The sequence below is a fragment of the Pantoea sp. PNT03 genome, assembly GCF_014852515.1.
In the GTDB taxonomy this organism is placed as follows: domain Bacteria; phylum Pseudomonadota; class Gammaproteobacteria; order Enterobacterales; family Enterobacteriaceae; genus Pantoea; species Pantoea leporis.
In genome coordinates, this window is record NZ_JACVBT010000002.1 from 57,672 (window position 1) to 519,044 (window position 461,373).

Here is a 461,373-nt window from a genome sequence, read left to right on the forward strand (position 1 = left end):
GCACCATTCAGGAAACCTACGCCAAAGCGCAGTGGGCAACCAAGGGCGTGAGTGTGGTTTCTTACCCTAATCAGATGGAGATCTATCCTGACTTGGTGGCGGGACGGCTCGACGCCAGCCTGGCCAATGCGGTTTCGGCAGAACAAGGTTTTCTTAACACGCCAGCCGGCAAAGACTACGTCATCAGCGCCACGCTGGTGGATAAAGAGGTGTTGGGCAATGGCGTGGGCATTGGATTGCGTAAAGACGATGCGGCCAATCTGAAGTTGATCAACAACGCGCTGGCCGAACTGCACAGCAACGGCACTTACGACCAACTGGCGAAGAAGTACTTCAAATTCAAGGTCTATCCGTAAAATTCATATGCACGCAAGGTCGCCATTGATGACGACCTTGCCCACCAACCGCACCCACACTCACTCAAAAATCATGACGAACTTACCGCACTACCCAACTCAACGCGCCCGCTTTCTCGCCGCCGTCAAACGGCAAAACGGCGCATTAACGTCCTACGCGCATCCGTTACCCGGCCCGCAGGGCGAGGAACTTTTCACTGATGTCGCGGTAATCGGCGATGCCAACGCATCACGGCTGATGCTGGTGATCTCCGGCACGCACGGCGTAGAAGGCTATTACGGCTCCGATTGCCAGATCGCCTGGCTGGATACCTTCAACCTCACGGCGCTGCCCGCGGATACTGCTATCGTGATGCTGCATCAGCTCAATCCGTGGGGCGCGGCGCATTTACGCCGCGTCAATGAAGACAACATCGACCTCAATCGCAACTTTATCGATTTTTCACAGCCTTCACCCGCCAATCCCGATTACGCCGCGTGGCATGGCATTTACCACGGCGATCGCGCCCGCGCCGATAAGCTGTTAGCTGACGCGCTCAACAGCGTCGGTTGGCCGGCAATAAAACGCGTGGTGGAAGCGGGGCAATATGGCGCGGCGGACGGATTCTTTTACGGCGGCCAACAGCCAGGCTGGTCGTATCGCACGCTGCAAACCATCATCGCCGATCACTTGTCGCAGGCCAAAACCATCATCAGCTTCGATCTGCACACCGGCGCGGGCGCGTGGGGACATCCGATGCTGCTGTCGATTGCCGAGCAGCGTTTTGCCGCACATGACTGGGGCAAGGAGATTTATGGAGAATGGTTAACGCTGCTGTTCACCGGCGCAGGGCGCGACAGCGAAACCGGCGTGACCGCGACGGCTACCGGCTATGTGTCGCAATTTCTGCTGACGTCGCTACCGAAGACGCAGATTTTGCCGCTGGTGGTGGAGTGCGGCACCTATCCTGGCGAGGAGATGCATCGCCGCGTGCGCGACGATCACTGGCTGCATCTGCAAGGCGATCCAGCCAGTGAAAGCGGGCGGGCGATTAAGCAGGAGCTGGTGGAAGGATTTTGGCCCGCCGACGCTGACTGGCGCGCGCTGGTGGCTTTTCGCACCCAGCAGATTTTTGTGCGTGGCTGGCGGGCGTTGATCGATTTATAAGCGTCCGTAAAACGTCATGCGGGCGGTTTCCGACAGGGCAATGCCTGGCTCGGTGTTATACGCCAGCACCGCCAGCATGCGGGTGATATCGCCTTCGGTTGGCGTAACGCGATGCAGCGAATTGCGCCCACGGAACAGCACCAAATCCCCGGCATCAATCGCCAGCGCTTCCACCGGCTGGCGCTGATCCAGCACCGCCGCCACACCGTCGAAATTCATCTCACCGGCATCGGCATCGCGCAGATCTTTCACATACTGGAACACGGCGCCGGCGCGCGGTTTCTGCACCAGCAGCGTGATGGCGAACGACGAGTTATCAAAGTGCCAGCCAAGTTCCTGGCCGTCGGGCGCGTAGTGCAGATTGATCGACGAAAGCGGATCGGCATACGGATAGAGCGCCTCTTCACCCAGCACATCGCACAGGAAGCTTTTGAACAGTTCATCGTTGTAGAGCTGGCGCAGCGGCGAATCGGCGGCAATCACATCATCGGTGATGCAGCCTTTGGTGCTAATGACATCGCGATTACGCGGATGATCGGCGCTGAAAGCCTCATCTTTTTTCATCAGATAAACGTTGTGTTTGCTGGCGGTGTGATACGCCAGATGGCGCTGCGCATCGCCTTCGGCAATGATGGCCTGCAGCGCAGCGGGCTGTAGGAACTGACGCAAAACTAAAGCGCCGTGCTGATTAAGTTGCTCACGGCAGGTGCGACGCCAGTCGGCATCGGCCAGCGGATGCAGATCGAAACGAATCAAGGCAGACATAGTTTTACTTCTCATGTGTTACAGGTGTGTAAAGACTGTAACTCGCTGATATGTTAATACGTAACGATAAAAATTTAACACCTTGCTAAGGAAACCTTAATGCCCGCGCCATCACCACGTTTGCCCAAAATCAGCGTCATTCAATCCTTCAAAGTGGCGGCGGAACTGGGCAGCCTGGCGAAAGCGGCTGCGCAGCTGGCGTTAACGCCAGCCGCCGTGAGCCAGCAAATTCGCCAGCTGGAAGAGCAGTTGGGCAGCACGCTGTTTGTGCGCACACAAAGCGGCGTGATGCTGACGGAGATGGGCAAAGAGTATCTGCGTTATGTAACGGAGGCGTTCGACATTCTGCACCTCGGCCAGCAAAACCTGCGCCATGCGGCGTCGGCACCGCGATTAACGCTCTATTCGCTGCCGGCGCTGGCCTCAAAATGGCTGCTGCCGAACATCGCGCAGTGGCGCGCGCACTGTCCGGAAATCGATCTATCCCTGCACGGCACCCATACGCAAGTGGATTTCAACGCCACGCCGGCCGATTTCGTCATCTGTTTCGGCGAAGATCGCTATCCGCAGCTGGATAAGCAGCTGCTGTTTCTCGATGAGGTGTTGCCTGTGGCGAGCCCGGCGCTACTGCATCGTTTTGCCGGTATGGAGGTGTTGCAGCATGCGCCGCTGATTCACCTCGACTGGGGCAACGAAGGGCGTTTCTTACCTGACTGGCGCAGCTGGTTTCAGGCCAAAGGCATTGACGATGCGCCGCCGCAGCCGTCGTTCAGTTTCAATCTTACCTCGCTGGCGATTGATGCCGCCGTGGCAGGCGCGGGCTTGCTGCTCGGTCAGCGGCGTTTGATTGCCAACGAACTGGCGCGCAGCGAGCTGGTGGTTGTCGATCCGCTTAGCTTGCCGCTCAGCAAACCCTATTTCCTCGCCTGGCCGCAGCGCTCGCTCAGCCAGCCGGGCAGCGCTGCGCTAATCCACTGGCTCACGCAGCTGGCGGGATAACATATCCACTCGTAGCATCGCCCTTTATGGCGATTTGGAAAAGAAAGGGAGTTCATCAATGACCGCCGATCTCAACTTCTGGCTCACCGCGCTGGTGGTGGGCAGCACCATTTTGCTATGGGCCAGCGCGCGTTTGCCGGAATACGTCACCGCGCTGCTGTTTTTCACGGCGGCGATGTTGCTAAAGTTGGCTCCTGCCAGCAGCATATTCAGCGGTTTTGCCTCGTCGGCGTTTTGGCTGGTGCTCAGCGGATTTGTGCTGGGCGCGGCGATCCGCAAAGTTGGTCTGGCGCAGCGCTGGGCGAACTGGCTGGTGGTGCCGCTGAGCCAAAGCTGGCCGCGTATGATTGCGGGAACCGTGCTGCTGACTTATCTGCTGGCGTTTGTTATGCCCTCAAATATGGGACGCATCGCGCTGCTAATGCCGGTGGTGCTGGCGATGGGCGAACGCGCAGGAATCAAAGCGGGCAGCCGCGGCAGTATTGGCCTGGCGCTGGCAGTGGGATTTGGCACCTTCCAGCTCTCCGCCAGTATTTTGCCCGCCAACGTGCCGAATCTGGTGCTGAGCGGTGCGGCGGAGAGCGCGTATCAGCTGCATCTGCAATGGTTGCCGTGGTGGTTGCTGCATATGCCGGTGGTGGGCGTCGTTAAGGGCTTGTTGTTGATAGGTTGCCTGCTGTTTCTGTTTCACGCGCAGCCCAAAGCGGTCCACCAGCGCGACAGCTTAACCGCGCTTAGCCGCAGCGAATGGCGCTTGATTGGCCTGCTGGCGATCACCTTGCTGCTGTGGATGACCGACAGCGTGCACGGCTTACCGGCTGCGTGGGTGGGATTGGCGGCAGCCTGTATCTGTTTATTGCCGCGCGTAGGTTTTATCTCCAGCGAGGACTTTGCCAGCGGGGTAAATTTCCGCACCTGCATTTACATTGCCGGGATTCTTGGCGTCGCCACACTGGTAGTGGATTCAGGCCTGGGACGGATGATCGCCAATGCGTTGCTTAACGTGTTGCCGCTGCACGAACACCCATCTTTCAGCAATTTCGCGGTGCTCAATGCGCTGGTGTCGCTACTGAATTTCGTGCTCACCGCCAACGGCGTACCGGCGATGGTGACGCCGATGGCGCAAGAACTGGCGAACGCGTCTGGCTTTCCGCTGCTCACCGTGATCATGTTGCAGGTGTTTGCCTACGCCACGCCGCTGCTGCCGTATCAGGCATCGCCGGTGGTGGTGGCGATGGGACTCGGCAACGTTCCGGCGAAGGCCGGTTTACAGCTGTGCGCACTGATTTTTCTGCTTAGCGCGGTGTTGCTGTTACCGCTGGATTATCTGTGGTTTCGGCTGCTAGGCTATGCCTGATGTCTTTGCCAGAGATTGCCTATGCCAGCCAATAATGATTGGGTTGATTTTCGTCGTGATGATGAGACCGGAATTGAAAGCGTCAACGCGCACTTTCGCGGACACGCTTACGATCCGCACGATCACGATGAACTGCTGGTGGGCGTGACGCAACAAGGTCTGCAACGTTTTAACTGCCACCGTTCGCTGCACACCAGCACGCCGGGCCGGGCGATTTTGATTGAACCGGGTGCGGTACATGATGGCCATGCGCCGGACGCCGAGGGTTTCACCTACGTGATGCTCTATCTGCCGCAAAGCTGGGTGGCGGAAATGATGCAGCGTCGCGGCTTGGGCGATGTGTCGAATATCGAAGGCGCTTTCCGCCACACGTTGACTGACGATGCGCTATTAGCCAGCGCCATTCAGCAAGCCTGGTTTGCCGTACATCAGGGCGAAGGGCGGTTGGCGCGCGATCAAAGCCTCGATCATTTGCTCACCCTGCTGTCACGCCATCTGGATACCAAACCCAGCCTGCAGCACAGCGAAGCGATGCGTCAGATGCAGCTGCTGCGCGACTATCTGCACGATTTTATGGCGCAGGATATTGGTCTGGATGAGCTGTCGCGCCTTTCCGGCATTGATCGATTTCGCCTGACGCGCCAGTTCAAACAGGCGTTCGGCCAATCGCCGCATGCCTATCTGGTGCGTTTGCGTTTGCGCAGCGCGCGCACGTTGCTGGCGCAGGGCATTGAGCCGGTGCAGGTAGCGGCGCAGGTTGGGTTTGCCGATCAAAGTCATTTGGGCCGTTGGTTTCAGCGCGCCTATCGCATGACGCCCGCCGCTTATCAACGTCAGTGCACAAACGTTCTATACGCTTCCCCGCCTGCTCTTAGATGATGAGGTTTTCGTTGTCATTGGAGAGTTGTTGCAGATGTTTGATACCAAAATCGCCCTGATCGTACGTGATGATTTAGCCACCTGGCAGCGCCTGAATGTGGTGGCGTTCCTCGCTACCGGCGTGGCGTCCGCCGCCCCCGAGATGATGGGTGAACCCTATGTTGATGCCAAAGCGCGACAGTACGGCAACATGGCGGGCCAGCCGATGCTGGTGTTTGCCGGGGATTTAGCCGGTTTACAGCGTGCGCACCGTCAGGGACTGGAGCGCGAGTTAACCATTATTCCTTACGTGGAAGCGATGTTTTCCACCGGTCACGATGCGGCGAACCGCGAAGTGTTTATGGCGGAGGATGCTGATCATTTGAATCTGGTCGGCATTGCGCTGCGCGGCCCGAAGAAGGCGGTGGATAAGGCGATTAAGGGATTGGCGTTGCACGGGTAAAGCACGTTTTCCCTCACCCTAACCCTCTCCCGCCCGCGGGAGAGGGAACCGATTGTGCGGCTTAGTAGATGATCATTCGCTCCACCTACTCATTCCCTCTCACGCGGGCGGGAGAGGGCCAGGGTGAGGGCACTACTAAACAAACCTATCCGCCGCGCTCAGCAACAAATCTTCCCGCCCACGCAGCGCCAGCAGCTCCAGCCCAATCGGCAAACCTGCGGCGCTGAATCCCGCTGGAATGCTGATCGCCGGTGCGCCGGTCACCGCTGAAATCAGCGCGTTGCTGCCATCCTGCATCTCACCGTGCTTAACCGGCGCACGGCGCACCACCGGATAAGCCAACAGATTGATCTGCTGCGCGGCGAAAAATTCAGCCAGCTGCAAATACAGATCGCGCTGACGCTGCTGCACCCGCCGGTAACCTTCACTCTCAACGCCCGGATGCTGGGCCCGCGTGGTAAACACCGTTTCCAGCTGAGGATGATAGCGCCCGGACGCCACCACTTCCGCCAGCGTGCGGATCTGCGCCTGCGGTTTATCCGCCAGATACGCCGCCAGCGCCGCGGCAAATTCATAGCCGATGATATTGGCGTCGGCGGCCAACGTCTCCAGCTGCGGATAACTCACCTCACGCGGCGCGAAATCCGCCAGCGCCGCGCGCACCGCCTGATTAATCTCGCCTTCATCGGCTGCAAACCCTTCCAGCCAGATGCCGATGCGCAGCGGCTCATCGCTCTCCGCAAACTGTTGTCCGCTAAGAATTTCAGACGCTAAACGTAAATCCGCCGCCGACCGCGCCAGCGGGCCGGGAATATCCTGAGTTGGCGACAGCGGCACAATGCCGTCGGTGCTGATTGCACCGCGCGTCATGCGCAGGCCAAAAAGATGGTTAAACGCCGCCGGAATGCGCACCGATCCGGCGGTATCGCTGCCGATCGCCAGCGGCACGTAACCGGCTGCGACCGCCACGGCGGAACCGCTGCTCGATCCGCCCGGCGAGCGGCCTTCAACCCACGCATTATGGGTAAATCCGCTTAACGACGACGCGCCGGTAATGCCCGCCGCCAGCTCATGCATGGCGGTTTTGCCGATCAGAATCGCGCCTGCCTTTCTCAGTCGGGTAACCAGCGGCGCATCGTCGCTGGCAATAACCTCACGCAGCAGCACCGAACCGGCGCTGGTTGGCCAGCCCTGCACTTCGATATTGTCTTTAATCAGAACCGGAATACCTTCCAGCGGTCCCGCCGCCTCGCCGCGCTGACGACGCGCATCGCTGGCGTCCGCTGCCGCTAAGGCTTGTTCGGCAAACAGCCAGGTGATGGCGTTGTAGCGCGGTTGATCCACCTCGCCAATGCGCTGCAGCGCGAAGGTAGCTAACTGGCGCGCGCTCACCGTGCGCTGGGTCAGCGCCTGATGTAAATCGTTAATCGAAGCGGTGAGATAATCAGCGTATTGCATTAGGTTAATTCTCCAGCGGAATCCATTGTCCGTCGCGCGTGACGCGTCCGCACGCGCTGCCATTAAAGTGGGTGCTGAACCAGATTGCCTGATGTTGTGCGCACCAGTCCACCACCCGTTGCCGTGAAGTGACCGCCAGCGCTTTATCCTCGCAAAACAGTGAGCTCCAGTGCGGGTACTGAAACTGAATGACATTGTGCATTACATCACCGGCAAAGATGGCCGATTCACCGGCGCTTTCCAGCACGATCGATGCATGATCAACGCTGTGACCGGGCGTGGAGAGATAGCGCAGCACGCCAGCAAACAAAGGTGAATTCTGAACGTTGATAGTCTCTAGCTGTCCGCTTGCTATCAGCGGCAGAATGCTGTCGCGATAGAGCTCATGCGCCGCCGGATTCTGTTGACAGTACGCCAGTTCCCGCGCCGAGCAGATATAGCGCGCATTCGGGAACATCGGCCGCCATTCGCCATCACGCTGATGCGTATTCCAGCCAACGTGATCGGTATGAATGTGCGTCATCAGCACCAGCGTCACTTCGGCTGGATCAACGCCCGCCTGCGCGAGGTTTGTGGCATACGGCGTGTTCAGCTGGTGAAATAATGGCTTGTTATCGCGATTGCGGCCGTTGCCGGTGGCGGTATCGATAATGATGGTGTGTTCACCGGTGCGCACCACCCAGCTATGAATCGACATTTCGGCGGGCTGCTCAGCTAATTCGTCACTCATTTCCGCGCGATGTGGCGTAAACAGCACGCCCAGCGGGAAGGCGGCGGTTTGTTCGCTCACTTTGGTAATCAGGCAATCGCCGACGCGAATCGTCATCAGGGGCTCCTAAAGTTTTTGGTTGCAGTGAAGAAGCCTCACTATACTGGCGGCTCGATCATTATTTAAATCGATTAGAATCATGCAAAGCATCAACGAAAATGATTTCTCGCGCATCGACCTGAATTTGCTGGTGGTGTTGCTGGTGATGTACGAGGTGCGCAGCGTCACGCAAGCGGCAAATCGACTCTATCTTGGACAACCGGCGGTGAGCGCGGCGTTAAAACGGCTGCGCGAGATGTTTGACGATCCGCTATTTGTGCGCGCTGGATCGGCAGCTGCAGTAACAAGGTGTAGCGCGGCGCGTGCGCTATGTGACGCCAAATTTCTCCGCGTTGCCGATGCTGCTTAAGCGTTTGCCGCTGTTCGCTACGGTGCCGCAGGGTTTGGTACCATCCTGGTGCGATTTGTATGACCTGAGCGCCGCGCCAGTGCCGGTCAATATGCCGGATTATGAAGTGTCGCTGCTGTGGCATAACGCGCGCAGCGAAGATGCCGCCAACCGCTGGCTGCGGGAGAGGCTGCGCGGGCTGATAAAGAGTAAGCCGCTTTGATGAGGTCGCCATAAATGGCGACCTGCACGTTTACCACGGCACCACACGCCCTAAATAATCCAGATAATGAATTCCGCGTCGCCCAGCGTAGCTTTCCATAGTGTTCAGCAAGTTCGGAATGCTCTCCTCAATGGTCAGGCGCGCTTCCGGGCCGCCCATATCGGTGCGCACCCAGCCGGGTGCCATCAACAATAACGTGCGCTCGCCGCCGCTACGTGCAGCGAAGCTGCGCATAAACATATTTAGCGCCGCTTTGCTGCCGCGATACACCTCGTAATTACCGTTGGTGTTGTTGGTCAAACTGCCCTGGCCAGATGACATCACCGCAATAGTGCCGCTGGGCGTAACGCGATCTTTAAAGGTTTCAATCACCCGCAACGGGCTTAGCGCGTTAGTCACCATCACGCGGGTGAACTCTTCGGTGGAAACATCGGCGATGGTTTCGCGGTCATCATTTTTCACCCCTGCGTTGACGAACAGCATATCGAACTGCCAATCCGCCAGACGCGTATGCAGCGCCTGGACCTGTTCCGGTTCATTGATATCCACGCTCTCCACCGTCAACTGTGCGGGGAAGCGATCGGCCAGTTGTTGTAAATTTCCTGTCGAGTTTTCACGTCCGGTGGCGACCACCTGATAACCGCGCTGCAGCATGGTTTCCGCCAGTGCCAAACCCAGGCCACGCGATGCGCCAATCAGTAATATCTTCATGTTGTTCTCCTCGGTGTTTGCGATAAGAAGAGTGTAGCGCCGGGCGAGGGCAGGCGGAACGCGCAGCACTCGCAGTATTAACCTGCACCAAACGCCTTGTCTCACTGCGCTGAATCGGCGAGGATAGACCGCATGAATGATGCCGACCTGAATCTGTTAATTGCTTTGGATGCGCTGCTGATTGAAGGCAGCGTGATTGGCGCTGCGCGTCGCTTGGGCTTAAGCGAATCGGCGATGAGCCGCACGCTGGGACGCTTACGTGCCACCACCGGCGATGCGCTGTTAGTGCGCGCCGGACGCAACATGGTGCTGACACCTTATGCCGAAGCGATCCGCGAGCGCACGCATCACACGGTACGCGAGGCGCGTGCGGTGTTAAGCCCAACGGCGCAGTCGCTGGATCTGCATCAGCTAGACCGCTGCTTCACCCTGCGCACCAATGAAGGGTTCGTCGAAGCCTTTGGCAGCGCGCTCATCGCTGCCGTGGCGCACCAGGCGCCGCACGCGTGGCTCAGTTTTGTGCCCAAGCCGGAGAAAAGCGCGCGCGATTTGCGCGAAGGCAACATCGATCTGGAGATTGGCGTGCTGGGCAATATGGGCCCGGAGATTCGCCTGCAGGCGCTGTTCCGCGATAGCTTCGTTGGCGTGGTGCGCGCCGGGCATCCGCTCACGCAGCAGCTGGATATCACCCAGTTCGCCGCTTTTGGTCATATCGTGGCGTCACGGCGCGGTGAGCTTGGCGGGCCGATTCACGATGCGCTGCAGCAGGCAGGATTAACCCGCAAGGTGGCGGCGGTGGTAGCGGCATTCTCCAGCGCGGTGGCGCTGGCGCAGGAATCGGATCTCGTCGCGTTGGTGCCGCGTTCGCTGTTTCTGCATCATCCGTTGATCAAAAACAGCACCCACTTAGCGATGTTTGAACTGCCGTTCGCCACGCCAGAAATGACAGTGTCACAACTGTGGCATCCGCGACTGGAAAATGACGCGGCGCATCATTGGTTACGCGGCGTGGTAAAAAAGGTTTGTCAGCCGCCGCGCACCGAACCACGCCACACTACATCGGCCTGATACAGCAGGCTGTCGTGCTGCTGTTCAACTTGCGGCGTGAAGCCGGTTTCCTCCTGCTCGGTGTGTATCAACCACTTCACCGCATCCTGCGCGAACTGCTCAACCGGCTGGGAAAACGTGGTGAGATTGTAGGATGACCAGCCGGCCTGCGCGATGTTGTCGTAACCGATCAAACAGAGATCTTTCGGCACGCGAAGCGCAAAGCGGTGGCGCGCTTCATCCATAAAGCCGCAGGCCACCAAATCGGTGACGCAAAACACGCCGTCCGGTCGCTGATGACGCGTCAGCAAGCGGTGCGCCAGAATCTGCCCGCTCTCGTACGAGGTGGTACCAAAACGTTCGATGGTCACGGTTAATCCCGCCCGTTCGGCCGCCAGCACAAAGGTGTCTTCGCGCTTTTTCAAGCTCGGCGTGCCCGCCAGCGAATTGGCAAATGCCAGATGCTGACAACCGGCGCGCTGAAACGCCATTACCGCCGTTTGCGCGGCGCTTTCGGCATCGAGATTGATGCTAAGCGAGCCCGGCAACGCTTCATCGCGGTTGATCAAAATGATGCGCTGGCCGTGTTTATAGCATTGGCGCGTGATGGTGCGATCCGGCATGCCGGAGAGAATGATTGAGGCATCGGCGCGGAAATTAATCGCCTGCTGCAATGCCGCCGAAACGCTGTTATCCGAGCGATCGGTGTTGATCAGCATCGCCACTTTGCCTGCTTCCTGCAAAAACTGCGTCAGCCAGCGCACCAGACTGGCGCGATAGGGCGTGGCGATTTCCGAGACGATCAGGCAGACAATGCTGCTGCGATTGCGCACCAGACCGCGCGCCAGATGATTGACGTGATACCCCAACTCTTCCGCCGCCTTCATCACCCGTTCTCGCGTTGCCGGTGACACGCTGGCGCCCGGCGTAAACGCGCGCGATACCGCTGAGCGCGATACGCCCGCGCGTTCAGCGACATCCTGCGCGCTCACCACCGCTTTCTCATGCTGCATGTTCAACACCTCTTCACAATCTGGCTGAAACTGAGTCTGCCTCAGATTGCAAAGCTGTGCAAACCGCTTTAGATCTCATTTGTTGCATTTTTGTGACATCGCCTAACAATTGCGCAGCGTGGTGTTTGACAGGACATTTCTTGTTCATTACTACTTTGCACACACGTGCAAGAAAAGGTGCCAATGAAGCACCAACCCTACAATCCAGGAGAACACTATGCGAGTCACCTCAATGGCCATCGCGCTATCCCTCTGTTGCACTGCCATACCTTTTGCCGCCTCGGCGGCGGGCAATCTGAACATGGTCTGCTCCGCCGATGTGGTGGTGTGCGAGCACATGACCAACATCTTCAGCAAGGCACATCCGGATATCAAAGTCAGCATGGTGCGCCTCTCGGCGGGCGAAGCTTATGCACGCCTGCGCAGCGAAGCACGCAATCCGCGCACTGATATCTGGTGGGCGGGTACCGGCGATCCGCATATGCAGGCGGCGGAAGAGGGGCTGACGCAGCCGTACAAATCGCCGCTGCTCGATCAGCAGCAGGATTGGGCGCAGAAGCAGGCGGAAAACTCTCAATACCGCACGGTGGGCATTTACGCCGGCGCGCTGGGTTGGGGTTACAACACCAAATTACTGGCGTCGAAAAAGCTGAAAGAGCCGAAATGCTGGGCCGATTTGCTGGACCCAAGCTTCAAAGGGGAAATCCAGATCGCCAACCCGAACTCGTCGGGCACGGCCTACAACACGCTGGCGACGCTGGTGCAGATCATGGGTGAAGATCAGGCCTTTGATTACCTGAAAAAACTCAACGCCAATATTTCGCAGTACACCAAATCCGGCTCGGCGCCGGTGAAATCGGCGGCGCGTGGCGAAACCACCGTTGGCATTGTGTTTATGCATGATGCGGTGGCGATGGAAGTCGACGGTTTCCCGATCAAGACCGTCGCGCCCTGTGAAGGCACCGGCTATGAGATTGGCTCAATGTCGATTGTTAAAGGGGCGCGCAATCTCGCTAACGCCAAAGTCTGGTACGACTGGGCGCTGAGCGCCGAAGCGCAATCGCATATGAAAGAGGCCAAATCCTTCCAGCTGCCGTCGAACCGCAACGCGGAGATTTCAGAGTACGCGCCGCGCTTTGAGAACATCAAACTGATCGATTACGACTTCAAGACCTACGGCGATTCGGCCAAACGTAAAGCGTTACTGGGACGTTGGGATAAAGAGATTGGTGCCAGCGCGCAGTAACAGAATTTGCGCACACCGTAGCGTGGCAATTTATTGCGCGTTGTTCGTCGGTGCATGCGGTTCGAATGTTGAAAAGCAAAGACGCGCGAGAAATCGCGCCGCTACGCATACGTGCACGCAATGACGTTTTGGGGGATTGGATGAATGCAAATAATCGTCGTCTGACAGGCGCGCTGCTCATCGGCGCAGTGGCGTTACTGCTGCTGCCGTGGTTCAGCCTGGAAGCCGGTTTCTTCAGCCGCGGCTGGTTAACCAGCCTGTGGAGCGATAGCGCCAACGCGCCTGCGTTGTGGCAAGTGGGCGAACATCCGTGGCTCATCATCGCCATCGCGCTGTTTGTGCTGTGCGCTGGCTGCGGCCTCCTGCCAGGCGCGGCGCGCAGTCGTTTGCTGCTGCTGTTCAGTGCACTTGGCGTGCTGTTCCTCATCATCGAAGGTCACGCCATTGGCTACAGCGGCTGGAGCTGGCTGTGGCTGGAAAACCGCTTCGGCGCGCTCGCATCGGGCCAGCCGGCAATGGGCGCAGGTGCGCTGCTGTTGCTGACCACTTTCCTGCTGCTGTTCTCTTTCGCGCTGGCCGAACGCGGCGTGATGAAAGGCGACGCCTTTGTGGTGGCGTCGCTGGTGCTGCTCACCGCGCTGGTAAGCATCTTTGTGCTCTATCCGGTGCTGAGCATGTTTGTGGTGTCGGTGCAGGACGTAGACGGCAGCTTCAAACCGGATGGCTTAATCAGCAACATTCAGGATCCGTCGATCTGGAGCTTGTCCTGCTTGTCGGGCGGCACCTGCGGCACCGCATGGCGCACGTTGTGGCTGGCGCTGATGACTGCCGCCGGATCAACGCTGCTCGGTTTGGCGTTTGCCTTAGCCGCTACGCGCACGCCGCTGCCGTTTAAGAAAGCGCTGCGCATGCTGACCATTCTGCCGATCATCACGCCGCCATTTGTCATTGGTCTGGCACTGATCCTGCTGTTTGGTCGCTCCGGCGTGGTGACGGAACATCTGGCGGCGCTGTTTGGCATCGAGCCGGGCCGCTGGCTATATGGCTTAACCGGCATCTGGATTGCGCAGGTGCTGTCGTTTACGCCGATTGCGTTTCTGGTGCTGATTGGCGTGGTGGAAGGCGTCAGTCCGTCGCTGGAAGAGGCATCACAAACGCTGCGCGCCAATCGCTGGCGCACCTTCACGCGCGTCTCGCTGCCGCTGATGGCGCCGGGTTTGGCCAACGCTTTCCTGATTAGCTTTATCGAAAGCATGGCCGACTTTGGTAATCCGATGGTGCTGGGCGGCAGTCACGGCGTGCTCTCCACTGAGATCTTCTTCTCGGTAGTTGGCGCGCAGAACGATCCAAGTCGTGCGGCGGTGCTGGCGATGATTCTGCTGTGCTTCACGCTGACGGCCTTTGTGCTGCAGCGCTGGTGGCTCGGCGGTAAAAACTTCGCCACCGTCACCGGCAAAGGCGACGGCGGCAAACATGTGCAGCTGCCGCGCGTGCTGCGCTTTGGCGTATACGGCATGGTGATTCCGTGGGGCCTGTTCACGCTGGTGATCTACGGCATGATTGTGGTCGGCGGGTTTGTGCAGTCGTGGGGATTGAATGATGCGCTGACCATCGAGCATTACGTGCGCGCCTTCGGCGTCAGCTTCAGCGACGGCCATCTGCTGTGGAGCGGCGTGGCGTGGAACTCGTTCTGGACCACGCTGGAGATCGCGCTGATTGCCGCGCCGCTGACGGCGATTGTCGGCCTGCTCACCGCATGGCTAATTGTGCGGCAGAAGTTTGCCGGTCGTCAGACCTTCGAGTTCCTGCTGATGCTGAGCTTCGCCATTCCCGGCACGGTGATCGGCGTGAGTTATGTGATGGCCTATAACCTGCCGCCGCTGGAGATCACCGGTACCGCGATGATCCTGGTAGCCTGCTTTGTGTTCCGCAACATGCCGGTCGGCGTGCGCGGCGGCATCGCAGCGATGAGCCAGCTGGATAAAAGTCTGGATGAAGCTTCATTAACGCTCGGGGCTAACAGCTTCCGCACGCTGCGCAAAGTGGTACTGCCGCTGCTGAAACCCGCCATCAGCGCCGCGCTGGTCTACGCCTTTGTGCGTGCCATTACCTCAATCAGCGCGGTGATCTTCCTCGTCAGCGCGCAATACAACATGGCAACCTCTTACATCGTCGGGCTGGTGGAAAACGGCGAATACGGTGTGGCGATTGCTTACTCAACCGTCTTGATTGTGGTGATGCTGCTGATCATCGGCATGTTCCAGTGGCTGGTGGGCGAACGGCGTTTGCGCCGCGTGGCCCGTCCGGTCGATATTGCGGTGCCGCCCGCAACAACCTCATTAACGCAGGAGAGAGCCGTATGACACGCGTAACCGCTGGATCTGTGGTGTTTGAGCACGTCTCGAAACGCTTTGCCGGATTTGATGCCATTCCCGATCTCTCGCTGACGGTGGAGCCCGGCACGCTGGTAACGCTGCTGGGTCCATCCGGCTGCGGCAAAACCACCACGCTGCGCCTGCTGGCCGGGCTCGAGCATCCCAGCGCCGGGCGCATTTTGATTGGCGGCAAAGATGTCACCAACTTGCCCGCCAATGAGCGCGACGTGGCGATGGTGTTTCAGTCTTACGCGCTGTTCCCGCACATGAGCGCGCTCGACAACATCATGTATGGCTTGCAGTCGTCGGGCATGAATAAGCGTGAAGCGCAGGACCGCGCGCGCGAAGGGTTGAAGCTGGTGGGCCTCGAACATCAGGGCCAGCGATTGCCATCTGAGCTCTCCGGCGGGCAGCAACAGCGCATTGCCGTGGCGCGCGCGCTGGTGCTGGAGCCGCAGGTGCTGCTGCTGGATGAACCGCTCTCGAATCTCGATGAGCGTTTGCGTCGCCGGGTGCGCACCGATATCCGCGATCTGCAACAGCGACTCGGCTTCACCGCGGTGTACGTCACGCACGATCAGGAAGAGGCGCTGGCGGTCTCCGATAAGATTATTGTCATGAAAGAGGGGGATATTGCCCAGCAGGGCGCGCCGGAAAGTCTTTATCACGCGCCGAACTCGGTGTTTATCGCCGACTTTATGGGCGAGGCCAATATCCTGCCATGCGAAGTGGAGCAGCTTGATGGCAGCGAAGCGCTGGTGCGACTCGGCAGCCAGCGCTATCGCGTGCGCGGCAACGGCCTGAAAACCGGCGCAGCACAGCTGTCGGTGCGACCGCAATTCATCACCCTGCGCGGAGAAGGCGCAGGTGCACTGCGCGGCGAAGTGACGCACAGCACGTGGCTCGGCGACCATATCGAATATGAAGTCGCCACCGAATTGGGTTCACTGTTTATTGTCGATGCCGAGATGGAGCAGCAGTTGCCGCTGGCCTCGAACGTCGCGATTGATTTTAAACCTCAGGGTTTGGCCCTGATTGCCGGTTAATGTAAGGATGGATGATGAGTGAATTAGACAATGACCCGCTGTTATCGCGCCTGATTCTGGCGGAGAAGGTGGCACGCGCCGGCGGCGCGAAGGCGCTGGAGTATTTCCATCAGCGTGAAACCTTGGTGGTGGAGACCAAATACGATTTGCAGGATGTGGTGTCGCGCGCTGACCGCGAAGTGGAGCAGATGATCGACCAGCAGATTCGCGCGAAGTTTGCCGACGACGGTTTCCTCGGCGAAGAGTACGGATTGCAGGAAGGTTCATCGGGTTATACGTGGGTGGTCGATCCGATCGACGGCACCAGCCCGTTCCTTAACGGCATGCCGAACTGGTGCGTGTCCGTGGCGGTGCTGCATGACGGCGTGCCGGTGATTGGCGTGATTTTCGCGCCCACTTATCAGGAGTGTTACGTGGCGGCGATGGGTCAGGGTGCCACGCTCAACGGCAAGCGCTTGCAGGTGGATGCGTCGCGCACGCTGCAAAATCATGTCACCGGTTTTGGTGCCAACAGCCACGTCAGCCCGGATGAAGTAGGGAAAATCCTCGCATCGCTGCTGGCGGCGGGTGGGAATTTTATCCGCATTGGGTCCGGCGCATTGATGCTGGCGTGGGTCGCGGCTGGGCGCGTGGTCGGTTATTACGAACCGTACATGCATGCGTGGGATTGCCTGGCCGGTTATTGCCTGGTGAAAGAAGCGGGCGGCTGGTATCACCCGTTCAATACCGAAGGTGAACGATTGTTGAAAGGCGCACAGGTATTGGCGGTTGCGCCAGGTGCGGAAGCGGATTTGAAGCGGATTGCCGGGTTGTGATGTTGGTTGCGGTCGCCATTGAATGGCGACCTTCTATCAAACCAGAATAAATTCCCGGTAACCCGACCAAATCACATAGATGGCGAAATAAACAAAAATCAACGCCGAAGCAAGATAGGAATACTTTAACAAACGCTGCCCCAGCAGCTTACCGCCCATGCTACCGACCAGGCACAGCACGCAGGTCCACACTACGCCCGCAATAAAGAAGCCGCCAAGAAACGATGAGGTTGCCGCCGCGCTGCCGTGTCCCATGCGAGAAATCAACGCACCGCCGACGCTGGCAAACCACAAAATTGCAGTCGGCGATGACATCGCCAGCATCACGCCACGACTGAACTCGCGCAGCAGCGATCGATAGGGCTGTTGTTCGGTTTCCGGCAGTGCAGCCTGCTTTTGCAACGCCGCATACAGCATTTTCCCGGCAAACCACAGCAGCATCACACCGCCGCCAATCCACAATACCCAGCGCACGGCGGTGAATTGCAGCACTATCGCCATGCCCGCCAGCGCCAGCACCGCATAGATTAAGTCACCAATGCAGGTGCCAATCCCCAACCAGAAACCGTGAAAATAGCCGCGCTGCATCGCCAGCGTGATCATGGCGATATTGGCGAGACCAATATCAAGGCATAACGACAAACTCAGCAGAAAACCATTTGAAAACTGCAGCATAGCAATGTCAGCATCCCTGGCATGTTAATAGGGCTGTATTAAAGCATGCAGGAAAACGCAGTAATAATAAGAATTACGCATTTGTGCTATTCCGGCTGCCACGTTTGGAGGTAATCGTGCTCTACCGGCGGATAAATCCACGATAATGTGAACACGATCACGCCTGTTCGCCGCGAATCAAAGCAATCCCACTATAGTCGTTATGCGGCCTGCAGCATTGGCCGCAATCACTATAAAAAATCCAACTCTGCGAACGATTTTTATAAAGAACATTCCGATTATGGTGGGTACCACAATGAAAAATCACAATAAAACGGTGTCTGGCGGTATGGCGTCACGTCTAAGCGTGGCATTATCGCTAGCTGTTTTCACATTAGCGGGAAGTGCAATGGCAACTGCAGCGGAACATCACAACCAAACGGCTTTAGTGGGCACATGGACCAGCATCCCGGATGCGCCGTTAGTGCAAAATCCAGGTCATCCCAGCGAAGGTTTATACCGTTTGAAGGTCAATAGCGACGGCACGCTGACGCCGCTCGATTTCATCAAAATGAAAAGCCCATCGTGGATTGTGAAATCGCACGATGGACGTTTTGCCTACACCACTAACGAAGAAAACGCCGGTGCCGTCACTGCGCTGGCGATTGATCACGGCGGCAAGGTGCGCGTGATTAACGCGGTGGATAGCCACGGCCAGCAGCCGACGCATGCCACCATTAGCCCGGACGGGAAATTCCTGTTTGTCGCCAACTACTCGGTGGCTAAAGGTGGTGCCAGCGTGGCGGTATTCCCGATTCATCACGACGGTTCGCTCGGCGAGCAGGTACAGAATTTCCCGTTCGCCAGCGGCAGCGGGGCAGTGAAAGATCGTCAGGATAGCGGGCATGCGCACTCCACCACCTTCACTCATGATGGCAAATACCTTTACGCTGCAGATCTCGGCGGCGATAAACTGCACGCTTATGCCTATCACGCCGGCAATGCTCAGCCGCTGCAAGCGGATACCTCGCGCGATGTCGCCTTCCCGGCCGGTTCTGGCCCGCGCCACATGGTGTTTTCACCGGATGGTAAACACGCCTATGTCATTACCGAAATGGCCGGTGAAGTGGTGGTGTTTGCGGTGCAGAACGATCGTCTGCAGCAGCAATCCAGCGTCAAACTGAATACGGAAAACAGCAGCGCCGAGTACCGCAGCGGCGGCGGCATTATCCTCAGTCCGAACGGCAAGTTTGTGATTGCGGCTAATCGCGGATCGGATAACAGCTTGGTGGTGTTCCGCATTGAGCAGGATGGTTCACTGGGAACGCCGGTGCGCTATAAAGCGGATGGCATTGAACCGCGCGCTTTCGCCTTTGATGCCAGCGGCAAATACCTTTATGTGGCGAACGTGTTTACCAATAACATCACCCTGTTCCATTTCGATGAACAGAGCGGTGTGCTGAAAGCCGCGGGTGAAGTGGCGAAGATTGCCACGCCGACGGATATTAAGTTTTTTAATTGAGTGTTATTGAGGTCGCCATGAAGGGCGACCTCGCACCTCATTGGTGCCCATTGCCATTTAACAGTGCGCACGTTGTCGTAGCGGCGCAATTTATTGCGCGATGAATCGCGCCGCTACGTGAATATGCCGAGTCTAATTAATTTGGCCCACTTCTTGCTTTATTAAAAACAACGCCCCAACGATGTGGCACCCCTCTTGTCAATACAGACAGCGCCGTCTGTAGATCGCTTTTATTCTCTCCGGCCTCCCGGAAACACTCCTGTTTGATCCTTCTCTTTTCAAGAGGTTGCTATGGCTATTAGTCGTCGTTCATTTATCCAGGGTTCAGCCGTTTCGGCATTAGGCTTGGCTGCAGGCGTTGCGCCTCAATTCTCTTTCGCCGCCGACAGCAAAGACGCCATCAAAATCGCCAGTATTCTCGACTTATCCGGCGGGCTCGATATTTACGGTAAGCCGATGTCGAACGCCATTAATCTGGCGGCAGAAGAGATCAACGCGGCGGGTGGTTTATTAGGTCGACCGTTGCAGGTGATTAATTACGATGCGCAATCCAATATGCAGCTTTATGCGCAATATGCGCAGCAGGCGGCGCTGAAAGATAAAGTGGCGGTGGTGCATGGTGGTATTACCTCGGCCTCGCGTGAGGTTATTCGTCCGGTATTGGATCGTTTCCGTTCACTCTATTTTTATCCGGCGCAATATGAAGGCGGCGTGTGCGATCGCAATTACTTCTCATCCGGTTCTACGCCAGCACAAACCGTGGAAAAGCTGGTGCCTTACGCGGTGAAGAAGTGGGGCAAAAAAGTCTACGTGCTGGCGGCGGATTATAACTACGGCCAAATCGTCTCGGCGTGGGTGAAAAAGTCGGTGCACGATAACGGCGGTAAAGTGGTAACGGTTGAATTCTTCCCGCTGGATGTTACCGATTTTGGTGCGGCGATCTCTAAAATCCAGAGCGCCAAACCCGACATGGTGTGGTCAGCGCTGGTCGGTGGCGCGCACATCTCCTTCTATCGCCAGTGGCATGCGGCTGGTATGAGCGGCAAGATCCCGATTGCCTCCACGGTGTTTGGCGGCGGCAACGAACATATCATTCTGTCGCCGGAAGAGAGCAACGGCATTCTGGTTGCCGCCAACTATATGCAGGAAATCCCCTCACCGGAAAACAAAGCTTTCGTTGAGCGATTCCATGCGCGCTACGGCGCCAATACGCCCTACATCAGCGACCTGGCGATGGGCGCTTATCAGGGCATGTTGATCTGGGCGGAAGGGGTGCGCAAAGCGGGCGATGTCGATCGCATGAAGGTGATCGAGGCGCTGGAGTCCGGCGTCACGCTGACCTCGCCGAGCGGCAAGCTAAGCGTCGATCCGGCCACGCATCACTGTTCGCTGGATGTGCATATCGCAGAAGTGGAAAACCATCAGATGAAAATTCTGCAAACCTTCACCGATCAAGCGCCGGTGGATACCGCGATGGTGTGCGATCTGAAGAAAAACCCGCGCGATACCAAACAGTATCAAATTGAGCTGTGACAGGAGCCGCTATGGATCTGTTCATTATCTACGCCATTGAAGTGCTTAATGCCATCGCCGTGCTGGTGATCATGAGCGTCGGGCTGGCGGTGGTGTTCGGCATGATGAAAATCGTCAATATGGCGCACGGCGAATTCATGATGCTTGGCGGCTACAGCGCCATTCTCGCCACCAATCAGTGGGGCGTGCCGATCTGGATCTCGATGCTGGTGATTGCGCCGCTCACTGTGGGGGTGTTTGGCGCGGTAATCGAGCGCGTAATTATCCGTCATCTGTACGGGCGGATGATCGACACCATGCTGGCGACATGGGGGCTGAGTCTGGCGCTGATTGGTGCCGCCACCATGCTGTTCGGCAACACCACGCTGGGCATCAGTTCACCGCTGCCCAGCGTCAGCATCGGCAGCTACAGCACCAGCGGTTATTCGCTGTTCATGATTGTGTTTGCGATCGGCTTGCTCGGCGCGCTGTGGTTGCTATTGCGCTTCACCACTTTAGGTTTGTGCGCTCGCGCCACCATGCAGAATGCGCGCATGGCGGCGGCGCTCGGCAGCAATCCGGGCAAAATCTACAGCCTGACGTTTGGCCTGGGCGCAGCGCTGTCGGGTTTAGGCGGCGCGCTGTTAGCGCCGATTACCGGCGTGATCCCGACTATTGGCGTCAGCTTTATCGCCAAAGCCTTTATCACGGTGATTGGCGGTGGTAGCGCCATCATCGCCGGAACGCTCTCCGCCTCGACATTATTCGGCACCATTTCGCAGCTGGTGACGTACTTCTCCACGCCGGTGTTCGGTGCCGTCGCGCTATTGCTGAGCGCCATTGTGCTGCTGCGCTTGCTGCCGCAGGGCATCACCGGACGCTTCTTCAGGAGATCGCTGTAATGAAACTGTTCTCGGAAAAGATCCAGATTATCGTCATCTCACTGGCGATGGTGCTGGTGGCGCTGTGGCTGTCAGACGCGATTGAGCTCTACACCTTGCTGTCGCTGACGGTGTTTTTGGTGATGGGTTTGTTGTCGCTCAGCCTGGCGTTCATCTGGGGCTACGGCGGCATCCTGTGCTTTGGTCAGGCGGGGTTTTTCGGTTTAGGGGCCTACACCTATGCGATTTGCGCTATCAACTGGGGCGATTCGACCTGGGCGGTGGTGATGGCGGTGCTGCTACCAACGTTGTTCTCGCTGTTGCTCGGCTATGTGATTTTTTATGGCGGCGTCAGCGATGTCTATCTCGGCGCCATCACGCTGGCGGTGAGTCTGGTGCTGTTTAACTGGGTCAATTCCACCTCCGGCAGCGAATACCACATCGGCGAGGCGCTGCTGGGCGGCTTTAACGGCATTCCTTCGGTGCCGACGCTTAACCTGCCGTTCCAGCCGGATGCGATTTTATCGCCCGAGGCGATCTTTATGGTCACCGCCGGATGTCTGGCGCTGTGCTACGCCTTGCTGAAGTTCGTGCTGCTGAGCCGTTTTGGCAAAACCGTGGTGGCGATTCGTGAGAACGAGCAGCGCTCCGGATTGCTCGGCTACAACGTGCCGGCGCATAAATTGGCAACCTTCGCCATCGGCGCGGCCATTGCCGGACTGGCGGGCTGTTTGTACGTCAACTGGGGCGCCTTTGTTAGTCCCGGCGTGTTTAGCATCAGCCAGTCGGCGCAGATCATCATCTGGGTGATTGTCGGTGGCCGCGGCACGCTGCTGGGTCCGGTGATCAGCTGCGTGCTGTTGCAGTGGATGGTGACGCGGCTGGGCGCGCAGCAAACCGTGGATGTCAACTTAGTGCTCGGCGTGATTCTGGCGGTGTTTGTGTTGCTGATTCCAGGCGGCATTCTGCCAACGTTGCAGCGCCTGTGGCGGCGCAAGCGTCCCGCCGCGCCTGCCAGCCGCGCGCAGGTCAGTGAGGTGAAACCATGACGGCCAACGTGTTACTGGAAACCCGCAAAATGGGCGTCAGTTTTGGCGGCGTGCATGCGGTGAAAGAGGTGGATTTCACCCTACGTGAAGGTGAGTTGCGCTGCCTGATCGGCCCTAACGGCGCAGGCAAAAGCACTTTCTTCAAGATGCTGAGCGGCCAGGTCACGCCGACGCGCGGCGAGTGCCGCTATCGCGAACAGGTGATCTCCGGCAAACGGCCATGGGAAATCGCGCGTTTGGGGATTGGCATTAAAACTCAGGTGCCGAGCGTGTTCGAAGGCTTAAGCGTGCGGGAAAACCTGTGGCAGGCGGCAGCAAATAAGCTGGCGAAAGCGGCGCTGCCGGCGGCGATAGAACAGGTGCTGGAGGATATCGGTCTGGTCGATCTGCAACATGCGGTGCTCTCGGAACTGGCGCACGGTCAGCGGCAGTGGGTGGAGCTGGGGATGATCCTGATCTCCAAACCGCAGCTGGTGCTGCTGGATGAACCGGCGGCGGGTATGACGCATCAGGAAGTGCGCAAAACCGCGCAGCTGATCAAGGCGATTAATCAGCAGAGCACGGTGGTGGTGGTGGAACACGACATGGAGTTCATCAGCATGATTGCGCAGCAGGTGACGGTGTTTAACCAGGGCGCGGTGCTGGCGGAAGGCAGCTTCCGCGAGGTGACGCAAAATCCGCGGGTGAAAGAGGCGTATCTCGGCAATCTGGAGATTAAACATGCTTGAAATTAAAGAGATGGTCTCGGGTTACAACAAGATTCCGGTGCTGAACTTATCCGAGCTGTTTGTCGGCGCGAAGTCGTTTACCGGCGTGCTGGGCCGCAACGGCATGGGCAAAACCACGCTGCTGCGCACCATTATGGGGGAACTGCCGGCCTGGCAAGGCCAGATCGCGCTGAACGGCATCGATATTACCCGTTATCAGGCGCACCAGCGGGCGGTGGCGGGCATCGGTTTTGTACCTCAAGGGCGACAGATTTTCCCGCAGCTGACGGTGGAGGAAAATTTGCGCATGGGCTGCGTGAAACATTTTTCCCGCGCCGGAGAGATTATCGAGCAGATGCTGGCGTATTTTCCGCGCCTGAAACGCCTGCTGGCGCAGCCGGGCGGTGCGCTATCGGGCGGCGAGCAGCAGCTATTGGCGCTGGCGCGCTGCCTGTGCGGCCAGCCGCAGCTGGTGCTGCTGGATGAGCCAACGGAAGGGATTCAACCGAATATCTGCGAGGAGATTATCGAGACGTTACGACGGCTGCGGCATGAGATGGATATTTCGATCATTCTGGTGGAGCAGGATATCGAGTTTCTTTACGCGCTCTCTGACCAGATTCATGTGATCGAAAAGGGGCAGATTGTGCAGAGGATCGATCCGAAATCCCAGTCGAGCGCCAGCGTGGCGGAGCAGTGTTTGGGGTTTCATGCTTGAGCTGTTTTACCCTTGCCCTCACCCTAGCCCTCTCCCGCAGGCGGGAGAGGGGACAGATTGAGCGGGCTTGTATATGGCAGTGTCTCCCTTTCCCTGTGGGAGAGGGCCGGGGTGAGGGCATCAGCGCGCAGCGGACATTGTCCTCCCTGACACAGCACCCGGCAGCATCAGCAAAGCGTCAACCCATCCGCTCGCTTACTGTGAGCTTTCCTCATTCGGGATGCGCATAGGGTGAACCATGACTGAACAATCATTACTGGCAACGCTTTCTGGTGTCCGGCTGCATATTTTCCATCCTGATTCACAGAGCGTGCGCGCGTTTTGCGCCTCGCTGACGCAGCTGGGCTGTCACGCGCAGCACAGCTGGCCGCCTGCCGCGTCACTCTCCACGGATACGCAGCTGCTGCTGGTGGCGATCGATATGCATCAGCAGCCACTGTTAACCCCGCTGTTTATCAGTGCGCGCGAGAGGGATATTCCCATCATCGCGCTGGCGGATAGCCACAACGCACGGCTGTTTCCGCTACTGCTGCAACTCCAGCCGAATGCCATCGCTGCGCGTGAACTCAATCCGTTTGCCTTGATTGTGCAAATGATTGGCACGCTAAAAACCGTGCGTCATCAGCAGCGGTTGCGTGCGGTACAGCAGGCGCGTCAAGCGCGTAATGAGCGACTGGCGCAGGCCAAAAGCGTGCTAATGCAAACCTTCGGGCTGGATGAATCGGGGGCGTACCGCTTGATGCGCAGTGAAGCGATGAACACGCGCAGCAGCATGGAATACACCGCCGAGCGCGTGATCACCACGCTACAAAAGTAGCGGCGCGTCCGGCTGCCGTAACAGGCTGCTGGGCGTATAACCAAAGGTTTTGCGGAACGCCAGGCTGAAGTGCGACATATCGCTGAAGCCGTGATCCAACGCCACCTGGGTGATATTGCGCGCTTTGCCTTCGGCCAGAATGCGATGACACGCCTGCAAACGCTCCTGCCAGAGGAAGTTCATCGGCGTGGTGCCGTGCGCGGCAAACACCCGGCTGATAGTGCGCGGCGAGACATGATGCGCATTGGCGATCTGCGTCACCGACAGCTCTGGCTCCTGCAGGTTGTGACGCAGAAAACTCACTACGCGTGAGTAGAGATCCGGCTTCAGCGCCTCTTCGCTGTGCTGCAAATTGACGCTCACCGAAATCATATTCAGCAGCGTGTTGGCAAACTGCTCGGCCAGAAACGGGTTCTCGCGGTCGGGATTAAACACGAACGCTTCCTGCAGCAGCAGCTTGAGCGATGCCATGCCGGGGCGCGTGAGATCCAGCGTTTTGCCTGCCAGTTTGGCGGTGGCAGGCGCTTCCTTCTCCATGATGTGACGTGGCAGATGCACGATATTGATCGCCACCTTTTCCATCGCAAAATCAAACGGCGTGGCAGCATCGTAAATCACCACATCGCCGGCGCTGACGCGTGATTGATGGCCATTCTGCCGCAGCGTGCCGCTGCCGGCGCAGACGTAGCCCAGATAGAAATCGTGATTAGGATGGCGGCGGATGCATTCTGCTGTGCGTTGCCACATCAGCGCGGTATGCGATACGTGATTGGCAATATCCATGTGACCGAGCATCGAATAGGCAAAGCTGCCGGAAAAAGTGCCTGAATGCATCTGTCGCGCTTGGGCGTTGATCAGACGCGAGCACACCGCATCACGCCAGGCATCGAAGCGATGACGGTTATCGAGATCGTCGGTGGTGAAAAGCTCTTTCATATCAGCATCCCCTAAACATGGCGAAAAAGGGCGGAAGTCAGGAAGTTGAAGCAAGTTTCAGGCCATGAGCGGGTGAAATGACCGCCCCGAACCTATCGGGGCGGCAAACGACGCAGATTTACAACGCAGGATGCTGATTATGCCAGTCGGTGACCTGCTGGAAGGCCCACGCGCCCTGAATCATGGTGGTTTCAGCGAAATGTGCTGCCACCAGTTGGAAGCCAATCGGCGCGCCGCCTGCGGTTTTGCCGCACGGCAGGGTGATGGTGGGATGACCGCTGGCATCGAATGCACTGGTATAGCGCAGCAAGCCGTTAAACAGTGCCTGATCGGTACCAAAACGGGTCATGGTGTCCCAGGTCAATCCGGCATACGCGGTAGCGGGTGCCAGAATCAGATCAACCTGAGTAAAGAGCGCGGAGATATCGCCGCGCAGCGCCGCACGGCTGAGTAGCAAACGTTGATACTCCAGCGCGGTGACGCTAAGACCGAGATCCAGCAGACCAGCCAGGCCCGGACCGTAGTGATCTTTCTGCGCCGGATAAGTGTCTTCATGCGCCAGCGCAGTTTCCACGGCGCAGAGTGCGCTCCACTCGGCGGCGGCTTTTTCGGTATCGGGCAAGGTGATATCTACCAGCGTCGCGCCGAGCGAACTCAAGGTGGCGATCGCCGATTGCAGCGCAGCACGCGTCTCCTCGTCGACTTTCTCCAGCGCCCAGCTTTTATCAACACCGATACGCATCTTGCTGATGCCGCGCGTCATCAGCGCCAGATAATCGGGCACCGGCTCGCTGCTGGAGGTGGAATCTTTATCATCGCGACCGGCAATCGCCTGCAACATGGCGGCGGCATCGGCGGCGTTACGTGCCATCGGGCCGATATGATCCAGTGATGCCGCCAGTTCACAGGCACCGTGACGCGTGACGCGGCCCCACGTCGGTTTAATGCCGGTCAGGCCGTTGGCGTTGGAGGGAAAACGAATCGATCCGCCGGTATCGGTGCCAATTGAGCCGAAGCATAACCCTGCGGCGGTGGCGACGCCGGATCCGCTGGAGGAGACGCCGGTCCACAGCGCGCTGCCCCACGGATTATTGGGCCGGGTAATGTCGGGATGGTGATCGGCGAAGGCGCTTTCGGTTTGCGTCAGCTTGCCGAGAATCACCGCCCCCGCCGCGCGGAAGCGCTCCACCACGGTGGAGTCTTCTGTAGGGTAACGATCTTTGTGGATGATCATGCCGTGGCTGGTGGGCGCGTCTTTGGTCCAGATCAGATCTTTGAGCCCGATCGGCACACCGTGTAGCGGGCCGCGCATTTTGCCCTGGGCTATTTCGGCATCGGCTTCGGCCGCCTGTTGCAGCGCACTGTCGCGCATCACGTAGAAGTAGCTGTGTAAGTCACGATCGAGCGTAGCGATGCGCGTCAACAGGGTTTGCGTGACTTCTACCGAAGAGATTTCGCCCGACTGAATCAAGCGGCCAATTTCCAGCAAGCTTTTGTAATGCAGATTATCCATCGTGACCTACCTCGTGAGTGAGAGATGTGTTGATGAATAACCTAAGTCACTGCGTGAAGTGCGGCTGTGTTTAGGCGGACAGATGGTATGTCAGAACTGCCAATGCATTTCCCTCACCCCAGCCCTCTCCCGCAGGCGGGAGAGGGAGCAGACGTTGCACAATTGGTTCCCTCTCCCGTTTATGGGAGAGGGTTAGGGTGAGGGCAAAAACCATTAAAGCCGCTGAACATTTCGCCGATAACTCTCAGGAATAGTACACAACGAGGATTATTTTCATGCTAAATGGGATTGGCAGCAGCGTACTGAGAAATTTAATCGCATCGAATGCGGTGGTGACGCCGGCGGTGAACAACAAATCCGCGCAAAACGCCCTGACGGCGGAAGCGTCGACCAAAGTCACCTTCAGCGAGGCGAGTGATGCCATCGCCGTGATCTACAAAATCGAGCCCGCGCAGGTCAAGAGTTCCGTCGATGTCACCAGCAGCTTGCAAGCGCAGCTCAACGGTGCCGCGCACGCCAGCGGCGTCGGCATGAACGGTCTCGGCAGCACCTTATTGAGTAATCTGGCCAGCCATCGCGGCGACGTAACCTTAAGCGTGCCAGCGACGGAAGCGCTGAACGGCGCGCGGAGCAATAGCCAAAGTGCGCTGGCGCTGACCATCACTACCCAATCTGGTGTGCAGGTGAGTTTGCAGATGACGCGTCAACAGGGCGGCATGGTGGTGGAGCTGAAAACCAGCGGCGGCCAGCTTAACAACGTTGAAGCGGCGGCAATGGGTCAGCTATCCGCCGGTTTGCAGAAGGCGCTGGATGGCCTGGATGGCAGCACCACCAAACTCGATATCAGCGATCTGATGAAGTTCGACACTTCAGTGTTGAAAAGCGTCGATTTGAAGACCGATCTGCGTAATGGCAATAACGTCACGCAGTCGCTGAATTTGCATGCCGACGATCAGGCGCGCTGGCTCGGCTTCCACAACGGCGATGTCAGCATCAAACTCGATACCGATGTTTCGAAACTGACGCAGGCGGGCAGCGCGGCACAGCAGGCAGCGGCGCTGGATCAGTGGAACAGCAAATTTGATCAGGCCGCTTCGCGCGGTCACGGCGATAGCGATATGCTGACGCTGTTTAAAGACAGCTTCCGCGCGCTCAATACCACCGAAGGCAAGGCGGCTGAAAGCATCAATACGCAGCGCGTGAAGTCGATTGATGCCAATGCGGCGAAGAACGGCGCAATCAGCGGACTGGCGGACTTCTCGGCGAGCTATCAGCAGACGCCGGTTTCCGGTAATCCGTATAAGCCGGAAGAGCAAGACACCTTCTCCCTGAACGTGGCGCAGAAAACGGCTACGCAAACGCATGGTGATACCCAGGATTTGACCCAGCAAACGTTGTTTAAACTCAAGGCCAGCTTCCACACCGCACTGGATTCTGTCTCAGCGGCGAAGTTGACCGAACAGAAGTCGTCGCAAAACTATAAGTATCATTTGATCGATGATGAAGAGCGCAGCCAGACCTCGGTGACGCAGAATAAGAAAGGGGATTTAACCGCGAATTATGCGCAGCAGCTAACGCAAAATGAGACGGTGAAAAGCTATCAGCTGGCGAAGTTGATCGATAGTGTGCAGATTCCGCATAGTGTGAAAAGCGAATCCACCCGCAGTTTCGCTGCCGCGCAATTTGATGCGCAATTAAATAATTAACATTTCGCGCTGCTTTTAAATTCCGCACCATCCGTAGCGGCGCGATTTATCGCGCGTTCTTAAAAGTTAAACATCAACGCGCGATAAATCGCGCCGCTACATTATTTGCGGAATTAAACTTTTCTTAGCGTTATTTGATCTTAAGAATTACTCACTGCTTTTTAATACTCGCTAATTGCCTGCAGCGCCGCCGCTAGCCTATTGTTGTGCTTCAATAAATCCATAGCTTAATAATGGCAACGCATTGCCGGATATAGCATAACCGCGCTATTTACTTGCTTTAACCCCGCTGATTATCATCGCTTTCAATCCATTATTCATTCCACGGCCTGCTGATTTTTTCAGTGCAGGCTTACACTTCGCTGTGCAGTAAAAGTGAAATCAGCTATGACGCAAAACAGTGACGAGATTATTAACCGCGCAGCGGTATTAAACAGCGATGAAGAAGCCATCGCCGCCGCACGCCATCTGGCCGGGCAGGCGAAAAGTGGCGCAGTCGAGCGCGACCAGCAGCGCATTTACCCCATCGCGCTGCTCAACCAGTTCACCGCGTTGGGACTTGGCAGCATCAGCGTGCCGCGCGAATTGGGTGGTGCGGGTTTGTCGTACCAGACCATGGCCGAAGTGTTTCGTCTGATCTCCGCTAGCGATCCGTCGCTGGGGCAAATCCCGCAAAACCACTTTGGTCTGATCCAGTTCATCCTCGGCGAAGGTTCTGCGGCGCAACAGCAGCAGTTGCTGAGCGCGGTGGTGCAGGGCAAACGTCTGGGCAACGGCGGACCGGAGAAAAACACCAAACATACGCGAGACGTACAGGCGCAGCTAGTGACAACGTCACACGGCGTGCAACTCACCGGCGAGAAGTTCTACTCTACCGGCGCGCTGTTCGCCGACATTCTGGTCACCACGGCGATGCACGATCAGCAGCCGAAAATGGCCTTTATTCCGCTGCCGACGCCGGGCGTGGAAATTGTGGATGACTGGTCCGGTATTGGCCAGCGCACTACCGCCAGCGGCACGGTGAAGTTGCATCAGGTTGTGGTTGATCCCGCGTTATTAATGTCGTTGCCTCCCGCTGAAAAACCGACGCTGCGCGGCGCAGTTTCCCAGCTGATTCAGGCGGCGATTGATGCGGGCATTGCGCAAGGTGCGCTGGATGAGGCGCTGGAGTTTGTGCGCAGCAGCTCGCGACCTTGGGTGGATGCCAATGTCAGCCGCAATGCCGACGATCCGTACATCCTCGCCGATGTGGGTCGCATCAGCACCGAACTGAGCGCCGCCAACGCGCTGCTGACGCGTGCTGCCCGGGTACTCGACAGCATCGATCAACAGGCGCTGACCGCCGAAAACTGCGCGCGCGCATCGATTGCGGTAGCGGAAGCCAAAGTTTTGACCACCGAAGTGGCGCTGCGTGCCAGTGAGAAGCTGCTGGAATGGGGCGGCAGTCGCGGCACCTTGCTGCGTCACGGTCTTGATCGTCACTGGCGCAATGCGCGCACTCACACGCTGCACGATCCGGTGCGCTGGAAAACTCATGCCATCGGCAACTATTACCTCAATGATGCGCTGCCTGCGCGTCATGCGTGGATTTAAGGAGCAACCATGACGCAGGTATTGCCTAAACAGCGCGCGACGCGCATTGAGAATGCCCAGCAGGCGTCGCAGGTCGCGCAGGAGCTGGCGGAGCGTTTTCGTGCCGGTTCTGCCCAGCGCGACCGCGAACGTGAACTGCCGCACACCGAGTTGCAGCAACTTTTTCAATCCGGACTCGGCGCCATCACCGTGCCGCGTGACTTTGGCGGCATTGAGATTTCTACCGCCGAACTGGCAGAGATTTTCGTGCTTTTGAGCGCCGCCGACGGTTCGATTGGTCAGGTGCCGCAGAACCATTTTTACGCGCTGGAAGTGTTGCGCATCAACGGCAGCGAGGCGCAGAAACAGCGGCTCTACGCCGAAGTGCTGGCAGGCGTGCATCACGGCAACGCGCTGGCGGAATTCACTTCGCCCGCCGCGCATCAGCGTTCTACGGCGGTTTCGCAGCTGGCGGAAGGATTGCGCCTCAACGGCAACAAGTTTTACTGCACCGGCGCGCTGTATGCCGACCGCATTCCGACGCTGGCGATTGCCGATGATGGCAAAGAGCAGCTGGTTTTTGTGCCGCGCCATCAGCACGGTGTCAACGTGATTGATGACTGGAGCGGCTTCGGTCAGCGCACCACCGGCAGCGGCAGCGTGCAATTCCGCGACGTAGCCATTGCGCCGGAAGATGTGGTGCCGTTCCAGACGGCGTTTGAGCGCCCGAGCACCGTTGGGCCCTTTGCGCAGATTATGCATGCGGCTATCGATCAGGGCATCGCGCGGGCGGCGTTTGACGACATGCTCGATTTCCTGCGTCAGCGCGCGCGGCCGTGGCCGGACAGCGGCGTCGACCGTGCGAGCGACGATCCGCTGACGCTTGATCGTACCGGTCGTCTGGCCGCACGTTTGAGCGCCGGCGATGCGTTGCTGGCGATTGCGGGTGATGCGGTTGACGTGGCGCAGCGCGATCCCAGCGCCGAAAACGTGGCGCTGGCGTCGGTAGAAGTCGCCAAAGCCCGCGCCTGGACCACGGACGTGTCGCTGGAGGCCAGCAACCTGCTGTTTGAACTTGGCGGATCGCAATCCAGCCTGCGCGAGCATAACTTTGACCGCCACTGGCGCAATGCGCGTACCCACACCTTGCACGATCCAGTGCGCTGGAAATATCCGGCCATCGGCAACTACCTGCTGAATGGCGTGTTGCCGCCGCGTCGGGGGACGATATGAGCCATAAACAGATTCTGCTCAACGCCTTCAATATGAACTGCGTTGGGCACATTCATCACGGTATGTGGACCCATCCACAGGATCGTTCGGTGGATTTCAACGCGCTGGATTACTGGCTGGATCTGGCGCGCTTGCTGGAGCGCGGGCTGTTTGATGGGCTGTTTATCGCCGATATTCTCGGCGTGTATGACGTCTATCAGCAAGGCATTGGCCTGACCGCCAAAGAGTCGATTCAGCTGCCGGTGAACGATCCGCTGATGCTGATTTCTGGCATGGCCAGCGTAACGCAGCATCTGGGTTTTGGCGTCACCGCCAACCTGAGTTATGAAGCGCCATATCCGTTCGCGCGCCGCCTTTCTACGCTCGATCATCTGACCAAAGGGCGCATCGGCTGGAACATCGTCACCGGTTATCTTGATAGCGCCGCGCGTGCCATGGGCCAGCAACAGCTGCTGGCGCACGATCGCCGCTACGATCAGGCCGATGAGTTTCTCGATGTCACCTACAAGCTGTGGGAAGGCAGCTGGCAGGATGATGCACTGGTGCAGGATAAAGCCAATCGTCGCTACGCCGATGCCAATAAAATCCGCCAAATCAATCATCAGGGCGAGTTCTATCAGGTGCAGGGTTATCACCTGAGCAGCCCGTCGCCGCAGCGCACGCCGCTGCTGTTTCAGGCCGGTTCCTCGGCGCGCGGCGTGCAGTTCGCCGGACGTCACGCCGAGTGCAGCTTTGTGAATGCCGCATCACCGGCAGCGATGCGCGAGCAATCGACGCGCTTGCGCCAGGCGGCGGTGCAGGCCGGACGCCATCCTGACGATCTGCGCATCTTTATGGGCGTTAGCGTGATTGTCGCGCCTACCGAACGTGAAGCGCAGGAGAAGCATCAAAGCTACCTCGCCTACGCCAGCCCGGAAGCCGGCATCGCGCACTTCTCCAGTTCGATTGGCCTCGATCTGGCGGCATTCGAACTCGATGAGCCGATTCAGACCGGCGACACGCGCGCCATAGAATCGGTGAGCAAAGCCTTCAGCGGCTGGACGCGGCGTCGTTTGCTGGAGCAGCACGCGATGGGCAGCCGCTATCCGTTGATCGTTGGCAATCCGAGCCAGGTCGCGGATGCGCTGATTAAGTGGATCGATGAAGGCGATATCGATGGCTTTAACCTGACGCGCATCCTTAATCCGCAGAGCTACCGCGATTTTATCGATCTGGTGGTGCCGGAATTACAGCAGCGCGGCCGCTTCAAGACCGCGTATCAGCCCGGTTCATTGCGGCAGAAAATTTTTCAACAGCAGGACCGCTTGCCCGATCGCCATCCGGCGGCGCGCTGGCGCGACGGCGTTAACCTTCGTTAATTTAACCTCAGGGATCTGATATGAACATTGCACGTCATTTTGCGCTGGCTGCCAGCGTCGCACTGCTGGCGTTTAGCGCCGTCGCCGCCGAAAACTACAGCGGGCCGCTGAAAGTCGGTACTACAGCAGCCTTTGCGCCGCCGCTGGAAACCGCGGTGGCTGAGGCGAAAAAACAGGGTTTGAACGTTGAGCTGGTGGAGTTCACCGACTGGACCGCGCCGAACGTCAGCGTGGAAAACGGCGATATCGATGTAAACCTGTTCCAGCACAAACCGTTCCTGGAAAACGCCAATCAGCAGGGCGGATTCCATCTGGTGCCGTACGCGCCGGCGATCATTAACAACATCGGCCTCTATTCGAAAAAACATACCGCGATTGACCAGATCCCCGATGGCGGCACGGTGGCGATTGCCAACGATCCGATCAACGGCGCGCGCGGCCTGCTGCTGCTGCAAAAAGCCAGGCTGATTACCTTAAAACCGGGTGCGGGCCTCAAATCTACCGTGGATGACATTGTCAGTAATCCTAAGCATCTGAAGATTATCGAAGTGGAAGCGGTGCAGCTGTCGCGTTCGCTGGATGAAGTCGATTTAGCGCAGGGTTATCCGCACTATCTGCGCCTGTCGAAGACCATCGATCCGAACAATGCGCTGCTGTTTGATGGCCTGGAACATCCGGAATACGTGATTCAGTTCGTGATCCGCGACGGTCATCAGAACGATCCGCGCCTGGCGAAGTTCGTTGATATCTACCAGCATTCGCCGGTGGTGCGCGCCAAGCTGGATGACTTTTACGGCAAGCTGTATCAGCCGGGCTGGAGCCAGTAAGCATGGTGAGCCTGACGCTACCCGGCGAGCGCGATGCGTTGCTGTCACCGATGGCCGAGACGGCAGGGAAAATCCACGTGCAGATTCGTGGCTTGAGTAAACGCTATCCCGGCCAAACCCAGGATGCGCTGAAAGAGGTCGATCTGCAGGTTAAGCGCGGCGAGATATTCGGCATCATTGGCCGCAGCGGGGCCGGTAAATCGACGCTGATCCGCTGCCTTAATCGGCTGGAAAAGCCTACTCGCGGCCAAGTGGTGATTGACGGGATTGACCTCGGTACGCTGAGCGATCGTCAGCTGGTGGATTGGCGACGCGGTACCGGCATGATTTTCCAGCACTTCAATTTGCTGTCGGCGAAAACGGTACGGGAAAACATCGAGCTGCCGATGAAAGTGGCGGGCGTGCCTGCGGCGCAGCGGCGGCGCAAAGTGGATGAACTGCTGGCGCTGGTGGGCCTTGAGCAGCGCCAGCACGCGTGGCCAGCGCAATTGTCCGGCGGGCAAAAGCAGCGCGTAGGCATTGCGCGCGCGCTGGTGCACGATCCGGAATTGCTGCTGTGTGATGAAGCCACCTCGGCACTCGATCCAGAAACCACGCGCTCGATTCTGGCGCTGCTGAAGAAGATCAATCAACAGCGTCACATCACCATTGTGCTGATTACCCATGAAATGGACGTGGTGCACGATCTCTGCCATCAGGTGGCGGTAATTGATCAGGGCGAAATCATCGAGCGCGGGCCGGTGTGGCAGGTGTATAGCAATCCGCAGCAAGAGACTACGCGACAGCTGCTCAATCCGCAGTTCAGCGCGCTGCCGGAAGTGATTCAACCGCTGCTGACGCCGACGCGCAAGCGTGGCGATTCGCGTCTGCTGGTGCGGTTGCGCTACACCGGACAGGGCGCACAGCCGGATTTGGCGGCGCTAAGCGCACGAGTTGGCGGGGAACTGACGTTAATGTATAGCGCGGTGGAGTGGGTGGACAGCAAACCGACCGGGCAAATGTTGCTGCTGCTTGATGCGCAGCATGACGCTGACACCGCGCGGACGCGTTTAACCCCGATTGCGGATCAACTGGAGATACCGGGCTATGTCACTGGCTATTGATCGTTTATGGATTGGGCTGCTGGATACGCTGCTGATGGTGGGCGTGTCGTCGCTGCTGGCGCTGGCGCTGGGTTTGCCGATGGCGGTGATTCTGGTGGTAACCGGACGCGGCGATCTGTTTCCCAGCCCGCTGCTGAATCGCGTGCTGGGCTGGGTGGTGAACCTGTTCCGCTCGATCCCGTTTTTGATTCTGATGGTGGCGCTGATTCCTTTTACCCGCTGGATCGTCGGCACCACCTACGGCGTGTGGGCGGCGGTGGTGCCGCTGACGCTGGCGGCGACGCCGTTCTTTGCGCGTATCGCCGAAGTGAGCCTGCGCGAAGTGGATAAAGGGCTGACCGAAGCGGCGCAGGCGATGGGTTTTCATCGCTGGCATATTATCTGGCATGTCTTATTGCCCGAAGCGCGGCCCGGCATTGTGAGCGGGTTTACCATTACGCTGGTGACGATGATTAACGCCTCGGCGATGGCCGGCGCGATTGGTGCGGGCGGCTTGGGCGATTTGGCGTATCGTTATGGTTATCAGCGTTTTGATATGCAGGTGATGCTGACGGTGATTGTGGTGCTGGTGGCGTTGGTGACGGTGCTGCAGTTCTTTGGCGACAGGTTGTCGCGCCGGTTGAATCACCGTTGATATCAAGAAAAGCGCAATAAATTGCGCCGCTACGCCAGGTGTGCAGAGGGATAGCGGCGCGATTCATCGCGCGCTTTTGATCTTATGTTTCTATCTGATCTGCAATCCCTCTAACGCCGCCAGCAACGCATCCACTTTGGGTAGCAGCTGCTTGCGGCGCGGCCAAATCAGCGTCAAGGCCAGGCCGTCCGGCTGCTGCTCGGGCAGAATAATCTCCAGCTCGCCGCGCGCCAGCGGTTCACGCACCAGCCACGATGGCATCTGCGCTACGCCTAATCCGGCACACAGCGCCTGCACCTGCGCATCCACATCACCCAGCGCCATGCGGTGCGGCAGGTTACGCCAGTGCGGATAGCCATCTTCCGTGGTGAACAGCCACGGCTTGGTGCTGCCATCGACACGTTCATACATGATCGCCTGATGCTGCAACAATTCGGCTTCGCTGCTGGGCCGACCCACGCGCGCCAGATAATCGGGTGATGCGCAAAACACCATGCGTTCGCGGCCCATCTGGCGACAGCCCAGCGAGGCGGGCAGATCCGGCGATCCACCAATGCGCACCGCAACATCAATCCCTTCATCAAACAGATCGATAAAGCGATCGGAAAAAGTCAGATTGAGCTCCACATCCGGATGCTGGTGGCAAAACGGAATCAGCAGCGGCATCACGCCGAGGCGTCCATAGGTGTTCGGCACCGCCAGGCGTAAGCGGCCGGAAGGAATGGTGCGCTGCGCCGCCAGCACCGCTTCGGCTTCTGCCAGCTCCTCCATAATGCGTAAACAGGTTTGGTAATAGGCGTTTCCGGCGTCGGTGAGTTTCAGGCTGCGGGTGGTGCGCTCCAGCAGGCGCGAACCCAGGCGGGTTTCCAGCCGCGTCACGCTTTTGCTCACCGCCGAACCCGTGAGATGCAGGCGCTCAGCGGCGGCGACAAAGCTGCCGCCCTCGACGCTGGCAACAAAAGGAACGATATCTTTCAGGCGCTGATCGTGCATGGATTTGTGAACTCAGGTTGTGAATGCCGTGAATTAATGCCAATGATAGGAATTAAATTCTCTATTAAACTCATCATTACTGAAACCAAGGAGAATTGAAATGCAAAAGCAGGCATTGATTGTAGGCATTAGCGGTGTGATTGGACGTGCGCTGGCGGAAAAATTGCAGCGCGAAGGTTGGCAGGTCAGCGGTTTATCGCGCGGACGTGGCGCAGTGCCTGAAGGTTGCCGCAGCCTGACCGCCGATCTGACGGATGGTGATGCGGTGCGTGCTGCGCTGGCAGAAGAGCAGCCGGATGCGCTGTTCTTTAGCGTCTGGTCGCGCCAGGAAAATGAGAAAGAGAACATCCGCGTCAATGGCGGCATGGTGCGTAACGTCATTGAAGCACTGGGCGAGCGTCTGAAGGGATCGCATGTGGCGCTGGTGACCGGCCTGAAGCATTACCTCGGCCCGTTCGAAGCCTACGGTAAAGGCGCAGTGCCGGTGACGCCATTCCGCGAAGAGCAGGGACGCCAGCCGGTCGATAACTTCTATTACGCGCAGGAAGACGAAGTGTTTGCCGGTGCGGAGAAATATGGCTATCGCTGGAGCGTACATCGTCCGCACTCGATTGTGGGCTTTGCGCTGGGTAACGCGATGAATATGGGCCAGACGCTGGCGGTGTATGCCACGCTGTGCCGCGAGCAAGGTTTGCCGTTTATCTTCCCGGGTTCGCCAGAGCAGTGGAACGGTGTGTCCGACGTGACCGACGCGGGTTTGCTGGCAGAACAGCTGCTGTGGGCCGCGACGGCGGCAGAAGCGGCCAATCAGGATTTCAACGCGGTGAACGGCGATGTGTTCCGCTGGAACTGGTTGTGGCCACGTCTGGCGGCTTACTTTGGCGTGGAAGCGGCGGAGTATCCGGCGCAGATGATGCCACTGGAAGGACGCATGCAGGATGCGGCTGAAACGTGGCGCGAGGTGGCGGCACGTTATCAATTGCGTGAAGCGGACATCACTAAACTGGCATCATGGTGGCATACCGACGCGGATTTGGGACGCCCAATGGAAGCGTTCACCGATATGAGCAAGAGCCGCAAAGCGGGCTTCACCGGTTATCGTTCAACGCTGGATTCATTTACACAGTTATTTGATCGACTGAAAGCGGAGAAAGTGATTCCGCAGTAAATTTTGATTAAAAAGGGCGGCTCATAGGGGCCGCTTTTGCATAATTAAAATATAGCGACTCACTATCCGCTTTATTGCCAGGCAACCTGATCGGCAATTTAATTTATTGAAAATAATGCCCCAGCATAAGCTATGCTTTTAAGCTTATACTGAGGCAAAATGGAAACTTACTTTTTCTTATAAACGATGGCGGTACCATGTATTTTGTTATTGGTATTCGCGGAGGTTACGACAAAGATATCGCCGCCTTTTTCTTCAGCCAATTTAGACAGTTCCTCTCTGGCGCTGGCGGGATCCGTTTCACCTGAGGTGGAAATGTTCCCTACCTCTACATATTGATCTTTTACCTTTTCAAACTCAACTTTGCTCATCAGGTCTGCGGCGAGTGAGCTGAAAGATACCGAGCTTGCTAATAATACGAAAATTAACTTTTTCATACGTATCCTTGGATGAGGTAATTGATGGGAATGTAATTATATTGCTATTATTCTATAGTTTAGAAATAGCGTATTTACAATGTGAGTGAGCCGATTTTTAAACTTTTGCGCGGAAATATCACACCAACGAATTAACTTAACCATTGCACTCTTTCACTCGACTCACTTCAACGTCACCCAACGTTTCCCCACCAGCACCGTCATCGCCACAATCGTCGCTATCGCCGCCAGATGCATGGCAAAATCCAGCGGATGCAGATGCACCGGATGGCAAAATGCCAGCAGCGTGACCGCCATGCAGGAGACGCCCAAACCGGCCATTGCCAGGCTGCGCACCGGATGCAATGCGCGGGTGCGGCGTAGGCTGGCGATCACCAGCACCATCATCGGTGTGCTGACCACCAGCAGAAAGGTGAAGCAGCGCGCGCTGTCATTGTCATGTTCGATTGGCACTTCACCGGGAATCTGGCTGATGCTCATGCCGAGCCACAGCAGGCCAATTGGCAGCAGCGCTTTCCAGCTGATACTGCGGCGTCCGGCGATGCTCATGTTGAAGGCGCTGCGGATCGCCAGCGTGCCGAGTACAAAGGCCAGCACCAGCTGCAGTATGGCCTGCAGTGCGCCCGGCTGCGCCCAGTCGGTGACACTGCGCTGCACCAGGAAGCTGGCGGCAATGCCGCAGGGCAATGCCAGCAGTAGCCAGGTGATAACGCGCCAGCTGGTGGATCGCAGCGGTTTAACCGGTCGCATCTCGCGCCCGAGTTTTTCAATTAACAGGTCATGATCGGTCATGATTGGCTCCAAAGCGGCGCAGATTGGTCAGCGCGCGGTGCAGCAGCGATTTCACCGCGGCCACACTCAGATTGTTATGCGCGGCCGCTTCCGTCAGGCTCATTTCGCGCAGATGCACATGTTCGACAATTTCGCGCTGACGCGAAGGTAGCTGGCGCAGATATCCGGCCAGCTCTTCCTGCGAGTCCTGCTGCGGTGCGTCTGGCGCACTGGCGGCTTCCGGCACGATAGCGTTGTTAACTTCCCACTGCTGATGGCGGCCACGTCGCCGCAGCGCATCAATCGCGCGCGCCGAGATAATCGCCATCAGCCAGGGTAAAAAAGGGTAGGCAGGATCATAGGTGTGACGCACCCGATGCACCGTTAGCAGCACATCCTGAATCACATCTTCTACCAGTGCATCATCGGCGATCTGTTTGCGTGTTTGCGAACGAATCACCGGCACCAGCGCTTTCAGCAGTCGGGTATAGGCGAGCTGATCGCCCGCCTGCGCCTGTTCCATTAGCGCGGGCCAACCTTCGCGCGCGCTATCGCTTGTTTGCATAATCCGCCTTGTTGTTCTTACGCCTTCTTGCTCGCCTGGTTCAGTGCGTTCACCACAATACTCGGTGTCAGCACCTGCGGCAGCACTTTGGGCGGTCCGCCGTCGGCAGGATAGACCAGATACATCGGTAATCCGCCCTGACCAAACTCACTCATGGTGTCATCCACGTCCGGGTTAAATTTAGTGGAATCTGCCACCATGTACAGCGTGCCGGTTTTAGCGATGGCCTCTTTAACCGCTTGGGTTGAGAGCGAGGTTTTTTCATTCACCTGACAGGTGATGCACCAGGATGCGGTGAAATCGACAAAGATCGCTTTCCCGTGACCGCGCTGCGCTTCAACCGCCTGCGGCGTCCATTTGGCTTTGGTCACTTCCGCCGTCAACTGATCGCCCGCCAGGCCTGCACCGGGTTTGATCAGCGTTGGCAGCGGGGCGATCACCGCGATAATCAGCAGCGCCGTAACGGCAAACAGCACCTTGTGACTTTTACCGGCAAAGTGGCGATGTTGCGCCATGCCGTACAACCAGCTGGCGAAGGCGACCACCACGGAAGCGGCCAGCAAAGTGGCCAGCGCCGCGCTTCCCGCTTGCTGCGCCAGCACCCACACCAGCCAGGCATACGCGCCAAACATCGGGAACGCCAGACCGCGTTTCAATACATCCATCCATGCGCCGGGACGCGGCAGGAATTTCGCCAGCGCCGGGAACAGTGAAACTAGCGTGAACGGTGCGGCGAAGCCGATGGCCAGCGCAAAGAAGATCACTAAGGCGACGGCAGTCGGCTGCACCAACGCATAACCAATGGCGCTCGCCATAAAGGGTGCGGCGCACGGCGTGGCGACGACGATTGCCAGCGCACCGGTCAACGCCGAACGCGTAAAGGCACCGCGACCAACATCAACCGAGCCGACGCGCTGCACGGATAAGCCCACTTCAAACACGCCGAGCAAATTGAGCGCGGCGGCGAGGATCACCAGCGACAGCAAGGCGATCACCAACGGCGATTGCAGCTGGAAACCCCAGCCAACCGCCGCACCACCGGCGCGTGCCGCCAGTAGGATGCCGGCCAGCGCCATCATGGTCACCACAACGCCGAGTAAAAAGCCCAAGCCTTCGCGACGCGCGCTGGCGGCGTTATCGGTATGGCGCAACAGGCCGAGCGCTTTCAGCGAGATCACCGGAAACACGCAGGGCATTAAGTTCAGAATGATGCCGCCGATAAAGGCGGCCAGCATGGCGGTTAACATCGCTGGCCTCTTTACTTAATGAGTTTGTGGGTGAGAAGCGTCGTACTGCTTAACGGCGGCAAGCGCTTTCTCGATATGTGTGTCCGGGTTTCTGTCAGTGTAACTCAGCAGAATGTCGCCATCGGGCGCAATCACGTAAGAGGTGCGATCGGACAGGGTTTTGCCTTTCATCTGCATGGTGGTTTGATACTGCGCCGCCACCTTTGCACCCGGATCGGCGGCGACGGTGAATTTATCGCGGCACTCAAGTTTAGAGAAATCGCTGACCTGATCGGTATTGCCCGCGGTCACGCCAATTACTGTGGCACCCATTTTGCTGAAGCTGTCTGTGGCTTCAGCAAAATCGTGCGCTTCAATGGTACAACCCGCGCTAAACGCCGCCGGGAAGAAATAGAGCACCACCGGACCTTTCTGTAACGCTTTCTGCAGCGAGAAGGTCAACGGCTTACCGGCCAACGCGCCCTGCAGTTCGAAGTTTGGCGCTTTCGCGCCCACCGGCAATGCGGCACCGGCGTTAAAGGCGGAAAGACCCAGCGCTGCGGTCATGGTCAGGGTACAAACGAGGGATTTGATGCGTTTCATTTTCTGCTCCTGCGATGTATGGGAGTTCCGATTTGGATATCTCTTTAGTTCAGTTCGCTGGGGCAGGGAGGAAAGTTTCGGTGGGGGTGAAAAATTATTTTTGCAGGCGAGCCAGCATGCGCAAGCTGTTTTCAAACAGCGGTTCAGCAATATGCTGAGAAAAATTCGTTGGCAATATTTTGATGACTTGCTCAATCGCGCCAGCCAGTTCGGCTATAAAGAAATCGATAATTTCAATCATTTGGTTTTGATCAAAATTCACCTGCTTTGCCGTGGCAAAAAAATGGCGAGGGAAAATTTTATCTATTTGATTTTTTCTGCCTTTGCTGGCTTTCAAACTCATCGCCAGTTTCAGGTCGCGGATATTCAGACCATTTCCGCCCATCGAGGTGAAGACAGAAATGATGTCGTAGAAAGGCGTAAGACGATAACTTCCGCCGCGTTCGATAAAAACAGAGAAATTTTTGGCATGACCATCCGTTGCGCCAATCAACCACTGGAATACCTGGAATTTCATAAAGGCATAGCGATCGGCCAATGCATTACTGGATCCCATCAGGAATTGCATAATATCGGCGATGCCGGGTCCACCATCAGATTCATATTTGCGTGCTGACGGTAAGCCGAATGCCTGACACATGTCTTCCTGAGGTAACCGTAGCAATTGTGTCTGCTGGTGGTTCCAGCGCCGATCAAAACGTTGCTTTGCCGATTTCACTCAGCAGATCGAAAGGCTGACGCGATTTCGCGTGATAACGCGCGACAATGCGATCGCGTACTTAAGGGTTGTCAGGGAGTAGATTATCAAAATAGTTGAGCACTGCGGTGGATGTGATCACCGGTAACTGTAATGGCAACGACAGAGATAAAGGCCTGGCAAGGCGATTACTCAACCAGCTCGGGTGGTATTGGAAAGTATGCGCACCGTTGGTATTGCGCGTGAGAATGCCTACGCGTTCGCCGTTCATCAAGGCAATCAATTCCTGTTTCACCAGTCATTCTCCTGACCATTTACAGCCGATGGATCTTTTTCCTGCACGTCCATTTTTAGATCAAGTGACTGTAATATTTTGAACAGCGTCGCGAGCGTGGTGAGGTCGGGATTGTTTTCAAAGTGAGATATGGTGGCTTGCTTAAGGCCGACTTTTTTCGCCAGCTCACTTTGCGTCCAATGGTTTTTTTGGCGAATTAGCCTAACGTGATGAGCAAGTTGACGCGGACTGTAAATCATCGCTTTTTCTCATTTGGGATCGAAGCGAAAGCCAGGATTATCCTCTGATGAGGATATTAATGACATTATCCGCTGAAAGGGATAATGATAACTCTATCCTTTGTGGGGGATAAATAGAGTTTCATCCTTTACAGAGGATAAATTGGTTTAAATTAAGGTCGCCATGAAGAGCGTAATGCTCGTCAGTTGAGGCATAAACCCCTCATTACCGAGAGCACACATTGTAGCGGCGCAATTCATTGCGCGATAAATCGCGCCGCTACGGAAGGTGCGGTGGTTTGATACGGCGCTTAATTGATCGGCATTACGCCATGAATGGCGACCTTAGGGTGTTGACTGAATCCCCTGACAAAACAGACTCAACGTGTGCTGGACAATGATTTCACGCGAGTAAGCGGGATCGCTGGCAAAGCGGGTAAAGGGCACCAGCACCAGGCTGAGAATCGAAGTCATCAGCAGTTGTGGCTCCAGATGGGGGTTGAGTAATCCTTGCTGCTGCCAGCCTTCAATCAGTTTTTTCACTTCATCACGTTCACCGTGACCAAAGCGCTTTTTGATGTGCTGACCTAAACCGCCTTCACCTTGCATTACTTCCTGCATCCACAGCGGCGCGAACCAGTTGTGTGTGGTGACGATGTCCGCGACTTCACGGATAAAGGCGCTGAAGGTGGTGACGGGATCGCGCGGGTCATCCATAAAGTGCGCCACCAGGCGCTGGCGTAACGGCAAAAAACGCTCCTCAACCACAATATCCAGCAGCGATTCGCGCGACTGAAAATAGTAATTCAGCATCGCTGGACTCACGCCCGCTTTGCGCGCTATCGCATTGAGCGAGGTTTCGCCGATACCGTTTTCGGCATACAGCGCTAAGGTGATGTCGAGCAGATGTTCGCGCTGCTGCACGTTGATCGCGCCGCCGCGCGGACGGCCGGGACGGCGGGGTTTGACTGCGTTAGCCATATCGTCAGCAGGGACTTTTCGTGCGGTCATCTTTACTCGCTCACTTGATTCATGTCAGACTGCAAGCAATATTAATTGTGTATTTAATTAATTTCAATTGGTGTCTGTTATGAAACCCCAAACACTCGCGCCGCAGTCGGGCAGCGGGCAGGAGAATCCTCCTTCTGTCCGCTTACTGATGAGCGCTTTATTACTGGTGATGCTGCTGGCGGCGCTGGATCAAACCATCGTCTCCACCGCGTTGCCGACTATCGTCGGCGAACTGGGTGGGCTCGATCGCCTGTCGTGGATCGTCACCGCTTATATGCTGGCTTCGACGATTGTGGTGCCGCTGTACGGCAAATTCGGCGACCTGTTTGGTCGCAAATCGGTGCTGCAGATCTCGGTGATTCTATTCCTGATCGGCTCGGCGCTGTGCGGTCTGGCGCAGAATATGGAGCAGCTGATTTTCACTCGTGCGCTGCAAGGCTTAGGCGGCGGTGGTTTGATGGTGGTGAGCATGGCGGCGGTCGCCGATGTGATTCCACCGCAAGAGCGCGGTAAATATCAGGGCCTGTTTGGCGGCGTTTTCGGTCTGGCAACGGTGATTGGGCCGCTATTGGGCGGTTTTATCGTGCAGCACGCTTCATGGCGCTGGATTTTCTACATCAATTTGCCGCTTGGTTTATTTGCGCTGGTGATCATCAACGCGGTGTTTAAGACCGACAACAAACGCAAGCCGCATGAGATTGACTATCCTGGCGCGGTGTTTCTCAGCCTGGCGTTGGTGGGTATTACGCTGTTTACCAGCGAAGGCGGCACGTTACGTGAATGGTCCGATCCGCTGCTGTGGTGCATTCTGGCGTTTGGTGTAATTGGCGTGATCGGTTTTATTTATGAGGAGCGCCGCGCCTGGGAACCGATTATTCCGCTGTCGCTGTTCCGCAATCGCAGCTTCTCGCTCGCCAGTTTGATGGCGTTTATCGTTGGCATGTCGCTGTTTGGCAGCGTGACGTTTTTACCGCTCTATCTGCAGGTGGTGAAGGGCTCGACGCCGACCGAAGCCGGTTTACAGCTGCTGCCGCTGATGGGCGGATTGCTGATCACTTCCATCGTCAGCGGACGCATTATTAGCCGTACCGGCAAATATCGCCTGTTCCCGATTGGCGGTACCTTGCTGGCGACTATCGGCATGGCGCTGCTGACCACGCTGACCATTGATGCGCCGCTGTGGCATATCTACCTGTTTGCCTGCGTGTTGGGGATGGGAATGGGCATGGTGATGCAGGTGCTGGTGCTGGCGGTACAGAACACCGTGACGCCCGATCGCATCGGTGTCGCTACCTCGTCGGTCACGTTGTTCCGCTCGGTTGGCGGTTCGATTGGCGTGGCGCTGTTTGGCGCGGTGTTTAGCCAGGTGCTGAAATCGGGTTTGACCACGCTGGTGGAGCAGGGCAAAGCATTGCCGCGTACGCTCGATCCTGATGCGGTGCACCGTTTGCCGCATGATGTGCAGCAAGCCTATTTGCAGGTGTTTGGCGATGCGGTGCATTCAGCCTTTCAAATGGCGGCGGGTGTGATGCTGCTGGCCTTTGTGCTGTCGCTGTTTCTGCCAGAATCACCGCTGCGCAAGAAAGACGCAGCGGCGTAACGCGGTTAAACCGCCGCGCGTTGTTGTAAGGTTTTTACCGCTTGTGCAGCGTCGCGGCCCAGTTCCGCCAAATCCACTCCGGCAATCACATCATCCTGCACCAGCAGTTTTCCGGCACAAATCAGCGCCTTTAAACTGGCGCGTCCGCCGCTGGCCACCGGGCCAATGGCGGGATCGTGCAAACCAAAATAGCGCGGATCGTCGAGCCGATAGATGGCCATATCGGCGGCCATGCCAGGTGCAAGGCGGCCGGTGTTTAAGCCCAAAACCTGCGCGCCACCGGATGTGCCCCAGCGCACCACATCTTCAATGCGGGCGGCGTCGCCACCGCCTTCAAAGGTTCCACCGGCATAACGCGGCTGCGCCAGCATGCCTTTGCGCGCGCGCTGGAGCTGCCAGGCGGCGTGGGCTTCGCTTTGCATATCCGCCGCTTCATTTGAGGCCGCGCCATCAACGCCAATCGAGATCTTCACGCCTGCATGTTCCATTGCCACCAAATCGGCAATGCCGCTGCCGAGGCGCGCGTTACTTTGCGGGCAGTGCGCGATACCGCTGCCCGCCGCGCCCAGCATGGCGATCTCTTCCGGCAGCAGTTTCACCAGATGCGCAAACCACACGTCATCGCCAATCCAGTCGTGTTCGGCGCAAAACTGCAGCGGCGTCATACCGAACTTTGCGCGTGCGGCATCAAGGTAATCAACGGTTTCCGACAGATGGCTGTGCAGGCGAATACTGAGCTGACGCGCCAGACGCGCGCTCTCGCGCAGCTCCTGCGGCGTGGTGGAGTGCAGCGTGGTGGTCGGCGCCATCACGATGCGGCGCATCGCGCTATCCTGCGGTTGGTGATAGCGCGCCACCAGACGATCAACATCGGCCATCATGCTGTCAAAGCTTTCCGGGCGCAGTGCGGTGGGCAAGTTGCTCTCTAAGCCACGGCTTTGCGTCGCACCGCCGCGACACAGCACGAAGCGCACACCTAGCTTGTCGGCTTCATCGAACAGGATTTCTGCGCCATCAAACGGCATATCTGGCCAGTAAAGATAGTGATGGTCAGCGATGGTGGTGCAGCCGGAACGCACCAGCTCGACCAGACCCACCCGCGCGGCGATGCGAAATGTCTGTTCGTCGAAGGCACCACGAAAGCGATACGGCGTCGCCGCCAGCCAGCTGCTCAGGCTCAGGTTGAGACCTTGGGGTTCGCCTTTCAGCAGCGATTGAAACAGATGATGATGCGTATTAACCCAGCCGGGATAAACCACGCAATCGCGGGCGTCGATCACGGTTTCATCGGCGACAGCATCGAGTTCACCCATCTCCACAATCAGGCCATCGCGCAGTCGAATATCGCGCGCGCTGCTGCGCGGTTGCTGTTTATCGCCGGTCAGGATCGCGGCGCAGTGTTGAATTAGCAATTGGCTCATGAGCACCTCACTCCGCTTTCGCCGCGACAAACTGCGTGCTAAACGCGCTCTGCCAGTCGGTGGACGCTTTGAGTAAACCGGCGTTGACCATAAAGTCACGCGTTGCCTGCCAGCGTTTATCCGTCATCACGCCTAAACCTTGCTGCGCGGCATCGCCGCCGTCAATCAGGTGCAGGGCTTTCATCTGCGATACGCCAAAGGCCAAAACCGCGTCGGTCATCTGCGGGTTCTCTTTTTTGATCAGCGCATTACCGGCAGCCGGATTGGCAAGGTAGGATTTCCAGCCTTCCATCGATGCCGCCACAAAACGCTTCATGACATCCGGCTCTTTTTGCAGCAAATCGTCGCGCGTCACCAGAATGCCGCCGTATGCCGGATAGCCATAATCGGCAAACAGATAGAATTTGCTGTCCGGCTGCACCTCTTTAATTTGCTGCACTTCGGAGGTGGCGTAGGCTTGCTGCGCAGTGTTTTTGTCAGCGAGAAACGGTTGCATGTTGAAGGTGTAAGGGCGCGCCTGACCATCCTGCAGCTGATATTTGCCTTTCAGCCACGGCCACCAGCTGGCTTGCCCGCTGGCAGAAACCAGCACGGTTTTACCTTTCAGCTGATCCAGCGACTTCACATCGCCGTGGGTGACAATGCCTTGCGGATCAAACTGAAACGGCGCGGCGATGGCTTTCAGTGGGAAGTTGCGCTCAACGCCCTGCAGCACTTGCAGGTCATAGCTGACGATGACATCAGCACGATTCGCCAGCAGCAGCGTCATGTTATTCAGCTGTGGCCCGCCGGAGCGCACCTCAACATCCAGCCCATATTTTTTATAGATGCCGGTGGCGAGCGCCTGGTAATAACCGCCTTGTTCAGCCTGCGCGACCCAGGTGGTTTGCAATACCAGTTTGTCGGCGGCGTGCGACAGTGCAGAGCTGCTCAGCAGAGCAGCAAATAAGGAGAAACGGAAACGCGACATTGTCATATAACCCCCAATAAACGTTGAGTTTGTTGTCGTCATCAGGGGCGTAGCGGCGCATGGCGTGCTCACGATGCGTATGCGCATCGTCCCCTGACGAGGTACAGCTAATGCTGTAGAGCAATGTCCTGCGTGCATCTGTTGTCACGCTGACCGCTTATACTCAGTGGGGATTTAGCAAAGCGCATGCCATTCGTGCAACCCACTGAAAGCAATATAGTTGATATTGATGGTGCCGGGCTTTTGCTTCATTGACCGCTCATTGATGAGGCAAGTCAGCGCGTTTTGCACCGCCATTGTGCAGACCGGATGTGGCAGATTCCCTAACGTATTGATTTTAAGCGGCGCAGCGTGCTGGCACAGCCTTTGCTTGGCTGAAACTGAGTAGAAGCTGTCAACCGTGGTTTCACCCGGTGGGTCATTGCTCGATCGCCTGCGGCATTCAGCAGGCGCGGGGATGACTGCCACGCTGCGGGCGGGTCATCCGTTATCGCTCAATAACGAGGTGCACCAATGGAAAAGACCACTTATGACATGCATGAACTGGCGAAAGAATCGCGTATGGGCGCGCGCGGCGTAGAAGCTGCACGTGATGTGCGCATCATCGATCTCTCCGATTTCGACCAACGTAAAGCGGAAATAGCCGATCAGCTGTGGCAAGCCGCCACCGAGATTGGGTTTTTCCAGGTTTCCGGCCACGGTATTCCGCTCGACGACATCAATGCGGCTTTTACCAACGCAGAACGCTTTTTTGCGCTGCCACAAAGTGACAAAGCGCGTCATCCACTCAGCCGCAATGCCGGCTGGGAATACCGCGCGCAAATCCGTCCATCTACCGGTAAACCGGACCAAAAAGAGTCGTATCAGGTGACGCGTCCGCGCATGGCAGGCTTGTGGCCGGATGAGGCCACCTTGCCGGGTTTCCAGCATGATGTACTGAAGTTCGAGCGTCAGTGTTGGGAAGTGGGCATGCGCTTGCTCTCCTGTTTTGCCCTGAAGTTGGGATTCTCCGACGATTTCTTTGCCAAAGCGCATGAGCCTTCGCGCGAAACCTACCAAAGCACGCTGCGGATGCTGCACTACTTTGCCATCAGCGGCGAGCCAGATGGTCCGTGGCGCGCCGGGGCGCACACCGATTTCGATTGTCTGACCTTGCTGTTCCAGCGTGATGGGCAGGGCGGTTTGCAGGTGTGTCCGGGCAAAGAGATGGAAGAGCAAATCTGGACGCCGATCCCGCCGCTGGAAGGCTTAATTACCTGTAATATCGGCGATATGTTGATGCGCTGGAGTGATGACAAGTTACCGTCGAACTTCCATCGCGTCAGCAATCCGCTGCCGGGTGAATCGGTGCCGGCACGCTACAGCCTGGCGTTTTTCTGCCAGGCGAATGAAGATGTGATTATTGAAGGACCGGAGAAAAAATACCCGCCTATTTCCGCGAAGGATTATCTGGCGCAACGTATTAGCGCCAATTTCTCCGGCAAGTATTAAACGTACAGCTGTAAGTCGAAATTGATGTCGTTCTGTGCAGGAGCGCAAATATTCTCCTGCACAGAAAAAGCCCAGCGTGGGAAATAGATTTTTAACTAAAATACAAGATGTTACCGTTGCGTAAACTTAGGTAAAATCAACCGACAAATAAAAGATTTCACTGCGCGCCTATTTATTTCTGCAACTTTTTTACGGTATAAATCTCTGACCACTGTCTCCCTCAGCGAAATCACCAACACATGATCAATTCTGCCGCCAGCAAAGTTATCGCCTGCCTGTTTGTTTTCACTCTGGCAGGTTGTTCTTCGAAGTCTTCGCATGCGCCTGCTGAGGAAAGCGTTGATACCTCGGCAGACAACGGCAAACAGCCCGATTTAATCCCGGTGATTGCCGCGCTGCACGATCAAATGCATTCGTGGGAAGGGACCAAATATCAGTGGGGCGGCACACAATTAACCGGCGTCGATTGCTCGGGATTTGTCTGGCGCACGCTGAAAGATCGTTTCAATATTCCGATGGATCGCGTCACCACCAAAGAGTTAATTGCCATGGGCAAACCGGTGGATCAGGCGCATTTGCAACCCGGTGATTTAGTGTTCTTCCGCATTAAACGTGAGCTGCACGTCGGCTTTTATGACACCGATCATCAATTCCTGCACGCGTCGGTGAGTCAAGGCGTGATGCGCTCTTCGCTAAATAATCCGTACTGGAAATCGGTTTATTTAGAGGCGCGGCGCTTGCCGAAAGAACAGAATTCGCAGATCAGTTTCAATTATAAAAACAAGGTTTGATGAGAGGTGCGCATAAATGCGCACCTTGAGACTTTACTTAAAACTGATACGAAACGCTCATCGAAACACTGCGCGGTGTGCCATAAACGTAGCTGTTCATGTAGCTGTAATATTCGCGGTCAAACAGGTTATCGACGTTCGCCTGCACCGCCACCTGCTTAGTCACCTGATAGCGCGCAAACAGCGAAGCCAGCGGAATGCTGCCCTGATAAACGCGCACGCTATCGCCGCTGGCATTGGTGGCATCTTCAAACACGCGGTTCTGCCAGTTGATGCCACCGCCAACCGTGAGATCCGGCAACATCGGCAGCTGATAACGGGTAAACAGCTTAAAGGAAGTCTGCGGCTGATAGCTGTTGAAACGTCCCTCTTTATCCCGCGCCACGTAGCGGGTGGCACCGAACGTCAGTTGCAGATTATCCGTTAGCGCGCCATTCAGCTCAAACTCCGCACCTTTACTGACCGCACCTTTGGCGGGCGCATAAGCCTGTTCGTTGCCGCTCAGATAGACGCCATTAATCGCTTGACCGACGTTGTCCTGCTCAATACGGAATACCGCCACCGTCGCGGTTAATCGACCATCATACCAGGCGGACTTCAGGCCGGTTTCATAGCTTTTACCGGTAACCGGCGACAGGTATTTGCCGTTGATGTCGCGATCGGTTTGCGGCAGGAAGATCGAGGTATAGCTGCCGTACGCCGACCAGGTATCGTTAATGTCGTACACCAAACCAGCGTACGGCGTGGTGTTATTGTTCGTCATATCACCGCTGCTGCCGTTGGTGCTCCACTGTGTGTAACGCGCACCAATAATCAGCGACAGCGGATCGGCCAGCGAGAAGCGCGCGGCGGTATAAGCCGATTTCTGGCGAATGGTATCGTCGGCATTCTGATACCAACCTTGCCACAGCGGCTCGGCTATGTTGCCGTTCCAGCTGTTATTGAAAATGCCCATATCGTTTGAGGCGATGTTGTAGTTTTCCAGATCGGTAACGCCATCCTGGCTGTAAGTGGCGTTGTGCTGGCGGCTGTAGCTCACGCCCGCCATTAACTGATGCTGACGACCTAACAGCTCAAACGGACCGCTGGCGTAGCCGTCGAACGAATCCATCTGACGTTTACCGCGATCCATGCTGCCATAGCCGGTGGTGCCTTCGCCGCTGTCCTGATCGGCGCTGCCCATCACATATAGCAGCTTATCGTTGAAGGTGTTCTCGGCGTGCGTGCCGTTGACGTGGATGTTCCAGCCGTTATCGAAGTTATGATCGATGTCGGCGAATATTTTGCGCGAATTGGTGTTGTAGCGCGCCCAGTTGGCGGCGGAGTTGAGGCTGCGATCGTAATGCGTGGTGGCGTTGTTGCTGTAGAACATCGGCAAGCCGCCCCACGTTGGATTGCCGGTGTTAGCATCTTCGTAGTCGTAGCCCAGCGACAGCGTGGTGTGCTCAGTGATGTCGGCATCAATCACGCCGTAGAGGAATTTTTTGGTTTTGTGGTAGCGATCGAGCCAGCTGTCTTCATCGCTGTAACCGGTTACCACGCGGCCGCGCAGGCTGCCATCCTGGTTTAGCGGTGCAGAGAGATCCGCAACATAACGCTGTTTGTTCCAGCTACCGTAGCTGGCGCTGACCGCACCGGTAAAGGTTTTGCTGTCGGCGTGTTTACGTACCATGTTGATCGATGCTGACGGGCTGCCCGCACCGGTCATCAATCCGGTGGCGCCGCGTACGATCTCAATACGATCGTAAATGGCGGTATCAGAAGCGGCATCACCGTAGTTCCAGTTGTCATTAACTGACGTTGGGATGCCGTCGAACGAGAAGTTGGTGACTTTAAAGCCGCGCGAATAGTATTCCGAGCGCTCGCTGTCGATCAGATTGGTCGAGATGCCGGTGGCGTTGGTCAGCACATCGTTTACCGATTGCAGGTTCTGATCCTGCATGCGCTGTTGCGTTACCACGCTCATCGACTGCGGTACATCGCGTGGCGTCAGCAACAGCTTAGTGCCCGCTCGCGTGGTTTTTACCGCGTAATCCTGCTTTTCATTGTTATCGCTGTCGCCGGTTGCGGATGCCTCGACCACCAAATCCTGCGGCGAATCGCTAGCTGCCTGCGCCGGGCTTGGCGTAAGTAGGGCATGAATCGTCACCGCCAGCAGTGAGACGTTAAAGGTTTTCCTGATGCCAGACATAAAATTTCCTGTTGAAACGCGTGTTATAGGAAGCTGTTTTGCTTCGTTTTTTATCGTTTACGTCGTGACTCATTCGCCCAAAAGGGCAGAAGAGAAGGCACGCAAAGCGCCACTGCGCATTTATTGAGAAAGCCAATGATAATCATTTGCTTTAAAGAATCTGCGGGAGGTTGCAACTGTAATTGTAATAATGTGTAAGTAAGTTATGAATCAATGGTTTACGGGTGAAAATAACCTGTTAATTGCTCACGTTTTCCTATTTTTTCAGGCAATATTTGGAGGTTTTTAGTAAAGAAAGGTGTGCGGCATGCTGGAATCGATCTACGGCAACGTAAGGAAGATCGTCGAGAAAGTTGCTAAGTTCATGCTAATGCGTATGATTCTCATTCTTCTTGAGTTTTCCGTATGCGTACGCGCAACGGAGCCGTTCATCCATTGATGGAGTTGAGCATGAAATCGTTATTTAGCCCGCGCAAAGCCGCCGTAGCGGCAGCGATCGTCGCTGCATTCAGCCTGACCGCTTGCCAGGCTCCGGCGAAAAAAGCCGAAGCGCCAGCCGCCGCTGCCAAGCCAGTTGATACTTCTTTGACCCAGCGCACGCTGGGCGATGGCCTGTATGAAATGGCGTATTCGCCTGCTGCGAAAGCGTTATACGTTGCCAGCGCGCAGAGCTTTAAAGACGTTAACGGTGGTGTAATTTATCGTCTCGACCCAACCACACTGGAAACCAAAGGCGTTACGCATACCGATTTGAAAAACTTTGGTACGGCAATCGATGAAGCGGGCAACGTGTTCTACACCACCAACTCGCTGGATGGCGCTATCTCTAAAGTGGATGCGCAGAGCGGCAAAGTGCTGGAACGTTTAGTCTTCCCAGGTAAGAAAGATAAAGAAGGTTATCCGGCGGGCGCGCGTGAAGTGCTATGGCACGGCAACGAGCTGTATGTCGGTCGCGTAGCCGATCCGGGTTACATCTCGGTGGTTGATGAGGAAACCTTCAAGCTGAAAGCCACCATCAAGAATGCAGGCAAATGGGTAACCGGCATCATCTATTCCCCGCTAACTGAGCGCATTTACGCGACCAACGGCGCGGGCGAGATTCTGGTGATCAATCCACGCACCCACAAAATTGAGAAGCGCTGGACCGCCGGCGACGGTAAAGAGTATCTGTTCCTGAACATGGCGGAAGATCCGGCTACCGGCCGTCTGTTCGTTACCGATGATTCGAAAGGCAAAGCCACGCTGGTGTTTGATGAGCGCACTGGGAAAGTGATCAAGCGTATTGAAGGTGATGCGCTAGCGATTAAATTCAACGCTAAGCGTAATGAGATCTACATCAGCCAGCGCGAATCGAAGAAAGTGCTGCAGCTGGATGCCACCACTTACGCGGTGAAAAACAGCTGGTCGTTCGATAACAATCCAAACAGCCTGCTGATTGGCCCGGACAACAACACGCTGTATGTCACGTTGAAAGCGGAGTTCAACAAAGACTCCTCAACCAAAGGCCAGGATCAGATTGCGCGCATCGTGCTGAAATAATCCCCGACCTATAGTGATAATCCATGCCCTCGTAAGAGGGCATTTTTGTTTCTGATGTCTTTGCCGCAGCAGGCCTAACCGCCGGTTGTGAAGTGTGGTATTCCGTGTGCGGCGGACTGTTTCCGCGCACCGCTAAAGCGCTTATGGATGTGGCAAAAGTTAAAAAGGTCATCACCGAGCTCGAGCTGGCGTAGTGATAATGAGCTGGTTAACTGTGATCGCACTAATAGTTAATCTGATAATAGTTTCAATGGTTATCATTGTTTCTATCGAAGGCGCACAGCTTTCAAATCAAACAACCAAAGGAATACGACCATGAAAACTATCAAAACTCTGACTATCGCCGCTGCCGCCGCTCTTTCACTGATGTCTGCTGCCAGCTTCGCACAGACTGTTTCAGCAACCTCGCTGACTCTGGATGGTGCTGAAGCGAAAATCGCTGCGCAGGCAAAACAGAATGGTGAGCAGTACAAAATTTTAGAAGCGAGCAACGGCAACGTCGTACATATGACCGCAGAACTTTACTAATAACGGATGGTTGCATACGGATGTGCCAGAACAGGTCGCCTACGGGCGGCCTTTTTTGTCGATATAACGCAGCAACTGTATAGTTACGTAAGTTATCGTGATCGCACTAATGGTTAATTTTGAAACGATAACATGAGTTATTATTATTACCATCGAAGGCACACAGCCTACTCGTTAAACCACTAAGGATTATGACCATGAAAACTATCAAAACACTGTCTATCGCCGCTGTTGCTGCTCTTTCAATGATGTCTGCTGCTAGCTTTGCACAGAGTATATCTGTTGAGTCTTCTACTCTGGATGGTGCAGAAGCGAAAATCGCAGCGCAGGCGCAAGAGCAGGGCGCTCAGTATAAAATTACTGAAGCCAACACTAACAACCGCGTACACATGACTGCCGAGTTATACAAATAAGTTAATTGCACAAGCAGTTGTGTTAAGGCCGCCTTCAGGCGGCTTTGTTGTATCTGAATGTCCGTAAATGGCCTGCGCATGTCCCGCCGCACGCCTGGGCTGTGTGTATCATCAACGCAGTTCTCCCCCATACGGATATCGCATGAAAACCTACATCAGCAAAAACTTCTCTCCCGCCAAAGCATGGGAAGCGTTAGACATCGCCAACTTCGCCGGCACCAGCGTGCGTCTGCACTGGACCAATCAACCTTACAAGTGGCACATCAATGATGGCGAGGAAGTGTTTGCGGTGCTGGATGGTGTGGTAGAGATGCATTACCGCGAAGCAGGTGAGGTGAAGAAAGTGCTGCTGAATAGCGGCGACATTTTTTACGCCAGCTTCGGCACCGAGCATGTTGCGCACCCGCAAGGCGAAGCGCGCGTATTAGTGATCGAAAAAGAAGATTCGGTTTAACGCCGGATACTGACTCACCTAAACACGCTAACGCATCAAGTGTGTTAGCGTGTTTGAGATTCACAATCGTGCGAAAAGTAACCGCCTGCGCGCATCGGGCGCGGTGTGGTGCGAGGCGAGTTTTATCCACAGGTTAACGGCGACTCTACGCACGGGGATTGTGGATAACCTTAGGCGAGGTGCCTAATGGGCACCTCAAAAATTAATTGATGGCATTCACAAAGCGGCGCGTTATCTGCTGTGGACGCGTAATCGCGCCGCCGACCACCACCGCATGCGCGCCCAGCGCCAGACAATGCGCCGCCATTTCCGGCGTTTCAACATTCCCCTCGGCAATCACCGGCACCTTTACCGCAGCCAATACGTCACGCAGGAAGCGGCAATCATCGGCGGCCAAATAGCAGCCTTGCGTTTCTGCGGTGTAGCCGTGCAGCGTGGTGCCGACACAATCGAAAGCTAATTGCGCCGCCTGACGCGCTTCTTCCACCGTGGCGATGTCCGCCATCAGCAACAGTTGCGGATAGCGTTGGCGAATCGCTGCCACCAACGCCGGCAGCTGCAAATCGCCGGGACGTGTGTGTAACGTGGCATCCAGCGCAATCATCGCCGGATTCGCCACCATCAACTCATCCACTTCCCGCAGCGTCGCGGTGATATACACATCGCTGCCGGGATAGTCGCGCTTAATAATGGCGATAATCGGCAAATCCACGGTTTGCATAATCTGCTGCACGTCGATCAGGCTGTTGGCGCGAATCGCCGCCGCACCGCCTTCCATCGCCGCTAACGCCATGCGCGACATAATAAACGGGCTGTGTAACGGCTCATCTTCCAGAGCCTGACACGAAACCACCAGTTTTCCCTGAATCTGGGCCAGCATCGGTGCTTTCATAGCGCGAGTAACTCCTCTACTTCATTTTTGATAATGGTGACGTGCGGGCCATAAACCACCTGCACGCCTTTGCCACGTTGGATCACGGCGCGTGCGCCGGTAGCTTTCAATGCGTTTTCATCGAGTTTGCTGCTGTCGATGAGCGTGATGCGCAGACGGGTGGCGCAGCAATCCAGTTCGGCGATGTTCTGCTTGCCGCCTAAAGCCGCGATCACCTGCAGTGGACGTTCTCCGGCGACCATAGGCACAGTTTCAACGCTGGCGTCTTCGCGCCCCGGCGTTTTGAAATTGAAGCGGGTGATCAGCAAGCGGAAAGTAAAGTAATAGAGCAGGAACCACGGCACGCCAACCAGCGGGACATACCACCAATGGGTTTTCGCTTCGCCCTGCAATACGCCGAACAGAATGAAATCAATCAGGCCGCCCGAGAAGGTTTGGCCGATGGTGATGTGCAGGATGTGGGCGATCATAAACGCCAGCCCATCAAACAGCGCGTGGATGACATACAGCACAGGCGCGACAAACAGGAACGAGAACTCAATTGGTTCGGTGATGCCGGTAAGGAAAGAAGTCAGCGCCGCCGACAGCAGCAATCCGGCCACGCGTTGACGGTTTTCCGGCTTAGCGGTGTGGTACATCGCCAGACACGCGCCGATCAGGCCAAACATCATGGTGATGAAGCGCCCGGACATAAAGCGCGCGGTGCCAATGTAGAATTGTTGCGTGTGGGGATCGGCAAGCTGGGCGAAGAAGATGCGCTGCGTGCCTTCCACCAGATGTCCGTTGATTACTTCGCTGCCGCCGAGTGCGGTGGTCCAGAACGGCAGATAGAAGATGTGATGCAGGCCGAACGGGCCGAGCATGCGCAGTACAAAGCCGTAAATAAAGGTGCCGAAATAACCGGTGGCATCCACCAATCCGCCCATACCAAAAATCAGCTTCTGGAAATGCGGCCAGACGATGGTCATCGCCGCACCTACCAGAATGGCGACGAAGGAGCTGATAATCGGCACGAAGCGCGAGCCACCAAAGAAGCCAAGGAATTGCGGCAGGGCGATTTTGTTGTAGCGATTATGCAGCATGGCCGTCACCAGCCCGATCACCACGCCACCAAATACGCCGGTTTCCAGCGTCTGAATGCCGAGCGCCATGCCTTGTCCCACCGCGCTAAGGTTGCCCTGCGCCAGCACGCCGGTCAGCGTCAGCAGCGCATTGATGGTGGCGTTCATTACAAGATAAGCCAGCAGCGAGGCCAATCCTGCGGTGCCCTTGTCGCTTTTGGCCAATCCTACCGCTACGCCAACCGCAAATAGCACCGCGAGGTTGGCGAACACCACCGATCCGGCGCTCGCCATGATGGTGAACATGCCTTGCAGCCAGGCGACATCGAGGAATGGATAGGCTTTGACGGTGTTGGGATTGGAGAGTGCGCCGCCAATGCCCAGCAGCAAACCGGCCGCCGGTAGCACGGCGATCGGTAACATGAACGACTTACCAAACCGCTGGGCTTTTTCAAACCAACCCCCTGAAGAGGCACCGCTGAACAGTGATGACATAAATTTTTATCCCTGAAGTGATTTTGTGGTAAAAATTATTATCACAATCTCATTCATAAGATGAAAATTTCCATCATTATTGTGATAGCTTTCACTTATGCCCTAATCTGCTGCACACTGTGCGCCATAATGTCGTGAAGAAGAGGCCGCCATGACGGACAACGAAAACATCTTGCTGCACCTGCGCCAGGGCTTGCCGGGCTACAGTCCGACGCTGCAAAAGCTGGGCGATTTCATCCTCACCGACCCGCAGAAAGTGCTGTATCTCACCATCACTGAATTAGCGCGCGAGACCGACACCAGCGAAGCAAGCGTGACGCGGCTGTGTCGTCATCTCGGCTGCAAAGGCTATACCGAATTCAAAATGGCGCTGGCGCTGGATGTGCAACACAATCAGCCCGCCGCCGTCGCTAGCGGTGACAGCATCGACATGCTGGTGGAGGAAACGGTGCAGGCGCTGCGCGATACCGGGAAATTCATTAACCGCGAAGTGCTTCAGAGCGCGGTGGAAGCGCTGCATCAGGCTAAAACTATCCAGATCTACGGCGTGGCGGCCAGCGCGATTACCGGTGAGTATTTGCACTATCGCCTGTTGCGCTTAGGTAAATCGGCGCAGCTGTTTGGTGATATGCATCGCGCGGCGATGAATGCCTCGACGCTCAGAGAGGGCGATTTGGTGATCGCCATCTCCGCTTCCGGCTCGACTAAAGATGTAATGCATGTGGTTAAGGTGGCGAAGAAGCAAAACGCGCGCGTGCTGATGCTGAGCAACACGCTGCGCAGCCCGATGGGCAGCTTAGCCAATATGCTGTTAGTGGCTGCGCGGCCGGAAGGCCCGTTCAACGCTGGTGCGCTGAGCGGTAAAGTGGGCGCGATGATGCTGGTGGAAGTGTTGATAAATGAGTTGATGACGCATGATGCCCGTTATCAGGCGGCCAGCCAGCAGACGGCAACGGCGACCTTGCCGATGTTGATGTAAAACGGCAAATCCGTAGCGGCGCGATAAATCGCGCCGCTACGGAACAGTGCTAATAGGTTAAAGCGGTAATTCAGTTATTCGCTCGCCAATGCCGCCACCGGATCCATGCGTGCGGCTTTGCGCGCGGGCAGGTAACCAAAAATCATGCCGATAATGGTGGAGCAGGCAAAGGCCGCGCCTGCTGATTGCCATGAGAAGATCGCGGTAATCATGCCGCCCGCCAGCAGGCTGATAATCGGTCCAATCACCAGCGCCAGCGCGACGCCGAGCGATCCGCCCACCAGACAGACTAAAACTGCTTCGATCATAAACTGCTGCATGATGTCGCCGCGCCGTGCGCCCACCGCCATGCGCACGCCGATTTCATGGGTACGCTCCGTTACCGAGACCAGCATGATATTCATCACGCCGATGCTGCCAATCATCAGTGCAATTGAGGCGACCAGCAGAATCAACAGCGTTAACGTCGCGGCGGCATCTTCAATCGCTTTGCGGTATTTGTCGCGGTTGAACACCAGGAAATCTTTGCTGCCGTGACGCGCGGTTAGCAGTTGCGTCAGCGATTCCACCGCCGGGCCGCTCACCACATCGTCCTTCAGCTTAATGCTGATGCTGGTTAGCGCGGTTTGCCCGCTGATGCGATACATCACGGTGCTCCACGGCAGCCACACGCTGAGGCGATTGGGCGACATGCCATCGTTATTATCCGCCACGCCAATCACGCGCACCGGCACCGAACCCAGCACGATCATCTTGCCAATTGGGCTTTCCCCGTGTTCGCCAAACAGTTTGTTGCGCGTGTTGGTATCGATAATGATCTCCTGACGCGCGTGGCGTTCATCGCTGAAGTTGCTGCCTTCCAGCAATTTAATGCCCTGAATCTGGAAATACGCTTTGCCGACGCCGTACACCGAGGTTTTGGACGCGTTGGAAAGATAGCGAATCGGCTGATTGGCGATCATTTCCGGGCTGACCGCTGCGACAAACTGCTGACGCCCAATCACGTCGACATCGGCCATCACCAGCGTCAGCACCGGATGCGCTTCATCCTCGACAAAATCACCACCGGCATAGATCGACACCACATTGGTGCCGAGCCCGGAAATACTCTCCAGCGTTTTTTGCCGCGCGCCCTGGCCGAGCGCCACCACCGTGACCACCGCCGCGATGCCAAAAATAATCCCGGTCATGGTCAGCGCGGTGCGCAGCCGATGCGCGTTCATGGCATTCAGCGCCATGCGCAATGATTCGCGAAAGCGATCGAGCAAGCCGCGCAGCTTGCTCTGGCTTTTAGGCGCGGCGGGGACATATTGCGCGCGGGTTGCATCCTGTTTGCGGCCGCTGTCGGCAAAAATCTCGCCGTCCTGAATCTCAATAATGCGATCGGCGTGCTGCGCCACTTTCATGTCGTGCGTCACGATGATCACCGTGTGACCTTCGCGATTGAGATCGTGTAGGATGCGCAGCACCTCTTCGCCGGAATGCGAATCCAGCGCGCCGGTCGGTTCATCGGCAAGAATAATTTCGGCACCGTTAATCAGCGCGCGCGCGATACTGACGCGCTGCTGCTGACCGCCGGACAGCTCGCCCGGTTTGTGATGTTCGCGGCCCTGCAAACCTAAACGTGCCAGCAGATCCGCCGCGCGCTGCAGCCGTGCTTTGCCCTGCAGATTGGCGTAGATCGATGGAATCTCGACGTTGCTCAAGGCGCTGAGATCCGGCATCAGATGATAACGCTGGAAGATAAAGCCGATATGCTCGCGGCGGACTTTCGCCAGCGCATCCGGCGACAGCGTGGCGGTGTTTTGGCCACTAATGAAATAGTCGCCGCTATCCGGCGCATCCAGGCAGCCAAGAATATTCAGCAGCGTCGATTTACCCGAACCGGACGGCCCGATAATCGCCACCAGCTCGCCGCTAGCAATGCTCAGGTTAATGTCTTTCAGCACATGCAGAGATTGCGAACCGTTAACATAGCTGCGCTGGATGTTTTTCAGTTCGATGATATTCACATCAACACCTCGTCAGCGCCCGCCGTCTGCGTAGCAAGGATCACTTTCTCGCCGACTTTTAAACCGCTCAACACCTGAATATCAACGCTGTCAGTGATGCCAGTGGTGATGATGCGTTTCACCGGCTGGTTATCCTGATCGGGGATTTCCACGTAGGTTTTACCATCCGCGTCTTTCTTCGTCGCCTGCACCGGCACCAGCAAAGCGTCTTTAGCGGAATCACGCAGCAGGTTGACCTGCGCCGTCATGGAGATGCGCAGCGCGTTGTCGGGGTTTGGCACATCCAGCAGCGCGTTGTAATAGACTGCGGCGTTGGTGCTGCTGGCTGGCGTGCTTTCGCTGTTGCCCATCAGCGCGTCATCTTTCATCACCGATTCCGGCGCCAGTTCGAGGCTGCGCAGCGTGGCGTTGTAGCGCTTGTCTGGATTGGAGAAGGTGGTGAACCACGCTTGCTGGCCTGGCTGCACGTTGTTGATGTCGGCTTCGGAGATCTGCACTTTAATCGTCATGGTGCCGAGCTGCGCCAGCTTGGCGATGGTCGGCGCGGTTTGTACCGCGTTCACCGTTTGACCTTGCTTAGTGACGATGGCGATGACCGTGCCGTCCATTGGCGCCATGATGCGGGTATAACCGAGATCGAGCTGCTTCTTATCCACCTCAATCTGCGCCTGAATCACGCGCGCTTTTTGCGCGGTTAGCTCGGCGCGTGCACTGCGCCACTCTTGTTCGGCGGTATCAAAATCCTGACGCGAGATCGCATTGGTTTTAATCATTTGCTGCAAGCGCTGATATTGCGCTTGCTGTCGCACCAGCGCGGCTTCGCGGGTTTCCAGATCGGCCTGCGCCACGCTCAGCGCCGCCTGCGCGTTACGCAAATCGCTGCGCTGCGGTTGATCGTCAATTTCGGCGATTAGCTGGCCTTTGCTGACGCTATCGCCAGATTTGATATAGAGCTTTTTCACCTGACCAGAAACCTGCGCACCGACGTTGACGCGTTCAACCGCATCCATTTTGCCGGTGGCAGCAATCACGTTTTCGATATTTCCCTGACGCACTTCGGCGGTGACCACCGCGTTAGGTTTATGGCGTGAACCGGCAAAATGCCAGATCAACAGCAGGAGAATGACAGCAGCGAGCGTGGCGAATAGCCACTTTTTTGAGATATTGAGCATAAGCGTCCCTTATATGAAGCGAGAATCATAATCACTTAAGGGAACAAACTGGAGAAAATTCGCCGGATTTATCTGGGTAATGCGCGCTGGTTGAAAAATGATTAAAGTTTTCCGAATAGAAAGGGCGGTTAGGTTGTTTACAGCGTATCTGAGTCACTGATTGGGCGTAGGGTCGCCATTTATGGCGTAATGTTTGTCAGTTAAGCCATGAAACCCCCTCATCACCGAGAGCACATATTGTAGCGGCGCAATTTATTGCGCGATAAGTCGCGCCGTTACGGAAGGTGCGGTGATTTGATACAACGCTTAACTGAGCGGCATTACGCCATTTATGGCGACCGTTTCACTGCCGATTTACAGATCGAGCTGGGTTTTCAGCTTCGCGATCTCCTCACGCCACTGCGCTTGCAACGCGGGTTTCTGATGCTTCGGCTTACGCGCCAGATCCTCATCCAGTTTGCTTTCCACCTCTAATAACGCCAGCAGCAAAGCATCTTCATCCAACGCGTTTTCCGACGCCGCAGGTGCAACAACCTCAGACATGGATATCACCTGTTCAGCACGCAGGCGCTCGGTCACCGCGTCAAAATCGTGCCACTGGCTGAGTTGCTGGTCCTCTATCAGCCAGAAACGATTGCAGCTGTTGGCGATTAACTGACGATCGTGCGACACCAGCAACACCGCGCCCTCAAACTGATTCAGCGCCTCCGCCAGTTCCTCTTTACCTACCATATCCAGATGGTTAGTGGGTTCATCGAGCAGCAGCAGCGAATAGCGCGCCAGCGTCAGCCCCACAAACAGTAAACGCGAGCGCTCGCCGCCGCTCAGTGATCCAATCAGCTGCTGGTGACGCAGATACGGAAAACCCGCACCGATCAACGCCATCTTGCGCTGCTCATCGCTGAGCGGCGCAAAATGCGCCAGCGCATCACTTAACGTTTCCGTATCGTGCAACTGATGCAGACTTTGATCGTAATAACCGAGGCGCGCGCGGGGATGAAAAAACGCGCTATCTGCTTGTTGAAATTCACGCCACAAATGGCGCAGCAGCGACGATTTACCGCAACCGTTGCGGCCAACGATCGCTACGCGATCGCCACTTTTCACCTGCAGCGTTGGTAGTGAAAACAGTGCAGGTGCGTCATCGGCTGGCCGAATCGACATCTGCGGCAATGCCAGCACGCGATCGGCGTCCAGCGCTTCACCTTGCAGCTGCAGCCGCCATAGCGATCCTTCGCTCAGCGTGGTTTGTGCTTCTTTCAACCAATTGGCGCGTTTCTCCATCTGCTGCGCTTTGCGCGACAAACCTTCGTTATCGTAAGTGCGGCCCCAGATCGCCAGACGTTTGGCGCTTTTTTCGACGCGTTCGATCTCTTTCTGCTCGGCCTGATAACGCTGCGTGTCAGCCTCATCCTGCTCGATCAGCGCCTGACGCGCCGCGCTGCAGGGCAGACGGAAGAATAGCAGACCGCGATCGCGCAGAATCCAGCTGCAGTTAGTCACCCGATCGAGCAGGGTGCTGTCATGGGAAACCAGCACGAAGCTGCCGCTCCAGCCGTTGAGGAAATTCTCCAGCCACAATAGCGTCGGCAAATCGAGGTGGTTGCTGGGTTCATCGAGCAGCAGCAGATCCGGTTGCAGGATCAGCGCACGCGCCAGCAGCAGGCGCATATGCTGACCGCCACTTAGCGTTGCGGCAATTTGCGTTTGTTGCTCAGCGGTGAAACCCAGGCTGCCCAGCAGCGCTTCGGCGCGCCAGCGATCGGCTTGTTCCGGTAAGCGCGCCATCACGCCATCCAGCAGCGACGCGTTGTGCAGTTCTGCTGGCAGATGCTGCTCGATGCGCGCCAGTAAACAGTGATTAGCCGGCGTAACGCTGCCGTGGCTGGCTTCCAGTTCACCACTGAGAATTTTCAATAAGGTGCTTTTACCGGTGCCGTTATCACCCAGCAAACCGATGCGATCGCCCTTTTTCAGGCTGAAATGGATATCGTGAAATAGCGTGCCGAAGGCGTTATCGAAACCGACAGCGTGGGCGGACAGTAAAGTGCTCATGTGCTTACTCATAAGTTGCAGGCGCAAAAAGGCCCGACGTCAGAAATCGCTGACGACAACCCGGTAAGCCGGAGGAAGGGATTAGATTTTCAGTTAACTTCGCTCAGGACGGATTATCGCAGCACGAGTGCGGAAATGCCTGAACGCGGCCAATTACTGTAGAAGTGTGAGTAAATAAACAATTCACACAGTGGCATAGTAATCCTCCTTAGTTATCAGTGGGTGAATAAGTGAGCTGATGATAATGAGGGAAATGTCTGTTTTCCAGCGAAAAGTACCGGGAGTGTGGCACAGATCGCTATGACGTGTCGGGCGCGCGGGACAAATCGACATCTTATTAGCTGAAGACTTTCTTACATATAGGACGCAGCGGCTACCGTTGTTAATTTGAATTAAGAACATTGAGCGAAGAAATGATTCTATTCAGCTTACTGCTTAGATGCGTTTTTTGCTTTTTATAAGTGCCGAACTGCCATAAATGTAAAGGAAATTCAGTGCTTGTCAGTTTTTGTCCCGAAAATTCGTAATTAACGTTACGAAAAATCCTAAAATATCCTTATTAAGGCTAGGTTTAGCTGGACTGAGTTATCTTTTTAACTAATTGATTTTAAAGTGATATTTATGTTTTTCAGATATATTTGCTATTTTAATGTGAATTTTAGCTAAATATATTTTTGTGAATTTTTTGTTTTATAACGCGATAGATAGAAACAAAAAATAAACATCCAGGGTTTTAAACTTATAAAATAACAATATATGGATTTTTATGTTGATTTTTATGTAATAAGTGGTTTTTTGCTTTAATAAATTAGTCCCATTGTCACATTTTCTCCATTTTAATAACATTTCATTGCATCAGATGAACACCAAAACCTTTCGAATGGAGAAGGCGCCGACATGGAAATGGGAACGATAAACTTCTAAGGAGTCTTTGTGCCTTGTGTCTCTGACGAGCTTCTGTATGGATACACGATTTTCAATCATCTTGAGTATCGGCTTTTAACAAGAACGCTTATCAATACCAAGAATGGACGTATTAAAAGATTCGGTAAGACGAAAGCGAGACTGTTCGAATATCTCCTTGCGGGGATGGATAACGACATTGTCTACGATAATGACATCATCGTACACGTTTTTGAAGATTATGGACTGCGGTGCTCGAAATCCTATTTGTTGTCCATGATGAAGAAAATCCAGCACGCGTTTAATAGCGTGGGATTTGAACGATACCCTTTTATAAGAATGTATGGGAAAGCGTACAAAATCGACTGCGATTCTTTAGAACGCATATATGTTTTCAGACCTTCTTCACAATGACGATGATAAATTTATAAGGAATAAATTTTGACAGCGCTATTGGTTTTTTCACGAAATTTTGCCATTGAGCAGGCAGTTACTTCATTAACCTTAGCCAATGGAAAAGTATTTTATTTCGATAGCCGGTTGGAATTTTTAGTAAGTGCGACCGTCCTGAGTAAGTCCTACATTCTTATCGATACAATAGGAGAAAGTAGCGAAAACATTCGGTGGATCTATTATCGGCTTGAGGAAAGGGGATTATTATCGCTAACCTATTTTATTGCACCAGAAGAAAATGCAGATAACGTTTTCTTAAAATCATTCCGACTTGTCACCTCGCTTAAAGATCTTAAGCAATTGTGCGAGCGCGCATCTAAATTCCGGGCGGCGGAAAGTTCATGCGTATTAAAAGACGTGTTGTATCAGAGGCTATCGACGCGACTGTCGAACGAACATTTGAACTTTCTCCTGAAGGTTTATGATAAATCGACGCGGCAGTATCGAATTAGAAATAAATGCGAAGTTAATAAGAATTACTATTTGCGAAATCGTCTGGCGTTAGGCAGCGGTCTGGAGATGAAGCAGCTTATTTTACTTTTATCATCGCAGAGCCCGAGGTGCTCATAGATAAATAACGCCCAATTAATGCCTTGAATAAAAACTTTAATTTAGCGGCACTGTTCCGCCCTTACTGCGCAAAAGTTTCTTTTGCGCAGGTACCTTTAATCCTGAGGATAAATAACTATGCAAATGAAGTTAAGTAATCTATTTCGAAATTTAGTTGCGGCCACAGCCGTTTCTGGAATAACTTTTTCCGCCAGCGCAGCAGATGGAAAAATCAACTTTACTGGCACCATTCTGGATTCTGCCTGTACGATCGATACTAATACGGCTAATCAGACCGTCAACCTCGGCAAAATACCGAAAAGCTCGTTTAACGCGGCCGGAGCCGTTGCTGCCGCAACCCGCTTTAGCATTGTGTTGAACAATTGCCCTGCTGCGGTTACCTCTGCTTCCATTAAGTTTGATGGTAATGCGGATAGCTCCGACACCAATATTCTTGCGCTGAACAGCGGTCAAACGGCGAAAGGCGTTGGTATCGCGTTTTATGAGGAGGATGGCATCACTGCGATTCCGCTGGCTACACAATCTAAGAGCATCACTCTTGACACCAGCGCAGGCGAAGAGCCCTCCAACAGCAATAAAATGACCTTCGTAGCGAAATATAAGGCGACCCAGGCCGCCGTGGTTGCGGGAACAGCAAACGCAACGTCAGATTTCACCATTACCTACCAGTAATAGGCCGGGCGTACCTGAGGGGCGCCCTATTGCCTATTGCTGAAATGTCGGAAATGTATAATGAATCAACTAATTCGAACGATATTATTATCAGGCGCCTGCATAATCTCTTTAACGTGTCAGGCCAGCATAACCGTCGGGGGAACGCGATTAATTTATAATGCATCTGAAAACGAAGCCTCACTCCCTGTGAGTAACACTCAGGATGGTGTTCCCTATTTAATTCAGTCATGGGTTGAGTTAAGTGAAAATTCAGAGGGGCAGGTTCCTTTTATCGTCACGCCGCCGCTTTTTCGTCTTGATGCTGGACATGAAAATACGCTGCGGATCATTTATACCGGCGAAAAGAAGCTACCTGAAAATCGCGAATCAGTTTTTTGGCTTAACGTTAAGTCTATCCCTTCAATGACCCGGTCAGATGAGAATCGGTTGCTCATTGCCGTTAAGACGCGCATGAAGCTTTTCTACCGGCCAGCATTACTGGCGTCAGAATTAGCAGGTGAGGCATGGGAGAAATTAAAGTTTGAGCCACGTGGTGAACACCTGCTGATTATCAATCCTACGCCGTTCTATGTTTCTCTTTATTCATTAAAGGTTGGTGATAAGTCTATTTCTCAGCCACCAATGATATCACCTTTTAGTTCTGAAACGGTGGCCGGCATTGGAAAGCAGGTTACCTGGAAAGCCATAAATGACTTTGGTGGAGTAACGACAGAAAAATGCCAAGTGCTGAAGTGAAGAATATTAACAATACGCTAAGTTACTCGCGCAGGTAAGCAAGGTGAATACTGTTTCTTTTTCTCAAAATGCAATTTTCTATGGATCGGGGTCTCACTGCGTATGTCGACTCTCGACGATAGCATTTTTATTGTCGGGCATTTTTCCCGCAGCCGCAGACGATGTTTATTTCATGGCCGATGCACTTGAAAAAACACACTCAACATCCCAGGACATTGATCTGAGCCGCTTTGAGCGGGGAGAGCAGTTACCCGGCACCTATAGGGTGGAAATATGGCTTAATGAAAATTATATCCGGACGGAAAATGTCTCTTTTGTCCCTGTGAAAGGGTTTGGGCTGGCGCCCGAGCTTAATCGTAGAGTGCTGGAATCATTTGGTGTCAGGGTTAAGGCATTTCCTGAATTAGCCATGCTGCCGGCTGAAGTTATTATTACTGATCCCGGTGCATTTATACCGGATGCCACCACCCGGCTGGATTTTGACAAGCAGAGACTGGATATCTCAATCCCTCAATCTGCGCTTAATACGCGGGCGCGCGGCACTGTTGACCCTTCGCTCTGGGATCAAGGCATTTCTGCACTGCTGGTAAATTACAGTATCAATGGCTCGCGCAACTGGAGCCGATACGGTGAGACGCAGGAGCAGTTTTACACCAACCTGCAAAGCGGTATTAACGTGGGGCCATGGCGCCTGCGTAACTACAGCACCGCGACGAAGAACAACGGAAAGCAATCGTTTTCGTCGCTGAATACCACCCTGAGCCGCGACGTCCAGTTTTTGAGAGGGCAGTTTCAGGTGGGTGAAACCAGCACGCCAGGTGACGTGTTTGACAGCGTGATGTTTCGCGGCACGCAGATTTTTTCCGATGACACCATGCTGCCGGAGAGCATGCGCGGTTTCGCCCCCATTATTCGAGGGATCGCTCGCACCAACGCCACGGTTACAGTGAAGCAAAACGGTTACACGGTTTATCAAACCTACGTGGCGCCCGGCAGCTTTGAAATTCGCGATCTCTATCCCACATCGGCGAGCGGCGATCTGGAAATTGTCGTCACCGAAGCCGACGGCAGCGTCCAGCATTTCGTGCAGCCTTTCTCCGCGGTTCCCGTCATGCTGCGGGAAGGGCGCATAAAGTATGCGCTGAGCGTAGGTGAATACCGAACCACGAAGCATGGCGCGCTAACGCCTTCATTCGGCCTGGGCACGCTCGCCTATGGCCTCAACAATAATCTCACGCTGTACGGCGGCGTCCTGGGGGCAAGCAACTATGCGTCAGGTGTATTCGGTACCGGCCTTAGCTTTGGCGATATAGGTTCGCTCTCGGCAGACATCACCGCTGCCGAGAGCCAACTCGTTGATGAGAAAAACCGGCGCAGCCGGGGACAGTCATATCGTGTGCAATATTCAAAAACGGTGGCCGCGACCGATACCACCGTGACGCTCGCCAGCTATCGCTACTCCACGGAAGGGTTTTATACCTTCCAGGAGGTGAATGAATTCAGCAGCCAGCGCTACAACAAGCGAAGCCGACTGCAGCTCAACCTTAGTCAGTCGCTGCAAAGTTGGGGAAATTTTTATATTGCGGCTTACCAGCAGGACTACTGGAGCAAACGGGGCTATGAACGCAACGTCAGTACCGGCTTTAACACCAGTATCAGCGATATCAATTATTCACTTGGCTACACCTATAGCGAAACGCCAGGCAAAGACCGTAAGGACCAGATTATAGCTTTTAGCCTGCAGGTTCCTCTGAGCAAATGGCTATCGCAAAGCTGGGCCAGCTACAGCGTGAATATGCAAAAAAACGGTCCTGAAACGCACCAGGTGGGGCTTAGCGGCACCGCGCTCGACGATAATAACCTGAGTTACATGGTCCAGCAGGGCTATACCTCGTCGGGCGGTGACTCAAGAAGCTCACTGAGTGGAACCTACAAGGGCGGCCACGGCACCGTGAGCGCGGGCTACAACCAAAGCCGACAGAACAGTCAGCTGAACTTCGGCCTACAGGGGGGGATTATCGGCCATAAGCATGGCGTGACGTTCTCTCAGCCGCTGGGAGATACCGTAGTGCTGCTGGAGGCGCAGGGCGCATCCGGCGTGAGGGTGCGCAATAACCCCGGCGTTAAAACGGACTCGCGCGGGTACGCCGTGGTGCCTTATGCCAGTGCCTATCAGGAAAACCGTATTGCATTAGACACGGGTTCGCTGGGGGCAGACGTGGATGTGGCCGAGTCGGTGGTCAACGTTGTGCCTACGCGCGGCGCGGTGGTGCGCGCTACGTTCAATACGCTAACGGGGCGGCGCGCCCTGGTAACACTGATGTATCAGAATTCGCCTGTGCCTTTTGGCGCGACGGCAAAGCTCAACGAAAGCGATGCGATGAGCATTGTGGGAAGCGATGGCGAGGTTTATATGAGCGGTCTGAACGACGGTGACGGCATTACGGTACAGTGGGGAGCGAAAACCTGCCGCGCCAAAATAACCCTAAACGCGTTACCGGGTAAAATCCAACGTACTACTGCAGTATGTCGCTAAATTTCTCATTGCCTTGATTCGCATTATTACTCTTGCGAGAGAAGGCCTGCGCCGTGCTTAAATGAAGGAACATAAGATGTCCACCGTATTTAAAATCTCGATGGCTGCGATGGGTAGCGCCATCTCACTGAATGCCTTTGCGCTGTGTTCTGCAAATGACGTAGCGGTCAACTTTGATAACAATATTATCGTTCAGCGGGATGCGCCCGTCGGGACGGTATTAGCCACGATAACCACGAGTAATGCCATGCAATGTGACCCTGAGGGTCAGGTCATTGGATATGATGGCTCGTGGTTTATTCAGCTATCGGGGACGAATAGGGATTATGGCGCCTCGCCGCTGGCCAACGTTCGGGCAACGGAGGTCCAGGGCATTGGCATCCGGTGGAAAAACTTTTCCAGCACAACCGGAACCAGCGAATTTGTCACCAGATTGAACCTCAATAACGCGAGCTGGAGGCGAGGGATCCTTCAGAATGGCGTATCAACGTTCACGGATACCTTTGAGCTGATCAAAACGAGTACCACCCCGGCGACGGGCTCAATACCCGCGCTGACGCTAAATATGGAATACAGTACGCCGGTCAGTAATAACATTACTCGCCTGCCGCTTTATAAATATATATTTTCGCCAATCAATATCAGCACCGCATCCTGTCAAATTGGGGATAGTAATTTGAATATTAATATGGGAATTGCGCTGATGCCGAAGTTTACTGGCGTGGGCAGCATCCAAAATCCGGTAACGTTTTCCATACCGCTTATTTGTAGCGAACAGACCGCAGTAAATGTGACGCTGGATAACGTCAGCCCGCTTGCCGATCCTGCCAACGGAGTCTTGGGATTAAACAGTAGCTCGACAGCAAAAGGTTTGGGCATTCAGCTTAAGTATGACGATGTGCCCGTTCAGTTCGGCAAGCTTATCAAATACGGCACGACGACCTCGCCAGGAGAGGTTGTCAATATTCCCTTCAAGGCCGCGTATTACATGACCTCAACCAATGCACGCTCAGGATCGTTGAGCGCCACGGCGTCTTTTACCATGACCTATCACTAACCAAAATTATTTATAATGGCGCGCTTATGACGTAACCAAGAGAAATTTTAGTCACGAGCTAGATAAAATTCGCTATCTCTTCATATAGCGCAAAAGCTTATAGCGACTCAATAATTGTGACAAACATCATTAGCGCTGATGCTGTGCACTACGGTTATTAACTGGAAACAGATTCGCTCGCTATTTACTCGGTTGATACCCAATCCACATCGCTATTATCCCCTGAAATAAAATTATAGATTTCGGCGTGATGCGTCACGTGAGCTCAGGGACAGTCATGTTTCGTATAGCCGGCTTGACTACGACGGCTGCCGCTTTACTTAGCTCACCTGATGCCCGAGCGCAACTGTCACATACCTGACTGGATGCTAATACCGAGTAGAAGGACGGTACCCGATTAGATAAGCCTTTTATTTTATTCGGTCTTCACACCCATATATATCGTATTGAGTCGCTTTCTAAATAATATTGGATCGTGTTCCAGACATATTCGCGCTAACGAATTTTTAGCGCGCTCTGATACGATTTTTCTATCGCTGATAATTTGCAATATATAGGTTTTAAGCTGAGATATGATGGCACTTCTCAGAGAGGTTTTGTCACTTACTGATGCCACCGTCAGCTCTAACATCGGATTCAGGGGGCAGCGAATCAGCCAGCCGGCATTTTCCGGATTGATTTCCGGCAAGGCTCTGACATTCGTCGTTATTACCGGGCAGCCGCAGGCCTGCATTTCCAGAACGGAAAAGCCGTATGTCTCCTGCCATGTGGGCAGCAGCCCGACATCAGAGGTCTTAATCAACGCCAGTACCGCGTCGTTGGTCAGCGACGTATGGTGCTGGAATAGAGGGCATTCACGAAGTGTGTCCTCCACGCTTCTTCTAAATGCGTCATCATCCTGGAACGCCTGGTGAGCCACGTTATGCGTTCTGCCAGGATCACCAACCAGATTTACACGGACGTCGTTCACACTTATCAGGTTTTCCCTTAATAACTGGCTAAAGGCTAGCACAACTTCTGCCCCTCCTTTGCGATAGAACTCCTTGCCCACGAAGGTAAAATTCAGCGGACTTTTTTCAACCAGAGCATTTTTTTCCTGCAGTACCGGCTGCGGGGGATGCAGTACGTGCAGTTTGGGCCCGATGATAGCCTGCTCCCTGGGAAAATGTTCCAGCAGCCGCAGTTGGATCTGACGTGTGGCTTCTGAGATAGCGATGATACCTTTGCAGCGCGGAGAGCAGACGTACCGGAGTTCCCGCGCCAGCTCGGGGTTGGCAAATTTGGGTATTCCCTCAACGGGAAGAACACGGGGCAGTTCGGTTTCAAAGGTCGCTACCCAGTCGCCTGGCCCCGAAGAAACTTCGTTAAAAAGGTGGATAATGTCCGCATCACCTGAAGACATCAGGGGCAGCGGTCGAAAAATAAACAGTTTATTTTTATGCAATAAGCGCCGCCTTATAACGTTGATCCAGGTCCAGATATTTCTGGGACGGTAATCCAGATAGCGATTTGCAGGGTCTGTAATGATGTTTCTCTTTTCTGGGTAGCCGTTTCCACCGACGATAATCTTCATTCTTCCCCCTGCTGGCGAGTGCAAAAAAATTAACAGAATTAATTTAAATGTCCTCGTTATTGAGAGGATAAAAGAGTATTTGGGTTATGTAAGGCTATGGTTTTTCAGATAAGCTCTGAATTCATCATGGTTATTCAGACTGTTGATACCAGAGCAAAATCTGCTTTTTGCGCCGCTTCCCAACATGTCAAATTATGCACGGCCAAACAGCAAAAATACGTGTATTTGCTGGTGTTTAATCGATTTCCAGAAAACGTCGGGAGGGAGAGTGCCAATGCTGATTAAAGTTTCAGGTTGCTAAGAAGACTTTATTTACTTCAGGATTAATTAACAGTGGGCGAATGAGAGAGATGATGATATTGGCAGGTATACATATTTTCCAATGAAAACCTTTTAAATTCTCAATGTATCAATAACCGCGCGCAAAGCGGGTGACACATTGCGATGCGGATAATAGAGAAATGAAGCTTCCAGACGTTGGCTGTGCCGTTGCAGAACCCTGATCAGCTTTCCTTGTTCCAGATCCTCAGAAACCAGCTCTTCCGGGACATAAGCCAGCCCGAGCCCGAGAGTAGCGGCTTTCGCTTCCATATAGCTGTCAGCAAAAAACCATTGCCCTTGCGGCCTATGGATGATTTTTTTGCCATCCTGATGAAGTTCCCAGGCATAAAGGCTGCCATCGCCTAACTGATAAGCGATGCAGGGATGAACGGCCAAATCTGCGGGGATCTGCGGAAAGCCGTAGCGACGAAAGTGTTCTGGCGTACCGACAACGGCCATCTCCATGTCGGGCGAAATGCGTACAGCGATCATGCCGCTGCCAACCTCCGGCCCCAGACGTACACCCGCATCGAATCTCTCCGCAATGATATCCACAAACCGGCTTTCGCTGATGAGCTCCAGTCTGATATCGGGATAGCGTTGTTTGAATACCGCAAGTTTTGGCAGGAGTACTTTATCTATCGCGTGCTGGCTGGCATTGATACGCACCGTACCGGATGGGGTCTGGCGATAGTGGGCCAGCTTAGCGAGCCCCATATCTAAAGCATCGAATCCTGACTCAACGGTTAGATAAAGCTGCTCACCAGCATGGGTGAGCGATAATCTGCGCGTGGTGCGAACAATGAGTTGAACGCCAAGTCTTTCTTCAAGTTCACGCACTGAACGACTGATACCTGATTGTGCCAGGCCAAGGCGTTTCGCCGCAGCGGTAAAACTCCCCTCGCGCACCACCAGCATGAACAGGTAGAGATCGTTGTAGTTTTCCCGTTTTGCCATCATCCCGCCCTTATGACTACATCGTTATTTGGAACAATTTGATATCAATCTTAGCAAAAATCCCCCTCTAATCAGAACACATGCTGCTAACTAGAATGTGCACATTGCAACAAAGCACAGCAGCGTTGTCGGTATGAAACCTGCCTCTTTGATGTTTATTCAGGAGGATTTTAATGACTGTTTTCACTAAAAAATTGACAGCAGTGTTACCTGCAATGCTGCTATGCGCATCATTAAGTGGAGTTACAACGATGAGTTATGCTGATACCAGCAATCCGAACGCACCTATTTCGCTGGTCAAAAATTGGGATAAAACCTTTGCTGAAAGTACGAAAGTTGATCACCGTAAGGTTACCTTTCAGAACCGCTATGGGATCACTTTAGTTGGGGATCTCTATCTTCCAAAGGATCGCGGCGAGCGCAAGCTGGCAGCCATTGCCATCAGCGGGCCCTTCGGTGCAGTCAAAGAACAATCCAGCGGCCTGTACGCGCAAACGCTGGCTGAAAAGGGATTTGTCACCCTCGCGTTTGACCCTTCATATACGGGCGAAAGTGGCGGCTACCCGCGTAATGTGGCGTCTCCGGATATCAATACTGAGGATTTCAGCGCGGCAATTGATTTCTTAGGTCTGCAAAATGAGGTGGACCGCGACCATATCGGGCTGCTCGGTATTTGCGGTCTGGGCGGCATGGCATTAAACGACGCTGCGATGGATACACGCGTTAAAGCAGTAGCAACCAGCGTGATGTATGACATGAGCCGCGCGATGGGCCACGGCGTAGGCGATGGCAAAGATCGTTACACCAGCGCCGATCGTCGTGCTGTGTTGCAGTATCTGAACGCGCAGCGCTGGAAGGATGCGGAAAACGGCACTTTCGCGCCCGGTGGTCACGACATTGATGTTGACGAAAAAGGCAAAGTCAGCGCTTCTGAGCGTATTCTGCCGGAAACGTTACCCGCTAATCCAAATCCAGTCTTGAAAGAATTCTTTGATTATTACCGCATGCCACGCGGTTTCCATGCGCGTTCGGTCAACTCAACCGGCGCATGTAATGCAACAATGCCACTGTCATTTATGAATATGCCGTTGCTGAGTTATGCAAATGAAATCACTATCCCTGCGCTTGTTGTGACCGGTGAAAAAGCCCATTCACGTTATTTTGCTGAAGACGCTTTTAAGGCGATCGGGAGTAAAAAGAAAGAGCTGGTGATTATTCCCGGGGCAAATCATGTGGACTTATATGACAACGTGGCTGGAAAGATCCCGTTTGCTAAGTTTGAACAATTTTTCAAATCAAATTTAAGGTAACTTTCTGAAATAATTTGCATTTACCATGCCACCTCTACTTCACGGCTGGCATTAACTCCCCTGATGCCGTTCAGTTAAGCGCCGTATCAAATCGCCGCACCTTTTGTAGCGGCGCGATTTATCGCGCAATGAATTGCGCCGCTACAATGCGTGCTCTCGGTAATTACGGGTTTTCATGTCTTAACTGACGAGCATTAGGCATTAACTCGCCTGATGTAACGCAGTGAAATGATGATGTTATTCCCTGAAAAGCGCATCTCCCACTTTCGCCTGAATCAGGTCGGATCGATTTGAAGAGTAGTTGATAATGTCCACAGTAAATATTAAATCCTCTCACCATAAAACTCAGTCGTATTGGGGGGGCGTTTTTGCCATGACGCTCTGCGTTTTTGTATTGATCGCTTCTGAATTTATGCCGGTCAGTCTGCTAACACCTATTGCCCGCGACTTGCATGTCACGGAAGGACTGGCAGGACAGGGAATTGCCATCTCTGGCGCGCTGGCGGTGATTACCAGCCTGACTATCTCCCGCATTGCCGGGGACCTGAATCGGAAATATCTTCTGCTGGGACTAACGATTTTGATGGCGGTATCGGCAATCATTGTCGCGCTGGCGGCCAGTTATTCGGTTTATATGCTCGGGAGAGCGTTGATTGGAATCGTCATCGGTGGATTCTGGTCAATGTCGGCCGCAACAGCCATTCGGCTGGTACCGCAGCACAAGGTTACCCGCGCGCTGGCGACTTTTAACGGCGGGAACGCGCTGGCCACCGTTGTGGCGGCACCGCTGGGTAGCTACCTGGGGGCGACTGTCGGATGGCGGGGTGCCTTTTTATGTCTGGTACCGCTTGCGATAGTTGCGTTCATCTGGCAATGCCTCAGCCTGCCTTCGATGGAAAGCGATAATGCGCGCAAGCCACAGGGATCGGTGCTTGGTCTTTTCAGAGCCTCTATCGTATCAATGGGGCTGTTGGCTTGCGGACTCTTCTTTATGGGGCAGTTTTCCTTATTTACCTACGTGCGACCGTTTCTGGAGAACGTGACCAGAGTGAGCGCGCCTGGCCTGTCCTGGATTTTACTTGCTATAGGCGCAGCAGGTTTTATCGGCACAACGTTTGTTTCGACCTTCCTGAACTCAAGGTTTTATCCGACATTAATCTTGATACCACTGCTTATGTCAGCGATTGCCGGTACGTTACTTTTGTTTGGCCACAGCATGTGGATTGTTGCCGTTTTGCTGAGCCTGTGGGGAATGCTTGCGACAGCCGCGCCAACCGGATGGTGGACATGGCTCGCGCGGACGCTACCCGAAGATGCAGAGGCAGGTGGTGGTCTGATGGTTGCTGTCATCCAACTCTCCATTGCGCTTGGATCAACCGTTGGGGGTTTGATTTTCGACAGTCTGGGTTGGCAAAGTGCTTTCGGCTTGAGTGCATTATTACTTCTTGGTGCGGTAGTCATGACGTTTCACACATCACGTCTAACATGAATCACAGGCGCTTTAATCATAGAATAAGGCGCAGAGGCCGCTGATTAAAACACCGTCTTTAATGCCGAACTGATTCTGCTCTGAGGATTGATACATGACCACCTTTCATCAACTTAATGCCATCAGCTTGCGAGGCCAGCCCATCTCTATGGCCGATTACGCCGGGAAGCTGGTTCTGGTGGTGAATACCGCCAGCCATTGTGGATTTACTCCTCAATATGCAGGCCTTGAAGCGCTCTACAAGAAGTACGCGGACAATGGGCTGATGATATTGGGTTTCCCCTGCAATCAGTTTGGCAAGCAGGAACCTGGCGGAGCCGATGATATCGCGCAGACCTGCCTCATCAACTACGGTGTGAGCTTCCCGATGTTCGAGAAAGTCGAGGTTAACGGCGCCGCAACGCACCCCGTATTTCGCTACCTGAAAGCCGAATTACCCGGTGTGTTGGGCGGGCGGATCAAATGGAACTTTACTAAGTTTCTGATCGGGCGCGACGGCAAACCGATCAAGCGATTTGCACCGATCACCAAACCAGAAAAAATGGAAGCGACGATCCTTACTGCGCTGGAAAACTAATATGCATTCCGCCATGCTTGATCCAAATTGTGCGAGCTATCACAATTAATACAATTTCTTTTGGTTTGCCGCGCGGGTTTACTCGTTAAACATCCCTCAGATGTCACGGTTTGTGACATGATAAGCGTCATAATTGAATCGTCAGGATGTTTGAATAGATGTTTAACGCCAGAAAACTATCAACCTTAAATGCCCTCGAAAGCAGCGTGCATAATTACATTATTAAAAACATCAATGCCGTTATTTATATGACGATAAGAGAGCTAGCTGATAATTCTGGCGTATCTACCGCGACTGTTCTGAGATTCTGTAAAAAAATGGATTTCAAAGGTTACTCAGAACTCAAAGCGAGTATGAAGTTGCACCTGAACAAAAATAGCACATTACTGATTCCTCATGGAGCCGAGGAAATATTGACCTTTTTTAAAAGCATCAGAAACGATGAATTTGATGAGATGATCAATCAGGCGGCTCAATACATTCGTGATGCCGAACGGGTGTTCTTTGCAGGCGCAGGCAGCTCTGGCACGCTTGGCAGGTATGGTGCGCGTTTCTTCTCTAATGTAGGCAAGTTCAGTAATCACATTGATGATCCCTATTATCCGGTGAGTACCGATATGGTGCAGAGTTCAGTGGCTATCGTACTTTCAGTCTCTGGCGAAACTCCCGAAATATTGAAGCTTGCCAGGCAGTTTGTTATTCACAAGTGCAAAGTAATTTCTATTACCTGTAACCCGGATTCAACACTGGCAAAACTTTCTGACTTTATTGTTCCTTACCATGTTTCTCGCATTTTGATAGAAAGCGAATACGATATTACCACTCAGGTTCCGGTCATTTTTATTCTTGAATCGATAGGCAGAAAGCTGGTGGTGAATAATGTCAGCGATATGTCACGCGGTGTGACATTTTTGTAATTAGCGACCCGTTATAACATATTGTGACCTCGTGACATTGCCGGGATGATTTTCTAACATTGCCGGAATTAGTCCGCTCCTGACGGACTGAATTCCCTCTGGCAATGGAAGAAAACCATGGCAATAGATTATGCGGATTCTGCGAAAGAGATCGTTAGACTGATAGGTAGCGATAATAATGTGATAAGTGTGACACATTGCGCTACACGTCTGAGGTTTGTGCTGAAAGATTATTCTCTGGTCGAGGTTGAATCACTAAAGCGGGTAAAAGGCGTTATCACCGCGATGCAGGCCAGCGGCCAGATGCAGGTGGTGATTGGCAATCACGTTGGTGATGCTTATCGCGAAGTGCAGAATCTACTCACTTTCGACGAAAGTACAGCGGTACCACCGCCTAATGTCGGTATCGTTAGCCGCATTATGGATATCATCTCCAGCATATTTGCGCCTTTTCTCTATCCGCTGGCAGCCTGCGGTGTGCTTCAGGGCATCATCTCGCTGCTGACCGCCATCGACCTGATGGATCCGGCAAGCGGCACTTATCGCATCCTTAACTTCGTTTCGTGGACCGGCTTTACCTTCCTGCCCGTGATGGTGGCGTTTACCGCCGCCAAAAAATTCAATGTCAATCCGTTCACAGCGGTTATCTCCGCCTGCGCGCTGGTGTCGCCGGATTACCTGAATATGTTGACGGCCAACAAAATCCTCACCGCCAACTCAGCCGATCCCGCAGTGCAGGCTTTGATGAAGGGCGCGGTTGAAAATCCCGAGATTTCAAAGGTAATGGTGCAGATCGTTGGCATTCCGCTTGATGCCGCGCCGCTGACCTTTATGGGGCTGCCGGTAGAGTATTTGAGTTACACCTCGTCAGTGATCCCCATTATTTTGATGGTGTGGGGCATGTCGTATGTACAGCGTTTCTTCGAGCGCCTGCTTCCGATGGTGATACGCAACCTGTTCACGCCCATGTTCTGCCTCGCCATCATGGTTCCGTTCACGCTTCTGGCATTTGGCCCGATCGGCAATATGATCGGCGGCGCCATCGGTGGCGTCTACAACACCCTTTATCATCTCAGCCCTGCCATTGCCGGATTTGTGGTTGGTGCCTTGTGGATGCCACTGGTTACCTTGGGCGTGCATTGGGGCATCACGCCAGTGACCGTCGGTAACTATGCCACCCTGGGCTACGACACCTTTACCGGTCTGCAAGCCTCCGCGGTATTCGGTATGGCGGGCGCGGTGCTGGGCGTATACCTGAAGGCGAAAGACGCTGAGCTTAAGCGCATGGCGCTTTCTGCGGGTGTAACGGCGCTGTTCGGCATCACTGAACCCGCCATTTACGGTGTGGCTCTGCGTCTTAAACGACCGATGATTTGTGGCTGCCTGGCGGGCGCTGCCGGCGGCATGATCGCCGGGGCTTTCAACGCGGTTTCATGGAGTTACTGCATTCCCGGCATTGCCGTCCTGCCGGTGTTCTTTAAAGAGGGGCACATGACGCAGTTCCTCGGCTTCCTGGTATCCATATTCGTCGCCTTCATATTGGGCATGGTTTTCTCCTGGGTCGCGGGATTCAAAGAAAACAGCCAACCTGACGTTCGCTCTGTGCCGCAGCCTGGCACCCTCTGATAAATAGAGATACAGATTATGAATAAGCAATTTCCAGAAAATTTCATGTGGGGCGGTGCTGTTGCCGCTCATCAGGTCGAGGGAGCCTGGGATAAAGGCGGTAAAGGCCCGAGCATAGTCGATGTCCTGACCAGCGGGGCGCACGGTGTTGATCGCGTCATCACCGCCGACATTCAGGATGACTGCTTTTATGCCAATCACGAGGCATCAGACTTTTACCATCGCTATCCTGAGGATATCGCGCTGTTGGCAGAAATGGGCTTCCGCTGCTTCCGCACCTCAATTGCCTGGTCGCGTATTTTTCCACGCGGCGATGAAGCCGAGCCGAACGAAGAGGGGTTGCATTTTTACGATGCGCTATTCGATGAGCTGCTGAAATACGGGATTGAACCGGTAATTACGCTGTCCCATTTTGAGATGCCAAACTTCCTGGTAACCGAATATGGCGGCTGGAAAAATAGAAAAGTTTTGGAATTCTTTGTCCGCTTCAGCGCGGTGGTCATTAATCGTTTCCAGCACAAAGTAAAATACTGGATGACCTTCAACGAAATTAATAATCAGCGCAACTGGAAAACCCCGCTGTTTGGTTATTGCTGCTCGGGCGTTATTTTCACCCACGAGCCTAATCCTGAAGAGTGCATGTATCAGGTTCTGCACCATCAATTTGTGGCGAGTGCTCAAGTGGTGAAGTTGGGACATGAAATTAATCCTGCACTACAAATTGGATGCATGATCGCCATGGTGCCGCTCTATCCGTTTTCCTGTCATCCGGATGACGTGATGTATGCTCAGGAAGCGATGAGGGAGCGATTCCTATTCAGTGACGTGCACATGCGCGGTCATTATCCGGCTTATATTCTCAATGAATGGCAACGCAAGGGATACCACATTGCCATGGAAGCCGATGATGCGCAGATCCTACGGGAAGGCTGTGCCGATTATATCGGGCTGAGCTATTACATGAGTAATGCGGTCAGTAAAGAAAATGCCGGCAGCGGGACGGCGCTTTCAGGCTTCGAGGGCAGCGTACCGAACCCGCACGTTAAAGCCTCAGATTGGGGCTGGCAGATCGATCCGGTTGGGCTGCGTTATGTTCTGAATATTCTTTATGAGCGTTACGAAAAGCCGCTATTCGTGGTGGAAAACGGTTTTGGTGCCATCGACAAAATGGATGAAAAGGGCGAGATCAATGATGACTACCGCATCGATTACCTGCGGGCGCATATTGAACAGATGAAGAAAGCCGTGACCGAAGATGGCGTCGATCTTATGGGATATACCCCTTGGGGATGTATTGACTGCGTGTCTTTCACGACCGGCCAATACAGCAAGCGCTATGGCTTTATTTACGTAAATAAAAACGATGATGGTAGCGGAGATTTTTCCCGCTCGAAGAAGAAGAGTTTTGACTGGTATCGCCGGGTTATCGCCAGCAACGGCGAAGAACTCTAGCGAAATATGTGCGACAGGGATGTCGCACATTGAGATCCTTATGGCTTCTCTTTTTCGTCTTCAACTGGAATCAGCGGTTCATCAATAGCGATGGATGAATTAGATTTCAGCAGCTGAATATCCAGAATCACGTAGGTCATGGTGGTGATGAACAGTGAAATCACGCTGCCAATCACGCCGCTGGTGGTGAAAGTGAAATAGTTATACATCACCACCCAGGTCACACAAATAAACAGCGCTAGCGCAACGTTAATTGCCGATTGCGAATAATTCGTGGTGCGTGATCCCATTTCATTAATTTGCCGACTGAAATTCGCGCCGCTGTATTTCTCCAGCACAAATATTCCCTGTTCCCAGTTACGCAAGCGTCGAGCGCCGCTGCGAGTCAGAAATACGTACAGCAGCGAGACGAATAAACCAGAAAAAGCAATCAGTACCGGCACCGCTTCCAGCGCATAAGCGAGGCTTTTATGGCTCGATGCCTGCGGCGTGAGATCCAGCGTTAAGGACGCGCCGAGTGCGGCATATAAAAATACAAACAGCAGCAGAAACAGCGCGTTGCGGCGCCAGTCGAGGTCGGCTTCGTGATTCTTCTGCTGTCGTGCGCTGTGCAGCGCCTGCTGTAATAGCGTGGCATCGGTGGATGCGGTGTCAATACTCTCAATCTCTTCACCCAACAAACGGTGAATAAACGGCTGATCGGCCGGTTCGATGGTGATGCGCATAGATTTCTCGGTGACGTAACGATCAAAGGCGTCAGTGTAACGTAAATCGTCTGGCGCGCGCAGAATCTGCGAGTAAGCGCGCAAATTTTCATCTCTGCTTCGGCTCTTGTTGCGCGTTATTCATACAATGAATGGGCGGTTATTACTGACCGCGCAAATGACGACGGAGTAACGAGCTATGTCGTATGTTGATGGTTTTGTCGTAGCGGTGCCGGAAGCTAATAAGGAGGATTATCGTGCCATGGCGGCTAAAGCCGCGCCGCTGTTTAAAGAGTTTGGCGCCACGCGTGTTGTCGAGTGCTGGGCAGACGATGTTCCCGAAGGCACGCAGACCGATTTTTATCGCGCGGTAAAAGCCGAAGAGGGCGAAACGGTGGTGTTCAGCTGGATCGAATACCCATCGCAGGAAGTACGTGACGCCGCCAATGCCAAAATGATGTCCGATCCGCGCATGAAAGAGATGGGCGAGAATATGCCGTTCGATGGTAAGCGTATGATCTATGGTGGATTCGCGATTTTGCTGGAGGCGTAGTTGAGTATTTGCAACTGCAGTGAACCGTAGCGGCGCAATTTATTGCGCGGTAATTCGCGCCGCTACAAAATGTACGGTGATTTGATGCGGTACTTAATTGATCGGCCTTACGCGATTTATTGCGCTATTTTTTTAATCATTGTGTGTCTCTTACTTCTATTGTGTGCAATTAATTGCGCCGCTACGATAGGCGCTGGAATTATTCACCTTTCACAAGGAGTCACTATGCTGGATATCACGCACTTTCCGCTTTTCCTCGCATCCGTATTTCTGCTGTGTATTACACCGGGACCGGATTTAGCTTATGTCGTAGGACAAAGCGTAGCGAATGGACGACGTAGCGGCGTGATATCAGCCAGTGGCGTAGCGCTAGGAAGTTGCACGCATGCCATTGCCAGCGCAATCGGGTTAACGGCGCTAATTACCGCTTCGCCACTGTTATTTACGGTGATTAAATATATTGGTGCGGCGTATTTAATTTATCTGGGCAGTAAGATGGTATGGGGAACCTTTTTTAGCCGTGAAGAAGAGAAAACACCGCAGGCTGAAATTCCACGCTCTAATACGCGCAGCTTATTAATTCGCGGTTTTATTACATCGATTACCAATCCAAAAGTATTGCTGTTTTTCATCTCCTTTTTTCCACAATTCGTGGTAGTTGATGGCGATCATCATGCCAGCTCGTTTCTGTTGCTCGGCCTGACGTATGCGGTTGTGGGTTTAATGACTGACGTGATATTTGCCCTGGTTGCTGGCAGTGCGGCTAGCGCGGTGTCGCGCAATGTGATGTTGCAGAAATTGCTTGATCGTGTGGTGGGCATCACCTTTATCGGTTTAGGCGTACGCCTGGCGCTGACGCGTCGTTAACAAATTCATCTCAGGAACAACGGCCAGCGATTGGCGCTCGCGGATTATTCGGGTAACGTGGAATGCTTAACTTTGTTACCTACAAATAATTACCGCACGCTAAGTTGCAGGAGAGTCATTTCATGGCCGTTAATTCTAATATCGTCGGCATTGTCAGCGATGAGTTCATCAATCCCAACACCGTAAAGCTGCTTAATGAAGTCACACGCCAGTTGAATGAGCGTGGTTTTATTACGCTGCTGCTGAATGCGAATTCCCGCGAAAGTTTTCAAAGCGCGCTGCGTAATGCGGCGCAACTTCCTGTCGGCGGCTTGGTTTTCCTGACTTCGCTGTTTAGCGATGAATTGAGTGTGTCGGCCGAGATTCTGCCGCAGACGGCAACGGTTCATCTCAGCCACAGCGCCAGCGCGGATGCTAACGTTGTGATTGCGGATGGTTATGACGCAGGCAAAGAGATGGGACTGCTGCTGCTGTCGCAAGGTCATCAACGTTTCGGCTTTATGCACAGTCAGGAAAATAGCGCGCCCGTGCGACAGATGGACGGTTTTGTCGCTAGCCTGCAAGCTGAACAGAAAGAACTGAATATTGAGCTCTCTGCCGGTGGCAACGATCGCGAACTGGCTTATCAGGCAATGATGGCGTACTTGAAGAAAACGCGCGCTGCCGAGCGCATCAATGCGCTGTTTTGCGAAAGCGATGTGCTGGCATTTGGCGCGTTACAAGCGGTGCGCGACTTCGCGCAAGGCGTACATGTTGCGGTGGTGGGTTTTGATGATGTCGATGAGGCGCGCGCGTCAACCTGGCATCTCACCAGTTGGGCGCAGCGACGGGATTTGCTGGTCGCCGAAGCGCTGAATCGTTTACTGGAAAACCGCGCCGATACCAGTAACGCCTGGCAGCAGGGCGAATTGCAGGTGCGCCATTCACATCACGGCAAACATGTGCCGGGCGAAATGTCGCAGTGCGGATGTGCGATTCGGCATTAATCGCCTGCAGCAGGAAGGAGAATCGGATGCTCTGGCTCATCGCCAAATACGCCATAACCGCTGGCATGGTGGTGCTGATATCTGAAGTGGCTAAGCGTAGCGATCGCCTTGGCGGGCTGATTGCCGCACTGCCTTTGGTTACGGTGCTGGTGCTGATCTGGATGAAGCTGGAAGGCCAAAGTCAGGCCAAAATTGCCAGTCACGCGTGGTACACCTTCTGGTATGTGGTGCCGACCTTGCCGATGTTTGTCGCCTTTCCATTTCTTTATCAACGCCTCGGATTCTGGCCGACGTTGATCGCGAGTTGCGTACTCACCATCTTGCTATTTCTACTTTGGGCCACGCTGCTCAAGCGTTTTGGTATTGAGTTGATGTAAGTTTATTAGGATAACGCTTCACCAATATCCGATCTTGCAATGCATCCATCTGCATTTCAGGAATAAGCTAAGTCAGGAGGCTGCTCTCGGCGAAAGGCGATCCTTCCGGTCCAGTGTGGCGCGCGAAGAAAACAAGCGTGATGTGTTTACATTGAAAAACAAAAGGGCGAACGAGGATCAACCAGCATTCGCCCAACGTTTAGTGCTTGGTTCCATTACCTGAACCGTCACGATTGCGGAAAATATGCGTCACGTTATCGGTGTTTTTGATCGCTATTCCGCTCTGCTGCGGGGTTTCGATATGATTCATCACTTCCGACATCGCACGGCTCAGCGCTTGCTGGCGCGGCGGATCGCGTTCAATCGAAGCCATCACGCGCAATTTATCAAGCAGTGCGCGAGTAGAAACCGGGCCGGATTTTTTCAGCAACTGTAAAATCGCATCGCCCATGATGATGTCGGTGAGCCGTTCTTCATCACTTCTGTACATATATTCTCTCTGATTACCGCGGCAGACCTGCGGCAAATAACGAAGTGGATTCAGTCTAACCAGTAGCTGAATGAGGCGGAAACCACTTGGTTAATTCTCAGGCCAGCGGCGCCTGATTTAGGCTTCTCGTTCTACGGAAAACATCAGGCCGATTAATTGCTGATAGTGAATTTCCGCTTCAGTACCGCGTGCTTGCTCCATACGGCACAGCAGCTTGGTGCATAGTGTTTTACGGCTTAACGTCCGTCCTGAACGTAAGATTTCAACCACAATCTGCCCCAGCGTTTCCTGCTGCGAAGGCAAAGAGGCTTCTTTGAAGTAGCGTGCAATTGCTTCCGACGCTGTGGAAAAGTTACGATCCTGACGCATGGTTCCATCCTCAAGGTTGACGTATAACTTTAGCCATCAAACTTATACAAGTTTAATTAATATGTACAGGAATATGGCGAATCAGTTGCGTAGTCATTTGGCCAGAAGTGCTAATTTATTGTTAACAATCACTTAATGAACAGGTCAGGGAGGTTGAGTGTATTTCATACAATGCTCAGTGATGAAGGCTGTTCTTGAGTATATGTATTGCACTTAGTACAATAGGTTTTCATGCCAGGACAAGGAGAGTCCTCATTAAGAACGGAGGGAACACATGGCAATTTATGTCTTAAAGCCATTCGATAGAAACACCAAAGGTGACGCTATCGATAGTGCAAAATTATGCAAAGCGGCGCTGGAAGTCATTGCAGGGATTTATGAAGCCAGTTTCGGCGGGGGAGTTTACAAGAAGCGCATTCCTTTAGTTGCTGGAAAAAGTGGCGGGGCCCGGGCGGTTGTAGCCTTTAAAACTGAAAAACATCTTTTTTTCGTCAACGGCTATGCTAAATCCGCATTCAAAAGTAGTGGTCGAGAGATATCTGAATCTGATCTCGCTCTCTACAAGGAAGTGGCCAAACAACTATTTGAAATGACATCAGAACAAGCAAAAGTAGCCATCAAGACTGGCAAGATGCGTGAGGTAAAATGTGATGGTTAATCATCTGAAAGATTTACAAGAGATCGCCAAGGATTTTAATGAAATTGGCGTGGTCACCGATGAGCTAAAAGAAAAAATTGATTCTCGTGTGAGATTGCGTGAATTGCGCGCTTCGCTACCTGTCCTGCACATGATGTCGGGAGATGAAATAAATCAGTTACGTCAACGTTATAATCTGAGCCAGGCGATGCTGGCCGCCTACGTCGGCATGTCAGTGGGGACGGTAGTGAAGTGGGAACGAGAAGAGAAAAAACCTAACGGAGCAGCACTGCGATTGCTCAATCTTATCGAGCGAAAGGGGTTGGAAGTGCTGCAATAATGCCTGTCAGTTGAGGGTAAATCGGTCGCCATTAATGTCAGCGTGGCGAGATTTTATAGGGTGCGCATTCATGCGCACCTGAATATCACCGCAATTATTCCATCAGCCATCCGTCGATCGCGTCAGTGCTTCCCAGCGATCAATCTCCGCGCTAAATGATTCCATCTTCTGCCGCACCAATGCCAAAGCATCGCTGCCCAGCAACAGATGCGCCGGTGGATTGCTGCTTTCGATCACATCGAGCATCGCGCTGGCGGCTTTAAACGGATCGCCCAACTGTTTGCCATTCTTCTCTTCACGCGCCTGCCGAATAGGATCGAACAGCGCATCATAATCGGCGATGCTGCGTGCGCTGCGCACCATCGAACGCCCGGCCCAATCGGTGCGAAACGATCCGGGTGCGACGGCGGTCACATGAATATTGAACGGCGCCAGCTCTTTGCTCAGGGTTTCCGAAATCCCTTCCAGCGCAAACTTGCTGCCACAGTAATAGCTGATGCCGGGCAGGGTGATAAAACCGCCCATCGAGGTGATGTTGAGAATGTGGCCCTGACGGCGCTGGCGCATAAAGGGCAGCAGCGCTTTAATCATCGCCACCGCGCCAAACACGTTGACGTCAAACTGGCGGCGCATCTCATGCAGCGGTGATTCCTCCATCACGCCTTCGTGACCGTAACCGGCGTTGTTCACCAACACATCAATTGGGCCAAGCTGGGTTTCAACATCGGCAATTACCGCCTCAATGGCGGCGAAATGGGTGACATCCAATTCATAGGCGAAGGCATTTTCCGCATGCAAATTTTCAAACTCGGCTTTTGCCGCAGCATTGCGCACCGTACCGACTACGCGATAGCCACGATTTAACGCAACCTGTGCCAGCGCGCGGCCAAATCCGCTGCTGACACCAGTGATGAATAATGTTTTAACGTTGGACATTTGCGGTTTCTCCTCAAAAAGTAGAGGATGCATAATATTCTGGCGCTGAAACGGCTATAAGGCCTTATCTTGTTTAATCCTTGCCTAATATTATGAATGTGATGTTATCCGATGAAAGAAACGCTCCAGCAGCAAACCGTAAAACTGCTTAAAACGTTAGCGCCGCAGGAAGGTTACAACCTCACCGCGCTGCCGGACGTTCGCATCCTGCGTTCCGATCGGCCGCTGGCGCGTACGCCGGTGCTGTACGATCCGGGCATCGTGATTGTTTGTCAGGGATCGAAACGCGGCTTCTTTGGCGATCAGGTTTATCTCTACGATGAGCAGCACTATCTGGCGGTTGCGGTGCCGGTGCCTTTTACCATGGAAACCGCGGCATCGGCGGAACATCCGCTGCTGGCGATTTACCTGCATCTTGATTTCAGCGTGGCGACGGAATTGCTGTTGCAGCTGGAGCAGCAAGATGTGGCGTTTGAGAGCCAGGCGGCGCAGAGCATGATGTCGAGCCCCATGGATCAGACGTTGCGCGAGACGGTGTTGCGCTTTCTCACAACGCTAAATCATCCGCTGGATGCGAAGATGCTCGGTCCAGCGCTGGTGCGTGAACTCTATTATCGCGTGCTGACCGGTGCGCAGGGCAGCGCGCTGCGAGCGGCGTTAACCTTGCAAGGCCAATTTGGCAAAGTGGGCAAAGCGCTGAGCCACATTCACGCGCACTACGCGCAGCCGCTAACGCTGGGGCAACTCGCGTCGCTGGCGGGCATGAGCGTGCCCACTTTTCACACCCATTTTAAAAGCATCACCAATCAGCCGCCGATGCAGTATGTGAAGTCGGTGCGATTGCATCAGGCGCGCATGTTGATGGTGCGTCAGGAGATGACGGCGGCTGCGGCCAGCAACGCGGTGGGCTATGAAAGCGCCTCGCAGTTTAATCGTGAGTTCAAACGCCTGTTCGGTTTACCGCCGGCCGAGGAGATCAAACGCATGCAGCGTAACTTTGCCGTGCCGCCGGCGCATCAGGCCTCGACGTTCGTTTCATCACATTAGCGCAAGGTTATGCTATAAATGATAACGATTATCATTTTTGGCGTGAGGCAGAGGATGCAGGTAGCACAGGAAAACGCGATAAGCGCGGATTGTTGTATCGTTGGCGGCGGCCCGGCGGGATTAATGCTGGGCTATTTACTGGCGCGCGCGGGCTTACGCGCCGTGGTTATTGAAAAACACCCCGACTTCCTGCGCGATTTTCGTGGCGACACCATTCATCCCTCAACGCTGGAGATCATGCGCCAGCTGGGATTGCTCGATGAGCTGCTCACCTTGCCGCACCAGCGCGCGGAGAAGCTGCAGGCGGAAGTGGCGGGTGAAGAGATCACCATGGCCGATTTCTCACGTCTACCGGTTGAGTGCCGCTTTATCGCCTTTATGCCGCAGTGGGATTTCCTCAACTTTCTCGCCAAAAAAGCCGCTGAATTTCCGGGTTTTACCTTGCTGCAATCCACCGCATTTGATGACTTCATTTATGACGATGGCGTAATCAGTGGCGTGCAAACGTTACAGGGTAACGAGCGTCACACTATTCGCACTTCGTTAGTGATAGGCGCGGATGGCCGCAATTCGCAGGTCAAAGCCAAAGCCGGATTAACCGGGAAAAGCTTTGGTGCGCCACGCGATGTGTTGTGGTTCCGGCTTGAGAAACATCCCGACGATCCGCAACTCGGTATGGGCCATAAAGGGCCGAAGCAAAACTTTATTGTCATCGATCGCGGCGATTACTGGCAGTGCGGCTACACCATCCAGAAAAACCAGTTCGACGAGTTAAAGCTGGCGGGATTGGACGCGCTAAAAAGCACCATGGCGCAGGTGGCTCCGTTCAGCGCAGAGCGCATGGCGGAAGTCGATGAGTGGGACAAACTTAAGCTGTTATCGATTCGCATCGACCGCCTCGATCACTGGATGAAACCTGGCGTGCTCTGTATCGGCGACGCTGCGCACGCGATGTCGCCGATTGGCGGCGTGGGGGTTAACCTGGCGATTCAGGATGCGGTGGCCGCAGCCAATATGCTGACCAAACCGCTGCAGCAGGGCAATGTTGCCTTGCAGGATCTGCAAAAAGTGCAGCAGCGCCGCCAGTTCCCGACGGTCGCCACCCAATTCCTGCAAATCAAAATGAGTAGCAACAAGCGCAAACGCAGCACACCGAGCAAAGTGCCGCAGATCATCAGCCGCTTTCCGTTCCTGCGCCATCTGTTTGGCCGCTTGATTGGCCTCGGATTCCGCACCGAAAAGCCGCGTTATTTATAACCGGCAAAAAAAAAAGCCCGCTAAGCGCGGGCCAGGTAAACGTTACCAATCTGAAATTCTCGTAGCAACGCATTGCTGTGTGTTACGTCGCTATAGTAGCAACACATCGCGATCTGTGCAGGAAATGATCAACGAGTTAATTTTGTTCTCAGGATAAGCATTATGCTTGCTGCACGCGCGTTGACCACCAGCACATCAGCGATCCAAGGCTGACCATCGCGGTGCCCTGCCAGAAGGCGACGGTCAGATGCGAGCGCAGAATAAAGGCGGCGAGAATCGAAGAGATAATCGGAATGAAGTAAGACGCGGCGGCCAAAATGGTCACGTTGCCATGCAGAATGCCGACATTCCATGCGGCATAGCCAAAACCCATCGCCATCGCAGCAAGCGCCAGACTGATACAAACTTCAGGGGATAACACAAACGGCGGCTGGGGTGAGAGCAAAAACTTCAGCCACAACGTCAGCGCAGTCAGGATAAAGAACAGCGTTATACCATTGCTGCCGTTAGCAATTTTTTTGGTTACCACACAATACACCGCCCAGATAACCGCGCCGCTCAGCGCCAAGCCGTAACTCAACGGATTATCCATCACGTTATGGGCGATTTCGCTGAATGAAAAACCTTGGTCGCCGCCCAATACGCGACAAATGCCGGCAACCGCCAGCAACAAACCTGGAACAATCAGCGGATGGGTTTTTTGTCGATTGACTATCACCGCGAAAACAATGGTCAAACTTGGCCACAGATAATTGACCATGCCAACTTCAATCGCCTGGCGACCGCTGTGGGTAAAGCCTAATGAGAGTGACAGGCAGAGTTCATAACAGACGAACAGCACGCTGCCGATAATTAAATAGCTGCGCGGAAAAGTGCGCAGCTTTGGCATGCCTACGGTGAAAATCAGCAAAATAGCGCTGGCGCTGTAGATAAGCGCCGCGCCGCCTACCGCGCCGAATCCTTCGCTGACATTTTTAATCAGTCCTACAATAGCGCTCCACAGCAGAATGGCCAGTAAACCAATCAGCGTCGCCTTCTTTTGGGGCATGACCCGCCACCTTATTTCGCAAATTCGGGCCAAAATCCTATCAAATCAAACGCGCTTTGTATTTGCTCGATTTACTGCTGCGATGCTGGTCGCCATTTATGGCGACCTCACTCACTGAAACATCAATTACCACTTCATCTCGCCAGTATTCACCTTGGCGCTCAGTTCCAATGAACTCTCCTCCGGCAGATGCGGATAAGCGGCTTTCATGGTCTCGATCACCTGCGCGGAACCTTTGTGCTGCTGCAGCGCTTTCTCAAAGGTTTGCAGATAGTTCAGGGTAAAGGTAACAGCCGCATCGCCCGCCGGGCGTTCGCCGAGATAATGACCCGGAATCACCTGCTTAGGTTGCAGCTTTTGCATCTCGCTCAGCACATTGCGCCACTGCTGACGAATAGCAGGCGTTTGCGTATCGGCGGTCCAGACGTGAATGCCGGAAGCCACGCCAGTGCCGCCGAGAATCGCTTTGTTCGCCGGGATCCATACGTAAGCCGCGTAATCATTGGCGTGACGCAGTTCCAGCGTTTCACCATCAATTTTAAACGTCGTGGCATGCGTAATCTGCGGAACATATAGCTGCTTTGGCGCGCCGTCCTTCATCTGCGGCCCCCAATATGCCAGCTTGGCGGCTTTACTGGCTTCTATGTGTTTTACCACCTCCGGCGTTGCCACGATTTCTACCTGCGGGAACGCTTTTACAATCGGTTCCAGACCAAAATAGAAATCAGGATCGCCGGAGGTAATAACAATCTGCGTCAGCTTCTTGCCGCTGGCTTTGATCATCTGCACCAGCTTCTCGCCGTCTTTGGTGCTGAACTGTGCATCAAACAGTATCGCTTCGTGCGGGCCAGAAACCAGCGTCGAAGAGACCGGGAAAATGCCGTTCTCTTGCGGGTTATATACGTCTAAATTGAGCGGCGCAGCGAAGGCCGGCAGGGCGGCAAAGGCCAATGCCAGCGTCAACGTTTTCATTTTCATCGAATTTTCCTTTATCCGGCACCTCGCCGACTTTGAGGGCTTTATTGTAGAGAAATTGCTGGCTGGTAGAATTCCCGAAACTGGATATGATCAGTTTCATAAAACGATCAGATGGAGCCAATATGGACAGAGTCACGGCGGCAACGGTATTTAACCGTATTTGCGAGCTGGGCAGCTTAAGTGCTGCGGCGCGTGCATTGGATATTTCGCGGCCGATGGTCAGCCGCTATCTGGATGAAATGGAGAAGTGGGCTGGTGCACGTTTGCTGCACCGATCATCGCGCAAACTGACCATTACGCCCGCTGGCGAGAAAATCCTCGAAAAATCGCGCGCGCTGGCGAGATTGGCTGAAGAGATTGCCGATCAGGGCGCGGATAGCGAACCGCACGGCACCTTGCGCGTCGCCTGCGCACATTCCACCGCCACGCATATTCTGGGCCCGATAATTCCGGCATTTCTCGCGCGTTTTCCGGCGGTGCGTATCGAACTGGAGATCAACAATCAACCGGTGAGTTTAATCGGCGAACGCATTGATGTGGCGGTGCGGATTACCGACGATCCCGAACCTGGCGCCATTGCCCGACGTTTAGGCGAATGTGTTTCGGTGGTGTGCGCCTCGCCTGGCTATCTGCAGGCGCGTGGTGCGCCGCAAACGCCTGCCGATCTCGCACAGCATAATTGCCTGCATTACAGCCGTTTCGCCGGGCAGAGCTGGCAGTTTTCCGATGCGCAGGGCGAAACCCTTTCAGCGGCAGTGCACGGGAATTTCAGCGCCGGTATCTCGTCGGTGTTGTGTGATGCGGCGATTGCCGGTTGCGGTTTAGCGATGGTGCCGGAAATGGAGGCGCGTCACGCCCTCGACAATGGACAGCTACAAACCGTGCTGTCGGCTTATCAGCCAAAAACGCTGGCGATCTATGGCCTCTACATGTCGCGCGAACGGCAACCGGCGGCGCTGCGGGCGTTTCTCGACGCGGTGCAGCAGCAGTTAACCGCCTGAATTTCGACACATATCTATTTCAAAAGAAATTAGATTATTTTCAGTGTGTTATGCATGAGATCGTATCCTCATAAAGCCGATTTCAGCCTGAAATCGCCAAATGAGTGGTGAAACTTTGCTCAGTTATGGTCGATGTAAAATGATGGCGCCTGACCGGTGACGCGACGGAACATGGTGGAGAAAGCGGAGCTGCTGTCATAGCCGAGCGAGAGCGCCACGTCGTTAACGGATTTGCCCGCCACCAGCCACGCCAGCGCCGTCACCACGCAGGCGCGCTGTCGCCAGGCGGAAAAAGACAAACCGGTCTGCTGCAGGAAATGGCGGCGGAAGGTGCTGGGACTCATAAACAGTGTGTTGGCCCAACGATCGGCCGGGTCGTGAATGGTTGGTGCTTGTAAGAAGTTCTGGCATTGCGCCAACAGCGCCGGATGTGGCGGCAGTGGAATATCGAATTCCTGTGCAGGCATCGCCGCAAGCTCCAGCAGCAGCAACTGCATCAGAGATTGATCGCGATCGGATGCGTATAACAGCGGTAAATCAACGGCTTCAATCAATAGCTGTCGCAGCAGCGGCGAGACGCTGATGACGCGACAGCGATCGCTTTCACGCAGAGCTGCCGCACAAACCGGCTCGATATACAGACTGCGCGTAGAAACACCCACAAACTTAACGCTGTGCGCGGTGTCAGGCGGAATCCACACCGCATGCTGCGGCGGAACCACCCATTCGCCCGCCTGCGTTGCGACGTGCATCAAACCCGTAGCGCCATAAAGCAGCTGCGCGCGGCGATGGCGATGCTCTGGCAGCACAAATCTCTGCGCGTAGTCATTGCCCAGCGCCACCACGTCACGATCAATGTGGTCGTATTCATCAATGTGGCTATTTCGCATCCCCGACATCCACCGCAAATTGACTGATTTGCAAGGGTAATTGAGCGCTGCACAAATGGGAAGCGGGCAGGTTGCTGCGTAAGCTACATCACTCTTTTCATGACGCAGAGAAAGACGATGAACGAGCTGTTAATCATTGGGCTGGCGGGTTTTGCTACCGGCATCACCACGGTGCTGTTTGGTTTTGGCGGCGGTTTTGTGGTGGTGCCGTTTGTCTATCAATTGTTGTTGCAGCAGCCGTTACTGGCGGCTCAGGCGATGCATATCGCGGTGGCGACCTCGACCGCCGTGATGATTTTCAACGCCGGCTGGGCCAGTTATCAAAACTGGCGGGCTGGCAAATTGCATGATGTTCCTTTGTTGCCGCTAATTTGGTTTATCGCGCTCGGAGCGGTGATGGGATCGTGGCTGGCGGGCGTGATGAGCGACATTTGGGTGCGCAGGCTGTTTATGGTTTACATGGTGGTGACTATCGCTGATTGCCTGCTGCGGAAAGGCTTCTTTAGCCGCACTGCACCGCGAATGTTGTCGCGGTTGACCGTCAGCGCGGGCGGCACAGTGATTGGTGTGATCGCCGCCATGCTCGGCGTTGGCGGCAGCGTAATGACCGTGCCGCTGCTGCGGCGTCATGGTTATGCCATGCGCGACTGCGTCAGCGCGGCCAATCCGCTTTCGCTGCCGGTCGCCGTTTTTGGCGCGATAACTTACGCCATCAGCGGCTGGCAGCAGATTCCCTTCAGCGGTTATCTCGGCTTTATCAGCCTGAAGATATTGTTGCTGCTGGTGGTCGCCGGATTTTTAGGAATTCTTTTTGCCCGTAGCTGTATTCCGGCGGTGCCCGATGTCTGGCATGCGCGTATCTATGTGCTGCTGTTGTGCATGGTATTGTTGGCTATCGCTGTGTAAACCGGTTAATCGTTAAGCCAATCCTAAGCTTCGCCACGTACAGTGCCCTCATTGTTACAACCATCAGTAAACGAAGTCAGAATGAGAGGGCGATCGCCGAACTGCTGCAGATTGCCCGCGTCTACAGAGCTTACTGAGCTTTGAGTTAAGCGCTGGAGTGTTCATTTGTTGCGATTACTGTTTCTGCTGATGGGTGGGCCGGCACTCAGATCCGGCTGGCCTTATCTCGCCGCGTTAGGTGTGATTTGTCTGGGGGCCAGTGCCGGGATCGTGATGGATCTGCTGCAACATGGAACGGTCTCCTTTCCCTTGCAGCTTTTAGGCATGTTTTTGGCATTAGAGGGCGGAGCGGAAGCGTTAAATGCATTTTACGCACCTGCCGGTATCGCCTGGCCGTCACTGCTGAAATCAACGGTATTGCTGATCTTTGGCGCGCTGGTGTTTCTCGCTCCTCACGACAGCGGCGTTTGCCTTTCACTGGCATTCGCCACGGTGTTTTTACTCGATGGCGGTTTCCGCGTCATCTCATGTTGCCTGATGCGCTGTCGGCGCTGGACGCGCAAATTAACGCTCGGCTGTAGCGAGTTGGTGTTCAGCGTGCTGATTGCCACCAACTGGCCGCTATCACCGCAAATGATTGTGCCGCTGTGTTTTGCGTTGTTGCTGTTGGGTTGGGGCATCAATCTGTTGGTGATGACGGCACAAATCCACGCCTTGCCCGCTAACACCAGCGTCACCGCATTGCCAATATTTACGCGTGCCGGTCTGCGTGCGCCGCACGGATTAGGCTATGTGCATCCGCCGATGAGTCAGCATGCGGTGAGCACGCCACTTAACGTCTACATCTGGACGCCGGTGGGTTCCGGCGATGTGGTGGGGCGTCGTCCGTGGTTTGATCGCTGGGTGGCAGCGATTGACCATCGCGGCGAAGTCTCTACCGGCCATACTTCGCTGGAGATGGGCGAAGAGATTTACATCAGCCTATATCCTGCGGATGACGTTTCTCGCGATTTTCGTGGCTTCCTGAAAACGTTGCGGGCGAAAGAGGAGTTTGATGTAGAAGGTTGTTTCCTGCCTTCACTGGAGAAAGAGATCAAAGCGTGGTGTCGGCCGACAAACGCCTGACGCTGCCTCACTACAATCAGCAGGCGTTGCGTAATTTCTGGCTCAGCAACGCCAGCGACACGCGCTATAACCTGACCTCACGTAACTGTTCCACCAGCGTGATTCAGGCGCTGGATGTCGCCACCGAAGGTCTATTGGGCGAGCGCGGTTTGCAGGGTTTATGGGTGCTGTTCAATCCTGACTTCTTGCTGTTGAGCCTGGTGCGCAGTCGCGCGGAAGGCATGACCTGGACGCCGGGATTGGTGATGGATTATTGCCTGCTGCTGCGCCAGGTTTTGGCATCGGCAGAGCGCTTGAGTCGCTATAAAAGGGCGGCGAGTTGGCTGCAGCAGCAACCTGGTAATAAGCGTTCGGCTACCGATCCATAAACGGCATAAAACCGTGCTGCTGCAGAATCGTTTGCGCTGCTGCGGATGAGAGGAAAGTTGCAAAAGGCTGCGCGGCAGCTGAGCAGCACGCCCAGCCGTATTCGGCATGAATGTTGAAGGGCGCGGGGATGTTTATCACCTGTAGCTGCGGGCAGCGCCGCAAACGCGGCGCATAGCTGGCGTAACCAATGAACATGTCAGCGTGTTGCTGCTCAATTAACCATTGTGCCGCCAGCTTACCAGCAGGCATCACCAAACTATCTGGACCGCCGACCAAACTACGCGCTTTGGCTTTCAGCATCATCCCTAATCCGGGATGGCGTTGCTCAATGTTATCAAACAGTTGCCAGGTGTAATCGCCCGAAGGATCGCAGAGCGGCGTTGAGGTCGCTAAGCGCAAATCATCCCGGCATAGCAACGATAACCAAGCATTCACTTGCGTGACAATGTCACGCTTCACTGTCAGGCACAGCGTATTAGCGGCAAACAATCCTACTTCTGCTGCGCGTCCCGACAGCAACAGCGCTTTAGGATGCCGTCGATTGGCGGAAGCAAAAAAGTCGCAGGGTTCACCTGCTTCGATGCGCTGGCGCAGCAGGCCCGCCGGTCCGAAATCGGTGGTGACTTTGAGGCCGGAAAGTGCGCTAAATGCCACCACTAAATCCGGCCACACGCCGCGCAAACTACCGGCCGCCAGAATCTTGAGCGTGGTCATGATAGTGCGTCCGGTAGAAGCGCTGATACCAGCGATCGGCTTGTTGTTGCATATTGATGTCGTGGAATTTTTCCGGGTAGAGCTTTTTCGCCATCCACAGCTCTCCGAGGCCAATCGCTTCTGGCATCGGATAGCCCCACGCTTTGGCGTATTCCGGCATCAGCCACACCCGATGATTTTTCACAGCGTCAATGGTTTGCCAGCGCGCATCCTGCTGGATCTCCTGCACCACGTTGGGATAGCGATCCTGCACGAAAATCACTTGCGGATTCCACGCTACTACCTGTTCCATGCTGACCTGTTTGAAACCCTGCACGGTCGCGGCCGCGACATTGAATGCGCCCGCATGCGCCATCATCAAGCCAGTATATTTGCCCGAGCCGTAAGTGGTGAGGTCGGGATTCGCCATATAGGCACGCACGCGCTGCTGTTCAGACATATTTTTTAAACGATCGCTGATAATTTTGCGTCCGGCAAAGGCGGCATCAATCAGTTCCTGCGCCTGTTTTGGCTTGTTGACCACATTGCCAATCAGAGTGATGCCTTCCTCAATGCCGAGATCGTAAGCCTGATCTTCATTCTGCATACTGGGATTGATTTTGCCTTGCTGACCGGCGTCATCGTGACGCAGTGAGATCGCCAGCACCGGAATGCCCAGGGCAGAAATCTGGTCGATCATCTCTTTCGGCGCATAGTTGGTGACAAACACCACCTGCGGATGCAGTGCCACCAGCTTTTCGAGATCGACATGCGTCAAATCACCGAGCATCGCTTTGTGCGTCAGTTCCGGCACTAATTGCGCATAACCCTCACCTAACTGCTGTTTCCAGTTCGCCAAAATCCCGACGATTTTATCGGTGGCGTTGAGCTGCACCAGCAGGTTCAGAGTTTGGTGCTGCAGCACCACCACGCGATCAATCTTGTCCGGAATCTCCACCTGACGGCCAATTTGATCGGTGACGATGCGGCTGGCATAGCTATGAAACGAGGTGAAAGTGAGTAATCCCGCCAGAATAATCCGCTTAAAAGAGGTATGCATAAAAGCTCCTGAATTCGATATGCACCGGAGTATATAGCGATTAAGTAAGCGGAGATATGGCTGTTTTTAACATCACAATGCATGGCCTCATGTTTGTCAGTTAAGCCAGCGCGAGTGAGCAGGCCGAAGTCACTTTTGGTCCGGCGGTCCTCGCGCCGCTTGCGCGGTACCTTCACTTCGCTCGTCTGCCTGACGGACCGGCGGCGCGAGGAAGGCCCGTGACGCAGCAGATGTGTCAGCGCCCGCTACCTATTACGACAGCGTTGAGATGTAATCGAGATCATGAACCATGACTTTATGCCAGCTCATTTCTTATTGAGCTGGCTGCATAAATCACTGAAGAGTTTATTTTGACAACAGCTAATCAAGTCTGAATTTCACGAGTGGTCTATTTCCACGCGAGCAAAGAACTGATGGTATTGCGATTATCGGTGATTATTATTTCCTGGTTTTGGTATGGCGAAGTGGTTTGAATTCGAAGTTCAGGCTCTGGAACCCATATTTACCAAAACATGGCTGAGTATTTTTCCCTACTTCCCTGGCCTGCATGGCAGCAGCTATTTTCTTGGTGTAGTTGAACTCATCACGGTTATTCTGCTTATTGCGGGTTTCAAACGTCCGGATTTAGGCATGATAGGCGCTGGATTGTTGATTCTCACCGGGTTAGTCGCGCTAAGCCTGTTACCGCAGTTAGGCGGACTCGATTCGTTTATTTTTAAGGATATTATGGTGGTGGCGATTGGTCTGACGTTACTGAAGCGCGATTTAATCCGTTGGAAAAACAACCTCTAACAGCTACTCTATAACGCGTATTTACTCTCGGGCATTTAAGAGGGCTTTATGAATAATGTTTACGTGATACTGGCGATATCCATCGTCGCTGAGACGATTGCCACAACCATGATGAAGGCCTCGCAAGGATTCTCACGCCTTATTCCCAGCGTAGTTGTGGTAATAGGTTATGCCATTTCATTTTATGGATTATCTCAAGTGGTTAAACAGATGAATGTCGGCATTGCTTATTCTATCTGGGCCGGAATGGGTATATTTTTGGTGTCGGTCATGTCTTATTTTTTCTACAACCAGAAACTAGATTTCGCTGCAATGGCGGGCTTGATGTTAATCGGGTTAGGCATTGTGGTAATTCAGGTTTTCTCCAAAACCATTCTGCATTAATGAAGTAATAACAGGGAAGCACAGGCTTCCCTGTTAGCGTTAAGGGATAATGCGTGCTGCGCGTAACTGCGCAAACAGAGCAAAGAACATCTCATCCGTTGCCTGATAGCCGTTAAAACCCGCGCGCCGTATTTTACTGCCGTCACCAAACATGTCGTAATTCCAGCCAAAGACAAAATCGGCAAACTGCCCATCATTCAGATGCAAGATATCTGGCTCTATCAGCTGATGTTCTATAGCGATGGTTTGCCATAGCGCGCGGTAATCCTGAAACAGATGAGAAAACGACAGATTCACCGCCGGCGCGCTTTCCAGTTCAAACCACCGGGCAATCGCAGGCCACAGCTCACTCCAGCGCCATAAATCGCCGTTGTTAACGTTGAAAGCTTGATTGCGCGCGCCAGGCGCATTGGCCGCCCACAGCGTGGCCTGCGCGAGTAATCCCGCATCGGTATGATCGACCATGCTGTGCCAGGCGTGCGATGAACCGGGAAAACGTAGCGGTAAGCCCTGAGATTTACACAGCGATGCGTAGAGCGCGATGCTCAGCGCCAGGTTCATGGCATTACCGGGTACCGCGCTGCCGATCACACCGGGACGCAAGGCGTGCCAGTGCCAGCTTTTACCGCGCTGAAAGTCACTTAGCCAACGCAGCTGTTGCGCATTGAATTCGGCTCCCGCGACGCCGGGATCACTTTCGCGCGCGGGCGTTTTGAACGGTCCCAGATGCGCGCCATAAACTTTGTATCCCTGCATCAAACTGACACTGCGCAAAGGCGCGCTTTTATCGATGTTAACCACCAGATTGCGCAGCATCGTCACGTTAGGCTCGACCATTTCACGCCAGTTGGCAGCATTCAGCCAGGCGCTGTAGAAAATATGCGTGACCTGATTAAGCGGGGCCAGCGCCTGTGCACTGTGCTGCGCATCCAGCAGATCGACATGGATGAAAGGGATATCGTGCGTTGAGATTGCAGGCTGGCGCGTCAGGCCGATCACCTGCCAATCCTGCTGACGCAGTGTTTTTACCAACTCACTACCGACAATGCCGGTTGCGCCCGCGACCAGCGCGACGTGATGTGTTTGCGACATGATGATTCTCCTGTGAACAAGACAGGCACAGTGTTATCTATTATTTTTATTGCTGATATCCCACTATTCAGATGCCACTTATCAGAAAAATCATTAAATGAATAATAAACTCAACGCAATCAATACCTTCCTTCGCGTGGCGGAAGCCGGATCGTTTTCGGCAGCAGCGCGCCTGAGCGGGATGAAGCAATCCGCCGTGAGCCAACAAATCGCGGCGCTGGAGGAGGAACTTGGCATCGTGTTGTTGCACCGCACCACGCGTGCGATGAAATTGACCGAGCAGGGCGAGCGATACTTACAGCAGATGCAGCCGCTGCTGGCCGCGATGCAGGACGTTGAAAGTCAGTTGCGCCCGGCGCAGCAAGCGCTGCAAGGCAGCGTGCATATCCAATTACCCAGCGGATTAGGCCAGCGCTTGCTGCCGCCTTTGCTGGCGCTGCAACGCGCGAACCCAGAACTGCATCTGACCATCGCGCTCGACGATCGTGTGGCTGAACTGGTGAGTGAAGGCGTGGATATCGCGTTGCGCCTGAGTGAAACGCCGCCGGAGATGTTTCCGGCGCGATTACTGGCGCGTATTGAAACACCGCTGTTTGCTGCGCCTGAGCGGGTACGCGCAACACCGATTACCTCGCTGGCAGAGCTGGCCGCGCATCCGCATGTTCGCTTTAGCGGTATCGACAAACAGGCACCGCTGCGCCTGATATCCAACCAGGAAACCGTCGCGCTAACCGTGAATACCGTGTTTCGCGCCAACAGCAGCGAAGGGTTGTTGCAGGCGCTGCAGGCGGACATCGGTGTCGGCGGCATGCAGTTACCGCTGGTGCAGGAGGCATTAAAATCAGGTTCACTGGTACGTATCTTGCCGCAATATCGTCTGCCAGACCGTTTTCTCTACGCGGTATTCCCCGATGCGCGCTTTATCCCGCTGCGCGTCAGACGCGTGGTGAAAGTGATTGAACAGATTGTGGATGAATTAATTCCTGCGGCTGATTAAGCCGCTCTCCATCCTGGCGCATGGCTGCGCCATTTTCGTGCTTCTAATCGCAACATCTGCATTGTAAAGAAACATAAGTATTCGATCTTGTATCCAAGAGCGTATCCCATCTGGCCTGGCCGCTAACGCCCTCGTTTATGGAATTTTCTGGCACGCAAACTGCAACGTTTCCGATAAGTGATAAATCGGGAGTATTCGCATGTTTGATGCACTGTTGGATGAAGATGCCACTACGCTGGCGGCGTTAATTCGCGGCGGAGACGTTTCGGCGCAGGAAGTGACGCAAGCCGCCATCAATCGCATGGAGCAGCGCGAGCCGCAGATTCAGGCGTTTTGTACCGCTACGCCACAGCTGGCGCTGCAACAGGCGGCCGCTGTTGATGCAAAACGCGCGCGCGGCGAAACGCTGGGGGCGCTGGCGGGCGTTCCACTGGCGGTGAAAGACTTGATTTGTACCGCAGGCGTGAAAACCACTTCTGGATCGCATGCCTACGCTGATTTTGTCCCGGAAGAAGATGACATCACCGTTGAGCGCCTGCTGGCGGCCGATGCGGTGCTGCTGGGGAAAACCACCGCACCGGAGTTTGGCTATAGCGGCGTTGGGCACAATCCACTGTTTCCATCACCGCGTAATCCGTGGGATCTCTCTAAAACGCCGGGCGGATCGAGCGCCGGTTCCGGAGCGGCATTGGCGGCGCGCCTGTGTCCGATTGCGCTGGGCAGCGACGGCGGCGGTTCGGTAAGAATTCCCGCCGCGCACTGCGGCGTGTTTGGCCTGAAAGCTTCGATGGGGCGCGTACCCTTATGGCCGGGCTGTCGCGACGAGCGTTATCCCGGCGTTTCCAGCTGGGAGTCGCTGGAGCATATCGGCCCGATGACGCGTTCGGTGCGCGACAGCGCGCTGATGATGTCGGTGATGGCGGGGCCAGATATGCGCGATCGCCACTCGATTCCCTGCAACGACGTGGATTGGCTGGCCTCGCTGGAAAAACCGCTGAGCGGTCTGCGCATCGCTTTCAGCGCGGATTTCGGCTACATCGCCGTTGATCCCGAAGTGCGTGACATTGTCACGCACGCCGCGCGTCGTTTTGCCCGTGAGCTCGGCGCTGAACTGGATGAAGTGGATCCCGGTATCGCCGATGAAGGTGCCACCTTTGCCGCGCTGGTGGCTTTTGAGAGCGATCTCACCGGCATGCGTCACATGCTCGCTGAACTGGGTGCACGCATGTCACCGCATCTCAGCGCCATGCTGAAACACGACTGGCGCGCTGAAACCTTTACCGACGCCAATACCACACGCAAAAAGCTGTGTAACCAGATGTGGCGCTTTATGCAGCATTACGATCTGCTGCTGTCGCCGACGCTGGCGGTGCCGCCGTTCCCGCTCAACATGCAGGGACCGGAGATCATCGATGGCCGCATGGTGCGCAGCGATCACTGGCTCTCATTCTGCTTCCCGTTCAATTTCACCGGCCAACCGGCGGCGTCTGTTCCTGCGGGCTTTACCGCCAGCGGATTGCCGATTGGCATGCAAATCGTGGGTCGTCATCTGGACGATGGCCTGGTGCTGGCGGCGAGTGCCGCGTTCGAGCGCATACAACCCTGGAATCACATCTCACCTGTTTCAATCGGAGTTGCCCATGACTAACAAAAATTCACCGGCTTTAGAGCAGGAGTTCGAGCATGAACCGGTTCCGCTCAGCCATCGCCACTCGACGGGTTCGGTATCGGCGGTGTGGTTTGGTTTCCCGATGATCCTCACCAATGCGCTATTTGGCGGCATCATTACCTGGCATCTCGGCTTCTGGCCGGCGCTGATTGCCATTCTGCTGGGAAATCTGGTGCTGTTTGCCTATGTGGGTGCGCTGAGCTGGTTCGCCGGTAATACCGGCATGAACTTCGCGCTGCAGGCGAAACGGACCTTTGGCACCAAAGGCTACATTTTGGTTTCGGGCTTCCTTTCAACTGTGGTGATCGGCTGGTACGCCTTCCAGACCGGGTTAACCGGCACGGTGATTAATCAAACCTTTGGCTGGAATGCACTGGCGGTGACGGCGTTTGCCATGGTGCTGTATACCGGCATCACCTTCCTCGGCGTGCGCGCATTGTCCGTGCTCGGCATGATCGCTGCGCCGCTGTTCGTGGTGTTGGGATTGGTGGCGCTGTGGCTGATCAGTAAGGATCACGATTTCAGCACCATCACGCAGTTTACCGGCAGCAGCAGCGCAGTGGGCGCGATGAGCATGGGCACCGCCGTCACCATGGTGGTGGCCGGTTTCGCCGATTCCGGCACCATGACGGCAGATTTCACCCGCTGGTCAAAAGACGGTAAATCGGCGGTGATTGCCGCGTTCTCAGCGTTCCCGGTGGCGAACGTTATCTCTTATCTGTTTGGCGTGGTGATTGTGGCGGTGGGCGCGGCGGTTGATCCGGCGAGTAACGGCGGCAACTTTCTGCCAATGCTAATGGGGCACGGCATGCTGCTGTCGGTGATTGCCTTCCTGTTTGTGTTTATCAATCTCGGTTCGGTGTGTACGCACTGTCTGTATAACGGCGCAGTCGGCTTTAGTCATCTGTTCAGCAGCAAAATGCGTCTGTGGACGGTGATCCTTGGCTTGATTGGCGGGGCGCTGGCGCTGGCTGGCGTCTGGTCCTATTTCCTCGAATGGCTGAGTTTGCTCGGCATCGTGGTGCCGCCGTTTGGCGCAGTGATGATTGTTGATTTGATCTTCATGGCCAAAATCAGCGAACAGCGCCAATTGCGCCGTATGCGCGGCAGCGCCTTTGCCGCCTGGGCGATTGGTAGCTTGTGTGCGGTGATTGCGCACATCGCCTTCCCACAGTTCGGTGAAGCGGTGATTGGCCTGGTGACTGCTGCCGCCAGCTATACGCTGATTGTGAAACTAAAAGGTGAAAGCACAGTAACTGTGATGGAGGAAAAAAATGCCTGATTACGCCATTGATTCAACCCCTTACTCGTGGCCGTATGACGGTCGCTGCAGCCCGCAGGATACCGCACTGATCGTTATCGATATGCAAACCGATTTCTGCGGTAAGGGCGGTTACGTCGATAGCATGGGCTACGATATTGCCTTAACGCGCGCGCCTATCAAGCCGCTGCAGCAGGTGCTGGCAACGATGCGCGAGTTGGGCTTCCCGATCATCCATACGCGCGAAGGGCATCGGCCGGATTTAAGTGATCTGCCTGCGAATAAGCGTTGGCGATCCAGACGCATGCAGGCGGAGATCGGCGCGCCGGGTCCGTGCGGGCGCATTCTGGTGCGCGGTGAACCGGGCTGGGAAATTATCCCGGAACTGGCGCCCTTGCCGGGAGAAGTCATCATCGATAAACCGGGAAAAGGCTCGTTTTACGCTACCGATCTCGAACTGATTCTGCGCAGCTGCGGTATTCGCAATCTGATCATCAGCGGCATCACCACTGATGTCTGCGTCCACACCACGCTGCGCGAGGCTAACGATCGCGGTTTTGAGTGTTTGGTGTTGTCAGATTGCTGCGCGGCGACGGAGCTGAAACACCACGAAGCGGCGCTTAGCATGATCCATATGCAGGGCGGAATTTTTGGTGCCGTAGCCAGTTCGCAGACCTTGCTGGCGGGATTAATTAGCAAGCAAACGGTTGAGGTGGATTAGCTCTTTAACCACTTTTCGTAGTGCTCTGGCCACGCCATGGTCGGCGTGCCAGGCCTGCCCATACCAAATCCATGTCCGCCGCTGCTGTAGCGATGCATCTCAACCGGCACATGCTCACGCTTACAGGCGTCAGACATAATCAGCGTGTTATGCGGATCGGAGATCGGATCGTCCTCTGCCTGCACCAGAAAGAAGGGCGGCGATTGCGGATTGACAAACTCCTGCACTGACCATGCGGCGTTTTCACTGGCGGGCGCGTGGTTGCCAACCAGCATTTTATGGGTTGAAGTGTGGGTGTAAGGCGCTTCCAGCGTAATGATGGGATAGATCAGCGCCGCGCGATCGGCCGTGGCGGGCAGGTTATCCAGGGCATCGGTTGCCCTGTAAGATCGAAAATCTGCTCGCGTGACCGCCATACCGAGCAGATGACCGCCAGCGGAAAAGCCCAACACGCTGACATATTTTTCCCGTTGCCGCACCATGCGTAGCGCGCGCTGTGCATCCTGCAGTGAAACCATCGCACCATCTTTCCAGCCTTCATGCGGTAAACGATAACTCAGCACATAAGCGGTATATCCGCGCGCCGTCAGCCAGGCTGCAGCGGGCCAGGCTTCTTTACCCATTTCAATGCGCGTATAGCCGCCGCCTGCGGCAATCAATACCGCGCGACCATTAGGCGAGGGCGGCGTTAATACGGTGAGTGTGGGCTGTACGATATTACGCTGCGCGCCTTTGGTTGAAATCACCAAAGCGCCAGCAGGACCGCCACCGCCCGGCGGTAAATCTGGCCATAGCGGCAAGATTTGGGTTGTTACGCGTTTCGAAGCAGCCCAGATTAGCCCGCTGCGCACTGTCAGCGCGGAAAGAGTGAGATACGACAAAAAATGGCGGCGCTTCATGGCAGCTCCTCATGAAATCGGAGATTTATTGAAGCAGATAAATCAGCAGAAAAGATGAAGAGGGCGTTGCTATGTATGAACAAATGCGAGGGGACAAGCATTAAGGTTTGTAGTTACAACATACTTTTAATTGTTTTCTTAATCGTGAGCCTGGCAGCAGTGCGATTGTCGTTGTGACAGTGAAGCGCGGCTATAGATGCTACGACGAAAGTGACAATGGCCTTGGCTGCGTCTGGTACTTCGATTGGTGCTAATTATGCGGCGATCGCCGGACATGCCATTGCGGCAGGCACAATTTTAGTCACTAACAATACGCGGGAATTCGCTCGGGTAGTTGATTTGGATCTTCAGGATTGGGCTAGCTAGCCACCAAAGAAAAGGGCGATCAACGTCGCCCCTAAATCAACCTCAACCACGCATCGGTTCAGCGCGGACCGGTTTATCACCGGCAACAAAGTAATCCGCTTCGCTGCGCGGCAGCGGCTGGCGACCACGAATGTTATCTGCGATTTTCTCGCCGATCATGATGGTCGTCGCGTTCAGGTTACCGGTGATGATCAGCGGCATGATTGAAGCATCTACCACGCGCAGGGCTTCAACGCCATGAACGCGGCCTTCACTATCGACGACAGACATCTCGTCGTTACCCATTTTACAGGTGCCGCACGGGTGATAAGCCGTTTCGCCGTGATTTCGCACAAACTCATCTAACTGCTCATCGGTCTGGCAATCCAGGCCTGGGCTGATCTCTTTACCGCGATATTTATCCAGCGCCGGCTGGTTGATGATCTGGCGCGTGATACGAATCGCATCGCGGAACTCCTGCCAATCCTGCTCATGTGACATGTAGTTGAACAGAATCGCTGGATGGCGACGCGGATCGCGTGATTTCAGGCGTACATGACCGCGGCTCGGAGAGCGCATCGACCCAACGTGGCACTGGAAGCCGTGCGCTTCCACCGCGTTCGAGCCGTTGTAGTTAATCGCCACCGGCAGGAAGTGATACTGAATATTCGGCCAGCTGAACTCTTCACGGCTGCGGATAAAGCCGCCGCCTTCAAAGTGGTTGCTGGCGCCGACGCCGGTACCATTAAACAGCCACTCCGCACCGATTTTCGGTTGGTTCCACCACTTCAAGGCCGGGTAGAGCGAAACTGGCTCTTTGCACTCATATTGCAGGTACATTTCGAGGTGATCCTGCAAGTTCTCACCCACGCCCGGCAAATCATGCACCAGCGGGATATCGAACTGTTTCAGCAATTCAGCGGATCCGACCCCGGAACGCTGCAGAATCTGCGGCGAGGCGATGGCTCCGGCGCACAGCAGCACTTCACGACGTGCATGCGCCTGGTGCGAGGTATTGCTGGAACCCAGCAGATACTGCACGCCAACCGCGCGTTTACCTTCAAACAGAATGCGGTCGGTGGTCGCATGGGTGACGATTTTCAGGTTCGGACGGGTTTTCGCGGTATCGAGATAACCGCGCGCGGTGCTGGAGCGGCGACCTTTCGGCGTCACAAAGCGATCCATTGGCCCGAAACCTTCCTGCTGGTATCCATTCAGGTCATCAGTGCGCGGATAACCTGCCTGCACGCCGGCTTCAATCATCGCCGCAAACAGCGGATTGTTACCAGGTTTACAGGTGGTGATGCTCACCGGACCTTCACCGCCGTGATAATCATTGGCACCGATATCGCGCGTTTCTGATTTGCGATAGTAGGGCAGGCAGTTCAGATAGCTCCAGTTTTCCAGACCAGGCTCCCTGGCCCAGTTATCGAGGTCCATCGCGTTACCACGGATGTAACACATGCCGTTGATCAGCGATGAACCGCCCAAACCTTTACCGCGCCCGCACTCCATGCGGCGGTTGTTCATGTACGGCTCAGGTTCAGTTTCATACGCCCAGTTGTAGCGTTTTCCCTGCAGCGGAAACGCCAGCGCCGCAGGCATCTGCGTGCGAAAGTCGAAGCGGTAATCTGGGCCGCCCGCTTCTAAAAGCAGCACATTGACGCTGCTATCTTCGGTCAGTCTTGTTGCCAAAACGTTCCCTGCGGATCCGGCTCCGATAATGATGTAATCAAATTCCATTAGTCGTTCCTCAGGTTAAAAGCCAAAATTAAAATACGGACTGAAAACGGGTCATTTCGAGCTGCACAGATTTCACCTGCGTGTAGTTTTGCAGCGTCATCAGGCCATTTTCACGGCCCACACCCGAATGTTTGTAACCGCCCACCGGCATTGCGGCGTCAGATTCGCCCCAGGTATTGATCCAGCAAATGCCCGCTTCAATCTGGTGAATTACGCGGTGCGCGCGGTTAAGATCCTGGGTTACCACACCGGCCGCCAGGCCAAATTCGGTGGCGTTGGCGCGGCGAACCACTTCTTCTTCGCTTTCATAAGTCAGAATCGACATCACTGGCCCGAAGATCTCTTCACGCACAATGGTCATCTCATCGCGGCAGTCGGTGAACACGGTCGGTTCCACCCACGCGCCGTTATCAAAGGCTGCGCCGCTCAGACGTTTACCGCCGCACAGCAGGCGCGCACCTTCGCTGATGCCGGATTCAATAAAGCGCATCACGTTTTCGCGATGCGCGAAGCTCACCAGCGGACCAAAGTTGGTATCAGGATGGTTGAGATCGCCAGCCTTAATACGCGCCACGCGCTCAGCGATTTTGGCTTCAAACGCCGCTTGCAAATTAGAGGGAATAAACACGCGCGTGCCGTTGGTGCAAACCTGGCCCGAGCTGTAGAAGTTCGCCATCATCGCGATATCCGCGGCGAGGTCGAGATCGGCGTCGTCAAAGATGATCAGTGGGGATTTGCCGCCCAGCTCCATGGTGACATCTTTCAGCGTCGAACCGGCCGCATTGGCCATCACTTTCTTACCGCTGGCAACGCCGCCGGTGAAGGAGACTTTATCGATGCCCGGATGATCGGTAAGCAGCTGGCCGGTGACCGCGCCGCGACCGTTCAACACGTTGAACACGCCGTTCGGCACGCCCGCTTCAGTATAGATTTCCGCCAGTTTCAGCGCGGTCAGCGGCGTGACTTCGCTGGGTTTGAAGATCATCGCGTTACCGGCGGCCAATGCTGGCGCGGATTTCCACAGCGCGATCTGAATCGGATAGTTCCACGCGCCGATCCCGGCTACCACGCCCAGCGGTTCGCGGCGGGTGTAAACGAACGAGGTATCGCGCAGCGGGATCTGCTGGCCTTCCAGAGAAGGAATCAAGCCCGCGTAGTACTCGAGCACGTCGGCACCGGTGACGATGTCCACGTATTGGGTTTCGCTCAGCGGTTTGCCGGTGTCGAGGGTTTCCAGCGCGGCCAGTTCGTCATTGCGCTCACGCAGAATATCGACCGCACGACGCAAAATGCGCGAACGTTCCATCGCGGTCATCGCCGCCCAGATTTTCTGGCCTTTTTTCGCGGCGGCAACAGCGCGATCAACATCTGCGCGTTCCGCTTCATGCACGTCGGCCAGCACTTCGCCGTTCGCCGGGTTGATGGTCTGGAATGTTTTACCTGCCGCAGCGGGAACCAATGCGCCATCAATATAAAGGTGTTGCTCGGTGAATCGGGACATGATTTCTCCTTCCTCAGTGATTCTGGTCAGCCAATTGCTGACGAATGAATTGGGTGGTGAGCTGTCTGGCGATAGCCAAATCGAACGGTTTGCCGCTGAGTGCTGCGCGAAGCCACAGGCCATCAATCAATGAAGCGAGGCCATGTGCCGCCAGACGCGCCTTTTCGCGCGGGATAACGCGACGAAACTCGGCTGCCAATGTGGAAAACAGGCGCCGGCTGCTCACGCGTTCTAAGCGGCCCAACTGTGGCTGATGCATGCTGCTGGCCCAGAAATCCAGCCAGGCTTTCATTGCGGCGCTGTGCACCTGCGAATCATCAAAGTTGCCTTCCACAATCGCCAGCAGGCGCGCTTCCGTTGTGGCGTCTGCCAGCGGTTTTAACCTTGCTGCTACCGCATCACGTAGCTGACGTGTTACGTCACGCATTGTGGCTTCCAGTAGACCGTTCTTGTCTTTGAAGTAGTGACTAATGATGCCTGTCGATACGCCAGCACGTCGCGCAATCTGCGCAATGGTGGCATCGTTGATCCCGACTTCGTTGATGGTGCTCAGGGTCGCATCAATCAGTTGCCGACGACGTATCGGCTGCATTCCCACCTTTGGCATAACACTCCAGCTCCACTTCAATCTTAGAACACTATTAAAACTTTTTTTGATTGCACGTTCAATATAAAAAAGAAATTTGTTAGGATGCTGTACTTGGATTGTTACAAAAACGAAGCGGGGAAGCGAAGGGACTCAGCGGATGCGTATGCACGCGCATCCCACGAAAACCGCATTTTGCCTCGTCGGGATGCCGTTAATGGCGATCTTCGCGAGCTTCTTTGGCACGTACTACAGGAAATTAACCAGAGGTAATCGATGATTAATCCACCTGCCAGTGAAAAAGACAGAATCAATCCTGTGGTGTTTTACACCTCCGCCGGACTGATTCTGACATTTTCACTTGTCACGATTTTTTACAGCGAACTCGCTGCCAGCTGGCTTCTGACCGCCGTTAATTGGGTCACCTCCACGTTTGGCTGGTACTACATGCTCGCTGCCACGCTGTACATCGTGTTCGTCATCTACATGGCATGTTCGCGCTACGGCGCCATTAAGCTGGGGCCGGAGCAATCTAAACCCGAGTTCAGCTTACTGAGCTGGTCGGCGATGCTGTTTGCCGCCGGCATCGGTATTGACCTGATGTTCTTCTCGGTTGCCGAGCCGGTAACCCAATACATGCAGCCGCCAGAAGGTGCAGGGCAGACCATGGAAGCCGCGCGTCAGGCGATGGTGTGGACGCTGTTCCACTACGGCGTCACCGGCTGGTCGATGTACGCATTAATGGGCATAGCGCTCGGCTACTTCAGCTATCGCTACAATCTGCCGCTCACCATCCGTTCGGCGCTCTATCCGATTTTCGGCAAACGCATTAATGGCCCGATTGGTCACACGGTGGATATCGCCGCGGTGATCGGCACCATCTTTGGGATCGCCACCACGTTGGGAATTGGTGTGGTGCAGTTGAACTACGGCCTCAACGTGCTGTTCGATATTCCGGAAGGTTTCACGGCGCAGGCCGCGCTGATTGTGCTGTCGGTGATCATCGCCACCATCTCAGTAACATCCGGCGTGGATAAAGGCATCCGTATTCTTTCTGAGCTGAACGTCGCGCTGGCGCTGGGCTTAATTCTGTTCGTGCTGTTTATGGGCAAGACCGATTTCCTGCTCAACGCGCTGGTGCTGAACGTTGGTGATTACATCAATCGCTTTATGGGCATGACGTTGAATACTTTTGCCTTCGATCAGCCACGCGAGTGGATGAATAGCTGGACGCTGTTCTTCTGGGCGTGGTGGGTTGCCTGGTCGCCGTTTGTCGGTCTGTTCCTCGCACGTATCTCGCGCGGTCGTACCATTCGTGAGTTCGTGTTGGGTACGCTGATTATCCCGTTCACCTTTACGCTGCTGTGGCTGTCGGTGTTTGGTAACGCGGCGCTGTATGAAATCATTCACGGCGATGCCGGCTTTGCGCAGGAAGTGATGGCGCATGCCGAACGCGGCTTCTATAGCCTGCTGGCGCAGTATCCGGCGTTTAAATTCAGTGCTTCGGTGGCCACCATCACCGGCATGCTGTTCTACGTGACGTCGGCGGATTCCGGTTCGCTGGTGCTGGGTAACTTCACCTCGAAGCTGAAAGACATCAACAGCGATGCACCGAACTGGCTGCGTATCTTCTGGTCGATTGCGATTGGTGTGCTGACGATGGGCATGCTAATGACCAACGGGATTTCTGCCTTGCAAAACGCCACGGTGATCATGGGCTTACCGTTTAGCTTTGTGATCTTCTTTGTGATGGCCGGGCTGTATAAATCGCTGAAGGTGGAAGATCACCGCCGCGCCAGCGCCAGCCGCGACACTGCGCCGTACATTTCGGCCAGTAACGATCGCCTGAGCTGGAAGAAGCGCCTGTCGCGTCTGATGAACTATCCGGGCACGCGTTATACGCAGAAGATGATGGAAGAGGTGCTGTTCCCGGCGATGCAGGATGTGGCGAAAGAGCTGGAGCTGCGCGGTGGACGTGTATCACTGGAGCGTGCCGAGCCAGAAGAGGGGCAGCCGCTGGGCCACCTTGATCTGCGCGTGTTGCTGGGCGAGGAGCAGGATTTCGTTTATCAAATCTGGCCACAGCAGTATTCGGTACCGGGCTTTACCTATCGCGCACGTAGCGGTAAATCGACCTATTACCGCCTGGAAACCTTCTTGCTGGAAGGCAGCCAGGGCAATGATTTGATGGACTACAACAAAGAGCAGGTGATCATCGATATTCTCGATCAGTACGAACGTCACCTGAACTTTATCCACCTGCATCGTGAAGCGCCGGGCAGCAATATGACCTTCCCGGACGTGTGATGTCAGCCAGGTGCGCCGCGATGCGCACCTGGCACTTTCTCCGATCGCAGCTACACTTTCACGCTGATTAAACGGGGGATGAAATGAAATTAGGCTTTGCTTGTAAGTATCTGGATCAACAGGCTAAACAGCCGTATCCCTTCAAAAGCACCACCCGCACGCGCTTTCTCGGCCTCGATGATGAATCACGCATCACGCTGCTGAACCAACTGGCGCAAAACAATCTGCAAAATCTCACTCTCACGCTTGAAAAGCTGGCCACGCAGCCCGACGCGCTGCGCATGATGCGCATCGGCAGCGATCTATTGCCGCTCTACACGGTGCCGCAATCAATGCAGTTATATGGTGAATTATTGCCCGATCTTACGCCGTTACTACGCCGCTGCGGCGAGCTGGCGCGCGCTAATAATATTCGGCTTTCATTCCACCCCGGCCAATATACGGTGCTGGCCTCCGATAATGACGGCGTGGTCGATCGCGCGATTGAGGATGTGGAGTATCACGCCACCTGTGCGGTATTAATGGGTTATGGCCGACAGTTTCAGGATTTCAAAATCAACATCCATATGAACGGCAAAAAAGGCTTTGAGGGATTCCGCGCCGCGTTTCTGCGGCTCACCCCTGAAGCGCGCAATATGCTAACGGTGGAAAATGATGAAATATCATGTTCGCTGGACGATGTGTTGCAGGCGCGTGAGTTGTGTCCGGTAGTGCTGGATATTCACCATCATTGGGTGAAAGAGAATCACTATATTCAGGCTGATGATGCGCGCATCGCGCTGATAAAAGCGTCGTGGCGCGGTGTGCGGCCAGTTTTGCACTATTCGATTGCGCAGGAAGGTTTGATTCCCGATCACGGTTTCCCGGATCAGCAGGATTTAGCGGTGTCGAAAACCAAACTTCGCGCCCATGCCGATTATTACTTCAATCAAAGCTTAAATGATTGGGCGCTGTCGTTTGATGCCTTCGATATTATGTGCGAAGTGAAAATGAAAAATTTAGCGCGCGACCGTTTGTACGATTATGCAGTCGAGCGCCAGATCATCACGGCGCCGTAATCACAATCGCCACGCGGCGGTTTTGCGCCCGGCCCTGCGGGTTATTGTTGCTGGCAATCGGCGCGCTCATTCCTAAGCCGCGCGTAACGATATTTTCGCGCGGAATTCCCGCGCCTTGCGCCCATTGTGTCGCAACGGCGTTGGCTCTTTTCAACGACAGCTGCTGGTTGTAATCCGCTTTGCCGTAATTATCGGTATGACCATCAATACGCACATGCTTAATGCCGGTCGTCGCCAGATTTTTCGCCATTGTCTGAATGGTGTTTTTACTGGCGGGAGTGAGTTCCGATTCGTTGACGCCAAACAGAATTTTGTCCGACAAACCTAATCCCCAGCCTTCGCTATTTTGGCTGAAACCGGCATTACGCATCGCCGCGATCTGTTCATCGCTGAAACGTCCCTTTGTCTGGCAACCGACCAGCGCCAGCACACACACCATCAGGAAAATTTTCATCTTCATCTCCGCACCTTACTCTTTCCCTTATTTTTGTACATGTTCATATCTGCGCGTTCCAGAATCGACTCAACCGTATCGCCGTGCTGCGACCAGGCGTAGCCAATGGTCACCGAGGTGGAAATCGGAGTGCCTTCAGCAATAACAATTTTCTGGCTGATGGCTTCATTAATATCCTGCATCAGCAACTGCAATTGCGCCTCGCTGGCGCGGCTGCTCACCAGCATGGCAAACTCATCGCCGCCTAAACGCGCGACTAAATCCTGTTTATATGCCAATGCGGACAGGCGCGAACCAATCGCTTTCAGTACTTCATCACCGGCGGCATGGCCCCAGTTATCATTGATGCTTTTAAAGCGATCGCCATCGAGAAACAGCAAAACAAAGCGCTCTTTCGCCAGTTGCTGATCGAGCAGTTGGGTTAAACGCGCCACAAAGGCGGCGCGATTGGCGAGGCCGGTTAGCGGGTCTTCCAGCGCTTTGGCGGCCAGCGTGCGATTATCGCGGATCAGAGAAGCCTGCAGCGTCTGCATCTCTGTCAGCAACGAGTTGAGGTCATTGGAAAACAGCTGAAATTCGCGCGTCGGGCTTTCCGGGATACGTAAGGAAAAATCACCAGAATGGATCACGTAGTGGATCGAGCTGGTGATATTACGCAACGAGGCAAGTATGCCGCGATGGAGAAATTCACTCAGCAGGAAGGAGATGATTAACACGCACAGCATGCCGCTGGTCAGAATCATCAGCGAATAACGGATGAAATCGGCCGCACCGGTAACGGTGCCTTCCAGCGTCAGCGTACCGACATTGGCTTCCGAGTGGTTAATATTAACGCTGAGCGGTTTAAGATAAATCCACTCACGCAATAATCGCGGATACCAGCCGGTCTGTTCTTGTCGATCATGCCAGTCAACTAAAACAGTGTGATCGTCAGTCACCAGTTTTGCGGAATCGAACATGCCTTCATTGCCGAGGCGCGCGATTTTATTATGCGCGTCGTAGCTGTCTTCAAATACCGTGGCGGCTGTCAGCGTGGTGCTGAGCGTGGCGGCAATTAATTCCAGATTTCTTTTCTCGTAGCTTTTAATAAACAGCAGGGAAGTCGACGAGAGTAGCAGCCAGCACAGCAATAAAATCACCGCAGAGTTGATGGTGCTAATCTTGCGCAGCTTGTTACGAATCGATGATTTGTCATTTAGTGAATTTTCTATTTTCATCTTATTTGCTTCCATTGCGGGACAGCAACAGTACGTCCGGACTCACCTTGACGCCGCTCCTGGCAAGCGAATCAAGGTTGACTGAGAACAGCGTGTGGTCGGGTTTAAAAATCAGGCAGAAGGCGGCGCCAATGGTACATTCCGCATTGTTTTCAGCGAGGGTTAATACCGCCTTACCTTTGAGGTGATTAAAAAGTTCAACCTGTTGTTGCGGCGTCTGATCGCCAAAATAGACCGCATCGCAATGCTGCGTTGCCAGTTCACTTTCGCTGGAGAGATAAACCACGCTAAACGGAACGGCTGAAGGCACACTATTTTGTGGCAATGAGAGATGTCGCGCGGAGGAAAATACGCAGAGTTGCGGCGCGCCGGTTAAACCCGGCCAATGGGTAAAACTAATAATACCGCTGACAATGCGATTGGCTTTATCGTCTTTTATTTCAGCAATTGCTGAGCGAGAAATAAACAGCAGCAGAAATAGGGCAGTTACGACGATTTTGCAGATATGGAGCAGGGAAAGCAGTACGTCGGCTTCCCGATGAAGTTGATGTTTACGTAACATACTGCGTTCCCGAGAGTTCTTCGCATTATTCAGCGCGCAAATAGTAGCACCGCTGCGGTTAAAAATGTACCTACAGTTCGTAGGGTCGCTATTCATGGCGATTTTTCTCGAAAATACTCACCCAAGCATTCCACAAATTTCTGCGATATTTGTACGCGGCATTGCGCGAAATTATTTTATGGATAAACGACCAAAAAGGGCGCATTTCACCTAAGTGTGATCCAGCACACATTTATCGGCCTGATAACTGCTACGCGTTAAAACGGCTTAAATCGCTGATGCCGGATAAATTAGCGACAAAACCGCATCTTTAACGTGGATTTTCATTAGCCGTGCTTACGCATCTGCGCCACGTGCAAACCGCGCGATGAACATGGTTTTCGATTACGAAATAATTCGACATATTTATCGAGGTGAGGCTTTTTCACATTCTGGCAGGATACGCAACATTCAGTACATCCTGGTCACCGTGTCATGCAGTGGTTTTCAAAAAACGCCGTTTTTTTTGCTGTAAAAACCTGTCTGGCCGCCTTTCTGGCACTCTATTTCGCACTCGAACTGAATCTGGATAAACCGGCGTGGGCGGTGACCACGGTGTTGCTCGCGTCACAGCTCTATTCCGCCTCAACCATTTCCAAATCGGTGTTCCGTCTGCTGGGGACACTATTGGGCGGCGTATTCGTCTTCTTTATCTTTCCGCCGACCGTGCAGCATCCGCTGCTGTTCTGTTTCTGCATTTCGTTATGGGTCAGCGTTTGCCTCTATCTGTCACTGCACGACCGCACGCCGAAGAGTTACGTGTTTATGCTGGCCGGTTACAGCGCGGCGATCATGGGTTTTCCGGAAGTCACCACGCCGCTGTCGATCACCAGCACGGTGATTTCGCGTATAGAAGAGATCACGCTCGGCATCGTCTGCAGCAGCCTTGTGCATGCGCTGTTGTTTCCGGTATCGATGCGCAGTCTGTTGGAGCAGAGTGTCAGCCACTGGTATCTTAACGCGCGCAAACTGTGCAGCGATTTGCTTTCCGGCATTCCCAGCGATAGTTCGCCTGAGCGTGACGATATTCTGATCCGCATGGCAACGCATCCGCAGCAGGTGGAAGTGCTGATCACCCACTGCGTTTATGAAGGTGACGCCGCGCGGAGACTGATTCGCCTGGTTAGCGTGCAGTATCAACATCTCTCCTATTTGATCCCGACTCTCACGGCTATCGAGATGCGCCTGCAGCGGCTCTCGATACTGCAAATCGCCTTTCCGGAAAATGTGGCGCAAACCTTTCAGCTGTTTCTACAGTGGCTCAATGATGGTGAAGCGGTAGGGGAAACCAGCGGCATCCAGCAAACGTTAAGCGCTTGTCAGGCTGAACTTAACCTCGCCTGGCAAAACGGCGACTTGCCTACTGAAAACTGGCTGCTTTTTACCGGATTAATGGAACGGCTGGCGGATTTTGTCCGTATTGCCGGGGCCTATCAAAGCGTTGGTGGATTGGTGAGCGACCTGTCGGGTGACACCACACTGGCGCGCGGCAAACGCACGCACCGCTTTTTTGATAAAGGGTTAATTCGGCTTTCGGCGTTAACCGCGTTCTGTGCCACCTTCGGTTCCTGCTTGTTATGGATGGGAACGGGCTGGCGTGATGGCGCATCGGCACCGGTGATGGCGGCTATTCTCTGCTCATTGCTCGCCAGCCAGGATACGCCGCTGACTTCAATGAAGCTGTTTGTGCGTGGCGTAATCGTGGCGATCATTATCAGCGTAATTTACGTGGCGCTGCTGCTGCCGCAAGCCACTTCGTTTGAGGCGCTGATGATTTGTCTCGCGCCCGGACTGATGATTCTGGCGCTGATGATCGCGCGGCCCTCGACCAACATGATAGGCCTGAGCGTAGCGATTCAGATCCCCGGCTTTATCGGCCTCGGCCACCATTTAAAACCTGATTTGGTCCTGCTAATCAATAACGCGATTGCCACCATGGCGGGCGTGATGTTTGCGGTAATCATCACCGCCATCATGCGTAACAAACGCCCATCATGGACCGCGCGCCGCGCCGTGCGACAAGGTCTGCGCGAGCTATTGCGCTTTATCAAAGAGACCGAACGAAACGGTTCGTCACTGCTGGGACGGCAACGTTTTATCAGCCTGATGCTGGATAAAGTGAATGTGGTGTTGCCGCGCTTACGGCTCGATCCGCATCCCGATATGCGTTCCGCCGGCATGTTGCTCAAGGAAGTGTGGCTGGGCGTGAATAGCTTTGATTATTACGCGCGCCACAAAGAGCTGCTGCAGCAATATCATCTGAATAGTGGACAGATGTTTCATGAGCTGGCGCTGTTTCTCAAACGCCGCCTGAAGTCACTGCAAACCCCACCGCATGCGGGTTTGCAGGAGGAGCTGGATTTACTGTTGCTGAAGCTGGAACAACTGGCGAAGCGCGACGAAAGGGTGCTGACGCCGCTGTTTCATCTGTTCAGTATTCGGCTCTATCTGTTCCCGCAACAAGCGTGGCCAGCCGCCACGCCGCGTCAAAGGGAAGTTTTGCAGCGTCAGGCAGCCACTTAGAGTCGTCAGCAATGTTAGCGGCGAGCGCGCAGGCCTGGGTCACTTTTGGGCCCCCGGCCTGCTCCGAACCTTCAATGCGTGTTGTTGAAAACCGCACATTTGCCAGAGGCGCAGACGTGTCAGCGCCCGCACCAGAACTAAAAATGCTTTTTAACTGACAAGCATTAAGCCATTCATGGCGACCACTTATTTACAGCGCCTCCAGATTCCGCCCGTTGCTGGCGATCACTTGCTTGTACCACCAGAATGATTTTTTGCGGATGCGTTCCAGGCTGCCGTTGCCTTTGTCATCACGATCGACATAAACAAACCCATAACGCTTACTCATTTCGCCGGTCGAGGCCGCCACCAAATCGATGCAGCCCCACGTGGTATAACCGATCAGCGGGATACCATCGGCAATCGCTTCGCCCATCGCCTGAATATGCTCTTTCAGATAGCTGATGCGATAATCGTCGTTAATCTCGCCGTCGGCATTGATTTCATCGTGCGCGCCGAGGCCGTTTTCCACCAGAAACAGCGGCTTCTGGTAGCGGTCATACATCATGTTCATGGTGATACGCAGACCGAGTGGATCGATGCCCCAGCCCCAATCGCTGCGTTTAACATGCGGATTGGTCAGCGATTTCACCACGTTGGCGGCGCTGCTGTTTTGCTCGTTCATCTCTGCCGAGGCGCAGCGTGAGGCGTAATAGCTGAAGGAGACGAAATCAACGGTGTGACGCAGCGTAGCGGCATCTTCCGCTTCCATCGCAATCTCCACGCCTTTCTCGCGGAATACCCGCGCGGCATACGAAGGATAAGCGCCGCGCGCCTGCACATCGATAAAGAACAGGTTTTCGCGATCCTTCTCCAGCGCGGCCCATACATCCTCCGGCTTACATGACCACGGATAGAAGTTGCCACCCGCCAGCATGCAGCCGACCTGGTTTTCCGGGTTAATTTCATGGGCGATTTTGGTCACCAGCGCGCTTGCCACCAGCTCGTGATGCGCCGCCTGATACTTCACCTGCTCCGGGTTTTCGCCCGGTTCGAACACCAAACCTGCGCCGGAAAACGGGCTGTGCAGCAGGATATTGATCTCGTTAAAGGTCAGCCAATACTTCACCAGACCGTTAAATTCTTCAAAGCAGGTACGCGCATAGCGGCTGAAAAATTCGATCATTTTGCGATTGCGCCACGAACCGTATTCGGTCACCAAATGCATCGGTACATCGAAGTGGCACAGCGTCACCAGCGGCGTGATGCCATATTTCTGGCACTCTTCAAACAGGCTGCGATAGAACGCGATGCCTTCCGCGTTAGGCGTCAATTCATCGCCTTGCGGATAAATACGGCTCCAGGCAATCGAGGTACGAAACACGGTAAAACCCATTTCTGCCATCAGCGCGATATCGTCTTTGTAGCGACGGTAAAAATCGATGGCGTCATGGCTTGGGTAATACTCATCGCTGCGCAGTTCGAATCGCTTTTCCAGGCCCAACTTTACCGGCATGCGATGCGCGCCGTGGGGGATCATATCCACCGTGGTTAAACCTTTACCACCCGCCAGATAGCTCCCCTCTGACTGATTAGCGGCTAATGCGCCGCCCCACAAAAATCCCTCTGGAAATGTCACTTCAGACATAAAAACCTCATTTACACCTTGGATAAATTAACGTTGGCGGGTTTGGCATCATCCGTCACCGGCTTTGGCTGTGCGGGCTCGGTGACCGGGATATCTTCAAAGCCGAGAATCAACGTCAGAATGAAGGAGAGCACCACCGACAGCACCATCACGCCAGCGACCCACACGATGCTCATCGGATTGGTGGGATCGAAAAACTGTACGCTGGTGAACAAGCCTGGTGAGGCCATTGAATGGCTGGCAAGCCCACCAATCCCTGCCACTGCGCCGCAGATAAAGCCGCTGATCAGGCTGGCGATCAGCGGACGTTTCAACCTGACCGCCACGCCATACAGCGCCGGTTCAGAAATGCCCGCGACAATCGCCGATGCCGCCGCTGCAAACGCGGTTTGACGCAGTTCAGGGTTCTTGGTTTTGAATGCCACCGCCAGCGAAGAACCGCCCAGCGACAGGTTGGCCCCGATCTCCGACGGCATCACCATGCCTTCTTTGCCGGTTTCGGCGATGGTTTGAATGATGGTGGGGGTAAATACGCGATGCATCCCGGTCATCACCAGCAGCGGCCACAGTGCGCCCATAATCGCCACCGACAACCAGCCAAGATAGCCGTGAATGGTGTAGACCAGCGCGGAAATGCCGCTACCAATCCAGATGCCAAGCGGTCCAATCAGCACAATGGCAATCGGGGCGGCCACCAGCACAATCAGCATCGGCTTGAGGAAGTTCTTGGTTACCGCAGGCGTGATGCGATCAACCCAGTATTCGATGTGCGACAAAATCCACGTCATCACTAACGCCGGAATAACCGTGTAGGTGTACTTCACCGCCGTCACCGGAATAAAGGCAAATTCCACCGCCTGGCCTTGTGCGGCTTTCGCCATTAAATCGACAAAGTTGGGATGCACCAGCACACCCGCGATGGCAATCGCCAGCGACATGTTGGTTTTGAATTTCAGCGCGGCGGAGGCGGCCACCATAATCGGCAGGAAGAAGAACGCGCCGTCACCTATCACGTTGAGGATGATCAGTGTGGAAGAGCCTTTCTCCAGCACGCCGCTCATCTCCAGTACCATCGCCAACAGCTTTACCATCGAGCCACCAATAATCGCCGGGATCAACGGTGACATGGTGCCCACCAGCGCATCAAGAATACCGGCACCGATGCTGCGCAAGGTGATTTTGCGTTTCACTGGCGCGGCGCCTTCGCTGTTCGGCGTGCCGAGCTTTAATACTTCCTGATAGGCGAGGTTCACGTTGTTACCAATGATCACCTGACACTGCGTGTCGGTGTGAACCACGCCCATCACGCCGGGAATGGCTTTCAGTGTGGCGTTATCAATGTTTGCGCTGTCTTTCACCACGAAACGCAGGCGCGTCATGCAGTGCGTCACCGCTTCGATATTGTTCAGGCCGCCGAGCGCAGCCACGATGGCGCGCGAGACATCCGCATAATTTTTAGCCATGGATTTTTAATCTCTGATTATTTGGTAGGGGTACAACGGTTTCTGCGTGATTTTTCATCATGAGAAACCGGTTTCACAAAATCATGAAGATGCAATGTAATCCAGGCAAGAAATTTAAAATTTGATAGTGGAAAGTGTGAAGTTGATCGCTTTGAGTAACTGGACGGCTATGCGGTAATGGCAGAAAAATTGCCGCCTATTTCGTGGCTTAGGTACACTGCTGCGATGAGCATGGAAAAAGAGTGAAATATGGCGACGATAATCGAGGTGGCAAAAGTAGCAGGCGTATCCAAAGCGACTGTATCGCGTGTGCTGTCTGGCAACGGCTATGTCAGCCAGGAAAAACGCGAGAAGGTGTATCAGGCGATTGCCGCTACTGATTTCCGTCCTAACTTGCTGGCGCGCAATCTGGCGACCAAATCCAGCCAGACCATTGGGCTAGTGATCACCAATACCCTTTACACCGGCAGCTACTTCAGCGAGTTGATGCAGCACTCTGCGCGCCTGATGGAACAGCAGGGACGTCAGTTGTTGCTGGTGGATGGTAAACACAGCGCCGAAGAGGAGCGTGCGGCCATTCAGTTCCTGCTTGATTTGCGCTGCGATGGCGTGATCATCTATCCGCGTTTTCTCACCACCGATGAAATGGACAGCATCATTGCGCAGCATAAACACCCGATATTGGTGATCAACCGCCGTCTGCGTCAGCACGACAGTTACTGCATTTACTCGGATCAACAGCGCAGCAGCAGCGCAGCGGTGGAGCAGCTGATTGCGCTGGGCCATCGCGACATCGCCTTTATCACCGGTTCACTGGATTCGCCGACCGGCCGCGAACGTCTGGCGGGCTACCACGCGGCGCTGACCAAACATGGCATTGCCGTTGAAGATGCGCTGGTGGTCGAAGGAAAATGGCAGGCGCAAAACGGCATGACAGCGGTGCAACAGTTACTGAAGCAGGGCAGAAATTTCACGGCGCTGGTGGCCAGTAACGATGATATGGCGGTGGGCGCGCTCAAAGCGCTGGCGGCCGCGCAGATTGCGGTGCCTGCACAAGTGGCAGTGATCGGTTTCGATGATATCCCGCTGGCGCCGTTTACCATTCCGGCGTTATCCAGCGTGAAAATGCCGGTAACCGAGATGATTCAGGAAACCATTGAACGCCTGATTTCCATGCTGGATGGCGGCGAAATGCGCAACGACAAAACCTTTGCCGGGGAATTAATTATGCGTGAATCAGTTGGGCCGGGACCGCATCACCCTCAGTGATGAAAAATTGGGGTTTCTGATTCCACTCATTTAGTCACTGATGTTATGTGGAAATTTATTTCTCTATTAACAGGCTGAGGGGAAAACGGGTTCCCCCCGCACCGCCATCCGGTGCGGGAGCTAATCATTCTCCTGGTCAAACGCCCGCTATCATGGCGACCATGACCAAAACCGCATTACGCTTCCGCTAACGCGTTCAACACCGCATCTGGCATGGAAGGGCGTCCATTCTGCAGGCAGGTGGCAACAAATGTGGCATCGGCATACACCACACCATTCACCAAAATCTGTTGCACAAAATTAACCCGATTACGCTTCTCATTCTTTGCCAGCACGCAGGTCACTTCCACCTTGTCACCTTTCACCAGGCTCTTACGAAAGCGCAGGGAATACTCCAGCACCATGTAAAGTTTGCCCTGTTTAAACTCTTCTTCAATATCGATACCTAAAGCTTCACGCATATAAGCGTGGCGCGTCCACTCCATATAAAACGGATAATAAAGGCCATCGACCACGCCCTGAAAATCGATATGCTTTTCATCCACCTCATACTGCTTTGCAAACATTTTTATATCCTTATCTGAGAGTTAGGGGAATAAGGAGGGTGGTATACCTCAGAACGCACGTCCGGTAAACGCCAGTTAGTCGGCAGGTGATGATGTTCACAATTTAATGCTAAAAATCATCACCGTTAGCTCCTTCGGATTTTTCAAAGCAACACCTCGGTTAATGCTGTTTTCGCTGCCAGGCGTAGGAGGGTATACCTTGCGAAACCCTTTTTCGCAGAGCAGGCCAGCATGACCACACATACTCGCATCCGTAAATTCAACACCAAAGAAACCTATCCCAATCAGGCGCTGGATAACGATCTCTGTCAGGCGGTGCGCGCGGGCAATACCGTGTATGTCCGTGGGCAGATTGGCACCGACTTTGCGGGCAACCTGGTAGGATTAGGCGATCCCGCCGCGCAAGCCGAACAGGCGATGAAAAACGTTAAACAGCTACTGGAAGAAGCGGGCAGCGATTTATCGCACATCGTCAAAACCACCACTTACATCATTGATCCCCGCTATCGCGAGCCGGTGTATCAGGTGGTCGGCAAGTGGCTGAAAGGTGTGTTCCCGATCTCCACCGGTTTGGTGATTTCCGGTTTAGGTCAGCCGCAATGGTTGATGGAAATCGATGTGATCGCGGTTATTCCTGACGACTGGCAAGCGGAATAAGAGGCGCGAGACGATGACGTTATCCATTGTGGGACGCTGCGACGCAACCGGTCAAATCGGCATTGCCATTAGCTCATCCAGCATTGCGGTAGGCGCACGTTGCCCATGGCTACGCGCGGCAGTGGGCGCAGTATCAACCCAGAACATTACCTTACCCGCGCTAGGCCCGCGCATTCTTGATCGCCTGCAACAAGGCGACACCGCAGAAGCCGCGCTCAGAGCCGGACTCGCCAGCGACGACTATTCCTTTTATCGCCAGGTGACGGTGTTAGCCGCCGATGGCCAAACGGCCTGCTTTAGCGGCGACAAAACGCTGGGCATTCATAACGCGCAAACCGGTCATCACTGTGTTGCGGCGGGCAATCTGCTGGCTAATCCTGAGGTGATTCCGGCGATGGTAAGCGCCTTCGAACAGCATTCCGGTCATTTAGCCGAGCGCTTAATGGCGGCGATGCAAGCGGGCATGCAGGCGGGCGGGGAAGCGGGGCCGGTGCACTCTTCTGCCTTGTCGATCGTTGATGATCAGGTGTGGCCGATTGTCGATCTGCGTGTTGACTGGACGGATGGCGATCCAATTAGCAAACTCGACCAGCTGTGGCTGGCTTATCAACCGCAAATGAACGATTACGTGACGCGCGCCATCGATCCAACGCAGGCACCCCGTTATGGCGTGCCGGGCGACGAGTAGGAGTTTCCATGTTTACCAGCCGACAACTGCTTGAAAAGCTGGTGGCGTTTGACACCACCAGCCGTGAATCCAACCTGGCATTGATCGATTTCGTCTGGCGTTACCTGAATGATTTGGGTGTAAGCGGTGAGCTAATTCACAACGCGGAACGCAGTAAAGCCAATTTGTATGCACGTCTTGGACCCGCTGGCGATGGCGGCGTGATGCTCTCCGGCCACAGCGATGTGGTGCCGGTGGAGGGACAAAACTGGAGCGTGCCACCGTTCACGCTCACCGAACGTGATGGCAAGTTATACGGGCGCGGCACCGCTGATATGAAAGGTTACATCGCCTGCATGCTGGCGGCAGTGCCCCATTTTCTGGCACAGCCGCTAAAGCAGCCGCTGCATCTGGCAATCTCCTATGACGAAGAGGTCGGCTGCCTGGGCGTGCGCACCTTGCTGGAGGCGCTGTTGCAGCGCCCGGAAAAGCCGTCAATCTGCCTGATTGGTGAACCCACCGAATTGCAACCGGTGCTCGGTCATAAGGGAAAACTGGGTGTGCGCTGCGAAGTGAAGGGCGCGGCTTGCCATTCTGCCTATGCGCCGCAGGGTGTCAATGCCATCGAATATGCTGCGCAGCTAGTTCACCAATTAACGGCGATCGGCGAGCGCCTGGCGCAGGCTGAACAACATGACACACGTTTCGATCCCCCTTTTACGACGGTGCAAACCGGGATTATTCGTGGCGGCACCGTATTGAACATCGTGCCCGCTGAATGCGTCTTTGATTTTGAAGTGCGCACCTTGCCCCAGCATGACGCGCAAGCCGTTGCCGCTGAGATCGAGACCTTCGCGCAATCAGAGCTGGTGCCGCGTATGCAGGCCGTCGCAGTGGACAGCGCGATCCGTTTTTATCCTATCAGTGGCTATCCCGGGTTATTAACCGATGCGCAAAGTGACGCTGCGCGATTGATCGCCTATCTCACTCAATCCAGCGACTTCAGCACGGTAGCCTTTGGCACCGAAGGCGGCTTGTTCCACCAGGCCGGTATTCCCAGTGTCATTTGTGGGCCTGGCAGCATGGCGCAAGGTCATAAACCCGACGAATTCATCAGCATCGCTCAGTTGGATGCCTGTGACGCCATGTTGCAGCGCTTAGCCGCATGGATGAGTCAATAATTACTGTGACAACGTCACACCAATTGCTTTGGAGAGTTCATGGTCAGTGCAAAAATCACCCGATTCCCACAGCCCGATATGCCGCGCCCCGCAGTGAAAAGCAGCAACATCGCCGTACAGTTAGATGGCGTGCTGAAGAAGTTTGGCGACGCTATCGCACTGCACAAAATTTCCCTGACTATTGAGGAAGGGGAATTTATTACCCTGCTCGGCCCCTCGGGCTGCGGCAAAACCACGTTGCTCAATTTGATGGCCGGTTTTGCTGAAGCTGATGGCGGCGAGATTTTTATTGATGGCGAATTGGTCACGGAAATCCCCCCTTACCAGCGTGAAATCGGCATCGTGTTCCAGAACTACGCGCTGTTTCCGCATATGACGGTGGAGAAAAATGTGGGTTATGGCCTGCGTATGCGTGGGGTGCCTAAGGCCGAAATCGCGGAGCGCGTTGAGCAAGCATTAGCGTTGGTCAAATTGGCGGGTTACGGCCATCGCAAACCGCGTGAACTCTCCGGCGGACAACAGCAGCGTGTGGCACTGGCGCGTGCGCTGGTGATCCGTCCAAAAGTCTTGTTGCTGGATGAGCCATTTTCCGCGCTGGACAAGAATCTGCGTTTATCGATGCAGGTCGAACTGAAAGCCATCCAGCGCAAGTTAGGCGTCACCACGGTGTTTGTCACCCACGATCAGGGCGAAGCGCTTAGCATGAGCGATCGTGTGGTGGTGATGTCAGCGGGGCATGTGCGCCAAATCGGTACACCGGATGAAATCTATCGCCAGCCGCGCGATCCGTTTGTGGCGGGCTTTGTCGGTGACGTCAACATCTTGCCTGGACGTTATGCCGGGCGCGATCACGCTGCGGTGCTTGAGCTGGGCGGCAACGCGCTGCGTCTGCCGGCAGAACGCGTGCAGGCGAGCGTTGGCGAGCGACTCGATGTGTACGTGCGTCCGGAAAACATTCAATTGGGGCCGCTCTCTTCGCACTGTTTCCTGAGCGCCACGGTGATCACCCATGTGTTTCAGGGCGATCACGTTGATGTGCATCTTGATGTGCCAGCCCTCGGCAGCGCCTCGCTGTTTGCGCGCCAGTCGGGTCTGGAATCCCTAACCCGCTGGCCAGTGGGTAGCGTAGTGGGCATCACCTTTGATGATGAAGGCGTGTGCGCCTTTACCGCCGCTAAGCAAGGATAAGATCCGATGGTGCCTGAAATGATGAACGCGGTAATTGCCCGCCAGCCGGGCGGCGCAGAGGTGTTAACGGTGGTAGAACGTACCGTGCCACAACCTGCGGCGGGTGAAGTATTGATTCGCGTCGCCAGCGCGGGCGTTAATCGTCCTGACATTATGCAGCGTAGCGGCATGCCAATCCCACCGGGCAGCTCAGATGTATTCGGTCTGGAGGTAGCAGGTAACGTGGTGGCGTTAGGTGCAGGGGTTAGTGGTTTCACCATCGGCGACGCGGTAATGGCGCTGCTGAACGGTGGCGGTTATGCCGACTATTGCGTGGCGCGCGCTGAATTGTGTTTGCCGGTGCCCGATAATCTGCCGTTGTCGCATGCAGCGGGCATCCCCGAAGCGGCATTTACTGTGTGGCACAACCTGTTTGAGCTGGGCCGTTTAGCCCCCGGTGAAACCGTACTGCTTCACGGTGCCGCCAGCGGCGTTGGCACCTTTGCCATCCAATGTGCGCACGCCTGTGGTGCACGTGTGGTGGCCACCGCAGGCGGTGCCAACAAAACTGCGGCGCTGCAACAGCTTGGCGTCTGGCGCGCCATCGATCGCCATAAAGAGGATTTTGTCGCGGTGATTGCAGCGGAAACCGCAGGGCAAGGCGTGGATGTGGTGCTGGATAACGTGGGTGGTGATTACGTGGCGCGCAATCTTAGCGTATTAGCGCAAGGCGGACGTCATGTGAGCTTGTCATTTATGCAGGGCGCGAAGATCGAGCTCGATCTGCAATTGGTGATGCGTAAAGGACTGAGTTTGACCTCTTCCACGTTGCGCCCCAAAAGCGCTGCTGAAAAGGCGCGCCTGGCGACGTGCATCCGTAAACATCTGCTGCCGCTAATCGTAGCAGGCAAAATCAAACCCACGCTGCATCAAATTTTGCCGCTGGCGCAGGCGGCGGAGGCACATCGAATCCTTGAGGCCAACGCCAACATTGGCAAAGTGTTGCTGAGCGTGGATCAGCAAGGAGCGTTGGCATGATGCAACTGTTTTACGCCACCACGTCTGCCTATGTGCGCAAAGTGATGGTGACTGCGCATTGTCTTGGGCTCACGAATGAGATTGAGCTTCTGGATTCGGCGGCGCATCCGGTTGAACGTGATGAGCGCATCGCCATCGTTAATCCGTTAGCCAAAGTGCCCGCACTGCGAACCGAACAAGGGGCATGTCTGTACGACAGCCGCGTGATTTGCGAATACCTCAATGCCCGCGCGAAGGGCGACTTAATCCCGTCACAGGGTGATGCGCGCTGGTTGAGTTTGTCGCGCCAGGCGTTAGGCGACGGTTTGATCGATGCCGCCTTGCTGGCACGTTACGAGTTCAGTGCCCGCCCATTGGAAAAGCAGTGGCAAGGCTGGGCTGATGCTCAGCTGAAAAAAGTCCATGCGGCGCTACGGGAAATTGAGTGTCAGGTTGCGGGTTTTAGTACACAGCCTGATGACGTGGGTTTGATTGCCATCGGCTGCGCGCTCGGTTATCTCGATTTCCGCTTCGATGTTCTTAACTGGCGGGCAAACCATCCGCTGACTGCCGCGTGGTTCGCCCTGTTCGATGCCCATCCCGCGATGGCCGCCACGCGCCCGCATTGATCGCCATTAATCGTCATTCGGTCACCCTTTCGGGCGACAACGGCACAGTGACTCAGGAGCTCAGATGACACAGCAGATTTTTTTCCTTAACGGCCCGAACGCTAATCTGTACGGCATGGACAAGAACGGCACTTACGGCAGCGAAAGCTTTGCCAGCATTGATGAACGCTGCCAGCGCCGGGCAGCATCACACAACATCACACTGCAATTTCGCCAAAGCAATCACGAAGGCGTGCTGGTTGACTGGATTCAGGAAGCGCGTCAGCAGGCTGCCGGATTGATCATTAACGCCGCCGGTTTAACCTACAGTTCGGTGCCGATTCTCGATGCATTGCTGATGTTTGATGGCCCGATCATCGAAGCGCACATGAGTAACATCTGGAAACGCGAGCCGTTCCGCCATCATTCGCTGGTATCAAAAGCCGCCACCGGCGTGATTGCCGGCTTGGGCGTGATCGGTTACGAACTGGCAATTGATGCGGTAGTTGAGTTGATCAAGGCGAATGCGGCATGAGTATTTTGGTCTTTTACAGCGAGTTTGACAGTTTTGAACAGTGGTCAGCGTTGCTCGCTCCGCATCTGCCGGGCGTATCGCTTTGCCGGGCGGAAGAGGTGCAAAACGATGATGAGGTGCATTTCGCGTTGGTGTGGAAGCCGCCGCAAGGTTTTTTCGCCCCTTATCGCAACCTGAAACTGCTTATAAATCTGGGCGCGGGCGTTGATTCGCTGGTCGGGCGCGATGATTTGCCGGATATTCCCATTGTTCGTTTGTCTGACCCACATATGGCGCGGATGATGGCCAGCTTCGTGCTGTTTGCCGTGCTGCGTTATGTGCGTGACATTCCGGCTTTTGAGCGGGCACAACGTGAACGACGCTGGCATTACCTGCATCCGCGTTCGCCGGAGACCGTGCGCGTTGGCGTGCTGGGATTGGGTGAATTGGGCGCGCACGCCGCGCTGGAGCTGGCGCGCCAGGGATTGGATGTGCGCGGCTGGTCACGATCGCAGAAAACCATTGATGGCATTACCTGTAGCAGCGGAATAGACGCGTTGGATGCTTTCCTCGCCAGCAGCGATATTTTGGTAGTGATGCTGCCGCTCACGCCGCAAACCCAGGGCTTACTGAGTGCTGAACGACTGGCACGGTTACCGCACGGCTGCGCGTTTATCAATGTGTCGCGCGGAGCGATTGTTGATCAGGTGGCGTTAACGCAGGCGTTGCAGCGTGGACAGATCGCCGAGGCGACGCTGGATGTGTTTGACCGCGAACCGTTGCCGCCCGAAGATGCGCTGTGGGGTATGGATAATGTATTGATCACGCCGCATCTGGCTTCGGTTGCCATTCCGGCCAGCGCGGCATCGCAGGTCGCCGCGAATATCCAGCGCGCCGCACGCGGCGAAGCGGTATTGCATCAGGTCTTCCCGCAGCAGGGGTATTAACCGCTGGTCGCCATTCATGGCGACCAGGGATCTCACGCCACTCGCACCACTTGCGGATCGAAATAACTCGGTGCCGCCATGCCGGGAATATATTGGTCGGAAATAAACATGCGGCAACGCTCGGCAAAAGCGCTCACCACCCTGGATTGCTGTACCTGCGCCATGGTGGCATAACCCAACTGCATCGCCTTGTTAACCCCCGCCAACCGCACGCGAATCAAGCGTTTACCATCCTGCGACAAATGCGCTTTAGGTCGTACGTTAGCGATACCGAAGCCGACACCGTTGGCCACCATCGCGCGCACCGTTTCCATACTGCTGGAGCGCATCACCACATTTGGCGTCACCCCGGCTTCGCTGAACAAGCCAAGAAAATATTCACGACTCCACGGCATATCCAGCAGCACCATCGGCGCTGCAGCCAGATCCTGCATCGAAACCGCGGATTGTGTGGCGAACGGATGATGCTCACCCACCATTACATAGGGCGGCAGTTGCGCCAGCGACTGGAAAGTCACATCGCTGGCGGGCACCAAATCATAGGTGAGGGCGATATCGATATCCGCTGAGCGCAGCTGTTTTAACAGCAACTCATGATTGCCTTCCACCAGCGAAATACGCACGCCGGGAAAGGCGCGGCCAAAGCCAAACACCAATTCCGGCGTCAACATTGGCGCTAACGTATCGAGGCAACCAACACGCAGCGGGCCGCGTACGTTGTTCATTGATTCCGATGCAATGGTGTAAAGGTTCGACATCTGTTCGAGGATCAGTTTGGCCTCTTTTAATACCTGGTGGCCGATTGCGGTGAGTGAAACGCCCTGGGCATGGTGACGCACAAACAGCTGCACGCCAAGCTCAGACTCAATGTGGGTGATGGCGGCGGAAATCGACGGAGAGGAGACGTGAATACGCTCCGAGGCGCCAATAATGCTGCCCGCTTCACCGGAAGCGACAAAATATTCCAGCTGACGCTGGGTGATGCGACTGAGCATGCAGGTTCTCCTGAGATCGCTGACACGCTCATGTCGCGTCAGTCATTCTAATATGGTCGATTCAACTCAAGCATTTCTCATGCCAAATTCCGACTTACAGCATAATCACCTGTCCTTGCGCCAGCGACCATTCGCGTCTGCCTCACTCCTGCTTCAGAAAATCCTTGTTAAGCAGGCCGCTTTTTTAGCCTCAGAAATCCTGATGCAACAGCGAGGGAAATGCTGTTTTACCCAATCTCACCGCAACGGCATTATCGCTTCAACACCCGAGAGCCGCCTTCGCACTGTTTTAGAGCATTGCGACGCGATGGACCAGACGGTGGTGCAAAGCAGCGACAACAGCCATTTCATTCATTGGGGACAAGAATATGTTGCGTAAGATGGGTGCCTTAACGTTATTGACCACGTGTGTATTGAGCGTAGGGAATGCAGTGGCCGCAGATAAGCTGATTGTCAGCACCTGGGGCGGCAGCTTTAAGGATCTGATCGATCAAACTATCGCCAAAGAGTTCACCAAAGAAACCGGCGTAGAAGTGCAGTTCGTCACCGGTGGCACCATCGATCGTTTGAACAAAGCCAAGCTGGCGGGCGGTTCGCCGGAAACTGACGTCACCTTTACCACCGCGCATGTCGGTTATCTGTATGCCAACAGCGGTTTGTTTGAAAAGCTCGACATGAGCAAAATCCCTAACGCGGTGAATCTGGTACAGCGGGCCAAAGTCAGCCCGTATCACCTTGGCGTGTGGGGCTACGTTTACACCATCGGCTACCGGCCAGATTTAGTGCCGAAGGGCGAAGAATTTACCAGCTGGAACGATCTGTGGCGTCCGGAGCTGAAGAGCTCGATTGCGCTGCCAGATTGGGACCCGAGCCATATCATCGCGGTGTCCGCCAAACTTTCTGGCTCGGACGCAGCGCATTGGGAACAAGGCCAGTCCAGGCTGAAAGCGCTGATCCCGAACATCAAATCCTTCTATACCGATGATGCCAACAGCCAGCAGCTGATCTCCACAGGTGAAACGCCGGTACAGGTGATGCTGTCGATGAACGCCTACAGCATGATTGCAGAAGGCGTCAACATTAAGCTGGCAGTGCCAAAAGAGGGCGCGATTTTGGGCGTCGATACCGTCGCTATCAATAAAGGCAGCAAACATGCGGAACTGGCCTACAAGTTCATAAATATCGCGCTGAAACCGGAAATCCAGCAGGAAGTGGCGAAAATTTATCGCGGCAGCCCAACGGTGACCAATGCGCATATCGATCCAGAACTGGCGAAGCTGCCTGGCATGCTGACCACGCCTGAACAGTGGAATGCCACCATCAACACCGATCCGCAACTGCGCGCGGAGAAAACCGCCGAGTGGCGGCAGTGGTTCTCTGAAAACATCATGTCACATTGATAAATAGCGGCGGCCGATTGGCCGCCCGGTGAGTCGCAACACTTTATTCAGGCAGCAACGTCTATGACGAAAAAACCGACATTCTTACCCTGGTTCATTATCCCCGCTACGTTCACGGCGCTTGGGCTGGTGGTGGCCATGTTTGCCGTGATGCAGTTTAGCGTGCGGGCCTATATTCCTGGATCGCTTGATGTAGGCGGATTCACGCTGGCGAACTTTAACGGTCTATTCAAGAAAATCTATGCCGATGCGTTTATCAACACGGTGATGCTCAGTGCGAAAACGGCGATTTTTGGGCTGCTGATGAGTTATCCGCTGGCGTATGCGCTGGTGAGAACGCGCACCACCTGGATCAAATCCACCATCTTGATTATCGCCATTACGCCGCTGTTTCTCGGCGAAGTGGTACGGACATATTCGTGGATCATCGTGCTGGGTAATAGCGGCTTCCTCAATAGCTTGCTGCTGGCGATGGGTCTGATAAACAAGCCGATCCAGTTTATGTTTACCCAAACCGGCGTGGTAGTCGCGCTGGTGCACGTGACCATGCCAATCATGGTGATGATGCTGGCGACTGCGCTGTCGCACATCAATCCTGATTATGAGAAAGCCGCCACCAGTCTGGGGGCAGGGCCGATTCGCACCTTGATGACGGTGACCATTCCATTGTCGATTCCCGGTATCGTTTCCAGCCTGACCACCGCGTTTGCCTGGACGTTCAGCGCCTTCGCTACGCCGCAACTCATTGGTGGTGGACGCGTCAGCACCGTGGCTACCATGGTGTATCAGCTGGGTTTCTCATCGATGAATTTTCCGTTTGCCGCTGCGCTCAGCATAGCGGGTTTGATTCTGACCATTCTGCTGCTGATGGCGCTGAAACGTATGAGCCGCTTCCTCCATGCGATGGGAGACCACTGAAATGACCCGATCCCTCAATGATAAATTGATTACCCTGGCGGGACGCTCGCTGGTGATTGCGATTTTGTTGTTCGTGTTGCTGCCAACCATTGTGGTGTTGATCTCTTCCTTCAGCAGCACCTCGGTGCTGTTCTTCCCACCGAAAGGCTGGTCGCTGCGTTGGTTTGAGCGTGCTGTGAACTACGATGACTTCCGCCACGGCTTCTATTCAGGTTTGATTGTGACGGCATGGGCCTCAACGCTGGCGGTAATTATTGGCGCCACGCTGGCGATTGCAATTGAACGTTACACTTTCCCCTGTAAACAGGTGCTGGAAGGCGTGCTGTTGTCACCGTTGTTTATTCCGCACTTCACCATTGGCCTCGGCTTACTGATGCTGGTCTCGCAGTTGGGCATTGGACGCGGTTATTCACTGGTGATCTTCTGCCATGTCGTGCTGGTACTGCCGTTTGTGCTGCGCAGCGTGTATGTGTCGCTGAAAAACCTTGAGCAACGTATTGAAATGGCGGCTGCAAGCCTCGGCGCTTCGCCGTTGCGCGTGGTATGGACCATAACCGTGCCGTTGATTTTGCCGGGCTTGTTTGGCGGTTGGTTATTTGCCGCAATTCTCTCCTTCAACGAATTTACCGCTTCGCTGTTTATTACCACGCAAGCGACGCAGACCTTACCGGTGGCGATGTACAACTATGTGCGTGAATTTGCCGATCCAACGCTGGCTGCACTGTCGGTTATTTATATTGCCGTAACGGCGACGATGTTAATTATCGCGAATAAGTTTTTAGGCTTGGGGAGAATATTGAACGTCGAAGCAGGGCATTAATGTATTCGCACGGAATGCTGTGCTTATTGAATAGCACAGCATTTATTAATCTGAATAGTAGTCATCCGGCACCTGATTACTCTTTTCCATGAAAAGATCGGGGTCGATCATCTTTAGGGATCTCACATGTCAGTAGAAAAAATTAATACCGTGGTGGTCGGAGCGGGTCAGGCAGGTATTGCGATGAGTGAACATCTGTCGTTAATGGGCGTGCCACATGTGGTGTTAGAGCGTAGCCGTATTGCTGAACGCTGGCGTTCAGAACGTTGGGATTCATTGGTGGCCAATGGCCCAGCCTGGCACGATCGTTTTCCTTCAATGAAATTCGATAATATTTCCCAGGAAGCGTTCCCACCGAAAGAGCGGATGGCGCAATATTTCGAAGACTACGTAAAAATGCTCGATGCGCCGGTGCGCACCGGCGTGGAAGTCCATTCGGTTGAGCGTCTACCAGAACGTAGCGGTTTTAAGATACTGACGTCGGCCGGTGAATTTGAAGCTGACAATGTGGTGGCGGCAACCGGTCCTTTCCAGAAACCCGCTTTTCCGCAGATCGTGCCGGAAAGCGCTGCGCTGCATCAGATCCATTCATCGGCGTATAAAAATCCGCAGCAGCTGCCGCAGGGCGGCGTGCTGGTGGTGGGCGCTGGTGCTTCAGGCTCACAAATTGCGGAAGAGTTGCGTAAATCTGGCCGTGAAGTGACGCTCTCCATCGGCGAACATTATCGTCCGCCACGCTCCTATCGTGACCGCGATTATTGCTGGTGGCTGGGCGCGCTGGGCTTATGGGATGAAGTCAAAATCAAGCCGAAGAAACAGCACGTTGCTTTTGCCGTGAGTGGTTATGAAGGTGGCAAAACGGTCGATTTTCGCCGACTGGCGCACTTGGGCATTACGTTGGTGGGGATCACCAAAACCTGGGATAACGGCGTGCTGAGCTTTGCTGAGGGTATAATGGACAATATTGCGGAAGGCGACAAAGCGTATTTCGACGTACTGCGTGATGCCGATGCCTATATTGAACGTAATGGCCTGGATTTACCGCCCGAGCCGCAAGCATGGGAATTATTGCCAGATCCAGAATGTTTAATTAATCCATTATCAGAACTGGATCTACAGGCCGCAGGTATTACCAGCATTATCTGGGCCACCGGTTTTAAATTTGATTTTAGTTGGCTGAAAGTGGATGCCTTTGATGCTAATGGTGCGCCGTTCCATAAACGTGGTATTTCCGCCGAACGGGGTATTTACTTCCTTGGCTTGCCCAATCTGGTGAATCGCGCATCATCGTTTATTTATGGCGTATGGCACGATGCCAAATATATTGCCGACCATGTGGTTTTACAAAACGCCTACACCGATTATAAAAAGTCTTAAAAATCTCCGTGAGATCGCCATAAATTCGGCCCCTACAAAAGACAATAAAAAAGCCGGACATTGTCCGGCTTGATTCACTTCTGGCGGGAATTACAGCGCCATATCCTGTTTGCCTGATTCGGTACGCGGCTTAGCCTGCGTTGGCGCAACAGTCTGATCACCCATGTTGATAACCGGCGGCTTGGTCAACAGCAGCGTCGCTGCGGTGTTGTCCCAAACTTGCTGCGTCAGCGCGGTGTTGCCGTTCAGCTTCTGACCGAAGCTTGGCACGATAGCGCGGATCTTCTGCTGCCACTCTGGCGAAGCGAACTGCTCTGGGAACAGCTTCTTCATCACGTCGAGGGTGATTGGTGCAGCAGTCGATGCGCCCGGTGACGCGCCCAACAGTGCCGCCAGGGTTTTCTGCTGATCGGTCACGATTTCGGTACCCAGTTTCAGCAAGCCACCTTTTTCGGCATCTTTCTTGATGATCTGCACACGTTGACCCGCCTGAATCAGTTTCCAGTCCTCTTTACGCGCGTTTGGATAGTACTCTTTCAGCGCAGCAAAACGGTCGTCGTCATTCAGCATCACCTGACCAATCAGGTATTTCACCAGGTCGAAGTTGTCGATGCCCACATGCGTCATCGGCATAATGTTGCTGGTGGTGGTCGCGCTCAGCAGATCGAACAGCGAACCGTTTTTCAGGTACTTGGTGGAGAAGGTAGCGAAAGGTCCAAACAGCACCACTTTCTTACCGTCAAGAGTACGTGAATCGATGTGTGGAACCGACATCGGTGGCGCACCCACAGAAGCCTGACCGTACACTTTTTCCAGGTGACGATTAGCGATCTCTGGGTTCTCAGTCATCAGGAACGAACCGCCGACCGGGAAGCCGCCGTAGTTATCTGCTTCCGGAATGCCGGTTTTCTGCAGCAGCTTAATCGCGCCGCCGCCAGCACCGATGAACACGTATTTCGCATCAACTGAACGCTTATCGCCGCTCTTCACATCTTTAATAGTGACGTGCCACGAGTTATCGCCGTTACGCTTGAAATCAGTGACTTCTGACGAGGTTTCCAGCTTGAAGTTCTGATCTTTCTTCAGGCTACCGATCAGCTGACGGGTGATTTCACCGTAGTTTACATCGGTGCCGACTGGCGTCCAGGTTGCCGCAACTTTCTGGTTCGGGTCACGACCTTCCATCACCAGCGGTGCCCATTGCTGGATCTGCTGATGATCGGTAGAGAATTTCATGCCCTGGAACAGGGTGGTTTTCTGTAGCGCATCGTAACGCTTCGTCAGGTACTCGACGTTTTTGTCGCCCCAGACGAAGCTCATGTGCGGCGTCGAGTTAATGAAGGAGTGCGGATCGTGCAACACACCGCGCTGCACCTGCGACGTCCAGAACTGGCGCGAAATCATGAAGGATTCGTTAATTTCCAGCGCTTTGCTAACGTCGATTGAACCGTCTGCACGCTCAGGCGTGTAGTTCAGCTCCATGTTAGCAGAGTGACCCGTACCGGCATTGTTCCAGCCGTTGGACGATTCCAGCGCGACGCCGTCCAGCTTCTCAACCATCAGCTGTTTCCAGCCCGGTTGCAGCTCTTGCAGCCAGGTGCCGAGCGAGGCGCTCATGATGCCGCCGCCAATCAACAGAACGTCAGTTTTTTCTGGTGCATCTTCAGCGCGAACCGCTGAAGAGACAAGCAGCGCTGCCAGCGATAGGGCAGACACGATCTTTTTGGTGTGAGTCATTCCAGTCCTACTTATTATGCAATGCAGGTGAACGTTAAAAATTCGGTTTGCACATTAAGAGATTGTTACGGAATGATTAACTTGTTTTTAGTTAATAAAGTATTGGTGTTAATTAATTAACTTACAAAAAAGAAAATAGCGTGAAATATAAGCAGAAGGGGGAATTAATCGGAGATAAACCGCTTAAGCTGCGCGGTTATTCTTTATATCGGTAGACGCGACTTAGGTCAAATAAAACTCCTGCTATTTTATGCACATTGCGTAGCGGCGCGATTCATCGCGCAATCAATTGCGCCGCTACAAAGCGTGCGCGATGTTTTAGCTGTTCATGGCGACCAACTTACCTACTGCACATTTCATAAAACATCACTTCACGAAGCGTGTTCGTTCCCCGCGCACAAACTGATTTACCCTAACGTCTCTAATGACTTGTTTTACTTTTCGCGTGGGCAACGGCATGGCTAACAAAACACTGTATGAAAAACTGATCGATCAGCATGTGGTTCGTAAGTTAGATGATGAAGGGCATGTGCTGCTCTATATCGATCGTTCGATTCTCAATGAGTACACCAGCCCGCAGGCGTTTAGCGGCCTGCGCGATCACCAGCGTCTTGTGCGCAATCCGGGCACCATTTTGCTGAATGTCGATCACGTTAACCCAACGCGCCCCGAGCGTGATGAGGCGATGACCGACGCGGGCGGACAGTTACAAGTCGATTACTTCCGCCAGAACGCCGCGCATTTTGGCATCGAACTGTTCGATGTGCTTGACCCGCGTCAAGGCATCGAACACGTCGTCGCACACGAGCAAGGCCTGGTAATGCCCGGTATGGTGATTGCCGCAGGCGACAGCCATACCACCACTTACGGCGCGTTTGGCGCGCTCGGTTTCGGCATCGGCACCTCGGAAATCGAGCACCTGCTGGCGACGCAAACCCTGATTTATCGCACCCTAAAAACCATGCTGGTGACGGTGAGCGGTGAGCTGCCGTTTGGGTGTTCGGCGAAGGACATCATCATGGCGCTGATCGAGCAGATTGGCGCATCTGGCGCGACCGGATTTGCCATTGAATTTGCCGGTGTTGCCATCGAAGCGCTGAGCATGGAAGGGCGCATGACACTGTGCAACATGGCAGTGGAAGCCGGTGCGCGCGGTGCGATTATCGCGCCGGATGAAAAAGTGTTTGCCTATATCGCCGGCAAACCGCAAATGCCGACTGGCGAGTTGTGGCAGCAGGCCGTTGCGGAGTGGCGCGATTTACGCAGCGATGCGGACGCGCGGTTCGATAGCCGCATTGCCATCAACTGCAGCGATCTTGAACCCAAAGTGACATGGGGAATCAGCCCGGATCAAGCCAGTGCCATTACCGGCCACGTGCCCGACCCGGCGCAGGAAAAAGATGCGGTGAAACAGCAGACGCTGCGGAGCGCGCTGCAATATATGGGGCTGGAACCCGGCACGCCGTTAGCGGAGATCGCCATCACGCATGCCTTTATTGGTTCCTGCACCAACGGGCGCATTGAAGATCTGCGCGCTGCCGCCGCGATTATCGACGGACACAAAATCGCCCCGCACGTGCGTGGCATTATCGTGCCGGGATCGACGCAGGTGCGTCAGCAAGCAGAAGCGGAAGGGTTAGCCGCGATTTTCGTCAACGCCGGTTTTGAATGGCGTCAATCGGGCTGCTCAATGTGCCTGGCGATGAACGAAGATGTGTTAGCGCCCGGCGATCGCTGTGCGTCCGGCACCAACCGCAATTTCCCTGGCCGCCAGGGCGCGGGTGCGCGCACGCACTTAATGAGCCCGGCGATGGTCGCCGCCGCCGCGATTGCCGGCCATCTGGTTGATGTCCGCAAATTAATGACTGCAGAGGTTTAAGATGGAAGCATTTAACAACATGACGGGCACGCTGGCGCCATTACCGGCGGCCAATATTGATACCGATGTGATCATGCCAAAGCAGTTTCTCAAAGGCATCGATCGTAAGGATTTGGATCGCGGTGTGTTCTTCGACCTGCGCTTCCTGCCCGACGGCCGCCCAAATCCCGCTTTCATTCTGAATCAAGCCGGTTGGGAAAACGCCGCCTTCTTACTGGTGGGCGCCAATTTCGGCTGTGGATCCAGCCGCGAACATGCGGTTTGGGGACTTAATCAGCTCGGCATCCGCGCCATTATCGGCACCAGCTTTGCCGGCATCTTCGACGATAACTGCCAGCGCAATGGCGTTTTGACGCTGACGTTAAGCGAAGAGGATTATCAGCGCCTGAGCGCGGTTGCGAACAATGCCGCTAGTAATCGCATTACCGTGTCGCTGGAACAACAGGCAATCCTCTTTAATAATCAACGCATTGCCTTTTCGATCAGTGCCTTAAAGCGCGAGATGTTATTGGGCGGCGGAAGCGCGGTGGACTGGACGTTACAGTACGAATCCGACATCACCCAGTTTGAAGCGCGGCATTTTGCCCAGCGTCCGTGGCTAAAACGCGTTCAAAACCAACAGGATGCACCAGCATGAGTGAGATTACGCCACGCGGTGATTCACCCTTTATCGACGGCTTTACGCTGAGTAATGTGCGTTTGGCGAACGGCGTGACGCTGCGCGTCGCGATGGGCGGCGAAGGTCCGCCACTGCTGATGCTGCACGGACATCCGCAAAATCATCTGGCGTGGCGCAAAATTGCGCCGCAGCTGGCGCAGCAGTATCGCGTAATCCTGCCGGATCTGCGCGGTTACGGCGACAGCGACAAGCCGCCGAGTGATGAGACGCATCGCGCTTACTCGAAACGGGTGATGGCGCAGGATATCAGCCTGTTAATCGAGGCGTTGGATTTAGAGCGTGTGGCGTTTGTCGGGCACGATCGCGGTGCGCGCGTGGGCCATCGGCTGGCGCTCGATCATCCGGAAAAACTCTCCTGCTGCGTGTTTGTTGATATTGCGCCGACCGCGACCATGTACGCCTTAACCAACAAAGCGTTTGCCACGCGCTATTTCTGGTGGTTCTTCCTGATTCAACCTTATCCATTACCTGAAACCCTGATCGGCCACGATCCGGCGTTATTCCTGCGTAAACACATTGATGGGCAATTAAAAACGCCGGGCGCCACCGAGGAGGTCATATTCAACGATTACCTGCGCTGTTATCAAAATAAAGAGATGATTCACGCGGTGTGCGAAGATTATCGCGCCGCGGCGACGATTGATTTAGACGATGATGCGCAGGACACCGATAAACGCATTGAGGCGCCGCTCCTGTTGTTATGGGGAGAAAAGGGCACGGTTGGCCAGTTATATAACGTGGTGGAAACCTGGCGGGATAAAGCGCGCAATATTCAGGGCAACGCATTACCTTGCGGTCATTCACCGCATGAGGAAGTGCCTGAACTGTTTTTAAGTCAGCTTCAGCCCTTTCTGGATTCTGTGTTATAACCGGCTAAATTTCGCTAACGCCGTGATGGTGATGAAAATACTGCTTGCCGGAAAAAGTTATCAGAAGCCGCTTCAAGGTTGGCCGTCGGTCGAAGATCTGTATGTCTTTATCAGCGTAGCGCGCTATGAAGGTTTTGGCCGCGCTGCGATTGAGCTCGGCCAGTCGCCATCCTACATCAGCAAGCGGATTGCCATCCTCGAAAAGCAGCTGGAAACCCGGCTGTTTTTCCGCACCAACCGCGTGATGCGCCTGACGCCAGAAGGTGAAAAGGCGCTGGAAGGTGCGTTGCACGTGGTGCACGAAATGGATTCCTTCCTGAATAACTTTCAGCAGTGGCGCGGCGAATTAACCGGCGATTTGACTGTGGCCTGTTCATTTGGCTTTGGTCAGGATTATTTGTCCGATGCGATTGCCGAATTTATGACGCGTCATCCGTCACTGAACATCAAATTGATGCTCAGCGATCGCGATATTGATTTATTGCAGTCAGGCACTGACGTCGATATTCGGGTGGGTGATGATGTGAATCACACCTACATTGCACGAAAATTAGCCGCCAATCGGCGCATTCTTTGTGCTACTGCAGATTATTTAGCCCGGTCACGTCCGCTGGAGACGCTGGATGATTTAATCGATCACAGCTGTCTTATTATTAATGAAAATAATAATACCTTTGGGCATTGGACGTTAACGGACGGCGAAAATAAAATCGTTTGTCGCCTGAATAGCCATTACTCATCTAATAGCGGAAAAGTGATTCTGAATTGGGCATTAAAATCGCACGGGATTGCGTTGCGTTCTGCCTGGGATGTGGCGCCGTATTTAAGCGAAAACCAATTGCTGCACGTATTACCTCAATGGTATCAGGAAGCGAATATCTGGGCGGTTTACACGCAGCGCGCGTCTGAATCGCCACGCATTAAAGTGTTTATTGATTTTCTTGTCGACTATTTTGCAGAAAAAAGCCTGCCGATGATGAAGGGTAAATTATAAATACCCTAAATAATTCGAGTTGCAGGAAGGCGGCAAGTATGTGAATCCCAGGAGCTTAAATTAGTAAGTGACTGGGGTGAACATGCGCGGCCAACGCTCCTGCAACTTGAAGTATGACGGGTATTAGCATTAGCCATAAGCCACTTTGCTATTGATATGATACAACGTTGCGGTGGCGGCCATGACGTGCTGACCATCGTGCGCCGGTTCGTGGGATTCCACTTCGGTGATGTGATAACCCACCGCACCGGCAGCAACGGCTTTCTGCACAAAGGCGTCATTCAGCTCTTCCATTGAAGTCGCCCAGCTCACCGAAGTAAAGCCTACCGGATGAATCGATGAAAGTTCGCGATGGGTTAAATCCCCGCGAATTAAAACCGGTTTAACGGATTGCGGTGTGAAAATAGATATTACGTCATTAATTAATTGTTTCATGGCGATACTCCTCGCAAATAATAACTGAGCCAATGGCCGCAGCTACGAATCTTTCAATTGTTGGTAATGTGCTGACACCCTAAATGTTTACGGCGAGTGATGATTGCCGGTGAAGTTAATAAACACCTTTTCAAGTTAAGCGTTTTAGCTTTAATTGCTAATTAGATGTTAAGAAAGATTCAGCCACAACTCATTCAACCTTGCGCGACTATTTTTGCATCTGGTTACATTTGGTGTGTTAACCCTAACAGTCGACAGGAAGTTGAATATAAAGCCTGATCGTAGCGGCGCGATTTATCGCGCAATGAACTGCGCCGCTACAATCCCTGCGCTTTATGTCATCGGCAGATTAAAATTCGCGCTGCCCGCCCAATTCAATGACCCGATTCGGTGGGATATTAAATTGCTCATGTGCGCGCTGCGCATTGCGCTGGCAGAAGTGGAAAATACCGCCTTTAATGCGCATCAAACCTTTTCTCTTCTTCATCACTAGCGTGTCGTGCGAGGTGAAGAACGAGGCTTCATTGACGGTACAACCTAATCCTTCCAGTCCGCACAAATGCAGGATCTCGGCCATCGATGGCGTCTCGCGCCAGCCGTAAGCGGCGGTCACTTGCCAGAACGTTGGCGACAATTGAGTGATGCTCAGACGCTTCTGGTTATAGACGCGCGGGATATCGGTGGTGCGAATATGCAGCAGCACCACACGTTTATGCAGCACGCGGTTGTGTTTAAGGTTATGTAGCAGCGCCTGCGGAATCTCATGCTCTTTACGTGAGAGGAAGATTGCGGTGCCCGGCACACGACTGGGCGGATGGGTTTCCAGCGATCGCACCAGCGCCTGCAGGCTCTCAGGATCGTTATTCAACTTGCGGATCAGGCGATTACGCTCGCTGCTCCAAATGAGCATCAATCCCATCATGCTCAGCGCCAGCAGCACCGGCACCCAACCTCCAGAAAGCAGTTTCATCAGGTTAGCGCTGAACAGCGGCACATCAATGCTTAACATGCACAGCAGGAAAACCAGCGCCACCGGCAGCGGCCACTTCCAGTTACGCAGCGCTACCACGCCCGCCAGACAAGCGGTGATCACCATGGTGCCGGTCACCACTATGCCGTACGCCGAAGAGAGCGCCGAAGATTGTCGGAACGCCAGCACAATCACCGTCACCGCGACAAACAGCAGCCAGTTCACCACCGGAATATAGATCTGACCGGACTCCGTGTGCGAGGTGAAGATGATGCGCATCGGCGGCAGAAATCCCTGACGGATCGCCTGATGCGTCAGCGTATACACGCCGGTAATCACCGACTGCGCGGCGATCACCGTGGCCAGCGTTGACAGCACAATCAGCGGGATCTGTCCCCAACCCGGCGCGAGATTAAAGAACGGATTATTGAGAGCCTGCGCATCGGCAATGACCAGCGCGCCCTGCCCAAAGTAGTTGAGCACCAGCGCGGGCATGGCGATCACCAGCCAGGCCATGCGAATCGGCGCTTTGCCCAGATGCCCCATATCGGCGTACAGCGCCTCCGCGCCGGTCACCGCCAGCACCACCATGCCCAGCGCGGCAAACGACAGCGCTTTGTGGCTAAGCAGGAACGTCAGCGCATAGGAGGGATTCAGCGCGTAAAGTACTTCAGGATTAAGCAGGATGCCGCGAATGCCTAACAGGGCAATCGACACAAACCAGACAAACATCACCGGGCCGAAAACCTTACTGACCTTCTCGGTGCCGTGTTTTTGAATCATAAACAGCAGCGTGAGAATCGCCACTGCCAGCGGCACCACATATTTATCCAGCTCAGGTGACACCACTTCGATACCTTCGATCGCCGACAGCACCGAAATCGCCGGCGTGATCACGCCATCGCCGTAGAAGAACGCGCCGCCAATCAAGCCTGCTAACACAATGATGTGCGAGGCTTTCGGCCCAACATGCTGGCGTGCCAGCGACATCAGCGTTAATACGCCGCCTTCGCCATCATGATCGGCGCGCATCACAAAGCAGACGTATTTCAGCGTCACGATCAGCGTCAGCGCCCAGAAAATCAGCGACAAAAATCCCATCACTGCGGTGGTGGAGACGGCGCCATTAGGCAAAATGGAGAGGCACTCTTTAAGGGTATAAAGCGGGCTGGTGCCGATATCCCCAAACACGATCCCTGCGGCCGCCAGCATGCCAGCAGGCAAAGACTGTTTTTCACTTTGACTCATAGATTTCCTGTGGTTTATCAGGGTTGAGGCTAATGAGGGCGAACATACCTGTTTGCGACCGAAGCGAACAGTGGCAGGCGAATTTACGTACAGCATTTTTACGCGTAACGCCGATATTTTTACACCATTTTTATATCGCGCTCATTTTTCACGCTGAGCGTAGTGGAATATTTGACTGCGCACTGAGGCCCAAATATCACATTTAAACATATATAAACCAATGCTCACTGGAGCGGTTTTACCCGCAGGAAAGCACAGGGCATTTATTCATCATTTACCCACGCGAGCATAGATTCGAGCCAGCTAAATGCACAGTTTTTCCTGTAACGAACCGGTGGGTTAAAAAATATGAATACAGTACTCATAACGGGTGCAACTGGATTTTTGGGCGGTGCGGTCGCGGTTAATCTGCTCAAGAAAAGTGATCATTACCGACTACTTTTATTAGTGCGGGCTAATAGTCAAGCTGCAGGATTAGAGCGAATCAAGGAAAACCTGATTAAATTTGGCGTTGAAGCCGGTCAATTAAACAGGCTCACCCACGAGAACATCTTAATAGGCGATCTTGCTGCGCCGGAACGGTTTATTGACGATGCGCGCTTGACCAAGGTTACGCATGTGCTTAACTGCGCCGCTGTCGCCTCGTTTGGCGCGAATCCTCTGATCTGGAAAGTCAATGTAGAAGGCACCTTCGCATTTGCCAGTCGTATGGCGCGGGTGAAAGGGCTCAAGCGCTTTGTGCATGTCGGTACCGCTATGTCGTGTGCGCCCGAAGCCAATTCGCTGGTGGTAGAAAGTGAGTTGAATACGCTGCGCGAACAACACGTTGTGGAATATACGTGGAGTAAAGCGACGGTTGAAAGAATGATGAGCGAAATGTTACCTAATCTGCCCTTAGTCATCGCGCGACCATCCATTGTGGTGGGGCATTCGGACTGTGGCTGTGCGCCGTCGCCAAGCATTTTTTGGGTATTTCGCATGGTGCTCACGTTAGGCAAATTTATGTGTGAGCTGAATGACCGTATTGATGTGGTGCCGGTCGATTACTGTGCCGATGCGCTGGAGTTGTTATTGACGGCTCCCAACGTGGAGAAGACGATTATTCATATTTCAGCGGGTGAAAATAGCAGCGTCACGTTTGCTGAGATTGATCAGGCGATGGCACAAGCCTCGGGACACGTTGCGGTGGCCGAAACGTATCAGAAAGTGAATTACCGTGAACTGGCAGCGAGCAGGAGTTCATTCTCTTCGCTGTTTGGTCCCTGTAATGAACGCATCTTATTACGCGCCATGAATCTGTATGGACATTTTTCAAAACTGAATGTGGTGTTCAGCAATGAAAAATTGCTGGAGCTGGGTATGCCGCCATCGTCAAAGTTTACTGACTATTTGCATCATTGTGTCGCTTCAACGCGTAATGCAACTATTGCGGAGTTGATGGAGGTCGATTTTAAATAAGCTGAAACTGCGCAGTGAATATCTGCGCAGTTTTCGCCGAATTACCAGCCTTTAATAATATCGCCTTTGTAGATCTCGTTGGCTTTATCCAACACTTCCTGTGACTGGAAGGCTTGTTTTAGCTTCTGCACGTTGGCGCTGTCTTTATTATCTTCACGCGCCACAATCGCATTCACATAAGGTGAGGCTTTGCCTTCCATAAACATGCCGTCACGCGAGGCAGAGAGATTAACCAGCGCGGCGAAGTTGTTGTTGATAATCGAAAGATAAACCTGCGGATCGTCCAGCGTACGCGCCAGCTGCGGTGTATCCACCTCAACAATTTTCAGCTTCTTCGGATTGTCGGTGATATCCAGCGTGGTTGGCAGCAAGCCCGCTTCCGGTTTCACTTTGATCAAGCCCTGCGCCTGCAACAGCAGCAGGCTGCGGCCGAGCGTGGTGGCTTCGTTGGAGAGGGTCACGGTGGCGCCGTCAGGCAACGCTTTCAGCGATTTTATCTTGCGCGAGTAACCTGCAATCGGGAACACGAAGGTGTTGGTGACCACGGCGAAGTGGTAGCCGCGCTCTTTGGATTGCATCTCCAGATAAGGCAGGCTCTGGAAGGCGTTGGCATCGACATCTTTGTTGAACAGCGCTTCATTCGGCTGCACGTAATCATTGAAGGCCACCACATCGACATCCAGCTGATATTTGTCGTGCGCCACTTGCTTCACGGTATCCCACAGCGCCTGGTCTGGTCCGGTATTAATGGCCACTTTGATTTGATTTTCATCGTCTTTGTTGCAGCCACTAAGCAGCGCCACGGATGCAGCCAGCAGCGTCGTGAGTAAAATTTTCTTCATTGCGCGGATTCCCTTTTAACGTAGGGAAGGGACTATAATGGATGTTTAGACGTCTGTACATCCATCCACAGCGCGTTTGCTTACAATTCGTTCAGGAGAGAGACTTCTGCAAGCAGGCAATATATTTCTCGCCCGACTGCATCACGATCCGCTGCGCGTCAGTGAGAATTTGGCGATGCTCGAATGCGCCGTATAAGCGCGAAAATTTTAGCGCCGCCAGCCGACGCATAATATCGCTTACCGTCGCCGCCGGTAACGGCAGCATATTTGGATAGCTCCACATAAATGACACCGCATCCGCGCCGGGCGTAACTTGCACTATATCGCCACTCAACAGCACGCCGTCATCGTGCGTCCAATGCAATACGCATCCGCCGGCAAAATGTCCGCCAAGACGAACCAGTTTCACTTCCGGCACAATTTCCAGCTCGTCATTTTGCCAAAGATGAATATGCGGGCTGTCGCGCATAATCCATTGACTATCGTTAGCATGCAGATAGATCGGCGCGTCGAATGCCGCTGCCCAATCCTGCATGGTGCTGTAATAGTGCGGATGCGAAATAGCGATGGCGTGAATACCGCCGAGCGCGGTAACAATCGTTTTGGTGGCAATATCGAAATTGGCGATGCAATCCCACAGAACATTGCCGTGCGGCGTTTGCAGCAGAAACGCGCGTTGATTAATAGCAAAGCAGGGCACGGTTTGCAGACTGAACACGTTGGCAGCGTGCTGCTGCCATTTATTGCAGTGTGTGGCTTGCAGGCTATGCAGTGAAGTCCATTTTTGCCCGCTGGCCGGCACAAACTGTCGTTCATCTTCACATATTTTGCAGTGTTCGATTTGACTCTGTTGCTCATCGTAAGATGTGCCGCATGCGGTACAAACTTTGATCATCATGAATTCCTCTCGTCTATTTGAGATTCATTCTAGAAGCCGAAATCAGGACGTGCGCAGATCATTACAGGTTGTATTGAGGACGTTGCACCGCATTGGGGGTGGAAGAGGAAATCGGGCGTAAATACTGGCATTGTGAAGTTAAAGTTGCGGCTGCAACTGATAAATCCACGCCGTGATCAGCTCGCCATTGCTGGTGGTGACATCAACTTCCACGCGATCGTAGCCATCTTCAAACTCATCGAGCATCGGCCAATGCGGTTCAAGTTTCTCTGAGATAAACAGATAACCCGGCACGCGTGGGCCGTTTTCCTGCAACACAATGCCGGGGAAATCTGCTGCTGCGCCCCAGCCGCGTTCATAAAAGGTGCCAGAAACCGTTCCCGCCAGCCATTCGCCACCGATGTTTTCCAGAATATGCGCATTTGAATGGCCGGGCTGGAGCGTACCGTAAACAAATAAACGTTTCATTTTCCCTCATAAAATCAAGCAAAAGGGTTACTTTAACTCTCGGCGTTAGCGAAGTCATCAACCGCCCAATATGCGATGTGCATTGCCGTAAAAGTGACTATTCTGAAGGACCCGCGATGAGAGGTAAAAGATCAATGTTGAATAGTTCGAGCATTTGTCGCTGCAATATAAAACGCTATCCGCAATCCGCTCAGTTTGATGGCAAAAGGTTTAACAATAAGATCCCACGCCAGCAGTTAGGATTAACTGAGTTCGCCAAACTATTCTGGGATTTTGCCTTTAACAAACCGAAAAATACCGCACCTGAATCTGCGCTGCCGCTCATCAAACTCGACGCGCAGCAACTTGCGGCTGCGGCGGATAACAGCGTATTTCGCCTTGGCCACTCATCATTGCTATTTAAAATGCAGGGCAAATACTGGCTGACCGATCCGGTATGTACGCAGCGCGCCTCACCCTTTAAGTGGTTTGGCCCGAAACGCTTCCAGCCTGCGCCAATTGCGCTTGAAGATTTGCCGCCCATCGAAGGGGTTATTCTTTCGCATGATCATTATGACCATCTGGATTATCACACCATTTTGCAGCTCAAAGATCGCGTGCGCTATTTCCTGACGCCGCTGGGTGTCGGTGATTTACTGATATCCTGGGGCGTTGCGCCGGAAAAAATCACCCAGCTGGATTGGTGGGAATCAAAGAATATCGGCGGTATTCATTTTGTCGCCACGCCATCGCAGCATTTTTCTGGCCGTGGCATGTTCGACAGTAATAAGCGGCTGTGGTGCTCATGGAGCATTATCAGCGATGATTTCCGCCTGTTCTATGGCGGGGATTCCGGTTATTTCGATGGTTTCAAACAGATCGGTAATAAATTCGGCCCGTTCGATATGGCCTTCCTGGAAAACGGTGCGTATGACCGTCGCTGGGCCGATATTCATATGCTGCCACAAGACACCATCAAAGCCTTTATCGACCTCAACGCGAAATGGCTGTTCCCAATTCACAATGCCGCTTTCGATTTAGCGTTTCATGCATGGAATGATCCGCTTAATCAAATCGTGACGCTGGCGCAGGAACAGCAGATTAATGTGTCGATGCCACAACTCGGGCAGGGCGTGCAATTTTTGCAGCCGCAGCAAGAGAAAAAGTGGTGGTAAATGATGCCCGATTGCCAGGCAATCGGGTTATCCGGTTATTTCGTCATACAGGTTACGCAGGCGCGTGCGTAGAAATAGCACCGCTTTGTGCTTGCGCGATAATAACGTCTGCACGCTGCTGCCGCTCTCTTGCGCCAGCTGATTAAAGCTGTAGCCGAGCAGTTCGGTTTTCTCGAATACCTCGCGCTGCGCGTCAGGTAATTCGGCTAAGGCTTCTTCCAGTTCTTCCCACAGCAGCGTTTTCAGATACTCATCTTCCGGCGTCTGCGGCACGCCAAATAAAGTCTCTGCCAACTCATCTTCCGGGAAATCCTGCTCTTCGCGATCACCAAAATAATCAGCGAGCGGCAGCTCACGTTTTTTCCGCGCCCGGTCGGTCATTTCATTGCGTGCCGCCCGGAACAGCCAGGCAGCGGCATTCTCCACCGGCTGTTCCACCTGCATCAGCTTATAAGTGACTTCCTGCAAGATATCGTCGGCATCTTCACGTATCGCGGTTCGCCCGCGAATGAACGCATTCAGCTTAGTGCGGCAGGCGGTGATTGCCGACATCAGCAGTGAATCCTGCGCCATCACGCTTACCCGGCGTCGCTGGATCTGGGCGGATTATTCTCTGGCTGCGGACGCGTTTCACCTCGCTCATCACGACGACCATGCCAGTCGCAACGATCGTGATGACCACGATGACCAAAGCGATTGCGGCGATGCTGCATAAACTCTTCGCGTTGTTCCGGCGTCATCTGCATCCAGCGTTCGTGCATGCGGCGACGCGCCATGCCGAACATGCCCGGACGGAATCCCAAACCGCCAAACAAGATGCGGCACAACGCCAGCAAGCCCAGCGCCTGCCAGAAACCGATGCTTTTCACACCGATGATGCCCGGCAGCAACGCATTCCACAGCGACATCACCAACAAGCCCAGCGCGGCGATAATCACCGCGCCCATCAGCAGCGGTTTCGCCAGGCGATGACCGCCAAAATGCTCCCGATGACCGTGTCTGTGCATATCAAAATCTCTCATTGTTTTGTCCTCATGACATTAACGGATAACTGCTGGTGATGAGGTAGACGAATGAGCAGTGAGAATATTGCTAAAAAAACGTAAAAAAGAAAAAGGCCGCCGGATGGCAGCCTCGCGTTATGGATTTTTCACTGCTGAATCAGCGCCTGGCTTTATCGCGGCGTGGACGAATAACAATATCTGCAATCTGCGTATCTTCCGGACTATCCACAATAAACCGCACGGCGCGCGCCACCGAACTCGCATCGAGATACTCCTGCGGATTGATCGGCGCATGGTTACCCGCGCGGGCACGCGAGGCTTGATTCATCGGCGTATCGGTTGGGCCGGGCGCGACTGTCGCGACCCGCACGCCATGTTCGCTCTCTTCGCTACGCAGCGCATGCGCCAGCGCGGTAAGGGCAAATTTGGAGGCGGAGTAAATGACGTGTCCCGCTAACGCCAGCGTCCCGGAGCCGGAGTTGATAAACACCACTTTGCCCTGTGAGGCGCGCAGGGCGGGCAAGGTTAAGCGCGTGAGTTCTGCAGGCGCAATGACATTAATGTTCAGGTGCTGTTGCCACAGTTCTGGCGTGGCGGAGAAGGTAGTGCTGAGAATCGAGATCGCCGCCGAATGCACCAGCACATCAACCCGATTTAATGTGGCGGTGAACGCGGCCACGGCGGCAAAATCTGTGATATCCAGTGCAAGCGGAATCACATTGGTGACCTGTTCTAAAGCCTGCAACGTTTGCTGATTGCGCCCAATCGCGTAAACCTGATGATCGGCCGCCAATAACATCACGGTTTCCAGGCCAATGCCGCTGTTGCCGCCGGTGACAATCGCGACCGGTAATGCTGATGCTGTCATAGGTTCCTCTCCTGTTGATGATTTCAAGCTATGGAAAAGGACGGCCGCAGGCAAATGCCGAAATTGACTATGTTTACCTGGTGCGCATGAATGCGCACTCGTTGTAGCGGCGCCATTCATGGCGACCAATATCAAAAACTCATACCATCAACTCACGCATAAACCCCAAATCATGCTGTTGTTCGAGCTGCATCAGTTGCTGATAGATATTCCCAGCGTTGGGCAAATCCGTACAGCAGTCATGAAATTTCGCCTCGCGCTCCGCTGCGCTAAAAGGTTCATCGTGCGCGCCGCGCGCATGGCGACGTGAATGCACCATTTCGCGGCCATCTTTAAAGCGCAATGTGAGAATGTGGGGTAAATCGCGGCTTTCCGCTTCCTGTTCTGCTGTCCACGGCGACATGCTGATATTTGCCATCAGCGCGTTATCCGTCTGCGCCCGCACGCTTTGCGCGGTAAAGTCCGTGACGCTCAGCGCCCCTTTTTCCAGCATCATCGCCACACAATATTGCATCGAGAAGCGCGCCTGCATTTCATCCTGCGGCTGTGCATAGGCGAGGTTGCGCCAGTTGGCGATGCCCACCTGACAATGCACGCTTTCGATATCGTCCAGTGATAGCGTCTGGCGCTGCTGCAAATCGGCAATGGCGTCGAGAATGCGATGCGTTGAACCGCAGCACGGATGCTTTTTCGGCATCACGCCGATGCGCTCGATAACGTGTTCATTTTCACCAGGCAACGCGGAAACACTGAGTTTTCCCGCGTACAACTCAGCAAAACCCTGCGCGCATTCAATGATATCAGCGCGGCCTTGCATGCCAGTTTGCGCCAGCAGCGCGGCATCGACGGCGCTACGTGCGGCTATTCCGGCATGAAAGGGTTTGAGCGGCGTGCCGAACTGTCCTTTCACACCGCTGGCGAGACTCACCGCGATGCTGAGTGCGCGCGCAATGCCCGCCGCATCCATGCCCAGCAGCGCCGCAACGCCCGCCGCGCTGCCGATGCAGCCGACGGTGGATGTGCCGTGCCAGCCGGCGGTGTAGTGCTGATAGCCAATCGACTCACCCACAAAGGCCTGTGCCTGCAGGCCAATCAGGTAAGCGCGGATAAGCTGCGCACCATCGCATTGTTGCGCCACCGCTAGCAGTGCGGGCACCAGCACCGCCGAGGCGTGACTCATGCCAGGCGCAAAGTTGTCGTCATAATCGATGGCGTGCGCGGCGGTGGCGTTAAACAGCGCATCCAGTGAGCGGGTGCGTGGGTGTTCGGGCCAGGTTTGCAGCACCGCGCGGGTTGAGAAATCATTGCGCCCCGCGACCATGCAGCCGAGCGTATCGGCAATGGCATCGCAGGCTAGCTGGCGTGCATGGGGCGAGAAGGCGGGCGGCGTGAAGCACCACTGCGCCAGCTTTTCAATAAGTGTCATGAACGAATCCTCATAGTCAGGCCTCGCTGGCCGCGAGAAACTCACGCGTGTAGTTTTCCTGCGTCAGCCCTTGCCGCACGTTGTCGGCGCTCAGCTCTTCCAGCAGTTTGCCGTGATGCATGATGCCAATACGGCTGCACAGATGCGTAACTACGGCTAAATCGTGCGTCACCATCAGATAGGTCAGCCCTCGCTGGCGGCGCATGTTGCTGAGTAAGTTGAGAATCTCCGCTTGCACCGACACATCCAGCGCCGACGTCGGTTCATCCAGCAGCAGCACCGAGGGTTCAAGAATCAACGCGCGCGCAATCGCCACGCGTTGTCGCTGTCCGCCAGAGAGCTGATGCGGATAGCGATAACGGAAGGCATCGGAAAGTCCCACCGCGTGCAATACCTCGCTGATGCGCGCCTCATGGCGATCCAATCCGTGCAGTTTGAGCGGTTCACGCAGGCTGGCCCATACCATTTTGCGCGGATGCAGTGAGGCATACGGATCCTGAAACACCATCTGCACCTGGCGATAAAAAGCTTTATCGCGCTGTGGCTGCTGTTCGCGGTTATTGAACAGAATATGGCCGTGATAATCGTGATTAAGGCCAGCCAGAGCGCGCAAAATTGTCGATTTGCCGCAGCCGGATTCACCAATCAGGCCGTAACTTTCGCCGTATGCCAGCGTAAAACTCACGCTATCCACCACCTGACGACGACGCGTTCCGCTGCCGAAAGCGATGGTGAGATCGACCAGTTCGATGCTGCGTTCTGACGTTGGGATCATATTCATAGCGCCACTCCATCGCGGTAGCAGGGACCGTGAAGCCAGTTGGCTTCACGCAGCGGCACGCGCAGCATCTCAACCGGCTGATGCAGACGCGGCTGGCTGGCTAATAGCGCTTGCGTATAGGGATGTTGCGCCTGTTCAAGGCGGTCGGCGCGGATCTCTTCGACGATGCGCCCGGCGTACATCACCAACACGCGGTCACAGAAGCGCGACACAAGATTGAGGTCGTGGCTGATAAACAGCAGCCCGGTTTGGCGGCGCGCCAGTTGCTCGTTGAGAATGCTCAACACCTGCTGGCGCACCGTCACATCCAGCGCCGACGTCGGTTCATCGGCAATGATCAAATCCGGCTCCGGGATTAGCATCATAGCAATCATCACGCGCTGTCCCATGCCGCCGGAGATTTCATGCGGATAGCGCTGCGCGACGCTTTCGACATCGCGAATATGCACCGATTCCAGCATCGCCAGCGCCCGCAGTCGTGCTTCGCCTTTGCTAACACGACGATGCAGCCGCCAGGCTTCCGCCACCTGATCGCCGATGCGCATCAGCGGGTTCAGTGAGAAACGGGGATCCTGCAGGATCATTGAGATGCGATTGCCGCGAATAGCGCGCATCTGTTTTTCACTGCAGCTGAGCAGGTCGATATCGCCAAACTGCATCTGATCGGCGCTGACGTGGCCGATTTTCGGCGTCAGCTTCAGCAACGCGCGGCAGGTTTGTGACTTGCCCGAGCCTGATTCGCCGACGATCGCCACTTTTTCACGACCGACCTGAAAACTGACGTCGCGCACCGCATGCTGCTCGCCATGCGCGCTGCGGAATACGATATTCAGGTTCTTGACCTGAAGCAGGGAATTAGTCATGGCGGATATCCATTACGTCGCGCAGGCCATCACCCAACAGGTTGAAGGCGAGGCTGGTGAACAGGATGGCTAAACCGGGAATGGCGGCAACCCAGCCGTTGTTAAGCATGAATTCACGCCCGGAAGCCAGCATCGCGCCCCATTCCGGGCTCGGCGCTTGTGCGCCGAGGCCAAGAAAGCCGAGTCCGGCGGCAGTGAGGATAATCGCCGCCATATTGAGCGTGACGCGCACCACCACGGAAGGCAGACACATCGGCACAATGTGGCGCACGATGATGTGCCACGACGATGCGCCTTGTAAGCGCACGGCAGCGATGTAATCCATTTTGCGGATGGCCAGCGTTTCGGCGCGCGCCAGACGCGCAATCGGCGGCCACGATGAGAGTGAAATCGCGATGATGGCATTCTCGATGCCGGGACCAAGCGCGGCGACGAACGCCAGCGCTAGAATCAGGCTGGGAAAGGCGAGAAAAATATCCACCAGCCGCATCAGAACGGTATCGACCCAACCGCCGAGATAACCGGCGGTGGTGCCGACCAGCAGCCCGAGCGGCGTAATAATCAAGGCGGTCAGCCCGGCGATATACAGCGTGATGCGTGCGCCATACAGCAGGCGGCTGTAGATATCGCGGCCCAGCTCATCCGTGCCGAGCCAATGCTCAGCGTTGGCGGGTTGCAGGCGCAGCGCCAGATTTTGTGCGTAGATATCGTGGCTGACGATCCACGGTGCCAGCAGCGCGGCAGCGATAATCACCAGCAACACCAGCAGACCAAACAGCGCGGAGTGATTGGCGCAAAAGCGGCGCCATTGAATCCACATCAGCTGCACTTGCGCCTGCAACGGCGATTGCGGTGCCGGATCGCGCAGCCAGGCGCGTAAGCTCCGCGAGGCGGGCAGCGTCGGGGATTTGTTCACGGAATCGGTCATGGTTCCTCCTGACGCGTGCGGGGATCAAACAGGCGATAGAGCAGATCGCACAGCAGGTTGAGGGCAACGAAGATGGCACCAATCAGCAAGGTGCAGCCAACCACCGCATTCATGTCGCCGGCCAGCAGCGCATTGGTGAGGTAGCGGCCAAAACCGGGCCAGGCGAACACCGTTTCAGTTAGCACCGCGCCTTCCAGCAGCCAGGCCCACGACAGCGCAACCACGGTCAAGGTCGGCACCGCGATGTTGCGCAGCGCATGCACCCAAACGCAGCGCGCCCACGACAAACCTTTCACCCGCGCGGTGATGATGTACTCCTGCGAAAGCTGCTCCAGCATGAAGCTGCGCACCATGCGGCTGATATAGGCGAGTGCGCTGAGACCCAAAATCGAGGCGGGCAGAATGATGTGACCCAACACGTTGCGGAACACCTCCCATTTGCCGCTCAGCGCGCTATCAATCAACCAAAAGCCGGTCACCGGTTGCAGATCGAACTCGTAGATGAAATCAATGCGTCCTGGACCGCCAATCCAGCCCAGCGTGGCGTAAAATAGTAGCAACCCCATTAGTCCCAGCCAGAAGTGCGGCGTGGAGTAGCTGAGCAAACCGACAAAGCGCATCAGATGATCGAACCAGGTGTTGCGATACATAGCGGAGAGCACGCCCGCCGGTACGCCCAATCCCACGCCGATAATCGCCGCCACCGTTGCCAGCTCCAGCGTGGCGGGAAACACACGGGTGATGTCCTGTGCCACCGGATGGCTGGTGGTGAGCGCGATACCAAAATCAACATGCAGCAGTTGCCAGACGTAAGCGACAAACTGCTGCCACAGCGGCTGATCGAGCCCTAGCTGCTGGAACATCTTGTCGTACGCTTCCTGGCTGGCGTTATCCCCGATGATCGCCACCACCGGATCGATCGGCAGCAAACGGCCAATAAAGAAGGTGAGTGCGGCCAGCCCCAACAGCGTGCAACCGATCGAAATAACGCCCTTAGAAAGGCGTCGCAACAGACGCCAGCCAGCGGAAGGTGTGTTCTGTGCTAGCGGTGAGATCACCTGAGACATCAGCCACCTCCATTATTTACTTGCGTCACCGTACCAAACGCGGAAACCGTTCCATGTCCAGTTCTTCACCACGGCGTTAATGCCCGCGCTGTTGTACATCTGGAACATGATCGCCATAGGGCCTTTCTGCATCTGCTCTTGCTGCAAATCGGCGTACAGCGCGCTGCGTTTGCTGTCATCCGGCTCCAGCAGCGCGGTCTCCACTTTTTGGTTCATCTGCGGGTCGAAATAGGCGGCTCGCCAGCTCGGATACTGCGTGGCGCGCGCCTCTTTGCTGTTATCCGGGTTATAAACCAGACGCGAAGCGTTGCCGTAGGCATCCGGCACCGAGGTTTGCCACGCCATCATCGCGCTCTGGAACTCGCGGCCGCGCACGCGGCTAAACAGCTGCGCATTCGCCATGCGTTCAAGATTGAGTTTCACGCCAATTTTAGCGGCGTTTTGCTGGATGCTTTGCGCGATCGGCGCTGAGTGTGGCAGCGTGCCAAACAGCACCGAGGCGCTAAAGCCGTTGGGATAGCCCGCTTCGGTCAGCAGCTGTTTGGCTTTGTCTAAATCGAGATGGAAGGGCTGTCCTTGTTTGGCATCCAGCGCGCCAAAGGCACCTTGCTGTACAAAGCTGGCGCGCGGCACGCCGAGATAAGGCATCACGCTTTTGCCGAGGCCGTCGTAATCGATCAGATAACGCATCGCCAGACGCACTTTTTCATTTTTGAAAATCGGGTCTTCGTTGTTGTAGGTCCAGAAGAACAGCTGCGGCTTCAGCACCTTCTCTACTTTGACCTTGCCGCCTTCATCCAGCGTTTTCAGATCATCTGCCGACAGATCGCGTGCGATATCCACATCACCTTGCGTCACCAGCAAACGCTGTGTGCCGGTTTCGGCGACGTGACGGATCAGAATGCGCTTCAGCAGCGGCGCTTTGCCCCAGTAGTTGGGTGAGGCTTGTAGCACCACGCCTTCACCGGCGTTCCAGCGCACCAATTGATACGGACCGACGCACGCCGTGTGGGTGGAGAGATATTTGTGGCCGAGATCGCTGTCCACCGCTTGCTTCTCAAGCAGTTTGCGATCCAGCAGCGATGAGACGTTATTGGCGGCGATTGCCTGCAGTACCAGATTGGTGGGATAGGCTTTGTCGAAACTCATCACCAGCGTTTTATCATCCGGCGCGGTGATGCGGTTATCAACATTCTCTTTGCTGAAGCCATACTCCTTGATGGCGGCAGCGTTGCCGTATCCGAGTTTCACCACGCGCTGCATCGACCAGGCTAAATCGCCTGCCGTCGCCGGTGAGCCGTCGGCAAACTTCAGGTTGTCCTGCAGATGAAAGGTGATGGTTTTACGATCGGCTGAAACGTCCCAGCTTTTCGCCATGCCGGGGTCGAGCTGGGTTTCATCACTGACGCGAAAATCCACCAGCGTGTCACAGGTATTGGAGTAGATCTCGCTAGTGACCACTTCACCAATTTGCGCCGGATCCCAGGTGCTGATGGCGTCAATGTTCCATGCCATCACCAGCGAGTCGGGCGGCGTGGCGGCCTGCGAAGCGGCGCAGCAACCTGCTGCCAGCGCGATGGCGGCAGTGAGTGTTTTCATCGTCATGCTTCTCTCCTGAGTGGTTACAGATTGTCCGGGCGTGGCTGAATCGGCGGCATAACCTCCGCAGGGATCGGGCAGTGATACGGTTTCTCGCTCACCTGTTCGAAGTGTGCTTTTTTCACCTGCGCCAGTAGCACTTTGTCGGTCAGCACATCCACCGCCGTCGCTGCCATCACTTTGGCGACATGCGACAGCGCTTTGTGCGCCGCGGGCATTTTGCCCTGCGCGGTAAGCTGCCATGAGTGGCCGGGCGTACCTATCGCCATGGTCGGCACGTGTGCCTGCACGGTGGGGATCACCCAGCTGACATCGCCGACATCGGTGGAGCCGATCATCACTTCGCCGTGAGTATCCAGCGGGATGATGTAGTCGCTGAGTGGTTTAGGATTGGCGGGCTTTACGCCGGTTTTGCGGTAACAGTTTTCGATCTCTTCGGGGGTTAAAGTAGCCTGAATTTCAGCGGCAAAGGCGAGGTCGGCCTGGTCAAACGGCACTGGACCCAGCGCTTCGAGATTGAACTGCATCGCCTGTTCCAGCGGGCGATTGCCGAGCAGATTGGAGACGGCGCTCATGATGCTGATATCGACCTGAGTATCGGTCATCATTGCCGCACCAGCGGCCACGCGCTTGACGCGCTCATTGAGATCAAACATGGCGTGCACATCGCGCGAACGAATCGCGTAGCGCACGGTGGATTTGGCCTGCACCACATTGGGCGCGACGCCGCCGGCATCAAGAAAAGCGTAGTGAATGCGCGAATCCTGCGGCACGTGTTCACGTAAAAACTGCACGCCGACATTCATCAGTTCAGCGGCATCCAACGCGCTGCGCCCGAGATGCGGCGAGGCGGCAGCGTGTGACGATCGGCCACTGAAGGCAAAATCCATACGCGTGTTGGCTAATGACAGCGGTTTGGCGACTTCATGGTGCGCGCTTGGATGCCAGGTAATAGCAACATCGACGCCATCAAAGGCACCGGCGCGGGCCATAAAGGATTTTGCTGCACCGCCTTCTTCTGCCGGACAGCCGTAATAGCGTACGCGACCCGGCACGCCAGTTTCTTCGAGCCAGGCTTTCAACGCCGTTGCTGCCAGCATAGCGGCTGAACCCAGTAGGTTATGCCCGCAACCGTGGCCATGACCGTTGCCCGGCAGCGGCGAATAGTGCGCAACACCGGCTGCCTGGCTCAGGCCCGGCAGCGCATCGTATTCGCCAAGAAACGCGATGATCGGCCCACCTTCACCGGCTTCGCCCATCACGGCGGTGGGAATCTCCGCCACGTTCTCCATGACGCGAAAGCCTTGCTGTTTCAGCATCGCGGTATGCTCCGCCACCGAGCGATATTCCGTATAACAGATTTCCGGCATGCCCCACACGCGATCGCTCAGATCACAAAAGTCCGCTTGATGCGTTTCCACCCATTTCCACACTAACGCTTTGTTTTCCATCATGGTCCTCAGCTTGGTTGGTCAGGTATCGCCAGAGGCGGCAGCCTCTCTGAACTCGCAGCATGGAGGAAAACAACAGCGTTAGGCCAATGAGCAATTCACACTCCCCATTCCAAAATTGCATAGTTTGCCGTCAGGCGGCGTCTGCCGTATCGCTGGCGCAAGCGCGCAACCACAGCTGTTCTGCCTGCGGGTTTTGCAGCACCGGCTGACGATAAAGCCGAATTGCCAGAGAGATATCCCAACTGCTTTCATCGGCACGTACCAGGTTGCCGCTGGTCAGCTCTTCGTGGATCAAACTCAGCGGCAGCCAGGCCACACCCGCGCCGGCCAACACCATCGCTTTGAGGTTCACCGACATGCCGTTTTCATACACGGCTTCCAGCGGCAGCGGCCGTTTACTTAGCATCTGCGCCAGCGCGTGGGCGAAGAAGGTGTGCTGGCCGTAGCTCAGCCATGGAATTGGGCCGCCGTCAGCACGTACCGGATAGAGCGGTTTGCCGCTGCTGTCGGGGCGACACACGGCGATAGCGCGCTCGCGGCCCAGTTGAATCATCGGGTACGCCGCCAGCTGATGAATTAAGGAAACAGCATCGTTGGCGTAGGTCAGCAGGAAATCGGTTTCACCGCTGTGCAGAGTAGAAATGTGTTCGACGAAGCTCGGCTTCTGATTGCATAAGCGGATATAGCTGAGGTGCGGCTGCAAATTTAGCCGCTGGATCCAGTCGGGAAAGAAGGTCAGCGAAAGGGTATTCAGCATCGCAAAGCGCAGCACGGCGGTGCGTGAACTATAACGCTGATGCAGATCGTTTCGCAGATGCGTCATGGAGAATACCGTTTCGCTGGCGGTGGCGAGAAAGGTTTGGCCTTCCGGCGTTAGGGTGACGGGATAGGTTTTGCGGTCAAACAGCGGCACGCCCAGCCACTCTTCTAGCTGGCGGATGCGCCGACTAAGCGCCGATTGCGTGATATGCCGCTCATTGGCGGCGCGGGTAAAACTGTAACAGCGGGCGACACTGAGAAAATCTTCAAACCATTTCAATTCCATAGCGCAGACCTCTTTGGACGAAAGGGAACGATAAGTCACAATTTGTTACACGCAAGAAACGCGCCAGTCTGCGGATGGCCTGATAGCTCGAGTATCAGCTTGATGAGATGAATAAACTGCCGCTGTTGGAGCAGCAAATGCACCCCGCAGGTGCAAGTGCGGATTTTTCCCGTAGGGCGCGCATTGATGCGCACCAGGTCGATATTTACACCTTTTTCAGGCTGCCAAACGTCTGTTTGCCGTTAAAGAACGTCGCCATCACCGGCGCGATGTGCGCAACAGCTTCCGCAGAGCAACTGGCGTTAACCAGCATCATGGTGGCGTGGTCCTGCGCTTTCGGCCATTGCTGTTCGCCGTGGCTATTCAGCGGCAACACCTCGTTGGTGGCGATACCTAACGCGCGACTCAGTGAATACTCATCCGGCCCACGATAGAGCTGCGAATAGACGTTGGCTTTCTCCAGCATGCTGCCGCTGCCAAAGGGCTGCCAGTGATCGGCGATGGTGTCGGTGCCCGACCACACCGGCACGCCAGCGGCGCGCAATTGCGGCAGCGGCATGATTACGCGACCAATCGGTACGGTGGTGGCGATACTAAACTGCTGCTCTTTCAGTTCCTCAATCATCGCCGTCAGTTCGTTACACTGTAACGTCCCCAGGGCAAAGGCGTGGCTGAGGGTGACTTTGCCTTTCAGCTGCGGATTGTCGCGCACCGTTTTCAGCATGTAGCGAATCGCCGCCACGCCGTGCGGCTCGGTTTCGTGCAAGTGAATATCGATCGGTGCAGCGAAATCGAGCGCGATGCTAAACATCGTATCCAGCGACTTCTCCATCGCGCCGTCAACGTTAGTTGGGTCCAGTCCGCCGACGTAGTTCGCGCCCATCTTCATCGCTTCGCGCATCATGCCTTCGACGTTTGAGCGAAGTAATCCGTGTTGCGGGAAGGCGACAATGTCGGCATGAAAATCATCACGATTGTTGGCAATCGCCTGCTGCAGATGCTCCAGACCGTGTAATTTGCTGACCGGATCGATGTTGCAATGGCTGCGTGCAGAACTGCTGCCTTTGGATTGCAGCAGGCCAATCAGTTTCCCGGCACGGATTTCAGAAGTCGGCAGCAGTTCGGGCAGGATCTGCTCTTCCTGATGAATCATATCGATCACGCTATGGCGCGGCAGCGGGGCGCGCCAGCTTTCGCCGTAGAAGGTTTTATCGAGATGGATATGCATGTCGCGCGTGGCGGGCAGCAGCAGATAACCTGCGGCGTCCCACGTTGGCAGATTAAGGCTGACTCCCGCAGGATGAATGGCGGCAATCTTGCCAGCATTCACCTCAACATCATACAAACCGGTTTGCGTGGCGGTGATCACATCTTTATTGCGAATAAAGGCTTCTTCCAGGCGCACATTGCGCAGCAGAAAGTGCGTGACATCAACGCGGCTGGCATGGGCTGGTTGGCAGGTTTCTGCCGCCTGAATGCTGCGGCTCATGCCCGCGTTGAGTAAGGTACCTGCGGCGGTGAGTTTCATGCCGGCGGAAAGAAAATCCCGGCGATTGCCGGGTGATAAGAGGCTCATGAATTATTCTCCTTGTAGGGGAGAATAACCCTAAAATAGCCGCTGGCAGGGCGCTGCGATATTTTCCACTGCTGGCTATGGTGAAAACTAATGACCTTAGTGATTGCTACTCAGCGAGATGAATTCGTATCTGATGATTCCCGACGTCGCAGCTGAGTGTGATGGCATCATCGGCACTCAGCACATCATCCAGCCACAGCTGATAAGCGCCAGGCGTGCGCAGCATCTCAATCTCATAGCGCGCGGCCCCTTCGTGATAAATCACCTTCGCGCCCGGCCATGCTTTGGGCAGACGCGGACGCAGCCGCAATGTATCGCCGTGGCGCGTGATGCCGAGCAGGCTTTCGATGATCAGCTGATAAGTCCAGCCCGCCGATCCGGTGTACCACGTCCAGCCGCCGCGACCTTCATGGTTCTCGGCGCTGTAGACATCCGCCGCCATCACATAAGGTTCGACTTTGTAAGTTGCAACAGCTTTCGCATCCAGGCTGTGATTGATCGGATTGATCAGCGCCAGCAACGCCCATGCGCGATCGACCTGGCCCATCTCGGCGAACGCCATAATTGCCCACAGCGCGCCGTGCGTGTATTGCCCACCGTTTTCACGGATGCCAGGCAGATAACCGCGAATGTATCCCGGATTGGGGCCTGCGCCATTGAACGGCGGCGTCAGCAGTTTAATCAGGCCGTTGTCACTATCCACCAATTGCTGATCGAGCGCCTGCATCGCCGAGGCGCATTTGTCGTGATCGCCAGCCGCAGACAGCACCGACCAACTCTGCGCGATGGCATCAATGCGACATTCTGCGTTGCGCTGCGAACCCAGGGTTTCACCGTTATCGAAGTAGCCACGCAGGAACCATTCACCATCCCAGGCGAGCTGATTGAGCGCCGTTTTCAGCTTCTCCGCCTGTTGTTCGCACAAGCTGGCGGCTTCCGGCTGATCGATACGTGTGGAGAGCGCGGCAAAGCGCGTGAGCACGCTGTAGAGGAAAAAGCCGAGCCAGACGCTTTCACCTTTACCGGCAATACCCACTTCGCTCATGCCGTCATTCCAGTCGCCGGAACCCATCAGCGGCAAACCATGCTCACCAAACCGCAGACCATGCTGGATGGCACGCAAGCCATGCTGCCACAGGTTTTCCTGCAGCTGACTGACGTTCGGCAGGCTGTAAACTGACTCTTCTTCGGCGGTGAGCAGTGGCGCTTCAAGATAGCTAATCGGCTGTTCTAACAGCGCAAGATCCTCCGTGGCGGTGATGTAGTGGCAGAGTGCAAAGGGCAGCCAGAGATAATCATCTGAGCAGCGGGTGCGCACGCCGCGTCCGGCAGGCGGATGCCACCAATGCTGCACATCGCCCTCGAGGAACTGGCGGGAAGCGCACAGCACCAGCTGATCGCGCAGTAAGTTTGGCGCGGCGTGGGTGAGCGACAACGTATCCTGCAACTGATCGCGGAAGCCAAACGCGCCACCGGACTGATAATAACCGCTGCGCGCCAGCAAACGGCTGGCCAACGTTTGGTACAGCAGCCAGTTATTCGCCAGCAGATTCACCGCTGTATCGGGCGTTTGCACCTCGACTTTGTTTAACAGATTGCGCCATTGCTGCTGCACTTTCGCCAGTTCGGCTTCCGCCTGTTCGCTGGGAAGAAATTGCTGCATCAGCGTCAACGCCGCTGCGGTATCTTCCGCCGCGCCTAACACGAACACCAGCGTGCGCGTATCGCCGTCAATCAAGGTGACCAGCGTTTGCAGAGTGGCGCAGGGATCGAGCCCCGCGCCGGTGTTGCCTGATAAACCGCGCGCTTGCATCATCGCGGGCTTACGCGTCGAGCCATTGCGGCCCAGACACTCAAGGCGATTACCGCTGAATGCAATCTGATTGCCGGATGCGGCGAAGAAGGCGGTGCGCATCGATCCGCTGCTGGTATAGGGATTTACCGCCAGAATGGCGCTGCCATCCGCCACCATCGCCGAAGAAGTTTGTACATGGCGGGCAGATTGGCTCATCAGCTCACCCAGCACCCATTCGACGTAGCCGGTGATCGACAAATGACGGGTTTTGCCAGACAGATTACTGAGCTGAATCAGGGTGATTTTCGCCGCCTGCTCGCCAGCTACGAAGGTGGTGAGCGTGCTGCTAATGCCTTGCTCCTGATGCATAAATCGGCTGTAACCCATGCCGTGCTGCGTCAAATAATCTCCGGCGCCGCGCATCGGCAGCGGCATAGGTGACCAGACATCGCCGCTCTCCTCATCGCGCAGATAAAAGGCTTCGCCCGACGTATCGCTCACCGGGTCGTTGTGCCACGGCGTCAGGCGATATTCATGCGCATTTTCATACCATGTATAGGCCTGACCACTTTCTGAAATCACGCTACCAAACTGTTTATTAGCCAGCACATTGCACCAGGGCGCGGGCGTCTGCTGATGTGGGGACAACAAAATGTGATATTCACTGCCATCGGCGCTGTAGCCGCCGGTGCCATTAAACAACTGCATGTTTTCCGGCGCAGCGAGGCGGGCGGGCGCAGCAAAGGCTTGTTTATGCGCCAGGAAGCGGCAAGGCGGCGCCACCGGCTGGGGTTTTAACAGCACCGTCAGCTGGTCGGCCAAACTGCCGTTGCGGCCTTCCAGCACCACGGCAGCTACGCTGAGTAGCAGCGTGACATCTTCGGGCGCAAAGTGCTCGCTTTGGCGCAGGAAGATGCCGCCAGGCTTATCGGTCAGCATCTGCATATCGCCTGATGAAATCATTTTGATCAGCTGATTTTGCAACAGCTGCTGATAGCCGATTTGCTCGCCGTTGAGGATCACCAAATCTACCGTCAATCCTTTCTGGCGCCAGTATTGATGCGCTTTAATCAAATTGCTCACCAGGCTGAGCTGGGTACCGTTTTCGATGCGCACCAGCACGATCGGTAAGTCGCCAGACAGCGAGTGTCGCCACAGCGACGATTGTCCCAGGCGATTCTGCTGCAGACGCTGGCTGTCGCCGCGCATTTCAGGGCTGGCAAAAATCACCGCGCTGGCGAGCTGGTTATACAAACTGGCATCTTCAGCGAGGATATTCAGCTGACGCAGCGCCACCTGACTGTGCGAGGCCGCCATTTCAAATACCCGATTGGCGTAGACATTGTTGCGATACTTCTCAATCAAGCCAAGGCAAGCGTCACGCTGCGTGGTGACGCCATACACCAGATCGAGGGTGACGGATTTACCCGCTTTGATGGCGATTTTCTGGCGAATCGACATTAGCGGATCGAGCACCGCACCGGCGCTGCCGCTGAGTACGCCATCGGCTGCCATCGCCTGCGGATCGGCGGCAGTTCTGCCGCGACCAATAAACTGTGCGCGGTCAGTTTCATAATGCGTATCGCGCTCGCTGGTGCCGTGAATCAGCAGGGCGTGGAACATCCACAGCGGTTCGGTTTTCTCATCGCGCGGGCGGCGATGCGCCAAAATCGCTTCCAGTTCAGTGACGATTTCGGTTTGCACAAACAGGTTGCTGAACGCCGGATGCGCCATATCGCTGGCGGCAGAAGCCAGCACCACTTCCGCATAGCTGGTGATGTCTATTTCACGCAGCTGGCGTGAATGGTTGGTCAGGACGATGCGGCGGATTTCCACATCATCTTCTGGCGACACCACCACCTGAGTGCGGGTGCTGAGCGTTTCCATGCGCGATTCAAACTCCGCGCCGGCGTCGGTAAAGCGCGCAATGTGCTGCGGGCGCGCATCACCGCTGGGCTGGAACGTCGGGCTAATCAGCTCGCCGGATTGGCGATCGCGGATGTAGCAGAAGATACCGTGCTGATTGCTGGTGCCATCGGCGCGCCAGCGGGTTAACGCCAATCCTTTCCACTGGCTATACCCGGTGCCGGATTGCGTCACCATCACATGATAATTGGCATTCGACAGCAGCTGGATTTGCGGCAGATGCGCCGCCGAGCCGCTGAACTCGCGCAGTTCGGGCGTATCTGAACGCGGCTTAATCTCGCTGGTGTCAACGAACTGCCTACGCGGCGTATACAGCTCAATGTCATCCGGCACGCGCTCCTGCAGCAGCAAGTAGGAAGACTGGAAGCGCGCACTCGACATAAACCGCGCCACCATCGGCGCTTCATGCAGCAGGTGCGAAATCGCCAGAAAACCCATGCCCTGGTGATGCGCCATGTAAGTTTTCACCGCGACAAATTGCTGGCCGCGCGCCAGGCGCTGCGCGGTGAAATCGAGCGCCTCGTAAAAACCGTATTTGCCGCAGGCACCCATTTTCTTTAGTCGCATCAGGTTGTCGGTGGCCTGATGCGGCAGCACCATCAGCGCCAACAGCGAGGCGTAGGGCGCAACCACATGATCATCGTTGAGGCCACGCTTCAGCCCTAACTCTGGCGTACCAAAAGCTTTGTATTGATAGTTTTGGCTGTCATCGAACGCGGCATAAGCCGACTCGGAGACGCCCCACGGAATCTGTGCGGCATCACCGGACGCGATCTGCTGTTTCACCGCCGACAGTGCCATTTTCTCCAGCAGCGTCTCCGGGTAAACCGGCATCACCAGATGCGGCATCAGGTATTCAAACATCGAGCCGCTCCACGACATCACCGCCGGTTTATTATCCAGTTGGGTGAACAAACGGCCCAGCACGAACCAGCTTTTTACCGGCAGCTGATTGGCGGAGATAGCGTAGTAGTGCGTCAGGCGCACTTCGGACGGGAAGAGATCGTAATGGCCTTTATCGAGCGCGCCGCTGTCGAGATTGTAACCCACGCTGAGCAGCGCGGTTTTTTCGACATAGAGAAAGCGGAAATCCATTTTTGCATGATCTTCCAGCCGTCCTTCCAGCTCCAGCAAAGTCGCCATGCGTTCACGTGCGGCCCACATCACAGACGCCGCGAGCTGAGAATGGAGGCCGGGGCGATGACGCTCTAACTCACTCAGCCACAGCAGAGAAGGCAAGGCGGCAGGCAGATCATCATCCGGCGTGAGCCAGCTGAAAAACAGCGTCCACTCCTGCTGCAAATCGCTGAGCTGGTGGATAAACCGTTCGAACCATTTCACCTGCAACGGCGGCAGCTGCATCTGCGCCAGCAGAATTTCACTCTGCGCGATCAGCGACGAGAGATGACTGGCAATCGCAACGGGCGCGGCCTGTTGCAGCGCATCAAACTGCGCGGTTAACTCATCCCAGCGATCGTTACGCTCTGTGCCCATCTGCGCTTTCGCCAGCAGCAAGGTGTCATGCAGACCGGCCATGATCACTGGCAAGGCGAGCACCGGCAGATGCTTCCACTGCGCAAGCCCTGCCTGCAGGGTGGCGAGGTGCGCGGCGAGATTGCCGCTATCGACGGTGGAGACGTAGCGCGGATTTAATGGCTTCAGCGTGTAAGTGTCATACCAGTTGTAGAGATGTCCACGAAAATGCTCCATGCGATCGAGGCTATCCAGCGCGGCGAGCGAACGGGCTATCACCGGTTTCTGCGTAATGTAGCCAAAATCCCATGCGGTTAAATTGGCCAGCAGCGACAGGCCGATATTGGTTGGCGAGGTGCGATGCGCCACCACCGGCTGCAACACTTCCTGAAAATTATCCGGCGGCAAGTGGTTATGTTCGGCGGTGACGAAATCTTCAAACCAAGCCCAGGTGTGACGCGCGGTGTGGCGCAAAAACTGTTGCTGCTCGGTGGAGAGCTTTTTCTGGCGCGAATGGGCCGGTTTACTCAACTGCCACAACAGCCACGGTGTGATCAGCCACAGCAGCGAGATCGGCAGCGCCAGCGCAATCAATTCAGGATTAACCAGCGCGGTTAAAAGTGACAGTGCAACGCCCGCCGCTGGGTTAAACCACATCGCCTGATAAAAATGGCGCAGTGACGGCGTGGGCGATGAACTGCCCGCCGAGGCGCTTTTCCATTCATGGAGAAACTGCCCGCTCACGTTGAGTCGCCACAGCGTGACGATAATCGCCTTCAGCGACCAGTAGCTTTCATGCGGTAGTGTCGCCAGCGTCAGTCCCGCGCGGCTCAGCCGCATTAACGCATCCGAAGACAGGATAGAGAGATGATGCTGCCAGGCGCGCGTCTTGCTTTTGCGCATGCCTTCCATGCTCAACGCTAAGGCGCTGGGCAACAGCAGGAACAGCGCAATGCAGCCGAGCCAAAACGGCGGATTCGCTACCCAACTAAATGCCAGGAACATCAGCAGCAGCAAGGCGGGCGCAATCAGGCTGCGACGCAGGTTGTCGAACAATTTCCAGCGCGACAGTGCACTGAGCGGATTGGCCTGATAGCCGCCATCCTCCAGACGCACGCGCAGTTTTAGCCAGTTCAGCAGCTGCCAGTCACCGCGTACCCAGCGAAAACGCCGCGCGACATCGCTGAGATAGTTATCCGGGTAGTGTTCGTACAGCACCACATTGCTGACCACGCCAGAACGCGCATAACAGCCTTCCAGCAGATCGTGGCTGAGCACCAGATTTTCCGGGCAGGTATTACGCGTCGCGCGGGTAAAGGCCGCCACATCGTAAATGCCTTTGCCGACAAACGAACCTTCGCCAAACAGATCCTGATAGATATCGGAAGACATCGATGAATACGCATCGTTGCCCGGCACGCTGCTGGAGAGACGCGCGTAGCGGCCTTGGCCAAAGGGCGGAATCTCCTCCGCCAGACGTGGCTGCAGAATGGCATAACCTTCCACCACGCGATTCAGGCTGTCATCAAACACCGGCGCATTGAGCGGATGCGCCATAATGCCAATCAGCTTATGCGCGGTTTCTCGCGGCAGAATGGTGTCGCTATCGAGGGTAATGACGTATTTCACCGTGCGCATTTGCGCCTGGCTGGCGCCGACGATGACGTTAAACATCTCCGCTTCGCCCTGCAGCCAGCGATTGAGCGCATGCAGTTTGCCGCGCTTACGCTCATAACCCATCCACACGCCCTGCGAAGGGTTGTGCACGCGGTTGCGATGCAGCAGAGAAAACAGCACATCATTGTGCGACTTGCTGCTGTAACGGCGGTTGAGCGCCTGAATTTTCAGCACCGCATAACCGATGATTTCAGCATCATCGTCATCGTGTTCGGCCGCGCTGTCGGTGAAATCGGCCAGCAGCATAAAGCTGATGTTGTCCAGCGCATTACCGAGATAGCTGGTTTCCAGCGACCGCAACAGCGCATCGGTGCCATGTTTGCTGCTGATTAAACAGGGGATCACCACCAGCGTGCGATCGCCATCCGGTACCGCCCGCTCGTAATCAAGTCGCGGAAGCGGTACCGGATGGCGGGTGCGGGTTGTCACTTCGCTGAGCAGCTGCAGGGCGAGCTGGCTGCTGATTAAAATTACCGCCGGCACCAGTAACAGCCACAGCACCACCGACATCGCGGATTGATGAGTGAAAAACAGCGCTTCGGCGCTGAAAGCGGTGGTCAATAACGTCAGGCTGCCCAGCCAGGAGAGCAGCGGCGTTTGGCTGAGATGATGGCGCGCCTGATTCAGCCAGGAACGGCGCGGCTTTAGCTGTTGCTCAAGCTGCGCACGCCCTTTATCCAGTAGGAAGTAACCAATATGCTGTTGGCGCGCTGGCAATGCAGCCTGACGACTCAGCGCCAAAACCTGATTGGCCACGTTTAGCTCGTCGAATTCGCTCTGGCGAGCCAGCTCTTCAACCACATGCCGATATTGATCGCGGCTGTCAAAATGCATCTGGGGATAAATCCCGGCGGGATCCTGCGCCAGCACTTGCTCGACCAGGCTCAGCGACTCCACCAAATCCTGCCAGTTGATTTCGCCAAGCTGGCGCAATCCGGCAATGCTGTTGCTGACCGAGAGCTGACTCAGTGCCAGCTGGCGGTTGAATTGTTCAATCACATCCGCAGTATTACGCCCGGTGTTCAGCAGGTGTTGCTCCACCCACGTTAGCGCCAGCGAGTGATTCTGCCCATTCAGTTTGCGTGCCAGTTCGGCGACAAACGCGCCGGAAAGCTGATCGTTTTTGTGCGCCATATCGGCGATCACCTGAATCACGCGAGTGGCGTCCCTGGCGGAGTGATGAACGATCTCATTAATCCACGCTTCGGCCTGGCTGCGCTCCTGATGAATCTCGGCAACGCCTTGCGCAATACGTGCGAGGTTATCGAGCAGCGCAAAGCGCAGCATAGCGGGAAGCGCCCAGAGTTCACCCATTAGCAGCGGCGTCACGCGTTGATAAGCATGAATAAAGGTCGCCAACACTGCTGACTCTAAGCGGCCATCACTGTGGCTGATCATCTCATCCGCGATCGCCTGAATGCGCAAAGAGTGCGCGGGGTCTTTCAGCGCAGGTAAACCCTGACCAAATTTGGTGGGCAACTGATGGCGCACCATCCGAATTTGCTCTTCGATAATATAAAAATTATCCAGCAACCATTCGCCAGCCGGTGTCAAATTACGCTTCTCACCGGTACTTAATATTTCAGCGCTTTTTATCAGCGCCTGTTCGTTTTCCGTAAGCCGCTGCAATAATTTATAGCTTTTTTTGGCGTCGGAAAGATGATGCGTTTTTGCCAGACGCTCGCCATATATTTCCATTTGCCGCTCGGAAAAAACATCTGGCCGGTTCGCCTGGTAAACACCGCTGTGATGTAAAAACTCAAAACCACTGCGTGCCGTTGCCGGAAGCGCACTACTGCTAATGAATGACCCGGTGGGAAGTTTATTTTTCATAATTGCGTCGCAAAAAATCCAATGGATTATAAAAGTCAGCACTATCAACAGGAAAGTCGACGGTATAAGAGAGGGCGAGGGAAAATATTTGTCTGTTTTGAGTATAGTGCCAAATCGATCTTACGGTTGGTTTATAAAATAAAAGTTAATTTAAAACATTTAACTGAACGTAATGATGGGGTTGAGGATCTTTAACGTGGTTGTCAAGTGTGAGTGGCAATGAAAAAAATCAGGTGTGTTAGAATCAGTTAACGGAAAAAGGAAATAAATTATGAGCTGGTTAAATCAATTTTTAGAAAGCTTATCACGCCGGGAAGTCAAAACTCAGTGTCCAGTCTGCAAAAAGTTTTGCCCACAATCTTCCTTAAAGCAAGCGCGCGGACAGGCTATGTTGTGCCCGCACTGTAAATCACTGTTTATTGCCGAGGAGTAAGCGAATGCGCCATATTCTTGAATGGATTGATGTAAATGAACAAGCGCCCGGCTACAAGCAGGAGTGCATCGTGCAATTTGAAAATGGTGAGGTGCAGGGCGGCTGGCTTTATGGCGGGCAATCGCGCAGCGGCGAGCATATTTTCCTTGAAGCGCATGCGGAATATGAAACCAGCATGGAGGTGAATTTCTGGATGTCATTGCCGCCAGCGCAACCGGACCAACTCGCTGCGTTTCACTCGCCGATATGAAAGAGCACAAGATAATATTATCGCTAATATTCGATAAATGACCGTTGCGCTTCAGCCTGATCGACAAACTGAAAAGCGTAAGGATGTATCAGTTGTTCATCACAATACCAGCAGTCATTAACACGTTTAAAAACGGCACCCTGATGAAAGGGTTGAGTTTTATCCAAACGCATAACGGCATATGTGCCATTGTTGAAGGTAACTTCATACAGAGAAATTAATCCGAGCGGCATTAATCTGCGTTCGTGAATAATTTCGCCGTTGAGCTCTGGCGGGCCTGGCTTTTTCATTATGTTCTCTCCGATTGACCTGGTTTAAGTCTGGCAATGATTTAAACAATGCGGTGAGTTTATTTTCAGGCTTCGCTTGTGAATTATTTATTGTCCGCCAGGATTAAGTCAGGCTTATGTGCCGGCGTAATTCCTTATTCACTCTCGCCCACGTTTTTACCTACCTGATATTCCATTCTACTAAAAGGCCATATTATGACGATTAAAACACTGCAAGATCTGTTTGTGCATGATCTTTCTGATATTTACAGCGCAGAAAAACAGATCACCAAAGCGTTACCAAAAATGATTCGCGCCGCCTCTGATCCTAATCTGGTTGCGGCTTTTAAACAGCACCTCGAAGAAACGCGCGGACAAATTGAACGTATTGATCAATTGGTTGAGCTCACGGAAGGCGTGCAGATCAAACGAATGAAATGCCATGCGCTTGAAGGTCTGGCCGAAGAGGCGCAGGAAATTATCGATGAAGTAGAAAAAGGGCCGGTTTGCGATGCTGGACTGATCGGTGCCGCACAGAAAGTTGAGCACTATGAGATCGCCACCTACGGCACCTTGCGCGCTTTAGCCCTGAAGCTGGATTATCAAGATGCCGCCAGGTTACTGGGCGAAACGCTGGAAGAAGAAAAAGCCACTGATGAAAAACTGACGCTGATTGCTGAAGAGCAGGATTAATTCCCCGTAGAAGAGGTTGATGCATCGGCTAAAAATGCCCAACCTCTTCGATCCTGAAAAATCCGCTTGCGAATTCCTGGGTTAAAAATCACTTCATTCTCAGTATGCTAATCCCTCTTTTTTCAAACTAACGTTTGAACACTGTTCTGAATACAGAGGGATTTGCATGTCTGCTCATCATCACTCCGCAGAGCCCAAAACGATTTTACGTGCTGGGCGCTTCTTATTGATGCAGAAACTATTACGCCGCGACAAAACGCCGATCGCACTATTACTGCTGGCTGCGCTGGTCGGTGTGCTAACCGGTTTGGTTGGCGTAGCCTTTGATAAAGCGGTGAATTTTGTGGTGCAGACGCGATTGAGCTGGCTGGCGGATGCCGGTGACAATCTGCTGGTGAAAATAATCGGTGCGTTTTTCCTTTCGGCATTATTAGGCGCTATTGGCTATTTCCTGGTGCGACGTTACGCGCCAGAAGCGGGCGGATCGGGTATTCCTGAAATCGAAGGCGCGCTGGAAGAGCTCCGACCGGTGCGCTGGTGGCGCGTACTACCAGTGAAATTCATTGGTGGCATGGGCGCGTTAGGTTCAGGCATGGTGTTGGGTCGCGAAGGGCCAACCGTGCAGCTGGGTGGCAATATCGGCGGCATGTGTGTCGATCTGTTCCGCGTTAAATCTTCTGAATCTCGCCACACATTGCTGGCAACCGGCGCTGCCGCCGGTTTATCAGCTGCCTTCAATGCGCCGCTGGCGGGCATCCTGTTTATTATTGAAGAGATGCGTCCGCAGTTTCGTTACAGCCTGATTTCCATCAAAGCGGTGTTTGTTGGCGTTATCGTCTCCAGCATTGTTTTCCGCGTGTGTAATGGTAATGAGGCGATCATCAATATTGGTCAGTTGCAGGATGCGCCAACCAATACGCTGTGGCTTTATCTGGTATTAGGCGTGTTATTCGGTGGCTGCGGCGTGGCATTTAATCGCTTCATTTTCCTCGCGCAGGATCAGTTTCAGCGCTTGCACCAAGGTCGCGTGGCAGCTTGGGTGCTGTGGGGAAGTTTACTGGCTGGCGCGTGCGGCGTGATTGGCCTGGTGCTGCCACAAGCCATCAACGGCGGGATTGCCCTGATCCCCGATTTCTCCAGCGGTAGCTATAGCGCGCTGGCCTTGTTTCTGCTCTTCGCACTGCGCACGCTCATCACTGTCTGCTGTTTCTCCTCCGGCGCGCCAGGCGGTATTTTCGCCCCGATGCTGACGCTAGGCACGCTGCTCGGCACCTGCTTCGGCCAGCTCTGCATGCAGTGGCTGCCGGGTTTACATCTGGAGCCGGCAACCTTTGCCGTGGCCGGAATGGGCGCGCTGTTTGCGGCGTCGGTGCGCGCGCCGCTGACCGGCATTGTGCTGGTGCTGGAGATGACCAACAATTATCAGCTGATTTTGCCGATGATCATTACCTGTCTCGGCGCAACGCTGGCCGCGCAATTCTTCGGCGGCAAACCGCTGTACTCCGCACTTCTTGCACGCACGCTGGCGAAGGCGAAACAGATAGCGTAAGGCCTGGCTTACGTGCGGGCTCTGACACATCTGCTGCGTCACGGGCTGTCCTCGCGCCGCTAGCGCGGTACCTTCGGCTTTCACATTGAGCCGACGGACCGTTCGGGGATCGGCCGTCCTGGCCGGCCCCGAACTGCCACACGCATCCATGCGTGCGGCTCCTGGCCCAACGTAAAAGCCTCAGCGCTGCGAATGCCCTTTGCCGCAGCAGACGTGCCAGCGCCTCTGGCAAATGAGCCCTTTTCAACAACACGCAACTGCGCTCTCGCGCTATAAATCACGTGTTCGTTTAATTAGTGCGCACCGGGCAAAAAGGTATTAATCAACCAGCCAGAAAATGCGGTCATCGCGGTGCTTTCGGGCCGCGATTGCAACCGCGTTAACCAATAGCCGCCGAGATCGATTTCAGCGGCGAAAGGGCGCACCAGCTTCTCACTTTGCAGCAGGTGATTGAAAATCCTCACCGGTGCCAGCGCAATCCCCGCACCTAACAACGCCGCTTCAATCATCGTCAGCGACGAGTCAAAAATCATCACCGGATGCGCAGGCGATGGCGCATGTTCGTTCATGCTTTGCAGCCATTGGCTCCACTCATCACGGCGGAACGAGCGCAGCAGGGTAAATTTGTGCACGTCTGCAGGCTGTTGCAACTGCCGGGCAATGGCCGGATTACACAGCGGTGATAACGGTGCAGGACAAATACACTGCGCCTCGGTGCCGTGCCAGGCGCCGCTACCAAAGCGAATGGTGTAATCGTGGCCTTCGGCAGCCGGATCGACGCGATTATTGTGGGTGGAGAGTTGCAGCTCAATGTGCGGATAACGGCGGTTAAAATCCTCTAAGCGCGGCAACAGTAAGCCGGTGGCAAAACTTCCCACCACGCCAACTTTCAATTTTTCACGCATTTGACCGGATGAGAAACGATCCAGCGTATCGGCAATCCGATCGAAAGAGTCGTTGAGCACCGGCAACAGGCTTTCGCCTTCTGTGGTTAGCATCAATCCGCGCGAGACCCGCACAAACAGCTGGCAACCGAGCTGCTGCTCCAGCGATTTTACCTGCTGGCTCACGGCTGCATGGGTTACGTGCAGCTCAATCGCCGCATTAGTAAAACTTAGATGACGTGCAGCGGCTTCAAAGGCTCTGAGCGCGTTTAGGGGAATATAGGGTCGTGTCATGCGCCAACCTGTAAGATTTTCTATTGTCTGACGCTAAAATTAACAGTTTGTTGCACCCTGTCAAATTGGTCAAACTGCCTGCGGAACAACAACCCGGAAGGTTAACTACAGTGAAATTGATTTCTCAAACATTGATAGCAACAGCGCTGACCTCGGCGTGCTCCATGGCGTTTGCCACCACGGCAGATGTGCAGGCAACCGTTGATCGGGCGATCAAACCGCTAATGCAGCAGCAATCGATTCCCGGCATGGCGGTGGCGGTGGTGGTTAAAGGCCAGCCTCACTATTTCACCTGGGGCATGGCGGATGTAAAACAGCAGCGCCCGGTCACCCAAGACACGCTGTTTGAGCTGGGTTCGGTGAGTAAAACCTTCACCGGCGTGCTGAGTGGCGTTGCGGTGAATAAAGGCGAGATCGCGCTGAGCGATGCTGCTAGCAAATATTGGCCGGCACTGAACACGCCGCAGTGGCGCAACATCACGCTGCTGCAGCTGGCGACTTATACCGCTGGCGGCTTGCCGCTGCAGGTGCCCGATGCCGTGACCAAAGAAAAGGCGCTGGCGAACTTCTATCAACAGTGGCAACCGCAGTGGGCGCCGGGCAACACGCGTCAATATGCCAACAGCAGCATCGGCTTATTTGGCTGGCTGGCGACGAAACCCAGCGGGCTGACTTTTGAACAGGCAATGCAGCAGCGCGTATTCACGCCATTGCAGCTCAAGCACACCTTTATCACCGTGCCTGACGCCGCGAAAAATGCTTACGCATGGGGCTACCGCGAAGGCAAACCGGTGCGCGTGTCGCCGGGCATGCTGGATGCTGAAGCCTATGGCGTGAAGTCGTCGATTAAAGATATGGCGCGCTGGATGCAGGCCAATATGGATCCGCAGCAGGTTAACGATAAGCCGCTGCAGCAGGCGCTGGATTTCGCGCAAACGCGTTTCTATCGCACCGATGCGCTCTATCAAGGTTTGGGGTGGGAGATGCTGGATTGGCCCGCTCAGGCGGAGATGGCGGTGAAGGGCGCGGATAACAAGGTGGCGCTTGGGCCGCAGCCGGTGCGGGATGCCGAATCACATCCGCGTGTCAGCGCGTCGTGGGTGCATAAGACTGGCTCAACCGGTGGCTTCGGTGCTTATGTCGCCTTCATCCCGGAGAAGCAGGTCGGCATTGTGATATTGGCAAACAAAAATTATCCCAATACCGAGCGGGTTAAAGCCGCGATGCAGATCCTGAAAGCGTTGCAGTAAGCGTATGGGGTGAACGCCTCGCCCCATCAACTACACTTAATGGGTGATCAACAAAGGAGCTTCAGATGAGCAATCACCCTAAAGATAAACGCGACGTGAATGATGAAAAGCATCCCGCCAAGGACAATCCCAGCGAACACGGTGAGATCCCCAGAACGCGCGATGACAGTGAAGACGACAAAAAAGATCCGTTTAACGACGAATAACAAACATCATTAGCAACGGCAGCGCGGCAAACAGCGTTAATGCGGTTGGCGCGCCTGCCAGCATAAAGAGTTGTCCAAACAGCAGCGATCCCATCACCTGACCCGCAGCCAACATATAGAACAAGATGCCTACGCCAACGGCGGGGGCATTGTTGGTTGCTTCTGCGCCCCACACCAGCAACACGCCCGAGAGCGTAACATACGCCGCGCCACCCAGCGCCACGGCGGGAAACAGCCAGGCTGAATAGTGATGGCTGAACGCCAGTAGCAATAAGGGCACGGCAAGGCAGCATTGCGACAGCCAATAAACTCGCTTCATCCCCATCCATTTCGCCATCGGGCCGGTGAGCGCGCCGATAATGCCTGCTGCGCCAGCGATGAGCCACAACAGGCTAACCATGCGGTCGCTGACGTGAATGTGATGCAGCAGATCCGGGCCGAAGCTCCACCAAGCCGCGCTGGCGACGCCGCTGAACAGTGCAATGAAGATAAGGCGCTGCAGCGAACGCTGCCGCAGGTGGCTTAACCAGGATTCACGTTGAGCATTTTCACTGTGATTGGGTAGCAGGCGCCAAATCGGCACCAGGCAGATCATCGCCAGCGCGGCAAAAACCGCACAGGCGATGCGCCAGCCGCCGGGCAGCCAGTACAAAATTGGCACTGACAACATAATGCCCATGCTGGTTCCGGCATTGATAACCGTGTTCATCTGCGGCTGTTGCTCAGCCTCAATACGCTGGCTGACGGCGCTCGCTAACGCAGGCGAGGCGAGACCGGCGCTCATACCGGCGATAAACAATCCCACGCCCAGCATCCACGGCGATACCGCGCTCGCGATGATCAACAAACCCAACGCGGCACACAGCGCGGCAATCGCAGCTGGAAATCGCGGCCCGGCGCGGGCGGTCATCATCGGCGCGATCAACACCGCCACACAGTAAGCGGCAAAGCTACAGGCCGAAAGCACGCCAGAAACGCGCCGGGTAAAGGGGATGTCGTGCATCACCTCGGGCATCATCAAGCCCCAGGCGAAACGCGCCATACCGTAGGTCACCGCGATAAGTGCAAATCCGGTGATGCCGAGCGCCGTACCCTTCATGTCTGTTCACTGAACGCGATAAGCTGCAGCGCGGCGTTTTTACCGGCTTCGCACGCCTGCGCCGCGCCGATGATCAGCGCGGAAGTCAGCACACCTTCAAACAGCAGCCAAACCGCATCCGCTAGCGCGACATGCTGCTTGCCGAGCGCCTGCTGAATGGCGCGTGCAATGTAATCGCGCATCTTGTGGCGGTAAGCCAGCGCCTGTTCGGCTAGCGCGGCATCTTCTCCGGCGTATTCGCCCCATGCCTTGAGAAACAAGCAGCCATTATTGCCGTATTGCTGCATCCAGTCGGCCATCGCATCGAACATATGGCTGACCGCTTGCGGATGGTCCGGCGATTGCAACGCGGCGAAGAAACGATCTTGTCGCGCCTCCAGCACCGCGGCCGTTAGCGCTTCACGCGAGGGGAAATAGCGATACAAGGTGCGCGTCGAGACATTCGCCTCGCTGCAAATGCGATCGGTACTGATGGCGTGAAAGCCGTTGAGATAGAACAGCCGCTCTGCGGCATTGATGATATCGAGTTTCTTTTTCATCCTTAAAAAGTAAACCGATCGTTTTACTTTTGCAAATTTGGCTTGTCATCCATTTCGCCCATTTTGTAGGACATTTCCCCGGAATTGGGAATATCGCACCGCTTATCTGATTGTTTTATTGGTAAGTTATTTTAAACTACATGGAACAACTCCTGTCGTCGTAGAAGAGGTGAAGATGGCGAGTATTTTGATAATTGATGATCATCCAGTCGCACGTCTTGCGGTTCGTTTTTTACTGGAAAAAGATGGGCATACGGTGGTAGCCGAAGCGGAAGAGGGCCACCAGGCGTTGAAAATGATCAACGAACATCATCCCGATCTCATCGTGCTTGACCTCGATATTCCTGGACTAAGCGGCATTGAGCTGATCGTGAAATTGCGCGCAGCGGAATATCGCGGTGGCATTCTGGTGTTAACCGCTCGCGATGATGACCACTATTTGAGTCGCTGTATGAGCACCGGGGCCGATGGTTTTGTCGGTAAGCGTAATAATCTGGAAGAGCTGGGTGATGCGGTGCGCGCCGTGATGCGCGGTTACGGCTACTTCCCGCTGAAGCGCCGCGATAATAAGGGCACCAATAAAATGCCCGAAGCGGAAGTGGATGCGATTAAAAATCTCTCAAGCCGCGAATTTCAGGTTCTGCAGCATCTGGCGCGCGGTATGAAAGTGATCGATATCTCTGAGATCATGCACATCAGCAACAAAACTGTCAGTACTTACAAAACCCGCATCCTGACCAAACTGGCGCTGAGTTCTACACTCGAATTAATCGATTTCGCGCGTCGTCATCATCTCGATTAGTGTGCTGCGTTGCACAGAAAGAGGCTCTCTTGGCTAAATCTGCAAAACCCTTAGATTCACTACTTAGCCTGGAGCGCCTGCGCACGTTAACTGGCCACGATGAATCCCTGCTTTACGCCATGCTTGCCATGACACTAAAAAGTAATTCCACGGATTTAAACGTAGCTGCAGCGCTTTATGCCCGCGCGGATTGGGGTGAACTCGCCAAAAGCGTGCACCGTATTGCCGGAGCCGCGCAGATCACCGGCGCTCGTCGCGCTGAACATGCCTGTCGCCAGTTAGAAACAGCCTGCCTGCAATCTCCCCCTGACAACATCTTCTTAGCCAATCTGTGGTCGGAAGTCTCTCCAGCAATTGAAGAGATCAATGCCAGTATTGCTGATTACCTCGAGCAGCATTCTGCCCAATAAATCCTGACGCCCGCATCAATGCTTACATTGGACTACAGCGGCCTACAAAATGGACTACAAGAATTACAGCCTATCTTGACAAATGTAGGCCTCCGCTCTGATACCTGACATCCCCTGTAAACCGTAATCTTTACGCCATCAGACGGACACCTTCCCTTAAGCAACACCAGGTCTTCTTAAGGGTACTCAGTCTGAGGACCGGAGCGATTAGCCTCCACGTAAAAACGACAAACAGGGAATCATTCTCGTGAGCAAAACTACTCAATCTATTTTCGCTGCTTCCGCTTTGGCTCTGCTGGTGATGAGCGCGTCGTCTCAGGCTGCGTCAACCGGCACCATCACCTTCAACGGTGAACTGACAGCCAGCACCTGTGACGTTATCGTTGACGGCCAGACGGCAGATGCCACTGTCGTGCTGCCAACAGTATCAACTAATCAGCTGACAAACGCTGCTCAAGTTGCGGGTCGTACTGGTTTCAACATGGCGCTGACCAACTGTACTGGCACGCTGCAAACTGCTTCAGCGTTCTTCGAAGCGGGCGCGACGGTTGACACCGTTAATGGCCGTCTGAAGAACACCTCTGCAGGTGGCGCAACTAACGTCAGTTTGCAGTTACTGGATGGCGCTAACTCAAGTGTGATTCAGGCGGGTAACCAGAATCAGATCATCCAAAATACTTACGCCAGCGTCGCGAGTGGCAGCGCAACTCTGCCGTACGCCGTGCAGTATTACGCTGAAGGTGCGACTACCGCGGGTCTGGTTAAAAGCAGCGTCGTTTACTCGATTATGTACAAGTAATCGCTGTCAGGTGGGAGCAATCCCACCTTTCTATCTCAGGATTCACACATGAACATCTCCATCAGAAAAACCCTTCCTTTTTTCGCTCTGTTTTGCACCGCGTTAATTAGCAGCCAGGCTTTGGCCAGCATCGTCATTACTGGGACGCGCGTTATTTATCATCAGGATGACAAAGAAGTCTCCGTGCAACTGAAAAACGTGGGAGCTTCACCCGTGTTGATCCAAAGCTGGGTTGATAACGGAGATGCCAATGCGACGCCTGAGAACATTCAAACGCCTTACATCATCACGCCACCGGTGAACCGTGTTGATGCAGGGAAAGGGCAGACTTTACGTTTGTCTTTAAGCAATTCTGGTGCGTTTGCACACGATCGTGAATCAGTGTCATGGCTAAACGTGCTGGAGATTCCGGCTAAAACCAAAGACAAGGCGGAACTTAATACCTTACAGATGGCGTTCCGCACCCGTATCAAACTGTTTTATCGTCCAGCAGGACTGAAGGGCGATGCGAATGAAGCGGTGAAATCGCTGAATTGGTCTGTGAGTAATGGCCAGCTGAAAGCCAGCAATCCAACGCCTTACAACGTCTCGCTAGTGACGGTTACGGTGAATGGACGCACGATTGACGGTGAAATGGTGCCGCCACTCTCCTCGTTGACTTTCAAAATCAGCGCCAGCGCAGGTGCCAACGTAAGCGGCGACTACGTTAACGATTTCGGGGCCGTTCAGCCTTTTACCGCTGCCATTAAATAACTTCTCTCTTGAATCTCTATCTCCTATAGCCGGCATGTCAGGACGTGCCGGAAGGCACGCTTATGACTTTTACCAGAGAATCTTCAATGCCACTGCGTTACACCTTATTAGCGAGCGCGGTGTTTACCGCGTTATTAAGTGGCGCAAATCAAGCCTTTGCCGCTGAAGAGGCGGAGTTTGACGCCAGTTTTTTACAGGTCAGCAAAGGGGGAGCCATTGATCTGGCGCGCTTTAACCAGGGCGCATCGGCTACACCGGGCACCTATCGCACGTTGGTGTACGTTAATGAACACTTGATTGCCAATCAGGATATCAACTTCCGCGAGATGGCAGATAAGCAAGTTCGCGCCTGCATACCTTCATCATTGCTGAAAAAGATCCCGTTTAATGCCTCGGCGCTGCCCGCGTCGGCTGCGGATCTGCTCACGAGTGAAAAGGATTGCAGCGATTTAACGTCTGTATTGCCGGACGCCAGCGTGAGCTACGACAGCAACCAGTTGCGTCTCGACATCTCCATTCCGCAAATCTATCTGAATAAGGTGCCACAGGATTACGTTGATCCAGCGTTATGGGATGAAGGGATCCCGGCCTTCATGTTGGGATACTCGACCAATGCCTACACCAGCCGCTCGGCGGGACAGGTGTATAAATCCTTCTTTGGCGGCGTGAACGCAGGGTTGAACATCGGCGGTTGGTACCTGCGTCACAACGGCAACTACAACTGGCAGCAACAAGGCGGCAGCGGTTATCAGTCGCTTAATACCTATGTGCAGCATGATGTAGTGCCATTGCGTGGACGCCTTGTCGTCGGGCAATCAAATACCAGCGGTGTGATTTTCGATACGCTGCCGTTCAGTGGCGTTCAACTGGCCAGCGACGAGCGCATGTTGCCGGAATCTCAGCGCGGCTATGCGCCGGAAATTCGCGGTATCGCGCGCACCAACGCACGCGTAACGGTTAGTCAGCAAGGTCAGGTGATTTATGAAACCACCGTGTCGCCGGGCGAGTTCCTAATCAACGATCTTTATCCTACCGGCTACGGTGGCGATCTCGAGGTAACGGTGATTGAAGCGGATGGCAGCAAAAGCAGTTTCCGCGTGCCTTATGCAGCGGTAGCGCAATTGCTGCGCCCAGGAACATCCCGCTATGACGTGACGGCGGGTAAATTGCGTGCCAACTACATTCGTGGTGACGTCGCGCTCTATCAGGGCACTTGGCAATATGGCTTAACTAACAATGTTACCGGTTACGCAGGATTGCAGGCGAGCCAGAATTATTATGCGCTGCAAGGCGGAACGGCGTTAGGTACACCTCTGGGTGCTTTTGCTTTTGATATTACGCAGGCACGCACCCATCTGCGCAATGTTGATGAGCAGCAAGATGCCAGCATGACCGGGCAAAGTTACCGTATTAGCTACAGCAAAGCGGTGCCGGAAAGCGGCAGTAATCTGTCAATCGCTGCTTACCGCTTCTCAACGTCCGGTTATATGGATTTTATGACAGCGATGCAAAGCCGTGATGTGCTACAGCGTGGCGCTAGCCTGGATTCCGTATATCGTGCCAAAAATCGTTTCTCGGTCACCGCCGGACAAACGCTGCCGGATATATGGGGAAATGTCTACCTCAGTGGCTCGATGCAGGATTACTGGAATCGTGAAGGCAACCAGAAACAGTTCCAGCTTGGCTATAACAATCGCACTGGTTCCGTGTCATGGGGCATTTCCGTCAACCGTAGCTACAGCAGCTATGGCAGCTCGCAAAACAGTTACTTGCTGAGTTTCAGTATGCCGTTGGGTAGTGATAATCAACGCCATACGCCGCTATTACGCACTGAACTTTCACATGACAATGATGGGCGTTGGGGGCAACTCGCCTCGATCGCCGGTACGGCGGGAGATGATAACCAGTTCAGCTATGGCGCAACGGCGCGTCATGCTGCGGCAGGTGATGGCAGCAGCGGCTCGCTCAATGGACAATATCGCGCCAGTGCTACTAACCTCAGCGGTTCATTGAGTACGGGTAAAGGTTACCAGAGCGGTTCTGTGGGACTTAATGGTACGATCGTGGCACACAGCGGTGGTGTAACCTTGAGCCCGTACACCGGCGATACCTATGCACTGGTGGAAGCCAAAGGTGCGCAGGGCGCGAGCGTGTCGTCCTATCCGGGCGTGTTTGTCGATAACAGCGGATATGCGCTGGTACCTTATCTCAATCCCTATCAGATGAATGAGATCGTGGTGGATCCCAAAGGCACGTCAGCGGGCGTGGAGCTTGAGAACACCTCTTCACGCGTCGCACCTTATTCAGGTGCGGTGGTGAAAGTGAAATACAAGGCGCACCGTGGTCTGCCAATACTGATTTCCGCGAACTGGCAAGGCAAACCCTTACCGTTTGGCGCCGATGTGCTGGACAGCAAAGGCAAGCAGGTGGGTTCCGTGGGTCAGGCAGGACAGGCATACGCCTTGGTAGAACAAGAGCAGGGCACATTGACGGTGCGCTGGAGTAACGATGCCAATCAATCGTGTCAGTTACCATACAAACGTATGCCTGAAGCAAAAAACAGCAAACCTGCACTGCAATCCTTTAATGCGGTTTGTGGTCGCTAAATGTCAAGTGCCTGGTGGAGCAACTCCGCCGGGCAGTTAAACATCGCTAAAAATTTTAGTTTTGCCCAATCTGGCCGATTATTAAGGTGTCATTTTTAATAAGAGGCCACATCATGACTCTCCGCAATGCCATACTGTTTGCCTTTCTCACCAGCTTGTTTTCAGCCAATGTGTCTGCTTCGGGCAGCACGCTTCATTTTCAGGGTTATCTAAAAGAAGAGACGTGCGAGATAACCTTGCAGCAAAATAACGTTAAGAGCCATTGTCCCAGAACCACTCAACCGCATATTTCCGCAATTCGCTCTGATGTCCGATTTAAGGCTTTGCCTAATCATCAAGGCAGTATGAAGTTAGTGTGGATTGATAATACAAAGCAGAAAGGAATTATTACGACGACCTATCGTTGAGTATTGCAGGTGAATGGAACGCGATTGACTGCGACCTAACCAAAACGGTTGGTTTGCGTGTTTCCTACTAACATGATGGGATTCAGATATAAAAAAGGGAATAAGGTATACAACCTTATTCCCGCTCATTTAACAATGCTTAATCAGTAATAGCTTATATTGAAAATCACTTTACCATTTGCAACACCAGGTGAAACGGTGCCGCCTGTTTTGATATAGCGCGCGGAGAAAGGCAGTAAAACCGTCCCCACCGCGTTACTGGCCATATTTTTATCGAGCGTCTGGTTGAGATTTACCGGTGCAGGTGAAACCTTTCCGTCGGCAATTTGAATACCTATCCCTTGTGCGGAATCAGCACTGTTGTCTAGGCTCATAATGCCCTGAGCGGCGTCAATGACCCCATTACTCGGTGTGAATCTAATCTTGATACTGTTCGTCACCCAGGTTCCTGCGGCAAATCCACTGCCAGTATGATACGTAGGCGGTGCGCTGGGATTAGAATAATTACCCTGAAATGCTGGGCAGTTAGTCAATCGAATATCAAATGGCACCCATGAGGTGGCATTGGCTTTGCCTGTACCAAACCAGCTATTGATTTCCCATTTGCCCATGTTGACGTTGACATCGGGTGTGGTGCAACTGGCGGCGATCACATTCAGACTGCCGGAGAAGTTAAGTCGATAGGGCGTATCAGGAATATTTACTACAGGCGTAACAGATCCGGTGGTCAATAAAACGGTTGGCAACTGTGCACCATTAACTGTACCTGCACTCATTGGGCCGGTCTTAATAAAATGAAGAGTAAATGAGTTACCATAATAAAAATGATAGGCTGTATTTCCCACAGGCGTCGTCCACTTTTTTACCGCTGAAGTGGTAATGGCTTGATTGGCGGTAGTACCGTCATTATTGACAATGGCGACACCTAGACCGGGAACACCTGTTTGAAATACTGCGCCCGCATAATTTCCAGTCCAGCCCGGAACTAATGCCGGTGCATTGGTCAGGCTAAGATACTGGTCAATACTGAACCCATTTGATGTTCCTTCAGGACGACAAACTAACCAAGGTTGTTTACCTGTACTGCCTATCACCTTAAGGGTATGCACTGTCGAGCCAACCGGAACGTCAGCGCCAACGGAAATATTCGCAACTGAAAGCGGAACAGTTAAATTTACCGGGCCAGAACCGGGATCATAATCACAGCGATCTGCCCAAGCCAATAGGCTTGTGGTATTAATCAGTAAAAATAATATAGCGACGATAATTTTCTTCATGACAAACTCGAATTCACGCGTTTAGTGGAATGTGCTAAAGGCAAAGTTAGGGCTTGGACGTCATTTTAATAATTGTTTTACCGGCACTCCATCAGAGTGGAATCGCAATTATGTAAGGCATTTCGTACAAATAGCGTTAGCGAGATTTTTATCTACTTTGAAAAAATAGTGTTCTGCTTATTCACAGGTCACGCCTCTCATCCTTATGCACCGTTCTGCAACGAGCGTATCAGAAAAAAGCTATGCCACGACTCACATCCATCTTCCCGCTGGGTAAAAATTCTCTGAGTCCTACAATTTGGTAAAATGTGTTGTTAAGTTATATTGTTACAGCAGGACGAGTAGGATCGGATTGGCGCAAAACTGCTGAAAAGCTCAGGGTCAGGAATAGGAAGCATAAGTAATTTCCTACAGACCATTCTGTTAAAACCGGATAGTGTAATCCGCCCTGGGAACTCATTGATAACCCGCTCAGCGTAGTCATCAGGATCTCATTTCTATGAAAAAAGTAATCATTGTTGATGACCATCCGGTTATCCGATTTGCCGTAAAAATGTTGCTGGAACGCAATGAGATGGAAGTGGTGGCCGAAACCAATAACGGTGTCGACGCTATTCAGAAAACACGGGAATGTTTGCCAGATTTAGTGCTGCTGGATATTGGGCTGCCAAAAATTGATGGTTTCCAGGTGCTGGAGCGGCTGCGCACCCTGAATTTGTCGCTAAAGATCTTAGTGCTGACATCGCAGTCCAGCAGCCATTTTGCCCAGCGCTGTAAACAAGCCGGTGCAGATGGCTTCGTCACCAAATCTGATGATATGAGCGAATTATTAGATGCCATCAAAATGGTGATGCGCGGGTACAGTTTTTTTCCGCAATCAACCTATCAATCGTATGAGCAAACTGACAGCTATCATGATGACGACGGCTTGTTAGAGCAACTTTCCGATCGTGAATTGAGCGTGTTAGTTAGCATCGGTAAGGGCATGGGTAATAAACAGATTGGCGAACAATTGCTGCTGAGTGAAAAAACGATCAGCACTTATAAACATCGTCTAAAGCAGAAGCTCAATGCGCAGTCGCTGATCGATCTAATCGATTTTGCCCGTCGTAACAACCTGATCAAATAGCCGGTACTATGCGTACGCTTTGCTGCATTTTCCTGATATTGCTCTGTGCCGCGCGGGTTCCTGTGCAGGCGAAAGAGTTTCATTTACTGACTCGCGCCTCATTTGAGGGGCTCAAACCGCTAGTGCTTTCGACGGAAGACCGTCATCTGCTGCAGGATAAAAAGCAGTTAGTAATGGGCATTTTTCCCAGCGAGTCACCGCCTTATGGCATGACTAACATGCGGGACGAATATGAAGGATTGAGCGCCGACTATGCTGGACTGGTAGCTAAACAGCTCGGCTTAACGCTGCACATTGAGCAATATGCGTCGCTGGAGCAAGCACTCAATGCGTTGAAAAGTGGCAAGATCGATTTGGTGCCGTCGCTCACTGCGCGGCAGGATGAGAGCCCGCTGCTTTTTTCTGATCCTTATGCCAGTGAACAACCGGTTCTCGGCATGCGCGCCAACGATAACGACCCTTTGCCCGGCGATCTCCACAATATTGATGTTGCCGTGGTGAAGACCTATCTGCCTCTAAGCTTGCTGCGTCAGGCTTATCCGCACGCTAATTTCCGCATGTATGAAAATTATCAGGATGCGCTGAGCGCCGTCTCCTTTGGAACCGCGCGTGTCTATTTGGGCAATAGTTTTTCCCTCAGCCGTAACTTTTTAAATAATTTGCGCATGGTCCGCTTTAGCCAGCTGCCGCAGAAGATGATCAGTTTTGCGTTTCCCGAGCAGGCGACAGAACTTCAAACGCTGGTGAATCGTGCAATCAGTAACGTGCCGCGGGAAGAGAAAAACGAACTGTTGCGTATTTGGCAGCCCGACATGGTGGGGATGAACCAGTCGCTGAATACCCCACCTTTCACCGCTGAGGAACGTAAATGGATGATGGCGCATCCGGTGATAAAAATGGTGATGTTTAGCCAGGACAAAGCCGCGCCGATGACCATTATCGATCAGAGTGGCGCGCTGCGTGGCATGGTGAGCGACCTCATCACACTGGTGACATTAAAAACCGGCTTGCGCTTCAGTTTTGAAACCGTGGATACCTCCCAAGAGTTGGTAAACCGTGTCAACAGCGCCGATTTTGATATGTTCGCCTCGCTGACACCCAGCGCTCAGCGCGAACAGCAAATCCTGTTTACCCGACCTTATCTGCGCAGCACCTTTGCCCTGACCACGCGCGTGGGTAACAACGATATTCATTCGCTGCCCGATCTGCGCGGCAAGCGGCTGGCGATGGTCGCCAACACCAGCGTCGAAAATATGGTGCATGCGCGTTATCCGGAAATCGAGATTGTGCCGGTACAGAACATCACAGAAATGATGGCGAAGGTGGACAAGGGCCAGGCCGATGCGGGCGTCGATATTCTGGTGATGGTGGATTATCAGATCAAAACTCACTTCCAGAATAAGTTAAAGATGGTCAGCGCGATTGGCAGTTCGCCCGCGTGGGTTTCGTTTGGCGTTGGACGCGCCGATCCCGAACTGCGCAGCATTCTCGATAAAGTGCTGCTGAGCATTCCGCCGGTGGAGATTGAGGAGCTGGCTAACCGCTGGCGGCCCAGCGACCTGATTGTTTACGACAGCTTCTGGCAGCGCTATCAGGCGGTGCTGATCGCCAGCATCATCTTCTTTGTATTGCTCATGTTGATGGTGATCGGCTGGTCGCTGTATCAGCGACAAATTATCCGCCGGAAAGCCGAGCTGCGGCGTGAACTGAATGTGCAGCTGGCACAGTTACAAGCGTTGGTGACCAGCATGCCGTTCCCGGTTTCACTGCGCGACAAAGATGGTCGTTTAACCTACTGTAACCAGCGCTATTTAGTGGAAACCGGTGTGATTTATGAAGAGGCGTTGGGCAAAACCATGCCCGAACATCCCGGCTTACGCACGCCAGAGCAGGCGGCGTTTTATCACAATCAGCTGATTGATGTGGTAAAAACTGGCGTTCCGATCGTTGAAGATCGCCGTTATGACCTGTGGGACAACCCGGATTCTTCGATTGGCGTCACCGTTTATCAGTGGATCCAGCCGTTTAACGACAGCGATGGCAACGTGGTCGGTGTTATCGCCGGTTGGATGGACATCTCCGAGCGTGAAGCGCTGTTTGCCGAACTGCGCGAGGCCAAAGAGCGGGCAGAAGATTCCAGCCGCGCTAAATCAGTATTTCTCTCGACCATGAGCCATGAAATCCGTACACCTATGAATGCGATTATCGGCATGCTGGATATGGCGCTGAAAAAAGGGCGCAGCGGCGAGCAGGATTTGCAGGCATTAGAAGTGGCATACGATTCGGCGGAAAGTCTGGTGGGGCTGATTGGCGATATCCTCGACATCTCGCGCATTGAAGGCGGCCAGCTGGAATATCATCCGGAAGCGGTGCATCCCGGCAAGCTGATCGATAACCTGATGAAGGTGTTTCAGGGGCTAGCGATTGACAAAAATATCACGCTGACCAGGCACATTCCCGAAGATGGGTTGGAGCAGGTGCTCGCCGATCCGTTGCGCATCAAGCAGGTGCTGTCCAATCTGTTAAGCAACGCGATCAAATTCACCGATCAGGGCGGCGTCTCGCTGACGCTCACCCAACAGAAAGATGTCGCTGCCGACCACGTGTATCTGGTGATTGAAGTGCAGGACAGCGGCATTGGTATTGATGAAAAACAGCAGGCCGCGCTGTTTAAACCCTTCAGCCAGGCCGATAACCGCCGCGCCGGAACCGGGCTTGGTCTTTATATCAGCCGTACCATTTGTGAAAAGATGGGCGGAACCTTAACGCTGAGCAGTGAAAAAGGTGTGGGAACCTGCGCCCGCGCCACGTTGATGCTGCCGATGGCGGAAAGCCAGAGCCTCGAGCTGGAAGAGAAAGCGGAAGAGGGTGAAAAACTGCCGCTCCGTTCGGTGCTGGTGGTGGATGATAACGCAGCTAACCGTATGCTGCTGGCGAAGCAGTTGAGTTGGTTGGGGCAACAGGCGGATTTGGCCGCTGATGGTCATGAAGCATTACAGATGTGGCAGCGTGGCAATTACGATGTGGTGATCACCGACTGCAATATGCCGGGTTTAAATGGTTATCAACTGACCGAGATTATTCGTGAATCGGAAGAAGATTTAGGGCGTGCGCCGAGTTGGATTATGGGCTTTACCGCGAATGCCATGCATGTGGTAATCAAACGCTGCCTGGAAGCCGGCATGAACAGCTGTCTGTTTAAACCCTGCTCGATCAGCAGCCTGGCGGCCGCACTGCGCGCGATTGGCGCAGAAAAATCTCCAGCGGACGTCACCGTGCCTGCAGCGCCAGAAAGTAGCGACGTCGATCGCCAGATGGAAGCGGCCATGCGCGATTTGATGGTTGCCACGCTGGCGGAAGATTTGACGCAGCTAGACGAGCTCAACCTCGACCATCATCGTGCTGAAATTGCCGATCTGGTACATCGCATCGCGGGCAGCGTGCGTATCGCCCGCCAGCATCGGTTGGCTGATGCCTGTCTGCAGCTGGAGATCGCCTGCCGCGATCCACAACAGCAAAGCGACGCATTGCAGCCACGCTTGAGTGAGCTGGTCACGCGGTTGGCAGCTTACAAGGCGCAGCTGGAGAGTGCAGCGGTTCTAAGTGATATCGTAGAAGAGGAGTAAAAGGTTAAAAGCCGGCGTACTGCACCACATCGCTCAATTTTCTGCATGATGCTGCGCTTACAGGTGCCCACATAATTGGATGGCGATCAAAAAAATGACGCCATTTAATATGTCATGCCGATCAGTTAAGCGCCGTATCAAATCACCGCACCTCCCGTAGCGGCGCGATTTATCGCGCAATAAATTGCGCCGCTACAATGTGTGCCCTCGGTAATTAGGGGGATCAAGTCTTAATTGACGAGCATTACGCCTTTAAATATGCGGTTTCCTTTGTGCGCAGACAATTCGACAGAATTTCACGTAACTCTGTTGGCGTAATCGGCTTGGTCAGGCAGCCATCAATGCCTGCGCTGCGGCAATCTTCGGCGGCATCAAAACTGCTCATCGCTGTTAAAGCGTAGATGGGTGTTGCTGCCAGCTGCTGGTTTTTCTCCTGTTGCCGAATCGCAAGGCTCATGGCAAAACCGTCCATCTGCGGCATGGTGCAGTCGGTAATGACTAATCCAATCTCATGCCGATGTTGCTGCCAAAGCGTCAGACCTTGTTGGCCATCTAACGCGCTCAGTACCTCGCAACCTGCCTTTTGCAACTGCTGGCTCAGTAACAGACGAGCGGGGGGATAATCGTCAACAATTAGCACTTTCGGGGTGGGCTGTGCCGGAGCGCGCGGTGCAGCTGGCGATGCGTTTACCGGCGCCGCAGAGAAGTGCAAGCTCACGCTGTTGCTTTCACCGGCAACGCTGTTAACTTTGAGCTGCGCACCGGCGTCCTGCGCCATACGCTGGCAGGCGGCCAGGCTAAAGCCGGTTTCCGCCCAGGCGCGCGTATCGTCAGCGCCTTGCAAGCTTTCCCAGCGCTCGGCCAGCAAGCCGTCGCTCTGATTGCTAACCGCGATCGCCAGCGGTAAATAGCCATTAGGTTCCTGCGTTTCACAGCACAGCGTCACCGTGATATCGCCTTGCTGAGTGTGTTGAATGGCATTACGTAACAGGCTGGAGGTGATCCGAATGATCAGCAGCGGATCGAACTCCACGCGCGGCGCATGGGGATCGAGTGTGACATGCAGGCGCAAACCTTTCTCCTCAGCTTGCTGCTGAAATAGCGCCACCGTACTGCTCAGTAATGAAGGCAGGTTTACCACGCGGATGCGGCTCTGTTCATCACGCGCTTCGGCGCGGAAAATATCAAACACATCGCCGGTGATGGAGAGCAGCGAGCAGGCGGATTCATACACCGTTTGCAAATTTTCATTGTGCTGATGCTGGCTGTGTAATCGCTCCAGCTCTAACTCCAGCAGGCCGGTAATGGCGTTGAGCGGGGTGCGAATTTCGTGGCCCATGCTCTTCATGAACGCGTTACGCGCCGCGAGCACCCGATCATTTTCTGCTTTGGCTTCCTGCAGTTGACGAATCAAAGTTTGATTACTGTTGAGACGTTCACGCAGGGCCTTTAGCGACTGGCACAATCGACCAATCCACCAGCCTACCAACAGGAACAGCAGCAACCCCAGCAACAGGGTGATCGCGATTAAGGTGGGGGAAAACGCGGGTGCTGATTTCTGATCCGGCGCCAGGAGTGTGTCACGCCAGGAACTGGCCATACTCATCAGCCTATCGGGAGGCGTTTGTTGTAGCGCTTTGTTGAGAATACTGAGAGCAGGTGAGTCTGCTCGTTGGGCGGCAAAGCCCACGCTGTAAGGTTTTACCGGCAGCGAAAGCGACTGGTGTAGACGGTGGAATGGGTTGCGCTTCAGCTGATACTGTACCGAGAATTGCGATCCAATCGCGCCGTGCGCCTCGCCGTTGTTGACCAGCACCAGCGCCTGCTGCAGCGTGTCGGTGACGATCAGTTGCAACGTGGGATACCAGGTTTCCAGCCACGGAATCAGCGGATTATTCTGCTGGATCGCAATTCTCTCGCCCTCCAGCTCGTGCAGTGAAGCAGGCTGAATGGTGTTGCGTTGCATCACCAGCACCGCTGGCGTCACCAGCCAGGGCTCACTTTGCGTCATCGACAGATCGGCGGCTTCCGGTTCCCTCGGTATCGTTAGGCTGCTGGCCAGCACCGCCTGCGGATATTTCACCCACAGCGCGGTCAGCTGTGCATCGTCTTCAGCCATTTGATAGTTGAACTGTAAGCCGAAGCGCTCGCTGATATGCCGCAGCACATCGACCGCCAGTCCAGAGGGTTCACCTTGCTGGCTGATATAACTGATAGGTTCGCGACGACCATCCAGCAATACAGTGATGGCCGGATTTTGCTGGCTCCATGTCAGCTCTTCCGGCGAGAGTGATAACGCGGGATGACCGATCACCGCTTCACGATCCATGCCCCAGCCTTGTGCAATGCGCAAACGGCTTACCAGCGGCAGATGAGTGAGCACATTATTGATGGCGCTCAGCAATTGCGGTTCGGCAGCCGGCACGCCAAAAGTGAGCCGGAACTCGCCGAGTGAAGGATGCGGCAGTAGCCACAGATTATCGAGTTGATTATTACGCTGAAGATAGCTGGCGGTAGCATGGCTAAAACCGGCGGCAGCGGATTGACCAAAAGCGATGGAATTGATCGCCTGATAGTAATCTTCAAACGCTTCCGGCGAAGGACTGATATCTGGCAGCGTTTGACTATCCAGCATAAGTAACGGCAGCTTACCGCGCGGCGCTTGCTGTCCGGCGCGCGTGACGATCACCGCTCGGTCGTTTAGCCATGGCAATGAAGCATGCACCGACATGTGCGGCGAGAGATCGGGTGTCCAGATCGCCAGCATGTCGACTTTTTTATGATTCATCGCGCGAATCGCCTCTTCACGGCTGCGATAGTGAGTCAGCTCAAAATGTACCTGTAGCGTCGATTCGAGCAGCGCCAGGTAATCTGCGTCAATGCCCGCCAACTGTCCACGCTCCATGCCCAAGCTAACCGGCGGTTGTGACGCGCCCCAGACGCCGACGCGCACCACGGGATGCGTTAGCAGCCACGCGCGAACATTCGCGGCAAAGGTCACCGACGGCGGATTGACTTCAATGCGCGGGGCCAGCGTCAGCACGTTTCCTTGTGCATGTGGCAGCCCTGGCATAAAAACCAGCGTCAGGAGAGCAAGCAAGAGGTAAAAAAGCAGTCCGTTTTTCATCGTCAAATAATCGGTAATTTTTCTACCTTGATTTTGACGTAATACTGCCTGGAATCAGCCAGGCCAGGTCTTGGTTTTTAGTAGTAAGTGTATGAAAAATAATATAAGTATTTTCCTACGCGCGCCTAAGCATTCAGCGCTTCAGAAAAGTCCCGGTAATGCCTATGCTGGGCCAAACCGTATCAATATGAGTTTCAGGTTACCGAGGTGGCAGATGGCCGTGTTTCACGCGAACAAAATTAAGGTGGTGATGCTGGATGATCATCCCATGATGCGCTTCTCATTCGAAGTTGCTGCCACACGTGAACCCGATATCAACATGCTGGCGACATTTGGCACCAGCAAAGCGCTGTTGGCCTGGCTTGGGCAGAACAGTGCCGACGTATTGGTGCTGGATTACATTCTGGGTAACGACCAGTTAGATGGCTTATCGCTAATTAAACACATCCGGATGCATCATCCGCAGTTGAAAATTTTGCTCTCAACGTCGATGGAAAGTGTTGCGGTAATTCGTGCGGCTCTGCATCTGGGCATTAAAGGCTATATCACTAAACGTGAAGAGACCCCGGCTTACTTTGCGGCAATCCGTAATATTGCTGCTGGCAAGCGCTCGCTGCCGGATGACATCGCCAGCCAGCTAAGCCAATTGCCAGGCCGTAAGCGGGATCGTCCTATTTTGCAGGAAGATTCGAACGAGGTTTCGCGTGTTTCACAGCTGAGTAAATTGCTCACGGCGCGTGAAGCGGAAGTGATTCGCTGTTTTATTGATGGCATGCAAGTGTTCGAAATCGCTGCAAAACTCAATCGCAGCCGCAAAACCATCAGCGCTCATAAGCAGACCGGCATGAAAAAACTCGGCATCGCGTCGGATTTGGAGCTGTTTAAATATCGTGGCGATCTGTTTCAGTAACCGCTGTGCTTAAAGCGCCGCTTCCAGCCGATCCAGCGCAAACAAAATGCCGTAACGGCGCGCGTGTTGCGCTTCCGGCAGCGGCAGCCAGATATCTGCCTGATTGGCGAGATCTAATGTCTGCGCACAAAGCGCAATCACCGGCGTTTTTTGAATGTGCGCATGGTGTACCGCGCTGAGCACGTGGCTGCTAACCGTATCAGGCGCGAGAATCAGCAACAGATCGTCCGGTTGCAAACGGCTCAGCGTCATGCTCAGCAGGTTATCATCCTGAATCCACGCGCTGGCCAGTCCGGCGTTTTGCAGGCGCTGATGGACGTCCGCCACCAGCGTAGTTTGCAGCCCCGATGCGCCAATCAGCAGTACGCTTCGGGCTTTACGCAACAGCTCTGCGGCACGTTGCCAGGTCGCCGCTTCCGCTTGACCATATTGCTGGGTTAACGCTTGAGTAATAGCCTCAATCGGCGCAATCGCTTGAGGGGGTTGTCTCTGAGGCGCGCGCGCCAGCCGCATACGCAAATCACGGATATCCTCGCAACCCAGCGAACGCGCAAAGCGGGTGATGGTGGCGGCGCTGACTTCTGCGCGGCCGGCAAGCTGCTCGATGGTGGCGGAAGCGGCAAAAGCAGTGTCGCTGAGAATCGCTTCGGCAACGCGTTTCTCCTGCTGACTCAGCGACGATTGCCGCTGGCGGATGACATCGATAAATTCAACATCCTGCTGCTGACCGGCTTTCCGCACCTGATGGAGAAAATCATCAAGATCCTGACAGCCCGCCGAAGTGGCAAAGCGTCGCAGCACATCCTGACTCACGCCAGCCTGTGTAGCCAGACTCTCCATGGTGACGTGTACATTGGCGTGCAGGTTCGCCAGAATAAAACGCGCCAGCCTCGATTCCTGCGCATCCGCGCGCTCCGACTGCTGTCGTAATTGCCAGACAATATCCATTAGCTCATCACATCCTCAGTAGCGAAGGTCCATCATGCATGAAATTATTTTTCATGTTGAGTTTTTTTTCATCTCATCGCAGGGTGTTAGCGCCGTTTGTTGGGCTTTTTACTGTTAAATTACGGTTAAGATCACACTCATGAAAAATATTTTCATGACGATTTTAATCGTATCCATCTGACTTGCATCAATAAATTATCTATCCATCAGAAAATCCTCTGCCCGCAACCACTTTACAGCGTCTCTGAGACAGGTCTTAAATGACCGGGACAAATCACAGGAGAAGAAATTATGCGCATCGTACTTTGCTGTGCTGCAGGCATGTCAACCAGCATGCTGGTGAGCAAAATGCAGCATGCCGCTGCAGGTCGCGGTCTGGAGATTGACATTAAAGCCGTGCCGGTGGCGGAATTCGAACGCATTCTGCCAGATGCCGATGTGGTTCTGCTTGGCCCGCAGGTGCAGTTCGAAGCAGCCCGTCTTAGCGCTATTGCCGCGCCGCAAGGCAAATCTGTCGCCGTCATCGACATGATGGATTACGGCATGATGCGTGGCGAACAGGTGCTCGATAAAGCGCTGGCCTTACACGCCTCCTAAACGTCCTTTTTAACCCATCCGACTGACATTACACGGCTTTGTGCTGTGGGGGATTCTGCATGTCTGAAATCGTGGCTATCGAGTTTGAAGAGGAAATTATGCTGCTGCTGGTGCAGGCCGGCGCAGCCCGCAGCGCGGCCATCAGCGCGCTGCGACTGGCGCGAGAAGGGCGCTTCAGTGAGGCGCAGCAACAGCTGGCGGCAGCAGGTGAAAGCATCAGCGCTGCGCACCAGCAGCAGACCGCGTTGATTGGTCTGGATGAAGGCAGCGGTAAGTTGCCGGTCACGCTGATTCTGGTGCACGCCCAGGATCATCTGATGAACGCCATGCTGATTCAGGATCTGGCTGGCGAAATCATTGAACTCTATCGCCGCACAGCGGCAGGAGGCACAGATGCTTAAAATCGCAATTATTGGTGGTGGCAGCAGCTATTCACCGGAGCTGGTGGAAGGGATCATCAATCGCTATGCGCAGCTGCCGGTGACGGAACTGGCGCTGGTGGATATCGAGCAAGGGCGCGAAAAGGTTAATGTTATCGCCGATCTTACTCGCCGTATGCTGCAGCAAAACGGGCTGGAGCAGGTAAAAGTCAGCGTCCATTTTGAGCTGGATGACGCGATTCGCGGTGCTCGTTTTGTTCTGACGCAGCTGCGTGTGGGATTGTTGGCCGCGCGCGCGGCGGATGAGCGCCTCGGGCTGAAATATGGTCGGCTCGGCCAGGAAACCACTGGCGTTGGCGGCTTTGCCAAAGCGTTGCGCACCATTCCGGTGATGCTCAAGGTAGCGCGCAAAGTCGAGGAACTGGCACCGGACGCCTTCATCATCAACTTCACTAATCCGGCGGGGATTGTGACGGAGGCGGTGTCGCGCTACAGCAAGGCGAAAATCATCGGGCTGTGCAATGTGCCGGTGAATATGCATCACATGATTGCCGGCATGCTCGATGCGCCCTGGGATGACGTGCAGCTGCGCTTCGCCGGGCTCAACCATCTGGTGTGGGTGCATCAGGTGACCTGTCGCGGCGAGGATGTGACCGCGCAGGTGATCGAGCAACTGTGCGACGGCCAATCGCTCACCATGAACAACATCAAAGATATGCCGTGGTCGCCGCAGTTCCTGCGCGCGCTCAAGGCGATTCCGTGCCCGTATCACCGTTATTACTGGCAAACGCCGCAGATGCTGGCCGAAGAGCAAGAGAAAGCGCAAAACGGTCATGAAGGCACGCGCGCGGAGCAGGTGATGAAAGTGGAAGCGGAACTGTTCGTGCTGTATGCCGACCCGCATCTGGCGCACAAACCCGAGCAGCTGAGTTTCCGCGGCGGCGCGTATTACTCCGAAGTGGCGGTTGAGCTGATCAGCGCAATTCACAATAACAGTGGCAAAAATCTGGTGGTGAACTGTCGCAACAATGGCGCGATTCATGGCCTGCCGGATGACGCGGTGGTGGAGGTGAACTGTCTGGTTGATGCGCAAGGCGCGCATCCGCTGGCGTTTGGTGAGTTGCCGCCGCTGATGAATGGCCTGACGCAGCAGATCAAAGCGTTTGAACGCCTGACTATCGAAGCCGCAGTGCATGGCGATCGTGAGCAAGCGCTGCTGGCGCTGCTCGGCAATCCGTTAGTCGGTGATGTCGCGACCGCCGAAGCTTTGCTTGACGAAGTGCTGACCTTAAACAAGCCGTGGCTGCCGCAGTTCGCCACGCCATAATCCGTTGCGCCACTGAGCCAGAGGAACACCTATGTCTAACCGTACTTTTATAGACCGTTATGTCTTGCCCGTCGCACTGAAAATCGCCGGTCAGAAGCATGTGCTCTCCGTGCGCGACGGCATCATTCTCAACATGCCGTTTATGCTGATTGGCAGCTTCTTCCTGATCTTTGCCTATCTGCCGATTCCGGCGTGGGGCCATTTAATGGCGGATCTGTTTGGCGAGACGTGGCGCAACAAACTGCTTTATCCGGTGCGCGCGACCTACGACATCATGGCGCTGATCTCCAGCTTCGGCATCGCTTACCGCCTGGCGGAGAAGTATCGCACGCTTGATCCGCTCACCAGCGGCGCGATGGCGTTAGTGGCATTTGTGATGACCATTCCGCAGCAGACGCTGTTTGCTCCGGTGGAAGGCGCGCCGACGCAGTTGGTCACCGGCGTGTTGCCGATTTCACTGATTGGCAGCCAGGGTTTGTTTGTGGCTATCGTGGTTGCGCTGCTATCGACCGAGATTTACCGCTTAGTGCACAACCGTAATCTGGTGATCAAGATGCCGGAGGGCGTGCCGCCTGCGGTGGCGAAATCCTTCCTCGCGCTGGTACCCGGTTTTTGTGTGCTGGCGGTGGTGTTGGTGATTCGTCTGGCGGTGGAAGCATCGCCGTTCGGCGATATCAATAACCTGATCGCTACTGTAATTGGTTTGCCGATGCATCACGTGGGTGGCACCTTGCCCGGCATGATTTTCTCGGTGCTGCTGATTGGGATTCTCTGGACGCTCGGGCTGCACGGTGATGCGATTGTGCTGGTGTTTATTCAGCCGGTTTGGCTGTCGAATATGAGTGAAAACCTCGAGGCGTTTCAGCACAACCAACCCATCCCGCACATCTTTACCCAGCAGTTTTATGATTTGTGGATTGCACCGGGCGGAACCGGCGCGCTACTGGGATTGGTGATTTTCATGCTGATTCGTTCACGCAGTCGCCAGATGAAGCAGCTCGGTAAAATTGCCGCACCGGCGGCGCTATTTAACATCAGTGAGCCATTAGTGTTCGGTATTCCGCTGGTGATGAACCCGTATCTGTTCCTGCCCTTTATCCTGACACCGGTGGTGCTGGTGATTGTGTCGTGGGCGGCGATGAGCACCGGTTTGGTGGCGCCTCCGGCGGGGATTGCGCTGCCGTTTACCACACCGATTTTCGTCAGCGGCTATCTGGCCACCGGCGGGCATATTTCCGGCACCGTTTTGCAGGTGGTGAATCTAACGATTTCGCTGGTGATTTACTATCCGTTCTTCCGGGTCTGGGATCGTCTGAAATTCCGCGAGGAAGAGGCCAGCCTGCAGCAAGCAAAAGTGGTGAGCGGCGAAGCGGTAACGCCTTGAACACCGGGGCAGAAGCGCATCAATGTGCGCTTCTGCAATCTATAATCCGATAAACAACAATGCGCATTAATCACCTAACAGGACTAATTTACAATTCTCTTTGGACTCTAACTATCACTCAACTGACTGTTATCGCTGATTTTATTCCAATTGCTTAAAATAACAGCGGTTTTATTAAAAGAAAATTCTGTACTCTTATTCCGTGTTTGTATATTTTTGTGATCAAGTGGTGACATAACTTCTTTCACCCCGAAACCCACGCTACTCAATGTAAACGTCAGCAGGCTCTCTTGATAGACATTTTCTCTAAAATTAACAATATTCCCCTTTTATTAAATTCAATCAGCTTAACGAGATCATTTGCGATCTCATTTTTCAGACTATTCCATTAATTTTTTATTACTCCATAAAGTGCTGGCACTAACGTCGCCAGGGGAAACGCATGCAAAAAATGAATATCAGTACCGATTTTATCGCCTATTTCAATTGTGGTTCTGTAAAACTGAAATCTGAGGCCGAAATATTGGGTTCAATTATCACCGCTATCATAAAAGATAAAAAAACCGTTACCAATAAGAGCATTATTGCCTATCTGCTGGCAGAGCTTGAGAGCACCAATGATGTGATTTTCCAGGATTGTCTGCGGAATACGCTGCAAATCGTGGTAGGAAAGACGCCGGATGATGACGGCTTTTTCAGTTAAGATAATCTCCCATAATTAAGAACGTGGGTTTTAAACTGATTCAATTTTAAAAGTTCAGGATTTATCTGACAGTATCAGGCCATGAGAATGGCGTTATAATTACTGGCCCGACCAGAATAATCTGGCACACAGATAAATCCAACAATAAGTGATATTTTATGAATTACAGCAATTTTTCAGCAAAAGTGAGTTTCTGGCCCAATATGCATTTCACCGCAATTGAAATTGTACAGTGCGGCGATCTCTACGAAATATATGCGACGGACATTTCCCGCCTCGCTAAAAGTAAGCTTTTTGTCGGGCGCACCCATGATAAAAATCTGGCGGATTCCTACGCGAAACAGTTCGAAGAGTGGTTACCTAAAGTTAACCGTGAAATGAAACTGCGTGACATTGCGCCGTTAACAGGAAATATGCCGTCGCAGGTTATTTGTAGAAAACGGGATCTTGAAATTTTGCCGAGCCAGGCAGAATTTTTGCGTAACCCTCATCAATGGTAGTCCTCAGTAATAAGTCTTAAAAATGCGAGCTTGCGATTAAGATTATTACTCTTCTAAAGGCGGTGCTGCCCATCACCGCCATCAGAAATAAACTTTTACTCATTCAACGGTTAAATCGTATACGTTTAGCCTGCTCATCGCTTTCGCATTATATAAAACTGAACCAGGCTCAAAATGTCATGGTTAATTATGTATACAAGCGAGGAACGAATGGATTTTGTACAACGCACGATTGATTTAGCAATGAAAAACGTTGAAGAGGGCGGTCGACCATTTGCAACAGTCATTGTTCGCGATGGCAAGGTAATCGCTGAGAGCGCAAACCAGGTCGCACAGACGAATGATCCCACGGCTCACGCTGAAATACTGGCCATCCGCGAAGCCTGCCGTCAATCAGGCAGCGAAAACCTCACAGACTGCGACATTTACATTCTTGCCAGCCCTTGTCCAATGTGTCTGGGTGCACTCTATTATTGCAGTCCAAAGCAGGTGATATACATCACCAAACGCGAAGAATACTCGACGTATTACCGTGACGATCGTAAATACTTTGAACTGGACACCTTTTACGCTGAATACAGCAAGCCAATTGAACAACGTCGCTTGCCGATGCAATATCAGCCTCGACCGCAGGCGCTCGACGTCTATAAACGCTGGCAGGTTTTAAATAAATAAAAGCGTGTCAGTTGCTCGCGGCTAAATCCCTCCCAAGATGATCAACACCCTTGCCACGTACCCAACTGGTGCAAATCCCCTCAATTTGCACCAGCAAAACGCATAATGTCCACTTATAACCCCGCACAAAATTCATTTAATTCAGCGCATTAATAATCTGGCACGCGCGTTGCTATTCGATTGGTAGAGATGTTGGACCAATTAGGGCATTGCCATGCAGATACCGGCTGAGCTTCATCCTATTTCCACGCCGCGCAGCGATACGCTGATTCTCGATGCGCTAACGCGCTATATGGCGCAGTCGGGTGCGCAGCCCGGCAGCCGCTTGCCGCCGGAACGCGTGCTGGCGGAGAAGCTTGGCGTCAGCCGCAATACGGTGCGTGAAGCGCTCAAACGCTGGGAAGCGCTAGGCATTATTTTGCGTAAAAAGGGCAGCGGTACTTTTTTGCAGGCGGAAGTGGGCGTTAACGACAGCTTCTTATCGCTGCGCTTTAAAAACGATTCGGCCAACATGCTACACGCGCTGGAAGTGCGCCGCATTATCGAGTCAGAATCCTGCGCGTTGGCGGCTCAACGTGCCTCGGCTGCCGATCTGATCGAAATCGAGCAACGTCTTAATGAGATGGAAAAAGTGCATCTGGCGATCGGTTCTGCCGGTGCGGAAGACTGGGCATTTCACGCCAGCATCTATCGGGCTGCCGGAAATCCTTTGCTGCTACAAATGCTCAACGGCATTTACGACTCATTTCATGCATTTTTCGAATCACCGCCGGAACAGGCGCTGTTTTCAGACTCTTTCCCGCTGCACCGTGAACTCTTCAACGCTATCCGCCAGCGCGATTGCACGGCAGCGCGCGCCATCTGCCATCAAATTCTCGATATCACCGAACGCGACATGAAGGATGTAATGAATGCCAAACGATAAGTTGATTTCGCAAAAAACGCTGCTCACTCACGATCAACGCCATGAAATGGGCGCGGTCACTACGCCGATTTACCAGTCTTCGCTGTTCACCTTCAGTGATTACGACAGCATGATCGCGCGCTTTCGCGGCGAGAGCGATCAGCCGCTCTATTCGCGCGTCGATAACCCGACGGTAAAAGCGCTGCAGGACAAGATGGCGGCGCTGGAGGGCGGCGAAGCCTGTCTGGCTTTTGGCAGCGGCATGGCGGCGATCAGCAATGCGATTCTCAGCGTGGTGGCGCCGGGTAAAAAAGTGGTGTGCGTTAATCACGTTTATCCCGATACCTATCGCTTTCTGCGTGGCTTCTGCCAGCGCTTTGGCATCGTCACCGAGTTTGTCGATGGCGATGACGAAGCTGCAATTGGTGCGGCCTTATCGGATGCCAGCCTGCTGTATCTGGAAAGTCCCTCAAGCTGGGTGATGAGTGAACAGAATCTGAATCAGCTCGGCGCGATGGCGCGCGAAGCGGGCGTGGTCAGCATGATCGATAACAGCTGGGCTTCACCGATTTTCCAGCAGCCGCTGCTGTGCGGCATCGATATCGTGGTGCACTCGGCGTCGAAATATATCAGCGGCCACAGCGATGTAGTGGCTGGTCTGGTGATCGCCAGCCAGCAGCACATCAACAACATTACGCGTCACATCAGTCCTTACCTCGGCGGCAAACTTTCGGCGCATGAAGCGTCACTGCTGATGCGCGGCCTGCGCACGCTGCCGCTGCGCATGAAACACCATCACCAAAGCGCGCTGACTATTGCTGAGAAACTGGCGAAGCATCCGCTAGTGACCGACGTCTGCCATCCGGGGCTGACACCGCAGTCGTGGTCCACCTTGCGCGGCTACAGCGGTCTGTTTGCCTTTGAAGTGGCGGAGCAGGTGGATATTCCGCAGTTGTGCAACGCGCTGGAGCTGTTCCACATGGGCGTGAGCTGGGGCGGATTTGAGAGTCTGGTGATGCCGGCGATTTCGGTGATCAACCAGGCCAGTGAATTTAACTCGGCGGTGGATTTCGGCGTCTCGCCACGCCTGATCCGCATCTCGGTCGGCCTTGAAGAGACCAACGATTTGTGGGCCGATTTGCAGCAAGCCCTTGCCAGCGCGAATCGCGCGTAATCACTCACTGGAGAAAAGTCATGACGCAACGTTTTGCCGTGAAAGCATTAGTGTTAGCCGTGGGTTTGAGTGCAGCGATGAGCAGCCTCGCCGCCAAGCTTACCGTAGTGGAAGTGATTACCAGCCCGCCGCGCACCGCGCTGCTGCAAAAAATGCTCGATGATTATAAAACCCAGCATCCCGGCACGGAGATTGAGCTGATTTCACTGCCGTGGGGCCAGGCGTTTGAAAAGCTCGGCACCATGCTGCAGAGCGGTCAGGTGCCGGATGTGGTGGAAATGCCGGATACCTGGCAAGGATTGTATGCCAGTAACAATATGCTGGAAGACCTCGAGCCGCGCCTGAAAAGCTGGGATGCCACGCCACAGCTCACCGATAAAACGTTGGCCATGGCGCGCGCCGCCAACGGCAAAGCCACCATGGTGCCGTACGGCTTTTATCTGCGCGCGCTGTTCTGGAATAAAAAGCTGTTCCAGCAGGCAGGATTGAGTGAACCGCCCAAAACCATGGAGGAATTCGCCAGCGATGCCCAGCGCATCAGCAAATTGGGGAATGGCATCAGCGGCTACTGCATGCGCGGTGGCGTGGGCGGCACCAACGCCTGGATGATGTTTATGGCGGCGATGAACGGTTCGCCGGAGTTCTTCGATAAACAAGGTAACAGCACGCTGACCGAGCCGGGTGCGATGAAAGGCGCGCAGCTGCTGGTGGATATGTATCAAAAGGGCGGCGCCTCGAAAGACAGCGTTAACTGGGGCTTCAATGAGATCGTTTCGGGCTTCTATTCAGGTAAATGCGCAATGCTCGATCAGGATCCCGACGCGCTGATCGCCATTAAAAACAGCATGGCGGCCGATGATTTCGCTGTGGCTCCGATGCCGGTTGGCCCGTCAGGCAAAGCTTTCCCGACCATTGGCTATACCGGCTGGTCGATGTTCAAGCAGGGTAAACAGAAGGATCTCGCTTGGCCGCTGATTACCTTCCTCAGTGACACAACCAACAACCTCGCATGGTCAAAATTCGTCGGCACGCTGCCGATTTACAAAGGCGCCGAGCAGGATCCGTTCTACCATACGCCGCAGTTCGCCGGCTGGTTCAAAGAGCTGAACGATCCTAACTATGTGCCGCTAACCATGCCAACCCATCTCAAAGGCTGGGGCTATTTCAACTCGGTGATTGTGAAAGAGAGCAGCCAGGAAACCTTGCTGGGTGAGAACGATACCGAAAGCATGGTGAAGGATTGGGCGAACTATCTCAGCAAAGAGCAGAAAGCCTGGCTTGCCACGCAGTAACCTTCAACCACGCGGAGTGTGATTATGATGCTTGATGCTTCTCTGCCCAACAGTCCGGCGCGCCGCCGCCTCCGCTGGAGTCGGCTGGCTGAGCCGTGGTGGTATCTCTCGCCTGGCCTGTTGCTGATCGCTTTGTTCATCTTTGTGCCGATGGCGATCGGTATCTCCTATGCGTTTCAGAGCATTAACCTGCTGAATCCGCTGGAGACCGGTTGGGTCGGCTGGGATAACTTCAGCGAGATGTTTGATGACCGGCGCTTTTTCAAAGCGCTGGGCCACACGCTGAACTGGACGCTCAGCTCGCTGCTGCTGCAGTTCTTCTTCGGTTTGGCGCTGGCGCTGCTGCTCAATCGCGAGTTCCGTTTTCGCCGTTGGGTGCAGGCGCTGGTGTTCTTGCCGTGGGCGGTTCCGGCGTTTCTCTCTGGCTTGACCTGGTCATGGTTGTTCAATCCGGTAGTCGGCCCATTGCCGCAGTGGCTAAGCGATTTGGGCGTGCTGAGTGAGCCGTACAACATTCTGTCCGATCCGCAGTTGGCTATGTGGGGACCGGTGATCGCCAACGTCTGGTTTGGCATTCCGTTCTTTGCCATCACGCTGCTGGCGGCGCTGCAGTCGATTCCCAAAGATCTGTACGAAGCGGCCTCGATTGACGGTGCCAGCGGCTGGCAGCAGTTTCGTCGCGTCACGCTGCCGTTTCTGGCACCGATGATCGCCATCACCGTGATGCTGCGCACCATCTGGATCGCCAATTTTGCCGATCTCATTGTGGTGATGACCGATGGCGGTCCGGCGGGATCGACCTCGATTCTCTCCAGCTACATCTTCACCACCGCCTATCGCAAGCTCGACTTTGGCTATGCCTCAGCGATGGCGGTGTTTCTGTTACTGCTGATGACCTGTTATGCGCTGGTGTTGCTGCGCATCCGTCATCAGCTGCTGAAATAGGAGGCGACGATGCGACTCTTACCGCTGATTGGCCATCGCCTGAGTATTGCGGCGTATCTGCTGTTCGCGCTGTTTCCGCTGTACTGGATCATCAAAATCTCGCTGACGCCGGACCAACTGTTGTTTAGTCAGGGCGTAACGTTATTGCCGAGCGGCGTGACCTTTGGTCATTTCAAAAAAGTGCTGACCGACAGTGATTTCCCGACCTTTTTTACCAACAGCCTGATTGTCTCGTTTAGCACCGCGTTTCTTACCACGCTGATTGCCGCTGCGGCCGGCTATGCCTTTTCGCGCTTCCAGTTCCGCGGCAAAGTGCTAATCGCCGGACTGCTGCTGTTCACGCAGATGTTTCCGCTGGTGATGATCATCGCGCCGATTTACAAGGTGATGGCGCCGCTGGGCCTGACCAACAGCTTGCTGGGGCTGATTCTGATCTACACCGCGTTTAACGTGCCGTTTGCCACCTTCCTGATGCAATCCTTCTTTGATGCGATTCCCAAAGATCTGGAGGAGTCGGCGATGCTGGAAGGCTGCACGCGTTTTCAGGCGCTGTATCGCGTGCTGGTGCCGCTGACCTTGCCGGGCATGGCGGCCACATTGGGCTTTGTGTTTACCGCAGCGTGGAGCGAGCTGCTGTTCTCGCTGATGCTGATCAACAAAAACGAAGTGATGACCTTCCCGGTTGGGCTGCTCAGCTTCGTGTCGAAATTTGCCGTTTCCTGGGGCGAGATGATGGCGGCGGTGGTGCTGGCGCTGATCCCGGCCTGTCTGTTCTTCGCCTTTATTCAACGCTATTTGGTTCAGGGACTCACCGCCGGTGCGGTTAAGGGGTAAATCATGGCTGAAATCACGCTCAAACAGATCGACAAGCGCTATGGCAACGTTGAGGTGCTGCGCGATATTAACCTCACCATCAAAGACGGCGAATTCGTGGTACTGGTGGGACCATCCGGCTGTGGCAAATCGACGCTGCTGCGCACCATCGCCGGACTGGAGCTGGCGACCGGCGGCGATATTCGTATCGGCAACCAGCTGATGAACGATGTGGCACCCAAAGATCGCGATATCTCGATGGTGTTTCAAAGTTACGCACTCTATCCGCATCTAACGGTGGCGCGCAATATGGGCTTCAGCCTGGAAATTCAGAAGCGTCCGCGCGCGGAAATTGAAGAGAAGGTGAGGCGTGCGGCGGAAATTCTCAGCCTGACGCATCTGCTTGATCGCCGACCCAAAGAGTTATCCGGCGGTCAGCGGCAGCGTGTGGCCATGGGACGCGCCATCGTGCGTCAGCCGCAGGTGTTTCTGTTTGATGAACCGCTGTCGAACCTGGATGCACAGTTGCGCGGTCAGATGCGCGTCGAAATCAAGAAGCTGCATCAGCAGATGAACAACACCATTGTGTACGTGACGCACGATCAGGTTGAAGCCATGACGCTGGCGGATCGTATTGTGGTGCTGAACAACGGTGTGATTCAGCAGGTCGGTACGCCGCTCGAGCTGTATGACACACCGGCGAACAAGTTTGTCGCCAGCTTTATTGGCTCGCCATCAATGAACTTCATCAATGGCATGATGACCGCGCAGGGCGTGCGTATTGGCGATAGCGCACAGCTGCCGTTGAATCAGCATTGGTCGCAGCATCAGGCTGGGCGAGCGGTAATTTACGGTATCCGACCAGAGAATGTGGCGATTGCCGAAGCGGGCGCGATGAATGCGCTGCCGTTGGAAGTGTCGCTGGTGGAGCCGACGGGATTATCCGAGCTGATTCATGGATCGCTGTTGGGGCATGACATCATGCTATTCACCACACAACGTTCTGGCGCACAGGCGGGGGATATTCTGCCTGTGACCATTGATGCGGATCGCGCGATGCTGTTTGATGCGGATTCGCAAAAACGTTTATAACGCGTGTTACAGCTGCCTGTTTGCACAGGCAGCTCAGGGAATTACTGAGATTGCTGCTGTTTGCTTTCCGCTTCTTTCTGCTTTTTGTTTGCCATATGGTGACCAACCGCACAACCCGCTGCTGCACCCGCAACGCCGTGATGTGCCACGTGGCCCGCCACGCCGCCGACCACTGCACCTTTAATGCAGCCTTTCGCTTCAACCTGAGAAGTGACCGACAGCAGCACGCCCGCAGTTAATACAATCAGAGAAAATTTACGCACTGGATTTATTCCTTATAAAGTTAATAGCGTGCAAATACACGCTTCCAGTGTAGTAAGTGGAACAAATCCTACCGTTATAAACTGTAAACAAAGATATTTTAGCGAAATACCCTAATGCGGTTTAGTGAACGCTTTTTAATCGGCTTATTTAACGTTATTAATCATTGATAAAATTCACAGACTAATGGAATGCGCTGGCGAGTGTTTATCACGCCTGTAGAAGAGAGTGCAGCCTCCTTGCTGCCCGCATTATCGTTAACGTTTCAGTCTGGCCCAATCGACAAACTGGCCATCCTTCATCACCGCAGCTTTTTCCGGAAAATAGTGATAGAAAATAACGGTTAATCCATCGCCTTGCATAACACGCGCAGAGTCGGTGGTGGCTATCTCCGCCATCATCTTGCCGTCGCAGGTGACTTCATGATTCTTCACATTAAAAGTGAATTTTCTGAACTGATAGATTTTCAATTTCGCTGCATCCTAACCGATAACAGTAAAGCAAAGTGAGGTGAGAAAAGCAGGGTTTGCGGCTTTCATACTAATTATTTCCCGTGGTGATTTTTCGCCATGAAAACGTACGCGAGGCCACTAAGACTTTTCTTATCTTTAATCAAGTTGGATGAGCTTGTTTTTATCGGGGAATGTCATCGCGCCGAGGCGATCATTTTTTATGCGGCAGGACTTGATGATAGCGCTGATGAATTAGATTGGATTTTACAAAACAATTGTTTTCTCTTAACCTGACTGACGCACGTTGATTTTCTCAAGATAACAACGCCATTGGTAAATAACTCTTAAGCTTGAGTAAATATGACTACACAGAGAATTAAATGACTAGCAGTTACGATGAACAGATGAAGGACCGAATGATTGGTGAGGCGCTGCTTGCTCTTTTAGAAGACCAGGTTGCGGTATCCTCTGCGGCGCTGATAGCCAAACTAGAAGAGATGGCGGAAACAGAAGAGGAAAGCTACAGGCGAGTTGCCTGCCAACGCGCACTGGCGGATGTCAGAAATCATAGCGCCAGGACCAACACGCAACGCGACGGACAAGATTTCAGTAGTGAGAAGCATGCTAATATCCCGAATCAGAAAAAGCACTGATTACGATGCTAAACACTTTTCCGCAATCTTACTCATCGCGTTGACATAATCCTGCTTGAGCTGAACGGGCGCGGCTTCTTCATGCTGCTTCAATAGCGCAGTAATGTGGTCAAGTTGCAAAGGTTGATCGGATTTAAGCAGGCATGACACGGCGTGACCAATGACAGCATGAATGTCATCCATATTTTCCGCTTTCTCGTCTGACATCACCTTCTCCTTAATTCCTTTGCTAATTAACATTTTTCAGCTTGCTCCAAAGCATTCATAGGAATGTATTATTTCGCGCCCTCAGGGCAGGGCATTGATCAGTTTCTGGCGCAGCGTGGTTACACGTGCAGTGAGATCGGCCAGTTCTTCATAAGGCGTATCCATCACTGACACCATGTCAGCCGGAACGCCGGCCGCCGCGATCTTTAATTCTTGTCCCTGCTCAGTGACGGAGATCAACACTCTGCGCTCATCGCCACCAACATCGCGTTTTCTACTGATAATGCCAGCCTGCTCCAGTCGCTTTAAAAGCTGGCTGAGCGTGCCTGAATCCAGCTGCACGCGCGCGCCCAATTCTGAAACGGTGACATGGTCTTTTTCCCACAGCGCCAGCAGCACCAGATACTGCGGATAGGTCAAACCCAGTGGTTTCAGTCGCGACTGATAAAGTTTGGTCATCGCAAGGGACGCGGAATAGAGCGCGAAGCAGAGAAACTGGTCGACAGTCACCGGCGCTTCACTCTCAGGACCTACACAGCAAACTTCATCGTTTAACTCTTTCATATCACCACTATTTTTAAGGCAGAGTTGCAGTCATTGAGACTGAAAAACGTGAATATATTGACATAAATTAGATTGAAGTCAATCTAATTTGGATTGGCTATTTTTTGTTAATATCTATTGTAAATCATAGGATTAGCTATAATTTCATTAATAATCGATTGTAACGCAAGGTTTAAAACTTCTATGGATTCAGCAACGCCCGGCATTCTCATCCTCGCGGCAGGTAAAGGTTCGCGTTATATCGCCAGCGGCGGCAGCGGCAATAAGTTGCTGGCCAGCATAAACGACGATGCGCCGACGGTAATTGAAACGGTGATCGAACAGGCAAAGCTGAGCGGGTTGCCGGTGGCGCTGGTAACGCGTCCCGGCTATCTGGCGGTGCGTCAGCATGCAGTAAAGGCAGGCGTGCAGCTTGTGCTGTGTGAAAGTGGCGGCAGCGGCGAATCCATTGCGGCGGGTGTGGCGATGACCGCTCACTGGAACGGATGGATCATTACGCTGGGAGATATGCCGTGGCTAACGGTGGATCATTATCGGCAAGTAAAAGAGGCGTTAGAAAAGGGCGCGGCGCAGGTGCGTCTTACTTATAAAGGCAAACCCGGCCATCCGGTCGGGTTTGCTGGATACTACGCTGAGGCGTTACGCAATTTGCAGGGCGATGAAGGTGCCAGAGCGCTGCTGGACCCGCGCTTACTGGTCACCCTTGAAGCGGACGCTGCTGTACAGCGCGATCTCGATGTGGTGGCTAAACCACGTTGAGCCGAGCCGCCGCGACATCCGCGACAATTGATAGCGCTAGCGTGCGCGCATCGCGCGCCTGGGCAAAGATGCCAATCGGCGCTTTGATACTCGCAATCTCTTCCTCACTAAACCCTAGCGACAGCAATTTCTTAATACGCGTTGCATGCGTGCGCCGACTTCCCAATGCTCCGATATAGAAGGGCGCAGAACGCAGCGCTGCCAGAAGCACCGGGAGTTCGCGATCGAGATCGTGATACAGCAAAATCACCGCCGTGAAGGGATCAACGGCCTGCGCCTGCACATCCTCGCCAGAGAGCACCTCGTAACCAGCGGCCTGCGCAATCGACGCCGTCGCCAACGCTTCGACTGAACGTCCATATACCGCCACGCGTGTTTTTGGCAGATAGCCGGTGATAAAGGCATCCTCCTGCCAGCCGGTCATCTCAGTGCAAGCAGCGCTCGCCAGCCGCTGAAACGTCGGCAGATAGCGCAGCGCTGCGGGTTGACGCTTTGCCAGCAAATCCAGCACGTTTCTCAGCGGTTGCGCGTCACGTAGCTGATGGAAAGCCAGCGTAATGCCGCCGCCACAGGGCAGCACAATATCCAGATAAGGCGATCCTTCGCCATATCTCACAAAGCGATCTTTGCCAGTGGCGATAACTTGCAACGCTTCATAAGCCGCCGCCGCTTCCACGCAGCCGCCGGAAACATAGCCGCAATAGCGGCCATCTTCCCGCACCACCATCTGCGCACCCAATGCCCGCGCCGCGCCACCGCGAATCTCAACCAGTGTGACCAGCACGGCAGCGGAATCTGCCTCCATTGCTTCAAGCGCGAAGCGCAGGATGCTTTCACTGTCATCGGTCTGTAAAGCCTGCTGCGGCTTGATCTGCGGATGCAGATCGTCATCAATCAGTAGCTGCTGCAATGCGCTTCTCCTCAGCTTTAGACAAGGGCAGGCAAGCCTTTAAGTAACTTATCCAGCGTCACCGGATAGTCGCGCACGCGTACGCCAGTGGCGTTGTAAATGGCATTGACGATTGCCGCGCTGACGCCGCACAAGCCCAGTTCACCCACGCCCTTTGCTTTCATCGGTGAGGAGATGGGATCGGTGTCATCAAGGAAAATCACCTCCTGCTGCGGGATATCGGCGTGAACTGGCACTTCGTAGCCCGCCATATCGTGGTTGACGAAATAACCGAGGCGTTCATCGACGAACAGCTCCTCCATCAACGCGCCGCCAAGTCCCATCGTCATGGCACCAATCACCTGACTGCGCGCCGTTTTGGGATTGAGAATACGTCCGGCGGCACAAACCGCCAGCATGCGCCGCACGCGCACTTCACCGGTAGCGACGTCCACGCCGACTTCAATGAAGTGTCCGGCGAAAGTGGATTGCTGATATTGCTCGTCAAGATCGCCAAACTCAATGGTGTCTTCCACGGTGATGGTGGCTTCAGCGGCGGCCTGGGCGAGCGGCACGCTCTGGTTTTCGTCATGCACTTGACCGTCGCTGAAGGTAGCGCGTTGCGCATCAAAGCCCAGTTTGCTGGCGACCGCTTCACGCAATTTCACGCAGGCGGCGTAAACGCCGGATGTTGAGGTGTTCGCGCCCCATTGGCCGCCGGAACCGGCAGAAACCGGGAAGTCTGAATCGCCTAAACGAACCGCCACACGCTCAATCGGCACGCCCATCATCTCCGCCGCCGTTTGCGCGAGGATGGTGTAGCTGCCGGTGCCGATGTCGGTCATGTCGGTTTCAACAGTGATGATGCCTTTATTGTCGAGATGCACACGCGCACCGGAAGGCGCCACCATGTTGTTACGGAAACCGGCCGCAACCCCCATGCCGACCAGCCAGCGTCCCTCTTTGACCATTGCCGGTTTGGCGTTGCGTCGTGACCAGCCAAAGCGCTCGGCGCCGGTATTCAGGCACTCAACCAGCTGGCGGCGTGAGAAAGGGCGCTCTGGTTTGGCCGGATCGACCTGCGTATCATTGAGGATGCGGAAGGCGATCGGATCAATGCCCACTTTTTCCGCTATTTCATCAATGGCAATTTCAAGCGCCATGAGTCCAGGCGCTTCACCCGGTGCGCGCATGGCGTTACCTTCGGGCAGATCCAGCGTCGCCAGTCGTAATCCGGTAAAGCGGTTAGCACCGGCGTAAAGCAGTTCCGTTTGCTGCACGGCGGTTTCAGGTGTGCCTCCCGGCAGATTCCCCGACCAGCTTTCATGCCCGATGGCCTGAATCTTGCCGGCTTTATCGGTGCCAATGCGAATGTGCTGAATGGTGGCCGGTCGATGTGTGGTGTTATTGGCGATTAATGGCCGAGGCAGCATCACTTTGACCGGACGCTTTACCGCGCGCGCACCCAACGCCGCTAATACCGCATCGCTGCGCAGGAACAGCTTGCCGCCAAAGCCGCCGCCAATATAAGGCGACACGATGCGGATCTTCTCCATCGGCATGTTGAGCGTGGCGGCCAGATCGGTGCGGCACCAGTCGATCATCTGATTCGAGGTCCAAACGGTGAGTTTATCGCCTTGCCATGTCGCCATCGAGGCGTGCGGTTCCATCGCGGTGTGACTTTGGTCCGGCGTGGTGTAGTGCGCATCCAGCTTAACGTCAGCTGCAGCAAACGCACCGGCGAAATCACCCACGGACTTATCTGGCGTATCTTCGGGCGCGGAGGTAACGCCCGGCTTTTGCTGCGCGAGATCATAAGCGCCGCGCTCACGCTGATAATCCACCTTCACTAAACTGGCCGCAGCACGCGCCTGCTCAAACGTCTCCGCGACGACCAGTGCGACGGCCTGGTGATAGTGTTCGATGGTGTCGCTGGCCAACAGGCGAGCGGCATTTTTATCGCCTTTGCCCAGTTTTCCCGCGTTGTTAGCCGTCACCACCGCTAACACGCCCGACGCATTTTGCGCTGCCTGCACATCAATGGCGGTGATTTTTCCTTTGGCGATCGGCGCGCCGACCACATAGCCGTACGCCGCATTGGGCGCTTCGTGATGCCATTCGTAGGCGTAATGCGCCAGGCCGGAGGTTTTCAGCGGTCCGTCGATACGATTGAGTGGCTGACCAACTACCTTGAGCTGATCAATTGGGTTATTGCCTGCGGATTTTTCGAATTTCATCAGTTATCCCCTCGCTTCTGCCAATACGGAAGCGAGCGTTCGCTGCGCCAGAATGATCTTAAACTCGTTTTCAGCGGTAGGTTGCGCCGTGGCGAACAGCCGATCGCTCACTGCCTGCGCGCCCTGAATCAGCGCATTATCCGCCTCTTCCAACCGCCACGGCTGATGTGCCACGCCACCGAGCGCCACGCGACCGGATTTATCCGGCTGAATGATGGCGGCAACAGAGACCAGCGCAAAAGCGTAGGACGCGCGGTCGCGCACCTTGCGGTAAATGTGTGTGCCGCCCAGCGGATCCGGCAGTGAAACGGCCACAATCAGCTCGCCAGGAGTGAGCACGGTTTCCAGATGCGGGGTATTGCCAGGCGCACGATAGAATTCAGCAATCGGGATTTTGCGCTCTCGCCCATCCGGGCTGACCGTTTCGATAACCGCATCCAGCAAACGCATCGCCACCGCCATATCGCTCGGATGGGTGGCGATACAGGCCTGGCTAGTTCCGACCACCGCATGCTGGCGACTGAAGCCATCCAGCGCCGCGCAGCCGCTGCCGGGTAAGCGCTTGTTGCACGGTTGGTTGGTGTCATAGAAGTAGGGGCAACGCGTGCGCTGCAGCAGATTCCCTGCGGTGGTTGCCTGATTACGTAGCTGGCCGGAAGCGCCAGCCACTAACGCGCGCGACAGCACACCATAATCGCGGCGAATGCGCGCATCGGCCGCCAGATCGGTGTTACGCACCAACGCGCCGATGCGTAATCCGCCATCGGCTGTAGCCTCGATTTTGTCCAGCTCAAGCCCATTCACATCAATAAGATGCGCAGGCGTCTCAATCTCCAGTTTCATCAGATCGAGCAGATTGGTGCCGCCGGCGATGAATTTGGCATTAGTATGTTGCTGGGCGCTGGTAGCGGCTTCAGCCGGGGTTTTGACCCGCTGGTAAGTGAAGGCTTTCATGATTCCAGGCCCTCCGCGTACTCTTCAATCGCCGCAAGAATGTTGGAATAGGCACCGCAGCGACAGATATTGCCACTCATGCGCTCACGAATTTCATCCGCAGTCACGTTGGGCGCGGAAACCAGATCGTGGGTAACGTGGCTGGGAATGCCCGCTTTGATCTCTTCCAGCACCGCCATCGATGAACATATTTGCCCAGGCGTGCAGTAGCCGCACTGGTAACCATCATGTTTGATGAACGCCGCCTGCAAGGGATGCAGCTCATCCGGATTTCCCAAACCTTCAATGGTGGTGATTTCCGCATCCTGTTGCATTACCGCTAAAGTCAGGCACGCGTTAATGCGACGTCCGTTGACCATCACCGTACAGGCACCACATTGGCCGTGATCGCAGCCTTTTTTGGTGCCGGTCAAATGCAGGTGCTCACGCAATGCATCCAGCAGCGTGGTGCGGGTATCAACGTTTAATTGCTGCTGTATACCGTTGACTTTGAAGCTGATCGGCACCATTGACGGCACAGGTGTTGTTAAGTGTTGGCTGCTCATGCCAAACCTCCAGTAAAAGGGTTAAATGTTGGGGTACAACTTATTTTTGTATGGTTTTAGAAGGGTAAGCATAGTCGGCATCTGCGAAAGCATTATCCGTAATCACTAAATGGATTAATGAGCGGGAGTAATAAAAGCAGGTTAGGGCGGTGAATAGCCCGCGAAAACGGCGCTTCTCCAGGGCCGCAGCGGCTAACTATTTCGCCAGGTTTTTGATATTTTCGTCAATGCGCGCCTGGAGAAAGCGCAGCGTTTCCGCAGTGATTTGCTCTGGGAACATATCGACCGCTTTACGGGCAAAGCCAGATGCAACCGAGCAGTAATTATCGATGATATCGCCTGCCTGCGCTGGCGTGAGTTTAGTTTCCTGTTGCCCGAGCGCTAACAGGTGAGCGCGTTTAATCTCTGCGCAACCCATAACAGCTTGACGATTTCTTTGGTTTTGCTGAGTGTTAAATCCAGCATATTGTGTCTTATCGTCCAAAAATGACTTTAACACCCAATATTATAGAGTTAATCAACGCTTTCGGCGAGTTGTTGTTCCAGAAGGCAATAAACGCTCTTACCTTTGCATTCAGCGCCGAACGCTCGTTGACGTACGCATAAATATTCATCGGTGAAGCCACTACGTCGCTTTACTCTCCTTGATATGAATAGAATAAGGGTATGAGTAGAAGTGATCGGGTTCAGGCAAATCTGAGATGTACGACATTATGCAATAACATATAATTTAACTTGGGCTCTGTTTTATTTTTATCCTCAAAATCAGTTATGCTGACCTGCATTGAAAATGAAAAAGGAATTATCCATTGCGTACCCGTGATTCTGCGCGTTTGCTTATTATGAACTCCCTCAATCAGGTCTTATTATTCAAGTTCAGGCATGAGAAGGATGCGCTGGCAGGTAAAGTATACTGGGCAACTCCCGGTGGAGGCGTGGAATCAGAAGAGACTTTTGAGCAGGCAGCCATTCGGGAACTTAGAGAAGAAACAGGCATTTATGTTAATGATGTAGGACAGGCGTTAACGGAGAGAACCTTTGAAATGACTCTGCCCAGCGGTGAGGTGGTTCTGGCACATGAGCGATTTTATTTTATTAAAATAGGCGATGAAGATATCAGTACCAGCGGATGGACTGAAAATGAAAAATCAGTCATCAATAGTTATCATTGGTGGGATCTTAATGAACTTCGAAATACTGACGACGTTGTTTATCCCTCAAATATTCCTGATATCTGCTCAATTGCCTCATCAATCTAAGTGCGCATAATCATGATTATGTTAAATCAAGCATCTCATCGCGCACTCATACCACGTCTAAACCCGATATCAACCGTCACCCTTTCAAGTGACGTTTTAGGTTAAACACCCGCGTTAAGGCGGCTGGTAATAATCTCAAGGCCAATCTGTTGGCCGTATGAAAGTTCAAGCGTGTTGCCGTCGGGATCGGCGAAGAATGCCCAATAACCGACGGGAGCGGCTGATTGTTGCGCTGGGCGGCGTAACACACCTTCGCATTCAGCCTGAGCAACCCTGGCATCAATCTCTTCTTTACTGTCACACGCAACGCCTATATGACCAAACGGACCCAGAGGCGTATCCACTGTGGTTTGAGATTGCACCAACACCAACGCAAATGGACGCGTTAAATCAGAAAGCCATGCGACTTTTTGCGCTTCTGCAATGCCTGGTGCCCGCTCATGGATCACCTGCATCCCTGCGTAACGTTGATAGAAATCGATGCTGCGTTCTATATCTCTCACTTGCAGCGCTATGTGGCTAAAACCAATATCGTGCTCTTTCATATTCCAATCCTGTAAAATAAGCAGAATTGGAATATGACATAAAATGTTGATGGCACTTGTTCACGAATGCCTAAAGATGAAGCTCATACACCACGCAAGGCACATCGTAGTGTTGCTCAATCGCTTTGTAGGTCATGCCAAGCCGCTGCATCACCTTCTGAGAAGCGGCATTCTCAGGATCGGCCACCGCAACCAAATATTTAACGCCAACCTGTTCTACCGCAAACTTAACTATCGCCTGCGCGGCTTCGGTGGCAAAACCTTTGCCGTGATAATTGGCATTGAGACGCCAGCCAATTTCCAATGGCGCACCATCCTGATTGGCTAAATGCTGCAGACAGCAAGCACCGACGATTTCGCCAGACTCTTTTTCCCGCATCGCCCACCAAGAAAAACCATATTGTTGCCAGCGCGATTGAACGCGTTCAATACTCGTCAGGGTCTCTTCTGGCGTTTTAACTACGCCATTGCTGATGTAACGCATAATTTCCGGATCGCTTTCCATCGCTCGCAGTCCGTCAAAATGCGACAGCTCAAAGGGTTCCAGCCGCAGTCGGGTTGTTTCTAATTCCATCATTCCTCCACTTAATGAAGAGCCTACACCAGCGTCATCACATACGGTGACGCTTCAGAAATATCCAGCTGCTGCGCCAGTTAACTATGTCGGCTATTTTCCTCAACAGCAAATGAAAGGCGCCAGGCTGATACACCACCCGCTGCCGTTCCTGGCTGTGCATCGCTGCATGTTCTTATTTTTGGTTCACATTTTTTTCAGTGGCAAGCCCGATGCAAGGCTAACGCCCAGCGCGGCCATACGTTCACCCAGCGGTTATATCTCAACAACACTGACATGCCTTTAAATCTGTAATCGTGAATTTGGGAAATTTCGTACAAACCTCCCTTCCCCAGTCCGATATTCATAGCGTCGGGATCGCGCTTTAATGCCGGCATAATAAAGATGGGGATAACTATGTTGTCATTGACGCTGATAGACAATAACAAATGGATTACTGAAGGGATTTCACGTTATTTTTCCGGGAAATTTATTCATGTAAAAAATATAGATAGTGACGATATTGACTCAGCGCTGAGTAAGATCGCAGGAACGGATTTGCTCATCAGTGAATTAACCGCTTATGGCCGCGATGTGCAATTCTTTACCGAATTATTGCTGAAAGTCCAACGGACTTCGCCAGACACGCGGATTATCGTGCTAACCGATTTGCATGAGAAAGCAGTCATCAGCTATGTGGTCAGTTTGCTGCCAGGTGTTACTTTTCTCTCTAAAAAGTGCAGTCTGAAAGCGCTTTCTGATGCTGTATTAGGTTTACCGCTGGCTACAGAATTTGAGGCGGGGGTTCGCCCCACCAAGCAAACCCTTTCAGCGCGGGAGTTCGGTTTATTGCGCATGCTGGGGCAAACCAGCAATCTCACCGATATTGGATACAAACTGCATCTCAGTTGCAAAACCATCAGCCATCATCGGCAGAGTATTATTCGCAAGCTCAACTGCGCCAACAATAAAGAGTTATTCAGCCGGTTAAGCCGGATGGGATATCACAGCAAACCGGTTTGAACAAAGGGGCATGGCATCGAATATTGTGTGATTACGGTTGCATTTCCGTCAATGATTGCTGGTTAACTGCGCACGCCGAGGCGCAGAATGGAATATATAACCATGTATGAATATATATTCAATGACGCAATCATCTGAGGAGAAGGTCGAATGAGTTCCTACACGTATCCGAAATTCGGTGCCGGATTGTGGCACTTCGCCAACTATATTGATCGCTACGCCGTAGATGGTTACGGGCCAGCGCTTAGCACCCTTGATCAGATTAAACTCGCTGGCAGCGTCGAGGACCTATCCTATGTTGATGTGCCCTATCCCTTCACCGAAGGCGTAACCGTAGCGCAGGTTAAACAAGCGCTCGCCGATGCCGGATTGAAAGCCATTGGCGTGACGCCAGAAATCTATCTGCGCCGCTTTTCACGCGGTGCTTTCACCAATCCCGACGCCGCCATTCGCCAACAGGCGTTTGATTTGATGCACGAAGCCGCCACCGTAGTGCGTGAGCTGGGGGCTAACTACGTGAAAGTCTGGCCGGGTCAGGATGGCTGGGATTATCCGTTCCAGGTCGATCATAAAAACCTGTGGAAGATGGCCGTAGAGGGTATGCGCGAACTGGCGAGCGCCAATCCAGACGTCAAATTTGCTATCGAGTACAAACCGCGCGAACCACGCGTGAAAATGACCTGGGATTCAGCTGCGCGTACGCTGCTTGGCATTGAGGATATTGGACTGGATAACGTTGGCGTGCTGCTCGATTTTGGTCATGCACTGTTTGCCGGTGAATCCCCAGCGGATTCCGCCCAGCTGATTATCGATCGTGGTCGTCTGTTTGGTATGGACGTCAACGACAACCTGCGCGGCTGGGATGACGATTTGGTGGTCGGTACCGTGCACATGACCGAGATTTTTGAGTTCTTCTATGTTCTGAAGATCAATAACTGGGACGGCGTGTGGCAGCTTGATCAATTCCCGTTCCGTGAAGATCATGTTGAAGCCGCCAATCTGTCGATTCGCTTCCTCAAACATATCTATCGCGCGCTGGATAAGCTGGATATCGCCGCGTTGCAGGAAGCGCAGCGTGAGCAAAACCCGCTGAAAGCGCAAAGAATTATTCAAAATGCGTTGCTGACCAGCATAGAACAGTGATTTTACGTCGTGGGTCGTCATTTATGGCGTAATGGTGATCAGTCAAGCGCCGAATCAAATTACCGCACCTTCCGTAGCGGCGCGATTTATCGCGCAATGAATTGCGCCGCTACAATGTGTGCTCTCGGTAATTACGGGTTTTCATGTCTTAACTGAGGAGCATTACGTCATTTATGGCGACCTCAAATGCGAACGCCGTACTCGCATTTCACCCCGCCGCCAATGCTCATCCGCACCCTTTCGACCATCAATCAATCGGTTTAACGCTTCGGCGATCAGCAGATCAATACGTTGGCTAAAGGTGGTGAGTTGGCAGCCTGGCGCGCTGGCTTCTTCAATATCATCGAATCCCACCACCGCAATCCTTGACCTGGTCGGGGCGGCGCGCATCGCTTCCATCGCGCCGAGCGCCAGCACATCGTTTTCACAGAACAGCGCATCAATTGCGGGCGCATCCGGTTGATGCAGATAATCGCTCATCGCTTGCCAGCTGCGTGCACGATCGTAGCTGCCGGCTTTAAGCAGCACATCAATTTGACAGCCTGCTTGTTGCAGCGTCGCTTCAAATCCCTCTTTGCGCAGCAGATGTGACGTTGGTGTATCCGGACCTTGCATAAAACCAAACCGTTGCGCGCCCTGCGCCAGCAACAGCTCGGCGATCTGCTTGCCGGCGGCATAACCATCAATCGCCACCACATCGATGCCCTGCGCATGCGTATTGCGGCACAGCTGCACCAGCGGAATGTTGTACATATCCTCCACCAGCGTAATCAGCTGTGCCGATAACACCGTACCGAGAAACAAAATGCCGTCGATCTGCAATTGATCCGCCTGCGTCATTACCGAACGATACGGCTCGCCGTCGGTGATGTTGAGGATCAACGCCATATAGCCGCGACGTTGTAGCTGCTGCGTAGCTTCATTGAGAATCATCAGCGTATGCGGATTTTTCAGCTCGTCGATCACCACGCCAATAATATGCGTCTTCTTTTTTACCAGACTGCGCGCCAGCAAATTGGGCCGATATCCCAGCTCTTTAGCGATGCGCATCACCTTCTCGCGCGCCTTCTCAGAGATTGAAGCGCCGGGCATAAACGCGCGCGATACCGTCCATTTCGACACGCCGGCAATAAGCGCCACATCGCTGGCCGTGGCCTTTTTCACTGTTCTCGTCATCGGCTCCCTTCCGCAAATTAGCTGGCAAAAAGTGAGCATAGAGCGATTCCTCATGTAAACAAGAGGCGGTTTTCGCAAACTTTGCACCCGGTTGCATTTTTGTAATGCACTCGGGTGCAAATTGTGATGATTTTGTGATCGTGGTGATGAAATCGCTTTTTGCTGCGTTGACTATTTTTCAACCGTGCCAGAGAGTGAATGCAGCACATCGCGTTGTCCGTCTGAACATGATGTCAATCAGCGGAACTCATCCCGTTGATTTTGCACCCGGATGCAAAATAATAGAAACCTTCCCTACAGAGATAAAAAAATGAAATTATTCAAAGTAGTAATGCTTATCTGCGGTTTGCTCAGTATGTTCACTGCCCAGGCGAAAACCTACATGGTTGGCGTCGCTCTGGCTAATCTCGATCTCAATTTTGTTTCCATCTTAAGAAGTCAGATGGAAAAGCAGCTTAAAGACAAAGGGCTTAACAGCCAGTTTGCCGATGCTAAAGGCGATGTATCTCTGCAAATCCAGCAGGTGGATGATTTCATCAATCAGGGCGCAGACGCGATCATCATCAACCCGGTGGATACGCAAGGCGTAATGCCTGTGATCGCCGCCGCGCAAAAAGCCAATATCCCGCTGATCTTCGTGAACCGTAAACCCGAAGTGAAACTGACCGGTAAAATGGCCTATGTCGGTTCCGACTCAGCGTTAAGCGGCAAAATGGAGATCGAAGCCTTAGCCAAACGTCTGGATAACAAAGGAAATATCGCCATTCTGATGGGCGCCCTCTCCACCGAAGAAGCACGTCAGCGCACCAAAGCGGTTGAAGATTATGTGAAGGATCATCCCGGCCTGAAAGTGATCCAGAAACAGAGCGCCAACTGGCAGCGCAACGAAGCGGTCGATAAAACCCTGTCATGGTTGCAGGATGGGAATGATATCAACGCCATCATCGCTAACAACGATGAAATGGCGATCGGGGCGATTATGGCGCTCGATCAGTTGAAGAAAAACAATGTGTTAGTCGCCGGCATCGACGGCACGCCGGATGGTTTGCAGTTTATTAAGAACGGCAAAATGGCGGTGACGATCTTCCAGGATGCGAAAGGCCAGGCGACCGGTGCAGTCGATGTGGCTTACGACATGCTGAGCGGTAAAAAGACCGAAGCCTACAACTGGGTGCCATACCAGACGGTGACCAAAGAAAATTATCAGGAATTCACCAGTAAAAATCAGAAGTAACGCCGCTCTTGTTGGGTCGCCGATCATTCATGGCGACCTGCTTATGACCATTGCCTTTAAAGCAACGCTAAGTGCGAATTTTGTTGCTTCCATTGCACTATTAACCCGCTATGTTGGGGTTAAAAATGGAGGTCAACATGCTCAAACCGTCTTCGCCCTGGTGGTGGGATCTCTCAACCCGGGAATTCAGTGAACTTGATATGGCGAATATCGTCGCCGTGCTGCCGATTGGCGCAGTTGAACAACATGGCCCGCATCTGCCGGTGCGTGTGGATGCGGCGATCAACGCCGGCATTATTCAACGCGCGGTGGAATTATTGCCCGACGATCTTCCTTTGCTGGTGCTGCCCGCGCTGCCGATGGGTAAATCGGATGAACATCTTGCCTATCCCGGCACCCTTTCGCTGCCGTATGACGTGTTAGGCAAAGTGTGGTTCGAAGTCGCAAAAAGCGCCTGGCGCGCCGGAATTCGTAAGCTGATTTTTTGGAACTCGCACGGCGGACAGCCGCAGCTGATGGAGATCGTCTGTCGCCAGCTGCGCATCGAACTGGGCATGTTTGCCGTCAGCGCCAGCTGGTTCCGTACCATTGATGCATCGGATCTCTACAGCGCGCATGAACTCAATCACGGCATTCACGGCGGTGAATCAGAAACCAGCATGATGCTGCATCTGCACCCTGAACTGGTGCGGATGCAGCACGCCGCGGATTTCGTTTCCACTTCGGTGGCGCTTGAAGCGACCGGCGGTATTTTAACGCCGGAAGGCGGCATTGGTTTTGGCTGGATGGCGCAGGATCTGCATCTGTCTGGTGCCACCGGCAACGCCGCAGCGGCGGATGCTGAGCGCGGTGCGATTGCCACCGATCGTGCTGCGCATGCGCTGCTGAAGCTGGCGCGCGAAGTGAACGATTTCGATATTCATTTCCTGACCGATCGCACCGCATTCTCGTAGGGTAGCCATGTAAGGTGACCAAGTGCGCATTAATGCGGGCCCTACAAAACCCGCATCGTTGCGACCTGCTCTCAACGCAATTCCGACATCATCCCTTTAATGGTTTCGGCGAACACGCTACCAATCGCGCTGGTACCGCGATCGTGGCCGATCAACATCAGCGTTTGCATGTGCTGGGCCAGTTCGCGCACCGGAATATAGATCAACCGGCCGCTGCGCTGGTCAGATTCAATATCAATCGGCGTGAGAAACGTGAGGGTTTGATCCATCATCGCCGACTGGCGCATCACCTCGATCGAATTGGTTTCAATAACTGGCTGCATATTGATCGAGGCACGCGCGAAAACTTCATTTAGGTAAGGCCGTATCACCATCGATTTGTCGGCAATCACCACCGGATACGGCAAGCAATCACTCAAACGCAAACTGGATTTCTCCGCCAGCGGGTGCCCCGCGCCCACCACCGCGCCCAATCGCACCGGCACGCTGGCAATGTTGCGATGTACCGGCTGCAGGTCGAAATCAAATCCAATCCCCAAATCGGCCTCGCCACTTGCCACCGCGTTAGTGATGTTCTCGCCGGTGGTGAGTTGTTGCAGCAGCAATTTCACGCGCGGATTGGCGCGGCGAAACTCCGCTGCCACGCGCGGAATCAGGTTCGCCGCTAATCCACTCATCATCGCCACCGTCACTTCGCCGCGCCGCAGTCCTTTCAGCTCTTCGATTTTCATCTGCGCGATTTCAATCTCTTTAAAGCTCTGCCGCACATGATGAATCAGCGCTTCACCGGCGGCGGTAAGAATCATTTTACGCGGCAAACGCTGAAACAGCGGCGTGCCCAGCTCCTCTTCCAGCGCAATCAGCTGGCGGTTAATCGCCGACGCCGAAATGTGTAGCCGTTCAGCCGCTTTGCGAATCGAACCGCTGCGCGCCACCTGATCGATATACACAAACAAACGATGTTGCAGCATATTCCCCCTGCGTTGCCTTTTAGGCATCGGTAAGTACTAAAAATGATGCTTTTAAGATAATGCTCTTCCGGTGATTAATACATCAAAACCACACCAGGAGAACACATGATGGCAGACGTATCCCGCAGAAAGTTTGCGAAGTTAGTGGCTGGCGCACTGTTGTTACCCGCGCTGGCACCGATGTTGTCGCGCAAAGCGATGGCGGCGAATAACACCATAAAAATCGCCCTGCTGTTGCCCGGCTCGGTTGCCGATGGCGGCTGGAGTTCGCTGGCGTATGCCGGATTGCAGAGCCTGCAAAAAGCCGGTTTCAGCGTGGCGCACAGCGAAAGCGTGTCGCAGGCGCAGATGGATCAAACCATACGTGGCTACGCCGATGACGGTTACACGCTGATCATTGGCCACAGCTTTGAATACGGCTCGGCGTTTGCCGAAATCGCGCCGGAATATCCTGACACCTATTTCTTCGCGTCCACCTTCAAGCCAAGCGAAAAATCACCGGACAACGTGGAATACGTCAACCTCGCCTATCTGCAAGGCGCCTATGCCGCCGGTGCGCTGGCGGCGCTGATCTCCGAAAAAGGCAAAGCGGTTGGCTTTGTGGGCGGCGGCGATAATCCCACGCAGCAGGCAATGATGCGCGCCTTTATTCAGGCCGCTGAGAAAACACGTCCGGGCATCAAAGGCATGGGCGTGGTGACCGGCGATTACGACAACGCCGCCAAAGGCCGTGAAGCTGCCACCACCATGATTGGCAACGGCGCGGATGTGATTTGGCATGCCGCAGACGTCACCGGCCTCGGCGCGATGCAAGGCGCGGCAGCGGCAAAAGTCAAAGCTATCGGCTGCTATGTCGATCAGCGTGATGTCGCGCCCGATTATGTTGCCTGCAGCTTCCGCCAGAACCTCGACTGGATGGTGGAACAGGTTGGCGAGTCGGTGGCGAATAAAACCTTTAAAGGCGGCGACGAATGGCATCCCACCGTTGGCAAAGCCTGGTCGGTGGTCAATGGCAGCGAACACTTCAACGCCAAACTGGTGAGTGCCAGCGCATGGGCGCGCTTCCAGCAGATCTGGCAGCAGCTTGATAGCGGCGCGCTGAAGCCAGTGGTTTAACCATCATGACAGCAACAACAAATATCCGCGTCGCGCTGAAAAACATCACTAAACGCTTTGCGCGCGTGGTGGCCAATGATGACGTGTCGCTCAGCATCAAAGCCGGTGAAATCCACGCGCTGCTGGGTGAAAACGGCGCGGGAAAAAGCACGCTGATGCAAATCCTTTACGGCCTGTATCAGGCCGATGAAGGCAGCATTGAGGTGGATGGCCAGGCGCAGCGTTTTCGCGATCCCAGCGATGCCATCGCCTGCGGCATTGGCATGGTGCATCAGGAATTCATGCTGGTGCAGCCGATGAGCGTGGTGGAAAACGTGGTGCTGGGATTAAAAGAAGGCGCTAGCGGCGTACTTGATCTGCGCGCGGCGGCGGCGCGTTTGCAGGCGCTATCGGATAAACACGGGCTGGCGATCGATCCCTGGGCGAAAGTGCAGCATTTGCCGATCGGCGTGCAGCAACGTGTGGAGATCCTCAAGCTGTTGTACCGTGATGCGCAGGTGCTGATTCTCGACGAACCGACGGCGGTGCTGACGCCGCAGGAGAAAGCCGGCCTGTTCGCTACCCTGAAATCACTGTGCGCAGAAGGCCGTTCGGTAGTGATTGTCACTCACAAACTGTATGAAATCATGGCGATTGCCCATCACGTTTCGGTGATGCGCGGCGGCAAAATGGTGGATTCGGTGGATATTAAAGATACCTCGGAGCGCGATCTGGCACGCCGCATGGTTGGGCGCGATGTGGTGCTGCGCGTAGAAAAAACGCCGTGCCAGCCGGGCAAAACCGTGTTGCAGGTGGATAGCATTGCGGTGCGTGATGCCAGCGGCCAGCAGAAAATCTGGCGCGTGTCGCTCAACGTCGCTGCGGGCGAAATCCTCGGCATTGCCGGTGTGGAAGGCAACGGTCAATCGGAGCTGGCGGAAGCGCTCCTTAACCTGCGTGAACTGGAAGCAGGCCGCATTCTGCTGAATGGCGAAGACATCAGCGACGATTCCCCCGCTACGCGCCGCCATAAAGGCATCAGTTTTATTCCGGCGGATCGGCGTGGCGTCGGTTCGGTGACCGATTTATCGATTACCGATAACGCCATGCTTGGCCGCCAGCGCACCTTCACCCGCGCGGGCGGCTGGCTGTTGGATCGCCAGCGCATTAGCCAGCATGCGCGCGACATCATCGCCCGCTTTGCGGTACGCACGCCGGATGCCGATTTCGAAGCCGGAAAACTCTCCGGCGGTAACCTGCAAAAGTTGATTCTCGGGCGCGAAGTCGCCAGCAATCCCTGCTTATTAGTGGTTGAACAGCCTACGCGCGGGCTGGATGTCGGCGCGATCGAGAGCGTGTGGCAAGGTTTGATGGCGGCGCGCGATCGCGGCTGCGCCATTCTGATGATCTCCGCCGAGCTGGAGGAGATCATCAATCTCTCCGATCGCATCGCGGTGATGTACAGCGGCCAGATTGCCGGAGAAATGGACGCCGCCGACGCCACGCCAGAACGCCTCGGCGAACTGATGGCGGGCGCGCACCTGAAAAAAACCGGAGGCAATCATGAAAAAGCTGCTTGAGCGACGTCTGGCGCCCGCCGAATCCAGCGGCGCACTGATGTTAACCAGTTTTTGCGGCATCCTTGCCGCTTTCATCATTGCCGGTTTGCTGTTTATCCCGTTTGGCGGCAATCCGCTCTCGGCTTATGGCTTCCTGTTTGATGCCGCTTTTGGCTCGCTGCGCAGCTTCGGTCTCAGCCTGGTGCAATCCACGCCGCTGATGCTGATCGCGCTGGCAACCATCGTGGTGTGGCGCGCCGGGCTCGGTTATATCGGCTTTGAAGGCTGTTTTCTGCTGGGTGCCGCGGCGGCCAGTTGGATCGCGCTGTCGGGTACGCCGCAAGGCTTTCCGTGGGCGATCCCCGCGCTGCTCTATTGGCCGATGGTGCTGATTACCGCCTTCCTCGCGGGTGCCATTTGGGCCGGTTGGGTTGGCGCGTTACGGGTGAAATTTGGCGGCAACGATGTGCTGATTTCGCTGATGGCCAACTATGTGGCGCTGTTCATGGTGCAGTATCTGGTTTCCGGCCCAATGCGCGCGCCGGGTGATCTGCCGCAGACACCACGTTTGCCGGTGGAGAGCTGGCTGCCGTTTGTGATGAACGGCATGCGCGCACATTGGGGCATCGCCATCGCGCTAGTCGCCACGCTGTTTGTCTTCTGGCTGATGCGTGCCACGCCCGCCGGTTTCGAAATCAAAATCGCCGGGCTCAATCCGCGCGCGGCGCGCTACAGCGGCGTGGATGTCAATCGCCGCCAAATGGGCGCGGTGCTGCTCGGCGGCGGATTGGCGGCGCTGGCGGGATTGTGCGCGGTATTAGGCGTGCAACATCGCCTGATGGAAGGCATTTCCGGCGGCGTCGGCTTTATCGGCGTGGTAGTGGCTTTGCTGGCACGCCTCAATCCGCTGCTGGTGATCCCGACCGCCATTCTCTACGGCGGGCTGGAAGTGGGCGGCAGCGCCATGCAGCGCCAAACCGGCTTGCCAACTTCGGTGGTGCTGATTCTGCAAAGTCTGGTGGTGCTACTGATTTTGGCGGGCGATCTGCTGCGCTATTACCGCATCAACCTGCCCGGCGGGCGTAAATCGCGCAGCCAGCTGGCGGAGGAACACTCATGAATCTGTGGATGAATCTCGATACCGCCTTTTTCGTCAGCTGGCTGGCCGCCGCAGTGCGCCTTGCCGGTCCGGTATTACTGGCGGCGCTGGGCGAGATCTACGCCGAACGCTCCGGCGTACTGAATATCGGTATTGAAGGCACTATTCTGCTCGGCGCGCTTTCCAGCTACATGACGGCGGTTGAGAGCGGATCGACCGCGCTGGGCTTTATCGCCGGTGGCGTCGGCGGACTGCTGGTTAGCTGCGTGCTGGCGGCGCTCTACCTGCGCGCCCATGCCAGCCAGATTGTGGTGGGCATCGTCTTCAATATATTGGCAGCGGGATTAGCCACCTGGATTTACGCGCTGGTGATGGGCAATGCATCCTCGCCCACCATCCCAATGCTCGAACCCTGGCATGTGCCGCTGCTCTCTTCACTGCCGTTTATTGGCCCGATTCTGTTCCAGCAGCCGCTGCCACTCTATCTCACTTTGCTGCTGGCGGTGCTGGCGCACTTTGGTCTGTTTCACACCCGCTTCGGCCTGTCGCTGCGTGCGGTGGGCGAAAACCCGCGCGCGGCACATGCCGCCGGGCTCAACGTGTTGAAGATTCGCACGTGGGGCGTGCTGTTCTCCTGCGTGGGCGCTGGATTGGCGGGCAGCTATCTGGTCACGGCGCAGATCGGCCTGTTCCGCGACAACATCGTCAGTGGACAAGGTTTTATCGCGCTGGCGATTGTCATCTTTGGACGCTGGAGCCCGCTTAAAGCGCTGGTCGCCGCTTTTATCTTTGGCGCCGCAGATGCCCTGCAACTCTCGCTACAGCTGTTTGAAAACACGCTGCCGCCGCAGGTGCTGCTGGCGCTGCCTTACTTGCTCACCATTCTGGCGATGTCCGGCGTGGTGGGACGCACATTGCAACCCGGCGCATTAACGCAGCCTTATCGAAAGGAATAATTTATGAAATCGTTTCGTTTCAACAATCTTGCGGATGTTAAGGCGTTCCGTATCAGTGCGGACAGCAGCAACTATTTCGCCATCTTGTTCGACAAGCCGTTAGACGGCATTGAGAACATTTTCGTGGTGGAGATTTTCAACGTCGGCGGTGCTACGCCACCGAATGAACACGCCACCGCGCACGAGTTCTTTTATGTACTACACGGCGAAGGCGTGGCGCGCTGTAACGATGATGAAATTGAGATAAGGAAAGGCGATTCTCTCCTGCTGCATCCGGGCAACGATCACGCCATTCGTAATACCGGCAGCAGCAAACTCTATACGCTGACGGTGATGACGCCGAATGAAGGCTTCTCTGAACTGATTCGTAGCGGTGACCCTGTCACGCTCGATGCTGAAGATATCCGCGTGTTAACGGGAGCCTGATATGCCGGAGAACGTTTTAGGCAGCAGTCGACACAATCAATGGCGCGTTTCAGCGCACGTGGTTGATACGCGGCGTCCAGCGCAGGTGTCGCGCAGCGTGCAGCTTACATCGCGTGAACGTTCAGTGATTTTTGATCTGCAGCGCACGGCGATCCTGGTGATTGATATGCAGAACGACTTTTGTCATGCCGAAGGCTGGCTCGGGCATATCGGCGTCGATGTCACGCCCGCGCGCGCGCCAATTGCGCCGCTGCAAGCCTTGCTGCCGACGCTGCGCGCTGCACAGGTGCCGGTGATTTGGCTCAATTGGGGCAATCGCGCTGATAAACTCAATCTCAGCCCTGCGCTGCTGCACGTCTATAACCCGAATGGTGATGGCGTGGGATTAGGCGATCCGCTGCCGGTTTCCGGCGCGCCGGTGTTGCAGGCCGGCAGTTGGGCGGCGGAAGTAGTGGACGAACTGACGCCGGATGCCAATGACATTCGCGTCAACAAATACCGCATGTCCGGATTTCAGGACAGCGAACTCGACAGCATTCTACGCAATCTCAACGTCACCACGCTGCTGTTTGCCGGTGTTAATGTCGATCAGTGCGTGCTTTGCACCTTACAGGATGCCAACTTTCGCGGTTACGACTGCCTGCTGCTGGAAGATTGCAGCGCCACCACCTCGCCGGCTTATTGCCGCGATGCCACGCTGTATAACGTTCAGCAATGCTTTGGTTTTGTGGTCAATGCCGCTGAATTACAGCAGCAACTGGAGAACGCCTCATGAGTTATCTGCTGGCTGACGGCTGGATGATCACCATGAATCCGCAACGCGAGATTCTGGAACAGGCCAGTTTGCTGATTGAAGATAAGACCATTCGCGCCATCGGCACGCGCGACGCTTTGCAGCAGCGCTATCCTGAAGCGGAAATTATCGACTGCCGCGAACGCATTATTATGCCGGGCATGGTGAACACGCATACGCATCTGTTTCAGACGCTGCTGAAAGGTCTCGGCGATGACATGGTGCTGAAAAAGTGGTTCACCTGCATGACCGGACCCAGCGCCGTAGCGTTGACAGAAGAAGATGTTTACGCCGCCGCGCTGCACGGCTGCATGGAATCACTGCGTTCGGGCGTCACGTCGCTGGTCGATTTTATGTACGCGCATCCGCGCCGAGGATTAACCGCCAAAGTGATCGAGGCCTTTGAAGTCAGCGGCATTCGCGGTCATGTGTGTCGCGGTTTTCTCACCAGCGGCGCTGAGCACGGTATTCCTGCCGAACTGATCGAAACGCCTGAACAGGCGCTGGCCGATGCGCGCGCGGTGATCGATCGTTATCACCAGGTCGATGGCCGGGTAAAAGTCGGTCTGGCACCAAGCATGATTTGGGCGCTGGATGAGAAAGTACTGCGCGGCACGCGCCAGCTGGCGGATGAAACCGGCGTGCTGATCACTACGCATGTGGCGGAAACCGATTTTGAGATCGAGCAGGCAAAGCTGCGTTTTCAGGCCAGCGATACCGAATTCCTCAGCGATATCGGCTTCCTCGGCCCGGATGTGCTGGCGGTGCATTGCGTGCAGTGCAATTCGCGCGACATCCGCGCACTTAAACATCATGACACGCGCGTGTCGCACAATCCCTGCAGCAATCTCTACCTCGCTTCCGGCGTGCCGCCGATTCCGGATATGCTGGCTGCCGGCTTAACCGTTGGTTTGGGTTCAGACGGCCCGGCCAGCAGCAACAATCACAACCTTTTTCAGGCGATGAAAGTGGCGGCGCTGCTGCAAAAAGGCGTGCACCGCGATCCCACCATTATGACGGCGGAAAAAGTGCTGGAGATGGCGACCATCGATGGTGCGCGGGCAATTGGCCTCGAACATCTGGTGGGTTCGCTGGAAGTCGGCAAACGCGCCGATGTGGTGATCGTTGATACTTCGCATCCGGCGATGACGCCAATCCATCATCCGGTTTCATCGTTGGTCTACTCGGCGCTCGGCCACGAGGTCAGCGATGTGTTTGTTGATGGCGCTTATCTGCTGCGGAATGGTGAGTTTACCCAGCTCAATCAAAAAGAGGTGATGGCGCGTTCGCAACGTGCAGCGCATTCACTGGCGGTGCGCACCGGCAATGATAAAGCGCGCGGCTGGCGATCGGCGACGTTTTAAATTGAAGTGCTAATATTTTATATTTTAGGTTCATTAAATGATAATTTATTAGCACTTTTTCGTTTTTATTTTAATCATTAAAAATGGAATGCAGATCGAAAAAGTGCTAATATTTTATCCATTAACCCCATTTAAAGATAAAATAGTGACACAATGGCACAGCGAACTTCTCTGCTTCTTCCTCAAACGAGCGAAATGCTTGCCGCTTTTGGAGAGCGATTAAAACTCGCTCGTAAAAGAAGAAAACTTACGGCTAAACAGGTGGCGGAACGCGCGGGAATGACCCCGATGACGTTGCGTTCGCTTGAAGCGGGTAGCGCGGGTGTGACTATCGGAGCCTATCTGGCTGTGATGCAGGTGTTAGGACTCGAACAGGATCTCAATCTGCTGGCTGCTGAGGATACTCTGGGTCGCCAACTGCAAGATGCACGTCTTACCTCAACGACTAAATTATTTGCCGCTAAATCAGCGTATAAGGTTGATGAGGGTGAGAACAGCACGCAGGTAGCTGAGGCGAATGAGCGCGGAGTTGAGCAAAAAAACGCTCAGACAGTCACCTCTGCCGGCCTCGCCTCACTGCTAATTTCAGGGAAGAAAAAATAGGACCCGACAATGACCATGATTAGCGTCTACGCCGACTGGAACGGACTCAAGCAACCAAAACGTCTCGGTTATCTGCATATTCGCCGCAGCCGGGCGCGTGAATCTTTTGAATTTCAGTATGATCCGCAAGCGCTTAGCGATCCCGATTTGATGTTGATCCAGTTAGATCCCGGCATCCACTTATTCGAAGGGCCACAATATCCTGCCAACAATCGTGCTGGATTTGGTGTGTTTGGCGATTCCAGCCCCGACAGATGGGGACGCTTATTGATGGAGCGTCGTCTGGAACGCGATATCCGTGGCGGATTATTGCCTTCCGGCACGCGCATGTTTGAATCCGATTTTTTACTGGGGGTTCATGACCTGTATCGCGTGGGTGCTTTGCGTTACCGGCTGGAGGATCAGGGGGAATTTCTTGATAACAGATTGGAAATTGCGGCTCCCCCATTTACTGAAATCGCAGCACTTGAACGTGCAAGCCGCGCGCTGGAAAGCGATCCGGATAACCGTGCTGTTCAGGGACATGAATGGCTCAGGATGTTGATCGCTCCAGGCGGTTCTCTGGGTGGCGCACGGCCCAAAGCTAGTGTGGTTGATGAGCAAGGTCAGCTATTTATCGCCAAGTTCCCCAGCATCCGCGATGAATATGATGTGGGTGGATGGGAAATGGTCGTCAATGCTCTCGCCACGGCTTGTGAACTTAACGTTGCCGCTGCCATGGCGAAAAAATTTGCCAGCGATTATCACTGTTTCATGGTGCGCCGTTTCGATCGCACGCCCGAAGGGAAGCGTCTGCACTTTGCCTCCGCGATGACCATGACTGGCCATACTGATGGCGAAGATGCATCCACCGGAGTGAGTTATCTCGAACTGGCGGAAGTATTGATTCGTCATGGTTCCCAAACCAATGCTGATTTACGCGAGCTGTGGTCGCGGATTGTCTTTAATATGCTGGTCTCTAACACCGATGATCATCTGCGCAATCATGGATTTATTCTGGTTCCAGGCAAGGGCTGGCGGTTATCTGCCGCCTTCGATCTCAATCCAGTGCCCTATGCTGATGGTCTGAAATTAAATGTGACGGCAGCTGATAATGCGCTTGATCTCGATTTGGCGCGTGAAGTTGCGCCCTATTTCCGGCTGAAGGCATCTGAAGCCGAAACTATCATAGAAAACTTCAGCAGCATTGTTGCGCAATGGCGCGTGGTCGCCAGACATTTAGGGTTATCACAACGTGAGCAGGAAAAAATGTCTGATGCGTTTCGACTTGCAGCGGCACATTCCGCTTAACTTACTTTTTGCTACAACATTCAAACTCATAGCCCTCTGCAAAATGCGCTTTTCGCCCTAAGCTTAAAGCCATTCAGCCACTGAAGATGAGGTTTCAATGAGTTTACTGTTTAGTACAACACAACTGGGTAAGTTAACGCTCGATAATCGCATCGTCATCGCGCCGATGTGCCAATACTCTGCGGAGGATGGCAAAGCCAGCGCCTGGCACCGCATTCATCTCGGGCAACTGGCACTTTCCGGCGCCGGTTTGCTGATCATTGAGGCGACAGCAGTGGAAGCCGCCGGACGTATTTCTCCGGGCGATTTAGGCTTGTGGGATGATGCAACGGAAGCGGCTTTAGCCAGCGTTCTGCAAGATATCCGTCACTACTCTGACACTCCCATTGGTATTCAACTCGGTCACGCCGGACGCAAAGCGTCCTGCGCCGCGCCGTGGCTGGGCGGCAATCAGCTGTCGCTGGAGCAAGGTGGCTGGCAAACCGTTGCACCATCCGCGCAAGCCTTTAATCCGGAAGATCGCGCACCGGTTGCGCTAAGTAAACAGGATCTTGAGCGCCTGAAACTGGCCTTCGTTGACAGCGCGCAGCGTGCGGCGAAACTCGGTATCCAGTTGATTGAACTGCATGCTGCGCACGGCTATTTGCTGCATCAGTTCCTGTCGCCACTGAGTAACCAGCGTGAGGATGAGTACGGCGGCTCGCTGGAGAATCGTCTGCGTTTCCCGCTGGAAGTGTTCCATGCGGTGCGCAGCGCCGTGCCAGATTCAGTGGCGGTAGGTGTGCGCCTCTCGGCAACGGATTGGGTTGACGGTGGCTGGGATGTTGAGCAGTCGATTGTCTTCAGCCAGCAACTCGAAGCGGCGGGCAGCGATTACGTGCACGTCTCCAGCGGCGGCTTGTCACCGCAGCAGAAAATCACGGTTGGTCCCGGTTATCAATTGCCTTTTGCACGCGACATCCGCAGACAGGTAAAGATTCCGGTGATTGGCGTAGGCTTGATTACGGAACCAAAGCAGGCAGAACAAGCATTGCAGGTAGGTGACGCAGATTTGATCGCGCTGGCGCGCGCAGTACTTTACGACCCGCGCTGGCCGTGGCATGCCGCCGCTGAATTGGGTGCGCAGGCCAAAGCGCCACCGCAGTATCTGCGCTCCGAGCCGCACGGCCTGAAAGGCACGTTGGTATCCAACAAAGAGTAATTGTTTTAATCAGGTACCGGTTGAAATTCGAGTCGCCATTTCTGGCGACTCATCTCATCCACCAAATTCCGGTAACACCCCAAACCAGCTCAACAGCCAGGCCAATATATTCATCGCGCCAAACACCAACAGTAAAACCACCGCCAGCGAACAGCGTTGCTGAGATTTCCATGCCAGCAGCGCGGGGATGATGACCGCCCACAAGGTGGCAAACAGTCCGGCAAAACCAATCGCGGCGACAAAGCCATTTGGCCACCAAATCGAGGCGAGTAACGGCGGCAGGAAAGTCAGGCTGGCGGTTTTCAGGCGTGAGACGGGTGAATTCGCGAATCCCAGACGATCGGCGATGAAATCAAACAGACCGGCGGTGACGCCAAGGAATGAGGCAATCACGGCGAAATGCGAGAAGATCGACATCATCAGCGCCAGCGCATTGACGTGCAGATGCGCACGCAGCGCCGCCATCAGCGCAGCGATATCGCCGCCCTGCTTCACAATCTCAGGAAACGCGGCGCGCGGTAGATTTCCCATGGTGCTGGTTAGCCAAAACAGATACAGCGCCAGCGACAGCAGCGTTCCCAACACCAAAGCCCGCGTGATGTTCTGCTTATTGCCGCCGTAATAGCTCACCAGACCGGTGATGTTGCCGTGGTAACCAAACGAAGCGAGACAAAACGGCAGCACGCCGAGTGCATAAGGCCAGTAACGTTCACCGGCTGCGGGTCCGCTTAGTAACGACGGCATGTTCACCTGTGTCAAAAGGCCGCCAAACAGCACGATTAACAGCAAAATTTTCGCCAGCACACAAAAGGTCATGAGGCGACTGACGCCGGTCGTACCGAGCCAAACGACGACGGCGACGCACAGCGTCAGCAACACCTTGGCTTCTGCGGTTGAGATGGGTAATCCCAGCTGACTGATTGAGTGCTGATAGACCGGGCCGCTGGCTGAAATATACGCGTATGTCAGGATGCCAAGGACGAATAAGATGCTGAGGCCGTTCAGCGCCGCCCAGCCGCGTCCAAGCAAATCTTTGGTTAAAGTGTCGTATCCAGCGCCCGGCGGATACGTGAGGCTGACGCGCATAAACAACAAGCCGGACAGCAACATGCCGCCCCAGCTGATCAGCAGTAACACCATCGCCCAGCCAAACCACGCGCCCGCCATCACCACCGGCAGCGTAAACATCCCTGCGCCCACCACGGTGCCGCAAATAATCATCGCGCCCCACCATACCGAAGGCTGGCGGCGGGACAATGTCATCTCCGTCATCACTTATTCCCTACAAAACATCTTAAAGGCGGCGATGATACACGGGAAAACGCTAAGAAGAGAGTGTGATACGCGATAATACGCGCGCCAGTTCAACCTGACGCGCGTTTAAGGAAGGGAAAGCAACTTAGTTATAAAACGCCGGTTTCGCTGGCATAGTGACCGGTACGATGTCTCCGGATTTTTGCGCCGCAACACAGGCATCGGCAGCAACCGCCGCAGCGAAGCCATCCCAAGCAGACGGGCCGGTCATCTCACCCGACAACACGTTATTGATGAAGTCCTGCAACTCCACGTCATAGGCATCGATGAAACGCTTTTTCCAGTCGGTAAGAATGCTGGTGGAGAGTTTGGCCGCGCTGCGCGTCTGTACCGACATCGGTTCAGGCAGGCGCGCAATGCCGCTTTCGCCGACCACTTCACATTGAATATCGTAGCCGTAAGCGCAGTTAACGAAGATTTCGACGTCGATGCGCACGCCTTTGGCGGTTTCCAGCAGCACGATTTGCGGATCTTTCAGATGCGAAGCGGCTTTACTGGTTGAGCGCGGGTAGATCACCTGCGCACTGACGTAATCATCTTTCAGCAACCAGCGCAGCACATCGAGCTCATGAATCAACGTATCGGTGATCGCCATATCAGTAGTGTAGGAATCGCCGACTTCGGGATTGCGATGCGCGCAGTGCAGCATCAGCGGTTCGCCGATGTCACCGTTATCAATCACCGCCTTCAGCGCGCGGTAGCCCGCGTCGTAAGGACGCATAAAGCCGACCTGCACTAGCTTCTTACCGGCGGCGATTTCCGCTTCCACGATGTTCATACAACCCTGCGCGGTGACCGCCAGCGGCTTTTCGCAGAAAACCGCCTTGCCGGCTTTGATCGCTGCCAGCACAAACTCTTCATGGGTTGGGCCCCACGAGGTGACTAGAATCGCCTGCACCTCTGGCGCGTTAATCAGATCATGTGCGTTGTCGTAAATCTCCGCCTGAATGCCGAAATCGTGGATGATCTGCTCGCAGTTGCTGCGGTTGATGTCATTCAGCGCCACCACACGCGAATGTTGCAGCACCTGGCTGCAACGACGAATGTGTTCGCGACCGATCGCGCCCGTGCCAATTACACCGATATTGAGCGTCATGGAAGTGTTCCTTAGTTATTCAGGTAAGCAATGCTGGAGTGGATTTCACGAGCAATTTGTTCTTCGCTCCAGTTATCCATCACCGACGAAAACGGTTCGAAAGCGTAAATGCCGCGATAGCCCATCTCTTCCAGACGCTGCACTTGTTGTTTCGATTTCAGCACATCGTCGGCGCTTAACATGATGCGCTCTTCGTCGGTTAACTGATGCGTTGGGCGCGCGTCGGTCACGCCGGACAAATGCACCAGCCCGATATTGTTGACGTCGACGCCGCCAGCAAAGTCTTGTTCAGCCCCTTCGTACAAATGATGGTGAAAGGTATCCAGTACGATTTTGAACGGCGCGCCGGCTTGTTTGATCAGCTGCTGTGCCAGAGCCGCTGAACGCAGCGAGCTTTGCGGGAAACCGAGCGGCTCCACCAGACCGGCAATGCCATATTCGGCAAACAGTGGCGCCAGCGTTTTTAACGCATCGACGGTTTGCTGCTGGGAAATAACGGTGCCGTCATTCAGTGGGCAAAGGACTAACGCTTTCGCACCGGTGGCACGCGCGTCTTTTAATAAAGCGCGCGTTTTCTCCAGCACGTCATCGCTTAATTGGTTAAACGGATAAACCGCATTAATAGTTTCAATGGTAAAAGCATGCTGAGTCGCGAGATGGCGAACTTCTTCGCCTGTTAAATTATCGGTCACGCTACCACTTTTCATATCATTGCGGATTTCGACTTTATTTAACCCCAGCTTTTCAACCAGCGAGAAAAAACGCTCGAGACTAAGATTAGGCGCGATTTTACGATTAACGCATAGTCGGTCATGGCTTATTTTGTAGGTCATGGTGTGTTCTATCCTGAAAGAGTAATATTTATTAGCTTCTGTTTTGTCATGTCGCGTCGATATCTTGCGATAGTAAGCGATGTTGTTTTGCTGCTCTGCCAGAACCTTGATTGATTTACATCAATGCAACATCATTTATACAACTCATGGAAATAGTGCTCTACCTGTTCCAGGCTGCGTCCTTTGGTTTCCGGGATGGTGCGCAACACGAACATCGATCCCCCAATACCAATCACGGCAAAGGTTAAGAAGGCACCGGCCAGACCAAATGCCGCCAACAGCAACGGGAACGCCATGGAAATGGCGAAGTTGGCCATCCACAACGCAAATACCGCGCCGCCCATGCAAATACCGCGCATCCGCGCTGGAAAGATCTCGGAAAGTAATAGCCAGGTGACCGGCGACAGCGCGCCTTGCTGGAAGCACAGAAACATCAGCATCCCCGCCAGCACCAGATAGGCGCGCAGCAGATTCACGTCACCCGCTGGGTAATATTCCGGCATGAAGAAGCACACCGCGGCGATAAAAAACAGACACGCGGTGCAACCCATCTGGCCAATCAGCACCAGCGGACGACGGCCGATTTTGCCGATCATCCAGATACCGACCAGCGTCATCAGCACCGAAATCACGCCGTTGGCAATGGTGGCGAACAGTGCGGCATCGTTGCTCAAGCCGGTTGCCGTCAGCATGGTCGGCGCGTAATACATGATGGTGTTGACGCCGGTCAGCTGCTGAATCGCCGCGATGCCGATACCAAGCAGGAACACTTTGCGCAGCCACGGCGTACGCAAATCGCGCAGGCGGCCTTTGCCCTGTTGCCGGTTCTCTTCGATGGTTTCTTCTATCTCTTCCAGCTCCCATTCGACGTCATCGGCCGCGCGGGTTTTCTCCAGTACTTTGCGTGCTTGCTGGCTATTACCGCGCATTACGAGCCAGCGCGGGCTTTCCGGCATAAAGATCATGCCCAACCACAGCAATACCGCTGGCACAGTTGAGATAGCGATCATCCAGCGCCACGTGTGTTCTCCACCCCAGATTTCATTGAAAGTGGCGTTGGAGACGTACGCCAGCAGCTGACCTGAAACAATCATCAGCTCCTGCAAGGTCACCAGTTGACCGCGCTTGTTCGCCGGGGCAATTTCCGCGATATACACCGGCACCGTGGCCGCTGCGCCACCGACGGCGATACCGAGGAACAGACGTGAAGCAATCATTGAGATGACATCCGGCGCGAAGGCCGAACCGATGGCGCCAAGGGCAAAAATAAAGGCCAGAGAAATGATGATCTTGCGGCGTCCCAGCGCGTCCGCGAAATGACCGGCGAGCAGCGCGCCAAAAGCGGCGCCAAACAGCAGTGAACTGGTGACTAACCCGGTGGTAAAGGGCGTGAGCTGTAGATCGTCACGCATAAAGAGTAAAGCGCCCGATACTACACCGGTATCGTAGCCGAACAGCAATCCACCCAGCGTGGCGACCAGCGCAATAATTTTAACAAATGGCTCGGTGCGCGTGGCGCTATTGGGGCCGGAAGCGGTGTTAGTGGATATATAAAGTTCTCTTTCCATAATACCTCCTGGTGAAAAAAAATTAAGGAAATACGGCAGAACAAAACAGAGCACTCACGCTAGCGGTGTTTTTATTTCATGTTAATTTTTATTTGAAATTTGTTTTTCGAAGTGTGAGTTCAAGCATTTTGGGATTTTTATTTTGATGGATTTACATCAGTATGATGTGTTTATTTAGGGAGGGCTTTGAGTGGGTAAATAAAAAAGATCGCCATGAGTGGCGTAATGCTCGTTAGTTAAGATATCAACCCCCCTAATTACCGAGAGCACACATTGTAGCGGCGCAATTCATTGCGCGATAAATCGCGTCACTACGGAAGGTGCGGTGATTTGATAAGGCGCTTAACTGAACGGCATTACGCCATGAGTGGCGCTGGCGCGGGAGGTCGCCGCTCCGCCCCAGCCGCGCGTATAGCTGGTGCGCAGATACGGCGTATATTGCTGCCCAGCCTGATCCTGCCAGGTACTATCGAGACGCGCACCCACCCGGCCAATGGTTTGCCCGTAATTGCCCCATCTAACGCGGGTGTTATCCCGATCGACCACATCATCCATATTCAGCTGCAAATACATCAGCTGCGCCTGCGGCTCGATGCGTACACCGTTGACAAACTGCCACGGATAACCGGTTTCCAACGAGGCACCCCAACCGTTGCCGTTCAGCTTGCTCACCTCTTTTTGCCATGCGATATCGGTGTCGCCGCGATGCCAGGCAGAAAAGTCCCATCACCTAGAAGTTATTAGGTGATGGGCGCGAAGGCAGAAGTGCCTAATTAATCAAGATATTCATTACAGCCTGCCGTGAATGGTAAAATGAAGATCCGTCGTTGGAGGCTGAATAGGCTTAGTTACAATTACAGAGCCTTCCCTATAAACGTTAATCACAGTTGGAGAGAAAGAGGAAGCCACATTAATATGAAGTCTATTCATTGAACCAGCCTCTGCACGTTTACTCCTCAAAACAAATTTAAGAGCTTGCCCTTTATCATTAATCACCTCTGCATAACACCTTGCGTTATTTATCTCAATGTCCCTGTCAGAATTAAACGTATTTCCATAAGCTCCATGCAAAGAAGAATATACATAACTTGGCAAAAGATTCTCAGGATCGTAATAACCTAGTATAGTTGTTACTGGTACACCTTGCTCCTTCGGTGTACGGACAGCATTGAATGAAAAATCGGTAACCAAATTCCAGTTTGAACCATCAGATTCAAAGTTGAAAACAGAGCCGCGGGAAATAACTACATTTTCCCCATTTACATGGATTGTAGAGTTATAAGTAGCATTGTGTACTACCTTGACACCTCTGGACTTATTCATCGAGCTGGCCTGTGGAATATAGATATCTTTTGAATAATGTCCATCCCATTGAGATACTTCAAGCAGAATGTATTTCCCTAGCAGCTCTGTCATTTTATTAATATCAACTTCCTTTGGTTTAACCCCATAAAATTCCGCCCACTCTTCCATTGATTTTGTATCTTCGTTCCATTTCGTTGCTCCGGTAGCAGAATTTTTGTCAAATACAATTTTCCCTTCAAGGAACTTTTGAATTACGTAATGGGAGTAAGGTGTGTAAAGAGTATACACATTAGTTGATGAATAAAGTGGCGCTCCGCCAGCCATTGCATCTGAGCCGAATTGATGACCATTAAAAGGAGGCTGACATTCACCATTGTAACAGGCACTGGCTCCGGATTGTGCTTTTGCAAAGTTAGGAATGAATACATTCTTATTGCTATCCCAACCCCAGGTTGAGTTAATATTTTCAGCAGAGCGATGTATGGAGCCATCAAACCCATTTGGGTAGTGTCCAAGACCATAGTTATGACCAACTTCATGGCTGAATTCGTTCCCGACACTACTATCAAGAGTAACTATTCCTGCACCGCCGGATAAACCATGAACCACTCGTCCGTTAATATAATTACCTACTGAGTTATGTGCCGTCAGTTGGGCTGCAGCAAAACGATTGTTTAGACCACCCTCACCAGTACCTGGAGAGCTATAAATACCGTAATTCGCATTATTTATGCCAAGAGAGATAAGCTCCTTTCCTATTCTCTGTCGAAGATCACCATCATACACACCACCTGTAACACTGGAATGATCTGTGTACAGTGTACCATCCGGCATCATTATTTCCTGCCAGAATACTGGTTCATATTTATTGATAATAAGCCTGCTGGCGGGTATCTGCTGAAAATATTGACGATGATAATCGTCATCATATTGGAAAGAAAATGCCTGCCGATTAGGCGTTAGCATACCAATGTCGATGGTATGAATGAGCAATTCATTGGGAGCGCCTATATCTGGAGAAGTGTAAACACCAGCCAAGTCTCCAGCCTGGAACTTGAAGCTGACTCCTGGGAGGATGTATTGCCAGGGGATCACGGCACTCCAAAAATTTTGACCATAGCCTATTTTTGCATATTGAGAATCACTCCACTCTGCCCAAACTCCATTGTTGTTAATGAAGACAAGAGTCTGCCCTCTTTTTAAAGGTAATGAACGACCAGAGTAATATACAGCAGAGGAATAGCCAGCATTAGAGTAGAAAATAATTTTTTTCCCATTCAGCGATGGATTATTTTCGGGTAGATAAAAAGTTTTAGCCCATTGACCATCAGATAATCTTATATTTATAGTGTTATGGTCAGCAAGCAAAGACTTTAGATACACAGCATCTGGATCATTACCCGTTTTACTGATTTCGCTTTGAGAGCGTACTGTGTAGTCATATTTTCCTGGGTCCGCGAATATTAAAACCACCTCGAAATAGGATACATCAGATGGCATATTCCATACGCCACTTACATTTTTGAAGTAAAGTTTGGCACCACGATTTGGGACGACAGATTTACCCGCATAAAAAATAGTGGATGAATATGTTGCTTTTCGTTCAAAGGTGATGAGCTTCCCATTCTGCGATAAAATATCATCAGGAAGATATATTTCTTTCAGAAAGTTCCCGTCAGAAGTGACGATGTTAATAGATGATGATGTTTCGAGAAGCGAAGATATATAATTTCCTGCAATATCACCTTTCATTTTATCAAATTCACGTTGACTGTTTATGATGTAATCATATGACACAGGTTCAATAAATTCAGCTTCATCTATATCGATTTGTTCTGCCGGTTCAGGAAGTTGCTCTGGTGCTTTTAAAGGTGTTGAGATGATGATGCTACTATCTTTCCCAATAACATTTAATATAATCTCATCATCAAAGTTTTCACTTGCTGTCAAAGGCTTGAACATAACCATAGCATCACGGTATGAAATCATGCGGGGCTTTATATCGTCTGGTATTGTAGATGCTCGGGAAGGTAAAACTATTGACTGGGTTATCAACACACTACCTTCAAGCTCTCCCTCAAGATCATTCAGTAAAGATTGTGAGTTGAAAAAAACACTTTGATCGGTACTTTTCATAATACTCATCCTCTAATAGTTACATAGAATACTTAACCTATTATGGGATGCTATCGACTCATGAACTAATTTTATTCATAAATAATTACAAGTCATTTAAATAATGTTGAGTAACGTATATCACATAAACTTATTTGGTCTGAAAAAAGTTGAACATTAGTTGGATGATTTGTATCAACAGATGACTTTGATTGGAAGACCGCTTTCCAGGCGGCCCCTGGAAAGCTATCGATGAAGTGGAAGTGGTTAAGAAACAGCGTTAACGTACAATAATTTTAGATATGCAAACTGACCCCAATTAACCTATTCGTTTTCCGTAGGGTCGCCATAAATGAACTGCACCCCAAATGTTGGACCATAATCAGACATGAATGGCGACCTCACAAACAGGTCATGCCGTGACGAATATTCACCTACGGCGCGGCAGCGAAATCATTAGCAAGCCAAATACAATTAATACCACGCCAGCAAAGCTGCTCCAGCGGAAGGCTTCACCCAGCATCGGCAAGTAAATCGCGGCCAGCCACACCAATACATAACTCAAACTGAGCAGCGGGTAGAGCCGGTTAAGCGGCAGCAGGCGCAGCGCCAGCATCCAGCACAGCATCGACAGCGCATACGCCCCGAGGCCCATCGCCAACAGCAGCAGCGCTTTCCAGTGCTGCACACTCAGCAATTCGCTTAATGGCGGGAAATCCAGCATCGCCAACCGCAGCACCAGCTGCGCCAGCGATACCAGCAACACGCTGCACAGCGCCAGCATCATGCCTTTCATAGATGACTTCCCATCAGCGCCACGCCAGCAACAATCGCCAGCGTGCCGATCCACTGCTGCACGCTGTAAGTTTCACGCCAGATCAGCCGCGCGGCGATCGCCACCAACACAAAGTTAAGACTCAGCATCGGATACGCCACGCTCACCGGCACCACGCGCAGCACCGCCAGCCACAGCAGCATGCCGATACCGAGCAGCAGGATGCTGAGCGCCAGCCAGAAAACCCCCTTTTTGATGCCGAGATGGGCCGCCTGCTTCTGACACAGCTGGGCGGCACAGCTCAGCATGCTAACCAGTAAAATCAGCAGCAGATTCATGGTTTAGCATCATAGCCGTAGTAAACCAGGCGGCCCTGACGATAGACATCATCCGGTTCCGGCAGGTTTTTATCCGGCGTGCTGTCGCTGGCATTCAGCATCAACACCAGCGAAACCTTGCCCAGCCGACGATGGATACGCAGCCAGTCGGCAAAGCTATCTGCATTTATATAGTGTGACTGTGCATCCGGGTAGCTCAGGCCATATTGCAACTCACCTTTGGCATCGTAGAAATTGATGTCGCTGCGCTGCAGTTCCCAGGCCACCGCTGATGCCACGCCAGGATTGTTTGCCAGCAGATAACGGCTATCCGCCAGCTGATCGTGTACCGCGCTAACAAAACTTTGTGGCTGCTTTGAATCGCGCACCTTGTCAGGAATGGCAAATCCCACCAGTAACGCCAGCGCCAACGGACAAAGCGCGGCTAACTGCCAGCGACCCTTCTCCGGCTTGCGGCTCAGCCAGCCCATCGCGGCCCAACCTATAAAGGCGAGCGCCGCACAGAGCACGCCCATCCCTTCATCGCCGGTATAAACCGGACGATGCGCAACGCCCCAGGGGGCCAGCACCACTAAAACCACTATGGTGGTGATCAAACCGAACAGCAGATTGATCCAGCCATTTACCTTAAGCGCTTTAATCACCTGCGCCGAACCACTGTGTGCGTAATGCGCCATCAGCAGCGCCAGCGGTGCGAAACACGGCAGAATATAGGTCAGCAATTTGCCTTTGGCGATGCTGAAAAACAGCAGCGGCAGCAGCACCCAGCTCAATAAATAGATCGGCCCGGCTTGCTGGCTGCGCTGACGCCACGCGCCAATCAGCGATCCCGGCAGCAGCGCCAGCCACGGCAAAGTGCCCGCCAGCAACACCGGAATGTAGTACCAGAATGGCGCTTTGTGCTGCGCGTCCGACTCAGCGAAACGCTGAATATGCTCGACCCAGAAGAAGTAGTGCCAAAAATCCCCTTCCTGTTGATTGATCGCCAGCGCCCAAGGCGTGCTGAGCAGCGCAGCGACCAACATCGTCAGCGGCCCCCAACGCAGCAGTTCGCCAAAGCGACGTTGCCAAATGGCCCAAGGTAGAATCGCCAGTACCGGCACCGCCAGCGCGAGAAAACCTTTGGTCATAAAACCCATCGCGCAGGCCGCACCCAGCAACACATATCCGATCAATCGTTGCCGCGTGCTGCTGGCCTGTGACGCCAGCCAGTAACTGCACATGGCCGCGACCAGCCACAGCGTCAGGATCGGATCGAGCACCGCGTAGGTGCCGACGCCGTACACCAGCAACGAGGTGAGAAAAATCATGCTGCCGCTAAGCGCGATTTTACGGCTGGCGAACATCTGCGTGCCGAGCCAATACACCAATACCGCGCTCAACGTGGTGCTGAAAATCGATCCGGCGCGCACGCCAAAGTTAGTGTGACCAAACAGCAACTGGCCGAGGTTATTGACCCAATAACCGGCGATCGGTTTCTCGAAGTAGCGCAGATCGAAGAAGTGCGGCACTACCCAATTGCCGCTAAATAGCATTTCCCGGCTGATTTCGGCATAGCGGGTTTCGTCCGGCTGCCACAAGGCGCGGAACTCAATCGGGATCAGGTAAAACAGCGCGAAGAGCGCGAGGGGTAACGCGGTTTTAGTGACTGTACGCATCCGTGGTTCCTGTAAAAATTAGCGCTGGCAGCCTAGCCAGCCTTCACGCCCGGGAATATGCCCGCGCACGATGTTGCCCCGTGGCAGCGTAGTGAGATCGTCGGGTAACAAGGCGCTGAGTGGACAAAACTGAATGTCTTGCTGCTCCGCACGCCTCAGCAGATCGGCGAACGCCTCAAGCCCGACAATCCCTTCCACTTCGGCATGAATGGTGTAAACCGGCGAACCGCTTGCGGCATGGATCTGCTCGAGGATGAAGTCGTTATAACCTTCCGCGCTCACCGATTGCCCAACCACTTCATCCCAGGTCGGCAAGGTCACCGGGATTTGTACCGTGCCGTGGCTGCCATCACTGAGAATCGGTATAAATGGGCCGCTGCCGCGACAATCACTGTTATAGCTGAAATCAAACTGCTGCTTGGCAGCCACCACGCGACCATCAGCGCGCCAGCCCGCCACCGCTGAACAGGTGACATTGTCACCGATTATCGCTTCCAGCGCCTGTTTACCGCGCGCAATTTGCTCAACCAGTTTCTCTTGCGGCCACACACCCGCCCAGGTTTGCCAGGCAAAGTGATCCCACGCATGCAAACCGACTTCATGATGATCGGCGGTGGCGCTGATGATCTCCTCCAGACCGCGACCAATCTCACGTCCCGGCCAGGCGGTGCCGGCCAGCAAAATATCCCAGCCGTAGAGTGATGCGGCGCGCGACCGCAGCATTTTCCACAGGAAACGCGGTTTTAACAGGCGCCACAAGTGGCGCCCCATATTGTCCGGCCCAACGCTGAAAAAAAAACTGGCCTGCAGCTGATGCAAACTGAATTGCTCCAGTAACGCCGGCACGCCAAGTTGGGTGCCGCGCCAGGTATCGACATCGACACGCAAACCGACTTTCTTCATAGTTTATCCTGTAGCTCAACGGTGCGCAGGAAGAAGTCCAGCGTGTTATCGATGGTGGTATCCATCTCTACGGTTGGTGTCCAGTCCAGCAGACGACGCGCGTTTTTGATCGACGGCTTACGGTGTTCCACGTCCTGATAACCTTTGCCGTAATAGCTGCTGCTCTCCACTTCACGGAAGCCGGCAAACGGCGGGAAGTTGCTGCGCAGCGGGTGACGTTCGAAACTCGCCAGCAGACGCTCGGCCAACTCTTTGATGCTGGCTTCGTTATCCGGGTTACCGATGTTGACGATCTGGCCGTCGCAGTTGTTCTGTTTGTTTTCGATGATACGGAACAGCGCTTCAATGCCGTCGCGGATATCGGTGAAGCAGCGCTTCTGTGCACCGCCATCAATCAGCTTAATTGGTGAGCCTTCCACCAGATTGAGGATCAGCTGCGTGATAGCACGAGAACTGCCGATACGCGCGGCATTCAGATTATCGAGGCGCGGCCCCATCCAGTTAAATGGACGGAACAGCGTAAAGCGCAGCCCTTCTTTCTCACCGTAAGCCCAAATCACGCGGTCCAGCAGCTGCTTAGACACCGAATATATCCAGCGCTGTTTATTGATCGGCCCAACCACCAGATTAGAGTGATCCTCATCGAAATGCTGATCGGTACACATGCCGTACACTTCGGAAGTCGATGGGAAAATGATGCGCTTTTTGTACTTCACGCAGTCACGAATGATTTTGAGGTTCTCTTCAAAGTCGAGCTCAAACACGCGCAGCGGATTGCGTGTGTACTCAATCGGCGTGGCGATGGCCACCAATGGCAACACCACGTCGCACTTCTTAATGTGATACTCGATCCATTCTGAGTGAATGCTGATGTCGCCTTCGACAAACTGGAAGCGTGGCTGATCGAGGAAACGGCTGATGGCGTCAGAACCGATGTCTAAACCGTAGACTTCGAAGTTATCATCCTGCAGCAGACGCTCGGTGAGGTGGTTACCGATAAAACCGTTCACGCCGAGAATCAGCACGCGCGTGCGTCGTTTCACCGCCGCCACTGGCTGAGAATAGAGCAAGGCGCCCTTCACCATACCGAGGTTTTGCGCCAGCTGGCTGCCGTTCATAAACACGCCGTTATCGCTTTGACCGGTCACCACTTCCAGCGCGCCTTCAGCGCAGGCGATCAGGAATGGCTCAACAGAAAGCACGGTACCCGGTTTGGCCTGATGTTCAGTGCTGTGTACGCGACTTTTCCACACCACGAATTTCACCGTTCCGGCATAGGCGAACGCGCCGGGCCACGGATAGGTCACCGCGCGCACCAGATTATTGACCGTGTGCGCCGGCTGTTCCCATTTAATGCGGCCATCTTCTGGCGTGCGGCGCCCCACAACCGTGGCTTCGCGCTCATTTTGTGGTGTGGTAACGATATCGCCGCGTTTCACCGCCGGTAATGTGCCTTCCAGCACCTGCGTTGCACAGGCAACCAGCTTGCGATGCAGCGTTAACGCGTTGTCCTGCTCGTCAATCGCCACGCGCTGTTGCGCCACGATGTCACCGGCATCGGCGCGCTTCACCATGCGGTGCAGCGTTACGCCGGTTTCGGTTTCGCCATTGACCAGCACCCAGTTCAGCGGTGCGCGGCCACGATATTTGGGCAGCAGCGAACCGTGCAGGTTATAGGCACCCATACGCGCACTGCTGAGAATGCAGTCGTTCAACAAAGCGCGGTAATAGAAAGAGAAGATGTAATCCGGTGCCATGGTTTTAATGCGATCGACCCACAGCGGATGATTGACATCCTCCGGCGCATAGACCGGAATGCCCTGCTCAGCGGCTAAACGCGCAACGGAGTCGAAAAAGTGGCTCTCAGTTCCTGTGTCTGAGTGGGTGAAAATAGCGCTGATTTCATAGCCAGCGTTCAGAAGTGCAGAAATACCCGCACAGCCCATTTCGGCGTAGGCGAAGACGACAGTTTTCATTGCTCAATTTCCTGTACAGATGAGGCGTTTTGCTGTGGGTGAATCACACGTTGGATGAAGTAGCGCGGACGGGCGCGTACGTCGTTGTAAATGCGGCCGATGTATTCGCCGAGTAATCCCATACCGATGAACTGCGCGCCGATAAAAATAAACAGCACCGCGAACAGCAGGAACACGCCATCACCGGCCCATGCCGCGCCGAGGAACAGACGCAGCACAATCAGAATCAGCGAGAAGGCAAAACCGGCCAGCGCAATCAAACTGCCGACGATGCTCAGCAAGCGCAGCGGCGTGGTGGTCAGGCAAGTGACCAGGTCATACATCAGGTTAATCAGCCGCATAAAGCTGTACTTCGAATCGCCAAATTCGCGCTCGGCGTGCGCCACCGGCAGCTCAATGGTGCGGCGCGCAAAGGTGTTGGCGAGGATGGGAATAAAGGTGCTGCGTTCGTGGCAGTTCAGCATCGCATCGACGATATGGCGGCGATAAGCGCGCAGCATGCAGCCGTAATCGCCCATCGCTTTGCCGGTGACGCGCTGAATCAGATGATTGATGGTGCGTGAGGCGCGACGGCGAAACCAGCTGTCCTGGCGGTTTTGACGCACGGTGCCCACCACGTCATAACCCTGCTTAGCCGCTTTCACCAGGTTCGGGATCTCTTCCGGCGGGTTTTGCAGATCGGCATCCAGCGTGATGATCAGGTCGCCGCTGACGTGGCTAAAGCCCGCCATGATCGCCGAGTGCTGGCCGTAATTACGGTTCAGCAACACGCCAACCACATGGCTGCCCGGCATATCGGCAGCATCCGCAATCATCTCGCCCGAGCGATCGCTGCTGCCGTCATCGACCAGCAGAATCTCGTACGCCAGATTTAATCCTGCGCAGGCTGCATCGATGCGACGCACCAGCTCCGGCAGGCTCTCCTCTTCGTTGTACACCGGGATCACCACGGAAACTTTGCGAATGGTTTTTTCTTCCAGCATGTCAAACTCCAGCGATCTGACGTAATGCGCTAATCACGCGCGTGACATCTTCATCGCGCATATCAGGGAACAACGGGATTGAGCAGATGCGATCGCTATTCCATTCGGTGTGCGGCAACGAGAGTTGCGGATAGCGTTCGCGATAATATTTGTGGGTGTGCGCGGCACGGAAATGCAGCCCGGTGCCGATATCCTGTGCTTTCAAGGTTTCCATAAGCGCATCACGACTGATGCCGCACTGCGCCTCATCAACGCGAATAATGAACAGATGCCACGCGTGTTGATGTGACCATTCTGGCTGCGCCAGCGGCAGAAACGGCGTATTCGCCAGTTCAGTGAGATAGCGCTGCGCAATCGCCGCGCGGCGCTGATTGATGGCGGGCAGCTTTTTCAGCTGCACCAAAGCAATCGCTGCGCTGATATCTGGCAGGTTGTATTTGAAACCCGGCATGATCACTTCGGCCTGCGGCTTGCGGCCGTGCGTGTGGCGATCGTACGCATCGACGCCGAGTCCGTGGAATTTCAGACTGCGCATGCGGTCGGCCAACGCCGCATCATCGGTGACAATCAAGCCACCTTCGGCGCAGGTCATGTTTTTGATGGCGTGGAAGGAGAAGATCGCCGTGCCCTGCTGGCCAACGTGCTTTTCTTTGTAATAACAGCCTGCGGCGTGCGCCGCATCTTCAATCACCGGAATGCCATGGCGCTCACCAATAGCGCGAATGGCATCTATATCGGCGGGCGCGCCAGCGTAATGCACCGGAATGATGGCGCGCGTACGCGGCGTGATCGCCGCTTCAATCAGCTCCGGCGTTACCATCAAGGTGTCGCGGTCGATATCGATCATCACCGGCGTCGCACCCAGTAGCGTGATGATGTTGATGGTGGAAACCCAGGTCAGCGAAGGCGTGATCACCTCATCGCCGGGCTGGATGCCCAGCGCCAGCAGCGTGACGTGCATCCCCGCCGTGGCGGAGCTGACAGCAATCGCATGCTGATTGCCAGTGAGCTGGCAAAAAGCCTCTTCCAGTTCGGCATTTTTCGGGCCGGTGGTGATCCAACCCGACTCAAACACCGATTTAACGGCGGCTAACTCTTCTTCACCCAACGAGGGCCGTGAGAATGGTAGAAAATTCATTATGTTACCTTGGAATTAAGCACTATTTAACGGCCATTTATTCCAAAATACGCGGGTTAACTTAACGCAACATTAAATGAGAAGGGTACTAAGTCGGCTTTTTCTGACACGTTGAGGATTGGTAGAGGAAGGGACAAATTTGCCGGTTTATCATCATGAACCAGCACGCTTCTTAAGGTTAAATTAAGGTTTTGACCCTATACTAAGTCAGGATATGTTTTATAACGTCTGGAGGATAATGCGATGAGTACGGCTACTGACAGACTTTCTCAGGCAGCGCTGCGCCGCCACCATATTGGGGTGAAAACCAAAGGATTGCGCTATCGCGGCGATCTATATGTGTTCCGCTATAACGCCGGCCACTACGATGTGTTCCTTAATAACGCCCGCGTAATGTCATTGAATACCAGCAATGTGCAGGAAGCGATCCAGCTGTTTAAGCAGCAAGCTTAATCTTCTCCTCTCCATTTCTGGAGCCCGCTCTGCAATCCCGATGTATGCCGCTGTAACGCCCTTTTACCTCTCGCACCTATCCTCGCTTCGGCGTAAAGTCCTGGCAACGACAAGCCTGGATGGCGCGAGGTATGAGTAATGGAATACGTATATGGCTTAATTAGTGGCCTATTAGGATTGGCCGTAGGCAGCTTTCTTAACGTGGTGATCTCGCGGTTGCCATTGCAAATAGTGCACCCGAACACTCCGCTAAATGTGTGTTGTCCGCCCTCTCACTGCCACCAATGCACCACCGCGCTGCGCTGGCGCGACAACATTCCGCTCATAAGTTGGTTACTGTTACGCGGTAAATGCCGTTATTGCCATTGTAAAATCAGCGGGCGTTATCCACAGGTGGAGATAATTACCGCGCTTCTGACGCTGCTGCTTATCTGGCTGATGCCAGTCAATATGCAATTGCTGGGCGCGCTCATATTGTTCTGGGCGTTAACGGTATTAGCCTTTATTGACCTCGAACATCTGCTTTTACCGGATGTGATTACGCTGCCCTTGCTGTGGATTGCGCTGCTGTTTAAAGCGATGGGATGGCTACCCGGCTCATTACAAGAAGCGGTATGGGGATCCATAGCGGGATATTGCGTGTTGTGGGCGCTATCGATTTTATATCAATGGATTAGAGGCATTGAGGCGTTAGGGATGGGCGATGCAAAACTGCTGGCGGCAATCGGCGCCTGGTTGGGCTGGTCGCTTTTACCCTGGGTGCTTTTATTGGCTTCGGGCGGCGCTATTTTATATGTTTTGATTTCCAGAGTTAGCGGGCAGCGCGAGCTCAATCACGTCATCGCCTTTGGTCCGTGGATCGCCTTAGCGGCTATAAGTCTCTTTATTCATTCGATTATTTTTTAACCACCCCAACTGCGGTGCGAAATTAAGTGGCCAATTTCTGGCCAACGCCCTGATTCATATATGGAAAGAGTAAACAAATCTAAACAAAATTAATCATTGTGATGTAGGTCAAAAGGCTCTATATTGGCCGCGTTTTTTCACAGCTGTTACTTTTTTGTTCAATTAGTCAATTGGCGAGCCTTACGTGCCCCGGTTGAAGGAGAGATATGATGACGGATAAAGTCCGTATTGATAGTTTTGGTGCCAATGCATTCAACGGAAATAACGACGCATTCTTAGCCCGTCAGGCTGAGTTTGAATCTAACGTCAGGAGTTACCCGCGCAAACTGCCTTTAGCTATCGCTAAAGCCCATGGCGTGTGGATCACAGATGTTGAGAATAAACAATATCTTGACTGTCTGGCTGGCGCAGGGACGCTGGCACTGGGTCACAACCATCCTGATGTTCTCCAGAGCATTCAAAATGTCATTACCAGCGGCTTGCCGTTACATACTCTTGATCTGACTACTCCACTGAAAGATCAGTTCTCTGAGTCTCTGCTCTCGCTGCTGCCAGGCCAGGGTAAAGATTATTGCCTGCAGTTCACCGGTCCTTCTGGTGCCGATGCGGTTGAAGCCGCGCTTAAACTGGCGAAGAAAGCCACTGGCCGTAGCGGCGTGATCAGCTTCTCTGGCGGTTATCACGGTATGACGCACGGCGCGCTGTCCGTCACCGGTAACCTGGCACCGAAAGAAGCGGTTGATGGCATGATGCCAGAAGTGCAGTTCATGCCTTATCCGCATCAGTATCGTTGCCCGCTAGGTATCGGTGGTGAAGCTGGCGTGAAAGCGCTGACCTATTATTTCGACAACCTGATCAACGACGTGGAAAGCGGCGTGCGTAAGCCTGCAGCAGTAATCCTCGAAGCCGTTCAGGGCGAAGGCGGCGTGAACCCAGCTCCCGCTGAGTGGCTGCAGCGCATCCGTAAAGTGACGCAGGAACACGGCATTCTGTTGATCCTCGACGAAGTTCAGGCTGGCTTTGCCCGTACCGGCAAATTCTTCGCCTTCGAACACGCCGGCATCGAGCCAGACATCATCGTGATGTCTAAAGCTGTTGGCGGCGGTCTGCCACTGGCTGTGCTGGGCATCAAAAAGCAGTTCGACGTTTGGTCACCGGGTCATCACACCGGCACCTTCCGTGGCAACCAGCTGGCGATGGCTACCGGCCTGACCACGCTGAAAATCCTCAAAGAGCAGGATATTGCAGGCAAAGTGGCCGCGCAGGGTGAATGGCTGAAACAGCAGCTGGCCGCAATGCAGAAACGCTTCCCGGTAATTGGTCACGTTCGTGGTCTCGGCATGATGATCGGCATTGAGATCGTTAAACCGAACGAAGCGGCCGATCACATGGGCAGCTTCCCGGCTGACGGCGAGCTCTCTGCGCTGCTGCAGAAGAAGTGCTTCGAAGCAGGTCTGATTCTGGAGCGCGGTGGCCGCCATGGCGCAGTTCTGCGTCTGCTGCCTTCACTGCTGATCACCAACGATGAGCTAGCGATTTTCCTGGATAAATTTGAGCAGGCGCTGATTGGCGCTGGCGTCAAACCTGTTTGATTGGAAGAGTAAATGTCTGAAGTAAACCCGATTCTGGCCGCCTCTGCACAGAGCATTGAGGCGTACCAGCAGGCGATTGCCCAGAGCAGCGCCGCGGTTGTGCAGTGGCTGCAACAGCCTGAGATGTATCAAGGCAAAAGCGTTGCCGAACTGCGGGAGCGTATCACGCTCGACTTCAATCCAAACGGCCTGGGTAACCAGGCCGCGATTGAACGCGCGATTGAATATTTCCTGAAAGACAGTCTTTCAGTGCATCACCCACAATGTGTAGCGCATCTGCACTGCCCGAGTCTGGTGGTAAGCCAGGCGGCAGAAGTGCTGATTAACGCGACCAATCAGAGTATGGATTCGTGGGATCAGAGCCCTTCTGCCACCATCATTGAGATCAAACTGATCGAATGGCTGCGTGCGCAAGTGGGTTACCCGGCTGGCGACGCCGGTGTGTTCACCAGCGGCGGCACCCAGAGCAACCTGATGGGTCTGATGCTGGCACGCGACGCCTTCTATCAGCGTCAGGGTCACTCGGTGCAGCAGCACGGGATCACTGGTGATCTGCGTAAGATCAAAGTGCTGTGTTCTGAAAACGCGCACTTCTCCGTACAGAAGAACATGGCGCTGCTTGGCCATGGCTACCAATCTGTGGTGCAGGTGAAGTCTGATGAGTTCGCCCGTATGGATGTGTCAGACCTGAAAGCCAAACTGGCGCAGGCCGACGCTAACGGCGAACAGATCCTGGCGATCGTGGCGACCGCCGGTACCACCGATGCCGGTGCTATCGATCCGCTGCGTGAAATTGCCGGCATTGCTGCCGAGCGCAACATTTGGGTACACGTTGATGCAGCATGGGGCGGCGCGCTGCTGCTGTCCGAGAAGTATCGCGACTACCTCGATGGCCTGGAGCGGGTGGATTCCGTCACTTTGGACTTCCATAAACAGTATTTCCAGACCATCAGCTGCGGTGCGTTCCTGCTGAAAGATGAGCGTCATTACGAGCTGATGCGTTATCAGGCGGCTTACCTGAACTCTGAGTTTGACGAAGAGGCCGGCGTACCGAATCTGGTATCCAAATCACTGCAGACCACGCGTCGTTTCGATGCGCTGAAACTGTGGATGGGCCTGGAAGCGCTGGGTCAGAAACAGTATGCGGCGATCATCGATCACGGTGTGACGCTGGCGCAGGAAGTGGCGAAATTTGTTACCTCTGAACCACGCCTCGAGCTGGTGATGCAGCCTCAGCTGGCGAGCGTACTGTTCCGCTATCGTCCAGAGCAACTGACCGATACTGCTCAGATTGCGCTGTTCAACCAGCGTATTGGCGATGCGCTGCTGGATTCAGGTCGCGCCAACGTAGGTGTGACCGAGAATCAGGGCGTAACCTGCCTGAAGCTGACCTTGCTGAACCCAACCGTGACGCTGGAAGATGTTAAACTCCTGCTGGCGCTGGTTGAGAAAACCGCGAATCAGCTGCTAAACGCATAATTACCTGTGATGCGAATAAGCCGATAACTGGCAACGGTTATCGGCTTTTTTTCGCTTCTGCACCTGAATTCAGTTCGCGCACATAATCCAGAAACGCCTGTAGCGGCGCCGGAATCAACCGGCGATCGTTGTAATAGAGCCAAAGGCCAGAGAAGCTTTGCCACCAATCCGGCAGAATCGGCTGCAGGCTGCCATCACTCAGCGCCGGTCTAATCCAATCCTCAAATAAGTAGACCACGCCGCAGCCAGCGATTGCCGCTTCTACCGTCAAGTCCATCGCCGCGCCGATACTGCAAATCAGCGGACCTTTCGGCTGCAAGCGCACGGTTTCCTCGCCGCAGGTAAATTCCCATTCAGCAATCACGCCAGTCGCATAGCGTCCGTGTAAACAGCGATGCTGCACTAAGTCGCGCGGATGCTGTGGTTTACCGAATTGCGCCAGATACGCGGGAGATGCCGCCAGGGCAAAGCGCTGGGTGCGCGGACCGATCGGCAGCGCCACCATGTCCTGCTCCAGATGATCGTCGTAACGAATACCGGCATCACAGCTATCGCGGAACACATCCTGAACATTACTTTCCGCCACCACTTCCAGCTGGATATCGGGATAGCGCTTGAGAAATCCCGGTACAATCGCCGGTAACACGATGCGCGCGGCACTCACCGGCACGTTTAAGCGCAAGGTGCCGCCCGGCGTATCGCGGAACGTGTTCAACGCATCCAGCGCGGCATCCACTTCGTTCATCGCCGGAAGCAGGCGCGACATCAGCACCCTGCCGGCTTCTGTTAACGCCACGGTGCGCGTGGTGCGATTAAACAACCGCACGCCAAGTTGCTCTTCGGCACGCCGCACCGCATCACTCAAGCGCGACGGATTACTGCCGGTCATGCGCGCCGCCTCACGAAAACCGCCCGCTTTGGCCACCGCCACCACCGCGTGCAGCAAGGCGATATCCAATGCCATTGTTCGCTACCTCGTACACTGTGTCCCAATTTGTACGGATAGTTGCACAGCGTTTTGGCGATTACAATCTAACCACACACTGACGAAGGAGCTTTCCATGTCTCATCCAGCATTGACTTACACCCTTGGCGACCGCCAGGTTGCACGACTCGGTTACGGTGCCATGCAGTTAGCCGGTCCCGGCGTGTTTGGTCCGCCGAAAGATGAAGCGCGTGCTTTACAGGTGCTGCGCGATGCGGTCGCAGCAGGCGTGAATCACATTGATACCAGCGACTTCTACGGTCCGCATATCACCAATCAGCTGATCAAAAAAGCGTTACACCCTTACGCCGACGATCTGGTTATCGTCACCAAAGTAGGCGCGCGCCGCAACGATAAAGGCGGCTGGTTACCGGCATTCACGCCAGAAGCGCTAACGCAAGCGGTGGAAGATAACCTGCGCAACCTTAGGCTTGATGTGATGGAAGTGGTCAATCTGCGTTCGATGCTGGACGTGCACGGACCGAAAGAGGGTTCGCTGGAGCCGCAGGTTGAAGCGATGATCAAGCTAAAAGAGCGCGGACTGGTTCGACACATTGGTCTGAGCAACGTGACTGCTAAACAGGTGGCCGATGCCCAGGCGATGACGCCGATCGCCTGCGTGCAAAACCTCTATAATCTGGCTAATCGACAGGATGAGGCGCTGCTCGACCAGCTGGCAGCGCAAGGCATTCCTTATGTGCCATTTTTCCCACTCGGCGGATTTTCACCGCTGCAGTCGGATCAGCTGAGCGAGGTAGCGATTGAGCTCAATGCTACGCCGCTGCAGGTGGCGCTGGCGTGGCTGCTGCAGCGTTCGCCTAATATTCTGCTGATTCCGGGCACGTCATCGCCGGAGCACCTGAAGCAGAACCTGGCGAGTAGCGAAGTGAAACTTACGCCAGAAATTGTGCAGCGGCTAAACACCATCGGCCAGCGATAGAGCACCCTTCGTAGCGGCGCCATTTATTGCGCGTGTTTTGCCATATACATTGCGCAACAAATTGCGCCGCTACGGATTATTCACTGTTTAAATGATTTTTGCCTCGACCAGACAACCTTTGAGAATACCAAACGCATCCTGACACTGCCGCTCATCGACGCAGGCAAAACCCAACAGCAGGCCGCGCCGCTCCTGCGGATGCATATAATATTGCGACAACGGCCGCACCTTAACGCCGCGCCTTAGCGCCAGCGCGACGACCGCCACATCGTCGCAGCCGGTTGGCAGATTCATTACCAGGTGCAATCCCGCCTCATGATTCACTACCGGCAGAAAATCGGCACCCAAATAACGCTCAATCAGACTCACCATAAAGCGCCGCCGCTGGCTGTAGAGCTTGCGCATGCGGCGAATGTGCGACATGTAATGCCCTTTTTGGATGAACTCTGCCAGCGCGCGCTGCACCAGCAAATGCCCGCCGCGATAGAGTTCCGCCGCCGCCACACGCAACGGCTGCGCCAGCGCTTTTGGCACCACCAGATAACCGAGACGCAGCGCCGGATAGAGCGTCTTGCTAAAAGTACCCATATAAATCACCGGCGCATCCGGCTCAAAGCCTTGCAACGACGGGAATGGCTGGCCGGAGAAGCGAAACTCGCTGTCGTAATCATCTTCCACCAGCCATGTTTTGTGTTTGCGCGCCAGATCGAGCAGCTGCTTGCGTCGCTCCAGGCTGAGATGCACGCCCAGCGGATATTGATGTGACGGTGTCACGAAAATCATCTTCGGTGCGCGACTCCGCGGCGGCAAATCGGGGATCAATCCCTGCTCATCCACTGCAATGGCGTTGATTTTCAGTCCGTTAATGCGCAGCAGATTGCGAGTCCCCCAATAACCAGGCTCTTCGATCCACACCTGATCGCCGGGATCGCACAACACGCGCGAAACCAAATCCACCGCCTGGTGAATCCCTTCGGTAATAATGATTTGGTCGGCATCAGCGCATACTGAACGCGCCACGCTGAGGTACTCCGCCAGCGCGGCACGCAGCTGGGCACAGCCGCCGTTGCTGCTGTAAATCAGCCGTTCGATATCCGGTTCACGGTTCAAACGCGCCTGAATCTGGCTGAAGAGTTTATGCGGGAACTGCGTGACATCCGGCGCGCCAGGCACAAAAGCGCCCCACTGATACGGCGACGCATTGGCATGGCCGAGCAGCGAAGCGCCGCGTTTGGAAATCGCCGCCGGTTTCGCGCTTAACGTTTCGATCGGCGCCACGTTGCGCGGCGTGTTCAGCGATCCCTCCGGCAAATTTTCTGCAATCCATGTTCCGCTGCCGGTACGCGCCGTGACGTAGCCTTGTGCCATCAAATTCTCATACACGTTCAACACCGTGTTGCGCGACACCGACAGCTCGCGCGCCAAATCGCGCGTGGCGGGCAAGCGCGTGGCGCGCGGAAAAATGCCTTCTGCGATAGCGGCTTGCATACAGCTCAGCAAACGCTGCTGCAACGTCCCTTCCGGCATAAACTGCATGCGCTCTAATACATGATCGGCGTACAAACTTCGCAATTGGCTCCCCTCTTTTCACTGAAAGTGGCTCTGGCAAGATAACTCAGCGCAGGCATAAATAAGCGTGTTTGTCGTGATTTGTAAAGACGCTTATCGCTAAGGAAAGGTTATGGAAGGTAAAAACAGCCAGTTGCAGCAACGTAAAGATGATGCCCTGCCACGCGGCACCGGCAATCTTTGTCAGTGGTATGTAGAGCACGCGGAGAACGCCACGCTGCGCGATGGTGAAGGCAACAGCTGGATCGACTTCGCTGGCGGCATCGCGGTACTGAACACCGGGCATCGCCATCCGCGCATCGTGCAGGCGATTGCCGATCAGTTAGAGAAATTTACCCATACCGCATTCCAGGTAACGCCGTATGAGAGCTATGTGGCGCTGGCGGAACGCCTCAATCGCGTGGTGCCGATTGCCGGTAAAGCCAAAACCGCGTTCTTCTCCACCGGCGCTGAAGCGGTAGAAAACGCGGTAAAAGTGGCGCGTGCGGCGACGCGTCGTCACGGCATCATCACCTTCGGCAACGCCTTCCACGGTCGTACTTTCATGACAATGGCAATGACTGGCAAAGTGGCCCCTTACAAACGCGACTTCGGTCCGATGCCCGCGTCGGTGTGGCACGCGCGCTATCCCAACAGCGTTACCGGCATCAGCGTTGATGATGCGCTGGCCAGCTTGCAGGATATTTTCACGCAGGACATCGCGCCACAGGATGTTGCGGCCATCGTGCTGGAGCCAATTCAGGGCGAAGGCGGCTTCCACGTCGCGCCGCCTGAATTCTTCAACCGACTGCGGTCGCTGGCCGATGAGCACGGCATTCTGCTAATTGCCGATGAAGTACAAACCGGCTTTGCCCGTACTGGCAAGCTGTTCGCAATGGATCACTATGCGGTGAAACCGGATCTCATCACCATGGCAAAAAGCCTCGCGGGCGGCATGCCGTTATCGGCGGTCAGCGGCCGGGCCGAGATTATGGATGCGCCGGGTCCAGGCGGCTTGGGTGGCACCTACGCTGGCAATCCGCTGGCGATTGCCGCGGCGCATGCGGTGCTGGACGTGATCGCCGACGAGAAGCTGTGCGAACGTGCGCAACAACTCGGTGCGCAGTTAACCGACTTCCTGCACAGCGCACGCAGCCAGTATTCCTCCATCACCGACATTCGCGGCCTTGGCTCGATGATTGCGGTGGAGTTCGCCAGCGCGCAAACCGCGCAAACCATCCAGCAACACGCGATGGCGCGCGGGCTGCTGCTGCTTACTTGTGGCCCGCAGGGCAATGTCATCCGCTTCCTCTATCCGCTCACCATTCCTGATGCGCAGTTCCGCCAGGCGCTGGAGATCCTCAGCAGCGTGCTGAGTCAACACGCCGATTCGTAACAATCTACCCAGCTCGCGCGGCGGGCTGGGCTTCTCACCTGTTGTAACCCGGCTGCGCGTGGCGCGGCCCGAGAGACGCTTTGGAGAAACATTGATGAGTTCACAGAATGCCGATGTACTGGCGCAAGGCCTGAAGCCGCGTCATGTGCGGATGTTATCGATTGGCGGCGTAATTGGTGCCGGATTGTTTGTTGGCTCTGGCCATGCGATCGCCGAAGCTGGCCCGGCGGTACTGCTGGCCTACATCGCCGCGGGCGCGTTGGTGGTGCTGATTATGCGCATGCTGGCCGAAATGGCGGTGGCGTCACCGGATTCCGGCTCTTTCTCCACCTACGCCGACAAATCGCTGGGCCGCTGGGCCGGTTTCACCATCGGCTGGCTGTACTGGTGGTTCTGGGTGTTAGTGATCCCGCTGGAAGCCAACGCCGCTGGCACCATCCTGCATTCGTGGTTTCCACAAGTTCCGGTGTGGGAGTATACGCTGGCGATCACCACGTTCCTGACCATCAGCAACTTATTCAGCGTCAAAAACTATGGCGAGTTTGAATTCTGGTTCGCCCTGCTGAAAGTGGTGGCGATTGTGGCATTTCTCTGCGCGGGTAGCTTAGCGGTGTTTGGTTTGATGCCGGGCAGCAGCACGCAGGGAATTTCACATCTGTATGACACACAAGGCTTTATGCCGAATGGCATCGGCGCGGTGCTGGCGGCCATTCTGACCACTATGTTCTCATTTATGGGCACCGAGATTGTCACCATTGCCGCCGCCGAATCGCGCGAGCCGAAGAAACAAATCACCCAGGCCACCAACTCAGTGATCTGGCGCATCGCGCTGTTCTATCTGCTGTCGATCTTCATCGTGGTAGCGCTGGTGCCGTGGAATACGCCGTCGCTGATGAAAGCCGGTTCTTACCAGACAGCGATGCAGATGATGAACGTGCCTTACGCTAAGCAGATCGTTGATGTGGTGGTGTTGATTGCGGTGTGTAGCTGTCTCAATTCTGCGCTGTATACTGCATCGCGCATGATCTATTCGCTTTCACGTCGTGAAGATGCGCCTGCCGTCGCGTCGCGCACTACACGCAGCGGCACGCCGTGGGTAGCGGTGTTGCTCTCCACGGCGGCGGCCTTCCTCGCGGTGATCGCTAACTATCTGGCGCCGAGCGCAGTATTTGAGTTCCTGCTCGCCAGTTCCGGCGCCATCGCGTTGCTGGTGTATCTGGTGATCGCCGCGTCTCATCTGGTGCTGCGTAAAAAGCGCGAAGCGCGCGGTGAAATCCTCAGCTATCGCATGTGGCTGTTCCCTGGCCTGACGTGGGCGACGATGGTGTTCATCGTTGGCGTGTTGGTTGCCATGCTTTTCAACCAACAACACCGTCCAGAGATTATCGCCACCGGCCTGTTGACGCTGGGTGTCGTCGCCGCCAGCCGTATTGTGCATCGCAAACGCGTGGCGCGGAAAAACGAGGAGATGGTGGCGTTACGTTCGTAACGCATGACTTCCAGGCAAGGATGCCGCGGAACTTAGTCGTACTGCACGTCGATGCTGATGGCTTCTTCCTGCACGTTGAGGTTTATCGCGCATTTACGCCACACCGGCAGACCGTTGGTCATATTGTTATCCACGAAGTACTGCTGAAAATCTTTCAGCGCCTCCGAGAGATCGCCTATCGCACGCGCATCGGGTTCAAACCAATCCGGTTCACCGTTTTCATCGATGTAATCGAACTGAAACTGCCCGCCATCATCGTCCGCAAACAGTTCAGCCTGAACGATCAATTCCCGCGCACCTTGCGGGCCACAGCTAAAGATGATCTGGCCGATACGGCGATAAAGGTCTTCGTATTGCATAGGTTTTGGGTTCCTCAAATAAATTTACTGCGTGCAATTCATTGCGACGCTACAAAATCCCGTACTTATCAGTAGCGGCGCGATTCATCGTGCAAACCATAACACCATTATTGACTTTAGTTCGCATGATAAGAGAATGAGGCTCTTCGAACAGAAAGTTGCAAAAAAGGGAGTTTATCATAGCCTGTTCACATCGTTTTCCCTGGGTTAACACCTATAAAAAATCCGCTGCGCTGGTCGCCATTGCTGTCGCCCTCTCACTGGCCAGTTGCTCCTCGCCGCCACCGAAATCGCTGGTCACGCCGTTGCCGACGGTCACCAAACCGCCAATGCCGACTAAACCAGCGCTGAGCAAAGAACCGGTACGCGGCGTGTGGCTCACCACCGTTTCACGCCTCGACTGGCCGCCAATCAATTCCGTGAATGCCAGCCCGCCCAACCGCATCCACCAGCAGCAACAGGCGTTGACCGATAAGCTAGATAAACTGAAAAGCCTCGGCATCAATACGATATTTTTCCAGGTAAAGCCGGATGGCACCGCGCTGTGGCGCTCCAGCATCTTGCCGTGGTCAGATATGCTCACCGGCAGGATTGGTGAAGATCCCGGCTACGATCCGCTGAAATTTATGCTGGATGAGGCGCACAAACGCGGCATGAAGGTGCACGCGTGGTTCAACCCATATCGCGTCTCGACCAACGTCAAACCTTCCACGGTTAACGCGCTGAATAATACGCTTGCGCTGCAACCGGCCAGCGTATTTGTGCTGCATCGCGACTGGATCCGCACCGCCAGCGACCGCTTCGTGCTCGATCCCGGCATTCCCGCCGCACGCGACTGGATCACCAGCATCGTTGCGGAAGTGGTGTCGCACTATCCGATCGACGGCGTGCAGTTCGATGACTATTTCTATACCGAAACGCCCGGTTCAACCCTCAACGACAGCGCCACGTTCCGCCAGTATGGTCAGGGTTTTGCATCGAAAGCTGACTGGCGGCGCAACAACACGCTGCTATTAATTGAGCAGGTGTCGCGCACCATCAAGCAACTCAACCCGAACGTAGAATTTGGCGTCAGCCCGGCAGGCGTGTGGCGCAATCTGTCGCATGATGCTGCGGGCTCCGACACACGCGGCGCGGCCGCCTACGACGAAGCCTACGCCGATACGCGTCGCTGGGTGCAAATGGGACTGCTGGATTACATCGCGCCGCAGCTTTACTGGCCGTTTGCGCGCCAGGCCGCCCGTTACGACGTGTTAGCCCACTGGTGGGCGGACGTGGTGAAGCCAACGCATACGCGACTCTATATCGGTGTAGCGCTGTACAAAATCGGCGAAGCGTCGAAAAGCGAACCTGACTGGACGGTGAATGGCGGCGTGCCGGAGTTGAAAAAGCAACTCGATCTCAACGAGTCGCTACCGCAAATTAACGGCACCATTTTGTTCCGCGAAAATTACCTTAATCAGCCACAAACCCAGGATGCGGTGAATTATTTGCGCAGCCGTTGGGGCGATTAACATTATCGTAAGGTCGCCATTCATGGCGTAATGCCGATCAGTTAAGCGCCGTATCATATAACCGCACCTTCTGTAGCGGCGCGATTTATCGCGCAATGAATTGCGCCGCTACAATGTGTGCATTCGATAATGAGGGGTTTTCATGCCTTAACTAACGAGCATTACGCCAGCAACTCCTCACTCTGCATCAGTGCAAAAAACGACTCCAGCTCGCGCAGCATCATCGAAGCGGCAATCGAAAGCTGGCGCTGCGGCGCAACACACAGCGACAAGGTAAATGGCTTCAGCACCGTATCGATCAGCGGGATAAACTTCAGTTCACCGCGCCGATACTCATCAACGATATCCAGCCAGCACATCAGGCTTATCCCCACATCATCACGCACCAGTGAACGCAGCATATGAATGTTATTGGTGCGCGCCACTTCGTTGATCTTGATGCCCGAGCTGTTGATCAGCGCCTCCAGCGGATCGGCCAGCATCAGCGGCGCGGCGGGCACGATAAATGGCCAGGATTCGCAGTGGCTGAAACGGATCGACTCCAGATTGGCCAGCGGATGTTGACTGCTCACCACAATTCCCAAACGTAAATCGGCAAACGACTTCACCAGCAACTCGCGCGAACTTTGCGGATTAAGCATGATGCCGAAATCCGCATCGCCCGAGGTCAGTGCATTGGCGATGTGGATGTTGCTCATGGTGGTCAGCGTGAAGGAGATGCCGGGATAGTCGCTGCGAATGCGCTGCAAAATCGATGAAAAAAAGCCGCGATTAATCGCATCAATGGTGGCGATATGTACATGGCCGTGACGTAATCCGCGCAAATCATCCAGCTGCGTGCAGACGCGGCCAAAATCCCGCTGCCAGTTTTTCGCCGCATTCAGCAGGATCTCACCCGCTGCGGTCATACGTAATCCTGATGGATGGCGCTCAAATAGCGGCATATCCAGCTGTTCCTCCACGCGCAGGATCTGCCGATCAATTGAGGATGCCGAGACGTGCAGCACCTCAGAAGCCTTGCGCAGCGAACCCTGGCGGGCCACCTCAGTGAAATAGAGCAGAAATCGGGAGAAGGCGAACATAAGAGGTGCTCTCTTTTTTGCAACGCATCATGCGAATTAAACAGATGGACGCTTACACATGGGCAAAATAATAATCGCTGCCATGATTAAAACAAGGGTTTGCGCGGCCTTCCAGCCGACGACATCCCTGCTCAGGCAGATAGATGATGAAATCCACCACTCTCGCCGTCACCGTCATCGCAAAGCAGTTCAACGGTGCAGGCAATGTGTTACTGACGCTGGCGAATCGCAGCGGGCAGCCGCTGCCTGATTTCACGTCCGGCGCGCACATCGATGTCATTATTCCTGACGGCGGTAAACGCCAGTATTCACTCTGCTCTGCGCCAGCCGAGTATTATGAAATCTGCGTACGTCTGGATGAGTGTTCAACCGGCGGATCGCGCTGGCTGCATCAGCAGTTAACCACCGGCGATAAGCTAGAGATATCCGCGCCACGTAACCACTTTCCGCTGCCGCACGCGCCGCGCACGCTACTGTTTGCCGCCGGCATCGGCCTGACGCCGCTGTTGGTGATGGCCGAAGCACTGGCGGCGCGTCAGGCGAATTTCACCCTGCACCTTTACCTGAAACACGCCGACCAACTGGCTTTCAGCCAACGTCTGCGCAATCTCGGCGCGTGCGTGGTCATCCACTACAGCAGCGAAGGCGACAGCCTGCGCCAGCGCGTTCCCGAAGATCTCACCCAGCCAGACAACGCTGCGCTGGTGTTCTGCGGCCCGGCGGGTTTTATGCATCATCTGCAGCAGCTGGCGTTGCAACATGGCTGGGACGAAGCACAGCTGCACAGCGAGCGCTTCCAATCCACATCTCCGCTGATGGCTGGCGCTGCCTTCGAAGTGCAGCTCGCCTCCTCCGGCGCACGCTTTGCCGTGGGCGAGCAACAAACCATCGCTGAAGTACTTGAAGAAGCAGGGATTGAGATTGAACTCTCCTGCGAACAAGGCATGTGCGGCGCCTGCATCACCGGCGTGTTGGCGGGCGAGCCGGATCACCGTGATGATGTGCTGAGCCAGCAAGAGCGTGCGGCCAACGATTGCATCGTGCTGTGCTGTTCACGTGCGCGTTCACCTTTATTGGTACTGGATCTATGAGCGGCTATCCGGGTGCGACCGGCGCACGTTTACCCCGCTGGCTGCTGCCAGAAAACTGGCCTGAAGCCAACAATCAACCGCAGCTGGCGACCTTACATTTCCACGCCGCGGGCCTGCAATTCGAACCCGACCATGCAGCAGCACCCGCTGATTATCTGCCGCTTCACGGCGCGCTGGTGCTGCCCGCGTTTATCGAACCGCACGCGCATCTGGATAAAACCTTCACTATTCAACGCAGCCCGGCGCAACAGCCCGGTTTGCTGGCCGCGATCGCTGCCATGCATCAGGACCGCGCGCACTGGAACACAGCAGATCTGCAGCAGCGCGCTACGCAGGCGCTGCGCTGGGCGGTAGAAGCTGGTGTCGGTTTGCTGCGCACCCACATCGACTGGTTCTCCGTTGATGCACCATTAGCGTGGCAAGTGATTGGCGATCTGCACCATCCGCTGTGCAGCATTGAGCGCGTGGCCCTCGCGCCACTCACCTTCTTTGCCGACGCCAGCGATGCGCAGCATATTGCCGCGCAGGTCGCGACCAGCGGTCCCGGCGCGCTGTTGGGCGGCTTTATTCACAGCAGCAACTGGGATGCGCAGGCGTTTCAGCATCTGATGGAAGCCGCCGAATTGTGGCAGCTGGATATTGATCTGCATATTGATGAAGAACTTAACGTTGAGGCGCAGGGATTGCGCTGGCTGGCGCACTATTTGCAGCAGCATCCATTTAGCGGCGCCATCACCTGCAGCCACAGCTGCGCGCTGGCGCAGCAGGACGATGCGCAACAGATTCTTGCCTTACTGGCGCAACACAATGTGATGTTGATTGCGCTGCCGCTCACCAACCTGCTGTTGCAGGACGCGGTGCCCGGCCGCACGCCGCGTCTGCGCGGTTTAACGCTGGTGAAAGAGGCGCAGGCGCTGGGCATTCCGCTGCTGCTCGGCGCGGACAACGTGCAGGACGCGTTCTGTCCGTTTGGCAGTTACGATCCGCTCGATACGCTGTTTAGCGGTTTGCTGAGCCTGCAACTGGGCGCGGCGTTTGATCAGGCCTCCGCGCTGATCTGCCAACGCCGCGCGCTGCTGGCCAATGATTTGGTGATTTTTCCGCATGCCGATGTGGCGAGCTGGCCATTGCGTCAACGTCAGCGCTATCGGCTGAAAAGGGGGGTGCGTTATGGAGAAACAACAGATGGCGCTTGATGCAGGAGCGGGAAAACCGCTGGCGAAATATGCCGCGTGGCGACGCGCGGGTGACTTCATCTTTCTCTCCGGCATTATTCCGGTGAACCCACAAACCGCCACCATTGTGCGCGGCTACGACGACATTCCCGCAGCGGCGCAACAGCTGCTTGGCCGCACCGGCGAGTTCTCCACCGACATTAAAGAGGGGCCGATTCTGGCGCAGAGTTGGTACGTGCTGGAGAGCATCCGCGCCACCATCGAAAGCGCCGGTGGCCAGATGAGCGATGTCTTCAAACTGGTGCAGTACTTCCGCAATCTCGACCATTTTCCCCACTACAGCCGGGTACGTAAGCAATTTTTTCCCGATGCGCCGCCGGTTTCTACTGTGGTGCAGGTGAGCGAGATGCTGCCGAGTCCGGACGTCTTAATTGAAGTTGAAGCCACGGCGTGGTTGCCGCAATAACACGAGGAGTTCAAATGTTTCATGGTTATATTCCGGCAAACCGCTTTTTGCCGTACCTGAGCTGGACCGACATCGCCACGCTGGAAAATAAAGCCAACACCGTGATCGTGTTGCCGACCGGCGCGATTGAGCAGCACGGCCCGCATTTGCCGTGCGCGGTGGATAGCGTGATCGCCTCCGGCGTGGTCGGCCATGCGCTGGCGCGCTTACCGGCGGAAATCCCGGCTTACGCCATTCCGCCGATCACCTATGGCAAATCGGATGAGCATCTGCATTTTCCCGGCACGCTAACGCTGACCGGCGAAACCCTGCTGCACATCATTCTGGAGATTGGCGAATCACTCTATCGCGCCGGTTTCCGCAAGTTCCTGATGGTTAACGGCCACGGCGGCCAGCCGCAGCCGTTACAGATGGCAGCGCGCGAACTGCGTCTGCGCCACGGCGACATGATCATCATCATGCAAGACACCTTTAAAGTGCCGAACTGCGCGGAAAGCTTTATGGACGACAAAGAGCGGCAGATGGCGATGCACGCGGGACATGCCGAGACCGCGCTGATGCTGGCGCTGGCGCCCGATACCGTGCAGATGGATAAAGCAGTGGCTAATTATCCGCCGGCATTCCCCTGCCCGACGCTTTCGACCAACAAACCGATGGCGGCGTGGGCCTCCTATGATTTCGGCCCAAGCGGCGTGATTGGCGATCCTTTGCCCTCCACACCGGAGCAAGGCGCGGCCATCCTCGATTCGCTGGCTGAAAGCTGGGCGCAGGTGATTACCGAAGTGCACCAGATGACATGGGTAACCCGCGCCGAACCGGCGTGGGGCACCGGCCAGTGGCAAGGCAAAGTATTGGATCACCGCGACGCAGCCGCCTTTTTAACACCTCGCTAGGGAATAACGATGAAAAAAACATTGAGCACTGTTGCCGCGCTTGCGCTGGCACTCTCGGCCCCGAGCATGGCGGCAGAGAAATTCACCTTTATGACCAACTGGTATGCGCAGGCCGAACACGGCGGCTTCTACCAGGCGCAGGCGCAGAATCTCTATCGCGATGCCGGCCTCGACGTCACCATCAAGATGGGCGGTCCGCAGGTGCATACCATGCAGCTGATGGCGGCCGGTCAGGCCGACTGCATCATCAGCGATAACATGCAGGCGCTGGAAATCTGGCAGCAAGGCGTGCAGGCGATGCCGGTTGCCACCACCTTCCAGCACTCGGCGATTGCCTTTCTCACCCATCCGGATGTGAAAAACCAGGCCGATTTGCAGGGCAAAACCTTCCTGCTGGCGGCGGAAGCCTATACCTCATATTGGCCGTGGGCGCAGAGCGCGCTGAAGCTGAAAAATGCCCGCGTGCGTCCTTACACCTTCAGCATTCAGCCGTTCCTCGCCGATAAAAATCTGGTGCAGCAAGGCTATATCACCTCCGAACCGTTTGCGGTGCAAAAAGCCAATGCGCAGGCCAATGTTTACCCGATCAGCGATTGGGGTTATCCGCCGTACGGCAACAGCATCGTGTGCATGAAATCGACCATTGAGAAACGGCCGGCTGCGGTGGCGGCGTTTGTGAAGGCGTCGATGCAGGGCTGGAAAAACTATCTGCAGGATCCAAGCGCCGGTAACGTGCTGATCAAGAAAGAGAACCCGCAGATGAGCGATGAACAGATCGCTTTCGGCATTGCGCAGATGAAGAAATACCAGATGCTGACCGGCGGCGATGCGCAAACCGGCGGCATCGGCATCATGACCGAAGCGCGCCTCAAGCAAACCTGGCAGCTGCTGGTCGATACCAAGCTGATCGATGCGGCCAAAGTGCCGTTTGACGGCAGTTACACGCTGAAATTCATCCAAGACGTCAAGGTTCTGCCATGAATAGCGCCAGCCATCTAACGCTGCTGCATCCCGATGCGCAAGCGGTGCCACGTTCTGCGGCGCCACCGGCGATTGAGGTGCTGTCAGCGGAGAAAATTTATCCCAACGGTACGCGCGCACTGCTGCCGGTCGATCTCACTATTCGTCAGGGCGAATTTGTCTCGCTGCTCGGCCCGTCCGGCTGCGGCAAAAGCACCTTGCTGAAAATGATCGCCGGGCTGATTGAACCCACCGATGGCAAGTTAATGCTGTTTCGCCGCGATCGGCGGGAAAATCAGCGCGCTCTGCCGCTGTCGTTTGTGTTTCAGGAAGCGACGCTGATGCCGTGGAGCAACGTGCACAAAAACGTGCGTCTGCCGCTCGATTTAGCAGGCGTGCCGCGTGCCGAAGCGGACACCCGCGTGCGCGAAATCCTCGAACTGGTCGGCCTCGGCCAGTTTGGTCACGTATTGCCGCGCGAGCTTTCCGGCGGCATGCAGATGCGTGTGTCGATAGCGCGCGGTCTGGTCACGCGCCCGAAGGTGCTGCTGATGGATGAGCCGTTTGGCGCGCTCGACGAAATCACCCGCAACAAGCTGGACAGCGATCTGCTGGATTTGTGGCAGGAGCAGAAGCTGACGGTGGTGTTTGTCACCCACTCAATTCAGGAAGCGGTATTTCTGTCGCAGCGGGTGATTATGATGGCGGCGCGCCCCGGGCGCGTGGTAGATGACATCCGCATTGAAACCACGTTACCGCGCGACGATGAGTTTCGCGTCAGTCAGGATTTCACGCATTATGCGCAACAGCTGCAACGCGGCCTGCTGGCGGCGAGCAAGGAGAGTCAATGATGAAACCCTTAGCGGCCCATCGTCAATTTCAGCAGTGGCTGTTCCCCGCCATCGTCGCGGTCGCCATGCTGCTGTTGTGGCAGTTTCTGGTCACCACCTTCAAGGTGCCGGTGTTTCTGGTGCCCTCGCCGTTAGTGGTGGCGCAAAGTCTGGTGCAGAACTTCCCGACGCTGTTTATGTCATTGCTCTACACCCTGAAAATCACCGTGATTTCCTTTGCGGTGGCGATTGTGATTGGTTCGATTGTGGCGTTTCTGCTGGTGCAAAATCGTTTTATTGAGACCGCCCTTTTTCCCTATATCGTGTTCTTGCAGGTGACGCCGATTGTCGCTATCGCACCGCTGATCATCATCTGGGTGAAAGACACCACGCTATCGCTGGTGGTGTGCGCCACCTTAATGGCGGTGTTTCCAATAATCTCCAATACCACGCAAGGTCTGCGCAGCGTGTCGCCAGGATTGCTGAGCTATTTCCGCCTTAATCATGCGTCACGCATGCAGATTCTGCTGCGCCTGCGTATTCCTTCGGCGCTGCCGTACTTCTTCGGCGCGCTGCGCATCTCCAGCGGCTTGTCGCTAATTGGCGCGGTGGTGGCAGAGTTTGTCGCTGGCACCGGCGGCACCGATACCGGGCTGGCGTACCAGATTTTGCAGGCCGGTTATCAGCTCAATATCCCGCTGATGTTTGCCGCGCTGCTGCTGATTTCACTGGCAGGCTTCCTGCTGTTCGCGCTGATGTCGTGGCTAACGCGCCGCGTGCTGGCAGCATGGCATGAGAGTGAATTGAGCCCCAGTTAAGAAACACGCATGCGCCGTAGCGGCGCAATTTATTGCGCATTGCTGGCACGGTGCGCCTGCAACAGCGCGATAAATCGCGCCGCTACGATATGTGCATGTATCAGGTGCGGCGCAACAACCTTTTCAATATAGGAAATAAACATGTCTGATTCCGATCGCCAGTCTGCACTGGCGGCGCTGGTCGCGGCGTTGCCTGAACTCGACTGGATTAAAGAAGCGCCAAAGGTCAAACGTCTGTCGCGCGATTTCCACTGGTTCAGCCCGGTCTTGAAACCGCAGCTGGAAGCGAAGTTTGCCGAACTGGCGGTACGTCCGCGTGATGAACAGGAGCTGGCGCTCATCGTCGCGGCTTGCACTAAACAGCGCGTGCCGCTCAATCTGCGCGGCGGCGGCACCGGCAATTACGGTCAGCTGATTCCGCTGCATGGCGGCTTGATGGTTGATATGACGCGTCTCAACGCGGTGACCGCCGTCGGCCACGGCACGGTGCGTGCGCAGGCGGGTATTCGCCTTGGCGACCTCGAAGCGCATACCCGCCCACTCGGCTGGGAGCTGCGCTGCATGCCCTCCACCTGGAAACTGGCGACGCTCGGCGGCCTGTTTGGCGGCGGATTTGGCGGCGTAGGTTCGATTAATTACGGTCCGCTGGCCGCGCCAGGCAATGTGTTGTCGGTGCGCCTGATGACCATGGAAGAGACGCCGCGCATTATCACCCTGCAAGCGCCGGATGCGCTGCTGCTGCATCACGCGTACGGCAGCAATGGCATCGTGCTGGAGATTGAACTGGCGCTGGCACCGCGCCACGACTGGATCGAACGTCTCGACACTTTCAACGACTTCCCTACGGCGATGGCCTTTGCCGATGCGCTGGCCCGTTCGCCGGGCATGGTGAAGCGCCAAATCGCCGTGTTCGCCGCGCCGGTGCTTGATTACTTCAGCGATCTGGCCGATGCCGATGTGGCGGGCAAACATGGGGTGATTTCCGTGGTGGGCAGCGAAAGCGACGGGCTGTTACCTGCGCTGCTGAGCCAGCATGCGGGCCGCAATGCGCTGCATTTTGCCGCAGGGGAAAATAGCGGGCATTCGCTGATTGAATATTGCTGGAATCACACCACGCTGCAGGCGCTGAAAATCGATAAGACGCTAACTTACCTGCAAACTGCTTACACGACGGATAACTATTTGCAGCAGGCGTTAACGCTGGAAGCGCAATTATCCGATGAGGTGATGTCGCACATTGAATTCTTACGCGATATGAACGGCAGCATTACCTGTAGCGGTTTACCGCTGGTGCGTTATCAGGACGAAGATCGCCTCAACGCGATTATGGCTACTTACCGCACGAATGGCGTGAATATTAATAATCCACATGTGATTCATATTGAAGATGGCAAACAGGGCATGGTGCGTGCTGATGTGGTGGCGATGAAACGCGCCTGTGATCCCCACAATTTATTAAATCCCGGCAAATTGCGCGGCTGGGAAGTACGCGATACGTTGCCGGATGTGCCTATCCCTGGCGTCAATTAACCACGTAGATTTTATTATTGTCGAGCCAGCAACCTCGATTGCTGGCTCGATAAAATTAATAGGGATCGGTAGCACTGTGCAATTCAATACTGCGCTCCGTTCCATTGACTCGAACTTTTAAGAAACGACGCGTTCTCCATGATCCATCGGGATTTTGCACGCTCTTTTCGAACACCGGACCATGCAATAACAACTCTTTATTGTCGTTGTACCCAAAGCCAACTTGTTTATTACCAATCCAGTGCTGTTCAAAGGCAACAACTTTCTCCGCATTCAGTCTGGTGCTCTCTTCGGCGCTACAGGCCGTGAAGCTTTTACGGAAAATAAAGCAATTTCCAGCCTGGTATCGGTCTTTGCCATTGGTATCGACTAGCGCAATGGAATAGGCGGTAAAGCCCGCAATTTTCACATAGAGTTTGGTTCGGGCACCATTACCCGAAATATGCACTTTGGTTACCGGACTGGAACCTTCACCATACCAACTGCCAATAGATTCAGCGCCATTTCTTGCCTGCAGATAGATATTTGCCACGCCTTCCGGCGTACGGCTACTAAAGTCAGTTTGGGTTTCACTTTGTGAGAGGAATTGTGCGGTGCCAATAATGCGCACATGTATTTGCGAGTTGGCATTAGAGAAGGCGAATTCCCCGACATAAAACCACTGTTCAGCCTCCTTCCCCTGATTATCCATGTGATACTGCGAGGAGATATAGTCATAGCTCAATGAACCTTGCGCAACGATTCCCCAATCCGACATCTCCAGTACGCCACGATCGCCTTCACCGATTAGCGTCCACGGCTCAATACCTTCGGTACTGTAATCGAATCCAGCACTTTGATTATGGATACTTTTTTGAATAATAGTGGCGCGGCAATAACCCAGTTTTAATGGGTTATCGGTGGATTCAATGGCTAATCCCTCAATCACCCACTGGCCATTGGAGAGATCACCGGCGAATTCGGAGTGTTCAATCCAGCCGTTGCGAATAAAGGATTGCGTACAGCGCGGAAGATCCAATACTGGCTTCTTCGTGCTGCCTTGTAAGTTAAAATTCGACAGCTCAATTGCCGTAGAGTGATCCCACGCGCCTTGTTGGCGATCGGACCAGCGAGCATAAACAATGCTGTCCTGACAACCACGGGAATAGAACTGGTCGATCTTACAATCCAGCGTATCGATAAGATCAAGCGCGCGTCCGCCCAAATAGCGGAATTCCATACTGCTGACGCGCAAGAACTGGCCGCCGATAATGGTATTAGCGTAAAAACCGACGTTATTGAACGCCGTGCCGCCATCACCACCGCTATCCGAACTCTTGCCTTTCACAACCAGCCCAGAAATTTCGGCATAGCGTGCCTGCACTTTAAAGAAATGCTGACCGCGAGGTATGGTATCCCAGTCAAAAAACAACGTCGTTGTTGGGAAATAACCGAAATTGACCGCCGCACCGGTAACCTTAAAACGGTTAATTTCTTTATCTGAGATATCAAACGTCGACATACTAAATTCGCCCGCAGTAAAACGTATCCCTGCTGATGGCAACACGCGCTGCGACCAGTCAAACATGCGTTTTACCGCTGCGATGCAATCGGTTTTCCCGTCAGGCACCGCGCCAAAATCCAGCACGGTGACCGAGTTATAATCCAGTATCACCCTTTTCCAGCGTTTCTTTCCCGCTGTCACAATCACCAACCCACCATCGTCTGGCGATGTGGTATCTGTTGCGTCATAAACAAATACGCCGCCGCCAGCTTTTGTTCCGCGCTTATACTCCAGCACCGTAGCGAGTTCACCGCCGGTGGTGGGTTCGGTGGCTTTAAGCTGTTCGATATCTATGACCTGAATAACCGGTGCCGCCGCCGTGACACTATTTTGTGGTGTGGTATTCGTATTGCTGGACGCATTCGCCATGGTGTACCCCTTAATTATTAAGAGAAAGTAACTGCACCATCGAGTATAAGTAACTGAAAATTAATGTGTTGATGCGTACCACGCTAACTGGGGCATTTGACTTATGTGATTTTTTGCATGGCCAGACAACAATATGATTAATGGAAAAAAGCGTAGCGGCAGCGAGGCGATTTACAGATTAATCGCAGACAACTTCTTTATTTACATGGCACGAAATAGAAGAGAAAACGCGGAATTACAAGATTGATTGCTAAGCAGAGAAAGCATTTGTGATCGTTATAAATTAACAGGCCAGCAACTAACAGTTACTGGCCTGCATGCTTAGAACGTGGCGTTCACACCGACATTCCAGGTCACCTGATGGTAATCGCTATTCCCACCGACGGTTGAAACCCCGGCAAACGCATTCACCGTTTCGCCGAGCGGCACGTTGGCACCTAGCGACAGATCCAGCCAGTTTTTATCGCGCGCCTCAACGCTGCGTTCAAACGAAGTACGCGTCGTTTTCAATCCGGCACGCACCGTGGAATCGGTATCGCCAAACTGATGGTTGTAGCTCACCTGTGCCCAGGGATTAACCACCCACTGTTTGCTGTCGATGCGCCAACCCACTGAGCCAATCTGTGAATGGGTGGTTTGATCGGAGTAGCGCATTGCGGTACTGCTGTCGCTGTTCTCGCTATAGCCGCCGACGCGACCGTAATCCAGCGCGTAACTGGCAACCGGCCCGGTGCTGAGATTTTCAGTAATTGGCAGCGTCCAGCCAGTCTGCACGCGCATGCCGAGCAATTTACCGCTGGTGCTACCCTGCTCGGTACGTTTGGCCGGGCCGATGTGGATATCACGCTCGATGCTGTCGAAATCGAGATCGGCATAATGCAGATCGGCGTTAATCCAGCCCTGATCGAACACCGTCAGCTGGCTGTAAAGCGCCACAAGATTGCCGCGCAGTTTGTAGTCGTAGTTCGACGAAGGTTCCTCGCGCTGATTGGTGTTGGAGAACAGCACACCCGTTTGCCAGTTGTCGGTGATCTGATAGCCGATACCCAGCGTTAAGTTGGTGGTGTTGGCATTTCCGTCGCTCCAGCTGTCGCCCTGATAATCGACATGTTGCGCGGCATAGCCGCCAAATACCGTGAACTTTCCGGCGCTGGCAGGCTGTTGACGCTGCTGCTGCAAATGTCCATCCAGCGTGTTTTGCGTATCACGCGCCATCATCAGTGGCGATTGTGATAACGCCGCCACCTGCGCTGGCGCATCCAGAATAGACTGGATGTAATCGGCGATCATCGCATGCACCGCTGGGCTCGGGTGCAGACGATCGGCAAACAGATAATCCTGCGCCGTGGAGAAGCCCGGCGTGCTGGATTGACACTCATCCGCTGAGGTGCCAATTGGACAAGCGATGCCGATGGTGTTGGTTAAGCCATATTGGGTTGGATTGGCGATCACTTCATCGAACAGCCCGGCGATATCCACGCGCACAATATTGCCATTCAAGGTCGCCAGCCCCGCTTCTTCCTGCTGGTTATAACCGTCGGAGAGCGCCGTAACCTGTTCGCTCAGCTCCTGCCATGCGTTATAAAGCTGTTGCGCTAGCGCGTCACGCACCGCTGGAACCGACGAAACTTCGCCTGCCGCTTGCGTGAAGGCATCCTGCACCGCTTGCTGTCGCGCGGCTTTATCTGGTGTGGTCACGCCATCCAGTGACTGAAACGCCGCCACCATCGCCGGTGTGGCTTCACTTCCCAGCACGCGCAGCACGGTTTGAATCATATAGGGCGTTGAACCGAGCTGCGGCACGGTGGGCACAATCACTGCGCCTGCGCCGGCATCCAGCAGGGTTTTGATTTGAGCAACCGATTGATTGGCGCTGTTGCTGATGGTTTCACTGGCGGTTAAGGGATTGGTGACGGCAACGGCGATGTCATTGGCACCGACCCAATGAATATACAAACCGTTGCTATCCGCGCGACCGCCGGTTGAAGCGAGATAACCCGCCAGCTGATCCTGGGTGTTTAAATCAGGATCGAGCTTGGGTACCGATACCGCGCCACCCTGCGCATAATTGCTGCCGCCTAACGATGAGCGCTGTAAATCCTCCCCCAAATGCGCGGCAAGAATCTCATCATATAAAGGATGTTGTGCACCGTCGAAGGTAAAGCGGCCTACGTTGCCGCTATCACTCAGGCTATCGCCAAACACGGTCAGGCTGTCCCATGCAAGCGCAGGTGCGGGCGTCAATAACGCAGTGAGTGTGGCGATGGCGACGGCAGAAAGCGCAGATTTGTGGTTGTTCATCATCAACTCCGTGATGGGCCAGAGATGCAGCGTCTGACCGGCAAAAGGTAAGGTCCGCGCATCAAGCGAACCCGCAACATCGCATCAGGAATGCGTTAAGAAAATATCAAGGACGTTTAACTGTTTAGTCAGGAAGGGGGCGTTATGCCAGTTTACAGCGGCAAATAAACTCAAGTTTATTAACAGCCCTTTTACATGCATTTAAATTAAACCTTTAATTAAGGCCGCCGATAACTAGTGTTGCGGAGTGCGAGTACGCTCTGAGCGGTACATTTCGAAAACATCAGGTAGGTTAATTACATACCCCGTGCGGCGCTGCGGCGCACAGAGACACTTAAGTGTACGGCGAAGGGGAATCTGCGGGCAGCTCAGGTGACGCATGTTGAGCGTGACCAATTTTGCACTGCACGCATTACGTTCAACAGCACAATAATCACCTGAGGCTTCCCATGTTTGGTGTGAAAAAGTCGAGTCTTTCTTTGCCGTTTTATAAAAGTGGCGATGTGGCTAAAGATATCAATGCGATCAAACAGCATGTGGCATGGATTGAATTTACGCCTAACGGCGAGATTCTCACCGCCAATCACCTCTTCCTTGCCACCACCGGCTACCAGTTAAATGAGATTCAGGGGAAGCATCACCGCCTCTTCTGCAGCCCGCAACACAGCCAATCCTCGCGCTATCTTGCGTTTTGGCAAACGCTGGCGTCTGGCGAATCGGTGACCGGCATTTTTGAGCGCTTCAATAAGCTAGGTCAGCGTTTCTATCTCAGCGCCACCTACTTCCCGGTGAGCGATGACAAAGGCCAGGTTTACAAAGTGATCAAGGTGGCATCGGATATCACAGAACGTCATCAGGAGCTGGAGCATAAAGAAGCGGTGATCACCGCGCTGGATCTCTCCATGGCGGTGATTGAGTTCACGCCGGACGGACAAATCCTCACGGCCAACAATAACTTCCTCAAGCACATGGGATATGAGCTAGCTGCGGTTGTGGGGCAGCATCATCGCATGTTCTGCTTCGATAACTTCTATAGTGAAAATCCCGACTTCTGGCGCAAGATGGCCAAAGGCCAGCACTTTGTCGGCCGCTTCGAACGCAAAACCGCCGGCGGCGAACGCATCTGGCTTGAGGCCAGCTACAACCCGGTTTATGACGCCGATGGCAAGGTGTACAAGGTGATCAAAATCGCCTCAGATATCACCGCGCGCGTGGAAGCCGCCAAGCGCGTGGCCGACATCGCGCTGACGACCTCAGAAGAAACGTCACAAATTACCGACAACGCCAACGAGGTGCTGGACGAAACCATCCGCAATTCAGGGTTGGTGGCGCTGCAGGTTAATGCAGCAACGGCGATCGGGGGCGAGCTCAACGCCTCGGCGAAAAGCATTAGCGAAGTGGTCGAGACCATCAACCTGATTGCCTCACAAACCAATATTCTGGCGCTGAATGCGGCAATTGAGTCTGCGCGCGCCGGTGAAGCGGGACGCGGATTCAGCGTGGTGGCGGGCGAAGTACGACGTTTGGCGGCGTCCACCTCCAGCGCGACTAAGCAGATCACGCAAGTGGTGGAACACAACGCCAGCCTGATTGCGCAAATGGAGCAGCAGCTTAATGAGGTCAAGCAGTTTGTGGTGACCGAGCAGGATAAAATCAGCGTGTTGTCACGCAGCCTGCGAGAAATTAACAGCGGCGTACATGAGTTTGTGAACGTGATTCATCGGTTGGATGTGTAATGTTCGGCCGGTGTGCAACAACGCGCACCGGCCAACCCTCACATCATCTGCGGTTCACGGATCGCCTGACCTTTGGCGAACCGCGCCAGACTATACGGCTTCACATCAGTGAACAGCGGTTTGTTATTGACCATCTGCGCGCACAGCAAGCCTGCGCCTGGCCCAATACCAAAACCGTGGCCGCTGAAGCCGGAGGCGATAAATAAGCCCGGTATGCTCGCCATCTCATCAATCACCGGCACCAAATCCGGCGTGGTATCAATCCAGCCGCCCCACGCGTAATCCACCTTAATGCCGTTCAACTCCGGATAGAGCTGCACCAGCGCCTGCATCGCTTCCTGCACAATGCCGTTATCCGCTGCCGGATCGAGGGTGCGGATCTTTTCGAACGGCGACTCGCTTTGATTGGACCATGAACCGGCGGCTTCCGGGCCGTTGAAAAACGAGCCGTTGATGCGCACCTTGAGCTTCTTAGCGATCTTGCTGCGATACATCGCATAGAACCTGGTGGCGTAACGGATATTTTGCGGCGCGAGATCAATCTGCCCGCGTCCGGCGAGCGCCACGGTGTAGCTGCCATCCTGACGACGGCGAATACACAACCCGCCGGTGCTGAGACAGCCTTTGATCACTTCAGGCGCCGCCGTGGTTTTGAACGCGGTGCCCAGAATATTGGCGCTCGGCAGTTCGATGCCATATTGCTTGCAGAAGCGCGAACTCCACGCGCCGCCGCAGCAGATTACACGGTTAGCTTTCACCAGGCCGCGCTCGGTCCAGACGCCGGTGACGCGTCCGCCAGATACATCGAGGCCGCGCACCGCGCAGTTTTGCTGGATTGATGCGCCGAGATTTTTCGCGCCAGTCGCCATCGCCGGTGCTGCCAGCGACGGCTCTGCGCGACCATCGCTGGGCGACCACACGCCGCCAATCCACGGCGCATTGTTGCCGATGCGCTCGCGCGTCTCTTGTGCGGTCATCAAATGGCTGACGAAACCCAGTTGCTGCGCCTGCTTGCCCCACGCTTCCCAGCGCGCCAGATCGCTTTCGCTCTGCGTGCCGTAAGTAATGCCCTGCCGCGAGAAGCCGAGATCGAGGCCAATTTCACTGCTCAACTCGTCCCAGCGCTGCAAACTGCGCATCGCCATCGGCAATTCGTACAGGTCGCGGTTTTGCTGGCGAACCCAGCCCCAGTTGCGGCCGGATTGCTCGCCGCCGATCACGCCCTTTTCAAACAGCGCCACGGAAACGCCCTGTTTTGCCAGTTCGTAACTCACTGACGTGCCAATAATGCCGCCGCCAATCACAATCACATCAACGGATTCGGGAAAGCGTTCACTGTCTGCTACTGCATTGATTTTGATGCGCATCGTCTTAAATCCTGTCCGCTTTTTATTGATGTAACCATATTTAATGTTTTAGGGGAAATGCCGTTTAATTCCGTCTTTATGACACTTGCCCCTTTCGTAAATTTTTGTCTTTACACTGGCGTTGTGAACAAAAATGACTCATATAGATAGCATCAGCTATATATTATAGCATTGGCTATATTACTCTGGAGATGATCATGTTCACTCAACGCCTTTTGCCTGCGATTGCCGTTCTGTTGTCACTCAGCGCATTTACCGCGTCAGCGGCTGAAAAACTCAAAGTGGTCACCACCTTTACGGTGATCGCCGATATGGCGAAAAACGTCGCGGGCGATGCGGCGGATGTGAAGTCGATTACCAAAACCGGCGCAGAAATCCACGAATACCAACCCACGCCAGGCGATATTCGTCGCGCGCAGGGTGCCAATCTGATTTTGGTAAACGGCTTTAATCTGGAACTGTGGTTCAGCCGGTTTTACCAGCGTCTTAACGATGTACCGCAGGTCACCGTAACGCAAGGCATTGAGCCGATGGGCATTACTGAAGGTCCGTACAACGGTAAACCCAATCCGCATGCATGGATGTCGCCGGATAACGCGCTGATCTACGTCGATAACATCCGCAACGCGCTGCAGAAATACGATCCCGCCAATGCCGCAATTTATCAGGCCAACGCTGAGCGTTACAAAGCGCAGATTCAGCAAACCATCGCGCCGATGCGTGCCGCTGTCGACAAGCTTCCCGCCGATAAACGCTGGCTGGTGACCAGTGAAGGTGCCTTCTCTTATCTGGCGCGCGATTTCGGTCTGAAAGAGCTCTATTTATGGCCGATTAACGCCGATCAGCAAGGCACCCCGCAGCAGGTGCGTAAGGTGATCGATGCGGTGCGCGATCATCAAATTCCTGCCATCTTTAGTGAAAGCACCATCTCTGCCAAACCCGCTCAGCAAGTGGCGCGTGAAGCCGGCATTCATTACGGTGGCGTGTTGTACGTCGATTCGCTGAGCAACAGCGATGGCCCAGTGCCGACCTATCTGGATCTGCTGCGCGTCACCACCGAAACCGTGGTGAAAGGCATCACAGAAGGAAGTCAGAAATGAACCCAGCCGCAGGATTAATCGTCGAGAATGTGGGTGTTACCTACCGCAACGGCCACACGGCGCTGCGTAAAGCCTCTTTTAGCGTGCCCGCAGGCAGCATCACCGCGTTGATTGGCGTCAACGGCTCCGGCAAATCCACACTGTTCAAAGCGATCATGGGATTTGTGCCGCTCTCCTCGGGCGCGGTAACGCTAGCGGGTTTACCGGCCAATAAGGCCCTCAAACACAACATCGTTTCCTATGTCCCGCAGTCCGAGGAAGTGGACTGGAGCTTCCCGGTGCTGGTGGAAGATGTGGTGATGATGGGCCGTTACGGCTATATGGGCATGCTGCGTATTCCGCGTGCCGCCGATAAACTTAGCGTTGATCAAGCGCTGGAGCGCGTGGGCATGAGCGCTTATCGCCACCGTCAGATTGGCGAGCTGTCGGGGGGGCAGAAAAAACGCGTTTTTCTGGCACGCGCGCTGGCACAAAGTGGTCAGATTATCCTGCTGGATGAGCCGTTTACCGGCGTGGACGTCAAAACCGAAGCCGCGATTATCGCCCTGCTAAAAGAGCTGCGCGACGAAGGCCGCACCATGCTGGTTTCCACTCACGATCTCAACGCCATCCCTGATTTCTGCGATCGCTGCGTGCTGGTAAAAAATACCGTGCTGGCGAGCGGCCTGCTGCATGACACCTTCACCGCCGATAATCTGGCGCAGACCTTTGATGGCGCGCTGCATGAGCGTAACGCGGTGTTAATGCAGCTGATGAAAGACAAAAATCCTGACCGGGGAGCGAACCATGTCGTGGATTATTGAGCCGTTTGGCTATCAATACATGCTGAATGCGATGTGGATCGCAGCGCTGGTCGGCGCGATTTGCGCCTTTCTCTCCTGCTTCCTGATGCTGAAAGGCTGGTCACTGATCGGTGATGCGCTGTCGCACTCAATTGTGCCCGGCGTGGCGGGTGCGTACATGCTCGGACTACCCTTTTCCCTCGGCGCGTTTCTCTCCGGCGGGCTGGCGGCGGGCAGCATGCTGTTTCTCAATCACCGTACGCGCTTAAAAGAAGATGCCATTATCGGCCTGATCTTCTCGTCGTTTTTCGGCATCGGCCTGTTTCTGGTTTCACTCAATCCCACGTCGGTGAATATTCAAACTATCGTGCTGGGCAATATTTTGTCGGTCGCGCCCGCCGATATCTGGCAGCTCGGCGCGATTGGCTTTATCACCCTGACCATTCTGCTGCTGAAGTGGAAAGATCTGATGGTGACCTTCTTCGACGAGAGCCACGCGCGCTCGCTCGGTTTGAATACGCTGCGACTGAAGATCCTGTTCTTTGCCCTGCTCTCGGCGTCCACCGTCGCCGCGCTGCAAACCGTCGGCGCGTTTATGGTGATTTGTCTGGTGGTGACGCCCGGCGCCACCGCCTATCTGTTGACCGATCGTTTTCCGCGCCTGTTGCTGATCGCCGTGACCATCGGCAGCGTCACCAGTTTCCTCGGCGCATGGAGCAGCTACTTCCTCGATGGCGCGACCGGCGGCGTGATTGTGGTCGCGCAAACGCTGGTCTTTTTAGTGGCCTTTGTCTTCGCGCCAAAACATGGCGTGCTGGCTTCGCGCCGCCGTGCGCGTCAGACCATGGAGGACGGCGTAAATGGCTGAATTATTGTTGAGTCCGTTCCAGTTCGAATTTATGAACATCGCGCTGATCACCACCTTGGTACTGTCACTGCCGTGCGCGATGCTGTCGGCGTTTCTGGTACTGAAAGGTTGGTCGTTGCTCGGTGATGCGATGAGCCACGCGGTATTTCCTGGCGTGGTGATCGCCTGGCTGATTGGTTTGCCGTACGCCATCGGCGCGTTTGTCGCTGGCATGGTGTGCGCCGTCGCTACCGGCTACATCAGTGAGAACAGCCGCATCAAACCCGATACGGTAATGGGCATCGTCTTCTCCGGCATGTTTGGTGCCGGTTTGGTGCTGTATCTGAAATTGCAGCCCGAAGTGCATCTCGACCACATCTTGTTCGGCGATATGTTGGGCATCAGCCTGGCGGATATTATCCAGACATCGGCTATCGCGCTGATTGTTAGCCTGTTGATTGGCATCAAATGGCGAGATTTACTGCTGCACGCATTCGATCCCAATCAGGCGCGCGCCTGCGGCATCAACGGTAAACTGATGCATTACGGCTTGTTGTGTTTAATCTCGTTAACCATCGTCGCTGCGCTGAAATCGGTGGGCGTGATTTTGTCGATTTCCATGCTGATCGCGCCTGGCGCTATCGCTTTGCTGCTGGCGCGTCGTTTCGTGCAGGTGATGTTGCTGGCGATTGGCATTGCGGTGGTGACAGGTTTCAGCGGTGTGTACGCCTCGTTCTTCCTCGACAGCGCGCCGGGCCCAACCATTGTGGTGATCTACGCGGCGCTGTTCGTGCTGGCGTTTTTATATGTCACGGTGAAGGATCGGCGCACGCAGCACGTGCATGGCTAATGATTTTGGTCGCCAGGCATTAAATCACCTCTAACCCCTCATCCTTGAGGGGTTGAAAACCACTTATCTTGACGCACTCCAGCATGCGCTATGGACAGGCTGAATTTTAAAACGACCACCTCACGCCCGCGTTATAGCGCCAGCCTTTGGCGCCGTTGCCGTCGATCTCTTTGCGGTAATCCGCTTCGGCATACAGCGCAACATCCTTATTCAGCGTGGCGCTGCCGCCTAAACCAACGTCCCACATCTGACCAAACTTGCCACTTTCGAAGATTTGACTGCCTTCAGTATCCGCCGCACCGATTTTGGTTTTCGCGGTGCCGCCCCAGCCTTTGTAGTAATTGGCGCGAACGTACGGCGTGTAGGCGTTCTGGCTGGTATCCAGCCAGGTGCGATCGAGGCGTGCGCCGAGTCGGCCGATGGTTTGATCGTAATCGTTGTACGACACGCGCGTGCGATCTTGATCGGTGAAGCTATCCATCTTCATCTGCAGCCAGGTGATTTGCGCCTGCGGTTCGAGGCGCACGCCGTTGGCGAAGGTGAACGGATAGCCCGATTCCACCGACGCCGTCCAGCCTTTGCCTTTCGGTGTTGCCACCTCTTTCTGCCGGGCGATGTCGGTTTCACCGCGATACCAACCCCAACTCAGCGAGCCATCGAGGTAGAATCCGCTGTCGCGCAGCCAGGTGCCGTACAGCGAAATGCTGTCGCTGTCGAAACTGGTGGAGCTGTAACCGTCGGCTGCATGAGGACGAATGCGCGTGTTGCCACGCGTGTAGGCCACGCCGCCGCGCAAGCTGTCTTGTGGGCCGTCGGCGCGCAGTACGTTGCCGCCCAGCTGTACCGCGCTGTAATCCAGATCGAAGTCGTAGCCGTAATCGGCCAAACCGCGATTGCTTTGATACTTAAGGTTGGAGCCGAGATAGCGGATAAACATCTCGCCGCCTACGGCATCGGACGCGGTTTGCTGCTGACGCAGTTCGCCGAGACGTTTATGCAGATCGTCGGTCACCGCCAGCGAGTAATACGCCAAACCCACCGGCGCGGAGATGTAGGACGGCACCTGCGGCGTAAAGGCCAGCCGCACGGCACGCTGATTGCTGCCCGCTTGTGGCTGGCACAGCGAACCGTCTTCACAGACAAAGGTGTTAGCGAGTCGATAATCCCACGCACCGGATGTTGAACTGCCCGGCGCGAAGCTGGCTAAACCATATTGCCACGGCCCGGACGCCACATAGCCGCTCTTGAGCGCAAAACTGGTTGCGCTGGCGCTGCCGGTTACCTGCGCCAGCGACACACCTTCGCTGGCGGCAATCACGCCATCGCGATTGCTATCCAGCTGCGGGCCGCCGATCAGCGTATCGTCGATCAAGGTGGTGCCCGACACATTGCCGTTTACCCGCAGGTTGTCGCTCTGCGTGGCGGTAGAGTTGAGTTTCAGGCTGCCGCCCGCCGATGCCAGTTGGCCATCAATGGTTAAAACATTCGCCGCCGCGTTGCCGCCGTTAGTGAGATCCAGCGTACCGGCGTTATTTACCACCAGCGAATCATCGGTCGCGCCTTGCAGCAGCGGATTGACGTTATCACCGGCAAACAGCGTACTGCCGGCGTCGATATTGATGGTGCTGTGCGCCAGCTTGATGTTGTCGGTTAGCGTCCATTGGGTGGCGAAGAAGTTGAGCGTGCTCCAGCCCGCGCCGAGGTTGGTGCCTTTGCTGACATCATCGCGGGTAAACGAGCCGCCGCGCGCCGTCAGTTCGCTGAGATTGAGCGTGCTGCCAGCGCCGTTTTCGGTGGTGATGTGACGGGTATCGGCCAGGCTGACTCTCTGCACCGTTGCCTGATTCGCCGCACCATTGCCCATCGTCAGGCTGCCGTTCAGCGTGCCGCCGGCCACCACCAGTTCATCGCTGCCGCTGCCGGTATTCACATCGCCGACCACCGCACCATCGAGCAGCGCGATCACATCATTGCCTGCGCCTCCGGCTACGACGACCTGATCCGGGAACGGCGCGGAGATGGTGCCCTGGTTGATAAATACCGTATCGCCACCGCGCAAATCGATCAGCGGAGAGACGCGGCTGAGTGAGGCAATCGAACCCTGATTGATCACCTGGCTGGCGGTGCTGGTGACGATCGCCGAACCGCCGTTGAAATCGCGAATGCCAATTGAGCCCTGCGAAATCACTCTGCCGCTGGTGTTAGCACGAACGCCGGTGCCTTGTCCGGAAACCAGAATCGAATAATCCTTGCCGATCACCAGATCGTTGCTGGTGGTTGAACCATCGGCATTTTCGAAGCGATAACCGGTAGCGCCACCGCTGACGTTGATCAGCGCGCGACCATTGGGATCAAACGAAGTCGCCGAACGCACGCCGTTGCCGCCGCTCACATCCAGCATCACGTTATCCAGCGAGATATTGCTGGTTTCCGCGCGGTTGTTGATTACGCTGCCGCTGCCATAAGCGCCGAGAATGATGTCGTTGGCTTCAAAGCCCTGCGCGCCATGATCCAGCAACAAGCCATCGGCTTTACCCATCGCATAAATATTGCTCGCGCCCTGCCCGTCGCCGTAGATTTTCAGCCAGCCGCCGTTGCCAACGCGTAACGCTGCGGTGCCGTTATCAACGCGCAGGGAACTGTCCACCGGTACGTATTGGCCGTAGCCGCTGCTGACGTCCACGCCGATGCCCGACGCGATACGCATGCTGCCACGGTTAATGAAGTTACCGCCGTCATGCACGCGCGCGCCGGTGCTGTTTGGTCCGGTGAGATCGACGACGCCTTGATACTGATTAAACAACCGTGCGCCACCGCTCACATCAAAAGCGGTGCTATTGCTGCCGTTACCGGTGATTCGCGAGGCGGCGTAGATTTCCGACTCATCGCCGCCGACCACCGCCGCGGTGCCGTTTTCGCCATTCAGGGCAATGCCGCTGGTGATCACGCCTTCGGCGCTGCCGCTGACGCGCATCACGGTGGCATTTTTGCCGGTCACGGTGTAATTGTCGGTGCGGGAAACCATCGCGTCGTATCCGCTCACCTCCATGCCAGTGCTGTTTTCCCCGCTGAGCGTTATATTGCCTGGCGTTTCGGCATACAGCCACGCGCCGTTGACAATCTCGTATAGCCTTGAGTTTTCAGTGCTGACATCAATGCTGCCGCCGTGGCTGATCAAACGCGTGCCGGGATCCGCTGCGCGAAAACCGTATTGGTTCCTGTCGTGGAACACCACGCGATTGCCATCACCTAAATCAAGTAGTCCACCGGCAAACACCGCGCCCGCCAGCGCGTTTGAGCCAAACAAATTGATGGTGCCGTTTTGATAGAAGCGCGCCAGCTCGTGATAGGAGATCAATCCTCTGCTGGGTGAGAAACTCTCGGCATCCAGGTTATACACATTGAGCAAACCGATATTGATAACTTCAGTCGGCGTTACGCCATCGGTGTACTCGGGATTGCCGTACGCATACAGACCGGTGCTGCTGCGCGTCACGGTGACATCGCCACGGTTGAAGGCAAAGGCACCATTCTGCGCATAAATACCGTTGGTGCTCTGACCGCCTAAGGTGATATCGCCGGTATTGATCAACTGGGCGTGATTGGTGACAACCAGCGCCTGCTGATTGTCAGCAACGCCGCTGAGCGCCGCATGGTTGACCAGCAGCGTGTCCGGATTGAACTGGGTTTGCGGATTGATCGGGTCGCCTGTCAGGGTGAATTGATTGCCATCCGCCACCGCGCCGGTCGCGCCATTGCTGAGCAGCCTGATGCGGGTCGCCGCATCAATGGTGGCGTGCGCGCCATCACTGATCTCAATAGCACGCGCGTAATTGCCGGCAACGTTGAAGGTCGCGCCATTGGTGTTGACATCGGTGAACTCACCGCTGCCGTAAACGCCCGTGGCGAACGAGTTGTTCATGGAAAGCGTGCGGCCGGTGCCGTCAAAATCTGCCCCATCTGCAACACGGAAAATATTGCCGTACGGCACGGTTGCGCTGTAGCTGCCGTTTGCGGGCAAGTTGATTCTGGCGTTGGGGCCAAGGGTGTAAAAACTGATATGCCGTGCGGTATACACGTTGGGATCAGGCACGGATAGCGGCACCGCATTAGCGCTGACATCAACCACAGCAAGCCCTTCCGCACGAATACCAATATTCGAGTTTCCGCCGAGCCGTATCGGTCCGGTCAGTTTCGCGTAAGCCGTGCCGCCCGGATCGCCCTTCACCCATACCGCCGTGTTAAAGGAATTAACAAACCGATCGCCATCGCCAGGCACGTTGATCGCGCCGCTGGAAAATGCCACGGAGTCATTGCCATCGCGCGCGATGACTTTTAGGCCAGTGCTGTTGTAGCCGTTGACATTGATGGTGCCGATATTGCCAACCTTGCCAAGGCTGCCTGAATCCAGCACCAACATGCCAACGTTCTCGGCGGGTTGAACTTGCGCCTTGCCGTTAACGTCGATGACGCCATTGTTCAGCGTAACCGCGTGAGGCGCGAGCTCCACCTTCATCCCTGCCGCGTTTTGCACTTTGGATCCAATCACGATGTGGCCATTATTCACGGCTTTTGAATCAAGGAATTGATAGATGCCGCTGGCGCCGCCACTTAGATTGACGGCGACATCTTCGGTGGGATCATTTTTGCGATTTTGCGGCGTGCGCCCGATGTAGATGAGGCCGTCTTTGGCGTTAACGAAACCGCCTTTGCCGTCGCTGCTCAGCAATACGCCCACTGCCGTGCCGCCGCTGCTGACATCGCTGACGCCAACGTTGATGTTGCCGTGGTTAACCACTTTGCTGTTGTAGGCATTGATGCCGGTACTGAAGCCCACGCCGGGTTGCAGGTTGATCACGCCACGATTGATAAAGCGACTTTCATAACTGACGTCGACTGCGCTGCCGCCCGCGCCAACCGTGCTGCTATCGACGCCTTTGCCATTGGCGTTATTAAGAAAACCGGCGTTGATGACGCCGTTGTTGAAGCCGCGCGCGCCGCTAAGCAACTCCAGGCCAGAACCGGTGCTGGCGAGTTTGCCATCGACTATCGCCTTTGCCCCGTTGCTGGCACGCATCACCGCGCTGTTGCTGTTCACCACTTCCAGCGTTTTGCCGCGATTGATTTTCACTTTTGCCTTCGGACCATCGGCGCTAAGCACCACCTGATCGAATATCGGTAGCGCCACTTCATCATCGAAGTTGTTGGTGCTCATGCGATACACCACGCGCCCTTCGCGCAGCGCGTAGGCCTTATTGAATTCTGTGTTGTAACTTTCGGTGCTGAGGTTGGCGTTGGAGAGCTGATCGATCAGCCAGTCGTTGTAATTGCGCAGTTCATTGAGATTAGTGACGTTGAACGTGTTAGTGCCGCCATCAAGTGTATTGACGGTGAATACACCCGCGTATTCCACCACGTTGCCGACATCGTAAGCCAGGCGATCGCCACCGTACGGCGTGGTGCCGGCGGTGAAGGCGATACGGTTATTGGAATTCCAGTTCAAATTGCCTTTTTTGCTGGCGGTAAATAACTGGCTTTGCTTAGCCGCCATCGACCAGCTATTACTGGAGGACGTCGCCGCCGCGTTATGCTTGCCAATATCGATATTCAGCGTGCCATTACTGACGGAAGCGACACGCGCGTTGATATATTGTTTGTCGTTTACATCAAAATAATCTGGCACGACGGTATCCAGACCTACAGCAGGTAAATCAACCAGTTCTGCAGTATTAAATACCTGATAGGTGGTGTAGGTATTTTCTTCGTAATTGGGGATGCCAATAGCGTAATTCTGCGCACCGATTTGCAGCCGCGCCGCGCCAATCACGTTGTCATTGATAATTCGCCCAATATTGCGCAACTCACCAATCGTTACGCTGCCCGTACCGTTTTCACCCGGCGCGAACTGCGGCAATCCGCTCAGCGTTTGCGTGCTGCCATTACATAAACAGTAAGCACCAACTTTATTGTCATTAATTTCAGGCGTATAAGGCTTTAATATCGCCGCCGTTGTCGGCAACACAGGGAACATCACGCCTTGCGCAGCCACAAGGCTTAGTAACACCGGATTTAATTTAAACACAATGTTTTCCTCAACAGAGAAAAGACAATACGCGCACGGATTATTACCGTTGCGCTTTAGGTTTGTTTAAGTAATCGAATTATTTTGTTTCAGCTTTTTAATGTTTGAAATCGGGTGAAATGAGTATCTACGCTTTAGCTGGCAAGCGTCCAGTTTGAGTTAAGGATTTGTGAGGTGGGAGAAAGGATTTAGGAATTAGGCCAGGGTGATTTTATAATTATCCGGATCTAATAGTCGTAAAGATGATGATATTGAAACATCAAGTAAGCTATATGGGATTTAATAAAACTCTCATGCATTCATTGTGATTTATTCGAATCTTTTATTCAGCCAAAGGCCAGGCCGCTAATCCCTTTAATTCCTGCAGTACAAACATACTCTGCATCTCCAACTGCGCGATAAATCGCGCCGCTACAAAATGTGCGGAATTTATACTCCAGCGATCGCTTACTTTTGCATTCCCACTCAAGGTGAAATACTCAACATGGATTTCGACGCAAACACCCATCGCTGCACCATCTTGATTGATCAGCAACTGCCCGCCGGATTGGCAATTAACGCTGCCAGCATTATCGGCATTAGTTTTGGCAAATTACCAGGAAATTTGGTGGGGCCAAATCAGCAAAGCCAGGATGGCGTTGATTATCCCGGCGTCATCTACGCGCCGCTGGCGCAATCCTGCAAAACGTACGAAGAGTATGGCGATCGTATTGCTGACGCGCACAGCGATCAGATTGAGTTGGTGGCGATCGGTTTGATCGGTCCAAAGAAAAAAATTACCCTTTTAACCGGCAATTTGAAGCTGTATCGCTAAACATCCTCTTCGGCGGCGAACCACGCAGGCGGCTGGCCGACATAGCGACTGAATGCCACGCTGAAGGCGCTGGCGGAGCGATAGCCAACGCGCTCTGCCACTTCGGCTACCGCCATGCTTTTACCGCGCAGCAGATTTTTCGCCAGCGCCACGCGCCACGTCAGCAGGTAGACCATCGGCGCCACGCCAACCGCTTCGCGGAAACGCACAAAGAAAGAGGAACGTGACAGCGCGGCGGTTTTCGCCAGTTCGGCCACCGTCCAGCTGTGCGCAGGGTTTGCATGGATGGCGCGGATTGCCGCCGCCAGCCGTTCGTCAGCTAACCGCTCATCACGCCCGGACACGCATTGCAGATCGGCATTGATCGCAGCGCTTCGATTAACAGCAGCTCTAGCAAGCGTTCCAGTACCACATGACGCGCCGGACGCTGTGCGCGGCACTCATCCATCACTAACTGCACAAGCGTGGTCAGGCGCGATTCGCCGCGCATGGAGAACACGCAGCTTGAGCCGTATCAGCCGCTGTTAGATGGCGTTTTCAGCACGATGCAGCAGCCACAACCCACCACCAAGGCGCTGGATGTGGCGGAAGCGGTGTGGCGTGCGGCGACCGATGCGCATTCCAGCTGACGAAGATGCGGTGGCGCTGGCGAACGAAGTGGGTTAACCGTGAATTTCGGCGACTGCCATGGTGAAAACCAGCGGCAGTTCGCCGAGGTTCGCATAACTGTGCGGTGCGGCGGTTTTCGCCACCGCTGAACTGCCGCGCGGCACCTGCAACCGCTGTTCATCAACCGTCAACGTAAGTTCACCTTGCTCGACATGCAGCAGTTCGTAAGTGCGCTGCGGATGGCCCGGCGAGGCGAACTGTTCGCCGGGGAACATCTCCCAACGCCATAGCTCGATCATATCCGGGCCTTGCGTGCCCGCCAGCAAACGCGCCGTACCGCCCTTGTCCCCTTGCCAAAGTATTGGAATGTCCTCTTCAGCAACCAGATGCGCCAGCGGATCGGCGGTGACATTCACAATATCGGCCACCGATATTCCTAGCGCTGCCGCCACTTTGCACAAAATGGCGATGCTGGGATTCGCGCTGCCTTTTTCAATCTCAACTAACATGCCTTTACTGACGCCCGCGCGGCGCGAGAGCTCATCCAGCGACAGTTTTTGCTGTTGGCGGAAACTTTTGACGCTGGCTGAAACGGCGGCGCTGACATAGTCGATATCAGAACCTGCTTCGGTCAATTTATTGACTTTCGTCTTCATCGGTCACTATCATGGAATAAATTAGTCATTACAGGATTATGTTATGTTCGCCTTAAGCCCGTCAATCGATCCTTCCGTTTCTGCTTTAGCGCCTGACTTTACCGCGCTCAGCATTTTAGTTCAGGCTGCGCCAGTATTGCGTCCGCAAGTTGGTGAAGAAGCTTTAGCGCAAGCTTGTCTCGATATGCTGCAGGATGATTTTCCCTGGGCAGAAGCACATCTGACGCAATGGGCGGGAATGTTCAAACATTTTGGTGCCAAACCAAAACGCACGCCCTGTTCGGCAGATGCCTTGCGCAAGCGCGTGCAGCGCGACGGATCAATGGCAGCCATCGATCCAATCGTGGATCTCTACAATGCGGTGAGCATTCGTTTCGCCATTCCGGTTGGTGGTGAGAATGTGGCCGCTTACGTGGGCAACCCGCGGCTGACGCGCGCCGATGGCAGCGAACCCTTCGATGTCTATAAAGAAGGCGTCTTGAGCCATGAATCTCCCGAACCTGGCGAAGTGGTGTGGCGGGATGACGCAGGCGTAACTTGTCGTCGCTGGAACTGGCGACAAGGTGTGCGCACGCGTCTCAGTATTGAGCAAACGCAGATGTGGTTTGTGCTGGAGCGATTACCGGCGATGCCACTCGAAGCATTGCAACATGCGGGCGATATGCTGGAGCAAGGTATTCAGCAGATGATGCCCGGCGCTATTATCGAACGCAGTATACTTGGCAATATCAATCACTAATCGCTATGTTGTCACTCTCGCCTGCCACCTTTTAGGAATCGGAATGCACATCAGCCTGCTGGCACAACAGCCACAGTTTTTGGATGCGGTGACGCAAATGCTGCATCAAGAATGGTCAGATTTCCCCAACTGGCGCGATGCGGCAGTGATTGAGCAGCGTTTACGGGCGCGCAATGCCGCCGAGGCCAAAACGCTGACGCTGGTGGCCACCACAAGCGATGGCGAATTGATGGCGACCGCCAGCATTATCCATTACGAACTGCACGATATCGCCGAGCGCGAGTTTTGGCTCGGCGAAGTCATTACTGCCGCAGCACATCGTGGAAAAGGGTTGGCGAGTGATTTGGTAACACGCTTAATTACCGAAGCGCGTCAGCGTGGGATCACCGCGTTGTGGCTTTATACGCCGGATCAACAAGCGCTCTATCGCCGCTTCGGCTGGCAGGATGTGGAGCAGCGCGAGATTGCTGATGAAGATGTTACGGTGATGAAGCTGGTGCTCTAAGTGGATTTTGCCAACGCCTGCAGCGCCGCCAATCCATCGCGTGCCATCCATGTGCGCAGCGGCGCAAACAGCGGTTGCGGCAGATTTTCTGGTGCGAACCATTGCCAGCCGTGGCACTTTTCAGGCTCCATCAGTTGTGGTTCACCGATTGCGTCCTGCGCCACCATCAGTAGCGTAATGTAGTGCTTGTTGACATCGGGAAACACATCGCTAACGAACGCGCCGTTTTGCAGTTTACCAAGCTGTAAGCCGGTTTCTTCCAGCACTTCGCGACGCGCGCAGGCTTCCGGCGATTCGCCAAACTCCAGATGCCCGCCCGGCGCAGACCAGTCGCCCGCGCCGTGGCTGCCTTTGCGTTGCCCTAATAACAGTTTTCCATCGCGGAAAACTAAAACGCCGATTCCCACTTGTGGCGACATGGTTGCTCCTTGGTTTGCAGGCTGTCATAAATGACGAACCTGCGTGAAAAAATTGTCCCACGTTTTATCACATTGATTGCCGCACGATTATCGCTTAATGCCGATCAGTTAAGCGCCGTATCGAATCACCGCACCTTCCGTAGCGGCGCGATTTATCGCGCAATGAATTGCGCCGCTACAATGTGTGCTCTCGGTAATGAGGGGTTTTCATGTCTTAACTGACGAGCATTACGCGATTATCGCTGCGTTTTAAACCGCAGCGCCATCACCATCAGCAACATAATGCCTACGCTCATGATTATCCACGCGCTATCGAGCGAGGCGGCGCGGTCACGCACGATGCCAGCGATCAGCGGCATCAACGCCGCCAGCAAATAACCGCCGCCCTGCACGAAGGATAGCAATGCGCCCGCTTCTTCCGGCGTGTGCGCGTGATCGAGCGTGACGATCAGCGAGAGCGGGAACAGCGCGCCAATGCCTAATCCGAGCAGCAATGTAGGCAACCACGCCTGCGCCCCGCCAAGCCACAGCAGACTGATCAAGCCCAGCAGAATCAAAGTTAACACCACCAGCAACGGACGGCGACGATCGCGGAAGCGATGTATCAACGCCGACAGCACAAAACCCGCGGCAACTTCCGTCAGCGTGAGCGCGCCCAGCACATAGCCACTTTGTTCAGGTTGCCAGCCGTGCTGCATGTAAAATGGCGGCAGCCACGCCAGCACCAAGGTGTACGCGCCGGTGCCAATGCCAAAGAAGATCATCAACAGCCAGGCACGCGGTGAGCGAGCAGTGCGTGGAGCCTGGCTGCTTTGCATTGGCGTTACGCCGCGTGAAAACGTCAACCACAGCAACAGCGCGATGACTGCGGGGACAACAGGAATTGCCAGCGTTAACGCTAAACCTTGCGATTTCGCCAATGGTGCGGCGCTGGCGGCAGCAATCGCTGCGCCCGCCATAATCCCGGTGGTGAACAGCGCCATCAGCGTGCCTGCTTTCGCACCAAAGTGACGTTTGATCTGCGCTGGCATTAAGGCCTGAATCAATCCGATACCGCAACCCGCCACCAGCGCGCTGGTAATCAACGCTGTGGCAGATTGCTCGAACCCACGCGCGACGCTCGCCAGCGCCAGCAACAGCAATCCGGCAGCGATACCGCGCACTTCGCCGAGCCGGCGCAACAGCAGCGGCCCGGCCAGCGCCGCCAATCCCATCATGATGACCGGCAACGTGGTCAGCAGGCTAAGCTGCGTGGCGCTGAGCTGCGCGTCGCGCTGCAGGAGTGGAAACAGCGGTCCCATCGCCGCCATAATCGGCCGCAAATTCAGTGCGATAACAAAAACCAGTAAGGCAAACATCCCAACCGCAGGTAAAGTACGATTCACTTTGCATCTCCATGCTCATTAAAAGTATCTTAACGTTAAGATACTTTTCGCAGCAGCAACAGCCCATGCGCACAAAGCAACAAATGGGGATGAGATGGCGAATATTAATCACCGCACAATCCGTAGCGGCGCAATTTATTGCGCGATGAATCGCGCCGCTACGGATTGTGCAAACAGGCAACAACAGCATCAGGAGAAATCAATTTGACCGATCACGTCGATTTTGTAGTTGAACAATGGGCCAGCGCGATGCCGGAGCTGGATGCATCGTCGATGGCGGTATTTGGTCGCATGCTGCGTATCATGAAACATCTGGCGAAAACGCGCGCTGAAGCGCTGGCACCGTTTGGATTTCGCGATGGCGAATTTGATGTGCTGGCGACGCTGCGGCGCGCGGGTGCGCCCTATCGCTTGTCGCCGACCCAGCTGTATAAATCATTGCTGGTGACATCGGGCGCGATGACCAATCGCCTCAATCGGCTGGAAGAAGTGGGGTCGATTGTGCGCGTTGCCGATCCCGACGATAAACGCAGCATGCTGGTGGCGCTGACTGAAGAAGGATTAGCGAAGATCGAGCAAGCCCTGCTGGTACACACGCAAACGCAAAATAGCCTGCTGGAAACGCTGGATGCAGCGCAGCAAGCGCAGCTGAAAACCTTGCTGAGTCAATTGTTGGTGGCAACAGAAGCGGAAAGGTAAAAACGCTGTTGCTGATGTGTCAAATAATGAATTCATTCAGCGCATTTTCCATTAAAGTAACCGTCCCGCCAGGCCTTTTACGGATTAAAAATGAGCAATAAATACGCCCCATCGCAGATTTTTCTTCACTGGTTGACCTTTCTGTTGGTCGTCACTGCGTATTGCACCATGGAATTTCGTGGACTGGCGACGCGCGGTTCGTGGCAAGGCTTTGCCATGATTATTGGTCACTTCAGCGCAGGAAGTTGTGTGCTGGTGATTATGCTGTCACGCATCCTGCTGCGTTTTCGCCATCGCAGCCCGGCGATTTTGCCCAAGCCGCCGCACTGGCAAACCGGTCTGGCGCATCTGATGCATCTGGCGATCTACGTGTTTTTCATTGTCTTGCCCACGCTGGGCATTTTGTCGCGCTTCTATATGGGCCGCACCTGGTGGATTTTTGGCATTCCGATGCCGGTGAGTGGCGATCCGGATCCGGATTTCGCCGACATGATTGCGGACTGGCATGAAACCCTCGCGCCTTACGGATACTGGCTGATCGGCATTCATGCCGTGGCCGCGCTGGCGCACCATTATCTGTTCAAAGACAATACGTTAGTGCGCATGATGCCTGCGCGCCGCTCGCGTTCTAAAACGTCAGACTGAAGCTGTCATCCAGCAACGCCAGAATCTCGCTATCCGGCAAGCCGTTTTCCAGCGTGATGCTCAGCCAATGCTCTTTGTTCATGTGGTAAGCCGGATAAACGCCGGGCAACTGGCGCAGCGACCCAGTCAGTTCAGGTCGCACTTTGATGTTCATCACGTCAATTAACGGCCCATCCGGTAAACCGAGTTTGTGAATCTCCAGCGGGAACACCAGCGCAAACCATTTGCGGTGCCGCGGATGACGCAGCACTGCATACTCACTGTGCTTTTTCCACGGATAATCGGGTTCTACCTGATAGTGCTGATTGATGTAGTCGAACAGCTGCTGGCGTTGCATGCATCCTCCGTAGTGTATTGCGCCTAAAAAAGTACGTGCGAAGCCATGATAGTAATCAGTTACGTCTACACTGCGTATAGATTTCTTGCGCTAAATCAGCGCCCTTAAACCAGGGAAGTGAGTGATGTTCCATCTGATTTTCAGCATACCGAGCTGGTATGTGATCGCCCGATTTTTGTTCCCGTTAGCCATGCCCTTGCTGTTAAAAATCATCCTTTCTCTGCTGGTGTTGCTGGCTTCGCAATATCTGCTGGTGAGCCGTTTTACCTCTGGCAGCATGTTCTCGCCGGAAATGCCGCGCGCCATCGTCATCCTGTTCAACTGGGGTTTCAGCGCCGTTTTATTCCTCGCGCTGACGCAGTTTGTGATTGATGGAGTGGCGCTGGTTTCACTGTTGTTCCGCCATCCGTTCGAAATCGTGCCCGCGGTGCGTTATGTGGCGGCGGCGTTTACCTTGATTCTTGCCACGGTTGGCGTTTATCAGGCCATCCGCGTTCCGCCGATCAAAGATGTGACCATCGAGATCGACAACCTTCCGCGTGAATTCGAAGGCTATCAACTGTTGCAGTTAACGGACATGCACATCACCAAACTTTTTAATGAGAAATGGACGCGCGCCCTGGTGCAAAAAGCCATGACGCTGGACGTTGACTTGATTCTGGTCACCGGCGATGTGATTGACGGCACGCTGCAGAACCGTCGTGCGGACGTCGAACCGCTGCGCGGATTACACGCCCGCGATGGCGTTTTCGCCATCACCGGCAATCACGAATATTTCTTTGAGCAGGAGCGCTGGACCGCACATCTGGCGTCGCTAGGTCTGGAGCCGTTACTCAATCGCCATACGGTGATTAAACGCGATAACGCCGAGCTGGTGATAGCCGGCATGCCGGATACGTCAGCAGCACGACGTGGCGCAGTTGGCCCCGATTTGGAACTGGCGCTGGCCGGTGCGCCGGAAGACGCTCCGGTGATCTTGCTCGACCACCAGCCGCGCAACGCCCGGAAAAACGCATTGAAAAACATCGATCTACAGCTGTCTGGCCACACGCACGGCGGGCTAATTATTGGCTTCGATCGCCTGTTTGCCAAACCCAACGCGGGTTTCGTGTCGGGTTTGTATCAGGTCGACGGCATGCAGCTCTACGTCAACAACGGCACCGCGCTGTGGCCTGGCATGGCGGTGCGTTTGGGCCGCCCCTCAGAGTTGACCCGCATTACGCTGCAGCGCAAACCGTAACGCACTTAAGATTGTGGGATTGCCCGCGAGGCATCCCACAATCTCATCATCTGTGCGATTCCGCGCTCAACTTCGTGGAGAGGAACTTCATCGCGCGCTAGCGTTGAGATCCCCAGCATAAAACTGTTGAAGCTGACCGCCAGCGAAAGCGTCTCCTCCTCATCCCGCAACTCACCGCTGCCGATCCCTCTTTCAACGCAATGCTTTATCCCTTCACGGGTGCGGATGCGCGATGCTTCAAGCGGTTTAAGCACGTGGCGATTTTCCTCAGAACAGGAAGACATCACGCTTAGCGCAACCATGCATCCACGCGGATGCGCAGGATCGTACTGCATTCTGGCGGAGTTGAGCAGCGCGGTTTCCAGCGCCTGGCGAGCGGGCACGCGGGTATCCCACAAAGCTTCCGTGACCTGAGCATGGGTTTGCAAATAACAGTTCACGGCTTCAGCAAAGAGTGCCTCTTTCGATCCAAACGCGGCGTAGAAGCTTGGCGCGGTGATGCCTTTGCCTATTGAGGCTTTGAGCTGCGCCAGCGAGGTTGATTCATAGCCGTTTTCCCAGAAAAGGTGCATCGCTTTGATCACCGCTTCATCCCGGTCAAATTGTCTTGGTCTGCCTGTTCTCATCATCACATCCTCCGCCATTTATACTAATCGATACAGAATTCATTGACAACGCACAGCTCGCCTCCGCAATATAAATACCGATCGATACATATATCCATGGCGCTTCGCGGCGCTGTTGCAAATCAAGAGCAGGCTAAATAATGAATTCAACGTTTAAGCACGAAGAAGCCCAACGGCTGCCAATCCTGGCGCTTTTGGCGCTCGCAATGGCAGGTTTTATCTGCATCCTGACTGAAACCATACCCGCGGGATTGCTACCACAAATCAGTCAGGGGCTTAATATTTCCCCCTCGCTGGCCGGTCAATGGGTTACCGCCTATGCAGCCGGTTCGCTACTGGCCGCGATTCCGCTCACATTGCTGACCCGAAGCTGGTCGCGCCGGGTTGTGCTGCTGAGCACCGTGTGTGGGTTTCTGCTATTTAACACTCTTACCGCCGTCTCTTCTGACGTTGTCATCATCTTAATAGCGCGATTTTTTGCTGGTGCGTCAGCCGGTTTGGCCTGGAGTCTGATTGCGGGCTATGCGCGAAGAATGGTGGTTCCATCGCTGCAGGGACGCGCATTGGCGCTCGCCATGGTGGGCACGCCCATCGCTCTTTCACTCGGTGTTCCGGCAGGCACATGGATGGGTTCGTTGCTGGGATGGCGTCTGACTTTTGCCGCCATGTCGGGTCTCTCTCTCATTCTTATCGGCTGGATTTTGCTGGCCGTGCCGAACTATCCCGGCCAATCTGCTACGCAAAAAATGCCGCTCGGCGCAGTGTTACGCCTCCCCGGCGTAGGTGCCGTGCTGGGTGTGGTGCTGACCTGGATGCTGGCGCATAACATTCTCTATACCTACATTGCACCGTTCCTTGCTTCAGCCGGTCTGGCGCATCGCGTGGATGTGGTGCTGCTGATCTTTGGTATTGCGGCATTGGGGGGAATATTCATTACCGGCAAGATCATTGATACGCATCTGCGCAAAGCGGTGCTGCTGTCACTCTCCATCTTTGCTGCGGTGTCGGTGATTTTTGGTCTGAGTACGCCAACACCCGCCGTGATCTATGCGGGCATAGCCGTTTGGGGACTCACCTTCGGTGGTGCCGCGACGCTGCTGCAAACGGCTCTGGCAGATGCCGCCGGCGAATATGCCGATGTCGCGCTCTCCATGAATGTCGTCACCTGGAACAGCGCTATCGCCCTCGGCGGTTTGACCGGCGGAATGTTGCTGGAACATGTCGGCTCCCAATCTTTTCCGTGGGCGATTCTGCTATTGCTGTTGGTCGCGTTGGGAATTGCGCTGCGTGCTAAGCAGGGTTTCCCGGCTGAGAACAGCCGGGAAACCGGCATTACACCGGTGGCTTAGCGTAAACATACATTACACATGCTGTAGCGGCGCGATTTATCGCGCAAATAATTGTGCCGCTACGATTCGTGAACTCGGTAATTTACGCTTTCGCAAACGCCAACAAATCAGGATTAATCTGCTCAGGATGCGTCGCGAACATACCGTGCGACAAGCCTGGGTAGGTTTTCAGCGTGCCCTGTTTTAGCAGCTTAATCGCCTTATGCGCCGAATCATTAATCGGCACCACCTGATCGTCTTCCCCGTGCAGCACCAATACCGGCACCGTGATCGCTTTTAAATCTTCGGTAAAATCGGTTTCCGAGAACGCAGCGATACAGTCGTACTGCGCCTTAGCGCCGCCCGCCATGCCCTGACGCCACCAGTTATCGATCAAACCCTGGCTCACTTTCGCACCCGGACGGTTAAAGCCGTAGAACGGCCCCGCTGGCACATCGATAAAGAACTGCGCGCGGTTAGCGGCTAGCGCCGAGCGGAAACCGTCAAACACTTCTTTTGGCAAACCTTCAGGATTGGCGGCGGTTTGCAACATGATTGGTGGCACGGCGCCCATCAACACTGCTTTCGCCACGCGACCTTTTTCGGCATGCGCCACATAACGCGCCACTTCGCCGCCACCGGTAGAGTGACCGATATGGATGGCGTTGCGCAGGTCAAGCGCTTTGGCCAGTTCTGCCACGTCAGCGGCGTATGTGGTCATATCGTTGCCGCTAGCGGTTTGGTCGGAACGTCCGTGGCCGCGACGGTCGTGGGCGATAACGCGATAACCTTGTGCCAGGAAGAACAACATTTGGTTATCCCAGTCATCGGCGCTTAACGGCCAGCCGTGATGAAACACTACCGGTTGGGCGTTTTTTGGGCCCCAGTCTTTGTAAAAGATTTTGGTGCCGTCTTGGGTGGTGATGATGCCGTTGCTCATGAGTAAGTCCTCTGTATGTGATTGTCTGCGTTCGATGGGCTTATTGTTATGGAAAGCGGCAGCGGCTAATATTGTCAAATATGACACATTAAGGGCCGTAACTGACAAATGATAAAAACTGATGAAAACAGCGTTGTCGCGGAGATTGGCTTGGTGATCTATCCCGATTGCCAACTCGCGGCGATATATGGCTTAACCGATATGTTCAGGATTGCTGCGGAATGGGCCGAGAATATATCGGGTGAAGAGCGTAAGCGGACGATTCGTGTCTCACATTGGCAGATTGATGCGCACAGCGATCACATGGTTTGCGTCTGGGATAGCCATCCCGATACAGCACATCGCCTGAGCCACGTGATTGCGCCGCCAAGTCTGGTGGTGCCAGCGAAAATGGTGCCAATGAAGGCGCCCGCCGACTGGATGAGTGAGCTTTATGACGCAGGCGTAACGCTCTGTTCGGTGTGCGCCGGTGCCTTTGTGCTGGCCGAAACCGGACTGATCGATCACCGTCGCGCCACCACGCACTGGGCCTTTGCGCAGACGCTGTCGGAGCGTTTTCCTGCGGTAGACGTCGCGGTGGAAAATATGGTGATTGACGATGGCGACATTATTACCGCCGGTGGGATTTTGGCGTGGACCGATTTGGGTTTAACGCTGATCGAAAAAGTGCTCGGCACCGGCACCATGCTGGCGACCTCACGCTTTTTACTGATCGACCCGCCGCGACGCGAGCAAAGCACCTATTCGGCATTTATCCCCAATTTCGATCACGGTGATAGCCAAATTCTGCGCGCGCAGCATCATCTTCATGCCCATGTTGCTGAGCAGCACAGCATTGAGAGCATGTCGGCGCTGGCAAGCATGACACCACGTACTTTTCTACGCCATTTCCAGAAAGCGACCGGCCTGCGGCCAACGGATTATTTGCAGCAGGTACGCATTATGAAAGCGCGCGACGCGCTGGAGCTGAGTAATCGTTCGGTCGATCAGATCGCCTGGGAGATTGGCTACAGCGACCCTTCCGCTTTCCGCAAAATTTTCCGCAAGCTCACTGGCGTCACGCCCGGCCAGTATCGGCAGCGGTTTGGTACCCGGCAACATAATTAACGCCCATCACAGCAGGAAAATTGCCTTTTTCCTGCCATGATTACGTTCGTCCCGTTCCGATTACTTGCTAAGGATTTCTATGCCACTGCGTTCGCTTCAGGCTCTGTGTCTGGTTAACTTTTTTATGGCTGACGTACGAGATGGTCTTGGGCCTTTTCTCGGCATATTTCTGACAGAACGCCACTGGAATGCAGGAGATATTGGCTGGGTGATGACCGCCGGTGGCCTTGCAGGGCTGGTTGCCACCCTGCCGGCGGGTTTAGCCACAGACGCTACTCGCCATAAACGATCGTTGCTGCTCATCGGTTCACTCCTGATCACCCTATCCACCTTGCTGCTGTGGTATTTCCATCAGGGATGGATCGTGGTTTTATCGCAGATTGTGACTGGCCTTTCCGCCGCGCTCATCGCGCCGATGTTGACGGGTATTACCCTTGGCCTGGTCGGTCCGCAAGGATTCAGCCATCAAATGGGGAGAAATGAAGCCTTCAACCACGGCGGAAATATGACGGCCGCCATTATTGCGGGTGCTTCAGTGTGGTTGTGGGGAACGGGTGCGGTGTTTGTACTCATGACGACGATGGCGCTGTGCGCAGGTGCAGCCGTGCTGGCTATTCGTCATAACGACATCGATAACCTTGCCGCGCGCGGGCTTTCTGGCAGCGAATCGGCCAGCAACGTCCCGCGTCTTTATCAGATTGCCCGTAATCCTGCCGTCATTATTACGGGAGTTACGCTGTTACTCTTCCATCTTGGCAATGCCGCGCTGTTACCTATGCTGAGCCTGCGGGTGGCGGCAGCGCACAACGCAGCCATCAGCCCCGGACTTTATGCTGCCGCCACGGTGGTTATTTCACAATGTGTGATGATTCCCATGGCGTTGTATGCTGCACGTCACGCACCGCGTTTTGGCTATCCCGTGTTGATCACGGCGGCGCTGCTGGTGCTGCCGTTACGTGCGTTGATTGCCTCCGCTTTTGACGGCGCTTATTTCATGATTCCGGTACAGATTCTGGATGGCGTAGCGGCGGGTCTGCTGGGCGTGGCGGTGCCGGGTTATATCGTGAAGGTGCTTGAGGGCAGCGGACATACTAATGCGGGTCAGGGTTTTATCATGCTCATGCAGGGCGTCGGCGCGGCAATGAGTCCCGCGTTGGCGGGAAACATTGCCGCAGCCTATTCCTATCGCAGTGCATTTGCCGTGCTAGGCGCAATTGCCCTGGCGGCGCTGATCACCTGGTGGATAGGCAGCCGTTATTCAGAGAAAAACGGCGTGCCACGCTCAGCGCGTTCTTAGCTGAGGCTCGATTAACTCAGCTGGAAACGCCCAACGGTGTTCGCCAGCTGCGAGGCCTGATCTTCCAGCGAACTGGCGGCGGCAGACATCTCCTGCACCAGCGCGGCGTTCTGCTGCGTGGTGCTGTCCATCTCGTTCACCGCGATGGTCACCTGGCTAATGCCGCGCGCCTGCTCATCGGAAGCGATCACAATTTCACCGATAATGGTGCGCACCGAATTCACCGCCTGCGTCATCTCCTGCATGGTCTTGCCCGCATCCTGCACCAGCTGCACGCCGCTGCCGACGCGCTGCGTGGATTCTTCAATCAGCGCGCCGATATCTTTCACCGCATTGGCGCTGCGTTGGGCCAGATTACGGACTTCCGACGCCACCACGGCAAAGCCGCGTCCTTGTTCTCCGGCACGCGCCGCTTCTACTGCGGCGTTCAGCGCCAGAATATTGGTTTGGAAGGCGATGCTATTGATGATGGCGGTGATGTCGCCAATTTTCTTCGCGCTGTCGTCAATTTGCGCCATGGTTTGCACCACTTCGCCCACCAGCGTTTCACCACGACTGGCAATGTGCGTGGCGTTGTCGGTGAGCGTTGTCGCCTGATGCGCATTGGTGGCGTTGTGTTTCACCGTGGCAGTAATCTGCTCCATGCTGGCGGCGGTTTGCTCTAGCGCGGCAGCTTGCTGCTCGGTACGCGAGGCGAGATTGAGGTTGCCGCTGGCGATTTCACCCGCGCCCTGACGCACCGACGAACTGGCATCCTGAATCTGTCCCACGATATCGCGCAGCTGGTTTTGCATGGTATGCAGCGCATAGAACAAGCTGCTGTTATCGCGCCCTTTCAACGTGATGACGTTATCGAGTTTGCCATCGGCGACGGCCAGCGCGATGGTCGCGGCTTCCAGCGGTTCGCCACCAATCGGCTTCAGCACTTTGCGGCTGAACAGCATGCCAAGCAGCGTACACACCACCAGAATGCTGATGATCATCAGGATCACTGCGTTAATCAGTTGACGATGCGCCGCCGCCATCACCTGGCTGACCGGCGCAACCACGCCGAGATACCATTTCTGATCGCTGTTACCAATCACCACCGGCTGCCAGGTTACCAGCGCATCTTCACCCAGCAACGCATCATGATGTTCCATCACGCTGCTGCTGAAGTTATGGGTATCACCTTTCCACGGCTTGCTGGTCTGGCTTTTATCCGGATAGGAAACCACATTACCCGCGCTGGAGAGCAACATCGCATAGCCGCTGCCTTCCCACGGTTTGATTTTGTTGACCTTTTCCTGCAGCGACGCCAGCGAAATATCGGACGTCACCACGCCCCACAGTTTGCCCTGACTCACAATCGGCGCCGCTACCGAAGTCAGCAGCGTCGGCACGCCGTTGTAGGCGTAGCTGTAAGGTTCAATCAGCATATCTTTCTGACTTTTTTGCGGCAGCAGATAGTAATCGCCCTGACCTGGCGTGAAGATCGAGGTCAGCGGATGTAGGTTAAAATTGCCGGTTTGATCGCGATCGACGAAGAAGGCGTAGCGACCTTTCGGTGCCGCATTGGCTTGGGTGGCGAACTCCGCGTCACGTCCGTCGAAGGCATTCTCTTCGAAGATCACCGAGATCGACAGGTAATCGGGATTATCGCGCAGCGCCGATTCCATCAGCTTATCAGCAACTTTACGGTCCTGAATGCCCGCCGCTGGCAGTGCGATCAAGCTGTGGCCGAGGTTATGCGCCACATCGCGCGCGTAGCTAAGTTCATGCTGAATTTGCAGCGCCTGGCTTTGTGCAATCTGCTGTAGATAGCTTTCGGCCAGCGACTTTTGTTCGTTACTGGATTGCAAGCTCAGCACGCCGATGGTTACAGCAAAGCCGAGTGTGATGGTTAAGGCGCCCGTCAGCAGCATCTGCGTGCGGGTGCTCATTGTTTTCTTAGGTGATGCGTGTTTGGCCATTATGGCGCTCCTGGAGTTGACACTTTTCGGTATTCAGAACCACTCCCTGTGCGCGTACATCCCTTTGAACACTCTATCGGCGCGCGGCGCTAGAACTTGATGGCAAGGTACCAAACTCCGGTGGATTGCCATTGATGGTCACCGACATTAGCTCAGCGCCAGATGCCTGCAAGCTCCGCTGGTCAATGAGCCGATTACAGACTATTATTCAGCTCACCATATGAGCCGAATATCCGTTCTATTCAGCTCATGCGATTCAGGAGTGACTCTATGATGTGGATTTGGCAGCAGCCCGATTGGCCGCAGTTTCGCTGGCAGGAAGAGAAATTACTGCCGCGCCTGCGCCAGCTGCAGCAGCAGCGCGGCGTCTTGCTGGGCCGCGCTAGCGTGCAAGATAAAAGCGATCAACAAACGCTGGATACGTTGCTCAGCAATATCCTCTCTTCCTCAGCGATTGAAGATGAGCGCGTCAACGCGCAGTCGGTACGATCGTCCCTTGCCCGCCGTTTAAGCGTTTCGCTCGATCAGCCTTACCCGGTTTCCGAACGTTCCGAAGGTTTGGCAACCATGATGATGGATGCCATCACGCAACGCGATCAGGAACTCACGTTGGCGCGTTTATGTCAGTGGCATCGCTGGTTATTCCCCGCAAGCGAATGGACCATTAAGCGACTAAATGTTGGCACGTTGCGCGGCGATGAACCGATGCAGGTCGTTTCGGGGCGTATCGATCGGCCAACGGTACATTTCGAAGCGCCGCCGCGCGCCGGGCTGGAGGTACAGCTTGAAGAATTTATCGCGTGGTTTAATCACAGCCGCGCGGATCCGCTGCTCGACCCGCTGTTGCGCGCCGCGCTGTGCCATCTGTGGTTCGTTACGCTGCACCCGTTTGATGACGGTAATGGACGCATCACCCGCGCCCTGACCGATTTGGCGCTGGCGCAGGCGGATAGCCAAAGCATTCGTTTGTATGCCATGTCCGCATCGATTCTGGCGCAACGTGCCGATTATTACCGCATCCTGCAGCAGACGCAGCGCGGTGCGCTGGACGTCACAGATTGGCTGCTGTGGTTTTGTGATGTGCTGAATGACAGCCTTGAGCGCGCGCTGGAAACCGTTACGCGCACGCAAAACAAAGCGCGCTTCTGGTTAATGCACAATGCTGCTGAGCTAAGTGCGGAGCAAACCCGCGTGCTGAATCGCTTACTGGATGGCGGTGAACAGGGATTTAACGCAGGCATAAGCGCCGGCCAGTATCAGAAGGTGGCGAAAGTGAGTAAAGCCACGGCGACGCGACATCTGACAGAACTGCTGGCGAAAGGTTGTCTGGAGAAATTACCCGGCGGCGGGCGCAGCACGCGCTACCAGATTAAGCGTTGATGGGTAACCAGGTGCGCATCAATGCGCACCTGACAAAACGGCTTACGCCGCTTTAACCGCGCGGACTTTCTTTTCCGGCGCTACCGCTCCCGCTTCGCTCTCGGTTTCCGCAGCGGCTTCAGGCGCTTGCGCAACCTCTTCTGCCTTTACAATATCCGGCAGCTTGCTGGTGCGCAGGATATGCTGCACCGCGTCTTTCTGTTCAGCCAACAGCAGACCCAATGCTTCGGCCTGCGCTTCACCCAAATCTGGCTGATGTTGCTGTAGCCAATCGGTAAAGGCGTCTGCCATATCGAGCATTTTGTCCCAGGCATCCGCGTCTTTTTTATTGGCAAACGTCATCTTTTCTTCACCCTTTCTGACTACAACATATTTGGTTTCGACTGCCATGATGCACCTCGATTAACTGTATTTATATACAGTATATTCTGATCAAACTTTTCCAGGCAATGACTTTCTGCTGTTAAGCCAGTAATTCTTCCAGGAACAGCGCCAACGCTTTGCGCGGATCGTCCTCTTCCGAGACGATCATCTCAATGCCCCACTGCCCTAATACCTCTTTTGCCACCGGGTTATTGCGGTTGGTGAACAGGTACGATTTAGGACGCGCGGTGGCCAAGCCGGTTCGGCCCCACATTTTTGTCAGGCGGTAGAATAACAGACGAATATTGAAATCGCTGATGCTGTAGCCCACAAACAATACCGAGTTGCCCATGACGTCGTGCGTGAGTTTGATATCCAGCGGCGAATCAAAATAGAGGCGTTCAAAGTAGCTGCTTTCATCCAGCACAATTGACGTATCGTCGTCGAAATCACCATGCAGTTTGATGATGTGGCGCTTATCTTCAGTCAACGACACCAAATCTGCCGCGTTCGCGACTTTACTGTAAGGCACGTTGTGCGCCTCATGCGCCATTTCAAGCCAGCGATCGTAATTGGTGGTGTAGATGCGTGAGAAATTGCCTTGGGTGATCATGGTATGGATTTCAGAACTGCGCACATCAATATCCGGGCGATGCCATTCGCGATCCATCCAGCTGCGCAGCGGTCCCAGCGAGCCTTTACGCTGCTTGTAATACTCCGCCAGCGACAGATGCGTGCCGTAGGTATTGAAGATTTTCGGGTCGTAGCCCAGCTCTTTAGCCAGGTGCGCAATCAGCTCATGCCATTCCGGCAGGCCAAGATTGCGTGAAATGCCTGCACCGGCGAACAGGATCAGTTTACCGGCGTCGTAGGCGCGTTTTAGCTCGGGTTTCATGCCAATCCCCGCGATGTTTTTAAAAAGGTTGCGAAGCGATCCAACGCCAGGCGACGCATCGAAATCTCATTTTTCAGCTCGCCCATTTCGGCGAAAGTTTGCGTGTGCCCTTCCGGGATAAACACGCAGTCCCATTGAAATTCGCGTGGACCAGCAGGCTCGGTGGCGATGGTGCCGCGCAGTTCGCCTTCGAACTGATACATTTTTTGCCCATCGCAATAGCCAAGCACGGTTTTTGCCGTGACGCAGGCGCTATCTAAACCGTTCACCAGTTTAGTGAAGCGCTCGGCATTCAGGCGGCTCCAGAAGATGCGCGTCAATCCGGCCGGTAAGCCGTTCAGGCCATCCAGATAGAGCCCGGTGTGTTCGACAAACAGCGGACGACCAATAATAGAGAACGCTTTGGTGAGCTTATCGCGCACCAGTTCAACCTCATTTTCAGTCTGAATCTCTTCAATACGGCGTGCGATGGGTAGCACTTCGACACCGACCGGCTCAAGGATGGTACGCACCTCGGCCAGCTTTAGTTCATTGGCAGACAGGAATCGTATTTTCATTGCAATCAGTATGTTGAAGGTGAGTTTAAGCTCTGTAAAAGCCTTTCCGTTGGTCGTTGATTCTAGCGCGCCTACCGGGCACTGGGTAGGAACAATCTCTGATAGGAGAAAACAAAATTATGACTTTATCGATGCAAGAATCTAGAATAATTATGCGATTCAATTTAATAAATATGACAGTAAAAATGAGAACCTCAGATGATTTCTTATTTTAGCTCCAGATATTCCATGCTAAAAGATTTACCCTTCATTTTGCAGGGTGATAACCCAGAAAAAAAATTGCGCTTAACTCTGCTCATTGCTGGATTTTCCAGCATCCTGGCGGGTTTTTATATGGTAGCGACGAATTTCATTAAGGGAGAAAATGGTGTTTCCGCCTTATATTGCCTGAGCACCGCGATGGGATTTTATATTGTCATTGCGGCATTCCGTGACAAGCTGAACAAACATCTCTACATCATCGTGCATGCTTTGTTACTGATCATAATGCTGTTGTTTCTGCTGGATAATGACCACAGAGTAGAAAAACACTCAGAGTACAATTATCTGGTGGCGTTAACCGTCGGCTCAGCATTGGTATTACGCCAGCAAACACCTTACTTAAGTAAAATATTCCCGTTAATCTGCCTGGTGGTTTATCTGTTTTTTATCTCGACCGGATTAACCTGGCAACATAGCGCGTTTCAGCTCAATATTCCGCATGAATCCGGCTTTTATATCGTCAACTGTGCAGTGCCAATGATCGCGCTGTTGTTGACGGCATTCACGCTGCGCGGCAACTACTCCGAAACCGATTTGATCAAACGCGAACTTTCACAAGCCATCGAAAAGAATCAGCTGGAGCTCTATTACCAGCCACAAGTCGACAGCAATAAAAAGCTGATTGGATTTGAAGCCCTGCTGCGCTGGAAGCATCCTGTTAAAGGCTTTATTTCACCCGAAGTGTTTATTCCAGTGGCCGAAAAAAGTGGCTTGATAATCGACATTGGCAAGTGGGTGATGGAACACACCTTACAGCAAATCGCCGAATGGGATCGCGGTCAGCACCTTAGTGATTTGGTGTTTTCTGTTAACATCAGTCCGCTGCAGTTAATACACCGCGATTTCACCCAGGATACCTTGTTATCGCTGTCACATTATAAAATCCGCCCCGAACGCCTCAAGTTTGAAATTACTGAAACCACTTTTGTCTACGACCAGAAGCGTATTGGCGACGTAATCAGCCATTTTAGCCAATTAGGTGTTAAATGGGCGATTGATGACTTTGGCGTCGGCTATTCATCGCTTAAATCGATCAGTGATTTTGCCATTGATGATATTAAGATTGATAAATCATTAATCATGCAGATTTTTAAAAATGAGTCATCGGCGATTGTGGTGCAGAAAACCATCGAGTTATCGCGTGAAATGGGTCTGAATGTGCTGGCTGAAGGCATCGAGAGTGAGGAGTATTTCACCTACCTGCGCGATAAAGGCTGTCATCTGTTTCAGGGCTACCATTTCGCCCGCCCGCTGCCGCCCGCAGATGCGCAGGTATGGATCAAGAAAGCCAAAATATAATCTCCTGTTTTGCAGGGTCGCCATTTATGGCGACCGGCACACGGCATATTAACTAAAACAGCAGTTTCGCAAGTGAAAGACCCGCTCCTAAGGTTACAAATTGGGTAGTCACCATCCATTTGGTTTGTGTAATCATTGCTTTATATAAATCGACCTTTATCGCCGCAACATCCTCCCTGGTAGCGTAATTAGACTTGATCACCGCTACATCCGCTTTCACGGCAGCCACATCCTCTTTAGTCGCATAATTTGACTTGATTACCGCCACATCCGCTTTGACCGCTTCGACATCCTGTTTCGTGGCATAGTTTGACTTAATCACCGCTACGTCAGAAACCAATACGGTAACATTGTCTTCCAGACTTTTAACACGCTCTTGCATTCCTTTACCTCCGCTCGGTGGTTGTCCGCCTTGTTTGCATTTACGTTGACGGCACGCATAATTGATAACACTTTTATTTAACGGTTCAGCTAACATTATTTCACCCCAATCGTTTCCATTTTTGATTGGGTAATGCAGGTTGACGGTAGGCCATATAATCAAACTCCCTTTTGCAATGGTAAACGTTAAACACCGCACTCGCCCAAAACCCTGAACATCTTAACACCGGTTTTTTTCACAAACATTAGTGGTTTGAATAAGAAAATAAAAATAACTGTCAAAAAAACAAAGAAGATAATCAATCAACTGAGCAAGTAACAATCTACCGACAATTTAATGTGAGCCGACCTAAAACCCAATGAAATAAAAAAAAGCTCACAACTTTCACATCGTGAGCTTTCTCGCAAAATTAAGCAGAACAGAAAATTACTGGTAAACAATCCCCGGCGGATTTACCTGCGAGGTTTCCACCGCCTCTTCCTGTTCGCCCCAGCGTGCCAATACTTGTTTGTACTCGCCGCTGGCAATCGCGCCATTAATTGCCTGCTGCAGTGCCACATCCAATCCATTACCTTTTTTAGTGGTCACCGCTACCCAAGCGCGGAACGGGCCGTGGCCGACGATTTTGGTCTGCCCGCGCGAAGCGACTTTCCATGCTGCCAATGATTGAGGGCCAAACGTTGCATCCGCACGTCCCGAAAGCAGCGCCAGCGTGGCCGCCGCATCATCGTTGAGATAGATCGGCTGCACCGGCGCTAAGCCCTGCGCGCGGTTCTTCTCATCCCAGCTGAGTAAAATCCGCTCCTGATTGGTGCCCGAACCCACAATGATGCGCTTACCCGCCACATCTTCGCGGCCCTTAATCGCGGTTATCGCGCTGTTGGTTTTCACCGCAAAGGCGTGGTTATCCGCGCGATAAGTGGCGAAATCGAACTTCTTTTTGCGCTCTTCGGTGACGGCAATATTGAACATCGCCACGTCATATCGTCCAGCGGTAATACCCAGCGGCCAATCTTCCCAGGCGGCTGGCACCAGCTTCAGCTTTAAACCCAAACTGTCCGCCAGCAGACGCGCAATATCCGGATCGCTGCCGATCAGCGTTTTATTATCCGACGCCCATAAACCGATCGGCGGCGAGTTCATCGCCGTGGTGGCGACGGTCAAATAACCCGGATTCACAAAGTGAAAACCCGCCGGAATCTTCGCGATAGCCTGGGGATTCGCGGCTATATTGATGGGCGTTTCGTTGTTTTTGGCATCCAGCGTTTCTGCTGCGATGGCTGGCGCGCCTGACATCACTGTCAGCAACGCCGCAATAATCACTCGTTCCATTAAAGTACCCGCGCCAGAAAACGTTTGGTGCGCTCGTGGCGCGGCTGATTCAGTACCTGATTACTGCTGCCCTGCTCAACAATGCGTCCATCGACCATAAACACCACGTTGTCCGCCACTTCACGCGCAAAACCGACTTCGTGCGTGACAATCACCAGCGTGGTGCCGGAACGCGCCAGTTTTTTGATCACATCCAGCACTTCACCCACCAGCTCGGGATCGAGCGCTGACGTCGGTTCATCAAACAGCATCACGCGCGGATTGAGCATCAAGGCACGCGCAATCGCGATACGCTGCTGCTGGCCGCCCGACAAATGGCGCGGCCAGGCATCGGCTTTGTGACGCAGGCCAACCACATCCAGCAGCTCACCGGCACGGTCAATCGCTTCACGGCGTGACAGTTGACGATGCGCAATCGGCGCTTCAATCAGATTCTCCAGCACCGTCAGATGCGGAAACAGATTGAAGTTCTGGAACACGTAGCCAACGTTGATGCGCTGACGCAGAATCGCCTGCTCTTTCAGCTCATACAGCTTGTCGCCGCGACGCTGATAACCGATGTAATCGCCATCGATCTGGATATAGCCTTCATCAACGCGCTCCAGATGGTTAATGGTGCGCAGCAGCGTCGATTTGCCCGAGCCAGACGGCCCGAGAATCACCGTCACCGATCCCGGTTCCAGCTCCAGTGACACATCATCCAGCGCTTTCAGTTTGCCGAACGACTTGCTCACGCCGGTAATGCTAATGGCGCCAGCGGTATGCAGATTGCGGTAATCAATGGCTTCGGACATGGGAAAGCTCCTCGGTTGCAGGTTTGGCGCTGCGGTTACGCCATTGACGCCAGCGCGACGGCTGCGGTTCACGGGTGACACTGCGCGCCAGCCAGCGCTCAACGCTGTGCTGCAACAGTGACAGAACGGTGGTGATGATCAGATACCAAGCCGCGCCGACCATCAGCAGCGGAATCACCTGCTGTGTGCGGTTGTAGATCATCTGAATGGTGTAAAACAGTTCCGGCATAGCCAGCACGTAAACCATTGAGGTGCCTTTGGCGAGGCTGATGATTTCATTAAAAGTGGTAGGAATAATCGCGCGCAGCGCCTGTGGCAGAATGATGCGGAAGGTACGGCGCGTGGAGGATAATCCCAGCGCCGAAGCCGCTTCAAACTGGCCGTGATCGACACCCAAAAAGCCGCCGCGAATGATCTCAGCACTATAAGCGCTCTGCACCAGCGTCAAACCAATCACCGCCGCCGGGAACTGGCCGAGCACGTTGATGGTCTGGAAATGGCCCCACGACAGCGCGGTAAACGGAATGCCCAGCGACAGCGTGTCGTACAGATAGGAGAAGTTGTAGAGGATGATCAGCACCACGATCAGCGGCAGCGAGCGGAACAGCCAGATATAGCCAAACGCCAGCGTACTCAGCAGCCAGGATGACGAGAGGCGCGCCAGCGCCAGCAAACCGCCAAAAATCAGGCTGAGTATGGTGCCAAACAGCGTCAGCAGCAGCGTTTGCCCCAAACCGCTGAGGATCACCGGATCAAAAAACCATTTGGCGAACACGCCCCATTCCCAGCGCGGATTGAACGCAACCGAATCAATCACGCTGGCCAGAATAAACAGCGCGACAATCGCGCCGACGGTACGTGCCGGATATCGCGCCGGCACCACGGTTAAACGTTGTGGTTCATTACGCATTACAACTCCTTAGCTGGCCTGCGCCACGCTATGTACATCAATCACTTTCAGGAAGCGCAAGCGTCCATCGTGTGGCGGCTGGCTGTAGACTTCCATATCCTCCAGCAGCTCAAACTGCGGCTGATAACCGTGGCCGATATACAACTTCACCGCTTCTGGCTGGCGGAAACCGGTGGTGAGAAACACGCGCTGATAGCCCGCACGCAGCGCACGGCGCTCCAGTTCCTGCAGGATCAGCAGCGCCAATCCCTGACGACGCAGATCGCTGCGCGTCCAGATGCGTTTAAACTCAGCGGTCACCTCGTCGTAGGGTTTATACGCGCCCATCGCGATGATCTCGCCGTCACGCTCCAGCACGATAAACAGCCCGCGCGGCGGTAAATACCATTCGGTCAGCTCCACCTCTTTTTGGCTGGTGAAGAACGCGCCGTAGCGCGCGGTATATTCACCAAACAGTCCGGTCAAAATCGGTTGCAGCTCAGGCGCTTCCGGTGATACTTCGCGGAACAGTTGCTCGCTCATGCGGCCTCCTTAATCGCCCAATCCGGCCGGATTGATCTCTGAACTGTCGATACGCTCCACGCCTTCACCCCAGCGCTTCAGCACCTTGTCGTAATCGCCGTTCTTGATCACGCCATTCAGCGCGGTGTTGATCGGCTGCACTAAACCGCCATCTTTCTTCACCGTCACCGCGATGTGCGCCGCCTTCGGCCAGCCGCCATCGACGCTGCCAACCAAACGCGTCTGCTTGGTCAGCGCCGCTTTCCAGGCGCCAATTACGTTCGGACCAAAGTAGGCATCGGCGCGGCCTGACTGCAGCGCCAGCGTTTGGGCCGCATCGTCTTTGGTATACACCGGCGTAAACGGCTTCAACCCTTTGGCCTGATTCTCTTTATCCCAGGCCAGCAGGATCGATTCCTGATTGGTGCCAGAGCCGACGATAATACGCAGTCCGGCAATATCTTCGGCTTTGGTCAGCGACGTAATTGGACTGCTGGATTTGACGTAAAAACCGAGTGAATCTTTGCGATAGGTGGCGAAATCGAAGCGTTCTTTGCGCTCTTTAGTGACGGTCACGTTACTGATCGCCGCATCGTATTTGCCCGATGCCACGCCCAGCGGCCAGTCTTCCCATGACGTTGGCACCACGTTGAGTTTCAGACCCAGGCTGTCGGCGACTAAGCGGGCGATATCCACTTCGCTGCCGAGCAGGGTTTTGTTGTCATCACTGAATACAGTTAATGGCGGCGAATTCAGCGCGGCGACCGCTACGGTGAACGAACCCGGCACGGCAAAGCGATGTCCAGCCGGGATCTGCGCCACTGCGGCGTCATTTTTCGCGGTATTGATCGGCGTTTTGTTGGCTTCAACACTGATGTTTTGACCGTTAACCGCCACATCTTCGGCGAATACGGCGCTGCTCATGCCCAGCAACAACAGCGCAATAAGGGATTTTTTCTGCATAGCGTTTATTCTCGAGTTTTATTTTTGTGTGTATTGGTTAACCGGATCTTTCAGACCAAAGCTGGCGCGCAGCGTGGTTCCGGGGTATTCGCTGCGGGTCAAACCGCGCGCTTGCAGAATCGGTACCACGCGATCGACAAAGCGTTCGAATGTATCTGGTGTGCCGCCCTGAATGATGAAGCCATCGGTCGCTTCGCTCTCAAACCACAGCTGCAAACCGTCGGCTACCTGCTCTGGCGTGCCGTGGAACAGCGGACGCGGCGTCGCGGCTTCCAGCGCCGCCTGGCGCATCGTGTGGCCATGCTCGCGCGCCTTGCGTTTGATTTCGTCGGTGGTGCTGCGGAAGCTGTTTTGCCCGATATCGCCGAGTTCCGGGAACGGCTCATCCAGCGGATATTGTGAGAAGTCGTGATGATCGAAGAAGCGACCGAGATAGTTGAGCGCATCTTTGATGGAAACCAGCGCGGCGGTGGTTTGATACTGCTGCTCCACATCTTCCGCACTGTCGCCAACAATCACACCGACGCCCTGGAAAATGTGCAGATCGCCCGGTTCGCGGCCATTCGCAACCAGCTGTTTTTTCACATCGCGGTAGAACGCCTGCGCCTCTTCGCGCGTCGGCTGATGGGTAAAGATGGCGTCGGCGTGTTTAGCGGCCAGCTTGCGGCCATCTTCCGATGCGCCCGCCTGAAACACCACCGGACGTCCTTGCGGCGTGCGTTCGATATTCAGCGGCCCTTGCACCTGGAAGAAATCGCCGTGGTGATTCAGCGTGTGCAGCTTCTCAGGATCAAAGAACTGGCCGCTCTCTTTATTACGCACGAAAGCGTCGCCTTCCCACGAATCCCACAGCCCTTTCACGACTTGCAGATACTCATCAGCGATGCGGTAGCGCAGCGCGTGTTCCGGATGCTGCTGGCGCGAGAAGTTCTTCGCCGAACCTTCCAGCGGCGAGGTCACCACGTTCCAGCCCGCACGACCGCCGCTCAGATGATCGAGGCTGGCAAACTGCCGCGCCACGGTGAACGGCTCGCTGTATGAGGTGGAAACCGTGCCGACCAAACCAAGATGCTCGGTAACGCCCGCCAGCGCCGACAGCAAAGTCAGCGGCTCGAAGCGATTGAGGAAGTGGGGAATCGATTTTTCATTAATAAACAGGCCATCGGCAACAAACAGGAAATCCAGCTTGCCCGCTTCCGCCTTGCGCGCAATATGTTTGGCGTAATCAAAATTGATGCTGGCATCGGCCAGCGCCGCCGGATGACGCCACGCGGACATATTGCCGGACGCGCCATGCAGAATGGTGCCCAATCGCAGTTGTCTTGCAGTCATAATGTTCTCTCTTTTGCCAAGGCGCAGCCTGACGGCGACATGCCTGTCGCCGTACAGAACCGGAATTAAAGGGTGAATCGCGTTAGTTCAGAATGGCGTCACGACATCGCGCGTTGAGGTGCTGCAACGCTTGCTGAGCCAGTTGCGTAAAGTAGTGTGCAGCGGGGGCAATCAGCGCTTCATCAGGATTGAAGCCGCCATGATGCAGACCAAATTCGCTCGCGCTGCCAATGCTGACAAACGCGCCGGGGATCTGCTGTAAGTAGTAGGCAAAATCTTCGCCGCCGAGATGTAACTCAGCGGTCTGCACGCGGTAGCCCGCCTGCTGCGCCACGTTGCTGGCAAACTGCGCCCAGCGCGCATCGTTCTCCAGCACCGGCGGACCCGGATGCCAGCTAAAGGTGGCGCTGGCACCGTTGGCGGCGGCGATATTCTCCACCAGCGTACGGGCGCGCTGCTCCAGCTCCGCGCGCACCTGTTTGTCATGGGTGCGCACCGTGCCGCCAAATTCGGCCTCGCCGGGCAGTACGTTCCAGGTTTTGCCGGCGTCGATACGCGTCACGCTGAGCACTAAGCTGTCCAGCGTATTGAAACTGCGGCTGGTGAGCGATTGCAGCGTCTGAATAATCTGGCTGGCGACCACAATGCTGTCCACGCCCTCTTCCGGATGCGCGGCATGCGCGCCTTTGCCGGAAACGCGCACGATAAATTTATCCGCATTGGCGTAAAACGCGCCGCCACGGGTGGCGAAGGTGCCGGTCGGCAAACCGGGTTCATTGTGCATGCCGAAAATCGCCTGCACACCGTCCAGCACGCCCGCATTGATCAACTGGCGTGCGCCGGTGGCGTTCTCTTCTGCCGGTTGGAACAGAATACGGATGCGCCCCGGCAATTGATCTTCAACGGCTTTCAGCTGCAAGGCCGTGCCCAGCATCACCGCGCTGTGAACATCGTGGCCGCAGGCATGCATTACGCCGCTGTTGCGCGAGCGGTAAGTGAGTCCGGTGGCTTCGTGAATCGGTAGCGCATCGATATCGGCGCGCAGCGCAATCAACGTGTCGCCGTGCCCCACTTCCACGATCACGCCGGTTTCCAGCGGATAATCCAGCAGACGCAAACCGGCGTCCTGTAACCAGCGGCGCAGGCGCGCGGTGGTTTCGACTTCGCGGCCGGATAACTCCGGCCAGCTGTGCAGCTCACGTCGCCAGTCAATCAGCTGATGTTCGCTAAATTGCGTCATACTTGCCTCCGGAAGCAGCGAATCATGCGGTGACTAAACGGTGAGTGGCCAACAGTTCGAGTGATTTCACGCGCGCCTGCTCTTCAGCCACCGGCGTATCAATCACGAACTCTTCAATGCCGAAATTCTGATGCAGCGCATCCAGCTTGGCATGCACCTGCGCGGCGGTGCCTTTCAGCAGCGATGGCGTGCGCGGTTCAATTACGTAATCGGTATAACCGCCCTGACGCACATAGCGTTCTGCCTGCTCGACGCTGCCGACGTTAACGCTGGGGCCATCTTTCACGCTGACGTGGTAAACGCGCAGGTTATCCACCAGCAGATCGGCTTCCGCCGGCGAATCCGCCACCACCACTTGCACCGCCACCAGCGCGCGCTGGCCGTTGCTGTGCTGGCGATAGCTGTTGAGGACTTTTTCCATCAGTTGCGGATCGCCGTTGTGATGCGCCGCAAACACCAGCTGCCAGCCGAGTTCTGCCGCCAGTTTGGCGCTCTCTTCGCTGGCACCCAGCAGGAAGCGATTGGCCGGACGCGGCGGCTGCGGCGTGGCGCGCAGAATCTCTTCATCGCCCACTGGCGGCACTTGCAGCCAGCTATCCAGCAGCGTCAATTGCTCGGCGAAGCTGCCTTTCTCTTGCAGATGCACACCGAGCTGCAACGCACGCGTTGAGAGCGGCAAGCCGCCCGGCGCTTTGCCAACACCAACGTCAATGCGGCCCGGCGCTAAGGACGCCAGCAAGTTGAAGTTTTCCGCCACTTTGTAAGGGCTGTAGTGTTGCAGCATCACGCCGCCGGAGCCGACGCGAATATGTTGTGTCTGGCCGATGATCCAGGCGATCAGCAGTTCCGGCGACGGACTCGCCAGACGATCGGTATTGTGGTGTTCCGCTAACCAGAAACGGTGATAGCCCCAGGCTTCCGCCTGCTGCGCCAGCTGTAACGTGCGGTGTAGCGCGTGGCTGGCTGTCTCTCCGTCGGCAATCGGCGATTTATCCAGCAAACTCAGTCGGTATGACATGCGCCTTATCCTTTTCGTCATGAATATGGCGAGTAGTTTGTGGCGGAGAAGGCGGATTCGTAAAACATGATATTGTCGTATCTATATTTACTTTATGCATATCAGGGAGATAGATTGGACCATGTGGTTTAAACTCCTTTGAAAACACATAATTATCCCCACAGAATATAGATTGTTGTGGTGATGTTTTGAAAATGTGACACTCAATATAAAATTATTAAAACATCGTTTCAAAATGTGACGTAATTCATCCAATCGCCATTCCCTTATTTTTCCAGCCACTATTTTCTCTATGCTGACACCACGCGGCATCCTTCGACAAATTAATGCGCCGCACCTTCCTGCCTCCCTTTAGCTGGAGAAAAAGCATGACGTTTAAAAAATTACTTCTGGTCGTTTCGTTATCCTCTGCAGCAGCGTTTTGCCCGGCAGTGGCTTCCGCCAAGGTCATTAAAGTGGCCGAAGTTCAACCGGCGGGTTATCCCACGGTGGTGGCGCTTGAACACATGGGCGAGAAGCTAAAAAAAGCCACTGATGGCCGATTAGAAATGAAGGTTTACGCCGGTGGCGTACTAGGCGATGAAGACCAAACGCTGCAGCAGGTGCAACTGGGCGCCATTGACATGATCCGTGTTTCGCTGGCACCGGTCACCACCATCGCGCCAGAAACCAGCGTATTAACCTTGCCGTATGTTTTTCGCGATGAGGATCATATGCACAAGGTGCTTGATGGTGATATCGGGAAAAATATCGTCGAGAAATTCGATAACGATCCTAACGCCCGCATGATATTCCTCGGCTGGACCGACGCCGGTGTGCGCAACATGATCACTAAAAAGCCCATCGCCAAACCCGACGATCTTAAGGGTATGAAAATCCGCGTGCAAAACAGTGCGATTTCGTTGGCGACCTTAAAAGCCATGGGCGCAAACCCGGTGGCAATGGGCGTGAGCGAAGTGTTTAGCGCCATGCAAACCGGCGTGGTGGATGGCACTGAAAACAACCCGCCAACCTTTGTTGCCCACAACTATATGCCCGTCGCTAAGTACTACACCCTCACCGGCCACTTCATTCAGCCTGAAATGATTCTCTACTCTAAACCGTTGTGGAATCGTCTCTCGGCTGACGACCAAGCGTTGCTGAAGAAATTAGGCAAAGAGGCGCAGGAGGAAGAGCGTCAGCTCTGGGCAACTTACACCCAACAATCCATCGAGAAGATGAAAGCCGGTGGCGTGACCTTCCAGGAAACCGATCGTGAAACCTTCATGAAAGCCACCCAGCCAGTGCGCGATCAGTTTGGCGGGAAATATCAGGATTTGATGAAACAAATTGCTGATGTGAAGTAATCCTCCCCACGCCACGTGCCTGCGTGGCGTTTTAATCAGGTAAACATTATGACTGCATACTCTCGTCTGATGGATGGGCTTTATTTGCTGTGCATGGCGATCGCCGCCGTTGCCTTGTTGATCATGGTGACGGTGATTCCCATCGGGATTTTCACCCGCTATGTGCTGAACGACGCGTTATCCTGGCCAGAACCGGTCGCCATCATTTGCATGATCATCTTTACCTTTATTGGTGCGCCAGTCGGGTTCCGCGCCGGTACGCATATTTGCGTCTCGATGATGACCGACCGGCTCTCGCCGGTGAATCAGCGCTGGCTGCTGAAGTTGTCTGACGCGCTGATGATCATCACCTGTCTGGTGATTTTCCGCGCCAGTTACAACCTGTGTGAAGCGATGTGGGTGCAAACGCTGGCCTCATTACCGGTGGTGACCTATGGCGAAATGTATCTGCCGATCCCAATCGGCGCGATTTTCACCCTGCTGTTTGTCATTGAAAGATTGGTTAATGGCGATCAAAGCCAACGCGCCATCGTGACTCTTGGCGGCACCCACTAAGCGGAGAAGAAAATGGACGCACTGATTTTGATAGGCAGTTTGGTGGTATTACTGCTGGTGGGTTTCCCGGTGGCATTTGCCGTTGGATTGAGCGCGTTTATCGGGGCATGGTGGATCGATTTACCACTGGAAGCGGTGGTGATTCAGATTACCAACGGCATAAATAAGTTTTCACTGTTAACCATTCCGTTCTTCATTTTGGCTGGTGCGATTATGGCGGAAGGCGGCATTGCCCGACGGCTGGTCAACTTTGCCTATATTTTCGTTGGTTTTATTCGTGGCGGTTTGTCGCTGGTGAATATTGTCGCCTCAACCTTCTTTGGCGCGATTTCGGGCTCTTCGGTGGCGGATACCGCCTCGATAGGTTCCGTGATGATTCCGCAGATGGAGGAGAAAGGCTATCCGCGTGACTTCGCTGCGGCGGTAACGGCCAGCGGCTCGGTACAAGCGGTGTTAACCCCGCCCAGCCACAACTCGGTGATTTATTCGCTCGCCACCGGCGGTGTTGTCACCATCTCATCGCTGTTTGTCGCCGGCATCATTCCTGGCCTGTTACTGGGTTTTTGCTTAATGGTGATGTGCCTGGGATTTGCGCGTAAACGCGGCTATCCCAAAGGCGAGCGCATCCCTTACAAGCAGGCGTTGAAAATCTTCTTCGATGCGTTTTGGGGATTGTTCACCATTTTCATCATTCTCGGCGGAATTCTGTCCGGCGTTTTCACCGCCTCGGAATCGGCAGCCATTGCCTGCATCTGGGCGTTCTTTGTCACCATGTTTATTTATCGTGATTTCAAATGGACGCAATTGCATATTCTGGTGTTTCGGACCATCAAAACGGTCACCATTGTGATGGTGTTGATCGCCTTCGCCGCCGGTTTTGGTGCGGTAATGACCTTTATGCAATTACCCACCATTATTACCGAAGCCTTTACCCAATTTTCCAGTAACAAGTATGTGATTTTGATGTGCATTAATCTGCTGCTACTGGTGGTGGGGACGCTAATGGATATGGCACCGCTGATCCTGATTCTGACGCCGGTACTATTACCGGTAGCCACCGCACTCGGCGTCGATCCGGTTCATTTCGGCATGATAATGCTAACCAACTTAGGCATCGGTTTAATTACGCCACCGGTCGGCACGGTATTATTTGTCGCCAGCGCAGTGAGTAAGCAAAAGATTGAGCAAGTGGTCACCGCCATGCTGCCTTTCTATGGCGTGTTGCTTATTGTGCTGATGTTGATTACCTATATTCCGGCGTTATCGCTATGGCTACCGCGTTTAATGGGCGTGATGTAACAACCGGTCAAATCATTGTGCTTTAAATCTGCTGCGGGCTCTGACACATCTACTGCGTCACGGGCCGTCCTCGCACCGCTAGCGCGGTACCTTCGGCTTTCACGTCGTGCCGACGGATCATTCGGGGATCGGCCGTCCTGGCCGGCCCCGAACTGCCTCACGCATCCCTGCGTGAGGCTCCTGGCCCAACGTAAAAGCCTCAGCGCTGCGGATAGCCCTTTTGCCGCAGCAGACGCGTCAGCGCCTCTGGCAAATGTGCCCTTTTCAACAACACGCACTGAAGGTTTGGAGCAGGCCGGGGCCGCTTTTGGGCCGGCAATCCGCAGCGCTGAACGAAGCGAGGAAGCCAGGAGAGCCCGCAGGACGCGGGCGAAAGGCGGAGCCGGGACAGGACGTCCCGTCTCCGCCGGTCCGTCAGGCAGACGAGCGAAGTGAAGGTACCGCGTAAGCGGCGCGAGGACCGCCGGATCAAAAGTGGCACCGGTCAGCGCCATCACCAATGGCTTAGCTAATAAGCATTACGCCATTTATGGCGCCCCATCGTATGAACAGAACGCCTATTTATTTTTTTTAGCAAAGCTTAGTGCAATTCCTTGGTTCAACTCCCGTGTGCGGCATTCAATGATGAAAACCGCCCGTCGGGCTATTGATTAAAAAGGGAAACACCATGACTAAGCATTTTCACTTGCAGGCGTTGAGTTTGGCCCTGCTATCAGGGATTTTTAGCGCCCACGCGGCAGACACGCCCGTCAAAGGCGGCACGCTGGTTTACCTCGAACAACAGGCACATACCAACCTTTATCCACCCGCCGGTGGCTTTTATCCCAATGGCGGTATTCTGAATCAAATTACCGATAAGCTGACGTGGCAGAATCCTGAAACCTTAAAAGTGGAACCGTGGATTGCCGAAAGCTGGAGCAGTAACGCCGATAAAACCGAATATACCTTTAAAATTCGTCTCGGCGTCACCTTCTCTGATGGCACGCCCTTAGATGCCAATGCGGTAGCCAAAAACTTTGATACTTACGGTCTGGGAAATAAAGCCCAGCGCCTGCCGGTTTCCGAAGTGATCAATAATTACGACCGCAGTGAAGTTATTGATCCTCAGACGGTGAAATTCTATTTCAAAAAGCCATCTCCCGGTTTTTTACAGGGCACCGCTACCATCGGTTCAGGCCTGGTTTCCCTCAGTACGCTGCAGCGTAGCTTCGACCAACTCGGCGATGCGCGTCATATTATTGGTTCCGGTCCATTTGTGGTCAGCGATGAGAAACTCGGCCGCGAGGTCGATTTAACCGCGCGCAAAGATTATCAATGGGGCCCGAAAAACCTCGCCCAGCAAGGTCCCGCCAATCTCGACGGCATTAAATTCATCGTCACGCCGGAAGACAGCGTGCGTATTGGCGCGCTGCTGGCCGGCCAGGCCGACTTCATTCGTCAGGTGCAAGCCTACGACGAGAAGCAGGCGCAGCAGCAAAACTTCCCGATTTACGCTGCACCCACGCGTGGCGTCAACGACAGCATCAGCTTCCGCCCGGATAACCCGCTAGTCAGCGATGTGAAAGTGCGTCAGGCGCTGCTGCACGCCACCAACGCTCAGCAAGTGGTGCAAACCCTGTTCTCACCGAACTATCCGCAGGCCACGTCGGTGATCGCCACCTCGGCGGCCGGTTACGTCAATCTGGCCGACAAGCTGAAATTCGATCCGGCGTTGTCGAAAAAGCTGCTGGATGAAGCGGGCTGGAAACCGGGCAGCGACGGCATCCGCGAAAAGGATGGCAAGAAACTGGCGCTGACCATTTATGAATCGCTGCCGCAGCCGCAGAACAAAGAGGTGCTACAGCTGGTGGCACAGCAGTGGCGTCAGGTTGGCGTCGCGCTGGCGGTGAAAGCCGGTGATGCAGGCAGCCGCGTGCTGGATAACCTCGATCCGCTGAAAACCCCGCTGGTGGTGTCCGAAGTGGGACGCGCCGATCCTGACGTGGTGAAGAGCCAGTTCTATCCGACTAACCGTGATGCGCTGCTGCAAAAAGGCGGCTCCAGCGACAAGGTGCAGAACTTCCGCGACGACAAACTGAACACGCTGTTGCTGGGGATCTCCTCGGAAGTCGATCCGGCGAAACGCCTGGCGGTAACCGGCGAGGCGCAGCGCTATCTGCTCGATCAGGCCTATGTAATTCCGATCTTTGAAGAACCGCAGGTGTTTGCCGGTGCGCCGTGGCTGAAAGGCGTGAATTTTGAAGCCGTGGGTCGTCCGTCGTTCTACGGCGCGTGGCTGGAAAAACACTAAGGCAGGTTGATGATGCAACGTTCACTGCTGCGAAGAGTGGGTCAAAGCGTTTTGGTGCTGTGGGCCGCGTTTACCCTGTCGTTCTTTCTGCTGCAGGTGCTGCCCGGCGATGCGGTGCTGATCAAGTTTCAGAACCCGGATCTGGGCCTTAGCCCGGATCAAATCGCCGAAATGCGACTGGCTTACGGCGCGGATAATCCGCTCTGGCAGCAGTACGTGCACACGCTGCTGGCGATGGTGCGCGGCGATTTTGGTTACTCGGTGCAGGCGGGCGTGCCGGTCAGCGAACAGCTGATCAGCAACCTGCCCGCCACGCTGCAACTGGCGCTGCTCGGTTTTGCGCTGGCAACCCTTATCGCGTTCGCGCTGGCGGCGTTATCGCGCTTGCCGGCGCTGCGCTTACTGCGTTCGGTGCTGCAATCAATTCCGGCGCTGTTTATCTCGCTGCCAACCTTCTGGCTCGGCATCGCGCTGATTCAGCTGTTCTCCTTCCAGCTGCGCTGGATCCCGGTGATCAATCCGTCGCCGCTACAGGGTTTGATTCTGCCGGTGATTACTGTGGCGATCCCAATCTCCGCGCCGCTGGCGCAGATTCTGTTGCGCAGCATCGATCAGGTTTCTACCCAGCCGTTCGTGGCGGTCGCGCGCGCTAAAGGCGCCAGCGAAAGCCATGTGCTGTGGCATCACGTGATGCGCAATGCGCTGCTGCCGGTGCTGAACGTTGCCGGTTTGCTGCTCGGGGAACTGATCGCCGGTGCGCTGATTACCGAAACCGTGTTTGGCCTAAGCGGCGTCGGTCAGCTGACGCAGCAGGCGGTGAATAATCAGGACATCGCGGTGTTACAGGCGGTGGTGATGATCTCGGCGCTGGCGTTTGTGCTGATTAACCTGCTGGTCGATGCGCTGATGCCGCTGTTCGATCCGCGTCTGCAATCCATTGCCGGAGGCAACCGATGAGTCTGGTCGATTACTCAACTGCGCGTCAAAGCAACGGCAACGCACGTGCGTCCCGCGTGCTCAACATCCAGCCAGGTTTGTGGCTGGCGTGGGGCGTGATGCTGTTGGCGCTGCTGGCGGCATTTGCGCCTGGTCTGTTTACCCATTTCAGCCCAACGGAAGGCGTGCCTGGCGCACAACGTCTGCCGCCGCAGGCCGCTTACTGGCTCGGCACCGATCAGCTGGGCCGCGATCTCTACGCGCGCATTATTTATGGTGCGTCACAGTCGCTGTCGGCGGCGGTCGCAGCGGTGGCGATGGGGCTGATTGGCGGCACCACGCTCGGCGTGCTGGCGGGCGCGATGGGCGGTCGCACTGAGAACTGGCTGATGCGCTTAGTGGATGTGCTGCTGTCGATTCCTTCGCTGCTGCTGTCGCTCAGCATTCTGATTCTGCTGGGTTTTGGCACCGTGCACGCCGCGCTGGCGGTGGGCATCGCCTCGATTGCCAGCTTTGCCCGCCTGGCGCGTGGCGAAGTGGTCCGCGTACGCCGCAGCGAGTTCGTCGAAGCGGCTTACGGCAGCGGCGGCAGTTTCGGGCGCGTGTTGTGGCGTCACATTTTACCCAACTCGCTGACGGCGGTGATCGCCTTCGCCGCCTTGCAGTTTGGCCAGGCGATTCTGGCGTTATCCACGCTCAGCTTCCTCGGCTACGGCACGCCGCCGCCGACGCCCGAGTGGGGTTTATTGATCGCCGAAGGACGTAACTATCTGGCGACCGCGTGGTGGCTCACCACCTTCCCCGGCATTGTGGTGGTCGCCGTGGTGCTGGCCGCCAACCGCATCAGTCGTCAACTGGCCGGAGGTGACGCATGAGCGCGTTATTAGCCATTGAAAATTTAACCCTCAGCTATCGCCAGCGCGGCGAGTGGCGCGCGGTGGTTCACAACGTCAGCTTTGAGTTGCAGCCGGGTGAAATGGTGGCGCTGGTCGGTGAATCCGGATCCGGCAAAACCACCACCGCGCAGGCCATTATTGGTTTGATGGCAGAAAACGGCCGCCGGGACAGCGGCAAAATTGTGCTGAACGGCACCGATATCGCCGGTTGGTCTTCTAAACGTCTTGATAGCCTGCGCGGCGTCAGCATCAGCTTAGTGCCGCAGGATCCGGGCAACTCGCTCAATCCGGTGAAAACCATTGGCGATCAGGTCGGTGAAATGTTGCAGCTGCACCTGAAAATCAGCAAAACCGAACGTCAGCAGCGCGTACTGGAGCTGCTGCAAAAAGTGGGGCTGAGCCATCCGGAACAGCGTCTGACGCAGTATCCGCATCAGCTTTCCGGCGGCATGAAACAGCGCGTGCTGATTGCTATCGCCCTCGCCCTGCGTCCGCAGATTATCATTGCCGATGAACCCACCAGCGCGCTGGATGTCACGGTGCAAAAACGCATTCTCGATCTGCTGGAAGTGCTGCGCCGCGAATCCGGTACGGCGGTGCTGTTTGTCACGCACGATTTGGCATTGGCGGCAGAACGCGCCGATCGCCTGCTGGTATTTCGTCATGGCGAAGTTCAGGAACAAGGCCCGGCGGCGCAGGTGATCAACGCGCCTAAGCATGCTTACACGCGGCAGCTGTTGCAGGACGCCGATCCGGACGACAGCGCGTTGTCCGTGCCGACACAGGCCAACTTCTCGTCGCCAGCGATTCAGCTCTCCGGCATCAATAAACAGTTTTCCCTTGGTCGCCAGCAGCAGCTGCAGGTGGCGAAAGAGGTGTGCGTCACGGTGGCGCGCGGCACCACGCACGCGCTGGTCGGCGAATCCGGCTCGGGGAAAACCACGCTGGCGCGCATTCTTTTAGGCTTTGAGCAGGCCGATAGCGGCCGCGTGGTGATCGATGGCATCGATGCCACCGCGCTGCGCGGCGAAGCGCAACGTCAGCTGCGCCGCAAGATTCAGTTTGTGTATCAGAACCCGTTTGCCTCGCTGGATCCGCGCCAGACGCTGTTCGCCATCATTGAAGAGCCGCTGCGTAACTTTGAGAAACTCAGCAGCGACGAGCGCCGGCAACGCGTCGCAGCCGTGGCGCAGCGCGTGGCGTTACCGCTGGAGCTGCTGACGCGTAAACCGCGCGAGTTGTCTGGCGGCCAGCGTCAGCGCGTAGCCATCGCCCGCGCCCTGATTCTGCAACCGGCGATTCTGGTGCTGGATGAAGCGACCTCAGCGCTGGATGTCACAGTGCAGGCGCAGATTCTGCAACTGCTGCAACAACTGCAACGCGAGCTCGGCCTCACTTATCTGTTTATTACCCACGACCTCGCCACCGTGCGCCGCATTGCGCACAGCGTCACCGTGCTGCGCGCCGGTGAAGTGGTGGAGCAAGGTGACACTGTCACTCTATTTAACGCGCCGCAGCATCCGTATACCCGATCGCTGATTGACGCGATACCCGCTTTCCGTCCGCTGATTAAGGAGTCTGCATGACGCGCAAACGCATTGGTTTTTTCACTCGCCTGCTGGATGACACTTCCGCACAGCAGCGCTATCGCCTGGCGACTGAACAGATTCAGCACGCCGAGCGCACCGGTTTTGACAGCGCGTGGATTGCTCAGCACCACTTTCACGAGAAAGAAGGCGGCTTGCCTTCACCGCTGCTGTTTCTGGCCCACGTTGCGGCGCACACCCGCACTATTCGGCTTGGCACCGGCATCATCACGCTGGCGATGGAGAACGCGCTGCGCGTCGCCGAAGATGCCGCGGTGCTGGATTTGCTGAGCAACGGTCGCCTCGAAGTCGGTTTAGGATCGGGCGGTACCGCGACCTCGTTTCTGCCGTTCGGCATCACTATCGACCAGCGTGCCAGCGTGTTTGCCGATCATCTGCATCAACTGCTGAGCGCCTGGCGCGGCGATATGTTGGGCCATCCGGAGAATCATCTTTACCCCGCAGCGCCGACGCTGGCGCAGCGCGTGTGGATCGCCACCTTCTCGGTGGAAGGTGCGGCGCGCGCAGGCCTTGCCGGGCACGGTTTGATGCTGTCGCGCACCCAGCCGCGTCCGGCGGGCCAGCCTGATTTGCCGCTCCACCAGATACAAAACCCGATGATTGATGCCTATCTGGCGGCTTTACCAGCAGGCATTGCGCCGCGCATTCTGGCATCGCGCACCGCTTTTGTGGCCGATTCCAACGACTACGCGCGCCGTCTTGCCGAGCCGGGCTTACAGCGCCAGGCGCAGCATTTCCGTGAATCGGGACACGTGATTGGCAACACGCTGGACGAACAGGCGCGTCAGTTGGATGCGCACTTCGGCGATGCCGACACGGTGCGGCAATCGCTGCTGGCCGATACGTCGCTGCAACGCGTCACCGATATCAGCTTCCAGGTGCACTCCATCGATCCGCCACACGCCGACATTCTGCGTTCTATCGAATTGATTGCCGAGCATATTGCGCCCGCGCTGCGTGCGCTGAGCCACGCTTAACAGGAGAATTTCATGTCTCAAACGTTTGATTTACTGGCCGCGCTGGCGGATATCGATCCCGCGTCTGAACTGGCGCAAGCCCGCGCCGAGCGTCACGCCGCCACCCAGCACACGCAAGGCAGCTATGACGTGCTGTTTTCACAGGATGATGAGGATTTGCCGTTAGCAGAACGTTTCGCCCTCGCCGCGCAGGTCGCGGCCTGGCATGGCGCGTCGAGTCTCGAAGCGCATTACCGCCAGCCGGATCAGCCTAACAACGCACGCTTCGCTGCGGGTCTGGCGTTTGCGGAACTGCTGAGCCTGCATCCGGTCGATGCTGCGCCGCAGAACATCGAGACGCTGCAAACTGCCGGCTGGTCGCCACGTGGCATCGTCACGCTGGCGCAGTTGATTGCCTTTGTCAGCTTCCAGAGCCGCTTGCTTGCGGGTTTGCGTTTGCTCAACGGTGAAGAGACGGCGTCGCAGCCGCATGCGGTGGCCGGTAAATGGCACGATGCGCCGCTCACCGTCAGCGGGAAAACCGCCCTCACCGCCTTTACCCAACAGGAACTCGGCTGGGAACCGTGGCTGGCGGCAAAACCGCTGCAGGAATTTAGCGCTGAAGAGCAGGCAACGCTGGCGAAATTCGGCCACAGCGACTCTGATTACTTCCGCCTGCTGGGCCGCAATCAGCCGCTGCTTGAGCAGCGCACGCTAACCGATAAAGGCATCTTCTACACCGCAGGCGGACTCTCGCGCGCCGAGCGAGAACTCGCCGCCGCGGTGGTGAGCAAGGTCAACGGCTGCATCTACTGCGCCTCGGTGCATGCGCGCAAAGCCAGCCAGCTGTCGAAAGATGAACCGGCGGTGCAGAAGCTGCTGAATGTCGCGCCGGGCGCTGAGCTGTCGCACGGACAATCGGCGCGCTGGGCGGCGCAGATCGATTTGGTTGCTACCTTATCGATTACGCCTGCCGCCACCAGCCTGAAACAGCTGCAGGCGCTGCGCGCTCAGGGATTCAGCACGCTGGAGCTGCTGGACCTGATTCAATCCGCCGCCTTCTTTGCCTGGGCGAATCGCCTGATGCTGACGCTCGGCGAACCTTTCTTACCTGAACACACACAAGGATGACCATGACGGATCTTTCCCATCAACAGCTGGTGCGCTGGCGACGCGAGCTGCATCAGCATCCCGAACTGTCGGATCAGGAATTTGCCACCACCGAGCGCCTTACCCGCTGGTTGCAGGAACTCAACGTCAAGCTGCTGCCGCTGGATTTGAAAACCGGTGTCGTGGCAGAAATCGGTCACGGTGAACCGCTGATTGCGCTGCGTGCCGACATCGACGCCCTGCCCATCGACGAGCAAACCGATCAAGTATGGCGCTCCCAACAGCCGGGCGTGATGCACGCCTGCGGCCACGATCTGCATAGCAGCGTGATGCTGGGCGTCGCACAGCAGTTGCAACGCATCGAATCCCAGCTGCCTGGCCGCGTGCGCATTCTGTTCCAGCCTGCCGAAGAGATTTTTACCGGCGCGAAACAGCTGCTGGCGGCGGGCGCGCTGAAAGAGGTGCAGGCGATTTTCGGCCTGCATAACGCGCCGGATCTGCCAACCGGCACGCTGCGGACGCGCGGCGGTGCCTATTATGCCAACGTTGATCGTTTCCAGATCACTATCAACGGCAAAGGTGCGCACGCCGCGCGTCCGCATGAAGGCATTGATAGCATCGTGATTGGCAGCCACATCGTCACCGCGCTGCAAACGCTGCCGAGCCGCGTGTTCAGTTCGCTGGAGTCGCTGGTGGTCAGCGTGACGCGCTTTACCGCAGGCAACAGCTGGAACGTGCTGCCACAAACGGTGGAACTGGAAGGCACGGTGCGCACCCACAATGCGGCGATTCGCGCGCAGATCCCGCAGAAAATGAGAGCGCTGATAAACGGGATCGCCGCCGGATTTGGCGCACAGGCGGAGCTGGTGTGGCAGGAAGGTCCGCCTTCGCTGGTCAACACCCCGCAATGGGCCGATTTCGCGCTGGATCTGGCCGCAGAGCAAGGCTATCAAACACAGGTCGGCACGCCGCAGATGGGTGGCGAAGACTTCGCCTTCTACCTGCAGCAGCTGCCGGGCGCGTTCGTCAGCATCGGCAGCGCCAGTGAATTTGGCCTGCATCACGCCGGATTCGATCCGGATGAAGCGATGCTGGAACCGGCGGTGCATTACTTTACCGAGCTGGCCCAGCGCGCGCTGCTGACGCTGCGCCAACAACAGGCGCTGGCATCGTGACCATGAGAGCAAGGAGAAAAGCGATGGCGATTTCTGTACCTGTTCCACGTCTCGACCATGTGGTGATCAACGTTGCCAGCCAGTTGGATGACGCCAGCGCGCTGTTTCGTCGCCTGGGATTTCAGCTGACCGAGCGCGGCCATCATTCGCTCGGCTCCAGTAATCATCTGGCGATTTTTGGAGATAACTATCTGGAGCTGTTGGGGTTTGAGCCTGGGCGCGGCAATCTGCGCCAGGATTTGTGGCAGTCGCCGATTGGCCTCAGCGGATTAGTGTGGAAAACCGAGGATGCCGATGCGGTGTGGCGCTATCTGGAGAGCCAGGACATCGACGGCGATCTACCGGCGAGCTTTTTCCGTCCCGTTACTTTGCCGGACGGCACCGAGCAGGAAGCACGCTTCCGCACCGTGCGATTGCGCCCGTCGCTGGTTGCGAACGGCCGCAGCTTCTTTTGTCAGCACGATACGCCGGATTCGGTGTGGCAGGACGCGTGGCGCGTCCATCCGAATGGCGTGAGCGATATCGTCGAGTTCGTGGTGGTGGCGCAGGATCCCGCCGCCGCTGCGCAGCCCTACAGCCGTTTATTCGGTGCCGATAAACTCACCGCCTGTCAGGAAGGCGCGTTTGTGCTCAAAGCGGGTGTGGCAACGGTGCGTTTTGCCGCCGCGGAATATGTTACGCAGCGCTTCGCCGGATTGCCGATTGATTACGACGGCAGCGCGCGCATGGCCGGATTGAGTTTGCGCACCTCGGATCTGCGCAAAGTGAAAGCCAGCCTGCTGCTCGGTGATGTGCCGTTCCGCGATGAAGAGTCGGCGATTATTGTTGGTGCCGAGCAGGCGTTTGATGTGGCGTTGCGGTTCCAGCAATAATCACGTTTTGCATGTATCCGTAGCGGCGCGATTTATCGCGCACTGTGATGGCGATTGCGCACCCACCCTGATAATGCGCAATAAATTGCGCCGCTACGTTATGACTGCGCCGAAGTCGGCTTTCTGTTCGCACCTGAAGCGCAAGGCAAAGGCTATGCGCACGAGTCGCTCCGCGCGATTTGTGACTATGCATTCAGCGACGGCGGCATTCGACGCCTAAGCGCTACCGTCACCGCAGGCAATACGCCCTCACGGCGACTGCTGGAAAAAGTCGGTTTTGTATCAGAAGGTGAACTGCGAGAAAGTTACTGGCTGAGAAATGCTTGGCATAACGATTGGCTGTTTGGGTTGTTGCGCGAGGAATATGGGTTGTAGTGCAGGTGTGATCAACTCAGCTCGGGATCAAGGTTATTTAACGAATTAGCCATATTTAACCCGACCAAACATAGAGATGTCTACTAACTCCTATATCGTCACCCACGTTGAACGCCATTCCCGCTTTGTTATGCTGTCCAAAATCAGCGACAACAAAACCATAACTGTTGTATCTGCACTCATCAAACAAGCGCGGAATTACCTGCTGAGCTTTTATAAAACACTAACATGGGATCGAGGCGCCAAACGACCAGCCACGCTCGATTTACGGTAGCGACAGACATTTGGATTTATTTCTGTGGTCCTCAATCTCCCTGACAGCGTGGCTCAAATGAAAATACGAACAAGCTGGTCAGACAATATTCCCAAAAGGAACTGACTTTGGACGCTCAAGTTATTCTGTCCAATCCATAACATTTCGCGAATCAGTAAATGAACTCGAGGCGGTTTAGTGCAATTTTTAGATACATTCTCGATAAGCTGCAAACAATTTTCGAGAAATGAAACGTCAAATATTATTAGCCTAACTATTAAGAACATTACAAGCCAGGCGTAATATCCCACTATGGAAAACTGAATATGAGCTTTTGAACGATCACTTATGTTAATTATAAAGCCTTTTTTGTTGGGAACGCTGCCTCCGCTCGTCATACTCCTTCGCTTTTTCCTTATGCCACATATTGCTGCATCCTGGATCGCTAGGGGTAAGACAATAGTGAGTTTTATCATCTTGAGACTCACTTTTCTCCCAAGATAGTTTTGGCGTTACCTCTGTGGACCAGGAATAATCCTTCGCTTTTTCCTCATGCCACATTTTGCCGCATCCTGGATCGCGAGGAGTAAGACAATATTGGGTTTTATCACCTTGAGACTCACTTTTATCCCAGGAAAATTGTGGCGTCACCTCTGTTGACACCGAATAGTCCTTCTTATCAATGTCATACATCAAATCTGGTGAGGCCGTTGCTGAAACACCATAAAGTAGTGATATAAATGGGGCATATGCATATTTTTTTAAGCATGACATATTCGTTATTCCTTTAAACGTAAATTCGTTTAACTTCAATTTAGAAGCCCAGGTTCCTGACACGACTAGAAGCATGAGTAAAGTAACGTAAAATGTAGAACTGTCGATTATATCCCCATTACTGGGGAAGACCCACTATACATATTTTTTTAAGCATGACATATTCATTATTCCGTTAAACGTAGATTCGTTTGACTTCAATTTAGAATCCCAGGCTCCTGATTTTAAGATTCGTTATAGCATCGTAAAAATCGTGCTTTCCTACATGGACGAAAAAGCATATTCGGAAAGAATGTTTAGTGACAAAGTCAGTCAGATCAGAATTAATCATTTTGCTTGATTGCGTAATTTCAAAACCACCAGTATCTGTAAACGTTATGTCAGTTCTTTGCTCATTACAGATATCCGCTTCTTACAACCAGCAACTTTGTACCAGAAGCGGACACCGGAGAAATTTGCGATACGTAGAATGATGAAAAGTCGTTTCCGCTCAGTTTTTACGGTCTTCTACATTCAATCCAGCAAATGACAAAAATAGCATTCACTCACTTACTGTATTAACGCCTCTCGCTGTTCGCTGACGCATAGCGCCCGGTGGATACCCATTGATGCGCTTGAACGCTCTGCTAAACGCTGCCTGCGAGGCATAGCCGAGGCGAAGCGCTACGGTGTCAATTGAGATCTTATCGTGAGTAATCCAGTGACCCGCGATGCGCATTCGCACTTCCCTTGCATAGCGCTGCGGAGGTATGCCGATGATTGATTTGAAGCGTTCAGCAAAAACAGAACGTGATACATGCGACTGGGCAGCAAGCTCGGCAACAGACCACTCCCGGCTTGTATCACGATGAATGGCCAAAATGGCACGGGCAAGTCGTGGATCACGTAACGCCGCGATCAGACCAGCGGCGTTCTCGCTGCCGTTTTCGATCCATCCACGCACAATCATGGCCGCCGCCACTTCTGCGAGGCGTGCCATAATGCCCGCGAAGCCCGCGCGTCCGGAACAGATTTCAGATTTCATCGCGCCCAGAACGGGAACCAGCCCCGGATAAATCTGTTCATTTGCCTCAACCACGATGGCTTGCGGCATCAGTTTACCCAGGCCCTGCATTCCACCAAGATCGAACTCCATACAGCCATAAAACAGAACCGTGCTGGGCGTCGGATGCGAACTCGGGCAAGTATTAATTCCGCTGACGGCCTCGCCTAAAGGAGCAGAGCCGAACGTGTCGATATGTTGAAATGAACAGCTGACATCCGATAAAAGCTGATGCTCCTCGCCCTGCGGCATGAATACCATGCACCCGGCTTTTAGTTCGTGCAACGTACCATCGTGTGTGCGCAGCACAGCAGTACCCACTGCGATGTAATGAAAATAGGCATGTCCGGGTCTGTTGCTGAAACCGACGCCAAACTCAGAGCCCGTCTGTAAACGGCGATACTGCACGCCACGCAGACGCATTTCCAGCAGCAATTCACTGATGAGTTCGGATGACAGGGCAAAGTGTTTATTCACATGCATAACCGGAGTTTCGGGTAAAAAATCAGGATGTGGCATCATAGATCGTCCGGCCGCTGAACTCTAGACTTGGAGTTATCATTTTTTCTCCAATAAAAGAGTGTGTTATGAGAAATGAAGCAACTGAAGCTGCATCCGTTAGTTTGAACAGTGCGGAACCCAAAGAATCCGCATGGATGGCCGTTATTTCACTGACGATGGGCGTGTTTGGCTTGCTGACTGCAGAATATCTTCCTGCCAGCCTGTTAACACCCATGGCCGCGGATCTTGGTGTAACCGAAGCGCTTGCTGGTCAGGCTGTGACGGTGACAGCTGTGGTGGCCCTGTTTGCGGGTCTGATGGTTCCCCGCCTGACGCGTAATTATGATCGCCGAGCTGTTTTGCTTGGTTTTACCGTGCTGATGATCGCCTCCAACCTGCTTGTCGCACTCTCCTCCAGTCTGGCTGTTCTGCTGGTCATGCGCATTTTGCTAGGCATCGCGCTGGGAGGCTTCTGGAGTATGGCTGCTGCCGTAGCTATGCGGCTGGTCCCTGCAAAAAGCGTCCCGCGTGCTCTCTCTATTATTTTTAGCGGTATTGCTGTCGGTACCGTGGTTTCGATCCCGCTGGGAAGCTATTTAGGTGGGCTTTATGGCTGGCGTAGTGCTTTTATCGCTGCAACCGCAGTTGGCCTGCTGACACTGCTTTTCCAGCTGTTTACGCTTCCTGGGATGGCTCCGCGTAAAATGATGATTACGGCATCTGTCATGGATTTACTCCGCCGCCCAGGCATTGCGGTGGGAATGACGGGGTGTGTGATTGCCCATACGGGTCAATATGCACTGTTTACCTATATTCGTCCGGCTCTTGAAAATATCGTTCAACTTGATGTGGATCGTTTGTCTTTGATACTGCTTGGATTTGGCGTCGCTAATTTTATCGGTACGCTGCTGGCCGGGTGGCTGATGGAGAAAAGCCTGCGTCTTACCCTGATACTGATGCCAGCACTTGTTGGTTTAGCGGCATTAAGCATGATTTTGCTGCCACTTGAGGAAGCAGGATTGATGTTGTTCGTCGCGTTGTGGGGTATGGCATTTGGTGGCGTACCCGTTGCGTGGTCAAACTGGGTAGCGCGTTCCGTTCCCGATCAGGCTGAAACCGCTGGCGGCATGGTAGTCGCAGCAGTTCAATCCTCAATTGCTGCGGGTGCTGCGTTGGGAGGATTACTTTTTGGTCTCAGCGGCGTAACCGGTGTTTTCATTACCGCGGGTTGCATAATGTGTTTTGCCGCGCTGGTGATTGCACTAAAAATGAGGGTCGCGCTGAGCTGACCACTTCCCTTATTAAAGACGTTTAAATAAAGGCCAGCTGAACCATTTGGCTGGCCTGAAAAAAGTAGCGAGGTTTCCTGACTCTTTCCGCTCACTTAAAATCTCTACTACATTGCTCGGCATCTCAGCGTCCAAATGAATTGGCTTTGAGGTGTCAGTGTAATGAAGCAGTAATGTCCTGAATTAATTATTTCCCATCGAAGAAATTATCCGGAAGTTGACCTGGGGGCATATTAATAACAGCATCATTATCAGGCCCTTCATTTTTCATATACGTGACCCTGGCAAATTCGGGTATCACAACATAGGGATATGCCGGTCCTTCATCGCGAAAGCGATGCATATCCTCAATGAACTCATTTTGATAACAAATTGTTTTTTCAGGATGTTGATTTTCACCTGCAATCCACTGAGGAAAGAAGATGGTGCCATGAATGATCTTTCTTTCAATATCAAATAACAGGCTCACACAGGTTCCTGTCGGCTCGTGCCAGTCGACTTTATAAATGCCAGGTGCGAACTGCACGGCATTCATTTTTTGATTTGTCACCCAACGACCACCTACCAACCCCTGATGAATCCTGTAATCACACGTATTGTCATTACGCGCATACCATTCATATTTCCATCCGTTATCATAGGTATAGACAAAATGCGTCCCTACAAAGGCGGATAAGTCTTTTGATATATCATTAACTGATTCACTTGACATAACGACCTCATATTTTCCGATATAGTGGCAAAGTGTGGAATGTTACTTGCTGCACCCGCGTAATCTAAATACTGTAGTATTACTAAGTGAGCATGTTATGAAACAATGCGCAAGCATTTGCATATCAATTATTTACATAATATTAGCATTTAGATGACAGATACAAGTCATTTGCTTAGGAATAATATAGCCACTTTGCATGAGTTTTCCATAATGATTAACCATTTTATAATGCTTAATAGTTTGACTCAGTCGAAAAATGAATAAAAAAGTTAACCGTATGTAATAAATTGCCGGTTCGCCTTCAAAATGTAACGATTAAAATTAGACCATTTATCAGTATCTTGCTTCCTCAAGCCTGTTTCTTAGGGTTTTAATTTGCGAAAGTAAATTATAAAGCTACCCTGAGATAAGCATCAAACGCTGACATTTCTTTTAACTGAATAATCACTCTTCAGGCAGAAAAATATGCCTGAGTCCTAAGAATTTTCTCTGCGGGATATATTTCTATGGATTTGATTCATGAAGTTTTTCGATTATCACCGGAGCTGGCGCTTTTTCTTTCTCTCGCTGTAGGCACGTGGATTGGTAAATTTAAACTGGGCGCTTTCCAGCTTGGTGGCGTCGCCGGAGCATTGCTCATTGCCGTGCTGATAAGCCAGGTTGGTATCACCATCGACAGCGGCATTAAAAACGTTCTATTTGCCGTTTTTATTTACGCTGTGGGCTTCGAAAGTGGCCCCAAATTTTTCTCCTCTCTGGGCCGGCGGACATTGCGTGAGATCGCCCTTGCGTTGGTTCTGGTTGTATCTTCCTTAGCCACTCTTGTCGTGATGGCAAAAATATTTGCGCTGGACAAGGGAATTGCGGCCGGCATCGCCGCTGGTGCGTTAACCCAGTCAGCGATTATCGGTACTGCCAGTGCCGCCATCGCAAAACTGAATCTTGATCCAGCACAGCTCCAGCAGATGCAGGGTAATGTCGCGGTGGGATATGCGGTGACATACATCTTCGGCTCCCTGGGTGCCATCATTATCTGCGTTAACATTCTTCCCAAAATTATGGGGCGCTCTATTCGTGAAGACGCAATAAAAGCTGAACAGGAACTGATGCATGGCGCAATCATACTGGCGCCAGGTCAGATGCCTGCATTACCTGAACTGGTAGGAAGGGTGTTTCTGGCAGGACCGGCAGCAGGCAGAAGCGTTGCTCAGATTGAAGCGTTAGCTAATCCACTTTTCCCGGTTACCGTTGAACGCATTAAACGCGGCGATAAAGTCATCGCCGTTACGCCTGACATGCCGCTTAATGATAACGACATCCTGTTACTTGTGGGCCGCCGCAAAGGCATCGTTGCCCTCGCCTCCTCGCTGGGAAAAGAGCTGGATGCAGAAGACGGGCCGGAAATGACCATGAAGACATCCGAAGTCTTACTGACCAATCCCGCGCTGACGGGCAAGCGGGTGGATGAACTGCGTAACCAAATTTCGGGCGATGTGCGTCACGGTATCTATGTGACTGCGCTTAAGCGCGGTGAGACAGTACTGCCTTTCAAAGATGACTCCGTAGTTGAACGCAATGACGTTGTGACACTCTATGGCAGCGAGCAGGATATCCAGCGTGCGGTGGCGCTGGCGGGACCGGTGCTGCTAAAAAGCCCAAAAACGGATTTGATGTTCCACGGTTTTGGCCTTGCGTTTGGTCTGCTGCTGGGATTACTGGTACTTCGCATCGGTTCTGTTCCTTTGACGCTCGGCAGTGGCGGCGGTGCATTGCTTTCTGGCTTGCTGTTTGGATGGTATCAAGCGCGGAAGCCCCTGACAGGAAATATGCCTTTGCCAGCCTCTGGCCTGCTTCGCGATCTGGGCCTGGCAGGATTCGTTGCCGTGGTTGGTTTACAGTCTGGCCTGCAGGCCGTAGAGACCGTCAGGAACAACGGTATTTCTATTTTCCTGATCGGCATTGTGGTTACTGTTGTCCCCCTGATGATCACCTTATTTATCGGCCGCTACCTGCTGCGCTATGACAATACGGCGATATTTGCCGGTGCGTTGTCTGGTACCCGCAGCGCCAATCCTGCTTTTGGCGAAATTCTTGATAAAGCTGGTAATGCCATTCCGACTGCGCCATTTGCTGTGACCTACGGTCTGGCAAATGTGTTTCTTACCCTGCTGGGCCCGCTGATCGTCGCCCTGGTATGACGTTTAAATGCTTCATCATCTGGAGATGTTTTCTATGTCAAATCCTTACGAACAATATGCATCACTTAGTCCCTTCGAACTTAAAGACGCCCTAATTAAGTTAGCTTCGGGCAAACCCGACCGCCTGATGCTGAATGCCGGCAGAGGAAATCCCAACTTTCTTGCCACCTTGCCACGCCGTGCTTTCTGGCGCCTTGGATTGTTTGCTACCGAAGAGGCGGAGCGTTCCTACTCTTACCTGCCGCATGGGATTGGAGGGTTACCGCACATTGAGGGGATCGAGGCGCGTTTTGATGCATTCCTGGCACGTGGCCATGAGCAGCCGGGCGTGGCTTTTTTATCACGAGCAGTGAGCTATGTACGGGACCAGTTAGGACTTTCCGCTTCGGATTTTTTACATGAAATGGTGGAAGGCATTCTCGGTTCTAATTATCCGGTTCCGCCGCGAATGCTGGCTCTCAGTGAAAAAATCACGCGTGAATATATCGTTAAAGAGATGATCGGTGGCCTGATTTCAGCTGAGGATGTCGACCTGTTTGCAGTTGAAGGGGGCACAGCCGCCATGACCTACCTCTTTAATACGCTGCGTACGAATGGCCTGGTCACTGCCGGTGATAAAGTGGCAATGGGAGCACCAATATTTACCCCGTACATCGAAATTCCGCAGCTGGAAGACTACCGTCTGGAAAGTGTAATGATTAATGCGTCCCCGGATGATAACTGGCAGTATCCCGATGAAGAGCTGAATAAGTTGCTGGATCCCGCGATAAAAATCTTTTTCTGTGTTAATCCGAGCAACCCTGCTTCAGTCAAAATGGATGAGCGTACGCTTGAGAAAATGGTCAGCATTGTTGAGCAGCGTCCAGATCTCATTATTATTACCGATGATGTATATGGAACTTTCGCCAACGACTTCAAATCACTGTTCGCCACCTGTCCGCAGAACACGATACTGGTATATTCCTTTTCTAAATATTTTGGAGCAACGGGCTGGCGTCTGGGTGTAATCGCGACTCATCAACTCAATGTCCTTGATGAGAAACTAGCTAAAATCAGTGATGTAGAAAAAAAGCGCCTTAACCAACGTTACGGTTCACTGACTCCGGATGTACCCGGATTGCGCTTTCTTGACAGGGTGGTAGCTGACAGCAGAAGCGTAGCACTGAATCACACCGCCGGTTTATCCACCCCGCAACAGGTGCAGATGGTGTTGTTCAGTCTTTTTGCCCTTATGGATGGGGAGAATGGATACAAAGCGGCGGTGTCAGAAATTATTCGTCGCCGTCAGGCTGTGCTGTATCGTGAGCTGGGTATAACGCATATCGATACAGAAGAAGCCGTGGATTACTATACGTTGCTGGATCTCGAAGCGATATCCCGACAAGTTTATGGTGACGAGTTCGCTGATTGGGTGAATAAAACGCTCAATCCGACCGATATCCTGTTCCGAATTGCCGAAGAGACGGGAATAGTCATGCTTCCGGGAACCGGATTCGGCAGTCTGAAGCCCGCAGGACGCATATCTCTGGCTAACTTAAATGAATATGAGTACGCCGCCATTGGTAAATCATTAAGAAAAATGATGGAGCAATATTATGAAAAATATCGTTCCGGAGAGAAGAGAAAATAAATGATTAATTAAATTAAGGCGCTTTTATTTTCAGGAATGAAAATACACCTCAAACCATCAGATAAAGTGGTTACTTAACTATAGAAAACATTGACAATAAAAGGGCTGCTTTGCAGCCCTTATTTAACAGTGAGTACAATAGAATTATCCTTAAATGTCACAATATCATCCTCAGTTAGCAATTAATCTATAGATTAATTTAGAGCTGTATGAGTGTAAAATAATGTTATTACCACTTTTCGCTCATAACGGGTCTGACGTGCTCGTCCGTTTCGTGGCAGAAGCGGGCATTTCAAAATCAGCGTGTAAAATTTGAACCCCGCTATCGTTTGTTTAAAATAGGCGTCAACAAGTGAAAATCGACTGGCATAGTTCTTCATTATCACGTTTTACAATGGTGGGTTAGTACAAATAGGTCGTAACCGTAATACGTAATGCAGTTTAAAACGTTAATCGGTCGCCATGAATGGCGACCGACAAGGCTGCGTAGAGTGCGCAGTCATGCGCACCTGCATACATAGGTCATTTCTTTCTTAAGCGGGCAGCATTAAGCCTCACTCACCCGATAACGCTCTAGCCAGTGCGCGTAAGGCGCGGGAAGCACCCATGATGGTTCGCTCTTATCCAGCGCTAGTGCGGCCTGATACGCCCAGTTTGGATTTTTCAGGTGTGCGCGCCCCACCATCACCAGATCCAGCTGACCATTCTCGATGGTTTGATTGGCAATTGCCGGTGCATCAATACCCCACGCTGAAGCCACAGGGATATTCGCTTCACGGCGCACGCGCTCGGCGATAGACGCCAGAAACGCGGGGCCCCACGGAATATTGGCATCCGGCGTAGAGAAGCCCACGCTCACGCTAAGTAGATCCAGACCGTTTTCACGCCACTGTTTGGTGAGCGTGATCGATTCCTGCAGCGTCTCTTCATCGCGGCCATCAAACTCCAGCACGCCAAAACGCGCCGTCAACGGCAGATTTTCTGGCCATACCGCGCGCACCGCATCGAAGGTTTCATGCAGGAAGCGGCTGCGACCCACTAAATCGCCGCCGTATTCATCCGTGCGCTGATTGGCGTGCACTGAGAAGAAGCTCTGCGCCAGATAGCCATGCGCGAAGTGCAGCTCCAGCCACTCGAAACCGGCATCACGCGCGCGTTGAGCGGCGCGCACAAAGTCTTCACGCACGCGCTGAATATCCGCATGCGTCATGGCTTGAGGTACGCGCGGCAGATTTTGACCAAACGCCACCGCGGATGGCGCAATGGTTTCCCAACCGGCAGCATCATCGGCGGCGATATGGTCGTCACCTTCCCACGGCTTATTGGCGCTGGCTTTGCGTCCGGCATGACCAATCTGAATGCCCGGCACCGCGCCTGACGCTTTGATTTCACGCGCAATCTGCGCCAGCTTTTCCGCCTGCGCGTCGTTCCAGATGCCAAGGCAAGCGGGTGTGATGCGCCCTTCCGGCGATACTGCGGTGGCTTCAACAATCACCAATCCCGCGCCGCCGCGCGCCAGGCTGTTGTAATGCACGCGATGCCACTCGTTACTCATGCCATCCACGGCGCTGTATTGGCACATCGGTGGCACGGCGATGCGGTTACGCAGTGTGACATCTTTTAAGGTAAAGGGCGTAAATAGGCCTGACATAACCACCTCTGAATCTGATTAAAGCAAAATGATCTGCTTGCCGCTGAAGTTGCGATGTTGCAACGCCAGTAGCTGCGCAGGTAATTGATCGTAAGGAAAATGCAGTAACAGCTCGCTTTCCAGTTTGCCTTGCACCAGCTGCGCCATCAGGCGTTCACCCTGTTGCGTTAATGCGCGCCACTGTTGCGCATCACCGTGCAGATGTAATGCGCCCAGCGCCACTTCATGCAGCGACAGCGCGCGACCAAACGGGCCGCACGGCCACTGTTCAACGCGTCCCTGAATGCACACCAGATGACCATTCGCCAGCAGGTTATCCGCCAGATGCGCGGCATGTTCCGGGCCGACGGCATCGATCACTGCAAAGTAGCGTCGCTGTGTTGCTTCGGCATTGTGCATTGAATCACTCAGACAGCGCTTCGCACCCAGTGCGTGCAGACGCGACCAATGACGTTCATGGCTAAGCGTCGTCACCTCAAAGCCGCGCGCGTGCGCCATCTGCACTAAGAAATGCCCCACTGAACCGCCCGCACCGGCGATAAGGATCGCGGCACCCGGCTGCGTCGGCACTTTCTCGATGGCCTGCCAGGCGGTAAGCATCGGGCATGGTAGTGACGCTGCGGTGGCAAAATCCAGCCCATCCGGCAGACGCATCAAAACCTGCGCCGCCAGCACGGTGAACTCGGCAAAGCTGCCGTTGCGGCGCAAGCTTTGATGGTACGCCACACGTGCGCCGAGCAAGCCGGGGTCAACCTCTGCACCCAGCGCCACCACCGTTCCGGCACCGTCAACGCCTGGCACTTGCCCAATCTGGCTCGCCAGCACTTTCCAGTCGACGGGATTAAGGCCAATCGCGGCGTTCTGCACCACCACATCGTGCGGCTGCAGCGGTTCTGCGCTGATGATTTCTTGCTGCAGCGCCTCGCCCTGCCACATCCAGGCGCGCCACTGTTGTGGCACTGAAAATCGGTTATCAGACATAGGCACCTGCGGAATAAGTTAGCTCATAGCTGTGGCTGTAAATTTCAATGATGTTGCCGAATGGGTCTTCCATATAAACCATGCGGTAAGGCTTCTCGCCGGGGAAATATTCACGTACCGGCATGCGCTGTTTGCCGCCTGCCGCGACGATCTTCGCCGCCAAACCTTCCACATCGGGATCCTGCACGCAGAAGTGGAAGACGCCGGTTTTCCAGTATTCAAAGTTGTTTTCCGGTTTTTCAGCGGCTTTGAATTCGAAGATCTCGACGCCGACGCGATCGCCGGTTGAGAGATGCGCGATGCGAAACTTCTCCCAGCCCTGACCAAACACGTCGCGGCACATCACGCCAATCGCGGATTCGTCTTCCTGAATCGCGGTTGGCGGCATGATCAGATACCAGCCCATCACCTCGGTATAAAACTTCACGGCGGCATCAAGGTCGGTGACTGACAAACCAATATGAGAAAAAGTACGCGGATAAGGGGCAGTCATCATCTATCTCCTGTTACGAATAGATCCCCAGACTACGTTGCCGCCTGTATAATGAAAACAGTGATTCAGTTATAGGTTTTATAAAATATCCTTATGTTCAATCCCCAATGGTTAACCTCTTTTGCCACGCTGGCTGAGATTGGCAGTTTCACCGACAGCGCCGAGCGACTGGGCATAACGCAAGCGGCGGTCAGCCAGCATATTCGTCATCTTGAGCTGCAATTGGGTCCGTTGCTGCTGCGCAGCAAACGTCCGCTCGAACTGACGCCAGCCGGACGCGCGCTGCTGGATTATTGCCAGCAAGTGGATCGCGCTCAGCGGCATTTAGCTTTACGCCTGAGTGATGATGACGTCACCTGCGGCGAAGTAAGCCTGATTTCACCCGGCAGCATAGGGCTGCGACTTTATCCGCTGTTGCTGGCGCTACAAAAGCATTATCCCGATCTCAGCGTGCGCCATCGCTTCGCGCCCGACAGCGAAGTGATGGATGCGGTGCTGCACAACCGCTACGAAATGGGATTGGTGACGCAAAAACCGGACGACAAACGGCTGGTGGCAGAGAAGTTTGCCGAAGAGCCGCTCGAACTGGTGATCCCGGCAGGCGCGAGCGTACACCGTTGGGAAGATCTCGAAGCGCTTGGTTATATCGATCATCCTGATGGACAAGCGATGGCAACGCGATTGCTCAGCCGACGCTTTCCCGGTAATCCGGGCGTACGCAATTTGCCGCAGCGTGGCTTCAGCAATCAGATCGGTTTGATTCTGGAGCCGGTTGCGCGTGGCCTCGGTTTCGCGGTGCTGCCGCGCTTTGCCCGTCTGGCATTTGCGCGGCCAGCAGAAATTGCGGTTGCCACAGATAACGTCGAATTAGTGGATACCATCTGGCTGATTCACCGCGCCGAATGGCCGCTGTCAGCACGCGCGCAGCAGGCGCTGCGCTGGTTGAAAAACAGCATGTATAACAGTTAGCGCAAACCGTAGCGGCGCAATTTATTGCGCGTATTTACACAACGCGCGATAAATCGCGCCGCTACAAAATATGCATTAGCGTTGCTCTGGTTCATCATTTGCGGGCTTTTACTGCAGCCACCAAACCACTCAGCCAATCCTGATGGCCATTAATCATCGGGTTCGGCTGCGCTTTTGCCAGCTCGACGGCGGGTTTGCCGTTTTGCGTTTCCTGCGTCAGGATGCGCACGCGATTATCGGAAAGATCTTCGATCAACCATGCATGCAGCACGTCCAGACGATCGTCGCTGCCCGGTTCGCCCGCCCAGCCGTGCCATGAAACGCGCGCCGGTTCGCCTGCTACAGGTGCCACATATTCAGTGACTTGCGCTTCAACCGGGAAGCCGAAGGTTTCAAAGTAGAAACGCACGCCCTGCGCCAGCTCGGGGCCTTTGTGGTCATAAAAGCGCGCGTTGGCGGAGTTCTGATAGTAACTCGGCCACAATGTTGGCGTGTTAAGCAGCGGCCAGATATCGGCGGTTGTCAGGCCAGCGACGATCACTTCATTCGAGCAATAATTATCAGTAAAACCCGGCACAAAGCCTTCAGGCCAGTTAATCGCGTTCATTTTCATCGAGTCAATCTCAAGGTTAATAGTGGGTTGCTAAAGGACAGATGCAGTATCCGGCTGACAAAGACATAAGGCCAATCGCAATATTTTATTTGTGATATAACTTAAAATGATATCTGCATCACGCTATGCTTGCTGCAACCCCGCTGAAGATGAAAACCATGAAAACCGATCTCCGCACGTTAGATCTCAACTTACTGAAAGCGCTCGACGCCTTACTCGATGAGCGCAGCGTGACGCGTGCGGCGGAGCGTTTATCGCTGACGCAGCCCGCGGTTAGCGGCATGTTGACGCGTTTACGTGAATGCTTTGACGATCCGCTGTTTACCCGCACCCAACGCGGCATTGTGCCGACGCTGCGCGCGCTGGAACTAGCGCTGCCGGTTAAAACTATTTTGACGGAAGTGAGTGCGCTGCTGCAGCCGAAGCAATTTGATCCGGCCACCGCCGAGATGACCAGCAACATTGCCGCTACCGATTACGCGCTGCGCGCGGTGATCGTGCCGTTTATGGCGGCGTTGCGCCAGCAGGCGCCGGGAATTCGCGTGGCGGTGTTACCGGTGAACAATGAGCAGTTGGCGTTACAGTTCGAACGCGGATCGGTGGATATCGCCTTAATCACGCCCGATACCGCACCGCCCGAACTGCATGCCCGCGCGTTGTATGCTGAAGAGTATGTTTGCCTGATGCGCGACGATCATCCGCTGGCCAATCGTGAAACCCTCTCGTTAGACGACTTCTGCGCACAGGACCACGCGCTGGTGTCTTATCTCGGCGGGAATTTTCATGGCGTCACCGATGCCGCGCTCAACGCGATAGGACGCTCGCGCCGCGTCACGCTTTCGGTGTGCAGTTTTCTGGTGCTGCCGGAGATTTTACGCGTCAGCGATTTGATTAGCGTGGTGCCGCGTCGTCTGGCGCTGCACCACGCGGGGTTAAAAGTCTTCGCGCCGCCGCTGGAGATTCAGGGCTTCACCAAAACCGTGGCGTGGCACGAAAGAACGCACCGCGATGCCGGGCATCGCTGGTTGCGCGAATTATTGTTCACCACGGTCAGCAGCGATGATGTTATTTAAAGATAAATCTGCCTGACAGGATTCAGCCTAAGGTTGACTTAACCTTCATTTCTTAATCTGGCGCCATCTTCACTGTTACGGATGGACCAATGACGTTTTCGCTGCGCAAAAGACCGACGCTAAGTCGGCTGACGTTTATTTCGCTATTTTCAATTTATATTGCGGTGTTCCTGAATATTGCCTTTTATCGTCAGGTGATTGCAGCGATGCCGCTTGATACGCTGCACACGATATTCGTCTTCGTCTCAATGCCGCTGGTGGCATTTAGCGTGATCAATATTATCGCCACGCTCGCCTCTTTTGTTTGGCTTGACCGGCTTATTCTTGCGCTGTTCGTATTAGTGGCGGCGGCTGCGCAATATTTCATCTGGACCTTCGGCATTGTTATTGATCGCTCGATGATCGTGAATATTCTGGATACCACACCGTCCGAGTCCTTTGCTTTATTGTCGCCTAAGTTAATTATCACGCTGGGTGGCAGCGGCCTGCTAGCTGCCCTTTTGGTATTCTGGATTCGGATTAAACATAACGAACCTCTGTGGAAAAACATCGCCAAACGCGCCGCCTCAATTGTGGTGTCGGTCATCTGCATCGCCCTGGTGGCGACATTCTTCTATAAGGATTACGCCTCGCTATTTCGTAACCAAAAAGAGCTGATCAAATCGCTCAGCCCGTCGAACTCCATTGTGGCGACACTTTCCTGGTATCACCACAGCCGCACCGCCAATTTGCCGCTGGTGAAAATTGGCTTAGATGCCAAACAAAAGCCGCAGATGCTGGCGGGTGCAAAGCGCAATCTGACGATTTTGGTGGTGGGTGAAACCACGCGCGCGGTGAATTTCCAGCTTAATGGTTATGGCCGCGAAACCACGCCGTTGCTGGCGAAAGATGACGTCTCTTATTTCCCCAATACGCAATCCTGCGGTACCGCTACTGCGGTCTCTTTGCCATGCATGTTCTCGAATATGGCGCGCGCGCATTATGACGATCAGCTCGCTGAACATCAGGAAGGTATGCTCGATATTATCCAGCGCGCCGGCGTGCAGGTTTTATGGAATGATAATGACGGCGGCTGTAAAGGTGCCTGCGATCGCGTCCCGCATCAGGATATGACCAGCCTGAATCTGCCGAATATGTGTCACGATGGGGAGTGTTATGACGAGGTATTATTTCACGGTATTGAGGACTCTATTAAAAACCTTAAAGGCAACGGCGTGATCGTATTGCATACCATTGGCAGTCACGGCCCAACCTATTACAACCGTTATCCGCCGCAGTTTAAAAAATTCACGCCGACCTGCGATACCAATCAAATTCAGGATTGTTCGCAACAGCAGCTGGTGAATACCTACGACAACACCATTCTGTATATCGATTACATTGTCGATAAGGCGATCAATGTATTGAAGGCTCATCAGGATCAATACACCACCAGCCTGGTGTATTTATCGGATCACGGTGAGTCGTTGGGGGAAAATGGTGCTTATTTGCACGGTATGCCGTATGCAATTGCACCGGATGTGCAGAAACATGTGCCGATGCTGATTTGGCTGTCACCAGATTACCAGCAGCGTTATGGCGTGAGTAAACGCTGTGTCGATAAACAAGCGGCGCATCAGGGTTATTCGCAGGATAATCTGTTCTCTACCCTGCTGGGATTGACGGGGATTCAGACCAGCGAGTATCAACCTGCGGATGATATTTTGGCCGGTTGCCGGACCGTGCAGGGTTAAATGCCAGAAGGTCGCCATGAATGGCGACCCACATCACGCAGCTACCCGATCCGCCCCCAACAAATCCAATATCCTGCTGCGCAGCGCCACCAGCTGCGGATCATCGCGACGGCGCGGCCACGGCAGATCCACCTCGATCACATCCACCACTTTCGCCGGTCTTGGGCTGAATACCACCACGCGATTCGCCATCACCAACGCTTCTTCAACATCGTGCGTCACCATCAGCGTGGTGAACTGCTGCTCCTGCCACAGGTCGACAATCTCCTGCTGCATCCGCAACCGCGTCAGGGAATCGAGCTTGCCGAGCGGTTCATCGAGGATCAGCAAACGCGGCACGTTAACCAGCGCGCGAGCCAGCGCTGCACGCTGCGCCATACCGCCCGAAAGCTGATGTGGCCACGCGCGAGCAAACTGCCTGAGGCCGACGCGATCCAGCATCGCGTTAATGCGCTGTTCGCGCACCGGCCGGCTCTCCCCACGAATCTGCAAACCGAGACCGACGTTGTCATAGACGGTGCGCCATGGATAAAGCGTGGGATCCTGAAACACCACCACGCGCGACGGATTGGGCGCGGTTATCGCTTTGCCCTCCTCTGCCAGTAACCCGCTGGCGGGCGGTTCGAGGCCTGCCAGCAAACGCAGCAGCGTCGATTTGCCACAGCCGGACGGCCCCAGCAGCGCGACAAATTCACCGGCCTCTACCTGCAAATTAATATTCTCCAGCACCGGTAAATCTTCGCCTTCTAGGGTGAAGTGATGATTCACCTTCTCAATCGCAATATTAACGCCCGCCGAAGTGGTAGCCATATTTTCGCTCCTGCTTGATTTGCTAAGAAATAAAGCATAAGCCTCGCCTTTCCCACATCGAAATAGCCATTTCGGCAAACCTATCCGCAAATATTCATAATGAAAAACTGCATGATGTCATGCGGGATTGTTATTTGGTCGCGCTAATTGCCTTTGCCATAGTGCCTGTGAACTTTATCTACAAGGAAGACAGGATGGCATTGCAACGATTCTCTCTGAGCCGCCGCGCGTTATTACGCGGGCTGGGTCTCTTTAGTGCTGGCGTGGCGGTAAATCCGTTGCTGAGCAGCAACGTGTTTGCCGACGAAAAATCCCTCAAAACCATCAAGCTGGCCTGGGGGCAAACCGCAGTGTGTCAGTCACCGATATCTGTGGCGCTGAAGCAAGGCTTCTTTAAAAAGTACGGCTTGAATGTTGAGCCGGTGAACTTCAGCGGCCCCACCGATGCGCTGTTACAGGCGATTGCCACCGGCCAGGCCGATGGCGGCATCGGCATGGCGCTGCGCTGGCTGAAACCGCTGGAGCAGGGTTTTGATGTGGATCTCACCGTCGGCACGCACGGCGGCTGCATGCGTTTACTCGCGCCGCAAAATAGCGGCATCCGCGATGTGAAAGATTTGGTGGGCAAATCGGTGGCGGTCAGCGATCAAGCCAGCCCGATTCGCAACTTCTTCGCCATTCAGCTGGCGAAACAGGGCATCGATCCCGATAAGCAGGTCAGCTGGCTGCAATATCCGCCCGACCTGTTTGGCGAAGCGCTGCGCAAAGGCGAAGTGCAGGCGCTGGCTACCGACGATCCACAGGGCTGGCTGCTGAAGAAGCAGCACAACCTGGTGGAAGTCGATAACAACCTGAAAGGCGAATACGCCAACCTCACCTGCTGCGTGCTGGGCCTGCGCGGCTCGCTGGTACGTGACGATCCCGCCACCGCGCGTGCTATCACTCAGGCGATTGTCGATGCGCAGCAGTGGACCGCCGAACATCCGGACGAGACGGCGAAAATCTTCCAGCCGTTTGTGCCCGGCTCCGTCGCGGTGGAGGATATCGCCGCGATGCTGAAAGAGCACACTCATAGTCATCACTCCACCGGCGTGCAGCTGCGCAAAGAGGTGGCGGTTTATATCGATGAGCTAAAAAAAATCAACGTGATCCGCCCGGATACCGATGCGCAGCGCTTCGCCGAACACTATGTGCCGGAGCTGTTGCCGGCGGAATCCGCCCATCAGCACGCCAGCAACATGGCGCACATGAGCAACATGTCGAGTTAAGGAGACGAGAATGGCCAGTGAAACCCTGACGATTGCCCGCAACCGTGATGTGCCGCGCCGCCTTCAACCGGCGGTTTGGGGTGCGCTCCTGCTGTGGTGGGCGCTGGTCGCGCTGATGGTGGCGGTGCCGGATAAGCCGCAGGGTTTTGCCGCCCCGCGCTTTGTCAATGAAACGCATGAGCTGTTTGCCGCCATCGCGCTGCTTCTCACCGGGCTGGCGATTGCCTCAGGTCTGTTCCCGCGGCTGACCTTACTCGCGCCGCTCAAACGCAGCGGTCCGTGGCTAATTGTGCTGGCGCTGCTGATCGGCTTGTGGGAAACCGTCACCGGCAAACTGGCGCTGCTGCCCGCGCCGTTTTTCGCCCCGCCGCGTGCGCTGGTCGAAGCCTATGCCACCGATTGGCCGCGTCTGCTGGATAGCGTGCTCAATTCGCTGCGTCTGCTGGCCTTCGGCTTTATCTACGGCAGCGTGGTCGGCTTTATTACCGGCGTAGCGATAGGCTGGTCGCGCGGCTTGGGTTATTGGGTGCATCCGATTCTGCGTTTCCTTGGCCCGGTGCCCTCTACCGCGCTGCTGCCGCTGTCACTCTACTTCTTCCCGTCAAGCTTCTCGGCGGCGGTATTTCTGATTGCGCTGGCGACCTGGTTCCCGGTGACGGTGCTAACATGGTCGGGCGTTTCCAGCGTTGATACGCGTTATTACGATGTGGCGCGCACGCTCGGTGCCAATTCGCTGTTCCTCGTGTTGCGCGTGGCGGTGCCGGCAGCGCTGCCGCACTTGTTTGTCGGCCTGTTTATGGGTTTGGGCGCCTCGTTCTCGGTGCTGGTGGCGGCGGAGATGATGGGCGTGAAGTCCGGGCTCGGCTGGTATCTGCAGTGGGCGCAAGGCTGGGCGGCTTACGCCAATATGTACGCCGCGCTGATTGTTATGGCGCTGCTGTTCTCTTCGCTGATCTCCCTGCTGTTCCTGGTGCGCGATCGCCTGTTGTCATGGCAGCGCAGCGCGGTGAAATGGTAACGACATACATTGCGTAATGAATTGCGCCGATCCGGTATGTGCACCCATCCGTAGCGGCGCGATTGATCGCGCAATCATTCAGGCTCATCTCATCTATTTATGAGGTCGATTATGGCTGCAAAAATTTCTGCTTCTATCACTGAACTGATTGGCAACACGCCGCTGCTGCGCCTGTCTCGCTACGCACAGCAACACGATATTCAGGCCGATTTGGTCGCCAAACTCGAACTGTTTAATCCCAATCACAGCGTGAAAGATCGCATCGCCCTCAGCATGATTGAAGCCGCCGAACGCAACGGCATTATTCAGCCCGGCGATACGCTGGTTGAAACCACCAGCGGCAACACCGGCATTGGGTTAGCGGCGATTGCGGCGGCGAAAGGCTACAAGTTCCGCGTCTATATCAATGATTTCGTTAGCATCGAACGCAGCCAGATTATTCAGGCGTACGGTGCCGAAGTGGTGCCGTTCAGCACCATTGAAGGGTTCAAAGCGTTTTACGATGCCAGCAACGGCGATTTCGTCGCCGCCACCAAATGGCTGGCCGAGCAGGTCACCGCAGCGGAACCGGAAGTGCACTTCCTGCTGCAGCTGGATAATCCGGCCAATCCGGCGGTGCATGAGCGCACCACCGGGCCGGAGATCTGGCGCGACAGCGGCGGCGAGCTGGATATCTTTATCGCCGCCGTCGGAACCGGCGGCACGCTCTCCGGCACCGGACGCTATCTCAAACAGCAGCATCCGGAATTACAGGTTATCGCCGTGGAGCCGGGCGTGGGTTCACAGCCGAGCGAACTGCGTCCGGATCCACTGGAAATTACCGGCGTGCATGCGTTCAGCAACCAGACGCCTGAGCGTATTCCTGCCAATCTCGATCACCGCGTTTACGATGAAGTGATCGCGGTGGAAACCTGGCAGGCGTATACAGCGGCGCGGCAGCTGGCGCTGAGCGAGGGCGTGCTGGTGGGGGATTCGTCCGGGGCAGTGTTGTGGGCGGCCCAACAGGTTGCAGCGCGACCGGAGAACCGCGGCAAGCGCATTGTGGTGTTGCTGGCCGATGGCGGCAGCAGTTATTTAACCACCCAGCTGTTCGCGCATCAGGTACCAGCCGAATCGCTGAAGCTGGCGAGCGCCGTGCAAACCTCCAGGAAAATCGCCTGAAATAATTCGCGATAAATCGCGCCGCTACAGAGTCCTGCATGTATTCGTAGCGGCGCGATTTCAATTTAAACCAGCACGTTGCTGGTAATCCCCTTAGCAAACAACAGCGGATCGGTTTCCGGTCGTAACACGTTGATCGCCTTTAAATCGCGCGCATACACGTCGATCTCATTCACAAACGCGTTCCCCACCGAATAGTGTCCGTGCGTATGGGTTTTCAGCACGCTAGCAATCTCCTGCGGCGTGGTGTTGAGCGCCTGGCCGTTAAACTCGCTGCCAATTGCTTCCGGGCGTTTGGCCGCATAAGCATGCGCCTGCAGAATCGCGTGGGTGATCGCTGCCGCCACTTCCGGCTGCTCGCGAATTAAACTGCCGCGCGTGCCCACCACACAGCAACTCAGTCTGGCGTACTCGTCCATTAAGTTGGTGCCAATCTCGCGGTAGCCCGGCTTCTGGGTTAAGCGCCACATCACCGGATCGGAACCGCTGGCGGCCTGAATCTCGCCCTTCTCCAGCACCATCGGCAGCAAATCCTGCGGGAACACGCGCCAGTCGACATCGGTATTGGGATCGACGCCGTGCTTTTTCAGCATCAGCGAGAAGAAGTTTTTATCCGCGCCCGCCATGTCGGTGACGCCAATGGTTTTGCCTTTCAGCTGCTCCAGCGTGGTCGGCCCCCCATCGCGCGCCAGCAGGCGCATACAGCCGCCGTGCGTGCCGGCGGTGAGTTTGACGTCAAAGCCCTGCTCCAGCGCTTTCAGCCAGCGCAGCGCCATGCCGATGGCAGCTTCGGCTTTGCCGGTGGCGATGGATTCCAGCAGCAGTTCGGTGGAGTTGCCGAAGTTAACGAACTCCACTTCCAGGTTGTGCGCTTTAAAGAAGTTATGCTGATCGGCCACCACTACCGGCGCAAGGCAGATGGCGTTGAGATTGACCGCCAGACGCACATGCGTTGGCTTCGCCAGCGCCCATTTTCCGGGGCCATCTTGCAGTAAATCGCCGGGCATCTGCATGCCCGCCATATGATCATCGGCAAACACGCGGCCCGGTAACGTTGCCGCCATCGCCGCTGCGGCGGAATATCCCAGAAAATGCCGGCGGGAAACTAAATAATTATTTGGCATTAAATGACTCCCAAAAATAAATGCAGGTGAAGGTGTTGACCCTAATTAATGGCTCGCGCAGAAACAGCCATTGCAAATTAACACTTCCACCGGCGGCAGAATTATGCCGATTCCGCATGTATATAGCCGGTTTATTGCTTTTACAGCGGTGGCAGAACAGGAAACAATTAAGCCTGATTTAATAAGGGGATTAATAACGCATGGCAAATAACCCGCCCTTTCTGGCTGAAATATTGCCGGTGATTATTCAGGCCTTAGAAAAAGACGCTGAAGAGGTTGATCGCAGCGGCGAATTTCCCAAAACCGCTTTTAGCGTGTTGCGGCAGCATGGCTTGCTGCACTTTGTATTACCGACGGCGTCGGGCGGCAGCGGCGGCGATCTGCTGGCAAGCCAGGCGATTATCCAGGCCGTGGCGCGCGGCGAACCTTCTGCGGCGCTGATCCTCATCATGCAGTATCTCAACACGCGTCGCCTCGACGACAGCTCAAACTGGCCAGACGCGGTGCGCCGCAAGGTGGCGGAGAGCGTGGTTCGCGACGGTGCGTTGATTAACGCGCTGCGCGTCGAACCCGAATTAGGCACGCCCGCGCGCGGCGGATTGCCCGCCACCCGCGCACGCCGCACCGCTGAAGGCTGGCGCATCAGCGGCGAGAAGATTTACTCCACCGGCAGCTATGGACTGAGCTGGTTTCTGGTGTGGGCCAGCAGCGACGATGCCGATCCGCTGGTCGGCGGCTATCTGGTGCCAGCCAACGCGCCCGGCATCCACATCATTGATGAGTGGGATCACCTCGGCATGCGCGGCACCTGTAGCCATCGCGTGGTGCTGGACGAGGTGCTGATCCCGCTCGATCACGCGGTCAACGTCGCGCCGTGGAGCACGCCGCGAGCGGGCCTCAACGAAGAAGAATCAGTTTGGATGGCGGTGCTGCTCGGTTCGCTGTACGACGCCATTGCGCATAGCGCGCGCGACTGGTTTATCGCCTTTTTGCAGCAGCGCGTGCCGGCCAATCTTGGCGCACCGCTGGCATCATTGCCGCGCTTCCAGGAGCTGGTGGGCCGCATCGATACGCTGCTGTTTACCAGTCAAACTATGCTAAGCAGCGCCGCCCAAGGCCACGTCGCCAGCGGACATGCCGCACAAATCAAACAGGTGGTAATCGAAAACGCCATTCGCAGTGTGCAGCTGATGGTGGAAAGCATCGGCAACCACGCGCTGACGCGCCACCATCCGTTACAACGTCACCTGAGAAATGTGTTGTGCGGTCGCATACATACGCCGCAGGACGACGCCATTTTCACTTCCGTGGGCAAATCCGCCCTTTCTGCTGAGAGGAGTACATCATGACGCTGGAATTTATTGGTCTGGTTGGGGCGCAGGAGAGCAGCGAATCGCTGGCGGCGCATGGGCCGACTGTCGATGTGCCGTTTATCAAAGCCTTTTCCCACGCGCAGGAGTACGCCGGTTTTGACAAGGTGCTGCTGGCGGTGAATACCCGCGCGCCGGATTCGATGATCATCGCCAGTTATGTGGCGGCTTTTACCGAAAAATTGGGCTTGCTGGTGGCGCATCGACCCGGCTTTCAGGCACCGACTTTTGCCGCCCGCCAGTTTGCCACGCTCGATCAGCTCAGCCAGGGACGCGCGGCCATCAATGTGATCACCGGCGGCGACAGCGGCGATTTGCAGCGCGACGGCGATTTCCTTAGCAAAGATGAGCGTTACGCGCGCACCGGCGAGTATCTCGACATCATGAAACTGACGTGGGAATCACGTACGCCGTTCCGCTATGACGGCAAGTTTTACCAAGTGGAAGATAATCTCACCGAGGTTAAACCCTGGCAGCAGCCGCGCGTGCCGGTCTATTTCTCCGGTGCTTCAGAAGCCGCCATCGACATCGCCGCACGTCACGCCGACGTTTATATGATGTGGGGCGAACCGCTGGAGCAGGTGAAAGCGAGAATTGAACAAGTGCGCGCGGCAGCGAAGAAATATGGCCGCGATAAACATATTCGTTTCAGCCTGTCGCTGCGCCCGATTCTCGGCGATAGCGATGAACAAGCCTGGGCGCGCGCCAATCGACTGCTGCGGGATGCGCAGGCCAACATTGGCGGCAAGGTGATTCAGCCTGATAGCAATACCGGATCGCAGCGACTGTATCAGCTCGCCACCGCGCGCAAAGTATACGATAGCTGCCTGTGGACGGAGATTGCGGCGCTGTCCGGCGCGGCGGGCAATTCCACCGCGCTGGTGGGTTCAGCGGATACCGTGGCCGATGCCGCGCTGGAGTATTACAAGCTCGGCATCACCACGTTCCTGTTCCGTGGATTTGATCAGCTGCGCGATGCCACCGATTACGGACAACATTTGTTGCCGCGCATCCGTGAGCGGGTGAAGACGTTAGCGGCCGCGGCGGCGTAGAAGGCCAATGGCGCGCGATAAATCGCGCCGCTACGGAGGTGCGCAAGGGTCCGTAGCGGCGCAATTTATTGCGCCATTGCGGGTTAAGATGCGACGCCGCACCAGCGCACTAACGTCAATGCTATGGCTTTGGTGCAGGCTACCAGATCGGCGATTGGCACATGCTCGTTGGGTTGATGCGACATCGCCGGATCGCCCGGTCCAAAGTTAACCGTTGGCGTCTGCCCTAATGTGCTCGGCAAACCAATGTCGCTGTGCGCGCCGAATCCGGCCAGTTGCGGATTGAGTGCCGCATCACTGACGCCCTGCTGGAAGGTGGTGACAAACGGGTGATCCGCTTCGATTTCGGCGCAATCGGCATCCAGAATCCATTCCACTTTGGCCGGATGTTGCGCCAGATAAGGATCGAGCGCACAGACTTTAGCAACGTGCGCCTCAATCTCTTTTTTGACGTGTCCGCCCAGCCCCATCTCATCTTTCTCGCCGGGCAGATATTGCACATCAATCACAATCTCGGCGCGGCCCGCAATCGACGCCGGATGTTCACCCACTTTCAGCTGCGTAACGATAATCTGGTTTGGTAATTCCATCAGCGGATGGTTTTTGCTCGGCTGCGTTTGCCAGCGGCGATTCAGCACATCCAGGCCATCGAGCATCTGGCGGCACAGCGTCACCGCATCCACCGGGCCGCTGCTGTCCCAGCTGTTGGGCGTCAGCTCCGCGTGGCCGCCGATGCCGTCGAGAATAATGCGACCCCACAAAATGCCGTGGCAGATTGGCGAGATGCGGTTGGCGGTCGGTTCCGTCATGATGCCCGCATCGGCTCTGAATCCGCGATCGACCATCGCCAGCGATCCCATGCCGCCGATCTCTTCATCCACCACCGTGGTAAACACCACGTCGCCCGCCAGACGAATATTGAGATCCTGCAACAGCTCGACCGCCATCAACATGCAGGCCACGCCGCCTTTCATATCCACCGCGCCGCGACCGTACACCGCTGCGTTTTTGATCTCCGGCACAAAGGGATCGGTGAGCCAATGTTCCGGCGGCCCCGGCGGCACCACGTCGATGTGGCCGGTGAGCATCAGCGATTTGCCGCCGCCCGCGCCGGTTAACGTGCCGCCGAGATTGGGACGACCTTCAAAGGTGCGGCCTTTATTGGCGCCCGGTCGGCCCTGATATTTGGCGTAGAGCGCCGGACCATCCGGATCCCACAGATCGGTTTCCATGCCCAACGATTCCAGACGCTGCTGCAGATAGCGCTGGCAGTCGCGCTCGCCCGGCCCAGCTTCGCGCGGATCAACTTTTACGATCGAGGGAAATGCCAGCAGATCGCACAGCGTGTTGGCGATGCGTTCGCCGCTCGCCTCAACGTGCGCGCTGATTTGTTCAGTCAGATTCATTAGTTATCTCCGATAGATAAAAAGTCGTTGTGCCATCAATACGATAATCAACAGAATGCCCACCACGCCGAGTTGCCAGACGCTGTTCAATCCCAGCTGCAACATGCAGGTTTTGAGGGTGACCAGCATCAGCGCGGCGGCTAACACGCCGATTACGCTGCCGCGTCCACCAAAGATCGCCACGCCGCCGAGCAGAGCCGCGGTAAGGGATTCGAGCTCCAGATTGACGCCGATTTCCGGGCGCGCGCTGCCCAGCCAACTGAGCGAAACGAATCCCGCGCAGCCCGCCAGCAAGCCGCTCAGGCAGTACGCGAGAAAGCGCAGGCGATCGACCGGAATGCCGACCAGCCGCGTGGCGTGTTCGTTGAAACCACAGGCGTAGATCCATTTGCCCCATGCACTTTTGCTGAGAATCAGCCAGGCGATGAGGAATGCCGGAATCACGTAGGTGAGAAACGGCAAAGGAATAAAGAACTGCGCGCCGCGTCCCCATTGCGTCAGTTGCGCAGGCACGCCGGCGACGGCGGCGCCGCCGGTTAGCGCCAGCGCCAGACCGGAAAACAAGTAGAAGCTGCCGAGCGTGACAATCAACGGCCAGAGACGCAGCCGCGCGATCAGCCAGCCGTTAATCGCGCCTGCCAGCGTGCCGGTGATCAGGCAGATCGGCGGCAGCCAAAGCGGATTGATGCCCTGATTGAGCGCCAGCATGCCGATCACCGCCGAAAGCGAAACGTTGCCGCCCAGCGAGAGATCGATACCGCCGCCGCCACTCATCACCACCAACGATTGGCCGAGCGCCACCAGCGACAGCAAGGTCGCGAACTGCAAAATCGAGGTGATTGACCAGGCAGCCAGCATCTGCGGCAGCACCAGCACAATGCCGATGGCCAGCAGCAGCCACAGCGCGCTGAGCAGCGTCAGGTCGGGAGATTTGCGCAACAACCTCATGCGATCCTCCTGAAGGCAAAAACGCGACCGCTTGCCGCTTCACTGCTCAGAACGATGAGCAGCACCGCGCCGGTGACCACGGTTTGCCACAGCGACGGAATGCCCACCAGCAATAAGCCGTTTTGCAGAATGCGCAGCAGCAACACGCCGAGCAGCGTGCCCAACAAACTGCAGGCACCGCCGGTAATGCGCGTCCCGCCCAGCACCACCGCCGCGATGGCTTCCAGCGCCAGACTGCCGCCGACCGTCATTTCGACGTTGCGATAGGTAGCGATGTAACAGGTAGCGGCGATGCCGCACAGCAGGCCGCTGATCATAAAGGTCGCGATGCGCACCTGAGTAACCGGAATGCCCGCCAGCCGCGCTTTCTCCTCTGAGTTGCCCGCCGCCAGCAGCCACAAACCGTACGGCGTGTGACGTAACACCAGCCAGACGCTCGCCCACACCAGCACGATGACCCACGCCATCACCGGTAAACCCAGCAGCGGATGCATCAGGCCGCTGGTTAAGCTGCCGGGCAACCCGGATAACCACTGTCCGCCCAGCAGCGCAAACAGGCCGGTGCGCCATACGCCGAACAGACCAAGCGTGCCAACAATTGCCGGAATGCGGCCTACCACCACCACCAGCGCGGTCATCAAACCCAGCAGCAAACCGAGCAGCGGACCGGCCATTGCTGCCAGCCACGGCGATTGCAGCAGCAACAGCTGGCCGACGCCCCATGCGGCAACGCCCATCACCACGCCCACCGAGACATCCACGCCGCCCATGGCGATCACCAGCGTCATTCCCAGCGCAATCAACAACAGTTCACTGCTGTTGCGCAGAATAGTGAGCAGGTTATCGACGGTGGCGAACCAGGGTGAAAACCAGGAAAAACCGGCGATGGCTAACAGGGCAATCGCCAGCAAGGCGATCTCCCGTGAAGTCATGTGCATGCGAAGCCCCGTTAGAATTTGAACTGATCGACATTCTCTTTGGTGAATACCGCTGGCGAACCGAGCAGCAGCACGCCGGTTTTGCTGTCAAACTTGACCGCTTCGGCGAAGCCCGGCACGCGGTTTTCCGCGCTGAAGGCTTTGCCATCAATCAGCTGTTTGCCTGCCCAAACGGTGAGATACCCGAGCTTCTCCGGATCCCACAACACGGTGTAACCAAAGGCGCCGCTTTTCAGGTAGGCGCGCGCGGTGTTAGGGCTGCAGAAACCGCTGCCGATCACTTTGCCATTTTTGCCTGCGGTCTCAATCGCCTGTGCCACGCCAGGGCAAGTGGTGGAGGCCATAGCGATCAGGCCTTTGATATCCGGATTCGCCGACATCAAATCGGTGGCGATCTGCGCCGCGCGGCTGGCGGAACCGCCGGCATATTGCGGTTTCAGCAAGGTGATATGGGGATATTTGCTCTTCACCCGCTGCTGCATATAGCCAATCCAGCTGTTGAGGTTGGAGGCGGTGGCTTCGCCGGAGACGATGCCGATTTTGCCGTGATCGCCGACGCGCTTGACCATCTCATCAATGATGGTGTCACCCAAACCCTGATCGGTGGCCTGCGCCACATAAACCGGGCGTCCGCTGTCGGGCGCGTCGCTGTCGCTGGTAAACAGATGCACATTGTTGGCTTTCGCCTGCGCCAACACCGGCGCGATGCTTGAGGCATCGAGCACGCTGATGCCAATCGCATTCACTTTCTGCGCGATCAGGTTCTGCACAATCTGCAATTGATCCATGGGATTGGTATCCACCGGACCGCTATAAACGAACTCGACGCCCAGGTCGCTGGCCGCGCGTTTACCGCCCGCTTCCATCGCCTGAAAATAGGGAATACCGATGATCTGCGGCACAAAGGCCACTTTCTCGGCGGCGAGGGCATAACCTGAAAACAGTAATGAGAGAGAACAGACTGCAGTGGTAATTCGACGCATCTTTATTTCCCCTGGGTTAATGGCACAACAATTACTGATTCTCAAAGGCGCGCGCATCGGGATGCGCACCGGTAATTAATGAAACGATTTCATCGGGCGAGGTTTCGGCGTGACGGCGCTCAGCAATTTTTCGCCCACGGCGGAACACAACCATGCGATCGGCCACCGCGAACACGTCGCTGATGTTGTGGCTGATCAGCACCACCGCGCAGCCGCGTGCGGCGAGTTTGCGGGTGAGCTGTAACACCTTCTGCGTTTCAGCCACCGCCAGCGCGGCGGTCGGTTCATCCATGATCACCAGCTGCGCGTTGAGGTTGAGCGCACGACAGATCGCCACCGCCTGGCGCTGTCCGCCCGAGAGGCTGCCAACCGAGGCTTCGGCATCGGAGATATGCGCGTCGAGATCCTTTAACAGCTGATCAACCTGCTCGCGCATTTCCCGACGACGCAAAAACGGAATGCCCAGCACGCGCCGCTTGAGCTCACGGCCAAGGAAGACGTTTTCCGCGATGCTGAGGTTCTCCGCCAGCGCCAGCTCCTGATAAATGGTGGCGATGCCGTGTTCAGATGCCTGGCGCGGCGAGGTGAATTTCACCGCTTTGCCATCGATCCACAATTCGCCGTCGCTGGCGCTGTAGGCGCCCGACAACACTTTGGTAAAGGTGGATTTGCCCGCGCCGTTATCCCCCAACAGCGCCAGTACTTCACCGCGATGGATGCTGAGATTGACCTGATTGAGGGCGGTTAAGGCGCCAAAACGTTTGCAAATGTTGCGCGCTTCAATAAAACAGCTGCTCATCTCGCCTCCCCGCTGCTGAGATAGGCGGCGCTGTGGAAATCGATTTCCCACTGCAGCACCTGCGCGTAGAGATTGGATAAGCGCTGCTTCTCCTCTTGCGTCAATGCCAACGCGGCGCGATCCAGCTCAGCTTTCAGCCACCGCGCCTGCTGGTGAAACTCCTCTTCGGCATGCATATCGACCCAATGGCGAATGTCGTCATCCAGCAGCGGCTGGGCACTAACGCGCGCGCACCAGTGGTAATACATCCACTCGGCACCAAACATCAGCGTGAGGATCTCGGCGAAACTGCCCTGCTTTGCCACGTTAAACATGCCATCGCGGAAGGCGGTGACGCCGGGCAGATCGTCGGGATAATCCAGTGGGTTAATATTGCGGCGCGCCAGCACCGCTTCAAACCAGGCGATTTGCGTGTCCACCAGCGCATTCAGCACGCCGATTAACCAGCGCTGCTGACGGATATCCGGCGCTTTGCTTACCGCCAGCGCGAAGATGTTGATGGCGGTGGCGACAAAGTTGCCTTCGAATACCAGATAGCGATTGAATACCGCTTCGGGCAGCTGATTGCGCTCGATATCCAGCACAAACGGATGCTGCTGCATCGCCTGCCACAGCGTGTGGTGCTGCTGTAAAAGCTGGTCAGTGAAGCTGTTCATTACGCCTCCTCCAGCGCCGCTTGCGCCACGGACATAAAGTGCTTCACGCGTTCCAGCTCGACCTCATTCCACCATACGCCATCAAATTTCAGGGTGCTGGCGACGATCACGCCTTGAGTACGACCAAGAATCTGGCAGACGTTGGCAGGCGTGACGCCGGAACCGACCAGCAGCGGCAGCTCGGTGGCGGCGCGGATTTCGTCGATCTCATCCAGCGTGGCGCTGTCGCCGGTGCGTTGCCCGGTGGCGATCACCGCATCGGCTTCAAAGAAATCGACGTCGCGCGTCAGCTCCTGAATCGAGCGATCAGCCACAATCGCGTGGCTGCCGTGTTTGACGTGGCTGTCGGCAAACACGCGAATGTGTTCGGCGCGCAGCTGGCTGCGGTAGCGCAGCGCTTTCGCCGCCGCACCTTCAATAAAGCCTTCGTTGGCGATATAGGCGTTGGCCCACTGATTGACGCGCACAAAATCCGCGCCGCCGGCTAAAGCGGTGGCAAAGGCGGGAATCGCGGCGTTCGCCAATACGTTAATGCCCAACGGCACGCCAAAACGCTCGCGGATCTTTTCGGTGATCACCGCCATAAAAGCGGCAGTTTCCGGCCCAATATCGTCTGGTTTGGCAAACGGAATATCGCCGTGGTTTTCGATAATTAACCCATGCACGCCACCGGAAATATAATTCTCGGCATCACGCAGTGCGCGCTCAATAATAGCTGGGAGCGGTTTGCCGCGATATTTAGGTGCACCCGGAAAAGCATCACAATGCACTACGCCAATCACTGCTTTCTTTCTGGAAAAAATATCTTGTATTGCGCTGGTTTTTCCTGCTGATATAGAAACCATCTTCTCCACCTTATTAACGAGAACCATTATGCAAATTTATGTTGCAGGGAATATTGTTGTTGATGAAACCTGGTCGATTGGCGATCTGCCGCAAAAAGGCGCATCGATCCACGGCGTAAAAACCTCGCAGGATATTGGCGGTAAAGGCGCGAATCAGGCGATTGTTATTGCACGCTGTGGTCTCGATACACGATTAATTGCCGCAATCGGTCACGACAGTAACGGACAATGGCTACGTGAGAAAATAGCGCATGAGCCGGTTAAGCTATTTCCCACTCAATATTCCTCACCACACAGCGACTCCTCAATTATTCTTAACAGCAGCGATGGCGATAACGCCATTATTACTACCACCGCTGCGGCAGATGCATTAACCGTCGAACAGATGCTGCCTTATTTAGCCGATGCAAAGAAAGGCGATATAATGCTGCAACAGGGCAACTTCTCGGTTGAGAAAACCCGTGTTCTTTTTATCTGGGCAAAAGCCAACGGCATGAAAACGGTCTTTAATCCTTCGCCGGTTAATGCTGACTTCGCCCAACTCTGGCCGCTGGTGGATATCGCGGTGGTTAACCAGCTGGAAGCTGAGCGGCTGCAACCGGCTGGCGTCAGCACCTTAGTGATCACCCAAGGCGCACAAGGCGCGTGGTTGATCACCGAAACCGAGCGCCACTTCTGTCCGGCAGCGCCGGTAAACGCGGTGGACAGCACTGGCGCGGGCGATACCTTCCTCGCCGTGCTGCTCGCCTCCTCGCTGTTACGCGAAGTGGAGCCCGATGCGCTTGCCCTGCAGCATGCCAGCCAGGCCGCCGCTATTACCGTGAGTCGTACCGGCACCGTTAACGCTTTCCCCACACAACAGGAACTCGCTGCGCTGCTGGCTACGCGCAGCGAGTGATCGGTTACTTAAACAGCGAACGGTAACTGTCGACGTTCGCTTTGGTGACCACGGTGGCCGGCACCAGAATAGTTTTGTTCACCGTTTTGCCTTCGGAGAGCGCGTTGAGTGCTTTCAGCGCCTCTTCACCCATCTTTTTCGGATCCTGCTGCAACACGGCGGTGACGTAGCCGCCATCGATCCCGCTGATGGCTTTGGCCGTCAGATCCCAGCCAAATACTTTGATATCTTTCTGACGGCCCTGGTTTTCCACCGCCGCAATCGCACCCAGCAATGCCGGTTCGCCGGTGGCGTAAATTGCGGTTAAATCAGGATTGCCAGTGATCAGATTTTCTGCGGCCGTCATGGCGTTGTCCTGAATATTCTGGCCATCTACCACATCGGCAACGGTGATTTTGCTGTTGGTTTTGATGGTCTCTTCGAAGCCTTTCTGACGCTGGTTCTGAATCGCCGAGTTCAATGCACCAACAATGCCGAGACGCGCTTTGCCGCCCATCTCTTTCGCTACGTAATCGACGAAATATTTACCGAGGATTTTGCCGCCTTCGAGATTATCTACGCCAACCTGCGCTGCTTGTGGACCGGCCGGTAATACAGCATCAATGGCGATGACCGGAATGTTAGCCGCTGCGGCTTCTTTAATGGCGGGCATAATGCCGTTGACGTCAATGGCATCAACCAAAATACCTTTCACACCTTGCTGAATATAGTTTTCAATTGCATCGTTCTGCGCCACTGGATTATCGGTGGCGTTAAAGATAACCAGATCTTTTCCGCTGGCTTTTGCGGCTTCCTGTGCGCCCTGATTCATCAGATTAAAGAACAGCGCCTGCTGATTAATTTGCACCAACGCATACGTCGGCGCAGCCTGCGCCAGCGAGAAAAATGAACCCGCAGTAATTAAGGTGGAAGCCAAAACCAATGAACGCAGTTTTCCGGTGAAAGATAACATCATGGTGTTCCTCGTCGGGAATAAATAATAATCAGCGTTTCCCAGCGTTAAGCACTGAGATTATTTTTGGCGGGCAAATATCGATGACGTGATATACACACTGCATAAGTGCAGTGTTTTTATAGCGACCTGCTTAAGTTTGTTTCGGTAACCCATCCGCTAGGAATACCCGGTGAAATAACTTAAGTCGGCTTGGGAAGTGATTCCCGGTAATGCGGTAAACTGTGCATACAATTCGCTGAGTAAATATTTTTGTCAAGTGTTTATTTGGTTGGCGATGTGTAATGATTAACGCGTAAGGTCGCCATTCATGGCGACCTTGTAACCACCACACGATGATCCCGATGTAATAATGGCGAGGAACATGAATTCAAAACGCGTGTTGTTATCCGACGTGGCACAATTAGCCGGGCTCTCTAAAGCCACGGTCTCTCGCTATATGAATCACAGTATCGTGTTGCCGCAGGAGACAATTGACCGCATCGAAGCGGCGATTCGCCAGCTCGATTATCGCGGCAACAGCCTGGCGCGACGCCTGAGCAAAGGCGGCAGCGAAACCCTGGGTTTGGTGCTGCCCGATATCACCAACTCCTTCTTTGCCGAACTGGCTGATGCCGCAGAAGAGGCGGCGTCGGCGCGCGGTTACAGTTTGGTGCTGTGCATCACCCGCAACAATCCCGACAAAGAAGCGCAGTTCATTCGCTGGCTGGATACGCGTCAGGTTGATGGCCTGCTGTTCACCACCAACCGACCGGATAACGGTTTGTTGCGTAAAGAGATTCAGCGCCATCAGCATATTGTGTTGCTTGATGAAGATATTCCCGGCAGCAGCGTGCCGAAAGTGTTTGCCGACAACGTGCAGGGGGGACGCATCGCCACCGAACAGCTGATCGCCGCCGGACATCGCCACATCGCCTTTATCGGTGGCCCGGAACAGTTGATGAGCGTGCGCGAACGTTATCTCGGCTTCTGCACCGCCATGAAGCAGGCCGGTTTATCGGTACCTGCAGAATGGGTGATGTACGGCAACTACGAGCGCGAGTTCGGTCAGCAGGCTTTGCAGCGGCTGTTCAGCCAGTCGCCGCGCCCTTCCGCAGTGTTTGCGGCCAGCGATTATCTGGTGCTGGGATTGCTGGACGGTTTACGCGCCAGCGGCTTGCAGGCACCGGATGCCCTTTCGCTGGTCGGCTTTGATGATGCCAACTACACCGACCTGACGCAGCCGCGCATCTCCACCATCCGCCAACCCGCGCGCGAACTGGGTTATACCGCCGTGGACATCATGCTGCGCCTGCTGAATAACGACGTGAATATCCCGCTGGAAACACGCTTACCCGTTGAATGGGTGGGACGCGATTCGATTCAAATCCGCCTACCCTGATCCACCGTGGCGCAAAATTGCACAGCTTTGGCGCAAAAGTTGATCAATCACGTGAAGTTCAGTACTTCGAGGTAAACCGGTTTACTGAACAATAAAATTTTAACCTGCTGAATCTTCTCGCGTTTGATGCAGGCCAAACTGACTAAATTCTAACCTGGCACAGAAGCTGCAATGTTCCCAGCGGCAAACAAATATCGTTGTAACCCATTGCTCTGGAAGTGCGGCCAGTGTTTTAACTGACAGGTAAACCGGTTTACTAGAGGGTAAATCGTGTCAGTTAAAGCATTGCTGCGCTAACAGGCCAAGTTCCCGGCAACCGATTGGGAGTGTTCAGATGCAGCAGCCTCATGCTACCCCAGCGCGGGTAGAGATGATTAACATCACCAAAACTTACGGTTCGATACGATCCCTACGCGGCGTCAATCTTCAACTGGCACCGGGCGAAGTGCTGGGCTTAGTCGGCGACAACGGCGCGGGTAAATCGACGCTGACCAAGGTGCTCTCCGGCGCGGTGGTGCCCACCAGCGGCACCATTCGCATTGACGGTGAACAGCAACACTTCACCAATCCGGCCGATTCGCGCCGCTGCCATATTGAAATGGTCTATCAGGATCTGTCGCTATGCGACACGGTGGATGTCGCCGGCAATCTGTTTATGGGACGCGAGCCGATGAAAAGCGTGCTCGGCATTCCCTTTCTCGATCAGGCAAAAATGCACGCCGAAGCGCGCGAGATGCTGAAAGGTTTGGGCATTTCGATTCCGGATACGCGCTTGCTGGTGCGCAATTTGTCAGGCGGACAACGCCAGGCTATTGCCATTGCGCGCGCCGCCGCCTTCGAACCGAAAGTGCTGATCATGGATGAACCGACCGCTGCCTTAGCGGTGGCAGAAGTGGAAGCGGTGCTGGAGTTAATTCGCCGCGTCTCGGCGCGCGGCGTCAGCGTTATCCTCATCACCCATCGCCTGCAGGATCTGTTCCTGGTGTGCGATCGCATCATGGTGATGTACGAAGGCACCAACGTGGCGGACCGGCGCGTGGCGGATACCAGCTTAAGCGATATCGTTAATTTGATCGTGGGTGAGAAATTTACCGCTCACTCAGCGGCTGCACACTGAGGTAACGGGATGAGCATCATGAATTTAAGCAGTTCGCGCATGATCCAGCATTCGCTACCGCATCGCCTGTTGCACAACCATTCGGGCGTGGTAAGCATTGCGCTGTTTTTCATCTTTTGCTGCGTGGTGTTTTCGCTGATCACCAGCAATTTTCTCTCCAGCACCAACTGGCTGAACATCATTCGCCAAAGCGCCCCGCTGCTGATCGTCGCCACCGCGATGACGCTAGTGATCACCACCGGCGGCATTGATTTATCGGTGGGTTCAACGCTGGCGCTGGTCGGCGCGCTTTCGGCTATCGCGCTGAATAACTGGGGATTGCCGTGGCCGGTGGTGTTAATTGGCGGACTGCTGCTGGGCGGATTGGTTGGCGCCATCAACGGCTTCTTTATCGCCTTTGAGGGGATTCCGGCGTTTATCGTCACCCTGGCTACCTTGGCCGTGGTACGTGGGATCGCTCTGCTGGTCACTCAGGGTTATTCGATTCCGGTGCCGGCCGACAGTCTGTTTACCTTTATGGGCCGCGCATGGGTGCTGGGCATTCCGATGCCGGCGCTGATTGGCATTGTGGTGCTGTTCGCCGGGCATATTGTGCTCAACCACATGCGCTTTGGTCGCTACGTGACGGCGATTGGTTCTAATGCCGAAGGCGCGCGTCGCAGCGGCATCAATACTAAATCGGTCACCATGAAGGTCTACATTATCAGCGGCATGGCGGCGGCGCTGGCCGGGATGATTATCACCGCGCGTCTCGGCAGCGGCTCATCCAATCAGGGCGAAGGCTTTGAGTTGCAGGTGATCGCCGCCGTGGTGCTCGGCAGCACCAGCCTGTTTGGCGGCTTCGGCACCATTATCGGTACGCTGCTGGGCGCGCTGTCGATTGCGATTATCCAGAACGGGCTGATCCTGTCGCACATCTCGCCGTTCTATACGCAAATCGCAACCGGCACCATCATTCTGCTCGCCATCTGGCTCAACACCCGCATTCTCAATCCCACTCGCGCACCGGCAAAAGGATAGCTCATGAAAGGATCGATTTTTCGCCATGCGGATCCGTTACCGCTCGGCGTGAGCAGCGGACATGTGATGACGGTTTTGGGGCCGCTGCCGCTGGCCGAGATGGGCGTTACCTTGATGCATGAACACATTCTGTTGGATGCATCCGGCAAGTGGGTGCCGCCCTGCTGTTGCAGCGATCGTCATATCGCTGAGATGCCGGTGAAAATGGAGAATCTCGGTGAACTCAACATGAACCCGCTGATGAGCCGCGATAACTGCCAGCTGTTTGACGTCGATATGGCGATTGACGAGCTGATGAAGTATCGCGCGCTGGGCGGCGAAACCATCGTCGATCCTACCAACATCGGCATTGGCCGCGATCCCAAAGGGCTGCAACGCATCGCGCGCTTAACCGGACTCAACATCGTGATGGGCACCGGCTTGTATCTGGAGCCGTCGCATCCGGAATGGGTGAAGAGCATCAGCGTTGAGCAACTCACCGAGAAGCTGATTTTTGACCTTGGCGGCGCAGCGGAGAAACCCGAGGTGATCGCCGGATTGATCGGCGAGATCGGCATCTCCAGCCGCTTTACCGCCGATGAAGAGAAATCGCTGCGTGCCGCCGGACGCGCCAGTGCGGCAACCGGCGTGCCGATTCAGGTGCATCTGCCGGGTTGGGAACGTTTGGGTCACAAAGTGCTGGATATTCTGCAGCAGGAAGGCGCCGATCTGCGTCACACCGTGCTGTGCCATATGAATCCCAGCTTTGCCGATAAGACCTATCAGCGTGAACTGGCCGACCGTGGCGTATTCCTGGAATACGACATGATCGGCATGAGCTATTACTACGCTGATGAATCCGCGCAATCGCCTTCTGATGAAGAGAACGCGCGCGCCATCTGCGAGCTGATTGATGACGGCTACATTCAGCAGATTTTGCTGTCGCAGGATGTGTTCCTGAAAACCATGCTGACGCGCTTTGGCGGCCACGGTTATGGCTACATCCTCAAACATTTTGTCCCGCGACTGAAACGTCACGGCGTTAGCGGCGAACAACTCGAAACCTTAATGATTGCTAATCCGCAGCGCGTATTTGGCGGGTAAAAGGGAAAATATCATGCAGAAACAAGTCTTGCTGGTGGGCGAATCCTGGACCAGCACCTCGAACCACATCAAAGGCTTTGACCAGTTCTCCACCGCCACCTGGCACAGCGGTGCCAGCGATTTTATCGCGGCGCTGAAGGATAGCGATTACGCCATTACCCATATGCCCGCGCATGCTGCCGCCACCGATTTCCCGCTGACGCTCGAAGGGCTGCAAAAGTGGGATGTGATAATTCTTTCGGATATTGGTGCCAATACGCTGCTGCTGCATCCCGATACCTGGCTGAAAAGCCGTCGTACCGCCAATCGCCTGGCATTGATCCACGATTACGTCGCCGCTGGCGGCAGCCTGATGATGATCGGCGGCTACTTCAGTTTTCAGGGCATCAACGGCGGCGCGCGATTCCGCAATACGCTGGTGGAAAAGGTGTTGCCGGTGCGCTGCCTCGCCTGGGATGACCGCATTGAAACGCCGGAAGGTTCTACGCTGGAGATGACGCAATCACATGCGCTGTTCGATAACATCTCCGGCGAATGGCCGTGGATGCTGGGCTACAACGAGGTGGAGATGCAGCCCGAAGGCACGCTGCTGGCGACCGTCGCCGGAACAGCGCATCCTTTATTAGCGGTGCGGGAATATCAGCAAGGCCGTTCGTTGGTGTGGACCAGCGATATGTCGGCGCACTGGCTGCCGGAAGAGTTTACCCAATGGCCCGGCTATCGCCAGCTGTGGATTAACTGCTTCGACTGGCTGACGGAGCGCGCCTGATGCAGCCCGCTTCACTGGCACTTGCTCAGCAACTGCTCGGCTTCGACACCATTAATCCACCGGGCAACGAAGCTGCCTGCATGGCGTTTTTTGCCGCGTGGCTCAGCGATCAGGGTTTTGAGGTGCAGCTATCGTCGTTTGGCGAAGGTCGCAGCAATCTGGTGGCGCAGATGCGCGGCTCCGCTGCGGGCAAACCGCTGGCGTTTACCGGACATCTCGACACCGTGCCGCTCGGCAATCAGCCGTGGCAGCACGATCCTTTTGGTTCGGAAATTGCGGACGATCGGCTTTATGGGCGCGGTTCGAGTGACATGAAAGCGGCCATCGCCGCTTTTGCCCACGCCTGCATCAAGCAGCAACCGGCGATTCGCGCCGGGCGCGGCGTGGTGTTGCTGATTACCGGCGGTGAAGAGACCGGCTGCGATGGCGCGCAGGCGCTGATTGCGGCCGGAACGTTGCCAGAGATTGGCGCATTGATCGTTGGTGAACCCACCGCCAACTATCCGGTAATTGGTCACAAAGGCGCGCTGTGGCTGCGCTGCGAGACGCGTGGCAAAACCGCGCACGGTGCGATGCCGGAATTAGGCATTAACGCCATCTATCTTGCCGCCGATGCGTTAGGCAAAATCCGCCACTTCTCGCCGGGCGCGCCGCATCCTTTAATGAAGCAACCGACGCTGAACGTTGGCCGCATTCAGGGCGGCCTGAATATTAACTCGGTGCCGGATCGCACGGCGTTTGATGTTGATATCCGCAGCGCGCCAAACCTGCAACACGCCGCTATTCGCCAGCGGTTAGGCGAATTAATGGGCGAAGCAGTGCACATCACCACTTTGGTCGATCTGCCTGCGGTGTTGAGTTCCGAAGAGAATCTGTGGATTCAGTCGATCTACCGTCATTGTCAGGCGTTTTTCGAGCAGCCGTTGCAAGCGCGCGTGGTGCCCTACTTTACCGATGCATCGTTGCTGTTGCCCGCGCTGGGTGATCCGCCGTGCATTATTTTAGGTCCGGGCGAACCGAAGATGGCGCATCAAACCGATGAGTATTGTCTGGTGAGTAAGCTGGGGGAAGCCGAGCAGTTGTATGGGCAGATTATTGCGGAGTGGATGAAGGGTTAATATCGGTCGCCATGAATGGCGACCGCCGAGAATTGCTGGGTACACAGTCCTGCGCACCCAGCATCTTTATCAGAAACGATAGCTCGCCGAGACGGAGAAATTACGTGGATCGCCGTACACGATGCCGCCGTTGCTGACGTTGGTGTCGTACTCTTTGTCGAACAGGTTGTTAATGTTCGCCTGCAGTGAGACGTTTTTGGTGACGTCGTAGCGTGCGAACAAATCGACCACTGAGTAGCTGCCCTGACGTGCGCGCCAGGTGCCTTCGCCATCTGGACCGCCAATGTCGCCGTAGGTTTTCGACTGCCAGGTCACGCCACCACCCAAGGTCAACTGGTCCAGCATCGGCAAGCGATAGCTGGTGAAGAGGTTGAATGAGGTGCGTGGCAGCTGAGAATTGTAGTTCTCGCCTTCGCGATCTTCCGCCACATAACTGGTACCGCCGAAGGTCATCTGCCAGTTATCGGTTACAGCACCGTTGACTTCAAACTCCACGCCACGGCTCACTACGCCACTTTTACCCACATAAATGGCATTGCCCGTTTCCGGGTTGGTTTGTCCGGTCGCTTCGCCAACATTATCCAGTTCAGTGCGGAATACGGAGATCGAGGTAGTCAGGCGGCTGTTAAACCAGTCTGATTTCACGCCCGCTTCGTAGTTTTTGCCAATCACCGGCGCCAGGAATCCGCCCGAGGCATCCTGATAATCCTGTGGCTGGAATACCGAGGTGTAGCTGGCATACGCCGACCAGTTGTCGTAGAAGTCCCAAATCACACCACCGTACGGCGTGATGTTGTTCTTCTCCATCTCTTCGCTCAGCGTCTGACGATTCCAGTTGGTATAACGCGCGCCCAGAATCACATGCAGCGGATCGGCCAGCGAGATGCGTGTTGCCAGATAAGCAGATTTCTGACGCACCAGCTGTGTATCTGAAGCCGGTTCGCGCGGATCCCAGTTAGATTCCGGGAAATCGCCGTTGTAGTTATTGAAGTTACCCAGCTCTGCTGATGAGATGTTCTCCCACGAGCTGAAGTACTTGTTGTCCTGACGACTGTAGTTAACGCCAATCATCAGCTCATGCTGACGTCCCAACAATTCGTATGGGCCGCTGGCGAAGGCATCCACCGCATCCACTTTACGTTTACCGGTGTTATAGCCGGTGCCGCCGATAACCGGATAGCCGGCGTAAGAGGAAGAGCCCGCGCCGGTGGTTTTATCAAAGAAGCCATCGATATACAGCTGTTTGCTGTCGAGGAACATTTCGTTATGCGTGCCGTTAAGCGTGATGTTCCAGCCGTTATCGAAGTTTTGCTGCAGGTTAACAAAGACCTTTTTGTTTTCTTTGTTGTTGTAAGCCCAGTCTGGCGCGGTGTTGTAACCACGACGCGCTTTGATCTGAGAACCGTCGGTATACCAGCGCGGGGAACCGCTCCACATTGGCGAATCGGTGTTTACCTGGGTAAATTCGTAACCAACCGACAATTTGGTGGAGTCGGTCAGATCAGCGTCAACCACGCCATAAACGAACTTTTTGTCTGCGCCGTAGCGTTCGATAAAGCTGTTTTTGTCTTCATAGCCCGCAACTAGCCGACCACGCACGTTCCCTTCAGGCGACAGTGGTGCAGAGAGATCGGCAACGTAACGCTGCTTGTTCCAGCTGCCGTAGCTGGCGGAAACATCACCGGTGAACTCTTTGCTATCGGCGTGCTTGCGTACCATGTTGATGGAGGCGGAGGGATTGCCCGGGCCAGTCAGCAAGCCGGTGGCACCGCGCACCACTTCGACGCGCTCATACAGCGCCATGTCGCTCTGCGCATCGCCAAGGTTCCAGCGTGAGGCGAAGGCAGTTGGAATACCGTCGACCATATAGTTGTCGATCAGGAAACCGCGCGAATAGTAGTTGGTGCGATCCATATCGGAAGAGACACCGTGGATACCGGTGGTGTTCTTCAGCACATCGTTCAGCGATTGCAGCTGTTGGTCTTGCATACGCTGCTTGCTGACGATTGAAACCGATTGCGGAATATCGCGCGCGGTGAGCGCCATTTTGGTACCGGCACGCGTCACCGGTACGCTGTAATCCTGTGCCGCCTGCTGTTGCTGATCGGCGTTGGCGCTGGCATCCACGTTCAGCGTCTGTTCGGTGTTGGTGGTCTCTGCTGCCTGCGCGATACCCGACGCAACCATCACAGCCAGTAAAGAGAGACGTAACGCACGCTGAGGCGCACTGCCGGGTTTCCTGACGCGCAAATCACTGAAAGACATACGATTCCTCAATCAACTTATCGTTATTTTTTTCGGCACCGCTGCTGACGTCGGAAAGAGGAACGACAGTAAGGAAGCCGTTAAGAAAGCAAATGAGAAATATACGCATTAAGATTTCCAATGCAAGAAATTGTTACCAGTTTACTGACACTTTTATACTTGGTGAAAAGCCTTATTCTTCAACGAGTAATAGTTGACTTACGTTATTTTCAGGAAGGTTCATGGCGGGGCTTTCGGCAACTATGTGAAATTGAACAGATTCTTATGTGTACGGTAACCATTTATGGCGACCTTCACACGCACCGCATACACACGCATATTAAATCACCCACTATTATTCTCCTTACTCTCCCGCGTCACGTGAATAAGCCAAATAGCTCGACAAAGCGTCACGGAATATAAAGGAATCTCTGATCACCCGGATATTTTACAGACAATTCTGCCCACGTTTGATTATTTTAATTTGGCAAAAAATCTCGTAGAATGCTTCCCTTTACACCAGTCAAATAAGTAATAAGGATTAATACATGAGCGATGCACTTAAAGCATTGAACAATCTTCGTACGCTGCGTGTCGAGGCGCGTAATATTGACGTCGCAGCATTAGAAGAGATGCTGGAAAAATTCGCCGTGGTCGTCGCAGAGCGCCGTGAAGAAGCGGAAGCAGAAACTGCAGCTCAGCGCGAAAAAGAAGAAAAGCTGGCGCTGTATAAAGAGATGTTGTTGAAAGATGGCATTGATATTAGTGACCTGGCGCAATTAGCTACCCAGGAAAGCAAGCCTAAGTCGAAACGTGCTCCGCGCCCCGCGAAGTATAAGTTCATCGACGAACAGGGTAACGAGAAATTGTGGACCGGCCAGGGCCGTACGCCGTCACCGATTAAAGCCGCACTGGAAGCGGGCGGTTCAATGGATGATTTCCTGATTTAATCGGTGACTTGCTGTACAGCGCATGAACAGTAAAAACGCAGCGTAAATGCTGCGTTTTTTCGTTATTACTTCTGCGCGTTAATCTGTTTGATATACGCTTTTAAAACGTCGTAAACATAATCCTGGCAAGCGATACCGGATTGCGCATCATACTTGCCGTTAAGTCACATAATCCCCCGAAAATATCTGACGTCTTTTACTAATAAGCTTATTTCAGAACCGCACAGGCCTGCGCAATTCTGCGGCCCGCTTCACGCACCGTTTCAATGTCGGTGGCAATCGACAAACGGAAATAAGGTGATAATCCGTACGCGCTGCCCGCCACGCCAGAGACACCGCTTTCCAGCAGATAATTCATCACATCCTGCTCGCTTTCGATCTTCTGACCATCGGGACGCGTTTTACCTAATAAACCGGCGCAGCGACAGAAAATAAAGAACGCGCCATCAGGATTAAGCACGTCAATTTCCTGCACCGGCTTTAACAGCGCCATAATCGCATCGCGGCGATCCTGATAAGACTTGCGTTGCGGCGGCAGGAAGTCGAGTCCACCGTTATACGCCGCCACCGCCGCAGCCTGGCTGATCGCGCTGGCACCGGAGCTGTTTTGCGACTGCACCACCACCATCGCGTCGATCAACGCTTTAGGCCCGGCACCGAAACCGATGCGCCAGCCGGTCATGGCATAGGTTTTCGACACGCCGCCCACCAGCAGAATACGGTCGGCTAAATCCGGCGCAACGTGCAGCAGGCTAATATGTTCACGACCATCAAACAGAATATGCTCGTAGAGTTCATCCAGCATGATCAGCACATCAGGATGATCGCGCAGCACCGTCGCCAGCGCGGTCAGCTCATCTGCGCTGTACACCATGCCAGAAGGATTGCCGGGATTGTTCAGCACCAGCCAGCGGGTTTTAGCAGTGATCGCCTGCGCCAGCTGCTGCGGCTGCAACTTGTATTCCTGCTCCAGCGGACACGCCAGCAGCACCGCCTCACCGCCGTTAAAACGCACGCTATCCGGGAACGTCGGCCAATAAGGCACAGGCACAATCACCTCATCGCCTTCATTCAGCGTGGCGGCAAAGGCGTTGAAGATAATCTGCTTGGCACCGTTGGCGATGCAAATTTGCGCCAGCTCATAATCGAGCTGATTTTCATTTTTCAGCTTAGCAAGCACCGCTTTACGCAGCGGCGTGGTGCCATTGGTCGGCGTGTAGCGCGTCTCACCGGCTTCCATTGCCGCCACCGCCGCCTGGCGAATATGCGCGGGCGTATCAAAATCTGGCTCACCGGTGGTGAGATCGAGAATATCCACGCCCTGCTCTTTCAGCTGGCGCGTCAGTTGACGCGCCGCCGCATTGGCAGAGAGCGACACGGACTGCACACGCTTTGATAAGGTGACCATGTTGAGCTCCTGAATGGGTTAGACCACCGGCAAGCCGAGGTTTTCACGCAGCGTGGCGAACTCGTAATCGTCACGGAACAGGCCGCGACGGCGCAGTTCAGGGATCACCAGCTCAACAAACAGATCCAGCTGCTCGGACATGATCGCCGGCATAATATTGAAACCATCCGCGCCGCCCTCGTTCATCCACAGCTCGAAATCGTCAGCGATATCTTCGGCGGTACCGACAATCACGCGATGTCCGCGTGAACCAGCAGCCACCGCCGCCAGCTCGCGCAGCGTCAGATTTTCGCGTTTCGCCATATCGGTCATCAGTTTAACGCGGCTCTGGTTGCCCTCGCCAAGAGGCACTTCTGGCACCGGACCATCCAGCGGGAACTGGCTGAGATCCATGCTGAAACGCAGCGACAGCTGACGCAGACCGTTTTCGATGTCCACCAGCGTGTTGAGCTCTTTCCACAGTGCTTTGGCCTCTTCACGCGTGCGGCCCACAATCGGCATCACGCCCGGCATAATCACCACATGATCCGGATTACGACCAGCGGCAATGACCTGATCTTTCTGCGAACGGTAGAAAGTTTGTGCTTCTTCGAGGCTGGCAGCCGCGGTGAAGATCACTTCCGCGGTTTCCGCCGCCAGTTTCTGACCATCGGCGGAGGAACCGGCTTCGATGATCACTGGACGACCCTGCGGCGAACGGGTGATATTCAGCGGACCCTGCACCTGGAAGTGCTCGCCTTCATGGTTAATCGGCTGGATTTTTTCATCAACAAAGTACGCACCGGTCTCTTTGTTCGGCTGCACCGCGCCCTCTTCCCAACCGGCCCACAGCTTGTCAGCCACTTCGAGGAATTCGCGCGCACGCGCATAACGCTCGGCATGGTTTGGCATATCGTTGCGGCTAAAGTTACGCGCTACATCGGTAGAGAACGAGGTCACCACGTTCCATGCCGCGCGACCACGGCTGATGTGATCCAGCGAAGAGAAGCTGCGCGCCATGGTGAACGGATCGCTAAAGGTGGTAGACGCCGTTGCCGCCAGACCGATGCGTTTGGTATTCACCGCCAGCGCCGACAGCATGGTCAGCGGCTCAAGGCGCGCCATGGTCGAGGGCAGACGATACATGCTGGTGGCCAGCGCATCGCCTACGAAGAACAGATCGAATTTACCGGCTTCGGCTTTTTTGGCGATGGTGATCAGCCAGTCGATGTCAGTTGGATCGCCGAGCTTTTCCGTCAGACGCCAGCCGCTGACGTGTTGTCCTACTGGCTGCACGAAAAGGCCTAAACGGATGCGGCGTTGTTGTTTTGAGTTAGCCATTAATTTGTCCTGGTCAATAAAAAGTGGTGCGATTTAAAACGTGTTCTCGGTCGCCAGCAGCGCCTGTTCCAGCGCATCGGCAGAGATGCGGAATGGCAGACGTTCGGCGCTGGCCGCCGGGAATTTAATCTGTTCTGCGATGGTGCGAATCGTCGCCGCGCGGTCACCGGTTAACGGCGCTAAGGTCAGCGGCATGTCGTACGCACGCAGCAGCGTCAGCAGATCGGCATCCGGCACGCCGTCATGCTCAATCAGCGATTGCACCAGCAGGCTGTAACCCACTTTTTCACCGTGCAGCCATTGATGCAGTTCCGGCTGATGCGTCAGACGATTGTGAATGGCGTGAGCAAAACCTGGCGTCGGCAGCACATCGCGCACGCTGTTGGCTAATCCGGCCAACACGATATTGGCATCGATGATTTTCACCAGCTCCGGCGTGACCTGCTGTTGCTGGTTAGCGGCTACCGCCGCCGGGCCCAGCTCGCGATAAAGATCCAGCGCGCGTTTGGCGGTCATCACTTTGAGATCCAGCGCCAGATCGTTGGGATTGTTACGCTGATACGGATAGAACTCATAATATTTTGCCAGCGCATCAACGATGCCGGCCTTCAGGTAACGCACGTCGCTGCGCGCGATAATCTCGCTATCGACCAGTACCAAATCCGGCATTTTGCCCAGCGGCTGGCTGCGCACATGGCCGCCCTGCTCGTTGTAAACAATCGCCACCGGCGACCAGGCAGCGCAAGTCGCGGCAACCGTGGCGAAGTTGATCACCTTGAGATCGGGCAGCTGGCTACCCACCGCTTTTGCCGCATCCAGCACGCGCCCGCCGCCGATCGCAAACAGCAGTTCAGCGCCCTGCCGCTCGACATTGTGCTTCAGGGTTTCAATCGCGGCATCGGTGCATTCACCGGTCAGATACTCTATTTCCCAGCGAATATCATTGGCTTCAATGCTCTGGATTAATTCCGGATTAACGGCCTGCCAGGCGCGGGGGGAAGTAAAGACGCGAATATGGGAAGCGTAAGGTTTGATAAATTCACCGGCGCGCGCACGCAAACCGGATTCATGTGCATATGCACGCGGAGATTTGATCGCTAACACGGCGTCACCCTGATTAAGAATAAGGCTATAACGGATTAAATTAAGATAATTCAGAGGGTTAATACAGAATAGTTATAGCGCTATGTATTTTCTGCATACTACGGTAAATAACGATTTAAGCAATGCAAAAGGGGCGATTTCATTTTCACAAATTCGCATTAGCTTAGTTATTTTTCACATATAGCGGGGAATGGCTTTGCTGGTAATCTGAACCCTTATAACAGACGAGCACCTTGCGTAGCGGCGCAATTTATTGCGCGATGAATCGCGCCGCTATGGAAGGTGCCTGCTTTTTGATTCTCCGCCTGATGGCGGTTTTTTCCCCGGGGATGTCTATGTCACTTGAATTTCGTCAGGTTAGAGAAGACGAGGTGGAAACCTATCAGGCGCTGATGCATGCCGCGTATGCACCCACGCTGGCGCTCGGCATTAAATTTGATGCCGCCACCGCCGACCTTGCCAAGACACTGCGTCATCTGCAGAGCCACGGTGTTTATGCGCTGTATGCCGATGATGTGATGGTCTCATCCGTTACCGTACGCTATCCGTGGGGACCGCTGCCCGGCCCGTTTGGCCTGCCGCATATCGGCTGGTTTGGCGCGCATCCCGATTATCCCGGCCAGCAATTTGGTCGTCAGGTGCAGGATCGTCTCGAGCAGGAGATCTTGCTGGGCCAGTTACGCGCGCCTGCGGTGTCGCTCGGCACCGCCACCAACCATCCGTGGCTGATCGAGATGTACAAAAAGCGCGGTTTCCAGCTGATGCACACCACCGATCTTGGCAAAGGCCACATCACGCAATATATGAAGAAAGTACTGGATGAAAGCGCCCACGATGCGTGGTTAACACGCCAGGCGGCACAACAAGGAGTAAAAGCATGAGCCAATCTCTCGACATCTTAGGCGAACAGCTGATCGCTTTCCGCCATGAACTGCACCGTTTTCCCGAGCTCTCCAATCAAGAGTTTGAAACCACCGCACGAATTCGTCAGCAATTAGAGCAACACCAGATTCGCGTGCTGGATCTCCCGCTCAAAACCGGTTTAGTGGCGGAAATTGGGGCGGAAAGTGGCCCATTGATGGTGTTACGCTCCGATATTGACGCGCTGCCGATTGAAGAGCAATCAGATGTGAGCTTCCGATCTGAACGTCCCGGCGTGATGCACGCCTGCGGCCACGACTTTCACAGTTCGGCGGCGCTGGGGGCAGCGATTCTGCTCAAACAGCAGGAAGATACCCTGCCAGGTCGCGTGCGTATTCTGTTTCAGGCTGCTGAAGAGACCGGCCAGGGCGCGCCCGATGTGATCGCGACCGGCGCGCTGGATGACGCGGTGGCAATCTTCGGCATCCACAACGATCCGTCGCTGCCGCCAGGCGTGATTGGCAGCAAAGCCGGTCCGCTCACCGCAGCGGTCGATCGCTTTGATATCAGCATCACCGGCATGGGTAGCCACGCCGCCAAACCGCATCAGGGTAACGATCCGATTGTGATTGCCGCGCAAATTGTCTCGGCCGCACAAACGTTGATTAGCCGCAATGCCCCATCCGGCGATAACGCGGTGGTCTCGATTACCCAGATTCACAGCGGCAGCACCTGGAACGTGATTCCTGATAGCGCCTGGCTGGAAGGCACGGTGCGCTCCTTCTCGCAGGAAACGCGCGAACGTCTGGAGCAGCGCTTCCGTGAAATCGTGCAAGGTATCGGCGCCGCTTTCGCCGCCGAGGTGAAATTCAACTGGCACGCGGGTCCGCCATCCGTAGTGAATGATGCGCATTGGGCGGATTTTGCCTTGCAGCAGGCCAGCTCCAGCGGCTTTGAGGCGCGCGTGGTGGAAGCCAGCCCAATCGGCGAAGACTTCGCGTTCTATCAGCAACAGCTGCCGGGCGCGTTTATGATGATTGGCACCGGCGAGCCTTACGCGCTGCACCATCCGGCGTTTCGCATCAATGATGATGTGCTGCTGCCGACGTCGCGCTATCTCGCCAATCTGGCGGTCGCAGCGCTGAAGAGCGTGAGCTGATGAGCCTCACTGCCGCGCTGGCTGAGCGCATTGTTCACAGCCAACCGGACGCCGCCGCACGTAATGCGGCGCGCGAAGGGGTGCGTGATTTCCTCGCCGTCAGCTGGCCGGTACTGCAAGGTCAGGTGCCAGACAGCGGATTACCGGCGCTGCGCAGCGTATATGGCGACGGCAGCGCGCGAGCCAACGCCCTGCTGCTCGGATATGCCAGCCACGCGCTGGATTACGATGATTTCCATGCGGATTTTCGCGGGCATCCCAGCGTGGTGATTCTGCCTGCGCTCTTTGCCTGGCAGCAGTTGCAGCCCTCTGAGCTGGATCAGTTTCTTGATGCCTATGCGGTCGGCGTGGAGGTTGCCGGACGTTCAGGCCTCGCCGTCAGCCAGCAGCATTACGCCTTAGGTCATCACAATACCGCGACGCTTGGCACAGTCGCCGCTGCCGCCGCGCTGGCGCGTTTGCTGGCGTTGGATGTGGCTGCCACCGCAACGCTGCTCGGCATCGCCACCACGCAGGCCAGCGGCTTACGCGCGCAGTTTGGTTCGGCGGTAAAGCCGCTGCATGCCGGGTTTGCAGCTGAACGCGCGGTGAGCGCCGCACAGCTGACGCTGGCAGGCTTTGATAGCAAGCAGGACGGCGTGATTGACGCTTTCATCTCCGCCACCAGCAATGGCCAGGCGCAGCCGGAAAAACTGATTGAGCATTGGGCGCAGCCGTGGCGCATCGTCGCGCCTGGGTTGGAATTTAAACCCTTCCCCACCTGCGCCGGTACGCACAGCGCCGCCGAAGCCACGCGCATCTTGCGCAATCAATGGCTGGCGAGCGGTAAATCACTGGAAAGTTTGCTGGAAAACATCAGCGAAATTAGCGTGGCGTTTCCGCCGGGCGGTGATATTGCGGCATCGGTGCGCGTGCCAACCAATGGCATCGAAGCGCGTTTCAGTCTGGAATATGTGATCGCCGCGATGCTGATGTATGGCGATTTGCGTTTGCAGGATTTTGCCGAAGGCGAGTTGAATCAAGAGGTGATGCCGCTGGCAGCAAAGGTGCGTCGTATGCCAGATGAAGGTGCGCCACCGGATGCGATTAACCCGGCGCTGCGTTTTCATCTGGTGACGATTACGCTAGGCGATGGCTTGCAGTTGCAGCATCACCGCACACGTCAGCAATCGCTGGCCGATGCGGTGGATGTCGCAGGCAAGCTGCGCGCGGCACTGCAGCAGGAGTCCCCGCTACGTCAGCAACAACTGCTGAACAGCAGCGAGTTGGCTAACAGCGCGCATCTGGCGCAGTTAACCCAACTGCTCGCTTAAAGCGTTTCAACCGGCTCCAGCGCATCCTGAATGGCATCGGCCAGATTTGCAATCTCATTGGCAACCGCCTGCAAATCCCACGATGCCTTAGATCCGCTGGCAGAGGTTGAGGCGCTAACTGACTCTTTTGCCACCGCTAATGCCGCCGCAACCGCAACGGTGCGTTTATGCTGCTCAACCGTGACGCCAATCGGTGGCTGTGTGAAATAGTCGTTGACCATCGTATCTCTCCCTTAAGTGTTAAAAAAATAAATGAATCCTGGAGAGGTATTATGGGGGAATTACAGCAGAGTGCACTCTAAATAGTGAGCCGCCAGCGGCGGCTCGACTGATTTTCAGATTTTAGGTTGCTGATCTTCAGGGAATTCAGTATCGCGGGGTAAATCATCATCTTCGTCAGGTAATGTTTCATCATCACCTGGCAGTGGAATTACATCATCATCTGGACGTTCTGACATACGTACCTCCGTAAACCCGAATTGGGTTAATTAAAGTGTAGTAATGAAATAAATTAAACATCGCCCTTCTTTTCATTATGTGAGTTAAGCGTAAGAAATCGCGCAACAATAATATCTTCATTTCTTTGCACCGCTTCACTTAAATAAGCAAAACTCACGCTGGGCTTATTTTCTTTTCAGCTCAGCCATTTGCGCTAAGCCAAAGCGTGGTTATAATTTGAATTAGGTTCAACAGTCGATTTCCCTGGTTGCCTTAAATGGCGCCCCTATAACACGATTAACTTCTTTTATTTATTGCTATTTCCTGAATGTTATTCCGGGGGAACATCATGTCGCCATTTTCCAGCTTTTGGCAAGCCGGTTATGAGGGAGCGGATCATATCAATCCCTTCGGCGAGCGGCTTTCAATGAATGCGTTGACCGACCATTTATCGCAATACCATAACGATTACGCCGCGCTGCAGCAGTTTGGCATTACCTCCGCCCGCGAAAGTATTGGCTGGCGACTGGCGGAAATGGAACCGCAAACCACGCTCGAAAGTTTAAAAAAACGCATGAATTCGGCGCGCTCCTTTGGCGTGCAAATTAACTGGACCTTTTGCCATTACGGCTGGCCGGATGACTTAACCTTATTTTCCAGCGAATTTGTGCCGCGCTTCGCCGCTTTTTGTCAGCGCATGGCGGGCTTCCTCGCGGAATATTATGAAGACGCCCCCATTTATTCGCCGATGAATGAAATCTCGTTTATGGCGTGGGGAATTTCTGTCGGCCTGTTTGGTAATAATGCCCATACCGATCCCGATGAGATTAAACGTCAATTGATTCGCGCCACGCTGGCGGGTTGCGCCGCCATTCGCCTTGCAGATCCGCGTGCGCGTTTCCTGCACTGCGACCCGATTATTCACGTGGTGCCGGATGAAGACAGCGATGCGTGTCGGCAGCGCACCCGCGATATCAACGCTTCGCAATATCAGGCGTGGGACATGATCGCCGGTTTGCGCGAGCCGGAACTCGGCGGCAAACCGCACTATCTCGATGTGGTTGGCGCCAATTATTACCACGGCAATCAGTGGCTCACCGGGTCCGGCTGCCGGCTGGAGTGGCATCTGGGCGATGCGCGCCGCGTGCCGCTGCATCCGCTGCTGGCGCAGTTAACTAAGCGTTATCAGCGGCCCATTTTGCTGGCGGAAACCAGCCACGTCGGCAGCGGACGCGCCGCCTGGATCGCCCAAGTGACCGCCGATGTCGCGCAGGCACAGCTCAATGGCTGTGATATCCGCGGCATCTGTCTTTATCCGATTATCGATCGCCCACTTTGGGAAGATCTCGAACACTGGCCACGCAGCGGATTGTGGGATGTCGATCCCCACAAAAAGCGTCTACTGAACCCAGTTTATGCCGCGTCATTACAGCAATCACAACGATTATTAGCCCGTTTTCAGGGTCTTATCACCGCGGCCAGCAGGCCAGAGGAAAGCGTCATGAAACAATCCGTATTAGTGGTATTCAGTCATTTACGTTGGGGATTTGTCTTTCAACGTCCACAGCATCTATTGTCGCGCCTCGCCCAGTTCCACCGCATTGTGTTTATCGAAGAGCCGATTTATCAGCCCGGTGAAGCCGCGTTACGCCAATATCAGCCAGCACCCAATGTGACGGTGATCGAACCGCATACCGATGTGGCCGCGCCCGGCTTCCACGATAGCCAAATCGCCGTGCTGCAACCGCTGCTGGCTGAACTGCTTGCTGACGATGAAACGCCGCTGGTGTGGTTTTATACGCCGATGGCGCTGCCGCTGCTGGCCTGCTTTACACCGAGCGCGATTATCTATGACTGCATGGATGAGCTCTCCGCCTTTAATCAGGCGCCGCGTCAGCTTCAGCAGCGTGAATCGGCGCTGTTGAGCCGCGCCGATTTGGTGTTCACCGGCGGCACCAGCCTGTATGAAGCGAAGAAACATCGCCATCCGCAGGTTTTCTGCTGCCCAAGCAGCGTCGATGCGGGACATTTCGAACAGGCGCTGGACCGCACTAACAGTCATCCGCTGCAGGAAAACCTGCCAAAACCGCGCCTCGGCTATTACGGCGTAATTGATGAACGCCTCGATTTGACGCTGATTGCCGCGCTGGCCGATGCGCATCCCGACTGGCAGATCGTGATGGTCGGTCCGGTGGTGAAAATTGATGCCGCCAGCCTGCCCCAGCGCAGCAATCTGCACTGGTTCGGCCAGCAACCGTACGCCGCCTTGCCGCACTTTCTCGCCGGCTGGGATCTTTGCCTGATGCCGTTCGCGCTCAATGCTTCGACGCGCTTTATCAGTCCTACCAAAGTTCTGGAGTACATGGCAGCGCAGCTGCCGATTGTCAGCACCGCGATTGCCGATGTGGCGCGACACTATGCCGACGTGGTGAGCATCGCCGACTCGCATCAGAGCTTTGTTCAGGCCTGTGAAGCGGCGCTCAGCATGCCGGTGGAAACCCGCTATCAGCTAGCGAAAAACATGGCGACACGCGTTGCGGAAACCTCGTGGGATCGCACTGTCGATGAGATGCAGGCGCATATCGTGGCGCTGACCCAACGTCAGATTTCCCATCCCGAAATAGCCGCCGCCCCTCCGCCCGCGCTGGCGCACAATACCGTTGCGTGCTTGATTTTGGGGGCCGGGCCAACGGGGTTGAGCGCCGGTTATCACTACGGCGCGGGCGCAGTGGTGCTGGAGAAAAATGCCACCGTGGGCGGCTGGTGCCGTTCGGTCGAGGATCAGGGATTCACCTTCGATCACGCCGGCCACATTATGTTCTCCAACGATCCTTACGTGTTGCGCCTGTACGATATCCTGCTGGGCGACAATCAGCACTGGCAAACACGTGAAGCCTGGGTTTACAGCCATGATGTTTACACCCGCTATCCGTTCCAGTCGGCGCTGCATGGTTTGCCTGCCGAAGTGATTGGCGAGTGTGTGTTAGGCGCGATTGAAGCGCGCTATGCGTCGCCTCCCGCTTTACAGGCGGTGGCCACCGAGGCGCGGCGTGATTGCTGCGCCGATGGCGCCATCCCGGATGGTGAAAGCCTGGTTTGTCAGCCGGAGAGCGAAGATTTCGAAAGCTTTATTTTCCGTACCTGGGGCAAAGGCATCGCCCGCCATTTCGCCCTGCCGTATAACCAGAAACTGTGGAAAACACCGCTGGTGAATATGGAAACCTCATGGCTCGGCGGACGCGTGCCGCTGCCCGATTTGGAGCAGATCATCTCCGGTGCGCTGGCGCCGCTGGATAAGCCGGTCGGCCCCAATGCGCGCTTTGGCTATCCGCTGCGCGGCGGTTTTCAGGCGCTGATGGAAGGATTTCTACCACATCTGAACTGCACGCTGGAAATGGAAGCGGGCGTCAGCGAGATCCAGCCGCTGCAACGGCGCGTGCTGTTAAGTGACGGTCGACAATTCCATTATGACCAGATGATCAGCACCTTGCCGCTGCCAGAACTGGTGCGATTGATGGGCAGCTTTGCACCAGAAGCGGTGCAGAAAGCGGCGAAGCAACTGCGTCATATCTCGGTGCGCTGCGTCAATCTGGGCATTGGCCGCGCCAATATCAGCGACAAACACTGGATTTACTATCCCGGCAACACGCTGTTCCACCGCATCTTTTTACAGGGCAACGCCAGCCCGCACTGCAATCCAGAAGGCGGTTTTGGCCTGACCTGCGAAATGACCTATCGCGACGATCAGCCGCTTCCTTGCGAAGGCGATGCGTTGATTGAACGCTGCATTGCAGATTGTATTCGGGTCGGCATCATCAATGCCGATGATGAGATCGTTACCGCCAGCGAAGTGGATATGCCGTACGCTTATGTGGTGTACGACCATCAACGCACCGCCAACGTCACGCTGATTCGTAGCTGGCTGGCGACGCAAGGCATCCATCTTTCCGGGCGCTACAGCGAATGGGAATATTACAACTCGGACCACGCGTTCCTTGCCGGTAAACGTGCAGCGGAAACGGTGAAAGATTTGACCCATAACCGGAAAACCACTGCGTGAGATGAAAAAGCTAGTCAGTTAGGGTGAACGGGGCGGCATTCATGAATGGCGTCCCTACGATTGTCATCGTGATTTTCGTAGGGTGCGCATTCAGCTTTTTAACGCGGATCAATCAAATCCACTACCATCGACAGGATTTCATCCATGACGTGCGATTCAACTTTCGCGGCGAAACTTGCCTTCCGCGCGGTCAGGTCAAGAGAACAAAGTTGGTAGCACAACGCTACGCCAGTTACGCTGCCGGTATCCGTGCTGCTGCCATCCAGATACATCGCAACAGCCCTCGAGCGTGATGCGCCGCCACCGCTGGTTACCGGAATGCAAACCGCTGTCCCTAAAGCAGCGACGAGTTCCCGCCGTGAAATCACCAGATAATAATGCGGCCCTTTAAACTCCCTGCCTTCAACGGGATCACCGTTGACGTGCCAGATTTCACCTAACTGCGGAACTCTGCGCGATATCATCAGATAGCCTCCTTGCCCTGCGGTTTATCCTGCAAATCGTCGCTGACGGCATCATTAAACTGGCGAATCTCTTCCTGATCAATGCCAGCTAACAGTTGGTCCATCGTTTTCCTGCCGCGTGCGAGCCGGTTAACAGGTTTGATGTTGATTGACTCGTCAGTTGCAGTGACATCTAGCTCAATCCCCACATGCCAACCCGCTTTGGTCGCGATGTCACTGGGAATCGTTAGCACAACGGCTCCGCCTTGCTGACGCAGTTTGGTTAAAGCCATACATCCTCCAAAGTGTAACTTTGTCACACTGAGTCTATCACTCGGTGAGACAAAGTCACACTTTGATTTATTGAGATGCGTCTGCTTTTAGGCAGGCGGAATAAACGCCTGAACCGGCGTCACTTCGCCGCGATATTTCCGCACCTGCACCACGGTGATTTGTCCACTGCAACCTTGTGCCAATGAAGACGTGCCGATATCCAGCGTCAACACATTGGGATTACCGTGACGGCACAGCGGACGCAGCGCGGTAGGATCGACCGGATCATACCAGGCGCCGGTCGGCAACTGCACCACGCCGCGCATGATGGTTTCGGTGAGACGCGCACTGGCGAGCACGTGGCCGCGCGCGTTGTAGAGCTCGATAATATCGCCATCATTAATGTCTGACGCCGCCGCATCCGCCGGATGCAAACTGCACACTTCGCGGCCATGGCGTTTGCCGCTCAGGCTGTAATCACCAAAATCGAGCTGGCTGTGCAAACGCGTCGCCGGCTGATTGGCGATCAACCAAAACGGATGATCGGGATTCGGTTTTTGCTGCGGTTCACGCCACACCGGATGTCCCGGACAGTTTTCGTAGTTAAAGCTGGCGATGGTGGCAGAGAAAATTTCAATTTTCCCGCTCGGCGTCGGCAGCGGCGACGCTTCCGGGTCGGCGCGAAACGCGTTGATCATACGGCCGCCGTCTTTCAGCTGCGGCAACTCCAGCACGCCTTGTTGCCAAAACTTCTCGAAGTCGGGGATCTCAACCTGATGCGCCGCCAGCTTTTGCTGCAGCTGGGCGTAATGATGCTGCAACCAGCCGCGCGTATCGCGCCCTTCGGTGAAGGCCTCTTCGCGGCCTAAACGGCGCGCCAGCTCGGTGAAAATCGCGTAATCATCTTTGGCTTCACCGAACGGTTGCGCCACCGGTTGCATGGCAAACAAGTGGCGATCGGTGGGTGCGCCGCCAATGTCTTCGCGCTCCAGCGTCATGGTGGCGGGCAAAACGATATCGGCATGGCGCGCGCTGGCGGTCCAGGCGATCTCATGCACGATCAGCGTATCCAGCTGACAAAAAGCCTGACGCAAGCGCGCGAGATCCTGATGATGATGGAACGGATTGCCGCCGGCCCAATATGCCAGACGGATGTGCGGATAGGTTAAACGGCGGCCATTGTAATCAAACGGCTTGCCGGGATTGAGCAGCATATCGGAGATACGCGCCACCGGAATCAGACGATCGATACCGTTTTTACCCTGCGGTAGCGCCGGAAAACTCACCAGATTGTGATGCTTACCGTAATGGCCCAGCGCACCCAGCGCATAGGTGTAGCCGCCGCCCGGCAAGCCCGGCTGACCAAGTGCGGCCGCCAGCACCAATCCCAGCCACACCGGCTGTTCGCCGTTTTCGGCGCGCTGCAAGGCATGCGCCACCGTCACCAGCACGCGTTTGCCGTGCAGCTGGCGAGCAAAATCGCTGATGAACGCAGCACTCACGCCGCAAATTTCTGCTGCCCACGCCGCATCGCGCGGCGTGCCATCCTCTTCGCCACGAATGTAGGCCGCCATTTCTGGCCAGCCCACGGTGTAGCGCGCGAGGAAAGCCTCATCGGTCAGCTGTTCAGCGATCAATACCGATAACACGCCGAGGATGAAGGCCGCGTCAGTGCCCGGACGCAGCGCCAGCCATTCGCCCTGCGCTTCTTCAGGGAGATCGCTTTGCAGCGGGCTGACCGAGACAAAACGCGTGCCGCGCTCAGCCGCCTGCTGCATAAAGCCGCGCTCGGTGTGTTCGCTTAAACCGCCGCTGGCGACCTGCGAGTTTTTCAGCGCCAAACCGCCAAATGCCAACACGATGTCGCTGTGCTGGGCGATCTCTTCCCAACTGACGCCGCGACGGGCAATTTCATTCATGTCGCCGACGATATGCGGCAGCAACACCGACGCGGAGCCGGAACTGTAGCTGTTGACTGAACGCACGTAGCCGCCGAGCGTGGTGTTGAGGAAGCGATGCACCTGACTTTGTGCGTGATGGAAGCGGCCAGCGCTTGACCAGCCGTAAGAGCCGCCGAAGATGCCTTGCGGGCCGTACTTATCGCCGACGCGTTGCAGTTCGCGCGTGACCAGCGCGTAAGCCTCATCCCAGCTCACCGCCACATATTCATCATTGCCACGACGATCGTCCGCGCCCGGGCCGTTCTCCAGCCAGCCACGGCGCACCATCGGACGGGATACGCGCGCCGGATGGTTTAACGCAGTGTGGAAATTTTGCAGCAGCGGGCTGGGATCGGGATCGCCCTTGAACGGTTCGATGGTGAGCCGATCGCCCTGTTGCTGGGCATGAAAAGCGCCCCAATGGGCGCTGTGCATTACCGGTTTTTGCGTCATCACTGTTCCTGGCATCAAAAAAGAAAAACGGTGCCTAAAGCACCGTTGCAATAAAGTTTCTTACGCGCCCGTTTTCCGGGTCGTCGAGCACTTGCTGGGTTGGCCCCGCCGCCACGATTTTGCCGCTTTCCATAAACACAATGTTGTCAGCAACCTCGCGCGCAAAACCAATTTCATGCGTCACCACCACCATGGTGATGCCGGAGTGCGCCAGCTGTTTGATCACCTGCAGCACTTCGCCAACCAGTTCGGGATCGAGCGCTGAAGTGGGTTCATCAAACAGCATTACGCCGGGATCCATCGCCAGCGCGCGGGCAATCGCCACACGCTGCTGCTGTCCTCCGGAGAGATTCTGCGGCCACTCATCTTCGCGGCCAGACAAACCCACTTGCTTCAGCAGCGACAGCGCTTTGCTGGTCGCCTGCTGACGACTCTGCTTCTTGACGCGCATCGGCGCATCGACGATGTTTTGCAACACGGTACGGTGCGGGAACAGGTTGAATTGCTGGAACACCATGCCGATTTCGGCACGCTGACGTGCAACTTCACCGCTGCTCAACTCGTACAGCGCCTGGCCTTTCTGCTTATAGCCGATGATCTCGCCGCCGATGCGAATGGTGCCGCCATCCAGTTTTTCCAGGTGGTTTATGCAGCGCAGCAGCGTAGATTTCCCCGAACCCGACGGCCCAAGGATCACCGTGACTGAACCGGCCGGAATATCCAGATTCACTTCATCCAGAATGGTGACGCCAGAGAAGCGCTTAGTGACTTTACGTAAGGCGATCGCTTCACCCATTGCTGACGCTCCTTTCTGCTTTTGGCGCTGAGAAGCCCGGCAGCGATTTCAACAGGCTGCGTTTTTCCCGGCGCGAAACGCCACGGCCAAAATAGCGTTCCACATAGAACTGACCCACCGACAGCACCGAAGTCATCAGCAGATACCACAAGGTAGCCACCAGCAGCAGCGGAATCACTTCATAGGTGCGCTGGTAAATAATCTGCGCCGAGAACAGCACGTCCTGCAGCGAGATCACTGAGACCACCGCCGTGGTTTTCAGCTGACCAATGATTTCGTTGCCGGCGGGCGGCATGATGGCGCGCATCGCCTGCGGCAGCACGGTGTGACGGAAAATCTGCGAAGGGCGATAGCCGAGCGCACGCGCGGCTTCCAGCTGGCCGTTGCCGACGCTTTGGATACCCGCACGCACAATTTCGGCGGCATAGGCAGATTGGTGCATCACCAGCGCGATCACTGCCGCGCTGAATGGGCTCACCAGCGCGTTCGATTGCGTGCTCCAGACTTCGCCGAGGCCCGGAATCGATAGGGCGATGGTGGGATAAAGCGCCGCGATGTTGTACCACAGGAACAGTTGCACCAACATCGGTACACCACGGAAGAACCAGGTGTAGAACCAGCTCACGCCCACCAGCACCGGATTGGAGGAGAGGCGCATCAGCGCCAGCACCGTACCGAAGGCAAAACCCAGCACCACAGAGATCGCGGTAAGCTGCAGCGTCATTAATACGCCTTGCAGGATCGATTCGCCGGTAAAGTTCTCCGCAATCACGCTCCATTCGAAGCGTGGATTGTTAATCATCGAGTTCGCAATCGCCACCACGCACAACAACACGACCAGCGCACTCAGCCAGCGTCCGTAGTAACGTTTGCCGACGATTTTCAAGTCGCCGGTGTGGTCGTGAATGTCACTCATTGAAAGATTTCCTGATTGCGTTTGGCTTGTTTAACAGCACCAAAGCCGATGCCCCAGTTGTCGAGGATCTTGTTATAGCTGCCATCTTTGATCAGCGAGTTAAGCGCGGCCTGTACGGCGGGCTCCAGCGCGGAATCTTTCGGGAAAGCGACGGAGACTGGCGCATCGTGTACGGTGATTTCGCCGCTCATGGTCAGCGGTTTAATCACTTTCACCTGCCACAGCAAACCTTCATACGGGCCGAGGAACATTGGCACGCGACCGCTTACCACCGCCTGCACGCCAGCTGGACGATCCGGGAAGACGGAGACTTTGATTGGCTTTTTACCTGCCGCTTCACAGGCTTTGCTGGCGTCTTCAAGGCGCGTAACCTGGGTGGTGCCGGAACCGGCGCCCACTTCTTTACCACAGACATCGGCCAGTTCTTTGAATGGCGCGATGTTGGCATCTTTGCGCGAGATAATGCCGAGGCGGCTGGCATCGTAATAACCCACGAAGTCGATGATTTTGGCACGCGCTGGCGTGGCGTTGATATTGGAGAGCGCCACATCGTAACGACCGGTTTTCAGGCCTGGAATGATGTTGTCGAAACCACCGGTGTCGCGCCACTGAACCTGGATTCCCAAACGCTCGCCCACGGCATTCATGATATCGATTTCACGGCCGGCCAGCGTTTTGTTGTCTTCTTTATAGAAGGTGGTTGGCGGCGTGTTGGGGTTGGTTCCGGCAACAATGTAGCCACGTTTCACCACATCCGCAGGCAGCAGGCTTTTCAGCGCAGGATCGGCCTGCACGTGGATTGAGCTGTCAGTTGGGACGTTTTCATCGGCGGCGAACGCGGTGTGTGCACTCAGCGCGAGCGCAAGAAGAGTCATGCCTTTGGCGAATTTCACTGGAACCTTTCTCCTGATTTATAAAAAGTTTCCCCACAGGGAAAAGGCGTTGAGGTAGCGATGGTTTTGTCTCCTGACTCACCTCGCGCGAACGGCGTGCGGTGAGTGGAATTGTCATCCTCATATACCCTAAATAATTCCAGCTGCAACAAGGCGGCAAGTGTGTGAATCTCCGGGAGCTTACTTAAGTAAGTGACTGGGGTGAACACGCGGAGCCAACGCAGTTGCGGCTGAAATTATGACGGGTATTTACGTCCCGATTAGCATTCTCTGGAAGATAGATAACAATCACAAATGCGAAAAAAACATATCTATTGCCGAAATATGGCAATAGCCGCAAGCACGGTTGCAAGGCGGGATTTCCGCCCCAGATTTGGCACGTAAGACTCAGCAGAATTCAGAATATGCTAGTGAATCAATAGCCTGCTTATCCAGTATTTATCGACACATTTCTTCTTACTCATAACGGTTTCTTCTAAGCAAATGAGAAATTCCCCTCCTCGCAACTTACACCCCGCAACCGAACAACCTTTGTAAAGGTTTGTATTATCAGGCCTGTTGCCGGCTGGCTGAATAGACAATGAGAACCGTTATCATTATCATGCGCATTTACTTACAATTGTTAACGTTACAGGGAGAAAACTTAAGTGAATGTAACCATGCGTGGCAAAAAGCGTCCAATTGCGCTTTTTTTAGCGGGAATGCTAACGTCGCCTGCCTTTGCAGCTGAAACCACCGAAAAGCTGGCTGACGATGAATCAATGATCGTCACCGCCGAGCAGGAGCTGAAACAGCAACCGGGCGTGTCCACCATCACCGCTGAAGACATCAAAAAAAATCCCCCTGTTAACGATCTCTCCGACATCATTCGCAAAATGCCCGGCGTAAACCTTACCGGTAACGGCGCCAGCGGCAGCCGCGGCAATAACCGGCAAATCGATATCCGTGGCATGGGCCCGGAAAACACCCTGGTGATGATCGATGGCGTGCCGGTTTCCTCTCGTAACTCGGTGCGCTACAGCTGGCGCGGCGAGCGTGATTCACGCGGCGATACCAACTGGGTGCCAGCTGAAATGGTTGAGCGCATTGAAGTGATTCGAGGCCCGGCCGCTGCTCGATACGGTTCTGGCGCGGCGGGCGGCGTGGTGAACATCATTACCAAGCGTCCCACCAACGACTGGCACGGCTCGCTGTCGCTCTATACCAGCCAGCCGGAAAATAGCAAAGAAGGCGATACCCGACGCGCTAACTTCAATCTCAGCGGCCCGCTGGCCGGTGATGCGTTGACCATGCGCCTGTACGGCAACCTCAACCGCACCGATGCCGATGCGTTCGATATCAACACCGCAGAAAACGGTTCATACGCGGCGGGCCGTGAAGGCGTGCGCAACAAAGACATCAATACCGTGCTGTCGTGGAAAATCACGCCGCTGCAAATCATCGACTTCTCCTGGGGCTACAGCCGTCAGGGCAATATTTATGCCGGTGACACGCAGAACAGCAACAGCAACGCCAGCACCGACGGTTTAGTGGAGTCGCTGTACGGTGATGAAACTAACCGCATGTATCGCCAAAGCTACGGCATCGCGCACAACGGTATCTGGGATTGGGGAACCTCGAAGCTCAATTTCAACTACGAGAAAACCAATAACACCCGCCTGCAGGAAGGCACTGCCGGGCGTACTGAAGGAATGATCAACAGCGATACGTACGCCACCAGCCGCCTGGAAAGCTATCGCGCGGGCGGAGAGATCAACTTCCCGCTGCAGCTGCTGGTCGATCAAACCGTGACGCTGGGCGCGGAGTGGAACCGCGACGAGCTGAACGATCCAGCATCAATGCTTGCGGCCAGCGCGAGCGGCGTGAATTTGCCTGGCAGTTCTGGCGATCCATCGCAGCGCAGCAGTAAGAACAGCGCCACCATCAGTTCACTGTTCTTCGAAGACAACATTGCCGCTACCGATAGTACCGAAGTGATTCCTGGCCTGCGCTTTGATTATCACGATCAGTTTGGCGCCAACTGGAGCCCAAGCCTGAACCTCTCGCAAGGTCTGGGCGACTATTTCACCCTGAAGGCCGGTGTTGCACGGGTGTTTAAAGCGCCAAACCTGTATCAGTCAACGCCGGGTTATCTGCTCTCCACGCGTGGCAACGGCTGCCCGATTGGGCTCAGCCAATGTTATCTGCTGGGGAACAACGATCTTGATGCAGAAACCAGCGTCAACAAAGAGATTGGACTGGAGTTCAGCAACCAGGGCTACGTCGCGGGCATCACCTGGTTCCGCAATGACTACAAGAACAAGATTGTGTCGGGCACCGAGCCGGTTTATTCCAGCACTCGCCCGGTTTACAACGTGCTGCGCTGGGAAAACGGCGGCAAAGCGATTGTGGAAGGACTGGAAGGAAATCTGACTATTCCTTTGATCGCTGATACGCTGGAATGGCGCTCCAACGCCACCTACATGTTCCGCTCCGAGAGCAAGAAAACCGGCAATCCGCTGTCGGTGATCCCGGAATTCACCATCAACTCGCAGCTGGAGTGGCAGGCGACGCAGGATCTCAGCGCCAACATCAACTGGACGCAGTATGGCCGCCAGAAACCGCGTCAAAATGTTGAGACCAATATCGATACCTCGAGCATGACGACGCAGGAAATCAGCCCGTATTCGGTGTTTGGTTTGAACGTCAATTACGACATCAGCAAAAACCTGCGCGCCAATGCCGGTATCAATAACCTGTTTGATAAACGCATTTACCGCGAAAATTCGGGTGCTTCGACCTATAACGAACCGGGCCGCGCCTATTATGCCGGTGTGACGATGTCGTTTTGATTGAGCGGTTTTTAGTCGCCAGACATGGCGACCTGACGTTTAATTAAAAACTCACCCAACGCCTCTGCCAGCGCCTGCGGTTGCTCATCCGGAATGAAGTGACCGCAGTGCGCGATCTTAATTCCCGTCACATCCGCAGCGAATTCACGCAATGGTAAGGCCATATCCGGAATCGAACCCTGATCGGCGCTGATCGCCAGTAACGGCAACGCTAATTTGCCGCGTTTTTTCAGCAACGCACGGTTTTGCGCCGCCGAAACCGTCACTTCACGATAAGTCGCCATTCCGGCGCGTATCGCGCCCTTCTGCTGTAACAAACGGGTATATTCCGCCATGTCCTCATCGCCAAACACCATCGGACTGGCCGCTTTGCGTTTCAGGAACCATTCGAGATAGATCGCTTCGCGCCCTTCTATCAGCGCCTCTGGCAAATCCGGTAAGAGATGAAACGCGAAGTGCCAGGTTTTCCACGCTTTATCCGGCGTGGCGGGCAGCGATTCTGGCAACGTCACGCCAGGAATACCGGCATCAAGCAGCGCCAATTTCTTCACCTGATCGCTAAACAGCGTGGCATACGGCCAGGCAACCCACGCGCCGACGTCGTGCGCGGCGAGGTAATAGCTTTCATGACCCAATTGCTGCATCAAGCCCTGTACATTCTGCGCCAGCGATGTGGTGTCGTAGCCGCTGAGCGGTTTATCCGAGTCGCCCTGACCGGGTAAATCCGGCGCGATAATGAAATAGCGATCGCCCAGCAGCGCCATCACCTGGCGCCAGGCGAACCAGCTTTGTGGAAATCCCGCCAGCAGCAGCAACGTTTCTCCATTTGCATTGCCGCCGCTGACGTAGTGCAAACGCACGCCGTCTACCGTGGCGTAATGATGGGAAAATCCGTCTAACGCGTTGAATGGTTGCGTCCAGCCCTGTGCGTGTTTGATAACTGATGCTGACATTTTCGCTCTCCGCATATTTAGGAAATGATCTATTCCTAAATACTACCTGATGATTGCGCTGCCTGGGAATATTTCTGCAAAGCGGTAATCAGTCGCAGTTAATAGCGGCCCGACGGAGCGGGTTATTTGCTATTCTGTGCGCGACTCCTTCTTAACAATTGTGAAACTTATGCGAACATCGGATTTGTTGCGGCTGCTGCTTTTAGCCGGTATTTGGGGTGCCAGTTTTCTTTTTATGCGCATTGCGGTACCGGCGCTGGGCGCGGTGAACACCGCGTTTTTACGCGTGTTTTGCGGCATGTTGGGTTTACTGATCATCATGGCGATGATGCGCATTCCACGCCGCTTTGAGGGCAAATTAGGTTGGGCGATGCTGCTGGGCGTTATCAACTCAGCGATTCCGTTCCTGATGTATTGTCTGGCGGCGCGCGTGCTACCGGCGGGCTATTCCGCAATTCTTAACGCCACCACACCGTTGATGGGCGTAATCATTGGTGCGGCGTTTTTCGATGAAAAACTGACGATCACCAAAGTTCTCGGCATGATAGCCGGATTCAGCGGCATCATTGTCATCAGCACCACCGGCGAAGCGCATCTGAGCAGCACTTTAATCGGAGGGATTTTGGCTTGCCTGGTCGCCACCGCCTGTTATGGATTTGCCGGTTTCCTGACCAAGCGCTGGATTGGTGCACGCGGCGGACTGGATGCCACCAAAGTGGCTTTTGGCAGCCAATTGGGTGCATCGCTGTTTTTACTGCCAGTCTTTGCCTTTAGTGCACCGCAAACGCCCGCCAGCAGCTGGCAAATCCCGGAAGTATGGGCTTCTATTTTGGCGATTGGGTTTATCTGTACCGCGCTGGCCTACATTATTTATTTCCGCCTGCTGGCCGATATTGGCCCACTGCGCACGCTGACCGTCACCTTTATGATTCCGCCGTTTGGGATTTTATGGGGCTGGTTAGTGTTGGGCGAGCAGATCAATCAGGGCTTTATCGGCGGTTCGCTGCTGATTGTCTGCGCGGTGTGGCTGGTAACCAGCAACGGCTTAGGCAAACGCGCCGCTGTAAACAGCAGCGCCAGCAAATAGCGTTACTTTTTGCCGGATGGCTTCAGCGATCGATTGAGATCCTGAATACGCTTCATGGTTTTTACCGTACGCGATGAGGTCGCGGAAGCCACCGACAATATCAACATCTCCAGACACACCAACACCGTTCCGTGCAGCGGCATGCGACCATTCTCGCCACCGCGCGGCACGTTAATAATGACATCCGCCTGTTTAGCGAAAGCCGAATCAAGCGCATTAGTAAGCAAAATCACCGGCATGCCGAGACGCTTCGCCTCTTTCAGCGCGGTCATGCCTTCACGGTGCGCCGACTTCTGCGCCATCATAATCAGCACATCGCCGCGTTGCAGCCCAATCAGCTGTTCCGCCAGCGCAATCCCAGAGCGATTGAGCGTTACCGCCGGAATACCAATGCGCGTGAACAGACGCGCGCTGTAATCCGCCAAAATCCCGGAGGCATTAATGCCAAATAGCGCCACCTGACGCCCGTCAATCAAGTGCGTTACCGCTTTGGCGACGGCTTCACGATTGTGCGGTTCGGACAGCGCATCGCAGGCATGTTTATGGCCGCTCAACACAAAATCGATGCCGGAATTGATATCGCACGACAGTTCGCTGACGGTGGCGCTCATCTTCTCTTCAGAGTTCATCGCCGGTCCAAACCAGGCGTTTAACGTGGTTTTTAAATCGCGCAAACCGGCAAAACCTAATGCCTGCACCGCGCGCACCACCGTCGCATCCGAGGTGTTAGTGGCCCTGGCAATTTCCAGCGCCGTGGCATCCAACACCACCTCGCGATGGTCGTGGATGTAACGCGCCACCGCTTGCAGACCGGATGATAATGTCGGTGCGCGCAACCGATAGCGTTCACCCAGCACATCCACACGACTTTTAATGCTATTTCGACTCATCTGCTGATTGCTCTTTAAAGAGTGAGAGTTTTACTGAAGGTTTGTAGTGAATTACCCACTTACTACTTAGAATTAAGATGTAAGCCAATGAATTTATAATAATAAAAATGTAACGACTTCGTAATCATTTCCATTTACTACTACATTACAACATGGTTGAATGATTCTCAATTGCATTGCACCAGGTTAATAAAGAATGAATAACAACAAGCCGTCGGCTTTTAAATCTCAACGCCATCCCGCCATTCTGGCTGCGATTTACGGCGTCAGCATTTGGGGTTCTACCAGCAGTTTTGCCGCCGAGGAGAGCAACACGCTCACCGTTTCGGCGCAGGAAGATAACGCACAAGGTTACAATGTCACTAATAGCGCGATCGGCGGTAAAACCTCTACGCCGCGCATTAACCAGGCGCAGTCGGTCAGCGTGGTTACGCAGCAGCAGCTGGAGGATTATCAGGCGTCGAGTCTTGCCGACGCGATGCGTTTTGTCAGCGGCGTTACGGAAGGCAACACGCTGGCCGGCACCGAAGATGGCTTCGTGCGTCGCGGCTTTGGCAGCAACTCGGATGGTTCGATCTATCGCGATGGCGTGCGCAGCAGCCAGGGTTTGAACTTTGATGCCACCACTGAGCGCGTTGAAGTGTTGAAAGGCTCCGCATCGCTGCTGTACGGCATCCAGAATCCGGGTGGCGTAATCAATGTGATAAGCAAAAAGCCGCAGTATGAGTGGCACAGCAAAGTCAGCGGCCGAACCTCCAGTGAAGGCGGTGGCGCGGGCACGGTGGATGTCACCGGACCGCTTGGCAACGGCTTCGCCTTCCGCCTGATTGCGGAAAAACAGAATCAGGATTACTGGCGCAATTTCGGCAGCGAAAAGCACACGCTGATCGCGCCCTCGCTGCAGTGGTTTGGTGAGCAAGCCAGCTTCCTGATTAGCTATTCAGATTATCAGTACGACATTCCTTACGATCGCGGCACCGCATTCATCAACGGTAAGCCGCTGGATATGGGCTACAAAGATCGTCTGGATGACAAAGCTAACCATGCATGGGGTCACAACAAAACCCTCAACGCCCATTATGACTGGCAATTTAATGATGACTGGAGCACGCGCGTCACGCTCGGCTGGAACCAGCGTCAATACGATAATAATGAAGTGCGCGTCACGGCGGTCAATGCTAACACTGGCGTGGTGACGCGTCGTGCCGATGCCAATCGCGGTTTTAACCATAAAACCAAATACGTTTCGTGGGACGTGATCGGCTCACAGCAAGTGTTAGGGATGACGCACGATCTGGTGCTGGGCACCGATTACGAGATGATCCAAACCTATCGCGCGCATCAGTATCAGGGCAAAGCCAACACCGGTTTCAACTTCACCGATCCGCAGTACGATATTCTTTCGCCTGTTACCAACAGCAGCACCGTAAACAGCGCCAACGCCAATAACCTCAACCGCACGCACAGCCGTTCAATCTATGCCAAAGACAGCATCAGCCTGACGGAAAACTGGATTGCAGTGCTGGGCGGACGCTATCAGCATTACGAGCAACGCGCCTCGAAAGGTTTTGATCCGGTGGTGCAAACGCTGGACAGCGAAGGCAACAAATTCCTGCCGCAGGCCGGTTTGATCTACAAAGTGACGCCGGACGTTTCGCTCTACACCAGCGTGAGTAAATCCTTCACACCATCGACCGATGTTGATGATGATGGCAACGTCGGTAAACCGGAACAGGGCACCACATGGGAAGTCGGCAGCAAGTGGCAGATTTCACCGAAGCTGTTTGCCAGCGTCGCGCTGTATCGCATCAACGAGCGCGATATGTCGCTAAGCATTAACGGCACCACGCGCGCCATCAATAAAGCGCGCTCCAGCGGCGCGGAATTTGAGTTAAATGGCGAAGTGCTGCCGGGCTGGGATCTCAGCGCCAACTACAGCTACGACAAAGCCGAGATCGTGGATGACGGTGTTAACGCGGCTAATAACGGCAATCGCCTGCAGAATGCGCCGCGCCACGCAGGCGCGCTCTATCTGAGCCATAATCTGGCGATCTCCGGCATTCCGGGCGATTTCCGCGTAGGCGGCGGTGCGCGCTATGTGGGAACGCGCGCCGGCGATCCGGAAAACAGCTTTACCCTGCCCGATTATGTGGTGGCGGACAGCTTTGTCGCCTGGAACAATCAGCTGTTTGGCGAGAAAACCCAGCTGAAGCTCAATCTGAATAACCTGTTCAACAAACATTATTACACCTCCAGCGGCGGCAATCTGCGCGTGCGTGAAGGAGAAACCCGCAACCTGATGCTCGAGGCCAGCGTTGAATTCTGATTCGATATTTGTACGACGTGCGCCAGGCTTGTCCGGCCCGATGTTGGTGGTGCTGGCCTGTTTTCTGCTGGTGCTCAGCAGCGTGGCCTGGGCAAAAACCATCACCGATATCGACGGCAATCGCGTTGAGATCCCCGATCGTCCGCAGCGTATCGTGCTGGGTGAAAGCCGCATGCTCTATACGCTGGCGTTACTGGAGCCCGGCGATCCGTTTCAGCACATTGTGGCGTGGCCGCAGGATCTGAAGAAGTACGACAGCCAAACCTGGAACAGTTTTGCCCGTCACTTTCCCCAGATGCTGAAAATTCCGTCGCTGGGTGCCGGCGGGCCGAACGCAATTAATCCCGAGCAGATTCTGGCGCTGAAACCGGACGTGGTGATTTTGCCGAGTCTGGCACGCTACGATGATGCCGACCTGCGCCTGGTCACCATGCTGAAAGCGGCGCACATTCCGGTGGTGAAGATCGATCTGCGCGTGCATCTGCTGAAAAACACCCGCCGCAGCGTGGAGATATTTGGCGAAGTGCTGAATCAGCAGGCGCGGGCAGAAGCGTTTAATCGTTTCTACCAGCAGCATATGCAGGTGATTCATGATCGCTTAGCCAGCTATCAGGGCGCGAAACCGTCGGTGCTGCTGCAACTGCATCTTGGACGCCGTAACGAATGTTGCGTGACGGCGATCAACGGCAGCCTCGGCGAATTACTCAACGCAGCGGGCGGCGACAATATCGCCAACAAAACCCAGCACGGCGTGTTTGGTCGCCTGAGTGAAGAGAGCGTGATTGCCGCTCAGCCGCAGTACTATTTTGCTACCGGCTTTGGCGATAACGCCTCGCAGGGCTTACTGAAATTAGGGCCAGACGTGGCACCCGAAACCGTGCTCAGCAGTTTCAGACAGCTCACCGCGCAGCAAAACGGTTTACGCGAATTATCAGCATTGAAAAATGGTCACTCGGCGGTGATCTGGATGAATTTCTACCTCAGTCCGTGGCACATTGCGGCGACAGAATTTATGGCTAAAACACTCTATCCACAGCTGTTTGCGGACCTGGAACCCGAAAAGACCCTGCAGCAGATTTTTCGTGATTTCTTACCGATTCCTTATAGCGGCACTTATTTTATTAACATCCCGCCAGCGAGCAATAAATAATCACTTCCGCTCCGCTTGTGATTAATCCGAACCTCGCTAATCTTAAGTTGCAGCACGGGCATGGCGTTGAAGCCCTTATTTCCGCCATGCAACAACAACTCACGAGAGGATGTTTTATGGCTGAGCATAGAGGCGGTTCCGGTAATTTTGCTGACGATAAAAAGAAAGCATCAGAAGCCGGTAAAAAAGGCGGAGAAAAAAGCGGTGGTAGTTTCAAAGATGACCCCGCTAAAGCATCAGAAGCAGGTAAGAAAGGCGGCAAGAAGTAGCCAACCATGTTTTAAATAGCACATAGCACCTTGGAAATCCGCCAGGGCACGGACGCCCTAAGCATTATCCCCTTCTGCAGTCGCACCTCGATAAATATTGTTAATTACATCACGTTACTGCTGCACTTTTTAACCCCCCTTTCGTTTACCGTTTCGTCTTAATAAATCTGATTGCTCACTTTCTAACGTGACAAACATCACATTTATGCCAGGCTTAGTTTATTCACCTCATGCGACAAGGAGATATATATGACATCGCAAACCACAAATAAAACCCTTATTACTGAAACGTATCCGGTTCCGCCATTTAAAAAGCAGACGCAACCGATGCCGGGTTTGGCGAGCAAAATGGATCCCCGTCCCGATCATGGTGAAACCAGCTATCGTGGTACCGGTAAATTGACCGGTCGTAAAGCGCTGATCACCGGTGGTGACTCCGGTATTGGCCGCGCCGTGGCAATTGCTTATGCCCGCGAAGGTGCGGATGTCGCCATCAACTTCCTGCCGGAAGAAGAGGCTGATGCGGCAGAAGTGGTAAAACTGATTGAAGCCGAAGGCCGCAAAGCGGTGGCGATTCCGGGTGATATTCGTTCGGAAGAGTTCTGTCAGAAGCTGGTGGATCAGGCTGCTGAGCAGCTAGGCGGATTGGATATTCTGGTGAATAACGCCGGACGTCAGCAGTTTAATGAATCCATCCTGACACTCTCTACTGAAGATTTTGACGCCACCTTTAAGACCAACGTCTATGCGATGTTCTGGATCACCAAAGCGGCGCTGAAATATCTGCCAGCTGGATCGTCCATCATCAACACCTCGTCGGTGCAGGCGTATCAGCCAAGCGCGATCCTGCTGGATTATGCGCAGACCAAAGCGTCGATTGTCGCGTTTACCAAAGCGCTTGCGAAACAGCTGGGTGAAAAGCAGATTCGCGTCAACGCGGTTGCGCCTGGCCCGTACTGGACCGCGCTCCAGGTGAGCGGCGGACAACCGCAAGAGAAAGTGGAGAAGTTCGGTGAATCCGCACCGCTGGGTCGTCCGGGACAACCGGCTGAAATCGCCCCGCTGTACGTCACGTTTGCCGATGTGAAAAACAGCTTCACCTCCGGCCAGGTGTGGTGCTCTGATGGCGGCACCGGCACGCTGTAATCATCTTTGGGGTCGCCATTCGTGGCGATCCCGCTCTACCCGTTCAATCGTTCAGGAAACACGTCCCTCAGCCATCCGATAAACACCCGTAATCGCTGCGTAAGATGACGATTCTGCGGATAAACCACATGAAAAGGATAATTCCCCGGACGCCACGCCGCCAGAATCTCAACCAATTTCCCTGCCTGTAAATCTGCTGCCGCTGCATAGCGGAAGGTCTGAATAATCCCTAAACCCGCAACCGCTGCCGCCAAATGCGCGTTACTTTCATTGACGCCAATCCGATGCTCACTCTTAATCTCAAGCTGCTCTTCGCCCTGGGTAAAACGAAACGGAAACGCCCTGCCGCTCTGCGGTGACAAATAGCTCACCATGCGATGTCCATTTTTCAGCTCCTGCGGATAAGCCGGTACGCCATAGGTTTTCAGATAGCCCGGCGCGGCGCAGGTAATCATCTCCGCATCCCCCAAATGACGCGCCACCAGCGACGAATCGCTAAGCGGACCGCCGCGTATCACGCAATCGACGTTACCGCTGATCAAATCCACCGCGCGATCCGCAACGCCAAGATCGATACGAATGTCCGGATAGCGGGCAATGAAATCGGGCAGCGCCGGAATCAACACATCGCGCGCGGTTGAGCCGCCAATATCAATACGCAGATAGCCGCCAGGTTTGGCGCTTTCCGCATTAAACGAGTGATCGATATCTTCCAAATCGCGCACGATGCGCAGCGCTTTTTCATAGTAATCGCGCCCTTCTGGCGTCACCGTGACGCGCCGCGTGGTGCGTTGCAGCAAGCGAACGTCGAGATGCGCTTCCAGTTCCTGCACCAGTTTGCTCAGCGTGGCATTCGGCATATCAAGAGAATCCGCCGCACGCGTAAAGTTGCCCGCTTCGACGACGCGCGCAAAGGCCTTTATCGCCAATAACTGATCCATGCTGTTTTCCGCCGCCTTTAATTATCCACACACAGAAATAGTTATTTCGATTTTACACCATTTATCAGCAAACGCCGTGAAGATAGATTGCTTCTCATGCACTGCAACGCAGTCATCAAAACCTCATCACCCATTGGAGAAGCAAACATGAACGCACTCAACGGCAAAATCGCATTGGTAACTGGCGGCACAACTGGCATTGGTCTGGCATCCGCGCAGGAGTTGGCGACACAAGGCGCACGCGTGTTTATCACCGGTCGTCGTCAGGCGGAGCTTGATGCGGCAGTCGCCAGCATCGGTGCCAGCGCCAGCGGTATTCGCGCTGATGCTGCGGTGCTAAGCGACCTCGACAACGTTTACGCAGAAATCGCCAAACAAGCGGGCCGCCTCGATATCCTGTTCGCCAACGCCGGTGGCGGCGACATGCTGCCGCTTGGCGCCATCACCGAAGAGCATTTTGACCGTATCTTTGGCACCAACGTGCGCGGCGTGCTGTTTACCGTGCAGAAGGCGTTGCCACTACTGAGTGACAATGCCTCGGTGATCCTCACCTCGTCCACCACATCGGTTCAGGGTACTGCCGGATTCAGCGTATACAGCGCCAGTAAAGCCGCGGTGCGCAACTTTGCCCGCTCATGGGCGCTGGATGTGAAAGATCGCGGTATTCGCGTTAACGTTGTGAGTCCCGGCCCGGTGCGCACGCCAGGTTTGGGTGGTTTGGTGCCGGAAGATCAGCAGCAAGGATTGTTTGATGCGCTGGCGGCGCAGGTGCCGTTAGGTCGTCTTGGCGAACCTGACGAAATTGGCAAAGTGGTGGCGTTTTTAGCGTCCGATGCGTCCAGCTTTATTAACGCCGCTGAGCTGTTCGTCGATGGCGGTATGGCGCAGGTCTGAAAGCTATTGTGTAGGTCGCCATTTATGGCGACCACGCTCTCAAGCCGCACTGGGTTCCGCCTCCACATACAAATAACCAATCCCCAGCACCTGCCGCGACCGATCCAGCTGACCAAAATGCACATTGGTGCCTTTGCTTTTCAACGCATCACGCGGATCGAACGGATTAAAATCGATCTGTCGCACAATGGTCTGCAACCAACTGTCACCAAAGGTACAGCTGCGACCATATAACCAAATCTGATTAATATTCAGCGTGTTGAGAAAATTATATAAGCTCATACCAATCGCTTCGGCGGCGCGCTGTGCCCACGCTACAATCCAGGGTTCGCCCGCTTGCCACGCTTGCAATAACTGCGTGCTGCTGGGCTGCGGCGCTTCGGGATCGCGCTGATGAGCCGCCTGTTTTAAGGTGCTGAGTGAGGCCACCGTTTCCAGACAACCCTGACGGCCGCAACTGCAGCGCTGACCGTTCGGCTCAATGATGGTGTGGCCGATTTGGCCGCTGCCGTACAAATTGCCGCGAAAAATCTCACCGTTGATCACAAATGATGAGCCGATGCCGTAATCCACATTGATGACGCAGAATTCGCTGAGCGCATTGCGATTTAACCACTTCTCAGCCAGCGCCAGCATCACGCAGTCGTTATCCACACGCACTTCCACGCCGAGCTTCTCCTCCAGCAGAAATTTTAACTGCAACGGCGTTTTCCACGCGGCTTGCGGCATATGCTGTGACACACCGGTGACCGGATCGACCTGACCATGCACTGCCAGCGCCAGATTAATGCGTCGCTTCGGCCACTGTTTGCAGGTCTTCCGCCACACCGCCTCAATCTCACTGAGCAATGTTTCCGGCGTTTCCGCTTTGATAGCGACTTGCTCAAATTCTCCCTGCGCTACCAGCTGCGCATCGGCCAGTTGCCGTTCAATGCTGCTCGGTTTGACGCATAAACACAGCGTCCAGGCACCGTTGGATGGCAGTTCAAAACTGCCATTGCTGTTACCGCGAGCGCTCATCAGCGCCTCAGAGTGTTGCAGTTTTCCTTCATCCAGCAGCGCCTGCAAAATTTTGCTGGTGGCTGGAATGGTTAAGCCGCTGAGGTGTGCCAATTGAGATTTACTGAGTTGCTTATGCCGCCACATAAGCGACATAAACAGCGACTTATTATGTTTTCGCACCTGCAAATTGTTCAAACCCACCGGCTTCATTTTGTCTCCATTACACTCCATCCGCCCCGTTTACTAAACAGAGTTTACTGTCTTTTGTGATGGTTTCGCCATCCTCTTTACTACCGTTGCCTTAAAGTTCGTGCTCATCCCAATAACAAAAAAATATCCTCACCTCCCAAGAGACATTGAACATGACAACATCACCTGCAAACCATCCGTGGCTGATCCGCCTCGGTATTCCACCCGCGCTGGCCTGGGGCTACGTCGCTGTATTGCTGTTTATGATTGGCGATGGCGTAGAGTCGAACTATCTCGCGCCTTACCTGCATGAAAATGGTTTCTCACTCAATATCGCGGCGGCGGTGATCGCCTTCTACGGCGTCACCGTTACGCTCGGTTCGTGGCTGGCCGGTTCACTCTCCACACTCATTGGCCCGCGCAAAGTGATGCTGGCAGGCGGTGTGATCTGGATTGTGTTTGAAGTGCTGTTCCTCGCCATCGCCTTGCCTTCCCATAGCGTGGCCTTGCTGGCGTTAACCTACGGTTTGCGCGGCGTTGCCTACCCCATGTTTGCCTATGCGTTTCTGGTGTGGATTCAGGCCGCCGCACCCGCCGATATGCGCGGTTCAGCAACCGGTTGGTTCTGGCTGGCGTTTACCGGCGGCTTGCCCACGCTGGGATCGCTGGTGGCGATCTTCTCAATACAGTTGATTGGTGAATACGCGACTTTCTGGCTGTCGCTTGGGCTGGTCGCGTTGGGGTTGCTGGTCATGGTGATCGCGCTTAAAGAACGCAGCGGCTATCAGTCGTTGCTCGATGAGCAACACCGTCAGCAGAGCGTTGCGCGTACGCTAATGGGCGGCATCGATATTTTGTGGCGTGAACCGCGCATCGCCGCCGCTGCCGTAGTGCGCATCATCAACACCACGCCTTACTTCGGCTTCTTTATTTTCCTGCCGGGCTTTTTCACCGAGCAGATCGGATTTACGCAAACCGAATACCTCAGCCTGATCACCATCATGGGTTTAGTCGGCATGAGTTTTAATCCCATTGTCGGCAAGCTCAGCGATCGCATCGGCTGGCGCAAAGTGCTGACGGTATTTGGTGGACTCGGTTCCGGCATCTCAATGTTGCTGATGTATTTTGTGCCGCAATGGAGCCACGGCAGCTTTGTCCTCAGCGTCATCTGCGCGTGTTTATATGGCATCACCTTGTGCGGCTATGTTCCCGCTGCCGCGCTGTTCTCTTCCCTGTGCCAGCCAAAAGATAAAGGTAACGCGATGGCGATTTACTGCTTTGCTGCCGGGCTTTCCACTTTCTTTGGCCCCGCACTCTATGGCGCCTTCAACGCGCTGTTTGGCACCTCGGGCGTGGTGTGGGGTTACGCCGCTTTGTACTTGATCAGCGCCCTGGTTTCCTGGTGCTTCCTGCTCAGCCCGCTTGATCCCGGCGAGCAGCATAATCCCGAGGCGCAGCGCCTGCGCCGTTTAGATTCTGTCGCTTCAGAGTAAAGAGAGAACCATGAAAGAGTTTGATTACATTGTGGTGGGCGGCGGCAGCGCCGGTTGTATCGTCGCCGCCAAGTTAGTCACGGAAGGCAACGCGCGCGTGCTGATGCTGGAAGCCGGGCGCGATGAGTATCACCCGGTGCTAAAGATGCCCGCAGGTTACATGAAGTTTCTCGCCAGCGACAAATTCCTCACCATGCACCAGACCGAGCCGCAGCCACAGCTCAACGGACGCGGCGTGATTGTGCCGCAGGCGAAAGTGTTGGGCGGCGGTTCGACGGTCAATGCGATGGTGTATATGCGCGGCCATCGCCAGGATTACGCCGACTGGAACAGCGCACTCGGCAATCAGGGCATCGACTGGTCGTGGGATGCGCTGCTGCCGCACTTTACCGCCATCGAGGATAACGATCATCTCGGCGCGCCCCATCACGGCATCGGCGGGCCAATGAAAGTGTCGCATCTCGGCCACTTCAGCCCTCTGAGCCGCGCTTATGTGAAAACTCTGCAGGGATTGGGCATTCCTTACACGCCGGATTTCAATACAGGCAATCCGTTTGGCGTAGGCTTTATGCAGCACACCATTAACGGTCAGACGCGCCAGCGCTGCAGCGTGGTGGATGCCTTTATTACGCCGCTGCGCCATGACGCGCGCTTGACCATTGTCACCGGCGCGCAGGTAGAAGAGATCCTGTTTGAGGGCGCAAATGCCAGCGGCGTACGCTACACACAGGATGGCCATCCGCAACGTGCCAGCGCGCGTAAAGAGGTGATTCTGGCTGCCGGTGCCTATCAAACGCCGAAGCTGCTGATGCTCTCCGGCATCGGTCCACAAGCCCAGCTAAAACAGCATGGCATCACGCTGCGTCAGCATTTGCCGGGTGTCGGCAAGAATTTGCAGGATCACTATGAAGTGCCGGTGGTAGCCAGCACCAACGGTGCGTTTGGCTATTATGGTCAGGATCGTGGCTGGCCAATGGTCAAAGCTGGCTTGCAATATATGTTGTTCAAAACCGGTCCGGTCACCACCACCGGCGTGGAAACCTGCGCCTTCTTTGACCCGATCGATTTCGGCGCCACGCCAACGATTCAGATGTTTTGCGTGCCTACGGTGTATCTCGACCGCGACGTGATGGGCGCCGATCCCGGCCATGGCGTTACCGTCAATTCGCTGCTGCTGCGCCCCAAAGCGACCGGCGAGGTCACGCTGCGCGATAGCAGCGCCAGCAGCTTGCCGATTATCGATACGCAAATCTTTGGTCATCCCGACGATTTGGCGCGCACCATCGCCGGTTTCCGTTTTGCGCGTAAGGTCATCACCGCGACGCCCATCGGCGCGATGGTGCAGCAAGAGATCTTCCCCGGTGCAGAGATTACTTCAGATGAAAAGATTGCCGAACACTGCAAGCGCATGGTGAAAACCGGCTATCACCCGGTCGGCACTTGCCGCATGGGCCACGATAACGATCCGCTGGCGGTGTTACACGACGACCTGCGCGTGCGCGGCGTTAACCGCCTGCGCGTGGTCGATGCCTCAATGATGCCCAACATTATCAGCGGCAACACCAATGCCATTGTGATGGCAGTGGCCCATCGCGCCGCTGAACTGATGTTGCAGAGGCAGCAGAGCGAGAAAAAGGAGCACGCTTATGAGTGAAAAATTAACCCGCCTGCAGCGCGTACTTGCCTCCTGGCAACTCGATGGTGTGCTGCTTACCCGGCGCGATAACATCGCCTGGCTGACCGACGGTGCCAGTTTTTACGTGGTGGAACGCGCCGAAGTCGGCGTGGCCAGCTTGCTCATCACGCAGGACAAGGTTCTACTGCTCGCCCCTGAAAATGAGATGCCGCGTATCCTCGCCGAAGAATCGCTGCCGTTTGCCTGTGAAACGCTGAGCTATCCGTGGTTTCAATCGTTAAATACCCTGTTGCCTGAGGGCAAATTCGGCAGCGATACGCCGCAAAACGGCATGTCTGATATTCAACAAGCGATGGTCGCACTGCGACAGGGCCTGAACAGCAGCGAACAGCAGCGATTTAGAGCGTTGGGGCGCGAAGCCGCGCAGATTGTTGAAGGTGTGGCGCGCCAGCTACAAGCGGGCGTGACGGAATGGCAGGTGGAGGCCGAGATTGTCGCAGCCTGTCTGGCACGCGGTATTCGTCCGATGTGCACCTTAGTGGCGGCCGATGAGCGTATTAGCGCGTTCAAACACCCGGTGCCCACGCAGAAAAAGCTGCAACAACACATGCTGATCACGCTCGGCGCCGAGCGCCACGGGCTGCACGTGAGCCTGACGCGGTTAGTGCATATCGGCCAACCTGAACCCGCATTACGCCAGCACCTCAACTCGTTGTGCCAGATCCACGCCGATATTCTCTGTGCAACGCAGCCGGGCCAAAGCTGGTCAACGCTATTTCAGGCAATTAAAGATGCCTATCAGCGGCACGGACATGGCGATGCGTGGCGCGATCATCATCAGGGCGGCCCGGCGGGTTATGGTTGCCGCGACGTGATCCTAACGCCAGATACGCGCGGCGATATTCATTCTGATATTGCCGTGGCGTGGAATCCCACGCTCAGCGGCGTAAAAAGCGAAGATACCTTTTTGCTTACCGCTGAGGGCTGCGAAGCCTTAACGCGCAGTGGCGAATGGCCAATGATTACCGTGCAGCGCGGTGAGCGCACGTTGTACTTCCCAGACTGGCTGGCATTACCGGCATCTTCATAAGGAAGCGATATGTCATCACGATTACCCAATAAAAACGCGATTATCACCGGCGCTGGCAGCGGCATAGGCAGCGCGATCGCTACACTGTTTGCGAAACAAGGTGCTCGCGTGGCGCTGTTCGATCTTGACGGTGAAACCACCGAAGCGCTGGCGGCAGAGTTGCAGCAGCAAAGTGGTCAACACTGTATTGCCTATAGCGCAGATGTCACGCAACCCGAGGAGGTGCAGCGGGCGGTGAGCGAAGCGCAGCAAGCGCTGGGCCCGATTGATATTCTGATCAACTGCGCGGGCGTGAATGTGTTTCGCGATCCGCTGGCACTGGAAGATGACGACTGGCAGCGCTGTATGGAGGTCAATCTGAAAGGACCCTACAACCTGATCCGCAGCGTGCTGCCGGGCATGCTGGCGCGCCAGTACGGCAATATCGTTAACGTCGCGTCGGTACATGGGCACAAAATCATTCCCGGCGCGTTTCCCTATCCGGTTGCCAAGCACGGTTTGATTGGCCTGACGCGTTCGCTGGGCGTGGAGTACGCCAGCCAGGGAATTCGCATTAACAGCATTTCTCCGGGTTTGATCATGACGCCCGCCGCTGAAGCCTGGCTGGCAAGCTGTCCCGATCCGCAAGCCGAGCGTGAACGGCAGGCCGCTTTGCTACCGTGCAAACGTATTGGTGAACCGCAGGAAGTGGCATATACCGCGCTGTTTCTCGCCTCGGACGAAGCGCGCTTCATCAATGCCACCGATATCCTGGTTGATGGCGGACGCAGCCAGATTTATCACGAGTAATAAATGATATTTTTATCGGGTCGCCATTCATGGCGACCACGCTTAATCTAACTCTCAATCACCGGAATCTCATCCAGTTGGGTAAAGATCGCCATCCCCCGCTCCTTGCCAATCCGCACATCGTTATCAGCCCCCTGCGACGCGCCCGGAATGCGTAAAATAGCATCGCAACAGTGAATCAAACGATGCGCCACCGGATAGAGAAAAGATTCACTGATTTCATCGCCAATTGTCTGCGAACCGGCGGCGCTCGCCAGCGGCAACGCCAGCCACTCACCAATCACCGGCGTATGTCCGCGCTGGTAGACCTGCAGGGCAATCTGGTCTAATTTCTTAATGTTTTCATGAATTAACACTTGATTGCCGTTGGTGCCGCTGCGTACGGGCCCTGCTATAAGAATCAACATTGAATTTCTCCAAAGGTTCGATGGTGTGGGCAAGCGTTTTTTGCACGATTTGCCCGGCGATAGGTGACAAAACCTACGCTAACATGCATAATCGTGCAGATACAAGCAAAAACATGAATGAGAAAATAATGCTCTCCAGCCAACGTAAACAGCACATCCTCGCCATTCTGAGCGAAGAAAAACAGGTGATGTCGAGCGAGCTTAGCCAGCGCTTTGCGGTGTCGGAAGACTCAATTCGCCGCGATCTGCGTGAGCTAGCCGCCGAAGGATTACTGCAACGTGTACACGGCGGTGCGCTGCCGGTTTCTGCCGCTATCGCACCGTTTGAAACACGCAAAAGCGTGCAGATTAGCTCTAAACGCCTTATCGCGCAGAAAGCGGTCCAGCTAATCCAGCCCGGCCAGGTAGTGATTATCGATGGCGGCACTACCACCGCCGAGATGGTGAAATTGCTGCCGCCGGATCTGGCATTTACCGTGGTGACGCACAGCCCAAGCATTGCCGTGGCGCTGGTGGATTATCCGCAGGTTGACGTGATCATGATTGGCGGCCTGCTCTATCGCCATTCGGTGGTGGCGGTGGGTGCGGCGGTGCTGGAAGGCATTGCGCGGATTAGTGCCGATCTGTTCTTCATGGGCGTGACCGGCGTGCATAAAACGGCGGGATTAACCACTGGCAACTACGAAGAGGCCGGGGTGAAACGTGCGCTTTCCGCACGCGCGGCGGAAACGGTGGTGATGGTGTCGAATGAGAAGCTGAATTCCGCTTCGGCGTTTGCCATCGGCGAATTATCACTGGCCAGCACCTTGATCGTTGATGCTCAACCCGATGACGAAATGTGCCAACTGCTGCGGAAAAAGCACATAACTGTGCTGTAAACGGCTATTCTTCGCTGCTAAACAATTAAGGTCATCGTACGCTTTCCAATCAAAGCCTATCCCGTAGCGGCGCGATTTATCGCGCAATGAATTGCGCCGCTACGATCCCTGCAAGCATTTTGATAATCAGGAGCTTAATAAGATGTCTGAGAATCCCACCATCGCCCTTATTGGACCGGGCGCGATTGGCACCACCATCGCAGCGGCGCTGCATGAAGCTGGACGCACGCCCACGATTTGCGGGCGTACCGCACATCCGCAGCTGGAGTTGCGTCACGACAGCGGCAAAATTATTGTTCCCGGCCCGGTGCTCACCAATCCCGCCGAGATCGCGCAACCGTTCGATCTGGTGTTTGTGGCGGTGAAAACCACCCAGGTTGAGGATACCGCGCCATGGCTGGCGGCGCTATGTGATGAAAATACCGTGGTGTGCGCGCTGCAGAATGGCGTGGAGCAGAAAAGCCAACTCGCGCCCTATGTCAATGGCGCGACCGTGCTGCCATCGGTGGTGTGGTTCCCGGCCCAGCGCGAACCGGACGCCTCGGTGTGGCTGCGGGAAAAGCCGCGCCTGACACTACCGGAAACGTCGCACGCTGAGTTGGTGGTTGCGGCACTGCGCGACACGCGCTGCGCGGTCGATCTCTCCGCCGATTTCCTGACCATCGCCTGGCGCAAACTGCTGCAAAACGCGGTTGCCGGTTTAATGGTGCTGTCGAATCGTCGTGCGGGTATGTTCCAGCGCGACGACATCAGCGCGCTGGCGCTGGCCTATTTGCAGGAGTGCCTGACGGTAGCGCGCGCTGAAGGTGCCGCGTTAAAAGATGAGGTGCCGCAGGAGATTGTAGAACGCTTCCACCGCGCACCGACTGATTTAGGCACCTCGATCCTTGCCGACCGTCAGGCCGACCGTCCGCTGGAGTGGGATATCCGCAACGGCGTCGTGCAGCGTTATGGTCGGGCGCGCGGTATTCCCACACCAATCAGCGATGTGATTGTGCCGCTGCTGGCGGCCGGTAGTGAGGGGCCAGGCTGATCATCTACATTCACGGTCGCCATCCATGGCGACCTCCCTCAACCGTCCCATCTACCCGTGTTTTATCCTGCCAACTTGCGAGATGTTAAAATCTTTACTAGGGTTTGCGCTTCTTCTGCCTCTTATAGCTTTCTTTTCCATTTATGAAATTACGGCTGCGAAAGCTATAAGATCGCGCCATTTTCTCAACTGGGGAATTTATGAGCACAGGAACGGATACAACACACTCAGCCACAGCCAGTGGCTTAACCGTTGATGACATCACCGTTATCGACAACAAATTGCTGAAACGCGCGGTCGGTGCCGCCGCATTGGGTAATGCGATGGAGTGGTTTGACTTCGGCGTTTACAGCTATCTCGCCGTTATCATTGGCCAGGTCTTCTTCGCCGATGCCAGCGCTGCCGCGCAGCTGATCGCTTCGTTCGGTACCTTCGCCGCGGCGTTTTTGGTGCGTCCGATTGGCGGCATGGTGTTTGGCCCACTCGGCGACCGCATTGGACGTCAGAAGGTGCTGGCGTTGACCATGATCATGATGTCGATCGGTACGTTCTGTATCGGTCTGATTCCGAGCTATGCCAGCATTGGTATCGCTGCGCCGATTCTGCTGCTGCTGGCGCGCTTGCTGCAAGGGTTCTCCACCGGCGGTGAATATGGCGGTGCCGCGACCTTTATCGCGGAATACTCCACCGACAAACGTCGCGGCTTTATGGGTAGCTTCCTTGAGTTCGGTACGCTGGGTGGCTATCTGCTGGGCGCCAGCCTGGTGACAGCAATGATCGCTTTCTTACCGCATCAAACCATGATGGATTGGGGCTGGCGTGTGCCGTTCTTCCTCGCCGCGCCGTTGGGTCTGTTCGGTTTGTATATCCGCTTAAAGCTGGAAGAGACGCCCGCGTTTAAAGATCACATGGATAAGCGCGAAGAGATGGAGCACAACAAGCCGCGCCTGAGCGTGTGGCAGATGCTGCGCGATCAACGTAAACCGCTGCTGAAATGTATTGGTCTGGTACTGTTGTTCAACGTCTCCAATTATATGCTGACCGCCTATATGCCGAGCTATTTAACCGGCGTGCTGGGAATGAGTGAATTATCCGGCCTGATGTTGGTGATGGTGATTATGTTTATCATGATGCCGCTGACGTTAATGTGGGGTTATCTCACCGACCGCATTGGTCGCCGTCCGGTGATTGGTTTAGGCGCGTTAGGCTTAATCGTGCTGGCGATTCCGAGCTACATGTTGATTGGTTCCGGCAATATGCTACTGGTGTTTGCCGGACTGGCGATTCTGGGCTTATTGCATACTTGTTTCAGCGGCACCATGCCGGCAACGTTACCGGCGCTATTTGTCACCGATATTCGTTATAGCGCGCTGGCAATTGGTTTTAACTTATCGGTTTCGCTATTTGGTGGCACCACGCCGCTGATTACCGCCTGGCTGGTGGATACCACGCACAATAATCTGATGCCGGCGTATTACATGATCGGTGCCGGGATTATTGGTTTACTGACGGTTTTGACCTTGAGTGAAACGGCCCGCAAACCGCTCAAAGGTTCATCGCCTGCGGTGGCAACAGAAGCGGAAGCGCATCGTTTGATCGATAAATTGCGTAAACGTAAGGTTAAGCATAAACCGGCTTAGGTTCGAGTCGGCATTAACAAGGTCCGCAGTCCTGCGGGATTTAAAGCGATTTTGAATTAAGAATACGCACGACTGCTGCAGCGCGGATGTTGAGGCGACATCCCAATCCGCTGAACGAATGAGGGATTCCAGGGCGAGCCGCAGGGATGCGGCGAGAGGTGGCGCTGAGCAGGAGCGAATCGCCGCCGGTCCGTCAGGAATCGTGAATGAGTGAAGGCACCGCGCAGCGGCGGGTTGGGCTGGCGTAAGGCCCGGGAGTGCAGAGGGCGCGGCCAGGCGTCCTCTGCTCGGTCGCCGCACGAAGATACTGCAACTGCCTCAGCATAGGGCGAACGAAAGTCGCTCGGCGCTTAACTGAGCAGCATTACGCCATTCATGGCGACCTCATCTAACCGAAGCGTAAAAATCCCCCGCTAACTCGATAATTTCTTAAACCCGCCTGAAATCCTCTCGCGCGCGCCAGAAAACGCCAAAATATCGACTATGATTTGTTGTCCGACCTAACTTTCATCCCAAATTATTTATCGTTTTCAGCCAGTAGCGAATCGCTTGATGTCGTCCATTGCCCCTGCGTGGGCTAAACGAGGCAATTGAATGGAATTCAGATCATTTGAAAAATCCTGGGGCGCTGAGATTCTTGCTGATGACAGCGTCCGTTTTCGTGTTTGGGCACCAGGGCAGCAGCACATCACCTTAAGACTTGCCGATAACGACACCGCCATGCTCGACGCAGGCGACGGTTGGTTTGAGCTGCAAGTCAGCGGCGTGGCGCCCGGTGCAGAGTATAACTTTGTGCTGGACGATGGCACGGTGGTGCCGGATCCCGCCGCGCGTGCGCAAAAGGCTGATGTTAACGGCCCTTCACTGGTGGTCGATCCGCAAAGCTATCGCTGGCAGCACACCGAATGGCAAGGTCGTCCGTGGCATGAAACGGTGGTGTATGAAATGCACATCGGCACCTTCACGCCCGAAGGCACTTTCCAGGCGGCGATAGCTAAATTGCCGTGGCTGGCCAAATTAGGCATCACGCAGCTGGAAGTGCTGCCGGTGTCGCAGTTTGGTGGCAATCGCGGTTGGGGCTACGACGGCGTGCTGCTCTACGCTCCGCATGCGGCTTACGGATCGCCGGATGATTTCAAAGCCTTTATCGATGCCGCGCACGCGCACGGTTTGTCGGTGGTGCTGGATATCGTGCTCAACCACTTTGGTCCGGAAGGCAACTACCTGCCGCTGCTGGCACCAGCGTTTTTCCACCAGGAACGCATGACGCCATGGGGCGCGGGCATTGCATATGATGTCGATGCTGTGAGGCGCTACATTGTCGAAGCACCGCTCTACTGGCTGCAGGAATTTAATCTTGATGGCCTGCGTTTTGATGCCATTGACCAGATTGAAGACAGCTCCAGTAAGCATGCGCTGATTGAGATTGCCGAACGCATCCGTCAGGACATTCCCGAGCGCCCTATTCATCTCACCACCGAAGATTGCCGCAACGTTATCTTCCTGCATCCGCGCGACAAACAGGGCAACGCGCCGCTGTTTACCGGTGAGTGGAACGATGATTTCCACAACGCGGTGCACGTGTTTGCAACCGGTGAAACTCACGCCTATTACGAAGATTTCGCCGACGTGCCGGAGAAGCTGGTGGCGCGAGTGCTGACTGAAGGCTTTGCTTATCAGGGCGAACTTTCACCGCAGAGTGGGCAGCGGCGCGGCGTGCCGAGCGCCAGCCAGCCGCCGGTGGCGTTTGTTGATTTCATCCAGAACCATGATCAGGTGGGTAACCGCGCGCAGGGCGATCGTTTGCTCAGCCTGGCGGGCAGCGATCGCACCAAAGTGCTGCTGGCGACGCTGCTGCTGTCGCCGCATATTCCGCTGCTATTTATGGGCGAAGAGTATGGGGAAACGAATCCCTTCCTGTTCTTCACCGATTTCCACGGCGATCTGGCCAAAGCGGTGCGTGAAGGGCGCGCGAAGGAGTTCACCGGGCACGCCGGGCATGACGAAGAGGTGCCGGATCCCAACGCCGAGCAGACCTTTGCCCGCTCAAAACTTGACTGGGATAAGTTACAAACGCCTGAAGGCCAGAGCTGGCTGGCGCTCACGCGCGAGCTGCTGGCGCTGCGTCAGCAATATATCGTGCCGCTGCTGGCCGATGCGGGCGGCAACAGCGGCAAGGTGCTCGCCACCGCTGAAGGCTTTGTGGCCGTCAGCTGGCATTTCCCACAGGGCGAACTGTCGCTGGCGCTGAATATCGGCAAGCAGACGCAACCTTTACCCGCCACGCCAGGTCGCACGATTTTCGCCTGGCCGCAAGAAACTGAAGCATTATCACAAAACGCCATCGTGGTGCGTTTGGATCAGGGAGCAACAAAATGAGTATTCCAACCGCGACGTATCGTATTCAGTTTCGCAACGGCATGACGTTTGATCGCGCCGCAGCGCTGGTGCCCTATCTGCAACGCCTTGGCATCAGCCATCTTTACGCGTCGCCGATATTTAGCGCCACCGCCGAATCCACCCACGGTTACGACGTCATCGATGCCAATGAGATCGAACCGGCGATTGGCGGCCGCGACGGCTTTAATCGTCTGGTTGAGGCGTTGCAGGACGCGGAGATTGGCTTGATTCTCGACATCGTACCGAACCACATGGCGGCCTCGCTGGAGAATGCCTGGTGGCGTGATGTGATCGAGTATGGCGAGAGCAGCCGCTATGCCAATCATTTTGATATCGACTGGACGCGCCGCCTGACGCTGCCGTTTCTCGGCGACAGCTTCGAGAACGTGCTGGAAAACGGTGAGCTGAGCATTAAAGCGCATCCGCAAACTGGCCATCCCGCGTTGGCGTATTACGACAGCTTTTACCCGCTGACGCCCGCCAGCTGGCAGGATCGCGCCGACGAGGTGCTGGCGATGACTGAAGCCAAAGCGATTGCTGAACTGCATGAGCAGCAGCCGTGGCGTTTGATCAGCTGGCGCGATGCACGCAGCGAGCTCTCTTATCGCCGCTTCTTTGAGATCACCGGTCTGGTCGGCGTGCGCGTTGAAGATGAAGCAGTGTTTGCCGATTCCCACCGGCTGATTCTTGAACTGGTGCGCTCCGGTGCGGTCAGCGGCCTGCGCGTCGATCACGTTGATGGCCTTGCCGATCCACAAGGCTATTTGCGTCAGCTGCGCCAGGCCACCGGCCCGGATTGCTACATCACGGTGGAAAAGATCCTCGCCGAAGGAGAAAAGATCCCTGACGATTGGCCGATTTCCGGCACCACCGGCTACGAATTTATTGCCGCGCTGTCGCACGCGCTGGTGGATGATTCGCAGATCGACACGTTGCATCTCGCCTATGAAGCCACCACCGGACAACGCAACGACGTTGAAGGCGGACTGCGCGTGGCGCGTGAATTGATGGTTGACCGCAATTTCGCCGGTGAGTTTGCGCGTCTGCTTAAGCTGGCGACGCAGATTGCCGGTTCCGAACATCGCAACCTTGGCGAAGCGGAACTGCACGTCGCACTGCGCGAAATCCTCATCGCCTTCCCGGTGTATCGCACCTACGGCCAGCAGGACGGCATGCCGCTTGAGGGCGAAGAGCTGCTGCAACAGGTGCTGGAAACGGTGAAAAACAGCGCGTCGCCAACGGTGTTGAGTTTGCTGCAGGCGATGCTGCTGGGCGCGGTTTCTGAAGAGAGCGAAAAAGACGCGCACGAATTCCGCATGCGCTTCCAGCAGCTGACCGGACCGCTGATGGCGAAATCGGTGGAAGACACGCTGTTCTTCCGCAATCACGTCGCGTTAGCCATCAATGAAGTGGGCGCAGAACCGCTGCCGCACGCCTTCTCGCTGGCGCATTTCCACAGCGAGATGCAAACGCGGCTGCAACAGCAGCCCGATGGCATCTCTTCCACCTCAACCCACGACACCAAGCGTGGTGAAGATGCGCGTGCGCGGCTGTATACGCTAAGCGAAGCCCCCGCGCTGTGGGCGGAACACGTAGCGCGCTGGCGGCAGATTAATCAGGCGCAGGTGGTGGAACTGGACGATGGCGCCGCGCCGGAACCGGCAGTGGAATGGATGCTGTATCAGGCGTTAGCCGGCGTGTGGCCGACCACCTTGCAGCCGCAGGATGCCAGCCAACTCGAAGAGCGCTTTATTCCTTTTGTCGAAAAAGCGTTACGCGAAGCCAAACTGCGTACCGACTGGGCAGAAAGCAACGAAGCCTACGAAAAAGCGGTGCTGGATTACGCGCGTCATCTTCTTTCACCGGCCAATCAGTTGTTCCTCAGCGACTTCAGCCACGCGTTGCAACCGTTTATTCAGGCCGGATTAATCAATAGCCTGACGCAAACGGTAATTAAACTCACCGCGCCGGGCGTGCCGGATATCTATCAGGGTAGCGAAGCGCTGGATTTCAGCCTGGTCGATCCCGACAACCGCCGCACGCCGGACTTCGCGCTGCTGGAGCAGCAGCTTGAAGAGTCCGCTTCGCCTGACTTTAACGACGCGCAAAACTGGCTGAGCGGCAAACTAAAACAACAGGTGATTGCACGCCTTCTGCATCTGCGCCGCGATTATCCGCAACTGTTCCGCGTGGGCGATTATCAGCCGCTGGACGTCAGCGGTGAACATCAGGAGAAAGTCATCGCCTTTGCGCGTCAGGACAGTAACCACGCGCTGCTGGTCATTCTGCCGCGCCTGAGTTTTGACAACGCGCAGTGGACGCAAACCGAAGTGGTACTGCCCGAGTCACTCGCCCATCGTCACTATCGCAACTTATGGAGTGGCGAAACCGTGACGATTGGCGATTACATCGCGCTGGATGAGGCGGCCTCAAGTGCGCCGTTAGTGCTGCTGAGCAGCTGATGCATTACCCGATTAATCTGTGTGGAGAATAATGGATGACAAGTAAGCCTCTAGAAATTACAGCAGGTTCGGGACAAGTGCTTGGCGCTAACTATGATGGCCAGGGCGTGAACTTTGCGCTGTTTTCGGCCTGCGCTGAGCGAGTCGAACTGTGTTTGTACGATGAGAGCGGCGAAAACGAAATCGCCCGCTTCGATTTGCCGGAATACACCCATGAAGTGTGGCACGGTTACATTCCCGGCTTGCAGCCCGGCGCGCTCTATGGCTATCGCGTGCACGGCCCGTACGAGCCGGAAAATGGCCATCGCTTTAACCCTAACAAACTGTTGCTCGACCCTTACGCACGCGAACTGGCGGGCGAATTGCAGTGGGACGAGTCGCACTTCGCGTATGACCTGCTGCATGAAGATAAGGATTTGAGTTTCGATACCCGCGACAGCGCACCGTTTACGCCCAAATGTGTGGTCATCGATCCCAATGAATTTGACTGGCAGGATGCTAATCGACCGAATATTCCGTGGTCGAAAACGGTCATTTATGAAGCCCACGTTAAAGGTTTTAGCCAGCTTAATCCGGCGGTGCCCGAAGAGATGCGCGGCACTTACGACGGTCTAAGCAATCAGGCTTCGATCGATTACATCAAAAGCCTGGGCGTAACCACCGTGGAGCTGCTGCCGGTGCACGGTTTCCCGGACGATCAGCATCTGCTGGATCGCGGTCTGAAAAACTTCTGGGGCTACAACACACTGGCGTTCTTCGCCCCGGCCACGCGCTACTTTGGTCCGCGCGGGATTCAGGGCTTCCGCGATATGGTGCGCGCCTTCCACGATGCTGGCCTCGAAGTGATCCTCGACGTGGTTTACAACCACACCGCCGAAGGCAATGAACTCGGCCCCACGTTGTCGTTTAAAGGCATTGATAACTACTCTTATTACCGCACGCTGCCGGATCAGCATCGCTACTACATCAATGACACCGGCACCGGTAACACCGTGAATACGTCGCATCCGCGCGTGCTGCAGATGATTCTCGATTCGCTGCGTTATTGGGCCGAATCCATGCATGTTGATGGCTTCCGTTTCGATCTCGGCACCGTGCTGGGCCGTGAACCAGAAGGCTTTGACCAGCGTAGTGGCTTCTTCGATGCCATCATGCAGGATCCAGTGTTGTCCAAACTGAAATTGATCGGTGAGCCGTGGGATATCGGGCCGGGCGGTTATCAGGTTGGCGGCTTCCCGCCGGGCTGGGCGGAGTGGAACGATAAGTATCGCGATACGGTGCGTGAGTACTGGAAAGGTGACATGGTCACTAATGACTTCGCCGCGCGCCTGCTCGGTTCTGGCGATCTTTACGATCAGCGCGGTCGCCGTCCCTGGTCCAGCATTAACTTCCTTACCGCGCACGATGGCTTCACGCTCAACGATTTGGTTTCGTACAACGAGAAACACAACGAAGCCAACGGTGAAGATAATAATGACGGCCACAACGAGAACCGTTCGTACAATTACGGTGCGGAAGGCCCAACGGACGATGAAGGCATCAACGCGGTACGTGAGCGGCAGAAACGCAACTTCCTCGCCACGCTGCTTTTCTCGCACGGCACGCCGATGTTGCTGGCGGGTGATGAGTTTGGTCGCAGTCAACTCGGCAACAATAACGGCTACTGCCAGGACAGCGAAATTTCCTGGCTGCATTGGGAAAACCTGCCGCCTTCTGCTGATGCACTGCGCGACTTTACCCGGCATATTCTGGCGTTACGCGCTCAACAACCGTTGCTGCGGCGTGAAAGTTGGCGCGATGGTATGGAAATCAAATGGTTTAACGCCGGTGGCGGCTTCCAGCAGGATGATCAATGGGATGATGGCACCACGCTCGGGGTGTATCTCGGTCGCCCGGATTTAGAGCCGGAAGAAGGCATCTGGCATGACGTGTTGATGCTGTTTAATCCGTATCAAGGCAATGTGCCGTTCAGTATTCCACAGTTTGGTGAAGGCGGCTGGGTGCTGGAGCTTTCGACGTCTGACAGCGTTGAGAAAGGGTTAGTGATTACCAAAGAGAAGGATTTCGAACTGGAAGGCCGCAGTATGGCGCTGTTCCGCAGGCCGTAATTATATAAATTTGCACAATAAATTGCGCCGCTACGGCAGCATGCACGCATTCGTAGCGGCGCGATTCTTCACGCGATTTGTGTTGTCAGAAATTAACTTTCACGCCCACCATCGCGCTGGTATCGCTGTAACCCTTATCCCCCATCTGCTGACCCATATTGCCCCAAAGATTAACGGTTTTATTCAGCTTCGCATCGACACCCACTTTCACTTCACCGAGGTTACGCGCTCCGGCTTGCTGCACGCTGATGCCATTCATGCTGCTGCCAAAGGTTTCGGTGTTGTGCACCCAGTTGGCTTCGATAAACGGCTCGAAGGTGCGGTTTTTACCATCATCAATGGCATTGTGGCCTTTGATGTAAGCGCGAACACCCAGACGCGTTTGCAGGTTGTTGTCGCCTTCACCCACCACGCGCGTGCCGTTTTGCTCTTGATGATCCTTCGCTTTCACGCCCATCCAGGTCGTCTGCGCCTTCGGCTGCAGATAGACGCTGGAACGCTCGCTCATCTCCGCGACTTTGAAGCTGTAACCGGCTTCCACTGACGCGGTGATGCCTCTCGATTTGTAGCTCTCTTCCGCGATGCCATCACCTTTCACGCTGTTATCAAACCAGTTGTAGAGCATCCAGCTGTCTACATAAGCTCCGGTCTTGTCAGCGTTGTCCTGCAACCAGGTCGCGTAAACGCCCGTGCTGTAACCGTGCACCTGACCTTTTGCGGTGTAACCCGTCACGTTGGAGTGTGTGTTACTTTGCGCATTAGCGTAGCCGCCCATGACACCCAGATGGAAGCGGTCCGCACCATTACTGCTCCACTGGGCGATATCGCCGCCTAACTGCATCACATAATGGTTACCGGTGGATTTCAGCTGGCCGGAACTATCGCTGAAGCGCGTGTGTCCACCTGCGTTACGCAACCACAAGCTGGTGGCGTGTTTCTTACCGTCTGCGCCAATGTAGTGAGTCTCACCCAGACGATCATCCAGCGAGGTGGTAAATAAGGTATTCGCCGCAGCGAGGTTAGCCGCATAACTGCCCGCTTCCGGACGCGTAATCGGGAAGCCTTTAACCGGCTTGCCCACATCGCCCGCATTACCTGAGCCACTGCCTGGCGTGCCAGTATCATCGCCTGGCGTGCCGGAGCCGTTGTCAGGATCGCCAGGATTAACCGGATTGCTGCCTGGATTGCCCGGTGCCACGTTGTTGCTGTTGCTCTCCAGTACCCATTTATTGGCATCCTGCACCAGATGATAATCGTAAGCACCGGCCACAATACGGCCCTGCTGGGTGAACGTACCGTTTACGTTGCCATCGACGCGAATCAGCTCGATACCATCGATGGTTTGCGCGCCGGTGCCGCCGGCGTTCTGCACCACCACGTTGCTGTTACCGGCGTAATCACCGGTGATGTGCAGGTGATCGGTCTCTGAGTGGTCATCCATCAGATGGGTTTTGAAGTCGATGGTACCGTTGGTGCTGTTCAGGCTGCTCAAGGTCACCTGGCTGAAGCCGGTGCCGGGTGCGGTCATATTCAGCGTGGCGTTATTCAGCGTCAGATTATCCACCGCAGAGCTCGACGTAACATTCCACTGGCTGCCATTCGCCAGATTCAGATTTTCCAGTGAGCTGGTCGCACCGTTCCAGACGGAGTTGTTATCGAGGTTGATGATGTTAGTCGCGGTGTTGGCGCGATCGATGATGACATCACCGTTAAATACTGAGCCGTTATCACCGGTCAATGTCACATTGCTAACCGTGCCTGTGCTGCTAACGCCAGTGGATAACAGCGTCGCGCCGGATAATAAAGCACCAGAGGCGGTCACCTGTGCATTCGCCGTATCAGTGACTTTCATGGCGATGCCTTCACTGGCAGTGACGGCGCTGTTAATCAGTGACAAGTTATTAGTATTGTTAGCTGTAGATTTGAAAAGTAACGCTGCGCTATTCGTGCCTTGCATAACGATCTGGGAATTTTCCATCGCCACGTTATTGTCGCCACCATTTGATCTCATGGTAAGACCAGAGGAGATGTCCAACCCTTCCTGGCTTTGAATATTTATGCGCAAATTATTTGCAACAATATGACTGCCGTCGTATGCCTGCAGGCCGGAGCCTCTGACAGCGCTGTTAATTTCGACATTTTCCAACGTTGAGTTATTACCAACCAGTTGAATACCGAAGATATTGGTTCCCGTAGTATTAATTTGGACATTTTTGGCGTTCAGCGTTGTGCCTACACCATGAACAAACACACCCGCCGCATTAGTCGCCATTGACCCATCATTATTGATAATGACGTTATCGAGATTAATTGCGCCAGTTGCATAAGCATCAACTGTTGTTGCTCCACCGTTAATGGTGGCATTACGGATATTTAATGCCCCGCCATTGAATGCCTGAACCGTTATTGTACCTCCAGTGGTGGTAATGGTGCCGCCATCATAATTCACCACTGAATTGCCTCCATTGGCACGCAGACCGTAGTTATTAATGCGATCGGTAAAGATATTGGTGTTAGTCAGATTAACCGTACCGCCGTTTTGCGCATATACCGCTTCGGAGGATGAGCCCGCCGTGCTGATCTCGCTGTTATTAACATTAACTACGCTGGCGTTTCCTGCGGCCTTAACGCCATTAGTCATGTGGCCTTCTGCTTTGATGACGCTATTGTTAATTGTTATCTCGCCACCAGTGGCGTTGACCGCATGAGCACCATCGCCCGTGGTACTGATGCTGCTATCACTGATGGAAAGATGCCCAGCACCCGCTGCCGCAAACGCACCGAAGGAATTGGCTCCGCTGGTTTTAATGGTGCCGTTAGTCAGCGTGATATCACCATCGCTGGTTTGGACCCCGTATGAACCTTTGCCAGATGTAATGATATTGATACCGTCACCAGTGATAGAGCCGGCACCGCGCGCATAGAGTCCATGCGACGTGGCTGCAGAGGCTTTGATATCGATATCTTTTAAGGTCACCCCAGCGCCAGTATCTGCGAATGCACCGTGCCCATAGGTATTTGAAGTGGTGATGGTGCCAGTGGTGAAATCAACTGTCCCATTATTTGTGGCGCTTACGCCGCGCACATATTCGCCGGTTCCCGCACCTACAATATCCTGATTATTTACAATGACCGGATTGCCATTAGCAATGATGGTTCTGGCAGCGATTGCCGTTGTAGCATGCAGAGCCACTGTAATCGCCAGCGCCACACCGGTTAACGCCATGGCTTTGCTTGCGGACGGCGTTAACACCGAAGAGGAATGGGATTTAACCTTGCCCTTAGCCAGCTCCGAGGCCACCACATAACGCTGCGTTGCAGCATGCCAAATCACACGGAATATTTTATTCATGGGATTTTACTCTCTCTAAGTTCAGAAACTTTCACGATTTCCGAAATGATAGAGAGCGGGTCTGTAAGGCAATATCGGAGGGAGCGCGGAGTTTTGTAGTCCTTTACTTATCCGACGCAATACAGCACTGGTATCAGGCAAAAATGTTAAAAATTAGCGTGATAACCAGTTGAAGACTTAAACCCTGAATAAAAAAATTAACTAATTTCCTCAATCTGCCGATGGTTATTAATCTGCCCTCTTCCCTACGCGGCTTTTGCCGGGACGCTTTAAGATTAAGGATAATAAAATGAACATCTCTCAACGTCTGTTTGCCACCTTTTCCATACTGTTTGGCGCCATCATCCTGCAAGCGATACTCGCCATTTCCTTACTCTCTGGTTTTCAGGATCGCTTTGAATATGTACAGGCCAATGCGATTCCCTCGATCAAAGATCTGGGGAAACTGATTGATGGCAGTAACCAGTTGGCGTTAACGCTCTACAAACACAAAAGCCAGACCGACGACAGCAAAATGCCGGCTATTGAGGACGAGATCCAGAAACAGCTGGCGGATTTGAAGGCGCAGACCGATTACTACATGGCGCACGATATCTCCAGCGATGAAGATAAGCGCTTAACCGAAGTCGCTTATGCCAATATTCAGCACGTCACCGCCGCACTGGCGCCATTTATCACCGCCTCGCGTGCGCATCAAAATGATATCAGCCTCAAGCTGATTGATGGACAAACCGGTATCGGAGCCGCCATTCGCCAGCTGATTAGCGATTATCAAAAACAGCTGCAGCTGAATATCGCCATTGGCGATGAACTGCGCGCCACCAACCGCAGCACGTTCCACTCCGTGTTATGGACCACCATCACCGGCGTTATCGCCACCGTGCTGATTTTTGGCGTGCTGTCGCTGTTCACCGTATTGCGCATTCGTCGCAGCTTGTCTGCTGCGGGCAAAGTGATGATGACTGCCAGCGAGAACCTCGATTTAACGCTGAAAGCAGATGAGAGCCGTCGTGATGAAGTGGGCAACATGGCGCACTCGTTTAACGTCCTGATGGAACGCGTTGCAGGCGCGCTCTCTTCGGTGCGTCAGGCGTCACAATCAGTGAGCAGCGCATCGGTACAGATTTCCGCGGGCAATGAAGATCTCTCATCACGCACCGAGCAACAGGCGGCATCGCTGGAGCAAACCGCGGCCAGCATGACCGAGCTGAGTGAAACCGTGCGTCAAACCGCCGATAACACGCGCCAGGCCAGTCAGCTTGCCGCTAACGCCAGCGGATTGTCGGAGAAGAGCAGCACATCACTGACCACCATGCTTTCAACCATGGATAACATTCGTGGTAGCTCGCGCAAAGTGACGGAAATCGTCTCGATCATTGAAGGCATCGCCTTCCAGACTAACATTCTGGCGCTGAACGCCGCCGTTGAAGCCGCGCGTGCCGGTGAACACGGCAAAGGTTTCGCCGTAGTCGCCGGTGAAGTGCGCAACTTGTCGCAACGTTCAACCACCGCCGCGCGCGAAATCAAAACGCTAATCGAAGAGTCACATCGTCTGACCGAAGCCGGTGCTGCGCAGGCCAGCGACGTAGGCCGTAATATGAGCGTGATGAACGATGCCATTCATCAGGTAAGCCAACTGGTGGAAGAGATTGCCGCTGCCGCTGTCGAGCAGAGTCAGGGCATCGTGCAGGTGCAGCAAGCGGTGAATCAGATGGACGACGTTACGCAGCAGAATGCCGCGCTGGTGCAAGAAGCCTCTGCCGCTTCGCAATCGCTGCAGGAACAGGCCGGGAATTTGAATCAGCTGGTGGGTAAATTCAATGTCGCGGCGGCTGGCGAAGTTCAGCAAAAGCAGGCTGTGGTGCGTACGGCTTCATTCGTTAAACCCTCGCGCGTTGCGGTGGTGAATGATGCGGATTGGCAGAGTTTTTAAGCTGATTTAGCCGGTGCGCATACATGTGCACCCTACGAAAACGCTGGGTCGCCAATCATGGCGACCACGCAGCCTTTGCCAGGCAAACGCTGTCATAATCTCCCTAAACTCTCCAATAGTTAACCCGCTATTAGTGGTTCCACTCCTCTCTTTTGAACAAAAAATAGCGTTCATCACGTTGTAATCTGGCCGCCTGTAATTCAGGGAGGATGATTATGGATACGGTTGAGCAGCTTAATGGGACGTACTTCTATGCTGGACGTTCGAATCTAGCGAGCAGTGAACTCCTTTTTATGATTTTTTGTGAAAAGGTTGTCGAACAATATGGACTGGGTGTTGCTGATTTTTCAGCTGTTGCGGCTATCGTTTCAGGTAGAAATAACTTATCAACGAGAGGGAAGATTGGTGGTAATACTACGAAAGGGACTTCCTATGCCTCTAAGGCTTCACGAGCCGTATTCAAGAAAGCCAAATTCCCCTATGGGATTGAACTTCCAACATGGTTAGGGGGTTATACCCCATGGACTGCAAGGAAAATCTATGTAAGGAATATTGGCACTTTTGTGGGGCGAACCGTTCCACTACTCGGTGTCATTATACTCGCTGCTGATATATCCCAAATAGTTTACTATACAATCAGGGACTACAACTTTATTGTCTCAGAAGCAGATAAAATATGGTAAGTAATATCGAACAGCAAATATATGATTTCATTCGGCCGTATGCCGGAACCTATTTGTTCAACATTAGAAAAGTGATTCTTACCCATGAGACTGATCTCGATACCGATCTGAGTATTGATGAGTATGAGGTTGAGGAGTTAATGAAAGAGTATTTTACGAAATTTAACGTTGACCCCGCTGGTTTCGATATCAAAGTTTATTATCCGGATATCCCATTTTCCTGGAATCCTTTTAAGAAAACTACTCCAGTTCAGGTTCCCGACTTTACGATAGGAATGTTAATAGAGTCCGCTAAAGCAGGCTGTTGGTTATATAAATAATACAAGGAGAATTGACATGGCAGTTCCAGTTCATATGTGGATTAAAGATGATGGCGGTGCTGTAATTCGTGGTGGTTCTGATGTGATGAACCGAGAAGGGAGTATCGAGCTGAGGGGTATTCACCATAATCTCAGCATTCCCACGGATAACAGCTCCGGCAAGTTGACTGGAACCCGGCAACATGCTCCGTTTCAGTTCGAGAAAGAAATTGATTCTGCCTCCCCTTATCTTTACAAGGCAGTAGCCACAGGCCAGACGCTGAAAGCTGCGGAACTCAAATGGTACCGCATCAGTGATGCTGGTCAGGAAGAAGAGTACTTCAACATATTAATGGAAGACGTAAAGGTCATCTCGATATCGCCGATCATGCATGACACGCGTAATTGTCCAGGAACCGGGCATATGGAAAGCGTTGCGCTGCGTTACGCGAAGATCACGTGGAAATATGTTGATGGAAATATTCAATTCACCGACGCATGGAACGAAAGGCCAACGGCATAATTAATGCGGAAATCCTGCGTGAGGATTTCCGCTGAGAATTAATCACAATATCTTCACACCTTAAGCATTTTCACCGTGGCATCAATATCAATTTCATCCGCCGTGAAAATCAAAGTCGTTCCCTGAAAGGTGGTTACCGCCAGTTTTTTCAGTGAGCGCGTTTCATCCGGCTTAACGTCTGTTTTCGGCTTGATGCTATTCATCAGAATACCTACCGACAGCACGGTATTCTCTTTATCGATGCGCGTTTCAACCGGCACGTCTTCGCTGTAAACCACATAAGATTTGATCGAGGTGAGCTTCAGGCGCTCGCCGGCAATATAGATGTATTTGCTCTCAGGCGAGACCTTCACCGCATACGCTGACAAACCTTTATTATTGGTGGTGGGTTCAAAGGTCACCGCCGCGTCTTTCTTAATCAGCTCAGGGTTAGCGACCTTAATCACATGGAAATAGCGGTTATCGCCATTTTCATCTTTGATAAATCCAAAACCTTTATCCTGAAACCAGGTTGTGATCGTTCCGTTCATCGCCATTGCCGCCTACCTAATCGTTATCTACTCAGTTTTTTCAGCGCGCAGTGTAAAGCACATTGCCTGCGCAGACCACGTCTTTGCTTTAAGTCTGGACGATAAATTTCGCCTGAGCGAATAGACACATGCCCGGATTCGCCAGTTGCCGCAAAATTCGCTATTATCCGCATCCCTTCGCCAGCCGGGCAGCCTGATGTCTACGATTATCGATACCTTTATTGCCCCGCAATGTCTTGAAGAGATTGAGATTCTCTATCGGGACGATCATCTGCTGCTGATCAATAAACCTGCTGGTCTGCTCAGCCTGTCGGGGAAAAATCCGCTCAATCTCGATTCTGTGCATCATCGGTTAGTGAAGCTTTTCCCCGGCTGCACGCTGGTGCATCGTTTGGATTTCGGCACATCAGGGTTAATGGTGATTGCCCGCAATAAGGCGATCAATGCCGCACTTTGCCAGCAGTTCAGCCAGCGCAGCGTGACCAAGATTTACCGCGCACTGTTGTGCGGGCATCTGCATGATGACGAAGGTGTGATTGACGCGCCGATTGCCAAAGATCCGACGCTATTTCCATTGATGTCAATTTGCCCAATCAATGGTAAGCCAGCTCGCTCACGCTATCGGGTTATTGAGCGCACTCATCACCTATTGGAAGATAAGACGTTCATGCCATTAACGCGGGTGGAACTTACGCCAGAGACTGGACGCACCCACCAGCTGCGTATCCACTGCCAGCTGTTGGGCCATCCGATTTTGGGTTGCGACCTGTATGGCGGTCTTATGCTGGCGGGGACCGAACACATCCCGCGTCTGATGTTACACGCCAGCGAGTTTAAGTTTGTTCATCCGGTCAGCGGCGAGTGCCTAAACGCCCGGTGTGCCTGCCCGTTCTGACAGCGCAACCGGCATTGTGCTTACCACATTAAATCATCAGGCACTTTGAAATCAGCGTACGGATCGTCTTCATCCTGCGCTTCCTGACTCAATGCACTATTCAACACGATGCTGTTCGCATCACGCTGCGCAATTTTATCGGCGACGCTGGCAGGAATAATCGCGTATTGGCTCTCGCCTTTGCTATCGACGGCCAGGCGCGCAATCGCCAATCGGCCATTAATCAGTTGTGTCTGCGTTTGCTTATCAACGTCGATTTTTTTAATCAGATTATTGTCGGTGAAATTAAAACCAATATTGCCTTTAGAGATATCGATTTTGTTCATTTCGATCAGCTGCTTAACCTGCGCTTTGTACTCTTTCGATAACGCCGCTTGCTTTTGCTGTTCGCTCAACTGCTTATCACGCTCAAGCTGAGCCCTTTTGTTCTCTTCCACCGCTTCTCTGGCCTCACGAGCCTGAACGCGTGATTTCTTAGCGGTTCTCTGGACCTTGTCCATTTTTTTGCTGCTGACTAAACCTGCTTTCAGCAGCTGCTCTTGTAAGGTGAGTTTTGCCATTGTCGTGTCTTAACCGGTTAAAAATTTGTGGAAGAGTATACCTTTAATTGTAGAGCCTCTGCCAGGTTGAACAGGCTGGCTACAGTGAGCGCCGTTCATCCTCCCCACCACATCATGAAATTCCTTCATGTTCGATGAAATTAAATCACTTTTTTTCAACCAGTGACTCAGGCATAAAAGTACCATTGTTAATAACTTAAAATAATATCAAGCCTGCTGAATGAAAGTACCCTGCAAAAGCATTGGGAAATCCTGAAATCCAGCGACAGCAAGGCTTTTTATTGGTAACCGGGATAGCAGACTAAAATGAACAACGCCTTTACTTTTACGGTTAAGAGCCTTCGTTTCGACGAAAATTACAATCCTTCTGGCAATACACGCATCACCACCAATTTTGCCAATTTGGCGCGTGGTGAAAAGCGTCAGGAGAACCTGCGCAACGCCTTAGTGATGATTGATAACCGTTTCAATTCACTGGCGCATTGGGACAACCCTAAAAGCGATCGTTACGCGGTTGAGCTAGAGATTATTTCTGCTGAGCTGAATCTGGGTGCTGAGGGCAACAACAGCACCTTCCCGGTGATCGAAATATTGAAGACCAATATCGTTGATAAAAAAACCAACGAACGCATTGAAGGGATTGTTGGAAATAACTTCTCTTCTTACGTGCGTGATTATGATTTCAGCGTTTTGTTGTCTGAGCACAATAAGAACCATACTGAATTCCGCACGCCAGATAATTTTGGCGATCTGCATGGCAATATCTTCAAGCACTTCGTTAACTCAGAAGCTTACAAAGCGAATTTCAATAAAGCCCCGGTTATTTGCCTGAGTGTATCCAGTAAAAATACCTATTACCGCACCGGTAATGAACATCCGGTATTGGGCATTGAATATCAGCAGGATGAACTTTCTCTGACTGACGAATACTTCGGCAAAATGGGCCTGCGGGCACGCTATTTTATGCCGGCAAACAGTGCTGCGCCTCTGGCCTTCTATTTCCATGGCGATTTACTCAGTGATTACACCAATCTTGAGCTGATTAGCACCATCAGCACCATGGAGACGTTCCAGAAGATCTACCGCCCTGAGATTTACAATGCGAATTCTGCAGCTGGTAGACACTATCAGCCAAGCCTGAGTCATCAGGATTATTCTTTAACGCGAATTGTTTATGATCGAGAAGAACGTAGCCATCTGGCTATTGAACAAGGAAAGTTCACGGAAGAGCGCTTCATCAAGCCATATCAAACTCTTCTTGAGCAATGGTTTACTCCCGTTCTTTGATTACCGATAAAAATATAAGGTCACCTGCTATGAAAAAATTATTACCGACTTCCACTGCTGGTAGTTTACCGAAACCATCGTGGCTGGCTCAGCCGGAAACGTTGTGGTCACCGTGGAAATTGCAAGATCAGGAATTAACCGACGGCAAACAAGATGCGCTGCGTTTGTGCCTGGACGATCAACAGCAGGCAGGAATTGATATCGTCAGTGACGGCGAGCAAACCCGCCAGCACTTCGTCACCACCTTTATTGAACATCTCAACGGCGTAGATTTTGAGAAGCGCGAGATCGTTAAAATCCGCGATCGTTATGATGCCAGTGTGCCGACCGTTGTGGGTCCGGTGAGTCGTCAAAAATCAGTGTTTGTTGAAGATGCAAAGTTTTTACGTCAGCAAACGGATCGTCCCATTAAATGGGCGCTGCCGGGTCCAATGACCATGATCGACACGCTTTATGACAACCACTATAAAAGCCGCGAAAAACTGGCATGGGAATTCGCTAAAATTCTCAATGAAGAAGCGAAAGAGTTAGAAGCGGTGGGCGTCGATATTATTCAGTTTGATGAGCCGGCATTTAACGTCTTCTTCGACGAAGTGAATGATTGGGGTATCGCAACCTTAGAAAGAGCCATTGAAGGGCTGAAATGCGAAACCGCAGTGCATATTTGCTACGGCTATGGCATCAAAGCGAATACCGACTGGAAAAAGACGCTGGGCACAGAATGGCGTCAATATGAAGAGATATTCCCTAAACTGCAAAAGTCGAATATCGATATCATCTCACTGGAGTGTCAAAACTCGCATGTGCCGATGGAGTTGATGGAACTGATTCGCGGCAAAAAAGTGATGGTTGGTGCCATTGACGTGGCAAGCAATACCATTGAAACGCCAGAAGAAGTTGCTGCAACGCTGCGTAAAGCCCTGCAGTTTGTCGATGCTGATAAACTCTACCCGTGCACCAACTGCGGCATGATTCCCCTGCCACGCGGTGTGGCAAGAGGCAAGCTGGATGCATTGAGTGCAGGTGCAGAAATTGTTCGCAAAGAGCTGTTGAATAAATAACACCAGATAAAAGCTCAGTCCGGGATTATTACCCACCCGCAACCGGACTGAGCCGCTGAATTAAGGTTTGTTAATCTGCCCACCCGATTTTCTAAAATCAATCACCATCGTTTGCCCATCCTGAAAGGCGTCAAAATCGGGTCCCTGCGCCAGAACCTGACGCGGTTTGATTACTCTCATTTCATCCGTTGCTTTCACCGCTTTCAATCTCAAACCTACATGTTTGATCAGCGCCAGCCATATCCACGGTTCAGACTCACCCAACATTTTCATCCGAATATGATCGATGATGGGGAAGTTACGAATATTGGTTTGTACTTCCGGAGCATCATTCAACTGCCCAATAAAGGCGAGTGAATCAATCGCTTGGGCAGCGGGAGCAGAGAGCGTGATTTTGATCTGATTCATCACCTCCATTTGATAACGTTGATCGTTAACTACAGTGTTAAAAGTGACCAGCATCACCGTCAGATGATAAAACAGCAATATCGCACTCAATCCCGCCAGCCAGCTTGTTATTGCAGGTAATGAATAAACGGCTACATAGAAACAGAACAGGAAAGTAATGCTGCACGCGCCCAGCATACGCGGTGCAAATAACGGCGTGGCTAAGGCCAATGAAAGTCCGGGGATGGCGATGATGACGATCAATCCCGCACTGAACAGCAATAAGACCGCATTTAGCGTCAACTTCTGCTGCTGTTTTAAGTTTCGAACCATCAAAACAAGGCCTGAAAACATTATCAGCATAGGCAGCCCTATAAATACCATCATGCCGCGCGGATAGGCGCTGAGAAAAAGATCACTGAACGCCTTAATAGTGTTGATAAGTACTTGCAGAGAATCGGAATTCAGTGATAACAACTTGCTGTGTTTCATGCTGTACCAGTCGATCTTCACCGGCAATAAATAATTCATCGCGAGTTTATAAACCAGGATGGCAATGCCCAGCGCCACTATTTTCCCGCACAGCCACTTCCAGCTGGATTGATCATTTACCAGTCGAGAGACGACCAGCAAGGCTACGCAGGCAATATAGACATTGAGCCCTGGCTGATAGAGTGTCTGAATCAGCAATAATATCAGCGCCGTGTAAACGATCTCCTGAAAAGGCTTTGCGCGATTAACCATGCTTGCCAGCATGGCGCCTGCAAATGACAGAAGTATGGTGAGACTGTCATAGGTATAGAGCATTCCCTGCGTCAGAAAGGGATTAAGAATGACAAATAGCGGCGGGAGAAATGACCAGAAACCCGCAAGCGGAATTCTCAATCTTTCCGTGAAAAATACCGCAGCAATACTTAGCGCCAGCAATCCGAGCAGTAAATTAAGCGGAGAAATATCGCTGACCGTATCACCAAAAGAGATCAGGGATTGTAATAACCAGGTGCCCGGCCTCCCGTTACTTAGCCATGTTGACCTATCTCCATCTAATATCCGGTAAAGATCATCCCGATAATAAATTTTGTTGGTCCATAGAGGAATCGTGGCCAGCAATGCCACCATCATAGTCAAAGCAATACGTTGCATCCGGCTTACCGACGGAGAATCATTAACGGGCATCATTTTATGAGTGAATTTCCATCGAACGGGGTCGGGCGGCCTTTTATTTCCGCGTAGTTACAAACTAGTGTAGGCGGTTTTTTTAGAACGGATGCTCAGGAATGATAAACATCATTGGCAGCTGCGGGATGTGCAGATAACATGTCGCTTTATCTCTTTCAAACAGGCAACGTCGGCAATGGCTCTGATCCCTAAAAATTACTCGCGGCTGGAAAGCGGCTATCGAGAGAAAGCATTAAAAATCTATCCGTGGGTATGCGGCCGCTGCTCGCGTGAATTTGTTTATTCCAACCTGCGTGAATTAACCGTTCACCATATCGATCACGACCATACCAATAACCCGGAAGATGGCAGTAACTGGGAGTTGTTGTGCCTCTATTGTCACGATCACGAGCACTCGAAATACACCGAAGCGGATCAGTACGGCACGCGTGTTGTGGCGGGTGAAGATGCGCAGAAGGATGTTGGTGAAGCCACCTACAATCCTTTTGCCGATTTGAAGGCCATGCTGAATAAGAAAAAGTAAGGCTAGTTTCAGAAATAGCGATCGCCATAAATGGTGTAACGCTCGCCAGTTAAGACATGAAAATCCCTCATTACCGAGAGCACACATTGTAGCGGCGCAATTCATTGCGCGATAAATCGCGCCGCTACGGAAGGTGCGGTGATTTGATACGGCGGTTAACTGATCGACATTACGCCATTTATGGCGACCGCTTTACGCTTACTTATTGGTCTTTGTACTATTGCTGAACTGCTCGGTGAGATAGTTGCTGGTGTTATTCAGCACGCTGACCATCTTATCCAGATTGGTGAACTGCTTTTTATACCGCGCAATCGTGTCATCGATACGTTTGCTGGCGGTATTGTACTGATCGGTTAGCGTATTCAGTTTTTTACTGATGGAATCCGTCGCGCCCTGCAACACACCTTTACTGCTGAGAAATGCGGTGAATGTGGTGTTCAGCACCGTCGAAACACCGGTTTTTTTGCCATCACCGACAAACATGTCCCGAATCGCTTCTGGTTTCACTTGCAAGCTGGTGGTCAGTTTGGTGGCATCCAGCTTAAGTTGGCCGTTAGTGGGATCGGTAGTAATGCCCGCCTGAGATAGCGTTTTATAAACCCCTGAACCCGAGCTGTTGGCCAGAATACTTTTCAGTTGCACCTGAATATTACGCAGTGTGCCATCACCGAGTAGCGCTCCATTCTTCCCGTCCGGATCTTTACCCGCATCCACTGGCGTGTATTTAGTCAAACTCGCCATCGTATCCTGCAGCGAGTTATAGGCATTCACCCAATCGGTAATGGCGGTTTTCGCCTTGTTGGTATCGCTGCTCACCGTCAGCGTTTGGTTGCCGCTGGTTTCATCGTTAAGCTTCAGCGTGATGCCTTCCACCGCGTCGGTGATAACGTTGCTGCTGCTCTCAATCGCCACATTGTTTACGGTCAGCTTGGCATTCTGCGCCTCGACGCTTTGCGCCATTCCGCTGCTGGCCGCATCTGATGCATCAAAGCCGATAAAATCCTGCAAGGTATCATCGCCGGTCACGCTCAGCGATTTCACCGCATTGGCGGTGCCGGATGCCGATGATGTCAGCGACAAACGGTATTCCGTGGCGGAGACCTTGATCAGGCTTGCAGTAACGCCAACGTCGGATTTGTTGATGGTGTCACGAATCGCCGAAAGCGAAGTCTGATCTTTGGTTAGCGTAATGCTTTTCTCTTTACCTTCCGCGTTAACAAATTTCAGGGTTCTGGACGCGGCATCGCTACCTATCGCCGCTTTGATATCGGTTTTTGTCTCGCTGGTTAGCGTCTGGGATTGCGCCAGCTTCTGCACGCTGATGGTGTATTTTCCCGCCAGCGCATTGCCGTTGGAATCGGCGCTAAACGCACTGGAACTGGATGCTGTGGTCGTCGAAGTATAAAGCGCGGCATCGTTTAATTTATTGTTTGCCGTCTGGAAGGTCTGAATCGCGGTTTTAAGGGTGCCGTAGGCGGACAACTTCGCGGTCGCAGCGGATTGTTGTTTGGAAATCGGTGCCAGCGATTGTTTTTCTGCCGCGGTCAGTTTGTCGAGAATGGTGCTTAAGCCCAGTCCTGAACCGACGCCTAATGTTGAAATCCCAGTCATGTACGCAACTCCTGTTAATTTAACGTTACGGTACTATCGGCAGCCTTAACGCAAACTTTATAGAAATCTGATCATTTCCTTACGTTATCCTTACATTCATTAAATTGCGCCATCAACGCATCTGATTCATTGCGCTGGAAATATGATGCGTTTCACATTTAACTGTCGCTCTGCTTGTCGGGAAAGCAGAGCCGATTATGATCTGGCGAGATTGTTACTGCGTTCAGCGCAGGCAAAACCTGACACGCCGTCCTCCCGGTGGGTCAGGTTTTTTATTTTCAGGGCAGATAAAAAATGAAAATCGCGAAAATCCTCAACAATAATGTCGCGGTGGTGCTGGGCGACAACGGCAAAGAACAGGTGGTGATGGGACGCGGTTTGGCGTTTCAGAAGCGCGTTGGCGACGAACTGGATGCACAGCAGATCGAAAAAGTGTTTGCGCTGCAAAGCGACACCTTAACGGGCCGGCTCAGCGAACTGCTGTCGGATATCCCGCTCGAGGTGATCACCACCAGCGAACTGATTATTGCCAATGCGCGTCAGCAACTGGGCCAGCCGCTGCATGAAAGCCTCTCCATCGCACTGTGCGATCACTGCCATTTTGCGATTGAGCGCCACCAGCAAGGTATCCCGATTCGCAACGTGTTGAAGTGGGAGATCAAAACGCTCTATCCGAAAGAGTTTTCCCTCGGTATCGAAGCGCTGGCGCTGATTCACAAACGGCTTGGCGTGAAGTTACCTGAAGATGAAGCCGGATTTATCGCCCTGCATCTGGTGAATGCGCAGCTCGGCAATGATTTCGCCGATGTTTCTCACATCACGCAATTTATGCAGGAAATCCTGCATATCGTGAAGTATCGCCTGCAGCTGGATTACCGCACAGAGAGCCTGAGCTACAACCGTTTCGTCAACCATCTGAAGTTCTTTGCACAGCGCATGTTGGGCAAACGCGGCGTGTGGAGCGAGGATGAATCTTTACATGATGTGGTGCGCGACAAATATCCACTCGCCTATCAATGTGCAGTGAAGATTGACCAGCATATTCAGCAGAAATACCTGTATCAGCTCTCCAGCGAGGAACGCATGTTCCTCACTATTCACATTGAGCGGGTACGCAAAGAGACGCTGGCGTTGCAGGATGATGCGAATGAGGCATAACCAAATTTGTATCGCGCACGTTGCGTAGCAGCGCGATTTATCGCGCATTTCAATGGCGGCACCGTGCCCATCCCGACATTGCGCAATAAATTGCGCCGCTACGATATGTGCGGCGCTTAATTATTCACTGGCTATTTCAACGCTGCACCATGGCTACGAATCACGTCCTGATACCAGAAGAAACTCTTCTTACGTGAACGCGCCAGCGTGCCGTTGCCCGCATCATCGCGATCCACGTAGATAAAGCCGTAACGCTTGGAGAACTCGGCTTTTGACGCGCTGACCAAATCAATCGGCCCCCAGCAGGTATAACCCAATACCTCGACGCCATCTTCAATCGCTTCACGCACCTGCACCAGATGATCGTTGAGATACTGGATACGGTAATCGTCGTTAATTTGCCCGTCCGCTTCCACCACATCTTTGGCACCAAGCCCGTTTTCTACGATGAACAATGGCTTCTGATAGCGGTCATAGAGGATGTTAAGCAGAATGCGCAACCCTTCAGGATCGATCTGCCAGCCCCAATCGGAACTCGGCAGGTGCGGGTTCGGCACCATCGAGAGAATGTTGCCGCGCGCTTTCTGGTTCTCCTCTTCGTTAGTGGTGACGCAGCCGGTCATGTAGTAGCTGAAGGAGATGTAATCGACGGTGTTTTGCAGGTCGCGCTTATCGGCATCGGTGATCTCGATGCTGATGTTACGATCGGCGAAGAAGCGCTTCATATAGGCCGGATACGCGCCGCGCACCTGTACATCGCCAAAGAACAGCCATTCGCGGTTCTGTTGCAAGGTTTCCAGCACGTCCGCCGGACGGCAGCTCAGCGGATAGAGCAGCGCGCCCAGCAGCATGTTACCGATTTTGCCGTCCTTAACGATTTCATGGCAGGCTTTCACCGCGCGCCCGCTCGCCACCAGCTGATGATGAATCGCCTGATAGATTGCCTGCTGATCGCTCTCTTCCGCCAGACCTACGCCAGTGAACGGCGCGTGCAACGACATGTTGATCTCATTAAAGGTCAGCCACAGCTTCACCTTGTGCTGGAAGCGGGTGAACACCGCGCGCGCATAGCGTTCAAAGCAATCAATGGTGATGCGATTGCCCCAGCCACCGTACTTTTTGATCAAGCCGTACGGCATTTCGTAATGTGACAGTGTCACCAGCGGCGTGATGTTGTATTTCGCCATCTCATCGAACAGGCGATCGTAATAGGCTAATCCCGCTTCGTTAGGTTCCGCTTCATCGCCTTGCGGGAAGATGCGCGTCCAGGCAATCGAGGTACGCAGCACGGTAAAGCCCATTTCGGCGAACAGTTTGATGTCCTCCGGGAAGCGGTTATAGAAATCGATGGCGGTATCCTTGATGCCAAAATCGTCATCGCTGCGCTCGACGCGTGCACCAAATATGCCCTTGGGTTGCAGGTCGGAGGTCGATAAACCTTTGCCGCCTTCCTGATACGCGCCTTCAACCTGGTTTGCGGCAACGGCGCCGCCCCATAAAAATCCGTCCGGGAAACGTTTAGTCATCTGTTTGCTCCTCTATTATTTCAGCACGGCCAACAACGGAGCGCCTTCGCTCACGGCCGTGCGGCTCAGGGTTAACACATCCACAAAGTCATCGCTATTGCTCACCAGCACCGGCGTAGTGAGGTCAAAGCCTGCGGCTTTAATCGCATCGAGATCGAACTCCAGCAGCAAATCGCCCACCTTGACCGGCTGATCGTTCACTACTTTCGGAGAGAAATAGTGTCCATCGAGCTTCACGGTATCGAGGCCAACGTGGATCAACACTTCTGCACCCTGCGCCGATGTCAGGCCAATCGCATGGCCGGTGCGAAACATTGACGACACCACGCCATCGATCGGCGATACCACGCGGCCCCGCTGCGGGATAATCGCCGCGCCTTTACCGAGCAATCCGCTGGCAAAAGTTTCATCTTTAACCTGATCGAGCGGAATGACATCGCCCACCATCGGACTGACCACGCTTTCGCGGCGCGTCAGGCTGGTGGGCGGAGCAACCGCTGCCGGCGGCGCAACCGCTTCGGTTGCGAGCTCGGTCAGACCGAACAGATAGGTGCTGACGCAAGCGAAGATCAGCGCCACCGCCGCACCGGCAAATGCCGCCAGCACGCTGGCATCAATGCCGCTGTTTGGTACCACCTGAATAAAGGTGAACACACTCGGGAAACCAAAGGAGTAAATGGTGGTGTGCCAGAAGCCAAGGATCGCCGCGCCCAAGGCGCCACCGATGCAGCCGAAGATAAACGGACGACGACGCGGTAGCGTCACGCCATATACCGCCGGCTCGGTGATGCCGAAGATGCTGGCGGTAAAGGCTGATCCCGCCATCGCTTTCAGTTTCGCTTCGCGGGTGCGCAGGAAAATACCAAGCGTGGCGCCCGCCTGGCCCAGCACCGCAGGCATCAGCAAGGGCAGCAGCGTGTCGTGACCAAAGTTGGCGAGGTTGTTCAGCATGATCGGCACTAAACCCCAGTGCAGACCGAAAATCACGCACACTTGCCAAATCGCGCCCATCACCGCACCCGCAATCATTGGGCTCAGGCTGTAAATCCACAAATAACCTTCGGCCAACATGCGGCTCAGCCAGGTCGCCGCCGGACCAATCGCCAGAAACGTCAGCGGCACGGTGATCAGCAGGCAGCACAACGGCGTAGTGAAGTTACGCACCGCGCTAGGAGAACGCGGATGCACCCAGCGTTCAATCAGGCTGGAAACCCAGGCCGCGAAAATAATCGGAATCACCGACGAGCTGTAGTTCAGCACTTCGAGCGGGATGCCGATGAAGGTCAGCGCATTGCCCTGCTGCTGCTGTTGCAGCACTTCGAGAATCATTGGATGCACCAGCGCAGCGGCAATCGCCATGCTGACAAAAGGATTACCGCCAAATTTTTTACCGGCGCTGTAGCCGAGCAAAATCGGCAGGAAGTAGAACAAACCGTCGCTGGCGACAAACAGCACTTTGTAGCTGCCGCTGTCGGCACTCATCACGCCGAGCACCAACGCCAACGCCAGCAACCCTTTGATGATGCCGGTGGCGATCATCACGCCGATAAAGGGGGTGAAGATGCCGGAAACCAGATCGATAAAGCGTGCAAATAAGCCTTGCGGTGCAGCGTTATCTGCGGCCTCGCTCTGATTATCCAGCCCGTGACGTGACGTGAGTTCGCGATACACTTCCGCTACCTGATTGCCAATCACCACCTGATATTGGCCGCCGCTCTCCACCACCATGATCACGCCAGGATTGTCTTTTAACGCCGCAGTTTGCGCTTTTTGACTGTTTTTTAGTTTGAAGCGTAAGCGCGTGGCGCAGTGCATCACGCTGATGATGTTCTCTTTGCCGCCAACACCGGCAAAGATGTCATCCGCCAGTTCCTGATATTGCATCACTCTTTCTCCTGAACAATGCCCTAAACTCATGCCCTGAATTTCGCGCAAAAAAAAACCTGAGACGCGCCCTCTTCAACTGAAAAAGGGCGCGTCTCAGGTTTTGCCTGCCGAACAGTAACAATCCTTAACGGGCGCTATCATGCTAACAGCGCGGAAAAAGTGGCAAGCAGTTTTAGCGAACGATGCGGAAAACTGTGAAGCTGCTCACCGATCAGATCCGTTTCAGTGCCGCTAAAGCCAGCACGCTGAGCAGCGCACCGATCACCATCAGCAGCAGATAACTCATCCACTGCAGCAGCCAAATCCCCAACACACCGCCGGCCAAAAACGCCAGCAGGGTGTAAAAATGCAGCTTAAGCCGCTCAATGTAGAGCGGCGCATCTTTGGGGGATTCTTTGCGGCGCAGCACATCAAACAGCATCGCCAGCTCAATGCCGATATCGGTCGCGGTGCCAGAAACGTGCGTGGTGCGCACGCGGGCGTTGGAGATGCGCGTCACAACGGCGTTTTGCAATCCCATCAAAAAACTCAGGCTCAGCACCAGCAACACGCCAGAGCCGCTAAAGCGAAACCAGCTTTCAATCACGCCGAGCAGCAGCAAAGCGATGCCTTCAATCAGGATGTTGATGGCGTAGATGCCGCGAATCTGGCGCCGTCTGCCGGAGTTGATTATCAGCGTTGAGACAGAAGATCCGGCGATAAACAGCAGCACGATGAGCAGAAAAAACAGGCCGACGTGCAGATTAGCTTTGGCCAGATGGTCGGAAAGTGAGGAGACATTGCCGGTCATGTTCGCCGAGAAGAAGCCGACCGTTTCAAACGCTGCGGTGTTAAGTGCGCCCGCAACGGCGGCCAGCGTGCAGGCCAGGCGAATGTCGGTATTGAAGGTGCGCGTGTTCTCGGCGGTGATTAGCATGGGAAATCCTGGCCCGGTGAAAGATGCGTATCTTCCTCCCGTGACCAGGAATTCTCAAGCGCCGCTACGCGGTTTGCTGATCCTGCTCCTGCTCGCTGAACCGCTCGCGCATCTCATTTTCGATCTGCTCGAGCGATTTGCCTTTGGTCTCCGGCAGCATAGTGATTACGAAGATCAGCGAGCCGACGTTGATGGCTGCAAAGATAAAGAACGCGCCATTGCCGGTGGCGGAGAGCAGCGGCGGGAAGGCAAACGCCACCGCCGCGTTACAGATCCACTGGAACGAAACGGCAGCGCCGGTCAGCACGCCACGCACTTTCATCGGGAACAGCTCCGACATCAGCAACCAGTAAACCGGCGAAATGCACATCTGCATAAAGAACAGGAACACCAGGATCGCTGCCAGCGCGAAGATGCTTTGCGTCATGTCCTGTGGCATCAACAGCAGCACGCAGCCCAGTGCCAGCTGCATGGCGATCACTACCGACAAACCGGTCATCAGCATGGTACGACGACCAAAACGTCCCACTGCTTTGATGCCCACCATGGTCGCCAGAACCGAAACAATCCCGTTACCGATGGTCGCCGCAATCGAGGCGTTGGTGCCCATGCCGGTGGTTTTCAGAATCACGGGCGTGTAGTACATAAAGGCATTCACGCCAGTGAACTGGATAACAATGCCGAGCCCCGCGCCCACCAATAACAAGCGAAGAATCCATTTCTCTTGCAGCAGTTCACGCGCTGACGGCCCCTGACGCGCCGCTTTAGCGTGCTGGCGCATCTCCGTCATCTCCTTTTTCACTTCGCGTGGCGTTTCACGCAGTTTGTGCAGGATACGGCTCGCTTCTTTGATGCGCCCTTCTGCCACCATCCAGTGTGGCGACGCTGGCACAAAGAAGGTGCCGATAAACAGCAACGCGCCAGGAATCATCGCCATCGCCAGCATATAACGCCACAGATGCGGATCGTTAAGCGTGAAACTCATCACCGCGCTGACCACATAAGCCAGCAGCTGACCGGAAACAATCATCAGCTCGTTGCGGCTCACCAGCGGCGCACGCCGTTTTGGCCCGGCAATTTCGGCAATAAACACCGGTACGGTTGAGGAACCGCCACCCACCGCAATTCCCAGCAGAAAACGCATCGCCACCATTACGTGCAGGTTTGGTGCTAAGGCGGTCCCAATCGCGCCCAGCACAAAAATCAGCGCCAGAGAACGCAGCGTAATGCGTCGGCCAAAGCGATCGGAGAAATAACCACTGAGGAAAGCACCCAGCGCGGCACCGAAGATCAGGGATGAAGTGACTAAACCTTCGGTGAACGGTGTGAGGTCGAGACCGCCCTGATCAGGTGGCAAGGTCATAAACGGCAAGGCACCCGAGATAATCCCCGTGTCATAACCAAAAGCCAGCGCACCCATTGTCGCTACGAGTACCACAAAGAAGATGCGCTGTTTAACGGTGAGATTACTTAGCGCTGAATCGTCGTCACTGTTTTGCTGCGATATGTCCATTCCTGTTCCCTGCATATTGAACGCGCCTTATAGCGCAAAGGTTGAAACCCAAAAGGCAGAAGTATAGTCAGGAATTGTAAAATGTGACGAAGGTCACTATTAATTCGACAAATTTCATCGTGCTTAATGATCATTTTCAATGATCGGCGTTTACGGCCTGGCTTTAACACAACGGCGAACTAAAATTGCAGCGTGACTAGCTAGTCCTCAAATCTAACGGAACATTGATAAGAGGTCTTCCTATGAACAAACAGAGCTACAGAGGCGGCGCAGGGAATTTTGCTAACGATCCAGAACGTGCGAAAGAAGCTGGCAAGGCGGGAGGCAAAGCCAGTGGAGGCAACTTCAGAAACGATCCTGAACGCGCCGTTGAAGCGGGACGGAAAGGAGGCAAAATAAGTCGTCGTCCTCCAACGAAGTCTGAGTAAGGCGCCTTAGGATTTTGTCCGCCATGGATTGGCTTCACCCCCTTTTTGCATATCCTAGCCTAAAACGGTAACCTATATACATATCACATACGATTCATATATAGGTTGCACCATGGGCATCGTAAAAATCTCTGACTTAATGCATGAGAATCTGCGCATCGCCAGCACGGCGATGAGCCGTTCCATCAATGCGCAGGCAGAACACTGGATGAAGATTGGCATGCTGGCCGAGATTTATCCGTCACTCAATCATCAGGAATTGACGCGCTTGCTGATGCGCGTTGAACGCGACAGCGGCGCGGATTTAGCGCAACTGCTCGACCATCCTTTATTCACCTCGCAGGGAATCGCGTAATGAGCATCAAACTGCACACCGCTGAAGAGATCGAACTGGCGCGTGCCGCTGGACACGCCGCCGCTAAAGTGCTGGAGATCATCACACCGTACGTTAAACCGGGCGTCACCACCGATGAACTGGACGCGATTTGTCATGATTACGTGGTAAACGAGCTAAAAGTGGTGCCAGCAAATATTGGCTATCACGGTTACAGCAAAACGACCTGTACGTCAGTGAATCACGTGGTGTGCCACGGCATTCCAGGTGAGAAAAAGCTCAAGGATGGCGACATCGTCAACATAGACGTCGGCATCATTAAAGATGGCTGGTACGGCGACACCAGCCGCATGTATTACGTTGGCCAGCCGTCGGTGCGCGCCAAACGTTTGGTGGATATCACCTACGAATCGATGGTGGCAGGTATCAAAGTGGTAAAACCGGGCGCGACCTTAGGCGATATCGGGGCGGCCATTCAGCAGGTAGCGGAAAAAGCCGGTTTCTCGGTGGTGCGAGAATATTGTGGTCACGGCGTTGGCGAGGTGTATCACGGCGATCCGCAGATTCTGCATTATGGCACGCCAGGCACGGGATTGGCGCTTCAGGCGGGCATGATTTTCACTATCGAACCGATGATCAACGCGGGTAAAGCCGGCACCAGCGTACTGTCCGATGGTTGGACGGTGGTCACCAAAGACCGCTCGCTGTCAGCGCAGTGGGAACACACCATCGCCGTGACCGAAACCGGCTTTGATTTGTTGACGCCGTGGCCAGAAGGTACCGGCGAATATCCGGCAATTTAAAAAAAGATCCAGAACGCATATGCCGTTCTGGATCACACTCGCATTAAGCGGTTTGACGCAGCGTAAACACGCTTACGCTATTCACCATATTCGCCGCCTGCTCGCTCAGCATCGCCGACGCCGCCAGCGATTGTTCCACCAGCGACGCATTCTGCTGCGTGGTGATATCAATCTGGCTAATCGCGGTGTTGATTTGGCTGATGCCGTCGGCCTGCTCGCTGCTGGCCTGATTGATCTGCACCAGCAACTCTTTCATCTCAGCCACGTTCGACATCATGCCGTTCATCAATTTATTGGCATCCGTCACCATATCGCGCCCATCGGCAATACGCGTGGACGACTCCTCAATCAAATTACGGATCTCATGCGATGAGGTGGCGGTTTTCTGCGCCAGCGCGCGGACTTCCTGCGCCACCACGGCAAAACCGCGACCATGTTCACCCGCGCGTGCGGCTTCTACCGCAGCATTGAGCGCCAGAATGTTGGTCTGGAAAGCAATTGAATCGATCAGGTTGATGATCTCTGCCATGCGGCTGGCAGAATCATTGATTTCGGCCATTTTGCTGGCGACGTTGTCCATCATGCTGGCATTGCGTCCTACTGTGGTTTCCGCTTTGGCGGAGAGATCGGCAGCAACGTGGGTATTATTACGCGTGTTGCTAATGGTGGCACTGAATTCCTCCACCGAGGCCGCCGTTTGCTCTACCGAGCTGGCCTGCTCTTCCGTACGCGCCGCGAGATCGTTGGTGCCCGACATGATTTCGCTGGCGCCGCCGGAAATCTGTTCTGCGCTAATGCGAATATGGCTGACAATATCCGACATCTTTTCCTGCATCTGCTGGATGGCGTTAATTAACTGCCCCATTTCATCCTTTCGCTGTTCATGAAAATCAGAACTGAGATCGCCATCCGCCACTCGACCAAGAAAGGCGATCACTTTTTTCAATGGCACGGTAATCGAGCGGATAATAATCCAGCCAATAAATGCTGAAAGTAAAATAGCCACCACAAAAATAATCAGCATGGAAATTTTCGTTTTGCCGTATGACGCCATAAATTTATTATAGGAGCCATCCATTTGCTGCTCTTGCAGGGTAATAAACCCCTCAACTTCATCGATATAATTTCTTTGCGCTAAGGCAAGCGTAGAAAAATAGAAATTCACTGCTTTTGTCACATCACTATTCACTAAATCGAAGAATACATTTCGCTCTTTAAGGAACTCTGCTCGCCTCACTTCCACGCGCTTGAGAAATGCGATTGATTCATCATCGGAAGCCAGCTTATTTAACTGCTTATAGGTTTCGGTAATTTTCTTCGAGGCATCCTGAAGATTGCTCTGAATCGTTGTCCGGCGTTGCGCATCAATCGGGCTCAGCAGCAGCGCCTGCTGCTGCACCGTTACGTTGATCTCATCAATTAATCGGTTGCCCAATGCAATAGTCGGGTAATCGTCTTTCATCATGCCATTAACGCCGGTTTCCGCTAAGAATAGCGAATTTAATCCGAGTAACGCCACTAAAAGTAGCATCGCGATATTGAGCATAGAGGATATTGTAAGTTTGGTTCGCAACTTTACATTACGTGAAAATCTTTGAACTACGTCCATTTAGAAACCTCAATGATTTTGATTGAAAAGTAGTGAAGACAATAATGTTGTTTTAAAAAAAAGAAGAGGCTACGGGCGTTAATCGGCAGCATCTCTGCTGTTATCGTCAGCAATTTCATTAACATTAGAGACGATGATTAATAGGGTCACATTTCAAATATCAGACGCGGAGTGTTATTTTGCTGAAATCGATTTCATTGATCAGTTACATTTACTGATAGGAAATAACATAAAATTCTAAGCCTGGTTTTTTTACTTAATTTAGAATAAAGGTTCTCGCCAGGCTAACAAATAGCAAAGAATGATTCTGATTTTATTAGTTGCAGCAATTTGACTAAGAGAAAACAGTTAGTTTCTCTGTAGCGTTTAACCTGCAAGCCAAATTGAGCGGTCAGCAGAGCAAGGCTGCCGACCGCTTATAGTTATCCGTCAGACTGCGGCTACCGCGCTATGCAAAATGGCCTCATTCGCCACGTCCGGCAACTGATGAAGAAGCCAATCTGCCATCTGGATTTCATGTTGCAGGATCAGCTGGAAAGTCTTAATGCCTTTGCTGTCCGCCGCCTGTTGCGCTGCGGCCAGTAATGCGGTGTAGGTTGCCACTTTATAGTTACAGAACACGTAGCTGCTCACCGCAATGCGCACGCCCTCTTCATTGCGCAACATATCGCTCGCGGCTTGCCCAACGATCGACAATCGTCCTAACGCGTCTTTCAGCGCTGACCAGTTACTGTCGTAGCGTTTCAAAACGTCTTTCACCCACTGCTGCTGTTCAGCGGTTTGTTGTGCATATTGCTTCATACGTGCCTGTAACAGCGGGAACTCCTCCAGCCGCACCGTAGCTGCCTGCAGCAAAGGCTCTGCATGTTTTTCCATCGCATGCGCATCGCGCAACCAATCCAGATATACAAATTCCTTGGTCATCAATTTGCTCCGGTAGTGAGAAGAACATCGACAGTTAGCTGCCTGATGGGTATGACATCAGCTCATTTAGGCTAATTGAGCAAAATAAGCGAAGCGTTAATTTAGACTAAACAAGAAGATTAATTAAACGTAGCAAGCAAGCGTCAAGCTGCAAGTAATGTGCGCAAGAATTGCGATTGAGGTTATAAGTAAATGCGCTTACCGCTTCGCTTATTATCTGGCTAGAGAAGCTTTCTTTTTAATGTTAAAAATCTTAAGCACGTAACTAATGGTAGTTACATTTAGAGAGAAGTGAAAATTTAACTGGAAGTAACATAAGCAAGCCTCTTAGAATTAAGACTTACGAGAAACCCAGGCTTGAAACTGGAAAAAATGGCACTACATTTATTTTGCATCATGTTGGTATTTAAAAAAGAGGAGAACCAATGACGGACGCTAAGAAGCTACCCGATGAGGAAGAAAAAAAGCCGCAACGTCGTGGTGGTGCAGGCAACTTCGCAGAGAACAAGGAACGCGCGGCTGAAGCCGGGCGCAAAGGCGGTCAGGCTAGCAGCGGTAACTTCAAAAACGACCCGGAGCGCGCCATTGAAGCAGGAAGAAAAGGAGGGAAAATCAGCCGACGCAAATAACATTCTTCCCAAAAGAATAAACATCTAACATCGTTTTACTTCTGCACAACACTCTCCTGATACTGTATTTACGCTTCGCTTAAATACAGATTTATCCATGTCAGGAGGGTTATTTCCAGCTAAAAATCCGTATAATCGATTATTTCTTGATCAACTTCAATTTATTTACCGCTTCGCTTATCCAGGCTTTACCCTTCGCTTATTAACCACAAAATTACATTTGCAAGCTAATAATAAATGCCTGACTCAAAATTATATATGTACATGTTACTTAAACTGGTACAACTTTTAGAGAAGAATTCTGACAGATGACTCAGAATAATCGGAGGTGGATTAGCGTAGTTGTCGCTCGCTGGTAATTAAATTAACCGCCATTTGCACTGAGGGAGTGACAACAACAATGACCTGCATTACGTATGCTCGCCCTTCATGGCAACCAGGTTTGCATCAATGCCCGCTAAGATGTCAGCTCTTGGTCGATTGCTCGTCAGATCTCAGAAATTTCACATTTAGTCTTATCAATTATGATTTTGTTGTAGAAGCATCCAGGATTGCAGCACATTCACCTGCTTGAAAAGGATATTTTAATGAAAACTCTCTTTACCTCAGCCAGCGCCATCCTGATTGCGACCAGCCTGTCAGCGGGAGCAGCACAACCGGCAGCACCAAAAAATCCGCTCAGCGTACATGTTTTGAACCTGCAAACAGGCTCGCCGACAGCGGGTATTGAGGTTGAACTCGATCAGAAACAGGATAATAACTGGGTGAAATTAGCCAGCGGCAAAACCGACAGCAACGGCAGGATTAGCGCGCTATTCCCGGAAGATAAAACCGCCAGCGCAGGCAGCTATCGCGTGGTGTTTAAAACCGGTGACTATTACAAAATGAACAACCAGAAAACCTTCTTCCCGGAAATTCCGGTCGAGTTCAATATGGAAAGCAACGGCGAGCACTACCATATTCCGCTGCTATTGAGCCCGTTTGGTTATTCGACTTATCGCGGGAATTAAATTTAAAACGGTCGCCTTAAATGGCGACCCACGGAATCTATTGTGTTATCCCTCTGTCACTAAATGACTTGCGCCAGTTGGTCGGCGTAGTGTTGAGCCGCTGTCTGAAGTGATGACGTAGTGTTTCTGGCGATCCAAATCCCGCCTGTTCAGCAACCTGATCAATGCTCAGCTTGCCGCTCTCCAGCAGTGCGCAAGCTTTTTCCAGCCGCACGCTCAACATCCATTCTCCCGGCGTGGTGCCGGTAGCGTCATGGAAACGGCGTAAAAAGGTGCGGCGGCTCATGCCAGCTTGCCTGGCGAGTTGATCAATAACCAATGGCGTATTGAGGTGATTACGCAAATCATCGAGTAACGGCGAAAGATTTTTTGCCGCACGCTGCGGCACCGGCTGCTGAACCAACTGTGCCTGATTGCCTTCGCGCAGCGGCGGCGTCACCATGCGACGCGCGGTGCGGTTTGCCACTTCAATACCATAATCGCGGCGAATCAGATGCAGACACAAATCCACACCCGCTGCGCCACCCGCTGACGTAATGATGCTGCCCTCATCAACATAAATCATACCGTGCTCAACCTGCACCTGCGGGAAGCGTTGCGCCAGAATCTCGGTGCTGTTCCAGTGCGCGGTCGCGCGCTTACCATCCAGCAATCCGGCAGCGCCCAACACGAAACTGCCTGCACAGATCGAAACAATACGCGTGCCGTTGCGATGGGCTTTTTGTAACGCGGCGATAAGCTGATCCGATGCCGGTTCATGTACGCTGCGCCAGCCGGGAATTACGATGGTGCCCGCTTCTTCCAGCAGCTCAAGTCCGCCGTCGACCACTAGCCGCACGCCACCTTGCGCGCCGAATACGCCCTCTTCCACCGACGCCACGCTCAAATCATACAAAGGCTGGCCGAACACTTCGTCGGCGCGCCCGAAAGCCTCAACAGCGATGCCGAACTCAAAGGTACACAGACATTCATACGCCAGCAAAACCAGTCGGCGGTTGAACGGTGCAGGTGAACGGCCATGAAGCGTAGCAATCATTTGCATTTAAGGTCACCGGAGAAATTGGCACGATCTTGACGATATATGGCATGCAGGCAGATTTCCACTCGCACGCCAATCTTTCATGCTGGCACGCTCTTAACGAATCGCAGGGATTGAGTATGAAGAACATGTTGGCGCTGATGGCGGTTTGTCTGGCCGCATTGATGTCGGGACTGGAGATATCCAGCGTACCGGTGATTTTACCAGTGCTGGAAAGGGAGATGCACGCCAGCTTCCGCGAACTGCAGTGGATCATGAACGCCTATACGCTGGCCTGCACCGCAGTGTTAATGGCCACCGGCACGCTGGCCGACACTTATGGACGCAAGCGCATCTTCATCATCAGCATCATCGCCTTCGGCGTGACATCGGTGATGTGCGGACTGGCGGGCAATGCGCTGTGGCTGATTGTCGGACGTTTGCTGCAAGGATTAAGCGGTGGCGCGATGTTAACCTGCCTGATTGCGATTCTGTCGTTCCAGTTTCCGCAGGGCAAAGCGCGTAGCCGTGCGTTCGCCGCGTGGGGCATTACCTTTGGCTTTGGGCTGGGATTCGGACCCATCATCGGCGGCATGCTAGTTGCCTGGTTTAGCTGGCAATGGGTGTTTCTGGTACACGGATTTATCGCGTTGCTGACGCTGATCCTCGCGCTGAAAAATGTGGTGGAATCGCGCGATGCTGAAGCCCAAAAGCTCGATCTCAGCGGCCTGATTACCTTATCGCTCAGCGTGGTCGGCGCCACTTATCTCATTACGCAGGGCTGCAGCCTCGGCTGGAACAGCGTCGCGGCACAACTGATTTTGCTGGTTACACTACTGAGCGCGCTGCTGTTTGTATGGAATGAGAAGCGCCATCCACATCCGATGTTTGATTTCTCCGTGTTCCGTATCCGCGCCTTTTCCGGGGCATTAATGGGCTCGATTGGCATGAACTTCAGCTTCTGGCCGCTGATGATTTATTTGCCGGTCTATTATCAAAGCGGCCTTGGCTACAGCAGCATGGCAACCGGTTTGGCGCTGCTGGCTTACACTTTACCAACCTTACTGATGCCGCCGCTGGGCGAGAAACTGGTGGTGCGCTTTGGCGCGGCGCGCATGATTCCGCTGGGATTATGCACCATCGGCGCGGGCTTTATGTTGATGAAGTTCGCCGTGGCGCAGCAGATGAGTTTACTGCCAGGCGCGCTGCTCGCTGGAATGGCGCTCGGACTGACCAACACGCCAGTGACCAACACCACAACCGGATCGGTACCGGGTAATCGCGTTGGCATGGCGTCGGGGATTGATATCAGCGCGCGCTTGATTACGCTTGCCATCAATATCGCGCTGATGGGCAGTTTGCTGGTGGCGGGCATTGCGGCGAGTTTGCAACGCATTATGCCGGGACAAAGTGATGTGCATACGCTGGCCGAGCGCATCGCCGGCGGCGGCGAGATTTCATTGAACCACGATATTGCCGCGCAGGTGCTCACCGACGGTTTTTCCGACGTGCTGTTGTATGGCGCGGCGGGCGTTTGGGGATTGGCGCTGGCGAGTTTTCTGCTGTTTAACGTTCGTCGCAAGGCGCAGCAACAATGCACGCCTTAGTTACGGATGCACCCTTTTGCTGCTGACTAGCGCGCCTTCGGCGGTGTAATTCAGCAACGCTCTTTGATTATCTTCCCGCGCCAGCAGGCACCAATCCAGTTGGGTAATTCGGATTAGCAACACGCCAAAATTATCCTCGGCGTTAGCGACATCATTGGATTGGTGGTCAATGTCACTTCCCGGCGCAGCGCCAGCATAGGTTTGCTGCGTCCGGCGCGATAATCGTTGCCACGCCGCTTCAGCTACTGCGCTGTGCGCGGCGTGCAGCTCGACCTTTCCCTGCAACCGCAGCTGCGTTTTTGCGCTGTATCCCAGAACCGTAACGTCTGGATTAACCGCCAGCGCCTGCCATTTCGGGCTACGCATATCGGTGTGCAACTCCAGCATGCGTTTGACGCGGTCAACCGCGCGCAGCACCAGCGTCCTTGCCTGCGGCTTGCCCTGTCGATCAACCGACGCGAGCGTTAAGAAGTGAAAACCGGCATCGGGATCGCTTGCGCCGGTTTCCAGTTGTTGCCAGCAATCGCTATCAATCTCGCGTAATGACATCTGTTGTTCCTGTTGGCTGGATAAAAGGTTACTGGTGACGTTCCACCAGCGCCAGAATCAGCGCCTGAAGTTCTGCTAATCCTTGCTGCTGGCTGATGTCACCGCACACCACCGCATGGGAAATCGCATCGGCGGCGCGTACCAAAAGATCGTAGACCACCGGTTTACTGACGCCAGCCGCTTCCGCCACGCGTCCTAACGTTAGCGCATCGCTGCCCTGCGCGCGCACCAGATTCCACGCCACGCCAATCAGTTGCTGACGACGTGCCTGATGCGTCATGCGCTGGCGAGTGGGTTGATTCATGCCGGCTCGTAACAGGTAAAAAAGCCCGCCGTCAACTAAACCGGCGGGCTTGTGAGGGTAACCGTTTTATCAAAACACCCAGCGTACGCCCGCGTTGTAATTCCAGCCTTGCACGCCGTTGCCGTCGATCTCTTTGCGGTAATTGGCTTCGGCATACAGCGAGACATTGTTGGTGAAAGCCGCATTGCCGCCGATGCCGGCATCCCACATCTGGCCGAACTTGCCGCTGTTGAAGCTATCGCTAACCTCGCTGTTACTGGCACCAACATCCGCTTTCGCCGTGCCGCCCCAACCGCGATAGTAGTTAGTGCGCAGATACGGCGTATATTGCCCGCTGCCGCTATCGTTCCAGGTCCGTGCCAGACGTGCGCCGACGCGGCCAATGGTTTGGTCATAATCGTCGTAAGAGACTTGGGTTTGATCGTCGTCGGTGAAGTCATCCATCTTCAAATGCAGATGCAGCAGTTGCGCTTGCGGCTCAAGACGAATACCGTTCGCCAACTGGAACGGATAACCACTCTCCAGGGATGCGGTCCAGCCTTTGCCTTTCAGCTTCGCCACCTCTTTTTGTCGGGCGATATCGGTGTCGCCACGATACCAATCGAGTGAAAGCGCGCCATCCAGATAGAAACCACTTTCTCGCTGCCAGGTGCCGTAAATCGCCAGGCTGTCGCTGTCGAAATCGGTTGAGCTATAACCATCCGCTGCATTCGGTCGGATGCGCGCATTGCCGCGCGTGTAAGCCAGGCCGCCGCGTAGACTATCTTGCTCGCCGTCCAACCGCAGTAGGTTGCCGCCAAACTGCACCGCGCTGTAATCGAGGTCAAAGTCGTAACCGTAATGCGCCGTATCAAGGTTAGTTTTGTACTTCTGGTTGGAGCCGGAATAACGGATGAACATTTCCGCTGATCCGTCTGGATTCTGCCGCAATTCGCCCAGGCGTTGATGTAAATCACCAATGGTTGCCAGGGTGTAATACGCCAATCCGACCGGCGCCGAAATGTAGGAAGGAAGCTGTGGAATGACCGCCGGGCGCACCGCGCCGCTGCCTGCTGTCTGCGGCTGGCAAAGGGAACCATCTTTACAAACGTAGTTATTGGCCAGACGATAATCCCAGGTTGTATTGCCATTCTCGGGGGCAAAGCTATAAAGCCCGTATTGCCACGGCCCTGCCGCGACATAACCCCGTTGCAGCGCGAAGCTATTGGCGCTGGCGCTACCAGCAACCTGCACCAGAGAAACGCCTTCATTGGCGGAGATCACGCCATCTCGATTGCTATCCGCCAGCGTGGCAGCACTCAGCGCATCGTTGATAAAGGTAGTGCCGGTCACGTTGCCGTTAACGCGTAAAGTGTCGCTTTGCGCGCCCTGCGTCCGCAACGCCAGCTTGCCGCCCGCCGACGCCAAATCACCGTTGATGGTCAACGTGTTGCCCGCCGCGCCGCTGCCGTTGGTGAGATCCAACGTACCGGCGTTATTCACCACCAACGAATCGTCAGTCTCGCCCGACAAAACCGGATTGACCTGATCGCCGACAAACAGCGTTGAGCCGCTATCCACGTTGATGGTGCTGTGTGCCAGTTTGAGATTATCGGTAAGGGTAAATTGCGTGTTGTAGAAGTTGATGGTGCTCCAGCCTGCGCCGAGGTTAACGCCGCGCGCCAGATCATCGTTGCTGAACGAACCCCCGCGCGCGTTAATCTCACTAAAGTTCAGCGTGCTGCCGCTGCCGCCTGCGGTAGTGATGTGACGCGTGTTTGCCAGACTGACGTTGGCGATCGAAGCCACATTGTTAACACCGGTTCCCATCGTCACGCTGCCGTCAATGGTTCCGCCGGTGAGTTCGACCACGTCGGTGCCGTTGCCGGTGTTCACATCGCCCACCACGTTGCCATCGACCAGCGCGATCTGGTCATTGGTGGCGCCACCAGCAACCACTACCGTTTCCGGGTAAGGCGCGGTGACGTTGCCTTCATTGATAAATACGGAGTTGCCGCCACGCAGATCGATAATTGGCGAAACCAGGCTGAGCGAAACGATGGTGCCGCGGTTGATCACCTCGCTGGCGGTGCTGGTGACAATCGCCGAGCCGCCATCGGAACTGTTAACGATGATGTTACCGTTGGCGATCACCCGCCCGGTGGTGTTGGCGCGCACGCCGGTTGCCGGACCATAGACAAAGAAGCTGTAACCTTGTGGGATGATCAAATCGTTGCTGGTGGTAGAACCATCTTCTTTGCTAAACACATAACCCGTCGCGCCTGCACCACTCACCGTACCCAGCATATAACCGTTGGGATCGAATGAGGTCTCGGAGCGAATTAACGTGCCGCCATCGGTGTTCATCCCGACATCTTGCAGCGAAATATTGCTGGTTTCCGCGCGGTTGTTGAGCACAGTGCCGCCGCCAGAATTGTAGAGTCCGATGTTGCTGGCGGTTAACGATGCTGCGCCTTTATCCAGTAAGATGGTGTCTGCGCCAGCATTGGCGTTGATGGTGCTGTAGTAAAAATTCGGCCCGGCGGTATCACCATTAATCGTTAGGCCGCCGTTATTGCCAACGCGCACCGCAGCAATGCCGCCCGCACTCAATCCGCTGTGATCGGTCCAATAAACGGTATTGCCTTCGGCGGTATCCAGCGCGATACCCGAGACTATGTTGGTGCTGGATCCATCAAAGATATTTCCGCCGCCGCGAATACGCACGCCGATGCTGTTTGGCCCGCTGAGATTTATGGTGCCACGCGGCGTTGACTGATAGATCACACCATCGCGGATATCAAAGGCAGTGGCGTTGGTTCCGTTGCCGGTGATCGGCGCCACGTTGGCGAAGAATCCACCTTGCCCGGTGCCCGCAATGGTATTGTTGCCGTTCAGCTCAATCGGGTTGGTGATGGTCACGTCTGCACCCTCCGAGCTCTGAACCGCAATCGCCCCTTCGCCGTTAACGTGATAGCTGTCGGTGCCGTACAAGGTGGTGCCGTAAAGTCGTGAACCGTCACCTGAAGCGACAATGCCGCGTGTGTTGGCACCGCTCAACGTCACGTCGGCAGCCACCACCGGATTAAAGATCACGCCATCACTCAGGCGATACAGCGCCGAACCTGGCGTGGAGACATCATAACTGCCGCCGTTGCTATCAATGTGTGCATAGTTGGTGGCTTGATAACCGGTTTGATTCGGCGCGAAAAAATGCAGTGAACTGGCATCGCTGATGGTTAATCTGGCGTCATCGCGCACATCAACACCTACCGCATTTTCGCCGTACAAATTGATTCTGCCGTTCTGGGCAAAATTGGCCTGGCTGCCCGAAACGGCAACGCCCGTCGCGCCCTTGCCTTTAACATTGATGGTGCCGTTATTCGCACCGCTGGCATCCTCGAGACGGATGCCGGTGCTGTTAATCGCGGTATTGATCACGCCATTATTGGTGAAGCGGCTGCCACCGTTGGCATACACGCCGGTGCCATCCGCACCAACGGTCGAGGCATCGACGCCGTTGCCATCGGCATTATTGAAAAAGCCGCTGTTTATGACGCCGTTGTTGATGCCGGTGCTACCGTTCAACAGTTCCAGTGCGTTGCTGCCAACGCTGGCCAGTTTGCCGTCAATCACCGCCGTCGCGCCGTTGCTGGCGCGCATCGCCGCGCTGCTGGCATTTACCACTTCCAGTATGCCGCTGCTACCAATGGTTGCCCTGGCATTGGGGCCATCAGCGCTTAACACAATGCGTTCGCCAATCGGCTGCGTCACTTCGTCGTAGTATTCATCGGCATCGATCACATAGGCGATGACATCGCTGCGCAAGGAGAGCGCTTTATTAAACTCGCTGCTGTAGCTATCGGCGGCCAGATTGCCGTTTTGCAATTGCTCAATCAGCCAATTGTTGTAACTCTGCAAGCTGCTGACGTTGGAAACGTTGAATGAAGTGGTGGCATTGTCCAGCGTGGTGACGCTAAACGCGCCGCGCCAGGAGACCACATTGTCGAACCATTGCCCCAGTTGATAGGTGTAAGGCGTGTAGGAGCCAAAAAAGGAGATGCGATTGGCGGAGTTCCAGTTCATGGTGCCGCTGCCGCTGGCAGTAAACAATTCGCTCTGTTTCGCCGCCATCGACCAGCCGTTGGTGCTGGCGGTGGTTGCGGCGCCCTTTTGCCCGATATCAACATTGATGGTGCCATTGCTGACCTGCGCAACGCGCGCGTTGATATACTGCCCATTATTAACGTTATAAAAATTCGGCAAGGTATTGGTTTCAATGGCACTAATCGCGGCGGAGTTATATACCTGAACGCTATTACTGCCGCTGCCATTGGCGTCTGGCACGTTAATCACATAATTCTGCGCGCCCAGATCGACGCGACCTGAATCTTGCCAGGAATACGAAATAATTCTGCCACTGCTGAGCAATTGTCCGATGGATATGGTGCCACCGCCGTCCTGACCGGGCGCAAACCGCTGATTGCCACTTAAAGTTTGAGTCGAGCCATTGCAAATACAAAACACGCCGGCGCGGTTGTCATTTAATTCTGGCGTAAAAGGCTTAAGCGTCGCCGCCCAAACTGGCGAGGCTGGATTAAACACACCGTAAGCGGCAATAAGGCTAATAAACAGCGGATGCAATCGAAACATCATCGTTCACTCCAGAGAAGCGTGCAACGCTGCCGCGATGCGTAAAGACATCGCCAGCAATGGGTTTGGCTATTATTAATTTGTGTAATTGAACGTAAAGAAATTCTGCGACGCGGCAATAACATCACTTTACGCGAGACAGTTCCAGCGCGACTTAAGCCAAATAGCGATGATTAGATAACTTTAAGAAAAGGCCGGGGATTGAATGCAATTATTCGTGGGACTGAAATAGCGGAAAGGATGTTGATCGTGTTAACAACAATATAAAAATAAGAAGCCACCATTAAGTGGCTTCTTACGATTTATTAAAATGGTCCCCAGTTGATCGCCACACCAATTAATAAGGTGACAACACAAATGGCAAACCAAATCGCCACTACCGGCGCAACGAATTTAATCCATTTGCTGAAAGAGATATTGGCGGTGGCCAAGGCTGCCATTAACACGCCAGAAGTTGGGCTGATGGAGTTGACGATACCTTCACCCAGCAACACCGTTTGCACCGTCACCTGACGGGTTAAACCGAGGTTATCGCCGAGCGGCGAGAAGATCGGGATCAGCAAAGCGGATTCACCGGAACCAGATGAAATACCGAAATGCATCAACGCCGCGCTAATGAACATGCCCACCGCCGCAATGGCGGGATGAACCGGTGCCAGTAAATCAGACAGGAAGCCAACAATCGGATCAAGAATATTGCCCTGTTGCAACACCACGGAAATCGCGCCAGCCATACCCACAATGAAGCCGCCTTTTACCAATTGCGAGCAACCCGTAAGGAAGGTGTTGGCAATGGCAGAACCCGACATGCGACCCATCATGCCGACCATAATCGACAGAATAATAAACATCGCCGACATTTCATTGGTGGCCCAATGCAATTGCACCGTGCCAATCATAAATACAATCAGCGTTGCGGCGCAGGTGAGCAGAATCAGTTTATGCCGACCAGTAATCGCCAGTGATTCGTCATTCTGCGCAGTTTGTTCTATTCGCACTTCACCATTATTTCGCGCGCGTTTCACCGAGATAATCAAATAGGTCATCACCGTTAACACGAACAATAAACAGGTGATGCCGCGCAACAACATGCCGGAAAACAGCGGTAACTGCGCCAGATGTTGGGTTAATCCGGTGGTGGCTGGACCTAATACCGCAACGTTAAAACCCGCCGCACAGGTTAAATACACCAGCGCCATACCAATCATTGGCGATAAACCCAACGATCGCGCCACTAATAAACCAATCGGCACAAACGCCACTACCGAGTTTTGCACCACGCCAGTGGTGCCGAGAATGGCGAATATCACACCAAAAATGATGATAATGCGCGTATCGCTTATTTTGGTACTGCGCGACAGTGAATTAAGCGCCGTGGCAATAGCACCGGTCGATTCGATCACCGCTAATAACCCGCCGGTAAACAGAATCAGGAAAATGATCGGCGCGGCTTTGATCACCCCTTGCACAATCGCCATGAAGATTTCGCCGGGATAAACGCCCGAACGCGCAACTTCATGCAAGCTTCCCTTGATGGCAAAAGTAATGCCATTGCGGGTTTCATGATCAAACTTGCCCGCCGGAATAATCCAGGTTGCCACCGCCGCCAGCACCAAAATAATAAACAGCAGCAGATAAGGACTTTGCTCGGTTTTCGCTGCTGGCGGTTGGCGCAGCGTATTTTTCTCAGCATTAACCTGAGACATGCGCATCACCTCCGAGGATCAAGCCCGCCACCAGCGCCGCGCGCGGAGCAATATCGGCAATAATGATATGTTCATGACGTGCATGAATACCTGCGCCGGTTGCGCCCAAACCATCCAACGTTGGAATGCCCAACGCAGCAGTGAAATTGCCGTCGCTGCCGCCGCCAACCGCTTTGCCTTCCACCTCGAAACCAAGCTGTAAGGCAACCTGCTGCGCACGTTCCATCAGCAGTAACGATTCCGGTGTTTGACGCATTGGCGGACGTGATTGTGCGCCGCTAATATCCAGCGTGATGCCGGCTAAATGTGGCGTGATCTGGCTGATTTCGGCGTGGATGCGCTCGGCTTCTGCTTCGCTGGTAACGCGTGTATCAATGCCTAACACCGCTTTATCCGCCACCACATTGATGCGGTTGCCGCCACGCGCGATTCCCACGTTGACGGTGGTGCCGCGCTCCGGCGCGTTTAAGCTGTGCAAGAACATGATCTGATGCGCCATTTCTTGTACCGCGCTGATGCCCTCTTCGGGATTATTCCCGGCGTGCGCCGCTAATCCGTTGAGGGTGATTTCATATTGTCCGGTACCTTTGCGCGCTGTTTTCAGTGCGCCCGAGCCCGCCACCGCAGGTTCAACCACCAGCACTTGCGCCGATCCCAGGGCGTGCTGCGATAACCAGGCGCTGGAGCTTGGGCTACCGACTTCTTCATCGCTGCCGCAGAGAAACACGATGCGTTTGCCCGCCAGTAAATCGTGCTGTTGCAACGCGCGTACTGCCCAGATGGCTTGCACCAGACCGGCCTTCATATCCAGCACGCCAGGTCCGTAAAGCTTGCCGTCTTCTTCACGCATTACCAACTCGCCTTCATCCCAAACGGTATCGAAATGCCCGAGTAACACGGTTTGCTCGTCACCGCTTCCCAGCGTGAATTTCAGGTGATTGCCGTAATGCGGTTGCTCATCAATCTCTGCTACCACGCCCAAACGTTTGGCAAACAGCGCTTGTAAGACTTCGCCACAACGATCCACGGCGGCTTTGTTCATTGATGGTGATTCCGCTGCGACCAATTCCTTGATATCCAGAAGAATTTCATCAGCATGTTGTTGCAGGTAATTTTTTATAGTTTTCATTTGTACTGCCCTCGCATAGTGAATCTTCGAGTATGGAGATAAAAATGCGCTTAAAAAATGGAGATAAAAGGCTATTATTGTTGACCTCAGATCAACGGATAAGAAAAACCTATGGCGATGCTGCTCTATCCAGAAAAATCCATAAGGTATCTCTATGAGGTGGGCAATTACGGTGGTATTCGTCGCGCGGCGGAAGCCCTGGATGTTGATCCCGCCGCCATCAGCCGTCAGTTATCGCAACTGGCGCGGGAGATGCAATTGCCGCTGCTGGAGCGACGTGGCCGCAATGTGGTGCTGACCGAAGCCGGCAAGTTATTGGCTGAAGATTACGCGCACACCCATCAACGGCGCAGCCAGTTGGATCGCCAGTTAAAAGATCTGCGCCATAAACGCGGCGGCTCAATCAAATTGCGCGTCGGTCAGGGCATGGTGGATGAAGTCGTCAGGCATGTTTTGCAGCCGTTTTCGCAAACTTATCCCGACGTGTTTATCGATATCCTGTCGGGCGATATGCAAACCACCGTGTCGTTGATTGCCAAAGGCGACGTTGATATGGCGGTAGGATTTGGCCCGATTGGCCCTCCCGGCCTGAAGTGTTTGAGTTTTCACCGCGGACCCATCTGCGCGGTGGTGCACAGCCAACACCCTATCGCGGAATTCCCGCAAATTGAAGTGGCCGAACTGGTCAATTGTTCATTGATTGGTATGGACAAAAATTTTGGCATTCAAAGTTATATGAATGCCATGTTCAGTCAGGAAGGATTTATATTCAGCCCGGCTTATAGCTGTAATCTGTTTTCCAGCGCCATCGCCTTAAGCCAGGCCGGCATGGGCATCGCGTTTATGACCGCCAAAGTGGTTAAAGACGACCTCGTCGCTAAGAACTTAGTCGCCGTGCCGATTCACCATCGCATCGCCCGCGAAAGCCAATGCCACTTATTACGCAGCGCCGATCACCGCTTCACGCCCGCCGCGCAGCATTTATGGCAATTGCTGGTGACGTTTTTTGAAGGTACGGCGGGAGCGGTTTAATCGCTGCTTATTTGATTACAAATCTAATCAATTTTGAACTCTTAAGGATAACGCTTACCGCTCATAAACACCTCAGAGCCATCTTAAATGACTCTGAGGTGTCTGTTAAACCCGTGGCGATTTACTACTTTATGAAGGTCCTCTTTACCCGAACAGACACGGTGAAGTACGGGATCCATATCAATGCTGATATTAAACTGCGGAAGATAGGAACCAATTCATCATACCCAATTTTGACGCCAGGAATTAGCACATAGAGCGTGTAGGTATTAATCGACAATGTTATAATTATAGCGATCAAAAATGAAATATATAAATTAGGGAGCAACTTCTTTCTTTTTAAGAATTGTGATAGTGTGAACGCCGCAAATAAAAACATCACTACATAAATTGTAAGAGAAGAAATAAAAAACACCTTAGCATTTATATCTATAGATCGATAATTCTCTATAATTGCCTTAAAAGCCTCATTTATATTCAACAGGTACGAGATAGCTGAAATTATCAATCCTACAAAAGGTATGTAAAGGAGGCCGCCAATTTTTCTAAATTGTATTTCTTCACATCCTGTGCAAAACTCCCTGTCCTGCGGTATTTCTTCTCCACACTTAATGCAACCCCATTCCATGATTAAACCTTTAAATATTATTAAATGACAGTGAAATTTGATGAATATTTTTAATCGACTTGATCTTTATAGCTAATTCATTAGACTTTGTTGCCACCTTGCATTTTGCAACAAGTATCTTTTTTAGCGTATTTATAAAAACACCAAGCACAATCGGTTGTCATTTTTAAGTTATGACATATACACATAATACCATAATTAATATCAGGATTTTCTTAAAACACTTATAAAATACCATCTTCCTGATTATTTATTTTTAGAAACCAGAAAAAACCTCCCTAACACAAATATCCGGTAATTATAATCGTTGACTCGGCATCAGTTGTTCAAAGGGTCATGGTTGACACGTTTAGTGATTAGAAAAATGGTTATTAAGAATCACGATTTTAGCTGTACTGATTAGCAGCTTTCTGGGAAAGATATGAACACTTCAGCAAGATTGTTACATTATAACATACTTTATGCCCAGCAACGATTGAACTGTTACCCAAATCCACCCTCTCACTAAAGGTTGTCAATTTTCAGGCAAGTGATTGAGTTGTTTATTATAAGAACGGGGAACACATGTTTATAAAGGGTTGGGTTAAACAGTTTTATCTACCGGCGTTTATTTCGCTCTATATTGGCGTACTGCTTAACATTCCGATTTTTATCCGCCGCTATACGCAACTGCAGTTTGATAATACCCTTTCATTAGTGACTGAGGTCATCGCTGCGTTTTGTTTGGTGATGCTGTTAACGTTGTTAACCTCATTAACCGGAAAATATCTGTCGCGCGTATTGATGACCATGCTGGTGATTTTCTCCAGCGCGGCAAGTTATTACATGATTTTCTTCAATATTGATATTGGTTATGGAATCATCGCCGCCGTTTTAGCCACCGATTCACTGGATCTTTCTAAGGAATCGGTGGGTTGGCACTTTGTGCTGTGGATGGTAATTATCAACGTCATTCCACTGTGGCTAATCTGGCGCGGAATGCGCAGTAAACCCGTTTCAAATATCAGCAAAAAGCGTTATTGGTCTTATAAAACTATCGCCATTGTGATTGCCGCATTGGGTTGCTGGTTACCGTTGAATTTAATGGGCAAGGTGCAGGATGAACAGGACAAGAAAAATAACCGCATGATGGCCAGCTACGGCGGCATTGTGGCCGGCACTTATTCACCGTCTAACTGGTTATCAGGCGTTGGCTTGTTGGCATACAGTTCATTCAGTCAGGCTGAAGACAACCGTAATCTATACGATCCCGCTGAACACTTTAAATACGTCCCACCGAAAAATGCGGATAACTTGTATATCGTATTTGTGATTGGTGAAAGTGCCCGCCGCGATCATATGGGTTTATACGGTTACGATCGCGACAACACACCTTATCTCGATCAGGAGAAAAACCTCGTTCACTTGCAGGGTTATTCCTGTGATACCTCAACCAAGCTCTCGCTGCGCTGTATGTTTGTCAGAGAAGGCGGAGCCTCAGAAGCTCCGCAGCGCACCCTGAAAGAGATGAATGTCTTTACTGTGATGAAGAAGCAAGGTTTCTCGGAAGATCTCTATTCCATGCAGAGCGAAGCCTGGTTCTATAACAAAGTCATGGCCGACAGTTATTCAATGCGCGAATCTATTCAGGCGGAGAAGCGTAATGTCGGTAAGCCGGTGGATGATATGGCGTTAATTAATGAACTGCAGGACTCCATTCAGCGCCATCCGCAGGGTAAACATATTGTAATTCTTCACACCAAAGGTTCACATTATATGTATACCGAACGCTATCCACGCGCGTTTGCACGTTATAAGCCGGAATGTCAGGGTATTGATGATGCCTGTAGCACGCAGGAGATGATCAACTCCTACGATAATAGTCTTTTGTATACCGATTATTTTCTTAAGCAGACGTTCGATAGCCTGAAAGATAAAAATGCCATCGTGTTTTATGCCTCCGATCACGGAGAATCGATTTCCGACAATCTGCATTTCCACGGCACGCCACGCGATCATGCGCCGATGGCGCAGCGCACGGTGCCAATTATGGTTTGGGCATCCGATAAGTTTTTAAGTGACAGTAATAACAAAGCGTCATTTGCCAAACTGCAGCAACTGCAGAACAACAAAACGCCGGTATTCCATGAGAAGTTATTCGACTCGATATTAGGCTGCGCTGGCTTTACCTCACCAGATGGCGGAATTAATTCGCTCAGGAACTGGTGCGCGCATTAAAGCACAATCCAGGCGGCAGTTTTAGGTCCATTAAACATGGATGTTCAACTGCTGCTGACCTTATTTGAGTACTATCACCGCATAGCGACAAGGTTGTTCCGAGTCATTCCTGAAAATACAGTCGGCGGGATCACCCAGTTCAAGACAATCACCCGTCTGCATTTCAAAGATTTTTTCGCCTTCATGAAAACTCAGTTCGCCCTCTAAAATCCAGATAAGCTGACGGCGCGACAGATAGGAAATTACCGGCATCGGCACGCTAACGCCGGGCGGCAATTCTATACTGACAAGATCGAGCGGTATTTGCCCCGGCGACACATGTCGTCGGATATATCCCGTCTCAGGATCCTGCCAAATCGGTTGCTGATGCTGTTTCAGTAATGTGCCAGTCTGCACTTCGCTCAACGCGATCAATTGCGACATGCTCATATCAAACGAACCCGCCAAACGTGCCAGCAACGTCGCCGTAGGACTGCTTTCGCCACGTTCAATTTTATGGATCATCGCCCGTGAAACGCCAGACTGCTCAGCCAATTCGGTCAGTGACCAACTGCGCTTTTCCCTTTCAGCTTTCACTTTTTTGCCAATTCGCGCGTTTAAATCATCTTCTTTAGTGGATTTTTCGTCTGACATAGTAGATATATAAGATAGTGTACGGAGGGTCTACTTTAGTGGCATACAAGCGAGGTGTCTATGGTGAACATACGTTCGGCAGTTGAAAAAGATGCACCAGTAATCACGGATATTTATAACGATGCAGTGCTGAACAGCACAGCCATCTGGAACGATAAAACGGTAGATATTGCAAACCGAATCAAATGGCTCTTGGATCGGCAATCAGCTGGATTCCCGGTTCTGGTCGCCGTAAATGAAGAGGATATCGCGCTCGGTTACGCTTCCTATGGTGACTGGCGTCCCTGGGATGGATACCGTTATACGGTCGAACATTCGGTCTATGTCCATAATGCCGCTCAGGGGAAAGGTATTGGATTAGCCTTAATGCGGTCACTTATCACGTACGCAACCACGCAGGGAAAAC

Annotated in this window: 412 protein-coding genes and 8 pseudogenes (2 of these 420 running past the window's edge); 237 read left to right on the top strand and 183 right to left on the bottom strand. The window is 54.5% G+C overall.

What is annotated here, in order from left to right; genetic code table 11:
• Window positions 1-356, top strand: partial view of a transporter substrate-binding domain-containing protein gene (locus IB226_RS08390; RefSeq protein WP_101761728.1) — the end only. 415 nt of this gene lie to the left of the window's left edge; 356 of the gene's 771 nt are visible here — the last part of the coding sequence; its start codon lies beyond the left edge, outside the window; it ends in the stop codon at window positions 354-356.
• A gap of 73 nt (window positions 357-429) precedes the next feature.
• A complete protein-coding gene (locus tag IB226_RS08395) occupies window positions 430-1,503 on the top strand; it encodes a DUF2817 domain-containing protein (RefSeq protein ID WP_192235566.1) in 1,074 nt (357 codons plus the stop codon).
• Here IB226_RS08395 and IB226_RS08400 read toward each other — a convergent pair.
• Complete coding sequence (locus IB226_RS08400; protein ID WP_110866747.1) at window positions 1,498-2,268, bottom strand: 2OG-Fe(II) oxygenase; 771 nt, start codon at window positions 2,266-2,268, stop codon at window positions 1,498-1,500. The genes IB226_RS08395 and IB226_RS08400 overlap by 6 nt on opposite strands.
• Window positions 2,269-2,367: 99 nt before the next feature.
• Here IB226_RS08400 and IB226_RS08405 point away from each other — a divergent pair, with 99 nt between their 5' ends.
• Genes IB226_RS08405 through IB226_RS08420 form a run of 4 tightly spaced genes read left to right on the top strand, consistent with a single transcriptional unit; the run spans window position 2,368 to window position 5,945 of the window.
• Window positions 2,368-3,267 carry a LysR substrate-binding domain-containing protein gene (locus tag IB226_RS08405; protein WP_192234612.1) on the top strand — a complete coding sequence of 300 codons (900 nt, stop codon included), beginning with the start codon at window positions 2,368-2,370 and terminating at the stop codon, window positions 3,265-3,267.
• Window positions 3,268-3,325: 58 nt separating this feature from the next.
• Window positions 3,326-4,624, top strand: a complete 1,299-nt coding sequence (locus IB226_RS08410) for an SLC13 family permease (RefSeq protein WP_110866749.1) — start codon at window positions 3,326-3,328, stop codon at window positions 4,622-4,624.
• 21 nt (window positions 4,625-4,645) lie between these two features.
• Window positions 4,646-5,503 (top strand): AraC family transcriptional regulator, encoded by an 858-nt coding sequence (locus IB226_RS08415; RefSeq protein WP_137387257.1) that lies wholly within the window; start codon window positions 4,646-4,648, stop codon window positions 5,501-5,503.
• A gap of 34 nt (window positions 5,504-5,537) precedes the next feature.
• Window positions 5,538-5,945, top strand: coding sequence for a DUF2000 family protein (locus IB226_RS08420; protein WP_101761723.1), 408 nt, complete (start codon window positions 5,538-5,540; stop codon window positions 5,943-5,945).
• 135 nt (window positions 5,946-6,080) lie between these two features.
• Here the strand turns inward: IB226_RS08420 and IB226_RS08425 are convergent, their stop codons facing one another.
• Window positions 6,081-7,403: an amidase gene (locus tag IB226_RS08425; protein ID WP_192234614.1), complete on the bottom strand. Its 1,323-nt coding sequence runs from the start codon at window positions 7,401-7,403 to the stop codon at window positions 6,081-6,083.
• A gap of 4 nt (window positions 7,404-7,407) precedes the next feature.
• The gene (locus IB226_RS08430; RefSeq protein WP_192234616.1) at window positions 7,408-8,229 is read right to left on the bottom strand and encodes an MBL fold metallo-hydrolase; all 822 of its coding nucleotides are present in this window, start codon (window positions 8,227-8,229) and stop codon (window positions 7,408-7,410) included.
• An 82-nt stretch (window positions 8,230-8,311) separates the two neighbouring features.
• On the opposite strand from IB226_RS08430, the pseudogene IB226_RS23215 reads away from it, so the two are divergent.
• Window positions 8,312-8,783, top strand: a pseudogene (locus IB226_RS23215) (LysR family transcriptional regulator).
• 30 nt (window positions 8,784-8,813) lie between these two features.
• Here IB226_RS23215 and IB226_RS08445 read toward each other — a convergent pair.
• A complete protein-coding gene (locus IB226_RS08445; RefSeq protein ID WP_192234620.1) occupies window positions 8,814-9,494 on the bottom strand; it encodes an SDR family NAD(P)-dependent oxidoreductase in 681 nt (226 codons plus the stop codon).
• Window positions 9,495-9,626: 132 nt separating this feature from the next.
• Between IB226_RS08445 and IB226_RS08450 the strand changes: the two genes are divergently transcribed.
• Window positions 9,627-10,562: a LysR family transcriptional regulator gene (locus IB226_RS08450; protein WP_192234622.1), complete on the top strand. Its 936-nt coding sequence runs from the start codon at window positions 9,627-9,629 to the stop codon at window positions 10,560-10,562.
• Here the strand turns inward: IB226_RS08450 and IB226_RS08455 are convergent.
• Window positions 10,520-11,554, bottom strand: coding sequence for a LacI family DNA-binding transcriptional regulator (locus IB226_RS08455; protein ID WP_192234624.1), 1,035 nt, complete (start codon window positions 11,552-11,554; stop codon window positions 10,520-10,522). The genes IB226_RS08450 and IB226_RS08455 overlap by 43 nt on opposite strands.
• A 217-nt stretch (window positions 11,555-11,771) precedes the next feature.
• Here IB226_RS08455 and IB226_RS08460 point away from each other — a divergent pair, with 217 nt between their 5' ends.
• From IB226_RS08460 to IB226_RS08475, 4 genes are all read left to right on the top strand, one after another.
• Window positions 11,772-12,800 (top strand): ABC transporter substrate-binding protein, encoded by a 1,029-nt coding sequence (locus IB226_RS08460; RefSeq protein ID WP_192234626.1) that lies wholly within the window; start codon window positions 11,772-11,774, stop codon window positions 12,798-12,800.
• A 140-nt stretch (window positions 12,801-12,940) separates the two neighbouring features.
• Entirely contained in the window at window positions 12,941-15,163 is a 2,223-nt protein-coding gene (locus tag IB226_RS08465; RefSeq protein WP_192234628.1) for an iron ABC transporter permease, read from the top strand.
• Window positions 15,160-16,221 carry an ABC transporter ATP-binding protein gene (locus tag IB226_RS08470; RefSeq protein ID WP_061719127.1) on the top strand — a complete coding sequence of 354 codons (1,062 nt, stop codon included), beginning with the start codon at window positions 15,160-15,162 and terminating at the stop codon, window positions 16,219-16,221. The genes IB226_RS08465 and IB226_RS08470 overlap by 4 nt, the downstream gene beginning before the upstream one ends.
• 14 nt (window positions 16,222-16,235) lie before the next feature.
• Window positions 16,236-17,036 (top strand): inositol monophosphatase family protein, encoded by an 801-nt coding sequence (locus IB226_RS08475; protein WP_192235569.1) that lies wholly within the window; start codon window positions 16,236-16,238, stop codon window positions 17,034-17,036.
• A 36-nt stretch (window positions 17,037-17,072) separates the two neighbouring features.
• On the opposite strand, the gene IB226_RS08480 is transcribed toward IB226_RS08475, so the two are convergent.
• Complete coding sequence (locus tag IB226_RS08480; protein WP_101761716.1) at window positions 17,073-17,711, bottom strand: LysE family translocator; 639 nt, start codon at window positions 17,709-17,711, stop codon at window positions 17,073-17,075.
• Between the two features lie 388 nt (window positions 17,712-18,099).
• Here IB226_RS08480 and IB226_RS08485 point away from each other — a divergent pair, with 388 nt between their 5' ends.
• The 7 genes from IB226_RS08485 to IB226_RS08515 all read left to right on the top strand — a co-directional run bounded on the left by IB226_RS08485 (window position 18,100) and on the right by IB226_RS08515 (window position 24,896).
• On the top strand, window positions 18,100-19,212 hold the full coding sequence (locus IB226_RS08485; protein ID WP_192234630.1) for a lactonase family protein: 1,113 nt from the start codon (window positions 18,100-18,102) through the stop codon (window positions 19,210-19,212).
• Window positions 19,213-19,503: 291 nt separating this feature from the next.
• Window positions 19,504-20,745, top strand: coding sequence for an ABC transporter substrate-binding protein (locus tag IB226_RS08490; RefSeq protein ID WP_192234633.1), 1,242 nt, complete (start codon window positions 19,504-19,506; stop codon window positions 20,743-20,745).
• 11 nt (window positions 20,746-20,756) lie between these two features.
• Window positions 20,757-21,626: a branched-chain amino acid ABC transporter permease gene (locus IB226_RS08495; protein WP_192234635.1), complete on the top strand. Its 870-nt coding sequence runs from the start codon at window positions 20,757-20,759 to the stop codon at window positions 21,624-21,626.
• Window positions 21,626-22,654, top strand: a complete 1,029-nt coding sequence (locus IB226_RS08500) for a branched-chain amino acid ABC transporter permease (protein WP_192234637.1) — start codon at window positions 21,626-21,628, stop codon at window positions 22,652-22,654. Before IB226_RS08495 ends, IB226_RS08500 begins: the two co-directional genes overlap by 1 nt.
• Window positions 22,651-23,382 carry an ATP-binding cassette domain-containing protein gene (locus tag IB226_RS08505; RefSeq protein ID WP_137387268.1) on the top strand — a complete coding sequence of 244 codons (732 nt, stop codon included), beginning with the start codon at window positions 22,651-22,653 and terminating at the stop codon, window positions 23,380-23,382. Before IB226_RS08500 ends, IB226_RS08505 begins: the two co-directional genes overlap by 4 nt.
• Entirely contained in the window at window positions 23,375-24,079 is a 705-nt protein-coding gene (locus IB226_RS08510; protein ID WP_192234639.1) for an ABC transporter ATP-binding protein, read from the top strand. The genes IB226_RS08505 and IB226_RS08510 overlap by 8 nt, the downstream gene beginning before the upstream one ends.
• A gap of 238 nt (window positions 24,080-24,317) precedes the next feature.
• Window positions 24,318-24,896 carry an ANTAR domain-containing response regulator gene (locus IB226_RS08515; protein ID WP_192234641.1) on the top strand — a complete coding sequence of 193 codons (579 nt, stop codon included), beginning with the start codon at window positions 24,318-24,320 and terminating at the stop codon, window positions 24,894-24,896.
• Here the strand turns inward: IB226_RS08515 and IB226_RS08520 are convergent.
• The gene (locus IB226_RS08520) at window positions 24,885-25,832 is read right to left on the bottom strand and encodes a helix-turn-helix domain-containing protein (protein ID WP_192234643.1); all 948 of its coding nucleotides are present in this window, start codon (window positions 25,830-25,832) and stop codon (window positions 24,885-24,887) included. The two genes, IB226_RS08515 and IB226_RS08520, sit on opposite strands and share 12 nt — an antisense overlap.
• A 118-nt stretch (window positions 25,833-25,950) precedes the next feature.
• Window positions 25,951-27,345, bottom strand: coding sequence for an amidase (locus tag IB226_RS08525; RefSeq protein WP_192234645.1), 1,395 nt, complete (start codon window positions 27,343-27,345; stop codon window positions 25,951-25,953).
• A gap of 275 nt (window positions 27,346-27,620) precedes the next feature.
• On the opposite strand from IB226_RS08525, the gene IB226_RS08530 reads away from it, so the two are divergent.
• The 7 genes from IB226_RS08530 (at window position 27,621) to IB226_RS08560 (ending at window position 35,778) form a co-directional block, all read left to right on the top strand.
• Entirely contained in the window at window positions 27,621-29,051 is a 1,431-nt protein-coding gene (locus IB226_RS08530; protein WP_192234647.1) for a hypothetical protein, read from the top strand.
• Between the two features lie 387 nt (window positions 29,052-29,438).
• Complete coding sequence (locus IB226_RS08535) at window positions 29,439-30,644, top strand: SfnB family sulfur acquisition oxidoreductase (protein ID WP_192234649.1); 1,206 nt, start codon at window positions 29,439-29,441, stop codon at window positions 30,642-30,644.
• Window positions 30,645-30,653: 9 nt separating this feature from the next.
• Complete coding sequence (locus IB226_RS08540) at window positions 30,654-31,856, top strand: SfnB family sulfur acquisition oxidoreductase (RefSeq protein ID WP_192234651.1); 1,203 nt, start codon at window positions 30,654-30,656, stop codon at window positions 31,854-31,856.
• Window positions 31,853-33,214 carry an LLM class flavin-dependent oxidoreductase gene (locus IB226_RS08545; protein ID WP_192234653.1) on the top strand — a complete coding sequence of 454 codons (1,362 nt, stop codon included), beginning with the start codon at window positions 31,853-31,855 and terminating at the stop codon, window positions 33,212-33,214. Before IB226_RS08540 ends, IB226_RS08545 begins: the two co-directional genes overlap by 4 nt.
• A 20-nt stretch (window positions 33,215-33,234) precedes the next feature.
• On the top strand, window positions 33,235-34,041 hold the full coding sequence (locus tag IB226_RS08550) for a MetQ/NlpA family ABC transporter substrate-binding protein (RefSeq protein ID WP_192234655.1): 807 nt from the start codon (window positions 33,235-33,237) through the stop codon (window positions 34,039-34,041).
• A gap of 2 nt (window positions 34,042-34,043) precedes the next feature.
• A complete protein-coding gene (locus IB226_RS08555; protein WP_192234657.1) occupies window positions 34,044-35,144 on the top strand; it encodes a methionine ABC transporter ATP-binding protein in 1,101 nt (366 codons plus the stop codon).
• Window positions 35,128-35,778: a methionine ABC transporter permease gene (locus IB226_RS08560; protein WP_061719142.1), complete on the top strand. Its 651-nt coding sequence runs from the start codon at window positions 35,128-35,130 to the stop codon at window positions 35,776-35,778. The genes IB226_RS08555 and IB226_RS08560 overlap by 17 nt, the downstream gene beginning before the upstream one ends.
• Before the next feature lie 90 nt (window positions 35,779-35,868).
• Here IB226_RS08560 and IB226_RS08565 read toward each other — a convergent pair whose 3' ends face one another.
• Complete coding sequence (locus tag IB226_RS08565) at window positions 35,869-36,771, bottom strand: LysR family transcriptional regulator (RefSeq protein ID WP_192234659.1); 903 nt, start codon at window positions 36,769-36,771, stop codon at window positions 35,869-35,871.
• A 100-nt stretch (window positions 36,772-36,871) separates the two neighbouring features.
• Here IB226_RS08565 and IB226_RS08570 point away from each other — a divergent pair, with 100 nt between their 5' ends.
• Window positions 36,872-37,939: an SDR family oxidoreductase gene (locus tag IB226_RS08570; protein WP_192234661.1), complete on the top strand. Its 1,068-nt coding sequence runs from the start codon at window positions 36,872-36,874 to the stop codon at window positions 37,937-37,939.
• A gap of 167 nt (window positions 37,940-38,106) precedes the next feature.
• Here IB226_RS08570 and yahO read toward each other — a convergent pair whose 3' ends face one another.
• The 8 genes and pseudogenes from yahO to IB226_RS08610 form a co-directional block, all read right to left on the bottom strand.
• Window positions 38,107-38,376, bottom strand: a complete 270-nt coding sequence (gene yahO, locus IB226_RS08575) for a DUF1471 family periplasmic protein YahO (protein WP_101761698.1) — start codon at window positions 38,374-38,376, stop codon at window positions 38,107-38,109.
• A gap of 162 nt (window positions 38,377-38,538) precedes the next feature.
• Window positions 38,539-39,168: an NrsF family protein gene (locus IB226_RS08580; RefSeq protein WP_192234663.1), complete on the bottom strand. Its 630-nt coding sequence runs from the start codon at window positions 39,166-39,168 to the stop codon at window positions 38,539-38,541.
• Window positions 39,155-39,712, bottom strand: coding sequence for a sigma-70 family RNA polymerase sigma factor (locus tag IB226_RS08585; protein WP_192234665.1), 558 nt, complete (start codon window positions 39,710-39,712; stop codon window positions 39,155-39,157). The genes IB226_RS08580 and IB226_RS08585 overlap by 14 nt, the downstream gene beginning before the upstream one ends.
• A 17-nt stretch (window positions 39,713-39,729) precedes the next feature.
• Window positions 39,730-40,959, bottom strand: coding sequence for a protein-disulfide reductase DsbD (locus IB226_RS08590; RefSeq protein ID WP_192234667.1), 1,230 nt, complete (start codon window positions 40,957-40,959; stop codon window positions 39,730-39,732).
• Window positions 40,960-40,974: 15 nt separating this feature from the next.
• A complete protein-coding gene (locus IB226_RS08595; protein WP_101761694.1) occupies window positions 40,975-41,541 on the bottom strand; it encodes a peroxiredoxin in 567 nt (188 codons plus the stop codon).
• A gap of 94 nt (window positions 41,542-41,635) precedes the next feature.
• Window positions 41,636-42,509 (bottom strand): annotated as a pseudogene (locus tag IB226_RS08600) (HipA domain-containing protein).
• A 20-nt stretch (window positions 42,510-42,529) separates the two neighbouring features.
• The gene (gene hipB / locus IB226_RS08605) at window positions 42,530-42,772 is read right to left on the bottom strand and encodes a type II toxin-antitoxin system antitoxin HipB (RefSeq protein ID WP_110866779.1); all 243 of its coding nucleotides are present in this window, start codon (window positions 42,770-42,772) and stop codon (window positions 42,530-42,532) included.
• A 324-nt stretch (window positions 42,773-43,096) separates the two neighbouring features.
• A complete protein-coding gene (locus IB226_RS08610; protein ID WP_192234669.1) occupies window positions 43,097-43,762 on the bottom strand; it encodes a TetR/AcrR family transcriptional regulator in 666 nt (221 codons plus the stop codon).
• Window positions 43,763-43,841: 79 nt separating this feature from the next.
• Here IB226_RS08610 and IB226_RS08615 point away from each other — a divergent pair, with 79 nt between their 5' ends.
• On the top strand, window positions 43,842-45,362 hold the full coding sequence (locus IB226_RS08615) for an MDR family MFS transporter (protein ID WP_192234671.1): 1,521 nt from the start codon (window positions 43,842-43,844) through the stop codon (window positions 45,360-45,362).
• Between the two features lie 5 nt (window positions 45,363-45,367).
• Here the strand turns inward: IB226_RS08615 and IB226_RS08620 are convergent, their stop codons facing one another.
• Both IB226_RS08620 and IB226_RS08625 read right to left on the bottom strand, forming a co-directional pair.
• Complete coding sequence (locus IB226_RS08620) at window positions 45,368-46,783, bottom strand: amidohydrolase family protein (RefSeq protein ID WP_192234673.1); 1,416 nt, start codon at window positions 46,781-46,783, stop codon at window positions 45,368-45,370.
• A 7-nt stretch (window positions 46,784-46,790) separates the two neighbouring features.
• Entirely contained in the window at window positions 46,791-47,759 is a 969-nt protein-coding gene (locus IB226_RS08625; RefSeq protein WP_192234675.1) for an ABC transporter substrate-binding protein, read from the bottom strand.
• A 507-nt stretch (window positions 47,760-48,266) separates the two neighbouring features.
• Between IB226_RS08625 and IB226_RS08630 the strand changes: the two genes are divergently transcribed.
• Together IB226_RS08630 and IB226_RS08635 are read left to right on the top strand one after the other, a co-directional pair.
• Window positions 48,267-49,244, top strand: coding sequence for an isopenicillin N synthase family oxygenase (locus IB226_RS08630; RefSeq protein WP_192234677.1), 978 nt, complete (start codon window positions 48,267-48,269; stop codon window positions 49,242-49,244).
• 239 nt (window positions 49,245-49,483) lie between these two features.
• Window positions 49,484-50,035: a C40 family peptidase gene (locus IB226_RS08635; protein WP_101761687.1), complete on the top strand. Its 552-nt coding sequence runs from the start codon at window positions 49,484-49,486 to the stop codon at window positions 50,033-50,035.
• A 37-nt stretch (window positions 50,036-50,072) separates the two neighbouring features.
• Here the strand turns inward: IB226_RS08635 and fhuE (IB226_RS08640) are convergent, their stop codons facing one another.
• Complete coding sequence (gene fhuE / locus IB226_RS08640) at window positions 50,073-52,226, bottom strand: ferric-rhodotorulic acid/ferric-coprogen receptor FhuE (protein ID WP_192234679.1); 2,154 nt, start codon at window positions 52,224-52,226, stop codon at window positions 50,073-50,075.
• 1,296 nt (window positions 52,227-53,522) lie between these two features.
• Window positions 53,523-53,687: a hypothetical protein gene (locus IB226_RS23395; protein ID WP_192235571.1), complete on the bottom strand. Its 165-nt coding sequence runs from the start codon at window positions 53,685-53,687 to the stop codon at window positions 53,523-53,525.
• Window positions 53,688-53,818: 131 nt separating this feature from the next.
• Here IB226_RS23395 and IB226_RS23220 point away from each other — a divergent pair.
• From IB226_RS23220 to IB226_RS08660, 4 genes and pseudogenes are all read left to right on the top strand, one after another.
• Window positions 53,819-53,926: pseudogene (locus tag IB226_RS23220) on the top strand (dihydrodipicolinate synthase family protein); the annotation flags it as partial.
• A 154-nt stretch (window positions 53,927-54,080) separates the two neighbouring features.
• Entirely contained in the window at window positions 54,081-54,293 is a 213-nt protein-coding gene (locus IB226_RS08650; protein WP_101761684.1) for a DUF1471 domain-containing protein, read from the top strand.
• Between the two features lie 197 nt (window positions 54,294-54,490).
• Entirely contained in the window at window positions 54,491-54,706 is a 216-nt protein-coding gene (locus IB226_RS08655; RefSeq protein WP_110866788.1) for a YdgH/BhsA/McbA-like domain containing protein, read from the top strand.
• 142 nt (window positions 54,707-54,848) lie between these two features.
• A complete protein-coding gene (locus IB226_RS08660) occupies window positions 54,849-55,160 on the top strand; it encodes a cupin (protein WP_192234681.1) in 312 nt (103 codons plus the stop codon).
• 202 nt (window positions 55,161-55,362) lie between these two features.
• On the opposite strand, the gene IB226_RS08665 is transcribed toward IB226_RS08660, so the two are convergent.
• Both IB226_RS08665 and IB226_RS08670 read right to left on the bottom strand, forming a co-directional pair.
• Window positions 55,363-56,052, bottom strand: coding sequence for an N-acetylmannosamine-6-phosphate 2-epimerase (locus IB226_RS08665; RefSeq protein WP_101761682.1), 690 nt, complete (start codon window positions 56,050-56,052; stop codon window positions 55,363-55,365).
• Complete coding sequence (locus tag IB226_RS08670) at window positions 56,049-57,608, bottom strand: PTS transporter subunit EIIC (protein ID WP_192234683.1); 1,560 nt, start codon at window positions 57,606-57,608, stop codon at window positions 56,049-56,051. Before IB226_RS08670 ends, IB226_RS08665 begins: the two co-directional genes overlap by 4 nt.
• 151 nt (window positions 57,609-57,759) lie before the next feature.
• Between IB226_RS08670 and IB226_RS08675 the strand changes: the two genes are divergently transcribed.
• Window positions 57,760-58,587 (top strand): MurR/RpiR family transcriptional regulator, encoded by an 828-nt coding sequence (locus tag IB226_RS08675; RefSeq protein WP_101761680.1) that lies wholly within the window; start codon window positions 57,760-57,762, stop codon window positions 58,585-58,587.
• Between the two features lie 74 nt (window positions 58,588-58,661).
• On the opposite strand, the gene IB226_RS08680 is transcribed toward IB226_RS08675, so the two are convergent.
• From IB226_RS08680 to IB226_RS08690, 3 genes are all read right to left on the bottom strand, one after another.
• Window positions 58,662-60,599 carry a MacB family efflux pump subunit gene (locus IB226_RS08680; RefSeq protein ID WP_192234685.1) on the bottom strand — a complete coding sequence of 646 codons (1,938 nt, stop codon included), beginning with the start codon at window positions 60,597-60,599 and terminating at the stop codon, window positions 58,662-58,664.
• The gene (locus IB226_RS08685; RefSeq protein WP_110866794.1) at window positions 60,596-61,771 is read right to left on the bottom strand and encodes an efflux RND transporter periplasmic adaptor subunit; all 1,176 of its coding nucleotides are present in this window, start codon (window positions 61,769-61,771) and stop codon (window positions 60,596-60,598) included. Before IB226_RS08685 ends, IB226_RS08680 begins: the two co-directional genes overlap by 4 nt.
• Before the next feature lie 354 nt (window positions 61,772-62,125).
• The gene (locus IB226_RS08690; RefSeq protein ID WP_192234687.1) at window positions 62,126-63,826 is read right to left on the bottom strand and encodes an ABC-F family ATP-binding cassette domain-containing protein; all 1,701 of its coding nucleotides are present in this window, start codon (window positions 63,824-63,826) and stop codon (window positions 62,126-62,128) included.
• A 1,344-nt stretch (window positions 63,827-65,170) separates the two neighbouring features.
• On the opposite strand from IB226_RS08690, the gene IB226_RS08695 reads away from it, so the two are divergent.
• The 5 genes from IB226_RS08695 (at window position 65,171) to IB226_RS08715 (ending at window position 70,755) form a co-directional block, all read left to right on the top strand.
• Window positions 65,171-65,752 carry a hypothetical protein gene (locus IB226_RS08695; RefSeq protein ID WP_192234689.1) on the top strand — a complete coding sequence of 194 codons (582 nt, stop codon included), beginning with the start codon at window positions 65,171-65,173 and terminating at the stop codon, window positions 65,750-65,752.
• A 117-nt stretch (window positions 65,753-65,869) separates the two neighbouring features.
• Window positions 65,870-66,424, top strand: coding sequence for a fimbrial protein (locus IB226_RS08700; RefSeq protein WP_192234691.1), 555 nt, complete (start codon window positions 65,870-65,872; stop codon window positions 66,422-66,424).
• Window positions 66,425-66,484: 60 nt separating this feature from the next.
• Window positions 66,485-67,162, top strand: coding sequence for a molecular chaperone (locus IB226_RS08705; RefSeq protein WP_192234693.1), 678 nt, complete (start codon window positions 66,485-66,487; stop codon window positions 67,160-67,162).
• 43 nt (window positions 67,163-67,205) lie between these two features.
• Window positions 67,206-69,698 carry a fimbria/pilus outer membrane usher protein gene (locus IB226_RS08710; protein WP_370579398.1) on the top strand — a complete coding sequence of 831 codons (2,493 nt, stop codon included), beginning with the start codon at window positions 67,206-67,208 and terminating at the stop codon, window positions 69,696-69,698.
• 76 nt (window positions 69,699-69,774) lie between these two features.
• Window positions 69,775-70,755 carry a fimbrial protein gene (locus tag IB226_RS08715; protein WP_225608243.1) on the top strand — a complete coding sequence of 327 codons (981 nt, stop codon included), beginning with the start codon at window positions 69,775-69,777 and terminating at the stop codon, window positions 70,753-70,755.
• A 415-nt stretch (window positions 70,756-71,170) separates the two neighbouring features.
• On the opposite strand, the gene IB226_RS08720 is transcribed toward IB226_RS08715, so the two are convergent.
• Both IB226_RS08720 and IB226_RS08725 read right to left on the bottom strand, forming a co-directional pair.
• On the bottom strand, window positions 71,171-72,328 hold the full coding sequence (locus IB226_RS08720) for a glycosyltransferase (RefSeq protein ID WP_192234697.1): 1,158 nt from the start codon (window positions 72,326-72,328) through the stop codon (window positions 71,171-71,173).
• A 393-nt stretch (window positions 72,329-72,721) separates the two neighbouring features.
• Complete coding sequence (locus tag IB226_RS08725) at window positions 72,722-73,606, bottom strand: LysR family transcriptional regulator (protein WP_192235575.1); 885 nt, start codon at window positions 73,604-73,606, stop codon at window positions 72,722-72,724.
• A 173-nt stretch (window positions 73,607-73,779) separates the two neighbouring features.
• On the opposite strand from IB226_RS08725, the gene IB226_RS08730 reads away from it, so the two are divergent.
• The 6 genes from IB226_RS08730 (at window position 73,780) to IB226_RS08755 (ending at window position 80,977) form a co-directional block, all read left to right on the top strand.
• A complete protein-coding gene (locus IB226_RS08730) occupies window positions 73,780-74,916 on the top strand; it encodes an alpha/beta hydrolase (protein ID WP_192234699.1) in 1,137 nt (378 codons plus the stop codon).
• A gap of 307 nt (window positions 74,917-75,223) precedes the next feature.
• The gene (locus IB226_RS08735; protein WP_192234701.1) at window positions 75,224-76,405 is read left to right on the top strand and encodes an MFS transporter; all 1,182 of its coding nucleotides are present in this window, start codon (window positions 75,224-75,226) and stop codon (window positions 76,403-76,405) included.
• Between the two features lie 94 nt (window positions 76,406-76,499).
• Entirely contained in the window at window positions 76,500-76,982 is a 483-nt protein-coding gene (locus IB226_RS08740) for a glutathione peroxidase (RefSeq protein WP_101761592.1), read from the top strand.
• A gap of 158 nt (window positions 76,983-77,140) precedes the next feature.
• On the top strand, window positions 77,141-77,899 hold the full coding sequence (locus IB226_RS08745; protein WP_110866807.1) for a MurR/RpiR family transcriptional regulator: 759 nt from the start codon (window positions 77,141-77,143) through the stop codon (window positions 77,897-77,899).
• A 117-nt stretch (window positions 77,900-78,016) separates the two neighbouring features.
• Window positions 78,017-79,525: a PTS transporter subunit EIIC gene (locus IB226_RS08750; RefSeq protein ID WP_192234703.1), complete on the top strand. Its 1,509-nt coding sequence runs from the start codon at window positions 78,017-78,019 to the stop codon at window positions 79,523-79,525.
• A gap of 18 nt (window positions 79,526-79,543) precedes the next feature.
• Window positions 79,544-80,977 carry a 6-phospho-beta-glucosidase gene (locus IB226_RS08755; protein ID WP_192234705.1) on the top strand — a complete coding sequence of 478 codons (1,434 nt, stop codon included), beginning with the start codon at window positions 79,544-79,546 and terminating at the stop codon, window positions 80,975-80,977.
• A 38-nt stretch (window positions 80,978-81,015) separates the two neighbouring features.
• On the opposite strand, the gene IB226_RS08760 is transcribed toward IB226_RS08755, so the two are convergent.
• Window positions 81,016-81,702 carry a hypothetical protein gene (locus tag IB226_RS08760; protein ID WP_192235577.1) on the bottom strand — a complete coding sequence of 229 codons (687 nt, stop codon included), beginning with the start codon at window positions 81,700-81,702 and terminating at the stop codon, window positions 81,016-81,018.
• A gap of 178 nt (window positions 81,703-81,880) precedes the next feature.
• On the opposite strand from IB226_RS08760, the gene IB226_RS08765 reads away from it, so the two are divergent.
• The 4 genes from IB226_RS08765 (at window position 81,881) to IB226_RS08780 (ending at window position 84,464) form a co-directional block, all read left to right on the top strand.
• On the top strand, window positions 81,881-82,234 hold the full coding sequence (locus IB226_RS08765; RefSeq protein WP_192234707.1) for a DUF1428 domain-containing protein: 354 nt from the start codon (window positions 81,881-81,883) through the stop codon (window positions 82,232-82,234).
• A gap of 225 nt (window positions 82,235-82,459) precedes the next feature.
• Window positions 82,460-83,101 (top strand): LysE family translocator, encoded by a 642-nt coding sequence (locus IB226_RS08770; protein ID WP_110866809.1) that lies wholly within the window; start codon window positions 82,460-82,462, stop codon window positions 83,099-83,101.
• A gap of 122 nt (window positions 83,102-83,223) precedes the next feature.
• Window positions 83,224-84,087 carry a substrate-binding domain-containing protein gene (locus IB226_RS08775; RefSeq protein WP_192234709.1) on the top strand — a complete coding sequence of 288 codons (864 nt, stop codon included), beginning with the start codon at window positions 83,224-83,226 and terminating at the stop codon, window positions 84,085-84,087.
• Between the two features lie 26 nt (window positions 84,088-84,113).
• Window positions 84,114-84,464: a DUF3147 family protein gene (locus IB226_RS08780; protein ID WP_008102074.1), complete on the top strand. Its 351-nt coding sequence runs from the start codon at window positions 84,114-84,116 to the stop codon at window positions 84,462-84,464.
• A gap of 199 nt (window positions 84,465-84,663) precedes the next feature.
• Here IB226_RS08780 and IB226_RS08785 read toward each other — a convergent pair whose 3' ends face one another.
• Together IB226_RS08785 and ycgZ are read right to left on the bottom strand one after the other, a co-directional pair.
• Window positions 84,664-84,954, bottom strand: a complete 291-nt coding sequence (locus IB226_RS08785) for a hypothetical protein (protein WP_101761585.1) — start codon at window positions 84,952-84,954, stop codon at window positions 84,664-84,666.
• 117 nt (window positions 84,955-85,071) lie between these two features.
• Complete coding sequence (ycgZ, locus tag IB226_RS08790) at window positions 85,072-85,323, bottom strand: regulatory protein YcgZ (protein ID WP_110866812.1); 252 nt, start codon at window positions 85,321-85,323, stop codon at window positions 85,072-85,074.
• A gap of 274 nt (window positions 85,324-85,597) precedes the next feature.
• On the opposite strand from ycgZ, the gene IB226_RS08795 reads away from it, so the two are divergent.
• On the top strand, window positions 85,598-85,981 hold the full coding sequence (locus tag IB226_RS08795) for a type II toxin-antitoxin system RelE/ParE family toxin (protein ID WP_192234711.1): 384 nt from the start codon (window positions 85,598-85,600) through the stop codon (window positions 85,979-85,981).
• Window positions 85,974-86,300, top strand: a complete 327-nt coding sequence (locus tag IB226_RS08800) for a DNA-binding transcriptional regulator (protein WP_101761582.1) — start codon at window positions 85,974-85,976, stop codon at window positions 86,298-86,300. Before IB226_RS08795 ends, IB226_RS08800 begins: the two co-directional genes overlap by 8 nt.
• Before the next feature lie 102 nt (window positions 86,301-86,402).
• Here the strand turns inward: IB226_RS08800 and IB226_RS08805 are convergent, their stop codons facing one another.
• Window positions 86,403-87,236, bottom strand: coding sequence for an oxidoreductase (locus tag IB226_RS08805; RefSeq protein ID WP_192234713.1), 834 nt, complete (start codon window positions 87,234-87,236; stop codon window positions 86,403-86,405).
• A gap of 111 nt (window positions 87,237-87,347) precedes the next feature.
• Between IB226_RS08805 and IB226_RS08810 the strand changes: the two genes are divergently transcribed.
• Window positions 87,348-88,283 (top strand): AraC family transcriptional regulator, encoded by a 936-nt coding sequence (locus tag IB226_RS08810; protein ID WP_192234715.1) that lies wholly within the window; start codon window positions 87,348-87,350, stop codon window positions 88,281-88,283.
• A 54-nt stretch (window positions 88,284-88,337) separates the two neighbouring features.
• Window positions 88,338-89,540 carry an FAD-dependent oxidoreductase gene (locus IB226_RS08815; protein ID WP_192234717.1) on the top strand — a complete coding sequence of 401 codons (1,203 nt, stop codon included), beginning with the start codon at window positions 88,338-88,340 and terminating at the stop codon, window positions 89,538-89,540.
• A 160-nt stretch (window positions 89,541-89,700) separates the two neighbouring features.
• Here IB226_RS08815 and yddG read toward each other — a convergent pair whose 3' ends face one another.
• Both yddG and IB226_RS08825 read right to left on the bottom strand, forming a co-directional pair.
• A complete protein-coding gene (gene yddG, locus IB226_RS08820) occupies window positions 89,701-90,588 on the bottom strand; it encodes an aromatic amino acid DMT transporter YddG (RefSeq protein ID WP_192234719.1) in 888 nt (295 codons plus the stop codon).
• 126 nt (window positions 90,589-90,714) lie between these two features.
• Complete coding sequence (locus IB226_RS08825) at window positions 90,715-91,566, bottom strand: Vmh family MBL fold metallo-hydrolase (RefSeq protein WP_192234722.1); 852 nt, start codon at window positions 91,564-91,566, stop codon at window positions 90,715-90,717.
• A gap of 122 nt (window positions 91,567-91,688) precedes the next feature.
• Here IB226_RS08825 and IB226_RS08830 point away from each other — a divergent pair, with 122 nt between their 5' ends.
• Complete coding sequence (locus tag IB226_RS08830; protein WP_192234724.1) at window positions 91,689-92,567, top strand: LysR family transcriptional regulator; 879 nt, start codon at window positions 91,689-91,691, stop codon at window positions 92,565-92,567.
• Between the two features lie 119 nt (window positions 92,568-92,686).
• Here IB226_RS08830 and IB226_RS08835 read toward each other — a convergent pair whose 3' ends face one another.
• Complete coding sequence (locus IB226_RS08835) at window positions 92,687-93,457, bottom strand: helix-turn-helix transcriptional regulator (RefSeq protein ID WP_192234726.1); 771 nt, start codon at window positions 93,455-93,457, stop codon at window positions 92,687-92,689.
• Between the two features lie 117 nt (window positions 93,458-93,574).
• On the opposite strand from IB226_RS08835, the gene IB226_RS08840 reads away from it, so the two are divergent.
• From IB226_RS08840 to IB226_RS23225, 3 genes are all read left to right on the top strand, one after another.
• Complete coding sequence (locus tag IB226_RS08840; protein WP_192234727.1) at window positions 93,575-94,363, top strand: sulfite exporter TauE/SafE family protein; 789 nt, start codon at window positions 93,575-93,577, stop codon at window positions 94,361-94,363.
• Window positions 94,364-94,531: 168 nt separating this feature from the next.
• Entirely contained in the window at window positions 94,532-95,488 is a 957-nt protein-coding gene (locus IB226_RS08845; protein WP_225608244.1) for a hypothetical protein, read from the top strand.
• Entirely contained in the window at window positions 95,467-95,856 is a 390-nt protein-coding gene (locus tag IB226_RS23225) for a hypothetical protein (protein ID WP_225608245.1), read from the top strand. The genes IB226_RS08845 and IB226_RS23225 overlap by 22 nt, the downstream gene beginning before the upstream one ends.
• Here IB226_RS23225 and IB226_RS08850 read toward each other — a convergent pair.
• Both IB226_RS08850 and IB226_RS08855 read right to left on the bottom strand, forming a co-directional pair.
• A complete protein-coding gene (locus IB226_RS08850) occupies window positions 95,843-96,571 on the bottom strand; it encodes a substrate-binding domain-containing protein (RefSeq protein ID WP_192234730.1) in 729 nt (242 codons plus the stop codon). The genes IB226_RS23225 and IB226_RS08850 overlap by 14 nt on opposite strands.
• Window positions 96,540-97,610 (bottom strand): ABC transporter substrate-binding protein, encoded by a 1,071-nt coding sequence (locus IB226_RS08855; protein WP_192234732.1) that lies wholly within the window; start codon window positions 97,608-97,610, stop codon window positions 96,540-96,542. Before IB226_RS08855 ends, IB226_RS08850 begins: the two co-directional genes overlap by 32 nt.
• A 456-nt stretch (window positions 97,611-98,066) precedes the next feature.
• On the opposite strand from IB226_RS08855, the gene IB226_RS08860 reads away from it, so the two are divergent.
• Window positions 98,067-98,402 (top strand): DUF417 family protein, encoded by a 336-nt coding sequence (locus IB226_RS08860; RefSeq protein ID WP_370579406.1) that lies wholly within the window; start codon window positions 98,067-98,069, stop codon window positions 98,400-98,402.
• Window positions 98,403-98,450: 48 nt separating this feature from the next.
• Window positions 98,451-98,786 carry a multidrug efflux SMR transporter gene (locus IB226_RS08865; protein WP_008106908.1) on the top strand — a complete coding sequence of 112 codons (336 nt, stop codon included), beginning with the start codon at window positions 98,451-98,453 and terminating at the stop codon, window positions 98,784-98,786.
• A 39-nt stretch (window positions 98,787-98,825) separates the two neighbouring features.
• On the opposite strand, the gene IB226_RS08870 is transcribed toward IB226_RS08865, so the two are convergent.
• Window positions 98,826-99,878, bottom strand: coding sequence for an SDR family oxidoreductase (locus IB226_RS08870; protein ID WP_192234734.1), 1,053 nt, complete (start codon window positions 99,876-99,878; stop codon window positions 98,826-98,828).
• 97 nt (window positions 99,879-99,975) lie between these two features.
• On the opposite strand from IB226_RS08870, the gene IB226_RS08875 reads away from it, so the two are divergent.
• From IB226_RS08875 to IB226_RS08890, 4 genes are all read left to right on the top strand, one after another.
• A complete protein-coding gene (locus IB226_RS08875) occupies window positions 99,976-100,875 on the top strand; it encodes a LysR family transcriptional regulator (RefSeq protein ID WP_192234736.1) in 900 nt (299 codons plus the stop codon).
• A 199-nt stretch (window positions 100,876-101,074) separates the two neighbouring features.
• A complete protein-coding gene (locus IB226_RS08880) occupies window positions 101,075-102,523 on the top strand; it encodes an amidase (protein WP_192234738.1) in 1,449 nt (482 codons plus the stop codon).
• Entirely contained in the window at window positions 102,516-103,826 is a 1,311-nt protein-coding gene (locus IB226_RS08885) for a cytosine permease (RefSeq protein WP_192234740.1), read from the top strand. Before IB226_RS08880 ends, IB226_RS08885 begins: the two co-directional genes overlap by 8 nt.
• Window positions 103,819-104,526 carry a cysteine hydrolase family protein gene (locus IB226_RS08890; RefSeq protein WP_192234741.1) on the top strand — a complete coding sequence of 236 codons (708 nt, stop codon included), beginning with the start codon at window positions 103,819-103,821 and terminating at the stop codon, window positions 104,524-104,526. Before IB226_RS08885 ends, IB226_RS08890 begins: the two co-directional genes overlap by 8 nt.
• On the opposite strand, the gene IB226_RS08895 is transcribed toward IB226_RS08890, so the two are convergent.
• Entirely contained in the window at window positions 104,523-105,425 is a 903-nt protein-coding gene (locus IB226_RS08895; protein WP_192234743.1) for an alpha/beta hydrolase, read from the bottom strand. The genes IB226_RS08890 and IB226_RS08895 overlap by 4 nt on opposite strands.
• 186 nt (window positions 105,426-105,611) lie before the next feature.
• Between IB226_RS08895 and IB226_RS23230 the strand changes: the two are divergent.
• Window positions 105,612-105,791, top strand: a pseudogene (locus IB226_RS23230) (VapC toxin family PIN domain ribonuclease); the annotation flags it as partial.
• Window positions 105,792-105,833: 42 nt separating this feature from the next.
• Here the strand turns inward: IB226_RS23230 and betA are convergent.
• The 3 genes from betA to betI are packed head-to-tail and all read right to left on the bottom strand — an operon-like array spanning window position 105,834 to window position 109,621.
• Window positions 105,834-107,513 carry a choline dehydrogenase gene (gene betA, locus IB226_RS08900; protein ID WP_192234746.1) on the bottom strand — a complete coding sequence of 560 codons (1,680 nt, stop codon included), beginning with the start codon at window positions 107,511-107,513 and terminating at the stop codon, window positions 105,834-105,836.
• Between the two features lie 28 nt (window positions 107,514-107,541).
• Entirely contained in the window at window positions 107,542-109,014 is a 1,473-nt protein-coding gene (betB, locus tag IB226_RS08905) for a betaine-aldehyde dehydrogenase (RefSeq protein WP_192234748.1), read from the bottom strand.
• Window positions 109,015-109,027: 13 nt separating this feature from the next.
• Window positions 109,028-109,621, bottom strand: a complete 594-nt coding sequence (gene betI, locus IB226_RS08910; RefSeq protein WP_101761563.1) for a transcriptional regulator BetI — start codon at window positions 109,619-109,621, stop codon at window positions 109,028-109,030.
• A gap of 255 nt (window positions 109,622-109,876) precedes the next feature.
• On the opposite strand from betI, the gene IB226_RS08915 reads away from it, so the two are divergent.
• Both IB226_RS08915 and IB226_RS08920 read left to right on the top strand, forming a co-directional pair.
• Window positions 109,877-111,907: a choline transporter gene (locus tag IB226_RS08915; protein WP_192234750.1), complete on the top strand. Its 2,031-nt coding sequence runs from the start codon at window positions 109,877-109,879 to the stop codon at window positions 111,905-111,907.
• Between the two features lie 83 nt (window positions 111,908-111,990).
• Window positions 111,991-112,965, top strand: a complete 975-nt coding sequence (locus tag IB226_RS08920; RefSeq protein ID WP_192234752.1) for a UV damage endonuclease UvsE — start codon at window positions 111,991-111,993, stop codon at window positions 112,963-112,965.
• Here the strand turns inward: IB226_RS08920 and IB226_RS08925 are convergent.
• The 3 genes from IB226_RS08925 to IB226_RS08935 are packed head-to-tail and all read right to left on the bottom strand — an operon-like array spanning window position 112,952 to window position 115,198.
• Window positions 112,952-113,425 (bottom strand): OmpA family protein, encoded by a 474-nt coding sequence (locus IB226_RS08925; protein ID WP_192234754.1) that lies wholly within the window; start codon window positions 113,423-113,425, stop codon window positions 112,952-112,954. The genes IB226_RS08920 and IB226_RS08925 overlap by 14 nt on opposite strands.
• Window positions 113,422-114,636, bottom strand: coding sequence for a diguanylate cyclase domain-containing protein (locus IB226_RS08930; protein WP_137387329.1), 1,215 nt, complete (start codon window positions 114,634-114,636; stop codon window positions 113,422-113,424). The genes IB226_RS08925 and IB226_RS08930 overlap by 4 nt, the downstream gene beginning before the upstream one ends.
• 1 nt (window position 114,637) lies before the next feature.
• Window positions 114,638-115,198, bottom strand: a complete 561-nt coding sequence (locus tag IB226_RS08935) for a YfiR family protein (RefSeq protein WP_192235579.1) — start codon at window positions 115,196-115,198, stop codon at window positions 114,638-114,640.
• Between the two features lie 474 nt (window positions 115,199-115,672).
• Here IB226_RS08935 and IB226_RS08940 point away from each other — a divergent pair, with 474 nt between their 5' ends.
• Window positions 115,673-117,760 (top strand): FUSC family protein, encoded by a 2,088-nt coding sequence (locus tag IB226_RS08940; RefSeq protein WP_192234756.1) that lies wholly within the window; start codon window positions 115,673-115,675, stop codon window positions 117,758-117,760.
• 190 nt (window positions 117,761-117,950) lie between these two features.
• Here the strand turns inward: IB226_RS08940 and IB226_RS08945 are convergent, their stop codons facing one another.
• Window positions 117,951-119,387: a 6-phospho-beta-glucosidase gene (locus IB226_RS08945; RefSeq protein ID WP_101761556.1), complete on the bottom strand. Its 1,437-nt coding sequence runs from the start codon at window positions 119,385-119,387 to the stop codon at window positions 117,951-117,953.
• 11 nt (window positions 119,388-119,398) lie between these two features.
• Window positions 119,399-120,850: a PTS cellobiose/arbutin/salicin transporter subunit IIBC gene (gene ascF / locus IB226_RS08950; RefSeq protein ID WP_192234758.1), complete on the bottom strand. Its 1,452-nt coding sequence runs from the start codon at window positions 120,848-120,850 to the stop codon at window positions 119,399-119,401.
• Window positions 120,851-121,099: 249 nt separating this feature from the next.
• On the opposite strand from ascF, the gene IB226_RS08955 reads away from it, so the two are divergent.
• Window positions 121,100-122,119 (top strand): LacI family DNA-binding transcriptional regulator, encoded by a 1,020-nt coding sequence (locus IB226_RS08955; protein ID WP_192234760.1) that lies wholly within the window; start codon window positions 121,100-121,102, stop codon window positions 122,117-122,119.
• Between the two features lie 176 nt (window positions 122,120-122,295).
• On the opposite strand, the gene IB226_RS08960 is transcribed toward IB226_RS08955, so the two are convergent.
• Window positions 122,296-122,685: a thioesterase family protein gene (locus tag IB226_RS08960; RefSeq protein WP_192234762.1), complete on the bottom strand. Its 390-nt coding sequence runs from the start codon at window positions 122,683-122,685 to the stop codon at window positions 122,296-122,298.
• A gap of 231 nt (window positions 122,686-122,916) precedes the next feature.
• Between IB226_RS08960 and IB226_RS08965 the strand changes: the two genes are divergently transcribed.
• From IB226_RS08965 to IB226_RS09000, 8 genes are all read left to right on the top strand, one after another.
• Complete coding sequence (locus tag IB226_RS08965) at window positions 122,917-123,342, top strand: RidA family protein (protein ID WP_008106850.1); 426 nt, start codon at window positions 122,917-122,919, stop codon at window positions 123,340-123,342.
• Between the two features lie 13 nt (window positions 123,343-123,355).
• Window positions 123,356-124,030, top strand: coding sequence for a DUF1028 domain-containing protein (locus IB226_RS08970; protein WP_192234764.1), 675 nt, complete (start codon window positions 123,356-123,358; stop codon window positions 124,028-124,030).
• An 8-nt stretch (window positions 124,031-124,038) separates the two neighbouring features.
• Complete coding sequence (gene argE / locus IB226_RS08975; RefSeq protein WP_192234766.1) at window positions 124,039-125,190, top strand: acetylornithine deacetylase; 1,152 nt, start codon at window positions 124,039-124,041, stop codon at window positions 125,188-125,190.
• Window positions 125,191-125,229: 39 nt separating this feature from the next.
• Complete coding sequence (locus IB226_RS08980; RefSeq protein ID WP_192234768.1) at window positions 125,230-126,378, top strand: ABC transporter ATP-binding protein; 1,149 nt, start codon at window positions 125,230-125,232, stop codon at window positions 126,376-126,378.
• A gap of 18 nt (window positions 126,379-126,396) precedes the next feature.
• Entirely contained in the window at window positions 126,397-127,395 is a 999-nt protein-coding gene (locus IB226_RS08985) for an NAD(P)H-quinone oxidoreductase (protein ID WP_225608247.1), read from the top strand.
• Window positions 127,392-128,003 carry a glutathione S-transferase family protein gene (locus tag IB226_RS08990; RefSeq protein WP_192234773.1) on the top strand — a complete coding sequence of 204 codons (612 nt, stop codon included), beginning with the start codon at window positions 127,392-127,394 and terminating at the stop codon, window positions 128,001-128,003. Before IB226_RS08985 ends, IB226_RS08990 begins: the two co-directional genes overlap by 4 nt.
• A gap of 64 nt (window positions 128,004-128,067) precedes the next feature.
• Entirely contained in the window at window positions 128,068-128,517 is a 450-nt protein-coding gene (locus IB226_RS08995; RefSeq protein WP_137387340.1) for a type II 3-dehydroquinate dehydratase, read from the top strand.
• Window positions 128,514-129,443: a glyoxylate/hydroxypyruvate reductase A gene (locus tag IB226_RS09000; RefSeq protein ID WP_192234775.1), complete on the top strand. Its 930-nt coding sequence runs from the start codon at window positions 128,514-128,516 to the stop codon at window positions 129,441-129,443. The genes IB226_RS08995 and IB226_RS09000 overlap by 4 nt, the downstream gene beginning before the upstream one ends.
• Window positions 129,444-129,475: 32 nt before the next feature.
• On the opposite strand, the gene IB226_RS09005 is transcribed toward IB226_RS09000, so the two are convergent.
• On the bottom strand, window positions 129,476-130,438 hold the full coding sequence (locus tag IB226_RS09005) for a LysR substrate-binding domain-containing protein (protein WP_101761546.1): 963 nt from the start codon (window positions 130,436-130,438) through the stop codon (window positions 129,476-129,478).
• A gap of 79 nt (window positions 130,439-130,517) precedes the next feature.
• Here IB226_RS09005 and IB226_RS09010 point away from each other — a divergent pair, with 79 nt between their 5' ends.
• The 5 genes from IB226_RS09010 (at window position 130,518) to IB226_RS09030 (ending at window position 134,953) form a co-directional block, all read left to right on the top strand.
• Window positions 130,518-130,817 carry a hypothetical protein gene (locus tag IB226_RS09010; protein ID WP_192234777.1) on the top strand — a complete coding sequence of 100 codons (300 nt, stop codon included), beginning with the start codon at window positions 130,518-130,520 and terminating at the stop codon, window positions 130,815-130,817.
• Window positions 130,807-131,838, top strand: a complete 1,032-nt coding sequence (locus IB226_RS09015; RefSeq protein WP_192234779.1) for a polyamine ABC transporter substrate-binding protein — start codon at window positions 130,807-130,809, stop codon at window positions 131,836-131,838. The genes IB226_RS09010 and IB226_RS09015 overlap by 11 nt, the downstream gene beginning before the upstream one ends.
• Window positions 131,839-131,901: 63 nt before the next feature.
• The gene (locus tag IB226_RS09020; RefSeq protein ID WP_192234781.1) at window positions 131,902-132,756 is read left to right on the top strand and encodes an ABC transporter permease; all 855 of its coding nucleotides are present in this window, start codon (window positions 131,902-131,904) and stop codon (window positions 132,754-132,756) included.
• A gap of 1 nt (window position 132,757) precedes the next feature.
• Complete coding sequence (locus tag IB226_RS09025) at window positions 132,758-133,576, top strand: ABC transporter permease (protein WP_192234783.1); 819 nt, start codon at window positions 132,758-132,760, stop codon at window positions 133,574-133,576.
• A gap of 126 nt (window positions 133,577-133,702) precedes the next feature.
• Window positions 133,703-134,953 carry an NAD(P)/FAD-dependent oxidoreductase gene (locus IB226_RS09030; protein WP_192234785.1) on the top strand — a complete coding sequence of 417 codons (1,251 nt, stop codon included), beginning with the start codon at window positions 133,703-133,705 and terminating at the stop codon, window positions 134,951-134,953.
• A gap of 90 nt (window positions 134,954-135,043) precedes the next feature.
• On the opposite strand, the gene mqo is transcribed toward IB226_RS09030, so the two are convergent.
• Window positions 135,044-136,690 (bottom strand): malate dehydrogenase (quinone), encoded by a 1,647-nt coding sequence (mqo, locus tag IB226_RS09035; protein ID WP_110866851.1) that lies wholly within the window; start codon window positions 136,688-136,690, stop codon window positions 135,044-135,046.
• A gap of 457 nt (window positions 136,691-137,147) precedes the next feature.
• Between mqo and leuC the strand changes: the two genes are divergently transcribed.
• The 4 genes from leuC to IB226_RS09055 are packed head-to-tail and all read left to right on the top strand — an operon-like array spanning window position 137,148 to window position 141,111.
• On the top strand, window positions 137,148-138,569 hold the full coding sequence (gene leuC, locus IB226_RS09040; RefSeq protein WP_192234787.1) for a 3-isopropylmalate dehydratase large subunit: 1,422 nt from the start codon (window positions 137,148-137,150) through the stop codon (window positions 138,567-138,569).
• A 1-nt stretch (window position 138,570) separates the two neighbouring features.
• Window positions 138,571-139,206, top strand: a complete 636-nt coding sequence (gene leuD, locus IB226_RS09045) for a 3-isopropylmalate dehydratase small subunit (protein ID WP_192234789.1) — start codon at window positions 138,571-138,573, stop codon at window positions 139,204-139,206.
• Window positions 139,203-140,117, top strand: a complete 915-nt coding sequence (locus IB226_RS09050; RefSeq protein ID WP_192234791.1) for an alpha/beta fold hydrolase — start codon at window positions 139,203-139,205, stop codon at window positions 140,115-140,117. The genes leuD and IB226_RS09050 overlap by 4 nt, the downstream gene beginning before the upstream one ends.
• A 31-nt stretch (window positions 140,118-140,148) precedes the next feature.
• Window positions 140,149-141,111, top strand: a complete 963-nt coding sequence (locus IB226_RS09055; protein ID WP_192234793.1) for a LysR substrate-binding domain-containing protein — start codon at window positions 140,149-140,151, stop codon at window positions 141,109-141,111.
• Window positions 141,112-141,240: 129 nt separating this feature from the next.
• On the opposite strand, the gene IB226_RS09060 is transcribed toward IB226_RS09055, so the two are convergent.
• Complete coding sequence (locus IB226_RS09060; protein WP_101761538.1) at window positions 141,241-141,546, bottom strand: DUF1471 domain-containing protein; 306 nt, start codon at window positions 141,544-141,546, stop codon at window positions 141,241-141,243.
• 349 nt (window positions 141,547-141,895) lie between these two features.
• Window positions 141,896-143,764 (bottom strand): low affinity potassium transporter Kup, encoded by a 1,869-nt coding sequence (gene kup, locus IB226_RS09065; protein WP_137387352.1) that lies wholly within the window; start codon window positions 143,762-143,764, stop codon window positions 141,896-141,898.
• A 348-nt stretch (window positions 143,765-144,112) separates the two neighbouring features.
• On the opposite strand from kup, the gene IB226_RS09070 reads away from it, so the two are divergent.
• Window positions 144,113-145,222 carry an SDR family oxidoreductase gene (locus IB226_RS09070; protein ID WP_192234795.1) on the top strand — a complete coding sequence of 370 codons (1,110 nt, stop codon included), beginning with the start codon at window positions 144,113-144,115 and terminating at the stop codon, window positions 145,220-145,222.
• Window positions 145,223-145,263: 41 nt separating this feature from the next.
• On the opposite strand, the gene IB226_RS09075 is transcribed toward IB226_RS09070, so the two are convergent.
• The 3 genes from IB226_RS09075 to IB226_RS09085 form a co-directional block, all read right to left on the bottom strand.
• Window positions 145,264-146,064, bottom strand: a complete 801-nt coding sequence (locus IB226_RS09075; protein WP_101761535.1) for a MetQ/NlpA family ABC transporter substrate-binding protein — start codon at window positions 146,062-146,064, stop codon at window positions 145,264-145,266.
• Window positions 146,065-146,155: 91 nt separating this feature from the next.
• The gene (locus tag IB226_RS09080; RefSeq protein WP_192235581.1) at window positions 146,156-146,959 is read right to left on the bottom strand and encodes an MBL fold metallo-hydrolase; all 804 of its coding nucleotides are present in this window, start codon (window positions 146,957-146,959) and stop codon (window positions 146,156-146,158) included.
• Window positions 146,960-147,100: 141 nt separating this feature from the next.
• Window positions 147,101-147,430 (bottom strand): gamma-glutamylcyclotransferase family protein, encoded by a 330-nt coding sequence (locus tag IB226_RS09085; RefSeq protein ID WP_101761533.1) that lies wholly within the window; start codon window positions 147,428-147,430, stop codon window positions 147,101-147,103.
• Window positions 147,431-147,564: 134 nt separating this feature from the next.
• On the opposite strand from IB226_RS09085, the gene IB226_RS09090 reads away from it, so the two are divergent.
• Window positions 147,565-148,584, top strand: a complete 1,020-nt coding sequence (locus IB226_RS09090; RefSeq protein WP_192234797.1) for an MBL fold metallo-hydrolase — start codon at window positions 147,565-147,567, stop codon at window positions 148,582-148,584.
• Window positions 148,585-148,611: 27 nt separating this feature from the next.
• Here the strand turns inward: IB226_RS09090 and IB226_RS09095 are convergent, their stop codons facing one another.
• From IB226_RS09095 to IB226_RS09155, 13 genes are all read right to left on the bottom strand, one after another.
• The gene (locus tag IB226_RS09095; RefSeq protein WP_192234799.1) at window positions 148,612-149,157 is read right to left on the bottom strand and encodes an RNA polymerase sigma factor; all 546 of its coding nucleotides are present in this window, start codon (window positions 149,155-149,157) and stop codon (window positions 148,612-148,614) included.
• A 5-nt stretch (window positions 149,158-149,162) separates the two neighbouring features.
• Window positions 149,163-149,606: a hypothetical protein gene (locus tag IB226_RS09100; protein ID WP_192234801.1), complete on the bottom strand. Its 444-nt coding sequence runs from the start codon at window positions 149,604-149,606 to the stop codon at window positions 149,163-149,165.
• Between the two features lie 139 nt (window positions 149,607-149,745).
• Window positions 149,746-150,456, bottom strand: a complete 711-nt coding sequence (locus tag IB226_RS09105; RefSeq protein ID WP_192234803.1) for an SDR family oxidoreductase — start codon at window positions 150,454-150,456, stop codon at window positions 149,746-149,748.
• Between the two features lie 139 nt (window positions 150,457-150,595).
• The gene (locus IB226_RS09110) at window positions 150,596-151,882 is read right to left on the bottom strand and encodes an MmgE/PrpD family protein (RefSeq protein WP_192234805.1); all 1,287 of its coding nucleotides are present in this window, start codon (window positions 151,880-151,882) and stop codon (window positions 150,596-150,598) included.
• A gap of 16 nt (window positions 151,883-151,898) precedes the next feature.
• Window positions 151,899-152,663, bottom strand: coding sequence for an ABC transporter ATP-binding protein (locus tag IB226_RS09115; protein WP_192234807.1), 765 nt, complete (start codon window positions 152,661-152,663; stop codon window positions 151,899-151,901).
• Window positions 152,660-153,526 carry an ABC transporter ATP-binding protein gene (locus IB226_RS09120; RefSeq protein WP_192234809.1) on the bottom strand — a complete coding sequence of 289 codons (867 nt, stop codon included), beginning with the start codon at window positions 153,524-153,526 and terminating at the stop codon, window positions 152,660-152,662. Before IB226_RS09120 ends, IB226_RS09115 begins: the two co-directional genes overlap by 4 nt.
• Entirely contained in the window at window positions 153,519-154,454 is a 936-nt protein-coding gene (locus tag IB226_RS09125) for an ABC transporter permease (RefSeq protein WP_192234811.1), read from the bottom strand. The genes IB226_RS09120 and IB226_RS09125 overlap by 8 nt, the downstream gene beginning before the upstream one ends.
• Window positions 154,451-155,521: an ABC transporter permease gene (locus tag IB226_RS09130; RefSeq protein ID WP_192234813.1), complete on the bottom strand. Its 1,071-nt coding sequence runs from the start codon at window positions 155,519-155,521 to the stop codon at window positions 154,451-154,453. The genes IB226_RS09125 and IB226_RS09130 overlap by 4 nt, the downstream gene beginning before the upstream one ends.
• 12 nt (window positions 155,522-155,533) lie before the next feature.
• Window positions 155,534-157,126 (bottom strand): ABC transporter substrate-binding protein, encoded by a 1,593-nt coding sequence (locus IB226_RS09135; protein ID WP_192234815.1) that lies wholly within the window; start codon window positions 157,124-157,126, stop codon window positions 155,534-155,536.
• A gap of 17 nt (window positions 157,127-157,143) precedes the next feature.
• Window positions 157,144-158,571 (bottom strand): M20 family metallopeptidase, encoded by a 1,428-nt coding sequence (locus IB226_RS09140; protein ID WP_192235583.1) that lies wholly within the window; start codon window positions 158,569-158,571, stop codon window positions 157,144-157,146.
• 133 nt (window positions 158,572-158,704) lie between these two features.
• Window positions 158,705-159,619, bottom strand: a complete 915-nt coding sequence (locus IB226_RS09145; RefSeq protein ID WP_192234817.1) for a LysR family transcriptional regulator — start codon at window positions 159,617-159,619, stop codon at window positions 158,705-158,707.
• Window positions 159,620-159,824: 205 nt separating this feature from the next.
• Entirely contained in the window at window positions 159,825-161,195 is a 1,371-nt protein-coding gene (locus IB226_RS09150; protein ID WP_192234820.1) for an amidohydrolase, read from the bottom strand.
• 106 nt (window positions 161,196-161,301) lie between these two features.
• On the bottom strand, window positions 161,302-169,899 hold the full coding sequence (locus IB226_RS09155; protein ID WP_192234822.1) for a GH36-type glycosyl hydrolase domain-containing protein: 8,598 nt from the start codon (window positions 169,897-169,899) through the stop codon (window positions 161,302-161,304).
• A gap of 271 nt (window positions 169,900-170,170) precedes the next feature.
• Between IB226_RS09155 and IB226_RS23235 the strand changes: the two genes are divergently transcribed.
• Together IB226_RS23235 and IB226_RS09160 are read left to right on the top strand one after the other, a co-directional pair.
• Window positions 170,171-170,332, top strand: coding sequence for a YnfU family zinc-binding protein (locus IB226_RS23235; RefSeq protein WP_217548267.1), 162 nt, complete (start codon window positions 170,171-170,173; stop codon window positions 170,330-170,332).
• Window positions 170,333-170,336: 4 nt separating this feature from the next.
• Complete coding sequence (locus IB226_RS09160) at window positions 170,337-170,582, top strand: hypothetical protein (RefSeq protein ID WP_101761527.1); 246 nt, start codon at window positions 170,337-170,339, stop codon at window positions 170,580-170,582.
• A gap of 23 nt (window positions 170,583-170,605) precedes the next feature.
• On the opposite strand, the gene IB226_RS09165 is transcribed toward IB226_RS09160, so the two are convergent.
• Window positions 170,606-170,872 (bottom strand): hypothetical protein, encoded by a 267-nt coding sequence (locus IB226_RS09165; RefSeq protein ID WP_192234824.1) that lies wholly within the window; start codon window positions 170,870-170,872, stop codon window positions 170,606-170,608.
• Window positions 170,873-171,067: 195 nt separating this feature from the next.
• Between IB226_RS09165 and IB226_RS09170 the strand changes: the two genes are divergently transcribed.
• Entirely contained in the window at window positions 171,068-171,544 is a 477-nt protein-coding gene (locus tag IB226_RS09170) for a ferritin-like domain-containing protein (RefSeq protein WP_137387363.1), read from the top strand.
• 166 nt (window positions 171,545-171,710) lie between these two features.
• A complete protein-coding gene (gene clcA / locus IB226_RS09175) occupies window positions 171,711-173,093 on the top strand; it encodes a H(+)/Cl(-) exchange transporter ClcA (RefSeq protein ID WP_192234827.1) in 1,383 nt (460 codons plus the stop codon).
• 293 nt (window positions 173,094-173,386) lie between these two features.
• Here clcA and ampR read toward each other — a convergent pair whose 3' ends face one another.
• Window positions 173,387-174,271 carry a LysR family transcriptional regulator AmpR gene (gene ampR, locus IB226_RS09180; protein WP_192234829.1) on the bottom strand — a complete coding sequence of 295 codons (885 nt, stop codon included), beginning with the start codon at window positions 174,269-174,271 and terminating at the stop codon, window positions 173,387-173,389.
• Window positions 174,272-174,387: 116 nt separating this feature from the next.
• On the opposite strand from ampR, the gene blaPSZ reads away from it, so the two are divergent.
• Together blaPSZ and IB226_RS09190 are read left to right on the top strand one after the other, a co-directional pair.
• A complete protein-coding gene (blaPSZ, locus tag IB226_RS09185) occupies window positions 174,388-175,521 on the top strand; it encodes a PSZ family class C beta-lactamase (protein WP_192235585.1) in 1,134 nt (377 codons plus the stop codon).
• 65 nt (window positions 175,522-175,586) lie between these two features.
• Window positions 175,587-175,727, top strand: a complete 141-nt coding sequence (locus IB226_RS09190; RefSeq protein ID WP_167391175.1) for a hypothetical protein — start codon at window positions 175,587-175,589, stop codon at window positions 175,725-175,727.
• On the opposite strand, the gene IB226_RS09195 is transcribed toward IB226_RS09190, so the two are convergent.
• Both IB226_RS09195 and IB226_RS09200 read right to left on the bottom strand, forming a co-directional pair.
• Complete coding sequence (locus IB226_RS09195; RefSeq protein WP_192234831.1) at window positions 175,714-176,826, bottom strand: MFS transporter; 1,113 nt, start codon at window positions 176,824-176,826, stop codon at window positions 175,714-175,716. The two genes, IB226_RS09190 and IB226_RS09195, sit on opposite strands and share 14 nt — an antisense overlap.
• Entirely contained in the window at window positions 176,823-177,365 is a 543-nt protein-coding gene (locus IB226_RS09200) for a TetR/AcrR family transcriptional regulator (RefSeq protein ID WP_137387367.1), read from the bottom strand. Before IB226_RS09200 ends, IB226_RS09195 begins: the two co-directional genes overlap by 4 nt.
• A gap of 175 nt (window positions 177,366-177,540) precedes the next feature.
• Here IB226_RS09200 and IB226_RS09205 point away from each other — a divergent pair, with 175 nt between their 5' ends.
• From IB226_RS09205 to IB226_RS09225, 5 genes are all read left to right on the top strand, one after another.
• Window positions 177,541-178,167: a response regulator gene (locus IB226_RS09205; RefSeq protein ID WP_110866872.1), complete on the top strand. Its 627-nt coding sequence runs from the start codon at window positions 177,541-177,543 to the stop codon at window positions 178,165-178,167.
• A gap of 29 nt (window positions 178,168-178,196) precedes the next feature.
• Window positions 178,197-178,577, top strand: coding sequence for an Hpt domain-containing protein (locus IB226_RS09210; protein WP_192234833.1), 381 nt, complete (start codon window positions 178,197-178,199; stop codon window positions 178,575-178,577).
• 301 nt (window positions 178,578-178,878) lie between these two features.
• Complete coding sequence (locus IB226_RS09215; protein ID WP_192235587.1) at window positions 178,879-179,376, top strand: fimbrial protein; 498 nt, start codon at window positions 178,879-178,881, stop codon at window positions 179,374-179,376.
• Between the two features lie 48 nt (window positions 179,377-179,424).
• Complete coding sequence (locus tag IB226_RS09220) at window positions 179,425-180,129, top strand: molecular chaperone (protein WP_192234836.1); 705 nt, start codon at window positions 179,425-179,427, stop codon at window positions 180,127-180,129.
• Window positions 180,130-180,191: 62 nt separating this feature from the next.
• Window positions 180,192-182,735: a fimbria/pilus outer membrane usher protein gene (locus IB226_RS09225; RefSeq protein ID WP_192234838.1), complete on the top strand. Its 2,544-nt coding sequence runs from the start codon at window positions 180,192-180,194 to the stop codon at window positions 182,733-182,735.
• 550 nt (window positions 182,736-183,285) lie between these two features.
• Here IB226_RS09225 and IB226_RS09230 read toward each other — a convergent pair.
• On the bottom strand, window positions 183,286-184,419 hold the full coding sequence (locus IB226_RS09230; RefSeq protein WP_192234840.1) for a fimbrial protein: 1,134 nt from the start codon (window positions 184,417-184,419) through the stop codon (window positions 183,286-183,288).
• A gap of 499 nt (window positions 184,420-184,918) precedes the next feature.
• Here IB226_RS09230 and IB226_RS09235 point away from each other — a divergent pair, with 499 nt between their 5' ends.
• Together IB226_RS09235 and IB226_RS09240 are read left to right on the top strand one after the other, a co-directional pair.
• Window positions 184,919-185,548, top strand: a complete 630-nt coding sequence (locus IB226_RS09235) for a response regulator transcription factor (RefSeq protein WP_110866877.1) — start codon at window positions 184,919-184,921, stop codon at window positions 185,546-185,548.
• Between the two features lie 122 nt (window positions 185,549-185,670).
• The gene (locus tag IB226_RS09240) at window positions 185,671-189,174 is read left to right on the top strand and encodes a transporter substrate-binding domain-containing protein (protein ID WP_370579428.1); all 3,504 of its coding nucleotides are present in this window, start codon (window positions 185,671-185,673) and stop codon (window positions 189,172-189,174) included.
• A gap of 244 nt (window positions 189,175-189,418) precedes the next feature.
• On the opposite strand, the gene IB226_RS09245 is transcribed toward IB226_RS09240, so the two are convergent.
• Window positions 189,419-192,247: a transporter substrate-binding domain-containing protein gene (locus tag IB226_RS09245; RefSeq protein ID WP_225608249.1), complete on the bottom strand. Its 2,829-nt coding sequence runs from the start codon at window positions 192,245-192,247 to the stop codon at window positions 189,419-189,421.
• Window positions 192,248-192,515: 268 nt separating this feature from the next.
• Between IB226_RS09245 and IB226_RS09250 the strand changes: the two genes are divergently transcribed.
• Window positions 192,516-193,211, top strand: a complete 696-nt coding sequence (locus IB226_RS09250; protein WP_110866880.1) for a response regulator transcription factor — start codon at window positions 192,516-192,518, stop codon at window positions 193,209-193,211.
• Window positions 193,212-193,220: 9 nt separating this feature from the next.
• Here the strand turns inward: IB226_RS09250 and IB226_RS09255 are convergent, their stop codons facing one another.
• Window positions 193,221-194,159 carry a MurR/RpiR family transcriptional regulator gene (locus tag IB226_RS09255; RefSeq protein ID WP_192234846.1) on the bottom strand — a complete coding sequence of 313 codons (939 nt, stop codon included), beginning with the start codon at window positions 194,157-194,159 and terminating at the stop codon, window positions 193,221-193,223.
• Window positions 194,160-194,447: 288 nt separating this feature from the next.
• Here IB226_RS09255 and IB226_RS09260 point away from each other — a divergent pair, with 288 nt between their 5' ends.
• The 13 genes from IB226_RS09260 to IB226_RS09320 all read left to right on the top strand — a co-directional run bounded on the left by IB226_RS09260 (window position 194,448) and on the right by IB226_RS09320 (window position 205,945).
• On the top strand, window positions 194,448-194,756 hold the full coding sequence (locus IB226_RS09260) for a PTS sugar transporter subunit IIB (protein ID WP_101761519.1): 309 nt from the start codon (window positions 194,448-194,450) through the stop codon (window positions 194,754-194,756).
• Between the two features lie 59 nt (window positions 194,757-194,815).
• A complete protein-coding gene (locus tag IB226_RS09265; RefSeq protein WP_101761518.1) occupies window positions 194,816-195,157 on the top strand; it encodes a PTS lactose/cellobiose transporter subunit IIA in 342 nt (113 codons plus the stop codon).
• Window positions 195,150-196,463, top strand: a complete 1,314-nt coding sequence (locus IB226_RS09270; RefSeq protein WP_192234848.1) for a 6-phospho-beta-glucosidase — start codon at window positions 195,150-195,152, stop codon at window positions 196,461-196,463. The genes IB226_RS09265 and IB226_RS09270 overlap by 8 nt, the downstream gene beginning before the upstream one ends.
• Window positions 196,464-196,494: 31 nt before the next feature.
• Window positions 196,495-197,847, top strand: coding sequence for a PTS cellobiose transporter subunit IIC (celB, locus tag IB226_RS09275; RefSeq protein WP_192234851.1), 1,353 nt, complete (start codon window positions 196,495-196,497; stop codon window positions 197,845-197,847).
• Between the two features lie 442 nt (window positions 197,848-198,289).
• Window positions 198,290-198,550: a biofilm/acid-resistance regulator YmgB/AriR gene (locus tag IB226_RS09280; protein WP_101761515.1), complete on the top strand. Its 261-nt coding sequence runs from the start codon at window positions 198,290-198,292 to the stop codon at window positions 198,548-198,550.
• A 158-nt stretch (window positions 198,551-198,708) separates the two neighbouring features.
• Window positions 198,709-199,050 (top strand): hypothetical protein, encoded by a 342-nt coding sequence (locus IB226_RS09285; protein WP_192234853.1) that lies wholly within the window; start codon window positions 198,709-198,711, stop codon window positions 199,048-199,050.
• Window positions 199,051-199,260: 210 nt separating this feature from the next.
• Complete coding sequence (locus tag IB226_RS09290) at window positions 199,261-199,725, top strand: nucleoside deaminase (RefSeq protein ID WP_192234855.1); 465 nt, start codon at window positions 199,261-199,263, stop codon at window positions 199,723-199,725.
• A 214-nt stretch (window positions 199,726-199,939) separates the two neighbouring features.
• On the top strand, window positions 199,940-200,650 hold the full coding sequence (locus IB226_RS09295) for a FadR/GntR family transcriptional regulator (protein WP_110866887.1): 711 nt from the start codon (window positions 199,940-199,942) through the stop codon (window positions 200,648-200,650).
• Entirely contained in the window at window positions 200,637-201,803 is a 1,167-nt protein-coding gene (locus IB226_RS09300; protein ID WP_192234858.1) for a PLP-dependent transferase, read from the top strand. Before IB226_RS09295 ends, IB226_RS09300 begins: the two co-directional genes overlap by 14 nt.
• A gap of 20 nt (window positions 201,804-201,823) precedes the next feature.
• Window positions 201,824-203,095 (top strand): sugar ABC transporter substrate-binding protein, encoded by a 1,272-nt coding sequence (locus tag IB226_RS09305; RefSeq protein ID WP_192234860.1) that lies wholly within the window; start codon window positions 201,824-201,826, stop codon window positions 203,093-203,095.
• Between the two features lie 24 nt (window positions 203,096-203,119).
• Window positions 203,120-204,040, top strand: a complete 921-nt coding sequence (locus IB226_RS09310) for a carbohydrate ABC transporter permease (RefSeq protein ID WP_192234862.1) — start codon at window positions 203,120-203,122, stop codon at window positions 204,038-204,040.
• Window positions 204,041-204,049: 9 nt separating this feature from the next.
• Window positions 204,050-204,874 carry a carbohydrate ABC transporter permease gene (locus tag IB226_RS09315; protein WP_110866890.1) on the top strand — a complete coding sequence of 275 codons (825 nt, stop codon included), beginning with the start codon at window positions 204,050-204,052 and terminating at the stop codon, window positions 204,872-204,874.
• A 3-nt stretch (window positions 204,875-204,877) separates the two neighbouring features.
• Complete coding sequence (locus IB226_RS09320) at window positions 204,878-205,945, top strand: ABC transporter ATP-binding protein (RefSeq protein WP_110866891.1); 1,068 nt, start codon at window positions 204,878-204,880, stop codon at window positions 205,943-205,945.
• Window positions 205,946-205,986: 41 nt separating this feature from the next.
• Here the strand turns inward: IB226_RS09320 and IB226_RS09325 are convergent, their stop codons facing one another.
• Both IB226_RS09325 and IB226_RS09330 read right to left on the bottom strand, forming a co-directional pair.
• Window positions 205,987-206,208, bottom strand: a complete 222-nt coding sequence (locus tag IB226_RS09325) for a hypothetical protein (protein ID WP_192234864.1) — start codon at window positions 206,206-206,208, stop codon at window positions 205,987-205,989.
• A gap of 255 nt (window positions 206,209-206,463) precedes the next feature.
• On the bottom strand, window positions 206,464-206,640 hold the full coding sequence (locus IB226_RS09330; RefSeq protein WP_158238597.1) for a hypothetical protein: 177 nt from the start codon (window positions 206,638-206,640) through the stop codon (window positions 206,464-206,466).
• 398 nt (window positions 206,641-207,038) lie between these two features.
• Between IB226_RS09330 and IB226_RS09335 the strand changes: the two genes are divergently transcribed.
• Entirely contained in the window at window positions 207,039-207,311 is a 273-nt protein-coding gene (locus IB226_RS09335) for a hypothetical protein (protein ID WP_192234866.1), read from the top strand.
• Here the strand turns inward: IB226_RS09335 and IB226_RS09340 are convergent, their stop codons facing one another.
• A complete protein-coding gene (locus IB226_RS09340) occupies window positions 207,312-207,518 on the bottom strand; it encodes a hypothetical protein (protein ID WP_192234868.1) in 207 nt (68 codons plus the stop codon).
• A gap of 81 nt (window positions 207,519-207,599) precedes the next feature.
• On the bottom strand, window positions 207,600-208,082 hold the full coding sequence (locus tag IB226_RS09345; RefSeq protein ID WP_101761502.1) for a MarR family winged helix-turn-helix transcriptional regulator: 483 nt from the start codon (window positions 208,080-208,082) through the stop codon (window positions 207,600-207,602).
• Between the two features lie 183 nt (window positions 208,083-208,265).
• On the opposite strand from IB226_RS09345, the gene IB226_RS09350 reads away from it, so the two are divergent.
• Window positions 208,266-208,841 carry an NTP transferase domain-containing protein gene (locus tag IB226_RS09350; protein ID WP_192234870.1) on the top strand — a complete coding sequence of 192 codons (576 nt, stop codon included), beginning with the start codon at window positions 208,266-208,268 and terminating at the stop codon, window positions 208,839-208,841.
• Here the strand turns inward: IB226_RS09350 and IB226_RS09355 are convergent.
• The 5 genes from IB226_RS09355 to IB226_RS09375 all read right to left on the bottom strand — a co-directional run bounded on the left by IB226_RS09355 (window position 208,828) and on the right by IB226_RS09375 (window position 213,884).
• Window positions 208,828-209,751, bottom strand: coding sequence for an XdhC family protein (locus tag IB226_RS09355; RefSeq protein ID WP_192234872.1), 924 nt, complete (start codon window positions 209,749-209,751; stop codon window positions 208,828-208,830). The genes IB226_RS09350 and IB226_RS09355 overlap by 14 nt on opposite strands.
• A 17-nt stretch (window positions 209,752-209,768) precedes the next feature.
• Window positions 209,769-211,967: an aldehyde oxidoreductase molybdenum-binding subunit PaoC gene (gene paoC, locus IB226_RS09360; protein ID WP_192234874.1), complete on the bottom strand. Its 2,199-nt coding sequence runs from the start codon at window positions 211,965-211,967 to the stop codon at window positions 209,769-209,771.
• A 3-nt stretch (window positions 211,968-211,970) separates the two neighbouring features.
• A complete protein-coding gene (locus IB226_RS09365) occupies window positions 211,971-212,921 on the bottom strand; it encodes a xanthine dehydrogenase family protein subunit M (protein ID WP_192234875.1) in 951 nt (316 codons plus the stop codon).
• Window positions 212,918-213,466, bottom strand: a complete 549-nt coding sequence (gene paoA / locus IB226_RS09370) for an aldehyde dehydrogenase iron-sulfur subunit PaoA (RefSeq protein ID WP_110866898.1) — start codon at window positions 213,464-213,466, stop codon at window positions 212,918-212,920. The genes IB226_RS09365 and paoA overlap by 4 nt, the downstream gene beginning before the upstream one ends.
• Before the next feature lie 196 nt (window positions 213,467-213,662).
• A complete protein-coding gene (locus IB226_RS09375) occupies window positions 213,663-213,884 on the bottom strand; it encodes a hypothetical protein (RefSeq protein ID WP_192234877.1) in 222 nt (73 codons plus the stop codon).
• A 391-nt stretch (window positions 213,885-214,275) separates the two neighbouring features.
• On the opposite strand from IB226_RS09375, the gene IB226_RS09380 reads away from it, so the two are divergent.
• Window positions 214,276-214,725, top strand: coding sequence for an NUDIX hydrolase (locus IB226_RS09380; protein WP_192234879.1), 450 nt, complete (start codon window positions 214,276-214,278; stop codon window positions 214,723-214,725).
• A gap of 101 nt (window positions 214,726-214,826) precedes the next feature.
• Here the strand turns inward: IB226_RS09380 and IB226_RS09385 are convergent, their stop codons facing one another.
• Window positions 214,827-215,270 (bottom strand): VOC family protein, encoded by a 444-nt coding sequence (locus tag IB226_RS09385; protein ID WP_101761492.1) that lies wholly within the window; start codon window positions 215,268-215,270, stop codon window positions 214,827-214,829.
• Between the two features lie 70 nt (window positions 215,271-215,340).
• Entirely contained in the window at window positions 215,341-215,847 is a 507-nt protein-coding gene (locus tag IB226_RS09390) for a GNAT family N-acetyltransferase (RefSeq protein WP_225608251.1), read from the bottom strand.
• 393 nt (window positions 215,848-216,240) lie between these two features.
• On the opposite strand from IB226_RS09390, the gene IB226_RS09395 reads away from it, so the two are divergent.
• Both IB226_RS09395 and IB226_RS09400 read left to right on the top strand, forming a co-directional pair.
• Window positions 216,241-216,846, top strand: a complete 606-nt coding sequence (locus tag IB226_RS09395) for a response regulator transcription factor (RefSeq protein ID WP_192234883.1) — start codon at window positions 216,241-216,243, stop codon at window positions 216,844-216,846.
• Window positions 216,847-216,996: 150 nt separating this feature from the next.
• Window positions 216,997-217,989, top strand: a complete 993-nt coding sequence (locus IB226_RS09400) for a sugar phosphate isomerase/epimerase (protein WP_101761489.1) — start codon at window positions 216,997-216,999, stop codon at window positions 217,987-217,989.
• A gap of 171 nt (window positions 217,990-218,160) precedes the next feature.
• On the opposite strand, the gene IB226_RS09405 is transcribed toward IB226_RS09400, so the two are convergent.
• Window positions 218,161-219,165, bottom strand: a complete 1,005-nt coding sequence (locus tag IB226_RS09405; protein ID WP_192234885.1) for a LacI family DNA-binding transcriptional regulator — start codon at window positions 219,163-219,165, stop codon at window positions 218,161-218,163.
• Window positions 219,166-219,475: 310 nt separating this feature from the next.
• Between IB226_RS09405 and IB226_RS09410 the strand changes: the two genes are divergently transcribed.
• Complete coding sequence (locus IB226_RS09410; protein ID WP_110866909.1) at window positions 219,476-220,399, top strand: substrate-binding domain-containing protein; 924 nt, start codon at window positions 219,476-219,478, stop codon at window positions 220,397-220,399.
• A 137-nt stretch (window positions 220,400-220,536) separates the two neighbouring features.
• The gene (locus IB226_RS09415; RefSeq protein WP_192234887.1) at window positions 220,537-221,352 is read left to right on the top strand and encodes a creatininase family protein; all 816 of its coding nucleotides are present in this window, start codon (window positions 220,537-220,539) and stop codon (window positions 221,350-221,352) included.
• 71 nt (window positions 221,353-221,423) lie between these two features.
• Here IB226_RS09415 and IB226_RS09420 read toward each other — a convergent pair whose 3' ends face one another.
• A complete protein-coding gene (locus IB226_RS09420) occupies window positions 221,424-222,323 on the bottom strand; it encodes a LysR family transcriptional regulator (RefSeq protein ID WP_192234889.1) in 900 nt (299 codons plus the stop codon).
• A 105-nt stretch (window positions 222,324-222,428) separates the two neighbouring features.
• Here IB226_RS09420 and IB226_RS09425 point away from each other — a divergent pair, with 105 nt between their 5' ends.
• The 10 genes from IB226_RS09425 to IB226_RS09470 all read left to right on the top strand — a co-directional run bounded on the left by IB226_RS09425 (window position 222,429) and on the right by IB226_RS09470 (window position 232,709).
• Window positions 222,429-223,439, top strand: a complete 1,011-nt coding sequence (locus IB226_RS09425) for a BMP family protein (protein WP_192234891.1) — start codon at window positions 222,429-222,431, stop codon at window positions 223,437-223,439.
• Between the two features lie 5 nt (window positions 223,440-223,444).
• Window positions 223,445-224,998: an ABC transporter ATP-binding protein gene (locus IB226_RS09430; protein ID WP_192234893.1), complete on the top strand. Its 1,554-nt coding sequence runs from the start codon at window positions 223,445-223,447 to the stop codon at window positions 224,996-224,998.
• Window positions 224,982-226,097, top strand: coding sequence for an ABC transporter permease (locus IB226_RS09435; RefSeq protein WP_192234895.1), 1,116 nt, complete (start codon window positions 224,982-224,984; stop codon window positions 226,095-226,097). Before IB226_RS09430 ends, IB226_RS09435 begins: the two co-directional genes overlap by 17 nt.
• Window positions 226,094-227,032 (top strand): ABC transporter permease, encoded by a 939-nt coding sequence (locus tag IB226_RS09440; protein ID WP_192234897.1) that lies wholly within the window; start codon window positions 226,094-226,096, stop codon window positions 227,030-227,032. The genes IB226_RS09435 and IB226_RS09440 overlap by 4 nt, the downstream gene beginning before the upstream one ends.
• Window positions 227,033-227,035: 3 nt before the next feature.
• The gene (locus IB226_RS09445) at window positions 227,036-227,458 is read left to right on the top strand and encodes a cupin domain-containing protein (RefSeq protein ID WP_110866914.1); all 423 of its coding nucleotides are present in this window, start codon (window positions 227,036-227,038) and stop codon (window positions 227,456-227,458) included.
• A 1-nt stretch (window position 227,459) separates the two neighbouring features.
• Entirely contained in the window at window positions 227,460-228,233 is a 774-nt protein-coding gene (locus IB226_RS09450) for a cysteine hydrolase family protein (protein WP_101761479.1), read from the top strand.
• Window positions 228,230-229,615: an amidohydrolase family protein gene (locus IB226_RS09455; RefSeq protein ID WP_192234899.1), complete on the top strand. Its 1,386-nt coding sequence runs from the start codon at window positions 228,230-228,232 to the stop codon at window positions 229,613-229,615. The genes IB226_RS09450 and IB226_RS09455 overlap by 4 nt, the downstream gene beginning before the upstream one ends.
• A gap of 153 nt (window positions 229,616-229,768) precedes the next feature.
• A complete protein-coding gene (locus IB226_RS09460) occupies window positions 229,769-230,218 on the top strand; it encodes a helix-turn-helix domain-containing protein (protein ID WP_101761477.1) in 450 nt (149 codons plus the stop codon).
• Between the two features lie 9 nt (window positions 230,219-230,227).
• Entirely contained in the window at window positions 230,228-231,508 is a 1,281-nt protein-coding gene (locus IB226_RS09465; protein ID WP_192234901.1) for a type II toxin-antitoxin system HipA family toxin, read from the top strand.
• Window positions 231,509-231,605: 97 nt separating this feature from the next.
• Entirely contained in the window at window positions 231,606-232,709 is a 1,104-nt protein-coding gene (locus tag IB226_RS09470) for an NADH:flavin oxidoreductase/NADH oxidase (protein WP_192234903.1), read from the top strand.
• Window positions 232,710-232,763: 54 nt separating this feature from the next.
• On the opposite strand, the gene IB226_RS09475 is transcribed toward IB226_RS09470, so the two are convergent.
• The 13 genes and pseudogenes from IB226_RS09475 to arnB form a co-directional block, all read right to left on the bottom strand.
• Window positions 232,764-233,981, bottom strand: coding sequence for an aromatic amino acid transporter (locus tag IB226_RS09475; RefSeq protein ID WP_192234905.1), 1,218 nt, complete (start codon window positions 233,979-233,981; stop codon window positions 232,764-232,766).
• A gap of 127 nt (window positions 233,982-234,108) precedes the next feature.
• Window positions 234,109-235,119, bottom strand: coding sequence for a Gfo/Idh/MocA family protein (locus tag IB226_RS09480; protein ID WP_192234907.1), 1,011 nt, complete (start codon window positions 235,117-235,119; stop codon window positions 234,109-234,111).
• A gap of 11 nt (window positions 235,120-235,130) precedes the next feature.
• Window positions 235,131-235,952 carry a TIM barrel protein gene (locus tag IB226_RS09485; protein WP_192234909.1) on the bottom strand — a complete coding sequence of 274 codons (822 nt, stop codon included), beginning with the start codon at window positions 235,950-235,952 and terminating at the stop codon, window positions 235,131-235,133.
• Window positions 235,953-236,083: 131 nt separating this feature from the next.
• Complete coding sequence (locus tag IB226_RS09490; RefSeq protein ID WP_192234911.1) at window positions 236,084-237,520, bottom strand: sugar porter family MFS transporter; 1,437 nt, start codon at window positions 237,518-237,520, stop codon at window positions 236,084-236,086.
• Window positions 237,521-237,862: 342 nt separating this feature from the next.
• Window positions 237,863-238,219 (bottom strand): annotated as a pseudogene (locus IB226_RS09495) (autotransporter domain-containing protein); the annotation flags it as partial.
• A gap of 90 nt (window positions 238,220-238,309) precedes the next feature.
• A complete protein-coding gene (locus IB226_RS09500) occupies window positions 238,310-240,961 on the bottom strand; it encodes a M66 family metalloprotease (RefSeq protein ID WP_192234916.1) in 2,652 nt (883 codons plus the stop codon).
• A gap of 409 nt (window positions 240,962-241,370) precedes the next feature.
• Window positions 241,371-241,736 carry a 4-amino-4-deoxy-L-arabinose-phosphoundecaprenol flippase subunit ArnF gene (gene arnF / locus IB226_RS09505; protein ID WP_192234918.1) on the bottom strand — a complete coding sequence of 122 codons (366 nt, stop codon included), beginning with the start codon at window positions 241,734-241,736 and terminating at the stop codon, window positions 241,371-241,373.
• The gene (gene arnE, locus IB226_RS09510; RefSeq protein WP_192234920.1) at window positions 241,733-242,053 is read right to left on the bottom strand and encodes a 4-amino-4-deoxy-L-arabinose-phosphoundecaprenol flippase subunit ArnE; all 321 of its coding nucleotides are present in this window, start codon (window positions 242,051-242,053) and stop codon (window positions 241,733-241,735) included. The genes arnF and arnE overlap by 4 nt, the downstream gene beginning before the upstream one ends.
• Window positions 242,050-243,711 (bottom strand): lipid IV(A) 4-amino-4-deoxy-L-arabinosyltransferase, encoded by a 1,662-nt coding sequence (gene arnT, locus IB226_RS09515; protein ID WP_192234923.1) that lies wholly within the window; start codon window positions 243,709-243,711, stop codon window positions 242,050-242,052. Before arnT ends, arnE begins: the two co-directional genes overlap by 4 nt.
• An 18-nt stretch (window positions 243,712-243,729) precedes the next feature.
• A complete protein-coding gene (arnD, locus tag IB226_RS09520; protein ID WP_137387421.1) occupies window positions 243,730-244,614 on the bottom strand; it encodes a 4-deoxy-4-formamido-L-arabinose-phosphoundecaprenol deformylase in 885 nt (294 codons plus the stop codon).
• Window positions 244,611-246,590, bottom strand: a complete 1,980-nt coding sequence (gene arnA / locus IB226_RS09525) for a bifunctional UDP-4-amino-4-deoxy-L-arabinose formyltransferase/UDP-glucuronic acid oxidase ArnA (protein WP_192234925.1) — start codon at window positions 246,588-246,590, stop codon at window positions 244,611-244,613. Before arnA ends, arnD begins: the two co-directional genes overlap by 4 nt.
• On the bottom strand, window positions 246,587-247,573 hold the full coding sequence (arnC, locus tag IB226_RS09530; protein WP_192234927.1) for an undecaprenyl-phosphate 4-deoxy-4-formamido-L-arabinose transferase: 987 nt from the start codon (window positions 247,571-247,573) through the stop codon (window positions 246,587-246,589). Before arnC ends, arnA begins: the two co-directional genes overlap by 4 nt.
• 1 nt (window position 247,574) lies before the next feature.
• Entirely contained in the window at window positions 247,575-248,711 is a 1,137-nt protein-coding gene (gene arnB, locus IB226_RS09535) for a UDP-4-amino-4-deoxy-L-arabinose aminotransferase (RefSeq protein ID WP_192234929.1), read from the bottom strand.
• 243 nt (window positions 248,712-248,954) lie between these two features.
• On the opposite strand from arnB, the gene IB226_RS09540 reads away from it, so the two are divergent.
• From IB226_RS09540 to IB226_RS09555, 4 genes are all read left to right on the top strand, one after another.
• On the top strand, window positions 248,955-249,164 hold the full coding sequence (locus IB226_RS09540; protein ID WP_192234931.1) for a hypothetical protein: 210 nt from the start codon (window positions 248,955-248,957) through the stop codon (window positions 249,162-249,164).
• Window positions 249,165-249,302: 138 nt separating this feature from the next.
• A complete protein-coding gene (locus IB226_RS09545; protein ID WP_192234933.1) occupies window positions 249,303-250,070 on the top strand; it encodes an A24 family peptidase in 768 nt (255 codons plus the stop codon).
• A gap of 206 nt (window positions 250,071-250,276) precedes the next feature.
• Window positions 250,277-251,662, top strand: coding sequence for a diaminobutyrate--2-oxoglutarate transaminase (locus IB226_RS09550; protein WP_110866938.1), 1,386 nt, complete (start codon window positions 250,277-250,279; stop codon window positions 251,660-251,662).
• Between the two features lie 12 nt (window positions 251,663-251,674).
• On the top strand, window positions 251,675-253,141 hold the full coding sequence (locus tag IB226_RS09555; RefSeq protein ID WP_110866939.1) for an aspartate aminotransferase family protein: 1,467 nt from the start codon (window positions 251,675-251,677) through the stop codon (window positions 253,139-253,141).
• Between the two features lie 37 nt (window positions 253,142-253,178).
• On the opposite strand, the gene IB226_RS09560 is transcribed toward IB226_RS09555, so the two are convergent.
• Window positions 253,179-254,105, bottom strand: coding sequence for a LysR family transcriptional regulator (locus IB226_RS09560; protein ID WP_192234935.1), 927 nt, complete (start codon window positions 254,103-254,105; stop codon window positions 253,179-253,181).
• A 97-nt stretch (window positions 254,106-254,202) separates the two neighbouring features.
• Between IB226_RS09560 and IB226_RS09565 the strand changes: the two genes are divergently transcribed.
• Window positions 254,203-255,066 (top strand): aldo/keto reductase family oxidoreductase, encoded by an 864-nt coding sequence (locus tag IB226_RS09565; RefSeq protein WP_192234937.1) that lies wholly within the window; start codon window positions 254,203-254,205, stop codon window positions 255,064-255,066.
• 87 nt (window positions 255,067-255,153) lie between these two features.
• On the opposite strand, the gene IB226_RS09570 is transcribed toward IB226_RS09565, so the two are convergent.
• On the bottom strand, window positions 255,154-256,638 hold the full coding sequence (locus IB226_RS09570) for a PLP-dependent aminotransferase family protein (RefSeq protein ID WP_192234939.1): 1,485 nt from the start codon (window positions 256,636-256,638) through the stop codon (window positions 255,154-255,156).
• Window positions 256,639-256,747: 109 nt separating this feature from the next.
• On the opposite strand from IB226_RS09570, the gene gabT reads away from it, so the two are divergent.
• Together gabT and gabP are read left to right on the top strand one after the other, a co-directional pair.
• Window positions 256,748-258,010: a 4-aminobutyrate--2-oxoglutarate transaminase gene (gene gabT / locus IB226_RS09575; protein WP_192234942.1), complete on the top strand. Its 1,263-nt coding sequence runs from the start codon at window positions 256,748-256,750 to the stop codon at window positions 258,008-258,010.
• 94 nt (window positions 258,011-258,104) lie between these two features.
• Window positions 258,105-259,499, top strand: a complete 1,395-nt coding sequence (gabP, locus tag IB226_RS09580; RefSeq protein ID WP_101761447.1) for a GABA permease — start codon at window positions 258,105-258,107, stop codon at window positions 259,497-259,499.
• Between the two features lie 32 nt (window positions 259,500-259,531).
• Here gabP and IB226_RS09585 read toward each other — a convergent pair whose 3' ends face one another.
• Window positions 259,532-259,858 carry a hypothetical protein gene (locus IB226_RS09585; protein WP_101761446.1) on the bottom strand — a complete coding sequence of 109 codons (327 nt, stop codon included), beginning with the start codon at window positions 259,856-259,858 and terminating at the stop codon, window positions 259,532-259,534.
• Between the two features lie 176 nt (window positions 259,859-260,034).
• Between IB226_RS09585 and IB226_RS09590 the strand changes: the two genes are divergently transcribed.
• Window positions 260,035-261,372, top strand: coding sequence for a glycoside hydrolase family 10 protein (locus IB226_RS09590; protein WP_370579600.1), 1,338 nt, complete (start codon window positions 260,035-260,037; stop codon window positions 261,370-261,372).
• A gap of 161 nt (window positions 261,373-261,533) precedes the next feature.
• Here IB226_RS09590 and IB226_RS09595 read toward each other — a convergent pair whose 3' ends face one another.
• Entirely contained in the window at window positions 261,534-262,454 is a 921-nt protein-coding gene (locus IB226_RS09595; protein ID WP_101761445.1) for a LysR family transcriptional regulator, read from the bottom strand.
• A gap of 143 nt (window positions 262,455-262,597) precedes the next feature.
• On the opposite strand from IB226_RS09595, the gene IB226_RS09600 reads away from it, so the two are divergent.
• The 8 genes from IB226_RS09600 to IB226_RS09635 all read left to right on the top strand — a co-directional run bounded on the left by IB226_RS09600 (window position 262,598) and on the right by IB226_RS09635 (window position 270,217).
• On the top strand, window positions 262,598-263,545 hold the full coding sequence (locus IB226_RS09600; protein WP_192234946.1) for a PDR/VanB family oxidoreductase: 948 nt from the start codon (window positions 262,598-262,600) through the stop codon (window positions 263,543-263,545).
• Window positions 263,542-264,741, top strand: coding sequence for an amidohydrolase family protein (locus tag IB226_RS09605; protein WP_192234948.1), 1,200 nt, complete (start codon window positions 263,542-263,544; stop codon window positions 264,739-264,741). Before IB226_RS09600 ends, IB226_RS09605 begins: the two co-directional genes overlap by 4 nt.
• On the top strand, window positions 264,731-265,186 hold the full coding sequence (locus IB226_RS09610; RefSeq protein WP_192235591.1) for a RidA family protein: 456 nt from the start codon (window positions 264,731-264,733) through the stop codon (window positions 265,184-265,186). The genes IB226_RS09605 and IB226_RS09610 overlap by 11 nt, the downstream gene beginning before the upstream one ends.
• Before the next feature lie 14 nt (window positions 265,187-265,200).
• Window positions 265,201-266,079 (top strand): creatininase family protein, encoded by an 879-nt coding sequence (locus IB226_RS09615; protein WP_192234950.1) that lies wholly within the window; start codon window positions 265,201-265,203, stop codon window positions 266,077-266,079.
• Window positions 266,080-266,088: 9 nt separating this feature from the next.
• Entirely contained in the window at window positions 266,089-267,060 is a 972-nt protein-coding gene (locus IB226_RS09620) for an ABC transporter substrate-binding protein (protein ID WP_192234952.1), read from the top strand.
• Window positions 267,057-267,890 (top strand): ABC transporter ATP-binding protein, encoded by an 834-nt coding sequence (locus tag IB226_RS09625; RefSeq protein ID WP_192234954.1) that lies wholly within the window; start codon window positions 267,057-267,059, stop codon window positions 267,888-267,890. Before IB226_RS09620 ends, IB226_RS09625 begins: the two co-directional genes overlap by 4 nt.
• Window positions 267,887-268,687 carry an ABC transporter permease gene (locus IB226_RS09630; protein WP_192234956.1) on the top strand — a complete coding sequence of 267 codons (801 nt, stop codon included), beginning with the start codon at window positions 267,887-267,889 and terminating at the stop codon, window positions 268,685-268,687. The genes IB226_RS09625 and IB226_RS09630 overlap by 4 nt, the downstream gene beginning before the upstream one ends.
• Before the next feature lie 141 nt (window positions 268,688-268,828).
• Entirely contained in the window at window positions 268,829-270,217 is a 1,389-nt protein-coding gene (locus IB226_RS09635; protein ID WP_192234958.1) for an FAD-binding oxidoreductase, read from the top strand.
• 55 nt (window positions 270,218-270,272) lie between these two features.
• On the opposite strand, the gene IB226_RS09640 is transcribed toward IB226_RS09635, so the two are convergent.
• Window positions 270,273-272,129: a hypothetical protein gene (locus IB226_RS09640; RefSeq protein WP_192234960.1), complete on the bottom strand. Its 1,857-nt coding sequence runs from the start codon at window positions 272,127-272,129 to the stop codon at window positions 270,273-270,275.
• A gap of 321 nt (window positions 272,130-272,450) precedes the next feature.
• A complete protein-coding gene (locus tag IB226_RS09645) occupies window positions 272,451-274,430 on the bottom strand; it encodes an autotransporter outer membrane beta-barrel domain-containing protein (RefSeq protein WP_192235593.1) in 1,980 nt (659 codons plus the stop codon).
• 449 nt (window positions 274,431-274,879) lie between these two features.
• Here IB226_RS09645 and IB226_RS09650 point away from each other — a divergent pair, with 449 nt between their 5' ends.
• Window positions 274,880-276,166, top strand: a complete 1,287-nt coding sequence (locus IB226_RS09650; RefSeq protein WP_101761435.1) for a PAS domain-containing methyl-accepting chemotaxis protein — start codon at window positions 274,880-274,882, stop codon at window positions 276,164-276,166.
• A gap of 38 nt (window positions 276,167-276,204) precedes the next feature.
• Here IB226_RS09650 and IB226_RS09655 read toward each other — a convergent pair whose 3' ends face one another.
• The gene (locus tag IB226_RS09655) at window positions 276,205-277,533 is read right to left on the bottom strand and encodes an FAD-binding oxidoreductase (protein ID WP_192234962.1); all 1,329 of its coding nucleotides are present in this window, start codon (window positions 277,531-277,533) and stop codon (window positions 276,205-276,207) included.
• 197 nt (window positions 277,534-277,730) lie between these two features.
• On the opposite strand from IB226_RS09655, the gene IB226_RS09660 reads away from it, so the two are divergent.
• From IB226_RS09660 to IB226_RS09675, 4 genes are read left to right on the top strand one after another with little or no spacing between them, the layout of a single operon-like run.
• Window positions 277,731-278,633 carry a metal ABC transporter substrate-binding protein gene (locus tag IB226_RS09660; protein WP_192234964.1) on the top strand — a complete coding sequence of 301 codons (903 nt, stop codon included), beginning with the start codon at window positions 277,731-277,733 and terminating at the stop codon, window positions 278,631-278,633.
• On the top strand, window positions 278,630-279,436 hold the full coding sequence (locus IB226_RS09665; RefSeq protein ID WP_192234966.1) for a manganese/iron ABC transporter ATP-binding protein: 807 nt from the start codon (window positions 278,630-278,632) through the stop codon (window positions 279,434-279,436). The genes IB226_RS09660 and IB226_RS09665 overlap by 4 nt, the downstream gene beginning before the upstream one ends.
• Complete coding sequence (locus IB226_RS09670; protein ID WP_192234968.1) at window positions 279,420-280,283, top strand: metal ABC transporter permease; 864 nt, start codon at window positions 279,420-279,422, stop codon at window positions 280,281-280,283. Before IB226_RS09665 ends, IB226_RS09670 begins: the two co-directional genes overlap by 17 nt.
• Entirely contained in the window at window positions 280,276-281,112 is an 837-nt protein-coding gene (locus IB226_RS09675; RefSeq protein ID WP_192234970.1) for a metal ABC transporter permease, read from the top strand. Before IB226_RS09670 ends, IB226_RS09675 begins: the two co-directional genes overlap by 8 nt.
• 106 nt (window positions 281,113-281,218) lie before the next feature.
• Here the strand turns inward: IB226_RS09675 and IB226_RS09680 are convergent, their stop codons facing one another.
• On the bottom strand, window positions 281,219-287,194 hold the full coding sequence (locus tag IB226_RS09680) for an autotransporter outer membrane beta-barrel domain-containing protein (RefSeq protein ID WP_192234972.1): 5,976 nt from the start codon (window positions 287,192-287,194) through the stop codon (window positions 281,219-281,221).
• 484 nt (window positions 287,195-287,678) lie between these two features.
• Here IB226_RS09680 and IB226_RS09685 point away from each other — a divergent pair, with 484 nt between their 5' ends.
• Window positions 287,679-288,008, top strand: a complete 330-nt coding sequence (locus tag IB226_RS09685) for a DUF2000 domain-containing protein (protein WP_192234975.1) — start codon at window positions 287,679-287,681, stop codon at window positions 288,006-288,008.
• Here IB226_RS09685 and IB226_RS23240 read toward each other — a convergent pair.
• Window positions 288,005-288,352 (bottom strand): AraC family transcriptional regulator, encoded by a 348-nt coding sequence (locus IB226_RS23240; protein ID WP_309837658.1) that lies wholly within the window; start codon window positions 288,350-288,352, stop codon window positions 288,005-288,007. The genes IB226_RS09685 and IB226_RS23240 overlap by 4 nt on opposite strands.
• Window positions 288,328-288,498 (bottom strand): cupin domain-containing protein, encoded by a 171-nt coding sequence (locus IB226_RS23245; RefSeq protein ID WP_225608252.1) that lies wholly within the window; start codon window positions 288,496-288,498, stop codon window positions 288,328-288,330. Before IB226_RS23245 ends, IB226_RS23240 begins: the two co-directional genes overlap by 25 nt.
• On the opposite strand from IB226_RS23245, the gene IB226_RS09695 reads away from it, so the two are divergent.
• Complete coding sequence (locus IB226_RS09695) at window positions 288,497-288,637, top strand: hypothetical protein (protein ID WP_225608253.1); 141 nt, start codon at window positions 288,497-288,499, stop codon at window positions 288,635-288,637. The two genes, IB226_RS23245 and IB226_RS09695, sit on opposite strands and share 2 nt — an antisense overlap.
• Window positions 288,638-288,670: 33 nt before the next feature.
• Here the strand turns inward: IB226_RS09695 and IB226_RS09700 are convergent, their stop codons facing one another.
• Window positions 288,671-289,273 carry a helix-turn-helix domain-containing protein gene (locus IB226_RS09700; RefSeq protein WP_192234977.1) on the bottom strand — a complete coding sequence of 201 codons (603 nt, stop codon included), beginning with the start codon at window positions 289,271-289,273 and terminating at the stop codon, window positions 288,671-288,673.
• A 43-nt stretch (window positions 289,274-289,316) separates the two neighbouring features.
• On the opposite strand from IB226_RS09700, the gene IB226_RS09705 reads away from it, so the two are divergent.
• A complete protein-coding gene (locus IB226_RS09705) occupies window positions 289,317-290,012 on the top strand; it encodes a B3/4 domain-containing protein (RefSeq protein WP_192234979.1) in 696 nt (231 codons plus the stop codon).
• Window positions 290,013-290,055: 43 nt separating this feature from the next.
• Window positions 290,056-290,517 carry a GNAT family N-acetyltransferase gene (locus IB226_RS09710; RefSeq protein WP_192234981.1) on the top strand — a complete coding sequence of 154 codons (462 nt, stop codon included), beginning with the start codon at window positions 290,056-290,058 and terminating at the stop codon, window positions 290,515-290,517.
• Here IB226_RS09710 and IB226_RS09715 read toward each other — a convergent pair.
• Both IB226_RS09715 and IB226_RS09720 read right to left on the bottom strand, forming a co-directional pair.
• Window positions 290,514-290,936, bottom strand: a complete 423-nt coding sequence (locus tag IB226_RS09715) for an NUDIX hydrolase (RefSeq protein WP_192234983.1) — start codon at window positions 290,934-290,936, stop codon at window positions 290,514-290,516. The two genes, IB226_RS09710 and IB226_RS09715, sit on opposite strands and share 4 nt — an antisense overlap.
• A 236-nt stretch (window positions 290,937-291,172) precedes the next feature.
• On the bottom strand, window positions 291,173-292,321 hold the full coding sequence (locus IB226_RS09720; protein WP_271460354.1) for an MFS transporter: 1,149 nt from the start codon (window positions 292,319-292,321) through the stop codon (window positions 291,173-291,175).
• Window positions 292,322-292,525: 204 nt separating this feature from the next.
• On the opposite strand from IB226_RS09720, the gene IB226_RS09725 reads away from it, so the two are divergent.
• Complete coding sequence (locus IB226_RS09725) at window positions 292,526-293,020, top strand: MarR family winged helix-turn-helix transcriptional regulator (protein WP_101761421.1); 495 nt, start codon at window positions 292,526-292,528, stop codon at window positions 293,018-293,020.
• Window positions 293,021-293,110: 90 nt separating this feature from the next.
• Window positions 293,111-293,665 (top strand): cytochrome b561, encoded by a 555-nt coding sequence (cybB, locus tag IB226_RS09730; protein ID WP_192234985.1) that lies wholly within the window; start codon window positions 293,111-293,113, stop codon window positions 293,663-293,665.
• Here cybB and IB226_RS09735 read toward each other — a convergent pair.
• Window positions 293,649-294,002: an MmcQ/YjbR family DNA-binding protein gene (locus IB226_RS09735; protein WP_192234987.1), complete on the bottom strand. Its 354-nt coding sequence runs from the start codon at window positions 294,000-294,002 to the stop codon at window positions 293,649-293,651. The two genes, cybB and IB226_RS09735, sit on opposite strands and share 17 nt — an antisense overlap.
• A gap of 124 nt (window positions 294,003-294,126) precedes the next feature.
• Between IB226_RS09735 and IB226_RS09740 the strand changes: the two genes are divergently transcribed.
• Window positions 294,127-295,242: a metallophosphoesterase gene (locus tag IB226_RS09740; protein ID WP_192234989.1), complete on the top strand. Its 1,116-nt coding sequence runs from the start codon at window positions 294,127-294,129 to the stop codon at window positions 295,240-295,242.
• 5 nt (window positions 295,243-295,247) lie between these two features.
• Here IB226_RS09740 and IB226_RS09745 read toward each other — a convergent pair whose 3' ends face one another.
• Window positions 295,248-295,871 carry a TetR/AcrR family transcriptional regulator gene (locus IB226_RS09745; protein WP_192235597.1) on the bottom strand — a complete coding sequence of 208 codons (624 nt, stop codon included), beginning with the start codon at window positions 295,869-295,871 and terminating at the stop codon, window positions 295,248-295,250.
• A 137-nt stretch (window positions 295,872-296,008) separates the two neighbouring features.
• On the opposite strand from IB226_RS09745, the gene IB226_RS09750 reads away from it, so the two are divergent.
• Entirely contained in the window at window positions 296,009-297,217 is a 1,209-nt protein-coding gene (locus tag IB226_RS09750; protein ID WP_192234991.1) for an MFS transporter, read from the top strand.
• Window positions 297,218-297,299: 82 nt separating this feature from the next.
• Here IB226_RS09750 and IB226_RS09755 read toward each other — a convergent pair whose 3' ends face one another.
• Entirely contained in the window at window positions 297,300-298,136 is an 837-nt protein-coding gene (locus IB226_RS09755; RefSeq protein ID WP_137386960.1) for an alpha/beta fold hydrolase, read from the bottom strand.
• Window positions 298,137-298,244: 108 nt separating this feature from the next.
• Between IB226_RS09755 and IB226_RS09760 the strand changes: the two genes are divergently transcribed.
• On the top strand, window positions 298,245-299,243 hold the full coding sequence (locus tag IB226_RS09760; protein ID WP_192234993.1) for a GlxA family transcriptional regulator: 999 nt from the start codon (window positions 298,245-298,247) through the stop codon (window positions 299,241-299,243).
• Between the two features lie 79 nt (window positions 299,244-299,322).
• A complete protein-coding gene (locus IB226_RS09765) occupies window positions 299,323-300,540 on the top strand; it encodes an MFS transporter (RefSeq protein WP_192234995.1) in 1,218 nt (405 codons plus the stop codon).
• Window positions 300,541-300,551: 11 nt separating this feature from the next.
• Here the strand turns inward: IB226_RS09765 and IB226_RS09770 are convergent, their stop codons facing one another.
• Window positions 300,552-302,492 carry a methyl-accepting chemotaxis protein gene (locus tag IB226_RS09770; protein WP_192234997.1) on the bottom strand — a complete coding sequence of 647 codons (1,941 nt, stop codon included), beginning with the start codon at window positions 302,490-302,492 and terminating at the stop codon, window positions 300,552-300,554.
• Between the two features lie 270 nt (window positions 302,493-302,762).
• Between IB226_RS09770 and IB226_RS09775 the strand changes: the two genes are divergently transcribed.
• A complete protein-coding gene (locus IB226_RS09775; RefSeq protein WP_192234999.1) occupies window positions 302,763-303,872 on the top strand; it encodes a Fic family protein in 1,110 nt (369 codons plus the stop codon).
• 42 nt (window positions 303,873-303,914) lie between these two features.
• On the opposite strand, the gene IB226_RS09780 is transcribed toward IB226_RS09775, so the two are convergent.
• From IB226_RS09780 to IB226_RS09790, 3 genes are all read right to left on the bottom strand, one after another.
• Complete coding sequence (locus tag IB226_RS09780; RefSeq protein ID WP_192235001.1) at window positions 303,915-304,262, bottom strand: YebG family protein; 348 nt, start codon at window positions 304,260-304,262, stop codon at window positions 303,915-303,917.
• A gap of 73 nt (window positions 304,263-304,335) precedes the next feature.
• Entirely contained in the window at window positions 304,336-305,130 is a 795-nt protein-coding gene (locus IB226_RS09785) for an SIR2 family protein (protein ID WP_008108794.1), read from the bottom strand.
• Window positions 305,127-305,687, bottom strand: coding sequence for a non-canonical purine NTP pyrophosphatase (locus IB226_RS09790; protein ID WP_101761408.1), 561 nt, complete (start codon window positions 305,685-305,687; stop codon window positions 305,127-305,129). Before IB226_RS09790 ends, IB226_RS09785 begins: the two co-directional genes overlap by 4 nt.
• Before the next feature lie 228 nt (window positions 305,688-305,915).
• Between IB226_RS09790 and IB226_RS09795 the strand changes: the two genes are divergently transcribed.
• Window positions 305,916-307,247: a bifunctional diguanylate cyclase/phosphodiesterase gene (locus IB226_RS09795; RefSeq protein ID WP_225608254.1), complete on the top strand. Its 1,332-nt coding sequence runs from the start codon at window positions 305,916-305,918 to the stop codon at window positions 307,245-307,247.
• A 52-nt stretch (window positions 307,248-307,299) separates the two neighbouring features.
• Here the strand turns inward: IB226_RS09795 and IB226_RS09800 are convergent, their stop codons facing one another.
• The 9 genes from IB226_RS09800 to IB226_RS09840 all read right to left on the bottom strand — a co-directional run bounded on the left by IB226_RS09800 (window position 307,300) and on the right by IB226_RS09840 (window position 315,719).
• Window positions 307,300-307,725, bottom strand: a complete 426-nt coding sequence (locus tag IB226_RS09800) for a hypothetical protein (RefSeq protein ID WP_225608255.1) — start codon at window positions 307,723-307,725, stop codon at window positions 307,300-307,302.
• 330 nt (window positions 307,726-308,055) lie between these two features.
• Complete coding sequence (locus IB226_RS09805; protein WP_192235003.1) at window positions 308,056-308,961, bottom strand: ABC transporter substrate-binding protein; 906 nt, start codon at window positions 308,959-308,961, stop codon at window positions 308,056-308,058.
• A complete protein-coding gene (locus IB226_RS09810) occupies window positions 308,961-309,755 on the bottom strand; it encodes an amino acid ABC transporter ATP-binding protein (protein WP_110868468.1) in 795 nt (264 codons plus the stop codon). The genes IB226_RS09805 and IB226_RS09810 overlap by 1 nt, the downstream gene beginning before the upstream one ends.
• Window positions 309,739-310,665: an amino acid ABC transporter permease gene (locus IB226_RS09815; RefSeq protein WP_110868467.1), complete on the bottom strand. Its 927-nt coding sequence runs from the start codon at window positions 310,663-310,665 to the stop codon at window positions 309,739-309,741. Before IB226_RS09815 ends, IB226_RS09810 begins: the two co-directional genes overlap by 17 nt.
• A gap of 9 nt (window positions 310,666-310,674) precedes the next feature.
• On the bottom strand, window positions 310,675-311,187 hold the full coding sequence (locus IB226_RS09820) for a GNAT family N-acetyltransferase (protein ID WP_101761402.1): 513 nt from the start codon (window positions 311,185-311,187) through the stop codon (window positions 310,675-310,677).
• Between the two features lie 9 nt (window positions 311,188-311,196).
• A complete protein-coding gene (locus tag IB226_RS09825; RefSeq protein WP_192235005.1) occupies window positions 311,197-312,129 on the bottom strand; it encodes an ABC transporter substrate-binding protein in 933 nt (310 codons plus the stop codon).
• Between the two features lie 18 nt (window positions 312,130-312,147).
• The gene (locus IB226_RS09830) at window positions 312,148-313,461 is read right to left on the bottom strand and encodes an LLM class flavin-dependent oxidoreductase (protein ID WP_192235007.1); all 1,314 of its coding nucleotides are present in this window, start codon (window positions 313,459-313,461) and stop codon (window positions 312,148-312,150) included.
• Between the two features lie 82 nt (window positions 313,462-313,543).
• Complete coding sequence (locus IB226_RS09835; protein ID WP_192235009.1) at window positions 313,544-314,701, bottom strand: amidohydrolase; 1,158 nt, start codon at window positions 314,699-314,701, stop codon at window positions 313,544-313,546.
• Between the two features lie 22 nt (window positions 314,702-314,723).
• Complete coding sequence (locus tag IB226_RS09840) at window positions 314,724-315,719, bottom strand: MsnO8 family LLM class oxidoreductase (protein WP_137386971.1); 996 nt, start codon at window positions 315,717-315,719, stop codon at window positions 314,724-314,726.
• 368 nt (window positions 315,720-316,087) lie between these two features.
• Between IB226_RS09840 and IB226_RS09845 the strand changes: the two genes are divergently transcribed.
• The 14 genes and pseudogenes from IB226_RS09845 to IB226_RS09910 all read left to right on the top strand — a co-directional run.
• A complete protein-coding gene (locus tag IB226_RS09845; protein WP_137386972.1) occupies window positions 316,088-317,065 on the top strand; it encodes a TRAP transporter substrate-binding protein in 978 nt (325 codons plus the stop codon).
• Window positions 317,066-317,113: 48 nt separating this feature from the next.
• Window positions 317,114-317,620 carry a TRAP transporter small permease gene (locus IB226_RS09850; RefSeq protein ID WP_110868462.1) on the top strand — a complete coding sequence of 169 codons (507 nt, stop codon included), beginning with the start codon at window positions 317,114-317,116 and terminating at the stop codon, window positions 317,618-317,620.
• 12 nt (window positions 317,621-317,632) lie between these two features.
• Window positions 317,633-318,919: a TRAP transporter large permease gene (locus tag IB226_RS09855; RefSeq protein WP_192235011.1), complete on the top strand. Its 1,287-nt coding sequence runs from the start codon at window positions 317,633-317,635 to the stop codon at window positions 318,917-318,919.
• Between the two features lie 474 nt (window positions 318,920-319,393).
• Window positions 319,394-319,573, top strand: coding sequence for a hypothetical protein (locus IB226_RS09860; protein ID WP_192235013.1), 180 nt, complete (start codon window positions 319,394-319,396; stop codon window positions 319,571-319,573).
• A 13-nt stretch (window positions 319,574-319,586) separates the two neighbouring features.
• A complete protein-coding gene (locus tag IB226_RS09865; protein WP_192235015.1) occupies window positions 319,587-321,209 on the top strand; it encodes a TIGR04028 family ABC transporter substrate-binding protein in 1,623 nt (540 codons plus the stop codon).
• Between the two features lie 12 nt (window positions 321,210-321,221).
• Window positions 321,222-322,166, top strand: a complete 945-nt coding sequence (locus IB226_RS09870; RefSeq protein WP_192235601.1) for an ABC transporter permease — start codon at window positions 321,222-321,224, stop codon at window positions 322,164-322,166.
• Complete coding sequence (locus tag IB226_RS09875) at window positions 322,163-323,020, top strand: ABC transporter permease (protein ID WP_110868458.1); 858 nt, start codon at window positions 322,163-322,165, stop codon at window positions 323,018-323,020. The genes IB226_RS09870 and IB226_RS09875 overlap by 4 nt, the downstream gene beginning before the upstream one ends.
• Window positions 323,017-324,627 carry an ABC transporter ATP-binding protein gene (locus tag IB226_RS09880; RefSeq protein ID WP_192235017.1) on the top strand — a complete coding sequence of 537 codons (1,611 nt, stop codon included), beginning with the start codon at window positions 323,017-323,019 and terminating at the stop codon, window positions 324,625-324,627. The genes IB226_RS09875 and IB226_RS09880 overlap by 4 nt, the downstream gene beginning before the upstream one ends.
• Window positions 324,624-325,625 carry a putative FMN-dependent luciferase-like monooxygenase gene (locus IB226_RS09885; protein WP_192235019.1) on the top strand — a complete coding sequence of 334 codons (1,002 nt, stop codon included), beginning with the start codon at window positions 324,624-324,626 and terminating at the stop codon, window positions 325,623-325,625. Before IB226_RS09880 ends, IB226_RS09885 begins: the two co-directional genes overlap by 4 nt.
• A 12-nt stretch (window positions 325,626-325,637) precedes the next feature.
• The gene (locus IB226_RS09890; protein WP_192235021.1) at window positions 325,638-326,735 is read left to right on the top strand and encodes an alkylhydroperoxidase domain protein; all 1,098 of its coding nucleotides are present in this window, start codon (window positions 325,638-325,640) and stop codon (window positions 326,733-326,735) included.
• 2 nt (window positions 326,736-326,737) lie between these two features.
• Window positions 326,738-327,889 carry an amidohydrolase gene (locus IB226_RS09895; RefSeq protein WP_192235023.1) on the top strand — a complete coding sequence of 384 codons (1,152 nt, stop codon included), beginning with the start codon at window positions 326,738-326,740 and terminating at the stop codon, window positions 327,887-327,889.
• A gap of 23 nt (window positions 327,890-327,912) precedes the next feature.
• Window positions 327,913-328,761 (top strand): VOC family protein, encoded by an 849-nt coding sequence (locus IB226_RS09900; RefSeq protein WP_192235025.1) that lies wholly within the window; start codon window positions 327,913-327,915, stop codon window positions 328,759-328,761.
• Window positions 328,762-328,863: 102 nt separating this feature from the next.
• Window positions 328,864-329,136 (top strand): annotated as a pseudogene (locus IB226_RS09905) (GNAT family N-acetyltransferase); the annotation flags it as partial.
• 70 nt (window positions 329,137-329,206) lie between these two features.
• Window positions 329,207-329,516, top strand: a pseudogene (locus IB226_RS09910) (IS30 family transposase); the annotation flags it as partial.
• A 224-nt stretch (window positions 329,517-329,740) separates the two neighbouring features.
• On the opposite strand, the gene IB226_RS09915 reads toward IB226_RS09910, so the two are convergent.
• The gene (locus IB226_RS09915) at window positions 329,741-330,163 is read right to left on the bottom strand and encodes a hypothetical protein (RefSeq protein WP_192235027.1); all 423 of its coding nucleotides are present in this window, start codon (window positions 330,161-330,163) and stop codon (window positions 329,741-329,743) included.
• A gap of 541 nt (window positions 330,164-330,704) precedes the next feature.
• Window positions 330,705-331,727, bottom strand: coding sequence for an AraC family transcriptional regulator (locus IB226_RS09920; RefSeq protein ID WP_192235029.1), 1,023 nt, complete (start codon window positions 331,725-331,727; stop codon window positions 330,705-330,707).
• A 65-nt stretch (window positions 331,728-331,792) separates the two neighbouring features.
• Between IB226_RS09920 and IB226_RS09925 the strand changes: the two genes are divergently transcribed.
• Complete coding sequence (locus tag IB226_RS09925) at window positions 331,793-332,995, top strand: MFS transporter (protein ID WP_192235031.1); 1,203 nt, start codon at window positions 331,793-331,795, stop codon at window positions 332,993-332,995.
• 187 nt (window positions 332,996-333,182) lie between these two features.
• Here IB226_RS09925 and IB226_RS09930 read toward each other — a convergent pair whose 3' ends face one another.
• Entirely contained in the window at window positions 333,183-333,707 is a 525-nt protein-coding gene (locus IB226_RS09930) for a phenolic acid decarboxylase (RefSeq protein ID WP_110868449.1), read from the bottom strand.
• Window positions 333,708-334,216: 509 nt separating this feature from the next.
• On the opposite strand from IB226_RS09930, the gene aspT reads away from it, so the two are divergent.
• Both aspT and IB226_RS09940 read left to right on the top strand, forming a co-directional pair.
• On the top strand, window positions 334,217-335,908 hold the full coding sequence (gene aspT / locus IB226_RS09935) for an aspartate-alanine antiporter (protein ID WP_192235033.1): 1,692 nt from the start codon (window positions 334,217-334,219) through the stop codon (window positions 335,906-335,908).
• 34 nt (window positions 335,909-335,942) lie between these two features.
• A complete protein-coding gene (locus IB226_RS09940; protein ID WP_192235035.1) occupies window positions 335,943-337,538 on the top strand; it encodes a bifunctional aspartate transaminase/aspartate 4-decarboxylase in 1,596 nt (531 codons plus the stop codon).
• Between the two features lie 547 nt (window positions 337,539-338,085).
• Here IB226_RS09940 and IB226_RS09945 read toward each other — a convergent pair.
• From IB226_RS09945 to IB226_RS09955, 3 genes are read right to left on the bottom strand one after another with little or no spacing between them, the layout of a single operon-like run.
• Entirely contained in the window at window positions 338,086-339,189 is a 1,104-nt protein-coding gene (locus tag IB226_RS09945; RefSeq protein WP_192235037.1) for an NADH:flavin oxidoreductase/NADH oxidase, read from the bottom strand.
• An 18-nt stretch (window positions 339,190-339,207) separates the two neighbouring features.
• Window positions 339,208-340,170 (bottom strand): zinc-binding dehydrogenase, encoded by a 963-nt coding sequence (locus IB226_RS09950; protein ID WP_192235039.1) that lies wholly within the window; start codon window positions 340,168-340,170, stop codon window positions 339,208-339,210.
• Window positions 340,163-340,666 carry a lactoylglutathione lyase family protein gene (locus tag IB226_RS09955; RefSeq protein WP_225608256.1) on the bottom strand — a complete coding sequence of 168 codons (504 nt, stop codon included), beginning with the start codon at window positions 340,664-340,666 and terminating at the stop codon, window positions 340,163-340,165. The genes IB226_RS09950 and IB226_RS09955 overlap by 8 nt, the downstream gene beginning before the upstream one ends.
• 90 nt (window positions 340,667-340,756) lie before the next feature.
• On the opposite strand from IB226_RS09955, the gene IB226_RS09960 reads away from it, so the two are divergent.
• The gene (locus IB226_RS09960) at window positions 340,757-341,632 is read left to right on the top strand and encodes a LysR family transcriptional regulator (RefSeq protein WP_192235041.1); all 876 of its coding nucleotides are present in this window, start codon (window positions 340,757-340,759) and stop codon (window positions 341,630-341,632) included.
• Window positions 341,633-341,726: 94 nt separating this feature from the next.
• Here the strand turns inward: IB226_RS09960 and IB226_RS09965 are convergent, their stop codons facing one another.
• On the bottom strand, window positions 341,727-342,239 hold the full coding sequence (locus IB226_RS09965) for an SRPBCC domain-containing protein (protein WP_192235605.1): 513 nt from the start codon (window positions 342,237-342,239) through the stop codon (window positions 341,727-341,729).
• A gap of 164 nt (window positions 342,240-342,403) precedes the next feature.
• Between IB226_RS09965 and IB226_RS09970 the strand changes: the two genes are divergently transcribed.
• Both IB226_RS09970 and eptA read left to right on the top strand, forming a co-directional pair.
• Window positions 342,404-343,318 carry a LysR family transcriptional regulator gene (locus tag IB226_RS09970; RefSeq protein ID WP_192235044.1) on the top strand — a complete coding sequence of 305 codons (915 nt, stop codon included), beginning with the start codon at window positions 342,404-342,406 and terminating at the stop codon, window positions 343,316-343,318.
• Between the two features lie 89 nt (window positions 343,319-343,407).
• On the top strand, window positions 343,408-345,051 hold the full coding sequence (eptA, locus tag IB226_RS09975) for a phosphoethanolamine transferase EptA (RefSeq protein ID WP_192235045.1): 1,644 nt from the start codon (window positions 343,408-343,410) through the stop codon (window positions 345,049-345,051).
• A gap of 33 nt (window positions 345,052-345,084) precedes the next feature.
• On the opposite strand, the gene IB226_RS09980 is transcribed toward eptA, so the two are convergent.
• Window positions 345,085-345,861, bottom strand: a complete 777-nt coding sequence (locus IB226_RS09980) for an ABC transporter ATP-binding protein (RefSeq protein WP_192235047.1) — start codon at window positions 345,859-345,861, stop codon at window positions 345,085-345,087.
• 194 nt (window positions 345,862-346,055) lie between these two features.
• Between IB226_RS09980 and IB226_RS09985 the strand changes: the two genes are divergently transcribed.
• The 3 genes from IB226_RS09985 (at window position 346,056) to IB226_RS09995 (ending at window position 349,308) form a co-directional block, all read left to right on the top strand.
• A complete protein-coding gene (locus tag IB226_RS09985; protein ID WP_192235049.1) occupies window positions 346,056-347,129 on the top strand; it encodes an ABC transporter substrate-binding protein in 1,074 nt (357 codons plus the stop codon).
• 10 nt (window positions 347,130-347,139) lie between these two features.
• Window positions 347,140-348,147, top strand: coding sequence for an ABC transporter permease (locus IB226_RS09990; protein ID WP_137386995.1), 1,008 nt, complete (start codon window positions 347,140-347,142; stop codon window positions 348,145-348,147).
• Window positions 348,148-348,258: 111 nt separating this feature from the next.
• The gene (locus IB226_RS09995; protein ID WP_192235052.1) at window positions 348,259-349,308 is read left to right on the top strand and encodes a PLP-dependent cysteine synthase family protein; all 1,050 of its coding nucleotides are present in this window, start codon (window positions 348,259-348,261) and stop codon (window positions 349,306-349,308) included.
• A 65-nt stretch (window positions 349,309-349,373) separates the two neighbouring features.
• Here the strand turns inward: IB226_RS09995 and IB226_RS10000 are convergent, their stop codons facing one another.
• Window positions 349,374-350,432: an ABC transporter substrate-binding protein gene (locus IB226_RS10000; RefSeq protein ID WP_192235053.1), complete on the bottom strand. Its 1,059-nt coding sequence runs from the start codon at window positions 350,430-350,432 to the stop codon at window positions 349,374-349,376.
• Window positions 350,433-350,632: 200 nt separating this feature from the next.
• Between IB226_RS10000 and IB226_RS10005 the strand changes: the two genes are divergently transcribed.
• Together IB226_RS10005 and IB226_RS10010 are read left to right on the top strand one after the other, a co-directional pair.
• Complete coding sequence (locus IB226_RS10005; RefSeq protein ID WP_192235055.1) at window positions 350,633-351,781, top strand: acyl-CoA dehydrogenase family protein; 1,149 nt, start codon at window positions 350,633-350,635, stop codon at window positions 351,779-351,781.
• The gene (locus IB226_RS10010; protein WP_192235057.1) at window positions 351,778-352,854 is read left to right on the top strand and encodes an LLM class flavin-dependent oxidoreductase; all 1,077 of its coding nucleotides are present in this window, start codon (window positions 351,778-351,780) and stop codon (window positions 352,852-352,854) included. Before IB226_RS10005 ends, IB226_RS10010 begins: the two co-directional genes overlap by 4 nt.
• Window positions 352,855-352,937: 83 nt before the next feature.
• Here the strand turns inward: IB226_RS10010 and IB226_RS10015 are convergent, their stop codons facing one another.
• The 7 genes from IB226_RS10015 to IB226_RS10045 are packed head-to-tail and all read right to left on the bottom strand — an operon-like array spanning window position 352,938 to window position 359,429.
• Window positions 352,938-354,260, bottom strand: a complete 1,323-nt coding sequence (locus IB226_RS10015) for a M20 family metallopeptidase (protein ID WP_192235059.1) — start codon at window positions 354,258-354,260, stop codon at window positions 352,938-352,940.
• A 3-nt stretch (window positions 354,261-354,263) separates the two neighbouring features.
• Complete coding sequence (locus IB226_RS10020; RefSeq protein WP_192235061.1) at window positions 354,264-355,208, bottom strand: ABC transporter permease; 945 nt, start codon at window positions 355,206-355,208, stop codon at window positions 354,264-354,266.
• Window positions 355,205-356,146, bottom strand: coding sequence for an ABC transporter permease (locus IB226_RS10025; protein ID WP_192235063.1), 942 nt, complete (start codon window positions 356,144-356,146; stop codon window positions 355,205-355,207). Before IB226_RS10025 ends, IB226_RS10020 begins: the two co-directional genes overlap by 4 nt.
• 11 nt (window positions 356,147-356,157) lie before the next feature.
• Window positions 356,158-357,129 (bottom strand): autoinducer 2 ABC transporter substrate-binding protein, encoded by a 972-nt coding sequence (locus IB226_RS10030; RefSeq protein WP_192235065.1) that lies wholly within the window; start codon window positions 357,127-357,129, stop codon window positions 356,158-356,160.
• A 31-nt stretch (window positions 357,130-357,160) separates the two neighbouring features.
• Window positions 357,161-357,928, bottom strand: coding sequence for an ATP-binding cassette domain-containing protein (locus tag IB226_RS10035; protein WP_101761367.1), 768 nt, complete (start codon window positions 357,926-357,928; stop codon window positions 357,161-357,163).
• Complete coding sequence (locus tag IB226_RS10040; RefSeq protein WP_192235067.1) at window positions 357,925-358,584, bottom strand: TenA family protein; 660 nt, start codon at window positions 358,582-358,584, stop codon at window positions 357,925-357,927. The genes IB226_RS10035 and IB226_RS10040 overlap by 4 nt, the downstream gene beginning before the upstream one ends.
• Window positions 358,584-359,429, bottom strand: coding sequence for a BtpA/SgcQ family protein (locus tag IB226_RS10045; protein ID WP_192235069.1), 846 nt, complete (start codon window positions 359,427-359,429; stop codon window positions 358,584-358,586). Before IB226_RS10045 ends, IB226_RS10040 begins: the two co-directional genes overlap by 1 nt.
• A 28-nt stretch (window positions 359,430-359,457) precedes the next feature.
• Here IB226_RS10045 and IB226_RS10050 point away from each other — a divergent pair, with 28 nt between their 5' ends.
• Entirely contained in the window at window positions 359,458-360,327 is an 870-nt protein-coding gene (locus tag IB226_RS10050) for a PfkB family carbohydrate kinase (RefSeq protein ID WP_192235071.1), read from the top strand.
• A gap of 4 nt (window positions 360,328-360,331) precedes the next feature.
• Here the strand turns inward: IB226_RS10050 and IB226_RS10055 are convergent, their stop codons facing one another.
• Complete coding sequence (locus tag IB226_RS10055; RefSeq protein ID WP_110867210.1) at window positions 360,332-361,282, bottom strand: substrate-binding domain-containing protein; 951 nt, start codon at window positions 361,280-361,282, stop codon at window positions 360,332-360,334.
• Window positions 361,283-361,631: 349 nt separating this feature from the next.
• Here IB226_RS10055 and IB226_RS10060 point away from each other — a divergent pair, with 349 nt between their 5' ends.
• The 6 genes from IB226_RS10060 to IB226_RS10085 all read left to right on the top strand — a co-directional run bounded on the left by IB226_RS10060 (window position 361,632) and on the right by IB226_RS10085 (window position 367,767).
• Window positions 361,632-362,660: a LacI family DNA-binding transcriptional regulator gene (locus IB226_RS10060; RefSeq protein WP_110867209.1), complete on the top strand. Its 1,029-nt coding sequence runs from the start codon at window positions 361,632-361,634 to the stop codon at window positions 362,658-362,660.
• A gap of 370 nt (window positions 362,661-363,030) precedes the next feature.
• Window positions 363,031-363,777 carry an ATP-binding cassette domain-containing protein gene (locus tag IB226_RS10065; protein ID WP_176972170.1) on the top strand — a complete coding sequence of 249 codons (747 nt, stop codon included), beginning with the start codon at window positions 363,031-363,033 and terminating at the stop codon, window positions 363,775-363,777.
• A gap of 18 nt (window positions 363,778-363,795) precedes the next feature.
• Window positions 363,796-364,797, top strand: coding sequence for an ABC transporter permease (locus IB226_RS10070; RefSeq protein ID WP_192235073.1), 1,002 nt, complete (start codon window positions 363,796-363,798; stop codon window positions 364,795-364,797).
• A gap of 3 nt (window positions 364,798-364,800) precedes the next feature.
• Window positions 364,801-365,880, top strand: coding sequence for a phosphotriesterase (locus tag IB226_RS10075; RefSeq protein WP_101761359.1), 1,080 nt, complete (start codon window positions 364,801-364,803; stop codon window positions 365,878-365,880).
• Between the two features lie 13 nt (window positions 365,881-365,893).
• Window positions 365,894-366,649, top strand: coding sequence for a glutamine amidotransferase (locus IB226_RS10080; protein WP_192235075.1), 756 nt, complete (start codon window positions 365,894-365,896; stop codon window positions 366,647-366,649).
• Window positions 366,649-367,767: a M20 family metallopeptidase gene (locus tag IB226_RS10085; protein ID WP_192235077.1), complete on the top strand. Its 1,119-nt coding sequence runs from the start codon at window positions 366,649-366,651 to the stop codon at window positions 367,765-367,767. The genes IB226_RS10080 and IB226_RS10085 overlap by 1 nt, the downstream gene beginning before the upstream one ends.
• Window positions 367,768-367,836: 69 nt before the next feature.
• On the opposite strand, the gene fhuE (IB226_RS10090) is transcribed toward IB226_RS10085, so the two are convergent.
• Window positions 367,837-370,032: a ferric-rhodotorulic acid/ferric-coprogen receptor FhuE gene (fhuE, locus tag IB226_RS10090; RefSeq protein ID WP_192235079.1), complete on the bottom strand. Its 2,196-nt coding sequence runs from the start codon at window positions 370,030-370,032 to the stop codon at window positions 367,837-367,839.
• Window positions 370,033-370,559: 527 nt separating this feature from the next.
• Between fhuE (IB226_RS10090) and IB226_RS10095 the strand changes: the two genes are divergently transcribed.
• Entirely contained in the window at window positions 370,560-370,961 is a 402-nt protein-coding gene (locus tag IB226_RS10095; RefSeq protein WP_192235081.1) for an H-NS family nucleoid-associated regulatory protein, read from the top strand.
• A 208-nt stretch (window positions 370,962-371,169) separates the two neighbouring features.
• On the opposite strand, the gene IB226_RS10100 is transcribed toward IB226_RS10095, so the two are convergent.
• From IB226_RS10100 to IB226_RS10110, 3 genes are read right to left on the bottom strand one after another with little or no spacing between them, the layout of a single operon-like run.
• On the bottom strand, window positions 371,170-372,369 hold the full coding sequence (locus IB226_RS10100; RefSeq protein ID WP_192235083.1) for an aminotransferase class I/II-fold pyridoxal phosphate-dependent enzyme: 1,200 nt from the start codon (window positions 372,367-372,369) through the stop codon (window positions 371,170-371,172).
• An 18-nt stretch (window positions 372,370-372,387) separates the two neighbouring features.
• Window positions 372,388-373,689: an LLM class flavin-dependent oxidoreductase gene (locus IB226_RS10105; RefSeq protein ID WP_101761353.1), complete on the bottom strand. Its 1,302-nt coding sequence runs from the start codon at window positions 373,687-373,689 to the stop codon at window positions 372,388-372,390.
• A gap of 33 nt (window positions 373,690-373,722) precedes the next feature.
• The gene (locus IB226_RS10110; RefSeq protein WP_192235085.1) at window positions 373,723-374,793 is read right to left on the bottom strand and encodes an iron-containing alcohol dehydrogenase family protein; all 1,071 of its coding nucleotides are present in this window, start codon (window positions 374,791-374,793) and stop codon (window positions 373,723-373,725) included.
• 335 nt (window positions 374,794-375,128) lie between these two features.
• Here IB226_RS10110 and IB226_RS10115 point away from each other — a divergent pair, with 335 nt between their 5' ends.
• Genes IB226_RS10115 through IB226_RS10125 form a run of 3 tightly spaced genes read left to right on the top strand, consistent with a single transcriptional unit; the run spans window position 375,129 to window position 378,126 of the window.
• On the top strand, window positions 375,129-375,674 hold the full coding sequence (locus tag IB226_RS10115; protein WP_192235087.1) for a GNAT family N-acetyltransferase: 546 nt from the start codon (window positions 375,129-375,131) through the stop codon (window positions 375,672-375,674).
• On the top strand, window positions 375,671-376,813 hold the full coding sequence (locus IB226_RS10120; RefSeq protein ID WP_192235090.1) for an amidohydrolase: 1,143 nt from the start codon (window positions 375,671-375,673) through the stop codon (window positions 376,811-376,813). The genes IB226_RS10115 and IB226_RS10120 overlap by 4 nt, the downstream gene beginning before the upstream one ends.
• Window positions 376,813-378,126 (top strand): MmgE/PrpD family protein, encoded by a 1,314-nt coding sequence (locus IB226_RS10125; RefSeq protein ID WP_192235092.1) that lies wholly within the window; start codon window positions 376,813-376,815, stop codon window positions 378,124-378,126. The genes IB226_RS10120 and IB226_RS10125 overlap by 1 nt, the downstream gene beginning before the upstream one ends.
• Here the strand turns inward: IB226_RS10125 and IB226_RS10130 are convergent.
• On the bottom strand, window positions 378,123-378,347 hold the full coding sequence (locus tag IB226_RS10130; protein ID WP_007890034.1) for a hypothetical protein: 225 nt from the start codon (window positions 378,345-378,347) through the stop codon (window positions 378,123-378,125). The genes IB226_RS10125 and IB226_RS10130 overlap by 4 nt on opposite strands.
• 114 nt (window positions 378,348-378,461) lie before the next feature.
• A complete protein-coding gene (locus IB226_RS23335; RefSeq protein WP_255421536.1) occupies window positions 378,462-378,584 on the bottom strand; it encodes a hypothetical protein in 123 nt (40 codons plus the stop codon).
• A 329-nt stretch (window positions 378,585-378,913) separates the two neighbouring features.
• Here IB226_RS23335 and IB226_RS10135 point away from each other — a divergent pair, with 329 nt between their 5' ends.
• Window positions 378,914-382,624: an FAD-dependent oxidoreductase gene (locus IB226_RS10135; RefSeq protein ID WP_192235094.1), complete on the top strand. Its 3,711-nt coding sequence runs from the start codon at window positions 378,914-378,916 to the stop codon at window positions 382,622-382,624.
• A 98-nt stretch (window positions 382,625-382,722) separates the two neighbouring features.
• Here the strand turns inward: IB226_RS10135 and IB226_RS10140 are convergent, their stop codons facing one another.
• The 6 genes from IB226_RS10140 to IB226_RS10165 form a co-directional block, all read right to left on the bottom strand.
• On the bottom strand, window positions 382,723-383,088 hold the full coding sequence (locus IB226_RS10140) for a type II toxin-antitoxin system PemK/MazF family toxin (protein ID WP_192235096.1): 366 nt from the start codon (window positions 383,086-383,088) through the stop codon (window positions 382,723-382,725).
• Window positions 383,088-383,360 (bottom strand): antitoxin, encoded by a 273-nt coding sequence (locus IB226_RS10145; protein ID WP_192235098.1) that lies wholly within the window; start codon window positions 383,358-383,360, stop codon window positions 383,088-383,090. The genes IB226_RS10140 and IB226_RS10145 overlap by 1 nt, the downstream gene beginning before the upstream one ends.
• Window positions 383,361-383,447: 87 nt before the next feature.
• On the bottom strand, window positions 383,448-385,733 hold the full coding sequence (locus IB226_RS10150) for a molybdopterin-dependent oxidoreductase (RefSeq protein WP_192235100.1): 2,286 nt from the start codon (window positions 385,731-385,733) through the stop codon (window positions 383,448-383,450).
• A 34-nt stretch (window positions 385,734-385,767) separates the two neighbouring features.
• Window positions 385,768-386,529, bottom strand: a complete 762-nt coding sequence (locus IB226_RS10155; protein ID WP_101761347.1) for an amino acid ABC transporter ATP-binding protein — start codon at window positions 386,527-386,529, stop codon at window positions 385,768-385,770.
• Complete coding sequence (locus IB226_RS10160) at window positions 386,522-387,445, bottom strand: amino acid ABC transporter permease (protein ID WP_192235102.1); 924 nt, start codon at window positions 387,443-387,445, stop codon at window positions 386,522-386,524. The genes IB226_RS10155 and IB226_RS10160 overlap by 8 nt, the downstream gene beginning before the upstream one ends.
• Complete coding sequence (locus IB226_RS10165; protein WP_110867191.1) at window positions 387,442-388,338, bottom strand: ABC transporter substrate-binding protein; 897 nt, start codon at window positions 388,336-388,338, stop codon at window positions 387,442-387,444. Before IB226_RS10165 ends, IB226_RS10160 begins: the two co-directional genes overlap by 4 nt.
• Window positions 388,339-388,997: 659 nt before the next feature.
• On the opposite strand from IB226_RS10165, the gene IB226_RS10170 reads away from it, so the two are divergent.
• On the top strand, window positions 388,998-391,169 hold the full coding sequence (locus IB226_RS10170; protein WP_192235607.1) for a TonB-dependent siderophore receptor: 2,172 nt from the start codon (window positions 388,998-389,000) through the stop codon (window positions 391,167-391,169).
• Between the two features lie 11 nt (window positions 391,170-391,180).
• Here the strand turns inward: IB226_RS10170 and IB226_RS10175 are convergent, their stop codons facing one another.
• Entirely contained in the window at window positions 391,181-392,122 is a 942-nt protein-coding gene (locus IB226_RS10175) for an alpha/beta fold hydrolase (protein WP_192235104.1), read from the bottom strand.
• A 169-nt stretch (window positions 392,123-392,291) separates the two neighbouring features.
• Between IB226_RS10175 and IB226_RS10180 the strand changes: the two genes are divergently transcribed.
• Window positions 392,292-393,209, top strand: coding sequence for a DMT family transporter (locus IB226_RS10180; RefSeq protein ID WP_192235106.1), 918 nt, complete (start codon window positions 392,292-392,294; stop codon window positions 393,207-393,209).
• A gap of 2 nt (window positions 393,210-393,211) precedes the next feature.
• On the opposite strand, the gene IB226_RS10185 is transcribed toward IB226_RS10180, so the two are convergent.
• On the bottom strand, window positions 393,212-394,099 hold the full coding sequence (locus tag IB226_RS10185) for a MurR/RpiR family transcriptional regulator (protein WP_192235108.1): 888 nt from the start codon (window positions 394,097-394,099) through the stop codon (window positions 393,212-393,214).
• A 196-nt stretch (window positions 394,100-394,295) separates the two neighbouring features.
• On the opposite strand from IB226_RS10185, the gene IB226_RS10190 reads away from it, so the two are divergent.
• From IB226_RS10190 to IB226_RS10205, 4 genes are all read left to right on the top strand, one after another.
• Window positions 394,296-396,425 carry a TonB-dependent siderophore receptor gene (locus IB226_RS10190; protein WP_192235110.1) on the top strand — a complete coding sequence of 710 codons (2,130 nt, stop codon included), beginning with the start codon at window positions 394,296-394,298 and terminating at the stop codon, window positions 396,423-396,425.
• A 40-nt stretch (window positions 396,426-396,465) separates the two neighbouring features.
• A complete protein-coding gene (locus tag IB226_RS10195) occupies window positions 396,466-397,575 on the top strand; it encodes an ABC transporter substrate-binding protein (protein WP_192235609.1) in 1,110 nt (369 codons plus the stop codon).
• A gap of 116 nt (window positions 397,576-397,691) precedes the next feature.
• Entirely contained in the window at window positions 397,692-397,844 is a 153-nt protein-coding gene (locus IB226_RS10200) for a general stress protein (RefSeq protein ID WP_101761338.1), read from the top strand.
• A 249-nt stretch (window positions 397,845-398,093) separates the two neighbouring features.
• Complete coding sequence (locus IB226_RS10205) at window positions 398,094-398,990, top strand: SDR family oxidoreductase (protein WP_101761337.1); 897 nt, start codon at window positions 398,094-398,096, stop codon at window positions 398,988-398,990.
• 35 nt (window positions 398,991-399,025) lie between these two features.
• On the opposite strand, the gene IB226_RS10210 is transcribed toward IB226_RS10205, so the two are convergent.
• The gene (locus IB226_RS10210; RefSeq protein WP_110867183.1) at window positions 399,026-399,931 is read right to left on the bottom strand and encodes a LysR family transcriptional regulator; all 906 of its coding nucleotides are present in this window, start codon (window positions 399,929-399,931) and stop codon (window positions 399,026-399,028) included.
• Window positions 399,932-400,078: 147 nt separating this feature from the next.
• Between IB226_RS10210 and IB226_RS10215 the strand changes: the two genes are divergently transcribed.
• Window positions 400,079-400,825, top strand: coding sequence for an SDR family NAD(P)-dependent oxidoreductase (locus IB226_RS10215; protein ID WP_110867182.1), 747 nt, complete (start codon window positions 400,079-400,081; stop codon window positions 400,823-400,825).
• Window positions 400,826-400,864: 39 nt separating this feature from the next.
• On the opposite strand, the gene IB226_RS10220 is transcribed toward IB226_RS10215, so the two are convergent.
• The gene (locus IB226_RS10220; protein WP_192235112.1) at window positions 400,865-402,037 is read right to left on the bottom strand and encodes an ROK family protein; all 1,173 of its coding nucleotides are present in this window, start codon (window positions 402,035-402,037) and stop codon (window positions 400,865-400,867) included.
• Between the two features lie 152 nt (window positions 402,038-402,189).
• On the opposite strand from IB226_RS10220, the gene IB226_RS10225 reads away from it, so the two are divergent.
• From IB226_RS10225 to IB226_RS10240, 4 genes are read left to right on the top strand one after another with little or no spacing between them, the layout of a single operon-like run.
• A complete protein-coding gene (locus IB226_RS10225; RefSeq protein WP_192235114.1) occupies window positions 402,190-403,509 on the top strand; it encodes an MFS transporter in 1,320 nt (439 codons plus the stop codon).
• A 10-nt stretch (window positions 403,510-403,519) separates the two neighbouring features.
• Window positions 403,520-405,163 (top strand): GMC family oxidoreductase, encoded by a 1,644-nt coding sequence (locus IB226_RS10230; protein ID WP_192235116.1) that lies wholly within the window; start codon window positions 403,520-403,522, stop codon window positions 405,161-405,163.
• A complete protein-coding gene (locus tag IB226_RS10235) occupies window positions 405,156-406,235 on the top strand; it encodes a Xaa-Pro peptidase family protein (RefSeq protein ID WP_192235118.1) in 1,080 nt (359 codons plus the stop codon). Before IB226_RS10230 ends, IB226_RS10235 begins: the two co-directional genes overlap by 8 nt.
• 9 nt (window positions 406,236-406,244) lie before the next feature.
• Window positions 406,245-407,024 (top strand): SDR family oxidoreductase, encoded by a 780-nt coding sequence (locus IB226_RS10240; RefSeq protein ID WP_192235120.1) that lies wholly within the window; start codon window positions 406,245-406,247, stop codon window positions 407,022-407,024.
• Between the two features lie 47 nt (window positions 407,025-407,071).
• On the opposite strand, the gene IB226_RS10245 is transcribed toward IB226_RS10240, so the two are convergent.
• On the bottom strand, window positions 407,072-407,431 hold the full coding sequence (locus IB226_RS10245) for an NUDIX hydrolase (protein WP_192235122.1): 360 nt from the start codon (window positions 407,429-407,431) through the stop codon (window positions 407,072-407,074).
• Window positions 407,432-407,559: 128 nt separating this feature from the next.
• Between IB226_RS10245 and IB226_RS10250 the strand changes: the two genes are divergently transcribed.
• The 6 genes from IB226_RS10250 to glgX all read left to right on the top strand — a co-directional run bounded on the left by IB226_RS10250 (window position 407,560) and on the right by glgX (window position 417,952).
• The gene (locus tag IB226_RS10250) at window positions 407,560-408,309 is read left to right on the top strand and encodes a DeoR/GlpR family DNA-binding transcription regulator (RefSeq protein WP_192235611.1); all 750 of its coding nucleotides are present in this window, start codon (window positions 407,560-407,562) and stop codon (window positions 408,307-408,309) included.
• A gap of 142 nt (window positions 408,310-408,451) precedes the next feature.
• A complete protein-coding gene (locus tag IB226_RS10255) occupies window positions 408,452-409,342 on the top strand; it encodes an oxidoreductase (protein WP_192235123.1) in 891 nt (296 codons plus the stop codon).
• A gap of 200 nt (window positions 409,343-409,542) precedes the next feature.
• On the top strand, window positions 409,543-410,982 hold the full coding sequence (gene proP, locus IB226_RS10260; RefSeq protein ID WP_101761326.1) for a glycine betaine/L-proline transporter ProP: 1,440 nt from the start codon (window positions 409,543-409,545) through the stop codon (window positions 410,980-410,982).
• Between the two features lie 594 nt (window positions 410,983-411,576).
• Entirely contained in the window at window positions 411,577-413,361 is a 1,785-nt protein-coding gene (gene treZ, locus IB226_RS10265; protein WP_192235124.1) for a malto-oligosyltrehalose trehalohydrolase, read from the top strand.
• Window positions 413,358-415,844, top strand: coding sequence for a malto-oligosyltrehalose synthase (gene treY, locus IB226_RS10270; protein ID WP_192235125.1), 2,487 nt, complete (start codon window positions 413,358-413,360; stop codon window positions 415,842-415,844). Before treZ ends, treY begins: the two co-directional genes overlap by 4 nt.
• A 35-nt stretch (window positions 415,845-415,879) precedes the next feature.
• Complete coding sequence (glgX, locus tag IB226_RS10275; RefSeq protein ID WP_192235126.1) at window positions 415,880-417,952, top strand: glycogen debranching protein GlgX; 2,073 nt, start codon at window positions 415,880-415,882, stop codon at window positions 417,950-417,952.
• A gap of 85 nt (window positions 417,953-418,037) precedes the next feature.
• Here glgX and IB226_RS10280 read toward each other — a convergent pair whose 3' ends face one another.
• Entirely contained in the window at window positions 418,038-421,304 is a 3,267-nt protein-coding gene (locus IB226_RS10280) for an autotransporter outer membrane beta-barrel domain-containing protein (protein WP_192235613.1), read from the bottom strand.
• Between the two features lie 289 nt (window positions 421,305-421,593).
• Here IB226_RS10280 and IB226_RS10285 point away from each other — a divergent pair, with 289 nt between their 5' ends.
• From IB226_RS10285 to IB226_RS10300, 4 genes are all read left to right on the top strand, one after another.
• Window positions 421,594-423,237 (top strand): methyl-accepting chemotaxis protein, encoded by a 1,644-nt coding sequence (locus IB226_RS10285; protein WP_192235127.1) that lies wholly within the window; start codon window positions 421,594-421,596, stop codon window positions 423,235-423,237.
• A gap of 215 nt (window positions 423,238-423,452) precedes the next feature.
• Window positions 423,453-423,920: an STM2901 family protein gene (locus IB226_RS10290; RefSeq protein ID WP_192235128.1), complete on the top strand. Its 468-nt coding sequence runs from the start codon at window positions 423,453-423,455 to the stop codon at window positions 423,918-423,920.
• Window positions 423,914-424,240, top strand: a complete 327-nt coding sequence (locus tag IB226_RS10295) for a DUF1493 family protein (RefSeq protein ID WP_192235129.1) — start codon at window positions 423,914-423,916, stop codon at window positions 424,238-424,240. The genes IB226_RS10290 and IB226_RS10295 overlap by 7 nt, the downstream gene beginning before the upstream one ends.
• 16 nt (window positions 424,241-424,256) lie before the next feature.
• Window positions 424,257-424,742 carry a type VI secretion system tube protein TssD gene (locus tag IB226_RS10300; RefSeq protein ID WP_192235130.1) on the top strand — a complete coding sequence of 162 codons (486 nt, stop codon included), beginning with the start codon at window positions 424,257-424,259 and terminating at the stop codon, window positions 424,740-424,742.
• 53 nt (window positions 424,743-424,795) lie between these two features.
• On the opposite strand, the gene IB226_RS10305 is transcribed toward IB226_RS10300, so the two are convergent.
• Window positions 424,796-425,278 carry a cold-shock protein gene (locus IB226_RS10305; RefSeq protein ID WP_101761317.1) on the bottom strand — a complete coding sequence of 161 codons (483 nt, stop codon included), beginning with the start codon at window positions 425,276-425,278 and terminating at the stop codon, window positions 424,796-424,798.
• 190 nt (window positions 425,279-425,468) lie between these two features.
• On the opposite strand from IB226_RS10305, the gene IB226_RS10310 reads away from it, so the two are divergent.
• Window positions 425,469-426,167, top strand: coding sequence for an RluA family pseudouridine synthase (locus IB226_RS10310; RefSeq protein WP_192235132.1), 699 nt, complete (start codon window positions 425,469-425,471; stop codon window positions 426,165-426,167).
• A gap of 20 nt (window positions 426,168-426,187) precedes the next feature.
• Here IB226_RS10310 and IB226_RS10315 read toward each other — a convergent pair whose 3' ends face one another.
• Complete coding sequence (locus IB226_RS10315; protein WP_110867170.1) at window positions 426,188-426,727, bottom strand: DUF2058 domain-containing protein; 540 nt, start codon at window positions 426,725-426,727, stop codon at window positions 426,188-426,190.
• Window positions 426,728-427,033: 306 nt separating this feature from the next.
• Between IB226_RS10315 and IB226_RS10320 the strand changes: the two genes are divergently transcribed.
• Together IB226_RS10320 and IB226_RS10325 are read left to right on the top strand one after the other, a co-directional pair.
• Window positions 427,034-428,014, top strand: coding sequence for a DUF1852 domain-containing protein (locus tag IB226_RS10320; RefSeq protein ID WP_110867169.1), 981 nt, complete (start codon window positions 427,034-427,036; stop codon window positions 428,012-428,014).
• Window positions 428,015-428,043: 29 nt separating this feature from the next.
• Window positions 428,044-429,075, top strand: a complete 1,032-nt coding sequence (locus IB226_RS10325; RefSeq protein WP_101761313.1) for a methionine synthase — start codon at window positions 428,044-428,046, stop codon at window positions 429,073-429,075.
• A 60-nt stretch (window positions 429,076-429,135) separates the two neighbouring features.
• On the opposite strand, the gene IB226_RS10330 is transcribed toward IB226_RS10325, so the two are convergent.
• Window positions 429,136-430,605: a glucosyltransferase domain-containing protein gene (locus IB226_RS10330; RefSeq protein ID WP_192235135.1), complete on the bottom strand. Its 1,470-nt coding sequence runs from the start codon at window positions 430,603-430,605 to the stop codon at window positions 429,136-429,138.
• A gap of 211 nt (window positions 430,606-430,816) precedes the next feature.
• Here IB226_RS10330 and yajD point away from each other — a divergent pair, with 211 nt between their 5' ends.
• Window positions 430,817-431,164, top strand: a complete 348-nt coding sequence (gene yajD / locus IB226_RS10335) for an HNH nuclease YajD (protein ID WP_101761311.1) — start codon at window positions 430,817-430,819, stop codon at window positions 431,162-431,164.
• A gap of 198 nt (window positions 431,165-431,362) precedes the next feature.
• Here yajD and fliD read toward each other — a convergent pair whose 3' ends face one another.
• Window positions 431,363-432,775 (bottom strand): flagellar filament capping protein FliD, encoded by a 1,413-nt coding sequence (fliD, locus tag IB226_RS10340; protein WP_110867167.1) that lies wholly within the window; start codon window positions 432,773-432,775, stop codon window positions 431,363-431,365.
• Window positions 432,776-433,069: 294 nt separating this feature from the next.
• Between fliD and licT the strand changes: the two genes are divergently transcribed.
• Window positions 433,070-433,933, top strand: coding sequence for a BglG family transcription antiterminator LicT (gene licT / locus IB226_RS10345; protein WP_192235137.1), 864 nt, complete (start codon window positions 433,070-433,072; stop codon window positions 433,931-433,933).
• Between the two features lie 131 nt (window positions 433,934-434,064).
• On the opposite strand, the gene IB226_RS10350 is transcribed toward licT, so the two are convergent.
• The 4 genes from IB226_RS10350 to IB226_RS10365 form a co-directional block, all read right to left on the bottom strand.
• Window positions 434,065-435,459: a glycoside hydrolase family 1 protein gene (locus IB226_RS10350; protein WP_192235139.1), complete on the bottom strand. Its 1,395-nt coding sequence runs from the start codon at window positions 435,457-435,459 to the stop codon at window positions 434,065-434,067.
• Between the two features lie 15 nt (window positions 435,460-435,474).
• The gene (gene bglF / locus IB226_RS10355) at window positions 435,475-437,343 is read right to left on the bottom strand and encodes a PTS beta-glucoside transporter subunit IIABC (protein ID WP_192235141.1); all 1,869 of its coding nucleotides are present in this window, start codon (window positions 437,341-437,343) and stop codon (window positions 435,475-435,477) included.
• Between the two features lie 214 nt (window positions 437,344-437,557).
• Complete coding sequence (locus IB226_RS10360) at window positions 437,558-438,262, bottom strand: YoaK family protein (protein WP_192235143.1); 705 nt, start codon at window positions 438,260-438,262, stop codon at window positions 437,558-437,560.
• 64 nt (window positions 438,263-438,326) lie between these two features.
• Window positions 438,327-439,775 carry a sugar porter family MFS transporter gene (locus tag IB226_RS10365; protein WP_192235145.1) on the bottom strand — a complete coding sequence of 483 codons (1,449 nt, stop codon included), beginning with the start codon at window positions 439,773-439,775 and terminating at the stop codon, window positions 438,327-438,329.
• A 242-nt stretch (window positions 439,776-440,017) separates the two neighbouring features.
• On the opposite strand from IB226_RS10365, the gene IB226_RS10370 reads away from it, so the two are divergent.
• The 3 genes from IB226_RS10370 (at window position 440,018) to map (ending at window position 441,340) form a co-directional block, all read left to right on the top strand.
• A complete protein-coding gene (locus tag IB226_RS10370; protein ID WP_101761305.1) occupies window positions 440,018-440,203 on the top strand; it encodes a general stress protein in 186 nt (61 codons plus the stop codon).
• Between the two features lie 112 nt (window positions 440,204-440,315).
• On the top strand, window positions 440,316-440,558 hold the full coding sequence (locus IB226_RS10375; RefSeq protein ID WP_008106304.1) for a ParD-like family protein: 243 nt from the start codon (window positions 440,316-440,318) through the stop codon (window positions 440,556-440,558).
• The gene (gene map, locus IB226_RS10380) at window positions 440,558-441,340 is read left to right on the top strand and encodes a type I methionyl aminopeptidase (protein ID WP_110867162.1); all 783 of its coding nucleotides are present in this window, start codon (window positions 440,558-440,560) and stop codon (window positions 441,338-441,340) included. The genes IB226_RS10375 and map overlap by 1 nt, the downstream gene beginning before the upstream one ends.
• Window positions 441,341-441,383: 43 nt before the next feature.
• On the opposite strand, the gene IB226_RS10385 is transcribed toward map, so the two are convergent.
• Window positions 441,384-442,949, bottom strand: coding sequence for a methyl-accepting chemotaxis protein (locus IB226_RS10385; RefSeq protein WP_192235148.1), 1,566 nt, complete (start codon window positions 442,947-442,949; stop codon window positions 441,384-441,386).
• 429 nt (window positions 442,950-443,378) lie between these two features.
• Window positions 443,379-443,873: a DUF892 family protein gene (locus IB226_RS10390; RefSeq protein WP_192235150.1), complete on the bottom strand. Its 495-nt coding sequence runs from the start codon at window positions 443,871-443,873 to the stop codon at window positions 443,379-443,381.
• 425 nt (window positions 443,874-444,298) lie between these two features.
• Here IB226_RS10390 and IB226_RS10395 point away from each other — a divergent pair, with 425 nt between their 5' ends.
• Both IB226_RS10395 and uraH read left to right on the top strand, forming a co-directional pair.
• A complete protein-coding gene (locus tag IB226_RS10395) occupies window positions 444,299-444,502 on the top strand; it encodes a general stress protein (RefSeq protein ID WP_064740224.1) in 204 nt (67 codons plus the stop codon).
• A 587-nt stretch (window positions 444,503-445,089) separates the two neighbouring features.
• Window positions 445,090-445,512, top strand: a complete 423-nt coding sequence (uraH, locus tag IB226_RS10400; protein WP_192235152.1) for a hydroxyisourate hydrolase — start codon at window positions 445,090-445,092, stop codon at window positions 445,510-445,512.
• A gap of 37 nt (window positions 445,513-445,549) precedes the next feature.
• On the opposite strand, the gene ftrA is transcribed toward uraH, so the two are convergent.
• Complete coding sequence (gene ftrA, locus IB226_RS10405; RefSeq protein ID WP_192235154.1) at window positions 445,550-446,554, bottom strand: transcriptional regulator FtrA; 1,005 nt, start codon at window positions 446,552-446,554, stop codon at window positions 445,550-445,552.
• Between the two features lie 116 nt (window positions 446,555-446,670).
• Between ftrA and IB226_RS10410 the strand changes: the two genes are divergently transcribed.
• Entirely contained in the window at window positions 446,671-448,137 is a 1,467-nt protein-coding gene (locus IB226_RS10410; protein ID WP_192235157.1) for an MFS transporter, read from the top strand.
• Here the strand turns inward: IB226_RS10410 and IB226_RS10415 are convergent, their stop codons facing one another.
• The 5 genes and pseudogenes from IB226_RS10415 to IB226_RS10435 all read right to left on the bottom strand — a co-directional run bounded on the left by IB226_RS10415 (window position 448,138) and on the right by IB226_RS10435 (window position 456,457).
• A complete protein-coding gene (locus IB226_RS10415; RefSeq protein ID WP_192235159.1) occupies window positions 448,138-448,686 on the bottom strand; it encodes a pyridoxamine 5'-phosphate oxidase family protein in 549 nt (182 codons plus the stop codon).
• A gap of 148 nt (window positions 448,687-448,834) precedes the next feature.
• A pseudogene (locus IB226_RS23400) lies at window positions 448,835-448,990 on the bottom strand (TetR/AcrR family transcriptional regulator); the annotation flags it as partial.
• A 69-nt stretch (window positions 448,991-449,059) separates the two neighbouring features.
• Complete coding sequence (locus IB226_RS10425) at window positions 449,060-453,625, bottom strand: autotransporter outer membrane beta-barrel domain-containing protein (protein WP_225608257.1); 4,566 nt, start codon at window positions 453,623-453,625, stop codon at window positions 449,060-449,062.
• A gap of 302 nt (window positions 453,626-453,927) precedes the next feature.
• A complete protein-coding gene (locus IB226_RS10430; RefSeq protein WP_192235163.1) occupies window positions 453,928-455,328 on the bottom strand; it encodes a YfcC family protein in 1,401 nt (466 codons plus the stop codon).
• Window positions 455,315-456,457: a M20 family metallopeptidase gene (locus IB226_RS10435; RefSeq protein ID WP_192235165.1), complete on the bottom strand. Its 1,143-nt coding sequence runs from the start codon at window positions 456,455-456,457 to the stop codon at window positions 455,315-455,317. Before IB226_RS10435 ends, IB226_RS10430 begins: the two co-directional genes overlap by 14 nt.
• A 111-nt stretch (window positions 456,458-456,568) precedes the next feature.
• Here IB226_RS10435 and IB226_RS10440 point away from each other — a divergent pair, with 111 nt between their 5' ends.
• On the top strand, window positions 456,569-457,489 hold the full coding sequence (locus tag IB226_RS10440) for a LysR family transcriptional regulator (protein ID WP_192235168.1): 921 nt from the start codon (window positions 456,569-456,571) through the stop codon (window positions 457,487-457,489).
• Between the two features lie 124 nt (window positions 457,490-457,613).
• Here the strand turns inward: IB226_RS10440 and IB226_RS10445 are convergent, their stop codons facing one another.
• Window positions 457,614-458,117, bottom strand: coding sequence for a DUF2569 family protein (locus tag IB226_RS10445; protein WP_192235170.1), 504 nt, complete (start codon window positions 458,115-458,117; stop codon window positions 457,614-457,616).
• Between the two features lie 564 nt (window positions 458,118-458,681).
• On the opposite strand from IB226_RS10445, the gene eptB reads away from it, so the two are divergent.
• Entirely contained in the window at window positions 458,682-460,334 is a 1,653-nt protein-coding gene (eptB, locus tag IB226_RS10450) for a kdo(2)-lipid A phosphoethanolamine 7''-transferase (protein WP_192235173.1), read from the top strand.
• A gap of 60 nt (window positions 460,335-460,394) precedes the next feature.
• Here the strand turns inward: eptB and IB226_RS10455 are convergent, their stop codons facing one another.
• Window positions 460,395-460,967 carry an XRE family transcriptional regulator gene (locus IB226_RS10455; protein WP_192235175.1) on the bottom strand — a complete coding sequence of 191 codons (573 nt, stop codon included), beginning with the start codon at window positions 460,965-460,967 and terminating at the stop codon, window positions 460,395-460,397.
• 63 nt (window positions 460,968-461,030) lie between these two features.
• Between IB226_RS10455 and IB226_RS10460 the strand changes: the two genes are divergently transcribed.
• A protein-coding gene (locus IB226_RS10460; RefSeq protein WP_304465974.1) for a GNAT family N-acetyltransferase crosses the window boundary here: on the top strand, window positions 461,031-461,373 show its 5' portion. Its footprint extends 167 nt past the window's final position; the window shows 343 of its 510 coding nt (coding positions 1-343); its start codon is at window positions 461,031-461,033; its stop codon lies beyond the right edge, outside the window.

Coding starts and splice junctions, on each gene's coding strand:
- IB226_RS08515 (WP_192234641.1), top strand. CDS start 24,318: ATGACTGAACAATCATTACTGGCAACGCTTTCTGGTGTCCGGCTGCAT.
- IB226_RS09995 (WP_192235052.1), top strand. CDS start 348,259: ATGGCTGCAAAAATTTCTGCTTCTATCACTGAACTGATTGGCAACACG.
- IB226_RS09795 (WP_225608254.1), top strand. CDS start 305,916: ATGCTAAAAGATTTACCCTTCATTTTGCAGGGTGATAACCCAGAAAAA.
- IB226_RS23235 (WP_217548267.1), top strand. CDS start 170,171: ATGAGCTGGTTAAATCAATTTTTAGAAAGCTTATCACGCCGGGAAGTC.
- IB226_RS09735 (WP_192234987.1), bottom strand. CDS start 294,002: ATGCAACGCCAGCAGCTGTTCGACTACATCAATCAGCACTATCAGGTA.
- IB226_RS10120 (WP_192235090.1), top strand. CDS start 375,671: ATGAGCCAATCTCTCGACATCTTAGGCGAACAGCTGATCGCTTTCCGC.
- IB226_RS09655 (WP_192234962.1), bottom strand. CDS start 277,533: ATGCGCATCAAAATCAATGCAGTAGCAGACAGTGAACGCTTTCCCGAA.
- IB226_RS09785 (WP_008108794.1), bottom strand. CDS start 305,130: ATGAAACCCGAGCTAAAACGCGCCTACGACGCCGGTAAACTGATCCTG.
- IB226_RS08840 (WP_192234727.1), top strand. CDS start 93,575: ATGAACGAGCTGTTAATCATTGGGCTGGCGGGTTTTGCTACCGGCATC.
- IB226_RS09450 (WP_101761479.1), top strand. CDS start 227,460: ATGCCGGAGAACGTTTTAGGCAGCAGTCGACACAATCAATGGCGCGTT.
- IB226_RS08670 (WP_192234683.1), bottom strand. CDS start 57,608: ATGTCATCACTGTTCAGCGGTGCCTCTTCAGGGGGTTGGTTTGAAAAA.
- IB226_RS09865 (WP_192235015.1), top strand. CDS start 319,587: ATGACTAAGCATTTTCACTTGCAGGCGTTGAGTTTGGCCCTGCTATCA.
- IB226_RS10210 (WP_110867183.1), bottom strand. CDS start 399,931: ATGGATCAGTTATTGGCGATAAAGGCCTTTGCGCGCGTCGTCGAAGCG.
- IB226_RS09365 (WP_192234875.1), bottom strand. CDS start 212,921: ATGAAAGCCTTCACTTACCAGCGGGTCAAAACCCCGGCTGAAGCCGCT.
- IB226_RS08685 (WP_110866794.1), bottom strand. CDS start 61,771: ATGCTCAATATCTCAAAAAAGTGGCTATTCGCCACGCTCGCTGCTGTC.
- IB226_RS09960 (WP_192235041.1), top strand. CDS start 340,757: ATGTTCAATCCCCAATGGTTAACCTCTTTTGCCACGCTGGCTGAGATT.
- IB226_RS10205 (WP_101761337.1), top strand. CDS start 398,094: ATGACATCGCAAACCACAAATAAAACCCTTATTACTGAAACGTATCCG.
- IB226_RS10160 (WP_192235102.1), bottom strand. CDS start 387,445: ATGAGTGACATTCACGACCACACCGGCGACTTGAAAATCGTCGGCAAA.
- IB226_RS08780 (WP_008102074.1), top strand. CDS start 84,114: ATGCTCTGGCTCATCGCCAAATACGCCATAACCGCTGGCATGGTGGTG.
- bglF (WP_192235141.1), bottom strand. CDS start 437,343: ATGCAATATCAGGAACTGGCGGATGACATCTTTGCCGGTGTTGGCGGC.
- IB226_RS08485 (WP_192234630.1), top strand. CDS start 18,100: ATGGCAACTGCAGCGGAACATCACAACCAAACGGCTTTAGTGGGCACA.
- IB226_RS09665 (WP_192234966.1), top strand. CDS start 278,630: ATGAACCCAGCCGCAGGATTAATCGTCGAGAATGTGGGTGTTACCTAC.
- IB226_RS09955 (WP_225608256.1), bottom strand. CDS start 340,666: ATGATGACTGCCCCTTATCCGCGTACTTTTTCTCATATTGGTTTGTCA.
- IB226_RS09900 (WP_192235025.1), top strand. CDS start 327,913: ATGGCGATTTCTGTACCTGTTCCACGTCTCGACCATGTGGTGATCAAC.
- IB226_RS09455 (WP_192234899.1), top strand. CDS start 228,230: ATGAGTTATCTGCTGGCTGACGGCTGGATGATCACCATGAATCCGCAA.
- IB226_RS10350 (WP_192235139.1), bottom strand. CDS start 435,459: ATGACTAAACGTTTCCCGGACGGATTTTTATGGGGCGGCGCCGTTGCC.
- IB226_RS09410 (WP_110866909.1), top strand. CDS start 219,476: ATGAAATTATTCAAAGTAGTAATGCTTATCTGCGGTTTGCTCAGTATG.
- IB226_RS08720 (WP_192234697.1), bottom strand. CDS start 72,328: ATGAAGATTATCGTCGGTGGAAACGGCTACCCAGAAAAGAGAAACATC.
- IB226_RS10250 (WP_192235611.1), top strand. CDS start 407,560: ATGCTCTCCAGCCAACGTAAACAGCACATCCTCGCCATTCTGAGCGAA.
- IB226_RS08570 (WP_192234661.1), top strand. CDS start 36,872: ATGCAAAAGCAGGCATTGATTGTAGGCATTAGCGGTGTGATTGGACGT.
- IB226_RS09005 (WP_101761546.1), bottom strand. CDS start 130,438: ATGCTCAGTCGCATCACCCAGCGTCAGCTGGAATATTTTGTCGCTTCC.
- IB226_RS08700 (WP_192234691.1), top strand. CDS start 65,870: ATGCAAATGAAGTTAAGTAATCTATTTCGAAATTTAGTTGCGGCCACA.
- treY (WP_192235125.1), top strand. CDS start 413,358: ATGAGTATTCCAACCGCGACGTATCGTATTCAGTTTCGCAACGGCATG.
- IB226_RS10045 (WP_192235069.1), bottom strand. CDS start 359,429: ATGGTTTCTATATCAGCAGGAAAAACCAGCGCAATACAAGATATTTTT.
- IB226_RS08535 (WP_192234649.1), top strand. CDS start 29,439: ATGACGCAAAACAGTGACGAGATTATTAACCGCGCAGCGGTATTAAAC.
- IB226_RS08825 (WP_192234722.1), bottom strand. CDS start 91,566: ATGAAAATGAAAACGTTGACGCTGGCATTGGCCTTTGCCGCCCTGCCG.
- IB226_RS09320 (WP_110866891.1), top strand. CDS start 204,878: ATGGCTGAAATCACGCTCAAACAGATCGACAAGCGCTATGGCAACGTT.
- IB226_RS08520 (WP_192234643.1), bottom strand. CDS start 25,832: ATGAAAGAGCTTTTCACCACCGACGATCTCGATAACCGTCATCGCTTC.
- IB226_RS09945 (WP_192235037.1), bottom strand. CDS start 339,189: ATGTCAGGCCTATTTACGCCCTTTACCTTAAAAGATGTCACACTGCGT.
- ascF (WP_192234758.1), bottom strand. CDS start 120,850: ATGGCTAAAAATTATGCGGATGTCTCGCGCGCCATCGTGGCTGCGCTC.
- IB226_RS09930 (WP_110868449.1), bottom strand. CDS start 333,707: ATGTCAAGTGAATCAGTTAATGATATATCAAAAGACTTATCCGCCTTT.
- IB226_RS08620 (WP_192234673.1), bottom strand. CDS start 46,783: ATGAGCCAATTGCTAATTCAACACTGCGCCGCGATCCTGACCGGCGAT.
- IB226_RS08765 (WP_192234707.1), top strand. CDS start 81,881: ATGTCGTATGTTGATGGTTTTGTCGTAGCGGTGCCGGAAGCTAATAAG.
- IB226_RS08540 (WP_192234651.1), top strand. CDS start 30,654: ATGACGCAGGTATTGCCTAAACAGCGCGCGACGCGCATTGAGAATGCC.
- eptB (WP_192235173.1), top strand. CDS start 458,682: ATGTTTATAAAGGGTTGGGTTAAACAGTTTTATCTACCGGCGTTTATT.
- cybB (WP_192234985.1), top strand. CDS start 293,111: ATGAGCAATAAATACGCCCCATCGCAGATTTTTCTTCACTGGTTGACC.
- arnT (WP_192234923.1), bottom strand. CDS start 243,711: ATGCGTACAGTCACTAAAACCGCGTTACCCCTCGCGCTCTTCGCGCTG.
- IB226_RS08725 (WP_192235575.1), bottom strand. CDS start 73,606: ATGGCAAAACGGGAAAACTACAACGATCTCTACCTGTTCATGCTGGTG.
- IB226_RS09555 (WP_110866939.1), top strand. CDS start 251,675: ATGTCTGAAGTAAACCCGATTCTGGCCGCCTCTGCACAGAGCATTGAG.
- ampR (WP_192234829.1), bottom strand. CDS start 174,271: ATGACACGACCCTATATTCCCCTAAACGCGCTCAGAGCCTTTGAAGCC.
- IB226_RS10185 (WP_192235108.1), bottom strand. CDS start 394,099: ATGAGTCGAAATAGCATTAAAAGTCGTGTGGATGTGCTGGGTGAACGC.
- IB226_RS08510 (WP_192234639.1), top strand. CDS start 23,375: ATGCTTGAAATTAAAGAGATGGTCTCGGGTTACAACAAGATTCCGGTG.
- gabP (WP_101761447.1), top strand. CDS start 258,105: ATGAGTTCACAGAATGCCGATGTACTGGCGCAAGGCCTGAAGCCGCGT.
- IB226_RS09390 (WP_225608251.1), bottom strand. CDS start 215,847: ATGATGGAATTAGAAACAACCCGACTGCGGCTGGAACCCTTTGAGCTG.
- IB226_RS09645 (WP_192235593.1), bottom strand. CDS start 274,430: ATGAACAACCACAAATCTGCGCTTTCTGCCGTCGCCATCGCCACACTC.
- IB226_RS10075 (WP_101761359.1), top strand. CDS start 364,801: ATGAAAGGATCGATTTTTCGCCATGCGGATCCGTTACCGCTCGGCGTG.
- IB226_RS08885 (WP_192234740.1), top strand. CDS start 102,516: ATGACTAACAAAAATTCACCGGCTTTAGAGCAGGAGTTCGAGCATGAA.
- IB226_RS09765 (WP_192234995.1), top strand. CDS start 299,323: ATGCCACTGCGTTCGCTTCAGGCTCTGTGTCTGGTTAACTTTTTTATG.
- aspT (WP_192235033.1), top strand. CDS start 334,217: ATGGATTTGATTCATGAAGTTTTTCGATTATCACCGGAGCTGGCGCTT.
- IB226_RS09810 (WP_110868468.1), bottom strand. CDS start 309,755: ATGTCCGAAGCCATTGATTACCGCAATCTGCATACCGCTGGCGCCATT.
- IB226_RS10105 (WP_101761353.1), bottom strand. CDS start 373,689: ATGGCTAACTCAAAACAACAACGCCGCATCCGTTTAGGCCTTTTCGTG.
- ftrA (WP_192235154.1), bottom strand. CDS start 446,554: ATGCAAATGATTGCTACGCTTCATGGCCGTTCACCTGCACCGTTCAAC.
- IB226_RS08595 (WP_101761694.1), bottom strand. CDS start 41,541: ATGAAACGCATCAAATCCCTCGTTTGTACCCTGACCATGACCGCAGCG.
- yajD (WP_101761311.1), top strand. CDS start 430,817: ATGGCTCTGATCCCTAAAAATTACTCGCGGCTGGAAAGCGGCTATCGA.
- IB226_RS08665 (WP_101761682.1), bottom strand. CDS start 56,052: ATGAAAGCACCGATGCTGGCCCAGATTCAGGGAAAACTGGTGGTTTCG.
- IB226_RS09805 (WP_192235003.1), bottom strand. CDS start 308,961: ATGGAACGAGTGATTATTGCGGCGTTGCTGACAGTGATGTCAGGCGCG.
- IB226_RS08980 (WP_192234768.1), top strand. CDS start 125,230: ATGGTCAGTGCAAAAATCACCCGATTCCCACAGCCCGATATGCCGCGC.
- IB226_RS09685 (WP_192234975.1), top strand. CDS start 287,679: ATGGATTTCGACGCAAACACCCATCGCTGCACCATCTTGATTGATCAG.
- IB226_RS09115 (WP_192234807.1), bottom strand. CDS start 152,663: ATGAATATGATCCCAACGTCAGAACGCAGCATCGAACTGGTCGATCTC.
- IB226_RS09220 (WP_192234836.1), top strand. CDS start 179,425: ATGAACATCTCCATCAGAAAAACCCTTCCTTTTTTCGCTCTGTTTTGC.
- IB226_RS08805 (WP_192234713.1), bottom strand. CDS start 87,236: ATGTCCAACGTTAAAACATTATTCATCACTGGTGTCAGCAGCGGATTT.
- IB226_RS09295 (WP_110866887.1), top strand. CDS start 199,940: ATGCAGATACCGGCTGAGCTTCATCCTATTTCCACGCCGCGCAGCGAT.
- IB226_RS08985 (WP_225608247.1), top strand. CDS start 126,397: ATGATGAACGCGGTAATTGCCCGCCAGCCGGGCGGCGCAGAGGTGTTA.
- glgX (WP_192235126.1), top strand. CDS start 415,880: ATGACAAGTAAGCCTCTAGAAATTACAGCAGGTTCGGGACAAGTGCTT.
- IB226_RS10175 (WP_192235104.1), bottom strand. CDS start 392,122: ATGTCAGCATCAGTTATCAAACACGCACAGGGCTGGACGCAACCATTC.
- IB226_RS08925 (WP_192234754.1), bottom strand. CDS start 113,425: ATGAAGATGAAAATTTTCCTGATGGTGTGTGTGCTGGCGCTGGTCGGT.
- IB226_RS10055 (WP_110867210.1), bottom strand. CDS start 361,282: ATGATGTTATCTTTCACCGGAAAACTGCGTTCATTGGTTTTGGCTTCC.
- yddG (WP_192234719.1), bottom strand. CDS start 90,588: ATGCCCCAAAAGAAGGCGACGCTGATTGGTTTACTGGCCATTCTGCTG.
- IB226_RS10065 (WP_176972170.1), top strand. CDS start 363,031: ATGATTAACATCACCAAAACTTACGGTTCGATACGATCCCTACGCGGC.
- IB226_RS08660 (WP_192234681.1), top strand. CDS start 54,849: ATGAAAACCTACATCAGCAAAAACTTCTCTCCCGCCAAAGCATGGGAA.
- IB226_RS09160 (WP_101761527.1), top strand. CDS start 170,337: ATGCGCCATATTCTTGAATGGATTGATGTAAATGAACAAGCGCCCGGC.
- IB226_RS09610 (WP_192235591.1), top strand. CDS start 264,731: ATGGCGCTTGATGCAGGAGCGGGAAAACCGCTGGCGAAATATGCCGCG.
- IB226_RS09700 (WP_192234977.1), bottom strand. CDS start 289,273: ATGAAGACGAAAGTCAATAAATTGACCGAAGCAGGTTCTGATATCGAC.
- IB226_RS09170 (WP_137387363.1), top strand. CDS start 171,068: ATGACGATTAAAACACTGCAAGATCTGTTTGTGCATGATCTTTCTGAT.
- IB226_RS09550 (WP_110866938.1), top strand. CDS start 250,277: ATGATGACGGATAAAGTCCGTATTGATAGTTTTGGTGCCAATGCATTC.
- IB226_RS09605 (WP_192234948.1), top strand. CDS start 263,542: ATGAGCGGCTATCCGGGTGCGACCGGCGCACGTTTACCCCGCTGGCTG.
- IB226_RS08880 (WP_192234738.1), top strand. CDS start 101,075: ATGTTTGATGCACTGTTGGATGAAGATGCCACTACGCTGGCGGCGTTA.
- IB226_RS09620 (WP_192234952.1), top strand. CDS start 266,089: ATGAAAAAAACATTGAGCACTGTTGCCGCGCTTGCGCTGGCACTCTCG.
- IB226_RS09800 (WP_225608255.1), bottom strand. CDS start 307,725: ATGTTAGCTGAACCGTTAAATAAAAGTGTTATCAATTATGCGTGCCGT.
- IB226_RS09845 (WP_137386972.1), top strand. CDS start 316,088: ATGACGTTTAAAAAATTACTTCTGGTCGTTTCGTTATCCTCTGCAGCA.
- IB226_RS08730 (WP_192234699.1), top strand. CDS start 73,780: ATGACTGTTTTCACTAAAAAATTGACAGCAGTGTTACCTGCAATGCTG.
- IB226_RS10240 (WP_192235120.1), top strand. CDS start 406,245: ATGTCATCACGATTACCCAATAAAAACGCGATTATCACCGGCGCTGGC.
- IB226_RS08625 (WP_192234675.1), bottom strand. CDS start 47,759: ATGACAATGTCGCGTTTCCGTTTCTCCTTATTTGCTGCTCTGCTGAGC.
- IB226_RS09070 (WP_192234795.1), top strand. CDS start 144,113: ATGAATACAGTACTCATAACGGGTGCAACTGGATTTTTGGGCGGTGCG.
- IB226_RS10135 (WP_192235094.1), top strand. CDS start 378,914: ATGTCGCCATTTTCCAGCTTTTGGCAAGCCGGTTATGAGGGAGCGGAT.
- IB226_RS09000 (WP_192234775.1), top strand. CDS start 128,514: ATGAGTATTTTGGTCTTTTACAGCGAGTTTGACAGTTTTGAACAGTGG.
- IB226_RS09345 (WP_101761502.1), bottom strand. CDS start 208,082: ATGAAAGAGTTAAACGATGAAGTTTGCTGTGTAGGTCCTGAGAGTGAA.
- IB226_RS09830 (WP_192235007.1), bottom strand. CDS start 313,461: ATGACTGCAAGACAACTGCGATTGGGCACCATTCTGCATGGCGCGTCC.
- IB226_RS08735 (WP_192234701.1), top strand. CDS start 75,224: ATGTCCACAGTAAATATTAAATCCTCTCACCATAAAACTCAGTCGTAT.
- IB226_RS10010 (WP_192235057.1), top strand. CDS start 351,778: ATGACGCTGGAATTTATTGGTCTGGTTGGGGCGCAGGAGAGCAGCGAA.
- kup (WP_137387352.1), bottom strand. CDS start 143,764: ATGAGTCAAAGTGAAAAACAGTCTTTGCCTGCTGGCATGCTGGCGGCC.
- IB226_RS10425 (WP_225608257.1), bottom strand. CDS start 453,625: ATGATGTTTCGATTGCATCCGCTGTTTATTAGCCTTATTGCCGCTTAC.
- IB226_RS09710 (WP_192234981.1), top strand. CDS start 290,056: ATGCACATCAGCCTGCTGGCACAACAGCCACAGTTTTTGGATGCGGTG.
- IB226_RS08990 (WP_192234773.1), top strand. CDS start 127,392: ATGATGCAACTGTTTTACGCCACCACGTCTGCCTATGTGCGCAAAGTG.
- IB226_RS09225 (WP_192234838.1), top strand. CDS start 180,192: ATGACTTTTACCAGAGAATCTTCAATGCCACTGCGTTACACCTTATTA.
- IB226_RS09695 (WP_225608253.1), top strand. CDS start 288,497: ATGGAGAACACGCAGCTTGAGCCGTATCAGCCGCTGTTAGATGGCGTT.
- IB226_RS10070 (WP_192235073.1), top strand. CDS start 363,796: ATGAATTTAAGCAGTTCGCGCATGATCCAGCATTCGCTACCGCATCGC.
- IB226_RS10255 (WP_192235123.1), top strand. CDS start 408,452: ATGTCTGAGAATCCCACCATCGCCCTTATTGGACCGGGCGCGATTGGC.
- IB226_RS09635 (WP_192234958.1), top strand. CDS start 268,829: ATGTCTGATTCCGATCGCCAGTCTGCACTGGCGGCGCTGGTCGCGGCG.
- IB226_RS08490 (WP_192234633.1), top strand. CDS start 19,504: ATGGCTATTAGTCGTCGTTCATTTATCCAGGGTTCAGCCGTTTCGGCA.
- IB226_RS09280 (WP_101761515.1), top strand. CDS start 198,290: ATGCAAAAAATGAATATCAGTACCGATTTTATCGCCTATTTCAATTGT.
- IB226_RS09440 (WP_192234897.1), top strand. CDS start 226,094: ATGAATCTGTGGATGAATCTCGATACCGCCTTTTTCGTCAGCTGGCTG.
- IB226_RS08505 (WP_137387268.1), top strand. CDS start 22,651: ATGACGGCCAACGTGTTACTGGAAACCCGCAAAATGGGCGTCAGTTTT.
- IB226_RS08895 (WP_192234743.1), bottom strand. CDS start 105,425: ATGAAGCGCCGCCATTTTTTGTCGTATCTCACTCTTTCCGCGCTGACA.
- IB226_RS10100 (WP_192235083.1), bottom strand. CDS start 372,369: ATGGTCACCTTATCAAAGCGTGTGCAGTCCGTGTCGCTCTCTGCCAAT.
- IB226_RS08475 (WP_192235569.1), top strand. CDS start 16,236: ATGAGTGAATTAGACAATGACCCGCTGTTATCGCGCCTGATTCTGGCG.
- IB226_RS10365 (WP_192235145.1), bottom strand. CDS start 439,775: ATGGACATATCGCAGCAAAACAGTGACGACGATTCAGCGCTAAGTAAT.
- IB226_RS09110 (WP_192234805.1), bottom strand. CDS start 151,882: ATGACACTTATTGAAAAGCTGGCGCAGTGGTGCTTCACGCCGCCCGCC.
- IB226_RS10040 (WP_192235067.1), bottom strand. CDS start 358,584: ATGAACAGCTTCACTGACCAGCTTTTACAGCAGCACCACACGCTGTGG.
- IB226_RS08445 (WP_192234620.1), bottom strand. CDS start 9,494: ATGAAGATATTACTGATTGGCGCATCGCGTGGCCTGGGTTTGGCACTG.
- IB226_RS08715 (WP_225608243.1), top strand. CDS start 69,775: ATGTCCACCGTATTTAAAATCTCGATGGCTGCGATGGGTAGCGCCATC.
- IB226_RS08945 (WP_101761556.1), bottom strand. CDS start 119,387: ATGTCTGAAGTGACATTTCCAGAGGGATTTTTGTGGGGCGGCGCATTA.
- IB226_RS08580 (WP_192234663.1), bottom strand. CDS start 39,168: ATGACCGATCATGACCTGTTAATTGAAAAACTCGGGCGCGAGATGCGA.
- IB226_RS10155 (WP_101761347.1), bottom strand. CDS start 386,529: ATGGGTGAAGCGATCGCCTTACGTAAAGTCACTAAGCGCTTCTCTGGC.
- IB226_RS10445 (WP_192235170.1), bottom strand. CDS start 458,117: ATGGAATGGGGTTGCATTAAGTGTGGAGAAGAAATACCGCAGGACAGG.
- IB226_RS09025 (WP_192234783.1), top strand. CDS start 132,758: ATGACCCGATCCCTCAATGATAAATTGATTACCCTGGCGGGACGCTCG.
- IB226_RS09920 (WP_192235029.1), bottom strand. CDS start 331,727: ATGATGCCACATCCTGATTTTTTACCCGAAACTCCGGTTATGCATGTG.
- IB226_RS10235 (WP_192235118.1), top strand. CDS start 405,156: ATGAGTGAAAAATTAACCCGCCTGCAGCGCGTACTTGCCTCCTGGCAA.
- IB226_RS08890 (WP_192234741.1), top strand. CDS start 103,819: ATGCCTGATTACGCCATTGATTCAACCCCTTACTCGTGGCCGTATGAC.
- IB226_RS09595 (WP_101761445.1), bottom strand. CDS start 262,454: ATGTTCGCCTTCTCCCGATTTCTGCTCTATTTCACTGAGGTGGCCCGC.
- fhuE (WP_192235079.1), bottom strand. CDS start 370,032: ATGTCTTTCAGTGATTTGCGCGTCAGGAAACCCGGCAGTGCGCCTCAG.
- IB226_RS09075 (WP_101761535.1), bottom strand. CDS start 146,064: ATGAAGAAAATTTTACTCACGACGCTGCTGGCTGCATCCGTGGCGCTG.
- IB226_RS09080 (WP_192235581.1), bottom strand. CDS start 146,959: ATGATCAAAGTTTGTACCGCATGCGGCACATCTTACGATGAGCAACAG.
- IB226_RS08585 (WP_192234665.1), bottom strand. CDS start 39,712: ATGCAAACAAGCGATAGCGCGCGCGAAGGTTGGCCCGCGCTAATGGAA.
- IB226_RS10180 (WP_192235106.1), top strand. CDS start 392,292: ATGCGAACATCGGATTTGTTGCGGCTGCTGCTTTTAGCCGGTATTTGG.
- IB226_RS10050 (WP_192235071.1), top strand. CDS start 359,458: ATGCAAATTTATGTTGCAGGGAATATTGTTGTTGATGAAACCTGGTCG.
- IB226_RS08830 (WP_192234724.1), top strand. CDS start 91,689: ATGGACAGAGTCACGGCGGCAACGGTATTTAACCGTATTTGCGAGCTG.
- IB226_RS09855 (WP_192235011.1), top strand. CDS start 317,633: ATGGACGCACTGATTTTGATAGGCAGTTTGGTGGTATTACTGCTGGTG.
- IB226_RS09155 (WP_192234822.1), bottom strand. CDS start 169,899: ATGAAAAATAAACTTCCCACCGGGTCATTCATTAGCAGTAGTGCGCTT.
- IB226_RS09145 (WP_192234817.1), bottom strand. CDS start 159,619: ATGGAATTGAAATGGTTTGAAGATTTTCTCAGTGTCGCCCGCTGTTAC.
- IB226_RS08480 (WP_101761716.1), bottom strand. CDS start 17,711: ATGCTGCAGTTTTCAAATGGTTTTCTGCTGAGTTTGTCGTTATGCCTT.
- IB226_RS09675 (WP_192234970.1), top strand. CDS start 280,276: ATGGCTGAATTATTGTTGAGTCCGTTCCAGTTCGAATTTATGAACATC.
- IB226_RS10030 (WP_192235065.1), bottom strand. CDS start 357,129: ATGCGTCGAATTACCACTGCAGTCTGTTCTCTCTCATTACTGTTTTCA.
- IB226_RS09890 (WP_192235021.1), top strand. CDS start 325,638: ATGTCTCAAACGTTTGATTTACTGGCCGCGCTGGCGGATATCGATCCC.
- IB226_RS08785 (WP_101761585.1), bottom strand. CDS start 84,954: ATGTACAGAAGTGATGAAGAACGGCTCACCGACATCATCATGGGCGAT.
- IB226_RS09060 (WP_101761538.1), bottom strand. CDS start 141,546: ATGAAACAATTAATTAATGACGTAATATCTATTTTCACACCGCAATCC.
- IB226_RS08465 (WP_192234628.1), top strand. CDS start 12,941: ATGAATGCAAATAATCGTCGTCTGACAGGCGCGCTGCTCATCGGCGCA.
- betA (WP_192234746.1), bottom strand. CDS start 107,513: ATGGAATTTGATTACATCATTATCGGAGCCGGATCCGCAGGGAACGTT.
- IB226_RS08555 (WP_192234657.1), top strand. CDS start 34,044: ATGGTGAGCCTGACGCTACCCGGCGAGCGCGATGCGTTGCTGTCACCG.
- IB226_RS09820 (WP_101761402.1), bottom strand. CDS start 311,187: ATGAGCGAGCAACTGTTCCGCGAAGTATCACCGGAAGCGCCTGAGCTG.
- IB226_RS10435 (WP_192235165.1), bottom strand. CDS start 456,457: ATGAAAACTATAAAAAATTACCTGCAACAACATGCTGATGAAATTCTT.
- mqo (WP_110866851.1), bottom strand. CDS start 136,690: ATGACTCACACCAAAAAGATCGTGTCTGCCCTATCGCTGGCAGCGCTG.
- IB226_RS08815 (WP_192234717.1), top strand. CDS start 88,338: ATGCAGGTAGCACAGGAAAACGCGATAAGCGCGGATTGTTGTATCGTT.
- IB226_RS09980 (WP_192235047.1), bottom strand. CDS start 345,861: ATGGCTACCACTTCGGCGGGCGTTAATATTGCGATTGAGAAGGTGAAT.
- IB226_RS09335 (WP_192234866.1), top strand. CDS start 207,039: ATGACTAGCAGTTACGATGAACAGATGAAGGACCGAATGATTGGTGAG.
- IB226_RS08920 (WP_192234752.1), top strand. CDS start 111,991: ATGAAATTAGGCTTTGCTTGTAAGTATCTGGATCAACAGGCTAAACAG.
- IB226_RS08770 (WP_110866809.1), top strand. CDS start 82,460: ATGCTGGATATCACGCACTTTCCGCTTTTCCTCGCATCCGTATTTCTG.
- IB226_RS08420 (WP_101761723.1), top strand. CDS start 5,538: ATGTTTGATACCAAAATCGCCCTGATCGTACGTGATGATTTAGCCACC.
- IB226_RS08850 (WP_192234730.1), bottom strand. CDS start 96,571: ATGACCACGCTCAAGATTCTGGCGGCCGGTAGTTTGCGCGGCGTGTGG.
- IB226_RS09020 (WP_192234781.1), top strand. CDS start 131,902: ATGACGAAAAAACCGACATTCTTACCCTGGTTCATTATCCCCGCTACG.
- IB226_RS08545 (WP_192234653.1), top strand. CDS start 31,853: ATGAGCCATAAACAGATTCTGCTCAACGCCTTCAATATGAACTGCGTT.
- IB226_RS08865 (WP_008106908.1), top strand. CDS start 98,451: ATGAATAATGTTTACGTGATACTGGCGATATCCATCGTCGCTGAGACG.
- IB226_RS08935 (WP_192235579.1), bottom strand. CDS start 115,198: ATGTTACGTAAACATCAACTTCATCGGGAAGCCGACGTACTGCTTTCC.
- IB226_RS09055 (WP_192234793.1), top strand. CDS start 140,149: ATGAAAATACTGCTTGCCGGAAAAAGTTATCAGAAGCCGCTTCAAGGT.
- IB226_RS09150 (WP_192234820.1), bottom strand. CDS start 161,195: ATGAGCCTCTTATCACCCGGCAATCGCCGGGATTTTCTTTCCGCCGGC.
- IB226_RS09775 (WP_192234999.1), top strand. CDS start 302,763: ATGATGTGGATTTGGCAGCAGCCCGATTGGCCGCAGTTTCGCTGGCAG.
- IB226_RS09715 (WP_192234983.1), bottom strand. CDS start 290,936: ATGTCGCCACAAGTGGGAATCGGCGTTTTAGTTTTCCGCGATGGAAAA.
- IB226_RS08610 (WP_192234669.1), bottom strand. CDS start 43,762: ATGACCGCACGAAAAGTCCCTGCTGACGATATGGCTAACGCAGTCAAA.
- IB226_RS09565 (WP_192234937.1), top strand. CDS start 254,203: ATGTCTCATCCAGCATTGACTTACACCCTTGGCGACCGCCAGGTTGCA.
- IB226_RS10170 (WP_192235607.1), top strand. CDS start 388,998: ATGCGTGGCAAAAAGCGTCCAATTGCGCTTTTTTTAGCGGGAATGCTA.
- IB226_RS09125 (WP_192234811.1), bottom strand. CDS start 154,454: ATGACCGATTCCGTGAACAAATCCCCGACGCTGCCCGCCTCGCGGAGC.
- IB226_RS08835 (WP_192234726.1), bottom strand. CDS start 93,457: ATGCGAAATAGCCACATTGATGAATACGACCACATTGATCGTGACGTG.
- IB226_RS09230 (WP_192234840.1), bottom strand. CDS start 184,419: ATGAAGAAAATTATCGTCGCTATATTATTTTTACTGATTAATACCACA.
- IB226_RS09375 (WP_192234877.1), bottom strand. CDS start 213,884: ATGGGTTGCGCAGAGATTAAACGCGCTCACCTGTTAGCGCTCGGGCAA.
- arnE (WP_192234920.1), bottom strand. CDS start 242,053: ATGAATCTGCTGCTGATTTTACTGGTTAGCATGCTGAGCTGTGCCGCC.
- IB226_RS09120 (WP_192234809.1), bottom strand. CDS start 153,526: ATGACTAATTCCCTGCTTCAGGTCAAGAACCTGAATATCGTATTCCGC.
- IB226_RS09190 (WP_167391175.1), top strand. CDS start 175,587: ATGAGCAATCACCCTAAAGATAAACGCGACGTGAATGATGAAAAGCAT.
- IB226_RS08530 (WP_192234647.1), top strand. CDS start 27,621: ATGCTAAATGGGATTGGCAGCAGCGTACTGAGAAATTTAATCGCATCG.
- IB226_RS08960 (WP_192234762.1), bottom strand. CDS start 122,685: ATGTTTGCAAAGCAGTATGAGGTGGATGAAAAGCATATCGATTTTCAG.
- IB226_RS10140 (WP_192235096.1), bottom strand. CDS start 383,088: ATGATATCGCGCAGAGTTCCGCAGTTAGGTGAAATCTGGCACGTCAAC.
- IB226_RS09625 (WP_192234954.1), top strand. CDS start 267,057: ATGAATAGCGCCAGCCATCTAACGCTGCTGCATCCCGATGCGCAAGCG.
- IB226_RS09560 (WP_192234935.1), bottom strand. CDS start 254,105: ATGGCATTGGATATCGCCTTGCTGCACGCGGTGGTGGCGGTGGCCAAA.
- IB226_RS08775 (WP_192234709.1), top strand. CDS start 83,224: ATGGCCGTTAATTCTAATATCGTCGGCATTGTCAGCGATGAGTTCATC.
- IB226_RS09465 (WP_192234901.1), top strand. CDS start 230,228: ATGACCATGATTAGCGTCTACGCCGACTGGAACGGACTCAAGCAACCA.
- IB226_RS08635 (WP_101761687.1), top strand. CDS start 49,484: ATGATCAATTCTGCCGCCAGCAAAGTTATCGCCTGCCTGTTTGTTTTC.
- IB226_RS10320 (WP_110867169.1), top strand. CDS start 427,034: ATGAACAACGCCTTTACTTTTACGGTTAAGAGCCTTCGTTTCGACGAA.
- IB226_RS08690 (WP_192234687.1), bottom strand. CDS start 63,826: ATGAGCACTTTACTGTCCGCCCACGCTGTCGGTTTCGATAACGCCTTC.
- IB226_RS09485 (WP_192234909.1), bottom strand. CDS start 235,952: ATGACCTACAAAATAAGCCATGACCGACTATGCGTTAATCGTAAAATC.
- IB226_RS09925 (WP_192235031.1), top strand. CDS start 331,793: ATGAGAAATGAAGCAACTGAAGCTGCATCCGTTAGTTTGAACAGTGCG.
- IB226_RS08965 (WP_008106850.1), top strand. CDS start 122,917: ATGACCACACATACTCGCATCCGTAAATTCAACACCAAAGAAACCTAT.
- arnC (WP_192234927.1), bottom strand. CDS start 247,573: ATGCTGGAAGAAAAAACCATTCGCAAAGTTTCCGTGGTGATCCCGGTG.
- IB226_RS09400 (WP_101761489.1), top strand. CDS start 216,997: ATGAGTTCCTACACGTATCCGAAATTCGGTGCCGGATTGTGGCACTTC.
- IB226_RS23335 (WP_255421536.1), bottom strand. CDS start 378,584: ATGTCAGAACGTCCAGATGATGATGTAATTCCACTGCCAGGTGATGAT.
- IB226_RS09200 (WP_137387367.1), bottom strand. CDS start 177,365: ATGAAAAAGAAACTCGATATCATCAATGCCGCAGAGCGGCTGTTCTAT.
- IB226_RS09835 (WP_192235009.1), bottom strand. CDS start 314,701: ATGACGCAATTTAGCGAACATCAGCTGATTGACTGGCGACGTGAGCTG.
- IB226_RS09255 (WP_192234846.1), bottom strand. CDS start 194,159: ATGGATATTGTCTGGCAATTACGACAGCAGTCGGAGCGCGCGGATGCG.
- IB226_RS09940 (WP_192235035.1), top strand. CDS start 335,943: ATGTCAAATCCTTACGAACAATATGCATCACTTAGTCCCTTCGAACTT.
- fliD (WP_110867167.1), bottom strand. CDS start 432,775: ATGACTGGGATTTCAACATTAGGCGTCGGTTCAGGACTGGGCTTAAGC.
- ycgZ (WP_110866812.1), bottom strand. CDS start 85,323: ATGCGTCAGGATCGTAACTTTTCCACAGCGTCGGAAGCAATTGCACGC.
- IB226_RS09650 (WP_101761435.1), top strand. CDS start 274,880: ATGTTTGGTGTGAAAAAGTCGAGTCTTTCTTTGCCGTTTTATAAAAGT.
- IB226_RS08400 (WP_110866747.1), bottom strand. CDS start 2,268: ATGTCTGCCTTGATTCGTTTCGATCTGCATCCGCTGGCCGATGCCGAC.
- IB226_RS08855 (WP_192234732.1), bottom strand. CDS start 97,610: ATGCATACCTCTTTTAAGCGGATTATTCTGGCGGGATTACTCACTTTC.
- IB226_RS08810 (WP_192234715.1), top strand. CDS start 87,348: ATGAAAGAAACGCTCCAGCAGCAAACCGTAAAACTGCTTAAAACGTTA.
- IB226_RS08875 (WP_192234736.1), top strand. CDS start 99,976: ATGAATAATAAACTCAACGCAATCAATACCTTCCTTCGCGTGGCGGAA.
- IB226_RS09395 (WP_192234883.1), top strand. CDS start 216,241: ATGTTGTCATTGACGCTGATAGACAATAACAAATGGATTACTGAAGGG.
- IB226_RS10310 (WP_192235132.1), top strand. CDS start 425,469: ATGTCTACGATTATCGATACCTTTATTGCCCCGCAATGTCTTGAAGAG.
- hipB (WP_110866779.1), bottom strand. CDS start 42,772: ATGATTTACAGTCCGCGTCAACTTGCTCATCACGTTAGGCTAATTCGC.
- IB226_RS08915 (WP_192234750.1), top strand. CDS start 109,877: ATGATTAATCCACCTGCCAGTGAAAAAGACAGAATCAATCCTGTGGTG.
- IB226_RS09950 (WP_192235039.1), bottom strand. CDS start 340,170: ATGTCTGATAACCGATTTTCAGTGCCACAACAGTGGCGCGCCTGGATG.
- IB226_RS08525 (WP_192234645.1), bottom strand. CDS start 27,345: ATGGATAATCTGCATTACAAAAGCTTGCTGGAAATTGGCCGCTTGATT.
- IB226_RS10145 (WP_192235098.1), bottom strand. CDS start 383,360: ATGGCTTTAACCAAACTGCGTCAGCAAGGCGGAGCCGTTGTGCTAACG.
- IB226_RS09825 (WP_192235005.1), bottom strand. CDS start 312,129: ATGCAGAAAAAATCCCTTATTGCGCTGTTGTTGCTGGGCATGAGCAGC.
- IB226_RS09965 (WP_192235605.1), bottom strand. CDS start 342,239: ATGAACGCGATTAACTGGCCTGAAGGCTTTGTGCCGGGTTTTACTGAT.
- IB226_RS09840 (WP_137386971.1), bottom strand. CDS start 315,719: ATGTCATACCGACTGAGTTTGCTGGATAAATCGCCGATTGCCGACGGA.
- IB226_RS09480 (WP_192234907.1), bottom strand. CDS start 235,119: ATGACGCTCAATATCGGTGTAATTGGCACGGGCGCGATCGGTCGCGAA.
- IB226_RS10415 (WP_192235159.1), bottom strand. CDS start 448,686: ATGTCATTACGCGAGATTGATAGCGATTGCTGGCAACAACTGGAAACC.
- IB226_RS10360 (WP_192235143.1), bottom strand. CDS start 438,262: ATGCTAATCACCGCCGAGAACACGCGCACCTTCAATACCGACATTCGC.
- IB226_RS10330 (WP_192235135.1), bottom strand. CDS start 430,605: ATGCAACGTATTGCTTTGACTATGATGGTGGCATTGCTGGCCACGATT.
- IB226_RS08955 (WP_192234760.1), top strand. CDS start 121,100: ATGGCGACGATAATCGAGGTGGCAAAAGTAGCAGGCGTATCCAAAGCG.
- IB226_RS09760 (WP_192234993.1), top strand. CDS start 298,245: ATGATAAAAACTGATGAAAACAGCGTTGTCGCGGAGATTGGCTTGGTG.
- treZ (WP_192235124.1), top strand. CDS start 411,577: ATGGAATTCAGATCATTTGAAAAATCCTGGGGCGCTGAGATTCTTGCT.
- IB226_RS09870 (WP_192235601.1), top strand. CDS start 321,222: ATGCAACGTTCACTGCTGCGAAGAGTGGGTCAAAGCGTTTTGGTGCTG.
- IB226_RS08565 (WP_192234659.1), bottom strand. CDS start 36,771: ATGCACGATCAGCGCCTGAAAGATATCGTTCCTTTTGTTGCCAGCGTC.
- celB (WP_192234851.1), top strand. CDS start 196,495: ATGTCTAACCGTACTTTTATAGACCGTTATGTCTTGCCCGTCGCACTG.
- IB226_RS09420 (WP_192234889.1), bottom strand. CDS start 222,323: ATGCTGCAACATCGTTTGTTTGTGTATATCGATCAGGTGGCGCGCAGC.
- IB226_RS09290 (WP_192234855.1), top strand. CDS start 199,261: ATGGATTTTGTACAACGCACGATTGATTTAGCAATGAAAAACGTTGAA.
- IB226_RS08705 (WP_192234693.1), top strand. CDS start 66,485: ATGAATCAACTAATTCGAACGATATTATTATCAGGCGCCTGCATAATC.
- IB226_RS08930 (WP_137387329.1), bottom strand. CDS start 114,636: ATGAAAATAGAAAATTCACTAAATGACAAATCATCGATTCGTAACAAG.
- IB226_RS08755 (WP_192234705.1), top strand. CDS start 79,544: ATGAATAAGCAATTTCCAGAAAATTTCATGTGGGGCGGTGCTGTTGCC.
- IB226_RS10020 (WP_192235061.1), bottom strand. CDS start 355,208: ATGAGGTTGTTGCGCAAATCTCCCGACCTGACGCTGCTCAGCGCGCTG.
- IB226_RS09250 (WP_110866880.1), top strand. CDS start 192,516: ATGGCCGTGTTTCACGCGAACAAAATTAAGGTGGTGATGCTGGATGAT.
- IB226_RS09540 (WP_192234931.1), top strand. CDS start 248,955: ATGAGTACGGCTACTGACAGACTTTCTCAGGCAGCGCTGCGCCGCCAC.
- IB226_RS10015 (WP_192235059.1), bottom strand. CDS start 354,260: ATGAATCTGACTGAACAAATCAGCGCGCACGTTGAGGCGAGCGGCGAA.
- betI (WP_101761563.1), bottom strand. CDS start 109,621: ATGCCAAAGGTGGGAATGCAGCCGATACGTCGTCGGCAACTGATTGAT.
- arnD (WP_137387421.1), bottom strand. CDS start 244,614: ATGAAGAAAGTCGGTTTGCGTGTCGATGTCGATACCTGGCGCGGCACC.
- IB226_RS09850 (WP_110868462.1), top strand. CDS start 317,114: ATGACTGCATACTCTCGTCTGATGGATGGGCTTTATTTGCTGTGCATG.
- IB226_RS10245 (WP_192235122.1), bottom strand. CDS start 407,431: ATGTTGATTCTTATAGCAGGGCCCGTACGCAGCGGCACCAACGGCAAT.
- IB226_RS09235 (WP_110866877.1), top strand. CDS start 184,919: ATGAAAAAAGTAATCATTGTTGATGACCATCCGGTTATCCGATTTGCC.
- IB226_RS09050 (WP_192234791.1), top strand. CDS start 139,203: ATGAGTGAGATTACGCCACGCGGTGATTCACCCTTTATCGACGGCTTT.
- IB226_RS10000 (WP_192235053.1), bottom strand. CDS start 350,432: ATGCCAAATAATTATTTAGTTTCCCGCCGGCATTTTCTGGGATATTCC.
- IB226_RS10290 (WP_192235128.1), top strand. CDS start 423,453: ATGGATACGGTTGAGCAGCTTAATGGGACGTACTTCTATGCTGGACGT.
- IB226_RS08650 (WP_101761684.1), top strand. CDS start 54,081: ATGAAAACTATCAAAACTCTGACTATCGCCGCTGCCGCCGCTCTTTCA.
- IB226_RS10385 (WP_192235148.1), bottom strand. CDS start 442,949: ATGGACGTAGTTCAAAGATTTTCACGTAATGTAAAGTTGCGAACCAAA.
- IB226_RS08495 (WP_192234635.1), top strand. CDS start 20,757: ATGGATCTGTTCATTATCTACGCCATTGAAGTGCTTAATGCCATCGCC.
- IB226_RS10225 (WP_192235114.1), top strand. CDS start 402,190: ATGACAACATCACCTGCAAACCATCCGTGGCTGATCCGCCTCGGTATT.
- IB226_RS09745 (WP_192235597.1), bottom strand. CDS start 295,871: ATGATGAGAACAGGCAGACCAAGACAATTTGACCGGGATGAAGCGGTG.
- IB226_RS09970 (WP_192235044.1), top strand. CDS start 342,404: ATGAAAACCGATCTCCGCACGTTAGATCTCAACTTACTGAAAGCGCTC.
- IB226_RS10430 (WP_192235163.1), bottom strand. CDS start 455,328: ATGTCTCAGGTTAATGCTGAGAAAAATACGCTGCGCCAACCGCCAGCA.
- IB226_RS08500 (WP_192234637.1), top strand. CDS start 21,626: ATGAAACTGTTCTCGGAAAAGATCCAGATTATCGTCATCTCACTGGCG.
- IB226_RS09985 (WP_192235049.1), top strand. CDS start 346,056: ATGGCATTGCAACGATTCTCTCTGAGCCGCCGCGCGTTATTACGCGGG.
- IB226_RS08395 (WP_192235566.1), top strand. CDS start 430: ATGACGAACTTACCGCACTACCCAACTCAACGCGCCCGCTTTCTCGCC.
- IB226_RS08405 (WP_192234612.1), top strand. CDS start 2,368: ATGCCCGCGCCATCACCACGTTTGCCCAAAATCAGCGTCATTCAATCC.
- IB226_RS08410 (WP_110866749.1), top strand. CDS start 3,326: ATGACCGCCGATCTCAACTTCTGGCTCACCGCGCTGGTGGTGGGCAGC.
- IB226_RS09130 (WP_192234813.1), bottom strand. CDS start 155,521: ATGTCTCAGGTGATCTCACCGCTAGCACAGAACACACCTTCCGCTGGC.
- IB226_RS09770 (WP_192234997.1), bottom strand. CDS start 302,492: ATGGCCAAACACGCATCACCTAAGAAAACAATGAGCACCCGCACGCAG.
- IB226_RS09490 (WP_192234911.1), bottom strand. CDS start 237,520: ATGGAAAGAGAACTTTATATATCCACTAACACCGCTTCCGGCCCCAAT.
- IB226_RS08870 (WP_192234734.1), bottom strand. CDS start 99,878: ATGTCGCAAACACATCACGTCGCGCTGGTCGCGGGCGCAACCGGCATT.
- IB226_RS10455 (WP_192235175.1), bottom strand. CDS start 460,967: ATGTCAGACGAAAAATCCACTAAAGAAGATGATTTAAACGCGCGAATT.
- IB226_RS09265 (WP_101761518.1), top strand. CDS start 194,816: ATGTCTGAAATCGTGGCTATCGAGTTTGAAGAGGAAATTATGCTGCTG.
- IB226_RS09015 (WP_192234779.1), top strand. CDS start 130,807: ATGTTGCGTAAGATGGGTGCCTTAACGTTATTGACCACGTGTGTATTG.
- IB226_RS09285 (WP_192234853.1), top strand. CDS start 198,709: ATGAATTACAGCAATTTTTCAGCAAAAGTGAGTTTCTGGCCCAATATG.
- proP (WP_101761326.1), top strand. CDS start 409,543: ATGAGCACAGGAACGGATACAACACACTCAGCCACAGCCAGTGGCTTA.
- IB226_RS09090 (WP_192234797.1), top strand. CDS start 147,565: ATGTTGAATAGTTCGAGCATTTGTCGCTGCAATATAAAACGCTATCCG.
- IB226_RS09470 (WP_192234903.1), top strand. CDS start 231,606: ATGAGTTTACTGTTTAGTACAACACAACTGGGTAAGTTAACGCTCGAT.
- IB226_RS09340 (WP_192234868.1), bottom strand. CDS start 207,518: ATGTCAGACGAGAAAGCGGAAAATATGGATGACATTCATGCTGTCATT.
- IB226_RS09475 (WP_192234905.1), bottom strand. CDS start 233,981: ATGACGGAGATGACATTGTCCCGCCGCCAGCCTTCGGTATGGTGGGGC.
- IB226_RS09095 (WP_192234799.1), bottom strand. CDS start 149,157: ATGGCGCAGGATTCACTGCTGATGTCGGCAATCACCGCCTGCCGCACT.
- paoC (WP_192234874.1), bottom strand. CDS start 211,967: ATGAAATTCGAAAAATCCGCAGGCAATAACCCAATTGATCAGCTCAAG.
- IB226_RS09545 (WP_192234933.1), top strand. CDS start 249,303: ATGGAATACGTATATGGCTTAATTAGTGGCCTATTAGGATTGGCCGTA.
- IB226_RS08460 (WP_192234626.1), top strand. CDS start 11,772: ATGCGAGTCACCTCAATGGCCATCGCGCTATCCCTCTGTTGCACTGCC.
- IB226_RS09790 (WP_101761408.1), bottom strand. CDS start 305,687: ATGAAAATACGATTCCTGTCTGCCAATGAACTAAAGCTGGCCGAGGTG.
- IB226_RS10325 (WP_101761313.1), top strand. CDS start 428,044: ATGAAAAAATTATTACCGACTTCCACTGCTGGTAGTTTACCGAAACCA.
- IB226_RS09105 (WP_192234803.1), bottom strand. CDS start 150,456: ATGACAGCATCAGCATTACCGGTCGCGATTGTCACCGGCGGCAACAGC.
- argE (WP_192234766.1), top strand. CDS start 124,039: ATGTTTACCAGCCGACAACTGCTTGAAAAGCTGGTGGCGTTTGACACC.
- IB226_RS10230 (WP_192235116.1), top strand. CDS start 403,520: ATGAAAGAGTTTGATTACATTGTGGTGGGCGGCGGCAGCGCCGGTTGT.
- IB226_RS09660 (WP_192234964.1), top strand. CDS start 277,731: ATGTTCACTCAACGCCTTTTGCCTGCGATTGCCGTTCTGTTGTCACTC.
- IB226_RS10085 (WP_192235077.1), top strand. CDS start 366,649: ATGCAGCCCGCTTCACTGGCACTTGCTCAGCAACTGCTCGGCTTCGAC.
- IB226_RS10190 (WP_192235110.1), top strand. CDS start 394,296: ATGAATAACAACAAGCCGTCGGCTTTTAAATCTCAACGCCATCCCGCC.
- IB226_RS09630 (WP_192234956.1), top strand. CDS start 267,887: ATGATGAAACCCTTAGCGGCCCATCGTCAATTTCAGCAGTGGCTGTTC.
- arnF (WP_192234918.1), bottom strand. CDS start 241,736: ATGAAAGGCATGATGCTGGCGCTGTGCAGCGTGTTGCTGGTATCGCTG.
- IB226_RS10305 (WP_101761317.1), bottom strand. CDS start 425,278: ATGGCGATGAACGGAACGATCACAACCTGGTTTCAGGATAAAGGTTTT.
- IB226_RS08430 (WP_192234616.1), bottom strand. CDS start 8,229: ATGACGATTCGCGTCGGCGATTGCCTGATTACCAAAGTGAGCGAACAA.
- IB226_RS08630 (WP_192234677.1), top strand. CDS start 48,267: ATGGAAAAGACCACTTATGACATGCATGAACTGGCGAAAGAATCGCGT.
- IB226_RS10150 (WP_192235100.1), bottom strand. CDS start 385,733: ATGACGCAAAAACCGGTAATGCACAGCGCCCATTGGGGCGCTTTTCAT.
- IB226_RS10095 (WP_192235081.1), top strand. CDS start 370,560: ATGAGCGATGCACTTAAAGCATTGAACAATCTTCGTACGCTGCGTGTC.
- IB226_RS09405 (WP_192234885.1), bottom strand. CDS start 219,165: ATGACGAGAACAGTGAAAAAGGCCACGGCCAGCGATGTGGCGCTTATT.
- IB226_RS09885 (WP_192235019.1), top strand. CDS start 324,624: ATGACGCGCAAACGCATTGGTTTTTTCACTCGCCTGCTGGATGACACT.
- IB226_RS10390 (WP_192235150.1), bottom strand. CDS start 443,873: ATGACCAAGGAATTTGTATATCTGGATTGGTTGCGCGATGCGCATGCG.
- clcA (WP_192234827.1), top strand. CDS start 171,711: ATGTCTGCTCATCATCACTCCGCAGAGCCCAAAACGATTTTACGTGCT.
- IB226_RS09415 (WP_192234887.1), top strand. CDS start 220,537: ATGCTCAAACCGTCTTCGCCCTGGTGGTGGGATCTCTCAACCCGGGAA.
- IB226_RS08550 (WP_192234655.1), top strand. CDS start 33,235: ATGAACATTGCACGTCATTTTGCGCTGGCTGCCAGCGTCGCACTGCTG.
- licT (WP_192235137.1), top strand. CDS start 433,070: ATGAAAATCGCGAAAATCCTCAACAATAATGTCGCGGTGGTGCTGGGC.
- paoA (WP_110866898.1), bottom strand. CDS start 213,466: ATGAGCAGCCAACACTTAACAACACCTGTGCCGTCAATGGTGCCGATC.
- yahO (WP_101761698.1), bottom strand. CDS start 38,376: ATGAAAAAGTTAATTTTCGTATTATTAGCAAGCTCGGTATCTTTCAGC.
- IB226_RS10060 (WP_110867209.1), top strand. CDS start 361,632: ATGGCGAGGAACATGAATTCAAAACGCGTGTTGTTATCCGACGTGGCA.
- gabT (WP_192234942.1), top strand. CDS start 256,748: ATGGAAGGTAAAAACAGCCAGTTGCAGCAACGTAAAGATGATGCCCTG.
- IB226_RS10025 (WP_192235063.1), bottom strand. CDS start 356,146: ATGCACATGACTTCACGGGAGATCGCCTTGCTGGCGATTGCCCTGTTA.
- IB226_RS08615 (WP_192234671.1), top strand. CDS start 43,842: ATGAAACCCCAAACACTCGCGCCGCAGTCGGGCAGCGGGCAGGAGAAT.
- IB226_RS10395 (WP_064740224.1), top strand. CDS start 444,299: ATGACGGACGCTAAGAAGCTACCCGATGAGGAAGAAAAAAAGCCGCAA.
- IB226_RS08795 (WP_192234711.1), top strand. CDS start 85,598: ATGGCAATTTATGTCTTAAAGCCATTCGATAGAAACACCAAAGGTGAC.
- IB226_RS08455 (WP_192234624.1), bottom strand. CDS start 11,554: ATGCAGCATGAGAAAGCGGTGGTGAGCGCGCAGGATGTCGCTGAACGC.
- IB226_RS09585 (WP_101761446.1), bottom strand. CDS start 259,858: ATGCAATACGAAGACCTTTATCGCCGTATCGGCCAGATCATCTTTAGC.
- map (WP_110867162.1), top strand. CDS start 440,558: ATGAGCATCAAACTGCACACCGCTGAAGAGATCGAACTGGCGCGTGCC.
- IB226_RS10370 (WP_101761305.1), top strand. CDS start 440,018: ATGAACAAACAGAGCTACAGAGGCGGCGCAGGGAATTTTGCTAACGAT.
- IB226_RS09780 (WP_192235001.1), bottom strand. CDS start 304,262: ATGGCAGTCGAAACCAAATATGTTGTAGTCAGAAAGGGTGAAGAAAAG.
- IB226_RS10410 (WP_192235157.1), top strand. CDS start 446,671: ATGAAGAACATGTTGGCGCTGATGGCGGTTTGTCTGGCCGCATTGATG.
- IB226_RS08760 (WP_192235577.1), bottom strand. CDS start 81,702: ATGCGCATCACCATCGAACCGGCCGATCAGCCGTTTATTCACCGTTTG.
- IB226_RS09445 (WP_110866914.1), top strand. CDS start 227,036: ATGAAATCGTTTCGTTTCAACAATCTTGCGGATGTTAAGGCGTTCCGT.
- IB226_RS08415 (WP_137387257.1), top strand. CDS start 4,646: ATGCCAGCCAATAATGATTGGGTTGATTTTCGTCGTGATGATGAGACC.
- IB226_RS08470 (WP_061719127.1), top strand. CDS start 15,160: ATGACACGCGTAACCGCTGGATCTGTGGTGTTTGAGCACGTCTCGAAA.
- IB226_RS08675 (WP_101761680.1), top strand. CDS start 57,760: ATGACGGACAACGAAAACATCTTGCTGCACCTGCGCCAGGGCTTGCCG.
- IB226_RS09010 (WP_192234777.1), top strand. CDS start 130,518: ATGCCAAATTCCGACTTACAGCATAATCACCTGTCCTTGCGCCAGCGA.
- IB226_RS08425 (WP_192234614.1), bottom strand. CDS start 7,403: ATGCAATACGCTGATTATCTCACCGCTTCGATTAACGATTTACATCAG.
- IB226_RS09310 (WP_192234862.1), top strand. CDS start 203,120: ATGATGCTTGATGCTTCTCTGCCCAACAGTCCGGCGCGCCGCCGCCTC.
- IB226_RS08740 (WP_101761592.1), top strand. CDS start 76,500: ATGACCACCTTTCATCAACTTAATGCCATCAGCTTGCGAGGCCAGCCC.
- IB226_RS09165 (WP_192234824.1), bottom strand. CDS start 170,872: ATGAAAAAGCCAGGCCCGCCAGAGCTCAACGGCGAAATTATTCACGAA.
- IB226_RS09315 (WP_110866890.1), top strand. CDS start 204,050: ATGCGACTCTTACCGCTGATTGGCCATCGCCTGAGTATTGCGGCGTAT.
- IB226_RS09425 (WP_192234891.1), top strand. CDS start 222,429: ATGATGGCAGACGTATCCCGCAGAAAGTTTGCGAAGTTAGTGGCTGGC.
- IB226_RS08800 (WP_101761582.1), top strand. CDS start 85,974: ATGGTTAATCATCTGAAAGATTTACAAGAGATCGCCAAGGATTTTAAT.
- IB226_RS09385 (WP_101761492.1), bottom strand. CDS start 215,270: ATGAAAGAGCACGATATTGGTTTTAGCCACATAGCGCTGCAAGTGAGA.
- IB226_RS09640 (WP_192234960.1), bottom strand. CDS start 272,129: ATGGCGAATGCGTCCAGCAATACGAATACCACACCACAAAATAGTGTC.
- IB226_RS10285 (WP_192235127.1), top strand. CDS start 421,594: ATGAACATCTCTCAACGTCTGTTTGCCACCTTTTCCATACTGTTTGGC.
- IB226_RS09435 (WP_192234895.1), top strand. CDS start 224,982: ATGAAAAAGCTGCTTGAGCGACGTCTGGCGCCCGCCGAATCCAGCGGC.
- betB (WP_192234748.1), bottom strand. CDS start 109,014: ATGTCCCGATTCACCGAGCAACACCTTTATATTGATGGCGCATTGGTT.
- IB226_RS10195 (WP_192235609.1), top strand. CDS start 396,466: ATGTTGGTGGTGCTGGCCTGTTTTCTGCTGGTGCTCAGCAGCGTGGCC.
- IB226_RS09670 (WP_192234968.1), top strand. CDS start 279,420: ATGTCGTGGATTATTGAGCCGTTTGGCTATCAATACATGCTGAATGCG.
- IB226_RS10375 (WP_008106304.1), top strand. CDS start 440,316: ATGGGCATCGTAAAAATCTCTGACTTAATGCATGAGAATCTGCGCATC.
- IB226_RS09615 (WP_192234950.1), top strand. CDS start 265,201: ATGTTTCATGGTTATATTCCGGCAAACCGCTTTTTGCCGTACCTGAGC.
- IB226_RS09755 (WP_137386960.1), bottom strand. CDS start 298,136: ATGAGCAACGGCATCATCACCACCCAAGACGGCACCAAAATCTTTTAC.
- IB226_RS09305 (WP_192234860.1), top strand. CDS start 201,824: ATGACGCAACGTTTTGCCGTGAAAGCATTAGTGTTAGCCGTGGGTTTG.
- IB226_RS10280 (WP_192235613.1), bottom strand. CDS start 421,304: ATGAATAAAATATTCCGTGTGATTTGGCATGCTGCAACGCAGCGTTAT.
- uraH (WP_192235152.1), top strand. CDS start 445,090: ATGAAAACTCTCTTTACCTCAGCCAGCGCCATCCTGATTGCGACCAGC.
- IB226_RS09135 (WP_192234815.1), bottom strand. CDS start 157,126: ATGACGATGAAAACACTCACTGCCGCCATCGCGCTGGCAGCAGGTTGC.
- IB226_RS10125 (WP_192235092.1), top strand. CDS start 376,813: ATGAGCCTCACTGCCGCGCTGGCTGAGCGCATTGTTCACAGCCAACCG.
- IB226_RS10440 (WP_192235168.1), top strand. CDS start 456,569: ATGGCGATGCTGCTCTATCCAGAAAAATCCATAAGGTATCTCTATGAG.
- IB226_RS08995 (WP_137387340.1), top strand. CDS start 128,068: ATGACACAGCAGATTTTTTTCCTTAACGGCCCGAACGCTAATCTGTAC.
- IB226_RS10005 (WP_192235055.1), top strand. CDS start 350,633: ATGGCAAATAACCCGCCCTTTCTGGCTGAAATATTGCCGGTGATTATT.
- IB226_RS10035 (WP_101761367.1), bottom strand. CDS start 357,928: ATGAGCAGCTGTTTTATTGAAGCGCGCAACATTTGCAAACGTTTTGGC.
- leuD (WP_192234789.1), top strand. CDS start 138,571: ATGGAAGCATTTAACAACATGACGGGCACGCTGGCGCCATTACCGGCG.
- eptA (WP_192235045.1), top strand. CDS start 343,408: ATGACGTTTTCGCTGCGCAAAAGACCGACGCTAAGTCGGCTGACGTTT.
- IB226_RS10220 (WP_192235112.1), bottom strand. CDS start 402,037: ATGAAGCCGGTGGGTTTGAACAATTTGCAGGTGCGAAAACATAATAAG.
- IB226_RS09600 (WP_192234946.1), top strand. CDS start 262,598: ATGATGAAATCCACCACTCTCGCCGTCACCGTCATCGCAAAGCAGTTC.
- IB226_RS09300 (WP_192234858.1), top strand. CDS start 200,637: ATGCCAAACGATAAGTTGATTTCGCAAAAAACGCTGCTCACTCACGAT.
- IB226_RS09460 (WP_101761477.1), top strand. CDS start 229,769: ATGGCACAGCGAACTTCTCTGCTTCTTCCTCAAACGAGCGAAATGCTT.
- IB226_RS09880 (WP_192235017.1), top strand. CDS start 323,017: ATGAGCGCGTTATTAGCCATTGAAAATTTAACCCTCAGCTATCGCCAG.
- IB226_RS10115 (WP_192235087.1), top strand. CDS start 375,129: ATGTCACTTGAATTTCGTCAGGTTAGAGAAGACGAGGTGGAAACCTAT.
- IB226_RS09990 (WP_137386995.1), top strand. CDS start 347,140: ATGGCCAGTGAAACCCTGACGATTGCCCGCAACCGTGATGTGCCGCGC.
- IB226_RS09750 (WP_192234991.1), top strand. CDS start 296,009: ATGAATTCAACGTTTAAGCACGAAGAAGCCCAACGGCTGCCAATCCTG.
- IB226_RS09815 (WP_110868467.1), bottom strand. CDS start 310,665: ATGCGTAATGAACCACAACGTTTAACCGTGGTGCCGGCGCGATATCCG.
- IB226_RS09915 (WP_192235027.1), bottom strand. CDS start 330,163: ATGTCATGCTTAAAAAAATATGCATATGCCCCATTTATATCACTACTT.
- IB226_RS08860 (WP_370579406.1), top strand. CDS start 98,067: ATGGCGAAGTGGTTTGAATTCGAAGTTCAGGCTCTGGAACCCATATTT.
- IB226_RS09140 (WP_192235583.1), bottom strand. CDS start 158,571: ATGGAAAACAAAGCGTTAGTGTGGAAATGGGTGGAAACGCATCAAGCG.
- IB226_RS09030 (WP_192234785.1), top strand. CDS start 133,703: ATGTCAGTAGAAAAAATTAATACCGTGGTGGTCGGAGCGGGTCAGGCA.
- IB226_RS23245 (WP_225608252.1), bottom strand. CDS start 288,498: ATGCGCGGCGAATCGCGCCTGACCACGCTTGTGCAGTTAGTGATGGAT.
- IB226_RS09895 (WP_192235023.1), top strand. CDS start 326,738: ATGACGGATCTTTCCCATCAACAGCTGGTGCGCTGGCGACGCGAGCTG.
- IB226_RS08560 (WP_061719142.1), top strand. CDS start 35,128: ATGTCACTGGCTATTGATCGTTTATGGATTGGGCTGCTGGATACGCTG.
- IB226_RS08745 (WP_110866807.1), top strand. CDS start 77,141: ATGTTTAACGCCAGAAAACTATCAACCTTAAATGCCCTCGAAAGCAGC.
- IB226_RS10300 (WP_192235130.1), top strand. CDS start 424,257: ATGGCAGTTCCAGTTCATATGTGGATTAAAGATGATGGCGGTGCTGTA.
- IB226_RS09205 (WP_110866872.1), top strand. CDS start 177,541: ATGGCGAGTATTTTGATAATTGATGATCATCCAGTCGCACGTCTTGCG.
- IB226_RS09875 (WP_110868458.1), top strand. CDS start 322,163: ATGAGTCTGGTCGATTACTCAACTGCGCGTCAAAGCAACGGCAACGCA.
- IB226_RS10295 (WP_192235129.1), top strand. CDS start 423,914: ATGGTAAGTAATATCGAACAGCAAATATATGATTTCATTCGGCCGTAT.
- IB226_RS08750 (WP_192234703.1), top strand. CDS start 78,017: ATGGCAATAGATTATGCGGATTCTGCGAAAGAGATCGTTAGACTGATA.
- IB226_RS09705 (WP_192234979.1), top strand. CDS start 289,317: ATGTTCGCCTTAAGCCCGTCAATCGATCCTTCCGTTTCTGCTTTAGCG.
- IB226_RS08655 (WP_110866788.1), top strand. CDS start 54,491: ATGAAAACTATCAAAACACTGTCTATCGCCGCTGTTGCTGCTCTTTCA.
- IB226_RS08590 (WP_192234667.1), bottom strand. CDS start 40,959: ATGTTAACCGCCATGCTGGCCGCCTTTATCGGCGGCATCATTCTGAAC.
- IB226_RS08970 (WP_192234764.1), top strand. CDS start 123,356: ATGACGTTATCCATTGTGGGACGCTGCGACGCAACCGGTCAAATCGGC.
- IB226_RS09215 (WP_192235587.1), top strand. CDS start 178,879: ATGAGCGCGTCGTCTCAGGCTGCGTCAACCGGCACCATCACCTTCAAC.
- IB226_RS09100 (WP_192234801.1), bottom strand. CDS start 149,606: ATGAGAGATTTTGATATGCACAGACACGGTCATCGGGAGCATTTTGGC.
- IB226_RS09430 (WP_192234893.1), top strand. CDS start 223,445: ATGACAGCAACAACAAATATCCGCGTCGCGCTGAAAAACATCACTAAA.
- IB226_RS10215 (WP_110867182.1), top strand. CDS start 400,079: ATGAACGCACTCAACGGCAAAATCGCATTGGTAACTGGCGGCACAACT.
- arnA (WP_192234925.1), bottom strand. CDS start 246,590: ATGAAAACTGTCGTCTTCGCCTACGCCGAAATGGGCTGTGCGGGTATT.
- IB226_RS09350 (WP_192234870.1), top strand. CDS start 208,266: ATGGATTCAGCAACGCCCGGCATTCTCATCCTCGCGGCAGGTAAAGGT.
- leuC (WP_192234787.1), top strand. CDS start 137,148: ATGGCTAACAAAACACTGTATGAAAAACTGATCGATCAGCATGTGGTT.
- IB226_RS08450 (WP_192234622.1), top strand. CDS start 9,627: ATGAATGATGCCGACCTGAATCTGTTAATTGCTTTGGATGCGCTGCTG.
- IB226_RS10080 (WP_192235075.1), top strand. CDS start 365,894: ATGCAGAAACAAGTCTTGCTGGTGGGCGAATCCTGGACCAGCACCTCG.
- IB226_RS09085 (WP_101761533.1), bottom strand. CDS start 147,430: ATGAAACGTTTATTTGTTTACGGTACGCTCCAGCCCGGCCATTCAAAT.
- IB226_RS10200 (WP_101761338.1), top strand. CDS start 397,692: ATGGCTGAGCATAGAGGCGGTTCCGGTAATTTTGCTGACGATAAAAAG.
- IB226_RS09500 (WP_192234916.1), bottom strand. CDS start 240,961: ATGAAAAGTACCGATCAAAGTGTTTTTTTCAACTCACAATCTTTACTG.
- IB226_RS09195 (WP_192234831.1), bottom strand. CDS start 176,826: ATGAAGGGTACGGCGCTCGGCATCACCGGATTTGCACTTATCGCGGTG.
- IB226_RS08940 (WP_192234756.1), top strand. CDS start 115,673: ATGCAGTGGTTTTCAAAAAACGCCGTTTTTTTTGCTGTAAAAACCTGT.
- IB226_RS09740 (WP_192234989.1), top strand. CDS start 294,127: ATGTTCCATCTGATTTTCAGCATACCGAGCTGGTATGTGATCGCCCGA.
- IB226_RS10315 (WP_110867170.1), bottom strand. CDS start 426,727: ATGGCAAAACTCACCTTACAAGAGCAGCTGCTGAAAGCAGGTTTAGTC.
- arnB (WP_192234929.1), bottom strand. CDS start 248,711: ATGAATTTTCTACCATTCTCACGGCCCTCGTTGGGTGAAGAAGAGTTA.
- IB226_RS09270 (WP_192234848.1), top strand. CDS start 195,150: ATGCTTAAAATCGCAATTATTGGTGGTGGCAGCAGCTATTCACCGGAG.
- IB226_RS10130 (WP_007890034.1), bottom strand. CDS start 378,347: ATGGTCAACGACTATTTCACACAGCCACCGATTGGCGTCACGGTTGAG.
- fhuE (WP_192234679.1), bottom strand. CDS start 52,226: ATGTCTGGCATCAGGAAAACCTTTAACGTCTCACTGCTGGCGGTGACG.
- IB226_RS09245 (WP_225608249.1), bottom strand. CDS start 192,247: ATGCCAGGGCTGCCACATGCACAAGGAAACGTGCTGACGCTGGCCCCG.